407 protein-coding genes, 4 pseudogenes and 1 riboswitch (2 of these 412 running past the window's edge) are annotated in these 461,373 nt (G+C 71.3%); of the genes and pseudogenes, 224 read left to right on the top strand and 187 right to left on the bottom strand.

Features of this window, described 5'->3' with window-relative positions:
* Positions 1-1,604, top strand: partial view of a sulfatase gene (locus OG488_RS03165; RefSeq protein WP_329225679.1) — the 3' portion only. The gene continues 205 nt to the left of window position 1, outside the view; only the last 1,604 of its 1,809 coding nucleotides appear in the window; the start codon falls outside the window, past its left edge; the stop codon is at positions 1,602-1,604.
* Between the two features lie 27 nt (positions 1,605-1,631).
* Here OG488_RS03165 and OG488_RS03160 read toward each other — a convergent pair whose 3' ends face one another.
* Positions 1,632-1,874: a DUF6411 family protein gene (locus OG488_RS03160; protein WP_329225678.1), complete on the bottom strand. Its 243-nt coding sequence runs from the start codon at positions 1,872-1,874 to the stop codon at positions 1,632-1,634.
* 149 nt (positions 1,875-2,023) lie between these two features.
* Here OG488_RS03160 and OG488_RS03155 point away from each other — a divergent pair, with 149 nt between their 5' ends.
* Positions 2,024-2,503, top strand: coding sequence for a hypothetical protein (locus tag OG488_RS03155; RefSeq protein WP_329225677.1), 480 nt, complete (start codon positions 2,024-2,026; stop codon positions 2,501-2,503).
* 143 nt (positions 2,504-2,646) lie between these two features.
* On the opposite strand, the gene OG488_RS03150 is transcribed toward OG488_RS03155, so the two are convergent.
* Positions 2,647-3,000, bottom strand: a complete 354-nt coding sequence (locus OG488_RS03150) for a MerR family transcriptional regulator (protein WP_329225676.1) — start codon at positions 2,998-3,000, stop codon at positions 2,647-2,649.
* An 80-nt stretch (positions 3,001-3,080) separates the two neighbouring features.
* On the opposite strand from OG488_RS03150, the gene OG488_RS03145 reads away from it, so the two are divergent.
* Positions 3,081-3,746 carry an SDR family NAD(P)-dependent oxidoreductase gene (locus OG488_RS03145; RefSeq protein ID WP_329225675.1) on the top strand — a complete coding sequence of 222 codons (666 nt, stop codon included), beginning with the start codon at positions 3,081-3,083 and terminating at the stop codon, positions 3,744-3,746.
* Positions 3,747-3,778: 32 nt separating this feature from the next.
* On the opposite strand, the gene OG488_RS03140 is transcribed toward OG488_RS03145, so the two are convergent.
* The 3 genes from OG488_RS03140 to OG488_RS03130 all read right to left on the bottom strand — a co-directional run bounded on the left by OG488_RS03140 (position 3,779) and on the right by OG488_RS03130 (position 6,491).
* The gene (locus OG488_RS03140; protein ID WP_329225674.1) at positions 3,779-4,276 is read right to left on the bottom strand and encodes a hypothetical protein; all 498 of its coding nucleotides are present in this window, start codon (positions 4,274-4,276) and stop codon (positions 3,779-3,781) included.
* A 128-nt stretch (positions 4,277-4,404) separates the two neighbouring features.
* Entirely contained in the window at positions 4,405-4,950 is a 546-nt protein-coding gene (locus OG488_RS03135; protein WP_403914290.1) for a MarR family winged helix-turn-helix transcriptional regulator, read from the bottom strand.
* Between the two features lie 173 nt (positions 4,951-5,123).
* Positions 5,124-6,491 carry an MFS transporter gene (locus tag OG488_RS03130; RefSeq protein ID WP_329225671.1) on the bottom strand — a complete coding sequence of 456 codons (1,368 nt, stop codon included), beginning with the start codon at positions 6,489-6,491 and terminating at the stop codon, positions 5,124-5,126.
* A 290-nt stretch (positions 6,492-6,781) separates the two neighbouring features.
* On the opposite strand from OG488_RS03130, the gene OG488_RS03125 reads away from it, so the two are divergent.
* The 11 genes from OG488_RS03125 to OG488_RS03075 are packed head-to-tail and all read left to right on the top strand — an operon-like array spanning position 6,782 to position 16,867.
* Entirely contained in the window at positions 6,782-8,266 is a 1,485-nt protein-coding gene (locus tag OG488_RS03125) for an aldehyde dehydrogenase (RefSeq protein WP_329225670.1), read from the top strand.
* 32 nt (positions 8,267-8,298) lie between these two features.
* Complete coding sequence (locus OG488_RS03120) at positions 8,299-9,309, top strand: VOC family protein (protein ID WP_329225669.1); 1,011 nt, start codon at positions 8,299-8,301, stop codon at positions 9,307-9,309.
* On the top strand, positions 9,306-10,103 hold the full coding sequence (locus tag OG488_RS03115; protein WP_329225668.1) for an aspartate dehydrogenase domain-containing protein: 798 nt from the start codon (positions 9,306-9,308) through the stop codon (positions 10,101-10,103). The genes OG488_RS03120 and OG488_RS03115 overlap by 4 nt, the downstream gene beginning before the upstream one ends.
* A complete protein-coding gene (locus OG488_RS03110) occupies positions 10,100-10,897 on the top strand; it encodes an alpha/beta fold hydrolase (protein ID WP_329225667.1) in 798 nt (265 codons plus the stop codon). The genes OG488_RS03115 and OG488_RS03110 overlap by 4 nt, the downstream gene beginning before the upstream one ends.
* Before the next feature lie 11 nt (positions 10,898-10,908).
* Positions 10,909-11,430, top strand: a complete 522-nt coding sequence (locus OG488_RS03105; protein WP_329225666.1) for a cupin domain-containing protein — start codon at positions 10,909-10,911, stop codon at positions 11,428-11,430.
* Positions 11,423-12,178: an SDR family oxidoreductase gene (locus OG488_RS03100; RefSeq protein ID WP_329225665.1), complete on the top strand. Its 756-nt coding sequence runs from the start codon at positions 11,423-11,425 to the stop codon at positions 12,176-12,178. The genes OG488_RS03105 and OG488_RS03100 overlap by 8 nt, the downstream gene beginning before the upstream one ends.
* A gap of 19 nt (positions 12,179-12,197) precedes the next feature.
* Entirely contained in the window at positions 12,198-12,986 is a 789-nt protein-coding gene (locus tag OG488_RS03095; protein ID WP_329225664.1) for an SDR family oxidoreductase, read from the top strand.
* 9 nt (positions 12,987-12,995) lie between these two features.
* Complete coding sequence (locus tag OG488_RS03090; RefSeq protein ID WP_329225663.1) at positions 12,996-14,621, top strand: thiamine pyrophosphate-binding protein; 1,626 nt, start codon at positions 12,996-12,998, stop codon at positions 14,619-14,621.
* A gap of 38 nt (positions 14,622-14,659) precedes the next feature.
* Positions 14,660-15,595 carry a PDR/VanB family oxidoreductase gene (locus OG488_RS03085; RefSeq protein WP_329225662.1) on the top strand — a complete coding sequence of 312 codons (936 nt, stop codon included), beginning with the start codon at positions 14,660-14,662 and terminating at the stop codon, positions 15,593-15,595.
* 28 nt (positions 15,596-15,623) lie between these two features.
* Positions 15,624-15,848: a recombinase-like helix-turn-helix domain-containing protein gene (locus OG488_RS03080; protein ID WP_329225661.1), complete on the top strand. Its 225-nt coding sequence runs from the start codon at positions 15,624-15,626 to the stop codon at positions 15,846-15,848.
* 2 nt (positions 15,849-15,850) lie between these two features.
* Positions 15,851-16,867, top strand: coding sequence for an aromatic ring-hydroxylating dioxygenase subunit alpha (locus OG488_RS03075; protein WP_329225659.1), 1,017 nt, complete (start codon positions 15,851-15,853; stop codon positions 16,865-16,867).
* Positions 16,868-16,889: 22 nt separating this feature from the next.
* Here OG488_RS03075 and OG488_RS03070 read toward each other — a convergent pair whose 3' ends face one another.
* Positions 16,890-17,582, bottom strand: a complete 693-nt coding sequence (locus tag OG488_RS03070) for an SDR family NAD(P)-dependent oxidoreductase (RefSeq protein WP_329225657.1) — start codon at positions 17,580-17,582, stop codon at positions 16,890-16,892.
* A gap of 101 nt (positions 17,583-17,683) precedes the next feature.
* Here OG488_RS03070 and OG488_RS03065 point away from each other — a divergent pair, with 101 nt between their 5' ends.
* Complete coding sequence (locus OG488_RS03065) at positions 17,684-18,565, top strand: helix-turn-helix transcriptional regulator (RefSeq protein WP_329225655.1); 882 nt, start codon at positions 17,684-17,686, stop codon at positions 18,563-18,565.
* An 8-nt stretch (positions 18,566-18,573) separates the two neighbouring features.
* On the opposite strand, the gene OG488_RS03060 is transcribed toward OG488_RS03065, so the two are convergent.
* The 3 genes from OG488_RS03060 to OG488_RS03050 form a co-directional block, all read right to left on the bottom strand.
* Complete coding sequence (locus OG488_RS03060; RefSeq protein ID WP_329225653.1) at positions 18,574-19,116, bottom strand: MarR family winged helix-turn-helix transcriptional regulator; 543 nt, start codon at positions 19,114-19,116, stop codon at positions 18,574-18,576.
* A gap of 337 nt (positions 19,117-19,453) precedes the next feature.
* Positions 19,454-21,121, bottom strand: a complete 1,668-nt coding sequence (locus OG488_RS03055; RefSeq protein ID WP_329225652.1) for an FAD-dependent oxidoreductase — start codon at positions 21,119-21,121, stop codon at positions 19,454-19,456.
* A gap of 9 nt (positions 21,122-21,130) precedes the next feature.
* Positions 21,131-22,045 (bottom strand): AurF N-oxygenase family protein, encoded by a 915-nt coding sequence (locus tag OG488_RS03050; RefSeq protein WP_329225651.1) that lies wholly within the window; start codon positions 22,043-22,045, stop codon positions 21,131-21,133.
* A 452-nt stretch (positions 22,046-22,497) separates the two neighbouring features.
* Here OG488_RS03050 and OG488_RS03045 point away from each other — a divergent pair, with 452 nt between their 5' ends.
* The 3 genes from OG488_RS03045 to OG488_RS03035 are packed head-to-tail and all read left to right on the top strand — an operon-like array spanning position 22,498 to position 25,693.
* Positions 22,498-23,838 carry an extracellular solute-binding protein gene (locus OG488_RS03045; protein ID WP_329225650.1) on the top strand — a complete coding sequence of 447 codons (1,341 nt, stop codon included), beginning with the start codon at positions 22,498-22,500 and terminating at the stop codon, positions 23,836-23,838.
* On the top strand, positions 23,835-24,797 hold the full coding sequence (locus OG488_RS03040) for a carbohydrate ABC transporter permease (protein WP_329225648.1): 963 nt from the start codon (positions 23,835-23,837) through the stop codon (positions 24,795-24,797). The genes OG488_RS03045 and OG488_RS03040 overlap by 4 nt, the downstream gene beginning before the upstream one ends.
* Positions 24,794-25,693, top strand: a complete 900-nt coding sequence (locus OG488_RS03035) for a carbohydrate ABC transporter permease (RefSeq protein WP_329225647.1) — start codon at positions 24,794-24,796, stop codon at positions 25,691-25,693. The genes OG488_RS03040 and OG488_RS03035 overlap by 4 nt, the downstream gene beginning before the upstream one ends.
* 99 nt (positions 25,694-25,792) lie before the next feature.
* Here OG488_RS03035 and OG488_RS03030 read toward each other — a convergent pair whose 3' ends face one another.
* Complete coding sequence (locus OG488_RS03030; RefSeq protein WP_329225646.1) at positions 25,793-26,683, bottom strand: UbiA family prenyltransferase; 891 nt, start codon at positions 26,681-26,683, stop codon at positions 25,793-25,795.
* A gap of 120 nt (positions 26,684-26,803) precedes the next feature.
* On the opposite strand from OG488_RS03030, the gene OG488_RS03025 reads away from it, so the two are divergent.
* From OG488_RS03025 to OG488_RS03000, 6 genes are all read left to right on the top strand, one after another.
* On the top strand, positions 26,804-27,862 hold the full coding sequence (locus tag OG488_RS03025) for a type III polyketide synthase (RefSeq protein WP_329225645.1): 1,059 nt from the start codon (positions 26,804-26,806) through the stop codon (positions 27,860-27,862).
* A 14-nt stretch (positions 27,863-27,876) separates the two neighbouring features.
* Positions 27,877-28,404, top strand: coding sequence for an isoprenylcysteine carboxyl methyltransferase family protein (locus OG488_RS03020; protein WP_329225644.1), 528 nt, complete (start codon positions 27,877-27,879; stop codon positions 28,402-28,404).
* A complete protein-coding gene (locus OG488_RS03015) occupies positions 28,401-29,414 on the top strand; it encodes an NAD(P)/FAD-dependent oxidoreductase (RefSeq protein WP_329225643.1) in 1,014 nt (337 codons plus the stop codon). The genes OG488_RS03020 and OG488_RS03015 overlap by 4 nt, the downstream gene beginning before the upstream one ends.
* Before the next feature lie 46 nt (positions 29,415-29,460).
* Entirely contained in the window at positions 29,461-30,207 is a 747-nt protein-coding gene (locus OG488_RS03010) for a YqjF family protein (RefSeq protein ID WP_405697114.1), read from the top strand.
* A gap of 119 nt (positions 30,208-30,326) precedes the next feature.
* Positions 30,327-32,441: an MMPL family transporter gene (locus OG488_RS03005; RefSeq protein WP_329225642.1), complete on the top strand. Its 2,115-nt coding sequence runs from the start codon at positions 30,327-30,329 to the stop codon at positions 32,439-32,441.
* Between the two features lie 80 nt (positions 32,442-32,521).
* Complete coding sequence (locus tag OG488_RS03000) at positions 32,522-35,224, top strand: SpoIIE family protein phosphatase (RefSeq protein ID WP_329225640.1); 2,703 nt, start codon at positions 32,522-32,524, stop codon at positions 35,222-35,224.
* 15 nt (positions 35,225-35,239) lie between these two features.
* On the opposite strand, the gene OG488_RS02995 is transcribed toward OG488_RS03000, so the two are convergent.
* From OG488_RS02995 to OG488_RS02985, 3 genes are all read right to left on the bottom strand, one after another.
* Positions 35,240-35,890 carry a class I SAM-dependent methyltransferase gene (locus tag OG488_RS02995; RefSeq protein ID WP_329225638.1) on the bottom strand — a complete coding sequence of 217 codons (651 nt, stop codon included), beginning with the start codon at positions 35,888-35,890 and terminating at the stop codon, positions 35,240-35,242.
* A gap of 25 nt (positions 35,891-35,915) precedes the next feature.
* Complete coding sequence (locus OG488_RS02990) at positions 35,916-36,701, bottom strand: SAM-dependent methyltransferase (RefSeq protein ID WP_329225636.1); 786 nt, start codon at positions 36,699-36,701, stop codon at positions 35,916-35,918.
* Between the two features lie 137 nt (positions 36,702-36,838).
* On the bottom strand, positions 36,839-38,554 hold the full coding sequence (locus OG488_RS02985; protein ID WP_329225634.1) for a lysyl oxidase family protein: 1,716 nt from the start codon (positions 38,552-38,554) through the stop codon (positions 36,839-36,841).
* Between the two features lie 439 nt (positions 38,555-38,993).
* Here OG488_RS02985 and OG488_RS02980 point away from each other — a divergent pair, with 439 nt between their 5' ends.
* The 8 genes from OG488_RS02980 (at position 38,994) to OG488_RS02945 (ending at position 48,063) form a co-directional block, all read left to right on the top strand.
* A complete protein-coding gene (locus OG488_RS02980; protein ID WP_329225632.1) occupies positions 38,994-39,755 on the top strand; it encodes a DeoR/GlpR family DNA-binding transcription regulator in 762 nt (253 codons plus the stop codon).
* A gap of 125 nt (positions 39,756-39,880) precedes the next feature.
* Positions 39,881-41,239 (top strand): ABC transporter substrate-binding protein, encoded by a 1,359-nt coding sequence (locus tag OG488_RS02975; protein WP_329225631.1) that lies wholly within the window; start codon positions 39,881-39,883, stop codon positions 41,237-41,239.
* Positions 41,236-42,201: a carbohydrate ABC transporter permease gene (locus OG488_RS02970; RefSeq protein ID WP_329225629.1), complete on the top strand. Its 966-nt coding sequence runs from the start codon at positions 41,236-41,238 to the stop codon at positions 42,199-42,201. Before OG488_RS02975 ends, OG488_RS02970 begins: the two co-directional genes overlap by 4 nt.
* A complete protein-coding gene (locus OG488_RS02965) occupies positions 42,198-43,076 on the top strand; it encodes a carbohydrate ABC transporter permease (protein ID WP_329225628.1) in 879 nt (292 codons plus the stop codon). Before OG488_RS02970 ends, OG488_RS02965 begins: the two co-directional genes overlap by 4 nt.
* On the top strand, positions 43,076-44,065 hold the full coding sequence (locus tag OG488_RS02960; protein ID WP_329225625.1) for a zinc-dependent alcohol dehydrogenase family protein: 990 nt from the start codon (positions 43,076-43,078) through the stop codon (positions 44,063-44,065). The genes OG488_RS02965 and OG488_RS02960 overlap by 1 nt, the downstream gene beginning before the upstream one ends.
* Entirely contained in the window at positions 44,062-44,976 is a 915-nt protein-coding gene (locus tag OG488_RS02955) for a PfkB family carbohydrate kinase (protein ID WP_329225623.1), read from the top strand. Before OG488_RS02960 ends, OG488_RS02955 begins: the two co-directional genes overlap by 4 nt.
* A gap of 56 nt (positions 44,977-45,032) precedes the next feature.
* A complete protein-coding gene (locus OG488_RS02950; RefSeq protein ID WP_329225621.1) occupies positions 45,033-47,477 on the top strand; it encodes a SpoIIE family protein phosphatase in 2,445 nt (814 codons plus the stop codon).
* Between the two features lie 169 nt (positions 47,478-47,646).
* Positions 47,647-48,063, top strand: coding sequence for a DUF6221 family protein (locus OG488_RS02945; RefSeq protein WP_329225619.1), 417 nt, complete (start codon positions 47,647-47,649; stop codon positions 48,061-48,063).
* Positions 48,064-48,100: 37 nt separating this feature from the next.
* Here the strand turns inward: OG488_RS02945 and OG488_RS02940 are convergent, their stop codons facing one another.
* Positions 48,101-48,997 carry an SDR family oxidoreductase gene (locus OG488_RS02940; RefSeq protein WP_329225617.1) on the bottom strand — a complete coding sequence of 299 codons (897 nt, stop codon included), beginning with the start codon at positions 48,995-48,997 and terminating at the stop codon, positions 48,101-48,103.
* A gap of 188 nt (positions 48,998-49,185) precedes the next feature.
* On the opposite strand from OG488_RS02940, the gene OG488_RS02935 reads away from it, so the two are divergent.
* From OG488_RS02935 to OG488_RS02915, 5 genes are all read left to right on the top strand, one after another.
* Complete coding sequence (locus OG488_RS02935; RefSeq protein WP_329225615.1) at positions 49,186-49,419, top strand: hypothetical protein; 234 nt, start codon at positions 49,186-49,188, stop codon at positions 49,417-49,419.
* 341 nt (positions 49,420-49,760) lie between these two features.
* Positions 49,761-50,264 (top strand): lamin tail domain-containing protein, encoded by a 504-nt coding sequence (locus tag OG488_RS02930; RefSeq protein ID WP_329225613.1) that lies wholly within the window; start codon positions 49,761-49,763, stop codon positions 50,262-50,264.
* 151 nt (positions 50,265-50,415) lie between these two features.
* On the top strand, positions 50,416-50,913 hold the full coding sequence (locus OG488_RS02925; RefSeq protein ID WP_329225612.1) for a peptidylprolyl isomerase: 498 nt from the start codon (positions 50,416-50,418) through the stop codon (positions 50,911-50,913).
* Positions 50,914-51,110: 197 nt separating this feature from the next.
* Positions 51,111-51,905, top strand: coding sequence for an SDR family NAD(P)-dependent oxidoreductase (locus tag OG488_RS02920; RefSeq protein WP_329225610.1), 795 nt, complete (start codon positions 51,111-51,113; stop codon positions 51,903-51,905).
* A gap of 26 nt (positions 51,906-51,931) precedes the next feature.
* A complete protein-coding gene (locus OG488_RS02915; RefSeq protein WP_329225608.1) occupies positions 51,932-52,621 on the top strand; it encodes a ribonuclease H family protein in 690 nt (229 codons plus the stop codon).
* A gap of 28 nt (positions 52,622-52,649) precedes the next feature.
* Here OG488_RS02915 and OG488_RS02910 read toward each other — a convergent pair whose 3' ends face one another.
* Positions 52,650-53,063 (bottom strand): ATP-binding protein, encoded by a 414-nt coding sequence (locus OG488_RS02910; RefSeq protein ID WP_443074274.1) that lies wholly within the window; start codon positions 53,061-53,063, stop codon positions 52,650-52,652.
* 251 nt (positions 53,064-53,314) lie between these two features.
* Here OG488_RS02910 and OG488_RS02905 point away from each other — a divergent pair, with 251 nt between their 5' ends.
* The 4 genes from OG488_RS02905 (at position 53,315) to OG488_RS02890 (ending at position 56,868) form a co-directional block, all read left to right on the top strand.
* Entirely contained in the window at positions 53,315-54,172 is an 858-nt protein-coding gene (locus OG488_RS02905; RefSeq protein ID WP_329225606.1) for a helix-turn-helix domain-containing protein, read from the top strand.
* 122 nt (positions 54,173-54,294) lie between these two features.
* Complete coding sequence (locus OG488_RS02900) at positions 54,295-54,552, top strand: WhiB family transcriptional regulator (RefSeq protein ID WP_329225604.1); 258 nt, start codon at positions 54,295-54,297, stop codon at positions 54,550-54,552.
* Between the two features lie 41 nt (positions 54,553-54,593).
* Positions 54,594-54,929 carry a YkvA family protein gene (locus OG488_RS02895; protein ID WP_329225602.1) on the top strand — a complete coding sequence of 112 codons (336 nt, stop codon included), beginning with the start codon at positions 54,594-54,596 and terminating at the stop codon, positions 54,927-54,929.
* A 37-nt stretch (positions 54,930-54,966) separates the two neighbouring features.
* Positions 54,967-56,868: a rhamnogalacturonan lyase gene (locus OG488_RS02890; protein WP_329225600.1), complete on the top strand. Its 1,902-nt coding sequence runs from the start codon at positions 54,967-54,969 to the stop codon at positions 56,866-56,868.
* A gap of 120 nt (positions 56,869-56,988) precedes the next feature.
* On the opposite strand, the gene OG488_RS02885 is transcribed toward OG488_RS02890, so the two are convergent.
* From OG488_RS02885 to OG488_RS02815, 14 genes are all read right to left on the bottom strand, one after another.
* A complete protein-coding gene (locus OG488_RS02885) occupies positions 56,989-57,396 on the bottom strand; it encodes a DUF6221 family protein (RefSeq protein ID WP_329225598.1) in 408 nt (135 codons plus the stop codon).
* Positions 57,393-57,719 carry a DUF6221 family protein gene (locus OG488_RS02880; RefSeq protein ID WP_329225596.1) on the bottom strand — a complete coding sequence of 109 codons (327 nt, stop codon included), beginning with the start codon at positions 57,717-57,719 and terminating at the stop codon, positions 57,393-57,395. The genes OG488_RS02885 and OG488_RS02880 overlap by 4 nt, the downstream gene beginning before the upstream one ends.
* Positions 57,716-57,856: a hypothetical protein gene (locus OG488_RS02875; protein ID WP_329225594.1), complete on the bottom strand. Its 141-nt coding sequence runs from the start codon at positions 57,854-57,856 to the stop codon at positions 57,716-57,718. Before OG488_RS02875 ends, OG488_RS02880 begins: the two co-directional genes overlap by 4 nt.
* Positions 57,857-57,888: 32 nt before the next feature.
* The gene (locus tag OG488_RS02870) at positions 57,889-59,028 is read right to left on the bottom strand and encodes an NADAR family protein (RefSeq protein ID WP_329225592.1); all 1,140 of its coding nucleotides are present in this window, start codon (positions 59,026-59,028) and stop codon (positions 57,889-57,891) included.
* 278 nt (positions 59,029-59,306) lie between these two features.
* Positions 59,307-59,804, bottom strand: coding sequence for an Ig-like domain-containing protein (locus OG488_RS02865; RefSeq protein ID WP_329225590.1), 498 nt, complete (start codon positions 59,802-59,804; stop codon positions 59,307-59,309).
* A gap of 170 nt (positions 59,805-59,974) precedes the next feature.
* Positions 59,975-60,979, bottom strand: coding sequence for an IPT/TIG domain-containing protein (locus OG488_RS02860; protein ID WP_329225588.1), 1,005 nt, complete (start codon positions 60,977-60,979; stop codon positions 59,975-59,977).
* 158 nt (positions 60,980-61,137) lie between these two features.
* A complete protein-coding gene (locus OG488_RS02855; RefSeq protein ID WP_329225586.1) occupies positions 61,138-61,881 on the bottom strand; it encodes an IPT/TIG domain-containing protein in 744 nt (247 codons plus the stop codon).
* A 657-nt stretch (positions 61,882-62,538) separates the two neighbouring features.
* A complete protein-coding gene (locus tag OG488_RS02845) occupies positions 62,539-62,982 on the bottom strand; it encodes a MarR family winged helix-turn-helix transcriptional regulator (RefSeq protein ID WP_329225584.1) in 444 nt (147 codons plus the stop codon).
* A gap of 119 nt (positions 62,983-63,101) precedes the next feature.
* On the bottom strand, positions 63,102-63,758 hold the full coding sequence (locus OG488_RS02840) for a class I SAM-dependent methyltransferase (protein ID WP_329225583.1): 657 nt from the start codon (positions 63,756-63,758) through the stop codon (positions 63,102-63,104).
* A gap of 154 nt (positions 63,759-63,912) precedes the next feature.
* A complete protein-coding gene (locus OG488_RS02835; RefSeq protein ID WP_329225581.1) occupies positions 63,913-64,824 on the bottom strand; it encodes an alpha/beta hydrolase in 912 nt (303 codons plus the stop codon).
* Between the two features lie 155 nt (positions 64,825-64,979).
* Positions 64,980-65,540 (bottom strand): quercetin 2,3-dioxygenase, encoded by a 561-nt coding sequence (locus tag OG488_RS02830; RefSeq protein ID WP_329225578.1) that lies wholly within the window; start codon positions 65,538-65,540, stop codon positions 64,980-64,982.
* Between the two features lie 93 nt (positions 65,541-65,633).
* Positions 65,634-66,161: a hypothetical protein gene (locus tag OG488_RS02825; RefSeq protein ID WP_329225577.1), complete on the bottom strand. Its 528-nt coding sequence runs from the start codon at positions 66,159-66,161 to the stop codon at positions 65,634-65,636.
* Positions 66,162-66,326: 165 nt separating this feature from the next.
* On the bottom strand, positions 66,327-67,574 hold the full coding sequence (locus OG488_RS02820; RefSeq protein ID WP_329238376.1) for an MFS transporter: 1,248 nt from the start codon (positions 67,572-67,574) through the stop codon (positions 66,327-66,329).
* Positions 67,484-68,212, bottom strand: coding sequence for an ArsR/SmtB family transcription factor (locus OG488_RS02815; RefSeq protein WP_329225575.1), 729 nt, complete (start codon positions 68,210-68,212; stop codon positions 67,484-67,486). Before OG488_RS02815 ends, OG488_RS02820 begins: the two co-directional genes overlap by 91 nt.
* 266 nt (positions 68,213-68,478) lie before the next feature.
* Between OG488_RS02815 and OG488_RS02810 the strand changes: the two genes are divergently transcribed.
* The 3 genes from OG488_RS02810 (at position 68,479) to OG488_RS02800 (ending at position 75,142) form a co-directional block, all read left to right on the top strand.
* Entirely contained in the window at positions 68,479-70,914 is a 2,436-nt protein-coding gene (locus tag OG488_RS02810; RefSeq protein WP_329225573.1) for a GH92 family glycosyl hydrolase, read from the top strand.
* A 223-nt stretch (positions 70,915-71,137) separates the two neighbouring features.
* Entirely contained in the window at positions 71,138-74,419 is a 3,282-nt protein-coding gene (locus tag OG488_RS02805; RefSeq protein WP_329238373.1) for a LamG-like jellyroll fold domain-containing protein, read from the top strand.
* 177 nt (positions 74,420-74,596) lie between these two features.
* On the top strand, positions 74,597-75,142 hold the full coding sequence (locus OG488_RS02800; RefSeq protein ID WP_329225571.1) for a DUF6886 family protein: 546 nt from the start codon (positions 74,597-74,599) through the stop codon (positions 75,140-75,142).
* 108 nt (positions 75,143-75,250) lie between these two features.
* Here the strand turns inward: OG488_RS02800 and OG488_RS02795 are convergent, their stop codons facing one another.
* The gene (locus OG488_RS02795) at positions 75,251-76,270 is read right to left on the bottom strand and encodes a LacI family DNA-binding transcriptional regulator (protein WP_329225569.1); all 1,020 of its coding nucleotides are present in this window, start codon (positions 76,268-76,270) and stop codon (positions 75,251-75,253) included.
* A 213-nt stretch (positions 76,271-76,483) separates the two neighbouring features.
* On the opposite strand from OG488_RS02795, the gene OG488_RS02790 reads away from it, so the two are divergent.
* A complete protein-coding gene (locus tag OG488_RS02790; RefSeq protein WP_329225567.1) occupies positions 76,484-77,314 on the top strand; it encodes a phytanoyl-CoA dioxygenase family protein in 831 nt (276 codons plus the stop codon).
* A 138-nt stretch (positions 77,315-77,452) separates the two neighbouring features.
* Here the strand turns inward: OG488_RS02790 and OG488_RS02785 are convergent, their stop codons facing one another.
* Both OG488_RS02785 and OG488_RS02780 read right to left on the bottom strand, forming a co-directional pair.
* On the bottom strand, positions 77,453-79,804 hold the full coding sequence (locus OG488_RS02785) for an AbfB domain-containing protein (protein WP_329225565.1): 2,352 nt from the start codon (positions 79,802-79,804) through the stop codon (positions 77,453-77,455).
* A gap of 88 nt (positions 79,805-79,892) precedes the next feature.
* Positions 79,893-82,337: a beta-L-arabinofuranosidase domain-containing protein gene (locus tag OG488_RS02780; protein ID WP_329225563.1), complete on the bottom strand. Its 2,445-nt coding sequence runs from the start codon at positions 82,335-82,337 to the stop codon at positions 79,893-79,895.
* 470 nt (positions 82,338-82,807) lie between these two features.
* On the opposite strand from OG488_RS02780, the gene OG488_RS02775 reads away from it, so the two are divergent.
* From OG488_RS02775 to OG488_RS02745, 7 genes are all read left to right on the top strand, one after another.
* Positions 82,808-83,893: an ABC transporter substrate-binding protein gene (locus OG488_RS02775; protein ID WP_329225561.1), complete on the top strand. Its 1,086-nt coding sequence runs from the start codon at positions 82,808-82,810 to the stop codon at positions 83,891-83,893.
* Between the two features lie 101 nt (positions 83,894-83,994).
* Positions 83,995-85,599: a sugar ABC transporter ATP-binding protein gene (locus OG488_RS02770; protein WP_329225559.1), complete on the top strand. Its 1,605-nt coding sequence runs from the start codon at positions 83,995-83,997 to the stop codon at positions 85,597-85,599.
* Positions 85,596-86,594 carry an ABC transporter permease gene (locus OG488_RS02765; RefSeq protein ID WP_329225557.1) on the top strand — a complete coding sequence of 333 codons (999 nt, stop codon included), beginning with the start codon at positions 85,596-85,598 and terminating at the stop codon, positions 86,592-86,594. Before OG488_RS02770 ends, OG488_RS02765 begins: the two co-directional genes overlap by 4 nt.
* Positions 86,591-87,634 (top strand): ABC transporter permease, encoded by a 1,044-nt coding sequence (locus tag OG488_RS02760; protein WP_329225554.1) that lies wholly within the window; start codon positions 86,591-86,593, stop codon positions 87,632-87,634. Before OG488_RS02765 ends, OG488_RS02760 begins: the two co-directional genes overlap by 4 nt.
* Before the next feature lie 66 nt (positions 87,635-87,700).
* A complete protein-coding gene (locus OG488_RS02755; RefSeq protein ID WP_329225552.1) occupies positions 87,701-88,738 on the top strand; it encodes a LacI family DNA-binding transcriptional regulator in 1,038 nt (345 codons plus the stop codon).
* On the top strand, positions 88,738-89,802 hold the full coding sequence (locus OG488_RS02750) for an aldose epimerase family protein (protein WP_329225550.1): 1,065 nt from the start codon (positions 88,738-88,740) through the stop codon (positions 89,800-89,802). Before OG488_RS02755 ends, OG488_RS02750 begins: the two co-directional genes overlap by 1 nt.
* Positions 89,803-89,933: 131 nt before the next feature.
* Positions 89,934-91,946, top strand: a complete 2,013-nt coding sequence (locus tag OG488_RS02745; RefSeq protein ID WP_329225548.1) for a translation factor GTPase family protein — start codon at positions 89,934-89,936, stop codon at positions 91,944-91,946.
* Positions 91,947-92,000: 54 nt separating this feature from the next.
* Here the strand turns inward: OG488_RS02745 and OG488_RS02740 are convergent, their stop codons facing one another.
* Complete coding sequence (locus OG488_RS02740; RefSeq protein ID WP_329225546.1) at positions 92,001-95,009, bottom strand: carbohydrate binding domain-containing protein; 3,009 nt, start codon at positions 95,007-95,009, stop codon at positions 92,001-92,003.
* 268 nt (positions 95,010-95,277) lie between these two features.
* Here OG488_RS02740 and OG488_RS02735 point away from each other — a divergent pair, with 268 nt between their 5' ends.
* On the top strand, positions 95,278-95,703 hold the full coding sequence (locus OG488_RS02735) for an acyl-CoA thioesterase (RefSeq protein ID WP_329225544.1): 426 nt from the start codon (positions 95,278-95,280) through the stop codon (positions 95,701-95,703).
* A 55-nt stretch (positions 95,704-95,758) separates the two neighbouring features.
* On the opposite strand, the gene OG488_RS02730 is transcribed toward OG488_RS02735, so the two are convergent.
* Positions 95,759-96,343: a YdeI/OmpD-associated family protein gene (locus OG488_RS02730; RefSeq protein WP_329225542.1), complete on the bottom strand. Its 585-nt coding sequence runs from the start codon at positions 96,341-96,343 to the stop codon at positions 95,759-95,761.
* A gap of 342 nt (positions 96,344-96,685) precedes the next feature.
* Between OG488_RS02730 and OG488_RS02725 the strand changes: the two genes are divergently transcribed.
* Positions 96,686-96,859 carry a CsbD family protein gene (locus tag OG488_RS02725; protein ID WP_329225540.1) on the top strand — a complete coding sequence of 58 codons (174 nt, stop codon included), beginning with the start codon at positions 96,686-96,688 and terminating at the stop codon, positions 96,857-96,859.
* A 267-nt stretch (positions 96,860-97,126) separates the two neighbouring features.
* Positions 97,127-97,666 (top strand): hypothetical protein, encoded by a 540-nt coding sequence (locus tag OG488_RS02720; RefSeq protein WP_329225538.1) that lies wholly within the window; start codon positions 97,127-97,129, stop codon positions 97,664-97,666.
* A gap of 65 nt (positions 97,667-97,731) precedes the next feature.
* Here OG488_RS02720 and OG488_RS02715 read toward each other — a convergent pair whose 3' ends face one another.
* From OG488_RS02715 to OG488_RS02705, 3 genes are all read right to left on the bottom strand, one after another.
* Positions 97,732-98,865: an FAD-dependent oxidoreductase gene (locus tag OG488_RS02715; protein WP_329225536.1), complete on the bottom strand. Its 1,134-nt coding sequence runs from the start codon at positions 98,863-98,865 to the stop codon at positions 97,732-97,734.
* A 302-nt stretch (positions 98,866-99,167) separates the two neighbouring features.
* On the bottom strand, positions 99,168-99,482 hold the full coding sequence (locus OG488_RS02710; protein ID WP_329225534.1) for a putative quinol monooxygenase: 315 nt from the start codon (positions 99,480-99,482) through the stop codon (positions 99,168-99,170).
* A 933-nt stretch (positions 99,483-100,415) separates the two neighbouring features.
* The gene (locus OG488_RS02705; RefSeq protein ID WP_329225532.1) at positions 100,416-103,613 is read right to left on the bottom strand and encodes an alpha-L-rhamnosidase; all 3,198 of its coding nucleotides are present in this window, start codon (positions 103,611-103,613) and stop codon (positions 100,416-100,418) included.
* A 347-nt stretch (positions 103,614-103,960) separates the two neighbouring features.
* Between OG488_RS02705 and OG488_RS02700 the strand changes: the two genes are divergently transcribed.
* The 19 genes from OG488_RS02700 to OG488_RS02610 all read left to right on the top strand — a co-directional run bounded on the left by OG488_RS02700 (position 103,961) and on the right by OG488_RS02610 (position 127,294).
* A complete protein-coding gene (locus tag OG488_RS02700; RefSeq protein WP_329225530.1) occupies positions 103,961-105,145 on the top strand; it encodes a S8 family peptidase in 1,185 nt (394 codons plus the stop codon).
* Between the two features lie 376 nt (positions 105,146-105,521).
* The gene (locus tag OG488_RS02695; protein WP_329225529.1) at positions 105,522-109,808 is read left to right on the top strand and encodes a discoidin domain-containing protein; all 4,287 of its coding nucleotides are present in this window, start codon (positions 105,522-105,524) and stop codon (positions 109,806-109,808) included.
* A 453-nt stretch (positions 109,809-110,261) separates the two neighbouring features.
* Entirely contained in the window at positions 110,262-111,674 is a 1,413-nt protein-coding gene (locus OG488_RS02690) for an extracellular solute-binding protein (protein ID WP_329225527.1), read from the top strand.
* A 78-nt stretch (positions 111,675-111,752) separates the two neighbouring features.
* On the top strand, positions 111,753-112,715 hold the full coding sequence (locus OG488_RS02685) for a carbohydrate ABC transporter permease (protein WP_329225525.1): 963 nt from the start codon (positions 111,753-111,755) through the stop codon (positions 112,713-112,715).
* 15 nt (positions 112,716-112,730) lie between these two features.
* Entirely contained in the window at positions 112,731-113,678 is a 948-nt protein-coding gene (locus tag OG488_RS02680) for a carbohydrate ABC transporter permease (protein ID WP_329225523.1), read from the top strand.
* A 108-nt stretch (positions 113,679-113,786) separates the two neighbouring features.
* A complete protein-coding gene (locus OG488_RS02675; RefSeq protein WP_329225521.1) occupies positions 113,787-115,421 on the top strand; it encodes a glycoside hydrolase family 13 protein in 1,635 nt (544 codons plus the stop codon).
* Between the two features lie 32 nt (positions 115,422-115,453).
* On the top strand, positions 115,454-115,771 hold the full coding sequence (locus tag OG488_RS02670; RefSeq protein ID WP_329225519.1) for a cupin: 318 nt from the start codon (positions 115,454-115,456) through the stop codon (positions 115,769-115,771).
* A 168-nt stretch (positions 115,772-115,939) separates the two neighbouring features.
* Positions 115,940-116,851 carry a YihY/virulence factor BrkB family protein gene (locus OG488_RS02665; RefSeq protein ID WP_329225517.1) on the top strand — a complete coding sequence of 304 codons (912 nt, stop codon included), beginning with the start codon at positions 115,940-115,942 and terminating at the stop codon, positions 116,849-116,851.
* A 49-nt stretch (positions 116,852-116,900) separates the two neighbouring features.
* A complete protein-coding gene (locus tag OG488_RS02660) occupies positions 116,901-117,593 on the top strand; it encodes a GNAT family N-acetyltransferase (RefSeq protein ID WP_329225515.1) in 693 nt (230 codons plus the stop codon).
* A gap of 5 nt (positions 117,594-117,598) precedes the next feature.
* A complete protein-coding gene (locus OG488_RS02655) occupies positions 117,599-118,474 on the top strand; it encodes an ABC transporter substrate-binding protein (protein WP_329225513.1) in 876 nt (291 codons plus the stop codon).
* 67 nt (positions 118,475-118,541) lie between these two features.
* A complete protein-coding gene (locus OG488_RS02650) occupies positions 118,542-119,267 on the top strand; it encodes a helix-turn-helix domain-containing protein (RefSeq protein WP_329225511.1) in 726 nt (241 codons plus the stop codon).
* Positions 119,264-120,586, top strand: a complete 1,323-nt coding sequence (locus OG488_RS02645) for an MFS transporter (protein ID WP_329225509.1) — start codon at positions 119,264-119,266, stop codon at positions 120,584-120,586. Before OG488_RS02650 ends, OG488_RS02645 begins: the two co-directional genes overlap by 4 nt.
* A 112-nt stretch (positions 120,587-120,698) precedes the next feature.
* Positions 120,699-120,947, top strand: a complete 249-nt coding sequence (locus OG488_RS02640) for a type B 50S ribosomal protein L31 (RefSeq protein WP_329225507.1) — start codon at positions 120,699-120,701, stop codon at positions 120,945-120,947.
* A 108-nt stretch (positions 120,948-121,055) separates the two neighbouring features.
* Positions 121,056-122,006, top strand: a complete 951-nt coding sequence (locus OG488_RS02635) for a carbohydrate kinase family protein (RefSeq protein WP_329225505.1) — start codon at positions 121,056-121,058, stop codon at positions 122,004-122,006.
* Between the two features lie 45 nt (positions 122,007-122,051).
* Positions 122,052-123,908, top strand: coding sequence for an acyl-CoA dehydrogenase family protein (locus OG488_RS02630; protein WP_329225503.1), 1,857 nt, complete (start codon positions 122,052-122,054; stop codon positions 123,906-123,908).
* Complete coding sequence (locus tag OG488_RS02625; RefSeq protein WP_329225502.1) at positions 123,905-124,075, top strand: hypothetical protein; 171 nt, start codon at positions 123,905-123,907, stop codon at positions 124,073-124,075. The genes OG488_RS02630 and OG488_RS02625 overlap by 4 nt, the downstream gene beginning before the upstream one ends.
* A gap of 62 nt (positions 124,076-124,137) precedes the next feature.
* Positions 124,138-124,324, top strand: a riboswitch (cobalamin riboswitch).
* Between the two features lie 59 nt (positions 124,325-124,383).
* Complete coding sequence (locus OG488_RS02620; RefSeq protein WP_329225501.1) at positions 124,384-125,427, top strand: ABC transporter substrate-binding protein; 1,044 nt, start codon at positions 124,384-124,386, stop codon at positions 125,425-125,427.
* Complete coding sequence (locus OG488_RS02615; protein WP_443074201.1) at positions 125,424-126,509, top strand: FecCD family ABC transporter permease; 1,086 nt, start codon at positions 125,424-125,426, stop codon at positions 126,507-126,509. Before OG488_RS02620 ends, OG488_RS02615 begins: the two co-directional genes overlap by 4 nt.
* A complete protein-coding gene (locus tag OG488_RS02610; protein WP_329225500.1) occupies positions 126,506-127,294 on the top strand; it encodes an ABC transporter ATP-binding protein in 789 nt (262 codons plus the stop codon). The genes OG488_RS02615 and OG488_RS02610 overlap by 4 nt, the downstream gene beginning before the upstream one ends.
* A gap of 115 nt (positions 127,295-127,409) precedes the next feature.
* On the opposite strand, the gene OG488_RS02605 is transcribed toward OG488_RS02610, so the two are convergent.
* The gene (locus OG488_RS02605) at positions 127,410-128,429 is read right to left on the bottom strand and encodes a PRC and DUF2382 domain-containing protein (protein WP_329225499.1); all 1,020 of its coding nucleotides are present in this window, start codon (positions 128,427-128,429) and stop codon (positions 127,410-127,412) included.
* A gap of 326 nt (positions 128,430-128,755) precedes the next feature.
* Between OG488_RS02605 and OG488_RS02600 the strand changes: the two genes are divergently transcribed.
* Positions 128,756-129,370, top strand: coding sequence for an adenosylcobinamide amidohydrolase (locus OG488_RS02600; RefSeq protein ID WP_329225498.1), 615 nt, complete (start codon positions 128,756-128,758; stop codon positions 129,368-129,370).
* A gap of 44 nt (positions 129,371-129,414) precedes the next feature.
* Entirely contained in the window at positions 129,415-130,311 is an 897-nt protein-coding gene (locus OG488_RS02595) for an NAD(P)-dependent oxidoreductase (RefSeq protein WP_329225497.1), read from the top strand.
* A gap of 4 nt (positions 130,312-130,315) precedes the next feature.
* Here OG488_RS02595 and OG488_RS02590 read toward each other — a convergent pair whose 3' ends face one another.
* The 4 genes from OG488_RS02590 to OG488_RS02575 all read right to left on the bottom strand — a co-directional run bounded on the left by OG488_RS02590 (position 130,316) and on the right by OG488_RS02575 (position 135,211).
* Positions 130,316-131,575 carry a sulfite oxidase gene (locus OG488_RS02590; RefSeq protein WP_329225495.1) on the bottom strand — a complete coding sequence of 420 codons (1,260 nt, stop codon included), beginning with the start codon at positions 131,573-131,575 and terminating at the stop codon, positions 130,316-130,318.
* 44 nt (positions 131,576-131,619) lie between these two features.
* Positions 131,620-132,777: a homoserine O-acetyltransferase MetX gene (metX, locus tag OG488_RS02585; protein WP_443074273.1), complete on the bottom strand. Its 1,158-nt coding sequence runs from the start codon at positions 132,775-132,777 to the stop codon at positions 131,620-131,622.
* Complete coding sequence (locus tag OG488_RS02580; RefSeq protein WP_329225493.1) at positions 132,774-134,135, bottom strand: bifunctional o-acetylhomoserine/o-acetylserine sulfhydrylase; 1,362 nt, start codon at positions 134,133-134,135, stop codon at positions 132,774-132,776. The genes metX and OG488_RS02580 overlap by 4 nt, the downstream gene beginning before the upstream one ends.
* A 203-nt stretch (positions 134,136-134,338) precedes the next feature.
* On the bottom strand, positions 134,339-135,211 hold the full coding sequence (locus OG488_RS02575; protein ID WP_329225492.1) for a SigB/SigF/SigG family RNA polymerase sigma factor: 873 nt from the start codon (positions 135,209-135,211) through the stop codon (positions 134,339-134,341).
* A 520-nt stretch (positions 135,212-135,731) separates the two neighbouring features.
* Between OG488_RS02575 and OG488_RS02570 the strand changes: the two genes are divergently transcribed.
* Positions 135,732-136,628: a GNAT family N-acetyltransferase gene (locus OG488_RS02570; RefSeq protein WP_329225490.1), complete on the top strand. Its 897-nt coding sequence runs from the start codon at positions 135,732-135,734 to the stop codon at positions 136,626-136,628.
* A gap of 24 nt (positions 136,629-136,652) precedes the next feature.
* The gene (locus tag OG488_RS02565) at positions 136,653-137,849 is read left to right on the top strand and encodes a PP2C family protein-serine/threonine phosphatase (protein ID WP_329225488.1); all 1,197 of its coding nucleotides are present in this window, start codon (positions 136,653-136,655) and stop codon (positions 137,847-137,849) included.
* A gap of 40 nt (positions 137,850-137,889) precedes the next feature.
* Here OG488_RS02565 and OG488_RS02560 read toward each other — a convergent pair whose 3' ends face one another.
* Complete coding sequence (locus OG488_RS02560; RefSeq protein ID WP_329238367.1) at positions 137,890-138,345, bottom strand: Lrp/AsnC family transcriptional regulator; 456 nt, start codon at positions 138,343-138,345, stop codon at positions 137,890-137,892.
* Positions 138,346-138,456: 111 nt separating this feature from the next.
* On the opposite strand from OG488_RS02560, the gene OG488_RS02555 reads away from it, so the two are divergent.
* The 3 genes from OG488_RS02555 to abc-f all read left to right on the top strand — a co-directional run bounded on the left by OG488_RS02555 (position 138,457) and on the right by abc-f (position 141,504).
* On the top strand, positions 138,457-139,071 hold the full coding sequence (locus tag OG488_RS02555) for a LysE family translocator (protein WP_329225487.1): 615 nt from the start codon (positions 138,457-138,459) through the stop codon (positions 139,069-139,071).
* A 42-nt stretch (positions 139,072-139,113) separates the two neighbouring features.
* Positions 139,114-139,572, top strand: coding sequence for a PaaI family thioesterase (locus tag OG488_RS02550; protein ID WP_329225485.1), 459 nt, complete (start codon positions 139,114-139,116; stop codon positions 139,570-139,572).
* Between the two features lie 264 nt (positions 139,573-139,836).
* Positions 139,837-141,504, top strand: coding sequence for a ribosomal protection-like ABC-F family protein (abc-f, locus tag OG488_RS02545; protein ID WP_329225484.1), 1,668 nt, complete (start codon positions 139,837-139,839; stop codon positions 141,502-141,504).
* Positions 141,505-141,593: 89 nt separating this feature from the next.
* On the opposite strand, the gene OG488_RS02540 is transcribed toward abc-f, so the two are convergent.
* Positions 141,594-142,100 (bottom strand): NUDIX domain-containing protein, encoded by a 507-nt coding sequence (locus tag OG488_RS02540; RefSeq protein ID WP_329225482.1) that lies wholly within the window; start codon positions 142,098-142,100, stop codon positions 141,594-141,596.
* A gap of 193 nt (positions 142,101-142,293) precedes the next feature.
* On the opposite strand from OG488_RS02540, the gene OG488_RS02535 reads away from it, so the two are divergent.
* Positions 142,294-145,785 carry a phosphodiester glycosidase family protein gene (locus OG488_RS02535; protein WP_329225481.1) on the top strand — a complete coding sequence of 1,164 codons (3,492 nt, stop codon included), beginning with the start codon at positions 142,294-142,296 and terminating at the stop codon, positions 145,783-145,785.
* A 240-nt stretch (positions 145,786-146,025) separates the two neighbouring features.
* Here OG488_RS02535 and OG488_RS02530 read toward each other — a convergent pair whose 3' ends face one another.
* Genes OG488_RS02530 through dhaK form a run of 3 tightly spaced genes read right to left on the bottom strand, consistent with a single transcriptional unit; the run spans position 146,026 to position 148,089 of the window.
* A complete protein-coding gene (locus OG488_RS02530; protein ID WP_329225480.1) occupies positions 146,026-146,436 on the bottom strand; it encodes a PTS-dependent dihydroxyacetone kinase phosphotransferase subunit DhaM in 411 nt (136 codons plus the stop codon).
* Positions 146,433-147,050, bottom strand: a complete 618-nt coding sequence (gene dhaL, locus OG488_RS02525) for a dihydroxyacetone kinase subunit DhaL (protein ID WP_329225479.1) — start codon at positions 147,048-147,050, stop codon at positions 146,433-146,435. The genes OG488_RS02530 and dhaL overlap by 4 nt, the downstream gene beginning before the upstream one ends.
* A gap of 46 nt (positions 147,051-147,096) precedes the next feature.
* Entirely contained in the window at positions 147,097-148,089 is a 993-nt protein-coding gene (gene dhaK, locus OG488_RS02520) for a dihydroxyacetone kinase subunit DhaK (protein ID WP_329225478.1), read from the bottom strand.
* Positions 148,090-148,331: 242 nt separating this feature from the next.
* Here dhaK and OG488_RS02515 point away from each other — a divergent pair, with 242 nt between their 5' ends.
* Complete coding sequence (locus OG488_RS02515; protein WP_329225476.1) at positions 148,332-149,411, top strand: NAD-dependent epimerase/dehydratase family protein; 1,080 nt, start codon at positions 148,332-148,334, stop codon at positions 149,409-149,411.
* A gap of 62 nt (positions 149,412-149,473) precedes the next feature.
* Here the strand turns inward: OG488_RS02515 and OG488_RS02510 are convergent, their stop codons facing one another.
* Positions 149,474-150,616: a sensor histidine kinase gene (locus OG488_RS02510; protein ID WP_329225475.1), complete on the bottom strand. Its 1,143-nt coding sequence runs from the start codon at positions 150,614-150,616 to the stop codon at positions 149,474-149,476.
* A gap of 4 nt (positions 150,617-150,620) precedes the next feature.
* The gene (locus tag OG488_RS02505; protein WP_329225474.1) at positions 150,621-151,391 is read right to left on the bottom strand and encodes a response regulator transcription factor; all 771 of its coding nucleotides are present in this window, start codon (positions 151,389-151,391) and stop codon (positions 150,621-150,623) included.
* 116 nt (positions 151,392-151,507) lie between these two features.
* Between OG488_RS02505 and OG488_RS02500 the strand changes: the two genes are divergently transcribed.
* Genes OG488_RS02500 through OG488_RS02490 form a run of 3 tightly spaced genes read left to right on the top strand, consistent with a single transcriptional unit; the run spans position 151,508 to position 153,683 of the window.
* Positions 151,508-152,248 (top strand): glycosyltransferase family 2 protein, encoded by a 741-nt coding sequence (locus OG488_RS02500; RefSeq protein ID WP_443074200.1) that lies wholly within the window; start codon positions 151,508-151,510, stop codon positions 152,246-152,248.
* Positions 152,245-152,904 (top strand): TIGR04282 family arsenosugar biosynthesis glycosyltransferase, encoded by a 660-nt coding sequence (locus OG488_RS02495; protein WP_329225469.1) that lies wholly within the window; start codon positions 152,245-152,247, stop codon positions 152,902-152,904. The genes OG488_RS02500 and OG488_RS02495 overlap by 4 nt, the downstream gene beginning before the upstream one ends.
* Positions 152,901-153,683, top strand: a complete 783-nt coding sequence (locus OG488_RS02490; RefSeq protein ID WP_329225467.1) for a class I SAM-dependent methyltransferase — start codon at positions 152,901-152,903, stop codon at positions 153,681-153,683. Before OG488_RS02495 ends, OG488_RS02490 begins: the two co-directional genes overlap by 4 nt.
* Before the next feature lie 310 nt (positions 153,684-153,993).
* On the opposite strand, the gene OG488_RS02485 is transcribed toward OG488_RS02490, so the two are convergent.
* Positions 153,994-155,256: a molybdopterin-dependent oxidoreductase gene (locus OG488_RS02485; RefSeq protein ID WP_329225465.1), complete on the bottom strand. Its 1,263-nt coding sequence runs from the start codon at positions 155,254-155,256 to the stop codon at positions 153,994-153,996.
* Between the two features lie 164 nt (positions 155,257-155,420).
* Between OG488_RS02485 and OG488_RS02480 the strand changes: the two genes are divergently transcribed.
* Entirely contained in the window at positions 155,421-156,842 is a 1,422-nt protein-coding gene (locus OG488_RS02480) for a hypothetical protein (RefSeq protein ID WP_329225463.1), read from the top strand.
* A gap of 12 nt (positions 156,843-156,854) precedes the next feature.
* Here the strand turns inward: OG488_RS02480 and OG488_RS02475 are convergent, their stop codons facing one another.
* Positions 156,855-158,045, bottom strand: coding sequence for a glycoside hydrolase family 26 protein (locus OG488_RS02475; RefSeq protein ID WP_329225461.1), 1,191 nt, complete (start codon positions 158,043-158,045; stop codon positions 156,855-156,857).
* A gap of 93 nt (positions 158,046-158,138) precedes the next feature.
* The gene (locus tag OG488_RS02470) at positions 158,139-159,446 is read right to left on the bottom strand and encodes a cytochrome P450 (protein WP_329225459.1); all 1,308 of its coding nucleotides are present in this window, start codon (positions 159,444-159,446) and stop codon (positions 158,139-158,141) included.
* 190 nt (positions 159,447-159,636) lie between these two features.
* Here OG488_RS02470 and OG488_RS02465 point away from each other — a divergent pair, with 190 nt between their 5' ends.
* Positions 159,637-160,089 (top strand): tyrosinase family oxidase copper chaperone, encoded by a 453-nt coding sequence (locus OG488_RS02465; protein WP_329225457.1) that lies wholly within the window; start codon positions 159,637-159,639, stop codon positions 160,087-160,089.
* A 19-nt stretch (positions 160,090-160,108) separates the two neighbouring features.
* On the top strand, positions 160,109-160,969 hold the full coding sequence (locus OG488_RS02460) for a tyrosinase family protein (protein ID WP_329225455.1): 861 nt from the start codon (positions 160,109-160,111) through the stop codon (positions 160,967-160,969).
* Between the two features lie 114 nt (positions 160,970-161,083).
* On the opposite strand, the gene OG488_RS02455 is transcribed toward OG488_RS02460, so the two are convergent.
* The 9 genes from OG488_RS02455 to OG488_RS02415 all read right to left on the bottom strand — a co-directional run bounded on the left by OG488_RS02455 (position 161,084) and on the right by OG488_RS02415 (position 170,867).
* Positions 161,084-161,395 carry a chaplin gene (locus tag OG488_RS02455; RefSeq protein ID WP_329225453.1) on the bottom strand — a complete coding sequence of 104 codons (312 nt, stop codon included), beginning with the start codon at positions 161,393-161,395 and terminating at the stop codon, positions 161,084-161,086.
* Positions 161,396-161,505: 110 nt separating this feature from the next.
* Positions 161,506-162,672 (bottom strand): GNAT family N-acetyltransferase, encoded by a 1,167-nt coding sequence (locus OG488_RS02450; RefSeq protein WP_329225451.1) that lies wholly within the window; start codon positions 162,670-162,672, stop codon positions 161,506-161,508.
* Positions 162,669-163,337 carry a lipopolysaccharide biosynthesis protein gene (locus OG488_RS02445; RefSeq protein ID WP_329225449.1) on the bottom strand — a complete coding sequence of 223 codons (669 nt, stop codon included), beginning with the start codon at positions 163,335-163,337 and terminating at the stop codon, positions 162,669-162,671. Before OG488_RS02445 ends, OG488_RS02450 begins: the two co-directional genes overlap by 4 nt.
* Entirely contained in the window at positions 163,334-164,479 is a 1,146-nt protein-coding gene (locus OG488_RS02440) for a glycosyltransferase (RefSeq protein ID WP_329225447.1), read from the bottom strand. The genes OG488_RS02445 and OG488_RS02440 overlap by 4 nt, the downstream gene beginning before the upstream one ends.
* Positions 164,476-165,237: a polysaccharide deacetylase family protein gene (locus OG488_RS02435; RefSeq protein WP_329225446.1), complete on the bottom strand. Its 762-nt coding sequence runs from the start codon at positions 165,235-165,237 to the stop codon at positions 164,476-164,478. The genes OG488_RS02440 and OG488_RS02435 overlap by 4 nt, the downstream gene beginning before the upstream one ends.
* Entirely contained in the window at positions 165,227-166,843 is a 1,617-nt protein-coding gene (locus tag OG488_RS02430) for a lipid II flippase MurJ (protein ID WP_443074199.1), read from the bottom strand. Before OG488_RS02430 ends, OG488_RS02435 begins: the two co-directional genes overlap by 11 nt.
* On the bottom strand, positions 166,840-168,201 hold the full coding sequence (locus tag OG488_RS02425; RefSeq protein ID WP_329225443.1) for an O-antigen ligase family protein: 1,362 nt from the start codon (positions 168,199-168,201) through the stop codon (positions 166,840-166,842). The genes OG488_RS02430 and OG488_RS02425 overlap by 4 nt, the downstream gene beginning before the upstream one ends.
* 3 nt (positions 168,202-168,204) lie before the next feature.
* Positions 168,205-169,695 carry an exopolysaccharide biosynthesis polyprenyl glycosylphosphotransferase gene (locus OG488_RS02420; protein ID WP_329225442.1) on the bottom strand — a complete coding sequence of 497 codons (1,491 nt, stop codon included), beginning with the start codon at positions 169,693-169,695 and terminating at the stop codon, positions 168,205-168,207.
* A complete protein-coding gene (locus tag OG488_RS02415; protein ID WP_329225440.1) occupies positions 169,692-170,867 on the bottom strand; it encodes a glycosyltransferase family 4 protein in 1,176 nt (391 codons plus the stop codon). The genes OG488_RS02420 and OG488_RS02415 overlap by 4 nt, the downstream gene beginning before the upstream one ends.
* 630 nt (positions 170,868-171,497) lie before the next feature.
* Here OG488_RS02415 and pgm point away from each other — a divergent pair.
* Positions 171,498-173,147 carry a phosphoglucomutase (alpha-D-glucose-1,6-bisphosphate-dependent) gene (pgm, locus tag OG488_RS02410; RefSeq protein WP_329225438.1) on the top strand — a complete coding sequence of 550 codons (1,650 nt, stop codon included), beginning with the start codon at positions 171,498-171,500 and terminating at the stop codon, positions 173,145-173,147.
* A gap of 71 nt (positions 173,148-173,218) precedes the next feature.
* Here pgm and rho read toward each other — a convergent pair whose 3' ends face one another.
* Positions 173,219-174,358, bottom strand: a complete 1,140-nt coding sequence (gene rho, locus OG488_RS02405; RefSeq protein ID WP_329225436.1) for a transcription termination factor Rho — start codon at positions 174,356-174,358, stop codon at positions 173,219-173,221.
* A 283-nt stretch (positions 174,359-174,641) separates the two neighbouring features.
* Between rho and OG488_RS02400 the strand changes: the two genes are divergently transcribed.
* Positions 174,642-175,079: a hypothetical protein gene (locus tag OG488_RS02400; protein ID WP_329225434.1), complete on the top strand. Its 438-nt coding sequence runs from the start codon at positions 174,642-174,644 to the stop codon at positions 175,077-175,079.
* 184 nt (positions 175,080-175,263) lie between these two features.
* Here OG488_RS02400 and OG488_RS02395 read toward each other — a convergent pair whose 3' ends face one another.
* Entirely contained in the window at positions 175,264-176,061 is a 798-nt protein-coding gene (locus OG488_RS02395; protein ID WP_329225433.1) for an alpha/beta fold hydrolase, read from the bottom strand.
* Positions 176,062-176,091: 30 nt separating this feature from the next.
* Complete coding sequence (locus OG488_RS02390; RefSeq protein ID WP_329225431.1) at positions 176,092-177,321, bottom strand: MFS transporter; 1,230 nt, start codon at positions 177,319-177,321, stop codon at positions 176,092-176,094.
* Between the two features lie 59 nt (positions 177,322-177,380).
* On the opposite strand from OG488_RS02390, the gene OG488_RS02385 reads away from it, so the two are divergent.
* Positions 177,381-177,737 (top strand): MerR family transcriptional regulator, encoded by a 357-nt coding sequence (locus tag OG488_RS02385; RefSeq protein ID WP_329225429.1) that lies wholly within the window; start codon positions 177,381-177,383, stop codon positions 177,735-177,737.
* A gap of 112 nt (positions 177,738-177,849) precedes the next feature.
* Here the strand turns inward: OG488_RS02385 and OG488_RS02380 are convergent, their stop codons facing one another.
* The 6 genes from OG488_RS02380 to OG488_RS02355 all read right to left on the bottom strand — a co-directional run bounded on the left by OG488_RS02380 (position 177,850) and on the right by OG488_RS02355 (position 186,813).
* Complete coding sequence (locus OG488_RS02380; RefSeq protein WP_329225426.1) at positions 177,850-178,242, bottom strand: hypothetical protein; 393 nt, start codon at positions 178,240-178,242, stop codon at positions 177,850-177,852.
* Positions 178,243-178,329: 87 nt separating this feature from the next.
* Positions 178,330-178,677 (bottom strand): hypothetical protein, encoded by a 348-nt coding sequence (locus OG488_RS02375; protein ID WP_329225424.1) that lies wholly within the window; start codon positions 178,675-178,677, stop codon positions 178,330-178,332.
* Positions 178,678-179,171: 494 nt separating this feature from the next.
* On the bottom strand, positions 179,172-180,161 hold the full coding sequence (gene meaB / locus OG488_RS02370) for a methylmalonyl Co-A mutase-associated GTPase MeaB (protein ID WP_329238364.1): 990 nt from the start codon (positions 180,159-180,161) through the stop codon (positions 179,172-179,174).
* 10 nt (positions 180,162-180,171) lie between these two features.
* Positions 180,172-182,406, bottom strand: coding sequence for a methylmalonyl-CoA mutase (scpA, locus tag OG488_RS02365; protein WP_329225422.1), 2,235 nt, complete (start codon positions 182,404-182,406; stop codon positions 180,172-180,174).
* Complete coding sequence (mutA, locus tag OG488_RS02360; RefSeq protein ID WP_329225420.1) at positions 182,406-184,262, bottom strand: methylmalonyl-CoA mutase small subunit; 1,857 nt, start codon at positions 184,260-184,262, stop codon at positions 182,406-182,408. Before mutA ends, scpA begins: the two co-directional genes overlap by 1 nt.
* 166 nt (positions 184,263-184,428) lie before the next feature.
* Positions 184,429-186,813, bottom strand: coding sequence for an excinuclease ABC subunit UvrA (locus OG488_RS02355; protein WP_329225418.1), 2,385 nt, complete (start codon positions 186,811-186,813; stop codon positions 184,429-184,431).
* A gap of 370 nt (positions 186,814-187,183) precedes the next feature.
* Between OG488_RS02355 and OG488_RS02350 the strand changes: the two genes are divergently transcribed.
* Both OG488_RS02350 and OG488_RS02345 read left to right on the top strand, forming a co-directional pair.
* Positions 187,184-187,678: an SHOCT domain-containing protein gene (locus OG488_RS02350; RefSeq protein ID WP_329225416.1), complete on the top strand. Its 495-nt coding sequence runs from the start codon at positions 187,184-187,186 to the stop codon at positions 187,676-187,678.
* 105 nt (positions 187,679-187,783) lie between these two features.
* Positions 187,784-188,581 carry a tyrosine-protein phosphatase gene (locus tag OG488_RS02345; protein WP_329225414.1) on the top strand — a complete coding sequence of 266 codons (798 nt, stop codon included), beginning with the start codon at positions 187,784-187,786 and terminating at the stop codon, positions 188,579-188,581.
* Between the two features lie 97 nt (positions 188,582-188,678).
* Here OG488_RS02345 and OG488_RS02340 read toward each other — a convergent pair whose 3' ends face one another.
* Positions 188,679-189,278 carry a hypothetical protein gene (locus tag OG488_RS02340; RefSeq protein ID WP_329225412.1) on the bottom strand — a complete coding sequence of 200 codons (600 nt, stop codon included), beginning with the start codon at positions 189,276-189,278 and terminating at the stop codon, positions 188,679-188,681.
* Positions 189,275-189,850 (bottom strand): hypothetical protein, encoded by a 576-nt coding sequence (locus OG488_RS02335; RefSeq protein ID WP_329225410.1) that lies wholly within the window; start codon positions 189,848-189,850, stop codon positions 189,275-189,277. Before OG488_RS02335 ends, OG488_RS02340 begins: the two co-directional genes overlap by 4 nt.
* Positions 189,851-190,078: 228 nt before the next feature.
* Here OG488_RS02335 and OG488_RS02330 point away from each other — a divergent pair, with 228 nt between their 5' ends.
* Both OG488_RS02330 and OG488_RS02325 read left to right on the top strand, forming a co-directional pair.
* Positions 190,079-190,483 carry a J-domain-containing protein gene (locus tag OG488_RS02330; RefSeq protein ID WP_329225407.1) on the top strand — a complete coding sequence of 135 codons (405 nt, stop codon included), beginning with the start codon at positions 190,079-190,081 and terminating at the stop codon, positions 190,481-190,483.
* A 70-nt stretch (positions 190,484-190,553) separates the two neighbouring features.
* Positions 190,554-191,036 carry a GNAT family N-acetyltransferase gene (locus OG488_RS02325; protein ID WP_329225405.1) on the top strand — a complete coding sequence of 161 codons (483 nt, stop codon included), beginning with the start codon at positions 190,554-190,556 and terminating at the stop codon, positions 191,034-191,036.
* Between the two features lie 72 nt (positions 191,037-191,108).
* Here the strand turns inward: OG488_RS02325 and OG488_RS02320 are convergent, their stop codons facing one another.
* Positions 191,109-191,495, bottom strand: a complete 387-nt coding sequence (locus OG488_RS02320) for a VOC family protein (RefSeq protein WP_329225403.1) — start codon at positions 191,493-191,495, stop codon at positions 191,109-191,111.
* Positions 191,496-191,798: 303 nt separating this feature from the next.
* Here OG488_RS02320 and OG488_RS02315 point away from each other — a divergent pair, with 303 nt between their 5' ends.
* On the top strand, positions 191,799-192,377 hold the full coding sequence (locus OG488_RS02315; protein WP_329225402.1) for a DUF6328 family protein: 579 nt from the start codon (positions 191,799-191,801) through the stop codon (positions 192,375-192,377).
* A 21-nt stretch (positions 192,378-192,398) separates the two neighbouring features.
* Here OG488_RS02315 and OG488_RS02310 read toward each other — a convergent pair whose 3' ends face one another.
* From OG488_RS02310 to OG488_RS02300, 3 genes are all read right to left on the bottom strand, one after another.
* Positions 192,399-193,226 (bottom strand): VOC family protein, encoded by an 828-nt coding sequence (locus OG488_RS02310; protein WP_329225400.1) that lies wholly within the window; start codon positions 193,224-193,226, stop codon positions 192,399-192,401.
* A gap of 104 nt (positions 193,227-193,330) precedes the next feature.
* Entirely contained in the window at positions 193,331-194,245 is a 915-nt protein-coding gene (locus OG488_RS02305) for a cation diffusion facilitator family transporter (RefSeq protein WP_329225397.1), read from the bottom strand.
* A 127-nt stretch (positions 194,246-194,372) separates the two neighbouring features.
* The gene (locus OG488_RS02300) at positions 194,373-194,711 is read right to left on the bottom strand and encodes a DUF6479 family protein (RefSeq protein ID WP_329225395.1); all 339 of its coding nucleotides are present in this window, start codon (positions 194,709-194,711) and stop codon (positions 194,373-194,375) included.
* A 564-nt stretch (positions 194,712-195,275) separates the two neighbouring features.
* Between OG488_RS02300 and OG488_RS02295 the strand changes: the two genes are divergently transcribed.
* From OG488_RS02295 to OG488_RS02265, 7 genes are all read left to right on the top strand, one after another.
* Entirely contained in the window at positions 195,276-195,671 is a 396-nt protein-coding gene (locus OG488_RS02295) for a hypothetical protein (protein ID WP_329225394.1), read from the top strand.
* A gap of 35 nt (positions 195,672-195,706) precedes the next feature.
* The gene (locus OG488_RS02290) at positions 195,707-196,279 is read left to right on the top strand and encodes a 2Fe-2S iron-sulfur cluster-binding protein (RefSeq protein ID WP_329225392.1); all 573 of its coding nucleotides are present in this window, start codon (positions 195,707-195,709) and stop codon (positions 196,277-196,279) included.
* Complete coding sequence (locus tag OG488_RS02285) at positions 196,276-197,271, top strand: FAD binding domain-containing protein (RefSeq protein WP_329225390.1); 996 nt, start codon at positions 196,276-196,278, stop codon at positions 197,269-197,271. The genes OG488_RS02290 and OG488_RS02285 overlap by 4 nt, the downstream gene beginning before the upstream one ends.
* Positions 197,272-197,299: 28 nt before the next feature.
* Positions 197,300-199,396, top strand: coding sequence for a xanthine dehydrogenase family protein molybdopterin-binding subunit (locus tag OG488_RS02280; protein ID WP_329225388.1), 2,097 nt, complete (start codon positions 197,300-197,302; stop codon positions 199,394-199,396).
* Between the two features lie 154 nt (positions 199,397-199,550).
* Positions 199,551-200,048: an ATP-binding protein gene (locus OG488_RS02275; protein WP_329225386.1), complete on the top strand. Its 498-nt coding sequence runs from the start codon at positions 199,551-199,553 to the stop codon at positions 200,046-200,048.
* Positions 200,049-200,196: 148 nt separating this feature from the next.
* A complete protein-coding gene (locus OG488_RS02270) occupies positions 200,197-201,603 on the top strand; it encodes an NADP-dependent succinic semialdehyde dehydrogenase (protein WP_329225384.1) in 1,407 nt (468 codons plus the stop codon).
* A gap of 22 nt (positions 201,604-201,625) precedes the next feature.
* A complete protein-coding gene (locus OG488_RS02265) occupies positions 201,626-204,004 on the top strand; it encodes a phosphoketolase family protein (RefSeq protein ID WP_329225383.1) in 2,379 nt (792 codons plus the stop codon).
* 75 nt (positions 204,005-204,079) lie between these two features.
* On the opposite strand, the gene OG488_RS02260 is transcribed toward OG488_RS02265, so the two are convergent.
* Entirely contained in the window at positions 204,080-204,487 is a 408-nt protein-coding gene (locus OG488_RS02260) for a hypothetical protein (protein ID WP_329225381.1), read from the bottom strand.
* Between the two features lie 111 nt (positions 204,488-204,598).
* The gene (locus OG488_RS02255) at positions 204,599-205,714 is read right to left on the bottom strand and encodes a baeRF3 domain-containing protein (protein WP_329225379.1); all 1,116 of its coding nucleotides are present in this window, start codon (positions 205,712-205,714) and stop codon (positions 204,599-204,601) included.
* 137 nt (positions 205,715-205,851) lie between these two features.
* Between OG488_RS02255 and OG488_RS02250 the strand changes: the two genes are divergently transcribed.
* A complete protein-coding gene (locus OG488_RS02250) occupies positions 205,852-206,346 on the top strand; it encodes a DUF1269 domain-containing protein (RefSeq protein ID WP_329225377.1) in 495 nt (164 codons plus the stop codon).
* Positions 206,347-206,431: 85 nt separating this feature from the next.
* Positions 206,432-207,784: a glutaminase A gene (glsA, locus tag OG488_RS02245; protein WP_329225375.1), complete on the top strand. Its 1,353-nt coding sequence runs from the start codon at positions 206,432-206,434 to the stop codon at positions 207,782-207,784.
* Between the two features lie 3 nt (positions 207,785-207,787).
* On the opposite strand, the gene OG488_RS02240 is transcribed toward glsA, so the two are convergent.
* Complete coding sequence (locus OG488_RS02240; RefSeq protein WP_329225373.1) at positions 207,788-208,609, bottom strand: endonuclease I family protein; 822 nt, start codon at positions 208,607-208,609, stop codon at positions 207,788-207,790.
* A 212-nt stretch (positions 208,610-208,821) separates the two neighbouring features.
* Here OG488_RS02240 and OG488_RS02235 point away from each other — a divergent pair, with 212 nt between their 5' ends.
* The 4 genes from OG488_RS02235 (at position 208,822) to OG488_RS02220 (ending at position 213,626) form a co-directional block, all read left to right on the top strand.
* Positions 208,822-209,028 (top strand): hypothetical protein, encoded by a 207-nt coding sequence (locus OG488_RS02235; RefSeq protein WP_329225371.1) that lies wholly within the window; start codon positions 208,822-208,824, stop codon positions 209,026-209,028.
* Between the two features lie 70 nt (positions 209,029-209,098).
* Positions 209,099-210,256, top strand: coding sequence for a methyltransferase (locus tag OG488_RS02230; protein WP_329225369.1), 1,158 nt, complete (start codon positions 209,099-209,101; stop codon positions 210,254-210,256).
* A gap of 201 nt (positions 210,257-210,457) precedes the next feature.
* Positions 210,458-211,345, top strand: a complete 888-nt coding sequence (locus tag OG488_RS02225; protein ID WP_329225368.1) for an oxygenase MpaB family protein — start codon at positions 210,458-210,460, stop codon at positions 211,343-211,345.
* Positions 211,346-211,379: 34 nt separating this feature from the next.
* Positions 211,380-213,626: a serine/threonine-protein kinase gene (locus OG488_RS02220; RefSeq protein WP_329225366.1), complete on the top strand. Its 2,247-nt coding sequence runs from the start codon at positions 211,380-211,382 to the stop codon at positions 213,624-213,626.
* A gap of 10 nt (positions 213,627-213,636) precedes the next feature.
* On the opposite strand, the gene OG488_RS02215 is transcribed toward OG488_RS02220, so the two are convergent.
* Positions 213,637-214,263: a DinB family protein gene (locus OG488_RS02215; protein ID WP_329225364.1), complete on the bottom strand. Its 627-nt coding sequence runs from the start codon at positions 214,261-214,263 to the stop codon at positions 213,637-213,639.
* 153 nt (positions 214,264-214,416) lie between these two features.
* On the opposite strand from OG488_RS02215, the gene OG488_RS02210 reads away from it, so the two are divergent.
* On the top strand, positions 214,417-215,991 hold the full coding sequence (locus OG488_RS02210) for a phytoene desaturase family protein (protein WP_329225360.1): 1,575 nt from the start codon (positions 214,417-214,419) through the stop codon (positions 215,989-215,991).
* A 38-nt stretch (positions 215,992-216,029) separates the two neighbouring features.
* Here OG488_RS02210 and OG488_RS02205 read toward each other — a convergent pair whose 3' ends face one another.
* The 11 genes from OG488_RS02205 to OG488_RS02155 are packed head-to-tail and all read right to left on the bottom strand — an operon-like array spanning position 216,030 to position 229,995.
* Entirely contained in the window at positions 216,030-217,004 is a 975-nt protein-coding gene (locus OG488_RS02205) for an acetylxylan esterase (RefSeq protein ID WP_329225358.1), read from the bottom strand.
* Positions 217,005-217,008: 4 nt separating this feature from the next.
* Positions 217,009-219,414 (bottom strand): polysaccharide lyase 8 family protein, encoded by a 2,406-nt coding sequence (locus OG488_RS02200; protein WP_329225356.1) that lies wholly within the window; start codon positions 219,412-219,414, stop codon positions 217,009-217,011.
* An 11-nt stretch (positions 219,415-219,425) separates the two neighbouring features.
* A complete protein-coding gene (locus OG488_RS02195; protein ID WP_329225355.1) occupies positions 219,426-220,592 on the bottom strand; it encodes an SGNH/GDSL hydrolase family protein in 1,167 nt (388 codons plus the stop codon).
* Positions 220,580-221,659, bottom strand: a complete 1,080-nt coding sequence (locus tag OG488_RS02190; RefSeq protein WP_329225353.1) for a right-handed parallel beta-helix repeat-containing protein — start codon at positions 221,657-221,659, stop codon at positions 220,580-220,582. Before OG488_RS02190 ends, OG488_RS02195 begins: the two co-directional genes overlap by 13 nt.
* Positions 221,656-222,255: a hypothetical protein gene (locus OG488_RS02185; RefSeq protein WP_329225351.1), complete on the bottom strand. Its 600-nt coding sequence runs from the start codon at positions 222,253-222,255 to the stop codon at positions 221,656-221,658. The genes OG488_RS02190 and OG488_RS02185 overlap by 4 nt, the downstream gene beginning before the upstream one ends.
* Positions 222,256-222,259: 4 nt before the next feature.
* The gene (locus OG488_RS02180; RefSeq protein ID WP_329225349.1) at positions 222,260-224,245 is read right to left on the bottom strand and encodes a hypothetical protein; all 1,986 of its coding nucleotides are present in this window, start codon (positions 224,243-224,245) and stop codon (positions 222,260-222,262) included.
* 2 nt (positions 224,246-224,247) lie between these two features.
* On the bottom strand, positions 224,248-226,035 hold the full coding sequence (locus tag OG488_RS02175) for a heparinase II/III domain-containing protein (RefSeq protein ID WP_329225347.1): 1,788 nt from the start codon (positions 226,033-226,035) through the stop codon (positions 224,248-224,250).
* Positions 226,023-226,787, bottom strand: coding sequence for an SDR family NAD(P)-dependent oxidoreductase (locus tag OG488_RS02170; RefSeq protein WP_329225345.1), 765 nt, complete (start codon positions 226,785-226,787; stop codon positions 226,023-226,025). The genes OG488_RS02175 and OG488_RS02170 overlap by 13 nt, the downstream gene beginning before the upstream one ends.
* 45 nt (positions 226,788-226,832) lie before the next feature.
* Positions 226,833-227,762 (bottom strand): carbohydrate ABC transporter permease, encoded by a 930-nt coding sequence (locus OG488_RS02165; protein ID WP_329225343.1) that lies wholly within the window; start codon positions 227,760-227,762, stop codon positions 226,833-226,835.
* Complete coding sequence (locus OG488_RS02160) at positions 227,749-228,714, bottom strand: carbohydrate ABC transporter permease (RefSeq protein WP_329225341.1); 966 nt, start codon at positions 228,712-228,714, stop codon at positions 227,749-227,751. The genes OG488_RS02165 and OG488_RS02160 overlap by 14 nt, the downstream gene beginning before the upstream one ends.
* A 12-nt stretch (positions 228,715-228,726) precedes the next feature.
* Positions 228,727-229,995: an ABC transporter substrate-binding protein gene (locus tag OG488_RS02155; RefSeq protein WP_329225339.1), complete on the bottom strand. Its 1,269-nt coding sequence runs from the start codon at positions 229,993-229,995 to the stop codon at positions 228,727-228,729.
* 237 nt (positions 229,996-230,232) lie between these two features.
* On the opposite strand from OG488_RS02155, the gene OG488_RS02150 reads away from it, so the two are divergent.
* The gene (locus tag OG488_RS02150) at positions 230,233-231,357 is read left to right on the top strand and encodes a LacI family DNA-binding transcriptional regulator (RefSeq protein ID WP_329225336.1); all 1,125 of its coding nucleotides are present in this window, start codon (positions 230,233-230,235) and stop codon (positions 231,355-231,357) included.
* A 230-nt stretch (positions 231,358-231,587) separates the two neighbouring features.
* Here the strand turns inward: OG488_RS02150 and OG488_RS02145 are convergent, their stop codons facing one another.
* From OG488_RS02145 to OG488_RS02135, 3 genes are all read right to left on the bottom strand, one after another.
* The gene (locus OG488_RS02145; protein ID WP_329225334.1) at positions 231,588-232,973 is read right to left on the bottom strand and encodes an endo-1,4-beta-xylanase; all 1,386 of its coding nucleotides are present in this window, start codon (positions 232,971-232,973) and stop codon (positions 231,588-231,590) included.
* Positions 232,974-233,383: 410 nt separating this feature from the next.
* Positions 233,384-235,567, bottom strand: a complete 2,184-nt coding sequence (locus OG488_RS02140; RefSeq protein WP_329225333.1) for a 2Fe-2S iron-sulfur cluster-binding protein — start codon at positions 235,565-235,567, stop codon at positions 233,384-233,386.
* Positions 235,568-235,578: 11 nt separating this feature from the next.
* Positions 235,579-236,343 (bottom strand): siderophore-interacting protein, encoded by a 765-nt coding sequence (locus OG488_RS02135; RefSeq protein WP_329238361.1) that lies wholly within the window; start codon positions 236,341-236,343, stop codon positions 235,579-235,581.
* A gap of 148 nt (positions 236,344-236,491) precedes the next feature.
* Here OG488_RS02135 and OG488_RS02130 point away from each other — a divergent pair, with 148 nt between their 5' ends.
* Positions 236,492-237,112 (top strand): TetR/AcrR family transcriptional regulator, encoded by a 621-nt coding sequence (locus OG488_RS02130; RefSeq protein WP_329225331.1) that lies wholly within the window; start codon positions 236,492-236,494, stop codon positions 237,110-237,112.
* Between the two features lie 224 nt (positions 237,113-237,336).
* On the opposite strand, the gene OG488_RS02125 is transcribed toward OG488_RS02130, so the two are convergent.
* Entirely contained in the window at positions 237,337-239,175 is a 1,839-nt protein-coding gene (locus tag OG488_RS02125) for a serine hydrolase (protein WP_329225329.1), read from the bottom strand.
* Between the two features lie 283 nt (positions 239,176-239,458).
* On the opposite strand from OG488_RS02125, the gene OG488_RS02120 reads away from it, so the two are divergent.
* The 5 genes from OG488_RS02120 to OG488_RS02100 all read left to right on the top strand — a co-directional run bounded on the left by OG488_RS02120 (position 239,459) and on the right by OG488_RS02100 (position 244,776).
* Positions 239,459-240,958: an acyl-CoA synthetase gene (locus tag OG488_RS02120; RefSeq protein WP_329225327.1), complete on the top strand. Its 1,500-nt coding sequence runs from the start codon at positions 239,459-239,461 to the stop codon at positions 240,956-240,958.
* Positions 240,959-241,146: 188 nt separating this feature from the next.
* Positions 241,147-241,659, top strand: a complete 513-nt coding sequence (locus OG488_RS02115; RefSeq protein WP_329225325.1) for a GNAT family N-acetyltransferase — start codon at positions 241,147-241,149, stop codon at positions 241,657-241,659.
* Between the two features lie 111 nt (positions 241,660-241,770).
* The gene (locus OG488_RS02110) at positions 241,771-242,154 is read left to right on the top strand and encodes a VOC family protein (RefSeq protein ID WP_329225323.1); all 384 of its coding nucleotides are present in this window, start codon (positions 241,771-241,773) and stop codon (positions 242,152-242,154) included.
* 1,102 nt (positions 242,155-243,256) lie between these two features.
* Positions 243,257-243,757 (top strand): sortase, encoded by a 501-nt coding sequence (locus OG488_RS02105; RefSeq protein ID WP_329225321.1) that lies wholly within the window; start codon positions 243,257-243,259, stop codon positions 243,755-243,757.
* Positions 243,758-243,849: 92 nt separating this feature from the next.
* A complete protein-coding gene (locus tag OG488_RS02100; RefSeq protein WP_329225319.1) occupies positions 243,850-244,776 on the top strand; it encodes a class F sortase in 927 nt (308 codons plus the stop codon).
* Between the two features lie 48 nt (positions 244,777-244,824).
* Here OG488_RS02100 and paaK read toward each other — a convergent pair whose 3' ends face one another.
* Positions 244,825-246,114, bottom strand: coding sequence for a phenylacetate--CoA ligase PaaK (paaK, locus tag OG488_RS02095; RefSeq protein ID WP_329225318.1), 1,290 nt, complete (start codon positions 246,112-246,114; stop codon positions 244,825-244,827).
* 305 nt (positions 246,115-246,419) lie between these two features.
* On the opposite strand from paaK, the gene OG488_RS02090 reads away from it, so the two are divergent.
* Together OG488_RS02090 and OG488_RS02085 are read left to right on the top strand one after the other, a co-directional pair.
* Positions 246,420-246,575, top strand: coding sequence for a hypothetical protein (locus OG488_RS02090; RefSeq protein WP_329225316.1), 156 nt, complete (start codon positions 246,420-246,422; stop codon positions 246,573-246,575).
* Between the two features lie 57 nt (positions 246,576-246,632).
* The gene (locus OG488_RS02085) at positions 246,633-248,153 is read left to right on the top strand and encodes an alpha/beta fold hydrolase (RefSeq protein WP_329225315.1); all 1,521 of its coding nucleotides are present in this window, start codon (positions 246,633-246,635) and stop codon (positions 248,151-248,153) included.
* 38 nt (positions 248,154-248,191) lie between these two features.
* On the opposite strand, the gene OG488_RS02080 is transcribed toward OG488_RS02085, so the two are convergent.
* Positions 248,192-249,826 carry an FAD-dependent oxidoreductase gene (locus OG488_RS02080; RefSeq protein ID WP_329225313.1) on the bottom strand — a complete coding sequence of 545 codons (1,635 nt, stop codon included), beginning with the start codon at positions 249,824-249,826 and terminating at the stop codon, positions 248,192-248,194.
* A 272-nt stretch (positions 249,827-250,098) separates the two neighbouring features.
* Here OG488_RS02080 and OG488_RS02075 point away from each other — a divergent pair, with 272 nt between their 5' ends.
* The 7 genes from OG488_RS02075 to OG488_RS02045 all read left to right on the top strand — a co-directional run bounded on the left by OG488_RS02075 (position 250,099) and on the right by OG488_RS02045 (position 255,358).
* Positions 250,099-251,217: a SchA/CurD-like domain-containing protein gene (locus OG488_RS02075; RefSeq protein ID WP_329225311.1), complete on the top strand. Its 1,119-nt coding sequence runs from the start codon at positions 250,099-250,101 to the stop codon at positions 251,215-251,217.
* Positions 251,218-251,287: 70 nt separating this feature from the next.
* Complete coding sequence (locus tag OG488_RS02070; RefSeq protein ID WP_329225309.1) at positions 251,288-251,731, top strand: cupin domain-containing protein; 444 nt, start codon at positions 251,288-251,290, stop codon at positions 251,729-251,731.
* On the top strand, positions 251,728-252,996 hold the full coding sequence (locus tag OG488_RS02065; RefSeq protein ID WP_329225307.1) for a beta-ketoacyl-[acyl-carrier-protein] synthase family protein: 1,269 nt from the start codon (positions 251,728-251,730) through the stop codon (positions 252,994-252,996). The genes OG488_RS02070 and OG488_RS02065 overlap by 4 nt, the downstream gene beginning before the upstream one ends.
* On the top strand, positions 252,993-254,252 hold the full coding sequence (locus tag OG488_RS02060; protein WP_329225305.1) for a beta-ketoacyl synthase N-terminal-like domain-containing protein: 1,260 nt from the start codon (positions 252,993-252,995) through the stop codon (positions 254,250-254,252). The genes OG488_RS02065 and OG488_RS02060 overlap by 4 nt, the downstream gene beginning before the upstream one ends.
* Positions 254,253-254,267: 15 nt before the next feature.
* The gene (locus OG488_RS02055) at positions 254,268-254,525 is read left to right on the top strand and encodes an acyl carrier protein (protein ID WP_329225303.1); all 258 of its coding nucleotides are present in this window, start codon (positions 254,268-254,270) and stop codon (positions 254,523-254,525) included.
* Position 254,526: 1 nt separating this feature from the next.
* Positions 254,527-255,006, top strand: coding sequence for an SRPBCC family protein (locus OG488_RS02050; RefSeq protein WP_329225302.1), 480 nt, complete (start codon positions 254,527-254,529; stop codon positions 255,004-255,006).
* A 19-nt stretch (positions 255,007-255,025) separates the two neighbouring features.
* Complete coding sequence (locus OG488_RS02045; RefSeq protein WP_329225300.1) at positions 255,026-255,358, top strand: TcmI family type II polyketide cyclase; 333 nt, start codon at positions 255,026-255,028, stop codon at positions 255,356-255,358.
* 74 nt (positions 255,359-255,432) lie between these two features.
* Here the strand turns inward: OG488_RS02045 and OG488_RS02040 are convergent, their stop codons facing one another.
* Together OG488_RS02040 and OG488_RS02035 are read right to left on the bottom strand one after the other, a co-directional pair.
* Positions 255,433-256,518 (bottom strand): methyltransferase, encoded by a 1,086-nt coding sequence (locus tag OG488_RS02040; protein WP_329225298.1) that lies wholly within the window; start codon positions 256,516-256,518, stop codon positions 255,433-255,435.
* Positions 256,519-256,552: 34 nt separating this feature from the next.
* Positions 256,553-257,671, bottom strand: coding sequence for a right-handed parallel beta-helix repeat-containing protein (locus tag OG488_RS02035; RefSeq protein WP_329225295.1), 1,119 nt, complete (start codon positions 257,669-257,671; stop codon positions 256,553-256,555).
* Positions 257,672-257,835: 164 nt separating this feature from the next.
* On the opposite strand from OG488_RS02035, the gene OG488_RS02030 reads away from it, so the two are divergent.
* Both OG488_RS02030 and OG488_RS02025 read left to right on the top strand, forming a co-directional pair.
* Positions 257,836-258,237: an ACT domain-containing protein gene (locus tag OG488_RS02030; protein ID WP_329225293.1), complete on the top strand. Its 402-nt coding sequence runs from the start codon at positions 257,836-257,838 to the stop codon at positions 258,235-258,237.
* A gap of 46 nt (positions 258,238-258,283) precedes the next feature.
* Positions 258,284-258,784: a hypothetical protein gene (locus tag OG488_RS02025; protein ID WP_329225291.1), complete on the top strand. Its 501-nt coding sequence runs from the start codon at positions 258,284-258,286 to the stop codon at positions 258,782-258,784.
* Here OG488_RS02025 and OG488_RS02020 read toward each other — a convergent pair.
* The gene (locus tag OG488_RS02020) at positions 258,723-260,987 is read right to left on the bottom strand and encodes a terpene synthase family protein (protein ID WP_329225289.1); all 2,265 of its coding nucleotides are present in this window, start codon (positions 260,985-260,987) and stop codon (positions 258,723-258,725) included. The genes OG488_RS02025 and OG488_RS02020 overlap by 62 nt on opposite strands.
* Before the next feature lie 239 nt (positions 260,988-261,226).
* Here OG488_RS02020 and OG488_RS02015 point away from each other — a divergent pair, with 239 nt between their 5' ends.
* On the top strand, positions 261,227-262,558 hold the full coding sequence (locus tag OG488_RS02015; RefSeq protein ID WP_329225288.1) for an N-acetylmuramoyl-L-alanine amidase: 1,332 nt from the start codon (positions 261,227-261,229) through the stop codon (positions 262,556-262,558).
* A 100-nt stretch (positions 262,559-262,658) separates the two neighbouring features.
* Here OG488_RS02015 and OG488_RS02010 read toward each other — a convergent pair whose 3' ends face one another.
* Positions 262,659-263,795, bottom strand: a complete 1,137-nt coding sequence (locus OG488_RS02010) for an aminoglycoside phosphotransferase family protein (protein ID WP_329225286.1) — start codon at positions 263,793-263,795, stop codon at positions 262,659-262,661.
* Positions 263,796-264,025: 230 nt separating this feature from the next.
* On the opposite strand from OG488_RS02010, the gene OG488_RS02005 reads away from it, so the two are divergent.
* The gene (locus OG488_RS02005) at positions 264,026-265,519 is read left to right on the top strand and encodes a DNA-binding protein NsdB (protein ID WP_329225285.1); all 1,494 of its coding nucleotides are present in this window, start codon (positions 264,026-264,028) and stop codon (positions 265,517-265,519) included.
* Positions 265,520-265,664: 145 nt separating this feature from the next.
* On the opposite strand, the gene OG488_RS02000 is transcribed toward OG488_RS02005, so the two are convergent.
* Positions 265,665-267,095 (bottom strand): PP2C family protein-serine/threonine phosphatase, encoded by a 1,431-nt coding sequence (locus OG488_RS02000; RefSeq protein ID WP_329225283.1) that lies wholly within the window; start codon positions 267,093-267,095, stop codon positions 265,665-265,667.
* 505 nt (positions 267,096-267,600) lie between these two features.
* Between OG488_RS02000 and rpmG the strand changes: the two genes are divergently transcribed.
* Positions 267,601-267,765 (top strand): 50S ribosomal protein L33, encoded by a 165-nt coding sequence (gene rpmG / locus OG488_RS01995; protein WP_329225281.1) that lies wholly within the window; start codon positions 267,601-267,603, stop codon positions 267,763-267,765.
* Between the two features lie 329 nt (positions 267,766-268,094).
* Here the strand turns inward: rpmG and OG488_RS01990 are convergent, their stop codons facing one another.
* The gene (locus OG488_RS01990; RefSeq protein ID WP_329225277.1) at positions 268,095-268,595 is read right to left on the bottom strand and encodes a tetratricopeptide repeat protein; all 501 of its coding nucleotides are present in this window, start codon (positions 268,593-268,595) and stop codon (positions 268,095-268,097) included.
* Between the two features lie 61 nt (positions 268,596-268,656).
* Between OG488_RS01990 and OG488_RS01985 the strand changes: the two genes are divergently transcribed.
* Positions 268,657-269,427 (top strand): VanZ family protein, encoded by a 771-nt coding sequence (locus OG488_RS01985; RefSeq protein ID WP_329225275.1) that lies wholly within the window; start codon positions 268,657-268,659, stop codon positions 269,425-269,427.
* On the opposite strand, the gene OG488_RS01980 is transcribed toward OG488_RS01985, so the two are convergent.
* A complete protein-coding gene (locus OG488_RS01980; protein ID WP_329225274.1) occupies positions 269,424-271,178 on the bottom strand; it encodes a glycoside hydrolase family 6 protein in 1,755 nt (584 codons plus the stop codon). The genes OG488_RS01985 and OG488_RS01980 overlap by 4 nt on opposite strands.
* Before the next feature lie 15 nt (positions 271,179-271,193).
* Positions 271,194-271,349 (bottom strand): hypothetical protein, encoded by a 156-nt coding sequence (locus tag OG488_RS01975; protein ID WP_329225272.1) that lies wholly within the window; start codon positions 271,347-271,349, stop codon positions 271,194-271,196.
* A 951-nt stretch (positions 271,350-272,300) separates the two neighbouring features.
* On the opposite strand from OG488_RS01975, the gene OG488_RS01970 reads away from it, so the two are divergent.
* The 4 genes from OG488_RS01970 (at position 272,301) to OG488_RS01955 (ending at position 277,157) form a co-directional block, all read left to right on the top strand.
* Complete coding sequence (locus OG488_RS01970) at positions 272,301-275,138, top strand: glycoside hydrolase family 48 protein (protein ID WP_329238358.1); 2,838 nt, start codon at positions 272,301-272,303, stop codon at positions 275,136-275,138.
* Between the two features lie 118 nt (positions 275,139-275,256).
* Positions 275,257-275,772, top strand: a complete 516-nt coding sequence (locus tag OG488_RS01965; protein ID WP_329225270.1) for a DinB family protein — start codon at positions 275,257-275,259, stop codon at positions 275,770-275,772.
* A gap of 90 nt (positions 275,773-275,862) precedes the next feature.
* Positions 275,863-276,576: a DUF4230 domain-containing protein gene (locus tag OG488_RS01960; protein ID WP_329225268.1), complete on the top strand. Its 714-nt coding sequence runs from the start codon at positions 275,863-275,865 to the stop codon at positions 276,574-276,576.
* Between the two features lie 71 nt (positions 276,577-276,647).
* A complete protein-coding gene (locus tag OG488_RS01955; protein WP_329225266.1) occupies positions 276,648-277,157 on the top strand; it encodes a mycothiol transferase in 510 nt (169 codons plus the stop codon).
* An 11-nt stretch (positions 277,158-277,168) separates the two neighbouring features.
* On the opposite strand, the gene OG488_RS01950 is transcribed toward OG488_RS01955, so the two are convergent.
* Positions 277,169-277,957, bottom strand: a complete 789-nt coding sequence (locus OG488_RS01950; RefSeq protein WP_329225264.1) for a helix-turn-helix transcriptional regulator — start codon at positions 277,955-277,957, stop codon at positions 277,169-277,171.
* Between the two features lie 88 nt (positions 277,958-278,045).
* Here OG488_RS01950 and OG488_RS01945 point away from each other — a divergent pair, with 88 nt between their 5' ends.
* Both OG488_RS01945 and OG488_RS01940 read left to right on the top strand, forming a co-directional pair.
* A complete protein-coding gene (locus tag OG488_RS01945; RefSeq protein ID WP_329225262.1) occupies positions 278,046-278,477 on the top strand; it encodes a DUF2000 domain-containing protein in 432 nt (143 codons plus the stop codon).
* Between the two features lie 123 nt (positions 278,478-278,600).
* Positions 278,601-278,888 (top strand): hypothetical protein, encoded by a 288-nt coding sequence (locus OG488_RS01940; RefSeq protein ID WP_329225260.1) that lies wholly within the window; start codon positions 278,601-278,603, stop codon positions 278,886-278,888.
* 28 nt (positions 278,889-278,916) lie between these two features.
* On the opposite strand, the gene OG488_RS01935 is transcribed toward OG488_RS01940, so the two are convergent.
* The 6 genes from OG488_RS01935 to OG488_RS01910 all read right to left on the bottom strand — a co-directional run bounded on the left by OG488_RS01935 (position 278,917) and on the right by OG488_RS01910 (position 283,827).
* Positions 278,917-279,351: a protein-tyrosine phosphatase family protein gene (locus tag OG488_RS01935; RefSeq protein ID WP_329225258.1), complete on the bottom strand. Its 435-nt coding sequence runs from the start codon at positions 279,349-279,351 to the stop codon at positions 278,917-278,919.
* Between the two features lie 2 nt (positions 279,352-279,353).
* Entirely contained in the window at positions 279,354-279,626 is a 273-nt protein-coding gene (locus tag OG488_RS01930; protein WP_329225256.1) for an HPr family phosphocarrier protein, read from the bottom strand.
* A gap of 49 nt (positions 279,627-279,675) precedes the next feature.
* On the bottom strand, positions 279,676-281,646 hold the full coding sequence (locus OG488_RS01925) for a PTS fructose transporter subunit IIABC (protein WP_329225254.1): 1,971 nt from the start codon (positions 281,644-281,646) through the stop codon (positions 279,676-279,678).
* Positions 281,647-281,727: 81 nt separating this feature from the next.
* Positions 281,728-282,675, bottom strand: coding sequence for a 1-phosphofructokinase (pfkB, locus tag OG488_RS01920; RefSeq protein WP_329225252.1), 948 nt, complete (start codon positions 282,673-282,675; stop codon positions 281,728-281,730).
* The gene (locus OG488_RS01915) at positions 282,672-283,433 is read right to left on the bottom strand and encodes a DeoR/GlpR family DNA-binding transcription regulator (RefSeq protein WP_329225250.1); all 762 of its coding nucleotides are present in this window, start codon (positions 283,431-283,433) and stop codon (positions 282,672-282,674) included. Before OG488_RS01915 ends, pfkB begins: the two co-directional genes overlap by 4 nt.
* Before the next feature lie 139 nt (positions 283,434-283,572).
* On the bottom strand, positions 283,573-283,827 hold the full coding sequence (locus OG488_RS01910; RefSeq protein ID WP_329225248.1) for a DUF6296 family protein: 255 nt from the start codon (positions 283,825-283,827) through the stop codon (positions 283,573-283,575).
* A 275-nt stretch (positions 283,828-284,102) separates the two neighbouring features.
* On the opposite strand from OG488_RS01910, the gene OG488_RS01905 reads away from it, so the two are divergent.
* Positions 284,103-284,357 carry a DUF5133 domain-containing protein gene (locus OG488_RS01905; RefSeq protein WP_329225247.1) on the top strand — a complete coding sequence of 85 codons (255 nt, stop codon included), beginning with the start codon at positions 284,103-284,105 and terminating at the stop codon, positions 284,355-284,357.
* A gap of 177 nt (positions 284,358-284,534) precedes the next feature.
* Positions 284,535-285,350: a PepSY domain-containing protein gene (locus OG488_RS01900; RefSeq protein ID WP_329225245.1), complete on the top strand. Its 816-nt coding sequence runs from the start codon at positions 284,535-284,537 to the stop codon at positions 285,348-285,350.
* A 95-nt stretch (positions 285,351-285,445) separates the two neighbouring features.
* Here OG488_RS01900 and OG488_RS01895 read toward each other — a convergent pair whose 3' ends face one another.
* Positions 285,446-285,940 carry a GNAT family N-acetyltransferase gene (locus OG488_RS01895; RefSeq protein WP_329225243.1) on the bottom strand — a complete coding sequence of 165 codons (495 nt, stop codon included), beginning with the start codon at positions 285,938-285,940 and terminating at the stop codon, positions 285,446-285,448.
* Positions 285,941-285,985: 45 nt separating this feature from the next.
* Between OG488_RS01895 and OG488_RS01890 the strand changes: the two genes are divergently transcribed.
* The 3 genes from OG488_RS01890 (at position 285,986) to OG488_RS01880 (ending at position 288,313) form a co-directional block, all read left to right on the top strand.
* Positions 285,986-286,132 carry a hypothetical protein gene (locus OG488_RS01890; protein WP_406460533.1) on the top strand — a complete coding sequence of 49 codons (147 nt, stop codon included), beginning with the start codon at positions 285,986-285,988 and terminating at the stop codon, positions 286,130-286,132.
* A 131-nt stretch (positions 286,133-286,263) separates the two neighbouring features.
* Positions 286,264-287,406 (top strand): hypothetical protein, encoded by a 1,143-nt coding sequence (locus OG488_RS01885; protein WP_329225242.1) that lies wholly within the window; start codon positions 286,264-286,266, stop codon positions 287,404-287,406.
* 136 nt (positions 287,407-287,542) lie between these two features.
* A complete protein-coding gene (locus tag OG488_RS01880) occupies positions 287,543-288,313 on the top strand; it encodes an NPP1 family protein (RefSeq protein ID WP_329225240.1) in 771 nt (256 codons plus the stop codon).
* 41 nt (positions 288,314-288,354) lie between these two features.
* On the opposite strand, the gene OG488_RS01875 is transcribed toward OG488_RS01880, so the two are convergent.
* Positions 288,355-288,786 carry a VOC family protein gene (locus OG488_RS01875; protein WP_329225238.1) on the bottom strand — a complete coding sequence of 144 codons (432 nt, stop codon included), beginning with the start codon at positions 288,784-288,786 and terminating at the stop codon, positions 288,355-288,357.
* Between the two features lie 546 nt (positions 288,787-289,332).
* Positions 289,333-289,755 carry a PPOX class F420-dependent oxidoreductase gene (locus OG488_RS01870; RefSeq protein ID WP_329225236.1) on the bottom strand — a complete coding sequence of 141 codons (423 nt, stop codon included), beginning with the start codon at positions 289,753-289,755 and terminating at the stop codon, positions 289,333-289,335.
* 301 nt (positions 289,756-290,056) lie between these two features.
* Here OG488_RS01870 and OG488_RS01865 point away from each other — a divergent pair.
* The 3 genes and pseudogenes from OG488_RS01865 to OG488_RS01855 form a co-directional block, all read left to right on the top strand.
* Positions 290,057-291,868: pseudogene (locus OG488_RS01865) on the top strand (rhamnogalacturonan lyase family protein); the annotation flags it as partial.
* 102 nt (positions 291,869-291,970) lie between these two features.
* A pseudogene (locus OG488_RS01860) lies at positions 291,971-292,579 on the top strand (DUF6250 domain-containing protein); the annotation flags it as partial.
* 61 nt (positions 292,580-292,640) lie between these two features.
* Entirely contained in the window at positions 292,641-292,907 is a 267-nt protein-coding gene (locus OG488_RS01855) for a hypothetical protein (RefSeq protein ID WP_329225234.1), read from the top strand.
* 123 nt (positions 292,908-293,030) lie between these two features.
* On the opposite strand, the gene OG488_RS01850 is transcribed toward OG488_RS01855, so the two are convergent.
* Positions 293,031-294,554 (bottom strand): alpha/beta hydrolase, encoded by a 1,524-nt coding sequence (locus OG488_RS01850; protein WP_329225232.1) that lies wholly within the window; start codon positions 294,552-294,554, stop codon positions 293,031-293,033.
* A gap of 315 nt (positions 294,555-294,869) precedes the next feature.
* Positions 294,870-295,973, bottom strand: a complete 1,104-nt coding sequence (locus tag OG488_RS01845; RefSeq protein ID WP_329225230.1) for a DUF4037 domain-containing protein — start codon at positions 295,971-295,973, stop codon at positions 294,870-294,872.
* Positions 295,974-296,148: 175 nt separating this feature from the next.
* Here OG488_RS01845 and OG488_RS01840 point away from each other — a divergent pair, with 175 nt between their 5' ends.
* The 3 genes from OG488_RS01840 to OG488_RS01830 all read left to right on the top strand — a co-directional run bounded on the left by OG488_RS01840 (position 296,149) and on the right by OG488_RS01830 (position 297,882).
* Positions 296,149-296,319 carry a hypothetical protein gene (locus OG488_RS01840; RefSeq protein WP_329225229.1) on the top strand — a complete coding sequence of 57 codons (171 nt, stop codon included), beginning with the start codon at positions 296,149-296,151 and terminating at the stop codon, positions 296,317-296,319.
* 248 nt (positions 296,320-296,567) lie between these two features.
* Positions 296,568-297,074, top strand: coding sequence for a GNAT family N-acetyltransferase (locus OG488_RS01835; RefSeq protein WP_329225227.1), 507 nt, complete (start codon positions 296,568-296,570; stop codon positions 297,072-297,074).
* A gap of 145 nt (positions 297,075-297,219) precedes the next feature.
* The gene (locus OG488_RS01830) at positions 297,220-297,882 is read left to right on the top strand and encodes a maleylpyruvate isomerase family mycothiol-dependent enzyme (RefSeq protein WP_329225226.1); all 663 of its coding nucleotides are present in this window, start codon (positions 297,220-297,222) and stop codon (positions 297,880-297,882) included.
* A 123-nt stretch (positions 297,883-298,005) separates the two neighbouring features.
* On the opposite strand, the gene OG488_RS01825 is transcribed toward OG488_RS01830, so the two are convergent.
* Positions 298,006-298,647: a class I SAM-dependent DNA methyltransferase gene (locus OG488_RS01825; protein WP_329225224.1), complete on the bottom strand. Its 642-nt coding sequence runs from the start codon at positions 298,645-298,647 to the stop codon at positions 298,006-298,008.
* 276 nt (positions 298,648-298,923) lie between these two features.
* Between OG488_RS01825 and OG488_RS01820 the strand changes: the two genes are divergently transcribed.
* Positions 298,924-299,769, top strand: coding sequence for a GNAT family N-acetyltransferase (locus OG488_RS01820; protein ID WP_329225222.1), 846 nt, complete (start codon positions 298,924-298,926; stop codon positions 299,767-299,769).
* A gap of 47 nt (positions 299,770-299,816) precedes the next feature.
* Here the strand turns inward: OG488_RS01820 and OG488_RS01815 are convergent, their stop codons facing one another.
* The 3 genes from OG488_RS01815 to OG488_RS01805 form a co-directional block, all read right to left on the bottom strand.
* Positions 299,817-300,707 (bottom strand): LLM class F420-dependent oxidoreductase, encoded by an 891-nt coding sequence (locus OG488_RS01815; protein ID WP_329225220.1) that lies wholly within the window; start codon positions 300,705-300,707, stop codon positions 299,817-299,819.
* Positions 300,708-300,917: 210 nt separating this feature from the next.
* Positions 300,918-302,219 (bottom strand): SGNH/GDSL hydrolase family protein, encoded by a 1,302-nt coding sequence (locus OG488_RS01810; RefSeq protein WP_443074198.1) that lies wholly within the window; start codon positions 302,217-302,219, stop codon positions 300,918-300,920.
* 272 nt (positions 302,220-302,491) lie between these two features.
* Entirely contained in the window at positions 302,492-303,547 is a 1,056-nt protein-coding gene (locus OG488_RS01805) for a LacI family DNA-binding transcriptional regulator (protein ID WP_329225218.1), read from the bottom strand.
* Positions 303,548-303,814: 267 nt separating this feature from the next.
* Between OG488_RS01805 and OG488_RS01800 the strand changes: the two genes are divergently transcribed.
* From OG488_RS01800 to OG488_RS01785, 4 genes are all read left to right on the top strand, one after another.
* On the top strand, positions 303,815-305,185 hold the full coding sequence (locus OG488_RS01800; RefSeq protein ID WP_329225216.1) for an extracellular solute-binding protein: 1,371 nt from the start codon (positions 303,815-303,817) through the stop codon (positions 305,183-305,185).
* A gap of 23 nt (positions 305,186-305,208) precedes the next feature.
* Positions 305,209-306,162 (top strand): carbohydrate ABC transporter permease, encoded by a 954-nt coding sequence (locus OG488_RS01795; protein WP_329225214.1) that lies wholly within the window; start codon positions 305,209-305,211, stop codon positions 306,160-306,162.
* Positions 306,163-306,164: 2 nt separating this feature from the next.
* Positions 306,165-307,064 (top strand): carbohydrate ABC transporter permease, encoded by a 900-nt coding sequence (locus OG488_RS01790; protein ID WP_329225212.1) that lies wholly within the window; start codon positions 306,165-306,167, stop codon positions 307,062-307,064.
* A 109-nt stretch (positions 307,065-307,173) separates the two neighbouring features.
* Entirely contained in the window at positions 307,174-309,000 is a 1,827-nt protein-coding gene (locus tag OG488_RS01785; RefSeq protein WP_329225210.1) for a glycoside hydrolase family 2 protein, read from the top strand.
* 71 nt (positions 309,001-309,071) lie between these two features.
* Here the strand turns inward: OG488_RS01785 and OG488_RS01780 are convergent, their stop codons facing one another.
* Entirely contained in the window at positions 309,072-310,721 is a 1,650-nt protein-coding gene (locus tag OG488_RS01780; RefSeq protein ID WP_406466247.1) for an RICIN domain-containing protein, read from the bottom strand.
* Between the two features lie 381 nt (positions 310,722-311,102).
* On the opposite strand from OG488_RS01780, the gene OG488_RS01775 reads away from it, so the two are divergent.
* Positions 311,103-312,173: a glycoside hydrolase family 43 protein gene (locus tag OG488_RS01775; RefSeq protein WP_329225206.1), complete on the top strand. Its 1,071-nt coding sequence runs from the start codon at positions 311,103-311,105 to the stop codon at positions 312,171-312,173.
* A gap of 33 nt (positions 312,174-312,206) precedes the next feature.
* On the opposite strand, the gene OG488_RS01770 is transcribed toward OG488_RS01775, so the two are convergent.
* From OG488_RS01770 to OG488_RS01760, 3 genes are all read right to left on the bottom strand, one after another.
* Entirely contained in the window at positions 312,207-312,806 is a 600-nt protein-coding gene (locus tag OG488_RS01770; RefSeq protein ID WP_329225204.1) for a DinB family protein, read from the bottom strand.
* An 86-nt stretch (positions 312,807-312,892) separates the two neighbouring features.
* A complete protein-coding gene (locus OG488_RS01765; protein ID WP_329225202.1) occupies positions 312,893-313,546 on the bottom strand; it encodes a Type 1 glutamine amidotransferase-like domain-containing protein in 654 nt (217 codons plus the stop codon).
* A 65-nt stretch (positions 313,547-313,611) separates the two neighbouring features.
* Positions 313,612-314,499 carry a SigB/SigF/SigG family RNA polymerase sigma factor gene (locus OG488_RS01760; protein ID WP_329225200.1) on the bottom strand — a complete coding sequence of 296 codons (888 nt, stop codon included), beginning with the start codon at positions 314,497-314,499 and terminating at the stop codon, positions 313,612-313,614.
* A gap of 268 nt (positions 314,500-314,767) precedes the next feature.
* Between OG488_RS01760 and OG488_RS01755 the strand changes: the two genes are divergently transcribed.
* Positions 314,768-315,958, top strand: a complete 1,191-nt coding sequence (locus tag OG488_RS01755) for a PP2C family protein-serine/threonine phosphatase (protein ID WP_329225198.1) — start codon at positions 314,768-314,770, stop codon at positions 315,956-315,958.
* Positions 315,959-315,993: 35 nt separating this feature from the next.
* Here the strand turns inward: OG488_RS01755 and OG488_RS01750 are convergent, their stop codons facing one another.
* Positions 315,994-316,491 carry a MarR family winged helix-turn-helix transcriptional regulator gene (locus OG488_RS01750; RefSeq protein ID WP_329225196.1) on the bottom strand — a complete coding sequence of 166 codons (498 nt, stop codon included), beginning with the start codon at positions 316,489-316,491 and terminating at the stop codon, positions 315,994-315,996.
* A 311-nt stretch (positions 316,492-316,802) separates the two neighbouring features.
* On the opposite strand from OG488_RS01750, the gene OG488_RS01745 reads away from it, so the two are divergent.
* Complete coding sequence (locus tag OG488_RS01745) at positions 316,803-317,195, top strand: STAS domain-containing protein (RefSeq protein ID WP_329225194.1); 393 nt, start codon at positions 316,803-316,805, stop codon at positions 317,193-317,195.
* A gap of 55 nt (positions 317,196-317,250) precedes the next feature.
* On the opposite strand, the gene thpR is transcribed toward OG488_RS01745, so the two are convergent.
* A complete protein-coding gene (thpR, locus tag OG488_RS01740) occupies positions 317,251-317,847 on the bottom strand; it encodes an RNA 2',3'-cyclic phosphodiesterase (RefSeq protein WP_329225192.1) in 597 nt (198 codons plus the stop codon).
* A 206-nt stretch (positions 317,848-318,053) separates the two neighbouring features.
* On the opposite strand from thpR, the gene OG488_RS01735 reads away from it, so the two are divergent.
* Positions 318,054-319,127, top strand: coding sequence for a glycerophosphodiester phosphodiesterase family protein (locus tag OG488_RS01735; RefSeq protein WP_329225190.1), 1,074 nt, complete (start codon positions 318,054-318,056; stop codon positions 319,125-319,127).
* Between the two features lie 162 nt (positions 319,128-319,289).
* On the opposite strand, the gene OG488_RS01730 is transcribed toward OG488_RS01735, so the two are convergent.
* The 6 genes from OG488_RS01730 to OG488_RS01705 form a co-directional block, all read right to left on the bottom strand.
* Positions 319,290-321,152 carry a hypothetical protein gene (locus tag OG488_RS01730; protein ID WP_329225188.1) on the bottom strand — a complete coding sequence of 621 codons (1,863 nt, stop codon included), beginning with the start codon at positions 321,150-321,152 and terminating at the stop codon, positions 319,290-319,292.
* Positions 321,149-325,132 (bottom strand): DUF5682 family protein, encoded by a 3,984-nt coding sequence (locus OG488_RS01725; RefSeq protein WP_329225186.1) that lies wholly within the window; start codon positions 325,130-325,132, stop codon positions 321,149-321,151. Before OG488_RS01725 ends, OG488_RS01730 begins: the two co-directional genes overlap by 4 nt.
* Before the next feature lie 3 nt (positions 325,133-325,135).
* A complete protein-coding gene (locus OG488_RS01720) occupies positions 325,136-326,371 on the bottom strand; it encodes an ATP-binding protein (RefSeq protein WP_329225185.1) in 1,236 nt (411 codons plus the stop codon).
* Entirely contained in the window at positions 326,368-331,536 is a 5,169-nt protein-coding gene (locus OG488_RS01715; protein WP_329238353.1) for a hypothetical protein, read from the bottom strand. Before OG488_RS01715 ends, OG488_RS01720 begins: the two co-directional genes overlap by 4 nt.
* A gap of 74 nt (positions 331,537-331,610) precedes the next feature.
* Positions 331,611-332,471 (bottom strand): DUF4132 domain-containing protein, encoded by an 861-nt coding sequence (locus OG488_RS01710; RefSeq protein WP_329225183.1) that lies wholly within the window; start codon positions 332,469-332,471, stop codon positions 331,611-331,613.
* 221 nt (positions 332,472-332,692) lie between these two features.
* A complete protein-coding gene (locus OG488_RS01705) occupies positions 332,693-333,064 on the bottom strand; it encodes a winged helix-turn-helix transcriptional regulator (RefSeq protein ID WP_329225181.1) in 372 nt (123 codons plus the stop codon).
* An 83-nt stretch (positions 333,065-333,147) separates the two neighbouring features.
* Between OG488_RS01705 and OG488_RS01700 the strand changes: the two genes are divergently transcribed.
* Both OG488_RS01700 and OG488_RS01695 read left to right on the top strand, forming a co-directional pair.
* Positions 333,148-334,056 (top strand): NAD(P)-dependent oxidoreductase, encoded by a 909-nt coding sequence (locus OG488_RS01700; protein WP_329225179.1) that lies wholly within the window; start codon positions 333,148-333,150, stop codon positions 334,054-334,056.
* Positions 334,057-334,111: 55 nt separating this feature from the next.
* Positions 334,112-335,602, top strand: coding sequence for a hypothetical protein (locus OG488_RS01695; RefSeq protein WP_329225178.1), 1,491 nt, complete (start codon positions 334,112-334,114; stop codon positions 335,600-335,602).
* Positions 335,603-335,685: 83 nt separating this feature from the next.
* Here the strand turns inward: OG488_RS01695 and OG488_RS01690 are convergent, their stop codons facing one another.
* Entirely contained in the window at positions 335,686-336,459 is a 774-nt protein-coding gene (locus tag OG488_RS01690; RefSeq protein ID WP_329225176.1) for a DUF1838 family protein, read from the bottom strand.
* Positions 336,460-336,714: 255 nt separating this feature from the next.
* Here OG488_RS01690 and OG488_RS01685 point away from each other — a divergent pair, with 255 nt between their 5' ends.
* The 3 genes from OG488_RS01685 to OG488_RS01675 all read left to right on the top strand — a co-directional run bounded on the left by OG488_RS01685 (position 336,715) and on the right by OG488_RS01675 (position 340,315).
* Entirely contained in the window at positions 336,715-337,314 is a 600-nt protein-coding gene (locus OG488_RS01685; RefSeq protein WP_329225174.1) for a GPP34 family phosphoprotein, read from the top strand.
* 250 nt (positions 337,315-337,564) lie between these two features.
* Positions 337,565-338,590 (top strand): alcohol dehydrogenase, encoded by a 1,026-nt coding sequence (locus OG488_RS01680; protein ID WP_329225173.1) that lies wholly within the window; start codon positions 337,565-337,567, stop codon positions 338,588-338,590.
* Positions 338,591-338,737: 147 nt separating this feature from the next.
* Complete coding sequence (locus OG488_RS01675) at positions 338,738-340,315, top strand: purple acid phosphatase family protein (protein ID WP_329225171.1); 1,578 nt, start codon at positions 338,738-338,740, stop codon at positions 340,313-340,315.
* 118 nt (positions 340,316-340,433) lie between these two features.
* Here the strand turns inward: OG488_RS01675 and OG488_RS01670 are convergent, their stop codons facing one another.
* A complete protein-coding gene (locus OG488_RS01670; RefSeq protein ID WP_329225169.1) occupies positions 340,434-341,030 on the bottom strand; it encodes a TetR/AcrR family transcriptional regulator in 597 nt (198 codons plus the stop codon).
* Between the two features lie 61 nt (positions 341,031-341,091).
* Here OG488_RS01670 and OG488_RS01665 point away from each other — a divergent pair, with 61 nt between their 5' ends.
* Positions 341,092-341,922: a class I SAM-dependent methyltransferase gene (locus OG488_RS01665; RefSeq protein ID WP_329225167.1), complete on the top strand. Its 831-nt coding sequence runs from the start codon at positions 341,092-341,094 to the stop codon at positions 341,920-341,922.
* Positions 341,923-342,094: 172 nt separating this feature from the next.
* Positions 342,095-342,361: a hypothetical protein gene (locus OG488_RS01660; RefSeq protein ID WP_329225165.1), complete on the top strand. Its 267-nt coding sequence runs from the start codon at positions 342,095-342,097 to the stop codon at positions 342,359-342,361.
* Between the two features lie 121 nt (positions 342,362-342,482).
* Here OG488_RS01660 and OG488_RS01655 read toward each other — a convergent pair whose 3' ends face one another.
* Together OG488_RS01655 and OG488_RS01650 are read right to left on the bottom strand one after the other, a co-directional pair.
* Entirely contained in the window at positions 342,483-342,878 is a 396-nt protein-coding gene (locus OG488_RS01655) for a DUF6355 family natural product biosynthesis protein (RefSeq protein ID WP_329225163.1), read from the bottom strand.
* A gap of 197 nt (positions 342,879-343,075) precedes the next feature.
* The gene (locus OG488_RS01650; protein WP_329225161.1) at positions 343,076-343,729 is read right to left on the bottom strand and encodes a hypothetical protein; all 654 of its coding nucleotides are present in this window, start codon (positions 343,727-343,729) and stop codon (positions 343,076-343,078) included.
* 481 nt (positions 343,730-344,210) lie between these two features.
* Between OG488_RS01650 and OG488_RS01645 the strand changes: the two genes are divergently transcribed.
* The gene (locus OG488_RS01645; protein ID WP_329225159.1) at positions 344,211-344,723 is read left to right on the top strand and encodes an AAA family ATPase; all 513 of its coding nucleotides are present in this window, start codon (positions 344,211-344,213) and stop codon (positions 344,721-344,723) included.
* A gap of 183 nt (positions 344,724-344,906) precedes the next feature.
* On the opposite strand, the gene OG488_RS01640 is transcribed toward OG488_RS01645, so the two are convergent.
* Positions 344,907-345,485 carry a dihydrofolate reductase family protein gene (locus OG488_RS01640; RefSeq protein WP_329225157.1) on the bottom strand — a complete coding sequence of 193 codons (579 nt, stop codon included), beginning with the start codon at positions 345,483-345,485 and terminating at the stop codon, positions 344,907-344,909.
* A 319-nt stretch (positions 345,486-345,804) separates the two neighbouring features.
* On the bottom strand, positions 345,805-346,965 hold the full coding sequence (locus OG488_RS01635) for a PP2C family protein-serine/threonine phosphatase (RefSeq protein ID WP_329225155.1): 1,161 nt from the start codon (positions 346,963-346,965) through the stop codon (positions 345,805-345,807).
* Between the two features lie 402 nt (positions 346,966-347,367).
* Between OG488_RS01635 and OG488_RS01630 the strand changes: the two genes are divergently transcribed.
* Positions 347,368-347,988 (top strand): hypothetical protein, encoded by a 621-nt coding sequence (locus tag OG488_RS01630; protein WP_329225152.1) that lies wholly within the window; start codon positions 347,368-347,370, stop codon positions 347,986-347,988.
* Between the two features lie 89 nt (positions 347,989-348,077).
* Here the strand turns inward: OG488_RS01630 and OG488_RS01625 are convergent, their stop codons facing one another.
* The 3 genes from OG488_RS01625 to OG488_RS01615 form a co-directional block, all read right to left on the bottom strand.
* The gene (locus tag OG488_RS01625) at positions 348,078-349,538 is read right to left on the bottom strand and encodes an amino acid permease (RefSeq protein ID WP_329225150.1); all 1,461 of its coding nucleotides are present in this window, start codon (positions 349,536-349,538) and stop codon (positions 348,078-348,080) included.
* Positions 349,539-349,933: 395 nt separating this feature from the next.
* Entirely contained in the window at positions 349,934-351,211 is a 1,278-nt protein-coding gene (locus OG488_RS01620) for an erythromycin esterase family protein (protein WP_329225148.1), read from the bottom strand.
* A 17-nt stretch (positions 351,212-351,228) separates the two neighbouring features.
* Positions 351,229-351,882 carry a CatB-related O-acetyltransferase gene (locus tag OG488_RS01615; RefSeq protein ID WP_329225146.1) on the bottom strand — a complete coding sequence of 218 codons (654 nt, stop codon included), beginning with the start codon at positions 351,880-351,882 and terminating at the stop codon, positions 351,229-351,231.
* Between the two features lie 289 nt (positions 351,883-352,171).
* On the opposite strand from OG488_RS01615, the gene OG488_RS01610 reads away from it, so the two are divergent.
* From OG488_RS01610 to OG488_RS01600, 3 genes are all read left to right on the top strand, one after another.
* Positions 352,172-352,747 carry a TetR/AcrR family transcriptional regulator gene (locus OG488_RS01610; RefSeq protein ID WP_329225144.1) on the top strand — a complete coding sequence of 192 codons (576 nt, stop codon included), beginning with the start codon at positions 352,172-352,174 and terminating at the stop codon, positions 352,745-352,747.
* An 82-nt stretch (positions 352,748-352,829) separates the two neighbouring features.
* The gene (locus OG488_RS01605; RefSeq protein WP_329225142.1) at positions 352,830-353,393 is read left to right on the top strand and encodes a peptidoglycan-binding domain-containing protein; all 564 of its coding nucleotides are present in this window, start codon (positions 352,830-352,832) and stop codon (positions 353,391-353,393) included.
* Positions 353,394-353,550: 157 nt separating this feature from the next.
* Positions 353,551-355,041: an FG-GAP repeat protein gene (locus tag OG488_RS01600; protein WP_406460494.1), complete on the top strand. Its 1,491-nt coding sequence runs from the start codon at positions 353,551-353,553 to the stop codon at positions 355,039-355,041.
* A gap of 75 nt (positions 355,042-355,116) precedes the next feature.
* Here the strand turns inward: OG488_RS01600 and OG488_RS01595 are convergent, their stop codons facing one another.
* Entirely contained in the window at positions 355,117-356,376 is a 1,260-nt protein-coding gene (locus OG488_RS01595) for a hypothetical protein (protein ID WP_329225141.1), read from the bottom strand.
* 91 nt (positions 356,377-356,467) lie between these two features.
* Entirely contained in the window at positions 356,468-358,081 is a 1,614-nt protein-coding gene (locus tag OG488_RS01590; RefSeq protein WP_329225139.1) for an endo-1,3-beta-xylanase, read from the bottom strand.
* 339 nt (positions 358,082-358,420) lie between these two features.
* Here OG488_RS01590 and OG488_RS01585 point away from each other — a divergent pair, with 339 nt between their 5' ends.
* From OG488_RS01585 to OG488_RS01565, 5 genes are all read left to right on the top strand, one after another.
* Positions 358,421-359,701 (top strand): ABC transporter substrate-binding protein, encoded by a 1,281-nt coding sequence (locus OG488_RS01585; protein WP_329225137.1) that lies wholly within the window; start codon positions 358,421-358,423, stop codon positions 359,699-359,701.
* 94 nt (positions 359,702-359,795) lie between these two features.
* On the top strand, positions 359,796-360,749 hold the full coding sequence (locus tag OG488_RS01580) for a carbohydrate ABC transporter permease (RefSeq protein ID WP_329225135.1): 954 nt from the start codon (positions 359,796-359,798) through the stop codon (positions 360,747-360,749).
* A gap of 21 nt (positions 360,750-360,770) precedes the next feature.
* Positions 360,771-361,685, top strand: a complete 915-nt coding sequence (locus tag OG488_RS01575) for a carbohydrate ABC transporter permease (RefSeq protein WP_329225134.1) — start codon at positions 360,771-360,773, stop codon at positions 361,683-361,685.
* A 28-nt stretch (positions 361,686-361,713) separates the two neighbouring features.
* Positions 361,714-363,474, top strand: a complete 1,761-nt coding sequence (locus OG488_RS01570) for a glycoside hydrolase family 43 protein (protein WP_329225132.1) — start codon at positions 361,714-361,716, stop codon at positions 363,472-363,474.
* Positions 363,475-363,559: 85 nt separating this feature from the next.
* Positions 363,560-364,615, top strand: coding sequence for a LacI family DNA-binding transcriptional regulator (locus tag OG488_RS01565; RefSeq protein WP_329225130.1), 1,056 nt, complete (start codon positions 363,560-363,562; stop codon positions 364,613-364,615).
* A 62-nt stretch (positions 364,616-364,677) separates the two neighbouring features.
* Here OG488_RS01565 and OG488_RS01560 read toward each other — a convergent pair whose 3' ends face one another.
* Complete coding sequence (locus tag OG488_RS01560) at positions 364,678-367,056, bottom strand: cellulase family glycosylhydrolase (protein WP_329225128.1); 2,379 nt, start codon at positions 367,054-367,056, stop codon at positions 364,678-364,680.
* 445 nt (positions 367,057-367,501) lie between these two features.
* Here OG488_RS01560 and OG488_RS01555 point away from each other — a divergent pair, with 445 nt between their 5' ends.
* Positions 367,502-368,692, top strand: a complete 1,191-nt coding sequence (locus OG488_RS01555; protein ID WP_329225126.1) for a GH12 family glycosyl hydrolase domain-containing protein — start codon at positions 367,502-367,504, stop codon at positions 368,690-368,692.
* Positions 368,677-370,914, top strand: a complete 2,238-nt coding sequence (locus OG488_RS01550) for a CBM35 domain-containing protein (protein ID WP_329225124.1) — start codon at positions 368,677-368,679, stop codon at positions 370,912-370,914. Before OG488_RS01555 ends, OG488_RS01550 begins: the two co-directional genes overlap by 16 nt.
* Before the next feature lie 64 nt (positions 370,915-370,978).
* Here the strand turns inward: OG488_RS01550 and OG488_RS01545 are convergent, their stop codons facing one another.
* From OG488_RS01545 to OG488_RS01535, 3 genes are all read right to left on the bottom strand, one after another.
* Positions 370,979-371,386 (bottom strand): RidA family protein, encoded by a 408-nt coding sequence (locus OG488_RS01545; RefSeq protein WP_329225122.1) that lies wholly within the window; start codon positions 371,384-371,386, stop codon positions 370,979-370,981.
* A 157-nt stretch (positions 371,387-371,543) separates the two neighbouring features.
* Positions 371,544-372,824, bottom strand: coding sequence for a hypothetical protein (locus tag OG488_RS01540; RefSeq protein ID WP_329225121.1), 1,281 nt, complete (start codon positions 372,822-372,824; stop codon positions 371,544-371,546).
* Between the two features lie 35 nt (positions 372,825-372,859).
* Positions 372,860-374,221, bottom strand: a complete 1,362-nt coding sequence (locus OG488_RS01535) for a hypothetical protein (protein ID WP_329225119.1) — start codon at positions 374,219-374,221, stop codon at positions 372,860-372,862.
* Between the two features lie 230 nt (positions 374,222-374,451).
* Here OG488_RS01535 and OG488_RS01530 point away from each other — a divergent pair, with 230 nt between their 5' ends.
* Both OG488_RS01530 and OG488_RS01525 read left to right on the top strand, forming a co-directional pair.
* Positions 374,452-375,252, top strand: a complete 801-nt coding sequence (locus OG488_RS01530; protein ID WP_329225117.1) for a M23 family metallopeptidase — start codon at positions 374,452-374,454, stop codon at positions 375,250-375,252.
* 185 nt (positions 375,253-375,437) lie between these two features.
* Positions 375,438-376,427, top strand: coding sequence for a winged helix-turn-helix domain-containing protein (locus OG488_RS01525; RefSeq protein ID WP_329225115.1), 990 nt, complete (start codon positions 375,438-375,440; stop codon positions 376,425-376,427).
* A gap of 48 nt (positions 376,428-376,475) precedes the next feature.
* Here the strand turns inward: OG488_RS01525 and OG488_RS01520 are convergent, their stop codons facing one another.
* From OG488_RS01520 to OG488_RS01505, 4 genes are all read right to left on the bottom strand, one after another.
* Complete coding sequence (locus OG488_RS01520) at positions 376,476-377,012, bottom strand: NUDIX hydrolase family protein (RefSeq protein WP_329225114.1); 537 nt, start codon at positions 377,010-377,012, stop codon at positions 376,476-376,478.
* Positions 377,013-377,175: 163 nt separating this feature from the next.
* On the bottom strand, positions 377,176-377,757 hold the full coding sequence (locus OG488_RS01515; RefSeq protein WP_329225113.1) for a hypothetical protein: 582 nt from the start codon (positions 377,755-377,757) through the stop codon (positions 377,176-377,178).
* A gap of 166 nt (positions 377,758-377,923) precedes the next feature.
* Positions 377,924-378,490: a CGNR zinc finger domain-containing protein gene (locus OG488_RS01510; protein ID WP_329225111.1), complete on the bottom strand. Its 567-nt coding sequence runs from the start codon at positions 378,488-378,490 to the stop codon at positions 377,924-377,926.
* An 82-nt stretch (positions 378,491-378,572) separates the two neighbouring features.
* Complete coding sequence (locus OG488_RS01505) at positions 378,573-379,637, bottom strand: alpha/beta fold hydrolase (RefSeq protein WP_329225109.1); 1,065 nt, start codon at positions 379,635-379,637, stop codon at positions 378,573-378,575.
* A 670-nt stretch (positions 379,638-380,307) separates the two neighbouring features.
* On the opposite strand from OG488_RS01505, the gene OG488_RS01500 reads away from it, so the two are divergent.
* Entirely contained in the window at positions 380,308-381,234 is a 927-nt protein-coding gene (locus OG488_RS01500) for a TIGR03619 family F420-dependent LLM class oxidoreductase (RefSeq protein ID WP_329225106.1), read from the top strand.
* A gap of 386 nt (positions 381,235-381,620) precedes the next feature.
* The gene (locus tag OG488_RS01495) at positions 381,621-382,187 is read left to right on the top strand and encodes a dihydrofolate reductase family protein (protein WP_329225104.1); all 567 of its coding nucleotides are present in this window, start codon (positions 381,621-381,623) and stop codon (positions 382,185-382,187) included.
* A 266-nt stretch (positions 382,188-382,453) separates the two neighbouring features.
* Here the strand turns inward: OG488_RS01495 and OG488_RS01490 are convergent, their stop codons facing one another.
* The gene (locus OG488_RS01490) at positions 382,454-383,113 is read right to left on the bottom strand and encodes a class I SAM-dependent methyltransferase (protein ID WP_329225102.1); all 660 of its coding nucleotides are present in this window, start codon (positions 383,111-383,113) and stop codon (positions 382,454-382,456) included.
* A gap of 332 nt (positions 383,114-383,445) precedes the next feature.
* On the opposite strand from OG488_RS01490, the gene OG488_RS01485 reads away from it, so the two are divergent.
* Both OG488_RS01485 and OG488_RS01480 read left to right on the top strand, forming a co-directional pair.
* Entirely contained in the window at positions 383,446-387,816 is a 4,371-nt protein-coding gene (locus OG488_RS01485) for a golvesin C-terminal-like domain-containing protein (RefSeq protein WP_329225100.1), read from the top strand.
* Positions 387,817-387,902: 86 nt separating this feature from the next.
* Positions 387,903-388,142: a hypothetical protein gene (locus tag OG488_RS01480; protein ID WP_329225098.1), complete on the top strand. Its 240-nt coding sequence runs from the start codon at positions 387,903-387,905 to the stop codon at positions 388,140-388,142.
* A 163-nt stretch (positions 388,143-388,305) separates the two neighbouring features.
* On the opposite strand, the gene OG488_RS01475 is transcribed toward OG488_RS01480, so the two are convergent.
* Positions 388,306-388,983 (bottom strand): adenylate kinase, encoded by a 678-nt coding sequence (locus tag OG488_RS01475; protein ID WP_329225096.1) that lies wholly within the window; start codon positions 388,981-388,983, stop codon positions 388,306-388,308.
* Between the two features lie 270 nt (positions 388,984-389,253).
* Here OG488_RS01475 and OG488_RS01470 point away from each other — a divergent pair, with 270 nt between their 5' ends.
* The 4 genes from OG488_RS01470 (at position 389,254) to OG488_RS01455 (ending at position 392,541) form a co-directional block, all read left to right on the top strand.
* Positions 389,254-389,757 (top strand): DUF4232 domain-containing protein, encoded by a 504-nt coding sequence (locus OG488_RS01470; protein WP_329225094.1) that lies wholly within the window; start codon positions 389,254-389,256, stop codon positions 389,755-389,757.
* A gap of 248 nt (positions 389,758-390,005) precedes the next feature.
* Positions 390,006-391,001, top strand: coding sequence for a hypothetical protein (locus OG488_RS01465; RefSeq protein ID WP_329225092.1), 996 nt, complete (start codon positions 390,006-390,008; stop codon positions 390,999-391,001).
* Positions 391,002-391,099: 98 nt separating this feature from the next.
* Positions 391,100-391,477: a MerR family transcriptional regulator gene (locus tag OG488_RS01460; RefSeq protein WP_329225091.1), complete on the top strand. Its 378-nt coding sequence runs from the start codon at positions 391,100-391,102 to the stop codon at positions 391,475-391,477.
* Between the two features lie 35 nt (positions 391,478-391,512).
* Complete coding sequence (locus OG488_RS01455; protein ID WP_329225089.1) at positions 391,513-392,541, top strand: NADPH:quinone oxidoreductase family protein; 1,029 nt, start codon at positions 391,513-391,515, stop codon at positions 392,539-392,541.
* Positions 392,542-392,670: 129 nt separating this feature from the next.
* Here the strand turns inward: OG488_RS01455 and OG488_RS01450 are convergent, their stop codons facing one another.
* The 3 genes from OG488_RS01450 to OG488_RS01440 form a co-directional block, all read right to left on the bottom strand.
* On the bottom strand, positions 392,671-393,540 hold the full coding sequence (locus tag OG488_RS01450; RefSeq protein ID WP_329225088.1) for an alpha/beta fold hydrolase: 870 nt from the start codon (positions 393,538-393,540) through the stop codon (positions 392,671-392,673).
* A gap of 120 nt (positions 393,541-393,660) precedes the next feature.
* Positions 393,661-394,572: a hypothetical protein gene (locus OG488_RS01445; protein ID WP_329225086.1), complete on the bottom strand. Its 912-nt coding sequence runs from the start codon at positions 394,570-394,572 to the stop codon at positions 393,661-393,663.
* 392 nt (positions 394,573-394,964) lie between these two features.
* Positions 394,965-395,480: a putative immunity protein gene (locus tag OG488_RS01440; RefSeq protein ID WP_329225084.1), complete on the bottom strand. Its 516-nt coding sequence runs from the start codon at positions 395,478-395,480 to the stop codon at positions 394,965-394,967.
* Between the two features lie 349 nt (positions 395,481-395,829).
* On the opposite strand from OG488_RS01440, the gene OG488_RS01435 reads away from it, so the two are divergent.
* Positions 395,830-397,239, top strand: a complete 1,410-nt coding sequence (locus tag OG488_RS01435) for a hypothetical protein (protein WP_329225083.1) — start codon at positions 395,830-395,832, stop codon at positions 397,237-397,239.
* A gap of 61 nt (positions 397,240-397,300) precedes the next feature.
* On the opposite strand, the gene OG488_RS01430 is transcribed toward OG488_RS01435, so the two are convergent.
* From OG488_RS01430 to OG488_RS01410, 5 genes and pseudogenes are all read right to left on the bottom strand, one after another.
* Positions 397,301-398,122 carry a maleylpyruvate isomerase family mycothiol-dependent enzyme gene (locus OG488_RS01430; RefSeq protein WP_443074272.1) on the bottom strand — a complete coding sequence of 274 codons (822 nt, stop codon included), beginning with the start codon at positions 398,120-398,122 and terminating at the stop codon, positions 397,301-397,303.
* A 249-nt stretch (positions 398,123-398,371) separates the two neighbouring features.
* Positions 398,372-399,163 carry an alpha/beta hydrolase gene (locus OG488_RS01425; protein ID WP_329225079.1) on the bottom strand — a complete coding sequence of 264 codons (792 nt, stop codon included), beginning with the start codon at positions 399,161-399,163 and terminating at the stop codon, positions 398,372-398,374.
* Positions 399,164-399,325: 162 nt separating this feature from the next.
* The gene (locus OG488_RS01420; protein WP_329225078.1) at positions 399,326-400,147 is read right to left on the bottom strand and encodes an alpha/beta fold hydrolase; all 822 of its coding nucleotides are present in this window, start codon (positions 400,145-400,147) and stop codon (positions 399,326-399,328) included.
* Positions 400,148-400,405: 258 nt separating this feature from the next.
* A pseudogene (locus OG488_RS01415) lies at positions 400,406-400,602 on the bottom strand (helix-turn-helix domain-containing protein); the annotation flags it as partial.
* Between the two features lie 376 nt (positions 400,603-400,978).
* On the bottom strand, positions 400,979-401,926 hold the full coding sequence (locus OG488_RS01410; RefSeq protein ID WP_329225076.1) for a helix-turn-helix domain-containing protein: 948 nt from the start codon (positions 401,924-401,926) through the stop codon (positions 400,979-400,981).
* 317 nt (positions 401,927-402,243) lie between these two features.
* Between OG488_RS01410 and OG488_RS01405 the strand changes: the two genes are divergently transcribed.
* Complete coding sequence (locus OG488_RS01405) at positions 402,244-403,239, top strand: helix-turn-helix domain-containing protein (RefSeq protein ID WP_329225075.1); 996 nt, start codon at positions 402,244-402,246, stop codon at positions 403,237-403,239.
* Positions 403,240-403,396: 157 nt separating this feature from the next.
* Positions 403,397-404,158, top strand: a complete 762-nt coding sequence (locus OG488_RS01400; protein ID WP_329225073.1) for an MBL fold metallo-hydrolase — start codon at positions 403,397-403,399, stop codon at positions 404,156-404,158.
* 155 nt (positions 404,159-404,313) lie between these two features.
* Here the strand turns inward: OG488_RS01400 and OG488_RS01395 are convergent, their stop codons facing one another.
* Entirely contained in the window at positions 404,314-404,922 is a 609-nt protein-coding gene (locus tag OG488_RS01395) for a helix-turn-helix domain-containing protein (protein ID WP_329225071.1), read from the bottom strand.
* Positions 404,923-405,065: 143 nt separating this feature from the next.
* Here OG488_RS01395 and OG488_RS01390 point away from each other — a divergent pair, with 143 nt between their 5' ends.
* Complete coding sequence (locus OG488_RS01390; RefSeq protein ID WP_329225069.1) at positions 405,066-406,052, top strand: alpha/beta hydrolase; 987 nt, start codon at positions 405,066-405,068, stop codon at positions 406,050-406,052.
* Positions 406,053-406,071: 19 nt separating this feature from the next.
* Here the strand turns inward: OG488_RS01390 and OG488_RS01385 are convergent, their stop codons facing one another.
* Positions 406,072-406,923: a LysR family transcriptional regulator gene (locus tag OG488_RS01385; protein ID WP_329238347.1), complete on the bottom strand. Its 852-nt coding sequence runs from the start codon at positions 406,921-406,923 to the stop codon at positions 406,072-406,074.
* 96 nt (positions 406,924-407,019) lie between these two features.
* Between OG488_RS01385 and OG488_RS01380 the strand changes: the two are divergent.
* Positions 407,020-407,273 (top strand): annotated as a pseudogene (locus tag OG488_RS01380) (cupin domain-containing protein); the annotation flags it as partial.
* 95 nt (positions 407,274-407,368) lie between these two features.
* Entirely contained in the window at positions 407,369-407,728 is a 360-nt protein-coding gene (locus OG488_RS01375) for a DoxX family protein (RefSeq protein ID WP_329225067.1), read from the top strand.
* A 394-nt stretch (positions 407,729-408,122) separates the two neighbouring features.
* On the opposite strand, the gene OG488_RS01370 is transcribed toward OG488_RS01375, so the two are convergent.
* The gene (locus OG488_RS01370) at positions 408,123-408,956 is read right to left on the bottom strand and encodes a PIG-L family deacetylase (protein ID WP_329225065.1); all 834 of its coding nucleotides are present in this window, start codon (positions 408,954-408,956) and stop codon (positions 408,123-408,125) included.
* A 264-nt stretch (positions 408,957-409,220) separates the two neighbouring features.
* Positions 409,221-410,096: a sigma-70 family RNA polymerase sigma factor gene (locus OG488_RS01365; RefSeq protein ID WP_329225064.1), complete on the bottom strand. Its 876-nt coding sequence runs from the start codon at positions 410,094-410,096 to the stop codon at positions 409,221-409,223.
* An 88-nt stretch (positions 410,097-410,184) separates the two neighbouring features.
* On the opposite strand from OG488_RS01365, the gene OG488_RS01360 reads away from it, so the two are divergent.
* Both OG488_RS01360 and OG488_RS01355 read left to right on the top strand, forming a co-directional pair.
* Positions 410,185-410,643, top strand: a complete 459-nt coding sequence (locus OG488_RS01360) for a carboxymuconolactone decarboxylase family protein (protein ID WP_329225063.1) — start codon at positions 410,185-410,187, stop codon at positions 410,641-410,643.
* Positions 410,644-410,981: 338 nt separating this feature from the next.
* The gene (locus OG488_RS01355) at positions 410,982-411,758 is read left to right on the top strand and encodes an SDR family oxidoreductase (protein WP_329225061.1); all 777 of its coding nucleotides are present in this window, start codon (positions 410,982-410,984) and stop codon (positions 411,756-411,758) included.
* A gap of 178 nt (positions 411,759-411,936) precedes the next feature.
* On the opposite strand, the gene OG488_RS01350 is transcribed toward OG488_RS01355, so the two are convergent.
* Positions 411,937-412,404 (bottom strand): SRPBCC family protein, encoded by a 468-nt coding sequence (locus tag OG488_RS01350; RefSeq protein WP_329225059.1) that lies wholly within the window; start codon positions 412,402-412,404, stop codon positions 411,937-411,939.
* Between the two features lie 245 nt (positions 412,405-412,649).
* Between OG488_RS01350 and OG488_RS01345 the strand changes: the two genes are divergently transcribed.
* The 3 genes from OG488_RS01345 to OG488_RS01335 all read left to right on the top strand — a co-directional run bounded on the left by OG488_RS01345 (position 412,650) and on the right by OG488_RS01335 (position 414,324).
* A complete protein-coding gene (locus OG488_RS01345) occupies positions 412,650-413,531 on the top strand; it encodes an oxygenase MpaB family protein (protein WP_329225057.1) in 882 nt (293 codons plus the stop codon).
* A 161-nt stretch (positions 413,532-413,692) separates the two neighbouring features.
* On the top strand, positions 413,693-414,010 hold the full coding sequence (locus OG488_RS01340) for a hypothetical protein (RefSeq protein WP_329225055.1): 318 nt from the start codon (positions 413,693-413,695) through the stop codon (positions 414,008-414,010).
* Between the two features lie 32 nt (positions 414,011-414,042).
* The gene (locus tag OG488_RS01335; protein WP_329225054.1) at positions 414,043-414,324 is read left to right on the top strand and encodes a hypothetical protein; all 282 of its coding nucleotides are present in this window, start codon (positions 414,043-414,045) and stop codon (positions 414,322-414,324) included.
* 168 nt (positions 414,325-414,492) lie between these two features.
* On the opposite strand, the gene OG488_RS01330 is transcribed toward OG488_RS01335, so the two are convergent.
* A complete protein-coding gene (locus tag OG488_RS01330) occupies positions 414,493-415,173 on the bottom strand; it encodes a hypothetical protein (protein WP_329238344.1) in 681 nt (226 codons plus the stop codon).
* Between the two features lie 333 nt (positions 415,174-415,506).
* On the opposite strand from OG488_RS01330, the gene OG488_RS01325 reads away from it, so the two are divergent.
* Complete coding sequence (locus OG488_RS01325; RefSeq protein WP_329225053.1) at positions 415,507-415,983, top strand: hypothetical protein; 477 nt, start codon at positions 415,507-415,509, stop codon at positions 415,981-415,983.
* A 169-nt stretch (positions 415,984-416,152) separates the two neighbouring features.
* Here the strand turns inward: OG488_RS01325 and OG488_RS01320 are convergent, their stop codons facing one another.
* A complete protein-coding gene (locus tag OG488_RS01320) occupies positions 416,153-417,289 on the bottom strand; it encodes a PQQ-dependent sugar dehydrogenase (protein ID WP_329225051.1) in 1,137 nt (378 codons plus the stop codon).
* A gap of 482 nt (positions 417,290-417,771) precedes the next feature.
* On the opposite strand from OG488_RS01320, the gene OG488_RS01315 reads away from it, so the two are divergent.
* Positions 417,772-418,251 carry a DedA family protein gene (locus tag OG488_RS01315; protein ID WP_329225049.1) on the top strand — a complete coding sequence of 160 codons (480 nt, stop codon included), beginning with the start codon at positions 417,772-417,774 and terminating at the stop codon, positions 418,249-418,251.
* Positions 418,252-418,336: 85 nt separating this feature from the next.
* On the opposite strand, the gene OG488_RS01310 is transcribed toward OG488_RS01315, so the two are convergent.
* The gene (locus OG488_RS01310; RefSeq protein ID WP_329225048.1) at positions 418,337-419,602 is read right to left on the bottom strand and encodes a DUF6357 family protein; all 1,266 of its coding nucleotides are present in this window, start codon (positions 419,600-419,602) and stop codon (positions 418,337-418,339) included.
* A 277-nt stretch (positions 419,603-419,879) separates the two neighbouring features.
* Between OG488_RS01310 and OG488_RS01305 the strand changes: the two genes are divergently transcribed.
* The 6 genes from OG488_RS01305 (at position 419,880) to OG488_RS01280 (ending at position 424,628) form a co-directional block, all read left to right on the top strand.
* Positions 419,880-420,926, top strand: coding sequence for an acyl-CoA dehydrogenase (locus OG488_RS01305; RefSeq protein ID WP_329225046.1), 1,047 nt, complete (start codon positions 419,880-419,882; stop codon positions 420,924-420,926).
* Positions 420,923-421,711, top strand: a complete 789-nt coding sequence (locus tag OG488_RS01300; RefSeq protein WP_329225044.1) for a PIG-L deacetylase family protein — start codon at positions 420,923-420,925, stop codon at positions 421,709-421,711. The genes OG488_RS01305 and OG488_RS01300 overlap by 4 nt, the downstream gene beginning before the upstream one ends.
* A complete protein-coding gene (locus OG488_RS01295; RefSeq protein WP_329225042.1) occupies positions 421,708-422,325 on the top strand; it encodes a class I SAM-dependent DNA methyltransferase in 618 nt (205 codons plus the stop codon). Before OG488_RS01300 ends, OG488_RS01295 begins: the two co-directional genes overlap by 4 nt.
* Positions 422,322-423,050 (top strand): glycosyltransferase, encoded by a 729-nt coding sequence (locus OG488_RS01290; RefSeq protein ID WP_329225040.1) that lies wholly within the window; start codon positions 422,322-422,324, stop codon positions 423,048-423,050. The genes OG488_RS01295 and OG488_RS01290 overlap by 4 nt, the downstream gene beginning before the upstream one ends.
* Before the next feature lie 206 nt (positions 423,051-423,256).
* Complete coding sequence (locus OG488_RS01285) at positions 423,257-424,195, top strand: MerR family transcriptional regulator (protein WP_329225038.1); 939 nt, start codon at positions 423,257-423,259, stop codon at positions 424,193-424,195.
* Positions 424,196-424,418: 223 nt separating this feature from the next.
* Positions 424,419-424,628, top strand: coding sequence for a hypothetical protein (locus tag OG488_RS01280; RefSeq protein ID WP_329225036.1), 210 nt, complete (start codon positions 424,419-424,421; stop codon positions 424,626-424,628).
* A gap of 18 nt (positions 424,629-424,646) precedes the next feature.
* Here OG488_RS01280 and OG488_RS01275 read toward each other — a convergent pair whose 3' ends face one another.
* Positions 424,647-424,817, bottom strand: a complete 171-nt coding sequence (locus tag OG488_RS01275; RefSeq protein ID WP_329225034.1) for a hypothetical protein — start codon at positions 424,815-424,817, stop codon at positions 424,647-424,649.
* A gap of 127 nt (positions 424,818-424,944) precedes the next feature.
* Between OG488_RS01275 and OG488_RS01270 the strand changes: the two genes are divergently transcribed.
* Positions 424,945-425,826 (top strand): MFS transporter, encoded by an 882-nt coding sequence (locus tag OG488_RS01270; RefSeq protein ID WP_329225032.1) that lies wholly within the window; start codon positions 424,945-424,947, stop codon positions 425,824-425,826.
* A gap of 501 nt (positions 425,827-426,327) precedes the next feature.
* Here OG488_RS01270 and OG488_RS01265 read toward each other — a convergent pair.
* The 3 genes from OG488_RS01265 to OG488_RS01255 all read right to left on the bottom strand — a co-directional run bounded on the left by OG488_RS01265 (position 426,328) and on the right by OG488_RS01255 (position 427,970).
* The gene (locus OG488_RS01265) at positions 426,328-426,780 is read right to left on the bottom strand and encodes a hypothetical protein (protein WP_329225030.1); all 453 of its coding nucleotides are present in this window, start codon (positions 426,778-426,780) and stop codon (positions 426,328-426,330) included.
* 168 nt (positions 426,781-426,948) lie between these two features.
* The gene (locus tag OG488_RS01260; protein WP_329225028.1) at positions 426,949-427,380 is read right to left on the bottom strand and encodes a cupin domain-containing protein; all 432 of its coding nucleotides are present in this window, start codon (positions 427,378-427,380) and stop codon (positions 426,949-426,951) included.
* 128 nt (positions 427,381-427,508) lie between these two features.
* Positions 427,509-427,970, bottom strand: a complete 462-nt coding sequence (locus tag OG488_RS01255) for a MerR family transcriptional regulator (protein WP_329225026.1) — start codon at positions 427,968-427,970, stop codon at positions 427,509-427,511.
* A gap of 238 nt (positions 427,971-428,208) precedes the next feature.
* On the opposite strand from OG488_RS01255, the gene OG488_RS01250 reads away from it, so the two are divergent.
* A complete protein-coding gene (locus OG488_RS01250; RefSeq protein ID WP_329225024.1) occupies positions 428,209-428,979 on the top strand; it encodes an MBL fold metallo-hydrolase in 771 nt (256 codons plus the stop codon).
* A 1,334-nt stretch (positions 428,980-430,313) separates the two neighbouring features.
* Positions 430,314-431,249 (top strand): ribosome-inactivating family protein, encoded by a 936-nt coding sequence (locus tag OG488_RS01240; RefSeq protein WP_329225022.1) that lies wholly within the window; start codon positions 430,314-430,316, stop codon positions 431,247-431,249.
* A gap of 437 nt (positions 431,250-431,686) precedes the next feature.
* On the opposite strand, the gene OG488_RS01235 is transcribed toward OG488_RS01240, so the two are convergent.
* From OG488_RS01235 to OG488_RS01220, 4 genes are all read right to left on the bottom strand, one after another.
* Entirely contained in the window at positions 431,687-432,406 is a 720-nt protein-coding gene (locus OG488_RS01235) for an SGNH/GDSL hydrolase family protein (protein ID WP_329225020.1), read from the bottom strand.
* Positions 432,403-432,873 carry a cupin domain-containing protein gene (locus tag OG488_RS01230; protein ID WP_329225019.1) on the bottom strand — a complete coding sequence of 157 codons (471 nt, stop codon included), beginning with the start codon at positions 432,871-432,873 and terminating at the stop codon, positions 432,403-432,405. The genes OG488_RS01235 and OG488_RS01230 overlap by 4 nt, the downstream gene beginning before the upstream one ends.
* 82 nt (positions 432,874-432,955) lie before the next feature.
* The gene (locus OG488_RS01225; protein ID WP_329225017.1) at positions 432,956-433,741 is read right to left on the bottom strand and encodes a helix-turn-helix domain-containing protein; all 786 of its coding nucleotides are present in this window, start codon (positions 433,739-433,741) and stop codon (positions 432,956-432,958) included.
* Between the two features lie 571 nt (positions 433,742-434,312).
* Positions 434,313-434,792 (bottom strand): hypothetical protein, encoded by a 480-nt coding sequence (locus OG488_RS01220; protein ID WP_329225015.1) that lies wholly within the window; start codon positions 434,790-434,792, stop codon positions 434,313-434,315.
* A gap of 880 nt (positions 434,793-435,672) precedes the next feature.
* Here OG488_RS01220 and OG488_RS01215 point away from each other — a divergent pair.
* Positions 435,673-437,853, top strand: a complete 2,181-nt coding sequence (locus tag OG488_RS01215) for a discoidin domain-containing protein (RefSeq protein WP_329238342.1) — start codon at positions 435,673-435,675, stop codon at positions 437,851-437,853.
* Between the two features lie 397 nt (positions 437,854-438,250).
* Positions 438,251-439,342: a DUF1996 domain-containing protein gene (locus tag OG488_RS01210; protein ID WP_329225013.1), complete on the top strand. Its 1,092-nt coding sequence runs from the start codon at positions 438,251-438,253 to the stop codon at positions 439,340-439,342.
* Positions 439,343-439,825: 483 nt separating this feature from the next.
* Here OG488_RS01210 and OG488_RS01205 read toward each other — a convergent pair whose 3' ends face one another.
* Positions 439,826-440,776 carry a DUF3048 domain-containing protein gene (locus tag OG488_RS01205; protein ID WP_329225011.1) on the bottom strand — a complete coding sequence of 317 codons (951 nt, stop codon included), beginning with the start codon at positions 440,774-440,776 and terminating at the stop codon, positions 439,826-439,828.
* Positions 440,777-441,315: 539 nt separating this feature from the next.
* Between OG488_RS01205 and OG488_RS01200 the strand changes: the two genes are divergently transcribed.
* Together OG488_RS01200 and OG488_RS01195 are read left to right on the top strand one after the other, a co-directional pair.
* Positions 441,316-442,107, top strand: a complete 792-nt coding sequence (locus OG488_RS01200; RefSeq protein WP_329225010.1) for a phytanoyl-CoA dioxygenase family protein — start codon at positions 441,316-441,318, stop codon at positions 442,105-442,107.
* Positions 442,104-442,703 carry a DUF6309 family protein gene (locus OG488_RS01195; protein WP_329225008.1) on the top strand — a complete coding sequence of 200 codons (600 nt, stop codon included), beginning with the start codon at positions 442,104-442,106 and terminating at the stop codon, positions 442,701-442,703. Before OG488_RS01200 ends, OG488_RS01195 begins: the two co-directional genes overlap by 4 nt.
* On the opposite strand, the gene OG488_RS01190 is transcribed toward OG488_RS01195, so the two are convergent.
* Positions 442,632-443,381, bottom strand: coding sequence for an SDR family oxidoreductase (locus OG488_RS01190; RefSeq protein WP_329225006.1), 750 nt, complete (start codon positions 443,379-443,381; stop codon positions 442,632-442,634). The genes OG488_RS01195 and OG488_RS01190 overlap by 72 nt on opposite strands.
* A gap of 90 nt (positions 443,382-443,471) precedes the next feature.
* Between OG488_RS01190 and OG488_RS01185 the strand changes: the two genes are divergently transcribed.
* Entirely contained in the window at positions 443,472-444,806 is a 1,335-nt protein-coding gene (locus OG488_RS01185) for an aspartate aminotransferase family protein (RefSeq protein ID WP_329225004.1), read from the top strand.
* Between the two features lie 132 nt (positions 444,807-444,938).
* The gene (locus OG488_RS01180) at positions 444,939-445,460 is read left to right on the top strand and encodes a hypothetical protein (RefSeq protein WP_329225003.1); all 522 of its coding nucleotides are present in this window, start codon (positions 444,939-444,941) and stop codon (positions 445,458-445,460) included.
* Positions 445,461-445,912: 452 nt separating this feature from the next.
* Here OG488_RS01180 and OG488_RS01175 read toward each other — a convergent pair whose 3' ends face one another.
* Complete coding sequence (locus tag OG488_RS01175) at positions 445,913-446,314, bottom strand: ATP-binding protein (protein ID WP_403919009.1); 402 nt, start codon at positions 446,312-446,314, stop codon at positions 445,913-445,915.
* Between the two features lie 820 nt (positions 446,315-447,134).
* Between OG488_RS01175 and OG488_RS01170 the strand changes: the two genes are divergently transcribed.
* Complete coding sequence (locus tag OG488_RS01170) at positions 447,135-447,458, top strand: MerR family transcriptional regulator (protein WP_329225001.1); 324 nt, start codon at positions 447,135-447,137, stop codon at positions 447,456-447,458.
* A 215-nt stretch (positions 447,459-447,673) separates the two neighbouring features.
* Here the strand turns inward: OG488_RS01170 and OG488_RS01165 are convergent, their stop codons facing one another.
* Entirely contained in the window at positions 447,674-448,162 is a 489-nt protein-coding gene (locus OG488_RS01165; protein WP_329224999.1) for a MarR family winged helix-turn-helix transcriptional regulator, read from the bottom strand.
* Positions 448,163-448,259: 97 nt separating this feature from the next.
* Between OG488_RS01165 and OG488_RS01160 the strand changes: the two genes are divergently transcribed.
* The 4 genes from OG488_RS01160 to OG488_RS01145 all read left to right on the top strand — a co-directional run bounded on the left by OG488_RS01160 (position 448,260) and on the right by OG488_RS01145 (position 452,739).
* On the top strand, positions 448,260-449,468 hold the full coding sequence (locus OG488_RS01160; RefSeq protein WP_329224998.1) for a PP2C family protein-serine/threonine phosphatase: 1,209 nt from the start codon (positions 448,260-448,262) through the stop codon (positions 449,466-449,468).
* A 180-nt stretch (positions 449,469-449,648) separates the two neighbouring features.
* Complete coding sequence (locus tag OG488_RS01155; RefSeq protein ID WP_443074197.1) at positions 449,649-451,316, top strand: SpoIIE family protein phosphatase; 1,668 nt, start codon at positions 449,649-449,651, stop codon at positions 451,314-451,316.
* 26 nt (positions 451,317-451,342) lie between these two features.
* Complete coding sequence (locus OG488_RS01150; RefSeq protein WP_329238336.1) at positions 451,343-452,392, top strand: cobalamin B12-binding domain-containing protein; 1,050 nt, start codon at positions 451,343-451,345, stop codon at positions 452,390-452,392.
* Positions 452,389-452,739 carry an STAS domain-containing protein gene (locus OG488_RS01145; protein ID WP_329224994.1) on the top strand — a complete coding sequence of 117 codons (351 nt, stop codon included), beginning with the start codon at positions 452,389-452,391 and terminating at the stop codon, positions 452,737-452,739. The genes OG488_RS01150 and OG488_RS01145 overlap by 4 nt, the downstream gene beginning before the upstream one ends.
* Before the next feature lie 135 nt (positions 452,740-452,874).
* On the opposite strand, the gene OG488_RS01140 is transcribed toward OG488_RS01145, so the two are convergent.
* Positions 452,875-453,663: a response regulator transcription factor gene (locus OG488_RS01140; protein WP_329224991.1), complete on the bottom strand. Its 789-nt coding sequence runs from the start codon at positions 453,661-453,663 to the stop codon at positions 452,875-452,877.
* Positions 453,660-454,958: a sensor histidine kinase gene (locus tag OG488_RS01135; RefSeq protein WP_329224989.1), complete on the bottom strand. Its 1,299-nt coding sequence runs from the start codon at positions 454,956-454,958 to the stop codon at positions 453,660-453,662. The genes OG488_RS01140 and OG488_RS01135 overlap by 4 nt, the downstream gene beginning before the upstream one ends.
* Positions 454,959-455,258: 300 nt before the next feature.
* Here OG488_RS01135 and OG488_RS01130 point away from each other — a divergent pair, with 300 nt between their 5' ends.
* Positions 455,259-456,440 (top strand): alpha/beta hydrolase family protein, encoded by a 1,182-nt coding sequence (locus OG488_RS01130; protein ID WP_329224987.1) that lies wholly within the window; start codon positions 455,259-455,261, stop codon positions 456,438-456,440.
* 699 nt (positions 456,441-457,139) lie between these two features.
* Positions 457,140-457,679: a hypothetical protein gene (locus OG488_RS01125; RefSeq protein ID WP_329224985.1), complete on the top strand. Its 540-nt coding sequence runs from the start codon at positions 457,140-457,142 to the stop codon at positions 457,677-457,679.
* Between the two features lie 170 nt (positions 457,680-457,849).
* Here the strand turns inward: OG488_RS01125 and OG488_RS01120 are convergent, their stop codons facing one another.
* Together OG488_RS01120 and OG488_RS01115 are read right to left on the bottom strand one after the other, a co-directional pair.
* A complete protein-coding gene (locus tag OG488_RS01120; protein ID WP_329224983.1) occupies positions 457,850-458,389 on the bottom strand; it encodes an FABP family protein in 540 nt (179 codons plus the stop codon).
* 129 nt (positions 458,390-458,518) lie between these two features.
* Positions 458,519-459,607: a GH25 family lysozyme gene (locus OG488_RS01115; protein ID WP_329224981.1), complete on the bottom strand. Its 1,089-nt coding sequence runs from the start codon at positions 459,605-459,607 to the stop codon at positions 458,519-458,521.
* Between the two features lie 130 nt (positions 459,608-459,737).
* On the opposite strand from OG488_RS01115, the gene OG488_RS01110 reads away from it, so the two are divergent.
* Positions 459,738-460,610: a peptidoglycan DD-metalloendopeptidase family protein gene (locus tag OG488_RS01110; protein WP_329224979.1), complete on the top strand. Its 873-nt coding sequence runs from the start codon at positions 459,738-459,740 to the stop codon at positions 460,608-460,610.
* A 313-nt stretch (positions 460,611-460,923) separates the two neighbouring features.
* On the opposite strand, the gene OG488_RS01105 is transcribed toward OG488_RS01110, so the two are convergent.
* Positions 460,924-461,373, bottom strand: partial view of a hypothetical protein gene (locus OG488_RS01105; RefSeq protein ID WP_329224977.1) — the 3' portion only. It continues 204 nt past the right edge of the window; the window shows 450 of its 654 coding nt (coding positions 205-654); the start codon falls outside the window, past its right edge — the gene reads right to left on this strand; its stop codon occupies positions 460,924-460,926.

Here is a 461,373-nt window from a genome sequence, read left to right as displayed (position 1 = left end):
GGCCGCTGGAGCCGTTCGACGACTCGATGCCCGAGATCCTGAAACGGCACGGCGTGTACACCCACCTCGTCAGCGACCACCAGCACTACTGGGAGGACGGCGGCGCCACCTACCACGGGCGCTACAACTCCTGGGAGTTCTTCCGGGGCCAGGAGGGTGACGCCTGGAAGGGCCAGGTCGCCGATCCGGAGATCCCGGAGGACCTGCGGACCACCCGCAACGACCTCTGGCGCCAGGACTGGGTCAACCGCCAGTACCTGGACACCGAGGCGAAGCAGCCGCAGACCCTCACCTTCGACGCCGGGCTGGAATTCCTGCGGACCAACCACGCCGAGGACGACTGGTTCGTCCAGATCGAGACCTTCGACCCCCACGAACCCTTCTTCACCCAGGACCACTACAAGGAGCTCTACCCGCACGCCTACGAGGGCCCGCACTTCGACTGGCCCGACTACAACCGGGTGACCGAGACGGACGACCAGGAGCAGCACGCCCGTCACGAGTACGCCGCACTCCTCTCGATGTGCGACCACTCGCTCGGCCGGGTCCTGGACGCGATGGACGCCCACGGCCTGTGGGACGACACGATGCTCATCGTCTGCACCGACCACGGCTATCTGCTGGGGGAGAAGGGCTGGTGGGCGAAGGTCGTCACCCCCTGGTACAACGAGCTGGTCCACACACCGCTCTTCGTCCACGACCCGCGCAGCCCGGAGCGTGACGGCACCCGCGACGGCGCACTCGTGCAGACGATCGACCTGGCGCCGACCCTCCTCGACTTCTTCGGCGCGGAGCGGACCCCGCACATGCAGGGCCGGCCGCTGCGCGAAGCGCCGGACAGCCGACAGGCCCACGACGCGGCTCTCTTCGGGATGTTCGGCGGCCACGTCAACATCACCGACGGGCGCCACGTCTACATGCGTGCCTGCCACGACGACACCAACCAGCCGCTGTACGAACACACATTGATGCCGACCCGCATCCGAGGCCGCTTCACCCCCGAGGAACTGTCCGGCCTGACCCTCGCCGAACCGTTCACCTTCACCAAAGGCGTACGGACCCTCAGGATCGCCGCCCACCCCTCCCCGCTGCTGGGGCCCCAGCGGTTCGGCAGCCTGCTCTTCGACCTGGACACCGACCCGCGGCAGGAGAAGCCGCTCGTCGACGACGCCACCGAACTGCGCATGATCCGGCTGCTGGTGGAGCGGCTGCGCGCGAGTGAGGCACCGGACGACCAGTACGAGCGGCTCGGCCTGCCCCGTGACCCCGGCGAGGTGAGCGAGGCCCACCTGCTGGTGGCGGCCCAGCGCGAGCGTGCCGAAGCCGCCCGCGAGCCCGCAGCCCGCTCCGACGAGTTCCCTGAGGGCGCGCTCAACCTCCGCACGCCCCTGGCGGAGCTGCTCGCCGAACCGGCGGCCACCGACGCGATCCGCCGCGTCGTCCCAGGGCTGCTGGACACGGAGCTGCTGACCGTCCGCGGGGGCGGCTCGCTCCTCCAGATCGCCGCCTTCGCCGGCCATCCCGGGCGCGCACAGCTCACCGAACTCGCGCATGAGCTGGCCCGGCTCTTCCCGGCCCCGCGGGCGGCGGAGGCGCATCGGTGACCGGTGCGCATCCGGCCCCGGCCACGATCAGAACGGGAAACGGCTGCGCGCCCGCCGACCGGCGGAGCCGCTGCTGCCCACGGCCTTGGAGCTGCTGCGGAAGGGCTTGCTGAAGATCCGGCCCAGGACGCCCGGAGCCTTGCCGCCGACGCGTGATCCGGCCCCCAGGGTGCGCTGGGTGCCACGTTCGGGGTGGCGGGACAGGCGGGGAACGAAGAACGCGAGGACGGCCAGAACGACACAGACTGCGACGATACCGACGATCACCATGAAGAACTCCCAAGGTCGATGTGACCTGCCGTGTGCCCGGCCGGACCACCGGTATGCGCGCCGGTCCGAGCGCGGGCCCCGCACGGGGGACGAGGCGCCCGACGGCGGGCCCCACGCATCGGCCGCCGCAGGGCGGGCAGGCGCCAGACATGATCGGAAGCCACGCACGGCCCGTGACGTACCCGTTCCTCAGCCCGACCCTTCCGGCGCCAGGCGTCGCGAAGGCCCCGGCGCACCGCGGCGGTGGGGGCCGCCATCGGTGGCCGGGCCACCGCAGGGGAGCCTGGCACCGGCGCGTACTCGCTTACAGCCAGGTCGAGTTGGTGCAGTCCTCGGGGCGGAGCACCGGCGACCGGTGCCTGCTCCTGGTGCTGGCGCGCAAGGTGGTCGGCCATGTCGAATTCCGCCTCTGCGCCTCCTGCTCGGAGGCGGTCATCACCGAGGTGAGCATCGAGCAGCGGTTCCATCGCAGTGGACTGGGGACCAGGGCGCTCTCCCACCTCCGGGCCCGGTATCCCGGAGTCGTCTGGCGCACCACGCTCGACCGGCGTGTGACGCGTGACCTCATGCGCCGGATGCGGGTCCTGCGGCAGGCCGAGGGCACCCGGTGCTCCCACGCGAACGACTAGCCGGTCCGCTCCACCGACGCGCGGATGAGGTCCCGGCCTGCGGACGCGGCCCTGGACGACGCCGTGACCCGTGTCCCTGAACGCGTGCGGGAAGCCCCTGGCTCCACAGAGGTGGAGGAAGCCTCCCGTGCGGCTCCCCCGTCTCAGGACGCCGTGTCGAGGAAGGTGTCCAGGATCGTCCTGGAACTCTCGAGGAGGGCGATCGCCTCGGTGACGCGGGCACGTTCGTCCCGTATCACGCCGACGAAGGTCGGGCAGTCGGCCGGCATCCTGACCTCGTCCTTGCCGTGGACACAGTGCACGACCCTGGCGATGACCGTGGTGGAGAGCCCGGCGGCGAGCAGCGCTCGGACGTGGTTCACCCTGGCGACATCCGTCTCGGCGTAGTCGCGGTAGCCGTTGTCCGACCGGACCGGCTGGAGCAGTCCCTGCTCCTCGTAGTAGCGCAACAGCCTCCTGCTCACTCCGGTTTCGCGCGCCAGGTCGCCGATGCGCATCCGCTTCTCCTTGACCTTCACATGGATGGGAGGCCTTACCGTCCTCAGTATCTCTGGTGGCGAAGCGGAGGAGCGAAACCATGTCAGGTGCGGTAATCGTCGGCGCGGGGCCCGGGATGGGGCAGGCGGTCGCCCATCGGTTCGCGCGGGAGGGCCTGCCGATCACGCTGATCTCCCGGCACAGGAAGAACCTGGACGACGTGGCCCACTCGGTGGCCTCCCACGGTGTTTCCGTCGTCACGTCGCAGGCCGACAGCGCGGACCGGGCCGAGCTGGACGCGGCTCTCGACCAGGCTGTAGACCGACACGGCGTTCCGCAGGTCGCCGTGTACAACGCCGCTCTCGTACGAGCGGACGAACTGGGCGAGTTGTCGGTGAGCGAACACCTGGACGCATGGGCGGTCAACGTCATCGGAGCCCTCAATGCGGCAGCGCGCCTCGTGCCGGCCATGGCGGCCCGCGGGAGCGGCACGTTTCTCGGCACGGGCGGCATGCCCGAACCCAAGCCGCAGTACGTGAGCCTCTCCCTGGGCAAGTCGGGTCTCCGGACACTGGTCACGCTGCTCGATCAGCAATACGGAGCGGCCGGAGTGCATGTGGCCGCCGTCACCGTGGACGGACCGGTGTCACCCGGCACCGATTTCGACCCCGACACCATCGCAGAGCACTACTGGCGGCTGCACACGCAGCCGCGCCACCTGTGGACCCGGGAGGTGCTGTACTCCGGGGCTTCGTCGGAACGTTGACACCACGCGTGGCCACCCCGGACGACGAAGCACTACTCGTCGGGGATCCCTGGCATACCCCATCGGGCGGCCCTGTCGCCGACTTCGGCTTTCGGGCATGTACGGCGCCACGGGGTGAGGGCCGGAGCGCGGCCCGGGCGTCCGAAGAGGAGGCGCTTGTCGCGCAGGCTCAGGTGCAGGCTTGCAAGGTCCCGCACGTTGTCGTGGATGAGGAGGACGCGCGTCACGTGGTGCGGGTCGTGTGCGGTGATCCGTCCGCCGACCCGGCGGAGGTGGAGTCCGGCAGGGTCGTCGGCTTCGCCCGGGACCAGACGGGCCTCGACCAGACGCCGCCGGTCCCACACCCAGTACACGGTCTCCGCGAGGAGGTGGAGAGCGCCTGTGTAGAGCACCCATGTGGCGTGCGAGTCCGTCCACAGCAGCAGGCCGAAGCCGAGACAGCCGGACATCAGGCCGACGCGCCGGAGCCGCGGCACCGTTCGCGTGCTCTTGTCATCCGCATCCCAGAGCAGGACCTCGCCGGCAGCCATACCGCCATCATGGGCTTCGTCCGCCGTCGTGGAAAGCCCGTATGTCTCCAAGGACGTCTCGGCCAGGGGGACTTCGGCCCGGACCTTGCTGCACCAGTCACTGACGGGAGACCCTCGGCGGGAGCGCGCTATCGCGCGGAGCCGGGACGCTCCTCGTCGGCGTCGAGGATCGAGATCTCCAGCTTGCGCAGCAGCCGGGCGAGCTGCCGGCGCTCGGAGGGGGACAGTCCCGCGAGCATCCGGTTCTCGTTGTCGAGGTGTTCGGTGAACGCCGTGTCCACGGTGGCGAGCCCCTTCTCCGTGAGGCGGGAGTAGACGACCCTGCGGTCCTGGGTGTCGCGCTCGCGGACGATGAGCCCGTCCTTCTCCAGGCGGTCGATCCGCAGGGTCACCCCCGCCGACGACACCAGCCCGGAGTCGGCGAGCTGCCCGGCCGTGAGCCGGTAGGGCTCGCCCGACCTGCGCAGCGCGGTCAGGACGTCGAAGCCCGCCACGGACAGGCCGTGCCGCTCGATGGACTCGGTGAGCCCGGTGCTGTAGCGCAGGAAGGAGCGGTGCAGCCGGGCGAGGACCTCGAGCGGGCTGGTGTCCAGCTCCGGGCGCTCCCGCGCCCAGTCCTCGACGACCTTCGCCACGGCATCGTGGTCCGCGGGCCTTGACGCTGCCATCCTCATCCCCTCCGTACGGTGCGAGCCGGCGTCCCTCCGGCTTCTCACGGCACTGAGAATCTTACCGCTGAGGCGATGGGAGCCTCAGCCGCGGCGGAACCGGCGCCTCGGTCGGGCGCCGTGGCGGCGGAGCCGGGCTCGGTCCCGTAGGAGGTCCGCCCGGCCCCGGACCGGCACGGTCAGGCGTTGAGCTCCTCCAGCGTCCGGCCCTTGGTCTCGACGGCGAACCAGGCGATCACCGCACCCACCGTGGCGACCACGGCGAGTTGCGCGAAGACCAGGGCCAGGCCACCGCCCGCTCCGATGACCGCGCCGACGGCCACCGGGCCGAGGATCACGCCGAGCCTGTTCCACAGGCCGCCGAACGCCGCGCCCCTGGCCCGGTTGGCGGTGGGGTACAGCTCGGGGGAGTACAGGTAGAGGCCCGCGTTGATCGCGTAGAGGAAGAACGTGGTGCCGGAGGCGAAGAGGGCGACCTGGCCGCCCGAGGTCGCGCCGGCGAGCGCCAGGACGGCGAGCGAGAGCGTGGTCCCGACGAACGCGCCGATGAGCGCGGGCCTGCGGCCGATGCGGTCGATCAGCATGGCCATGAGGAAGGTGCCGAGCAGCCCGGTGACGTTGCTGAGCAGGGTGAAGACCAGCGCCGTCGTGAGATCCAGGCCGAACTCCTTCGTGTAGAGCGACGGCAGCCAGGTGGAGATGCCGTGGTTCACGTAGTACGCCACGAACCACAGCCCCGACAGCACCGCCGTACGCCGTAGATAGCGGCCGCGGAAGAGGTCCTTCAGCGTGCCCCTGGGCTCGTCGGGCGCGTCCGAGGACGGGACAGGCGCGGGAAGTTCCTCCGCGGTCGCCCGCGCGACCTCCGCCTCGATCCGGGTGATGGCCGCCTCGGCCTCCGCCGTGCGGCCGCGAGACAGCAGCCACCGGGGGGACTCCTCGACGTGGCGGGGCAGCATCGCGGCGATCACCACCGGCAGGGCGCCGACGAGGAACATCGCGCGCCACCCGAAGGCGGGGACCACCCAGACGGCGAGCAGCGTGGCGGCCGCGAGTCCGGCGGGGAAGATCATCTCGTACAGCAGGACGAACCGGCCCCGCTTGTCGGAGCGGGCGATCTCGTTGATGTACGTGGCCGCGACCGGCACGACCCCGCCGATACCGAGTCCCTGGAAGAAGCGGAAGACGGAGAACGTCTCGATGCTGCCGGAGAACGCCACGGCGAGGCTGGCGAAGCCGGTGACGGCGACGCCCAGGGCGACGGTGCGGACCCGGCCGATGCGGTCCCCGAGCCATCCGGCGGCCAGTGCGCCGAGCAGCATGCCGATCGAGGCGGAGGTGACGGCGAAGGTGGCCTGCCCGGTGCTCAGGTGCCATTCCTTCATCAGGACGGGCAGCGCGGACGCGGCCAGCAGCTGATCGAAGGCCTCGAAGAAGGTGACGGCGCCGATCAGGAACCGGACCTTGACGTGCCAGCGCGAGTGCGGCAGTCGTTCGAGTCTCGCGGCAATGGAGCCGAGAGCGGGTTTGCCGGCCACAGTCGTCATGGAGGGTGTCCTTCCGCGGGCAGATGAGTTCCGGCGACAGTAGGGGGGCTATATCTAAGCGGTCAATGGTTAAGAGCTTAGGAACTGTGTTCCCGGGGACCCGGTCCCCATCATCGAGGCCGTGGATGCGGTGCTCAAGGCCGTGCGGGCAACGATTTCGCCTCGGGGGCTTGTGTCGAGAAACTTAAGCACTTAGATTTCTAGTGCTTCGGCAGTCAGGTGGCGGCAATCCGACAAGCCTGCCCCCGCCCGGAGTTCACCCCTTTTCCGCCTCGTCCGGAGGTCCACCCGTGCCGCAGTTCCCCACCGACATCCTGATCGCGGGCCAGTGGCGGCGCGGTGCGGGCGAGCCCGTCGACACCGTCGACCCGGCCACCGGCCGCGTGCTCGCCACCGTCCACTCCGCATCCGCGGACGAGGTCGCGGAAGCGGCCCTGGCCGCCGCCGAAGCCGTGGCAGACCCTGCCTGGCGCGACCTTCCCGCCCACGCACGGGCCCGGCTGCTGCATCGGATCGGCGAGCTCACCGAGCAGGCCGCCGACGAGCTCTCCGCCCTGCAGACCGCGGACACCGGCAAGACGCTCACCGAGACCAGGGCCCTCGCGCTCAGCGCGGCGGGCACCTTCCGCTACATGGCGGCCGTCCTGGAGACCACCGAGGAGTCCGTGACCCCGTCCCGGGGCCCGTACGCCACCGTGAGCACGCACGAGCCGATCGGGGTCGTCGGCGCGATCAACCCCTGGAACTCCCCGGTCGCCAGCGACGCGCAGAAGATCGCCCCAGCCCTCGCCGCGGGTAACGCGGTGATCCTCAAGCCCGCCGCCTGGACCCCGCTGGTCTCCCTCGCGCTCGGGAAGCTGATCTTCCGGGCGCTCGGCGAGTTCGGGCTGCCGGCCGCACTGTTCTCCGTGCTGCCAGGCAGCGGCCGGGTGGTCGGTGACGCCCTCGTACGCCACCCGCTCGTCGGGCGTATCGGATTCACCGGAGGCACGGAGACCGGGCGGTCCATCGCGGAGACCGCCGCGCGGAAGCTGATCCCCGCCTCGCTGGAACTGGGCGGCAAGTCGGCGACGATCGTGCGGGCCGACGCCGACATCGAACAGGCCCTGGCCGGCGTGCTGTTCGGGATCTTCTCGTCCAGCGGCCAGTCCTGCATCGCCGGTTCGAGACTCTTCGTGGCGCGGGAGATCTACGACTCCTTCGTCGGCGCACTCGTCGAGCGGGCGGCCGGGCTGCGGGTCGGCCCCGGCACCGACCCCACCACCCAGGTCGGCCCCCTGGTCCACCACCGCCACCGCGACTCCGTCGCCGCCTACGTCGACCTCGCCCGCTCCGAGGGCGCCCGCGTGCTGTGCGGCGGCTCGGCCCCCGAGGGGGAGCTGTACGAGGACGGGGCCTACTACCTGCCCACCGTCCTCGACGGCCTGGCGAACACCTCGCGCACCTGCCAGGAGGAGATCTTCGGCCCCGTCCTGGTCGCCCTGCCCTACGACGACGAGGACGACCTGGTCCGCCAGGCCAACGACTCCGTCTACGGCCTGGCCTGCGGCATCTGGACCCGCGACCTCCGCGCCGCCGGTGCGCTGGCCCGCCGGATCGAGGCCGGAACCGTCTGGATCAACACCTACAAGCAGTTCAGTGCCTCCACCCCCTTCAGCGGGTGGAAGGACAGCGGCCTCGGCACGGAGAAGGGCCGCGACGCGATCCGCGCCTACCAGCGCCAGAAGTCCCTGTACTGGGGCATCTCGGACCACCCGCTTCCCTGGGCCAACTGACCCGGCATCCCCGCCCGTCCTGGAGGGACCCCATGCACCAACCACCGCCCGGTCCGATCGCCCGGCTCCGCTCGCTCCGCTACGTCGAGCTGCAGACCCCGGCCTTCACCGAGGCCGCCGACTTCTACGAGGACGTCTGGGGCCTCGAGACCGTCGAGTCCGACACCGGCGCCCGCTGGCTCCGCGGTACGAGCGACGAGCACCACGTCCTCCACCTCACCGAGCGCGACCGCGTCGGCCTCGGCCGGATCGCCTTCGCCGTCGCCACACCCGCCGAGGTCGACCTCGCGGCCCGGCGCCTCGAGGCGCGCTCGATCGTGCCCGTCACCGGACCCGGCCCCCTGGACCAGGCCGGCGGCGGCTACGGACTGCGGTTCACCGATCCCGAGGGCCGTCTCATCGAGATCAGCGCCCAGGTCGAGGCGGTCACGCCACGCGGCCGGGACGGTGCCGTGCCCGTCGGGGTGACCCACGCCGTGCTCAACACCACCGACATCGACGCCGCGGTCGCCTTCTACCGCGACGTCCTCGGGCTGCGCGTCTCCGACTGGTCCGAGCACCAGATGGCGTTCCTGCGCTGCAACAGCGACCACCACTGCATCGCCTTCAACCAGGCGGAGTGGACCTCGCTGAACCACGTGGCGTACGAGATGACCTCGGTCGACCACTTCATGCGGGGCCTGGGGCGGCTGCGCCACCACGGGATCACCCCCCAGTGGGGACCCGGCCGCCACGGTCCCGGGAACAACACCTTCTCCTACTTCACCGACCCGTCCGGGCTGGTCTGCGAGTACACCTCCGAGGTCGCCCAGATCGTCGAGGACGCCTGGATCGCCCGGGTGTGGCGGCGGGTCCCCGAGCTCTCCGACCTGTGGGGGACGGCCGGCCCGCCCTCGAAGGACATCCGCTGCAGCATGGCCGGCTCCCCGGACCCCGGCCCGCTCGCTTCCGCCGACACCCAGGGCCCCGGCCCGCTCTCACCCGTAGAGGCCGAGGGCCCGGACCCGCTCGCACCCGTAGACGCCCAGGAGGCCACCGCATGAGCACCGTACGCAAGGTCGCCGTCGTCGGCTGGGGTGCCATCGGCCGGGTGGTCGGCGCCGCGCTCGCCGAAGGCCGGGTGACCGGCGCCGAGCTGGTCTGCGTCGTCGACAACCGCCCGCTCGGCGAGGCCGCCCCCGTGCGGCAGGCGACCTTCGAGGAGGCCATGGAGTCCTGCGACCTGATCGTCGAGGCCGCGGGACAGGGCGTCGTGCGCGAGTGGGGCGAGCGGGTCCTGGCCTCCGGCACCGATCTGCTGATCGCTTCCACCGGCGCCCTGACCGACGACGAGCTCACGAAGCGGCTGCTGGCCGCGGGACCCGGCCGCGTGTACTTCACCGGCGGCGCCGTCGGCGGCCTCGACCTGCTCCAGGCCGTGCGCTCCCTCGGCCCGCTCGACGAGGTGCGGCTGACCACCACCAAGCTGCCGTCCACCCTCGAACAGCCGTGGATGGGGCAGGAGTTGCTGGACCGGATGCGGACGGCGACCGGTCCCGTCGAGGTCATGTCCGGGACCGCCCGCGAGGTGCCGGTCAAGTTCCCCAAGTCGACGAACGTGGCCGCCTCGGTCGCGCTGGCCGTCGGCGACCTGGACGCTGTGCGGGTCCAGGTCGTCGCCGACCCGGCGGCGCACCACACCCGCCACGTGATCGAGGCGTCCGGCGGACACGGCACGTACCGCTTCGAGGTCGCGCACCTGCCCGACCCGGGCAACCCGGCCACCAGCCAGGTGGTGCCGTACGCCGTGCTGCGCAGCCTCGCCGCGCTCGCCGGCCGGACCGGGCAGATCCTGTGAGCGCCGCCCTCGCCGCCGCCGGTGTCCACGTCGAGGAGGCGGGCGACCACGGCCCGCTGCTGCTCTGCCTGCACGGCATCGGCTCCTCCTCGGCGGCCTTCGCCCCGCAGCTCGCCGAACTCTCCGCCTACGCACGGGTCGTGGCCTGGGACGCCCCCGGCTACGCCAGGTCCCCCGACCCAGCCGGTCCGGTCAGCCTCGACGACTACGCCGACACGGCCGCCGCGCTCATCCGTGAGCGCGCCGACAGCGCCCACGTCCTCGGCGTGTCCTGGGGCGGTGTGATCGCGCTGCGGCTCGCCACCCGTCACCCGGAGCTCGTCGCCTCGCTGATCGTCGCCGACTCCAGCCCAGGCTCGGGCACCGACGAGGCCAAGGCGGCCGGCATGCGCGCCAGGACGGCCGACCTCGCCGAACTGGGCCCCCGGGCGTTCGCCGAGGCCCGCGGCCCCCGGCTCGTCTCGCCCGGCGCGCCCGACGACCTGGTGCGCCGCGTCGTGGACACCATGGCCGACTCCGTACGGCTGCCGGGCTACGCCTACGCCGCCGAGTCCATGGCCTCCGCCGACCTGCGGGCCGAGCTCCCCTCGATCGCCGCCCCCACCCTCGTGCTCTGCGGCGAACAGGACCGGGTCACCGGCACCGAGGCGAGCCAGGCCATCGCCGGGGCCATCCACAGGACCGCCTACGTGATCGTCAAGGACGCCGGTCACCTGGCCAACCAGGAGCAGCCGGGCCACTTCGACGCCTGGGTGCTCTCCCACCTCCGCATCACCGCATCCATCCCTGAATAGGAGCCTCCACCATGCCTCTCACCACCGACGCGTACGACAACGGCGACGACCTCTCCGCGTACACCGACTCCCTCATCGCCACCAAGGCCTCCCGGGTCGCCGACTTCGACACCCTCTCCTTCCAGGAGAAGGCCGGCGCGCAGTTCCGCCGCGGCCAGATCCGCTACGTCGGCTCCGGCGCGACCGGCAACCACGAGAGCGACAGCCGCATCCTCCCGTCGGGCGGCTTCACCTTCTCCAACATGCTGCTGCCGCCCGGCGCCGAGGGCCCGGCCCACACCCACCACGACGTCGAGGAGGCCTTCTTCGTCCTGGAGGGCGAGGTCAAGGTCGGCATCCACCGGGGTGCCGAGGAGGCCGAGTACCGCACCCTGGGCTACCGCGACATGATCGTCGTCCCGGCGGGTGTCACCCGGTCCCTCAAGAACGAGGGCGACACCGACGCCCTGTTCTGCGTCGTCATCGGCACGCAGAAGCCGCAGGTGCCGACCTACCCCGAGTACTCGCCGATGCACGGCGTGACCCGTGGCTGACCTGCCCCCGGCAGGCCGGCGCACCGTCGTCGTCACCGGAGCGGGCCGTGGCCTCGGACTGGCCATGGCCCGTCGGGCGGGCACCGACGGCTTCCGGGTCGTCCTCGCGGAACTGGAACGCGAGCGTGGCGAGCACGCCGCCTCCGAGCTGCGTGCGGAGGGCCTCGACGCCCACTTCGTACGCTGCGACGTCGCCGACCCCGCCTCCGTGGAGGCGCTCGCCGACGCCGTGCGCGATCTGGGCCCGCTGTACGGCCTCGTCAACAACGCGGCGCTCGCCAACGGTGTCGGCGGACGCGAGTTCCAGGACATCGACATCGAGGTGTGGGACCGGCTGATGGCGGTCAACGCCCGCAGCCCCTGGCTCGTGTCGAAGGCCCTGTACCCGCTCCTCACCGGGCCCGGCCGGATCGTCAACCTTGCCTCGGACGCCGCGCTGTACGGCTCGCCGCGTCTCGCGCACTACATCGCCTCCAAGGGCGCCGTCATCGCGCTGACCCGCGCGATGGCACGCGAACTCGGCGGGAAGGGGATCACCGTCAACGCGGTGGCCCCCGGCCTCACCGAGTGCGAGGCCACCGAGACCGTGCCCGCCGAGCGGCACGACCTCTACCGCATGAACCGGGCCATCACCCGGCCGCAGCAGCCCGACGACCTCACGGGGATCGTCTCCTTCCTGCTCGGCGAGGAGTCCCGCTATCTGACCGGACAGGTGATCGCCGTCAACGGCGGCTTCACCATGAACTGACACGCAGGAGACACGAGTTATGGATCTGGGCCTCGCCGACCGCACGATCGTGGTCACCGGCGGCAGCTCGGGCGTCGGCCTGGCCACGGTCCGCGCCCTGCTCGACGAGGGCGCCCGCGTCGCCACCTGCGGCCGTGACGCCGGCCGGCTCGCCGAGGCGGTCGCCGGTCTCGGCGCACCGGGCGACCGCCTGCTGACCGGCGTGTGCGACGTACGGGACGCCGGCGCCGTCCGCGGTTTCGTCCGCCGCACCGCCGAGGAGTTCGGCGGCGTCGACGGACTGGTCAACAACGCCGGACAGTCCCGGATGAAGGGACTCGACGACTCCACCGCCGAGGACTGGCGCGACGAACTGGAGCTGAAGTTCGCCGGGGTGCTCAACCCCCTCCAGGCCGCGCGCCCCCACCTCGCCGCCTCCGGAGCGGCGAGCGTCGTCAACATCAACGCGGTCCTCGCCAAACAGCCGGAGACCCGCCTGATCACCACGAGCGCCGCCCGCGCCGGCATCCTCAACCTCTCCAAGTCCCTCTCCGTCGAACTCGCCGGCGACGGGATCCGGGTCAACTCCGTCTGCCTCGGCCTCGTCGACACCGGCCAGTGGACCCGCCGTCACGCGGCCGCGGACTCCGGCCTCTCGTACGAGGACTGGCAGGCGGGACTGGCCGGGGACCGGGGCATCGCGCTCGGCCGCCTCGGCCGGGCCGAGGAGGTCGCGTACGCGGTCGTCGCCCTGCTCTCGCCCCGCGCCTCCTACATCACCGGCACCAGCATCGACGTCTGCGGCGGCGTCGGCCGCTCCATCCTCTGAGGAGACACCATGCGTCACGACAACGGAGGCGATCTCCTCGTCACCGTCCTGCGCGAACTCGGCATCGACACCGTCTTCGGTATCGTCAGCGTCCACAACCTGCCGCTCGTCGAAGCCGTCGACCGCGAACTTCGGTTCGTACCCGTGCGGCACGAGGCGTCCGCCGTCAACGCCGCCGACGCCTACGGCCGCGCCCGGGGCACCCTCGGCTGCGCCCTCACCTCGACGGGCACCGGCGCGGGGAACGCGGCCGGATCCCTGATCGAGGCACTGAGCGCGGGCAGCTCCGTGCTGCACGTCACCGGCCAGGTCGAGAGCGAATTCCTGGGCAGCGGAAGGGGGTTCATCCACGAGACCAAGGACCAGCTCGGCATGCTGGAGGCCGTCTCCGCCTACGCCGCGAGCATCCCGGACGCCGGGCAGGCCGGCCGGATCCTGCGCGAGGCTGCCCGCTCGGCACTGACCGCGCCCGGCGGCCCCGCGAGCGTCGAGTGGCCGATCGACCTCCAGTACGCGGCGCAGAGCGACGAGCCCGCCCCCTTCGCCGCGCCCGCCCCCACCGCACCCGACACGGCCGGACTCGCTGCCGCGGGGGCCCTCCTGGCCTCCGCCCGACGCCCCCTGATCTGGGCGGGCGGCGGCGCGAACACCGCGCGCGGCGAACTGGCCGCCCTGCTGGAGGCCACCGGCGCCGGACTGATCACCTCCAACTCCGGGCGCGGCAGCGTGCCCGAGGACCACGAGCAGGTCATCGGCAACTTCGCCACCACCCCCGCTGTGCGGGCCCTGCTCGCCGACGCGGACGTCCTGCTGACCATCGGCACGCACTTCCGGTCGAACGAGACCTCCGACTACACCCTGGAACTCCCCGGGGCCCACATCCAGATCGACGTCGAGGCGGCCGCCCTCGGCAGGGTGTACCCGGCCACCCACCCGCTGCACGCAGACGCCGCCCTGGCGCTGGACGGCCTGCTGCCGCACGGCGTCCCCGCCGAGGCCGGCTGGACCGACCGCGTCGGCGCCGTACGCACCGAGGTGCGCGCGATCCTGCACGACACGATCGGCCCGCAGGCCGCGATCTGCGACGCGATCCGCGCGGCCCTGCCCCGCGAGGCCGTCGTCGCCCGCGACGTCACCATCCCCTCCAGCAGCTGGGGCAACCGCCTGCTGGAGATGTACGACCCCAGGGACAACGTCTTCCCGCGCGGTGGAGGCATCGGCCAGGGGCTGGGCATGGGCATCGGCGCGGCGCTCGCTCGGCCCGGTACACCCACCGTGGTGATCGCCGGGGACGGCGGCCTCGCCGTCCACCTCGGCGAACTCCTCACCCTCGCCCAGGAGCGGCCCCGGCTGACCCTGATCGTCTTCAACGACGGCGGCTACGGAGTCCTGCGCAACATGCAGGACCACCACGGCGACCGCCGCTCCGGGGTCGACCTGACCACACCGGACTTCGAGCTGCTCGCCCGCGCCTGCGGACTGCCGTACGCCCGCATCTCCGCGGCGGAGCACGCGGCGCCGGTGCTCACCGAGGCCGTCGCCTCGGACGGCCCCACGCTCGTCGAGGTCGACCTGGACGCCCTCGGTCCGATGAAGAACCCGTTCACCCCGCCCGTGCGGATCCCGGGCCAGTAGCCCGTCACCCCGAACTGCCGGTAAGGAGGCAACAGACCATGAGCGAGGACTCGCTGCGGCTGACCGTCCGTCGCATGACCTGGGAGGCCGAGGGCGTCCTGTCCGTCGAGCTGGCCCACCCCGACGGCAAACCCCTGCCCGCCTGGACCCCCGGCGCGCACCTCGACGTCCACGCCGGCGGCCAGGTCCGCCAGTACAGTCTGTGCGGAGACCCGCACACCCCGGACGTCTACCGCGTCGGCGTGCTCAACGAGCCCGCCTCGCGAGGCGGATCGCGCTTCGTGCACACCCAGCTGCGGCCCGGCCAGCAGATCACGGTATCCGAGCCACGCAACCGCTTCGAGCTGGAGGACGCCGACGCCTATGTGTTCGTCGCCGGTGGGATCGGGATCACCCCCCTGCTGGCGATGGCCCGTGAGGCGGCACGGCGGGGCACCGCGTGGCGGATGGTCTACGGCGGCAGGAGCCGGGCTTCCATGGCGTTCAGCGGCGAACTCGACGCGCTCGGCGGCGACGTCACCCTCGTGCCGCAGGACGAGCAGGGCCATATCGACCTGGACGCCGCGCTCACCGGGCTTCCCGACGGCACCCTCGTGTACTCCTGCGGCCCCGAACCGCTGCTCACGGCCGTCGAGCAGCGCTGCCCCGGGGACCGGCTGCGCCTGGAACGGTTCGCCGCGCCGACGGTGGAGCACGACGGCGGCGACGAGGCGTTCCAGGTCGAGTGCCGCACCTCCGGTCTGACGCTCACCGTCGGTGCCGGGACGTCCGTCCTGGAGGCCGCCGAGAGCGCCGGGCTCGCCGTGGAGAGCTCGTGCCGCGACGGGATCTGCGGATCCTGCGAGACCCGCGTGCTCGAAGGCACCCCCGACCACCGCGACTTCCTGCTCAGCGAGGCCGAACGGGCCGCGGGCGCCTCGATGATGATCTGCGTCTCGCGGTGCGCCTCCGGCCGGCTCGTCCTCGACCTGTGAACCTTCCCCCGCACCCTCAGGAGACACCGTGACCGACACCTGGCCGTACCTGGACGTCCACCAGTCCCGTACGCACGAGCCCACCCCGTACGAGTACAAGCTCGCCGCCACCCTCGAAGAGGTCTTCACCCGCGAGGGCCACGAACTCACCGACGTGGTGCGCGGGCTCAACGCCCGTCAGGTCCACGCCGCCGACGGCAGCCCGTGGACCGAGGAGTCCTTCCGCGCCGAGATGAACCGACTGGGAGCCTGACCATGACGCTGTCGTCCTCCGCCACCGCGGACCACATCTACGCGACCGGGCTGCGCAACCAGTGGCACGCGGTCGTCCCCTCGCACTTCGTGGCCCCGGGCGCGATGCGCAAGGTGACCGCGCTCGGCGAGCAGTGGCTGCTGTTCCGCCGCTCCGACGGAGCGCTGTCCATGCTCGCCGACCGCTGTCCGCACCGAGGAGCCCCGCTCTCCCTCGGCAAACACCTCGGCGACCGGGTCGCCTGCTGGTACCACGGCGTCGAGGTCGAACCCGACGGCACGGTCTCCTCGGTGCCCGGGCTGCCCGGGTGCAGCCTGGAGGGCAAGAAGCTGGTGACGTCGCTGCCCGTGCGTGAGGTCGCCGGTGCGATCCTCGCCTACTTCGGGGACGAGGAGCACCCCGAGCCCGCCGAGCTGACCCTGCCGGAGCCGCTGACCGACCCCGACGTGGACGCCTTCCTCTGCTACGCGGAGTGGGACGCGCCCTGGCGGTACGCCGTGGAGAACCTGCTCGACCCCATGCACGGCGCGTTCCTCCACCACGACTCGCACACGATGTTCGACGGCGACACCACGGCCAAGTTCCGCATCCGCGAGACCGCCCGCGGCTACTTCTTCGAGAAGACCGACCAGCGCGGCGTCAACTTCGACTGGGTGGAGCTCTGCCGCACCGGAGTGGACTGGGTCGACCTCTCCATCCCGTACCCGCCCTCGGCCGGTCCCGGTGGCGCGTTCGGCATCGTCGGCATGGTCTGCCCCGTGGACGTGCGGCGCACCGGCGTCTTCTTCTGGCGCTACCGCCGCGTCCAGGACTGGCAGCGCGCGTCCTGGCGCTTCCTGTACCGGACGCTGATCGAGCAGCGCCACTGGGACGTCCTGGAACAGGACCGGGTCATGCTGGAGGCCATGCCGGCCGACGCCGACCAGCGCGAGAACCTCTACCAGCACGACCTGGGCGTGGTGCGGCTGCGCCGCCTCTACCGCGCGGCCGCAGAGGCCCAGTCGACGGCGGGGGCCTGACCGGCCCACCCGCGCGGGGTGGTCACCAGGGGAGAGGGCCGGAGGCGTCGACGTACCCGCCGGTCGGACCGTCCGCCCCCACCAGGGCCGTACGGACGATGATCTCGGCCCCCTCCTCGACGGTCTGCGTGCCCCGGTGCCCGTTCAGGTCCGTGGCGGTGAAGCCGGGCTCCACCGCGGTGATCCGGATGTCCGGAAAGGCCTTCGCGTACTGGACGGTGATCATGTTGAGGGCGGTCTTGGAGGCCGGATAGGCGACGCCGGGATAGGCGCGGTGAGGGGTGCCGGGTGTGCTGACCAGGGTCAGCGACGCCAGACCGCTGCTCACGTTCACCACGGCCGGTGCGGCGGAGCGCCGGAGCAGCGGCAGGAACGCGTGCAGGACGCGGACCGGTCCGAACACGTTGGTCTCGAAGAGCGGCCGCAGGGTGCCCGCTGTGGTGTCCTCCGCGCCGACGACCGTCCCCTCGATCCCGGCGTTGTTGATCAGCACGTCCAGCCCGCCGTCGGCCTCCACGGCCTTCGCGGCCGCCGCGACGGACGCGTCGTCGGTGACGTCGATGTGCAGCATGCGCGCGCCCAGCCGCTCGGCGGCCCGCCGCCCGCGTTCGGCGTCCCGGCTCCCGACGTACACGGTGTGCCCCGCCTCGACGAGCCTTCGGGCGGTCTCGAAGCCGAGACCCTTGTTCGCTCCGGTGATCAGTGTGGTGGTCATGCGTCCACGGTGCGCCGGTGCGGCGGAGCGGACCAGTGACCCGGTTTTCCTGGGACTGCCGGTACCAGGACGGCGGACGGCCGCCGGTGCACACTGGTGGCATGACGACGGCGGAGTTCGGCAAGGCGGTGCGCCGTCGGCGCGACCGGGTCGCACCGGGGGACACGGGGCTGCCCGCCGGCGGCCGGCGGAGGGCGGCCGGACTGCGCCGGGAGGAACTGGCCCTGCTGGCGGGAATCTCCGTCGACTACGTGACCCGGCTCGAACAGGGCCGTGCCTCCCACCCCTCGGCACAGGTCGTCGAGGCCCTGGCACGCGCTCTGCGCATGGGCGGGGAGGAACGCGCGCACCTGTTCGAGCTGGCCGGTCTGGCGACGCCGGGCCCGGGCACGGTGCCGGGCCGCATCCCGCCGAGCGTCCACCGCATGCTGGACCGGCTGGCCGGAACACCCGTCGCGGTCTCCGACGCCACCTGGACCCTGCTGCAGGCCAACGCGCCCTATGCGGCGCTGATGGGTGACCCGTCGGCGTGGCGGGGCAACCGACGCAACGGGGTGTGGCGCACCATGGTCGGCCCGCCCGGCAGGGCCCGGCACACCTCCGGGTCGCGGGCCAGGTTCGAGGCCGCCCTGGTCTCCGACCTGCGTACGGCCGCCGCCCGCTATCCGGCCGACGAACCGCTGAAACGCCTGGTCGCGGAATTGCGCACGCACAGTGACAGGTTCGCCGAGCTGTGGGACTCCGGCGCGACGGGCCGGCACGAGGCGGCACGCAAGACCGTCGACCACCCCAACGTCGGCCCGGTGACCCTGGACTGCGACGTGCTCACGGTGGCGGGCAGCGACCTGCGCGTCATGATCTACACCGCCGAGCCCGGCACACGGGACGCCGAACGCCTGGCCGCGCTCACCGAGCAGGCGGAGCGGTCCGGCACCGGCCCGCACGGCGTGGTGCCCACGGGGGACGCCCGTAGCTCCGTGTGATCGCGGGCTCAGGGGGAGGGGCGGGATCCCACGGGCCGAAGGGTGCCCGGACGTGTGTCGTGCCCGCCGTCCGGTCCGGCCCCGCCCGGCGCGGCGAAGGTGGGCGCGTCCCCGGCCCGGTCCCGCTCCAGGTGCGTGTGGACGCGGCGCAGCAGGGAGGCGAACACGTCGCGCTCCTCTCCGGTCAACGGGGCGAGGAGGTACGCCTCGGTGGCCGACACGTCGGAGTTGAGCCGGGCCAGCGCGCACCTGCCCGCGGGTGTCAGGGCGACCTCGATGCGGCGGCGGTCCGAGGGGTCGCGGGCGCACTCCACGTACCCCGCCGCCTCCAGGCCGGTGACGGTCCTGGTCAGGTCGCTCTGGTTCATGTCCAGCCGCGTGGCGAGATCCCCCTTGGACAGCCGGCCGGCGTCGTCCAGCATGGCCAGGATGGTCAGATGCCACAGCCGCAGCCCGTACGCCGTCAGCGTGTCGGTGAGTCTGCGGCGCGCGGCCTTGCCCGTCGCGTACATGAGGTAGGCGTTGAGGCCGAGCACGCTCGACGGCGGCACGCCCTCCGGCCGAGGGGCGTGAACCGTTCCCGGGGAGCTCGGCTGTTGCAAGGTTCTTCCTCATGTGACGACGGCCGGCAGGGGGCCCGGAGATCTGGGCCGGACCGCCGGCCGGGGCGCCCCTGGAATCCTCCTCGGAACAGCGAGGGACGATGCTTAGTAAAGCAAGCCTAACCTAAGTGCGCAATACCGCCCGCTGCCGGTGCAGTTGACGGCACGCCAGAGGGACTGCCGGACGCCGGACGATGGCCCGACCCGCCGACCCGCCGACCCGCCGACCCGCCGACCCGCCGACCCGCCGACCCGCCGCGCGCGGTCGGCGAGTCGGCCCGGGCGGTCAGCCGGGTATCCGCCGACGGCTGCCCCTGGCCGCCGCCACCAGCTCGGGCACCGTCGCCAGTTTGACCCGCGGGCGGCCGGCGCGGACCCCCAACGCCTTCTCGGCGCGGTCGATCTCCGCCAGACCGCGGGCGTCCACGACGCGCCGGTTGCGGCGCCGCACGAGCCGCTGGAAGGCCTTCGCTCCGTGGTCCGGAGCGGGCAGTTGGCCGCCGACGGCATCGTCCAGCAGGGTGCCCACGGTCTCAGCGGCGCAGGTCCGGTTCGCCCCGATGCCGCCCGTGGGCCCGCGCTTGATCCAACCCACGACGTATGTCCCCGGCCGGCCGGTGACCCGGCCGCCCTCGTGCGGAACGGTGCCTGTCGCCTCGTCGAACGGCAGCCCGGTGACGGGCAGTCCGCGCTGGCCGACGGCCCGGAGCAGCAGTCCGGCGGGGATCTCCCGGCCGTCCGTGCCGCCGTCCGTCCCACCGTCCGTGACCCGGACGCCACTCAGGCCGGTGTCGCCGAGCGCCTCCACGGGGGCGGAGTGGAAGCGGAACACGATGCGGCGGCCCTGGCGCGGCGGGCCCGACCAGTCCACCGCCTCACGGGGGACGTCCCGCAGCAGCGCGGCCCTGTCGCCCGGACCTGCGGCGTCGATGGCCGCACCGGTCCGGGGGTCGTGGTCGTCGACGACCAGGTCCACACCGTCCAGGTGCTTCAGCGCGAGCAGCTCGGACCGGGTGTACGCGGCGTCCTCCGGCCCCCGTCGTCCCAGGAGCACCACCTCGCGCACCGACCCGGCGCGCAGGGCGTCCAGCGCGTGGCCGGCGATGTCGCCCGCGGCCAGCGCGTCGGGATCCGAGACCAGGATCCGCGCCGCGTCCAGGGCGACGTTCCCGGTGCCGACCACGACGACCCGCTCGGCGGACAGGTCCACGGCGTCCGGGGCGATCTCGGGGTGGGCGTTGTACCAGGAGACGAACGTCGTCGCACAGATGCTGCCGGTCAGGTCCTCGCCGGGAATCCCGAGCCGACGCCCCGCCGAGGCGCCCACCGCGTAGATCACCGCGTCGTGGTGCGCGCCGAGTTCCTCCGGAGTGATGTCCCGGCCCACCTCCAGGCCGAGGTGCATGCGCACCCTCGGATGGGTGTGGAACCGGGCGGAGGTGTCGCCGGCCTTCTTCGTCGACAGGTGGTCGGGCGCCACGCCGTAGCGGATGAGGCCGCCCGCGACGGGCAGCCGGTCGATCAGCGTCACCTCGGCGCTCGTGTGGAGCAGCAGGTCCTCGGCGGCGTACATTCCGGCAGGGCCGGTCCCCACCACCGCGACGCGGAGCGGTGCGAAGTCCGACGGCAGGCTGCGCGTGAAGACCGGCTCACCCCACACGTGGAAGTTCGGCCCCCCGGGGGCCTTCTCGGCATCTCCCCGGTCCGCGAAGTACGCCGCGTTGAGCGGACCGTACTCCTGCTGTGCGGCAGGGAGGCTGTCCACCGGGAAGACCGCCTCCACCGGGCATGCGTCGGCGCATGCACCGCAGTCGATGCACGACTTCGGGTCGATGTACAGCATCTCCGTCCGGCCGAAGTCCGGTTCCTCCGGCGTCGGATGGATGCAGTTGACGGGGCACACCGAGACACAGGTGGCGTCGCTGCAGCACGTCTGGGTGATGGCGTAGGTCATGTCGTCCGCTCAGATCAGATGGGCACGCTTGTAGAACATCAGGGCGGGCTTGGTGAGCAGGCGGGCCGAGGCCAGGAAGTCCATGAGGCCCGAACAGCTGGAGCGCATCATCGACTTGTGGTGCTCGTTGGCCCTGGCCTCGCCGAGGGCGCGCTTCCCGTCGAGTCCGGCGTTGGCGTAGACGTCCTTGTTCACCATGCTGGTGACGATCACGTACGACGCGATCGCGATGACCAGCGCGTTGATCCGCCGCCGCACGGGACCCGCCCCGCTGAGGTGCTTGCGGGTCTCGGCGCGGGCGAACTTCATGTGCCGGGACTCCTCGACGACATGGATGTTGTTGATCGTGCGGACGAAGGGCACGACCCGCTCGTCCCGCATCCAGTCGCGCTGCATGACGTCGAGGACCTCCTCGGCGACGAGGATCGCCGCGTACGCCGCCTCGCCGAACGCCAGTGTCTTGAAGGCCCGTCCCAGCTCCACCGCGAACCGGCGCGGCCGGTAGGGCGGGGCGCCCAGCTTCTGCGCGCCGCGGGCGAACATGATCGAGTGCCGGCACTCCTCGGCTATCTCGGTCAGCGCCCACTGGACGTCCGCGCTCGTGGGGTCCTTCGCGTACACGTCGCGCAGGACCATCTGCTGGAGGATCATCTCGAACCAGATGCCCGTGCTGGCCACCGAAGCGGCCTCCTGGCGCGTCAGTTCCCTGCGCTGGTCCTCGGTGAGCTCTCCCCAGTAGGCGGTGCCGTACAGGGTGCTCCACTCAGGGCTCGCGCCGTGGAACGCCTTGTCCAGCGGGGTGTCCCAGTCGACCTCCGTCGCGGGGTCGTACGCCAGTGTGGCGGCCGAGTCGAGCAGGCGGCGGGTGAGGTGGTCCTCGGGCGGCCGGTCCTCGGCATCCGGTCGAACAGTGCTGCTTGCCATGGTGCGGCTCCTCGGTTCGTCAGCGATGTCCTTGGTGCTGTCGCATGCGCAATGTGGGTGACGGATCGTCAAATGCCGTGCTGATCACCGGACGTGGCGGCAGCGCCGAGCAAAGGACCCGGCGCCGGCCCTGGCCGGGCGGCCTTCCGTCCCTCTTGTTAGACGGAAGGTATAGCAAGGATGCCGGGCGGGCCTACCCCCCAGTAAGAAATGTGAGCTCATCCCCGCGATATCTCCTCGCGTGTGCCCGTACCTCGCCGGTCCGGGGCTCGAGAGGAAGGTGCGCGTTCGTGATATCGAACATTGTTCGCAATTTCAGCGCGAGTCATTGACGCCGCGATGTCCCGGGCCTACGGTCCCGTCCGAAGTCACGGGCGCGCGACGAAATTTCGAACGTCCCGCCCTTCCTTCACGCGTCCCCGCACCTCAGAGACGAGCCGAGACGAGCCGCCATGCAACCACCCCTCCTCAGCCGGCGCCGAGCCCTCGCGGGCGGTGCCGGTGTCCTGGCCGCCGCCGGAGCCCTGGGCTCCCTGACCGGCTGCGCCGCCCCTGCCACCGCCGCGGGTCCGGGACAGACCCTGCTGCGGTTCTGGCACCTCTTCGGCGGCGGCGACGGCGTCACCATGCAGGGCATGCTGGACGACTTCCGGACCGGACACCCGGACATCGCCCTGGAGGCCTCGACCCTGCAGTGGGGCGCCCCCTACTACACCAAGCTCGGCATGGCCGGTGCCGGAGGCCGGGCGCCGGAGCTCGCCGCCCTGCACCTCGCACGGCTCGCGGGGTTCGCCCCCGGCAGGCTCCTCGACCCGTTCGACCTCGATCTGCTGGCCGAACACGGCGTGAGGGAGCAGGACTTCCCGCCGGACATCTGGCGCCGCGGCCAGGTGGGCGGAAAGCAGTACGCCGTCCCGCTCGACACCCACCCCTTCGTCCTCTACTACCAGACCGAGGTCTGCGAGAAGGCCGGACTCATGGCGGGCGGCCGGCTCAAGCCGATCAGCGGCGCGGACGAGTTCGCCGACGCGCTGCGCGCCGCGAAGAAGGCGACCGGGCAGCCAGGACTGGTCACGGAGACACTCGGGCCGGACTGCATCACCCCCTGGCGCCTCTTCTCCAGCTTCTACGCCCAGACCGGCGGCACGGTCCTCTCCGAGGACGGCAAGCGCCTCGCGCTCGACGACGCCAAGGCGCTCCGGGTGCTGGAGTACCTGGCCCGGCTCGTCGAGGAGGGTCTGATGGTCCGCCGCGTCGACTACGCGGGATCCATCGGCGTCTTCAACGGCGGGAAGACCGCCTTCCACCTCAACGGCGAATGGGAGATCACCACCTTCAAGACCACCGGCCTCCCGTTCTCCATGACCCGCATCCCCGCGCTCTTCGGCACGGCGGCCACCCAGGCCGACTGCCACGCCTTCGTCCTGCCGCACCAGGACGACCGCGGCGGCGCGCCGAACGAGGCCGCCCACACGCTCACCGCCTGGATGCTGCAGAACTCCGTGGCCTGGGCCCAGGGCGGCCATGTGCCCGCCTACCTGCCGGTCCTGGACGATCCCGCGTACCTCGACCTGAAGCCGCAGTCCGCATACCGCGCCGTCATCGACGACGTGGCGCTGGACGAACCCGCGTGGTTCGCCGGCTCCGCCTCCCGGATGTGGATCGAGCTCGGCGCCGTGTTCTCCGGGGTCCTCACCGGCTCGCGCAGCCCGCGCGAGGCGCTGAACGAGGCCAGGGCGCGGCTGCGGACACTCCTCGACACCCGCAACCCCCTCCCGGGAGCCGCGTCATGACCTCCACCACCGCGACGGCGCCCGCACCCGTGGCGAAGCGCGCCCAGGACGCGGCCGGGCGCCCGGCCCGCGGCGTGCGCAGGAAGTGGACCGAACACGGCCTGGTGTTCGTGGCGCCCTTCTTCCTCGTGTACGCCATGTTCCTGGTCTGGCCGCTGATATCAGGCCTCGGCATGAGTCTGACCAGCGAGAACATCACCGGCAGCGGAGGGGAGTTCATCGGCCTCGACAACTACGCCGAGGCCGTGCGCGACCCCGACGTGTGGTCCTCGCTCTGGAACACCGTCTGGTTCACGGTCCTGTCCACCGTCCCCCTCGTGGTCGTCGGCCTCGGGCTGGCGCTGCTCGCCCACCAGCTGAGCGTGGTGCAGTGGCTGTGGCGGCTCAGCTGGTTCGCCCCGTTCCTGCTGCCGTCCGGGGTCGTCTGCCTGCTCTTCCTCAACATGATCCTGCCGTCGGACTTCGGCCTCGCCGACCAGATGCTCTCCGCCGTCGGACTGACGCCGGAGATCGGATGGCTGACCGACGAGCGCTACGCCATGCTCAGCATCGTGGCGACCACCCTCTGGTGGACCGTCGGCTTCAACTTCCTGCTCTACCTCGCGGCCCTGCAGGCCATCCCGGTCCACCTCTACGAGGCCGCCGAACTGGACGGGGCGGGCGCCGGGAAGAGGCTCCTCCACATCACCCTGCCCCTGCTCGCCCGCACCACCGTGCTGGTCGTGGTCCTCCAGGTCCTGGCCTCGCTGAAGATCTTCGACCAGGTCTACATCATGACCGGCGGCGGCCCCGACGAGTCGACCCGGCCGATCCTCCAGTACGTCTACCAGCAGGGCTTCACGGGCTACCGCATCGGCTACGCCTCGGCGGTCTCGTACATCTTCTTCGCCCTGATCCTGACCGTCTCCCTGGTGCAGCCGCTGCTGTCCCGGCGCCGAGCTGAGGAGGCCGCGAAGTGAGCGGTTCCACCACCGTCACCACCCGTCCCGCCCCACGGTCGGAGCGGTTCGCCGACGCCGGGGGCCGCCGGCCGCGCTGGACCCCCGGCAGGATCGTCCTGCTCGTCGTCGCCCTGTTCCTCACCGCCGCCTGGCTCCTGCCCCTGGCCTGGGCCGTCGCGACCTCCCTGAAGCCGGAGGGCGACACGACGAGGACGCCGCTCTCCTGGATCGGCTCGCGCGTCACGTTCGACGCGTACAGCAAGGTCTGGGAGTCGGGCGACCTGATGGTCTGGCTCATGAACTCGGCGTACATCTCCGTCATGACCACCCTGCTGACCGTCGTGACGTGCGCGATGGCCGCGTACGGATTCACGCGCACCGACTTCCGCGGCCGACGGCTGCTCTACGGGCTCGTCCTCGCCGGCATCATGGTGCCTCCGCAGGTGCTGATCGCGCCGCTGTTCCGCGAGATGGTGCAGCTCGGCCTCGTCGACACCTACTGGGGGGTGATCCTGCCCCAGGTCGCCGTGCCTGCCATGGTGTTCATCCTGGTGAAGTTCTTCGAGGGCGTCCCGCGCGAGCTGGAGGAGGCGGCCTTCGTCGACGGCGCCGGCCGCTGGCGGGTGTTCTGGACCATCGTCATCCCGCTGTCCCGGCCCGTGCTGGCGGCCGTCGCGATCTTCACCTTCATCTCCACCTGGAACAACTTCCTCTGGCCGTTCCTCGTCACCACCGACCCGGGCGGCATGACCCTGCCCGTCGGCCTCGTCAACGTGCAGTCCACCTTCGGGGTGCGCTACGCCCAGATCATGGCCTCGCTCGTGATCGCCGGGACGCCGCTCCTGATCGTCTTCGCCTTCTTCCAGAGGCAGATCGTGCGCGGGATCGCGCACACGGGACTCGCCGGCCAGTAACGCCGACACCGGTAACGCCGACACCGCCGGCGCCTACACCGGTGGGAGTCGACGCCCACCCGACGGCCCGTCCGGACGCCACCGCGTCCGTACGGGCCGTCAGGCGATCTCCGCGCCGCGTGCCAGCAGCAGCGCCACATCCACCGACGCCACCACCACCGTCCCCGCGAGCGCCGTCTTGCGCCAGGCTCCGGCCGGCTGCCGCGGACCCGCGCACGCCGCCGTCACCACCACGGCGAGGAGGGCGATCCCGCAGAGCGCGGCGACATCCCCTCCGTCCGCGGCACCCACCGGTCCCAGGACCAGCACCGCCGTGGCCGCCACCAGAGGGACGGGCAGCAACAGCCGCGTCCGCGCCGGGCCCAGCCGCTGGGGCAGGCCGCGGATGCCCGCCCGCAGGTCGGCCTCGATGTCCGGCAGCACGTCGGCCAGATGGGCCGCCGCACCGAGCAGTGCAGCCGCCGCCACCGCCCACCACGCCGGCCACGGGCGGCCGGGCAGACTCAGGGCGACCAGACACGGGAGGCTGCCGAAGCCGACCGCGTACGGCAGCCAGGACAGCACCGTCTCCTTGAGCCTCAGGTTGTACGCCCACGCCGCCACCACCCCGGTCAGATGTGCCACGCCCGCCACCCAGCCGCACGCGAGCGAGAGCGCCGCGCACAGGAACAGGGCCGTGAACGCCGCGCCCCACACCACGCGCCGTCCCACCGTGCCCCGGGCGACCGGTTTCCCCGGGCGCCCGGCCTCGGCGTCGCGGAGGGCGTCGTACGCGTCGTTGCACCAGCCCACCGAGAGCTGCCCGGTCAGCACGGCGGCGGCGACCAGGACCCACCGGCCGCCCGCCGCCCCCGAACTGACGGCCAGTGCGGTGACGAGCACGGTCACCGCCGCGACCGGGCCCGGATGACAGGACAGCACCAGCCCCGTCACCGGGTCCGGCAGGCGTACGGCACCGTCGTGCGCGGGCGGCCGGTCGGTGACATCCATAGGGCGATCGTAAGGACAGAAGGCACGGACGAACACGGCAGCCGCGCGCCGCATGTACACCGATTTGCCCGGTTCGATGGGCAGGATAGGGGCCATGACCTCTCCGAAGCGGTGGCCAGGGTGACCCGGATCGCGGCCGTGCACGGGGTCCTGCCGCCCCACCGCCACGCCCAGCGGGACATCACCGACATGGTCGCGCGCACCTGCCTGCCCGCAGCCGCCGACCGCCGCCTCCTGGACCGGATCCACGCGAACGCGGGCGTACGCACCCGGAACATGGTGCTGCCCCTGGAGCGCTACGGCGAACTCGACGGCTTCGGCGCGGCGAACGACGTGTTCATCGCCGCCGCCGTCGACCTCGGAGCCGAAGCCGTACGCGGCGCCCTGCGCAAGGCAGGGCTGCGCCCCGCCGACGTGGACCTGCTGATGTTCACCTCGGTCACGGGGATCGCGGCGCCCTCCGTCGACGCGCGGCTCGTCGGACGCCTCGGGCTGCGCCCCGACGTGAAGCGGCTCCCCGTGTTCGGCCTCGGCTGTGTCGCGGGTGCCGCCGGGGTGGCGCGGCTCCACGACTACCTGCTCGGCCACCCCGGACAGGTGGCCGTGCTGCTCTCCGTCGAGCTCTGCTCCCTGACCTTCCAGCGTGACGACGCGAGCCCCGCCAACCTGGTCGCGACCGCGCTCTTCGGCGACGGCGCGGCGGCCGCGGTCCTGGTCGGCGGGAGCCACCCGGCGCCGGTGGACGGCCCCGAGGTCGTGGACACCCGCAGCCGCCTCTACCCGGACACCGGGCACGTCATGGGCTGGGACATCCGGGGCTCCGGCTTCACCGTGGTGCTCGACCCGGCTGTCCCCGACGTCGTACGCCGGTACCTCGCCGAGGACGTCGGCGGCTTCCTGGAGCAGCACGGGCTCAAACCGAAGGACGTCGCCCGCTGGGTGTGCCACCCCGGAGGCCCCAAGGTCCTGGAGGCCGTCACCGACGTCCTGTCCCTGCCCGAGGGAGCCCTGGACGTCACCCGGCGGTCGCTGGCCGAGGCCGGCAACCTGTCGTCGTCCTCGGTGCTGCACGTCCTGCGGGACACGATGGAGCAGCGGAGGCCCGAGCCCGGGACCCCGGGTCTGCTGATGGCCATGGGACCGGGCTTCTGCTGCGAACTGGTGCTGCTGCGCTGGTAGTCCGGAGGAATCAGATGATCTGGTACACGGCCCTGGTCCTGGCCGTCGCCGCCGAGCGCCTCGCCGAGCTCGCCCTGGCGCTGCGCAACGCCCGGTGGAGCCTGGCCCGCGGCGGCACCGAGGCCGGGCGCGGGCACTACCCGGTGATGGTGGCGCTGCACACCGCGCTCCTCGGCGGGTGCCTAGCCGAGGCAGGGCTCTCCGGCCGACCGTTCGTCCCCTGGTCCGGCTGGAGCATGGTGGCGGTGGTGGTCGCCGCGCAAGGGCTGCGCTGGTGGTGCGTCCGCACCCTCGGGCGCCGCTGGAACACCCGGGTCATCGTCGTCCCGGGCCTGCCCCTGGTGACCGGCGGGCCCTACCGGTGGATGCGCCATCCCAACTACGTGGCCGTCGCCGTCGAAGGGGCGGCTCTCCCGCTGGTCCACGGCGCCTGGGTGACCGCCGTCCTGTTCACCCTGCTCAACGCGGCACTCCTGGCCGTACGCGTCCGGTGCGAGGACGGCGCACTGGCCCGCCTCGCAGGCGCGGACGCACGCGCGTGATCGACATCCTGGTGGCGGGCGGCGGACCGGCCGGCCTGACGGCGGCGATCCGGGCCGCCGCCGCCGGGCTGGAGGCCGTCGTGGTCGAACCCCGCCGCGCGCCCGTGGACAAGGCGTGCGGCGAGGGCATCATGCCCAGCGGGGTGGCGGCCCTGCACGCGCTCGGAGTCGCACCGGCGGGCCGCGAACTCCGGGGGATCCGCTACATCGAGGGCTCCCGGCGGGCCGAGGCCACCTTCCGGGGGCCCCCGGGGCTCGGCGTCCGGCGCACCGCACTGCACACGGCCCTGTACCGGCGGGCCGCGGAGCTCGGGGTGCGCGTCGTCACGGGCCGGGTGGGTGAGGTGAGGCAGGGGGACGACAGCGTCACGGCGGGCGGGCTGACGGCCCGCTGGCTGATCGCGGCCGACGGCCTGCACTCGCCGGTGCGCCGCGCGCTCGGCCTCGAGGGCCGCCCTCCCGAGCCGCGCCGTTACGGGCTGCGCCGCCACTACCGGATCGCCCCCTGGACGGACTTCGTGGAAGTCCACTGGTCGCGCGACGGCGAGGCGTACGTGACGCCGGTGGGGGAGGGGCTGGTGGGTGTCGCCGTGCTCAGCCGCCACCGGCGCTCCCACGAGCAGCACCTCGCCGCCTTCCCCGCGCTGGCGCGTGCGCTGCGGGGCCGGGAGACCGGACCGGTGCGCGGTGCGGGCCCCCTCCGCCGGAGCGCGAGCTCCCCGCGGGCCGGGCGGGTCCTGCTGGCCGGCGACGCGGCGGGTTACGTCGACGCGCTCACCGGCGAGGGCGTCGCCCTGGCGGCGGCGACCGCGTCGGCGGCGGTGGACTGCCTCCTCGAAGGCCGGCCCGAGGACTACCCCGCGCGGTGGGCGCGGCTGACGCGGCGTCACCGTCTGCTCACCGGGGCACTGCTGGGCGCCGCCGGGCACCCCCTGACCGCCGGCCTGATCGTGCCCGCCGCCCACCGCCTGCCCCCGCTGTTCAACGCCGCGGTACGCGCCCTGCAATAGCCGCCTCCGGCGCGGCGGTTCCCCGCCGTTCTGTCATCCTGGCCGGGTGCCGACCCCGCCCCGTACCCCGCAGCCCGTCACCCCCGACCCGCCGCACCCGGCGATGAACCCGCTGATGACGCAGTCGTGGCTGGACCTGGCGTTCCTGCACTGGGCGGCCGACCCGGCGGACGTGGCGCCGCTCCTGCCCGCCGGAACCGTGCCGGACACCCTGGACGGAGTCACCTACGTCGGCCTCGTCGCCTTCCGGATGTACCGCATCGGGTGGCTCCGCCTCCCCGGTATCCCCTACCTGGGCACCTTCCCCGAGACCAACGTCCGGCTGTACTCGCGGGACGCGCACGGCAGGCGCGGGGTGGTCTTCCGCTCGCTCGACGCCTCCAGGCTGATCCCCGTGGCCGTCGCGCGGACCGTCTTCCGGCTGCCGTACGTCTGGTCCCGGATGGAGATCCGGCGCGAGGCGGACACGCTCACCTACACCAGCAGGCGACGGCACCCCGGACCCCGGGGCGCCCACAGCCGGATCGTGGTGCGCCCCGGCGAACGGATCGGCGAGCCCAGCGGACTCGAACACTTCCTGACCGCGCGCTGGGGCATGCACAGCACCTTCCGGGGGCGCTCCGTGTACCTCCCCAACGCACACCCGCGCTGGCCCCTGCACCGCGCGGAGCTCATCGAGTGCGACGAGAGCCTGGTGACGGCGGCCGGCCTGCCCGAGCCCGTCGGCGGACCGCAGAGCGTGCTGTACTCACCCGGGGTCCCGGTGCGCTTCGGCCGCCCCGCCCGTCCGTAGGGACCCGCCGATGGTCCGACCGTGGCCCGCGGCCGGGGCCCACGGCATGTCGCGGACCCGGCCCGCACGCCCCGTCCTACTGTCTCCGCCACGGGACCGTACGAAGGGGTGGGAGCGTCATGCGCGAAGTGGCCCGGCTGGTGTGCGGACGCCGTACCAAATGGCTCGTCGTGGCGTTCTGGCTCATCGTCCTCGTCGTCGCGGCACCCCTCGCGGGGAAGCTCACCGGCGCCCAGGACAACGACGCCACCTCCTGGCTCCCGAGCAGCGCCGAGTCCACCCAGGTCTGGGAGGAGTCCAAGGAGTTCCGCCCCGAGGTCATCACCGCCATCGTCGTCTACGCACGCGCGGACGGCCTGACCGCGGCGGACCGCACCCGGATCGCCGCGGACAGGAAGCAACTGCTCACGCTGCGGGCCCACGGCGTACGGGGTGAGGAGACCCGCGGCCCGCTCTACGACAGGAGGACCACGCCCGCCGCCGCCCAGATCTTCGTGCCCATCACCATGGACGAGAAGGGCTGGGAGCGGATCGGCCCCGCCGTCGACTCCGTACGGGACGTCGTGGGGGACGGCGGGGGAGGGCTCACCGTCCACATCACCGGCCCCGGCGGGGTCGCGGCCGACTCCTCGGACGCCTTCTCGGGCATCGACTCGACCCTGCTCCTCGCCGCACTCGCGGTGGTGATCGTCATGCTGCTGATCACCTACCGCAGTCCGAGCCTGCTCGTGCTGCCCGTGGTCTCGGTCGTCGCCGCCCTCCTCACCGCGCAGGCCCTCATCTACCTGCTCGCGGCGCACGCGGGACTCACCGTGAACGGTCAGAGCGCGGGCATCCTGACCGTGCTGGTCTTCGGCGCCGGCACCGACTACGCCCTGCTCCTCGTCGCCCGCTACCGCGAGGAGCTGCGGCGCCACGAGGACCGCCACGAGGCCATGGCCCGCGCGCTGCACCGGGCCGGGCCCGCCGTGCTGGCCAGCAGCGGCACCGTGGTGCTGAGCATGCTCGTCCTGCTGGCCGCCGAGATGAACTCGACCCGCGGCCTCGGGCCCGTCGCGGCCATCGGCGTGGCCGTCGCCCTGATCGCCATGCTCACGCTCCTCCCGGCCCTGCTGGTGATCTTCGGCCGCTGGGTCTTCTGGCCGGTCGTCCCGCACTTCGGCTCCTCCGAACCCACCGAGCACGGATTCTGGGCCAGGACCGGACAGCGGCTCGCCGTACACCCCCGGAGGGTCTGGGTCGCCACCGCGCTGGTGCTCGCCGCCCTGTCGCTGGGGCTCCTCCAACTGCGCGCGGCGGGGCTCAGCAACGCCGACTCCTTCCCCGACAAGCCCGACTCCGTCGCCGGCCAGGAGATCCAGAACCGGTACTTCCCCGCCGGCAGCGGCAGCCCCGTCGTCGTCATCGCGGCGGCGGACCGGAGCGCCCAGGTGCGCGGCGCCGTGGAGGGGACCCGCGGAGTGGTGCCCGGGACCCTCGTCGTACCGCCCGGAGCCCGCCCGGTGCACGACGGCCGGGCCATCTTCGAAGCGACCCTCACCGACGCCGGGGACAGCGACCGGGCCGAGCGGACCGTGGAGCGGGTCCGCGACGCCGTGCACCGGATCCCGGGCGCCGACGCCCAGGTGGGGGGCGACACCGCTGCCGCACTCGACATGGACGAGGCCACCCGGCACGACAACCTGGTGATCATCCCCCTGGTGCTGCTGGTCGTCCTGGTCATCCTCGCGCTGGTGCTGCGCGCCCTGCTGGCTCCCGTGCTCCTGGTCGCGACGGTGGTGCTGTCCTTCGCCGCCGCGCTCGGCGTCAGCGCGCTCGCCTTCCGTCACGTCTTCGACTACGCGGGCGAGTCGACGGACTTCCCGCTGTTCGTCTTCGTGTTCCTGGTGGCACTCGGGATCGACTACAACATCTTCCTGACCACCCGGATCCGCGAGGAGGCCCTGCACCGGGGCACCCGCGCGGGCGTGGTGACGGGACTCGCCGCCACCGGCGCGGTCATCACCTCCGCAGGCCTCGTCCTGGCGGGCACCTTCGCCGCGCTCGGGACCCTGCCGGTGGTGGCCTTCGCCGAGATCGGCTTCACGGTGGCCCTGGGTGTCCTCCTCGACACCCTGGTCGTCCGGTCCGTGCTGGTCACCTCCCTCTTCCTGGACATCGGGCCGCGCGTCTGGTGGCCGCACCGGACGGCCCGCGAGGACGGCGGGGCGGTCCGGACGTCCGGGACCGTGTGAGCGGCCCCCGCCCAGGGAGCCGTCCGAAAGCCGCCGCGCACGGCTCGCCCGGCGTATGGGCAGGGTGTAAAAAGGGGGACATGGCCGGACGCTACGGCCGCCCGCGTTCGTTTCTCCGGATGAGAAGCCTCGCTGGTCAGGTCTTTCTCCTGCAGGTGGCGATCGTGGTGCTGATCGTCGCTGCCGCCGTGGCCGCGCTCGTGCTGCAGTCCCGTGCCGACAGCGAGCGCGAAGCCCGCAACCGCTCCGTCGCCGTGGCCGAGACCTTCGCGAACGCCCCGGGCATGGAAGCCGCCCTGGAGAGCCCCGACCCCACCGCCGTGCTGCAGCCGAAGGCCGAGGCGGCGCGGAAGGGATCCGGCGTCGACTTCATCGTCGTCGCCAACCTCGACCTCGTCCGCTACACGCACCCGCTCCCCGACCGCATCGGCAAGAAGTTCGTCGGAGACGTGGAACCCGCCCTCAAGGGCCAGGTCGTCACCGAGAAGATCGACGGCACCATCGGCCCGCTCATCCAGGCCGTGGTGCCCGTGTCCGGGGCGGACGGCACGGTGGTGGGCCTCGTCTCCGCCGGCATCACCATCAAGAACGTCAGCGGCGTCGTCGAGAACCAGTTCCCCCTCCTGTTCGGCTCCGCCGCCGGGATACTGCTGCTCTCCATGGCAGGCACGGCCCTCGTCACCCGACGGCTGAAACGCCAGACCCACGGCCTCGGCCCGACCGAGATGACCCGGATGTACGAGCATCACGACGCCGTTCTCCACTCCGTCCGGGAAGGCGTGCTCATCATCGGCGGAGACGGCGTGCTGCTGCTGGCCAACGACGAGGCGCGGCGGCTCCTCGGTCTCCCCCCGGACATCGAGGGCAGGCCCGTCGCGGAGCTCGGCCTCGACCCCGCCACCACCGGGCTGCTCACCTCGGGACGCAGCGCGACCGACGAGGTGCACTCCGTGGGAGACCGCCTCCTGGCCGTCAGCCAGCGCGCCACCGACAGGCACGGCGGACCGCCCGGCTCCGTGACGACCCTGCGGGACACCACGGAGCTGCAGGCCCTCACGGGCAAGGCCGCCATGGCGCGCGGCCGGCTGAAGCTCCTCTACGACGCGGGCACGGAGATCGGCACCGCCCTGGACGTCGTGCGGACCTGCGAAGAGCTGGTCGACTTCGCGACGGCCAGATTCGCCGACTACGCCACCGTGGACCTGGCCGAGGGCGTGCTGCGCGGCGAGGAGCCCACCGCCGTCCGCGCCAGCACCGAGGGCCTGCGCCGGTCGGCCTTCAGCGGCCCCCGCGAGGACACGGGGCTCTATCCCCTGGGGGCGGTGATCCGCTTCCTGCCGACCACCGCGATCGGTGCCGGCCTGCTCAGGGGCGACGCCGTCCTCGACACCGACCTGGCACAGCGCTCCGGCTGGGAGCAGCAGCACCCGGAACGGGCCGAGCGCATCATGGAGTCCGGATTCCACTCGCTGATGGCCGTCCCGATGCGGGCCAGGGGCGTGATCCTCGGCGTTGCCATGTTCTGGCGGGCGCAGAAGCCGGAGCCGTTCGAGGACGAGGACCTGTCCGTCGCGGAGGAACTCGTCGCCCGGGCCGCCGTGAGCATAGACAACGCGCGCCGCTACTCACGCGAGCACAACGTGGCGGTCACCCTGCAGCGCAGCCTGCTGCCGCAGGGCCTCCCCGACCAGAGCGCCATCGACGCCGCCTACCGCTACCTTCCCGCGCAGGCCGGACTCGGCGGGCTGGGCGGGGTCGGCGGCGACTGGTTCGACATCATCCCGCTGCCCGGTGCCCGGGTCGCCCTCGTGGTCGGGGACGTGGTGGGACACGGACTCCACGCCGCGGCCACCATGGGGCGCCTGCGTACCGCCGTCCACAACTTCTCGACCCTGGACCTGCCGCCCGACGAGCTCCTGTGGCACCTGGACGAGCTCGTCGCCCGCATCGACCAGGACGAGTCGGCCGACGGCTCGGAGGGCGGCGGAGTCACCGGGGCCACCTGCCTCTACGCGATCTACGACCCGGTGTCCGGGCGCTGCAGCATGGCCCGGGCCGGTCACCTCCAGCCGGTGATCGTCGGCCCCGACGGCAGCGCCGCCTTCGCCGACGTGCCCGGCGGCCCGCCCCTGGGCCTGGGGGGCATGCCCTTCGAGACCCTGGACATCCAGCTCCCGGAGAACAGCCGTCTGGTGCTCTACACGGACGGGCTCGTCGAGGAGCGGCTCCGCGACATCGACGAGGGGCTGGAACTGCTGCGCGGCACCCTGGCCGGACACCCCGAGCGGACGCCCGAGGAGACCTGCGAGGTCGTGCTCCGCGTCCTCGTGCCGGCCCGCGCCCGCGACGACGTCGCCCTGCTCGTCGGCCGCACCCTTCGCCTCGCCGCGGAGAACGTGGCCGAGTGGGACGTGCCCTCGGATCCCTCGGCCGTCTCCGAGGTCCGCGCCCAGGTCTCCCGCAAGCTGGCCGAGTGGGATCTGGTCGAGGAGGCGTTCACGACCGAGCTGATCCTCAGCGAGCTGGTCACCAACTCCATCCGCTACGCCACCGGCCCCATCCGCGTACGGCTGCTCCGTGACCGGACGCTGATCTGCGAGGTGTCCGACCGCAGCAGCACCTCGCCGCACCTGCGCCAGGCGGCCAGCATGGACGAAGGCGGCCGCGGCCTCTTCCTCGTCGCCCAGCTGGCCGAACGCTGGGGCACCCGCTACACCGACGACGGCGGCAAGGTCATCTGGACGGAGCAGCTGCTGCAGCCCGGGGTGAACGGCCCGGTCTGAGGCGCGGCGGCCGTGTCAGTGAACCGGCGGCACCGGCTCCCGGCGGCAGTGGAGGAAGAGGTGCGGCTCGGGTACTGCGCCGGGGTGGGCCGGGGTGAACACCGTGTCGTCCTCGTCCTCGACGACGAGCCCGGCCCCGGCCACGAGCGCCCTGAACGACTCCGGGCCGAAGCTGGTCACCCGCACCTCCTGGCCCATGAAGACGGCGCCCACATCCTCCACGTCCAGCGGAACCGTCGCCAGGACGAGATGCCCGCCCGGCCTGAGCGCACCCGCCAGCCGGGCCACGACGGAGCGCTGCTCCTCGCGGGACATCTGCAGGAGCGAGAAGTAGACACAGACCGCGTCGAAATCTCCCTCCCCGAGGGGGGTCTCGCGGATGTCGGCCTGCCGGAAGGACGCCCCCGGAACCCGGTGGGACGCCAGCTCGACCATGACGGGCGAGACGTCCATACCCAGCACCTCGTGTCCGGCGGACGCCAGGGTCTCGGCGGTCGGCCGGCCCGTTCCGCTGCCGACGTCCAGGATCCTGCTGTGCGGAGCGAGCCCGCCGAGCAGCCGGGCCAGCGAGGCCCGGTGCGCGGCCGAGCCGGCGAAGGCCCGTTCGTAGGCGTCGCCGATCGCGTCGAAGGCCACGGCTGCCGCGGGCCGGTCTCCGTCTGCCATGAGGGCGTCCCTTCCAGGGCCGGTGCTACGTGATACGGGCGACGGCGACGTACACGCCGCTCAGCTCCGGCCGGGGAGCCGGAGTGCCGCGGAACCACTCGGGGGCCGTCACCAGGCCCGGCTCGACGATGTCGAGGCCGTCGAAGAAGCGGGCGAACTCCGCGCGGGTGCGCAGCGCGAGCCGGATGCCGCCCTTGCCGTACTCGGCCGCTCCCTGCTCCCCGCGCTCGGGGTTCACGTCGGAGGCGCCCTGGGAGAGCACCACGTAGCTGCCCCGGCACAGCTCGGACGTCAGCGTGCGCACGATGCCCACGGGGTCGACGTCGTCGGGCAGGAAGTGGAGGAGACCCAGCAGCGAGAGGGCGACGGGGCGGTCGAAGTCCAGGACCTTGTGCGCCGCCGAGATGATCGTGGCCGGCTGGAGCACGTCCGCGTGCACGTAGTCCGTTGCCCCCTCCGGGCGGCTGACGAGGAGGGCCTCGGCGTGCCGGAGGACGATCGGGTCGTTGTCGCAGTACACGACGCGCGACGCGGGAGCGATCTCCTGGGCGATCTGGTGCAGGTTCGGCGCGGTGGGTATGCCCGTGCCTATGTCGAGGAACTGGTCCACGCCCTCCCCGGCCAGCCAGGCCGTCGCGCGGTTCATGAAGGCGCGGTTCTGGAAGGCCCCGGCCTTCGCCTCGGCCGGCAGGTGCTCGGCGACCGCCTGGTCCACCGGGTAGTTGTCCTTGCCGCCGAGCAACGAGTCGTACACCCGCGCCGAGTGGGGCCTGCTGGTGTCGATGGGTGGCTGGGGTGTTCCGGTCGTCATGACATGCTCCGCTGCAGGTGAGGTGGCTGCTCCACCTGCGCAGTCTGCCATCAACTTCCCTCCGGTGGTGACCATTTGGCTCCGTGGTACCGCCGTAGGAGGGGCCCTGTGCGTCCGGGGCCCCTCCCACGCGACGGTCAGGGGGCGTCGACCAGCTCGTGCCGGGGCACGGTCACCGTGCGGGCACCGGGCTTGCCGCCCAGGACCACCTTCCGCAGGGCGCTGTTGTTGCCGAGGTCGGTCTCCTCGAGCCGCTTCTCCGGGTTGGCCAGCACCTGGATGAAGTACGTGCCGTTCGGCAGCCCGGTGATGTCGAAGGACTGCCCGGGAAGGTCCTGGGTGTACGTGTCACCGGAACCCACGTCGAGCACCTCCCGCACGGAGATGGAGTTCTCCTGGCCGCACGCCGTGGACAGATCCGTGTTGTCGGGGTGCCAGTTGGCGTTCTTCACCGTGTAGTCGACCGCGTCGGTGTTGGCCAGGCAGAAAGCCTCCTTGCCGCTGCGCACGGTCTCCTTCTTGTCGGCCTTCAGCAGTCGGTAGCTCGCGAAGTCGGTGAAGTGCCAGTGCTCGTGACCAGGGCGGGGGTCCCACTCCATCGTGCCGGTCGGGGTGTAGCCGACCTGCTTGCCCGAGGCGTCGTAGAAGTACTGGTAGGCGTCCATGAGCGCGTTGCCCGGCTTGCGGAAGCCGTCCACCACCAACTGGGCGGGGCCCGCGTTCCACACGTTGGCGCTGAAGGCCAGATGGTCCTTGCCGGGGGCCCCGGGATCACCGGCGCCGATGGTGATGCCGTAGGCGGGCAGGGAGCGCAGGTCGGGCTTGGGCACGTCCGGCACGGCCGCCCTGCCCGTCGGGCGCTGGGCGTTCGGCCGCACCGCGGGTGCCTGCCGGGAGCCGTCCGTACGGCCCGGCCCGTCGCCCTGCGCGGCCCGGAGGCCCTGTCGCGCGGCGGCCCAGGGCAGAGCGGGGGGCGCCGGCGTGTAGGGTCCGTGGCCCACGTTGTACGAGGTGCCCGCGCCGGTGGTCGCGGACACCGGCGCCGGCGGACGCGCCGCTGTGTGGCCGGCATGGGCCGAGTGCCCGGCCCCGTGTCCCGCGTGCCCGGACGCCGAGCGGGCGGCAGGGGTGGAAGCGGGGTTCTCCTCCTCCCAACTGCGTTCGCGCACCGTCAGCTTGATCTTCTTCGGCGTGTCGGCGATCTTGAAGATGTCCCGGTAGCGCTTGGTGACGGATACCTCGGCGGTGTACGCGCCGGCCGGAAGGACGACCGGCGCCGAGTAGTAGCCGGCGTAGGTGTTGGACGCCCAGCCCTTCTCGACACCCCATACCGAGCCGAGGGTGAAGGGATTCACGGGACAGCTCTCGGGATACTTCGACGTGGCCGGGGCGTCGGGCTTGATGCGGCCCGAGGCGTTGTTCGGGCAGAACGACTCCGTACGCGTCGCCACCGTCTTGCCCGCGGTGTCCCTGACCGTGACGTCGATGAAGCCGGGCAGCCCCGAGAAGTCCTTCACCAGCCGTTCGGGAAGGGTCCGGGTCCGGGTCTTCGTCCCCTCGCGGATGATCTGGGTGGCGACGACCGGATCCTTGTAGCTCTTCCTGGTCACACGTAGTTCGAGCGGTGCGCCGGAGGCGGTGAGGTACGTCCCGAGGTCGAGGTAGACGCCGGGCTCCTCCTTCCACGAGTCGAGCGTCACCGAATTCGACGCGGCGACCAGGGACAGCCGGGGGACCGCTGCCGCCTTCTTCGAATCGGGCGTGGCGGCGGCGACGCCCGCGGTCACGGCGATCGCCGCGGCGGCGGCGACCGCCGGACGCCACAGCCGGTTGCGGGGGGTTCTGGTGCTCATCGTTCTCCGATGTCCGGGTGCCCGGTGGGGCGGTGGAGTCGCTTCGGCCCATGAGAGGCGACTGCCGGGCCTGAGGTTGTCCGAAGGAGCCCGGGACACGGATTGTTGGCCGAAATCGTATTTTGAGGTACGCAATCAGTCATTTACCGGCCGTTCTTCCTGCCTCACCGGGCCGCCCGTGCTAAAAGCCCTGGTGTCCGTGACCGCATACGGGCACCGAACGGGCACACTCATGGGCCAAGTGGGCACCGTCCGGGCGGTCGGCCACCCCCGTGACCCGGGCCACCAGTGCAGAAACCCGTGGTGAAACGGGCATGAACGGGCGCAGCCCGTGACGCGAAGGTGCTGGTCGTAGGACCGTTCGAGCTTGTACAAACAGTGCATGGGCCCGAACGGACGCCGGGACCCCACCGGATCCGTACTAGTGCAGGGATGTGTCGTGGGCACCGAGGAACGCCGACGGGGAATTCTCGAGACGGCCCGGCAGGACGGGGCGGTCGACGTGAACCGGCTGGCCGAACGGTTCGACGTCGCCAAGGAGACCATCAGGCGCGACCTGCACACCCTGGAGGAGCACGGTCTCGTGCGGCGCACGCACGGCGGTGCGTACCCGGTCGAGAGCGCGGGATTCGAGACGACCCTGGCCATGCGCACCACCCACCACGTGCCGCAGAAGTCACGGATCGCCAAGGCCGCCGCCGACCTCCTCGGTGACGCCGAGACGGTGTTCGTCGACGAGGGCTTCACCCCGCAGCTCATCGCCGAGGCCCTTCCCAAGGACCGGCCGCTGACCGTGGTCACGGCGTCCCTGGCCGTCGCCACCGTCCTCGCGGACGCGGAGAAGACCGCCGTGCTCCTGCTCGGCGGGCGCCTTCGCGGCAGCACCATGGCGACCGTCGACCACTGGGCCACCCGCATGCTCGCCGACTTCGTCATCGACCTGGCGTACGTCGGGGCGAACGGCATCTCCCGCCAGTACGGGCTGACCACCCCGGACCCGGCGGTCGGCGAGGTCAAGGCGCAGGCCATGCGGAGCGCCCGCCGCCGTGTCTTCGCCGGGGTCCACTCGAAGTTCGGAGCGGTGAGCTTCTGCCGCTTCGCGGGCGTCGGCGACTTCGAGGCCGTCGTCACCGACACCGGGCTGCCCTCGGCCGAGGCCCAGCGCTACTCCCTGCTCGGCCCCCACGTGATCCGGGTCTGACCCGGACCCGCTCCTTCACCACCTCGTCCCCGTCAGGAGGCCGGAGGCCGGCCCCGCCGTGCCCGGAAAGGGCAGGGCCCCCAGGGGCACCGACCACGAGCCGCTACGACCGATCAGGAGACTTTATGCCCCACCAGCAACGACGCCGCGGGACCCGCGTGCGCGCGGTCGCGGGCACGGCAGCCATGGCCCTTCTCGGCACCGGGTGCGCCGGAGCCGGCGGAACCGCGTTCGGAGGGGGTGACGCGTTGAACGTACTCATGGTGAACAACCCCCAGATGATCGAGCTGCAGAAGCTCACCGCCGAGCACTTCACCGCGGAGACCGGCATCAAGGTGCACTTCACCGTGCTCCCGGAGAACGACGTCCGCGACAAGATCAGCCAGGACTTCTCCAACCAGGCCGGACAGTACGACGTCGGCACCATCAGCAACTTCGAGGTGCCCTTCTTCGCGAAGAACGACTGGCTGCACCCGCTCGACACGTACGCCGAGCAGGACCCCGCCTTCGACCAGGACGACATCCTCGAACCCCTGAGGGAGTCGCTCACCGCGGAGGGCGAGCTCTACGCCGAACCCTTCTACGGGGAGTCGTCCTTCCTGATGTACCGCAAGGACGTCTTCGAGGCCAAGGGCCTGACGATGCCCCCGCACCCCACCTGGAAGGAGGTGGCCGCTCTCGCTGCGGACGCGGACGGTGCCGAGCCCGGCATGAAGGGAATCTGCCTGCGGGGACTGCCCGGCTGGGGCGAACTCGTCGCACCGCTCACCACCGTCGTCAACACCATGGGCGGCACCTGGTTCACCGAGGACTGGCAACCGCGGCTCACCTCACCGGAGTTCAAGAAGGCCACCCGCTTCTACGTCGACCTGGTGCGCAAACACGGGGAGCGCGGTGCCTCCCAGTCGGGGTACGCGGAATGCCTCAACAACATGACCCAGGGCAAGACCGCCATGTGGTACGACGCGACGGCGGGCGCCGGCTCGCTGGAGGCGGCCGGCTCCCCTGTGAAGGGGAAGATCGGCTACGTGCCGGCGCCGGTGGACAGGACGAAGAGCTCCGGATGGCTCTACACCTGGGCCTGGGGCATCCAGAAGGCGTCCAAGAAGTCCGACGACGCCTGGAAGTTCGTCTCCTGGGCCTCCGGCAAGGAGTACGAGGAACTCGTCGGCGAGAGCAGCGGCTGGGCCAACGTCCCGGCGGGCAAAAGGGCGTCCACCTACGACAACCCCGCCTACCTGGAGGCGGCCGGCGCGTTCGCGGACGTCACCGAGCAGGCCATCTCCGGCGCGGACCCGAAGAACCCGGGCACCCAGCCGCGCCCCGTCCCCGGGATCCAGTTCGTCGGCATCCCCGAGTTCACCGATCTCGGCACCCGGGTCGCGCAGGAGATCAGCGAGGCCGTCGCCGGCCGCCAGTCCGTCGACAAGGCCCTGGCCACCTCCCAGAAGCTGGCCGAACAGGTCGCCGAGGAGTACCGATGACCACAGCAGTCGGCACCACCCCGCAGTCGCCGCCCCGGCCGCCCGCCGCACCCGGACGGAGGAGGACCGGCCCCCGGGCCTGGGCCACCAGGGCCCCGCTCCTGCCCGCCCTGGTCTTCCTGATCGCCGTCACCCAGCTGCCGTTCGTGGCGACCCTGGTGATCTCCCTCTTCGACTGGAACTCCCTCAACCCCGACAAGCGCGCCTTCAACGGCCTCGACAACTACGCCTCCGTCTTCACGGACACCGCACTGCGCGAATCCGTCCTCACCACGATCCTCCTGACGGCCGGCGTGGTCATCGCCACCGTGGTCCTCGGACTCGGCCTGGCCCTGCTCCTGGACCGCACGTTCTTCGGCCGCGGCCTGGTCCGCACCCTGCTCATCACGCCGTTCCTGATCGTGCCCGTCTCGGCCGCCCTGCTCTGGAAGCACGCGCTCTACAACCCGGAGTACGGCCTCCTCAACGGCGCGCTGAGCTGGCTCGGTGAGCTCTTCGGCGACACGAGCCCGAGCCAGCCGGACTGGATCGCGGACATGCCGCTGCTCGCCGTCATCGCCGCACTGGTCTGGCAGTGGACGCCGTTCATGATGCTCATCCTGCTCGCGGGGCTCCAGAGCCGGCCCGCCGAGGTCGTCGAGGCGGCACGCCTCGACGGGGCGAGCGCCTGGCAGACCTTCCGCTACCTGACCCTGCCGCACCTGCGCAGATACCTCGAACTCGGGGTGCTGCTCGGCGCCGTCTACATCGTGCAGAACTTCGACGCCGTCTTCACCATCACCGCGGGCGGCCTCGGCACCGCCAACCTGCCCTACACGATCTACCAGACCTTCTACCAGGCCCACGAATACGGACTGGCGTCCGCCGCGGGGGTCGTGGTGGTGATCGGCACGATCGTCATCGCCACCTTCGCGCTCCGGACCGTCTCGTCCCTCTTCAGTGAGGAGGCGAACCGCGCATGACCACCACCACCGTCCCCGCGCCCGCCCCGGACGCGCGACGCTTCCTGCGACGGGCCCGACGGCGATCCGCTGCACTGGGCCTGCTGGCCTGGGCGGCAGGGCTGGCCTTCTGCCTGCCCGCCCTGTGGATGCTGCTGACCTCGCTGCACGCCGAGTCCGACGCCGCGACCAACCCGCCCTCCCTCTTCGCGCCGCTCACCCTCGACGGCTACCGGGCCTTCTTCGGCGCCGACACGGGCGTCACCCCGTGGCCGCCCCTGCTCAACTCCCTGGGCGCGTCCTTCTTCTCCACGCTCCTGGTGCTGCTGCTGGCGCTCCCGGCGGCGTACGCCCTCTCCATCCGGCGGGTGCGCAAGTGGACGGACGTGATGTTCTTCTTCCTCTCCACGAAGATGCTGCCCGTCGTCGCGGGGCTCCTGCCCGTCTACCTGTTCGCCAAGAACGCCGGGCTGCTCGACAACATCTGGCTCCTCGTCCTGCTCTACACCTCGATGAACCTGCCGATCGCCGTCTGGATGATGCAGTCCTTCCTCGCGGACGTACCCGTTTCCGTCATCGAGGCGGCCCAGGTCGACGGCGCGAGGCTGCCGACCGTCCTGGCCAGGGTGGTCGCGCCGATGGCCGCACCGGGCATCGCGGCCACCGCGCTCATCTGCTTCATCTTCAGCTGGAACGAACTGCTCTTCGCGCGGGTGCTCACCGGTGTCGTCGCCCAGACCGCGCCCGTCTTCCTCACCGGATTCGTCACCAGCCAGGGCCTCTTCCTGGCCCAGCTGTGCGCCGCGTCCGTCGTCGTGTCCCTGCCGGTGCTCGCCGCCGGCTACGCCGCCCAGGACAAACTCGTCCAGGGCCTGTCTCTCGGAGCAGTGAAATAATGCGGGCAGCGATCGTCGAAGCCCCCGGCAAGGTCTCCGTCACCACCGTTCCCGACCCCACGCCCGGACCCCGTGAGGTCGTCGTGTCCGTCGCCTCGTGCGGGCTCTGCGGAACCGATCTGCACATCCTCCAGGGCGAGTTCGCGCCCACCCTGCCGCTCGTCCCGGGCCACGAGTTCGCCGGGGAGATCGTGGGTGTGGGGCGCGACGTCACGGAGCTGGCCGTCGGCGACCGCGTCGCCGTCGACCCCTCCCTGCACTGCCACGAGTGCCGCTACTGCCGTAGCGGACGCGGCAACCTCTGCGAGCGCTGGGCCGCCATCGGCGTCACCGTCTCCGGCGGCGCCGCCGAGTACGCCGTGGCCCCCGTGGCCAACTGCGTCCGGCTGCCCGAACACATCGACGTGAAGGACGCGGCCCTGATCGAGCCGCTGTCCTGCGCGGTCCGGGGTTACGACGTCCTGAGCAGCACCCTCGGAGCCGAGGTGCTGATCTACGGATCGGGAACCATGGGCCTGATGATGCTGGAGCTCGCCAAGCGCACCGGCGCGGCGGGCGTGGACATCCTCGACGTCAACCCCGAACGCCTCGCCACGGCCGGCCTCCTGGGCTGTTCCCGTTCGGCCGCCGGGGCCGACGAACTGGACCGGCCCGGCGGCTGGGACGTCGTCATCGACGCGACGGGCAACGCGGCGGCCATCCAGGACGGTCTGGGACGCGTCGCCAAGGGCGGCACCTTCCTCCAGTTCGGGGTCGCCGACTACGCCACGACGGCGGTCATCGAGCCCTACCGCATCTACAACCAGGAGATCACCATCACCGGCTCGATGGCCGTCCTGCACAGCTACGAGCGCGCCGCCGCGCTCTTCGCCACCGGGGTGCTCGACCCGGCGGTCTTCATCAGTGACCGGCTGCCGCTCGACCGGTACCCGCAGGCGATCGACCGCTTCAAGGCGGGCATCGGCCGCAAGATCGTGGTCGAGCCGTGACGGGCGGACCCGGCGCCGTCCTGGTGCTCGGCGAGGCCCTCGTCGACCTCGTACCCGTGGCCGGGGACGGTGGTGTACGGGAGGCCCGGTTCGGCGGGGCCCCGGCCAACGTGGCCGTCGGACTGGCCGGGCTGGGCACCCCGGTCTCGTTCGCCGGGGGACTGGGGGACGACGGCTTCGCCGCCATGATCGAGGCCCGGCTCCGGGCGGCGGGGACCGACCTCTCGCTCTGCGCACGCTCCGCCCTGCCCACGGCGCTCGCCGTCGCCGAGCCGGACGCCCGGGGCACGGGGTACCACTTCCACCTCCAGGACACGGCGACGTTCCGGCTTCCGGACCTCTCCGCCGAGGCCGCCGGGTTCGGAGCCGTGTACGTGGGCGGCCTCGCGGCCGTCGTCGAGCCCGCCGCGTCGGCCGTCCGGGCCACCGCCCTCGCGGCCGCCGGACGGTCCCTCCTCGTCGTGGACCCCAACGTCCGCCGGGACCGCACCCTGGGCCCGGACCACGGCGCGGCCGCCCTGCGCGACCTGTGCGGCCTCGCCCAGGTCGTCAAGGCCAGCGACGAGGACCTGGAGAGACTGTGGCCGGGGACGCCCCCGGAGGAGACCTGCCGGAAGCTGGCGGCCGGAGGCCGCCTGGTGGTCCTCACCCGGGGAGCCCGCGGCAGCACGGCGTACACCGCGACGGCGCCACCGGTGTCCGTCCCGGCCGCGCCCGTCGAGGTCGTCGACACGATCGGCGCGGGCGACGCCTTCGCCGCGGGCCTGCTGAGCCGGATGTGCGCCCACGGCTCCTTCACGGCGCATCCCGGTCCTGAGGAGGTACGGGACATGCTGTCCCACGCCACCCAGGCGGCCGCCTCGGTGTGCGCGCGTGCGGGCACGGAGCTCTCCGCCCCCGCCGGAAGCTGACGCCGCGAGCCGGACGCGGACGTGCGCGGCGGCGCGGGCGTGCGCATCCTGGCTGTGTGACCTGGAGCCCCGATGGCAGCCGAACGCCCGACGGACTGCCGCTGGTGCTCGCCCAGGCCGTGGTGAGCGCGGTGGACGCCGTCGGCGGGTACGCCGGTGGCGTCTACCTGAGCTCCCGGACCCCGGGCCTCCTGCGGATGGCGGTGCTGGCCGGGCTGCCGGGCCCGCTCCTGCGCCCCTGGTGGCGGATGCACGTGAACCGGCCGTTCCCGGTCGCCGAGGCCTACCGTGCGAACCAGCCGGTGTACCTGGGGGACGCGGAGGACGCCATGCGCCGGTTCCCGCAGCTGATGGCTGGCCTTCCGTTCCCCTTCGGGTCGCTCTACGCGCCCGTCCCCGGCGCGACCGCACCCGTGGGCGTGCTCGTCGTGCTGCGCTACGCGACCCGCGGGGTGCCGGTCGGCGGGGCGGACCGGCGCCGGCTGGAGGCCCTCGCCGCGCGGCTCGGCGCCGACCTCGCCGCACAGGAGGCCCCGGTCCTGTGGGACGGCGACCCCACGCTCGTACGGCTGCCCTCGGGCACCGCGCGACCGCTGCGCGTCGGGCACTTCGAGTGGGACACGGCTGCCGGATCCGTCACCGCGGACGACGACACGCACGAGATCCTGGGCATCGGGCGGACGACCGACGCGCCGGCGCTGTCGATGGAGGCGCTGACGGCGGAGCTGCTCCCCGAGGACGTGTACGGGCTGTGGGCCCTGGGGATCAGGGCCGCGCGGTCCCCGGAGCCGCATGTGCGCCGGATGCGGCTCTGGGGGCCGGGCGGCCGCCCCCTCCTCGTCGAGCTCTCCGGCCACGGGGAGCACGGCGGCCGGGCGGGCAGGCTGACCGGTGTCGTGTTCGACCAGGGGGCCGGGCCGGTCGTCCCGGACGCCGCCGACCTGATCCCGCGCGGCGTGCTGTCCCAGGACCGGCTCGGACGGATCACCTACGTCAACAGCCTGGCCGAGGAGATCCTCGGCCACAGCAAGGCGGAACTGACCGGACGCTCCCTCGCGGAGGCGCTGCCCTGGCTCGCGAACACCGCCTACGAGGACCACCACCGGGCGGCCCTGTTCTCCGACGACCCCGTGTACTTCCTCGCCCGGCGCACCCCGACGCAGTGGCTGTCCGTGGCGATGTTCCCCGGCCGCGACGGGGTCACGATCACGTTCAGCCCCTCGGGACGGCCCGGCCGCACCCCTGAATCCGACACCACGCCGGGCGGGGAGCTCGGCTCACCGGCCGACCGCTCAGCCGTCCTGTACCGGCCCGTCGCCCTCGCCATCGCGCTGACGGAGGCCGTCACGGCGCGCCAGGTCTCGGCCGTGGTCACGGAGGAACTGCTGCCCGCCTTCGGGGGAAGACAGCTGGCCATCTACCTCCAGAACGAGGGACGCCTCTACCTGGCCTGGGAGACGGGCTTCCCCCGTGGTTTCCTGGACCGCTTCGACGGAGTCGGCCTCGACACCCGCATCCCGGGCGTGGACACGCTCACGACCGGACGGCCCCTGTTCTTCGAATCCATGGAACTGCTCGGCGAGGCGTACCCCGGCATCCCCATGGACACCAGTGTCGGCGCCCGCGCCTTCCTGCCCCTGATCGCCTCGGGCCGCCCGGTCGGTTCGTGCATCCTCGGCTTCGACCAGCCCCGGGGGTTCAGCCCGGAGGAGCGCACCGTGCTCACCGCGCTGGCCGGGCTGATCGCCCAGGCGCTCCAGCGAGCCCAGCGCTACGACACCGAGTCCGCGCTCGCCCGGGGACTCCAGGACGCCCTGCTGCCCCACCGGCTGCCCGTCGTCGACCATGTCGACACCGTCGGGCGCTACCTCTCGGGTACCCAGGACATCGAGATCGGCGGCGACTGGTACGACGTCATCGAGACCGGCAGCGGACTCGCGCTCGTCATCGGCGACGTCCAGGGACACGGTGTCGCGGCGGCCGCCACCATGGGCCAACTGCGCAGCGCTGTACGGGCCTTCGCTCTCATCGGGCAGGAACCGCAGGAGATCATGAGCGCCACCAACCGGCTGCTCATCGGGCTCGACCCCGGTCAGTTCGCCAGCTGCTGCTACGTGCTGCTCGACCCCGCCACCGGTGTCGTCAGGGCCGTGCGCGCCGGACACCCCCAGCCCGTCCTGCGGCACGCCGACGGCCGGACCGTGGTCCTCGACCTCCCCGGAGGGGTGGTGCTCGGCGTCGACCCGGACGCCTCGTACCCGGTCACCGAGCTGCGCCTCGGCCCGGGAGCCGTCCTGGCCCTGTTCACGGACGGCCTGGTGGAGAAGTCGAGCAGGGACATCGACGAGGGCATCGAGCGTCTGCGCGGCACCCTGGCCGAGGTCGGCCACATGCCGCTCGCCGAGGCCGCGGACCGGATCATCGGACGGGCCCAGCAGGACGAGGACCGCCCCGACGACATCGCGCTGCTCATGGCAGCCCGCCGGCCTCCGACCGGCTGATCGTCACCGGCGCACGCGGGTGCGGTGTGTCCGTCATCCGGAACGCCGGCGCGACGGAGTGCGCCGACGGAGCGCCGGTGAGGCATCCTCTGCTGGTCGGGCAGAACGGGTCCGTGGCGGTGGGTCGACCTCCCGCTGCGGTCTGTGACGGAGAAGGATTCGGAACCAGATGGCAGACAACTCGGACCTCTTGGCCTTCGTGCGGGCGCGCCTCGCGGAGGAGGAGCAGATCGCACGGGAAGCGGGCGGCGACGGCTGGCGGATGCCGGCCGAGGCACCCGGCGAGGTGCACGACCGCACGAGCGGCATCGCCTTCGTCGTACGGTCGCGCGGCTACGACCGGCACATCGCCTTCCAGGACCCGGCGCGCACCCTGCGCCGCGTCGAGACCACCAGGGTCCTCCTGGACGAGTACGAGGAGATCGCGGCCCTGGACACGGACCGCCCGTCCCAGGACTTCGCCTCGGGGCGTGCCGTGGGGCTGGGGTTCGTCGTCCGGCAGATGGCGGCCGAGCACGCCGGGCACCCCGACTACCGGGTGAAGTGGCTGCCCCGGTTCTCCCACTGGGGCCCGTCGGCGGAGTAGCCCGCCCCTCCACGCGGGGTTGCCGGGCCGGGGCGCGTCAGCCGTCCGCCAGGTGGCTGCCCGCCGCGTCGGAGTCGGCGCGCCCGCCGGCCCCCAGGAGTCCTGTCGCCTCGAACCGGGCCTTGCGCTCCAGCCGGGGAACCTCCCGCTTCGAGAGCGCCGTGACCACGGGGGGCATCGCCGCCCGGACCAGCTGGGTGGCACGGAGCCACCCCGGGGCGTACACGGCGGCGCGGCGGCGCTCCGCCGCGCGCACCATGCGGAGCGCCACGGTCCGGGCCGGGTAGACCTTGCGGGCGGGCCTCGGCATGTGGGCCCGCAGTTCCCGCAGCACGGGGTGCTGGTCGGCGTCCCGGATCATGTCGGTGTCGGTCCAGTTCAGGTAGCCGACGCCCACCCCGACGCCCTCGTGGGCCAGCTCGGCGCGCAGCGCGTGGGCGAACGACTCCACACCCGCCTTCGACGCACAGTAGGCACTCATCATGGGCGCCGCGCCGATGGAGGCCAGCGACGCGATCTGCAGGAAGTACCCCCGCGTCGTGCGCAGCTGGGGCAGGAAGGCACGTGCGGTGATGGCACTGCCGATCAGGTTCACCTCGATCACGCGCCGCCAGGTCGCCGGGTCGGATTCCGAGAAGGGCCCGCCCTCGGCCAGCCCGGCGTTGGCGATCACCACCGAGGCGGGCCCGAGGGTTCTCCGTACGTCCTCGGCCACCGCGGCCATCCCCGCCTCGTCGGTGATGTCGACCTCCCAGCAACGTGACCGTCCGGGGAGCGTGTCCCGCACCATGGCCAGGGTCGACTCCTCCCGGCCGATCAGGGCGACCGTGGCGCCGCGCTCGGCCAGTTCCCGCGCCATCGCCGCACCGAGGCCCCGCGCGGCGCCGGTCACCACCGCGACACGGCCTTCCAGAGGACTTGCTCCGTCCGCCATCCGCGTCTCCTCGAGGTCGACAGCGCGAGTGCTCCGCTCCTCCGACCGCGAGCGGTCCTTCCACCTAAGCACCCGAGGCGGACGGCCGCCCTGTGGAGCGAACCGGGCCGGACCTGAGTACCCGGGATCCGTGGGTCTGAGTACCTGACCCGATTCCGGCCCGCGCCGCCGCTGGTCGAATGGGGGGCATGCCCACCGCAGCGCCGACGCGCCCCCGTATCCAGAACCTCGCCGGAGCCGGTTCGGCGCTGGCCGTGACCCTGCTGCCGCTGGCCGTGGGCATCCTGCTGGCCAGGACGATGGCGCTGGATCCGATGGCGCCGGTGAACGCGCTGGTCACCAGTGGCGGTCAGCGTGCCCGCCTCGCCCCTTCGCGGTGGGCGCTGAAGGCTCGAACGCACGAGCTTCTATCCCGGCGGTAATGGAATGCCTGTCCAGGAAAGCGCTGTCTGTTCTGTTACACGGATCCGCGCGGTCCCGGACGGGGCGCCCGGGGGAGCGGGTCCGGGGTGAACGGGGCGCCACGACCAGGCGAACGGCCCCTCGAAAGGGTCGGTGCAACGATCAACGGTTGACAGGTCTACGACTGCCGGAATTCGTGTCGAGTGCAGCCGTGTGTGACAGAAATGTCCGTACTTCGTCACACGAACCAGGGCACCTTTCGGCCACCTCGAAAGCGGGACAAAGTTTGCGTTCCCGGCACGACGCCGGGGTCGGAAAACGCCCGGTGCTTCCATCCGGGCCTGCATGATGAGGGGTTTCCATGTCCCGTTCCGCACGACGGATCACCGCCACCGTTCTCGCCTCAGGTGCCCTGCTCGCCGCAGCGGCCCTGCCGGCCACGGCCGATGGCCGGGACCACGGCCACAACCGGCCGGCCCAGCGCTCGGCGGTCGTCCTGGGCGAGATCCAGTACGAGAGCCCGGGCCGCGACAACGGCTCGAACCGCAGCCTGAACGCCGAGTGGGTCACCGTCACCAACACCAGCCGTCACTCCGTCAACCTCCGCGGCTGGACGCTCTCCGACGAGAGCCGGCGCACGTACAGGTTCGACCTGCGGCTGCCCGGCCGTTCCTCCGTCCGCGTCCACACCGGTGTCGGCCGCGACACCCGCCACGACGTGTACCAGGACCGCCGCAACTACGTGTGGGACAGCAGGGACACCGCCACGCTCCGCGACAACCGCGGGAACAGGGTCGACTCCGAGTCCTGGGGCCGGCACCGCGACGGCGGTCACCGTGACGGCGGCCACCGCGGCAACCGCTGAACGGCGACGGTAGGGAGAAGCGGCGTTCTCCCTGACTGACGACGGCGTACCACGGCTCACCCCCGTGGTACGCCGTGTTCGTGCTGCTGGGAGCCGTCGGTCAGGTGGGGTCTGTGCATCGCGGGGCGGCGGGTGATGTCAGGATGGACTCATGACCATCAAGGCGTATTTCGACATCACCATCGACGACCAGCCCGCCGGGCGGATCGTGTTCAACCTCTTCGACGACGTTGCCCCCAAGACCGCGGAGAACTTCCGTGCGCTGGCCACCGGTGAGCAGGGCTTCGGCTACGCCGGCTCGCCGTTCCACCGGGTCATCCCGGACTTCATGCTCCAGGGCGGTGACTTCACCCGGGGCGACGGCACCGGCGGCAAGAGCATCTACGGCGAGAAGTTCGCCGACGAGAACTTCACCCTGAAGCACAACAAGCCGGGTCTGCTCTCCATGGCCAACGCCGGCCCGAACAGCAACGGTTCGCAGTTCTTCATCACCACCGTCCTCACCCCGTGGCTCGACGGCAAGCACGTCGTGTTCGGCGAGGTCGCCGACGACGCCAGCATGGAGCTCGTCCGCAAGATCGAGTCGTACGGCACCTCGTCCGGCAGGACCAAGGCGCAGATCGCCGTCTCGGCGTCCGGCGTTCTCTGACGCACGTGACGGGGCTCCCGGCCGGTTCCCACGGGCCGGGAGCCCCGTGCCGTGCCGGGCCGCACACGGGGTACCGGTGAGAACCGTGGTCCTGCTCTCCGGGAGGGTGGATCCCGGACGGCCGGAAGGCGTTCCGGGCCCGGGAGTGCCAGGCTGGGGAGCCCGTGCACCCGGACACGGGACGAGAGGAGCGCCACGTGCGTATCGATCTTGCCGGCAGGACCGCGGTCGTGACCGGATCCTCGCAGGGCATCGGGCTCGCCGTCGCGACAGGTCTGGCGAGTGCCGGAGCGCGTGTCGTGCTGACCGGACGAGGCCGTGACCGGCTCGACGCGGCGGCGGAGACGCTGCGCGGAACCACGCCGGACGCCGACGTGATCACGGTCGCCTGCGACCTCGCCACGGAACAGGGCGCCGCCGAACTGTACGAGGCCGTGCCCGCCGCGGACATCCTCATCAACAACCTCGGCATCTTCGGTTCCCGGCCGGCCCTGGAGATCACCGACGAGGAGTGGCGGACCTACTTCGACACCAACGTCCTCAGCGCGGTGCGCCTGATCCGCCTCTACCTGCCCGGCATGACCGGGCGGGGGTGGGGCCGGGTGCAGAACATCGCGAGCGACTCCGCGGTCGTCGTCCCCCTCGAGATGATCCACTACGGCATGTCGAAGACCGCGCTGCTCTCCGTCTCCCGCGGCTTCGCCAAGGAGGCCGCGGGGACCGGGGTGACCGTGAACTCGGTCATCGCCGGCCCCACGCACACCGGTGGCATCGAGAACTTCGTCCACGAGCTCGTGGGCGCGGACCTGCCGTGGGACGAGGCCCAGCGCGAGTTCATGCGCCTGCACCGTCCGCAGTCCCTGCTCCAGCGCCTGATCGAACCCGAGGAGATCGCCAACCTCGTCGTCTACCTCGCCTCCCCGCAGGCGTCGGCCACCACGGGCGCGGCCGTGCGGGTGGACGGCGGCTACATCGACTCGATCGTGCCCTGATCTTCCGGGCTGGCATGATTCAGGGCATGGACGAGCGCATCATCGCCGCGTGTGACGGGGCATCGAAGGGCAATCCGGGACCTGCCGCCTGGGCGTGGGTCGTGGCCGACGGCCAGGGCAGCCCCCAGCGGTGGGAAGCGGGCCCGCTGGGCACCGCCACCAACAACGTCGCCGAGCTCACCGCTCTGCTGGAACTGCTGAGGTCGACCGATCCCGCTGTCCCGGTCGAGGTGCGCATGGACTCGCAGTACGCGATGAACGCGGTGACCAAGTGGCTTCCGGGGTGGAAGCGCAACGGCTGGAAGACATCCGCGGGCAAGCCCGTCGCCAACCGCGAGCTGGTGGTCGGCATCGACGAGCTGCTGAGCGCCCGCAGTGTCAGCTTCCGCCACGTGCCGGCGCACCAGGTGGACGGCGACCCGCTCAACGCGCTGGCCGACCAGGCCGCGAGCGAGGTGGCGGTCTCCCAGCGGGCGGCGGGAACGGCTCACGGCACCGCCGACCTGCCTGTGCCGGCCCCCGCGCGGTCGACGAAGGGCCGCGCCGCCGGTGCGGCGGTCAAGGGCGGGTCCGCGGGGAAGCCGCGTTCGAGCGGTACGATCCGGGCGAAGTTCGCGGGCCGGTGCCACTGCGGGAAGTCCTACGCGGCCAAGGACATGATCGCGAAGAATCCGAACGGCTGGGGCCACCCGGAGTGCCGGACCGCCCTCGCCTGAGCGGACCGGGCGCCGCCTCGTCCGGACGTCAGATGTCGGCCCAGACGAGCCGGCCGGACACGCTGCTGCGGGTGCCCCAGCGGGTCGCCAGGGCGTCCACGAGCATGAGGCCGCGGCCGTCCTCGGCCACCGACGCCAGGCTGAAGCCCTCGTCCGTGCCGACAGGCCGGGTGAGGGCGACCGGGCCGGGGCCCTCGGCCCCGTCCGCACCGTGAGGTCCGTCACCCCGGACGGGGTGCGCGTCCGGGTCCCGTGGACCCGGCAGCTCCGGGATGTGACGCCGGCCGCGGTTCCACACACAGATGCGTACCCGGCCGGGGGTCCGCAGGAGGCGGCACCGGATCCGGCGGCCCGCGGTGTGCTCCACCGCGTTCGTGACCAGTTCGGTCACGACGAGGGCCGCCGTCTCGACACGTTCGTCCGGCTCTCCCCAGCTCCGCATGGCTTCCTGCACGCGGTGCCTCGCCACGGGTACGCCCCGGGGGATGCGGGGGATCCACCAGCTCTGTGCGCTCCGTCCGCCCGAGCCCTCCGGGGCCGAACGCGCGCACGCGACTATTTCCGACATGTACGTACTCTCCGTGCAAAGTACATACTTTGCAAGAGGCAGAATGCCCGGATGGTTCCGAATCAGCGCTGAGGCAGCTCCGACAGCACCACCACATCGGGGCTCGTGCGCGGAAGGGTACGTGGATGAGGCCCCGTTCCGGCCCCACCGTCGAGCACCGCGTCCTGGCGGCACGGCTGCGGATGTTCCGGGAACGTGCGGGCGTCAGTCTCCAGGCGGCGGCCGTGGCACTGGGTGCCCACCCCGCCACCGTCCGCCGTATCGAGCGCGCCGAGACGGGGCTCGACGCCCACCAGGTCCGCGTCCTCCTGGAGCGCTACGCGGTGCCTGCCGAGGAGGCCGAACCGATCATGACGGGCCTCACGGCGGCGAACCTGCCGGGCTGGTGGCACCGGTGGCGGGACGCGATGGAACCGTGGCAACAGGAGGTCATCGGCATCGAGTCCTCCGCCACGCTGATCCGGACCTGGCACCCCGCCCTGATCCCCGAACTGCTGCGTACGCCGGCCTACGAGGCGGCCCTGCGCCAGGCCCTCACCCCCGGTTCCCCGCCGAGTCACGATCATCGGCACCTCGAACTGCTGGAGGAGCGGCAGCGCCGCATCGAGGAGAGGGGGGCCGCCCTCTGGGCCCTGTTCCCCGCCGCGGCCCTCCACACGAGGGTCGGCGGCCCGGCGGTGATGGCCGGACAGCGGGCGGTGCTCGAGGAGGCCGCGCACCGGAAGCACCTCACCGTCCAGGTGATGCCCCTCGACTTCCCGCCGCACCCCATGACCGGTGTCCCCCCGCTGCACCTGCTCCGCGTCCCGGCTCCGGAGGTCGGCGACAGGGCGGTGCTGGAGACACCCGGGGCACGGGTGGACATCATCGACGAGCCGGCCGTGGTCATGGACTACCGCATCCGCCTGGACGGCGCCTGCGCGGCCGCCCCGCACCCGGGCTCGCCGCTTCCGGACGGCGCGACGGATGCCGGAAACCCTTGAACGCCTCGCCTGTTGTGGTTTCGAACGCCGGATGACGGTCACGCGCACAGTACGGACGTCACAGAGACGAAGCGGAACCCAGCGGAGACCGACGCCGCCCCCGGCGAGAAGGAGTGAGAGTCATGGACAACTGGCGCACGCACGCGGCGTGCCGTGAAGAGGACCCCGACCTGTTCTTCCCCATCGGCAGCACCGGCCCCGCCCTCGTGCAGGCCGAGGAGGCCAAGGCCGTCTGCGGCACCTGCCCCGTGCGGGAACAGTGCCTGGAATGGGCGCTGGAGAACGGACAGGACGCGGGTGTGTGGGGAGGCATGGACGAGAACGAACGCCGTGCCCTCAAGCGTCGCCGCGCCCGGCAGCAGGCCAGGAGCCACGGGTGACGCCTCCTGGCCCGGGCCGCCCCACGGGGAGAAGATGAGCCATGGACATCTCGGTCTGGCTCGTCCTCGGCGCGCTGGCGCTCCTGCTCATGGCGGGGGCCGCCGCCGTGCTCCTGGTCCGCGTGATCCGGGCCAGAAGACTGCTCGTGGACGCGGGCATCCCCCTGCACAACAAGGCGCTCGTGTGGGCGTCGGTGATCTACACCGTGTCGCCCGTCGACCTCCTGCCGGACCCCGTCTACCTCGACGACATCGGCTTCCTGCTGCTCGCCCTGCGCTCGCTGCACTCCGCGGCACAGGCGGCCGGCGTAGGGCGGCGGCGGTCGGCGTCACCCACCGAGTCCGGCGGCAACCTTTCGGCTTCCGGGAGCAACTGAGGGGGCGTAAGCCATCCCCTGCCAGAAGGTGCCTCCCGTGGAGCCTCTGCTTCCCCCCTCCGATTCCCGCCCCCGCCGCAGACGCCGTGTCACCCGCGCCCGTGCGCTGACCGGCGCTCTGGCGGCCGGGCTGCTCGCGGCCGGCGGGCTCGTCGCCCTGGGCCCGGCCTCGCACGCCGCCACCGCGCGGCAGGCCGAGGCGCTCGACCGCGGTGTGGTGAGCGTGCACACCGACAGCGGGAACCTCGTCAGCTGGCGCTGGCTGGGTACCGACCCCGACAACGTGTCGTTCAACGTCTACCGGGCAGGCACCAAGGTCAACGCCTCGCCGGTCACCGCCTCGACGAACTACTTCCACTCGGGCGCGCCCGCCACCGCCGACTACACGGTGCGCGCGGTCGTCGGCGGGGTGGAGCAGAGCGACTCCGTGCACGCGATCCAGTTCCGGGCCGGATACAAGGACGTCCCCATCAGCCCGCCCGCGGGAGGGACGACACCCGACGGCGTCGCCTACACCTACGAGGCCAACGACGCCTCCGTCGGCGACCTGGACGGCGACGGGGCCCTCGACTTCGTACTGAAGTGGCAGCCCACCAACGCCAAGGACAACTCCCAGTCCGGCTACACGGGGAACACGATCATCGACGGGATCCGCCTCGACGGCACCCGGCTCTGGCGGATCGACCTCGGGCGCAACATCCGCTCCGGCGCGCACTACACCCAGTTCCAGGTGTACGACTACGACGGCGACGGCCAGGCCGAGGTGGCGACGAAGACCTCCGACGGCAGTGTCGACGGAGCAGGCAAGGTGATCGGGAGCTCCTCCGCGGACCACCGCAACTCCTCCGGTTACGTCCTCTCCGGCCCCGAGTTCCTGACGATGTTCAACGGCAGGACCGGCGCCGCGATGGGCACCGTGGACTACGTACCCGCACGCGGCACCGTCTCCTCGTGGGGCGACTCCTACGGCAACCGGGTGGACCGCTTCCTCGCGGGCACGGCCTACCTGGACGGAGCCAGGCCGTCACTGATCATGGCGCGCGGCTACTACACGCGCAGCGTCATCGCCGCCTGGGACTGGCGCAACGGCGCCTTCACCCGGCGCTGGACCTTCGACACGAACAGCTCGACCAACTCCGGCAAGGGGTACGACGGTCAGGGCAACCACCAGCTGTCCGTCGCCGACGCCGACGGGGACGGCAAGGACGAGATCATGTACGGCGCGATGGCCGTCGACGACAACGGCAGCGGGCTCTGGACGACGAAGAACGGCCACGGCGACGCCATGCACGTGGGGGACCTCGATCCTTCCCGGGCGGGCCTCGAGGAGTTCAAGGTCGACGAGGACAGCTCGAAGCCGTCCTCGTGGATGGCGGACGCGAAGACCGGCCAGATCCTGTGGTCGACCCCGGCGAGCGGCGACAACGGCCGAGGGGTCTCCGGTGACATCTGGTCCGGAAGCGCCGGCGCCGAGTCCTGGTCCTCGGCCGTCTCCGGTGTGCGTGGGCCGAAGGGTACCGTCGTCACGAGCCGCAAGCCGTCCAGCTCGAACTTCCTGTCCTGGTGGGACGGCGACACGACCCGTGAGCTCCTCGACGGCACCCACATCGACAAGTACGGCACCTCGGCGGACACCCGCCTGCTGACCGGGGACGCCGTCCACTCCAACAACGGCACCAAGGCCACGCCCGCGCTGTCCGGCGACATCTTCGGCGACTGGCGCGAGGAGGTCGTCTGGCCGACCACCAACAACACGGCCCTGCGGATCTACTCCACGCCGATCGAGACCGGCACGAGGATCACCACGCTCCTCCACGACACGATGTACCGCACCGCGCTGGCCTGGCAGAACACCGCCTACAACCAGCCGCCGCACCCCAGCTTCGCCATCGGCAACGGGATGGCGACCGCGCCCCGGCCGACGATCACGACGCCGTAGCCGCGGAACGCCTTGTCCTCCGTGCGTCGAGTGATCCCGAGCCGCTCTCTCCAGCAGCCCGGCTCCTGAACGACCAGGGCCCCGTGCCGTCCGGTGCGGGGTCCCCGTCGTCCGCCCTGCTCACGGACGCCACTCCTCGCGGTGGTCCGGGTGGTCGGCGTACACGGCGGCCAGCGACTTGACCGACCAGTAGTGCGCGGCGTCGAAGCCGCCTTCCGGGTGCTTCGCCTCGCAGCGCCCCTCGCACCACTGCTCGTGGGCGCGCAGGACCCGCCGGGCCGCTTCGACCTCGCGCAGGACACGCGTCGGGTCGTGGAGCGCCACGTGCTCGGCCCGCGCGGCGTCCTCGTCGGTCCCGCCCACCTCCGGGCCCGTGGTGACCAGGGGCGGGGCGTCCTCGTCCACAGGGACGGAGTAGACACCCGTTCCCAAGGCCTGCCAGCCCTCACCCCTGCCGCCGGCGGCAACAGCAGCGGACTCCCGCTCATCGAGACGGGCCTCGAGGAAGGCGGTCAGCTCGGCGGTCACGCGGGGCTCCCGGGCCGGTCTGCGGATTCCTGGCCGTGCGGATAGTCCCGGTGCTCGACGTAGGGCGCGGCAAGCAGCCGAAGCTGGAACTCGGCGTTCCGGCCGCCCTGTCCCGGGGCCCCCAGGTACGGGACCACGGTGTCCTCCAGCAGCGCCAGTCGAACCTCCGCCGTGGCGACGGTGAACCGGTCGTGCTGAGCGGCGTCCTCGGGTTCGACGCCGAAGCGTTCGGGCTGCTTGACCACCACGTCGCCGGCGAAGCGGGCCTTCTCCAGCTCCTCGGCGAAGCGGGCCCGGACGAAGGCCACCAGGGCGTCGGTCATGCGGGCTCCTCCTCGGCGAGAGCGGCGCGCGCCGACCCGGCGATCTGCCGGTCGGCTCGGGTGGGCGGCTTCGCCTCGTACCAGGTGTCTCCGATGCGGATCGGGCGGGGCGGGGTCGTGGTCACGTTCGGCGACATGCCCTGACCGTATCCAGGTGGAGCTACCCGCGTCATCTCGCGCTCGACCCCGTCCCCCACACGATTCCGGTGCGCTGCGCGTGCAGTTCGGAACGGACGAGTTCGAGCAGTCGGCCGGTCCAGTTGCGGCCACGGCCGGCGTTGTCGCCCCAGAACGAGGAGTCGGCGTCGTCGTAGAGGAGGGTGGCGTCCTCCGTTGCGAGAAGTACCTCGGCCAGGTCCGGATGCTGAGCGTACTTGGCGCGGAGCAGCATGGTCATGACGGCGCTGCGGGCCCGTTCCCAGCCCTCGCGTCGCGGGCCGGCGGCGGCCAGTTCGCGGGCGGCGTACGAGGTGTCCGCCGCCGCGATGGCGGCGTGCGCCGCGGAGTCGTCGACCGACAGGGCCCAGTATGCCTGGGCGACCGACGCGTAGGTGACTCCGTGGATGTCGACGGGCGCCGGGTAGTCGCTGCGCAGAGCCACCTTGCCCGGCTCGTCGAGACGCCGCCGCGGATACGAGTGGGAGAGGTGGACCGCCGCCGCGTGGGGTGTCACCGGCCCGTCCGAAGGAACCCGGGAGCGGGGTCCGGCGGTCGGACGGGCATGCTCCTCGAAGTAGGCGACAGCCTCTTCGTACTCCTCCTGGGAGACGGCCTCGTCGGACCAGTCCTCCAGCGTCCCGCCCGGCCCGGCCACCAGCACCTGGAGCGGCCGGTCCTTGCGGTCCATGTCGCCGAGCGCGTAGTGGCGCTGGGTCTCGGGAACGGCCAGGTAGGCGGTGCGGGCGGCGGCTCGGTTCTCCTCGGTCCGGTCGGCGAGGAACACGTCGACGGCGGCCAGGCAACGGGCGGTCGAATCGGGGCGGCCGTTCAGTTCCTCGATCGTGTCCCGCACCTCGGCGAGCAGCAGTTCCGGGGTGATCCGGGTATGCGGCTCGGCGAACCTCCACGAGGCGAGGCCGTGCGCCGATGCCTCGGCCCCCTCCGGAAGGCCGGTGGCCACCCAGCCGGAGCGCAGCTTCTGCTCGAACTCGTCGAGGGTGACCAGGCCCCAGCAGTCGATGAGCCCGTCGGCGTAGATGCCCAGGTCGGTGAGGAAGTAGGTCCCACCGTTGCAGATGAAGGCGTGACGCCATGTCCCGGGTATGCGGACGCCGTCCGCCGTGCGGTAGGTGATCGGGTTGCTGATCATCCCGCCATTGTGCCGGGTCCGGCCACGCGCCTCCCCTCCCACCCGAACGCGGGGAAAGGGCGACATGTCTCATGCCTGCCTGATTGATCGTTTCGGAATGTCGTGCCGCGGAGGTGGTGGAGAACTGGCACAGCCAGAACGCCGTGCTCCGACAGGGCAAGGACGGCGCCCTGACCGGCCCGGACATCCGCCCCAAGGAGTGCTCTGGTGTCGGACGGGCGAGGGGTACCGCGGCCCGTGACACCCCTCGCCCGTGTCCAGCGCCCGTCGGGCCGGGCTTACTTGTTGATGCGCGTCACATGGTGGCTGTTGACGTTGACCTCGTTGTGGACGTCCCCGACGTGGAAGTCGATCAGCCCGCAGAGCAGGCAGCCCGGATTGCCGGCCGGGGGCGACGGGGCCTGGGACACGGTGACGGTGGTGGTGCCGTTCGAAGCGTCGCAACTGTCGTCGCCGTTGTAGGCGGCGGTGATGGTGTGTGTTCCGGTGGTCGTGAACCCGGTGGTCAGTGAGGAGCGTCCGTCCGCGGAGACGGGTGCGGTCGCCAGGAGGTCCGGGCCGTCGAAGAACGAAACGCCGAGGCCGCCGCTCGGGTCCGAGCTGCAGGTAACCGTCGCGTCGAGGGTCACCAGCTGCCCGGTCGCGGCCGAGGAGGGCGTGGCCTGGACGGTGGTCGACGACGGATCGGCGGCTGCAGCCGACGGAGCCAGGGACAGCACGGTGGCCGTCGCTACGGCGACCACGAGTCCGACGTTGCGTGCAAGACACGCTTTCACTGAGGGGCCTCCTCGGTCTGATCGTCAGACGGGGTTCGCCTGACCGTTCGGAGCGTGACCTTAGGCCGCTTTTGATGGCAGTTGCGGTAGGCGCGGGTCCCGGCGGTCCCCCTGAGCCCTCGGCTCGCTCGAATGGGCCGGAGTGGGCCGGCGGCACCGATGCCGGCCGGCTAGATCGCGGGAGGCGCGACGCGCTGGTAGGCGAGCGAATTGCTGGTGCCGCCCGACGTCGTGAGGCTCACCAGCACCGAGCCCGCCGGACCCGCCGGGGCGATCGCGATCGCAGTCGTGTCCGACACCACGGTGAAGGCCGCCGGTGCGGTGCCGAAGCGGACCGCGAACGTCGTGGTCAGCCCGATGCCTGTCAGGGTCACTGCGGTGCCTGCGCCTGTCGGCCCCTGCGCGGGCGAGAGCGCGGTGAGCGCCGGGGCCGTCAGATAGGTGTAGGTGACGGAGTTGCTGGTGCCGCCGGGGCCGGTGACGGTGACCGCGACGGATCCGGTGCCTGCCGGTGCGACGGCGGTGATCTGGGTGGCGGAGTTGACGGTGTAGGAGGTCGCAGGGGTGCTGCCGAACGTGACGGCGGTGGTCCCGGTCAGGCCGGTGCCGGTGAGGACCACGCCGGTCCCGCCGGTCGCCGGGCCCTGGGCGGGCGAGACGGACAGCAGTGAGGGTGCGTTGACGTAGTAGAAGAACACCGGCCCCGAGGTGCCTCCGACGGTGGTCGCGGTGACCGCCACCGCGCCGGTGCCTGCCGGTGCGACGGCGGTGATCTGGGTGGCGGAGTTGACGGTGTAGGAGGTCGCAGGGGTGCTGCCGAACGTCACGGCGGTGGTCCCGGTCAGGCCGGTGCCGGTGAGGACCACGCTGGTGCCGCCGGACGTCGGGCCCTGATTCGGTGTGATCGCGCTGAGAGCCGGAGTGGGTGCGTAGGTGTAGGTGATCGTGTTGCTGAGGCCGCCGGGTGTGCGCACGGTGACGTTGACCGTTCCGGTTCCGGGCGGGACCGTCGCCGTGATCGTCGACGGTGTGTTGACCGTGTACGACAGGGCGGCCGCGGATCCGAACGTGACGGCGATGGCGCCGGTGAACTGGCTGCCGTTCAGGGTCACGGGATTGGTGCCCGCCGCCGGACCCGTGTTGGGTACGACCGAGGTGAGGACGGGAGGGGCCACGGTGACTCCAGGGAGTGTGGTCGGCCTGGCTCGGCCGCGAGCTGGGGGCACGGAAGAGGTGCGGGCGGGCGTGCGTGAGCCCGCACCGCTTCCGCTGGGCACGGACGGGTGGACAGGAGCTCACCGGGGCCGTGCGCGGCTGTGTGTCCGGGACGCCGTCAGATGCCGGGGCCGGACACGTAGGTGAAGCCGCCGCCGGCGGTGGCGCTCCCGCCCTCGGTGGTCACGACGACATCGACGGAACCTGCGGTGCCGGGCGGTGTGACGGCCACCAGCGTGGTGCTGTTCAGCACTGCGAAGGACGCCGGGGTGCCGTCGAAGGTGACGGCCGTGGTGGATGCCAGGCCGGTGCCGTTGACGGTCACCGACGTGCCGCCGGACGTCGATCCCGAGGCGGGTGTGAGCGAGACGAGTGTCGGCGCGTCGGCATACGCGTAGGTGAGCGGAGCGGCCGTGCCCCCGGTGGTGGTGACGGTGACGTCGACGGAACCGCTGAAGCTGCCGGCCGGAACGACCACCGACAGTTGACTGTCCGAGACGACCGTCGGGGTTGCGCTGGTGGAGCCGAAGGACACGGTGGTGGCTGTGGAGAGGCCGTAGCCGTTGATGGTGACCGTGTTGCCGCCCGAGGTCGGACCGGAGTCCGGGGCGATGGACACCGCGATGGGCGGGCTGATGTAGAAGAAGGAGAGTGAGTTGCTCGTCCCTCCCGCGGTCGTCACGTCGACGTCGACGACGCCGCAGCCCGCAGGGGCGATGACGGTGATCGAGGTCGGGGTGTTCGAGGTGATCGTGGCCGTCCGGGACCCGAAGTGGACGGCGGTGGCGCCGGACAGGTTCACGCCTGTGATGGTGACGGTTGTTCCGCCGCTGGTGGAGCCTTGGTTGGGACTGATGGGCATGAGGGTTCCTCTCGCTCGGAAGCCTTCTCCGAGCAGTGACTGGGTGTTGCGATCCAGGAACGTCCCGAACCGGCCCACGCCGACACGTTCGGCCGCTGGCGGATGGGGATGTGCGGAAGCCCGTCCGGACGAGACGAGTTCGGTCTCGGGAGGGAGACTTGTCCGCAAGGAGTCGATGGACCATCACCCATTGCTGCAGACACCCGAATTGACCCACCAGGGTGATTCGTATGCCAAGGGAATTGACGCGGTATCAACCGTTCGGCGGAGCGTGCCGGGCGTGCGACGGCGCGTTCCGGTGGTACGCAGCTCCAGCTCCGTCACCTTCGCCGGTGGTTGTGGCGTCTGTGCCTGGTCGGTCAGGTGCCTGAAGAAGGGGCGGGGCGACATGCCCGTCTCGGCGGCGACGTGGGCTCCCGGACGGCCGGACGCCACACGTTCGACCAGCAGACACCTCCGGAAGACCGTCAACCGGGCAGTACGGCGGGACACGAAGACCTCCGTGTGGTGCGTTTCTGGACAGCTCCACCACACCGGGGGTCTTCGCCTCCGACCAAGACCCCCGTGCCGACAACGCTCGTGATCCATACACCTCGGCCGTGACGCGGCGGCTGGTCGTGATCCCTCGCGCCGGGGTGCGGCCCGGTCGCCCGCGGGTCAGGAGCCGGCCGTCAGCAGGGGTGGCTCGCCCCAGGGCCGGGTGAGGATGTCGCGGAGCTGTCCGGCCTGGGCGCCGATGCGCTCGGCCAGGACGGCCTCTATGGCGGTGAGCATGACCTGAGCCCGCTCATGGGCCCGTGCGCCCTCCGGGGTGGTGCGGACGATCCGGGAGCGGGCGGACGACGGATCGGGTGTCTGCTCCAGCAGGCCCAGGGCGATCAGGCTGTGCACCGCCTGGTGCGTCGTCTGACGGGTGACGCCCATCCGGCGCGCCAGCTCGGAGATCGAGGTGCCCTCCGGGTCGAGCGTCGCGAAGACCGCCGCCTGCGCCGCCGTCACGGGCTGTTCGCCGGCGGCCGTCATGCCGGCCAGCAGGGCGTCGTCGAACCAGCGCTTGGCCTCGCTGAGCAGCTGGGGCATGTTCGGTGGGGTGTCGGTCATGGTTCCTCGGTCGGCCGGCGGTTTCCCGAGCATACGGCCCGGTCCTCGACGGGACTCCGGGGGAGGAACGGGGCGTGAGCCGGTGCCCGCCCGCCTCCCACGGGCAGTTCGCGCAGCCGTCACTCCTGGTGCCAGACAAGCGTGTAGCGCCAGAACAGACGGCGACGCGAGCGGGCACCCGGCAGCACCTCCTGGGCGCCCCGCACGATCTCGGCGAAGCTCATGGCGGGCGGAAGCGTCGGGGCGGTCATCGACGTGGGGCGAGTTGCCCTGCGTCCTCCGTTCCTGAGCAGCGCCATCACGACGTTCATCGGGATCGCCGCAGCCCCGAGGGCATGGTCGCCGAGCGTCCGCGCACGGGCGACTCCGACGACGACCAGCGTCCCGCCGGGGGCGAGGCGGTCGCGGAATCGGGCGAGCGTCTCGGAGAACGGCAGATGGTGGAGGGCCGCCACACACGTGATGACGTCGAACGGGCCCTCCGGCAGCCCGGCAGCCGCGTCCCGGACGGTGAAGTGGACGGGGAGGGCGGGCGCCGTGAGGGTCCGGGCGCGGGCGACCATGGCCGGGTCGGAGTCGATGCCCTCGACCGACATGGCCCGGGCGGCCAGGATCCGGGCCAGGTCACCGCTGCCGGAGCCCACGTCCAACGCCCTGTCGAAGCGCTCGGGCAGGCGGCGCAGCAGCCAGCGGTGGTAGTGCGCGTTGTGGTCCCAGGGCCGGGCGGCATGGAAACGGTCGAGTGCGCGGAGCACGCGGGACATCGGTGTCGGCATGGCGGGATTCCATCACCCCTGCGGCGTCGACGCCGGAGGCAGGTGATTCGGGCGCCCGTTCCTGTTCGGCTTTCGGGAGCGCCCCGGGGCGGGAGTTCATTCCGGCAGCGGCGGCCCCATGCGTAGCTGCCCCGCCCACCGCACGGGGCAGCGGTCAGCGGGTGAGCGCCCGGGCGAACTCGACCGAGCGGTCGAAGCACTCGGTCACGCCCTCGTCCGGGAGCCCGACCCACAGGTGCTGGGCCCCGTCGATCAGGCGCAGCTCCACCGGCGCCCCCGCCTCGCGCAGCGCCTCGGCCAGGCGCACGCTCTGCCTGCTGGGCACCAGGGTGTCGTCGGTCCCGTGCAGCAGGAGGAAGGCGGGGGAGTCGCCCGAGACGTGGTGAACAGGGCTGGCGGCCCTGGTCAGCTCCTCGTCGGCGGCCGGGGCGGCTCCCAGGAGGAGCGCCTCGCGGGTGGTCGGGTCGGTGGAGTCGAAGCCGCCGCCGTGATCCTCCGCGAGGGCGCCGAGATCGCTGGGCCCGTACCAGCAGACGCACCCCCGGACCGCACCGGTCGCCGACCCGGCGGAGGTGAGCGCGGCCAGGGCGGCGAGATGCGCGCCCGCGGACTCACCCCACAGGACGATCCTGGAACGGTCCACCGCCAGCTCGTCCGCACGGCCGCCGAGCCAGCTCAGCGCGGCGGCGAGATCGTCCCGCTGGGCGGGGAAGTGCGCCTCGCCGCTCAGCCGGTAGTCGAGGCAGGCGACCGCGAGACCGGCCTGGACGAGCCGGGCGAACGGTCCGGGGCGCCAGGTCCGGAAACGAGGCCCCAGGTCGTCCCGGCGCCCGGTCCGCCAGCCGCCGCCGTGGACGAACACGACGAGAGGCACGGGCCCGTCTGGCTCGGCCGGCCGCCACAGGTCCAGCTCCAGCGGACGGCTGCCGTCGGGCACGGCGTAGACGGCACCGCGCAGGAGCTCCACCCCTGGTTCGGGGTGCGACGCGGGCGGGAGGGGCAGCGTGGCGGGGTCGGGGGGAGCGAGCAGCTCGAAGGGGAAGGGCGGGAGCCCGGAGCGGGTCATGACACGGACCTTTGGCGGCAGGCGGAGGTGGGGACTCTCGGCGGAGGACGGGGTGGGCGGGGAACACTCCCCGGCGATGCCACGGGTCGGCCGTCGGCCCCGCTCCGGTGCGTGGACGTGTCTCCGAGCGGGGTACGGCGGACCTGGGCGACCGGTCAGTCCTGGGTGCGCCACTGCTGCTCGGGCATGAACCGGACGTCGTACTGGAGCGGCACCGTGCCGAATTTGTGCGGCTCAGGGACGAAGGGCTCGCGCGGGAGGGTCAGTTCCTCGGTAGGCGTCCCGAGGTTCTCGAAGAAGCGCTCGAAGGTGCCGCCAGGCCCTGCGGCCACTCCGATGATCTGGCTGTGGTGGCGCTCGATCCGGTAGGCGTGCGGGCAGTTCTTGGGTACGAACCCGAAGTCGCCGGTGGTGAGGAGCTTCTCGTACTGCTCACCCTCCTGGTCCTCGACGAAGAGCCGGGCGGCGCCACTGCCGATGTAGAAGACCTCGTAGGTGTCCGCGTGCAGGTGGGCCGGGATGATGTCGCCCTTCGCGCCTTCGACGGTGAAGAAGTTGAAGGCGTTCTCCGTCTGCTCCCCGCCGGCGTAGACGGTGACGAGGTCACCGAAGAGGTGGGCCCGGTCGCCCATGCCCTTCTCGATGAAGTACGGCTTGCCCGGTTCCGCGGGGATGTGGGAGCGGGTGCGGTACTTGGTGGCGTACTCCATGGTCATGGCGAACCTCCGGGATCGACTCCGACAGGAACGTCAGGCTACCTGACGTTCCTGTCGGAGGTGAAGGGGACGGGAGGGCTCGTGGCCGGGGCGTCAGCTCGGGTCCTCCAGGGCTGAGCGCATGTGGCGGTACAGGGCGAGGGTGTGGCGGCGCATCCGGAAGATCGCGTAGCAGAAGGCGGCCACGGCGACGGTGAAGATCGCCGGGAAGACCGGCGATCCACTGATCGCGCCGAGGACGAGCATGCCGACCACGACCAGACCCGCGATGCCGAGCCAGTACGGCAGCCACCGGCCCGCACGCTCCAGCTTCCCCAGCTGGTCGTCGACGAGTCGCCGCATGGCCTCCCGTTCGCCCGGATCGCTCGGCACCTCGCGGTGGCGGATCCTGCGGGTGAGGTCGGCGACCCCGCGTGGGTCCTTCCCGGTCACCCGCCCGGCTCTGCGGCGCTGAACGGCCAGGAATCCGACGCTGACGGCGGTGTAGAACGCGCCCTGGACCACCCAGACCAGCGGGTGGGAACCCTGGCGGAACAGTGCGGTGAGTCCTGTGCCGAGGGCGAGGATCATCACTGCCTGGGCGGCCGGACTGCGGTCGAGCCAGAGCTTCAAGCTGTGCACAGCGAGTGCCTCCTCGGAACCGACGGTGACGCTGACGTCCTTCGGGTGCCCCGCCGGGCCCGTGCCACCGCCGGGGTTTCCTGGGCCCGGCGGTGGCACCGGTTCGACGGGGGCGGAAGGCCGTCGGCGCGATCGATGCCCGCGTGGCCGTTGGTGGGCGCAGGCTCAGGCAGCCGCATCCACGGGGGTGTCCGGTGCCAGGGAGCGGATGCGGGGTATCGGCGAGGGCAGCAGCCACAGCAGCGACACGACGCCGCCGACGGCGGCGACGAGGAGGGTGGCCCTCAACCCGATCGCGGTGGCCAGGAGACCGCCGGTGAGGGCGCCGAGCGGCCGTATCCCGTAATTGATCGTGCTGAACGCCCCGGACACGCGACTGCGCACACCGTCGGGGGTCACGGCCGTCTGAAGGGCGTTGAGGTTGACGTCGAACAGCATGACTGCGAAACCGGACAGGAAGACGGACGCTGCCAAGGTTCCGGCGCGGAGCCCGGGTGGGCCGTCCGCGGCGGCGGTCACCGCGATCGCCGCGGGGAAGAGCACCGCACCCACGACGATGCTGTGCCCGAGGCCGAACCTGCGTGAGACGCGCGGAGCGACCACGGCGCCGAGGAGGGACCCTGTCGCGCCGACCCCGAACGCCGTACCGATGAACCCCGCGGACAGTCCGAGGTCCCGGCCGGCGAACAGCACGATCAGCCCGCTGCCCCCGATGAAGGTGAAGAAGTTGACCGTGGCGCAGCATCCGAGGCTGCCCCGCAGCACGGGGTGACGGAGGATGAACGCCAGTCCCTCCTTGGCGCGCCGCAGGAGCGCGGGTGCCGCGTCGCCGCTCGTGTCGGGCCGTTCGTCGACCGGGACGCGGCTGATCAGGACCGCCGATGCCAGGAACGTCAGGGCGTCGACGACGAGGGTGACGGGAGCGGCGAGGATCTGGATCAGGGCACCGCCGACGGCCGGGCCGGCGACGTGCGACGCCGATCGTGCGGCGCTTAGCCTGCTGTTCGCGTCCACGTAGGAGTCACGTGGCACGAGGCCGGCGAAGAACGGTGGACAGGCGGTGTTGAACAGCACTCCGGCCGTTCCCAGGAGCACCGCTACGACGTACAGCTGACCGAGTGTCACCGCGTCCAGCAGATACGCCGCCGGGATGCTGAGCAGGACGACGGCGCGCACCAGGTCGGCGAGGATCATCAGGCGTCGCTTACGGGCCTGGTGGTCGACCCACGCCCCCAGGAGGATCGCCGACAGGTTCGGGGTCCAGATGAGCGCGGTCAGCAGGGCGACCTGGCCGGCCGACGCGTTCAGGGCGCCGACGGCGATCAGGGGCAAGGCCAGTTCGGTGATCCGGTCGCCGAACTGTGAGACCGCGTTGCCGGCCCAGAACCGGCGGAACGGGCGGTCCCGCCACAGCGATGACCCGGTGGTCCGGTCCGGGACCTCCACCGTGACTGCTCCGGCTGCTCATCGGCCGCCTCCGGCAGGGCGTAGCGCATCAACTGGACGCCGCGGCCGCCGGCCGGCCGCTCGGCGGGGTCGCGGGTGACGTAGGGCGCGAGGACGCGCTCGATCTCGTCCTCGATGGCGGCGAGTTCGTCGGCGGACACGACGACGCGGGTGCTGGCCAGCCCTGCCCGGCCCGCCCACTCGGGATCGAGCCCCGGCTCCACCTCGGCGGCCCACCGGCTGGGCAGGTCGCCATGGCGGAGGAACATCTGCCGCGACAGCAGCCGCGCGGCCGACCGTCCCTCCTCGTCGCCTTCGTCCTGCGGCGTCTCGAACCGGTAGCCGCGCGCCGCCGCCTCCCACCGCCGCCTGCGGCGGTCCGGGCCGGGCTCGCTGTCGCGCACCAGCCCGAAGCCGGCCAGGTGCCGCAGGTGCCAGCTGGTCACCGACGGCGTCGCCCCGACGTCGGGGGCGAGCTCCGTCGCGGTCGCGGGGCCGTGCCGCAGCAGGCGGTCGAGGATCGCCAGGCGCACCGGATGGGCCAACGCCCGCATCGCCTGCGGGTCCTTGATCTCGATATCGCCCAGGCGATTACTGGATTCCATGACGTGAGAGTCTCCTCTCACATTTCGTGAGAGTCAACTCTCACATATCCGGGGACGGGGTTCGGCTGGTGCGCCCGCAGACGGACCCGGCGTCAGGGACGCTGTTCCGGAGGCCCGTTCACCACTCGTTCACCGCCCGGATCCGTCCGCGGCATTCCCTCGCACGCCGAGGGGACCTACGCTCGGCCGCGAATCGATCAACGCTGTCACGTCGCCGTGCGAGCGATGTTGACAACGTTGTCCAACTGCCGGAGGTATCCGAGAACATGCCCTCCAGACCGTCCGCGGCCCGGCGTCTCGCCGCACGGACCGCCGCGATCCTCCTCACCGGCGCGCTCGCCGGTGCCGTCACGCCGCCCGCGGCCCAGGCCGGTGCGCCGGTCACGCGTCCCACGGCCTATGTGGACCCGATGATCGGCACGTCGAACGGGGGCAACACGTACCCCGGAGCGGTCCGTCCGTACGGCATGATCGCCTGGTCGCCGACCAGCACCACGGGCGACCAGACGAGCACCGGGGCGGCCAACGGCTACGAGTACGGGGTGACCCGGATGCGTGGGCTGAGCCTCACCCACGTCAACGGAGCCGGATGCAACCCCGGTGCCGCGGGAGACGTGCCGATCATGCCGTTCGTCGGCGACGTCACCACCTCGCCGTCCGCGGACTCGAAGGACGCCGTCTACGCCTCCGGTTTCTCGCACGAGGACGAGCGTGCCGTGCCCGGCCGCTACACCGTAGGACTCGACTCCGGCGCCACCGCCGACCTGGCGGTCAGCGAGCGCGCCGGAGTGGCCGACTTCAGCTTCCCCGCCGACAAGCCGGCCAACCTGCTCTTCCGGGTGTCCAACTCGCTCAACGGCAGCGAGGACGCCCAGGTCGAGATCGACACCGCGCACCGCAAGGTGACCGGGTCGGTGCTCACCGGCGCGTTCTGCGGCCGGCGCGCCAACGGCGGGACCAACAACCGCAAGAGCTACTACCGCCTCTACTTCAGCGCCTCCTTCGACCGCGACTTCGCCACCACCGGCACCTGGCGCGACAGCGCTGTCATGCCGGGCGCCACCAGCGTGAGCGGCGGCGAGGGGTATGCCACCGGCGCGGACCGTGCCGGGCGGGGATCCGGTGGCTGGGTCGGTTTCGACACGGCCGAGGACGACGACGTCCGGATGCGGATCGGTATCTCCTACGTCAGTCAGGCCGGCGCCGAGGCCAACCTGCGCGAGGAGATCGCGCCGCGGGCGGACGTCGACGACGTGGCCCGTGCGGGGTCCGCCGCCTGGGACCGTGAGCTCGCCTCCGTACGCACCGGTGGCGGCAGCGACGCGCAGCGCACCGCGTTCTACACCGCGCTGTACCACTCCCTGATGCAGCCGAACCTGATCAGCGACACCGACGGCCGTTATCCCGGCATGGACGGGAAGCCGCAGCGCGTGACACACGGTCAGAAGGCCCAGTACAGCAACTTCTCCGGCTGGGACCAGTACCGGGCGCAGATCCAGCTCCTCGCGCTCCTCAAGCCGAGGATCGCGGGAGATTTCGCCCAGTCGCTGTACAACTTCGCCCGGCAGAACGGCGGGGTCTGGGACCGCTGGGTGCACGTCAACGGAGCGACGCACGTCATGACGGGCGACCCCACGGCCGCCACCCTGGCGACCTTCTACGCCATGGGTGTACGCAACTTCGACTACGAGGGCGCCTTCGAGTCCCTGGCCCGCCAGGCCACGGTGCCCCATCCGGACGGCCTCTCCGACGCGGGCTGCCCCGGTCAGTGCACCGGCCAGCGGCCCAATCTGGCGCAGTACCTGGAGTCCCACTACGCGGCCCAGGACGTCTGCCACTGCTGGGGCGGCGCCGCGGAGACCCTGGAGGACGCGGTCGCCGACGACGCGCTCGGCCGCTGGGCGCGGCTCCTCGGGCGGGACGAGGAGGCCGCGGCCTTCGAGGAGCGTGGCGGATGGTGGCGCAACGTGTTCAACCCCGGGGCCGGTGACGGCGCGGGGACCACCGGCTACATCCAGGCGCGCAACCTCGACGGCTCCTGGGTGACCCCCTTCGCCCCCGGCAGCGACCGGGGCTTCGCGCAGGGCACCAGTGCCACCTACACCTGGATGGTCCCCCAGGACGTCCAGGGCCTTGCCGAGGCCATGGGAGGCCGTGAGACGGCGGCACAGCGGCTCGACGGCTTCTTCCACAAGGCGGACGGCTCCTGGTCGGTCAAGGGCGGCGACGCGCTGCGCTACGACCCGACCAACGAGCCGGGCATCCACGCCCCATGGCTCTACAACGCGCTGGGACAGCCGTGGAAGACCCAGGAGACGGTGCGCGAGATCGTGAACACCGTGTACGGGACCGGCCCTCGCGGCCTGCCCGGCAACGACGACCTCGGCACGATGTCGGCCTGGTACGTCTTCTCGGCCCTGGGCCTCTACCCGCAGACTCCGGGCAGCGCGACGATGCTGATCGGGGCGCCGCTCTTCCCGTCCGCGGTGCTGCGGCGGGCGCAGGGCGGAGACATCACCATCAGCGCCCCGGAGGCGGATGCGACACATCCGTACATCGACGCGGTGAGGATCGACGGACGGACGGCTGACCGGTCCTGGACGGACGCCCGACTGGTGACCCGAGGAGGGGCGTTGGCCTTCCGGCTCGCGGACCGGCCGAACACCTCCTGGGCCACCGGACCTGCGGGTCTTCCGCGTTAGCACATCAACGGGGCCCGCCCCGCGGCCCGGTGGGCGGCTCGGTGCCGTCCACCGGGCCGGACGTGCCCTGTGGGCGGGGCGCGGCGGGTATCAATTTTCTATCGTTGAAAATTCTCCCTGCACGACCGTTGTCAGGTGTTTGAGGCTGTGGCTCAATGTTCGACTATGTGCAGTGCTTCGCGGTTCGGAGCACTCCGGCTTCTTCGATGAGGACGACGCCTTGATACGACAACTTGCCCGCCCCCGCACCGTTTTGAGAACACTCGCCTGTACGGCGGCGCTGCTGCTCCCGGTGGGGGCGACCCTGGTCCCGGCCGCTGCCGCGGCACCCGCCGCGGAGGCGGCGGCCCCCACCGCCTCCGCGTTCGTGAAGGAGGACCCCTCCACCGAGGTGCACGGCCTCAAGGGTGAGTACTTCGCCATGTCCGCCCCGGGCGCCCGCGACTTCGCCGAGCTCGGTGCCACGGCTCTGGACCCGGAGATCAACTTCCCGGGCCTGACCGGTGCGTTCGAGTCGGCCACCGGGAAGACCGAGCACACCACCGCCCGCTGGACGGGGCAGATCGCGGCCCCTGAGGACGGCGACTACACCTTCTCCGCCATCGGGGACAACGGCTTCCGCCTCTTCATCGACGACAAGGCCGTCATCGACCACTGGGAGCCGGACTGGGACAAGGAGCAGACCAGCAAGCCCGTCACCCTGAAGGCCGGTGAACAGCACACCTTCCGGCTGGAGATGTTCCAGGACATCGGCGGGGCGAACATGTTCCTGCGCTGGTCGAGCGCGAAGCTAGCCAAGCAGATCGTCCCCGAGTCCGCATTCACCCCGCCGGCGGACTTCGAGGTCTACCCGGTCGGGCTGAGCGTCGCGGAGGACGGCCTGAAGGTGCAGGCGACCTTCGACCACGAGGTCAGCGGCGTCCAGGACGTGAAGGGCCACCTCGGCATCGAGGCGGACACCACGCCGATGCCGGTGAAGTCGGTCGTCAGGGCCTCGAACAACCGCAAGGCGATCGTCGTCACCCTGGGTGGAGCCATCCAGAAGAACCAGCAGGTCAGGTTCGCGTACGACGGTGAGGGCGGCCTGAAGAACGGCGACGAGACCGTCCCGGAGATCAGCCGCAGGGCGAAGAACCTCTCCACGCACCGGCTTCTCACCCCGTGGGGCGAGAAGGTGAACCCGAAGAACCCGCTGCCCGAGTACCCCCGCCCGCAGCAGGTGCGCGACGACTGGAAGAACCTCAACGGCCCCTGGGAGTTCGCGGGAGCCACCGCCGACGAGAAGCCGGTCTTCGGCAAGCCGCTCGACGAGCGCATCACCGTGCCCTACCCCGTCGAGTCCCAGCTCTCCGGGCTGGAACGCCACGAAGACCACATGTTCTACCGCAAGCTGGTCACCGTGCCGAAGAGCTGGTCGGTCGGCAAGCGGAGCAGTGACGAACGCCTGAAGCTCAACTTCGGCGCCGTCGACTACCACGCGCGCGTCTGGGTGAACGGCAAGCAGGTCGCCGAGCACACCGGCGGCTACACCGCCTTCAGCGCCGACATCACGGACGCCCTCAAGGGCAGCGGTCCCCAGGAGATCGTGGTCGCGGTCACCGACACCACCGGTGCCGACCAGCCCACGGGCAAGCAGTCCGCCAACCCCAGCGGCATCTTCTACACCGCCTCCTCCGGCATCTGGCAGACCGTCTGGATGGAGCCCGTCGCGCCCGCCGCCGTCGACTCCCTCAAGACCACGCCCGACATCGACAAGGGCCGTCTCGCCCTGACGGTCAACTCCGAGGCCGCCTCGAAGTCCGCCCGTGTCACCGCTGTCGCCCGTGACAAGAAGGGCAAGGTCGTCGGGACCGTCACCGGAGCGGCCAACAGCGAGCTGAGCCTCCCGGTCGCCAAGCAGCACCTCTGGACGCCGGACGACCCGTACCTGTACGACCTCGAGGTCACCCTCAAGGACGGCCGTTCCAAGGACACCGTCGACAGCTACTTCGGCATGCGTTCCTTCGGCGTCGCGAAGGTCGGCGGCTACCAGAAGCTGGTGCTCAACGGGAAGCCGTTCTTCTCCCTCGCCCAGCTCGATCAGGGCTTCTACCCCGACGGTCTCAACACCGCGCCCAGCGACTCCGCCCTGGTCTTCGACCTCAAGGCGCAGAAGGACCTCGGCTTCAACTCCGTGCGCAAGCACATCAAGGTCGAGCCCGCCCGCTGGTACTACCACGCGGACCAGCTCGGGCTGCTGGTCTGGCAGGACTTCGTCTCCGGCAACATCACCGGTGAGAAGGGCCAGAAGGCCTTCCTCGACCAGGGTGCCGAGATGATGGAGCAGCTGCACAACTACCCCTCGATCGGTGCCTGGATCGTCTTCAACGAGGGCTGGGGCGAGTGGGACCGCACCGAGACCGGAAAGATCACCGAGAAGGTCCAGGCCGCCGACCCCTCCCGGGTCGTCAACGCCCACAGCGGTGTCAACTGCTGCAACTCCAAGGGTGACAGCGGCAAGGGCGACATCATCGACCACCACGACTACAACAACACCGACCCCGCCTTCCCGGACGCCGACCGCGCGGCGATGGACGGCGAGCACGGCGGCTTCACCCTCCGGATGCCCGGACACATGTGGCCGGGTGCGCCCACCGCGATCTACAGCGGTGTGGCCGACAAGGACGCGCTGACCGCCAAGTACGTCGACAACACCCGTACGTACTACCTGGACGCGGCCCGCGCCGAGCTGTCCGGCTCCATCTACACCCAGGTGACCGACCTCGAGAACGAGCTCAACGGTCTCTGGACGTACGACCGCCGCGAGATCAAGGTCGACCCCGCGAAGGTGCGGAAGATCAACCAGGAGGTCATCGCGGCCGGTGCCGCCGCGGGTGAGCGCGACGAGATCAAGGGCGGCGGGACCTGGTCCCTCGACGAGAACAAGGGGACCACGGCGGCGGACAGCGGCCCGAACCACAAGGACCTCACCCTCTCCGAGGGGACGTCCTGGGCGCCCGGCGTGCAGGGCTCCGCGCTGAAGTTCGACGGCGAGGGCCAGTACGCCGAGACCGACGGCCCGGTCGTCGACACGACCGGTGACTACACCATCTCGGCCTGGGCGTCGCTCGACGCGCTCCCGGGCAACTACGGCACCGTCGTCAGCCAGGACGGCCGGCGCCAGGAGAACCCGTTCTACCTCCAGTACGGACAGGGCGGCTTCGCCTTCTCCACCCCGGGCGCCCACCGGGCCCGCCTGGAGATCAAGCCCGAGCTCGGCACGTGGTACCACCTGGTCGGCGTGCGCAGCGGCGACGAGATCAAGCTGTACGTCGACGGCAAGCTCGCCCAGACCGCGGCGGCGGGTACCGCCGATGTCAGCAGCGGCGCCCTCTCCGTCGGCCGCGCCAAGTGGTCGGGCGGCAACACCGACTTCTGGAACGGCTCGGTCGACCAGGTGAAGGTGTTCGACAAGGCGCTCACCGACCAGGAGGTGACCGCGCTCCACGACGGCGAACAGCCGTAAGGAGCAACCCCGACGGCGAACAGCCGTAGGAGGCCCCCCGCAGGACCGCTCCCGGCAGTGCGTGCACGCGCCGCACTGCCGGGAGCTCCGCGCTGTCCTGCCCGGAGGGCCGTGCGCACGGCGGGTCCTGGACACCTGCGGCGACGGCGGTCGGCGGTTGTGCGGTAGAACCGGTGCATGCGTCCGCTACCAGGAGAAGTGCTGCACTTCTCCGAAGACCCCGAGATCTCGGTGTTCCGTCCGCACGTCGCCGCCACTGCCCGGCAGCCGGAGGCGTACGTCTGGGCCGTCGACGGCACCCAGGCCCCGGCCTACTGGTTCCCGCGCCGATGCCCGCGCGCCATGGCGTGGACCGCGCCGCACACGTCCCGGCCCGACCGTGAGCGCATCCTCGGCCCGGGCGGCGGCCGGCGGGTGCACGTCATCGAGTACAGCTGGCTGGAGCGGCTCATGAGCGTCGAGCTGTTCGCCTACCGCTTCGCCGCCACGTCGTTCCGCCCCTTCGGCGACCCGGTGCCCCACGCCTTCGTCTCGACCGAGACCGTCGAGCCGCTCTGTCCGGTTGAGCCCGTCGGCGATCTCGTCGATCTGCACCGGGACGCCGGGATCCAACTGCGCGTTCTCGACAACCTCTGGGGTTTCTGGGAAGCGGTGGTGCCCAGCACCATGCAGTTCAGCGGCATCCGTCTGCGGAACGCGACGCCCAAGCCCGACGAGAGCTGAGATCCGTTGGAGCGGCGGGGTGCCGGCCCCACGCCGGTCCCCACCCCGAGGCATCTCCGCGGGCGCGTCGCAGTCCCCGTCGTACGTGCGAGGGCCGCACTCCAGCCGTCACGCCGGTGGGACGGCGGCTCCGGTGCTCTCGCGCCCCAGCACACGGTGCGGGACCACGATCCGCCGTGCGGGCAGGGTGTCGAGGCGTCCGAAGACGCGCTCGGTCAGGCACTGCACCGCCCGCTCGGCGATCTGCTCCCGGTCCGGGGCGACCGTGGTGAGGGACGGGGCGGCGAATCTGCCGTCCTCGATGTCGTCGAACCCCATCAGCGCCAGGTCCTCCGGCACCCGCACGCCCTGTTCGGCCGCGACGCGCAGTGCACCGAGGGCGAGCTCGTCGCTGAAGCAGAAGACGGCGTCGGGCGGCTCGGGCAGCTCCAGCAGGTGACGCAGAGCCCGCGCCCCCTCCGCCCGGTGGAGGTCGGCCACCTCCACCTCGGCCACCGGGCTCAGGCCGGCCTCCCGCAGCCCGTGACGGAACCCCTCCGCGCGCAGTTCCGCCGTGCCGTGGCCCAGTCCGGACTGCAGGCCGATCGCCGCGATGCGCCGGCGGCCCCGCGCGACCAGATGGCGTGCGGCGTCCCTGGCCGCCCCCACGTTGTCCAGGGCGACATGGTCGATGGTCCCGTCCGGCTCCAGCTCGCCCAGGACCACCAGCGGCAGACCCCCGGCGAGTGAGGCCAGATCGGCCGGGGAGGTGGACCAGGGGCTGATGATCATCCCGTCGAGCTGGTGCCCCCCGGACCCGTCGAGGAGCCGCCGTTCCAGCTCGGGACGCCCCCCGGTCCGCTCCAGGAGCACCGTCCAGCCGCGCTCCTGTGCCGCGTCGATGAGGAGACCGGCCAGCGCGCCGAAGTAGGGGGAGTGGATCTCGGGCACGACCACACCGATGAGACCCGTGCGCCCCTGCCGGAGGTTGCGGGCGGCGAGGTTGGGGCGGTAGCCGAGTTCCTCCACCGCCGCCATGACCCGGGCGCGCGTCGCCGGGGCCACGGCCGCGGCATTGCTCACCACGTTGGAGACGGTCCGGACGGACACGCCGGCGAGCGCGGCGACGTCCTTGAGTCTCGCTGCCACGGTCGGTGCGCTCCTGTCCTTCCGCGCGGGGCCGGTCCTCGGCCGCTTCTCCGCGGTGAGCACCGTAACAGTCGCTGTGCACTTCGGTGTGCACTCCCTCTTGCTTCGTTGATTGCAACGTTGCAACATGAGGGGCGGCAGGCGAGGAACGCGCGGAACGTGCCCTTTCGGCCCGCGTGTCGTCCCGCTGCCCCCGACGAGAGGACCACTGTCATGACCGACGCCGCGACCACCGCCCCCCACCTCGGCCCGGCCGTCCAGGACCTGCACACGGCGGGCATCACCGCCTGCCGGGGCGCCTTCACCCCGCAGTGGGCCGACGCGATGCGCGAGGACGTCGAGACCGCCTTCGCCGAGGCACGCGGCCGGAAGGACGGAGCGGTGGGCAGGGGGCCCCACCGCTACTACGTCGAGATCCATCCCGAGCAGCTGCGGGGCTTCGTGGACCTGGTCGACCATCCGTGGGTGCGCGCCGTGTCCGAGGCCGTCCTGGGGCCCGACTACCGGATCGTCGAGCTGGGCTTCGACATCCCGCTCGCAGGGGCCGTGAACCAGCCCTGGCACCGGGACTTCCCCATGCCGGACGTCACCCGTGACGAACGCAGGCTGACCTCGCTCGCCTTCAACCTCACCGCCGTGGACACGCGCGAGGACATGGGCCCGTTCGAGATCGCGCCCGGCACCCAGTGGGACGACGACGCCCGCTTCGGCCACCGTATGTTCCCGCCCCGCGACGCCTACCCGCGCTACGAGGAGCTCGCCGAGCGTAAGTACCCCCGGAGGGGCGACATATCGGCCCGGTCCGCCCTGACGGTCCACCGGGGCACGGCCAACCGGTCGTCCGACTCCCGGCCGGTCCTGGTGCTCGGCGTCGACGCGCCGGGGGCGGGCAACGACGCGCAGCACGACATGGCGGTGACGAGGGAGTACTGGGCGTCGCTGCCCGGCCGGGTACGCGCCCACCTCCACTGCCCGGTCGTGGAGAAGCTGACCCCCATCGTCCAGAAGCACACCATCGAAGGCCTGGTGATGGGCGACGCCTGAAGCCCCGGCCGGTCCTTCGGGCCTGCCCGCCGCGGGAGACGCGGACCGGCGGCCGTGAGCGGGCGGGCCCGGTGGCGGCGCGGGATGCGCCGTGACCGGGCCCGCCGGTGTGCGTACTGCGTGTGCGCGGGTGTCAGGTCACGGTGCCCAGGGAGCGTCCACCGACCAGGTCGTGTCTTCGGCGAAGGTCGCCGCGTTGTCCCACGCGTGACCGCCGCCGGGGGTGGCCAGCCACACCTCGGAGTCGATGTGCCGCAGGTAGCTGCCGGGCAGGTTCGCGCTGGAGAACCTCACCCCGCCGCTTCCCGCGACCGCGCACCAGGTGGCGTCGGCCTTGAAGAGCGCCGAGCCGTCGTTCGCGTCGCGGCGGACCCGGAAGTCCCGGTGCCGGAGGTACTCACCGGGGTAGTTGCGGGACTCCAGCGAATAGCAGTTGCTGTTCGCCAGACCGGTCACGACCTTCCAGGTGGCGTCGCTCTTCAGGAGCGCGCTGCTCGCCCCGTCGACGACCGCGGTGTAGGCGAGCGCCTCGGAGTGCCGCAGGTACTTGTTCGTGTGACCGGGCGTGGTCACACGAAGCGACTTGTACTGCCCGGTGGGCAGGGTGACGGGCGGGGCGGGCGTCTTGGACGCCTGGATGAGGGCCTGGTTGGCGGCCTTCACCCGGGCGGTGTCGACCTTGACCACCTGGCGGTCGTAGGTGAGCAGCCCGTTCGCCTCGTTCTCGACGTCGGTGATCTCCGTGTAGACGGAGGCCGAGAGCCCGGCCGGGAGCTGCCCGACACGGATGCTGTCGAGGAGCCCCACGAAGCGGTTGTTCAGGGCGGCGACGCTCGCCTGGTCCTCGTAGCTGAAGCCGCCGCCCGGGTACCACTCGTGGCCCGGCACCTTCCATCCCAGCCCGCCGAACTCGCCGAGGACGGCGGCTCTGGTCGAGGTCGGTGAGGTGTTGCCCGGGCCGACGTAGATGTGGTTGTCGACCACGTCGCCGTTGCCGCCGTCCACGGAGCCGCAGCAGTTCACGCCGCTCATGTTGTTGACCAGCCGGGACGGGTCGTACGCCTTGACCTCGTTCGCGATCCGGGCCTGGTCGTACTGGCCCCAGCCCTCGTTCTGGTTCACCCACATGACCAGCGACGGCGAGCTGCGGTGCTGGTCGATGACCGCGTGGTACTCGGCCTCCCACTGGGTCCGCGCCCCGCTGTCGGGGGTCTTGCCGGTGTCCATCGCCGGCATGTCCTGCCAGACCAGGAGGCCCAGCTTGTCCGCCCAGTAGAACCAGCGCTGCGGCTCCACCTTGATGTGCTTGCGGACCATGTTGAAGCCGAGGTCCTTGTGCGCCTGGAGATCCGACCTGAGGGCGGCGTCGGTGGGCGCCGTGTAGATGCCGTCGGGCCAGTAGCCCTGGTCGAGCGTGCCCGTCTGGAAGACGAACTTCCCGTTGAGGACGGGGCGCAGGATGTTGTCCACCTTCGCGATCGCGATCGACCGCATGCCCGCGTAGCTGCCGACCGTGTCCACCACGGCCGTGCCGTCCAGCAGGTCGGCGCGCACGTCGTAGAGGAACGGGTCGTCCGGGCTCCACAGCCGGGGGCCGGGCACGGGGACGGAGATCTCCGAGCCGGGCGCCCCCGACGCCGTGCCCACGACGGTGCCGCCGCTGGAGACGGTGACCCGGGCGGTCCGGCCGCTGCCGGCCGCCGCCTGCACCTTGACCCGCAGGGTGCTGTTCCCGAGGTTCGGCGTCATGTCCAGGCGCGTGACGTGCGACGCCGCGACCGGCTCCAGCCAGACCGTCTGCCAGATGCCGGAGGCCGCCGTGTAGAAGATCCCGCCGCCCGGGTGGGGGTTCACGTCGTTGATCCGCTGCTTGCCGACGGCCTGGCCGCCGGTCTGCGTCGGGTCGTACACGGAGACCACGATCGTGTTCGTGCCACCGTTGAGCTGGGGCGTGATGTCGTACGAGAACGAGTCGAAGCCGCCCTTGTGCGCCCCGACCTGGGTGCCGTTGACCCAGACGGTGCTCTGCCAGTCGGAGGCGCCGAAGTTGAGCACGGTCCGGCGGCCGTTCCAGTTCGACGGCACGGTGAAGGTCCGCTTGTACCAGAGCTTGTCGTTCTCGGTGATCTTCCGCTTGATGCCGGAGAGCGAGGACTCCGCGACGAACGGGACCCGGATCTGCTCGGAGAACGACGCGGGCTGACCCGCGTCGCGGCCGGTCACCGCGAAGTCCCAGATGCCGTTGAGATTGGCCCAGTCGGGACGGGTGAGCTGGGGGCGCGGGTACTCGGGCAGCGGGTTGTCGACGGACACCTGGTTCGTCCAGGGCGTCGTCATCGGGGCCGGCTTCGGCGTCCAGGCGGCGGGTGCGGCGGCCGCCGGGGCGGTGGCGGCCCCGACGAGCGCGGTGGCGAGAAGTGCCATCAGGCCGGTGCCGGCCGTTAACCGTCTCCACCAGCTGCGGGGACGTGGTGCGGGTGCGGGCTTCATCCGAGGATCTCCTTGGGGGAGGGAAGGACCCCCCGCGCCGGAGTGGCGCGGGGAGTGGCTCAGAAGTGGTCCGGAGGGCCGCTGCTCCTCAGAGCAGCCGCCAGAGGTGGTCCGCGGTGCCGTTGTCGTCGTACTGGACGACGTGCGCGCTGTCGGCGCCCGACATGCCGTCCACGCCCAGCACCTTGCCCGAGTTGCGGTTGCGGACGCGGTACCAGCCACCGCCGTCCGGCACGAGCTGCCAGAGGTGGTCCGCCGTGTCGTTGTCGTCGAACTGGACGACGTGCGCGCTGTTCGCGGTGGACATCAGGTCGACGCCGAGCACCTTGCCGGAGTGCTGGTTGCGGATGCGGTACCAGCCGTCCCCGTTGGCCACCAGCCGCCAGAGGTGGTCGGCCGTCCCGGTGTCGCCGAACTGGACGACGTGCGCGCTGTTCGCGGTGGACATGCCGTCCACGCCCAGCACCTTGCCGGAGTTCCGGTTGGCGATCCGGTACCAGCGGTCCGCGAGCCAGGGCGCCGCGTCCGGGCTCGCCGTCGGGAAGGACGTGATCCGCAGCCGCGCCGCGCCCATCGGGACGAGCGTGACCTCCTCGACCGGCTCGGTGCTGCGTGCGGGGCTCGCCTGGAGGGGTGCCACCACGTGCTCGCCGTCGGCGCTCCACTCGGGGATGCGGCGGGCGCGCGCGGTCATGACGAGCGGGGTGTTCTCCAGGGTGAAGGGGTTGTCACCGGGCGCGCGTCCGGTGGAGCGGTGGTGGAGCGCGTCCGCGGGGCGTGCGCTGTCCAGGACGAGGCCGTAGTTCCACGGGGTGGTGGCGTGGACGGCGTACTCCGGGAACTGCGTGGTGCCGCCGATGCGCTCGTACGTCTCCCCGATGCGCAGGGAGTAGGTCAGCGGCCCGTGGTCGACGCTGACCGAGCCGTGGTTGTCCGCCCAGGTGCGTACGGTGGTCCGCTGCGGCAGACGCAGCGTGACCTTGTCCCCGTCGGACCAGGTCCGCTCGATCCGGGTGAACGCGGGGCCGGCCGGGGCGGTGACCCGCTGCCCGTTCACCCGGACGTCGGGCTCGGCGCACCAGGCGGGGACGCGCAGCACCAGCGGGAAGCGCAGCTGCTTCGGGGCCCTGAGGGCGAGGGTGACCGTGTCCGTGAAGGGGTAGCCGGTCTCCTCCGTGAAGGTGACCTCCGTGCCGTCCGCTACCTTGGCGGTGACCGCGCAGGGCGCGTACATCGCCGCGGCGAGACCGTTGTCGGGGGTGGCCAGCCAGAGCTCCTCGACGAAGTAGGGCCAGCCCATGCCGTAGTTGTGCGGGCAGCAGCGGTACTGGTCCACACCGGGCAGATACGCCTGCATGGCGAAGCCGTTCTGGAACTGCCGTTCCTTCTTGGGGACGTTGTCCAGGTCGACGCTGTTCGCACTCGTGACGTAGTGGATCGCCTTCCCCGACGGGTCCAGCGAGGCGGGCAGCGAGTTGAACGCCAGCTCCTCGCAGCGGTCGGCCCACAGGGGGTCGCCCGTGATCCGGGTGAGCAGCTGGTGGCTCGCCATGAACTCGACGATCCCGCAGGTCTCGAAGCCCTGCCGGGGGTCCCCGTGTCCCGGCCGGGCGTTCTCGTCCCCGGCGAAACCGCCGCCGGGGAACTGCCCGTACTGGTCCATGGCCTTGGCGTACGTCCCGTACGTGTCCCGGGTGTCCTGCTGCGAGCCGCTGCGCAGGGCGTACTGGGCGGGCTCGCGGAAGCCCTGGGCGATGTTGACGTTGTGCGGGTTGACCAGGTTGTCGCCCCAGTCGGCCCCGTAGCGGTGGATCTTGTCGGCGAGGTCGAGCAGGAAGGTGTCGCCGGTGCGGTTGAACAGCCAGTACACGCTGTCCAGGCCGTCGCCCCAGCGCAGCGCGATCCAGCTGGTGTCGAAGGCGCCGGGGCCCTGGGCGTTCATGTAGCGGAAGAACCTGCTGAGGAACGGGATGATCCGGCTGTCGCCGTTGTACTCCTGCCAGGAGCGCAGTGCCTGGACCAGGGGCAGGAAGGGCCAGAAGTCCGGGCCGCCGTTGAGAGAGGTCCGCAGGGCCTTCGGGCCGAAGAAGCCGTCGGACTGCTGGGTCGTGAGGATCGCGTCGATCCACTTCCGGGCGCCGGCCAGCGCCGTCGCGTCACCCGTGACGATCGCCAGGTCCGTGTATCCGCGCAGCCAGTAGGGGACTTCCTCCCAGCCGCCCTTGTCGGGCCGGACCCAGCCGGACTCGGCGAAGTCGAGGAAGTGGGAGAACTCCTCGTACCGGCCGCAGAGGCCGTCCAGCTGCATCCGGAGCTGGCCGGCGAGCCACCCCTTGGCCGTGACCCGCCCGGGCGGCAGCTTCAGGAACGCCGTCGGGTGCAGCGGCGCGGCGTTGGGGGAGTAGTGGCCGCCGGGCGCGGCGGCCATCACGCCCCCGGCCGCCGTCGCTGTGGTGGACCAGCGGCCGCCCGCCGTGACCGCGGCGGCGGTGGCCAGGGCGCCGGTCATGAGTTGTCTGCGGTTCAGGGGCATGGTGTGGGGACTCCGCTTCTGCTCTGCCGGACAGGGGTGGGGTGACCGGCCCGGACGGGACCGGCGCATGGCGAAGGAAGTCGTCGCGTCCGGAGCTGACGGAGCGGCAACCTCTCTGCAACGTTGGAAAATTGATGTCGGCGGTATGACAGCACGCGGTCAAGCCGGTGTCCAGAGGGGGCGCAGCACCTGGTGCCGTACCGCCCCGCCGGGCGGCACGCCCCGGGCCGACACATTTTGGAAACGCATCGACAACTCTCTTGCCGCCTGCGCCGCCGCGCCTATATAACGTTGTAAACCGAGCCGCCGAGAGGCCGCACAAGCCCTCACGGCCACCCGTTTCCGCAGCTGGAAGCGGGTTCGTGAGGGATACGTCGTCATCTGCCGCCGCAGCGGCCGATGCACCGTCCCGCCATGCCCGACCGCACGCCGAACGGCGTGCCGTCACCTCGCCAAGGAGCGTCCCGCGCATGATGACCCAGCGTCGATCCCGTACCCTCGCAGCGGCCTGCCTGCTCGCCGCCACCGCCACGCTGGCCGTTTCCGGCTGCTCGAAGTCGGAGACCTCGGACAACGCGGGCGGTGACAGCAGCCAGGGCGCACAGGCGGCCAAGTCCCCCGAGGCCGCCTCCGGCCCCGGCTGCTCGCTGCAGACCTACGGCGCGCCCAAGATCGACCTCAAGGACGCGGTGGTCGGCTTCTCCCAGTCGGAGAAGGAGGCCAACCCGTTCCGTATCGCGGAGACCCAGTCCATCAAGGACGAGGCCGCCAAGGTCGGCGTCAAGAAGCTGCTCACCACCAACGCGCAGTCGCAGCTCTCCAAGCAGATCAGCGACATCCAGGACATGCTGTCGCAGGGTGCCCAGTTCCTCATCATCGCCCCGCTGAACTCCGACGGCCTGGAGCCGGCGCTCAAGGCCGCGGCGGCGAAGAAGGTGCCCGTCCTCACCATCGACCGCAAGGTCAACTCCGAGGCCTGCAAGGACTACGTGGCCTTCCTCGGCTCCGACTTCGTCGAGCAGGGCAAGCGGGCCGCCGACGCGATGATCAAGGCGACCGACGGCAAGGGCAAGGTCGCGATCCTGCTCGGTGCCTCCGGCAACAACGTGACCACCGACCGGACCAAGGGCTTCGTCGACCAGATCAAGGCCGAGGCCCCCGGCATCGAGATCGTCGCCCAGCAGACCGGCGAGTTCGCCCGTGACAAGGGCCAGCAGGTCATGGAGCAGTTGATCCAGTCCAAGCCCGACATCACCGCCGTCTACGCCGAGAACGACGAGATGGGCCTCGGCGCCGTCACCGCGCTGAAGGCCGCCGGCAAGAAGCCCGGCAAGGACGTCAAGATCGTCTCGGTCGACGGCACCCGCAACGCCGTGCAGGCCCTGGTCAACGGCGAGTACAACGCCGTCATCGAGTCCAACCCGCGCTTCGGACCGCTGGCCTTCGCGACCGCCCAGAAGTTCTACGGCGGCGAGGAGATCCCCGAGAACGTCATCATCAGCGACCGCGCCTACGACGAGACCAACGCCAAGGCATCGCTCGGCGGGGCGTACTGATCCGCTCCTGAACCCAACGGCCCCGGCCGCCGCGGCACCCTCACCGGGCCACGGCGGCCCCCGGGCCCTCCTCCTTGGACAGCGGAAGGCCAAGAACACCCATGGCACCACCCGAAGCAGTACCTCAGGCACCGGAGGCGGCCGTGCCGACGGCCTCCGCCGTGCTCGAAGCCCGCTCGGTGAGCAAACGGTTCCCCGGCGTCGTCGCCCTCGACGACGTCAGCTTCTCCCTGCGCGCGGGGGAGACCCACGCCCTGGTCGGGGAGAACGGCGCGGGCAAGTCCACCCTCATCAAGGTGCTGACCGGTGTGTACCGGCCGGACGGGGGCGAACTGCGGATGACGGGTGAACCCGTCCGGTTCGCCCGGCCGTTCGAGGCGCAGCAGGCCGGAATCTCCACCATCTACCAGGAGGTCAACCTCGTCCCGCTGATGAGCGTGGCGCGGAACATCTTCCTGGGCCGCGAGCCCCGCAACCGCTTCGGCCTCATCGACTTCGGCCGTATGCACCGGGAGACCGCCGAGCTGCTCGACGGCTTCGGCGTACGCGTGGACCCCCGCCGCCCCCTGCACACCCTCGGCATCGGCACCCAGCAGATGGTCGCCCTCGCGCGTGCGGTCTCCGTCAACGCCCAGGTCGTCATCATGGACGAGCCCACCTCCTCGCTCGAACCGCGTGAGGTGGAGACCCTCTTCCGCGTCATCGAACGCCTGCGCGGCCAGGGCATCGCCGTCCTCTACGTCAGCCACCGCATGGACGAGCTCTACCGGATCTGCGACCGGGTCACCGTGCTGCGCGACGGCCGCCACATCCACACCGGCGACCTCGCCGATCTCGACCGGATGCAGCTCGTGTCCATGATGCTCGGCCGCGACCTCTCCGAGGTGCGGCGCTCCGGCGTCACCAACTTCGCCGCGGAGGGACACGAGGCCGCCCGTACGCCCGTCCTCACCGCGACCGGCCTCTCCAGCCGGCTCCAGCTCCACGACATATCCGTGTCCCTGTACGCGGGAGAGGTGCTCGGCCTCGGCGGTCTCCTCGGCTCCGGCCGCAGCGAGACGGCGAAGGCCCTGTCCGGTGCGCTGCCCCTGGACGCGGGCGAACTCACCGTCGACGGCACCACCCTGAAGCGCCTCACCCCGGCCGCCGCGATCCGGGCCGGCATCAGCCTGCTGCCCGAGGACCGCAAGGCCGAAGGCATCGTGCCCGGCCTCTCGGTCCGCGAGAACATCGTGCTGGCCGCCATGCCCCGCCTCTCCAGGGCCGGAGTCGTCTCGCGCGCCAAGCAGGACCGCATCGTCGACATCTTCATGAAGCGCCTGCGGATCAAGGCGTCGAGCCCCGAGCAGAAGGTCGGGGAACTCTCCGGCGGCAACCAGCAGAAGGTGCTGCTGGCCCGCTGGCTCTGCCTGGAGCCCAAGGTCCTCCTGCTCGACGAACCCACCCGGGGCATCGACGTCGGGGCCAAGGCCGAGGTGCAGAGCCTCATCGACGACCTCGCCCGCGAGGGCCTCGCCGTCCTGCTCATCTCCTCCGACATCGAGGAGCTCATCGAAGGCGCCGACCGGATCGTCGTCCTGCGGGGCGGAGCGGTCGCGGGCGAGCTGTCGGGCGACGACGTGGCCGAGGACCGGCTGCTCGAAGTGCTCGCCGACCACGCACCGGAGCCGGACAGGGACCCGGCCGCCCAGGAGGACCCCCGATGACCGACACCGCCGTGGCCCCGCCCACCAAGAGCGACCAGCCCCGCACCCCCACGAGCCCCCTGGCCCGGCTGCGTGACCCCGCCTGGTACCAGCGGTACGGCGTGTACGTCGCCGTGGCGGTGGTGCTGCTCTTCAACGCGCTGTTCACCGAACACTTCATGACCGCCGACAACTTCCGCACCCAGCTCGTCCAGGTCGCCCCCATCGTCATCGTCGCCCTGGGCATGGCCCTGGTCATCGGGACCGAGGGCGTCGACCTGTCCGTCGGCTCGACCATGGCGCTCGCCGCCGCGTTCCTCCCGCTGTACCTCGGCTACGGACTCGTACCCGCGCTCGTCGTCTCGCTCCTGGCCGGCGCGGTCGTCGGAGCCGTCAACGGCGCCCTCGTCTCACTCGTGGGGCTCCAGCCCATCGTGGCCACGCTCGCCCTCTTCGTGGGTGGCCGGGGGCTCGCCCTGGTCATGGCCGACGGCCAGCTCAAGCAGATCGTCAACCCCGACCTGCTGTCGCTGGGCACCGGCTCCTTCCTCGGTGTCCCGCTGGTCGTGTGGATCGCCGGAGTCCTCGCCGTCGCCGTCGCCTTCCTGGTGCAGCGCACCACCTTCGGCCGCCAGATCGTGGCCGTGGGCGGCAACCGCTCCGCCGCCGCGCTCGCCGGACTGCCCGTCAAGCGCGTCCTCATCGGCGTGTACGTGCTCTGCGGTGTGCTCGCCGCGCTCGCCGGCATCCTCGCCACGGCCCGGCTCACCGCGAGCGACCCGTCCTCGCTCGGCACCCTCATGGAACTCTCCGCCATCACGGCGGTCGTGGTCGGCGGCACCCCCCTCAACGGGGGATCCGTCCGGGTGCTCGGCACCGTCGCGGGCGCCCTGCTCATGCAGCTCCTGCGGGCCACCCTCGTCAAGCACGACCTGCCCGACTCCACCGCACAGATCGCCCAGGCGGCCATCATCATCGCCGCCGTCTACGTCGCCCGGGAGCGTCGGTCCCGATGAACGAAACCAAGCCCGTCACCGTCGCCCCGGCCCCGGAGCCGACGAAAACGCCCGCGGCCCGCCCGGCCGCCGGCCCCGAGCAGACCGGCCGGCAGCGCGCCGCCGAACTCCTGCAACGCCAGGGCGTCCTCGCGGTCCTGCTGGCCGTCGTGATCGCCGCCTCGTTCATCTACCCGACCTTCGCGTCGCTGGACAACGCCCGCGGTGTCACCATCCAGGCGTCCTTCCTCGCCGTGGTCGCGCTCGGCATGACGATGGTCATCATCACCGGCGGCATCGACCTGTCCGTCGGATCGGTCTTCGCCCTCGGCGGGGTCCTCGCGGCCTGGGCCTCGCAGTACGGCTTCCTCGCGGCGCTGCTGCTCCCCCTCGTGGTGTGCGGCGGGATCGGCCTGCTCAACGGGCTCCTCATCGCCCGGGGGAACATGGCCCCCTTCATCGTCACCCTCGCCACCCTGCTGGGCGCCCGCGGCCTGCTGCTCTCGCTCACCGACGAGGGCGCCACCACCTACCTCGTGCCCAAGGACTCCGCCTTCGGCGAGCTCGGCCAGGGCAGTGTCTGGGGCTTCGGACACCCGATCCTCATCGCCCTGGTGCTCTTCGGGGCCGGCGGGCTCGTCCTGCAGCGCACCTCGTTCGGACAGACGCTCTTCGCCGTGGGCGGCAGCAGTGACGCGGCGACCCTCATGGGCCTCCCCGTCGCCCGGACGAAGATCCTCGTCTACACGCTCAGCGGCCTCCTCGCCGGTCTCGCCGGCGCCCTGAACGCCGCCAGGCTGTCCTCCGGCGTCACGATCGTCGGCGTGGGGATGGAACTCGACGCGATCTCCGCCGTCGTCATCGGCGGCACGCTCCTCGTCGGAGGCGCCGGATCCATCAGCGGAACCCTCTGGGGCGTGCTGCTGCTGGCCGTCATCCAGAACCTGATCAACCAGATCGGCTCGCTCAACTCCTCGTACCAGTCGGTGGTGAGCGGCGGCTTCCTTATCGTTGTCGTGGTGGCCCAGCGCTATCTCGCGCGCAGTCGCAGAAGCACCTGACGACGAGCCGGCCGCACCGGGCCGGACCTCTGAACCGAGCCGAGCCGAGCCGAACCAAGGAGTGCCGTGGGCGTCAGCCTCAAGGACGTTGCACAACGGGCAGGCGTGTCCATCAAGACCGTGTCGAACGTGGTGAACAACTACCAGCACGTCACACCGGCCATGCGCGCCAAGGTGCAGAAGGCGATCGACGAGCTCGGCTACCGGCCGAACCTCACCGCCCGTCACCTGCGCAAGGGCCGCACGGGCATCATCGCCCTCGCCGTCCCCGAATTCGGCAACCCCTACTTCGCCGAGCTGGCCGGAGCGGTCATCGACGCGGCCGCCCGGCACGACTACACCGTCCTGGTCGACCACACCGCCGGCCTCAGGGAGAAGGAGCTCCTGGTCAGCCAGGGCTTCCGTTCCCACGTGATCGACGGCCTCATCCTCAGCCCGATCCACCTGGAGACCGAGGACCTCATGGCGCGCACCGAGACGGCGCCGCTGGTCCTGCTGGGCGAGCGCGAGTACGAGGCGCCCTACGACCACATCGCCATCGACAACGTGGCGGCGGCCCGTGCGGCCGTGCGCCACCTCGTCGGCCAGGGCAACCGGCGCATCGCCTTCCTCGGATCGCGCACGGGGCAGGAACGCCAGCCCGCCCATCTGCGCCTGCGGGGCTGGCGCGAGGAGCTCGCGGCCTCCGGCATCACCCCCGACGAATCCCTCGTCGTGGTCACCGACGGCTACGGCCGCGAGGACGGGGCCGCCGGCATGGCGCGGCTCCTGGACCGTGAGGACCGGCCCGACGCGGTGTTCGCGTACAACGACCTCATCGCCATCGGGGCGATGCGGACCCTCACCGAACGCGGCCTGCGGATCCCGGACGACGTCGCCGTCGTCGGCTTCGACGACATCGAGGAGAGCCGCTACACGACCACCACCCTCACCACCATCGCCCCCGACAAAGAGGCCATCGCACGCCTCGCCGTCGACAGCCTCGTCGAACAGCTCGCCGGCGCACCCGTCGCCGAACCACGCAGGCCACGCCCGGGCTACCGCCTCGTCGTCCGCGAATCCACCACCCCCGGGCCCGACTCCGGCCACACCGAGGACCTCTGATGCCGCGCCCCACCGTGCACCGCACCCCCTTCGGCTCCACCCACGGGATCCCGACCGACCTGTGGACCCTCGACAGCGGCACGGGCGTCCGTGCCGAGATCCTGACCTACGGCGCGTCGCTGCACAGCCTCACCGTGCCCGACACCGCCGGCGCGACCGCCTCCGTCGTACGGTCCCTCGAGACCCTCGACGACTACACGGCGAAGCACCCCTACTTCGGGGCCGTCGTCGGCCGCTACGCCAACCGCATCGCGCACGGCCGCTTCGTCCTGGACGGGACCGAGCACCACATCCCCGCCAACGACCGCGGCCACGCCCTGCACGGAGGCCCGGACGGCTTCCACACCAAGGTGTGGGAGGCCGAGGCGGACCGGACCGGCGACAGCGCGTCCGTCCGGCTCACCCTGCACAGCCCGGACGGCGACATGGGCTTCCCCGGGGGCCTGGACGCCACGGTCACGTACACCCTCGACACGGAGGGAACCCTGGCCGTCGAGTACACCTCGGTCACCGACCGCCCGACCGTCGTCAACCTCACCAACCACGCCTACTTCGAGCTGGCCGGCAGCGGCGACATCCGCGGCCACCGCCTGGAGGTCGACGCCGACGCCTATCTGCCGGTCGACGACGACGGCATCCCCCTCGGTCCTCCGGCGGATGTCCGGGGGACCCCGTTCGACCTCACCGGACCCCGCGTCCTGGCGGACTGCCTCGGCGAGGAGGACGACCAGCTGCGCGCGGCGGGCGGCTTCGACCACTGCTGGGTCCTGCGTGACTCCGGCGGCGCCCTGCGCCGCGCCGCACGGCTCACCGCCCCGGACGCGGTCCGCGTCCTGGAGGTCTGGACGACGGAGCCCGGCATCCAGGTGTACACCGCCAACCAGCTCGACGGCTCGTTCACCGATGCCACCGGCCGCCGCCACGAACGGCACGGCGCCGTCTGCCTGGAGACCCAGCACCTTCCCGACTCACCCAACCGGCCGGACCTGCCCAGCCCGGTGCTCCGCCCCGGCGAGACCGCGCACAGCCGTACCGAACTCCGTTTCCCGCACCTCCGGAATTAATCGATTGCCCTCCGGCGCGACGGCCTGCTGTAATTCCGGCACCAGCTGATCAACCCGGGAGATCTTCATGCGCCGAGCTTCTGAGTCCACCCAGACAGGAATTCACCCCTATCTCGAGGACCTGAAGCTCAGTGCACACATTGAACCTGGGAATTCTGGCGCATGTCGACGCCGGTAAGACGAGCCTGACCGAGCGGCTGCTCCACAACGCCGGCGTCATCGACACCGTCGGCAGGGTCGACGACGGCAGCACGCAGACCGACTCCCTCGCCCTGGAGCGGCAGCGCGGCATCACCATCAAGTCCGCCGTGGTGTCCTTCGCCGTCGACGGCGTCACGGTCAATCTGATCGACACCCCGGGCCATCCCGACTTCATCGCCGAGGTGGAACGGGTCCTCGGCGTGCTCGACGGCGCGGTGCTCGTCGTCTCGGCCGTGGAGGGCGTCCAGGCCCAGACCCGCATCCTCATGCGGGCGCTGCGCCGCCTGCGGATCCCCACGCTCGTGTTCGTGAACAAGACGGACCGCCGGGGCGCACGGTGCGACGGGGTCCTGGCCGACCTCGCCCGACGGCTGTCGCCCTCGGTCGTCGCCATGGGCTCGGTCGGCGACGCGGGGACCAGGAGGGCCCGCACGCGGGCCTTCACCGCCGGGGACCCCGCCTTCGTCACCGCGCTGACGGACCTGCTCACCACCCACGACGACGACCTCCTGGCCGCGTACGTCGACGGCGCGGCGGGTGTTCCGTACGGCCGGCTGCGCGAGCGGCTGGCGGCGCAGACCCGCCGGGCACTGGTGCACCCCGTGTACTTCGGATCGGCCGCCACCGGCGCCGGTGTGGCCGAACTGACCGCCGCCGTAGCCGAGTTCCTGCCCGTGTCCGGCCTGGGTGTCGAAGGCCCGGCCTCGGGGACGGTGTTCAAGGTCGAGCGCGGCCCGGCGGGGGAGAAGATCGCGTACGCCCGGATGTTCTCCGGACAGGTACGCACCCGGGAACGCGTCCGGCTGCTGGGCGACGGCGATCAGGAGGGCCGTGAGGGCAAGATCTCCGCCATCACCGTCTTCGACAACGGGACCGACGTCCGCGGCGACGCGCTCCCGGCGGGCCGGATCGGCAGGCTGCGCGGTCTCCACACCGTCCGGATCGGCGACACCATCGGGAACGCGGCCGGGCGGCCGGCCAGGTCCCACTTCGCCCCGCCCACCCTGGAGACCGTCGTCACCCCGTGCCGGCGTGAGGACAGGGGAGCGCTGCACATCGCCCTCGGACACCTGGCGGAGCAGGACCCGCTGATCGGTGTACGCCGTGACGAGGTCCGGCAGGAGGTCTCCCTGTCGCTCTACGGCGAGGTGCAGAAGGAGGTCATCCAGGCGACGCTCGCGGACGAGTACGGGATCGAGGTCGGCTTCCGGGAGACGACGACCATCTGTCTGGAGCGGCCCGCAGGAACGGGCGCGGCCGTCGAATTCATCGACGTCGAGCCGAATCCCTTTCTCGCCACCGTCGGTCTGCGGGTGGAGCCCGCCGCATTCGGCAGCGGGGTGGAATTCCGCCGGGAGGTGGAGCTGGGATCCATGCCGTACTCCCTGATGCGGGCGGTGGAGGACACCGCGACGGAAACGCTCTCCCAGGGAATTCACGGATGGCGGGTCACCGACTGCACGGTCACCCTGACCCATTCCGGATACTGGCCCCGGCAGAGCCATGCGCACGCGGTGTTCGACAAGAGCATGTCGAGCACGGCGGGCGACTTCCGGAATCTGACCCCGCTGGTGCTGATGGAGGCGCTGAGGCGGGCCGGGACGACGGTGTACGAACCCGTGCACCGCTTCCGTGCCGAGCTCCCGGCCGACACGCTCGGTCCGCTGGTGCCGGTCCTCGCGCGGCTGCACGCCGTTCCGGAGCCCCCGGTGACGGAGGGCGGCGCCTGCACCGTGGAGGGGGTGGTCCCGGCCGCCCGCGTCCATGAGCTCCAGCAACTGCTGCCGGGGATGACGCGCGGGGAAGGGGTGCTGGAGTCCGCGTTCGCGGACTACCGGCCGGTCGACGGTCCTGTCCCGCACCGGTCCAGGACCGACCGTGATCCGCTGAACCGCAAGGAGTACCTCCTGCGGACCCTGCGCCGCGTCGACGGCGGCAGGTGAGGCCCGGCGGATGCGGCCGGACACGCCCGGGAGCGTGGCCGGCCGCGCCGCGGGTCACTTCAGGTACGGGCCCGCCGTACCGATCTTCCCCGGGGTCGCGTTCCTTCCGCCCAGGTCCAGGACGTACACCCGCAGATTGCCCTTGCCCGGCGCGGGGACGGCCAGCGTTCCGCCCGTCACGACCTGGGTGTCACCGGTGACGGCGTCCTTGTAGGTGCCGTTGGGGATACCTGTGTACGTGGCGCCGCCCGTGACCGTCACCAGCGCGAAGCTGTCCGTACCGCTCACGGTGTCGGTGTAGCGGCGCTTGTACGCCATCGAGCCGGTGATGCCCTCGGTCGAGTACTGCCCCATCTGCAGGGCGGGCACCGCCCGGCGGATCTGGTTGAGCCGCTGCACGTGCTTGACCAGCGGCTCGGCCAGCGTGTCGGCGACCGCGCCGGACGCGGAGGAGACCGTGCCAAAGTCCGACGCCTTCACCGTGCCGACGAGGTGGTCCCCGAAGTAGGCCCGGCCGGTCGTCGCCAGCGGGCAGGTGGGTCCGCAGTCGATCTTCTTGCCGGCCTGGAACTCGACCTCGGAGCCGTAGTACAGCGTGGGGATGCCCCGGAAGGTCCACATCAGGGACATGTTCTCGGCCCAGGCGTCCGTGCCGCCGGCGTACCGCTCGCTGCTCTTGTTGGGGCCGTAGTCGTGGCTGTCGACGTACACGACGTTGTAGGTGGCGTCGTTGTAACTGTCGTCCGAGTCCTTGCCGTTGTTGTAGGCGTTGTTCGCGTCACCGAAGTTCATGTGCATGCGCATGTCGATGACGTTCATCCCGGAGAACCTGCTGTGGTCGGGCGCGTGGTAGCTGTTGCCGTTCAGGAAGGCGTTGGTGGAGGTCGGCTGGGAGCCGGTGCCCTGCTGCTGCTCGTAGTCGTACATCTCCAGGGCGGCCTTCCCGTCGTCCGCGCCGTACTCCTTGCGTTCCTTCCAGGTGTAGAACTGCGCGGAGTGGTTGACCGAGCCGCGGTTCCACTTGTCGTTGACGAAGGCGGCGACCTCACCGAAGACGAAGAAGTTCTTCGCTGCCTCGGCGCCGAACCGCTGGGTGACGCGCTCCTGGATGGCCGGGAGGAAACGGCGGTTCCAGGTGGTGCGGGGGATGTGCACGGCGGTGTCCACGCGGAAGCCGTCCACGCCCATGTCGATGTACTTGTCGTAGGCGCCGATCAGGTAGTTCTGCACGGGCGCGCTCTCGGTGTTGAAGTCGGCGAGGTCGTCGTGCAGCCAGCACGAACGGGAGTCCTCGCCCTCCCAGTTGCCGATCCAGCAGTTGTGGTAGTACGCCTTGGGGAACATGCCCGAAGTCGGGTCGGGCCACTGGCAGTTGTAGATCCGGTAGCCCTCCGGGGAGGTGTACTGGGTGGGGGTTCCCCAGTTGACGCAGGTGTTGCCCGAGGGTTCGGCCGTGGACCAGAGGTCGCCGTTGTAGTACGACTTCCCCGACTTGGTCTCGACGCTCAGTCCGTCGTACTCGAAGCCGTCGTTCCTCTCGTCGTAGTACCAGCTCCACTGGGCGTCGCGGACCCCGTACGTCTTCGGGGTGAACAGGCCCTTGGCGCCCCAGCGCGAGGAGTGGTTGTACACGACGTCCTGGTAGATCTTCATGCCCTTGGCGTGGGCCGCGTCGATGAGGTCCTGGTAGGAGGCACCCGCCGACTCGAGCCGGGAGTCGACCTCGTAGAAGTCGTAGCCGTGGTAGCCGTGGTAGTCGTAGTCGGACCGGTTCAGGACCACGGGGGTGATCCAGACGGCCGACATGCCGAGGCCCTTGATGTAGTCGAGCTTCTCGACCAGGCCCTTGAAGTCGCCCCGGAACATGGGGTCGTCGTTGGCCGCGTTGCCCGACTTGGTGTGCTGGCTGCCGCCCCGGTTGTTCGTGGTGTCACCGTCGTTGAAGCGGGCGGTGAGGACGAAGTAGATCGGGTCCTTGCGGGGGTCGGTGCCCAGCGGCTTCCCGGAGGCCGGGGCGGTCGGCTTCTCCCCGGTGGTCGTGGTGGCAGCGGCGGAGGCCGTGGAGACGTTCCCGGCGGCGTCGACGGCCCTGACGGTGTAGCTGTAGGCCGTCTTCGCCTCCAGGCCGGTGTCCGAGAACACCGTGGAGCCGACGTCGCTGACCAGCGTTCCCTCGGTGCCGCCGGTCCGCGTCACCTGGTACGTCGTCACACCGCGGTCGTCGGTGGACGGTTCCCAGGTCACCACGACGGAAACCCCGTCCGCGCTCGCCGACACCTTCGCCGGGGCGGTGGGGGCCTGGGTGTCAGGGGTCTCAGCCGCGCAGGGGTCCTTGGCGCCGCCGGTGACCTTCTTGTCCTTCACCGTGGTGAGACCGGCGGGGACGGTGTAGTTGCTCCCGTTGTTGTTGTCCCAGACGCCGTTGCCGTTGTTGAAGGTGGCCAGCATGGAGGTGGCGGTGCCGAGATCGACCGACTTCTTCACCCAGCCGGTGCAGGCGGGCTCCATGCCCACACCTGGCACGGTGGTCCAGGCGCCGCCCGTCGGCTGGTAGTGCAGATTGGTGGTCGTCCAGCCGACGGTGGAGGTCGAGTAGTAGACCGAGGCCGTGTTGCCCGCCTCGGGTTCCGTCCCGGCATCCGCGCAGGGGTCGCTGTGGGCCACCACGCCGTCCTTGACGGTGACGGAACCGGTGCCCAGCGCGTAGTTCTTCCCGGCGTTGTTGTCCCAGACCCCGGAGCCGTTGTTGAACGTCGCGGCCAGGCCGGAGGCGCTGCCCAGGCTGACGGTCTGCTTCACCCAGTCCGTGCAGGCGGCCTCCATGACCACACCGGGCGCGGTGGTCCAGGATCCGCCGTCGGGCGCGTAATGGAGTCTGTACGAGGACCAGTTCTTGGTCTTGGTGTAGTAGAAGACGGTGGCCGTGGAGGCGGAGGAGGCCGCGGGGGCGGCCGATTCCGCGCCGGAGGCTCCGGGTGCCGGGGTCAGGAGACCCAGCATCACCGTCGCCGCGACGGCTGCCGCCGCGGGGCGTCCGAGCAGCCGGACAGGGGTGCGTCTCATTCGTGTGTCTCCAGGGGAGGGCCGCGGGCGGGTGGACCGCGACTGCCGACAGCACGACCGCTCAGCGAGCGGCCGCGAGGATCCCGCCGGAGAACCCGGACGCGCCTCGGGGTTCGGGCGAGCAGTGTGCCCTGACAGCAACTCCTGTCAGAACCTTGCTGCAATCTCTTGCATCGAGGAAGTTACCTGCGCATGACAGGCCCGTAAAGGGGCTGCGCACACCGTGATCGGAGAGGAATGGGGGAAGGCGCGAGGGCGTTCCGCAGGCATGACCTACTTCGTCGATGTCACGGTGCGCGGGTACGAGCTGGACACCCAGGGCCACCTCAATCAGGCGGTCTACCTCCAGTACGCGGAACACGCCAGGTGGGAGCTGCTGCGGGAGGCCGGCGTAGCCCAGGAGAAGCTGCTCGCCCACGGGATCGGGCCGGTGCAGCTGGAGGTGACGGTGAAGTACCTGCGGGAACTGCGCGGCGGGGACCGGGTGCGGGTCGGCTGCGACCTCTCCTACGGCACGGGGAAGACCTTCGGGGTCCGGCAGCAGATCGTCAAGGAGGACGGCGCGGTGGCCGCGGAGATCACCGGGGTGGGCGGCATCCTCGACCTGACGGCCCGCAGGCTGATCGCCGACCCCGCCGGGCGGTTCGCCTCGCTGGCCACGAAGCCCGAACTCCTCGGCATCCGCACCGACTGAGCGACGGCGGCAGAGGTCGGGACCTTCAGCGCCGACTGGGACTCGGCGGCAGAGGTCAGGGGACCTTCTCGCCCGAAACGAGCTTCGCCACCACGCGTTCCAGGCGGGCCGCCCTGAGCCCGGGAGTCCTCGCCTTCAGGAGCTGGAGGATCACGAGGTACCGGTCCGTCCTGCCCAGCCGCTCGAACCGTTCGGCGGCCGGGGGTGCGGCGGCCAGCGCGGCGGCGAGGTCCGCGGGCACGGTGGCCTCCTTCTGCGAGGGGTACGCCGTCTCCCACCGCCCGTCCTCGCGCGCGGCCCGCACCTCGGCGAGCCCCGGCTCCCGCATCCGGCCCGCCGCCGTCAGGGCCTCCACCTTCCGTACGTTGATGAGGGACCAGGGGCTGCCGGGCCGGCGGGGTGAGATCCGCTGGAGGTAGTACGTCGCGTCCAGGGACTTGCGCTGCCCGTCGATCCACCCGTAGCAGAGGGCGGTGTCGATGATCTCGGACGCGGTGACGGTCTCGACGCCCGAGCCCTTCTTCGCGACCCTCAGCCACAGGCTGGACGCGCTCGCGTGGTGCCCGTCCAGCCATGCATCGAGCCCTTCGGTACGTTCGAAGAGCAGGGGCTCCGCACCGGGAGCGGGATCGTCGGCCATCGTCGTGACGCCTCCTTCAGGACTGATACCTCAGGGCAGCTGCGCGCTCCGGGGCATGGCCCCGAACCGTGAGGCTGCCGGGGCCGGTGCGTGTCACCGGGTCCCGACGCGGCACGTGACCACCGGACCGGCGCCGATGTCCCCTCGCGCATCATCGGGCCACGTGCACCAGAAGTGGTCGTTCCCCGCCGCTTCCTCCGTCCACGCCGGGTCATTGTGTTCCACGCCCGGCGTTTACGCATTTCTTATGCCGACATCGGGGGTGAGTGATCTGTTTGAACGAAGCGAAAAGGGTCAGGCGGTGGATGTTCCCAATGTCGAGTGACGCAAGGTGTGAGTGACATGGCTGCCGACGAGAAGACTCAGGCCAAGACCGAGCAGGGCAAGGGCAAGGTCAAGGAGGCTGCCGGCCGCACCGTCGGTAACGAGCGCCTCACCGCCGAGGGCCGGGCCGACCAGGCCAAGGGCGACGCCCGCCAGGCCAAGGAAAAGATCAAGGACGCCCTCACCGACTGACATCGCCCCCTGCCCCACGCTGCGGGGCCCTCACCGGACTGCCGTCCGGTGAGGGCCCGTTGCGCTGTCCTGTGGGCACGGGCGCACGAGGGGCACTCGACGAGGCAGGAGTTCGGGCCGTACGCCGCGCCCCACCGGACGTGACCGTAACGGCATCGATTTCCGGGCCGGTTCGGGCCGCAGAGTGCGGGGCCAGGCGCTCCCCGAACGCGTGGCGACCGGCCCGCACACCTGCGCACACTCCGTCATCTTGGCTAGGGTGCGACGATGGCCATCGCCCGCGCCCATGAACCCGTCCTGCTGGACCCCAAGGGCCCGGTGATCACAGCAATCGCGTGCACCGTGGGCGCGGTCCTGTTCCTCGGCGCCGGAGGGGCCTGTGTCTATGTCGGCGTCCGCACCGTCGCCGAACTGGATGAGACCAGCACCGGGTGGATGTGGGCCGGTGTCGGCCTCGCCCTGGCCGCCGCGTTCATCGCCTGCATGGGGTTGTCCACCCTGCTCTTCGCCCGCACGGAACGGCGGGCCACGCTCCAGCTCGCCGCCCGGGGCGTCGACGCGACCGCCCTGGTTCTGGCCGTTGCCTCTGCCCCGCCGACCAACGACGACTACCACCAGGTCCGGCTCCTGATGCGTGTCAGCGGTCCCGGTTTCGAACCCTTCGAGTGCGGCAACGAGGTCCCGAAGTACCGGTTCGGCGGCGCCACGTCGGGGACGGTGCTGCCGGCCCGGGTCGATCCGGTCACCCGCACGTTCACCATCGAGCGACCGCCCGCGCCACCGGCCCCCGGAGCCGGAGACGCATGAAGGCGCAGTCGCGGTGAAGACCCGCCCGACGGCGATATCACGCTCGAGCCGATCAGCGGGGTGGGTCAGGACTGCTCCTGGGGTCCGTTCCGGAAGAGGTCGATGAATCCGAACGGTGTGCGGTCGCCCAGGACCAGCTCCAGCGTGTCGTGCGCGTCGGCGTAGAAGGTGTCACTGCGGGGGAACAGTTCCTTCTCGTAGGCGATGAGAGCGGCCTCGGTGTCCCCGGGGTGGGCTGCGATCGCCTTGGCGAGTTCGGCACCGTCGAACATCGCCAGGTTGGCGCCGTCGCCGGACGGCGGCATCAGGTGTGCGGCGTCGCCCAGGAGGGTCACGCCGGGTACGCGGTCCCAGCGGTGGCCGGTGGGGAGCGTGTGGATCATGCGGGCGACCGGGGCGGTCTCGCCTTCGGTGATCAGCGCGGTGAGGTGGGGGGCCCATCCGTCGAACTCGGCCGCGACCCGGGCGCTCGCGGCGGCCGCGTCGGTGAAGTCGATGTCGGCGATCCACTCGGCGGACCGGGTCAGCTCGACGTAGGTGTGCAGGACGTTGCCCGCCTCGCGGTGCGCGACGATCCCCTTGCCCGGGGTCAGCGCGTACATCGCGCCGGCGCCGACGGCCTCGGCTGTCGCGGTGTGACGCTCGTCGACGTCGTGGAGATACGTCTCGACGAACGTCGTGCCGACGTACTCGGGCGTGGCGTCGGACAGCAGCGGCCTGATCTTGGACCAGGCTCCGTCGGCGCCGACGAGGAGGTCTGTGGTCACGGTCGAGCCGTCGGTGAAGGCCAGCTCGTGCCGACCCTCGCCCAGCGGGCGGACGCCGGAGACCTTGCTTCCCCACCGGACCGTGCCCTCGGGCAGGGAGTCGAGCAGGATCCGGCGCAGGTCGCCGCGCAGCACCTCGGGGCGCGTCGTCGAGTCGCCCGGCACGTCGAGCAGCAGTTCGCCGTTCGGGTCCAGTACGCGCGCCGCGTCGGCGCCCTGGTGGATGATCGCGTGGAACTCCTCGGTCAGTCCGGCGTCGGCGAGCGCGTGCTGGCCGTCGTCCTCGTGGATGTCGAGCTGGCCGCCCTGCGTGCGGGTCGCGGCCGAGGCGTCGGCCTCGTAGACCGCCGCGGGGATGCCGTGGACGTGCAGGACGCGGGCGAGGGTGAGGCCGCCGAGGCCTGCGCCGACGATCGCGATGGGTGTCGTCATCGTGGTTCCTTCCAAACTGGGTGGAACGATGTTCCATATTCAATGGGAGCGGTGTTCCGTAAGGGTCGATCTGGCCGGCGTGGTGACTAGGACGCGCCTATGTGCTCCACGGGGAGCGCATAGGCGCGGCGCGGCACGCTGGAAGCGGTTCGGCCTCGCCCGGTGCGTACGGCCGCGGTGCGGCTGCCCGATCGCGGCGGCCATGAACCGTTCCTCGCCGGCAGTCACCTCGTCCAGGAGCTGCTCCCGTGGGGCGCTGCCGGCGCGGCTTCCCGCCGGGAACGCCGGGCGTCCTGCCGCGCTCAGGCCGGGTCGGCGGGCAGGGCGGAGTAGGGGTGGACCTCGATCCGCAGGGGCGGCTCGGCGAGAAGGCCGATGATTTCGTCGCGGAGCTCATCGGCGAGGGGGCTGTTCTCGTAGGCGTCCTTCGCCTCCCGGCTGCGGAAGACCTCCATGTTCCACAGCACGTCAGGGTCGGCGTCCTCGCGGACCATGATGAAGCGGTCGGAGGACCCCGACTTCTCCATCCCGGCGGTAGCCAGTGCGAGCAGCGTGTCGCCGAGTCCCGGCTTGGCGCGCATCTTGATGAGGTAAGTGGGCTGGTCCTGCAGTGCCATGGTCATCTCCTCCTGCTTGCGTGGCGGGGCGCCTGGGCCCGGCCGGTCACTGGAATGTCGTTCCATTACGAGTGTGGAACAGCATTCCAGTCGTGTCAAAATGAAGAGGTGGCACGACGGACGCATAAGTGGCCCGAGCGGCGCCTCAGCCCTCTGTCCCGCGAGCAGATGATCGAAGCCGCCACCGGTCTTCCGGACAAGGAGGGCGGGAGCGGGCCGACCTTCCGGGCGCTGAGTGCGTGCCGTGCCACCGGTCCCGGTGCGCTCTACCGGTATGTGGCGGGCAGGAGGGAGCTCCTGGTCGCGACTTCCGCCCTGTTGCACCACACCCTCGGCGCCGCCGGCCAGCACGTCGCGAATCGTGCCCGCGCGTCCAGCCTCGGCCCGGAAACCGAGCACGAGGCCTCCACGGACGCCGTGACGGCCCGATGGCGACAGCCCAGTGCCGCAGGAGTACCCCTGCGCCCGGGCGGTCGCGGACCGTGGGCTCGACCACGACGACCGCGGGCAATTCCTTGCCGGCATCGACCTCATCGCCGCGGGCAGCACGTCCGGGTGTGGCCCACTGATCAACATCGCCGTCGCCTGCTGACGCTCGTTCCGTCTCACCTCGTCGTCCCCGTCGAGCCAGGAGGCGTTCGGGGCGCGCGGCGAACGCAGGGTTCCGGCGGCCGGCGGCGTGGGCGGCCGGGCAGGAGGTGCCGACAGAGTGCTCGCACCACCCCGGAGAGGTGAGCGGGCCGATGGTCCGCGTACGGCCCCTTGCGCAGCCCGCATCCGTGCAGGAGAGGGCGGTCCTCCCCTTCGGCCCGGTCGTCCGGGCTCGAAGGGAAGTCAACACGGTGACGCGCACTTCAGGTCAACCGTTCCCGGCGGGCCGCGACCGCCGGGAACGACTCGTCCCCGGCGGTCGCGGCCCGGAGCGCCCCGGCGTCAGCCCGCCGCCGTGAAGTGATGGCTGCCCGAGCCGGCGGCGAAGACCGCGCACCCGTCGTCCAGCCGGAGGAAGACGGCGGGGCCCCGGCCCGCACTCCGCTTGTCGCCGCCCGGCACCCACACCTCGGCGGTCGTGTTCGGCGGCAGCGCCACCGCGAGGGCGAAGCGGCTGCCGTCCTTCTCCCAGCGTGTGGTGACCGGCCCGTACCGTGAGTCGAAGCGTCCACCGGCCCGCGTCACCCCGCCGCCCGGCCGCGGCCGTACGACGATCTTCCGGAATCCGGGGGCGCCGGGTGCGATGCCCGCGATGTTCGCGTACATCCACTCACCGACCGAGCCGTACGCGTAGTGGTTGAAGGAGTTCATCCCGGCGTCCTGGAAGCTGCCGTCCGGCCGGATCGAGTCCCAGCGCTCCCACATCGTGGTGGCGCCCCGCTCGATCTGGTAGCCCCAGCTCGGGAAGGTCCGCTGCAGCAGCAGGCGGTAGGCGACGTCCGTGTGGCCGGTGTCCGTGAGGACCGGCAGCAGCCGGGGGGTGCCGAGGAAGCCCGTCGACAGGTGCCAGCCCTTCGCCTCGATGAGCGCGACCAGCCGGTCCGCGGCCGGTCCGCGGTCGCCCTCCGCGAGCAGATCCATGGACAGGGCCAGCACATAGGCCGTCTGCGTGTCGCCCTTCACCCTCCCCCCGGCCGAGACGTACGCCGCGCGGAACGCGTCACGCACCCGGCCGAAGAGCGCCCGGTACGGCGCGGGGTCCTTGCCCAGCGCCTCGGCGGTCCGGGCGACGAGATCGGCGCTGTGGGCGAAGTAGGCCGTGGCGATGACGTCCTTCGGCGTCTCGTCCTCGATGTTCAGCCAGTCGCCGAAGCCGTCGGCGGGGCGCAGCAGCCCGGTGCTGTGCGCCTCCAGGTACTGCAGCCATTCGAGCATCGAGGACCAGGACTGCTCCAGCACCCGCACATCGCCGTAGGCCTGGTACAGGGCCCACGGGACGGTCACCCCGGCGTCACCCCAGCCGGCCGCGCCGTTGCCGACGTTCGGGAGGTCCGGGGCGACATGGGTGAAGGCGCCGTCGGAGGTCTGGGCGTCGCGCAGGTCGTGGAGCCACTTGGTGAGGAAGCGCGCCGACTCCATCGTGTAGGCGGCGGTGGGGGCGAACACGTTGATGTCCCCGGTCCAGCCGAGCCGTTCGTCGCGCGCCGGGGTGTCCGTCGGGATCGAGAGGAAGTTGCCGCGCTGCCCCCAGGTGATGTTGCTGTGGAGCTGGTTCAGCATGGGCACATCGGTCGTGAAGTCCATCGTGAACGGTGCCGAGGTGTGGATGACACGGCCCACGATCGCGTCCGGTCCCGGCGTGCCGGGATACCCGGTCACCTCGACGTAGCGGAAGCCGTGGAACGTGAAGCGGGGCTCGTAGGTCTCCTTGCCCCCTCCCTTGAGCGTGTAGGTGTCCGTGGCCCGGGCGGTGCGCAGATTGGTCGTGTAGATCGTGCCGTCCGGGTTCAGTACCTCGGCGTGGCGCAGCCGCACCGTCGTCCCGGCCGGGCCGGACACCGTGAGGCGTGCGGCGCCCACCATGTTCTGGCCGAGGTCGAACACGTATACGCCGGGCTTCGGTTCGGTCACTTCACGGGTCGTCAGCTCCCGCTCCACGCGGCAGGCGCCGTCCACCTCGGCCACGAGGGCCGCGGTGACCCCGTCGACGCGGTCGGCCGCGAGCCAGCCGGAGGCGTCGAAACCGGGGCGCGTCCATCCGTCGGTCTCCAGCCGGGCGTCGTACTCCTCGCCCGCCATGAGGTCCGCCCCGGTGACGGGCCCGGCGGCGCTGAGCCAGTCCGGCCCCGACACCACGCGCTCGGTCGAACCGTCGGTGTAGGTCACCTCCAGCTGCGCGAGCGCGGCGGGCCGCTCGCCGTACTGATGGGGCCCGAACCAGGCGATGTTCCCCGCGTACCACCCCGTCGCCAGCGTGATCCCGAGGGCGTTGCCGCCCGGCGCCAGCAGGCCCGTCACGTCGTACGTCTGGTACTGGACCCGCTGGTGGTAGTCCGTCCAGCCCGGGGCGAGGCGGTCCTCACCGACGCGCTCGCCGTTGAGGGACACCTCGTACAGACCGAGGGCCGTCGAGTACAGCCGGGCCCGCGCGACGCGTTTGCGGCCCAGGCGGAATTCCCGTCGCAGCTGGGTGGCGGGGGAGTACGCCACCGCGACCTTCCCCCAGGGGCCGGAGCCCCAGCGGGCGAGGACCTCGGCGGCGGGCCAGGCGGAGTCGTCGTAGGACTCCGTGTGCCAGTCTCCCGACGGCTGTTCGTCGGTCGCCCGCCAGGCGGCGCCGGTGACGACCGTGGTCGTCCCGTCCTCGGTGGTCAGCTCCAGTGCTCCCAGGAGCCCTGCGGGGCCGGCGACGGCGTTCGTCGCCGAGACGGCGACGACCTGGGTGCCGGGGGAGAGACGGGCGGTCACGTCCACCAGGACGGGGCGCTTCCAGTTCTCGGCGGGGCCGTCCGCCTCCGTGTGCGCCACCTCCGCACCGTTCACCAGTGCGGTGAACCCGTCGTCGGCGCTCATGACCAGACGGGCCCGGGTGACCCCCTCCGGAACCTCCACCCGGCCGCGGAACCACCGTGTGGCGGCGGGTGCCTCGACCGTGGGATCCCCCTCGGGGAACCAGATCCACGAGGCGTCGTCCAGGGAGGGGGCACCGGTCAGCGCCGATGGCGCGGCGATCCAGCCGGCCGACCAGTCCGAGGCCTCCAGGAGCCCGGTCTCCCACCAGGACGGCTCGCTCCACGCGGAGGCCCGGCCGTCCGTGTCCCAGACCCGCACGGACCAGAAGTAGCGGGTACGGGACGTGAGACCGGGGCCCGCGTACGGAACGAGCAGGGACTGCGCAGACCCGACCCTGCCGCTGTCCCAGACGTCCGGGTTCCCCAGGCGGTCGGCAGAGGTGGCCACACGGACCTGGTAGGCGGTCTGGGCCGTGCCGGGGCTGTCCGAGGCGACGGGCCAGCTCAGCCGCGGACGGGGGGTGTCGAGGCCCAGAGGATGGCTCACGTACTCGACGGTCGGCCCGGTCACGCGGGCCCGGGCGGCGGCTCCCCGCGCCGGCCCGGACGCACCGGCGGCGGGCGCGGACACCGCGGCGAGCGCGGCGGTGGCGGCGGTGGTGCTGAGCAGTCGTCTTCTGCTGATCACAGCGCGGCTCCGTAACGATGGTGATGAATCGTTTCAGGAGTGCGAAGCTATGATTGTGACCAGTCCCTGTCAAGAGTTCTTTCGCGATCGCGTTCATCTGGCTTGATGGTTGCAAGCCTGCTGCGTGCGGCATTGACGACCCTGTCGGGGCAGGTCTATCTTCGCTCGCAGGAGGAGTTGAAACCTTTCATGTGATCGGCCGAATGGGCCTGCCCCGGTACCGATCGTTGCGCTGTCCGGCTGACGCGGCTCAAGGCCCGCCCGGGATGTGGACGAAAGGTCAGGTGTTCGCACGTCGCGGACCTGACGTGGTCCGCGATCCGCTCCTCCATCTCAAGGGAGAACGCATGCGCCTGCGCGCCCGATGGGCACCAGCCGCTCTACTGCTGATCGCCCCCCTGATCGGCACCACCACGGCCACGGCCGACACCGGCGAGACGCTCGTGCCGGTGCAGAAGTCGGCCCGGGCCGTGCCCGGCCAGTACATCGTCACCCTTTCGCCCGAGCAGGCGCCGAGTGCCATGGCCGAGCAGCTCGGGGTCCGCACCCTCTTCACGTACAGCAAGGTCCTGCACGGCTTCGCGGCCTCGCTCACGCCGGCGCAGCTCGAGCAGGTGCGCGGTGCGGCAGGTGTCCAGACCGTCGAGGAGAACAGCGAGGCGTCCGTCTCCCCGCCCGCCGCCAAGGCGGCGGCGGGGAAGCGGGCCGTGGCCGGGAGCTGGGGGCAGGACCGCATCGACCAGCGGAGTCTGCCGCTGGACGGCACCTACGACGTGTCCGGCACGGGCCAGGGTGTGACCGCGTACATCCTCGACACCGGCATCGAGTCCGCCCACAGCGAGCTGGGCGGCAGGGTGGGCGCCGGCTACGACGCGATCGGGGACGGCCGCGACGGTGAGGACTGCAACGGTCACGGCACGCACGTGGCCGGGACCGTGGCCGGCGAGACGTACGGGGTCGCCCCCGCGGCTGCCCTCGTGCCGGTGCGGGTGCTCGACTGCGAGGGGTCGGGCACGTGGGCCGGGATCATCGCCGGCCTCGACTGGATCGCCCAGAACGCCGAGCAGCCGGCCGTGGTCAACGCCTCCCTCGGCGGGCCCGCTTCGTCGGCCGTCGACGACGCGTTCGACGCCCTCGCGGCGGAGGGCACCCTGCCCGTGGTCGCGGCGGGCAACGAGAACCAGGACGCCTGTGACGTCTCCCCGGCGCGTGCCGACGGCGTGCTCGCCGTGGGTGCCTCCGACGACCGGGACCGCCAGGCGACGTTCAGCAACTGGGGCACCTGCGTGTGGCTGTACGCCCCGGGCGTGGACATCGTGTCCGCGAAGCTCGGTGGCGGTTCCACGACACTGAGCGGAACCTCCATGGCCAGTCCGCACGTCGCCGGTGCCGCGGCTCTCTACAAGGAGCAGCACCCCGACGCGGCGCCGCAGGAGGTCGCCGACTGGCTCGCCGCGGAGGCGACCCCGGACGTCCTGACGGGTCTGGGCTCCGGCTCGCCGGACCGGCTGCTGTACACCGGCGGTCTCTGACCTCCGGCCGGCTCCACCGAGCGGGGTCCGCGTGCCGCGGGCCCCGCTCCTCGTCATGCCCTGGAGCAGGCACTTTCCGTCGGCTTGCAGGCCTACGCAAATTTCTTACGTGCTTTCCAAGCATCCGCCGTCCCTCGATCCATGCGCCGAACCGTCCTCAAATGCGCGACAGGGCCTGCTCCTTGAGTGCCACTCGCGTGGTGCTCGACTGTTCCGTTTTCTGTCCCAACCGTGGACGCTCTCGCACTTCTCTGCAACTCTCTGACGGCAAAGCGCAAAACTCAGCTCACAGCATGCAGAAAAGGGTGCCGGAGAGCTGTACCGACAGAGCCGCGTCCTCGGTGTGTCCTGCGCCGAGGCCCAAGATCGGGGACTTATGAGAGCCCAACGCTGGAGATGGCGGACCCTTTCCGCCGTGGTCACCACCAGTCTTCTGATGATCGGATGGCCGTCGCTCACCGCCGCGGCGGCCGACGGGCCCAACATCGCCGCAGGCCGGACCACCGCGGCGAGCAGCGCCGGCGAGTACGCCGCCCGCAACGTGACGGACGGCAACCAGGCGACGTACTGGGAAGGATCGGGCGGCGCGCTGCCGCAGTGGGTCCAGGCCGACCTCGGCACGACCGCCCGGGTGGACGAGGTGACGCTGAAGCTCCCCGCGGGATGGGAGACCAGGCAGCAGACCCTCTCCGTCCAGGGAAGCGCCGACGGCACCAGCTTCTCGACGCTGAAGAGCTCGGCGGCGTACACCTTCAGCCCCGGCACCTCCAACGCCGTGAAGATATCCTTCCCGGCCACCCAGACCCGGTTCGTGCGCGTGAACGTCACGGCCAACACGGGGTGGCAGAACGCGCAGCTCTCCGAGCTGGAGGTCCGGGCCGCGGGCGAGTCCTCGGCCGACCTCGCCGCGGGCAAGACACTCAGGGCGAGCAGCTACACCGAGACCTACGTGGCCTCCCACGGCAACGACGGCAACCGGGCCAGCTACTGGGAGAGCAGGAACAACGAGCTCCCGCAGTGGATCCGGGCCGACCTCGGTGCCTCGGTCCGGGTCGACCGGGTCGTGCTCCGGCTGCCCGACGGCTGGGAGCAGCGCTCCCAGACCCTGAAGATCCAGGGCAGCGCCGACGGCACGGAGTTCAGCGACCTGACCGCGTCCAAGGCGTACACCTTCAACGCCGCGGGCGGGCACTCGGCGACGATCTCCTTCGACGCGACCACGACCCGCTACGTGCGGGTGCTCGTCACCGCCAACTCCGTCCAGCCGGCCGCCCAGCTCTCCGAACTGGAGATCTACGGCCCGAGCACCGGTGACACGCAGGCGCCCACCGCGCCCTCGGGCCTGGCCCTCACGGAGCCGGCCACCGGGCAGATCAAGCTGACCTGGTCGGCGTCCTCGGACAACACCGGCGTCACGGGCTACGACGTCTACGCCAACAACACGCTGCTGACCAGCGTGGCGGGCGGTGTGACCACCTTCACGGACACCCGCCCGGCGAGCGAGACCGTCTCCTACCACGTCAGGGCCAAGGACGCGGCGGGCAACCAGTCGGGCAACAGCAACACCGTCACCCGCACCGGCGACTCCGGTGACACGCAGGCGCCCACCGCGCCCTCGGGTCTGGCCTTCACGGAGCCGGCCACCGGGCAGATCAAGCTGACCTGGTCGGCGTCCTCGGACAACAAGGGCGTCACCGGCTACGACGTCTACGCCAACAACGTGCTCCGCAAGAGCGTCGCCGGCGACGTCACCACGTACACCGACACCCAGTCCGCCGCCACGACCGTCAGCTACGTCGTGCGGGCCAGGGACGCGGCGGGCAACGTCTCCGGCGCCAGCAACACCGTGACGCGGAACGGAGCCACGAGCGGCGCCTCCAACCTCGCCGTCTCCAAGCCGATCACCGCCTCGTCGGTCGTCCACACCTTCGTCGCGGCCAACGCCAACGACAACTCCCTCAGCACGTACTGGGAGGGTGCGGGCGGCAGCTACCCCAACACGCTGACCGTCAAGCTGGGTGCCAACGCCGACACGGAGAGCGTCGTCGTCAAGCTGAACCCCGACAGCAGCTGGGGAGCGCGCACCCAGAACATCCAGGTGCTCGGACGGGAGCAGGACGCCACCTCGTTCACGGGTCTGGCCGCTGCCAAGGACTACGCGTTCAGTCCGGCGACGGGTAACACGGTGACGATCCCGGTCACCGCCCGCGTGGCGGACGTCCAGCTGAAGTTCACGTCCAACAGCGGATCCGGCGCGGGCCAGGTCGCCGAGTTCCAGGTGCTTGGTGCTCCGGCCCCCAACCCGGACCTGCAGGTCACGGCGGTCAGCGCCTCGCCCTCGGCCCCCGTGGAATCGGACGCCATCACCCTGTCCGCCACCGTCCGCAACTCCGGCGCGGTCGCCTCTCCCGCCGGGAAGGTGGACTTCGAGCTCGGCGGCTCCAAGGCCGCCACCGCATCGGTGGGCGCTCTCGCCGCAGGCGCCTCCGCCCAGGTCACCGCCTCCATCGGGGCGCGTGACGCGGGCAGTTACGCCCTCGGAGCCGTCGTCGACCCGGCGGGCGAGATCATCGAGCAGAACGAGACGAACAACCGCTTCACCAGCGGCACCCCGCTGGTCGTGAAGCCGGTCTCCAGCTCCGACCTCGTGGCGAGCGCGGTCACGACCTCCCCGTCGGGTCCCTCGAACGGCGACACGGTCACCTTCTCCGTCGCCGTGAAGAACCAGGGCTCCGTGGCCTCCGCGAGCGGCAGCCACGGGATCACCCTCAGTCTGATCGACTCCAAGGGTGCCACGGTCAAGACCCTCACCGGCGCGCACAACGGCGCCATCGCCGCGGGTTCCACGACCGCACCCGTCTCCCTGGGCACCTGGACGGCCGCCAACGGCTCGTACACGGTGAAGGTGGTGCTCGCCGACGACGCCAACGAACTGCCGGTGAAGCGCACGAACAACACCAGCACCGAATCGCTCTTCGTCGGGCGCGGCGCCAACATGCCGTACGACATGTACGAGGCGGAGGACGGTGTCACCGGCGGCGGTGCCAAGGTCGTCGGCCCCAACAGGACCGTCGGCGACGTCGCGGGCGAGGCCTCGGGCCGCAAGGCGGTCACGCTCGACAGCACCGGCAACTACGTCGAGTTCACGACGCGGGCGACCACGAACACCCTGGTCACCCGGTTCTCCATCCCGGACGCCGCGGGCGGCGGCGGCATCGAGTCGAAGCTGAACGTCTACGTGGACGGCACCTTCCTCAAGGCGATCGACCTCACCTCGAAGTACGCCTGGCTCTACGGGAACGAGACCGGACCGGGCAACGACCCCGGCTCGGGCGCGCCGCGGCACATCTACGACGAGGCGAACGTCATGCTGGGCAAGACCGTCCCGGCGGGCAGCAAGATCCGGCTGCAGAAGGACGCGGCCAACACCAGCACCTACGCGATCGACTTCGTCAGCCTGGAGCAGGTCTCCCAGGTGGCCAACCCGGACGCCGCCACCTACACGGTGCCCGCCGGCTTCACCCACCAGGACGTCCAGAACGCCCTGGACAAGGTCCGGATGGACACCACGGGGAAGCTCGTCGGCGTCTACCTGCCGGCCGGTGACTACGCCACCGCCAGCAAGTTCCAGGTCTACGGCAAGGCCGTGAAGGTCGTCGGTGCCGGGCCCTGGTTCACCCGGTTCCGCGCCCCGTCCACGCAGGACAACACCGACATCGGATTCCGCGCCGAGGCGAGCGCGAAGGGCTCCTCGTTCTCGAACTTCGCGTACTTCGGCAACTACACGTCCCGCATCGACGGGCCCGGCAAGGTGTTCGACTTCTCCAACGTCTCGGACATCGTGATCGACAACATCTGGAACGAGCACATGGTGTGCCTCTACTGGGGCGCCAACACCGACAGCGTGACGATCAAGAACTCCCGGATCCGCAACATGTTCGCCGACGGCATCAACATGACGAACGGGTCCACCGACAACCACGTCACCAACAACGAGGCGCGCGCCACCGGGGACGACAGCTTCGCGCTGTTCTCGGCGATCGACGCGGGCGGCTCGGACATGAAGAACAACGTGTACGAGAACCTCACGTCCATCCTGACCTGGCGGGCCGCGGGAGTGGCCGTGTACGGCGGCTACGACAACACCTTCCGCAACATCCACATCGCCGACACCCTGGTGTACTCCGGGATCACGGTCAGCTCGCTGGACTTCGGCTACCCGATGAACGGATTCGGGACCGCGCCCACGGCGATCGAGAACGTGTCGGTGGTGCGGTCCGGCGGCCACTTCTGGGGGACGCAGACGTTCCCGGGGATCTGGCTGTTCTCGGCCTCCAAGGTCTTCCAGGGGATCCGCATCTCGCACGTGGACATCGTCGACCCGACGTACAGCGGGATCATGTTCCAGACCAACTACGTAGGAGGACAGCCGCAGTTCCCGATCAAGGACACCGTGCTCACGGACATCTCGATCTCCGGCGCTCGCAAGAGCGGTGACGCGTTCGACGCGAAGTCGGGCTTCGGTCTGTGGGCCAACGAGATGCCGGAGTCGGGCCAGGGCCCTGCCGTCGGCGAGGTCACCTTCAACGGGCTGAAGTTCAGCAACAACGCCCAGGACGTGAAGAACACCACCCCCGGGTTCAAGATCAACATCAACCCGTAGGGGCGGGGTCCTCGCGGGCCCGTGCGGGCCGGCTCCGGCCCTCCGGTGGCCTCCTCCCCGAGGCCTCGCCGGAGGCCCGCACGGGCCCCTCCAGGGCTGCGCGGAGGGGCCGGGGTGTACCCGCGCCCTGCGTAATCTCTTTGCGGTCAGAAGTCTGTCTCTTGCGGCCGGCGGACCTGTAGTGGTGCTGCCCAGCCCTGAACGGGCAGGGCGGCCGAGGGTCGTTGCCGCTGTGTGCATCTGCCCGGCTCGCTCCATGCGAGCCGGGCAGAGCCATGTCGGCGGGCGGTGGAGCCACTGGCGGACGACGCCTGCTCACATGCGGAGTCCTGTCAAACATTTACGAAATCTGCGCGAGATATTGCGCTCACATGTCGCTGGTGGTTGAGTATGCCGCGCCCCGGCAGACAGTCGGCCGAGGCCTTCCGTGCTCATGCCCGAAGGGGACCACCGATGAGAAGTGCTGGGATTCGCCGTACCCGCCGTGCCTCCGCGGCCGCCGTCGTCACCGCGCTCGCCCTGACCGCCCTTGCCTCCTGCGGCACGAGCAGCAGCGGCGACACGAACGACGACTCCGGCAGCGGCTCGTCCGATCCGTCGGCACCGCTCGACCCGAAGGCCAAGGTGACGCTGTCGATCGACTGCATGCCGCCGGCCGCGAAGGCCGCGGAGCTGCGCGAGTGGAACGAGGACATCAAGACGTTCAACAAGAAGTACCCGAACGTCAAGATCAACGGGAAGTCGACGCCCGGACAGTGTCTGGAGCCCCCGCGGTTCACGGCCATGCTCAAGGGCAAGTCGCAACCGGACGTGTTCTACGCGTACTTCACCGACCTCCAGCAGGTGCTGGACAACGACGGCGCCGAGGACATCTCCGCCTACGTCAACGACGCCTCCGTACCCGCGCTGAAGGACATCCAGCCCCAGGTGCTGGACGTCGCCCGCAAGGACGGCAAGCTCTACGCGCTGCCGACCAGCAACTACACCATGGGTCTCATGATCAACCGGAAGCTGTTCACGCAGGCCGGTCTGGACCCGGACACCCCGCCGGCCACCTGGGAAGAGGTCCGGACCGCGAGCAAGAAGATCGCGGCGCTCGGCAAGGGCATCGCCGGCTTCGGCGAGTACAGCGCCGGCAACAACGGCGGCTGGCACTTCACCGCCACCCAGTACGGCCTGGGCGGGGACGTCGTGGACGCGAGCGGCAAGAAGGCCGCCTTCAACGACGACAAGGGCAAGCAGGTCCTCCAGCAGCTGCACGACATGCGCTGGAAGGACGACAGCATGGGGCAGACCCAGCTGCTGAAGTGGGGGGACCTGCAGAAGCAGATATCCACCGACAAGCTCGGCATGTTCCTCGCCGCGCCCGACGACATCGCCTACATGGTCCAGCAACTCGGCGCGAAGTACGAGAACTTCGGGCTCGGCCCGATCCCCGGCGCCGAAGGAACCCTGTTCGGCGGCAACAACTACATGGTCAAGAAGGGCAGCTCGCCCGACAAGATCAAGGCCGCGGTCGCCTGGCTGAACTTCAAGAACCTGACCCCGGGCAAGGGGCAGTTCGAGTGGGCGCGCACCAAGGCGGACCAGCTGCCCGTCGGGCTGCCGCAGCCGAACTTCTTCACCGGCGAGAGCAAGACGAAGGACGACGCCGAACGCGTCGCCAACGCCACGATGCCCGTCGAGAACTTCAAGGCCTTCATGGACAACCCGGTCCAGGGCAAGGCGGAGCCGCCGAAGGCCCAGGAGATCTACAAGATCCTCGACAACGCGATGTCCGGGGTCCTGACCAACAAGGACGCCGACATCGACAAGCTGCTCGACACCGCCGAGCAGCAGGTCAACCAGGTTCTGGCGAACCAGTAACGGACGTGCGGAGGCCGGGCCGGGCGGGCCCGGCCCCGCATCCGTACCGTCTGCGAGCGACTGCACCGAGGAGAGACCATGTCGGCCCCCACCCTGTCCACCGGGAAGGCGAGCGCACCGCCACCCGGTCACCACCCGCGGCCCACCGGGCCGGACTCCGCCCGTGAGGAGTTCGTGCGCGCCCTGCGCCGCAACATCTCGGCGCACGGCTTCCTGATCGGAGCCGTCCTCTGCTTCTCCTTCTTCTCCTGGTATCCGATGGTCAGGGAGTTCATCCTGGCCTTCCAGAAGACCGAGGACGGCAGGACGACCTGGGCCGGCTGGTCCAACCTGAGCTACGTCTTCAACGACCCGGCGTTCTGGCAGGCCTGGCGCAACACCCTGCTCTTCACCGTGCTGGCGCTCGTCCTGGGATTCGCCGTCCCGTTCGTCGTCGCCGTGGTGCTCAACGAGTTCCGGCACGCGCAGGGATACCTTCGCCTGCTGGTCTACCTGCCCGTCATGCTGCCGCCGGTCGCCTCGGTCCTGCTCTTCAAGTACTTCTACGACCCCGGCTACGGACTCTTCAACCGCATCCTGGAATTCCTCCATCTGCCCGCCCAGCAATGGCTCCAGGACCCCAGCACCTCCATGCTCTCCGTAGTGATCGCCTCCACCTGGATGAACATGGGAGGGGCCACGCTCATCTACCTCGCCGCCCTCCAGGGCATCCCCGGAGAGCTGTACGAGGCGGCCGAGCTCGACGGCGCGGGACTCCTGCGCAAGATCTGGCACGTCACCATCCCGCAGACCCGGCTGATCCTGTCGCTCCTGCTGCTCATGCAGATCATCGCGACGATGCAGGTCTTCACCGAACCGTTCCTGCTCACCAACGGCGCCGGCCCCGAGGGCTCCACCACGACCGTCGTCTACCTCATCTACCAATACGCCTTCAACTTCAACAACTACGGCGGAGCGGCGGCCCTCGGCCTCCTCCTGCTGGTCGTCCTCGCGGGCTTCTCCGCGGTGTACGTACGCCTCAGCCGCAGCAGCGAAGACTAGGACGGGAGCACGACGATGGCATCGAACACGCTTGTCTCCCGGCGCGGACCCGGCGCGGGCAGGGCCCGCCGCCGGGAGGCCGACCAGAGCCGCCAGCGGACCCTGATCTCACCGGCCCAGCTCGGCCGGCCCCGGGGCAAGGCCCTCTACTGGATCATCTTCGCCGTGGTGGTGGCGGCCTTCACGCTCGCCTTCCTCGGCCCCCTGTACTGGATGGTCACCGGCGGTCTCAAGACCACCCAGGAAGTGGTGCAGAGCCCGCCCACCGCCTTCCCCTCCTCGATCCACACCGAGAACTACTCCCAGGCGTGGACCGTGATGGACCTGGCCCAACTGCTCTTCAACACGCTGTACTACGCGTTCGGGGCGCTCGCCTTCCAGCTCGTCCTCGACGTGGCCGCCGCCTACTCGCTGTCCAAGCTGCGCCCCATGTTCGGCAAGGTCATCCTCGGCATGATGCTCGCCACGCTGATGATCCCGGCGACCGTGCTCGTGGTCCCGCAGTACCTCACGGTCCTCGACGTGCCGATCTTCGAACGCAACCTGCTCAACTCGCCCTGGGCGATCTGGCTGCCGTCGGTCACCAACGCCTTCAACATCTTCCTGCTGAAGCGTTTCTTCGACTCCATCCCGGGCGAACTGCTCGACGCCGCGGCCATCGACGGCGCCTCACCCCTGCGCACCCTGCGCTCGATCATCCTGCCGATCTCCCGGCCGATCCTCGGTGTCGTCTCCATCTTCGCGGTCGTCGGAGTCTGGAAGGACTTCCTCTGGCCCATGCTCACCCTGCCCGACCCGGGGAAGCAGACCCTCAACGTCGGTATCTACTCGCTCTCCAACGGGGTGCCGCAGAACGTCCTCATCGCGGCGCTCACCATCGCGTCCGTCCCGACGCTGCTCATCTTCCTGCTCTTCCAGCGCAACATCATGAGCGGTCTCACCGCGGGCGGCCTGAAGGGCTGACGCCCGCCCGGAACACCGCCTCCCACCAGCACTCCGCCGCCGGCCCTCCACCGCACGCCCCGCGCCCGGGCCGGGGGCGGAGTACCTCCTGCCCGAAAGGAACGTCACGTGGCAGCCATCCGTCCGACCGAGGCCACCGCACCGTGGTGGCGCGACGCCGCCATCTACCAGGTCTACGTACGCAGCTTCGCCGACGGCGACGGAGACGGCACCGGCGACCTCGCAGGAGTACGGGCCAGGCTGCCGTACCTCGTCGAACTGGGCGTCGACGCTCTGTGGTTCACCCCCTGGTACCTCTCCCCGCTGGCCGACGGCGGCTACGACGTGGCCGACTACCGGGCCATCGACCCCGCCTTCGGCCATCTCGCCGAAGCCGAGAAGCTCATCGCCGAGGCGCGCGAGCTGGGCATCCGCACCATCATCGACATCGTCCCCAACCACGTCTCGGACCGGCACAGCTGGTTCCGGGCCGCACTGGCCGCCGCCCCCGGCAGCCCCGAGCGCGAGCTCTTCCACTTCCGCGAGGGGCGCGGCGAGCACGGGGAGATCCCGCCCAACGACTGGGTCTCCGAGTTCGGCGGGACCCCGTGGACCAGGATCGACGACGGCCAGTGGTACCTGCACCTGTTCGCCTCGGAGCAGCCCGACCTCAACTGGGCCCACCCCGCGGTCCGCCAGGAGCACGAGGACGTCCTGCGCTTCTGGTTCGAACGCGGCGTCGCGGGGGTCCGGATCGACTCGGCGGCCCTGCTCGCCAAGGACCCCGCCCTGCCCGACTTCGTCAAGGACACCGACCCCCACCCCTACGTCGACCGGGACGAACTCCACGACATCTACCGCTCGTGGCGTGCCGTGGCCGACGCGTACGACGGCATCTTCGTCGGCGAGGTCTGGCTCCCCGACTCCGAGCGCTTCGCCCGCTACCTGCGGCCCGACGAGCTGCACACCGCCTTCAACTTCAACTTCCTCGCCTGCCCCTGGGACGCCGGGCTGCTGCGCTCCGCGATCGACGACACGCTCGCCGAGCACGCCCCGGTGGGAGCCCCCGCCACCTGGGTGCTGTGCAACCACGACGTGACGCGCACCGTCACCCGCTACGGGCGCGAGGCCACCGGCTTCGACTTCGCCGCCAAGGTCTTCGGCACCCCCACCGACCTGGAGCTCGGCACCCGCCGGGCCCGGGCGGCCGCCCTGCTCTCCCTGGCACTGCCGGGCGCCGTCTACCTCTACCAGGGCGAGGAGCTCGGCCTGCCCGAGGCCGACATCCCGCGCGACCGGATCCAGGACCCGATGCATCTGCGCTCGGGCGGCGTCGACCCCGGGCGTGACGGCTGCCGGGTGCCACTGCCCTGGTCCGCAGGCGAACCGTACGCGGGCTTCGGATCCACGGCCGAGCCCTGGCTGCCGCAGCCCGACTCCTGGTCCTCGTACGCCGCCGACGAGCAGGCCGGCGACCCCGGCTCCATGCTCACCCTGTACCGCGAGGCACTGGGGCTGCGCCGTGGCGAGCCCGGCTTCGCCGCGGCCCCCGACGAGACGGCCGACGGCCGGCTGAACTGGCTGCCGTCACCCCCGGGCGTCCTCGCCTTCGAGCGGAACCACGGCCTGATCTGCGTCGTCAACCTGTCGGGGAGCCCCGCCCCGCTCCCGGACCACGACGAGATCCTGGTGACCAGCGCCCCGCTGGACCCCTCCGGTCTGCTGCCCGACGATACGGCGGCCTGGGTACGCAGGACGCGATAGCGGGGGAGTGGAGGCTGCGGCACAGTGGTCCTATGGACGATCTCAACGCTCTCGCAGAGGAGCATCTGGCCGCAGCCCGCGCCCATGCGCACGGCCGCAGCGCGCACCTGCTGCTGCGCCAGGAGCCGCTGCGGCAGACGGTGATCGCGCTCACCCGGGGCTCCGCCCTCGACGAGCACAACGCCCCGCCCGCGGCGTCGCTCCAGGTGCTGCGCGGCGCGGTCCGGCTCACGGCGGGATCCGGTGACGTGGACCTCGCCGCGGGCGCGCTGCACCCCATCCCGCAGGAGCGGCACGGCCTGGTGGCCCTGGAGGACGCGGTGGTCCTGCTCACCGCCGTCAACGACTGAGCAGACCTGGAGCACACCGGCTGAGCAGACCTGGAGTACACCGGCTGAGTAGACCTGGAGTACACCGGCGGGACCGAGGCATGAGAGAAAGGAGGCGGCCGCGACGCGGGCACATCCGTGCCGGCGCCCCGACCGTCCGCCCCTCCCTTCGTCCCCCGGAGTATCCGCGTGCCCAGCAGGACCGACGACCCCGTCGCGGAACCGACCGCGCCCCCGGCAGGGCGCGCCGCCCGGGCGAGGCGCTGGCGCACCGCTCTGCGCCGGACCCCCGTGTCGTTGTGGAACGACGACCTCTCGGACTGGGCGGCGGCCCTCACCTACTACGCCATCCTCGCCCTGCTCCCCGCGCTCCTGGTCACGGTCTCCGTCATCGGCCTCGCCAACCCCGGCGCCACCAACGCCCTGATCGCCGACATCACGGCCTTCGCGCCCGCCGAGTCGGGGGCGGCCCTGCGCCGGCCCCTGGAGGCGGCCACCCAGGAGCGCACCGCCGTCTGGCTGCTCGTGGCCACCGGAAGCGTCAGTGCCGTGTGGTCGGCCTCCAGCTATCTCGCGGTCTTCCGCAGGGCGATGCACACGATGCACCAGGTGAAGGACACCAGGCCTCCGCTGCGCCAGGCCCACATCATCGTTGCCTCGGCCGTCGGACTCCTCGTCCTGCTGATGGCCAGCGCCTTCGCCCTCGTGCTCACCGGGCCCCTGGCCCGCTGGCTCGGCCGCCGGCTGGGTCTGGCCCAGGCGGGCGAGACGCTCTGGGCAGGCCTCAAGTGGCCCGTGCTGCTCGTCCTGGTCGTCTGCCTCATCGTGGTCCTCTTCAGCACCGGCCCCCGCTCCGCGCGCGGTGTGCGCCAGGGGCTGCCCGGCGGTGTCCTCGCGGCGTTCCTGTGGCTGGCCGCCTCCGCCGGATTCGCCCTGTACGCGACCCACGTCGGCAGCTACAGCAGGCTGTACGGCTCGCTCGCCGGCCTGGTCGTGTTCCTGATCTGGATCTGGTTCACCAACCTGGCGCTGCTGACCGGCGCCCAGTTCAACGTCGAGCTGGCACGTACGGCCGAAGGCCGGGAGAACGAGGTGCCCTGAGAGGCCTCCGGGCCTTGTGGGAGCGCTCCCAGGCGGGAAGGATGGGGCGATGAACCGCACCGCGTACGTCCGCCCCTACCGCCCCGCCGACCAGGAGGCACTCGCGGACATCTGCGTCCGCACGGCCGACAACGGCGGTGACAGCTCGTCCCTGTACCCCGACCCCGGCCTGATGCCCGCGCTCTTCGCCGAGCCCTACGCCCACCTCGAACCGGAGCTGACCTTCGTCCTGGACGACGGCTCCGGCCGCGCGGTCGGCTACGTCCTGGGGACCGCGGACACGCGCGGGTTCGTGGACGCCTTCCGGAAGGTCTGGCTCCCGCGGGTGACGGACCGCTTCCCCGAGCCCGAAGGCGAACCGGACACCCTCACCGAGGCGATGACGGCCCTCCTGTACCGCCCCGAGCGGATGATCCTCCCGGAGCTGGACGGGTACCCCGCGCACCTGCACATCGACCTGCTGCCGCCGTGGCAGCGCAAGGGCCACGGCAGGGAGCTGATGGGCGCCTTCCTGGACGCGCTGCACCTCCGGGGCGTCCGGGCGGTCCACCTGTCCATGGTGACGGCGAACACCCCGGCCAGGGCGTTCTACGACCGGCTCGGGTTCCAGGTGATCGACGTACCCGATCCCGGGCCGCTCACCTATCTGGGGCGTCCCACGGCGGGTGTCGGCGCGGAGGGCTGGGCAGGTACTGGGTGGCGAGCCCGGGAGAGGGCCCGGGCGGCCGGTTCGGAGGGGTGAGCGGCATGACCGAGGGCAGCACATGGAGTTTCGAGGACGACCGGGGCCGGCTGGTGGAGGCGGACCGCCTGCCGTCCCGGGTGCTCGCGTACGTCCAGGCGGGAGCGACGCTGTGGGACTACGGGATACGCCCGGAGGGGATCTTCGGCTCCGGGCACGACGGGGCGGAGCCCGACCGCGCCAAGACGGGCACGCTCCCGCTGGACGCCGTGGACTACCGGGGCGCCGGTGACGACCTCGACGTGGACACACTGTTACGCGGAGAGCCCGACCTGGTCGTCGCCGTCAGCTACGGCCACGGCCAGCTCTACGGACTGGACCCGGACACCGCCAAGCACCTGGAGGAGCGGGTTCCGGTCGTCGTGGTCGACGTGGGCCAGGCCCGCACCCTGGACCGGGTCACCGACCGGTTCGCCGAGCTCGCCGAGTCGCTCGGTGGCGCGCCGGCCCCCGGTGCGGCGGACGACCTGCACGCCGCCCGCGAGCGGCTCCGCGCGGCTGCCGGCGGGGGAGGCCCGAGGGTGGTGGCTCTCTCGCCCGCGAGTCAGGAGCAGGCGTACGCGGCTCGGCCGCACATGTGGCCCGAGCTGCGCGTCCTGGCCGAGCTGGGGGTCGCCCTCGTGTCCCCGCCCGAGGGGGCCGGGGTCAACTGGGCCACCGTCGACTGGGCGGAAGCCGCCGCCCTGGAGCCCGGCATCGTCCTGGCGGACGTCCGCTCCAACGCCGTCCCGCTCGACGAGGTCGCGGCGCCCGCCTGGGAGCGCGCGGGGAGGCGGGCGGGGACCGTGCCGTGGAACCCGGAACCCCTGTGCAGCCCCCAGGCTCACGCACGGTTCCTCGGGCTCGTGGCGGAGGCGCTGGAGGGGGCGGCGAACGGCTGAGTAACTTTCCCAAAGAAGTTCTGCAAAAATACTTGGGCAGAGTGGGGGCGCTCTCTAGGCTGCCGTCATGGACAGCGACGCGTCACACCGCGTACTCGATCCCGAGCGCGACTCGGCGGCGCTGAAGGCGCTCACCCACCCACTGCGGCTGCGGCTGCTCGGCCTGCTGCGGCAGCACGGTCCGGCCACCGCGAGCGAGCTCGCCGTCAGGACGGGGGAGTCGTCGGCCTCGACCAGCTACCACCTGAGAGTGCTGGCCAGGTACGCCTTCGTCGCGGAGGCGGAGCACCGGGACGGACGTGAGCGCCGGTGGAAGGCGGTGCACTCCGTCACCTCGGCGAGCAACGCGGCCATGCTGGCCACCCCGGCGGGCCGGGCCATGACCGTGCTGGGCAGACGCCGCCAGATCGAGCACCTGCAGGAGACGGTGGACCGGCACGAGGCGGACATCGATGCGGGACGGCTCGGTGAGCAGTGGTACGAGCCGTCCGGGATCGACGACCTCATGCCGCGGCTCACCCCGGAGTCCCTCCAGGAGCTCCGCGACACGATCGGCGCCAAGCTCACGGAGCTGACCGCGCGCGACGAGCACGACCCCCGGGCCGAGCAGGTCGTGCTGCTCACCGCCGGACTCCCGCTGGCCTCCGACGACCGGGGCGCGCCCGGCACCGACGAGACTCCGGACGGTCAGGGCGCGTCGGGCGGTGACGGGGCTCCGGACGGTCAGGGCGCGTCGGGCGGTGAGGGCGAGTCCGCCGGCGGCGAGACCCTCGGCACCGGGGACGCCCCGTGAGCCGGCAGCGGGGCGGCGGGCCGGCCACCGGGCTCGGGGAGCGCGCCGCGCGCCGCACCTTCGTCACGGTGTCGTTCCTCTTCTGGCTGCCCGCGGGGCTCGGGCTGGCCCCCATGGTCCTGCTCCTCACCGAGCGCGGCCTGACGCTCGCCGCCGTCGCCGCGGCCTACGCCGCCCACTCCCTGACCGTGGCCGTCCTCGAACTCCCCACCGGCGGTCTCTCCGACGTCATCGGCCGCCGCACCGTCCTGGCCGGTGCCGGGACCCTGAACGCCTGCGCCCTCGCCCTCGTAGGCCTCGGGACGACCCCGTGGGTGATCGTCCTCGGCATGGCCCTGATGGGGGCGGGCCGGGCCCTGTCCAGCGGCCCCGCCGAAGCCTGGTACGTCGACACCGTGCACGCCCATGCGGGCCCCGACGCCGAGCTCCGTACGGGGCTGGCGCATGGCAGCGCCGCGTCCTCCGGAGCGATCGCGCTCGGTGTGCTGACCGGCGGCGCGCTGCCCTGGCTGCTCGGCCTCGGCCCGGATCCGGGAGCCTGGCTGCGCGCATCGACCTCGGGGCTCGTCCTGCCGCTCTCCGTCCCCCTCCTGCTGGGCGTGGCCGTCGAGATCGTCTACGTACTCCACGTCCTGACCGCGCTGACCGAGCCGCCCCGCCCCGCCGCCACCCTGCGCGGAGTCCTGCGGGGCGTTCCCGGCGCCATCGGTGCGGGGCTCCGGCTCGGTGCCCGCGACACCGTGGTCCGCCGCATCCTGATGTCCACCGGAGCCGCCGGTACCGCCCTCGCGGCCCTCGAACTGCTCACCCCGGGCCGCGCCGCCGCGCTGACCGGGTCCCCGGAGTCCGGCGCGGTGCTCTTCGCGGGACTCGCGGCGGCCGGGTTCGTCTGCTCCGCGCTCGGCAGCCGGCTGGCGCCGCTGGTCGCCCGGCTCGCGGGCGACGGCGAACGCGCGGTCCTGGCCGGCCTGGGCGTCAGCACGGCCGGCCTGCTGACGCTGGGCGCCACCGTGAACGCCGACGGCGGGCTCGCGGCGGCGCTCGCCGCCGCCGGTTACGGGCTGGTGTACCTGGGCCTCGGCGCCGCGGGGCCCAGCCAGAACGACCTCCTGCACCGCCGGGTCGACACCGGGGGCAGGGCGACCGCCCTCTCCGTGCAGTCGCTGGCCCAGCAGCTCGTCGGGGCGGTGGCGGGCCTCGTCATCGGCGTCCTGCCCGCGGGGCCGCTGCCCTGGCTGCTCGGCGCCGTCGTGCTCCTGGCGGGAACCCTCCTCTGGACCCGGCGCGCCCCCGCCGTGCCCGTCCCCGCGCCCGAGTGAGGCGGGGGCCGGACGCTGCCCCGTACGGCCGTCCCGGATCGCGCCCGCTCCCTCCCTTGGCGAGGCTGGCCCGGAGCCGGGACGCGAGATCCCCGTACCCCCAGGAGCAGACATGCAAGAGGACAAGCACCCGCCGTACCGTCCCGTGGTCTTCCGCGACCGCTCCGCCGGGTACGCCTTCCTGACCAGGTCCACGGCGTCGAGCGAGCAGACCATCGACTGGGACGACGGCAACAGCTACCCGGTCATCGACGTGGAGATCTCAGCCGAGAGCCACCCGTTCTTCACCGGCAGGGCCAGAGTGGTCGACACCGAGGGCCAAGTGGCCAAGTTCGAGAAGCGCTACGGCGAGGAAGCCTGAGCCCCGGGTCTCCGCGGCTCACCGCGCACGGGCAGAATCGGCGGCACCCGTGCGTGGCAGCCGTGCCGCACCGGGCGCACCGCCCGCGTCCTCCAGGAGACCCGCCCCATGCCCGACAGCCCCGCCCTGCTGGTCATCGGCGAATGCGTCGCCGACGTCGTCCGGCTGCCGGGCGCTCCCGACCGGATCCATCCCGGCGGCAGCCCGGCGAACGTCGCCTACGGCCTGGCCCGGCTCGGCCGGGACACCACGCTGATCACCCAGCTCGGCCCGGACCTCCATGGACGGCTGATCGGGGACCACCTGGGCTCGGCGGGGGTGCGGGTCCTGACGGACGGGAGCGGGGCGCCCACCCCGGCGGCCACCGTCGATCTCGACGACGCCGGCAGCGCCACGTACACCTTCGAGATCACCTGGACGCTGGGCCCGGTGGAGGTGCCGGTGGAGCGGCTTCGGCACGTGCACACCGGGTCCGTCGCCACCGCCCTGGCACCCGGCGCGGACACCGTCCTCGACCTCGTCCGCCCGCTGCGGACGGATGCCACGGTCAGCTACGACCCCAACGTGCGGCCCGCGCTGATGGGGGACCACGGCCGCGCCGTGCGCCGGGCGGAGAGCTGCGTCGCGCTCAGTGACGTCGTCAAGGCCAGCGACGAGGACCTGCGGTGGCTGTACCCGGACGAGGAGCCGGGGGAGGCCGCCGGGCGGTGGCTGCGCTCCGGGCCCGCGATCGTGCTGCTCACCCGGGGGTCCCGAGGCGCGCAGGCCTTCCTGCCGGGCGGGACGGTGAGCATCGGCGCGCCACCCGTCACGGTCGCGGACACGGTGGGGGCGGGCGACGCCTTCATGTCCGGCACGCTGCACGCCCTGGCCTCGCGCGGACTGCTCGGCGCGGGGGGCCGGGCGGGGCTGCGCTCCCTGGACCCCGCCGTCGCGGCCGAGGTGCTGCGCCACGCCGTGGCGTCGGCTGCCGTGACCGTCGCACGGGCAGGCGCGCTGCCTCCCGACGGGGAGGAGCTGGCAGCGGCCCTGACCAGCACCCCGGTCCCGGAGCGGTAGCGCGTCCAGGGGTGTCTCCCCCGTACCGCGGTCGTTGATTTCGTTATGACCGTGACCCTTACCGACACCGCCCCACCCTCGACGACGGACCTGCTGACCGGCGTCCTCCTCGGTCCGGAGTTCCGCCGCGAACACGGGTTCTGGCAGCGGCTGATCAGCACAGAACCGTTCCGCCGCCCCGCCGGTGGAACGCCCGAAGAACGACTGGAGCTCGCCTACGACCGGTTGCGGATCCTCAACCTCTCCCTCGACAGCGGCGCCCGCCTCGCCTCCGACCCCCGCGCCCTGGCCGCCCTGCACGCCTGGCTCGGCCCGGTGGACCCCGCCCTGACGACCGTGGCGGGCATCCACTACAACCTCTTCCTCGGCAGCCTCCTCGACCACGACCGCGTCGGGCGCCGCGACCTGTCCGACTACCTGACGATGCGGCGCATCGGCACCTTCCTCTGTACGGAGGTGGCGCACGGCAACAACGCGGCGGCCATGGAGACCACCGCGACGTACGACCGCGAACGGGACGGCTTCGTCCTGCACACCCCGAACGCGGGCGCGCAGAAGTTCATGCCGAACACCAGCCCGGCGGGCGGGGCCAAGTCCGGACTGGTCGCCGCACGCCTGGTCGCCGACGGCCTCGACCACGGGGTGCGCCTCTTCCTGGTGCCGCTCACCGACGACACGCAGGCGCTCCCCGGCATCCGGGTGCGACGGCTCCCCGCCCGGATGGGCAGTCCGGTGGACCACTGCCTGACCTCGTTCGACCGGCTGTTCCTGACGCGGGACGCCCTTCTGGGATCCGGCGAGGAGAGCGGCGACCAGGGGGAGTTCCGCACCGGGCCCGGGGACCGGAGGCGGCGGTTCCTCACCTCGATCGGGCGGGTCACCCCCGGCCGGGTCTCCATGAGCGCCTGCGCCGCCGGATCGGCCCGCGCGGCCCTCGCCGTCGCCGTGCGCTACGGCGGTCACCGGCTGATCAGCGGCACCCGGGGGGCTCCGCCCGTACCGGTCGACGCCCACCGGACCCACCACGGACCCCTCGCCTCCGCGATGGCCACGGTCTTCGCCATGACGCTGCTGTACCGCCGGACGCAGGAGCGGTGGGAGGCCCGCACGGACGAGGACGGCCGGACGGAGGCCGCCCGGCTCGTCGACGTGGCGAAGGCGTGGATCACCTGGCGGGCCCGCGAGGTCATCGTCGAGAGCCGTGAACGCTGCGGCGCGCAGGCGCTGCTGGAGAACAACGGCATGACCGAGCTCGTCACGGGCGTGGAGGGCGCCATCACCGCGGAGGGCGACAACATCGCCCTGTACACGAAGGCCGCGGCAGACATGCTGTTCGCCGCGGAACCCCGCGGTGACGGCGGCGGTCCGGACCGGCTCGGGCACCCCGGGGACCTGTCCGACCCGCGCTTCCTGCGCCGGCTCCTCGCCTCCGTCCAGGAGATCTGGTTCGCCCGGGCCCGGGAGCGCGCGATGCGCGCGCCCGAGGCCGCCGACGCGCTCGGACGCTGGAACGCGGCCTCGGGCCCCGCCCTGCGCGGGGTGGAGGCCTTCGCGTACCGGCAGGCCGCCGAGGCCTACGCCGAGGCCCGTGCCGCGCTCCCCGAGGGAGCCGCCAGGGACCGGCTGGGCGAGCTGGAGCGGCTGTTCGCCACCGAGTGGGTGGCCCGCAACAGCGGCGACCTGCTGGCCGCGGGGCTCCTGAGCGGCGATCAGGTCGACGAGCTGGCGGAGACCGGGGAGGAGCTGATCGCGGCCGTCGCCGCGCACGCCCGCGAACTCGCCGACTCCTTCGCCCTTCCCGAGGCGCTGCTCGCCGACTGGCCGATCGCCGGACCCGGGTACGCGGACGCGTACGACGATCCCCAGGGCCCCTGGACCGCCCCCCCGGCGGACGCCCGATGAGCGCCGTGCACGGGGAGCGGACCGTGTGCGGCCGGCTGGGGGAGCGCCTGGAGGTCCTGGGCCTGCGTACCGTCCTGCTGGCCTACTGGGGCACGACGTCCGTGCTCGCCCGCCGGTGCGGGAAGCCGCAGCCGGAAGGCGGCGAATCGGTTCACCCCAAGCGCTGACCCGCCGACGGCCGGCCGGGCACGGAGGCGGCGACGGCCCTCGGAGCCGTCGCCGCACCGCGTGATAGCTTGCAGACGCCAGTCACACTCCACGTGGAGTCAGGGAATCCGGTGCGAATCCGGAGCTGACGCGCAGCGGTGAGGGGGACGGGCGGGGCCACGGCCACTGGAACACCCTCGGGTGGACCGGGAAGGCGCTCCGTCCGGACGAACCCGAGTCCGAAGACCTGCTGGCACCCGCTCCCGCACCCGGGGGCGGAACACCGTAGCGGGCCCCGCGCATGGGCCCAGAGACGCCGAGGGACCCCGTGCCGTCCATAACCAGTACCGTACGCCGAACAGCCCTGCTCACCGCCGGACTTGTCCTGCTGACCGCCTGCGGCGGAGGGACCACCTCCGAAGGCGCAGGGCGGGAGGGTTCCGCGGACGGCTACCCGGTGACCCTGAAGAACTGCGGCCGTACGGTGACCGTCGACGCCGCTCCGCGTCACGCCGTCTCCCTCAACCAGGGATCGACGGAGATCCTGCTCTCCCTGGGCCTCGCGGACCGGCTCGCCGCCACCGCGACCTGGACGGACCCGGTGATGAAGGGCCTGGAGAAGGACGAGGCCACCGTTCCCCGTATCGCCGGGAACCAGCCCTCCTCCGAGAAGGTCCTGGCCGAGGAACCCGACTTCGTCAGCGCCTCGTTCGAGTCGACCCTCGGCAAGGGCGGTGTGGCGTCCCGTGACCAGTTCGAGGACCTGGGCGTGCCGACCTACCTCGCCCCGTCCGACTGCGTGGGCAAGGACAACACGGGCAGTGGTGACGGTTCCCGCGCCGAGCCCCTGACCATGGACCCCGTCTACGACGAAGTGCGCGACCTGGCCCAGGTGTTCGGCGTCCCGGAGAGGGGCGAGAAGCTCGTCACGAGCCTCCGGGGCCGCGTCGACAGGGCGACCGCCGGCATCGACGCCTCCGACGCCACCCTGCTCTACTGGTTCGCCAACGCCGAGGCCCCCTACCTCGCGGGCTGCTGCGGTGCCCCCGGCATCATCACCGAGGAGCTCGGCGCGAAGAACGTCTTCGACGACACGCACGAGGAATGGCCCCAGATCAACTGGGAGACGGTCGCTGACCGCAACCCCGAGGTCCTGGTCATCGGCGACCTGACCCGCAGGTCGCAGACGGCCGAGAGCGCAGAGAAGAAGATCGCGTTCCTGGAGTCCAACCCCGCCACGAAGAACCTGGACGCCGTCCGGCACAAGAGGTACGTGCTGCTCAGCGGTCAGGCGATGAACCCGACCATCCGCACGGTGGAGGGCGTGGAGCGCGTCGCGGCGGGGCTGCGCTCGTTCGGGCTCGCCGGGTGACGAACACCGGACACGCCCCCGACACACGCGTCCAGGAGTCCTTCGCCGTCCCGACGCCCGCCGGGAGGCGCGTCCTGCGCGGCGGCCTGCTGTGGAGCGCGGGAGGGGCCCTCCTGCTCCTGTCCGTCGCGGTGGCCGTCACCATCGGACCCGCCCGTATCTCCGTCCCGGACGTCTGGTCGGCGGTGGCCTCGCACCTCGGCCTCGGTGACGCGCGGCTGACCCCGATCCGGGACGGCATCATCTGGAACCTGCGCATGCCCCGCACGCTGCTCGCCGCGGTGTGCGGCGCCGGACTCGCGGTCTGCGGCACCGTGATGCAGTCGCTGCTGCGCAATCCGCTCGCCGACCCCTTCGTCCTCGGCGTCTCCTCGGGGGCGTCGACCGGGGCGGTGGTGGTCGTCGTCCTGGGCGTCGGCGGGGGAGCGGTGTCGGTCTCGGCCGGCGCCTTCGCCGGGGCGCTGTGCTCGTTTGCCCTCGTGCTGCTGCTCAGCCACACGCTCGGCGGATCCACCGACCGGGTCGTCCTCTCCGGGGTCGCGGCCATGCAGCTCTTCTCCGCGCTCACCTCCTTCGTCGTGATGATCGCCGCCGACGCCGAACAGACCCGGGGCGTGCTCTTCTGGCTGCTCGGCTCGCTGAGCGGGGTGGGCTGGATCGACGTGTGGACGTGCTCCGGCGTGCTGGTGGTGACCCTGGGGGTCTGCCTCGGGCACGCCCGCACCCTCGACGCCTTCGCCTTCGGGCAGGACGCCGCGGCCGCCCTCGGGGTGCATGTCGCCCGCACCCGGATCGTGCTGCTCTGCACGACCGCGCTGCTGACCGCGGCTCTCGTCAGCTCGGCGGGCGCCATCGGGTTCGTCGGGCTCGTCCTGCCGCACGCCGCCCGGGCGCTGACCGGTTCGGGGCACCGGAGGCTGCTGCCGGTGACCGCGCTCGCCGGGGCGGTCTTCCTGGTCTGGGTCGACACCCTGGCCAGGACCGTCCTCGACCCGCAGGAGGTGCCGGTCGGCGTGGTCACCTCCCTCATCGGGGTGCCCGCCTTCGTCCTCGTCCTGTACCGCACCCGGAGGAGCGCATGACCACGGCCGGCACCACCTCCGACGGGCTGCGGGCCGCGCGGGTCAGCCGGGAGGCCGGCGGGAGGATCGTCCTCGACGGGGTGAGCATCGCCCCGCCCCCCGGCACCACGGTCGGCCTGCTCGGGCCGAACGGCTCCGGCAAGACCACACTGCTGCGGGTGATGGCGGGCGTGCTCGCCCCCGGCTCCGGGGTCGTCACCCTCGACGGCCGCACCCTCGCCGAGACCGGCCGGCGAGGCGTGGCCCGTCGCGTGGCCGTCGTCGACCAGCACGCCGTCACGCAGGTCGACCTCAGCGTGCTGGACGTCGTACGCCTCGGCCGCATCCCGCACCGGCGCGCCTGGTCCGCGCCCGGCCCCGAGGACGAGGCCGCGGTACGCGAGGCGCTGACGCGCACGGGACTCCAGGACCGCGCCTCTCAGTCCTGGCACACCCTGTCCGGAGGGGAACGCCAGCGGGTCCAGATCGCCCGCGCCCTCGCCCAGCGGCCCCGGGAACTCCTGCTCGACGAACCGACGAACCACCTGGACATCCAGCACCAGCTGGAGCTGCTGTCCCTGGTCGCCGCGCTGCCCGTGACCGCGGTGGTGGCGCTGCACGACCTGAATCTGGCCGCGATGTTCTGCGACCGGGTCACGGTCATGAAGGACGGCCGCGTGGTGGCCGCCGGCACACCCTCGGAGGTGATCACCGAGGAACTCATCGCGGACGTCTACCGGGTACGCGCGGTGGTGACGCCGGACGGGCCGGAAGGCCGGCCGTCGGTACGGTTCCTGCCGGGCTGATCCCTCCGGGGGCGGAGCCGCCGCGGGGAGAACCCGTGACGAAGGGGCGGGCCCGTGAACCTCCGGGTCCGCCCCTCGCCACTGTCGTGCGGCCTCTCGCCGCTGTGGGAGGGGGTCAGCGACGACGTCCCTGGCCGAACTCGCCGCCCATGTCCTTGTCGCCGCCCATCTCCTTGCCGTCCGCGTAGTCGATCTTCTCCTTGCGGAGCTCGGCGGAGACTTCCTTCTGCTCGGTGACCTTGCTGGTCTCGAGACGGACCCGCTCCACGGGCACCGACTCCTTGCTGACGGTGGCTCGTTCGGCGTGCAGGGTGACTTCGACGTCCTGTTCGCCGAGTTCGCTCCGCCCCCTCGTGCCCACTCCCTTCTCGCCGGGCTGCAGAGGCTCGCGCACCACGCGTACCTCCTCGTGGGACACCGGCACCGTCCGGGTGACGTTCTCGGTCACCACGTACTTGTGCAGGCGCGCCTTTCCGCTCTCGTACTCCTCCGTACCGACCTGGAGCTGTTCCTCGGACCGGATCATCTCCTCCCGGCCTCCGGCGCCCGTGGCGGACCGCTCGGCTCCGGCTCCCGCGAGCGGGCGCGACGTGGAGGACGTGTCCATGTCGCGGTGCCTGCCGGCGCCGGCACCGGTGGTGCCCATGCCGGCCGTGGTCCCGGTGGTGGCCTTCGCCTGGCCGCCCGAGGTGGTGCCGGCCTTTCCTGCGGCTCCGGCCGCGCCGGCCGCACCCGCGGCGCCCATGGCAGCCGTTCCGGTGCCCGACGTCGTGCGCGCGTCGCCGCCCGCTCCGCCGTGGGCGGCCGCCCCCTTCCTGGTCAGCCCGTAGTGCCGGTAGAGCTCCTCCTCCTCCGATACGGAGAGGTGCGCGTCCGCGTCCACCCGGGGAGCGTCCTTCACGCGGTCCTTCGGGTGCGAGACGTGCAGGTCGGAGCCCACGCGGCGGGCTCCGGCCAGCGGTACGAAGCTCTCCTTCATGCCGAACATGCCGGTCTTGACCGTGATCCAGTCGGGCTTGCCGGTGTCGTCGTCGACGTAGACCCGGCCCACTGTGCCGACCTTCTCGCCGTCGCTGTCGTAGACGGTCAGACCGTCGAGTTCTCCGGAATCCGTGAAACCGTCAGCGGCTCCCATGGCCGATTCCTCCTCGCCCGGGCGCGTCCTGCGGTTGGGTCCAGCAGGGGAGGCGCGTCCGGGTTCCATCGCGCCTCACCCGGTTGGACGCTGCAACCTCCCGGCCTGGGCGCCGGACGGCCCAGGGCACCGGGGGAGGGCGGTGGCACCGCTCCACGCGGTTCTCCGCCCGCCACACGCGTTACGCCATTCGAGTGAGGCACTCTCCCGGGTGCGCCCGATGTGCGGACCCGGCCCGACCGTATGATCGACGCGCCGTTGCCGACCGTCGGCAGGCCTCTCACGGACCGGGGTGCGTCATCGGATCCACAGGCACGAGCCTGCCCGTGCAGCGCGGCGAACTGCTGGCCCGCCACGAGGACGGCGCCGGGCTGCACCATCTGGTCTGGCGGCTGGGCCCCGGCTGGAGGGTGTGCAGCAGCGCCGTGCTCGGCGGCGGGATCGGCGCGCGCGCCTGGATCCTGAACGCCCAGGTGCCCGGTGGGTATCCCCGGCTCGACCCCGACCGGCACCTGGCGGAGATCGCGGCGGCCGAGGCGCTCGACGGCCAGGGCGCCGGGCTGATGACCGCCGCCGACGTCACCGCGTACGCCGTCGCCGACGACGGCGGCGTGACCGCGACCGTCACCAGCGGCCTCGGCGTACGGGGATGGGCCGCGCTCCCCCCGGGCACCGTCAACATCGTCGTCGTCCTCCCCGTGGCGCTCTCCGACGCCGCCCTGGTCAACGCGGTGGCCACCGCCACCGAGGCGAAGGTCCAGGCACTCCTGGACGCCGGACTCGACTGCTCCGGCACACCGACGGACGCCGTGTGCGTCGCCGCGCCCGACCCGGGAGCACAGCCCGGCGAACCCTTCGCGGGGCCCCGCTCGCGGTGGGGCGCGCGACTCGCCCGATCCGTGCACCGCGCCGTCCTGGAAAGCGCGCTGCGGCAGTCTTGAATTCCACCGGTCCCGGGACCGCCCGGACGACGAAGGGAACCTCCATGACCACCGCATCCACCACCGAACAGGCCCCCGGAACCCCGACCGTCGCGGTCCTGGGCACCGGGATCATGGGATCGGGGATGGCCCGCAGCCTGCTCAGGGAGCGGATCCCCGTCCGCGTCTGGAACCGCACGCGCTCACGGGCCGAACCGCTCGCCCGCCACGGCGCCACCGTCATGGACACCGCCGAGGAGGCGGTACGCGGGGCCGACGTCGTCCTCACCACGCTGAACGACGGCCCGTCCGTGGCGGAGACCCTCACCGCCGCGACCCCCGGGCTGCGCCCGGGCCAGGTCTGGCTGCAGAGCTCCACCGTCGGCCTCGACGCCACGACCGACCTCGCCCACCGGGCCGCCGGACTGGGCCTCGTCTACCTCGACGCACCGGTCTCCGGCACGAAGCAGCCCGCCGAGCAGGGCACCCTCACCGTGTTCGTCTCCGGCCCGTCCGGAGCCCGTGCCACCGTCCTGCCCGTCCTGGACGCCGTCGGGCAGCGCACCGTATGGGTCGGGGAGGAACCGGGAGCCGCCACCCGGCTGAAGCTCGTGGCCAACACCTGGGTGATCAACATGGTCAACGGTGTCGCGGAGTGCCTCAATCTCGCCGAGGGAATCGGGCTCGACCCGCAGCTCTTCCTGGACGCGATGAAGGGCGGCCCGCTCGACACCCCGTATCTCCAGGGCAAGTCGGCGGCGGTGCTCTCCGGCGACCTCAGCCCGAGTTTCGCGCTCTCCACCGCGCTCAAGGACACCCGGCTGATCCTCGACGCGGCCGAGGCCGCGGGGGTGAAGCTCGATCTGGTCGCCGCCTCCGCCGAGCGGTTCGGCCGGGCGGAGGCGGCCGGACACGGCGGCCAGGACATGATCGCCACGTACTACGCGGGCCGTCCCGAATGACCGGTCAGACCACGGTCACCGGGTGCCTCACCACCGCGTCGAAGAGGTAGCCCTGGGTGTTGTGGGCGGTCGTGGCCGGCTGCGTACGGCCCGAGCGGTCCGTCGCCCGCGCCAGCAGGACCCCGGGGCCCGTCTCCTTCGGGACCCAGTCGGCCGTCCACCGCACCCAGCTCCCGGACCGGGGCTCGTCCCGCAGCCGGGCGGGGCGCCACCGGCTGCCGCCGTCGGTGCTGACCTCGACCGAGCGCACCGGGGCGCCGCCCGACCAGGACCGGCCGGTGAGCAGATGCCTGCGGTGGGCGGCGAAGGAGGCTCCCTGCGTCAGCTCGAAGGCGCTCTTGAGCGTCTGGCGGGTCAGCGGCGCACTGCCCTCGGGCGGGTGCCCCGGACCGAACAGCCGGTACAGGCCCGTGTTCCACGGACTCAGCAGCGGCTCCGCGCTCACCTCGATGTCGCCCACCCACTTGATGTTCGCTATGCCCACCCAGGACGGCACGATCAGCCGGACCGGAGCGCCGTGGTCGGGCGGCAGCGGCTCACCGTTCATCTCGTACGCGAGGATGACGTCGTCCAGCGCCTTCTCCACGGGCAGCGGCCTGCGCACGCGGCCCAGATTCGTCCCGTCGCTGACGACCTCCGCGTCCAGGCCGCGCGGCAGCACGTCGACCGCGTTCCGGCCCAGGCCCGCCCGGCGCAGCACGTCGGCGAGCCGCACCCCGCGCCAGCGCGCCGTCCCGATCGCGCCCAGGGTCCACGCGGTGCCGCTGACCTGCTGGCCCTGCTGCGAGGCGAAGAAACTCCGGCCGTTGCCCGCGCACTCCACGAACGCCGTGCGGCTGACCGACGGCAGGGCGCGCAGCGCCGCGTACGAGAAGTCCACGGGGCCCCCGGTCAGCCCGCTGCCCCAGACCGTCAGCTTCCACTCCGCGGCGTCGATGAGGGGGGTCGCGGTGTGGTTGCGCACGAAGAAGCGGTCGGCGGGAGTGAGGAGCCCGGTGTCCCGCAGCGCCGCGAAGTTGGTCTCGGCGTTGGTGCCGCGCAGCGTGAACAGCTCCGCGGGCAGCGGCTTCACCACTCCCGGGAGTCCTTCCGCTGCCCGGGCTGGGGAGGCGAGGGCCGGGACCAGCGGGGCGGCGACCGAGGCCGCGGCGACCAGCTTCAGCAGATCACGGCGGTCGATCCCGGCCGATCTCGCGCGGCCGCGGGTCCATTGCCGGAGCCGCCTGCGGTCGTAGGCGGCCTCGGACAGGGACGGGGAGTTCATGGGTGCTCCAGGGGAGTGAGGGGATCGGGGAAGGGGGATGGGGTTCACCGGCCGGGCAGCAACTCCCTTACAAGTGAGCCCACATGGTCGGTCTCGATGAGGAAACCGTCGTGTCCGTACGGGGATTCGATGATCCGGAGGCGATCGGCGCCCGGCAGCAGCGAGGCGAACTCCGCCTGCTGCGAGGGCGGGTAGAGCCGGTCCGAATCGATGCCCGCGACCAGGGCCGGCATGTCCGCCCGGCGCAGCGCCCGCGCGACACCGCCGCGGCCCCGGCCGATGTCGTGCCCGTTCATCGCCTCGGTGAGCGCCACGTAGCTGCCCGCGTCGAAACGGCGCACCAGTTTGGCCGCGTGGTGCTCGAGGTACGACTCCACCTCGTAGCGCCCGCCCCGCGAGGGCAGCTCACCGGGCTGCGGCCGCCGGCCGAACCGTGTCGCCAGCTCCGGCTCGCTGCGATAGGTGACATGGGCGATCCGCCGGGCGAGTCCGAGCCCCCGGTGAGGGCCCGAGCCGGGAGGCGCGTCGTGGTAATCGCCGCCCCGCCACCCCGGGTCGTCGCGGATCGCGGCGATCTGCGTGCTGCCCCAGGCGATCTGTTCGGCGGAGGACGCGGCGGGAGCGGCGAGCACCAGCAGCGATCCCGTACGGCCGGGGCGGCCCACCGCCCATTCCAGCGCCCGCATGCCGCCCATCGAGCCACCGATGACCGCGGCCCACCGGCCGATCCCCAGGGCGTCCGCGAGCCGCGCCTCCGCCGTGACCTGGTCACGGACCGTCAGGTACGGGAAGTCCGCGCCCCAGGGGGTGCCGTCGGGCCGCCGGGAGGAGGGGCCGGTGCTGCCCTGGCACCCGCCCAGGACGTTCGGCGCCACGACGTACCAGCGGTCGGTGTCCAGGGCCCGGGCGGGCCCCACCAGCGCGTCCCACCAGCCGGCCGACGGGTGGCCGGGCCCCGCGGGCCCCGCCACGTGACTGTCACCGGTCAGCGCGTGCAGGACCAGCACGGCGTTGCCGCCGTCCGGCGCGAGCCGGCCCCAGGTCTCGTACGCCAGCCGCACACCCGGCAGCGTCGCACCGGACTCCAGCCGGAGCGGGCCGTCGAGCGCCACCCACGAGCGGCGGCCGGCAGGATCCCCCTCCCGCCAGCCTCCGGCAGCCGGCGGGAGGGGAAGAGCGGGGGGTTCGGCCACCCGGTTCAGGACGCCGCCTTCGCGGCGCGGAACCCTGCCTCCAGGTCCGCCTTGAGGTCGTCCACGTTCTCCAGGCCGACGGAGAGCCGCACCAGCCCCGCGGTGGCGCCCGTGGCGGCGAGCTGCTCCTCGGTCAGCTGACTGTGCGTGGTGGACGCCGGCTGGATGATCAGGCTGCGCACATCGCCGATGTTGGCGAGATGGCTGAACAGCTCGACCGCGTCCACGAACCGCTTGCCGGCCTCCACGCCGTCGCGGAGCTCGAAGGCCAGCACGGCCCCGGCGCCGCGCGGCAGGTAGCGCCGGCCCGTCTCGTACCAGGGGCTCGACTCGAGACCGGCGTAGTGCACCGCCGACACCTCGTCACGGCCCTCCAGCCAGCGGGCGAGCGCCAGGGCGTTGGACGTGTGCCGCTCCAGGCGCAGGCTCAGCGTCTCCACGCCCTGGAGGAGGAGGAAGGCCGAGTGCGGGGAGAGCGCGGGGCCGAGGTCGCGCAGCAGCTGGACCCGCAGCTTCACCGCGAAGGCGCCGTGGCCGAGGTCCGGCCAGTACCGCAGGCCGTGGTAGCTGGGGTCGGGGGTGTGGAAGTCCGGGAAGCGCTCGGCGTGCGCACCGAAGTCGAAGGTGCCGCCGTCCACGACGACACCGCCGATCGTGGTGCCGTGGCCGCCCAGGAACTTCGTCGCGGAGTGGATCACGATGTCCGCCCCGTGCTCCAGCGGCCGCAGGAGGTAGGGCGTGGGCACCGTGTTGTCCACGATCAGCGGAAGCCCGGCGGCGTGCGCCGCGTCCGCCACGCTCCGGACGTCGAGGACGTCGCCGCGCGGATTGCCGAGCGTCTCCGCGAACAGGGCCTTGGTGGTCGGCCGGATCGCGGCCCGCCACGCCTCGATGTCGTCCGGGTCCTCGACGAACGACACCTCGATGCCGAACCGGGGGAGCGTGTGCCGGAACAGGTTGTACGTACCGCCGTACAGGGAGGCCGAGGAGACGATGTGGTCCCCGGCGCCGGCCAGCGTCAGGAGGGCGAGCGTCTCGGCCGCCTGGCCGGAGGCGAGCGCGACGGCGGCGACTCCGCCCTCCAGGGCGGCGATCCGCTGTTCGAGGACGTCCTGCGTGGGGTTGTGGATCCGGGTGTAGATGTTGCCGGGCTCGGCCAGCGAGAACAGGTCGGCCGCGTGCTGGGTGTCCTTGAAGACGAAGGACGTCGACTGGTAGATCGGTACCGCACGGGCGCCGGTCGTCGGATCGGGGGCCGCGCCGGAGTGGATCTGCTTCGTCTCGAAGGACCAGGCGGTCCCGGCGTCCTGACGGTCGTGGTCCTCGGGGGTGTGCCCCGCGGTGACGGAGTCGACGGGCTGGCTCATGTCATACCTCGCACGGTCGTTCGGGGATGTCCGCGCGAGCACGGTGGCGACGCGGCGGCGGCGTACTGGTTACGGACGGTAGAGGCCGCCCGACCCGGTCGGAAGCAGCTCGCCCACGTGGCCACGAAGCTGCAATGCCGCCGCAACAGAGCGCGCCCGACCGGCCCCGCGGACCGCCGGGCCGGCCGGACCCGGTGCGCCGGTCAGTCCTGGGCGAGCATCCCGCTGCGCAGGGTGCCGAGGATGCGGCTCAGCAGCCGGGAGACGTGCATCTGCGAGATGCCGAGCTCCTCGCCGATCTGGGCCTGGGTCAGCTCCTGGCCGAACCGCATGTCGATGATGCGGCGCTCCCGGGCGTCGAGGCCGCCCAGCAGCGGGGCGAGCGCGTGGAGGTTCTCCACCGCCTCCATCGCGGCGTCGGGCTCGCCCAGTACGTCCGCGTAGGTGCGCGCGCCCGACGCGCGGCCCACCGGCTCCGAGGCGTCGGCGGGCATGTCGAGCGAGCCGGCCGTGTAGCCGTTGGCCGCGACGATGCCCTCGGTGACCTCCGCCTCCTCGAGACCGAGGTCCTCGGCGAGCTCCCGCACCGTGGGGTCCCGGTCGAGGTCGGCCGCAAGCCTCTCCTTGGCCTTCGCGAGGTCCACCCGGAGCTCCTGGAGCCTCCGCGGCACATGCACGGACCAGGTGGTGTCCCGGAAGAAGCGCTTGATCTCACCGACGATGTACGGCACGGCGAACGAGGTGAACTCGACCTCACGGGCGAGGTCGAAGCGGTCGATGGCCTTGATCAGACCGATGGTGCCGACCTGGACGATGTCCTCCATGTCGCCGCTGCCCCGGTTGCGGAAGCGTCCGGCGGCGAACCGTACGAGCGACAGATTCATCTCGATGAGGGTGTTGCGGGCGTACTGGTGCTCGGGGGTCCCCTCCTCCAGCAGGTGCAGCCGGTCGAAGAAGAGCCTCGACAGGTTCCGCGCGTCCCGCGGGGCGATCTGCCCGGCGTCCTCGATCCGCGGGAGACCGTCCGGGGCGCCTGCTCGTTCCGCACCGGCGGTCTGTGCAGTGTGCACGGTCATCCCGTCACGCTCCTCAGGTTGGATGCCATGAGGTGTAGGCGCCTGCCCCGTACTCCTCAACTCATGCGCGAGAAGGCTGATTTGGGCCACATCGGTGGCGGCATCGGCCGAGAACGGGCGGGATCGTCCTCATGGGCCGCGACGGCGGGGCCTCGTGCGTGCGGCGGCACACAGAACCGCCCCACCGGTACGGGGGAGCCCGGTGGGGCGGTCGTATCCAGGGTGCCACAGGCGGAGGCCCGTTGGGGCCGTTCCCGTGCAGCGGCCCACGATTCGCCGCACCCGTCCGGCCGCACGCGTGGCGGCGTGGGGCCGCCGGCTCCGGGCGGCGGACCTCCGGGCGGCGGTACGGGGCCGGCCGGCAGGTGCTCGCCAGGACGCGGGGAGGCTGCGGGGGAGGCGGCCGGACGGTGCTTTGATTGCACGCTCGTGAACAGAACGGCGGGCCGGGAATACGTGCGGGGTGGACCGGCCTTCCACCCGTGTCGCCGCCGCCGATTCAACCGGAGTGAGAGAGTCCATGCCCGAGGCCACCCCTCTGCCCACGAACCCGTCGCCGCCACCGGCCACGGACCCGCTGCTCACACGGGCCACGGAACCGTCGAGGGCCATCGGTCCCACGCCGTCGCACGGGTCCGCCCCCGGTGGTGGGCACGGGGAGCCCCACCCGCTGGACAACCCCGCCCGCGCGTCGCTGACCGGTCCGCACGCACGCTTCGCCGAGCGGCGCGGCCGGATCCTGCGCTACAGCCCCGACGTCACCCCCTGGCTCGCCCTGCCGGACGATCCCGACGCCCAGGACTGGGCCGACGTCGCCGCGCTCGTGGGTCCCGGCGCGTCCCTCACCCTCACCGCCTTCCGCGAGCCCCCGCCCGCCGACTGGGAGATCGTCTTCCGGGCCGACGGCGTCCAGCTGGTCGACGACACCCTGGAGGCCGCTCCCGATCCGGAAGCGCAGCTCCTGGGACCGGCCGACGTGCCCGAGATGCTGGACCTGGTGGAGCGCACCCGTCCCGGTCCCTTCCTCCCGCGCACCGTCGAGCTCGGCACCTACCTCGGCATCCGCCGCTCCGGCGTGCTGGTCGCCATGGCGGGCGAGAGGCTGCACCCGCCCGGCTGGACCGAGATCAGCGGCGTGTGCACCGACGGGTCCGTGCGCGGCCAGGGGCTCGCGACGCGTCTCGTCAGGGCCGTAGCCCATGGCATCAGGGAACGGGGCGAGACGCCGTTCCTGCACGCGGCGGCGTCGAACACCTCGGCCATCCGGCTCTACGAGTCCCTCGGCTTCACCCTGCGCCGCAGGACGTCCTTCCTGTCCGCGCTCGTCCCGGCGGACGCCCCGGTGGGCACGGACCCGCAGACCGACGCCAGGACCCGGGACCGGGGGACGGGTAGCTTGGAACAGGTGGGGCGTTAGCGACGAACATGCGGGAGGCCTGCCGTGGTCATGGGACTCCGGCGCCCGTCTGCGGCGCGCACGCCACCGCTGCCCGGTGCGGAACCGGCCGAGACGGCGGCGGGTGAGGCCCGCATCGGGAGCTGGGCGCTCGCGCTGTGGCTCCTCCTCCTGACCGTCGCGGTGGTCCTCCTCGACACCTTCACGGGCAACGATCTCCCCCTGATCCCGCTGATGGTCGTGCTCCCCGCGCTGGCGTCCGTCTTCTGCACGGTCCGCCAGACCACCGGAGTGGCCGTATGGGTCACGCTCGTCGTCGTCGGGTCCCGGATCGCCTCGACCGGGGCCTTCTGGGACGTGGTCTTCCTCATCGGCTTCACGGCGCTCGCCAGCGCCCTCGGCGTCGTCGCCTGCGCCGCGCGCATCCGGCACGCCACCGAGGTGGCGCGGCTGCGCTCGGCCGCCGTGGCGCTGCAGCGACAGATCCTGCGGCCCCTCCCCATCGTCACGCGGCAGGTCTGTGCCCACGGTTTCTACGAGCCGATCGAGGAGGACCGGTTCGTCGGCGGGGACATCTACGAGGTCGTGCAGTCACCCCACGGGACCCGGGTGATCATCGGCGATGTCCAGGGCAAGGGCCTGCCCGCGATCGGCACCGGATTCGCCGCGCTCGGCGCGTTCAGGGAGGCGGCGGTGAGGGAGCCCGAGCTCACCGCGGTGGCCGACGCGGTCGAGGACGCGGTCGTCCGGCACAACTCCTTCTCCGCCGAGACCGGTGACGCCGAGCGCTTCGTGACCGCCCTGCTCCTGGGTTTCGACGGAGGCGACCGGGTGCAGGCGGTGAACTGCGGCCACCTGCTGCCGTGGCTGCTGCACGACGGGGCGGCTTCGGCGGTCACCCTGCACCGGACGTCCGTACCCCTGGGGATGGCCGAGCTCGGTGGCGAGGCGCGCACCGCGGAGTGGATCGACTTCCCCCCGGGCGCCGCCCTCATGGTCTTCACCGACGGGGTGACCGAGGCACGGGACGTCACGGGCGTCTTCTACCCGTTCGACGAGCGGCTCGGCCGATGGGCCGGACTGGAGCCGGACGAGGTCCTGGAGGCGCTCCAGGCCGACCTGCAGACGTTCTCCGGCGGAGTGCGCCGCGACGACGTCGCCGTGCTCGTCCTGGACCGGCCACCGGCCGCCGAGAGCGCGTCGCCGTGTGCGGAAGGCGCGACGGGCGACCCCACGACGTAGCACCCGCACCGCGCCCCCGACGGTGAGCCTCCGCAGCCCGTCAGCTCTCCGGCAGGGGCCGGTCGTCGACGACGTTCTTCATGACGAGCGTGGAGGTCAGGCGCTGGACCCCGGGCAGCCGGGCGAGCCGCTCGTCGTACAGCGCCTGGAACGCCGCCAGGTCGGCCGTCGCGACCCTCAGGAGGTAGTCGGGCTCGCCGAAGAGACGCTGCGCCTGGAGGACATGGGGAACGGCGGCCACGGCCTCCTCGAAGGCGGTGACGGTGTCGGGGGTCTCCCACCGCAGCGTGGCGAAGACGAGGGCTTCGAAGTGCAGGCCCACGGCGGCCGGGTCGACCACGGCGCGGTAGCCGCGGATCGCGCCCTCGCGTTCGAGGTCGCGCAGCCGACGGTGGCAGGGCGAGACGCTGAGCCTCACCCGCGCCGCCAGTTCGGTGACGGTCAGACGGCCGTCCGATTGCAGCTCGGTAAGAATCTTCCGGTCCAGGGCATCCATGGAGAAGATTCTCCCTCGCATCGCGCGATCATGGAGTAAAGACGCAAACACCTTCGGCCGGATCCGGCCTAGCGTTCCCTCCATGGCACGACATGCGAGAGGGACCGATCGATGGACATGACGACACTGGTGGCCTTTCTGGCGGTGGACCTGCTCCTCGTGTTCACTCCTGGCGCGGACTGGGCCTACGCGATCTCCGCCGGGTTGCGGGACCGCTCGGTCGTCCCGGCCGTCGCGGGGCTGGTCGCCGGACACGCCGCCTACGCGCTGGTGGCCGTCGCGGGTCTGGCGGTGATCGTGGCGAGCTCTCCGGCCGCGCTCACCACCCTGACAGTGGCGGGCGCCGGCTACCTCCTGTGGCTGGGGTGGGGTGTCCTGCGGCAGCCGGCCGTACCCGCGGCGGCGGAGGGCTCGGGTGCCTCCCGGACGCAGGCCATGGTCAAGGGCGCCGGGATCAGCGGCCTGAACCCGAAGGCGCTGTTGCTGTACTTCGCGCTGTTCCCGCAGTTCATGGACCCGGCCGGCGGCTGGCCGGTCGCCGCGCAGACCGGACTGCTCAGCACCGTGCACCTGGCGGCCTGCACCGTCGTGTACCTCGCCGTCGGCGTCCTGGCCCGCACGGTCCTCCGAACCCGGCCCTCTGCCGCCCGTGCCGTCACCCGCGTCAGCGGTGCCATGATGATCGCCGTCGGCGCCTTCCTGCTGGTGGAACGCCTGGCCGGCTGAGGAACCGCCCCGCCCCACCCGACACGGCCCCGAAGGAGAGCAGTGGAAGACGTGACCCAGCAGGACCAGGCGAGCCCCGCCGTCCGCAAGCGCGTCCAGGACAGCTTCGACCGGCAAGGACTCATGACCCACCTCGGCGCGCGCCTCGCCCACGTCGGCCCCGGGCGCGTGCACGTCGTGCTCCCGGCCTCCCCCCAGGTGACCCAGCAGCACGGCTACGTCCACGCGGGAGCCACCAGCGCCGTCGCGGACAGCGCCGGCGGCTACGCGGCACTCACCCTGTCCGACGAGTCGTCCGAGGTCCTCACCGTCGAGTACAAGATCAACCTCCTCGCGCCCGCCGCCGGCCACCACCTCGAAGCGATCGGCACCGTCCTGAAGCCCGGACGCACCCTGACGGTGTGCCGGCTGGAGGTGTACGGCGTCCAGTCGGACGGCGTCCGCACGCTCGTCGCCACGGGCCAGCAGACGCTCATCCGCGTGAGCGCGACGCCCGAGTAGGCCGCGCCGTTCCAGGCATGTCGAACGGCCCGACCCACCTGGCCCCGCCCGCGGTTACCATGGGCGCCATGGGTTCGTACTACTTCTTTCTCTGAGACGCGGCAGGACGCGACGCACGCCACGCCTGCCGTCGCCGTGTGACCTCCGGGCCACACCGTGCGCCGCGGTCCCCTCCGCCGTCCGACACCCCAGCCCGCAGCGCGCCTTCGCGCGTGACACCGAGGTGCGCGCAGCCGAGGGCATGTCACCCCAGGGAAAGCACCCATGACTTCTCAGCACCCCCGCGCCCAACTGGCCCAGCTGGCCCTGAACGACGTCTCCAAGACCTACGGGGACAGGACCGTCCTCGATCAGGTGTCCTTCACCGTCCGCCCCGGGGAGAAGGCCGGGGTCATCGGCGAGAACGGGTCCGGGAAATCCACCCTGCTCCGCCTGATGGCCGGGGTGGAGGCTCCCGACAGCGGTGAGGTCACCGTCGGCTTCCCCGGCGGCACCGGTCACCTCGCCCAGACCCTCTCCCTCGACCTCCGCCGCACGGTCCAGGACGCCGTCGACACCGCCCTCGCCGAACTCCGCGCCCTCGAGCGGCTGATCCGCGCGGCGGAGGAGGCGATGTCCCAAGGCGCCCCCACCGATGCCCGGCTCGGCGCCTACGGGGACCTCCTGACGACGTACGAGGAACGCGGCGGGTACCAGGCGGAGGCCAGGACCGATGCCGCGCTGCACGGCCTCGGACTCGGCCGTCTCACCCGGGACCGCGAGCTCGGCACCCTTTCCGGCGGCGAGCGGTCCCGGCTGGCCCTGGCCTGCGTGCTGGCCGCGGCGCCGGAACTGCTGCTCCTCGACGAGCCCACCAACCACCTCGACGCCGCAGCCGTCGGCTGGCTGGAGGACCACCTTCGCGCACACCGGGGCACCCTGGTCGCCGTGACCCACGACCGGGCGTTCCTGGAGCGCACCACGACCGTGATCCTGGAGGTCGACCGTGACCTGCGGAGCGTCACGCGCTACGGGGACGGCTGGGACGGCTACCGGACGGCGAAGGCCGCCGCGCTCCGCCGCCGGGCCCAGGAGCACCAGGAGTGGCGCGCCGAGGTCGACCGCGCCGAAGAGCTGGTCAGCGCGTCCGGGAGGCGCCTCGCGGGGACCGGGAAGGACCCCGCGCAGGGCTTCGGGAAGCACCGCAGATCGCACGAGGCCAAGCTGTCGGGCCAGGTCAGGGCCGCCAGGGCCCGCCTCGACGAGCTGCGCCGCTCGCCCGTCCCCGCGCCTCCCCGGCCGCTGCGCTTCACCGCCGATCCGGCCCTCGCCCATGGTGGAGGCTCATCGGCGGAGGGCGCCGTGGTCGAGCTGGACGCGGTCCTCGTGGGCACGCGGCTGGACATCGCCGCCCTGCGCGTCGAGCCGGGCCGGCGGCTCCTGGTCACCGGGCCCAACGGTGCGGGGAAGACCACGCTCCTGCGCGTCCTGGCCGGTGACCTCGCGCCGGACGCCGGCACGGTGCGGCGGCGCGGCCGGATCGGCTGCCTGCCGCAGGAGCTTCCCGTCCGGCTCACCCGCCGCTCCCTGCTCGCCACCTTCGCCGCGGGCAGGCCCGGTCCTCCCGACGCGTACGAGGACGACCTGCTGGCCCTCGGCCTGTTCCGTCCGGAGGACCTTTCCGTACCGGTGGCGGACCTCTCCGTGGGACAGCAGCGCCGGCTCGTCCTGGCGCGGCTCGTGACCCGCCCGGCGGATCTGCTGATCCTGGACGAGCCGACGAACCACCTCGCTCCCGGCCTCGTCGAGGAGGTGGAAGCCGCCCTCGACCGGTACGCCGGGGCCGTCGTGGTCGTCTCGCACGACCGGAGTTTCCGCGGCCGTTTCACCGGGGAGCGACTCGAACTCAGGGCGGGCCGCGCCGTGGAGGGCCCCGGACCACGGAGCTGCTGACGTCCCGGCCGCCGAGCAGGGCGCGGAGCCGCTGACGTCCTGCCCGTCGAGCCGGGCACGGCCGGAATCCGGCTCCCGCGCGGGAGGACCTACGCCTCCGAGGGCGGGCCGTCCGCCCGTACACGGGCGAGCAGCCGCTCCACGAAGACCCCCTGCCCCGCCACCAGCCGTGCGATCGCGTCGCCCGGTGTGCACCAGGCGAACCGGTCCATCTCCGGGAACTCGCACAGCACCCCGGACCCCTTCGGCCATTCCATGGTGAAGGTGCCCGGCACAGCCTCGCCGGGGTCCAGCCAGGCCTCCACGGCCCACACGGTCACGATCTTGCCGCCGGACTGCCGTGCCTCACCCAGCGGCACCCAGGCGCCGTCCGGCAGCGGCAGCCCGAGCTCCTCCCCGAACTCCCGGCGCGCCGCGGCGGCAGGTTCCTCGTCCGGTTCGTACTCCCCCTTGGGGATGGACCAGGCGGCCATCTCACGGTGGGCCCAGAAGGGTCCGCCCATGTGGCCGATCAGCACCTCGACGTCCCGTCGGCCGTCCTCGCCGGGGACGACGCGGAAGAGCAGGACCCCGGCGCTGCGCTTGACTGTCGACATGTCGTCAAGTGTGCCGTGCGGCCGTCCAGGGGGCCACCGATCCGGGAGGATCGAGGCCCGCCGGGGTCACTCCTCCGCCGCACGCTGTTCCTCCTGATGTCCCCGTTGTCCTCTGGTGCGTACCACCGGGCCCGGTCATGCTGTCCGCCGACAGCGCATTCCGCGCGCAATCCGCTCCGCACCAGGAGGAATTGTGGGCCTTGGCACCTTCCGCGTCGCCCTGCGGCCGCTCGTACTGCTGGCGACCGTGACGGCTCTGGCGGCGGGAGCCGTCGCGCCCGCGGCGGCCGACACCACCCCGGACCCCCGCCCGCACACCACCGCCGAGATCCTCAGACCCGTCGCGCCACCGGCCGCGAGCGGCCCCGGGGGCGAGGCGAGATCCGTCGTGGACGGCGACGGGATCGAGACCGCCCGCGCGTCCCGCCCCGTCGCGCCCGGCGTCCGGCTGAGCTCGTACGACCGTCTCGAGTCCGACAAGTGGCTACGGGTCGACAGCCTCTCCGTCGACCTGGACGGCAGCGGGGTGCGGGCCGACTACCTGTCCTCGGGCAAGGTCGCCGACCGGCGTCCGGTCTCCGAGCTCGCCGCCGGGCACGACCCGGGGAAGGGCCGCCGCACCGTCGCCGCGATCAACGCGGACTTCTTCGACATCAACCAGACGGGCGCGCCCCTGGGGCCCGGAGTCGAGGACGGCCTGACGGTCCATTCGCCGGCCCCGGGAGTCAACCGCGCGGTGGGCATCGGGCCGGAGAACGCGGGCCGTGTCCTCCAGCTGTACTTCGAGGGCACCCTGACCCTTCCCTCCGGCACGCACCCGCTCGCCGCCTACAACGCGGCGGACGTACCGGCCCAGGGAGTGGGCGCCTACACCTCCGCCTGGGGAAGCGCCGACCGCGCGCTGACCGTCGACGGCGCGCTGCCCGCCGCCGAAGTGACCGTGCGCGACGGCAAGGTCGTCTCCCGGTCGGACACGCCGGGTTCGGGCCCCGTGCCCGAGGACACCGTGGTCCTCGTCGGCCGGGAGGCCGGGGCCGGACCGCTGGCCGCCCTGGAGCCGGGTGACCCGGTCGGCATCGAGTACCGGGCGCGCACCGACGGCGGAGCCGTGCCGCGCACCGCCGTCGGCGGGCGGGAACTCCTCGTCGTCGACGGGACCGCGCAGAACCACGACGGCGAGGGCAACAACACCGCCGCGCCCCGCACCGCCGTCGGCTTCTCCAAGGACGGCCGGACCATGCAGGTTCTCACCGTCGACGGCCGGCAGACGGACAGCGGTGGTGTCACCCTCACCGAGCTGGGCGAGATGATGCGCCGGGCCGGTTCGTACAGCGCGCTGAACCTCGACGGCGGTGGATCCTCCACCCTCGTCGCCCGTGAGCCGGGCAGTGACGCGCTCCAGGTGGAGAACAGCCCGTCCGACGGCAGCGAGCGGACCGTCCCCAACGGTCTCGCCCTGACCGCGCCCGACGGCAGCGGCCGGCTCGAGGGCTTCTGGGTCGAGACCCGTACGCCGGCCGGTGCCGCCCCCGGCGACGACCCGGTCAGGGGCGGTCACCCCGAGCGCGTCTTCCCCGGCCTGACCCGCCGGCTCACCGCCGCCGGCTACGACGAGACGTACGGCCCCGCGGCGGGCGACCCGCGCTGGCGTGCCGTCAGCCCGGCGGTCGGCAGCGTCGACGCGCGGGGCACGTTCACCGCCCGTCGCGGTGGTACGACCGACGTACGCGCGGAACGGGGCGGCGCCCACGGCGACATCCGGCTCACCGTCCTGGACCGGCTGGACCGGATCCGGTCCAGCACCGCGCGCGTCGGACTGGCGGACAAGGAGGCCGCCGGGAGTTTCGGCATTGTCGGACTCGACGCCCACGGGACGAGCGCGCCCGTCGAGCCGGCTGACATCACGCTCGACTACGACCGCACCCTGTTCACGGTCGACGACGACGGCAAGGGGTCCTTCACCGTCCGGTCCCTCACCGGCTCCGGGGCGGGACGGATCACCGCCACCGTCGCGGGCGTCCGTACCACCCTCGCCGTGAGCGTCGGCCTCACCGAACAGGCCGTGTCCGACTTCGAGGACGCCGGATCCTGGAAGTTCAGCCAGGCCCGTGCGGACGGCTCGCTCGCCGCGACACCCGAGGGGCACACCGGCACCGGCCTCCGGCTCACCTACGACTTCACCCGGTCGACGGCGACCCGGGCCGCCTACGCCGCCCCGCCGCAGCCCGTCGCCGTGGAGGGCCAGCCGCAGGCGTTCACGCTCTGGGTCAAGGGGGACGGCAACGGCGCCTGGCCGACCCTGCACCTCAAGGACGCCGCCGGCTCCGACCAGCTGCTGCGCGGGCCGTACCTCACCTGGACCGGCTGGCGGCAGGTGACCTTCGCCGTGCCACCGGGCGTGGCGACCCCGCTGTCGGTGTACCGCTTCTACCTCGCCGAGACGGCCGCCACCCGGCAGTACACGGGTGAGGTCGTCATCGACGGCCTCACCGCCCAGGTGCCGCCCACCGTGGAGCTGCCCGAAGAGGAGCCGCCCGCCGATCCGTTGATCGACACCGCCGCGGTGACCGAGGGCCGCGACTGGCGGTTCGCGGTGATGTCCGACGCCCAGTTCGTCGCGCGCGACCCGGACAGCGCCATCGTCCGGCAGGCCCGTCGTACCCTGCGCGAGATCAAGGCGGCGCGGCCCGACTTCCTGGTCGTCAACGGCGACCTCGTCGACGAAGGGTCGCCCGCCGACCTCGCCTTCGCACGCCAGGTCCTCCAGGAGGAGCTCGGTGACGCGCTGCCCTGGTACTACGTCCCAGGCAACCACGAGGTGATGGGCGGGAAAATCGACAACTTCATCACGGAGTTCGGCCCGGCCCGGCGGACGTTCGACCACGAGGGCACCCGGGTCCTCACGCTCGACACGTCGAGCCTGAGCCTGCGCGGCGGCGGGTTCGCCCAGATCGAGGAGGTGCGTGCCCAGCTGGACGCGGCGGCGGAGGACCGGTCCGTCGGCTCCGTGATGCTGATCGAGCACGTGCCGCCGCGCGATCCGACCGTGCAGAAGGGGAGCCAGCTCAGCGACCGCAAGGAGGCCGCCCTCGTCGAGCGGTGGCTCGCCGACTTCCGTCGTACGACGGGCAAGGGCGCGGCTCTGATCGGCAGCCACGTCGGGGTGTTCCACGCCTCGCACGTGGACGGGGTCCCGTACCTGGTCAACGGGAACTCCGGCAAGGCGCCGGCCGGCCCCGCTGACGAGGGAGGATTCACCGGCTGGTCCCTGATCGGAGCCGACCGGGTGGGGCCCGCCGAGCAGGCGGCGGCGCGCCTGGAGCCGTGGCGGGGCGGACCCGACTGGGTCTCCGCCCAGACGCGCGCCCACGTCGACACGCTGGCCCTGGAGGCCCCCGCCATGATCGTCGCGGGGGAGCGCGCGCGGGTCGGCGTGCAGGTGACCCAGGGCACCCGGACCGTACCGGCCGCCTTCCCGCTCAGCGTGGACTGGACCGGATCCCCGAACGTCCGCATCGGGAAGACGGACGACGCCCGTGGACGGCACATCGCGACGCTGGACCCGGCGACGGGCACGCTCACCGCGCTCCGGCCCGGCACCGTCGCGCTCGCGGTGACCGTCAACGGAGTCACCCGGCAGGCACAGGTCCGGATCGCGGCCGGGGCGGTGGCGCCCGCCGCCTGACGCCCCGCCGCCTGACGCCCCGTCGCGCACAGCACCACCGCACGGCTCCCGGACCCGGCCCGGGCGCCGTGCGGTGTTCCGTTGTGAGCGTTCGGCGCGCGAGGGAGGTGGGCAATCGGCGTCCACCGGGCCTTGCGCGCCGGTTCACGCTCGACGGGGTGGCCCGCGCGGTGACCTGAGGCCGGGTGCGCCCACCCCGCACCGGCCACCCCTCCCTACGGGGGCGCCCGGCGCGGTCCGTCACGCCTTCCGGTAGCCGTACGCGTCCGCGGCGGCCGCCTCCACGGTCTCCAGATCGCCCCCCGCCGACGCGGTCACCAGCGCGGCGACCGCTCCCTCGACGAACGGAGCGTCCACCAGCCGGGCCCCTTGCGGCAGTTCACCGCCCTCCGCGAGCATGGACTTCACCGTGAGGACCGCACTGCCGAGGTCCACGAGCAGCGCGACGCCGGCGCCCCTGTCCACCCTCCTGGCCGCCTCGGCGATCAGTTCCGTACTCGTCCCGAGGCCTCCGGCCGAGGTACCTCCCGCCGCCGCCACCGGAGCCGTCGCACCCCCGGCCGCCAGTCCCTTCGCCAGCTCGACGACGGCCTCCGCCACCGGCCCGCTGTGCGAGACCAGCACGATTCCGACCTGCTTCCCCCCGCTCACGCGTCGCCCCCACCGCTCGGTCCCGCCGTCTCCGCGAGCGCACCCAGAAGCAGCGCCGAGGAGGCGGCGCCCGGATCCTGGTGCCCGATGCTGCGCTCGCCCAGATAACTGGCCCTGCCCTTGCGCGCGCGCAGCGGCACGGTCTCCAGGGCGCCTTCCAGAGCCGCGTCCCGCGCCCGGTCGAACGAGGCGCCCAGCACCTTGACCGCCGGGAGCAGCGCGTCGAGCATCGTCTTGTCGCCCGCCTGCGCCCCGCCGAGCTGCGCCACCGCGGCGACACCGGCTCCGAGGGCCTCGGCCAACTGCTCCCGCGTCACCTCCTGCGCGTCGCCCAGGGCCTTCCCGGTGCGGCGCAGGAGCGTCCCGTACAACGGCCCGGACGCTCCGCCGACCGTCGAGATCAGATGCCGGCCCGCCAGCGTCAGCACCGTGCCCGGCGCGGTGGGGGCCTCCTTGTCGAGGACGTCGCTCACGGCCGCGAAGCCGCGGCGCATGTTGCTCCCGTGATCGGCATCCCCGATCGCGGCGTCGAGCTCGGTCAGCCGGTCCGCCTCCCGGTCCATGGCAGCCGCGGTGGCGGCCATCCAGCGACGGAAGAAATCGGTGTCGAGCACAAGGTCTCCTGTTCCTCACACACGGTGGAAAGAGCGGAAAGCACGGTCACCGGCCCCAGCGGAGGGCGGGCGTCTCCACCGGCGCGTCCCAGAGCCGCACCATCTCCTCGTCCACCTGACAGAGCGTCACCGAGCAGCCCGCCATGTCGAGCGACGTCACGTAGTTCCCCACCAGCGTACGAGCCACCGCCACGCCCCGCTCCGACAGCACCCGCTGCACCTCGGCATTGAACCCGTACAGCTCCAGCAGCGGTGTCGCGCCCATGCCGTTGACCAGCACCAGTACGGGTCCGTCCGGCCGCAGGTCCTCCAGCACCGCGTGGACCGCCACGTCGGCGATCTCCCCGGACGTCATCATCGGGCGGCGCTCCCGGCCCGGTTCACCGTGGATCCCGATCCCCAGTTCCAGCTCGCCCGGCGGCAGGTCGAACGTGGGTGTGCCCTTCGCCGGAGTGGTGACGGAGGTGAGCGCCACCCCGAAGCTCCGGGAGGACTCGTTCACCCGGCGGGCCATCGACTCCACGCGCTCCAGCGGCGCGCCCTCGTCGGCGAGGGCACCGGCGATCTTCTCGACGAACAGGGTCGCCCCGGTGCCGCGCCGGCCCGCCGTGAACGTGCTGTCGGCCACCGCCACGTCGTCGTCGACCAGGACCCGGGCGACCTGGACGCCCTCGTCCTCCGCGAGCTCGGCGGCCATGTCGAAGTTCAGCACGTCCCCGGTGTAGTTCTTCACGACGAACAGCACCCCCGCGCCGCTGTCGACGGCGGCGGCGGCCCGCACCATCTGGTCGGGCACCGGCGAGGTGAAGACCTCCCCGGGACAGGCCGCGGACAGCATCCCCGGCCCGACGAACCCCGCGTGCAGCGGCTCGTGCCCCGACCCGCCGCCGGACACGAGCCCGACCTTCCCGGCCACCGGCGCGTCGCGCCGCACGACGAGACGGTTCTCGACGTCCACGACGAGCTCCGGGTGGGCGGCGGCCATTCCGCGGAGTCCGTCCGCGACGACGGTCTCCGGCACGTTGATGAGCATGCGCAACGGTTCCTCCTGGGGAGAACGCCGGCCGGCCGATCGTGCTGACCGGCCGTCAGCGTGAATCCGATCAACTTGTCTCAATGCGTACGGCACCCAGTATCGAAGAGACCCCGGTGATCGGGAAGCGACGCGTCGGAACGGACGGCGGGGGACCTGGGTCGGGCCGCTCCCGCCGTTCTTACGGTCCGGTGACGTGGGCGTGCCGCGCCGCCCTCACGGCCTCCGTTCCGCCTAGCGTGGCGGCCATGCGCGTACTGGTCACCGGCGGAGCCGGCTTCATCGGGTCGTACATCGTCCGGACCCTTGCCTCCGGCGGGCACGAGCCCGTCGTCCTCGACGCCCTGCTGCCCTCCGCACACGGACCGGGCGGGGCGCGAACCTCCATGGCCGAGAGCGTTCCACCCGGTGTCCGGACGATCGTCGCGGACGTACGCGACCGCGACGCGGTCGCCCGGGCGCTCGCCGGGATCGACGCGGTGTGCCACCAGGCGGCGATGGTCGGCCTCGGCAAGGACTTCGCGGACGCGCCGGAGTACGTCGGATGCAACGACCTCGGCACCGCCGTCCTGCTCGCGGAGATGGCCGCGGCCGGGGTCCGCGGCCTCGTGCTCGCCGGCTCGATGGTGGTCTACGGCGAGGGACGGTACGACTGCCCCCGGCACGGCTCGGTCCGGCCCGGTCCGAGGGCGGTGCCCGATCTGGACGCCGGACGGTTCGAGCCGCTGTGCCCTGCCTGCGGTGCCGCGTTGGTGCCCGGCCTCGTCACCGAGGAGGCCGCCGGGGACCCCCGCAACGTGTACGCGGCGACCAAGCTCGCACAGGAGCACCTCGCCTCCGCCTGGGCGCGCGCCACCGGCGGCCGGGCCGTCTCGCTGCGCTACCACAACGTGTACGGCCCCGGGATGCCGCGCGACACCCCCTACGCCGGGGTCGCCTCGTTCTTCCGCTCGGCCCTGGCCCGGGGCGAGGCGCCCCGGGTGTTCGAGGACGGCCGGCAGCGGCGTGACTTCGTGCACGTACGCGATGTCGCCGCGGCCAACGCGGTGGCGCTCGCGGCCCTGGGGGAGCGCGGACCGGGGAGGTTCGACGCGTACAACACGGGAAGCGGTACGCCGCACACCATCGGCGAGATGGCCCGGGCGCTGTCCGCCGCCCACGGCGGTCCTGATCCCGTGGTCACCGGTGAGTACAGGCTCGGTGACGTCCGGCACGTGACCGCCGACTCGCGCAGGCTCCGTGAGGAGCTCGGCTGGAAGCCGGAGACGGACTTCGGCGCGGGGATGCGGGAGTTCGCCACGGCACCGCTGCGGGGCGCCGGGGAGTGACGCCCCGGGTCCAGGAGCGGTGACGCGCGCCCGGGCCCCGACGTCCCGGGGGTGACGGCCGCTCAGCCGGCCGCCGGGGCGACGGCGGGCCTCTCCCCGGCCGCGGCGGGGAGGGTGACCTCGAAGCAGCAGCCGCCCGTCACATTGCGTACGTCCGTCCGGCCGGAGTGCGCCTCGACGATCCCGCGGACGATGGCGAGCCCGAGGCCCGCGCCCGCCGGCGGGGTCCTGGCGTGGCTGCCCCTCCATCCCGTGTCGAACACGCGCGCCAGATCCTCGGCCGGGATGCCGCCGCACTCGTCGGTGACCGAGACCACGACCCCCTCCGGAGAGCGCCGCGCGGCCACCGCCACCGTGCCGTCCGAGGGGGTGCGCCGGATCGCGTTGATCAGGAGATTGCCCATGACCCGGCTCATCTCCTTGCTGTCGACCTCCACGGGGACGGCGTCGATCCGCTCCCCGACCAGGCGCACCCCGTGTTCGCGCGCCAGGGGGTGAGCCCCGGCGAGGGCGTCCCCCACCAGGTCGTGGGCGGAGACCCGGGTGGGAGCCAGCGTGAGGGAGCCCGCGTGGATCCGGGAGAGTTCGAAGAGGTCCCCGACCATGTCGTTCATGCGCTCCACCTCCTTGCGGATCTGCCGCAGGTAGCGGCCGGAGTCGACGGCCAGACCGTCCTCCAGCGCCTCGGACATGGCACGCAGTCCGGTCAGAGGGGTCCGCAGATCGTGCGAGATCCAGGCCACCAGCTCCCGGCGCGACCTCTCCAGAGCCCGCTCCCGCTCCCGGGAGTTCTCCAGCTTCGCGCTGGTGGCCGCCAGTTCGCGGGTGAGCGCCGCGAGTTCCGCGGTGGGCTGCTCCGCCGGGGCGGCGAACGTGCCTCCGTCGCCGAAGGAGCGGGCGGCCAGCGTCAGGTCCCGGCTCCTGGCGGCCACCCAGCGGCCCAGCAGCACCGCGGTCGCGAGGGAGACCACGGCGGCCATGGCGACGACCGTCGTCACCACCGTCAGATCGTGCGGGGAGAGGAACATCGCCCAGGCCACGGTCAGGGTCCCGGCCAGCATGGCCGCCACGGCGACGGAGGCGACGACCGTCAGGGAGACCGCCAGGGGGCGATGACGGAGGAGCCGCAGGGCGAGGGCGCCCATCAGCCCCGCCGCGGCGGCGCCGAGGAAGGCGAACAGCGCGATGAGCAGGATGTCGGTCACGCGCTCAGCTCCCGGGAGCGGGGTCGGCCGGCGGGTCCAGGCGGTAGCCCACACCCCACACCGTCCGGATCAGACCGGGGCGGGCGGGATCGTCCTCGACCTTGCCGCGCAGACGGCGTACGTGCACCGTCACCGTCGACAGGTCGCCGAAGTCCCAGCCCCAGACCTCCCGCATCAGCTCCTCGCGGGTGAACGCCTGCCCCGGGTGGCCGAGGAGGAACGCCAGCAGGTCGAACTCGCGGAGCGTGAGCGAGAGGTCCCTGCCGTCGCGGGTCGCGCGGCGGGCCGAGCGATCCAGGCGCAGCCCCGCGCCGCCGAGGACGGCGGGGGAGAGGCTCTCGTCCCGGCGCCCTCGGCGCAGGACGGATTCGACGCGCAGCACGAGCTCGCGCGGGCTGAACGGCTTGGTGACGTAGTCGTCCGCCCCGGTCTCCAGGCCGAGGATCCTGTCGTCCTCGTCCCCCCGCGCGGTGAGCATGATGACGGGCACCGGCCCCCGCGCCCGCATCCGGCGGCACACCTCGAAGCCGTCCATGCCGGGCAGCATCAGGTCGAGGACCACGAGATCGGGCCGCCGCGCCGTGAACCGCGCGAGGGCCGCGGGCCCGGCGTCCGCCTGCTCGACGTCGTAGCCCGCGCGCTCCAGATACCCGGTGGCGACCTCGGCGACGGTCGGATCGTCGTCCACGACGAGTACGCGTCCGCGTGAGCCCCCGTCACGGGGGCCCGGTGGCGTCGCGGCGCGCACGTCCGGAGGGGAGGAGGTGTTCTGCATACCGCCCACTGTGGCACTGCCGGCCGCCCGGACGGACGGGCCGTCGGCCGCCACACGGTCGACGTCCACGTTTCGTAAGAACCTGAAGACCGAAATGCCCGATTGTGCTCCGTAGGGTGATCCACGTGACCGACACTTCTCCGGCTGACGCCACCGACCCCGTCCGCGCCGACATCGTGCTGCCCTGTCTCGACGAGGCCGCGGCCCTGCCCCTGGTGATGGCCCGTATCCCGGCCGGGTGGCGGGCCATCGTGGTCGACAACGGTTCCACCGACGGATCGGCGGACGTCGCCCGCTCCCTCGGCGCGACCGTCGTGGACGAACCGCGCCGTGGCTTCGGCGCCGCCTGCCACGCGGGGCTGCTCGCCGCCGAAGCGGAGTACGTCTGCTTCTGCGACTGCGACGGCTCCCTCGACCCGGCCCTGCTGCCCGGCTTCGTCCGGCGGATCGCCGACGGCGAGAGCGACCTGATCCTCGGCAGGCGTCGTCCGACGGGCCGCGGCGCCTGGCCGCCGCACGCCCGGGCAGGCAACTTCGCCCTGTCCCGGATGCTCCGAAGCCGCACGGGCCTGCGCCTGCACGACCTCGGACCGATGCGGGCCGCGCGCCGGGAGGCTCTGCTGGCGCTGGACCTGACGGACCGCCGCAGCGGCTACCCGCTGCAGATGGTGGTGCGCGCCTCGGACGCGGGACTGCGTGTCGCCGAGACGGACGTGCCGTACGTTCCCCGAACCGGGACGTCCAAGGTCACGGGTACGTGGCGCGGGACCTGGCACGCCGTACGGGACATGCGCGCGGTGCTGCGGGAGCCGCAGCGGCCGGGCAGCCGCGACGTCCGGGCGGAGGTGGCACGATGAGCGTGCCCCCGCTTCCCTCCGGAGCGACGACCCTGCTGGTCATCGCGAAGGAACCGGTCCCCGGCCGCGTCAAGACCCGGCTCACGCCGCCGTTCGGCCCCGAGGAGGCGGCGGCGCTCGCCGCCGCGGCGCTCGAGGACACCCTGCGGACCGTGCTCACGCTGCCCGCCCTGCGGCGCGTCCTCGTCCTCGAAGGGAGCCCCGGCCCCTGGCTGCCCGACGGCTTCGACGTGGTGCCGCAGAGCGCCGGCACACTCGACCGGCGGATCGCCGAGGCGTTCGGCGGGTGTACGGGCCCGGCCGTCCTCATCGGCATGGACACCCCCCAGATCACCGAGCCCCACCTCGCACCCGCGCTCGCCCCCGACGCCTGGGACGACTGCGACGCCTGGTTCGGGCCGGCCGAGGACGGCGGCTTCTGGGCCCTCGGCATGGCCGCGCCCGACCCCGCTCTCGTCCAGGGTGTCCCGATGTCCCTCCCGTACACCGGAGGGCTCCAGCGGGCCCGTCTGGCGGACGCGGGGCTCACCGTCCGGGACCTCGCGGAACTGCGCGACGTGGACACCGCCGACGACGCCCTGCGCGTCGCCGCCGAAGCCCCCGGGGGACGGTTCGCGGCCGCCCTCTCCCGTCTGGGCCGGCCGGTGGTCCGATGAGCACGGTGACACCCGCCCCGGGCCCGGGCCCCGCCGCCTGGGCGACCGACCCGTACGCCCGCGCGCTGAGCAGGGGCCGCGGCCCGCTCTTCCTGCGCCGGGCGGACGGCTGGCTGCTGCCGCTGGACGTCGAACGCTGGTGCGCGGACGCCGACGACGCCGACCTGTCGGCGCTGCGCCGCAGCGAGGGCCCGGTCATCGACATCGGCTGCGGTCCGGGCCGGCTGGTCGCGGCGCTGGCCGCACGAGGGCACCGCGCCCTGGGCATCGACGTGAGCGAGGCGGCCATCGGACACACCCAGCGGCTCGGCGGATCGGCGCTCCGCCGGAGCGTGTTCGAACCGCTGCCGGGCGAAGGACGCTGGGGCACCGCTCTGCTCATCGACGGCAACATCGGGATCGGCGGCGACCCCCGGGCGCTGCTCCGCCGCGTCGCGGCCCTGCTGGCACCGGGGGGCCTCCTCATCACCGAGGCGGCCGCGCACGACGTGGACGAGCAGGTGCAGGTGCGGCTCGACGACGGCCGGGGGACGGCGGGGGCCACCCCCCACTTCCCCTGGGCCAGGGTCGGTGTGTCCGCCCTCCTCGCGTACGCGCGGTCCGACGGCTGGAAGGCAGCCGATCAGTGGGAGGCCGACAGCCGCCCCTTCCTCGCCCTGCGGCGCGCCCGCACCGTGCGCAGCACGAACCAGAGGGCCGACACGGCGAACAGCGCGGCCGTGATCAGCAGCCAGTTCCCCAGGAACCTGCCGGACGACATCCCGCTCGCCAGCTCGTAACGCCCGGAGCCGCCCACGATCAGCGGGAACCACACGAGCAGGAGCAGCCCGGACAGGAACACCGGTACGCGTACGAAGCCGACCGCACCGGACCGGCGCGCGCGGGGCACCCGCAGCGCCCGGTCCGCCGACGTGTACAGCGGCACCAGCACCAGGTCGTGGACGAGTGCTGCGCCGACGAACCACACCAGGATCAGAAGGGTGTCCCCGTCCAGCAGCCGCACCCCCGCGTATCCCGCGAGGGCGAGCGACGCGGCCATCAGCAGCAGGTGCAGGGGACCCTCTCCGTACCACCGGCGGAACAACCTCATCACAGCTCTCCGAACGTCAGACGGGTCACCCATTTGGTGTTCATCACTCCCGGGGCGGCGGGCACGATGACGCGCGCCGGGTAGCCGTGGTCCATCGACAGCGCCTCGCCGTTGACGCCCAGCGCCAGCAGCGACCGGGCGTCACGCACCTGGTTGTCCCGGAGCGCCACCGTCCGGAACGGCCCGCTGCGCTGGAGCGACTCCACCAGCACCCCCGGCGCGTCGTCCGCGTAGCCCGCGAGCACGGCGAGATCGCGCAGACGCACCCCGCGCCACCACTGGTCGGACGTCGACCAGCCCTCCACGCAGGCGATCGGCAGGGCCGCGCTGTACTGCTCCATGGCCGCGAGCTGATCCCGCGAGAGGCGGATCTCCCCGGCCGGTCCGACGAGCGTGAGCCGCCAGCGTCCCCCCGTCTCCGCCGGCACGATGCCGGCCTTCGCGGCGGTCTTGTTGATCTGGAAACCGTTGGGCCCCGGCCCCGGTTCGGCGCCGCCGCGCGGGGTCAGCAGAGCGGTCCTCCGCAGCGGGTCGAAGCTCCGGCCCGCCGAGGTCAGCAGAAGGAGCAGTGACCCGGCCCCCACCATCGCCAGGGCGCCGCGCCGGGAGACGGTCGGCTCGGCGGGATCCGGTGACGCCAGCTCGTCCTTCTCCGCCGGAGGGATCCCGTCGCGCAGCACGCGCAGCGCCCGGGGGAGCTTCAGCGCCGTATGCGCGGCGAACGCGGCGAAGAAGACCCACGCCCCGTAGAAGTGCAGAGGATAGAAGGACCCCGGGAAGACGTACTCCAGCTGGATGTTGAGCAGCCCGGTGAGGAACTCGAAGAGGGCACCCCCGACGAGCAGCAGCAGGGAGAGGCGCTCCAGGGCGTGCCCCACGGACCTCGCCGGCGGCAGCCTGAAGAGCTTCGGCACCACCGACCACAGCTTGGCCAGCAGCACCGGCACGAGCACGATGCCGAGCGTGACGTGCACCCCTTGGTTCAGCCGGTACAGCCAATGGGGTCCCGTCGGCCAGTCGAACAGGTAGAAGCCCAGCCACCCCTTGTCCGGCGTCTTGTCGTTCACGGCGGCCAGACCGGGGTTGTACGCCGCGTACGAGAGCAGTCCCGTCACGAACATCAGGGTGAGCCCGGCGAGGAGCACCACACCGAGGACGGCCGTGAACCTGACCCCGCGCACCGGACTGCGCCAGAAGGCGGGCTCCGTGGGGAGGGGCAGGGAGGAGAGATGCGCTGCGGCTTTCCGCCGTGTGTCGCCCATGGGCCGACGTTATGCCGGGGACACCGCTCCGGCCCGGTCACGACTCCTGACGAAAGTCTGACGTCGCCGTTTCGGCCCCGTGCCCGCGGCGTGAGATCTGACGGTTGTGTGACGCGGCTGCGTCGCACCGCCCCCAGGGCCCTTCCGGTGCGTAGCGTGCCTGCGTGACGACCGAGGAACGCAGCGAACCCGTCCGCCCACTGGACCCCACCGGACCCGCCCGCCCCACCGCACCCGTGCGCCGCACCGGGAGCCGCCGGGACCTGACGGCCGCGGCTGCGGGAGGCCTGCTGGTGGCCGTGGCGTGTGTCCTGGGATGGGCCGTCCAGGAGAGCAACGGCAGCCTGCAGGTCCACTGGCCCCCGCTCCTGGCCTCCTGGGACCCCCACATCGGCCCGGGGACACCCGCCGCGCTCGCCGTGGCGGTGGCGGTCGTCGCGTACGGCCCCCGCTCGGCCGAGCGGCTCCCCTGGCGCCGTCTCCTCCTCGGCTCCTGGGCCGTCTCCGTGGCCTGGATCCTCTCGCTGGCACTCATCGAGGGCTGGTACCGGGGAGTCGCCCGCAGGCTGACCACCAAGCACGAGTACCTGCGGGTCATCGACCGCTTCGACGACGTCGGAGCCGCCCTGCGCGGATTCACCGACCACATCGTGATCGGTCCGCCCGGCAACTGGCCCGCCCATGTGGCCGGACACCCGCCGGGCGCCACCCTCACCTTCGTCGGCCTGGACCGGATCGGGCTCGGAGGCGGGGCCTGGGCGGGGATGTGGTGCATCGTGCTCGGTGGCTCCGCCGCGGTGGCCGTCATGGTCGCCCTGCGCGCCCTGACGGACGAACACCTCGCCCGGCGGGCAGCGCCGTTCCTCGTCCTCGCCCCCTTCGCGGTCTGGACCGGGACCTCCGCGGACGGTTACTTCGCCGCTGTCGCCGCCTGGTCCGTCGCCCTGCTGGCCCTCGCCGCCACACGCGCGGTCCGGTTCCCCGCAGCCGCCGCGCTCGGCTCGGGACTCCTCTTCGGGTTCACCTGCTACCTCAGCTACGGCCTGACGCTCGTGGCGGCCCCGCTCGCCGCGGTCCTGGTGATCACCCGGACGGTGCGGCCGCTCGGCCTGTTCGCGCTGGGTGCCCTGGCCGCTCCGGTCGCCTTCACCCTGGCGGGATTCAACTGGTGGGAGGCCTACCACCTGCTGGTCGAGCGCTACTACCAGGGCGCGGGGGGCGTGCGGCCCTACTCCTACTGGGTCTGGGCGAACCTCGCCTGCACCACCCTGGCCGTGGGCCTCGCCACCGTGGCCGGTCTGCGCCGTACGGCGGCGGCCGCCCCCGCCGCCGTACGCGCCCTGCCCTCCGGCACCACCACCGCCGTGCAACGGCTGTCGCTCGTCACCCTGACCGCGCTCCTGGCCCTCCTCGTCGCCGACCTGTCCGGGATGAGCAAGGCGGAGACCGAACGGATCTGGCAGCCGTTCATGGTCTGGCTGCTGCCGGCCACCGCCCTGCTGCCCTCCGGTGGACGACGCGGCTGGCTCACCGCCCAGGCGGCCGTCGCCCTCCTCGTCAACCACCTGCTGTGGACGGGGTGGTGAGGGGGAGGAGGATCAGTCGCGCACGCAGAACTCACGGTCGCTCAGCCACTGGCCGAACCAGTCGCTCAACGGGACGGTGATGCACCATCCCTCGTTCGTGTCCGGCGTGGGAACGGTCGGCGCGGGCTTGCCGGGCTCCGGCGTCGTCGGCGTCCCGCTCGGGTCGGTGGCGGGCGTGGACGGCTCGGCATCCGGCAGCCCGCTCAGCATCTCGCGGAAGATCCGCGAGGACTCCGGGTTCTCCGCGCACTGCCACACACCGTGCGGGCAGTAGTCCGTGATCGTCTGGTACACCGGCTTGTGCAGGTCGATCCACTCCAGCATGCGGCGCATGTACTCGGGGTTGTCGCCGTTCCGGAAGAGCCCCCACTCGGGGAAGGAGATCGGCTTGCCGTGCTCCGCCGCGAAGTCGACCTGCTTCTGCAGACCGTACGGCTCGTTGACCTGCTCGTCGAAGGTCCGTGCCGGAGGCTGGTCGTAGGAGTCCATCCCGATGATGTCCACGACGTCGTCGCCCGGATAGCACTCCGTCCAGGGCACGGCGTCCCGTCCCCTGCTCGGTGCGAAGTCGAAGCGGAACTCCTGGCCGGGCACGGACCGCATCGCGGTGACGATCCGGGTCCAGTACGCCTTCCACGCGACCGGGTCGGGACCGCACCGGTGCGTGTACGTCGTCCCGTTCATCTCCCAGCCGAGGACGATCACGGTGTCCGGCACGCCCAGCAGGACGAGCCGCTCGGCGAGTCTGCGGAAGTGCGCGTCGAACCGTCCCGCGGCGCCGTCCCGCAGCAGGCCGCGGACCTCGCTGTCGGAGACGTGCTCCTCGTTCCGCTCCAGCATCGGGGTGTTGAGCACGAACATCCGGTCGTCGGCGGCCTTCCGCCAGGCCGCCCACGAGGCGAGGAAGCCGGGGCGGCCCTCGATGTTCTCCCACAGGTCACCCGGAAGGTAGCTGTGCCCGACGCGCAGCTCCGTACCGCCGAGCCAGCGCGACAGCTCTCCCATCCGCTGTACGCCCTCCGGCCCGTAGTTCAGATAGGCGCCGATGGCGGTGGTCCCGTCCGGCGACGGCACCCCCTGCTCGGCGCCCTTGCCGGCCTGCGTGTCCGAGGCGTCGTGGTCGGCGAGGACGGCGCCGCCGACGAGGAGGCAGAAGGCGGTCGCCCCGATGCCGAAATTGATGAGACGGCGCTGAACGGGCACGGCTCCTCCTTGGATTGCGGCCTGTCTCCGACCCTGTCGACCCTAAGGAGAAAGACTCAACAACGAGCTGTGGGAGCGCCCGTGAATAGACCATTAGCGACACGCGGAGGTTCGGAGCGAGCCGTTCGGGTGACCTTTTCCGAAGGTGAAGGGAAGGGAGCCGACACGGTTGTCGAAATTCGAATGGACCAGGCCGGGTTCCGCCGTCGTCCGGATGCCGTCCAGCCGTGTGAGCATTTCCCGGAAGAGGGCCTTCATCTCCAATTTGGCCAGATGCGCCCCCAGGCAGTGGTGAGGGCCCCCGCCGCCGTATCCGAGGTGCGGATTGGGTGACCGGGTGATGTCGAAGGCGTCGGGGTCGTCGAAGACGGACGCGTCGCGGTTCGCGGACGCGTAGAGAAGGACGACCTTCTCCCCGGGCAGGAAGGTGTGACCGCCGAGCGCGCACTCGGCCGCCACCGTCCGGCGGAACTGGATGATCGGCGTCGAGTGGCGGACGATCTCGTCGACCGCCCCGTCGGCGTGACGCTCGAAGTCGGACTCCAGCAGCGCCCGCTGTTCCGGATGCGCGCTGAGCAGCACCAGCCCGTGGGCGATCGCGTTCCGGGTGGTCTCCACACCGGCCACGAGCAGCAGGGAGAAGAAGGCGCCGAGCTGCCGCGAGGACAGGGCCTGTCCGTCGACGTCCGCACGGACCAGGGCGGAGATCATGTCGTCCGCCGGTACGCGGCGCCTGTCGCGGGCGATTCCCGCCATCTCCAGCTGCATGCGGGCCAGTGAGCGCAGGCCCCGCCCCGGCACCCTGATCCGGGCGCGCCCGCGTCGCTGCACCCCGACGTACTCCGACGCGTGGTCGATGCGCGCCGCGATGCCGGCCCGGTGGCGCGGGGGGATGCCCATCAGGTCGCAGATCACCTCGAACGGCATGCGGGCGGGTGCCGCGCGCATGAAGTCCCCCGGGCCCTCGGCGGTCATCTCGTCCACCAGCCGCCGGGCGACGGCACCGATGTTCTCCTCGGCCGCGGCGAGCAGCCTCGGGGTGAAGGCGCGGGAGATGGTCCTGCGCAGCCCGGCGTGCTCGGCGCCGTCCATGTTCACCATGGAGTTGCCGAACACCGCCTTGGCCCAGGGCGCGGGCTCCGGGAAGGTGACCCCCGGCGCGCTGGCGAAGACCTGCGGCTGCCGGCTGGCCGCCTTCACGTCCGCGTGCGTCACCAGGGCGTGGAACGGGGCGCGCGACCCCGTGCGGGGCGTGAAGCGGACCGGTGCGCCGAGCTCGCGCAGTCGCGCGAACGCGGACAGACGTTCGGACCGGGGCAGCCGCCAGAACTCCGGGTCGGCCAGATCGGCGACGGCTGTCACTCGTGTGCTGTCCGTGGGCACCTGTGTCGGCGCGTTCATCACAACCTCCGGGAGCTCGGACCGCCATGCTGGCCCGGCGGGCGGCGCCGGGCGGCCGACACGGCCGGGCGCGCCGGAGAATTCCCACGGTCGCCCGATGCCCTGCGGACGAGAACCGTTCGCGCCCCGTCTCGTTGCGCACTCGAGCGAGACACCTCGCAGCAGCGGACGAGAGGGAGGTACACCCACCATGAACCCGACCACCGGCACGAGCGGGGAGCCGGCCGGCGCCCCGCGGCCGGCCCGCCGCGCGGTGCTGCGCACCGTCTTCACCGCGGCCGTGATCGCCGGAACCGGCGGCGCTCTCGCCCCGGTCCTCGTCGACGGCCCGGAGCCCACGCCCCCGGCCCAGGAACGCGACGCCGTGGGCCCGGAGCGCTTCTCCGAGCGGTACAAGGGCCGCGAGATCAGCGGCACCGCCACGGCCGTCGTTCCGGCCGGCGCGGGAGCCACCGCCGTGGCGCACGGCATCGACGTCCGCGTCGACGGACGGGCCCTGCACGTGATGCGGCGCGCCGACGGCAGCTATCTCAGCACCGTCAACCACTACGAGTCGTTCCCGACCCTCCTCGAGACGGCACGCGCGGCGGTCGACGAACTCGGCACCGCCCAGCTGTCCGCCGTCTCTCCGCACACCATCTGAGCCCTAAGGACGAGCACGGGTGTACAGCCGCAAGAACCAGCGCGATCTCACGCGCACCGAGAAGAAACGACTCGTCGACGCGATCCTGGAACTGAAGCGCTCGGGACGCTACGACGACTTCGTCAGCCTGCACCGGGAGTTCTACGTCACCGATGCCGAGAGCAGGCCACGGCCGGCCCACATGACCCCGTCCTTCTTCCCCTGGCACCGCAGGTACCTGCTGGAGTTCGAGGAGGCGCTGCGGAGCGTCGACCCGCGTGTGTCGATCCCGTACTGGGACTGGACGCGGGACCGCACGCCGAGCGCCTCGCTCTGGGCGGAGGACTTCCTCGGCGGCAACGGCAGGCCTGGTGACCGGCAGGTGATGACCGGGCCGTTCGCCTACCGGCAGGGGAACTGGCGCATCACCGGAGGCGTCACCGACGACCCCTTCCTGCGGCGCAACTTCGGCCGGCCCTCCTCACCCGTCACCCTGCCGGGTGCCGCGGAGGTGGACCGCGCGCTGGGCGACCCCCTCTACGACGCCGCGCCCTGGAACAGCGTCAGCGCCACCGGCTTCCGCAACAGGATCGAGGGCTGGGGCATCAAGGGCGGCAGGGGCGTGGCCAACCACAACCGGGTGCACCGCTGGATCGGCGGGTCGATGGCGGGGGCGGCATCGCCCGACGACCCGGTCTTCTGGCTGCACCACGCGTACATCGACCTGCTCTGGACGCGCTGGCAGAGGGCCCATCCGCGCTCCCGCTACCTGCCGGCCCGCGCGCTCCCCACGGACGACCCGCAGGGCGAGTGGATCTTCGCGCTCGACCGGCCGATGCCGCCCTGGGACGTGAAGCCCTCGGGGCTCATGGACCACACCCGGTTCTACCGGTACGTCTGAACGCGCGCGGCCCCGCGCGGAACGAACCAGGCGCGGAACGGACGCGGAACGGCCCGGGCCTCCCCTCTCCGCCCGGAGGCGGGGAGGGGAGGCCCGGAAGGTGCTGCGGGGAGATCAGTGGCCGTAGCCGTACTCGCCCTCACCCTTGTCGTCGTGGCTGTCCTCGTGGACCTCCTCGTGGCTGTCCGACACGTTCGCGCAGGTGTTGCCGAACGCCGGGTTCAGCAGGGCGATCACGTTGACCGTGTTGCCGCACACGTTGACCGGGATGTGGACGGGCACCTGGACCACGTTGCCCGAAAGGACACCGGGGGAGTGGGCGGCCACGGCCCCCGCACCGGCGTCGGCGGTCGCCATGCCGGCGCCGCCGGCGATCAGGGCACCGGTACCGGCCATGACGGCGGCCACCTTCGAGATACGCGACATCAGTTCTCCTTGAGAAGTTCGGAACCGGCTGCTGAGCCGCGGCCGGTCTGCCTGGACAACGCGGAAGTCGACAGACGGTAACGGATCGCCGCAAAAGTCATCATCCTGGCTCAACTCCGGCCGATGAACGCAAGCCCGGCGGCCGGGAGCTCACTCAGCCGGCCACGCCAGCCCCGGGCGGCGGGGAAGCGGGACTTCACCGTCTCCGCGGCGCGGTCCCGGACCGTCACCTGGGCCTCGCGCAGCCGCAGCAGCGGGTCCAGGGCGGAACGGGCCAGCAGCAGACGCTGGTTGACGACCGGCACGGGACTCCAGTTGCCCTTGTACTGCTCCGCGCCGCGCAGCAGACTCAGCACCCCGCGGTCCAGGCCCCCGGCCTCCCGCGCGATCTCGCGGAGCAGCATCGAGGAGACGTCCACCTTCCGTTCCCTGAGCCGGGGATCGGCCCCGTAGAGGTAGCCCCCGGTCAACTGGGCGGACCGGAAGGACAGGTCGGCAGCCACCACCTCCCCGTCGAGGACGAACTCCCTGACCGAGGCCTCCCCGTCGCGCACCATCCGGCGGGTGGAGCGCACCAGGTGGGCGCAGAAGCGGGGCCGCAGGTGCTCCGGGTTGACGCCTCTGCCGAGCCACTGGAGTTCGTGCAGGCGCAGCAGCGTGCCGATCGCGCTCGCGACGCGGTGCACCGGCGCCGGCCGGCACTCGATGCCCAGGGTGTCGATCCTGCGCAGCTTGGCGCGGGCCCGCTGGGCGCGTGAGCCGGTCATCCGGCCGATGAGCGCCTCGATCGGCTCGGCGGGCAGTTCCATGCAGGTCGAGTCCGTGAGGCTGCTCCGGGCGCCGGACCACGCGTCGAACAGCAGGTTCGCCGAGGCGTCGGGCCGCACCTCACGCAGGTCCACGACGGCGTGCGCGGCGGCCCGGTGGAGCCCGCGCTCCAGCGCGGTGACGGCCGCTACGGCGTCCTCGCCGTCCACCAGGATGTCGAAGAAGTCGGAGATCGAGCCGCCCATCGGCACCAGCAGCGGCATCGGGCGGTGCGCGAGCATCAGCGGGGCCGCGCCGATCAGCCGACCGTCCCGGCGCGCCAGGAGGACCCTGAGCCGGCCGGAGGTCCCGTAGGAGAGCCACCAGGAGTGGAGCCACGCGTGGCTCTGGAACGGTGTGGCGGTGGGGCAGCGGCGGTGCAGCGCGTCCCACTCCGGCGCGAGGTCCGCGAAGTCGGGGAGGTCCCGGCAGAGGGTGACGGTGAGCCGTCCACGGTGGTCAATGTTCATCGCACGAGCTCCCTTTCCTCTGCGGTGCCGCCCTGGGACGGACCCGGTACCTGCGCCGTGGCGCCCCGGCGTCCGGGGCGGGGGCGGACGAGCAGGACCAGCCCGCCGAGGAGTCCGCCCGCGCTCGCGCCGACGGCCGTGCCGAGCGGCACCGAGGGGGACACGGGGTCGACCGGCGGCACGGCGTGGGAGAACTTGATCAGCTTCACCCCGGTCTCCTTCGCGACGTGGCCGCTGCTGACGACCACGGCCTCCGCCACCGCGTTGGCGATGTCCGCGGCGCGGCCCCGGTCGGCCGACGTCCCGGTGACCGCGATCATCGGCGAGTCGGGGGAGGTCTCGGACCGTACGTGGGTACGCAGTTCGCGCACCGGCTCCCCGGCGGCCCCCCTGGCGTACGTGAGGGTCGCGTCACTGGTGGCCAGCCGTCCGTACGACTGCGCGTACCCCAGCGCCGCGGCCGGGTCGACGTCCTTGCCGGCGGTGACCATGGCGTAGCTGGTGGCCGCGTACCGGGGTGTGGCGAGCGTGCCGTACGAGAACCCGCAGGCGGCTCCGAGCAGGACGCAGACGGGCAGGGGCCACCAACTGGGCGGTGCGGATGCGGGGCGTAGCCTGCGGAACCGTCCGGGGACGGCCGGCTGCTGCTCGGGCGACTCGGTCATGGGTGTGCTCTCTCGGTCGGGGTGACTGGGGCGGTGTCGACGGCCTGCGCGTAGACGTCCATGAGGCGCCGGCTGCTGAGCCTGATGTCGTAGTGGTCGACGGCGGGGGGCGGGGACAGACGGCGGGCGCCGTCCTCCATGCGGTGCCGCAGGGCGGCCGTCAGCTCGTCCGTGGGGTCCTCCGCGCCGTAACCGATCCGGGTGGTGCCCGGTACCCGGCCGGCGGGGAGGTCCTCGATGGCGGGGCAGGCCGCGTGCACCACGGGCAGCCCCGCGGCCAGGGCCTCGACCACCGCGAGGCCGAAGGACTCCTCGCGCGAAGCGGAGACGAATGTGTCGATGGCGCTCAGCACCTCGGGAACGCCGGGCGTGGCACCCGGGGCACCGCACTCGCCGAGGAACCTGACGCGGCCGGCCACACCGAGCCGGGCGGCCAGGGCGCGGAGCGACGTGGCTTCCGGCCCGTCCCCGGCCAGGACCAGCCACGCGCCGGGGAGGGCGGCGACGGCCCGGATCAGTACGTCGAAGCGTTTTCCGGGGACGAGCCTTCCCACGCCCCCCACCACGAACGCCGTCCCGGGCAGGCCCAGCAGCGCCCGTGTGGAGCGCCGCCGTCCGGCGTCGAAGCGGAAGGCGTCCACGTCGATGCCGTTGGGCACGGTGTGGATCCGGGCGGCCGGCACACCCCAGGCGCGGAGTCTGCCGGCGACGGTGTCCGAGACGGCGACCGTCGCCGCCCCCAGCCGTTCGGTGCGCAGATAGAGCTCCCGGGTGCCGCGGGTGAGCGGCCGTCCCTCGATCTCCGCGCGCCCCAGCGAGTGCTCCGTCGACACGACGGTGGTCCCCGCGAGGCGCGCCGCGATCCGGCCGTAGACACAGGCCCGGTAGAGGTGCGTGTGCACGAGGTCGTACGAGCCCCGGCGGATGAGCCGGGCGAGCCTCGGCACCGCGCCGAGGTCCCGGTTGCTCCTCATCCCCAGGTCCCGGACACGGACCCCGTCGGCGCGCAGCCCCTCCGCGACCGCCCCGGGATTGGTGAGCGTCACGACGTCGCAGCGGACGGGCAGATGTCGCAGCAGCAGACGCAACTGCTGCTCCGCCCCGCCGACGCCGAGGCCGGTGATGACGTGCAGCGCCCTCACGCCGCCTCACCCGGCCCGGCGGAGCGGTGCCGCAGCCGGTGCCGCACCTCCTTGGCCCGAAGACGGGCACCTCGGTCGGCGTGGCTGACGTGTGTGCGCGGGAGGGCGAGCGGCCCCGCCAGGGAACCGGGCACGAGAGCGCATCCGTAGGCGTATCCGGCGTCCCGGACGGAGCCGGCCACCCGCAGGTCGGCCGTGCCGTACGGGTAGCAGAAGCCGGCCGGCTCCTGCCGGAGGATGCGGCGCAGCGCGTCCCGGCTGCCGTGCGTCTCCTCGCGCAATTCGTCGTCGGGGAGCGCCGTCAGATCCTGGTGGAGCATGCCGTGCGAGCCGACCTCCATGCCCGCCGCGGCGACGGTACGGATGCCCTCCTCGGTCAGCAGCGGTCTGCGCGGGCCGAGCGGATCCCAGGTGTTGGAGCCGCCCGGACGGCCGGGCAGGACGAACACCGTCGCGGTGCAGCCGTGCGCGCGCAGCACCGGGAGCGCCTCGTCGACGAAGTCGGCGTACCCGTCGTCGAACGTCAGCCCGACCAGGCCGCGCTGCCCGGTGGCCCGCGCCCGCAGCAGCGCGGAGATGCCCACCCCGGTCAGCCCACGGCGCCGCAGCCAGGTCAGCTGCTCGTCCAGGCGGTCGGCGGAGACGGTGATGCCGTACGGGTCGTCCGTGGGGTCGCTGACCGAGTGATAGGTCAGGATCCACGGCCAGGACCCGCGGGGGCGTGTCCTGGCACGGGGCGGTGAGGTGTCAGCGGCCATGGGGGAACCTCTGTCGGATGAGTGTCAGCAGATGAACGGCTTCGGGCGCTCGGAGTGCGAGCCCCGTGAGGAGGAACGCCGTGGGGACGACGAGGCAGCCGGCCGCCAGACCGGCCGGCGCTCCCGGCACGAGGCCGGTGGTCAGCCGGCAGGCGGCCACCGCGACCGCCGCGGCGGCGGCCGGGCGGGCCAGGGAGAGGGCGACGGCCCCGGAGCGTACGGCGACGGCCCGTGAGCCCAGCCCCAGGAGCATCAGCAGGGCGGCCGTGCTGATGCCGACGGCGTTGGCGGCGGCGATGCCGTCGACGCCGAACGGACCGGTCAGGAGCAGTCCGGCGACGGTGGTGACCAGGAGGCCGGCGCCCATCGCGCCGAGCGGGTACCAGGTGGGCCGGCCCGCGGAGAAGAACGGCCTGCACAGGGCGCCGACCAGGGTGTGGCCGAGCAGACCCAGGGCGTAGACCCGCATCACACCGGCGGTGGCGGCCGTGTCCGCCGGTGTGAAAGCACCACGCTGGAAGAGGACTTCGACGATCTGGGGAGCGCAGCCGAGGACCGTCGCCGCACCGAGCAGCACCACGGTCCCGGCCAGGGCGAGATCCCGCTCCACCCGCCGCCGGGCGCCCTCCCCGTCCCCTTCGGCCATGGCCCGGGCCACGACGGGGAAGGTCACGGTGCAGATCATCATGGACAGCACCATCGGCAGCTGGGCCACCTTCTGCGCGTAGTTGAGGTGGGAGATAGCCCCGTCCGGCAGGGACGAGGCGAGGAACCGCTCGACGAGGACCTGCGCCTGACGGCTCACCACGAACAGGACGACCGGTGCCAGGACCGTGGCACCGAGCAGGGCGGGACCGCGCTTCCGCGCCGCCCTCCGCCCCTTGCGCCACGGCACGAGCCGCACGAACGTGGGCAGCAGGGTGAGGATCATCAGCAGGCTGCCGACGGCGACCCCGGCGGCCGCGGCGCGTACCCCCCAGACGGAGTGCAGCGCCAGGGTCATGCCGATGATGCCGACGTTGTACGCGATGTAGACACCGGCCGGGGCCAGGAAACGGCCGTGCGCCCGCAGTGCCGCGCTGAAGTACCCCGTGACGCCGAAGGTGAGGACCGTGACAGCGGTCAGGCGCGTGCAGTCCACCGCCAGCCGCGGATCGTCGAGTCCCGGCGCCAGGACGCCGACGGCCCAGGGGGCGCCCCACACCAGCAGGCCGCCGGCGCAGGCCAGTGCGGCGAACAGCCGGGGGAGGGTGGCGGCCACCAGCGCCCGGACCGGATCGTCTCCGTGGCCGCCGGCGGCCCGCCGGGTCAGCGCCAGGCTGAACGCCGGAACGAGCAGCAGCGCCATGCCGTCCTCGATCAGCAGGGTGGCCGCCATCTCCGGCACGGTCCAGGCGATCAGGAAGGCGTCGCTGGCGTGACTGGCGCCGAAGAGCCTGGCGACGGCCTGGTCCCGGACGAGCCCCAGCAGGGCGGCGACGACGGTCAGTCCCGCGGCGCCGCCCGCCGCACGGGCCAGGAAGCGCCCGGACCGTACCGCGCCGTCGGGCGGGGACGCCCCTGCGACCGTCTCCTCCGGGGCCCGGCCCGTGGCGGTCCCGCTCACGCGGCGTCCGCCCTCTCCGGTCCGGCCAGGGCCCACCACGCGGCGAGGCCGAGCACGATCCCGGTCAGGACGGTGGAGGGGCCGCCGATGTCCGCGTAGAGGAAGTCGACCGTCTGCCAGGTCATCAGCCCGACGGCGGCGAGACCGCAGTCGACGGCAGCGGCCCCCCGTGCCCGGCAGGAGACGAGCCGGCACACCCCGCCGACCAGGAGCGCCGCCCAGGACCCCACCAGTGCGACGAAGCCGACGAGCCCCTGCTCGCTCAGGACGAGGAGGTACATGTTGTGGGGGGAGAGCAGGGGCTGCTTGCGGAACTCCTGCCCGGCCCCCGCCGTGTCGCTGCCGGCGGACAGCCCGATCGAGGCGTGCCCGTCCCGGTGCGCCGGGAAGCCCTTGAGGCCGACGCCCGTCGCCGGCTGCTCGCGCCACATGCCGGCCGCTGCCGCCCACATGGTGTAGCGGTCGTTCACGGACCGGTCGGGCGCGCTGGTCACCTCGGTGATGCTGGTGAGCCGCTGCGAGATCATCTCGGACCCGACGCCGAACCCGCCCACGAGCACGACCCCGGCCGCGCCCAGCACCGCCAGGGCGCGGACGGCCTGCCGGAGGCCGGTCAGCGCGATCACGGCGAGGGCCCCCGCAGCCGTCGCGATCCACGCCCCGCGGCTGAAGGACAGCGTGAGCGGGACGACCAGCAGCGCGGCGGTCACCCCGGCCCAGAGCCTCGGACGGCGAGATGTGCCGGACCGGGCGCGGAGGGCGTACGCGACGGCCGCGACCAGCCCGTAACCGACGACGGTGGCCATGCCCATCACATCGCCGGGGCCGAACGTGCCGACGGCGCGGATGTCCTCACCCATGTAGGAGGCGCCGGAGCCCGTGACGTACTGGTGCACGCCCGTCGCGCCCTCGATCAGCCCCAGCAGGACGAGGGCGCCCGCGACGGCCCGGAATCCCTGGGCGTCCCGGACGAGGAGGAGGACGGCGGCCGGCACCAGGACGAAGATCTGCAGGTACCGCACGAACCCCGGCAGAGCCGCCATCGGGTCCGCGGCGGTGACCGTGGCCAGGGCCAGGCCCACCACCGGCAGTCCCAGCACGACCGCCGCGGCCGGTGTGAGCGGCCGGCGCCGCCGGCCCAGCAGGAGGCCCGCGCAGACGAGCACGGCCGCTCCGGAGAGGAGGTCGGCCGCCGGGACACCGAACACGGTTCCGGCCCCGGTCCCGTCGGCCGGCACGGCCACGAGCAGGACCGTCGCGATCAGCGGCAGCAACGGCCACCGGTGGGCCCACGCGCGAGGGGGCGCCTTCTCCCGGGCGGCCGGTACGGCGGGCGCCGCGGTCAGGGTGAGGGTCACGGGTCAGCTGCCTCCGAGCCGGAACACCGAGCCGGCCGTGCGCGCCAGCACGCACATGTCCTGCCACAGCGACCACGTCTCGATGTACCGGTTGTCGAAGCGGGCCCGGTCCTCGATCGAGGTGTCGCCGCGCAGGCCGTGCACCTGCGCCAGCCCGGTGATGCCGACGGGCATCCGGTGGCGGGTCCGGTACCCCGGGTGCATCCGGCTGAACTGCTGTACGAAGTAGGGGCGTTCGGGGCGGGGACCGACCAGGCTCATGTCGCCGCGTACGACGTTCCACAGCTGCGGGAGCTCGTCGAGCGACGTCCTGCGGAGGAACCTGCCGGCCCGGCTCATGCGCCCGTCCGCCGACACGTTCCACCGGGTGGCCGACTCGTGTTCGTCGGCGGGTCTCAAGGTGCGGAACTTCAGCAGGACGAACGGCCGTCCGGACTCCCCGATGCGCTCCTGACGGAAGATGACGCCCGGGCCGTCGCACACCCGCACGGCGAGTGCGCACGCCGCCATCACCGGGGACGCCGCCACCAGGGCGACCGCCGCCAGGAGGGCGTCCAACGCCCGCTTCACCCGGTGGGCCACCGCACGGTCCGGTCCGGCGTGCAGCGAGTGGGCCGCGAAGCCCCACACATGGTCCGGCCGGGGCGCGGTCCTGGACCGGGCGACCGTTCCCTGGTCGGTGATCAGCCAGACCCGGCACCCGTGCCGCGCGAACAGCGCGAAGAGCTCCTCCCCGTCGGAGACGGTCTCGGGCGGGACCGTGAAGACGGCGTGCCGCACGGAGTTCTGCACGACCGCCCGGCCGGCGTCCTGCACCGACGCGAGGACGGGCAGCGGCGCCTCGCCGGCGGGCGCGTCCGCCGCCTCGTCCGCGTCCGCTCCGGAGCCCACGACCCGGCCGACGGGCCGCATCCCGTACCGCGTGTGCTCCTGCAGGACGGCGACGACCCGGTCGGCGACCGGGCCGTCGCCCACCACCAGGGCGGAGTCCGGACGCCGTGCCGCCGACCAGAGCCGACACCGGTGGACGACGGCCCTCGCTCCGCAGCTCACGACGATCTGCACGCCGGCCGCGCAGCCGAGCGCCACCCACCCGGCGGCGTGGCGCGGGTCGTACGCGGACACCGCCTCGGCGACGACGTACCACTGCACCACGGCGAGCCCTGCGAGCGCGGGCAGCTCCGCCAGGGCGGACGGGGACAGCCCGGGCCGGTAGAGGCCCCGATAGGCGTTGAGGAGCAACTGGACGGCGGCCTGCACGAGGACGACGACCGGTGGCCACGGTCCGGGCGTGATCAGGGCCACGGCCAGGCCGAGCGCGAATGTGTCGCAGGCCATCAGCGCCGCCGGGGTCCGGCGGCGCGTGACGCTCCCGGCGGCCCGCGGGGCCGGAGCGTCCTCCCTGCCGCTGCGCGGCGGGCGGATCGCGGAAGCCGCACGCCGTACGGCAGTTGCCTGGGCGGCTCGGGGGGCAGGTGCACTCTCCGTCGTCATCGCTCGGTGCGCTTCCTCGTCGTGGGGCGGGACTGGCCGACAAGTTCCTGGTAGAGGCGTAGGACGGATCCGGCGGTCCTCGTCACGTCGAAGACGGACCGGGTGCGGCTCTGCGCCGTGCGGCCCAGATCCGCCCTCAGCGCCGGGTCGCTCAGCAGCCTGGTCAGTGCCGCCGCGAGGGCCGAGGGGTCCTCGGGCGGCACGAGGCAGTGGGGCAGGTGTCCGGGGGGCAGGCTCTCCCTGGCTCCGTCGACGTCGGTCAGCAGGACGGGCGTGCCGCAGGCCATGGCTTCGAGGGGGGCCAGTGCCATCCCCTCCCAGCGCGAAGGGAGCACCAGCAGATCCGCCGCCTGGATCCAGGGCCGCACATCCGCGCTGGACCCGGTGAACAGCACGCCGGGAGGCGCCGCGCGCCGGAGCTCGTCCCCGTACGGCCCGTCGCCGACCAGGACCAGCCGGGCGCCCCCCACCGCCGCCGTCCGCCAGGCCCGCAGCAGCACGTCCTGGCCCTTCTGCCGGCTCAGGCGCCCGACGCACACGACGAGCGGCACATCGGCCGGGATCCCGCCGGGCAGGGGGAGTGCGGCACGGGCGGACGCGGCGGCGTCCCCCACGGTGGGCCGGAAGCGGCCGAGGTCGATGCCGTTGTGGATCACCGACCAGCGTGCCGTGATGCCCGCGCGCTGCCCGGTGCGGCGTTCCGACTCGCTGACGCAGAGGATCCGGTCGCTCCACCGCGCCCCGAACCGCTCCCACGCCGCGGCCGCACCGGCCGCCCTGCCCTCCAGGGCCTCGAACGACCACGCGTGCGGCTGGAACACCGTCGGAACCGTGCCACGCACGGCCAGCCGCCCGGCGAGCCCCGCCTTCGCGCTGTGCACGTGGACCACGTCGGGAGCGCAGGCCCGGACGAGCCGGCCCGCCGTGAGGACCTCCCGGCCCAGCCGGGGGCCGGGAGCACGGTCCGCCGGCCAGGCGCACACCCGGGCCCCGGCGATGGCTGCCCCCGCGGCCAGCGGCCCGTCCGGAGGGCAGGCCACGACGGGCCGCAGCCCTGCCCGGACCTGCGCCGCCACGAGGTCGGTCACGACTCGTGCGACTCCTCCCTCCACCGGCTGGACCAGGTGAAGGACTGTCAGGCGACTTTCATCGGAGCAACTCTTCTGCAGCACGCACGGCTCTCTTTCGCAAGCCCCCGAAGAGCCGGTTCGGATAAACACCGGCGGCAAGGAATGTGGTGGCGGAGATCAAGCGGTAAAACCGAAATGCACTTTGACAGACCACGAGTACGAAAACGCGGAGGACTCGCGCACGTGTCCCCATGGATCACCTGTGGCCAGGCCGTCTACCACCGGTTCCGTGAATCGGGATTCGGACGTCCGGCCACCGGGCACGCGAATCCTGCGGCGTGTCGGACGGCTTTGGTCGGCCGCGTCCGCTGCCTTGTCGAAAGATGGCCGTGCTGCATGCATCTGGCCGTATCCCGAGGCTTCGGATACTCCTGACAGTGAAGGCGCGCAATGGCCCACCATTGACGAAGAGTTGTCCGGCGCAATTCCTGGTGCCGCTCCGGGGCCGTTCGGGTGCGGCGTTCTCCCGGCCCGGCCGCCCTGCCGCGCGCACACGTGCTGACCGGCTCCTCATGGTGAAACCCGCCCAGAGCTCCGCCGTGCTCCGGGCGCGATGCCGGTGAGGCCCCGTACCCGGGAGTGCTGCCGAGGAGGCAGTATCGGGTACGAGTCGTGATGATCGTCCGCCCGGTGGCGGTCCGCGAAAGGCCGATGAGGGACAGAGGAGAAACGATGGTTCACGAACGGGCCGGTCAGCCGGCGCAGCCCGGAGACCTGGTGGACGTGGCACGGCTGGTGACGGCCTACTACACCGTCCACCCCGACCCGGCCGAGCCCGGCCAGCGTGTGGCGTTCGGAACCTCGGGCCATCGCGGATCGGCACTCGCGGCGGCCTTCAACGACGACCACATCGCCGCCACCACCCAGGCCATCTGTGACTACCGCACCCGGCAGGGCACCGACGGGCCGCTGTTCCTGGGCGCCGACACCCACGCACTGTCCGAACCCGCCCGGATCACGGCCGTCGAGGTCCTGGCGGCCAACGGCGCCACCGTCCTGATCGACAGCGACGACGGATACACACCCACCCCGGCCGTCTCGCACGCGATCCTCACCTACAACAGGGGCCGCACGGCCGGCCTCGCCGACGGCATCGTCGTCACCCCGTCGCACAACCCGCCCGCGGACGGCGGGTTCAAGTACAACCCGCCGCACGGCGGCCCGGCAGGCTCGGACGCCACCTCCTGGATCCAGGACCGGGCCAACGCCCTGATCGAGGGCGGGCTCAAGGAGGTCCGGAGGATCCCCTGGGCCCGGGCGCTCGCCGCCGGCACCACCGGCCGGCACGACTTCCTCACCGGCTACGTCGACGACCTCCCGGCCGTCCTCGACCTGGACGCCGTACGCGACGCCGGGATCCGCATCGGTGCGGATCCCCTGGGCGGCGCCTCGGTCGGGTACTGGGGCCGGATCGCCGAGCGCCACCGCCTCGACCTCACGGTGGTCAATCCTCTCGCCGACCCCACCTGGCGGTTCATGACGCTGGACTGGGACGGGAAGATCCGGATGGACTGCTCCTCCCCGTACGCCATGGCCTCCCTGATCGAGCAGCGCGACACGTACACCATCGCCACCGGCAACGACGCCGACGCCGACCGGCACGGCATCGTCACGCCCGACGGCGGACTGATGAACCCCAACCACTACCTGGCGGTGGCGATCCGCTACCTCTACTCCCACCGGGAGGGCTGGCCGGCCGGTACGGGCATCGGGAAGACCCTGGTGTCCTCCTCCATGATCGACCGGGTCGCCGAGGACCTCGGGCGCCGGCTGGTGGAGGTGCCGGTGGGCTTCAAGTGGTTCGTCGACGGACTGTTCGGCGGCACCCTCGGCTTCGGTGGCGAGGAGTCCGCCGGAGCGTCCTTCCTGCGCCGTGACGGCCGGGTGTGGACCACCGACAAGGACGGCATCCTGCTCGCCCTGCTGGCGTCGGAGATCACCGCGGTCACGGGCTCCACCCCCTCCCAGCACTACGGCGAGCTGACCGCCCGGTTCGGCGACCCGGCCTACGCCCGGATCGACGCCCCCGCGACGCGGGAGCAGAAGGCGGTCCTGGCCAGGCTCTCCCCGGAGCAGGTCACCGCGGACACCCTGGCCGGAGAGCCGATCACGGCCGTGCTCACGGAGGCACCGGGCAACGGCGCCGCGATCGGAGGGCTCAAGGTCTGCACCGACAGCGCCTGGTTCGCGGCCCGGCCCTCCGGCACGGAGGACGTCTACAAGGTGTACGCGGAGAGCTTCCAGGGGGCCGAACACCTGGCCAGGGTCCAGGACGAGGCCCGGTCCCTGGTCTCCGACGCACTGGGCGCCACGGCGGGCTGAACGGGCGGAGGAGGGCGGTCAGGGAGCTCCCTGACCGCCCTCCCCGTGGTGGCTCCCTGGTGCGGCGGCGGTCACGCCTCAGGCACGGTCCGAAGGACCTGCCGGATGAAGGCGGCGTTGTCGGGAGTCCTGCGGATCCTGTCCAGCAGCGCTTCGAGCGCGCCCTGACCGTCCCTCGACCGCAGGGCGCGCCTCAGGCCCCGTACGGCGGCGAGTTCCGGCGCGGGCTGGAGCAGTTCCTCGCGGCGGGTGCCGGAGGGGGTGATGTCGACGGCGGGGAAGACCCGCCGGTCGGCCAGCGACCTGTCGAGGCGGAGTTCCATGTTGCCGGTGCCCTTGAGCTCCTCGAAGAAGTAGTCGTCAGCGCGTGAGCCGGTGTCGACCAGCACGGTCGCCAGAATGGTGAGCGAGCCGCCCTCCTCGGCCAGCCTGGCCGCTCCGAACAGTTTCTTGGGGCCCGACAGCGCCGCGGCGTCCACGCCTCCGCTCAAGGTGCGCCCGCCGGCCCCGGCGCTGTTGTTGTGGGCGCGGCACAGCCGGGTGAGGGAATCCAGGAGGACCACGACGTCCTGACCCTGTTCGACCAGGCGCTTGGCCCGTTCCAGGGCGAGTTCGGCGAGCGCGATGTGCTCCTTTGCGGGCCGGTCGAACGTGGAGGAGTACACCTCGCCCCGTACGGAGCGGCGCATGTCGGTGACTTCTTCGGGACGTTCGTCCAGGAGGACCACCATCAGGTGGCACTCCGGGTGATTGACGGCGACCGCAGCGGCGATCTGCTGCAGCAGCACGGTCTTGCCGGTCTTGGGCGGTGCGACGATCAGTCCGCGCTGGCCCTTGCCGACGGGCGCCACCAGGTCGATGACACGTGGCGCGGGCCCGCCGTCCGGCGTCTCCAGGCGCAGGCGCTCCCGGGGGTGCAGCGGAGTGAGGTCGCGGAAGTGCGGACGGCTCCGGAGCTCGTGCGCCGGGCGGCCGTTCACCGATTCGACGAGGGACAGTGCGCGAGGGCGCTCGCAGAGCCCCTCGACGACATCGCCCTTGCGCAGGCCGTGCCGGCGGATCAACGCGGGCGGCACCTGGACGTCGTGGGCGGAGGGGTGGCCTCCCGCGGTGCGCAGGACGCCGTGTCCGTTGTTCGTGGTGTCGAGGACACCGGCGGTGCGGACGGGTGCGTTCTGTTGCGTCACGGGGCGTTCGAGTGTGCTGGTCATGGTGGGTCCTTTCGCGGACATGGCGAATGAGAGGTCCGGAGAGGGCGAGGCGGCGGAATCACGCCTCGTGCGACGGGCACGGAAAGCCCGGACCGGACGGAAGAGGTGGTGCGAGGAGCTGGATCGCCGGTCGTCTGAGGACGGGCGCAACAGCGGGGGAGAAGCATCGGCGCCCGATGGGGGCGTTCACGAATGCTGCACGGACCGTACCACGCGTGGAGGAGGAAGGGAAGGGGGCGGCCTCCAGGACCGCGCCGCTCTCCGGAGAGCGGGGGAAGTCAGTGTGAGCGAAGTCGTCGACGCGGCCTGTGACGCGCTCGTCGCGGGACTCGACACCCCCGCCCTTCGCGTCCTAGCCGCCTGCACCCGCGCCGAGGCGGACCACGACGTCCACGACTTGCTTCGCCCCGCGCTCGACGAACTCGGCCTGACGTTCCATCCGGTCGCCTGCGAGGCCGGCCGAGAAGCCGCCGCGCGAGCACTCGCACGGCGCATGCTCGCCGGCGAGCTGAAGCCCTGGGAGCTCACCTTCCGGATTCATCACCGCTACGGCCATGAGCTGCCCCTGACGGAACGGCTGGCCGAACTCGACGACGAGGACGCCATCCTCGAGCACGGCGACAGGACTGTGTACGTGGTCGATGCCGAAGTCACGGCCGAAGCCCGCCGCCTCGCAGCCCACCTCGACCTTCCCGCCGAACGGGCGGACATCCCCGGCTGATGCTCTGCCGCGATCGTCCCGGGGTTCCCTCCACCGGCCGCCTCCATGCAGGTCGAGCACCATCAGGTCATGCAAGGCGGCGGCTGCCCCATGGCCGCGCCTCGCCCCGGCGGTCTTCCGGCCTGGAGCAGCATCCGGTGGGATCCTTGCCCACCGCACGCCCGGGTGGCCGCGGGGCCCGCTGTCAGGCGGGGACGGTGCCGAGGAAGTCGAGGAGAAGCGCGGACCATTCCTCGGGGCGCTCGACGAAAGGCAGATGCCCCGTGCGGAGTTCGGCGTACTCGGCACCCGGGATCGTGTCGGCGAGTTGCCGGTGGTGGTAGGGCGTGACCAGCTGGTCGAACGTGGTGGAGATGACCAGGGTCGGCACCGTGATGGCAGACAGGTCCTCGCGGACGTCAACCTGATCGATGAGCAGGTCCAGCTGCCCGAGTGTGCCGGGCGGGATCGTGGTCGCGGTGGCCTTCAGGGCGGTGTCGAGGTCGTCCTGACCGATGGCCTCCAAGGCGGGGGCGGACAGCCCGATCAGGGACACGAACGCGGCCAGACGCTCGAGGTCGCCTGAGCGGAGCAAGTCGCGCCAGAGCCGGGCGGCCAGCAGGAACCGCGGATCGGGGTGGGCGAAGCCGGCTGTCAGGACGAGGCCGGTGACGCGGTCGGGGTGGCGGGTGGCGGCGCGGATGGCGACCGGACTGCCGAGCGAGTATCCGGCGATGGCGAACGTGTCCACGTTCTCCTCGACGGCGGCGGCGACCAGGGCGTCGGCCAGGGCGTTCAAGGCGAGCGGGGTTTCGGCGCGGGGGGTGCGGCCGGTGCCGGGATAGTCGGGCCCCACGACGGTGTGGCGGGCGGCGAGACTCGCCAGGATCGGGCCGAAGTTGGCGTCGATGCCGCCGCCGGCGCCGTGGGCGAGCAGCAGGCCCGGGCCGGTGCCGCGCACGATACGGCCAAGGGAGGGAGAGGGGAGAGCAGTTGAGGGCATGAGGATGTCTCTCTTCCGGTTCTCGGAGGACTAAGGGATGGGGCAGGTCATCGGGGTACGTGGCTGAGCGCGCCGCTGCCGGGCAGCGGTGACGGCGAGGCCGAAGGCGGCGAGCGTCACCAGCGCGCCGATCCACGGCAGGTCGCCGAGCGAGGAGCCGACGGTGACGGCTTGGCCGCCGAGGGTGGAGCCGGCTGCGACCCCGAGGTTGAACGCGGAGGCGCTGACCGCCGTGACCAGGGTGGGTGCTTTCGGGGAGGACGCCAGTGCGCGGTCCTGCAGCAACGGGATCAAGGCGGCGGCGATGACACCGAGGACGAGTACGGTGGCGGCGGCCGCCCAGCGGCTCCGGCTGGTGAGCGTGAAGGCCGCCAGCACAGTGGCGAGGACGGCGAGCAGCGCACACAACGCCGCCCACGGGGCGCGGTCGGCCAGGCGGCCGCCGAGCATGTTGCCGGCTACGGAACCCAGGCCGAAGAGCGCGAGCAACGCCGTCACCCCGGAGGCGGTGAATCCGCTGACCTGGCGCAGCAGCGGGGCGATGTAGGTGTAGGTGGTGAACAGGCCGGCCTGCGCGACCACGATGATCGCCAGCACCGCTGCCACTTCGGGCTTGAGCAACTCCCGGACCTCGCCGCCGGGGCGGCCGGCCGTCTCCGGTGCTGCGGGACGGACCAGCACACCGGTGGCGGTGAGGACGGTGGCGCCCAGGACGGCGATGCCGGCAAAGGTCGCCCGCCAGCCGTGGTGGTCGCCGATCCAGGTACCCAACGGCCCGCCAAGGACCGTGGCGAGGTTCCAGCCCGCCGTGATCACGGCGACGGCACGCCCGCGGTGCCCTGGCGGAGCCGTGGTCACCGCGATCACCAATGCCGTGGCGAAGACCGTGCTGTGCGTCAGAGCGGTCAGCATCCTTGCCGCGGCCAGGACACCGAACCCCGTGGCCAGCGCCGCGGCGACGTTGCCCGCGACGAACACGCAGAGCAGGATCAGCAGCGTGCGGTGGCGGGCGATGGCAAGCATTACCAGGGTGACCAACGGCCCGGCGACGGCGACCACCAGGGCGTACACCGTCACCAGCACCCCGACGGTCGCCGGCGGACGGTGCAGATCCGTCGACAGCTCCGGCAGCAGGCCGACCATCACCCACTCCGCGGTACCCACCAGGAACACACAGGCGGTGAGCAGAGCCAGTACCGCGCGCCGGCGCACGGGCGCGCGAGGGACGGCGGTCATCGAGGCCGCCTTGTTCGTCGTCATGCGACCGACGCTAAAGTCTCACATCTATGTGAGAGTCAACGTCGTGAGGTGCAGGTCACATGCGCATGGGAGAGATGGTCCGGCGAACCGGCGTCAGCGAACGCCTGCTGCGCTACTACGAGGAACAGGGCCTGATCCACCCGGACCGGCTTCCCAGCGGCTATCGCGTCTACGACGAGGTCGACATCGACACGGTGCGGCGCATCCGCAGTCTGCTGGCCGCCGGCCTGTCCACGACCATCATCGCCAGGATCCTGCCGTGTGTCTGCATCAGCGGCCCGACCCTGACCCCCGTGTGCTCCGACACCGTCACCGAGCTGCGGCGAGAGCGCGAACGGATCACTCACGCCATCAACGAGCTGCACGCTTCGCGAACCATGCTCGACACCGTCATCGCCGCAGCCCCGGCCACCTGAACCGCGCCCTGGAAAACGGTCCACATGGGCGCGGGAAGCAATCACACCCTTCATGCAGGTCCTGAACTCACACGCGCTCCTCCGGCGTCAACCCCCGCGACGTAGCGCGCGATCACCTCGTGGGGGTGCGGTCGGAGACCAGGCCGGCCACACCCGAGCCGCCTTCGTCGACGTGCTCGCGGCGTCCGAGGTACCGCAGGAGTGTCCGCCACTGCTTGTGCTCGGGGTTGGAGTGCTCGACGCGGATTCGTACTGATGACTGCTGGTGACGGGCGGCACCCCACGCCGCGAGGGTTTCCGGCGGAGCGTCCTTCTTCGAGTTCAGAGGCGCTGCCTGGACCTGGTCGGGGACCTGCTCGGCCAGTCCCTCAGCCAACAGCGGACGGATCCCATGGGCGGCGCGGGTGATCGTGGAGCGGTCCACGCCGCAGAGCACAGCCAGAGCTGCATGAGGAGGCTGTAACCGCAGGACGGCCAGGGCGACGATGATCCGGTTGGTGAACACCAACTGATGGTTCGGGGCGGACCCGGCTGCCCGCAGACGGCCGTGACCCCTGCGGTCGTGAAGTCGGCCCTCTTCACGTCACGGCAGTCAGAAGGCGTCGAGCGCGCCCACGGCCGCACAGATGTGACCCGGCCCGCCCTCCGACCGCCTCCCGGCGCACCACCAGGAGAGCAGCCCCTCCACGTCGCGCGTATGCATGCCCAGGTCGTGTTCGGCACACAGGGGCCATGCCTGCCACAGACGCTCAGCGACGGTTTCCTGCGCGGCGTCGGCGACGATCGCCAGGGCATGAGCAGAGTCCTCTGCCGTCTTCGGGTACAGATGACTGCCGTGCCACTCGCCGTTGGCCAGGGCCACGTAGACGCACTCCGGCTCGCCCGCCTCGTACGAAGGCTGGGCCAGCAGTTGCAGAGGTCCCTGCTCAGCAAGAGTCACGGCCAAGTCCTGGTTGACGACCACGAGAGCCTCGTCCCACAGGGGGTACTCGCCTCGCGAGACCCGGCGGACTCCGGGTTGATCGAAAAGAGCATGCACAGGGCCATCCTCCGCTACGGACGCCCGACCTCGATCGCGCACAAGCCGTAAGGTGCGGTGCCCGTCCTCCCGTCGCGGGTCCTCGGGCACCGGCTCGGTCATTTCGTCCCGCCGGCCCGTGCCGGAAGCGAGCGGCCAGCCGCACGCCATGCCGACCGGCTCGCCGTCCTCGCAGCGGGCCGAGGCGGCACGCAGGGTGGGCTTGCGGACGTGAGAAGGGAAACGGAGGAAGGCGGCGACGTCGTCGTCCTCGGTCTCACCGCAGGCAGGCTCGGCGAACGCTTCGGCATGGACCAGCCTGGACGCGCCCTCGGCCCGGGCTGCGGCTGATCCGTCCATGCGCTCTGCCGCCCGGCCGCCGTGAGAAAGGGCGCCGACTGCTCTGCGACCGGCTCTCAGCCCTCCCCGCGGAACGCCCGCAGGATCTGCTCGGCGGCAAGTGTGGCCGTCAACTCGCCCTCACGGACCCGCTGTTCAAGACCGGGAGTGAGCGTGCGCACCTCAGGGTGGCTGCGCAGGCTCTCCAGCAACTCGTCGCGGACCATGGCCCAGGTCCAGCCCACCTGCTGGTCACGACGCTTGGCCGCGAGCCGGCCCGTGGAGTCCAGGAGCGTGCGGTGCTGCTCCAGCCGCTCCCACAGCGTGTCCAGACCCGTCGACTCCCTTGCACTGCACGTCAGCACCGGGGGAGTCCAGGCGGCGTCCACCGGGTGCATCAGCCGCAGCGCCCCCGCCAGTTCGCGGGCCGCCGATCGGGCGTCACGTTCGTGCGGGCCGTCGGCCTTGTTGACGGCGATCACGTCGGCCAGCTCCAGGACGCCCTTCTTGATGCCCTGCAGCTGGTCGCCGGTCCGGGCCAGCGTGAGCAGCAGGAAGGTGTCGACCATGTCGGCGACCGCCGTCTCCGACTGGCCGACGCCCACCGTCTCCACCAGCACCACGTCGTAACCGGCCGCCTCCATCACCACGATGGACTCCCGGGTCGCCTTGGCCACCCCGCCCAGCGTCCCCGCCGTGGGGGAGGGGCGTACGAAGGCCCGCGCGTCCACCGCCAGCCGTTCCATGCGGGTCTTGTCACCCAGGATCGAACCGCCCGTACGGCTGGACGAGGGGTCCACGGCCAGCACCGCGACCCTGTGCCCCAGGCCCGTGAGCAGGGTGCCGAGCGCGTCGATGAACGTGGACTTCCCCACGCCCGGCACCCCGCTGATCCCGATGCGCCTGGCCCGCCCCGCGTGCGGCAGCAGCTCGCTCAGCAACCGCTGCGCCAGCACCCGGTGGTCGGGACGGGCCGACTCCACGAGCGTGATCGCGCGCGCGACGAACGCCCGCTTCCCTTCGAGCACACCCTTGGCATAGGCGTCGATGTCGATGTTCACGGCCACCGTCATCGGCTCACAGTTCGTGGCCGAGCGCGGTGGCGAGCCGCGCGACCAGGTCGTGGGCGGCCTCGGGGATCACCGTGCCGGGCGGGAACACGGCCGCTGCGCCCGCGTCGTGCAGCGCCTCGATGTCCTGGGGCGGGATCACCCCGCCGACCACGATCATGATGTCCTCCCGGCCCTCGGCGGCGAGTTCCTCGCGCAGCGCGGGCACGAGGGTGAGGTGACCGGCGGCGAGGGACGACACGCCCACGATGTGCACGTCGGCTTCGACGGCCTGGCGGGCGACCTCGGCGGGGGTCTGGAAGAGGGGGCCGACGTCGACGTCGAAGCCCAGGTCGGCGAAGGCGGTGGCGATCACCTTCTGGCCGCGGTCGTGTCCGTCCTGGCCCATCTTCGCGACGAGGATGCGCGGACGGCGTCCCTCGGCCTCCTCGAAGGCGTCGACGCGTGCGCGGGTGCGGTCCACGGACGGGGACTCTCCTGCCTCTTTGCGGTATACGCCGGAGATCGTACGGATCTGGCCGGCGTGCCTGCCGTAGACCTTCTCCAGTGCGTCCGAGATCTCCCCGACCGTGGCCATCGCGCGGGCGGCGTCGACGGCCAGCGCCAGCAGGTTGCCCTCCAGGTCCGGCCCCGGGGCCCTGCCCGCCGCGTCGGTGAGCGCCCGCAGTGCGTCCTGGCAGGTGGTTTCGTCGCGTTCTGCGCGCAGTCGGCGCAGCTTTTCGATCTGCTGGGTGCGGACGGAGGAGTTGTCGACCTTGAGTACGTCGATCTTCTCGTCTGTCTCGACGCGGTATTTGTTGACGCCGATGACGGGCTGTCGGCCGGAGTCGATGCGGGCCTGGGTGCGGGCGGCGGCTTCCTCGATGCGGAGTTTGGGGATGCCGGCGTCGATGGCCTTGGACATGCCGCCGGCGGCCTCGACCTCCTGGATGTGCTGCCAGGCGCGGTGGGCGAGGTCGTGGGTCAGTTTCTCGACGTAGGCGCTGCCGCCCCAGGGGTCGATCACCCGTGTGGTGCCGGACTCCTGCTGGAGCAGGAGTTGGGTGTTGCGGGCGATGCGTGCGGAGAAGTCGGTGGGCAGGGCGAGGGCCTCGTCCAGGGCGTTGGTGTGCAGGGACTGGGTGTGGCCCTGGGTGGCTGCCATCGCCTCGACGCAGGTGCGGGTGACGTTGTTGAACACGTCCTGCGCTGTCAGTGACCAGCCGGAGGTCTGTGAATGGGTGCGCAGGGAGAGCGACTTGGGGTTCTTGGGGTCGAACTCCTTGACGAGTTTCGCCCAGAGCAGGCGGGCCGCGCGGAGTTTGGCGATCTCCATGAAGAAGTTCATGCCGATCGCCCAGAAGAACGAGAGGCGGGGGGCGAACGCGTCGACGTCCAGGCCGGCTTCCTGCCCGGCCCGCAGGTATTCGACTCCGTCGGCCAGGGTGTAGGCGAGCTCCAGGTCGGCCGTGGCTCCGGCTTCCTGGATGTGGTAGCCGGAGATGGAGATCGAGTTGTAGCGGGGCATCTTCTGCGAGGTGAACGCGAAGATGTCGGAGATGATCCGCATCGAGGGGGCGGGCGGGTAGATGTAGGTGTTGCGGACCATGAACTCCTTGAGGATGTCGTTCTGGATGGTGCCGGCCAGCTTCTCGGGCGGCACGCCCTGTTCCTCGGCGGCCACGATGTAGAGGGCGAGAACCGGGAGGACCGCGCCGTTCATGGTCATGGACACCGACATCTTGTCCAGGGGGATGCCGTCGAAGAGCTGGCGCATGTCGTAGATGGAGTCGATGGCGACGCCGGCCATGCCGACGTCGCCGGTGACGCGGGGGTGGTCGCTGTCGTAGCCGCGGTGGGTGGGCAGGTCGAACGCGACGGACAGGCCCTTCTGGCCGGCGGCGAGGTTGCGCCGGTAGAAGGCGTTGGACTCCTCCGCGGTGGAGAATCCGGCGTACTGACGGATCGTCCAGGGCTGGTTGACGTACATCGTCGGGTACGGTCCGCGCAGGTACGGGGCGATACCGGGGCGGGTGTCCAGGAAGTCGAGCCCCTCCAGATCCCGCCCGGTGTACAGCGGCTTGACGTCGATGCCCTCCGGCGTCTCCCAGAGCAGCTCGTCCTCGGAGCGCCCGGATGATTCCTTGACCGCGGCCTGCCAGCGGTCCTCGGAGGCCTCGGCGGGCTGACCCGCGGTCAGGGAGACCTCGGAGAAGTCCGGCACGGGGTTCAGGGGGGACCCGTCGGTCCCGGGGGTCTGCATCACGCCACTCCCATGCGGTCGAGTTCGGAGGAGAGGACGGCGACCACGTCGCAGCCGGCGAACACATGGACGTCGGCACCGGGGTACTCGCCCGGCCGCCCCGCGAGGAGGATCCGTTCCGCGCCTGCTCCCCGAAGGGCCGCGGCGACGGAGTCGGCCTGCTCGGCGTAGAACGTGTCCGTCGAGCACAGACAGGCGACCGAGGCCCCGCTGGCCGTGAACGCGGCGGCAGCGGTCGACGCGTCCACCGAGGCGGGGGCCTGGATGGGCTCGATGCCGCCCGACAGGAAGAGGTTCGCCGCGAAGGAGGCCCGTGCGGTGTGCACCGCCGCCGGTCCCAGCGCGGCGAGGAAGACCTTGGGCCGGCTTCCCGTGGAGGCCAGGTGCCGGTCCGACCTGGCCCGCAGTGCCTCGAACGCCTCGTCGCGCCTGACCCTGGGCAGTCCGCCCTCCGAGGCGGCGGCGGGCGCGGACTCGCGCTCCACGGACCGCTCGGCGAGATCCGGGAACTCACTGACCCCGGTCACGGGCTCCTTGCGCCGTGCGAGGTCCTTGCTCCGGGCGGCCCAGGTGGCGGCGAGCCGCTCCCGCACCATGCCGGAGCGGAGGGCGGCGGCCTGGCCGCCCGCCCGCTCGATCTCCTGGAAGAACGCCCAGGCGGCTGCGGCGAGTTCCTCCGTGAGCCGCTCCACGTACCAGGAACCACCCGCAGGGTCCGTCACCCTGGCCAGGTGGGACTCCTCCATCAGGATCGTCGAGGTGTTGCGGGCGATCCGCCGGGCGAACGCGTCCGGCAGGCCCAGAGCGTGATCGAACGGAAGTACGGTGACGGACTCGGCTCCGCCGACACCCGCGCCGAGACAGGCCAGTGTGGTGCGCAGCATGTTCACCCAGGGGTCGCGGCGCGTCATCATCACCGGCGAGGTCACGGCGTGCTGCCGCTGCGCCCCGGCGTCCGGGGCTCCGCAGGCCTCGGCGACACGGGCCCACAGCCGGCGCGCCGCCCGGAACTTCGCGATCGTCAGGAACTGGTCGGCCGTGGCCGCGTAGCGGAACTCCAGCTGGGCGCAGGCCTCCTCGACGGAGAGCCCCGCCCCGGTCAGCGCCCTGAGATAGGCGACGCCCGTGGCCAGTGAGAGCCCCAGCTCCTCTGCGGCGGAACCGCCCGCCTCGTGGTACGGCAGCGCGTCCACGGCCAGGGCACGCAGACCCGGGTACTCGCGGGAGCACAGCCGCGCCCAGTGGACGGCGTCGGCCTGGTCGGGCTCCGCGCCCGTACGCGCGGCCTGCCCGAGCGGATCCACCCCGAGGGTGCCGCGCGCAGCCTCCTTGGCGATGCCCCGTGCCTCGTACAGCCGGAGCAACTCCCGTACGGCGGGCCCGGGATCGGAGCCCGCGTCGAGCGCCACGGGCGCCAGGTCGAGCAGGACGCCCTCCAGGGCGCGGGCGAGGCCGGAGACCGGTACCCCGCCGGGTTCGCCCACGGAGAGCCAGAGCGACGTGACGCCGTTCTCCAGATCGCCGAGCAGGGCCTCGTTCAGGCGTACGGGATCGGCCAGCGTGTGACGCTGGCGCACGTCCCAGCCGTTCGTCGTGTTCCCCGTGGCCCTGCTGCCCCGGGTGAAGGGCGCGAAGCCGGGCAGACCGGGGTCCGCCGACGCGTCGGTGGAGGTGTACAGAGGGCGGGCTGTGAGCCCGTCCCCGAGTGCGGTGGACAGCGCTTCCTCGGCGGCCGTGCCCTCGACGTCCTTGCCCGACTTGCGCAGTACGCCTTCGACGAGGCTCTGCCACTGGTCGTGGGAAGGATCGGGGAACTCGGCGGCCAGAGAGAGCCCGTCAGCAGGCAGGACCGTCATGCTCAGATGCTAGGTCAGCACTCCGATGAGCAGCAGGCCAACCGGCTGTGACCTTGCCCTCTCCGAATTGTGCCGGATTACCTGGGGTGGAGCGGCCTTGTCCACGACACGGGCGAGAGCGAGGCCCGACGCCGGGCACGGGGCTCGGCGTCGGGCTGCCCCCGGGTCAGTTGCCGACGTAGGCCGCGAGGTGCTCGCCGGTGAGCGTGGAGCGGCCGGCGACGAGGTCGGCCGGTGTGCCCTCGAAGACGATCCGGCCTCCGTCGTGGCCGGCGCCCGGTCCGAGGTCGATGATCCAGTCGGCGTGGGCCATGACGGCCTGGTGGTGCTCGACGACGACGACGGACTTGCCGGAGTCCACGAGCCGGTCCAGCAGCGCGAGCAACTGCTGGACATCGGCGAGGTGGAGACCCGCGGTCGGCTCGTCGAGGACGTAGACGCCGCCCTTCTCGGCCATGTGGGTGGCCAGCTTGAGCCGCTGACGCTCGCCGCCGGACAGGGTGGTGAGCGGTTGGCCCAGGCTGAGGTAGCCGAGCCCCACGTCGGACAGCCGGCCGAGGATGCGGTGCGCCGCCGGTGTCTGCGCCTCACCGGCGCCGAAGAACTCCTCGGCCTCGGTCACCGGCATCGCGAGGACCTCGCTGATGTCACGGCCGCCGAAACGGTACTCCAGCACCGAGGGCTGGAACCGCTTGCCCTCGCACTCCTCGCAGACGCTGGTGACACCGGCCATCATCCCCAGGTCGGTGTAGATGACGCCGGCACCGTTGCAATGGGGGCACGCCCCCTCGGAGTTGGCGCTGAACAGCGCCGGCTTCACGCCGTTGGCCTTGGCGAACGCCTTGCGGATCGGGTCGAGCAGCCCGGTGTACGTCGCCGGATTGCTGCGCCGTGACCCCCGGATCGCACCCTGGTCGACCGACACCACGTTCTCGCCGGGAGGGATCGACCCGTGCACGAGGGAGCTCTTGCCGGATCCGGCGACGCCGGTGACGACGGTCAGCACCCCGAGCGGGACATCGACGTCGACGTCCCGCAGATTGTGCGCGGTCGCACCACGGATCTCCAGGGTCCCGGTGGGCTTGCGCACCTCCTCCTTGAGGGCGGCCCTGTCGTCGAAATGGCGGCCGGTGACGGTGCCGCCGGCCCGCAGCCCGTCGACGGTGCCCTCGAAGCAGATGGTGCCGCCCCCGGTGCCCGCGCCGGGGCCGAGATCGACGACGTGGTCGGCGATCGAGATCGTCTCCGGCTTGTGCTCCACGACGAGCACCGTGTTGCCCTTGTCCCGCAGCCGCAGCAGGAGGTTGTTCATCCGCTGGATGTCATGGGGGTGCAGGCCGATGGTGGGCTCGTCGAAGACGTAGGTGACATCGGTGAGCGAGGAGCCGAGGTGACGGATCATCTTGACGCGCTGGGCCTCGCCCCCCGAGAGCGTGCCCGCCGGCCGGTCGAGCGAGAGATAGCCGAGACCGATCTCCACGAAGGAGTCGAGGGTCTGGCACAGGGCCTCGAGCAGCGGCGCCACCGAGGGCTCGTCGAGGCTCCGGACCCACTCCGCCAGATCGCTGATCTGCATCGCGCAGGCGTCGGCGATGCTGATCCGCTTGATCTTCGAGGACCGTGCCCCCTCGCTGAGCCGGGTTCCGTCGCACTCGGGGCAGGTGGTGAAGGTGACCGCCCGCTCCACGAACGCCCGGATGTGCGGCTGCATCGCCTCCTTGTCCTTGGACAGGAACGACTTCTGGATCTTCGGGATCAGCCCTTCGTAGGTGAGGTTGACACCGTTGACCTTCACCTTGACCGGCTCGCCGTACAGGAAGTCCTGGAGCTCCTTCTTGGTGTACCTGCGGATCGGCTTGTCCGGGTCGACGAAGCCCGACTGCGCGTAGACCTGCACGGTCCACTGGCTGTCCGACTTCCAGCCGGGGATGGTGAACGCGCCCTCGGCGAGCGACTTCGAGTCGTCGTAGAGCTGGGTGAGGTCGATGTCGGAGACCGTCCCCCGGCCCTCGCAGCGGGTGCACATGCCACCGGTGCGGCTGAAGGTCGCCTTCACCGTCTTCTTGTTCCCCCGCTCGACGGTGATCGCTCCGCTCGCCCGGACCGAGGGCACGTTGAAGGCGAAGGCGCCGGGCGGCCCGATGTGCGGTGAGCCGAGGCGGCTGAAAAGGATGCGCAGCATCGCGTTGGCGTCGGTGGCGGTGCCGACCGTGGAACGGGGGTCGGCACCCAGCCGCTGCTGGTCGACGATGATCGCCGTCGTCAGCCCTTCGAGTACGTCGACCTCCGGCCGCGCCAGCGTCGGCATGAAGCCCTGGACGAAGGCGCTGTACGTCTCGTTGATCATCCGCTGCGACTCCGCGGCGATCGTGCTGAAGACCAGCGAGCTCTTGCCCGAGCCGGAGACGCCGGTGAACACCGTGAGCCTGCGCTTGGGGATCTCGACGCTGACGTCCTTGAGGTTGTTCACGCGCGCGCCGTGCACACGGATCACGTCGTGGCTGTCGGAAACGTGCGGCGCGGACGACCCCGTGCTCTTCCTCGTGGCCATGCTCGTCGTCTCTCCATCTGTTCGCGGATCCGCTCTCGCGGAACCCGTCGGTGTCACCGGCGTGGTCGCGGCAACGGTGGTTTCCTGTCGGACCGGTGGTGCCGGCCGGGGCGGAATCACCGGCGAGCCCGGTTGAGGTGCGGCCGGCCGCCGAACACGCCGACGGAGCACCGCGAACCCCTGATTCCCCTGTGCGTCACGCTACGGGGGGCGGGGGGCTTCTGCTTCTCCATTCCTGATCGGTTGCGGGAGAGGCGTGCCGCAGGAGGCGTCTCGCCCCTACCTTTCCCGCCAGGACTTTTCACAGTGCGTCACGGATTGTCCGAAGTTATGCTGCTGTCGACCCAGAACCGCAGGGGAAGGACGTACCGTGGCCGTGGGACCCGTGGAGTACCTCGTCGTCACCTTTCCCGGCGGAAGCTTCGCCGAGGCGATCGCGCCCGTACTGGCCGAAGCCGTCGCCTCCGAGGCCGTACGCATCCTCGATCTGGCCTTCGCCCGAAGAGCCGGAGGCGGTGCTCCCGAGCATGTCGGCCTCCGGGAGATGGACCCTCGAGGGCTGGTGTCGTTCGAACCACCGGACGACCGGCCCGCCGGGATGCCGAAGATCACGGATCTCGACGTCCTCGACGGCCTGCCCGAGGAGGGCTCCGCCGCGCTGATCGTATGGGAGGACCTCTGGTCGGTGCCTCTCACCCGAGCGGTCCAGGACGCGGGTGGCCGGCTCCTGGCGCACGAGAGGATCCCGGCGGACGGCGGGGACGACGTCATCACGCTCCTCGAGCGGCTCGCCGACCTGAGGCAGCGGGGCGTCCTCACCGAGGCCGAGTTCGCTTCGCAGAAGACGAGGATCCTCGCCGACTGACCTCGGCGGCCGGTACCCGGTCCCTCGCGTTTCCTTTTGTCGATATGCGCACGCCGTGCGACGTTGATTCCGACCTGCAGTCTGTCGGGAAAGAGGCAGTTCATCGTGCAGACCGCCCGGGCCGTCCCCGCTTCGACCGTTGTCAACCTGCGCGATCTGGGCGGCATCGCCCTGGGGCGCGACCGCCGCCTGAGGCAGGGAATCCTTCTGCGCTCGGGTCAGCTGAGCGATTTCGACGCCGAGCACGACATGGCGGTGGCCGCGCTCGGCATCCGCACCGTGGTCGATCTGCGCACCGCCGAGGAGCGCCAGTGGGCGCCCGACCGGCTTCCGACGGGTGCCAGGCTCTTCGTCGCGGACGTCCTCGGTGACAACCCTGGCGTGTCGCCGGCGCGGCTGCGGGCGCTCCTCAGTGACCCGGACGGAGCAGCGGCCCTGCTCGGCGGCGGGAAGGCCGAGGAACTCTTCGCGCAGACCTACCGGAAGATGGTCCTCTCCCCGGGCGCGGCAGCCGCCTACCGCGCCTTCCTCGACACCGTCTCGGACCCACGGGCGAGACCGCTGCTCTTCCACTGCGCGACGGGGAAGGACCGGACGGGCTGGGCCACCGCTCTGCTCCTGATGATGGCGGGTGCGTCGCGCGAGGTCGTGCGCGCGGAGTTCCTCGCGGTGAACCGGGCGGTTCGCGCCGCCTACGGGCCGGCCGTACGGCGCTTCCTCGACGAGGGCGGGGACCCGGACATCGCCTCCGCGGTCATCGAGGCCAGGCCCCGCTACCTGGAGGCGGCCCTGGACGCCATGGACGAGCGCTGGGGCGGGCTGGACGGATACCTGAGCAAGGCGCTGCGGCTGCCTTCCGCCGTGGCCGAGCGGCTCCGCGCCGACCTGGCCGTACCGGCCTGACGGTCCGTTCCGCGGCCCGGATCCGCGGCCCCGGACGCGGACCGGCCCGGCGCCGCGTCGAGGGACGTGGCACCGGGCCGGGCGGTCGCCGCACCGCTCAGATCTTCAGCAGCTGTTCACTGATGTCGCGGTAGCGCTGGAGCGCTATCCGCAGCTCCTCGGTCTGGGCATCGGTGTCCTGCTCCTGCCAGCTCGCGCGCAGGACGCGCCTGCGTTCCGTGAGGGCTTCGGTCAGGCCCGAGACGATCTCGTCGAACGTGCTGTCCGCCTCCTCGACGGCCCGGCGAGGGCTCTCGACGAAGTCGGTGACGGCCTGCTGCATACGCTGCGAGAGCTTGTCCTGGTGGTCGCGGGAGACCAGGGGGCCCTCCGTAACGGTGCCGGTGCCGGTGGTCCCGTGACGACCGGTCCGCTCGGACGCCTGCGCGGCGGGTGCCGTGCGCGGTGCCGGCGGGACGCTCAGGTCGTCGGGGCCGCCGCTCTTCGGCTTCAGGCTCTTGCTGTCCCCGGACGTGATTCCGGCTGCTCCTGCGGACGTCCTGTCCGAGGCCGCTCCGGGCGTCCTGCCCGGAGTCTCTCCCGGCGTTCTGGCCGACGTCGTTCCGGGCGTCGTCGACGGGGTGGTCTCCGGAGTGCCGTTGTGGCGCGGCTCCTTGGCGGAGGCTGCATCGGTCGTGGGCTCAATACGGTCGGTCATGCTGTTGCACTGCCTTTCGTCTCGTGTCGGTCCGTCTGTGTCGGCGCGTCCGGCGCGTCCGCGAGCAGCACGTCGAAGAGTGCCCGGGACTCGATCAGGGCCTTCCGCATCTCTTCCGTGCCGCCCTGGCCGCGCACCGCCGTGTGCACCCTGCGGTAGCCGTCGACCTGGTGGGCGTGATGCACGGAGAGGGCGGCCGTCTGCTCCTCGAAGCTGTCGCCGTCCGGGAAGCCCCGGTCACGTGCCAGCTGCGCCAGGAGGGCGTCGGCCGCGACGACCGCGTCCTTGGGGGAGTCGATGAACTGCTCCTGCACCTCGGCCCAGCGGCGGGAGTACCCCTCGCGGGCCTCCGCCGACAGGGGCCGCTCGGACAGGGAGCCGTGCTGCTTCACACGCTCGGAGAGCTCGTGTTCGGCCGCCTTGGTGTCGCCGTCGTGCCGGGCGACCGTGCGGTCGTACTCGGGTCCGAAGCGGCGCTGCAGTCCTCGGCCGCCGGTGCTGCGGCCACGGATGAGGAAGAAGGCGAGCGCTGCCACCAGGACGACGGCAACGATGATCACCACGGTCGTCATGGGTGACGCTCCCGTCGGTCCGCGGCCGGTGCGCCGTGCTGTTCCACTCTCGTCAACCCCTTCCGGTTCGGGCCAGGTTCGGTGTATGGCCGGGCTGTCTGCACCAGCCGTGTACCCACTCGGCACCGTTCAAGGCAGGGAAGCCGCCGGTATCCTGGATCGTGCCGAAACCGGACGATGCGGGGCGGACACCGAGCCGTCCGGACCGAGTGGCGAGAGGGGCACGCGGTGACCGAGCGCAAACCCGCCGGGGTCAGCTTCGAGACATGGGTGGACCGGCAGATCCGCGAGGCCGAGGAGCGCGGCTCCTTCGCCGACCTGCCGGGTGCGGGCCGACCGATTCCCGGCCTGGACAGGCCTTACGACGCGATGTGGTGGATCAAGGCGAAGATGGAACGCGAGGGCCTGTCGGCGCTCCCGCCCTCGCTCGCCCTGCGCAAGGCCGCGGAGGACGCCCGGGAGGAAGCGTTCCGGGCCCGGTCGGAGGCGGAGGTCCGCCGCATCCTGACCGGCATCAACGAGAGGATCCGCGAGGCCCTGGCCAGACCGCCGGAAGGACCGCCGCTGCATCTCGCGCCGTTCGACATCGACGCGCTCGTGAGCGAGTGGCACGCCGGGCGGCACGGTCGCTGAACGACCGCGCCGTGGCGCGGGCGCCGCGCATGATGCGTGGTGCGTGACCGGTGTGCGTAATACTCGCCTCATGAGATCGAGCGTTACGGGCGGACACGGCGGGGTCCGTGTCAGGCGGGCCGTCGCGCGGGACGCGAAGCGGCTCACGCGCCTGGTCACCAGGTCGCGCGCCTACGAGGGCCCGTACGCGCCCATGGTGGAGGGGTACAAGGTCGGCCCGGACTACATCGAGGCCCATGCCGTCCACGCGGCCGTCGACGAGGACGGCCGGGTGCTCGGGTTCTACGCCCTGGTCCTGTCCCCGCCGGAGCTCGACCTCATGTTCGTCGCCGACGACGCCCAGGGCCGGGGGATCGGACGCCTCCTCGTCGCCCATCTGCGCGAGGAGGCACGCCGGGCCGGCCTGGACTCCGTACGCGTGGTCGCGCACCCGCCGGCCGAGGGTTTCTACCGTGCCGTGGGCGCCGAACGCACCGGTACCGTCGTGGCCCGTCCGCCCGCCGTGATGTGGGACCGGCCGGAACTGGCCCTCCCGGTCGACACGACGTCCTGAGCCGTACGGCCCGGCAGGATGCCTGCCGGGCCGTACGGGTCGTGCGGGTCGTGCGCCGGACAAGGGAGACCGCTACGACCAGCCGCCGTACGGGCGGGTGATGAGCTCCATCCCGTGACCGCTCGGATCGGGGAAGTACACCCCGCGTCCGCCGTCGTTGTGGTTGATCTCGCCGGGGTGCTTCTGGTGGGGATCCGCGTAGTAGGTGATCCCCTGCGCCTCGATGTGTCCGAAGGCGACGTCGAACTCCGCCTCGGAGACGAGGAACGCGTAGTGCTGCACGGTGATCGATTCCGCGGGAACGGTCGCGAAGTCCAGCGTGACGCCGTTCGCGAGGACGACGGGGATGAAGGGTCCCCACTCCGTCCCGATGGTGAGACCCAGGAGGTTCGCCAGGAACTCGGCGGACTCCCGGTTGTCCCGGCAATGAACGATGGTGTGGTTCAACTCGACTGGCACGGTGGAATGCCTCCAACAGGCATCTCACGGGCTACCTCCACGCCTCACCCGGACGGTGACCGACGCGCGATGCCGTACGACGATCCTAAGCGAGTTGTCACGGTGCGTCGAGGTCGTGGCCCGTGGTCGAGGGTCGTCTCCCGCCCCGCAGGCGGCAGCTGTGGTGGATTCCCCCGCGGCTGCCACCATGGAGAGCATCGGCAGGCGCGCCGACCCGCGGCTGCCCGCGGGCGCGGATGACGCAGGATTCATGACGGCTTCGCGGGGCACCAGTACCACCTCTACGAGGTGGGGGAGGCAGTGATGGGTCAGATACCCATGGGCAACGGTGGGAACGGCAGAGACGGGGCGGGGACGAACCCGCGCAGCGGACGGCGGGAGACCGAGGAGGAGCGGGCGGACCGGCAGTGGGGCGAACTGCTGCAGGAGCTCCGCGTCGCGCAGACCGGTGTCCAGATCCTGTTCGGCTTCCTGCTCGCCGTGGTCTTCCAGCCCCGCTTCGCCGACCTCTCCACCGTCGACCGGAACATCTACGTCGTGACCGTCATGCTCGGGTCGGCGACGGCGGCCGCGCTGATAGGGCCCGTGTCGTACCACCGGCTGCTCACCGGCCGCAGGATGAAGCCCCAGACGGTCACCTGGGCCTCCCGCCTGACGAAGCTGGGGCTCGGCCTCCTCTTCTGCACGATGTGCAGCACGCTCCTGCTCATCATGCGGGTGGCGTTGCACAACGTGGTGGCCCTGTGGCTGGTCGGCGCCATGGCCCTGTGGTTCCTGGTCTGCTGGTTCGTCTTCCCGCTGTGGGCCATCGCCCGGAACAACGGCCTCCGGCCCGGCGAGGACTGCGGAGCGCCGGACGACGAATCCGACCCGCGCCCCTGACCGTCGGTCCTCGTCGGCCCGTCAGTCCTCGTCGGCGTCCTCCGGGCTGCGTACGTCCGTCACGGTGAAGAGTCCGCCGTCCGGGTCCCGGAGGGTCGCCTCGCTCCCGTGCTGGACGTCGCGCCGCTCCATGAGGGTCCCCCCGTTCCGCTCCGCCGCGAGGACCGTCGCGCGCACATCGGCCACCGGGAACTGGACCTGCCAGTGCGGTCGCACCTGTGGGTCGGGCGCGGCTTCCACGGCGCCGGAGCTGATCCGGGCGAGGGGGCGTCCGTTGCAGCGTACGAGGACCTCCTCCTTCACGTACGCCACCTCGCACCCGCCCGGCTCCCCGCTCTCCCAGCCGAGGACCTCGCCGTAGAAGATCGCGGCGTCGAAGGCGTCCCTCGTGCGCAGCCGGAGCCAGGCGTGGGCCTGGTTCCCCGAAGGGGCGAGGGTGGCCGCGCGGCCCGTCCACTCCCAGACACCGAAGGAGGCGCCGTCCCGGTCGGCGGCCAGGACGGCTCGGCCCAGTCCGACGGTCAGCGGGCCGACCCCGACGGTCCCGCTGCGTTCGCGGATGCGGTCGGAGACGACATCCGCGTCCCGGACCGAGAAGTAGGGCATCCAGGCGACGGCCACCTGGTAGGCGGACGCCACGGCGCCGATACCCGCGACGGGCACGCCTTCGGAGCGGGCCATCACGAATTCCCTGCCCAGTGGTCCCGGGCGGAAGGTCCAGCCGAGGACGGCGCCGTAGAAGCGCTGCGCGTCCTCCAGATCGCGGGTCACCAGGTGGACCCAGCACGGGGCGCTCGCACCGCTCAGCACCGCCGGTTCCGGCGCGGTCCGCGGATCGCCAGTAGTCATGGTCCCACTGCCTTATCGGTTCTGCGGCATGACTTCTTCGGTGCCGCGGGGCCAGGACCAGCCTCGTGCGCGTCGGCGACTCCCGCAACACGCGGCCGCCGCGATCACACCCCGCCCCGCGGCGGCGCGTTCGTGATGTCGAGGAAGACGTGCTCGGCCTCCGGCCAGCTCCGGGCGATCGACCGCTTGATGCGGACGGACACCCGCTCGATCTCCTCGCTGTCGATGCCGGGCGCCAGATCGACGCGGGCCGCCACCAGCACGGAGTCGAGGCCCAGACCCATGGTGAACAGGGCCGCGACGTTGTCGATCTCGTCCTGGGACGTCAGGAACTCCTCCACACCCTGGCGCAGCTCAGGATCCGCGGACTCCCCGATCAGCCGGTCCCGGGCGTCCTTGCCGAGCCGGAAGGCGACGTAGACCAGCAGCAGACCGATCCCCAGGGAGGCCGATGCCTCCCACACGACGTCTCCCGTGACCAGGTGCAGCACCATCCCCGCCATGGCCAGCAGTACGCCCAGCACGGCCGTGCTGTCCTCGGCGATGACCGTCCGCAACGCGGGGTCACGGGCCGCGCCCTTCTCCCGGCGGAGCTGCAGCAGCGCGCGGACGAGCGAACCGCCTTCGGCGAGGAAGGCCACGCCGAGGACGATCAGGCCGACCGTGTATCCGTCGGGTGACTCCTGCCCGTCGCTGCCCAGCGCCTCGAAGCCCTGGAAGAACGAGAAGCAGCCGCCCACCACGAAGATCCCCACGGCGGCGAGGAGCGACCAGAAGTAGCGCTCCTTGCCGTACCCGAAGGGATGGCGGGCGTCGGGAGGACGGTTGCTGCGCCGCAGGGCGGCCAGCAGGAAGACCTCGTTCACGCTGTCCGCCACCGAGTGGGCGGCTTCGGACAGAAGGGCGGGGGACCCCGAGAGGAGTCCGCCCACGGCCTTCGCCACTGCGATCACGAGATTGGCCGAGAGGGCGACCAGGACGGTGACACGGGTCCTGCGGTCCGACTCCGGCTGGTTCATATGCCCCCCGGCTTCATGGTCCTCCGATCGACGGTGGGAGAGGGACGGTCCGGGCACAGCGGTCCGGGCCCGCTCATGGACGGGCCCGGACCGCTGTGCCCGGCCGGCGGGCGGGGCGCTCCGTGCGTCAGTCACGCCGGTCGTCGTCCTCCTGCGGCGGGATCACCTCGTTACCGCGGTCGCTGAGTTCGTACGGGGTCATCGCCCGGCCGTCCTCGGGAAACCGGTCCGCGTGGTGCCTGCCGCTCTCCTGGATCTCCGTCCGGTGGTCCGGCCGGAGCGGCTGCTCCTCGGGGCGCGGGGGCCGTGACTCCTTGTCCCGGCGCCGCATCCCGAACCAGAAGCCGCCGATCAGCAGAATCACCACGGCGAGTCCGACGATGCCGACGATCACACCCACCGCGCCCGGTCCGTCGTCGGCGAGCACGACGGCGAGCGAGTCCCTTGCTCCGTTCGTTACGTCCATGCTTGGCGCATACCCCGCGGAATCGATCACAGACAGCCGTTGACATGAATTCATGTTTTATGACGACGTCACGGTAAATGTGTTTCATGCGGCTTATCTCCCTCCTGTCGGCGCCGTGTGAACCGGCGACGGCCGAGGGGACAGGCAGGACACTGCCCATGTTTCCCCGGCACACACCGGGTACGAGATCTTTCGCGGGCCTGCCCGCCCGAGCCGTCGCTCGTGTCGCCGACACGGAGCCGTGGGGTGAGCCTTGAGGGAGTCCCCGGACCGCTGGAGGAAGACGATGGGACCTGGAACACCGCCCGGAGCGCCGGCAGGCGCCCGGCGGCGATCCTCCGGGCAGAGGAAGAGCCCCGATGGGGCGGGAGACGCGTGCCGTGGCGACGCGCCCCGGCGTGGTCGTCGTGACGTCCCGCGCGGGCCGCTGACACGCGTCGCGCGCGAGCTCTCCGCCGCACACGCTCCGGGGTCCTCCCTCCTGAGGGAGGACCCGTCACACGATCGGCCCCAGCGGGGGGTCGCCGAGCAGCGCTCAGACGTCCCCAGTGAAAGGAATCCAGGGTGAACAGCACGCAGGAACAGACGCAGGAGCACCAGGAGAGCGGTGACGTCGTGGTGGCGGTGACCGGCTGCCCGAAGGAGGACGCGCGCACGGTGTTCGACGTGCTGCGCCGCTCGTTCGACTCGGACCGTCCGGCGAGCGACACGCCCGAGGACGCCTCGGACACCCGCCCCACCGTGTGGACCGCGACCGTCGACGTCTCCGAGGCGAAGCCCGGCCCCGGGCCCGCTCAGCTCTCCGTGCCGGTGATGGTCGAGGCGCAGGGTGGCTACTGGGCGGTCGACCGTCTCCGTAAGCACCTGGCGGACGCGTTCACCGTCCGGCTCGTCGGAACGGCGGCGGGCGACCAGGAACAGGAGATCCGCCTGCGGCTGGAGAGCCACCGCCCCGCCTGACCACCGCACCACCCGATCCCGGAAGGTACGCGCACATGAACGCCACCCCGGGGACCGTCGACGAGGGAGCGGCGCAGGCGCCGGCCCCGGACGACTGTTCCACCTTCACGCTGCACGTCAACGGCACGGCACGGACGCTGACGCTCGATCACCGCACCACCGTGCTGGACGCGCTGCGTGAGCATCTCGGTCTCACCGGCGCCAAGAAGGGCTGCGACCACGGCCAGTGCGGGGCCTGCACCGTCCTCGTCGACGGCCGGCGCGCCAACAGCTGCCTCCTGCTCGCCGTCGCGCAGCAGGGCGCCCGCATCACCACCGTCGAAGGGCTGGCCGAGGGTGACCGGCTGCATCCGCTGCAGGCGGCCTTCGTGGAGCGGGACGCGCTGCAGTGCGGCTACTGCACCCCCGGACAGATCTGCTCCGCCGTCGGCATGCTCGGTGAGGCCGAGGACGGCTTCCCCTCCCACGTCACCCCGCCGGAGGCTCTCGCCACCGGCGGGCCGGCCCCGCTCGGTGCGGACGAGATCCGCGAGCGGATGAGCGGCAACCTCTGCCGGTGCGGCGCCTACCCCCGCATCGTCGAGGCGATCGAGGACGTGGCCCCGTGAAACCCTTCGCCTATCTGCGCCCCGGATCCGTGGCCGAAGCCGTCCGCGCGGTAGCCGGGCACCCCGGCTCCCGGTTCCTCGGAGGGGGGACCAACCTCGTCGACCTGATGAAGCTCGGGGTGGAGTCGCCCGCCCTGCTCATCGACGTCAGCCGTCTGTCCCTGGACCGGGTGGCGCGGACCGACGACGGCGGCCTGCGGATCGGGGCGACCGTGCGCAACAGCGACCTCGCCGCCCACCCCGACGTACGGAGCGACTACCCCGCCCTCACACAGGCCCTGCTGGCCGGTGCCTCCGGGCAGCTCCGGAACACCGCCACCACCGGCGGGAACCTGCTCCAGCGCACCCGGTGCCCGTACTTCCAGGACGTCTCCAAGCCCTGCAACAAGCGGATCCCCGGATCGGGCTGCCCGGCCCGGGAGGGAGTCCACCGCGACCTCGCGGTCCTCGGCCACTCCCAGGACTGCGTCGCCACCAACCCCTCGGACATGGCGGTCGCGCTCGCGGCGCTCGACGCCACCGTGCAGCTGCACGGGCCCGAGGGGGAGCGGACGGTGCCCCTGACCGACTTCCACCGGCTGCCCGGCGACAACCCCGACCAGGACACGGTGATCCGCCCCGGCGAGCTGATCACCGACGTGGTACTGCCACCGCCGCCCGCCGGTGCCGTCTCGCTGTACCGCAAGGCCCGGGACCGTGCCTCGTACGCCTTCGCCCTGGCCTCCGTCGCGGCCGTGCTGAGCGTGCGCGACGGCCGTGTCGACCGGGTCGCGCTCGCCTTCGGCGGGCTCGCCCACCGGCCGTGGCGTGCCCGGGTGGCCGAGGACGTGCTGCGTGGGTCCCACCCCACCGAGGACGCCTTCGCGCGCGCGGTGGAGGCCGAGCTCGCGGCCGCCAGGCCCCTGCGCGACAACGGCTTCAAGGTGGACCTGGCCCGCCGGCTGGCCGTCGGCGCCCTCACCGAACTCACCGACCGGACCGCACCCGCCTGATCAGCACCCAGAACCGAGGACTTCCGTCATGAGCGAGACCCCCCAGGCGCTCGGCGCGCCCGTCGTCCGCCGCGAGGGCCGGGACAAGGTCACCGGCACCGCCCGCTACGCCGCGGAACACCCCGAGTCCGGCTGTCTGTACGGCTGGATCGTCCCCGCCACCGTGGCGAGCGGCCGTGTCACCGCGATCCGCACCGCCGACGCCCTCGCCGTGCCGGGCGTGCACACCGTCCTGACCCACGACAACGCGCCGCGACTGGAGGAACCCGACGACCCGATCCTCGCCGTGCTCCAGGACGACCGGGTGCCGCACCGGGGCTGGCCCGTCGCCCTCGTCCTGGCCGAGACCCTCGAATCGGCGCGGGCCGGCGCGGCGGCCGTGCACGTCGAGTACGCCACCACCGGCCACGACGTCGTCCTCACCGGCGACCACCCGGGCCTGTACACCCCCGAGGAGGCCAACGGCGGCCACCCGGGCCTGCGTCAACGCGGGGACGCCATGCGCGCGTTCGAGGCCGCGCCCGTCTGCATCGACGCCGTCTACACGATGCGGGCGCTGCACAACCACCCCATGGAACCGCACGCCTCCACGGCCCGGTGGGCCGACGGGCACCTGACCGTCCACGACTCCAGCCAGGGCTCGACCGCCGTACGCAACAGCCTCGCCCAGGCCCTCGGCATCGACCGGGACCACGTCACCGTCCTCTCCGAGCACGTCGGCGGCGGCTTCGGCTCCAAGGGCACTCCGCGCCCCCAGTCCGTCCTCGCCGCGATGGCGGCGCTGCACACCGGGCTCCCGGTCCGGCTCGTCCTGCCCCGGCGGTACATGCCGGCGATCGTCGGACACCGCGCACCCACCCTGCAGCGCGTGCGGTTGGGTGCCGGCCGGGACGGCGTCCTGTCGAGCGTCTCCCACGAGATCGTCACGCACACCTCCCGGATCAAGGAGTTCGTCGAGCAGGCCGCCGTACCCGCCCGCATCATGTACGCCTCGCCCCACAGCCGCACGGAGCACCGGGTCGCGGCCCTCGACGTGCCCAGCCCGTCGTGGATGCGCGCACCGGGGGAGGCCTCGGGGATGTACGCGCTGGAGTCGGCCATGGACGAGCTGGCGTGCGCCCTCGGGATCGACCCCGTCGAACTGCGCCTGCGCAACGAACCTCCGGTGGAACCCGACAGCGGGCGTCCCTTCAGCAGCCGCAACCTCGCGGCGTGCCTGACCGAGGGCGCCCGGCGCTTCGGCTGGTCCGGCCGGGACCCGCAGCCCGCCACCCGCGAGGAGGGGCCCTGGCTGCTCGGCACCGGGGTTGCCTCGGCGACGTACCCCGTCCTCGTCTCTAAGTCGACGGCGTCCGCCCAGGCCGCCCCGGACGGCTCGTACCGCGTCGGGGTCAACGCCACCGACATCGGCACCGGAGCCCGCACCGTCCTCGCGCAGATCGCCGCCTCGGTCCTCGGGACGTCCCCCGAGAACGTGCGGGTCGACATCGGCAGCAGCGACCTGCCCACCGCGTCCGTCGCGGGTGGCTCCTCGGGCACCGCCTCCTGGGGCTCCGCCGTCCACAAGGCGGCCACCGCGCTGGTGCGGCGGATCGCCGCGCACACCGGGCCGATCCCGCCGGAGGGCATCTCCGTCACCGCCGACACCGGGGAGGAGACCGCGCAGGAGTCCCCGTACTCCCGGCACGCCTTCGGCGCGCACTTCGCCGAGGTGGCCGTCGACTCCCTCACCGGCGAGGTGCGCGTCCGCAGACTGCTCGGCGTCTACGCCGCCGGACGCATCCTCAACTCCCGTACGGCCCGGTCCCAGTTCATCGGGGGCATGGTGATGGGCCTCGGCATGGCCCTCACCGAGAGCAGCACCATGGACCCGGCCTTCGGCGACTTCACCGAGAGCGACCTGGCCTCCTACCACGTGCCGTCCTGCGCGGACGTCCCCGACATCCAGGCGCACTGGATCGACGAGGACGACCCGCACCTCAACCCCATGGGCAGCAAGGGCATCGGCGAGATCGGCATCGTCGGAACCGCGGCCGCGATCGGGAACGCCGTGCGCCACGCCACCGGCGCCCGGCTGCGCGAACTGCCCCTCACCCCGGACAGGCTCCTGCCCTACCTGCCGTGACACCCCGTGGCCGGGCCCTTCGGTTGCGCAACCGGCCCCCCGGGGTCACCCTGATGAGTGACCCAGAAGTGATTACTGCTCACGCTTCGTGTTCGGGGGTCGTTGGTTCAAACGGGGTGAAGCACGTGAGCCCTCGCAGTGAGGAGCCTCGACGATGACCGTTCCACTCGACCGGCACTATCTGGTCGAACTGCAGGTGTCGGCAGAGCGCATTTCCCAGTTGCGGCGCATAGTCGCCGCACACCTTCGTCACTGGAGTCTCGACCTGCACGTCCGGCCCGTGTGCCGGGCCGCGGAAGAGCTGCTGACGAACGTCCAGCGACACGTCGGCGACGACCGGCACTGTGTCGTCGAACTCCGCTGGACCGGCCGGCACCTGACGGTGTCCGTGGCCGACGACGACGCCCGGATGCCCCGGCTCCTCGACGGCGGTGGCGGCGGCCTGAGCCGTGTCATGGCCCTGAGCGACAGCTGGGGCACCTGCCGCACCGCCGACGGCAAGGTCGTCTGGTTCACGCGCTACGCCGAGACGCCGTGCACCACCGGGCTGCTCCCGCGTACGCCGCTCCCCGGCGGCCTCACGTTCCTCGGCGGCCCGGCCGAGGACGGCACGAGGACCGGCGGGACCACGCCGGTGGCCGAACTGGTGTGACCGGAAGCCCGACGCCGGCCCGGCCGGCGCGGACGGTGTGCCCTCGGCACGCATGATCCGCGCCGGCCGGGTACGTGTGCGTGGGGGCCGAGTCGCGCGCCGCCGCACGGCGCGGGACGGTCGGACAACAGAGCAAGGAGGCACTGCCATGCCCATCGCGACGGTCAACCCCGCGAACGGCGAGACACTCAGGACGTTCGACGCCCTGGACGAACAGGAGACGGAGCGCAGGCTCGCGGCCGCGCACCGGGCGTTCCGCGGCTACCGCACCACCGGCTTCGCCGAGCGCGCCCGCCTGCTGAACCGGGCGGCCGATCTCCTCGACGAGGACCAGCGGGACATCGCCCGCACCATGACCATCGAAATGGGCAAGCCGGTCAAGGCCGCACGCGCCGAGGCCGCCAAGTGCGCCAAGGCGATGCGCTGGTACGCGGCCAACGCCGAACGCCTGCTCGCCGACGAGCACCCCGACGACACCGACGTGAAGGACTCCGGTGCCGCGCGTGCCCGGGTCCACTACCGGCCGCTGGGCGTCGTCCTCGCCGTGATGCCGTGGAACTTCCCGCTCTGGCAGGTCATGCGCTTCGCCGCCCCCGCCCTCATGGCGGGCAACACCGGTCTCCTCAAGCACGCGTCCAACGTGCCGCAGACGGCCCTCTACCTCGAGGACCTGTTCACCAGGGCCGGATTCCCCGCCGGCTGCTTCCAGACGCTCCTCATCGGCTCCGGCGCCGTCGAGGCGGTCCTGCGCGACCCCCGGGTCGCCGCGGCGACACTCACCGGCAGCGAGCCGGCCGGCCGCGCCGTCGCCTCCGTCGCCGGTGACGAGGTGAAGAAGACCGTGCTGGAACTCGGCGGCAGCGACCCCTACCTCGTCCTGCCCTCGGCCGACGTCGAGAAGGCCGCCGGGACGGCCGTGACCGCCCGCGTCCAGAACAACGGCCAGTCCTGCATCGCGGCCAAGCGCTTCATCGTCCACGCCGACGTGTACGACGCGTTCGCCGAGCGGTTCACCGCAGGGATGCGCGCCCTGGCCGTCGGCGACCCCCTGGAGGAGTCCACCGACGTCGGACCGCTCTCCAGCGAACAGGGCCGCGCCGACCTGGAGGAGCTGGTCGAGGACGCCCTCGCCCAGGGCGCCACCGCACTGTGCGGCGGCGGCCGGCCCGAGGGGCTGGACCGCGGCTGGTTCTACGAGCCCACGGTGCTCACCGGAATCACCCCGGACATGCGCATCCACCGCGAGGAGACCTTCGGCCCGGTCGCGACGCTCTACCGCGTGGCGGACCTGGACGAGGCCGTGGAGCTGGCCAACGACACCCCGTTCGGGCTCAGCTCCAACGTCTGGACACGTGACGAGGGGGAGATGGACCGCTGCGTGCGCGACCTGGAGGCCGGCGGAGTCTTCTTCAACGGCATGACGGCGTCCCACCCCGCACTGCCGTTCGGCGGGGTGAAGCGCTCCGGCTACGGGCGGGAACTGGCGGGCCACGGCATCCGCGAGTTCTGCAACGCCACCACCGTCTGGTACGGACCCGCCCCCGACGCACACTGAGTCCTGCCCAGGGAGACGCCTCATGACCGACGCCCGCACACCGCCCGCGCTCTCCGACACCGAGGTCGCGGCGCTCGACGCGCACTGGCGGGCCGCCAACTACCTGGCGGTCGGCCAGATCTACCTGATGGCCAACCCGCTCCTGGAGGAGCCCCTGGCCCCCGAGCACATCAAACCCCGGCTGCTCGGCCACTGGGGCACCTCACCCGGGCTGAACCTGGTCCACACCCATCTCAACCGGGTGGTCAAGGAACGGAACCGGCAGGCGCTCTGCGTCTGGGGGCCCGGCCACGGCGGCCCCGCCGTCCTCGCCAACTCCTGGCTGGAGGGCAGTTACGAGGAGACGTATCCCGACGTCGGCCGCGACCGCGCCGGCATGGGCGCCCTGTTCAAGCAGTTCTCCTTCCCCGGCGGTGTGCCCAGCCACGTCGCCCCGGAGACCCCGGGCTCCATCCACGAGGGCGGCGAGCTGGGCTACTCGCTCGCCCACGCCTACGGCGCCGCCTTCGACCACCCCGACCTCCTCGTCGCCTGCGTCGTCGGGGACGGAGAGGCGGAGACCGGGCCCCTCGCCACGTCCTGGCACTCCAACAAATTCCTCGACCCCGTGCACGACGGAGCCGTCCTGCCGATCCTCCACCTCAACGGGTACAAGATCGCGAACCCGACGGTGCTCGCACGGCTGCCCGAGGACGAACTCGACGCGCTCCTGCGCGGATACGGCCACGAACCCCTCCACGTCGAGGGGGACGACCCCGCCGCGGTCCACCGCGCCATGGCCGCCGCCATGGACGTCGCCCTGGACCGCATCGGGGAGTACCAGCGCGCGGCCCGCGCCGGCGGCGCGTCCACGCGTCCCCGCTGGCCGATGATCGTGCTGCGCACCCCCAAGGGCTGGACCGGGCCCGAGGACGTCGACGGACTGCCCGTCGAGAACACCTGGCGCGCCCACCAGGTCCCGCTGCCCGGTGTCCGGGACAACGCCGACCACCTGCGCCAGCTCGAGGAGTGGATGCGGTCCTACCGGCCGCAGGAGCTCTTCGACTCCGAGGGACGGCCCACCGCGCAGGTCCTGGAGTACGTCCCCGAGGGTCCGGCGCGGCTCGGATCGACGCCGTACGCCAACGGCGGGCTGCTCCTGCGGGATCTGCCGCTCCCTCCCCTCGAGCGGCACGCCGTGCGGGTCGACAGGCCGGGGACGGTCCTGCACGAACCCACCCGGATCCTGGGCGGGCTGCTCCAGGACGTCATGGCGGCCACCGCCGGCCGCAGGGACTTCCGGGTCGTGGGCCCCGACGAGACCGAGTCCAACCGCCTGGGCGCGCTCTACGGGGCGACCGGCAAGGCGTGGCAGGCGGAGATCCTCCCGACGGACGAGCACCTGTCCCGTGACGGCCGGGTGATGGAAGTCCTCTCCGAACACCTCTGCCAGGGCTGGCTGGAGGGATACCTCCTCACCGGACGGCACGGCCTGTTCTCCTCGTACGAGGCCTTCGCCCACATCGTCGACTCGATGGTCAACCAGCACATCAAGTGGCTGCGCACCTCGCGCCGGCTGCACTGGCGCGCGCCCGTCGCCTCGCTGAACTACCTGCTCACCTCGCACGTCTGGCGTCAGGACCACAACGGCTTCTCGCACCAGGACCCCGGGTTCGTCGACCACATCCTCAACAAGAGCCCCGAGGTCGTCCGGGTCTACCTGCCGCCGGACACCAACACCCTGCTGTCCACCGCCGACCACGTGCTGCGCAGCCGCGACTACGTCAACGTGATCGTCGCCGGCAAGCAGCCCGGCTTCGACTGGCTCACCCTCGACGAGGCGCGCGCGCACTGCGCCCGGGGCGCCGGTGTGTGGGAATGGGCCGGCACCGAGGACGGCAGCCGCGAGCCCGACGTGGTGCTGGCGTGCGCCGGGGACGTACCCACGCTGGAGACGATGGCGGCGGCCGGGCTGCTGCGGCGTCACCTCCCGGAGCTGGCCGTGCGCGTGGTCAACGTCGTCGACATGACCCGGCTGCTGCCGCACGACGAGCATCCGCACGGCATGCCCGACGCGGAGTTCGACTCCCTGTTCACACGGGACAAGCCGGTGATCTTCGCCTACCACGGCTATCCCTGGCTGGTGCACCGGCTCGCGTACCGGCGTGCGGGCCACGCCCATCTGCACGTCCGGGGCTACAAGGAGGAGGGGACCACCACCACACCGTTCGACATGGTGGTCCGCAACGACCTCGACCGCTACCGGCTGGTCATGGACGTGGTCGACCGGGTGCCCGGACTGGGGGTCCGTGCCGTGGCGGTGCGGCAGGCGATGGCGGATGCCCGCACCCGCCACCACGACTGGATCCGGGAGCACGGCACGGACCTGCCCGAGGTGGCCGACTGGTCCTGGGAGGGGTGACCGGCTCTCCTCTCCGACGCACCGCGGCCGGCCTGCTTCCTCGCAGGCCGGCCGCGGTGCGTGTGGGACGGACGCTCAGCTCACGGTCGTGCGCACGACCGGCGAGACGGCCCCGCCGCCGGCGATCCGGAGGGCGTTCTCGCCCTTCATGCCCAGCTTCACGCGCAGGCTGTACTCGCCGCTGCGGAGGGTCCTGATCGTGGCGGGCAGGGACACCCAGCGCCTGCCCTGCTTCTGCTGCAGGGTGACGGGGGTGCCGGAACCGATGTTGCGGGCGGAGCCGTGGATGCGGAACTCCTGCCAGGCCGCGACGGTCCGAGCCGTCGCGTAGGCGGAGAGGGCCGGCCGGGAGGCCAGGTCCTGGGCGCGCTCCCCGGACGGCGGCGCGGGGACACCGGACGACGCCGCGGCCCCGCCCACCGCGCCGGTCAGTACCACCGCCGTCAGCAGGGCTGCCGCCGACGCGCGCCTGAATCGGTCCATGAATGGCTCTCCTTCGTTCACGGCGTGATCAGCGAGATCAACGCGGTGAGATCGACTTCGGAGCGCCAAACCTAGACATAATTCACATAATCCTTACGTAGGGACACGCGCTCAGAAGCGAAGAACCGCCGCGAGCCGCCCGTGGCCCGCGAGGGAGTCGTCGGCGACGAACGCCACCTCGCAGCCGTTGTCCAGCGCCGCTTCGACGAGTTCGTCGACGATGTCCTCGCGGACCTGGCCGTCCGTGGCCGATGTGACGTCGGCGCCCACCGGCTCCAGGTGTCCGTCCGTGACCCTGACCGTCTGCTCGAAGTGCTCCTCGACCGCGACCAGGCCCGCCCGGCCCTCCCGTACGGCCTGCCACACCTCGTCCAGTCCGCCGGCGAACGAGCGGCTGCTGTGGGCGTTGTCGAGCCTTTCCCGGATCCGGGCGGCCGCCTGCTCGCGCCAGCCCTCCAGGGCCGGGTCCAGCTCCTTGAGCAGCTCGGGCACGGTCGTCTCCGCGGTCGTCCCCTTCGCGACCCTCCCGACGGCGGACTTCGCGCTCTCGCCGACCTCGTCGAGAAGGGAGAGCGCGGGCGGGAGCCCGACCACGAACAGCGGGCGCGGGTCCGCCGCCAGGACCGCGCGCAGCTTCTCGTCGACCGTGCGCAGGAAGTTGCGGGCGTCCTCGCTGCTGTAGGTGCTCGGGGTGTCGCCGATCCGCTCCTCGCGCTGCGGGTTGGGCGCCTCGTGCGGGGCGGTGAGCGGGAACCCGTCCCTCGTCTCGGGGCGCAGCCCGTCGTTCGTGCCCGAGAAGAGGGAGGCGTGCTCCGCGGAGAGGGTGAGGACCCAGAACAGCTGCGCTCCGGCCTTGGCCGCGACCAGGTTGCGGGTGAGGTAGCTGTCGCTGAGGACCACGCGTGCGGGGGCCGTGCGCGGCAGTTGCCAGATCTGGTACTCGTCCGTGTCGGCGAGGACGACGAGGGACTCCAGGGCTCGGCGCTGGTCCACCTCGGCCACCGCGCGGTCGAGCTGTGCCTTCACCGCGGCCCGGGCCTCGGCGGTCACGCGGGGATCGGCGTCCAGCCGGTTGCCCGCCTCGGCCACGAGGTTCCGCAGGCGCACGACGTCCTGGGCGTTGTCCGGCGCGCGGCGGTGGGTCGGCATCGTCAGGGACAGGGCCGGATAGGGCCTGGTCGCGCGAAGTGTCTGCAACAGGTCCGGCGTCAGGGCGTCCGTATCCATCGTTCCCTCCCGGAGGGGTTCTGGTCCGCGGTGCTGGAGCCGCCCCTGGTCGTGGAGCGGGTCGTTCGACGAGTCAATTCATACCTTTTGATCCTAATATGGGCGAGTTATTCGCTTATCTTCCGGAGGTGCGTGCGATGTCCACGCTCACTGTGTGGAAGTTCCGGACGGCCGAGGGCGCGGAGAACGTGGAGACGGCGCTGAAGGCCCTCCAGAAGGAGGGGCTGGTCAGGATCCTCGACGCCGCCGTCGTGACCTGGCCGGCCGAGCGCTCCAAGCCGAAGACGAAGCAGCTGCTCAACCTCGTCGGCGCCGGAGCGCTGAGCGGAACCTTCTGGGGGATGCTCTTCGGGCTCATCTTCCTGATGCCGCTGCTCGGCGCGGCCGTCGGCGCCGCGGCCGGGGCGCTCGGCGGACGGCTCGCCGACGTGGGCATCGACGACGAGTTCATCGCCGAGGTCAAGGAGAAGGTGACCCCGGGCACGTCGGCACTGTTCCTGCTCACCATGGACGAGGTCCCCGGCCGCATCAGCGAGTCGCTGCCCGGCGGCGGAGCCGAACTGCTGCACAGCAACCTCGACACGGAGCGCGAGGCCAAGCTCCGCGAGATCTTCGGCGACGAGACCGAATGACCGGGGAGGGCGCGCTCCCGGAGGATCCCTGGCGGCACGGGGCGGGCCGCCCGCGACCCTCCGGGCGGCACGGGGCGGGCCGCCGGTGAGCGCGTCCGAGGCCGTCACGGACGCGCTGCGCGATCTCCACCTCCGTTTCGCGGGAGTGCGCGACGGGCGGCGGGCCGACTACATCCCGGAGCTGGCCGGGTCCGATCCCGACGACTTCGGACTCGCCCTGGTCAGCATGGACGGGCACACCTACAGCGCGGGCGCGGCGGACACCCCCTTCACCCTGCAGTCGGTGTCCAAGCCGTTCGTCTACGCCCTCGCGCTGGCCTCGCTCGGCCTCGACGAGGTGGGCCGCTGGGTGGGCGCCGAACCGAGCGGTGAGGCGTTCAACGCCATCAGCCTGGAGCCCCGTACCGGCCGGCCCGCCAACGCGATGGTCAACGCCGGCGCGATCGTCACCACCGCCCTGGTCCCCGGCGGCCGCGAGGTCCCCGCCTTCGACCGCATCCTGACCTGCCTCAGCCGGTTCGCCGGGCGGAAGCTGGACGTCGACGAGGAGGTGTACGCCTCCGAGGCGGCGACCGGCGACCGCAACCGGGCGCTCGCCTACCTGATCCGCAGCACGGGGACGCTGCCCGTCGATCCGGTCGCCGCGGTGGACACCTACTTCCGGCAGTGCGCGGTGCGGACCACCGCCGTCGATCTCGCGGTGATGGCCGCCACCTTGGCGTACGGCGGCGTCAATCCGGTCACCGGGGAGCGGGTCGTGTCCCCCGAGGTCGCGGCGCAGGTCCTCGCGGTCATGGCCACCTGCGGGATGTACGACGCCTCGGGCGAGTGGCTGCTGAAGGTCGGGCTGCCCGCCAAGAGCGGGGTGTCGGGTGGTCTGATCGCCGCCGGGCCGGCCCGCTTCGGCCTGGCCTCCTACAGCCCTCTGCTGGACACGGCGGGGACCTCCGTGCGCGGCCACGCGGCGCTCGGGGCGCTCTCGGAACGCCTGGGGCTCCACCTCATGAGGAATCCTGCGCTGCCGGGCTCCACCGTCACGCTCGTCACCACCGCCGACGTACTGCCCTCGGCGCCGACCGGCCGGCACGAGCGCGCCCTGCGGGAGCGCGTGGGTGTCGTCGCGGCCCAGGGCGCCCTCGACTTCACCGCCGCCGAGCGCGTGCTGTACGCCCTCGACGAGGCGGGTCCCGAGCGGGCCGTCTCCGTGGTGCTCGACCTGCGCGAGGTGACCGGCGTCGATTCCGTCGCCCTCGAGCTGCTGCACGCCGGTCTGTCCCGGCTGGCCCGTGAGGGGCGGAGTGCCGCCGTCGTCGATCCCGGCGACCGCCTGGGTCCGCCGGACCTGGTCCGGGAGCGGACCGGCCAGGACCTGCCGCGCTTCGGCACCCCCGAGGAGGCCGCGGCGCACTGCGCGGAGGTCATGGCCGGTCCGGGATGAGCCCTACCAGATGGCCTCGACCCACTCGGGGTGGTCGATGAACGGGTTCCGGTTGTGCTGGAACTGCTCGAATATGACCTCGTTGCGGTTCTGCTCGAAGCTGTCCGGCGGGTCCTCCTGGCTCCACGCCTTCAGGACGGAGAGCCGCCCGATGTTCGGGGCCGAGCCGTTGCTCACGCTGTCGTTCGGCTCGAGGTCGGCGAAGGCGTCGTCGCCCTCGTACCGCACCGCCATGTAGAGGATCATCCGGGCGACGTCACCCTTGACCGCGTCACGCGGTTCGAAGGAGTCGCCGTCGGTGTAGTTGCCGGGCGCCCCCGAGACGGCGCTGCCGCCGTTGTCGAAGTCCTTGTTGCCGCGGATGGAGTTGACCTGGACGTCCTCGGGGCGCAGGTGGTGGATGTCGGTGCCGGGTCCGGTCGCGGTACCGAAGTCGCCGTGCGACTTGGCCCAGACGTGCTCCCGGTTCCAGTCACCGGTGTCGCCGCCGTTCCCGCTCTTCGCCTGCGAGCGGCCGGTGTAGAGGAGGATCACGTTCGACGAGTTGGCCGGATCCTCGTCGGTGGCCTTCAGGGCGTCCCACACCTGGCTGTAGGAGAGCCTGGTCTGGTCGCTGATGATCGTGTGCAGCGAGCTCTTGAGCGCGGTGCCGGTCTTGCCCAGAGCGTCCTGGTAATAGGTGTCGTCGAGCGCGGCGGCCGGCGACGCGGAGTCGGCGGCCGTGGGGGTGGCGGCGGGAGCGGTGGCCGCCACGCCGGTGAGTACGGCGATCGAGGCGGCGGTGGCGAGTAGTGGACGCGCGTAGAAACGGCGGCGAACGGACATGTGGGGTGTCCTCTCCGGGGCGGCGAAACGGTGTCGTGGTGGCCGGATGCTGTCTGCTCGGTCGGGAGCCTTCCACACGCACGGTGCCGGTCGTGTGAACGTTGCGTAGTCATCATGTGCAGGTCAAGTGACAGCTTCGCCGGGCTCGCCGGGGCAACGGATGCGCCGATGCCGCCCCGGCGCGAGAATTGCCGCAAGGACGAGGAGGCGGTATGAGCGAAGAGCCCGAATTCGTATCAGCGCCGGACGTACGAGGGGTGACCCCCGACCGTCTGCTGCACACCGGCGGCAACGATCAGCCCACCGCCGAGGATCTGGTGCTCGCCTCCGGGCGGGACCTGACCCCAGAGAGCCTCGAGTGGGCACGGCGCAGGCTGTCCGAGGAAGGCCGGTCGGCCATGGACAAGCGGCTCCCGTAGACCCCGGCGGCATCCCCGGAGCGGGGAGCGTGCGGGGCGCTCCCCGCCACTCGGTTAGCCTGAACGCAATATGAACCGTTTGACGACGTCACAGGGCGAATTCGATCTCGCCCGCTTTCCCGAGAACCCGCGTGACCCGCTCCGTGCGTGGGACGCCGCCGACGAGTACCTGCTGCGCCGGCTGGAGGGGGCGGAGGGGAGCGAGCCGATCCCGCTCTCCGGCACCGTGGCCGTCGTCGGGGACCGCTGGGGCGCGATCACCACCGTGCTGGCCGCGCACGGCCCCGTGCAGATCACCGATTCGTACCTCGCCCGCCGGGCCACCGGGGCCAATCTCGCGCGCAACGGCGTGGCACCGGACTCGGTGCGCATCCTCTCCGTCCGCGACACGCCGCCGGACCGCGTCGACCTCCTGCTCGTACGGGTGCCCAAGAGCCTCGCGCTCCTGGAGGACCAGCTCCACCGGCTCGCGCCCGCCGTGCACGCCGGCACCGTCGTCATCGGCACCGGCATGGTCAAGGAGATCCACACCTCGACCCTCAAGCTGTTCGAGCGGATCATCGGCCCCACCCGCACCTCCCTCGCGGTGAAGAAGGCGCGGCTCATCTTCTGCACCCCGGATCCGGCCCTGCCCAGGACCCCCAGCCCGTGGCCGTACCACTACGACCTGCCCGACGACGTCGGCGCGGTCTCCGGCCGAACCGTCACCAACCACGCCGGGATCTTCTGCGCCGAACGCCTGGACATCGGCACCCGCTTCTTCCTGAAGCACCTCCCGCAGCGCTCGGGGCCCGACCGTGTCGTCGACCTCGGCTGCGGGAACGGCGTAGTGGGCACGTCCGCGGCCCTCGCCAACCCCGATGCCGCCGTCACCTTCATCGACGAGTCGTACCAGGCCGTCGCCTCCGCCGAGGCGACCTTCCACGACAACGCAGGGCCCGACGCCAAGGCCGACTTCCTGGTCGGCGACGCGATGGAGGACGTGGCCCCGGGGAGCGTGGACCTCGTCCTCACCAACCCGCCGTTCCACTCGCACCAGGCGGTCACCGACGCCACCGCCCGGAACATGTTCCACGGTGCGCGCTCCGCGCTGCGCCAGGGCGGGGAGCTGTGGGTCGTCGGCAACCGGCACCTCGGCTACCACACCCAGCTGCGCCGGATCTTCGGGAACTGCGTCACCGTCGCGGGCGACCCGAAGTTCGTCGTCCTGCGGGCCGTCAAGCGCTGAACCGTGCCGGGGTGCCGTCCCTCCTGCGACAGGGCGGCACCCCGGACGTGGGCCGCGCGGCAGGGCCCTCCCCGGAACGCGCGCGGTTGCGGTATCCATGGAACTGCGTGGAGAGCGCCGTGCCACGCGTCACGACCGCGCCCCGTCACGAGGACCGGTCACGAGGTCCAGGTTCCGCCGCCGAACGGAAGGCACGAGCCGATGCGCGATCCAGACCCGGGACTCTTCGGCCCCGGCTCCGTCACCTGGCAGATGCACGGGGACCCCATGATGTGGGTGGCCGGCGTCCGCGCCCTCTACCTCCAGGCCCTCCACCCGCGCGCCGTCCGCGGCGTGATGCAGAACTCCGACTTCCGTGACGACGCCTGGGGCCGTCTGATGCGCACCGCCGACTTCGTCGGCACGCTCACCTACGGCACCACGCGGTCCGCCGAGAAGTACGGCGCCCGTGTACGCAGGATCCACCGGCACCTCAAGGCCACCGACCCGGACACCGGCGAGGTCTACGGCGTCGACGAGCCGGACCTGCTGCTCTGGGTGCACTGCGCCGAGGTCGACTCCTACCTCCAGGTCCAGCTCCGTTCCGGCTTCCGGCTGACCGCGGCCCAGGCCGACCGGTACATCGACGAACAGCGGGAGTCCGCCCGCCTGGTCGGCCTCGACCCGGCGGACGTCCCCGCCACGACGGCGGCCCTCGCCGCCTACTTCGCACAGGTCCGGCCCCAGCTCGCCGCCGGCCCGGAGGCGTCCGACGTCGACGACTTCCTGCGCGACCCGCCGGTCCCCGCCCTGCTGGCGCCCGCGCGTGCCCTGGTCTGGCGGAGGGTGGCCGCACTCGCCTACGACTCCCTGCCCGCATACGCCCACGAGCTGTACGGCAGGCCCGCACCGCCGCGGGCCGGGGTCGACCGCCGCCTGCGTGTCACGGGAACCGCCCTGCGCCTTGTCCCCGCCCGCCTCCGCTGGCGCCTGCCGCCCCGGCACGTCCTCAGGGCGATGGCACGGCTCGGCCCCGGCAGCCGACCCGCCCCGTACGGACTCCGTGGAGAGGCAGCCATACTGGACGGGCCGGGGAGGGCACAGCGGTAGCGGGCAGTGAGGCAGACGGGGGCGGCAACAGGCGATGGCGGACACCAGGCTGATCCAGAGCCGGTACCGGCTGCTCGATCTGATCGGGCGCGGCGGCATGGGCGAGGTGTGGCGTGCGCGCGACGAATCGCTGGGCCGGCAGGTGGCCGTCAAGTGCCTGAAGCCGATGGGACCGCAGCACGACGAGAACTTCACCCGCATCCTGCGCGAGCGCTTCCGCCGCGAGGCCCGGGTGGCCGCGGCGCTCCAGCACCGCGGCGTCACCGTCGTCCACGACTTCGGCGAGTCGGACGGTGTCCTCTACCTCGTCATGGAACTCCTGGAAGGCCGCAATCTCAGCCAGCTCCTGGAGGACAACAAGCAGCACCCACTGCCGGTGGACGACGTCGTCGACATCGCGGAGCAGGTGGCCGACGCCCTCGGGTACACGCACCGGCAGGGCATCGTGCACCGTGACCTCAAGCCCGCGAACATCATGCGCCTCGACGACGGAGCGGTGAAGATCTGCGACTTCGGCATCGCCCGACTGGGCCGCGACATCGGCTTCACCTCGCGCCTCACCGGTACGGGTATCGCCATGGGCACCCCGCACTACATGTCGCCGGAGCAGATCAGCGGCGGGGAGGTCGACCACCGCAGCGATCTCTACTCCCTCGGCTGTGTGCTGTACGAGATCGCCACGGGCGTCCCGCCGTTCGACATGGACGACGCCTGGGCCGTGCTCGTCGGTCACCGCGACACCGTTCCCGAGCCGCCGCGTTCGCACCGCGCCGAGCTCCCCGGGTTCTTCGACGACGTCGTCCTGGACCTGCTGGCCAAGACGCCGGGGGAGCGGCCGGCCGACGCCGGTGACCTGCGCCGGCGCATCACGCTGGGGCGCACCGGTGAGCAGCCGGTGGCGGGGAGGGTCCGCCCGGCCTCGCCCGTCCCGGTCCGGCACCCCGGTGGCACGGCGCCCCGACTGCCCTCCTGGACCCGCGACATGACCACCGGTCACAAGGCGACGGGTGCGGCGTCCCCCGGGACGGCGGCCATCGACCAGGCGGCCGCGCTGACCGGGGCGTGGACGACGGGGGCCGGCATGGCTCTCGACGGCGGCGTCCCGCACGCGAGGACGGGCCGCCCCACCCCGGCCCCCGGGCTGCCCGCCACCCTGGCCGGCCGGCACAGCGCCGGGCTCGACCTGGGCCGCCTGGGCCACTGGGAGGAGGCGGGCGGCGTCCACCGCGCGGTCGCCGCGGAGCGGGAGCGCGCGCTCGGCCCCGATCACCCGGACACCCTCGCCAGCAGGTACGAGGCCGGACTCAGCCTCAGCCGCACCGGTCACCCGGCGGACGCGCTGCGGGAGTTCGGCCTGGTGGCCGACGGCCGCGAGCGCACCCTGGGCCCCGACCACCCGGACACCCTCGCGGCCCGCCAGGAGACGGCGTACGTCCTCGGCCGGCTCGGCCGCCACTTCGAGGCCCACCAGGTCTACACCGCGGTGCTCGCCTCGTGTGAGCGCTCCGTGGGCCCGGAACATCCCGACACCCTGCGCTGCCGCCACAACCTCGCCTTCAACCTCAGCAGACTGGGCCGCATCGAGGACTCCTACCGCATGGCCCGCGAGGTGGCGGACAGCCGCGGCCGGCTGCTCGGCGCGACGCACCCGGACACCCTCGTCACGCTGTACGAAGTGGCCTACGCGCTCGGCCGGCTGGACCGCTGGACCGAGGCCCTGCAGACCTACCGCGAGGTGGCCCAGGCGCGCGCCACCGCGCTCGGCGCCGACCACCCCGACACCCTGTCCGCGCGCTACGAGGTGGGTATCAGCCTCGGCAGACTGGGCCGCGGCGCCGAGGCCCTGGAGCTCTACCGCGTGCTGGCCGAGGACCGCACCCGCGTCAGCGGCCCCGCCGACCCCGAGACGCTGCGCGCCCGGCACGGCCTCGGCGTCAACCTCGGACGCATGGCGCGCTGGGAGGAGGCTCTGGCCGAGTCGCTGGAGGTCTGCGCGATCCGTGAACGCACCCTGGGGCCCGACCACCCGGACACGCTCGTCAGCCGGCGCGAGGTGGCCGTCGGGCTGGGCTGGCTCGGCCGCTGGGCCGACGCGCTCGTCCACTACCGGACGGTCGCCGAGATCCGGGAACGCGTGCTGGGCGCCGACCACGCCGACACCCTCGCGAGCCGCAACGACGAGGCGCACTGCCTGGAACAGCTCGGCCGTGGCACGGAGGCGGTGGACCTCCACCGGCGCGTCGCCGCGCCCCGGAGTCAGCGGGGGACGCCGCCGCACTGACCGTCAGCTCTCAGCCCAGCTGACCCCGTACGCGGTAGAGGTCGCGCAGCAGCGCGATCTCCGCCCCGTGGTGCAGCAGTTCCTGGTTGACCCACCACACGATGTCCAGGAAGAGGTCCTCGGGGTCGCTGCCGTACGGGTAGGTGCAGTACCCGACGGTGTCGAGCGCCGCGTCGTCCGCGCCCGCCAGAGCCGCACGCCACGCGGCCGCCGAGGCGTCGAAGTCCGCGAGTGCCCCTGCCGCGGTCCCCGCCACGCGGTAGTCCTCCCTGGTCAGGTTGTGGCCGCCCGCCGTGTGGTCGGCACGCAGGGTCAGCAGCTCGCCGAGATGGCTGAGCCGCCACGCGAGGGTGGTGAAGGGCGGCGGCGAGGGGTGCGGGAACGGCGCCGTGTCACGTCCCCACTCGCCCGCGCCCGTCAGGGCGGCCGCGCCCGGCCCGGGTCCCGCGCTGTGCCGACGCACCGACCAGCACGCCGGGACCGGCTCCCACAGGTACTCCTCGTCGGTCAGCGCCGGAGCCTCCACGTCGGTGCCGTTGCCGCTGTCCACGAACGGCCCCGCCAGCCGGTTGGTGAGGCGTTCGCGCGCCCAGTCGAACTGTTCGAGAAGCGGGGTCAGGCGTGCGGGTGTACCCATGGGTGACTCCTGGGGCGGGGCGGGAGGGCGTGGTCCGGCCAGCACCCTGCCACAGAGATCGCCCGGCGGCCCACCGGTTTCCGGTGCCCCGACCCCGTCCGCCGTGAACGGGCACCCCTGTCCACCGGCGATCACCCCGTGCTAGGAAGGGACATGCCCGCAGACGAGACGGCCTCACCCGGCGCCCCCGCACACGCCGCCTACGACACCGTGATCGTCGGCGGTGGCCACAACGGCCTGGTCGCCGCCGCCTACCTCGCCCGCGCCGGCCGGTCCGTGCTCGTCCTGGAACGCCTGGGCACCACCGGGGGAGCGGCCGTCTCGACCCGCCCCTTCGACGGGATCGACGCCCGGCTCTCCCGCTACTCCTACCTCGTCTCGCTCCTCCCGCGGAAGATCGTCCGTGAGCTCGGCCTCGACTTCGCCGTACGGAAGCGCACCGTCTCCTCGTACACCCCGACGGTGCGCGGCGGCCGCCCCACCGGCCTGCTCGTCGGCGGGGACGGCACCCGGGACTCCTTCGCCGCGCTGACCGGCGACGACCGGGAGTACGACGCGTGGCAGCGCTTCTACGGGATGACGGCCCGGGTCGCCGAGCGGGTGTTCCCGACCCTCACCGAACCCCTGCCGGCCCGAGGCGACCTGCGGGCACGGGTGGACGACGCGGATGCCTGGCGCATGCTGTTCGAGGAGCCGGTCGGCGTCGCCGTCGAGCGGACCTTCGCCGACGACCTCGTCCGCGGCGTCGTGCTCACCGACGCGCTGATCGGGACCTTCGCCGACGCCCACGACCCGTCCCTCGTCCAGAACCGCTGCTTCCTCTACCACGTGATCGGCAATTCCACGGGGGACTGGGACGTCCCGGTCGGCGGTATGGGCGCGCTCACCGACGCCCTGGCCGTGGCGGCCCGCTCGGCGGGGGCCGAGATCCGTGTCCTGCACGAGGCGACCCGTATCGAGACCGACGGAACCCGCGCCGAGGTCACCGTCCGCTCACCCGACGGCGAACACGTCGTCGGCGCGGCCCAGGTCCTGGTCAACGCGTCGCCCCAGGCCCTGTCCGCGCTCCTCGGCGAGGAGCCGCCGGCCCCGGCCGAAGGCGCCCAGCTCAAGGTGAACATGCTGCTCACGCGGCTGCCGAAGCTGCGTGACCGCACCGTGGACCCGCACCGGGCTTTCGCCGGCACGTTCCACATCGCCGAGGGGTACGACCAACTGGCCACCGCCTACCGCGAGGCGGCCGCCGGACACCTGCCCGCCGCCCCGCCCTCCGAGATCTACTGCCACTCCCTGACCGACCCGTCGATCCTCGGCCCGGACCTCGCGGCCCGCGGCTACCAGACCCTCACGCTCTTCGGACTGCACACCCCCGCCCGGCTCTTCACGGCGGACAACGGGACGACGCGCGCCCGCCTGCTCGAAGCCACGCTGGCCGAACTCGATGCCCATCTCGACGAGCCGATCGCCGACTGCCTGGCGCCCGACGCCGAAGGGCGGCCCTGCATCGAGGCGAAGACCCCCCTCGACCTGGAGCGGGACCTGAGGCTGCCCGGCGGCCACATCTTCCACCGGGACCTCTCCTTCCCGTACGCCACCGGGGAGACGGGCCGGTGGGGTGTGGAGACCGCCCACGCCAACGTGCTGCTGTGCGGGGCGGGCGCCGTGCGCGGCGGAGGGGTCAGCGGGGTGCCCGGCCACAACGCCGCCATGGCGGCGCTGGGCCGGTGACCACGGCCCCACAGCGGCCTCAGCACCCCTCGGCGGCCTCAGCGGCCGAACACCCCGCGCAGCGCCGCCAGCTTGCGCGGCAGGTCGTACTCCGCGCCGCCCTCGTGGCCGTTGTACGTGAACACCTCCAGCTCGGCGGGCCCCGCGTAGGCGTGGTACGCCGCGAACACGGTCGACGACGGGCAGATCCGGTCCATCAGCCCCACGGAGAACCACGCGGGGGCCGTCGCCCGCGCCGCGAAGTTGATCCCGTCGAAGTAGGAGAGGGTCTCCATCGCCTCCTCGACACGGAAGCGGTGGCCGGACAGCCAGCGGGCGACCTCCGCGTACGGGCCCGAGTCCGTGATCTGCGAGGCGCGCCGGAAGTGGCAGAGGAACGGTACATCGGCGACCGCCGCCGCCACGTCGTCGCGCAGCCCGGCGACGGCGAGCGCCAGCCCGCCGCCCTGGCTGCCGCCGAGGACCGCGACCCGCGAGGGGTCCACGGCCTCGTGGGCCCTCACCGCGTCGACCGCGCGCACGGCGTCCGTGATGAGGCGCCGGTAGTAGTGCCGGTACGGGTCCTCGATCCCGCGGGTGAGGAAGCCGGGGGAGGAGGAGCCGTGGCCGTCAGGCCCCAGGTCCGGGGTGTCCGCGGTGTTCTTGCCGCCACCGCCCTGCCCCCGGTTGTCCATGACCAGGTGGGCGTAGCCGAGCGCGCTCCACGTCAGCCAGGAGTACGGGATGCCGCGGCCGCCGTTGTAGCCGATGTACTGCACCACGGCGGGCAGGGGGCCCGAGCGGAGGCGGGGGAGCATCAGCCAGGCCTTCACCGGCTGGCCGCCCCAGCCGGTGAACGTCACGTCGTACACGTCCACGGTCGCGAACCCGGCGTCGTACGGGACGAACGAGGCGTCCAGGCCGTGGCGGGACGCCTCCGTGAGGGTCTTCTCCCAGAACGCGTCGAAGTCGGCGGGCTCCTCGGGTTCCGGCCGGTACGCGCGCAGCCGCTCCAGGGGCATGTCGAACAGCAAGGGTCTAGCTCCTCTTCAGGGTGAGGTCGAGGGTCGCGCCGTGCAGACCGGCCGTGTCGGCGGTGATCCGCAGTCCCCGGCCCGTCGACGTGGCGCGGATGCCGGGGTCCGCGGCGGCGACCGTGAGACCCGGCCGTGCCAGGTCGAGCACCACCGAGGACCGCAGCTGCGTCGGGTCGGAGAGGGCCACCGTGAGCGTCCTGCCGTCCTGGCGCAGCAGGACGGACGCGGGGCCGTCGCAGGTCAGCTCCTGCGCCGTGCCGGCCGTCCAGAAGTTCGCGGCCAGCAGCCCGTCCGCGGGACGGCGTACGGCGTGCACCGCGGTCGAGCGGGACACCAGCTCCACCGGGGGCGCCGCCGACCACTGCCGGGTGCGCGCCGCCGAGGCGGCCGGGGCCTGGAGCCAGAAGTAACCGGCGTCGGTGGGAGCCGTCCCGTGGTCCTGCCACAGCGTCAGGTACGGGCGGGTGACGGCGGTGTCCGTGCCGTACTTGAGGTTGATCTCCCGCCAGGTCGCCGTGCGCTCCTCACGCAGGCCCCGCAGCGCGGTGGGCTCGGGGAAGACATAGCCCCCGGTCCCTTCCAGGTGCAGCCACCGGACCCCGCCGAGCGCCGCCGACCAGTCCGTGCCGGCGGGGGCCGGGCGGCCGTCGACGAGGAGCGCGGCGGCCGGATCGCGCAGCTTGCGGTTCTCGACGACGGTCTCCACCGTCCCCGACTCCGCGCCGATCCCGGAGCCGACACACGCGATCACGTCGTCCAGGCAGAACCAGCTCTTGAGGCCGCGCAGTGTGGATCCGTACGCCCGCAGCTCCATGCCGTACGCGCCGAGCGTCGTGCCGGGCAGCGCGGTGCCGCCCGCCCAGTCGGCGGTGCTCGTCGTGCGCTGGCCGGCCGCGTCCGCCGGGCGGCCGGCGACGACCGTGGTGCCCGGCAGCCGGGTCGGGTCGACGGTGGGCCAGTAGTCCTCGCTGTAGTGGCCGAGGTCGTCGGTGTACAGGAGCACCATGCCGTCGGAGAGGTGCCAGCCGTGCAGGTTCTCGTTCTGGATCGACTCGTAGGTGTAGATCCGGCTCGAGTACGCGGAGACGCCCAGCGCGAAGGACGGCCGGTGGTGTGCCGCCTTGTCCATCCGCGGGTACTGCTTGTGGACGACCAGCGGGCCGCGCGCGGGGACGGACGATTCGATGATCCGCAGGGCGGCGACGAGGGTCGCCGGGTCGGTGACCTCGAGGAAGTCCCGGTAGGTGTCCTCGGCGATCCACTGCTTGACCAGTGCCGTGAAGGTGTCGCCCGTCTCGCCGGGGAAGCCGGGGATCAGCCGCAGCACGGCCTCGATGACGGTCTGCGCCGAGGCATGGCCCTGCTTGCTGGGCCGCGCGATCTCGCGTCCGCACACCGACGCCATGACGTCACCGCGCGCCAGCAGCGGGTCGAAACCGTCCAGGACCCAGCCGCGTACGTTGTCGAGCGCGGGGTCGGTGACCGTCCAGTCGGTGCCGGCGAGCAGGTTCAGCAACCGGGAGAGGCTGTTGAGCAGCTCCTTGCCGTAGCCGCCGTTGTACGGGTGCTTGTAGTGCTGCAGGAACGAGCCGTCCGCGTAGAAGCCCTCGCCCGTGCCCTCCGTGCCGTCCGTACGGTCGTTGAACGCCAGGACGCTGTTGGCCCCGGAACCCTCGACGTCCGAAAGAGCGTCACGGACCCGGGCCAGGGCGTCCCCGTCGTCCCGGAGCACCGCGTTGACGGCGACCACCGTGGAGACCCAGACCCGGTTGGCGCCGGTGGCGATCTGCCGGTCCGCCCGCCACAGGTTCGGGTCGGGGGTGTAGTGCCGCACGGCCGCGGTGACCCGTTCCAGCCGCTCCGCACCGAGTACGTCGTGGAGCAGGACGGCGGTGTCGTTGAGCGCGAGCGCGGAGCCGATCTCCCAGTCCCAGTCGTTGTCGAACCTGGTGTGCCCGGACCCGTAACGGTTCGTCAGCATCCAGTCGACGCCCGCCAGGAGCAGGTCGCGCAGGGCGGGGTCACCGTGCTGAGGAGTGCCGGGCACGGCCCACGCCGTCGCGATCGTGGCGAGGCGCTTGAACGACGTGGTGACATGGTTGGAGAGCGTGGTGCTCGTCAGATCGGCGAACAGCCCGTCCGTACGGGACGGGTCCAGGTCCTCGGCCGCCGTGGTCGCGGCCCGGCCGGTCCGGGCGACGGCCGCCGCGATCCGCTCGTCGGCGAGATCGAGGCCGGGCCCGCCGGTCAGCAGGGTGTGCCAGCGGGTCCGCAGCGCGGCGGCCTCTCCCGCGGCGGCGGCGTACGCGGCACCGGAGGTGAGGGTGAGGGGCAGGGTGACGGCCGCGCCGAGCGCCGCCGCTCCGGCCAGGACGGTGCGGCGGTTGGCGCCGGTGGCTGGGTGCATGGTTCGGGTCCTCACAGCAGGTGTCGGCGGTCGACGGCCCCGGCGAGCGCGGCGTGACCGGAGGAATCGGGGTGCAGGCCGTCTCCGCTGTCGAAGGCGGGCCGCATGCGGGACGGGCGTGCGGGGTCGCGCAGCGCGGCGTCGAGATCGGCGACCGCGTCGAACAGCCGGCCGGTGCGCACGGCACGGTTGATCCGCTGCCGGACCTCGTCGAGCTCCGGGGTCCAGCGGGTCCAGCCCTCGAACGGGGTGATGGTCGAGCCGACGATCCGCAGCCCGGCGTTCCGTGCCCGCAGCACCAGCTGGCGGTAGCCGGCCACGACGAGCGACGCGTCCGTCTGGGAGGGCGGCTGCTGGAGGTCGTTGACACCGAGCTGGACCAGCACGGTGCGGAGTCCGGGCAGCGGAAGCACGTCGCGGTCGAACCGTGCCTGGCCGCCGGGCCCGAACCGGGCGTCGTCCAGGAGCAGCCGGTTGCCGCTGACACCGAGGTTGGCGACGGCCGATCCGGGAAGGCGCCGCGCCAGTTGGTCCGGCCAGCGCAGATCGGCGTCGTCGGGCGTGCCGACGCCCTCGGTGATCGAGTCGCCGAGCACGGCGAGCACAGGTCCGTGGGCGCCGTCCACCTCGACGCCGGTCAGCAGGAACACCGAGGTGGTGCGCGCTCCGTCGACGCTGTGCGAGGCATGCGTGTTGCGGTGGAAGGACAGTGGCCCCGTGGGACCGGGCAGCCGGGTCTCCACCGTCAGGGCCGAACCCTCCGGGGCGCGCAGACCGTCGACGGGATCGCTGGTCAGCGAGGCGCCGGCGGCCAGCCACGCCTGCCTTCTCCCGTCGAACGTCACGGGCCGCCCGCCCGCGGTCACCGGACCGATCAGGACCGGTACGGTCCCGAAGGCGTGTCCGTACCGCAGTCGCACCCGTCCGCCGGCCGAGAGGCGAACGGTCGCGGTGCACACCCCGTCCGTCAGCCCGGCCGAGGCCACGGTGTCCGTGGCGGTCGGCGCGGTCTGGGCCGTGGCCCAGGACGTCGTCCATGAGCCCGGGCGCCCGGGTCCCCCGGATCCCCCTGCGCCTGCCGCCCGGGCGGCAGGCGCAGCCGCCGCCACCGCGGCTCCCGCGGCCGCGACCGTCAGCACCCCGCGTCTCGCGGGCCCCCGGCCGGTCACCGCGGGCACGCACCCGTCGGGTCGTACGCGCTCGCGTAGGTGCCCACCGCGTCGCCCCCGGTGTTGCCGCTCATGGTGTTGGCGCACACCGGGCCCTGGGGCGTCCGCATGAACTTGATCCCGCCGCCCGCGTTGCCGGTGACCGTGTTGCCGTACACGCTCGTGCCGGTTCCGTCGGTCGCCGTGTCACCGCCGAGGCGGACACCCGCGCCCACGTTGTCGTGCACGGTGTTGTAGCGGAAGACGTTGCCGCTGCCGCGTGCGTCGAGCCCGGCGGAGCTGGGGTCCTTCTGGCCGCCGCAGTCGTTGTACTCGACGTAGTTGTTCGTGGAGTTCTCCTTCACGTCCACGCACTCGTTGCCCCGCGTGACGAGGGTGTTGTGGTGGATCCGGTTGTTCCTGCTGACGTCGGCCGCCGCGTCAGGGGCGCCGTTCGCGCCCTGCTGCTCGGGCGCCGTGCCGAGGTAGATCCCCTCGCCGTTCTTGCCGCCCCCGCCGAACCTGAAGTCGGCGACCCCGCAGTCGGTGATGGTGTTGTCGTCCACCTCCGCGCCGGTGACCAGATAGCGCAGCCGCAGGCACTCGTCCGCGGCGTTCCTCAGGGTCATCCCGGTGATCCGCAGGGCGCCCACCCCGTTCCCGGGCGTCGCGCTCATGACGTAGACGAGCTTGAGGCGGTAGCCCGTCACCTCGTCGGCGGAGCCGTGCAGCCCGTCGACGGTGAAGCCGCTCAGCGTCGTCGAGTCGTGCCGCACCTGGATGATCCGGCTGTCACCGGCGCCCTTCACCACCGCGCCGGACGGACCCGTGATCGTGACCCCCGGGCGTGTGGTGACCACGTCCTGCCGGTACGTACCCGCCGCGAGGTTCACCACCGAGCCGGTGGGTGCCAGGTCCAGGGCCTTCTGGATCGTGGCGAGCGGAGCCCCCGCCGACGTACCGGAAGCGGTGTCGCTCCCCGACGGCGAGACGTAGTACGCGGTGGCGGCCTCGGCGGCCGGGGACGGCGGGGCGAGGAGGAGCGGGATGGCGGCGCCGAGCGCGGCGACGGCGGCCGTACGCGGTAAACGGTTCATGGGGTGTGCCTCCTGGGATCGGCGAAGAAGAGGGCGAGCAGTACGGGGACGCTGGGGCCCAGCAGCAGCGGACCCAGCGGAACGACGAGGGAGAGCAGCACGGCGGAGACCACAGCGCCGAGCAGCGCACTGCCCCGGGCCGCAGACCCGAAGCCGAGGACGAGAGCGCCGGCCGACCATGAGCGGACCGAGCCCTCCGGGGCACGGCCGGCCTCGGCGGCGAGGGCGACGTGATGGATGACGAGGGCGGCCGCGATGCCCGCCTGCGCGGCCAGCACGACGAAGGTCCAGGACTCGGAACGGCCCAGCAGATAAGCGATGTTCGCGGTGAGGACGACCGCCGCCGCGGTGGAGAGCAGCCCGTGCCGCCACAGCGCCCTCCAGTACCGGGGGAACGCGGCGAAGGTGTTCGCGAAGACGCGGCTGTCCCCTTCGGCGCGCCACAGCTGGAGTGCGTGACCCATCGCCGCCAGCGCGGGCAGCCAGGTCACGGCCCCCAGGGAGAGCACCGAGCACGCGGCCCCCGCCGCTGCCGGGAAGGCGAGGAACTCCAGGCGGCGCGCGAGTGCCGTGCCGGAGGGGAGGATTGCCTGCATGGGGTCAGCCGACCTTTCCCGTGTACGGCTCGGTCAGGTCGAGGAGCACGCGTCCGTCCAGCTCCAGGCGCGTGCACCCCACCACGTACGGCGTCCCGCCGGAGCGGAGCAGCACGGCGGCGGCCTCGGCGTCGACCGTGTCCGTCCGGACGCGCCGGCCGACCGGGGCCAGGAGGACCGTCTCCCCGCTCTCCGCGAAGGCGACCCCGTGCCCCTCCGCGCACATGACCTGCTCACCGCCCCCGGCCCCGCCGGGGGTGAGTGCGGTGAGGAAGAGCGCCTCGCGCGTACGCGGAGTCGTCGCGCGCAGGGTGTGCAGGGTGCGGGTGAGACGCAGTTCCGGCGTGCTGGACGTCGGGTTCGCCTCGACCTCCGTGATCGCGCAGCCGACGGAGGCGCCGGCCGGGGCGAACCGCCGGAGGAGGGCGGTGGCCGCTCCCGACCTGACGAGCCGGTCGCCGTCGCGCCCGGGCTCCGTCGGCCCGTCGGTCTGCAGGAGGAAGGTCCACTCACGCCCGGTGTCCGCCTCGGCCAGGTCGAGCAGGACGAGCCGACCGGACGGTGTGAGGACCAGGGTCCGGTCCAGACGGCGCAGGCCGAGGCCCGGGTCGTACATCGCGGCGATCTCCGCGGTGGCGTGCGCCCAGCCCCCCTCCGCGTCGGCCAGTACGTCGCGCTGCCGGGCCTGCCGCTCGTACGGGATGCCCTCGTAGACGTGGTAGCGGTCCTCGTCCGCGTACCCCTGTCCGTCGACCAGCAGGAGATTGTGGTGCGCCGCCCGCTTGCGGTTGCTGTACCCCTCGTCGACGGCGAGGAACTCGCCCTGCGAGACCAGCACGAACGACCCGGAGTCCGGATGGTGGTGCCCCTGGTTCAGGGTCTCCCACCCCAGCTCGGCCCGGTGCTTCGCGGACGTGTCCCACGCCGTGCGGCCGCCGCCCGGACTCGCCTTGAACGACACCAGCGTGGCGTCGTCGTCCCAGCTCGTACGTGCCGCGAGCAGCCCCAGATCGGGGAAGAACGCGTGGGTCTCCGTCGGGCGGGCCGCCCCCACCGAAGGGTCGTACCAGAGGTACTCCAGAGAGGCCTCCGGCAGGATCCCCGGCCGGACCCCGCTCTCCGCGGCCTCCTGCCGGAGCAGGTCACCCGACGCGAGATCGCCCATCCACTGGGCCTCCGCGATCCCGTACTGCGACGCGAGCCGGTAGTACAGGCCCGCGCTGTGGCCGCTGCGCCGGTCGTGGCAGTCGCCGTGGTCGACGTTGAACGCGAAGCCGGGGGCCGTCTGATGGAGCCGGTAGCGGAAGGTCGAGGACATGAAACCGCCGCGCCCCCACCAGTCGATGCCCTCGGCCTCCTGGAGCAGGTCGAGATGGGCTGCCAGGAACGGGACCCCGTAGCGCCAGTAGACGACTCCCTCGGCGTGCGAACCGTCCGGCGGCATCAGGTCCAGGACCGTGCCGAGATTGTCCTTGGCACGCTCGGTCCACTCCTCCTTCCCGAGGACGTAACCGGCCGTCGCCAGACCCGCGTGACAGATCCAGTTGTGGTTCTGCCAGTACGACGACGACCACCAGCTGCCCTCGCTCGCCACCGCGAACTCGTACATCAGGCGGCCCTGCAGCAGCAGCTTGTACCGCAGGAGCGCCCGCACCTCGTCCGGGAGCTCGTCACCGATCCAGCGGTAGGCGAGAGAGAGGTGGTGCAGCAGCCAGCCCGCGTCGAGATCGTGGTCCGGCATGTGGGCCCGGCCCCAGTGCGGCAGCCGGACCGCGGCCTCGATCCACCGCCGGCTCTCGTCCAGATGCGCGCGGTCGCCCGTGACCCGGTACGCCAGCGCCGGGTTGGAGGCCGCCGGGCCGAGCCAGGTGATGCTGGCCAGGGGATGGGTGCGGGGAGGGGTGAGGCCGCGATGGCGGACGGCCTCCTCCCGGAGCCGGAGTTCCTGTGCGGGGCGCGGCCCCGGAGGCGGGGTGGCGGAGAGCAGCACGGTCAGTTCCCCGTCCCGAATCGCGCGGCCGAACCGTCCGCCAGCTCCACCGTCAGCTCCTCGCCGTCGAACCGCACGCCGGTCACCGCGGGTCCCGCGGAGGCGGCCTGGTACACCGAGGCGAAGGTGATCCGCTCCGCCTCGGCCGTGAAGTCGACCCAGGTGCGCGTGCGCTGAGGATCGTCCGCGGGGCCGGGACCCGGCCGTGAGAACGGGCGGACCTCCACCCCCGGGGTGTACGTGTGCCAGCCGTGCAGGGTCTCGTCGCCGTACCAGGTGGTGCGCACAGGACCGGTGGCCTGCGACTGGACGTCCAGAGCCGTCCCCGGCCGCAGCTGGCCGGTGACGCGCCGCGCCTCCCCGCCCGTCACGCTCAGCAGGTCCACCAGGTAGCAGTCGCCCGCCACGACCCTGCGCACCGCGCGCACTCCCTCGTACGCGGTGGTGACCTCGGCGGTCAGCGAGCGGTCGTCCGCTGCCAGGAGCGCGCCGGCGCACTCCGCCTGCTCCGCGCCGTCGACGCGGAACGCCGGATGCACCTCGGTGGACGCGTACAGATCCCGGAACTCGGCGTGGGCGTACGGCACCTGACCGGGATCCGGCTGCCACGGAGTCGTGTCGCCGTACAGATAGAGCGACAGTTTGTCGCGGTGTCCGTGCGAACCGCCGTGCGGGCCGAAGTCCAGCAGGGCGTGGATGCCCGCGGCACGCAGTACCCCGTACCCCGTGGCCCGGAAGACGGTGACCGCGTCCGGCGCCGGGCGCCGGGGGAGCGGCGGCCCCGCGAACCAGCCGCCCAGCTCACGGTCGAGCCCGTCGTCGTGCGCGCCCAACTCCTCCCGGGCCCGGTCCGCCACCGCGCGCAGCCCGTCCGACGGGACCAGCTGCTGTGCGAGGGCCACCAGTTCGAGCCACTCCAGGGCGAGCGGACGCCGGAGGTACGGGCCGTCGTGCAGCGCGGGCAGCAGGCCGCCCGGGGTCGCTGTCGTCGCCAGCACGTCCGTCATCCCGGCCAGTACGCCGGCCACGTCCGGCGGGACCGACGCCGGATCGGTGGAACGCAGCGCCAGCAGGGCCGCCCGCAGCACGAAGCCGTGGTAGTACGTGCTGCCCTCCCACTCCCAGCCGTCGTCGGCGACCGCCACCCGCAGATGGGCGTACAGACCGTGCTCGCCCTCCAGCCACTGCTTCGCGCCGTCCCACTCCAGGCCGCGGGCCGCCGCGACGGCACGGCTCGCGGAGGAGCCGGCCGCGTTGAGCCACGCGGTGTAGTTGGACGCCAGGTCGCCCCGGCCGGTCAGGACGCCCCGTGCCTCCAGGGCCGCCCGCTCCAGCTCCTCCAACAGCGGCAGTGCGGGCGCCAGGTCCTCCGTGCCGTCCTCGGCGAGGGTGATCACGGCGTGCCCGATGTTCACCGCCCAGATCGCGTCGGTGAGCGCCTGGTGGAAGAGGCGGCCGCGCAGCATCCAGCCCTGCGCCTCGCCGTGCCGCTCCGTGGCGAGGGACGCGTACACACCGGCGTACTCGGTGAGCCCGGCCACGGCCTCCGCGCGCTCGCCCCGGTGGGCCAGCACCCGCAGATGCCGGGCCCACGCCTGGTGCGACAGCACCACCCATGCGCCGCGCACCGCGGGGGTGTCCACCCGGCAGCCGTGCCCGCACCGGGCACCGCCGTCCGGGAAGACCCCGCGGAGGAGGTCACCGTGATCGAGCTCCACACCGTGCGCCGGGCAGACGTACGCATGCCACCAGCCGCCCCGCTCCCGGGGGATCCGCCTCAACGCGGCCATACGCCACCGTCGATGTCCACCGTGGTGGCGGTGAGGAACCCCGAGGCGGGCGAGGCGAGGTGGACGACGGCGTGGGCGACGTCCTCCGGAGTGCCGGCCCGGCCGACCGGGATGCCCGCCTCCATCGCCTCCTGGGCGGGCAGCGCGGTGAACGTGTCGTGGAACGCCGTGCCCTTGATGAAGCCGGGCGCGACGGTGTTGACGGTGATGCCCGTGCCGGCCAGCTCCTTGGCGAGCCCCTTGGTGAAGCCCCGGACGCCCGCCTTGGCGGCCGCATAGGCGACCGAGCCGGGGCCGCCACCGTTGTGCGCGGCCAGCGAGGACATCGTGATGATGCGCCCCGCGGACGACTGCGTCAGATGCGGCAGGGCCGCCCGCACCGTCCGGAACGCCGACGTCAGGTTGGTGGAGAGGACCAGGTCGAAGTGGTCGTCCGACATCTCCGCGATCCTCTCGCGGCCGATGAGGTGACCCGCGTTGCAGACGAGGACGTCCAGGCCGCCGAGGAAGCCGGTGGCCTCCTCGACCAGCCGGTCCACCTCGGCGGACACGGTCGCGTCGGCCTTGAACGCCTTCGCCCGGCGGCCCACCGCCTCGATCGCGGAGACGGTCCTGGCCGCCTCGTCGGCGGAGGAGTGGTAGTGGACGGCGACGTCGGCGCCGGCCTCGGCCAGGGCGACGGCGATGGCACGGCCGATGCCGTGGCCCGCCCCCGTGACCAGGGCGCGGGAACCGTGGAGATCAGCAGACATGGGTGAAGCCCTTTCGGTGACCGGCCCTCAGGGGGCCGGAACCGGTCACTTGAGACCGGCGGTTGCGAAGCCCTGCACGAAGTAGCGCTGGCCGATGAGGAAGAGGACGACCATGGGCAGGGTGGCGAGCGTGGTGCCCGCCATCAGGAAGTGCCACTGGGTGCCGTTCTCCGTCTTGAAGACGGAGAGCCCCACCTGGATCACCCGGAGGCTGTCCGTGTGGGTCACCAGCAGAGGCCACAGGAAGTTGTTCCACGACGACTCGAAGGTCAGCAGCGCCACGGTGATGAACGCGGGCTTGACCTGCGGCGACATGATCCGGGCGTAGATCCGGAACTCGCCGAGGCCGTCGAGCCGGGCCGCCTCCTCCAGCTCCACCGGAAGGTCCAGGTAGAACTGCCGGAAGAGGAAGACGGCGAACGGGGTGACCGCGCCCGGGACGATGAGGGCCCACCAGGTGTCCAGCCAGCCGCTCCCGCCCTGGCCGAGGATGTCGTTGCCGCCGGCCAACGGCATGAAGCGGACGATCAGGAACTCCGGCAGCACCTTGGTGTAGGTGGGGATCATCAGGGCCGCGACGAAGAGGTAGAAGATCGTCTCGCTGCCGCGGAACCTGATGCGCGCCAGCGCGTACCCCGCCATCGACGCCACGAGCACGTTGAGCACGGTGTGGCTCGCGGCGATGACGAAGCTGTTGCGGGCGTACGTGGCGAACGGCGCCGCCTTGAGCGCGTCGACGTAGTTGCCGAACTCCCAGTGCTCCGGGAGCAGTCCGGCGTCCTGCGACGCGATCTCCACCGGGGACTTGAGCGAGGTGATCACCATCCAGGCGAACGGCACCACCATCAGGAGGGAGACGACGGACAGGGTCGCGTAGAGGGCGATCCGGCCGACCGGGACGGGCCGGGACCCGGCCGGCTTCCGCACGGGCTTCCTCGGCGCGGGAACCGGTTTCCGCAGCTCAGTTGTGGCCACGACTGCCTCCCATGATCCGCTTGTTGACCAGGGTGAAGCCCATCAGCAGCACGAAGAGCACCAGTGACTGCGCGCTGGCGTACCCGACGCGGAACTCCCGGAAGGCGGACTTGTAGATCTCGTACGTCATCATCGTGGTGCTGTTGGCGGGGCCGCCGTCGGTCAGGATGTAGATCTGGTCGAAGGACTGGAACGCACTGATCATCGAGGTGATGAGCACGAAGAACGTCGCCGGCTTCAGCAGGGGCAGCGTGATCGAGAAGAACTGCCGCACCCGGGAGGCCCCGTCGACCGACGCCGCCTCGTACAACTCCTTCGGCAGGGACTGCAGGGCGGCCAGATAGATGAGCATCTTCATGCCGATGCCCTGCCAGATGCCGACCAGGATCACCGACGGCAGGGCCCAGGTCGTCGACGACAGCCAGGCCGGGCCGTCGATGCCGAGGAACGACAGCAGCGTGTTGAGCAGACCGTTGCCCGGGTTGTAGATCCACAGCCAGACCAGCGCGATCGCGACGGTGGCGGTGACCTGGGGCAGGAACACGGCGGTGCGGAAGACGCCGCGCGCCTTGAGCCCCGTGTGCAGGGCGAGGGCCACCAGCAGGCCCAGCGCCATTCCGAACGGCACGGTGAAGAAGGTGTACAGGAGGGTGTTGACGATGGACTTGCGGAAGACAGCGTCGTCCAGCATGTCCCGGAAATTGGCCAGGCCCACGAACTCCGGCGCGGTCAGCACGTCGTACTTCGTGAAGGCCAGGGCCACCGAGACCATGACCGGAAGGCCGATCCACAGCGAGGCGTGCAGCAGCGCGGGCGCCACCATGAGCATGCCCGCCCGGCGCCGGCGGCTCCCCGGGCCGCTGCGGACCCGCCCCGTCCGCCGGGCCGCCGGGGCCTCAGGAGGGGAAGGCGGCCTGGCCGGCCTGGCCTTCACTACGGTTGTCGCTCCCATGGTGACGGGTCCTCACATCCGGCCGATGGCGGCCTCGGCGAGACGGCCGAGCTCCGCGATGGCGTCCTTCGCGGACTGGTCGCCGACGATGGCGGGCTCGAGCGTCGGCTTGATCTTTTCCCGGATCTCCATCCAGGCCGCGGTACCGCCCTCGGAGAACGCGTGCTGGAGGTTCTGGAGGGAGAGATCGACGAACTGGTTCTCCTTGACGTATCCCGTGTCGTCGAGGTCGCGCAGACCCGGCACCGACCCGCGCTGCTCGGCGGCCCCGAGGATCGATTCGGGGGTGGCCAGGTACTCGACGAGCGCGCGGGCCGCCGCCGGGTGCTTGGAGCGGGCGGCCTGCGTGACGAGCGTGCCGCCCTGGAGCATCGCCGGCCGGCGGTTCGCGAGCACGAACGAGCCGAGCTTGTCGTCCTCGACGAGGTCGGGGTTCTGGTCCTTCGCCTGGACCCACAGGGCACTGGACGTCATCATCATCGACGCCTTGCCGGTCTGTACGTTGGAGGGTGTGCCGATGTCCGTCTTCCTGGCGTAGTCGGCCGAACCGTCCTTGACCAGGTCCTTGAAGAACTGGAGGGCCTCGACTCCGCGGGAGTCGGTGAACAGCACCTTCTTGCCGTCGGAACTGAAGAGCTGACCGCCGTTGGCGAAGAGGAAGGTCTCCCAGCACTGGCGCAGTTCGATGGAGAACGGGTCGAAGCCGATGCGGCCGTTCCTGGTCAGCTGCTTCGCGACGGCGCGCAGCTCCGCCCAGTTGGCCGGGGTCTTCTTGATCCCGGCCTCCGCGAAGTGGTCCTTGCGGTACACGACGATGCGGGTGTCGAGGACGACGGGCAGTGCGTAGAGCTTGCCGTCGTAGCGCGACGGCTCCAGCACGCGCTTCTCGTAGTCGTGTGCGGTGGCGAGCTCCTCCGGAAGCTCCGCGATCGCCTTCTTCGCGGCGAACGGAGGGATCCAGCCGACGCCCATCATGAGCACGTCGGGCAGCAGCCCGCCGGCGAGGCCGGTGGTGATCTTCTCGTTGAGCTGCGCATACGTGGTGTAGTCCACGTTCACCTTGACGTCCGGATACTTCTTCCGGAACCCGCCGAGGATCTTCTGCTCCAGCAGCGTCTTGCCGTTCGCACCCTCGTAGATCGGGGTGAGCAGCGTGATCTCGCCCTCGGCGGGGCCGTCGGCGGAGCCGGCGGACGACGCGCCGCCGCCGCAGCCGGCGAGAGCGGCCGCGGCTGTGCCCGCGCCGATCGCGGCGAGCACGGACCGTCTGTTGAGTTCCATGGGACACCCCTCTGGAGGTGGAGTCAGTGGATCAGTCAGTGGATCGATCCAGCGATGACGTCCCGGACATGGCTGGGAAGTGCTGGTAAATCGATGCACTGAGACTAGGAACGGCACAAGAGCGACGTCAACAGCTGGTGCACAAGAATTTTCAGGGAAGTTAACGGGTGTACCGGTAGAGCGAGTTCAGTAAATCGGTACACTGATCCCAGCAGTGCGTTCCGAACCGGAGGTGGCATGAGCGGGGTAACGATCCATCAGGTCGCGGAGGCCGCAGGGGTCTCCGCGAGCACGGTCTCCAACGTCCTCAACGGGCGTACCGACCGTATGCAGGCGGCCACCCTGGCTCGCGTGGAGCAGACGATCGAGCAGCTCAACTACCGGCCGAACCGGGCGGCCCGCATGCTGCGCACCGGGCGGATCAAGGTCATCGGCCTGATCGTGCCGTCCGTGGCCAACCCCTTCTGGGGAGCGCTCGCACGGGAGCTGGAGGCCATCGCGCTGGCCGAGGGCTACCACGTACTGCTCTGCAACAGCGAGCGCGATCCCGCCCGTGAGCTCAAGTACGGCGAGGAACTTCTCGCCGACGGGGTCAGCGGTGTGGTCCTCTGCTCCTCGCTGCCCTCGCTCGACCACATGGCGCCGCTGCTCAGCAGAGGGCTCAAGATGGTGGCCTTCGACCGGACCGCGCAGGCGGGTGACCCGTCGTCACTGGCCAGCATCAGTGTGGACAACGCGATGGGGGCGGAGCTCGCCACCCGCCACTTGATCGAGCTGGGCCACCGCAGGCTCGCCTTCGTCTCCGGCTCCGTCAACAGTGTGAACCGGCGCGAGCGGCTGCGCGGCTTCCGGTCCGCCCTGGAGGCGGCCGGGCTCGACCCGGCCGAAGCCATCGTCTGGCCCGGCGCGGACACCACCGAGTTCGGGGACAAGGACGCGGCGGAGCTGGGCCGGAACGCGGCGCGGGAGCTCCTGTCCCGGCCCGACCCGCCCACGGGCTTCGTCGCGATCAACGACATGTGCGCGATCGGCATCTGCCGGGGCGCCAGGGACGCCGGACGCGGTGCGGGAAGGGACGTGTCGGTGGTCGGCTTCGACGACATCCTCCTCGCCGACCTCTTCGAACCACCCCTCACCACGGTCCGTCAGCCGCTCCCCGAGATGGCCGCGGAGACCTTCCAGCAGCTGCGGGCCCGGATCGACTCGGCGCCCGTCGCCGGGCGCTCCCTGCTCATCAGACCCCGGCTGGTCGTGCGCGAGTCGACGGCACCCGCACCGGTGCCGGCCGGATCCGGGACGCCCGCGGCCGCCGCCCCTCCGGCGCTGGCGGCGACGGGGGCCGGTGGCCGCGCCACCGGCTGAGCCGACACGGAAACGCTCCGCCCCGCCCGGCCGGGCGAGCGGCGGGGGCGGAACGGAGCGCTCAGGGGGCGGGGCGGACGGGTTCGGACCCGTCACGCACCCGCCCCGTCCGGCCGGGCCAGGACGGAGGGGGTGCGGGCCTCGCCCCGTCCTCTCCCGCCGGAAGCCGGAAGCCGGAAGCCGGAAGCCGGAAGCCGGAAGCCGGAAGCCGGAATGCGGTTCCGGGCTGCTCAGGAGACGGTGCAGCTACCGACGACGGGCGCCGCGGTGTTGCCGTTCGTCGTGACGGTGAATCCGAAGCTCGTCGAGGCACCGGCCGCGAGCGTCCCGTTCCAGGTGGGCTTGACCGTCATCACGTTGCCCGCGGTGGTGGGCGTGCCGTTCCAGACGGTGGAGACCGTCTGGGCCGACGGAATGGTCACCGGAACCGTCCAGTTGGTGATGCCCGCGCTGCCCGCCTTGACGGTCACCTGCCCGTTGTACCCGCCGTTCCACGTCGAGGTCTGCGCGTACGTCGCGGTGCAGGCACCGGTGCTCCCGCCGCCGCCGTCGTCACCGCCTCCTCCCGAACCGCCGAGCGCGGCGAGCACCGCGTCGTAGGCCGGCTTCTTGTTGTAGTCGCCGTCGAAGAGCAGGGGGGTGCCGCTGCTGCGCCACGAGTACTTGTCCGTGACGCCCCAGACCGTGATGCCCGTGCAGCGCGTGACGGCCAGGCAGGCGTTGACCACCTTGGTGTAGTTCGCGGCCTGCGCCGCCCCGGACCCCTCGATGTCCAGCTCGGTGATCTGTACGTCGACACCGAGATCGGCGAAGCGCTGCAGATTGGCCTGGAAGTCGGAGGGGACCGGTGAGTTGCTGTTGAAGTGTGACTGGAAGCCCACGCAGTCGATCGGGACTCCGCGCGCCTTGAAGTCCTTCACCATGGCGTAGACCGCGTTGCTCTTCGCGTTCTGGCCGTCGGTGTTGTAGTCGTTGTAACAGAGCTTGGCGTCGGCATCGACCGTACGAGCGGTACGGAACGCCTCCTCGATGAAGCCGTTGCCGAGCTTGTCCTGGAACGGCGAGCTGCGCCGGGCCCCGCTGCTGCCGTCCTGATAGGCCTCGTTCACCACGTCCCACGAGTGGATCTTGCCCTTGTAGTGGGTCATCACCTGGGTGATGTGGTTGTTCATGGCCGAGCGGAGGTCGGTGGCGCTCAGTCCGCTCACCCAGCCGGGAAGCTGCGAGTGCCACACGAGCGTGTGGCCCCGGACCTTCATGCCCTTCGCCTGGGCGTGGCTGACGATCTGGTCGGCGGCGGAGAAGTTGAACGCGTTGCGGGTGCTCTCGACAGCGTCCCACTTCATCTCGTTCTCGGGCGTGACCGAGTCGAACTGGGCGTCCAGCGTGGACGCGTACGCCGCTTCGCCGAGGTGGTTGGCCGCCACCGCGGTGCCGAAGTAGCGGCCCTTTGCGGCCGCGGCGTCGCCGAGCGCACCGGTGGCCTCGGCGCTGCCGGCGAGCGCGACGACACCGGCTGCGGCGAGGACACCCGCGGTGACGAGCGACAGGGCGCGTCTGACGCGGGCCGGCGGCTGCGGGCGGGCGGGGACGCCGTCGGGGGGAATCTGGGCCATCACGTATTCCAGCCTCTTCTTCCGGTTGCCGGGCGCGTCGAACCGGGCGCCCGGGCAGGGGGATCGGACCGTTCGAGGTGCTGTGCAGCCGTCGTCGGACGCCTCGGGGGACGTTTCCCGCCGACGGGAGTGCGAGCTGTGGAACAAGGGGAGCGAGGGAGAGTATGCGCGCAACGTGAAGACGCGTCAACGCCGCATTTCCGAAATATTTCCGAGCGAACTACCGCTCATGTGAGGAACGTTGAGGACTCTACCTGCGTAGACGGCCAGCGACTTGCGACGCGTGGCGTACGTACGCGTCAAGTCCTCGTCATGTCTCTGAGGTAGGGCGAAAGTTTCGATGGTGCCGGTGAGGGGGTGGGCCGGGTGTGCGGGCCGCACCTCGTGCGGCCCGCACACCCGGTCGGCGATCACGGGTCCGCGATATCGAGAGTGACCTTCGACCGGGGGCAGCTCACACACGTCAGTACATAACCCTCGGCTCTCTGCCGGGGCGTGAGGCAGTTCGGCTCACCCTGCGTGACCTCACCTTCGCGCAGCCGTACCACGCACTCGCCGCAGTTCCCGACCGTGCAGGAGTGCGGCATCGGCAGCCCCGCGGCAAGGCCGGCGTCGAGCAGCGTTCGGCCGGGCTCGACCACCACCGTGCCCATGGGGTGCCCGTTCTCCTCGACGGTCATCTCGTGCGGCACCTCCGCCACGGTCCCGGTGGCCGCTCCGCCGGTGTAACGCTCCTTGTGCACCCTCTCGTCCGTGACTCCGAGCCCGGTCAGGACACCCTGGACGGCATCCATCAGCGCCTCGGGGCCGCAGACGTAGAAGTGGGCGTCCCCGGCCTGGCCCAGGCCGGCGATCCAACGGCGCACGCCGTCCGCGCCGATCCGCCCGTCCCGGCGGGTCAGGACGTGGGTGACGGACAGCCGATCGGGGTTCTCCCTCGCCAGCCGGGACAGTTCGTCGCCGAAGATGATCTCGTCGGGGCTCCGGCTGCTGTACAGCAGCGCGATCCGGCCACGGCCCGTCCGGACGGCGAGCTGCGTGCGGATCATGCTCATCATCGGCGTCACGCCACTGCCCGCCGCGATGAGTACGAGCTCGTCCGGGGGGCGTTGCCCGGTGTGGAAGGATCCCGACGGACCGCGCACCGCGAGGCCGTCCCCGGGGCGGAGACCCCGGTGCACGTGGCCGGAGAACCGGCCCCCCTCGACGTGCTTGACCGTGACCTCCAGCCGGGGCGACCCCGGCGCCGACGATGCGGAGTAGGCGCGTCGTACCGCGCGGCCGTCGATGTCGGCGACAAGCGTGAAGAACTGGCCGGGCCGGAAGTCGAACGGTCCGGGACTCCCGCCGGCGTCCTCCAGCACGAGCGTGACCGCGCTCGGTGTCTCCCTGCGCACCTCGTGGACGCGCACCTCCCGCAGGGAGTTGTCCGTCGCGCCGGCGGCGGCAGGGCGCCGCCCCGGGAAGCCGCGGCGCCGGCTGCTCGCGACGGACCCGACCTCGTCGTAGCCCTCCTTCCGCAGCCCGGAGCGGTAGACACGGTCCACCACCAGCCGCACCAACCGGCTCATCCCCGGGATCACCCCGACGGCCTTCATCAGGAACGCGGTCGGACCGCCGTCCGCCTCGGCCGCACCGGCGGCGAGATGCTCACCCGCCAGCGCCATCAGGTCCGGCACCGTGCCACGGCCGACGTGGGCGCCGGGGGTCCACAGGCGCGAGCGCGCCACGGCGTCGTTGTCCGTCACCTCGGCGTCCTCGACCTCGATGAGCAGCGCCAGGTGCGGGGGCATCCCGCGCAGCGCCATCGTCTCCAGGAGCGCGGGGTCGTCGGTGATCGTGCCGCGGCCGCGGACGTGCAGCACACGGTTGCGCCCCGGTACGAGCGCGGCGAACGAGAGCCGCTCGTCCTGCAACACGTTGTGGAGCGTGTCGGCCCGCCTGTTGCCCTTACGGTCCGGGACGACGAGTGTCCGGCTGTCCAGGATCCGCGCCACCGCCTGCCGGTCCCCGCGCGGACTCGTGTCGCTCCCGGCGGACGAGTCCCACGTCGACAGCGCGAGGAACGGCGCCGCGGCCAGGAAATCGGCGATTCCGGGCCGGCCCAGGGGCCCGTCACCCGTGACCTCGGCGACCGGTCCGGCCGGTTCCGGTGGCTGCCACAGGCGGGACCGGAGCACGGCCTGGGCGCAGTGGACGTACGCCTCCTCGATGTCGACGGTCGTCTCCGCACCCTTCCGCGCGGTCACCGAGCCGTTGACGCGCAGGAGTTCCCCGACACCGGGCAGGAGGAAGAAGCACGAGACCGGACCGTGCGGGGCGGCGGGCTCCGGTACGGAGAAGGACATGCGTGTGGGCGAATGGACGCGTGCGAACCCCGGGGTGCCGCCGATGAAGGTCGTCCTGCTGGTGCCGTCGGCATCCCGGTAGCCGAAGGCCGCGACCGGACACCGGGCCAGGACGGCCCGGCAGCCCTCGTCGAGGGCGCTGATCTGCTTGAGCACGACCGCTGCCGCCGGGCGGCCCACGGTCGTCTCCACCTCCTCCACCGTCGTCAGCCGACGCGGGGTGCTCCACCTGTCTGTTTGCTGCACGGGGATTCCTCTCAGCCGGGAGTGGACCGGCCCAGGCGCCAGTAGCCGATGAACGAGATGTCACGCTTGGGCACGCCGCGGTCCTCGACCAGGTGCCGCCGCACCGACGTGGCCAGCCGGGACTCACCCGCGACCCACGTGTAGAAGCGGCCGGACGGCAGCGTGGCGCCGCGCAGCGCCTCCAGCGCCAGGGCGCCGGGCCGCAGACCTGCGTCGTCACGGCTCGACCAGTGGACGCGGACGCCGGCGGGCGCCTCGACGGCGCGGATGTCCGCCGCCGTCGCCACCTCCACGTACACCTCGGTGGGCAAGCCGGGCGGTGTCGCGTCGAGGATCGACAGGACGGCGGGCAGCGCGCTCTCGTCGCCGACGAGCAGCTGCCCCTCCGCGTGGTCCGGCAGCCGGTACGTGGTGCCGATGTCGAAGATCCCGGCCGGATCGCCCGGCTCGGCCCCGCGCACCCAGGACGACATGGGCGCGTCACCGTGCAGGGCGAACTCGATGTCGATCTCGTCGTCCGCGGGCCGCGCGCGCCGGATCGTCAGGTTGCGGACCCACGGGCGCACCGACTTCGGCAACAGCAACAGCTGGGCGATCCATGCCTCGTTCGAGACGGTCGGCATCCGCAACCCGGTCTGTCCCTCGCGGGGGAAGAACAGACGAACCGCTTGGTCGCCTCCTGTGACGACCAGGTCCCGCAGGGCAGGGCCGCCGAGGGTCACGCGCGCGAAGCCCGGCGTGAGGAACTCGCGGCGCCGCACCTCCAGCGTGAGCATCGTGCGTGAATCGGGCAGGTACACCTTGGGGATCACGGCCCACCACCCACATCGGATCGGTCCTTGTTCTCGCAGCTCATGGCACTATTCTGAGCAATAGCTCATGTCTTTCGCTACTCGCGTTCCACGCCAGGAGAAGGGTCCTCGGATGCCATCGGCCGACCGCCGCATTCAGCCACGTCGCAAGCCTCGCCAGGCGCGCGCCGAGCTCACCCGCGAGCGCATCCTCACCGCCGCTGCTCACGTTTTCGCCGAGTACGGCTACGCCGCCGGCACCACCAACCGCATCGCTGAGCGTGCCCGTATGTCCATCGGCTCGCTGTACCAGTACTTCCCGAACAAGGACGCCGTGCTCGCGGAGTTGCTGGTACGGCACCTGGACCGCAGCACCTGGACGGAGGCCGACCAGCTCGATCTGTCCGCGGGAGGCCTGGAGACGATGGTGCGGACCCTGGTCCGCGATGCGATCGACAACCATCGGGACGATCCGCAGCTGCTAAGGATCATGATCGAGGAGGCGACACTCTCGCAGGAACTGCTCGACACCATCGACCGGCGCAGCAGGGACCGTGTCGCTCAGCTGCGCGACGTCCTCGCCCGGCATCCGGACGTCCGTGTACGGGACCTCGACACCGCGGCCGAGCTGATCGTGTTCACCGTGGAACTGAACACGCACAAGCTCATGGCCGACCCGCAGACCATCCCGGTCGAGACGTTCGAGAGCGAGCTGGTCGCCATGGTCACCCGCTACCTGCGTGGTGACCGGTGAGCCTTCCCGGCGGCGCTTCTCCACCGTGACCACGGCTCGGCCGTGCGAGTCCCGCGGGGAGGGGGCCGATGTCGCGCGTGGCGAGGGGGAGAGCAGGTGCCGCGTCGCCGTCGACGGCACCCCGGGCGGTGTGGGGATCCGGGCTCGCCGGTCCGCACACCGCCACACCAGGGGATTTCGACGGACGAGGGCCGCTTCAGGCCCCGTCGTCCGGCCGGAGGCGGTCAGTCGGAGGAAACCGTCCAGCCCGTCGCCTCGACACGGCGGGCGTCGCCCGGCCTCCGCTCGTCGAAGAGTGTGCGGCCGCCGTCCTCGACCCGGATGCCGTCGACGTACACCCCGCGCCCGACGTACGACTGGTCGGTGGTGTAACGCCATCGCAGCCGCACCTCAGCGCCTCGCAGCGCGCCGAGGTCCGCCTCCAGCCGGTGCCACAGGCGCCCCGACCAGCCCGTCGCCGAACCGTCCGGATGCGGGCCGGACTCCCGGGGGCGCTCGCCCTCCGTCGGCACCGTGGTGAACCCCAGGGGCTGCCACGTCGCCCCGGAGTCCGACGAGGCCTCCAGCCGGAGGACATCCGAAGCGGGCTCCGTGTCCCACCAGAGGTCGCAGCTCAGCGACGGACGCGTGGACACGGGGCGCAGTGCGGGCAGGGTGAGCGTCGCGGTGGCGGCGCTCGTCATGCCGGAGAACCAGGCGGTGCCGCCCCGGGCCGGGCGGACGGGTACCGCCCGCGCCATCCGGTTGGCCGTGGCCACCCGCGGCGCGCTGCCCGAACGCCAGTTGCGGACCGGGTGGACGGAGTTGCCCAGAACGATCAGGAAGGAGTCCGTCGTGGGGTCGAGCACGAGGCTCGTGCCGGTGAAGCCCGTGTGGCCCGCCGTCTGCGGGGTGGCCATCGCGCCCATGTACCAGTGCTGGTAGAGCTCGAAGCCCAGGCCGTGCTCGTCGCCGGGGAACGCGGTGTTGAAGTCGGTGAACAACAGCTCCACGGATTCCTCGGACAGGATCCGGGACCTGCCGTAGACGCCCCCGTTCAGCAGGGTACGAGCCAGGACCGCCAGGTCCCAGGCGCACGAGAAGACACCCGCGTGCCCCGCGATCCCGCCGAGGCTGAAGGCGTTCTCGTCGTGGACCTCGCCGTGGATCAACCCGCGTTCCAGACCCGACCAGGGCAGCCGGGCGTCCTCGGTGGCCGCGATCTTCGGTTTCCAGGAGGCGGGCGGGTTGTACCGGGTGCGGTGCATCCCGAGCGGAGCGGTGATCTCCTCGCGGAGCAGGACGTCCTGGGTGCGGCCGGTGATCTTCTCCAGGATCAGCTGCAGTGAGATGAGGTTGAGGTCGGAGTAGAGATACTTCGTGCCCGGAACCGAGGACGGGACCTCGTCCCAGATCAGACGCAGCTTCCCCTCGCGGGTCGGCTCCTTGTAGAGGGGGATCCAGGCCCGGAAGCCCGAGGTGTGCGTGAGCAGCTGGCGGACGGTGACGTCCTGCTTGCCGCCGCCGGCGAAGTCGGGGAGGTACGAGGCGACCCGGGCCTCGAGCTCCAGCTCGCCACGCTCGATCCGCTGCACGGCGAGGATCGAGGTGAACAGCTTGGACACCGAAGCCAGGTCGAAGACCGTGTCCTCGGCCATCGCGATCTGCTGCTCCGGCGGCAGTTCCACCCCGGTGTCGGTCGTCTCGTCGTACGCCGAGTAGCGCAGCGCCTTCCCGATCGGCCGGTGCAGCGCCACGGTCCCGCCCCGTCCCGCGAGCAGGACGGCGCCCGCGTACCAGGGGTGGGTGGGGGAGTCGTCGAGGTACTTCTCCGCATCGGTGACCAGCAGGTCGAGCTGGTCCGCCAGCAGTCCCGCGCGCGCAGCAGATCCGCGTCGCAGTGTCGGCCGGCTCCGCCCTGGTCCCATGCCCGTCCCGGTTCCCGATGATGCCCCGACGCCGGCCGCCGCTCCCGCTGCCCCGGCGAAGGGAATCGGAGCGAGGGCGAGTGCCCCGCCCAGCGCCAGTATCCCGCCGCCCAGCCTCCGACGGCTCATTCCTCGTTCCGACACGTCTCCGGCCATCCGGAACCCCTTCCCCTGACATCGAAAGCACCCGCGTGAAAGTAACTTTCGAAATCTCGTACGCTGATGAAAATTCCTGCCGAAGCAGAGATTACTGTCACCGCCGCCGTCCGCGGGAGGTCCTCGTGGAACAAGAAACTGACGTAACGTCAGCTGAGTGGTGCCGACGGACGACGATCGGCCGACTCGTGTGCGGGATCTCAGCCGTCGCCCCCTCGGACCCGGGCCGACACAGACGTACCGGGCCCTTGACCCGTGTCTACGCGACGCACAGGATCACGCCATGACAGGTGTACGCAGCAGCACAGTGGACGGCGTCGTGACGCGCAGCGCACGACGCACCCCGGGACGAACCGCGGTGCGGTACGCCGAGCGGTCATGGAGCTACGCCGCCCTGGACGAGGCGGTCGGCACGGCAGCCGCGGTGCTGACGGCGCAACACGGACTGAGCCCCGGCGACCGGGTGGCCTCCTACGCCCACAATTCCGATGCGTACCTGATCGCCTACCTGGCCTGCGCCCGGGCCGGCCTCGTCCATGTGCCGGTCAACCAGAACCTCACCGGCGAGGACCTGGCGTACATCCTCCGCCAGTCGGGCAGCACCCTCGTGCTCACCGACCCCGACCTCGCCCCGCGTCTGCCCGACGGCCACTCCGTACGGTCACTGCGCGACGCGCCGGACTCGCTCCTCGGTGAACTGGACACCCCGCGCCCCTTCACGCCCGTACGCGAACCCGGCGCCGACGATCTCGTCCAGCTGCTCTACACCTCGGGAACGACCGCCCTGCCCAAGGGCGCGATGATGACGCACGGAGCGCTGGTCCACGCATACGTCAGCGCCGTCACGGCCCTCGATCTGCGCGCCACCGACCGGCCGGTGCACTCACTGCCCCTCTACCACTCCGCGCAGATGCATGTGTTCCTGCTGCCGTACCTCGCCGTGGGCGCCGAGAACACCATCCTCGACGCCCCGGACGCCGGCCTGATCTTCGACCTGGTCGAAGCGGGCCGTGCGGACAGCCTCTTCGCGCCGCCGACCGTCTGGATCGGGCTCGCCAACCACCCGGAGTTCCCCACCCGGCGGCTCGACGGACTGCGCAAGGCGTACTACGGCGCGTCGATCATGCCCGTGCCCGTCCTTGAACGCCTGCGCGAGCGGCTGCCGGACCTGGCGTTCTACAACTGCTTCGGGCAGAGCGAGATCGGCCCCCTCGCCACCGTCCTCGGCCCCGACGAGCACGAAGGGCGGATGGACTCCTGCGGGCGGCCCGTGCTCTTCGTCGAGGCGAGAGTGGTCGACGAGCACGGCAAGGAGGTGCCCGACGGCACGGCGGGCGAGGTGGTCTACCGGTCCCCTCAACTGTGCCAGGGCTACTGGGACAAGCCCAAGGAGAGCGAGGAGGCCTTCCGCGACGGCTGGTTCCGTTCGGGCGATCTCGCCGTACGTGATCCCGAGGGCTACTTCACCGTCGTCGACCGGGTGAAGGACGTCATCAACTCGGGAGGGGTGCTCGTCGCGTCCCGGCAGGTGGAGGATGCTCTCTACACCCACCCCGCGGTGGCCGAGGCGGCCGTGGTGGGACTGCCCGACGAGCGCTGGATCGAGGCCGTCACCGCGATCGTGGTGCTCCGCGGCGAGGCATCGGAACGTGAACTCATCGAGCACGCCCGCGAGAGGCTTGCCCACTTCAAGGCCCCGAAGCGGGTGCTGTTCGTGGGTGAGCTCCCCCGCAACGCCAGCGGCAAGATCCTCAAGCGAGAGCTGCGGGACCAGTTCTCCTGACGGCACCGGACGGGATGCGGTCCACGATCGGTGAGGGGCGCGGATCGGTCTCGGGGCAGCTGATCTACGGTGGGCGACGACCTCCCATCAGCCCGGAGGTGTGGTGACGGGCGGCGCTCGGCCGGGATATTCACTGGTCGCCGTGTGGTGATCGTGGTCATACCGCCGCGATGGATCCGGTGACTCCGGTGACCGACCGTCTCCTGCTACGAGCCTTCACGCCGGCCGACACGGACGCGGTGTACGAAGCCTGCCAGGACGAGGACATTCAGTTCTGCACACCGGTGCCGGTGCCGTACCGGCGTGCGGACGCGGAGAAGCGCATCGGCGAGGAAATGCCCGCTGGCTGGGCCACGGACAAGAGCTGCACCCTCGGCGCCTTCCGCAGGGACAGTGGCGCCCTGGTCGGCTCGTACTGCCTGTTCGTCATCAGTCCGGGCGTATACGAACTCGGCTACTGGGCAGTCAGGGAACAGCGCGGACGCGGGTACTCCGTGGAGGCCGCCCGGGCCCTGTGCGACTGGGGCTGGGCCACCCTCGACGTCCACCGCATCGAGTGGTGGGCCATGGCCGGGAACACCGGCTCGCGTGCCGTCGCCGAGAAACTCGGCTTCACTGTCGAAGGGACACTGCGCGATCGCAGCATCGCCAACGACGGCGAGCCGCACGACTGGTGGGTGGGCGGACTGCTGAGGCCCTGACCACGTCGTGAGGCCCGGCACCGGACGTGCCGCCATGCACCTGAGCCGTGCGCGCGACGTCCGCGTGCAACTCGGTGGCGTCCGGCGCGGAAATGAGGAAGGCTCGCGCCCATGGTTTCGGTAGTGCAGAACGTGGCGATCGACTGTGCGGATGCCTACGAGTTGGCCCGGTTCTGGAGCAGAGTGACCGGCCGCTCACTGCATCCGGAGGACGAACCGGGTGCCCGGGAGACTCAGGTGCTCCTGGCGGAGGGCCCGGTGCTGCACTTCAACCAGGTGCCCGAGCCCAAGAAGATCAAGAACCGGATCCATCTGTGCTTGCGCCCCGAGACATCGCGCGAGCAGGAAGTGGAACGGCTGCTCGGTCTCGGTGCCACTCTCGTCACCGATCAACGCAATCCCGATGGCTCTGGCTGGGCAGTCCTTGCTGACCCCGAAGGCAACGAATTCTGCGTTCTTCGCAGCGAGTCGGACCGAGCCGCGATGAGCTCCTGACGCCGACGCGCCATCGCGGCCGGCTCTGTCGCGACCGCTGGTCGCAGCAGCTCGTTGACGGCCGCTACGAGGACGATCGCCTCGTGGCGGCCGTCAAGCTTGACGTTCCTTGTGTGCACTCGACCGCGTGGCGGCCGTGTGGTCTTCCGGCCGGACGTAGGCGGACGGCCGCCGCGAGCCGAGCTTCCTGTGGCTGAGGGCTTGGTCGCCCTTGTCCGGGACGGGATGCGCCTGGGACTCCCCGGCGGCGCAGTCGGCCCCGGTTCCTGCGGGAGGCGTACACCTTGTCGGCCCGCACGCGAGAGGGACGCGAGTGCTGGTGGGCGCGGCACCCGGCGGGGTCGAGGCTCACGTCCCACGTGAGCGCACCCTTCGCGTCGATCGGGACTCGGAGGCGGGCGAGGAACCGGTGCCAGGTCGTCCCGCTGCCGGCGACGGAGCACGGCGTGGATGCGACCCCACGGGCCCGTACCCGACGGCATGTCCCCGCCTCGGAATGCCGGTCCGGACCCCGAAACCGTGTGCCGCCGATCAACCGTCGCCGAGGCCGGACGGGCGGCCACCCGGCCTTGGCGTCCTTCGGCAGCGAAGGCTCCGACATCGACGCCTGCTCGTCCACGAGATCCCCCCGACCCATCAACCGTGATCAGTCACAGCTCAAGGGCCGGTCTCGATCCACCTGGGCTGTCGCGGACGCCGCCGAGCCGCTCGTGGCCCGCACGCTGAGGAACTCTCAGGTCTCGGTGTCCGGCGCTCGCGCCGACGGCTCCCCGGGTGCTGGAACGGCCCAGCCCGAGCGCGGACCCCGCCCCCGGGACGAGTCGCGCTCACCGTCGGAGCGGGATCGACGGATCGGTGGACGCCGCCGGTGCGTGCGGCCCCTTAGCCCGTTCGCCGTCCCGGGTGTGACCCCGCCTCAGCTCTCGCTCCGGATCGGGTGACCTGCGTAAACGATCGCGGGGTGACGGTGTCCCACGCCTGGGCGGGTGACGGAGCGGGCGGCACCTCGTGTTGCGTGGGTGACGGACTGTCGGTTGCCTCGGAGACACAGCAGAGGAGCCGCCCAGACCGGCCGGACCCTGCTCCCGTTGGAGGATTCCTCATGCGCAACACACGCATCGGTGCGGGTATCTGTCTGGCCGTGGGCTCCCTCGCACTCGCGGCCCCGGCCGCGGAGGCGGCGGCCGATCCCTCAGGCGACCTGACCATTCGCATCAGCCCCGCGAAGGCCTCACCCGGCTCGGAGGTGACCGTCAGCACCAGATCATGCGGCACGGAGACCTACGGCAAGGGCACGTCGGAGGTGGCAGGAGCCTTCCACCTCTTCGAGGGTGACCGCAAGGGCGTGCTCGTCGGTGTGTTCGAGATCCCCAGGGGGACCGAGCCCGGTACCGACACCGTCACCGTGAAGTGCCCTCCGCGAATCAAGATCACGGATACGTACGAGATCGCCGACCGCGCCCCCTCCGGCGGTGTCGACGCCGGTTTCGGATCCCCCACCGACCAGAGCACACAGCTCGCGCTGGGAAGTGTGCTGCTGGCCGGCGCCGTGGCCGGGGGAGTGGTCAGGATGCGCCGCCGGACCGCCGAGGCCCGCTCCTGACCGTGCGACACATGTCCGCGGGCCCGGGCACGTCGCACCGATCCGGCCCCGCGGACACCCCACCCACCCGCTGCGAAGCAGAGGCACACGCGATGGATACCGGGCGCACGACCAGCACCACGTCCCCCCAGTCGTTCCCGGCGGTCAGGCACCTGGTCTGGGCCCTGGTGGCAGGCACCGCCCTCGTGGCCGGCGGACTGCGTGACGACACACCGCCACAGCCACCGGCCTCCGGGGCCGCCGCTGCCGAACCTGCCGCCGCCGTGCCCGCTCCTGCGGCAGCGTCCGCGATCCGTCGGGCCGCGACCGGGTCGTCCCTGCGGGCGCCCGCCTACCTGCCCCCGGAACGCTTCCTCGCCGAACCGCCCTCCTCCCCGCGACGCCTCTCCGCGCCACCGCTTCTCCTGCCCGGGCCTCCCGTCCGCCCCGCGCCCCTGCTCCCCTTGCCGGTTCGGCCCGTCCCGGCGGCCCCGGTTCCCGCGAGCCCCCCGCCGAAGGCCCAGGACGCCGGTCCGGCACCCGCGCGCAGCACCCCCGCCTCGCGTCCCTCCGTGCAACCGCTCCCGCCCTCGACCCCGCTCCGGCTGCGGATCCCGACGGTCAAGGTGGACGCGCCCATGATGGAGCTCGGCCTCGACGCGGCGGGAGCCCTGGAACCTCCGCCCGACAACAACCCCGTGCTCACCGGCTGGTACGCCGGTGGAACCGTGCCGGGCGCCACGGGCACCGCCATCACCGCGGGGCACGTCGACACGCGCCTGGGGCCCGGTGTCTTCCACAAGCTGGGCTCCGTGCGCAAGGGCGCCGTCATCGAGATCGCCCGGGCCGATCAGCGCACCGCCGTGTTCACCGTCTACGCCGTCGAGGTCTACGACAAGAAGCGCTTCCCCGACACGAAGGTCTACGGCCGCTCGGCCCGGCCCGAACTCCGGGTGATCACCTGCGGTGGCCCGTACAGCAAGAAGGCCGGATACGAGGACAACATCGTGGTCTTCGCGGCCCTGACCGCGACGCGCTGACCGCCCCGGCGCACGCCTCGGTCCGGCAGCCTCGCTTCGACGGCCTCCTCAGGTGGCCTCCCTCAGGTCGACGATCCGCCTGATCTTGCCGACCGAGCGCTCCAGGGTCTCCGGATCGACGATCTCGATCCCCACACTCACGCCGACCCCGTCCTTCACGGCCGCCGCGATCGACAGGGCTGCCGCCTCGCGTTCGCCGGCCGTCGCACCGGCCCGTGCCTCGGCCCGCACGGTCAGGGCGTCCATCCGCCCCTGGCGGGTCAGCCGCAGCTGGAAGTGCGGGGCCACGCCCGGGGTCCGGAGCACGATCTCCTCGATCTGTGTGGGGAAGAGATTCACCCCGCGCAGGATCACCATGTCGTCACTGCGGCCGGTGACCTTCTCCATACGCCGGAAGGTACGCGCCGTACCCGGCAGCAACCGCGTCAGATCCCGGGTCCGGTAGCGGATCACCGGCATGGCCTCCTTGGTGAGCGAGGTGAAGACCAGCTCACCCTCCTCCCCGTCCGGCAGGACCTCCCCGGTGAACGGGTCGACGACCTCCGGATAGAAATGGTCCTCCCAGATGTGCAGGCCGTCCTTGGTCTCGACGCACTCCTGAGCCACGCCCGGTCCCATCACCTCCGACAGTCCGTATATGTCGACCGCGTCGATCGCGAACCGCTCCTCGATCTCGCCGCGCATCTGCTCGGTCCACGGCTCGGCTCCGAAGATGCCGACCTTCAGCGACGTCGTACGGGGGTCGACCCCCTGGCGTTCGAATTCGTCCAGCAGGGTGAGCATGTAGGAGGGCGTGATCATGATGATCTCGGGCCGGAAGTCCTGGATCAGCTGCACCTGGCGCGCCGTCATGCCCCCGGAGGCCGGAACGACGGTGCAGCCCAGGCGCTCCGCCCCGTAGTGGGCGCCGAGGCCGCCGGTGAACAGCCCGTACCCGTAGGCCACATGAACCTTGTGTCCCGGCCGCCCACCGGCGGCCCTGATCGACCGGGCGACGACGTCCGCCCAGGTGTCCAGGTCGCGATCGGTGTATCCGACCACCGTGGGCCGGCCGGTCGTACCGCTGGAGGCGTGGATCCGTCGCACGCGGTCCTCCGGAACGGCGAACATCCCGAACGGATAGTTGTCGCGCAGGTCGGCCTTCACCGTGAACGGGAAGCGGGAGAGATCCGAGAGCGTCCGGCAGTCCTCGGGCCGCAGCCCCGCCTTGTCGAAGGAGGCACGGTAGAAGCCGACGTTCTCGTAGGCGTGCCGCAGCGTGGCCCGGAGCCGCTCCAGCTGCAGGGCTTCGAGCTCGCCGCGGCCGAGCCGCTCGCCGGCGTCCAGCAGTGCGGTCATACGGATCATCCCCTCGCCGACCGACGACCGACCGTTCGGTCGCCTCCTGGTAGCAGTAATTCAGGAGGCGGGGGGTTCTGGCAAGGGGGAGGTGCCGCCTGTGGACAACTCCTGGTCAGCACCCCGGCTCGGTGAGTCGGGGGTGACCGTCGGGACGCCGCCCGGGCGGCCGGTGGAACCGGCGGGCGGACTCCTCGACCGGTGCGTCCTCGACACCCGGTGCGCGAGGGTCGCCGCGTAAATCGACGGCCGCCCGGGACCGCCCGAGGGCGGAGTCCCTCCGTGCCTACGTCACCGGCCTGGTCGTGGCCGCGGGGCACCCGGAGGAATCCGCCGCCGCGTACGTCCTGCTCGCCGAAGGCGCGCTCGTCACCGCGGGCCCTCTCCGGGAGACGCCCGAGCCCGCACAGGAGGCCGGGCGGGCTGCCGCCCGGCTCCTGACAGGGGCCGCCGTCACCTGATTCGCTGTGGGCGTACGCCCACACCACGCGCCGCCCGCCCCTGGTTGGATGACAGCCATGCCGATCTTCAGCACGTACGACGGAACCGCCCTCGCCTACCACCTGGTGGGCGAGGGTGAACCACTGATCTGCCTGCCGGGCGGCCCCATGCGCGCCGCCCGCTACTTCGGCGACCTCGGCGGTCTGTCCCGCGTACGGCAGCTGGTGCTGTTCGACCTGCGCGGTACCGGTGACTCCGCCGTCCCGCAGGACCCGTCGACCTACCGCGTCGACAGGCTCGTCGAGGACGTCGAGGCGCTCCGCGCGCACCTCGGACTCGAACGGGCCGACGTGCTGGCCCACTCCGCCTCCGGTGAGCTCGCGGCGCTCTACGCGGCGACGTATCCGCACCGGCTGCGCTCCCTGACCCTCGTCACGCCCGGGACAGGTGTCCTGGGCGTGCACGCCACCGACCGGGACCGGCGCGACGCCGCCGAGCTGCGCGCACACGAGCCCTGGTACGCCGGGGCCAGGGCTGCGCTGGACGAGATCCAGGCCAACCGTGCCACGCCCGGGTCATGGGCCGGGATCCGGCCGTTCATGTACGGCCGCTGGGACGCCGCCGCCCAGGCCCACGCCGCCGAGTCCCCCGCGCAGCGCAACGCCGAAGCCGGGTCGCTCTACTACCCGCAGGGCGAGCTCGACACCGACGCGACCGTCGCCGCACTCCGGGAGCTGCCGGTCCCCGTGCTCGTCCTCGCGGGGGAGTACGACGGAGGCCCGAGCCCGGACCGTGCGGCCGAACTGGCCGCGCTGTTCCCCCATGCCGAGTTCGTCGTCCAGAAGGGCGCGGCCCACTTCCCGTGGATGGACGACCCCGGGGCCTTCGTCCGCGCCGTCACGGCCTTCCTCGACCCCGCCGTCAGCAGCGTGCAGGCGGGCGGCATCCGCCTCGCGTACCGCACCTGGGGCGACCCCTCCGCCCCGCCCGTGGTGCTCGCCCACGGGCGGAGCGGAAGCAGCCTGGACTGGGCCGGCGTCGCCGAACAGCTCGCGGCCCGCCACCGGGTGTACGCCCTGGACTTCCGGGGCCACGGCCTGAGCGACTGGCCCGGCCGCTACTCCTTCGAGTTCTTCCGCGACGACCTGCACGCCTTCCTGGAGGCCCGCAACCTGTCCGGTGCCACGGTGATCGGGCACTCCATGGGCGGAGCGGCCGCCCTGCTGCTCGCCGAGCGGCACCCCGCACTGATCGGGACCCTCGTCATCGAGGACGCTCCGACCCTGCTCCCGCTCGACCCGCCCCGGCCGCACGCCGAGCGCCCTGAGGGAGAGCTCGACTTCGACTGGCAGGTCGTCCCCTCGACCGACGCACAGCTGAACGCCCCGGACCCTGCCGGACGGGAGTGTCTGGGCGACATCACCGCCCCCGCGCTCGTCGTCGGAGGTTCCCGGAGCCACATCGACCAGGACCAACTGGCCTGGATGGCAGGGCAGATACCTGGCGGGCGGTACGTGTCCGTCGACGCGGGCCACCTCGTGCACACCGACAACCCGCAGGCGTTTCTCGCGGCCCTCAGGGCGTTCGGCGTCGGCTAGGCGGGCCCCCGGCAGGGGCCCGCCGGCCGTACGCGTCATCAGCCGCGGTGGAGCAGGGTCAGCATGACCTCGTACAGCGTGGCCTCCGGGTCCGCGGCCGCGCCCTCGGAGCGCCAGGCCACGAATCCGTCGGGGCGCACCAGCACGGCACCCTCGGCGGACGTGCCGTGCGAGGCCGCCCAGTCGCCTCCGTCCTCGGGCCGGAGGTCCGCGCCGGGGCCGGAACCGATCCCGAACGCGTCCAAGGGGATCGACAGGCGCTTCGCCACCGCCTCCGCCGCCGTACGCCACTCCGGATACCGGGCGTCGCTCAGCACCACGAACGACTTCTCGTACAGGTCCAGCGTCGACAGTCGCCCGCCGTCCCGCCCGAGCCACATGTGCGGTGCCCGGGTGCCGGGTTCACCCGTCAGGCCCATGCCCTCCGGGACCACCGGAAGACCCGGGTCGACGTCCAGGACGGCACCCCGCACATAGCGGTAGCCGAGTGCGACCGTGAGCATGCCACCCTTGCGGCCGCCGCCCGGGCCGGGCGCACCGGCGAATCCCGGGTGGCTGTGCTCTCCCGAACGGGCCGACGCGCGCGCACTCGTGGCCTGCGCCACCGGCAGCCGTTCCGCCTCGTAGGTCCCCAGAAGCCCCGGTCCCGCCACCTCGTCGAGCACGGCGGCCAGCTTCCACGCCAGGTTGTGCGCGTCCTGGATCCCGGTGTTGGAACCGAACGCCCCGGTGGGGGACATCTCGTGCGCCGAGTCCCCGGCCAGGAAGACCCGTCCGGAACCGTACCGTTCGGCCACCCGCTCCGCCGCGTGCCACGGAGCCTTGCCCGTGATCTCGACGTCCAGGTCCGGTGCCCCGACCGCCCTGCGGATGTGTTCCGCGCACCGCTCGTCGGTGAAGTCCTCCAGGGTCTCGCCCCGGTCGGGCTGCCACGGGGCGTGGAACACCCACTTCTCCTCGTTGTCCACCGGCAGCAGCGCCCCGTCCGCCTCCGGGGCCGTCAGGTAGCAGACGATGAAGCGCCGGTCACCCACCACGGAGGCGAGCCGCCGGGAGCGGAAGGTGATGCTCACGTTGTGGAAGAGGTCACCCGGCCCCGTCTGGCCGATGCCCAGCCGCTCCCGGACCGGACTGCGCGGCCCGTCGGCGGCGACGAGGTAGTCGGCGCGCACCGTGGTGTGCTGCCCGGTCTCCCGGTCCTTCACCACGGCGGTGACCCCGTCCGCGTCCTGCTCGAAGCTGAGCAGCTCCGTGGAGAACCGCAGCTCGCTGCCCAGAGCGCGGGCATGGTCCACGAGCACGGGCTCCAGGTCGTTCTGGCTGCACAGGCACCAGCCGCTCGGGCTGAACCTGGCGAGCCCACCGCCCGGGTCGATCTCCTTGAACAGCCACTCCTGGTCGTCGCCGGTGAGCGACCCGGCCTGGAGGATGCCGTGGTTCTCCGCCAGCACGGATGCGGCGTCCCGGATCAGCTGCTCCGCGCCCGCTGCCCGGAACACCTCCATCGTGCGGACGTTGTTGCCACGCCCCCTCGGGTGGGTCGAGGTGCCGCTGTGCTTCTCCACCAGCAGGTGGCGGACGCCGAGCCGGCTCAGGAAGAGGGACGTGGACAGGCCCACCAGGGAGCCGCCCACGATGAGGACCGGTACGCGTAGGTCGACGTTCTCGTTCATCAGTTGCTCCAGCTCGGACGCATGACGGATGCAGTGTCCATGCCCTCACGGGAGGCCTTCGGCCGGGCTTCGGACGGCGCCTCACCTGAACGGTTCATAAATCTCGCGCCGCCCGTACCAGCGTTCCACGATCAGTCGCGGGAGCGATGCCCGCGATGCGAGGGCGGATGTCACGTGCCGCCGACAGAGACCTGCGCCGCTTCCACCGAAACCGACGGATGACGAGGGGCCACGGGACGTGGTCACCGCACCGTCTCGAAGGAGAGCTAAAGATGACAACCCTCTCGGAACGGATATCTCAGTCCGCCTTCGACGGTTCGAGGCTCCGGGTCATACTGCTGCTGGACCTGCACGACGGCGCCCAGAACCAGTTCCTCGAGGCGTACGAGCACATGCGCAACCAGGTGGCCTCGATCCCCGGGCACATCAGCGACCAGCTGTGCCAGTCCATCGAGAATCCGTCGCAGTGGCTCATCACCAGTGAGTGGGAGAGCGCGCCGCCCTTCCTCGCCTGGGTGAACAGCGAGGAGCACGTCGCCACGGTGCAGCCGCTGCACAGCTGCGTACGTGACACGCGCTCCCTTCGCTTCAGCGTCCTGCGGGAGACCGGCGTCGCGTTCGAGGGGACGCCCGAGCCCGCCAAGGGCAATCTCCAGTCCGCCCCGCGGCTGGGCGACGGCGTCGTCCGTCACGCGCTCACCTTCACGGTGAAGCCGGGCACGGAGGAGATGGTCGCGAAGATCCTCTCCGACTACGACTCCCCGCAGGCCCGTGTCGACGAGAACACCCGGCTGCGCCGTACCTCGCTCTTCATGCACGGGAACCGTGTCGTGCGAGCCGTCGAGGTCGAGGGCGACCTCATGGCGGCCCTGCGCCACGTCTCCCGTCAGCCGGAGGTCAGGTCCGTCGAGGAGGCCATCAACCCGTACCTGGAGCAGGACCGCGACCTCAGCGACCCCGACTCCGCACGGATGTTCTTCACCCGGGCGGCGCTCCCGACCGTCCACCACGTGACGGCGGGGCGTCATGCCGCCGGTGACGTGAAGCGGCACTCGCTCTTCTACCAGGCCAAGGAAGGCTGCGGCATGGCCCTGGCCCGGCTGCTCGCCGGCCAGGACGAGGAAGCGGCGAACGAGGCGTCGAGCCCGATCGAGAGCAGCACGATCTTCCAGCGCGACGACATCGTGGTCCGGCTCCTCGAAGTGAGCGGCCCGCTCGACGCGAGGCCCGCGCACGCGCTCGGCATCGGCGGCCACCGCAAGGCGGCCATGCTCGGCCGGCTGCTCGACGGCGGTGCGAACGGTCTGCCGACGACCGACGCGGAAGCCGCGCGCTTCCTCGCGCAGGCCGAGATGAATCTGATCACCGACCGTCGGGCCACCGAGACCTGACCGTGTCAACGGCAGCACGGCCACCCCGTGCTGCCGCCACACCGCACAACGTGCCTGGAGGAGAACAGCCATGACCACCCACCGGCCTCGCATCGTGGACCTCAGCGAGACTCAGCCCAACCGCAGGCGCGGAGGCGACCTGCGCGCCCTGCTCACCCCCACAGCGGTGGGCGCCACCAGCGGTTTCATGGGCCTGGCCATCGTCGCCCCCGGTGACCGCATCGGCGAGCACTACCACCCGTACTCCGAGGAATTCGTGTACGTCGTGGACGGGCTCCTCGAAGTGGACCTGGACGGTGAGTCGCATCCGATGCGGCCCGACCAGGGTCTGCTGATCCCGCCGCACGTCCGCCACCGCTTCCGCAACGTCGGTGACGTGGAGGCGCGCATGGTCTTCCACCTCGGCCCGCTCGCCCCGCGCCCCGAACTCGGTCACGTGGACACCGAAGTCACGGAGACCGCGTCCTCCGGTGACGGCTACGCGCCGCCAGAACGAACGGGGGCGGCCTCATGACCCGGCGCGTGGCCGTCACCGGGGTCGGTGTCGTCGCACCCGGTGGCATCGGAGCCCCGGCGTTCTGGGACCTGCTCGCGAACGGCCGTACCGCGACACGCGGCATCACGCTGTTCGACCCGGCTGAGTTCCGTTCGCGTATCGCCGCCGAGTGCGACTTCGACCCGGTCGCCCACGGCCTGGACACGGAGCTGATCGCCCGCTCGGACCGGTACATCCAGTTCGCGCTGGTGGCAGCCAGGGAGGCGCTGGGCGACGCCGGTCTGGACCTCGAGAGGGAGGACCCCTGGCGCATCGGGGTCTCCCTCGGCACCGCCGTCGGCGGCACCACCCGGCTGGAGCACGACTACGTCGCCGTCAGCGGCAGCGGCTCGCGCTGGGACGTCGACCACCGGCCGGCGGGCGCCCACCTCGAGCGGGCGTTCGCACCCAGCACCCTCGCCTCCGCGGTCGCGGAGGAGGTCGGCGCGCACGGGCCGGTGCAGACGGTCTCGACGGGCTGCACCTCCGGCCTCGACGCCATCGGATACGCCTTCCACTCCGTCGAGGAGGGCCGGGTCGACATCTGTGTCGCCGGCGCCTCCGACACGCCGATCACCCCCATCACGGTGGCCTGCTTCGACGCGATCAAGGCGACCTCGGCGAACAACGACGACCCGGAGCACGCCTCCCGGCCGTTCGACGCCCGCAGGGACGGCTTCGTGATGGGTGAGGGCGGCGCCGTCCTCATCCTCGAGGAACTGGAGCACGCCCGAGCCCGTGGGGCGACCGTCTACTGCGAGATATCGGGCTACGCCACCTTCGGCAACGCCTACCACATGACCGGGCTGACCACGGAGGGACTGGAGATGGCCGAGGCCATCAACACCGCCCTCGCGCACGCCCGGCTCGACGGTTCGCAGGTCGACTACGTCAACGCGCACGGTTCGGGCACGAAGCAGAACGACCGGCACGAGACGGCGGCGGTGAAGCGGGCTCTCGGCGCGCACGCGTACAAGGTCCCGATGAGCTCGATCAAGTCGATGGTCGGCCACTCCCTCGGCGCCATCGGAGCGATCGAGATCGCGGCGTGCGTCCTGGCCCTCAAGCACCAGACGGTGCCGCCGACGGCCAACTACGAGACCGCGGACCCCGAGTGCGATCTCGACTACGTACCCCGCACCGCACGGCCCCTCAAGCTGCGCAGCGTGCTCTCGGTCGGTAGCGGCTTCGGCGGGTTCCAGTCCGCCGTCGCCCTGACCCGATCAGGCGGGAGGACCCCATGAACACCTCGGCAACCCCGGCGCACCGAAGCTCCGTCATCACGGGGATCGGTGTCGTCGCCCCCAACGGGACGGGCGCCGGTGCCTTCTGGAAGCAGACCCAGGAAGGCGTCAGCGTTCTCGACCTGGTGTCCCGCGAGGGCTGCGAGAACCTGCCGCTGCGGGTCGCGGGCGAGGTCAGGGACTTTGATCCTGTCGCGTTCATCGAGGAGCGCTTCCTCGTCCAGACCGACCGCTTCACGCACTACGCGATGGCGGCCGCCGACCTCGCCCTGGACGACGCACGGCTCGGACGGGCGGACTACGAGGGTGCGCCGTTCAAGGTGGGCGTCGTCACCGCCGCCGGGTCCGGCGGCGGTGAGTTCGGCCAGCGTGAACTGCAACGGCTGTGGGGGGAGGGCTCCCGCTTCGTCGGGCCCTACCAGTCCATCGCCTGGTTCTACGCGGCCAGCACCGGCCAGATCTCGATCCGCGGCGGCTTCAAGGGACCGTGCGCCGTCGTGGCCAGCGACGAGGCGGGCGGCCTGGACGCGCTCATGCACGCCGCCCGTTCCATCCGCCGGGGCACGGACGCCGTGGTCGTCGGCGCGGCCGAGGCACCGCTCGCGCCGTACTCGGTCGTCTGCCAGCTCGGCTACGAAGACCTCAGCCTCTGCGAGGAACCCACCCGCGCCTACCGGCCGTTCACCGCCGACGCCTGCGGCTTCGTGCCGGCCGAGGGCGGGGCCATGCTGGTGGTCGAGGAGGAGACGGCGGCCCGCGCCCGCGGTGCCAGGATCCGGGCCGAACTGGCCGGCCACGCCGCCACCTTCACCGGTGCGTCACGGTGGGACGACTCCCGCGCGGGTCTGGCCCGGGCGATCGAAGGCGCGCTGCGCGAAGCCCGCTGCGCGCCGGAGGAGATCGATGTGGTCTTCGCCGACGGGCTCGGTGTCCCCGCGGCGGACCGGGCCGAGGCGCTGGCCATCGCCGACGCCCTCGGCGCGCACGGACGGCGGGTGCCGGTGACGGTGCCCAAGACCGGGACCGGCCGCGCCTACTGCGGAGCTCCCGTGCTGGACACGTCGGCCGCCGTGCTCGCCATGGAGCACGGGCTGATCCCGCCGACGCCCAACGTCTTCGAGGTCTGCCACGACCTCGACGTCGTCACCGGGCGGGCGCGTCCCGCCGAACTGCGCACGGCGCTCGTGCTGAGCCGCGGCCTCATGGGCTCCAACTCCGCCCTGGTGCTGCGCCGCCCCACCGACACCCCGCTCTGAGAAGGAGTACCCCTCATGACCGCTCAGCTGACGTACGAGGAACTGGCCGTCCTGATGAAGAACGGCGCCGGCCTCACGGTCGACCCGGCGGAGATGGCCGGCCGCCCCGGCTCGGCCTTCGACGAGTACGGCCTGGACTCCCTCGGGCTGCTCGGCATCGTGGCCGCGCTCGAGAACCGGTACGGCCGCCCGCTGCCGGCCGACGCCGACCGGTGCAAGACGCCCGGCGAGTTCCTCGACCTCGTGAACAACACCCCAGTGACAGGAGTCTGACGTGTCCGGACACACCGAGAACGAGATCACCATCGCCGCCCCCCTGGACCTCGTCTGGGACATGACGAACGATCTCGAGAACTGGCCGCAGCTGTTCAGCGAGTACGCGGCCGTCGAGGTCATGAAGCGCGAGGGCCAGAAGACGACCTTCCGTCTCACGATGCACCCCGACGACAACGGCAAGGTCTGGAGCTGGGTCTCCGAGCGCACCACGGACCGCCAGGGCCGCAACGTACGCGCCCGCCGGGTCGAGCCCGGCCCGTTCCAGCACATGGACATCCGGTGGGAGTACTCGGAGGTCCCGGGCGGCACGCGCATGCACTGGCGCCAGGACTTCGCGATGCGCCCCGACGCCCCGGTCGACGACGCGTGGATGACCGACAACATCAACCGCAACTCCCGCGTCCAGCTGGAGCTCATCCGCGACAAGATCGAGCAGCGCGACCGCGAGCGCCGCTCCGCCGCGGTCCCCGCCAACTGATGTCCCGAAAGGCAGCCGGATGCACCACGCACTGATCGTCGCCCGGATGGCGCCCGAGTCCGCTCCGGACATCGCGGAGCTGTTCGCGGCGTCCGACAACACCGATCTGCCCCACCTCGTCGGCGTGAACAGGCGCACCCTGTTCCAGTTCGGCGACGTGTACCTGCACCTGATCGAGTCCGACCGGCCTCCGGGCCCGGAGATCGCCAAGGTGATGGAACACCCGGAGTTCAAGGCCATCAGTGACCGGCTGACCGCCTTCGTGAGCCCGTACGACCCGCAGACCTGGCGCGGTCCGAAGGACGCGATGGCCCAGCAGTTCTACCGGTGGCAGAGCGACAGTTCCGCCTGACACACCGAAGATCGCCCCGGGTCCGGTACGTGAGTACCGGACCCGGGGCGATCTCTGTGCGACCTGGCCGCTCGTTACGGCACGACGCACTCGAAGGCGTGCAGGTACGCGTTGACGGGGTGGATCTCGCCCACCTGCAGGCCCGCCTCGGACATCCGCCCGACCAGGCTCTCCCGGGTGTGCTTCGCACCGCCGACGTTCAGCAGGAGCAGCAGGTCCATGGCGGTGGTGAACCGCATCGACGGGGTGTCGTCGACGAGGTTCTCGATGATCACCACACGGGCGCCGGGGCGCGCGGCGGCGACGACGTTGCGCAGGGTGCGGCGGGTGCTCTCGTCGTCCCACTCGAGGATGTTCTTGATGATGTAGAGGTCCGCCTCGACGGGAACGTCCTCACGGCAGTCCCCGGGCACGATCCGTACGCGGTCCGCGAGCCGGCCGCCGTCGCGCAGCCTGGCGTCCGCACGTGCGACGACGCCCGGCAGGTCGAGGAGGGTTCCGTGCACCGAGGGGTGCTTCTCCAGCAGGCTCGCGAGGACGTGCCCCTGACCGCCGCCGATGTCGACCACCGAGGACACCCCGGTGAGGTCCAGCAGGTCGGCCACGTCCTGGGCGGACTGCACGCTGGAGGTCGTCATCGCCCGGTTGAAGACCTGGGCGGACTCGCCCGCGTCCTGGTGGAGGTACTCGAAGAAGCCCTTCCCGAACGTCTCAGGGAAGACGCTCGTGCCGGAGCGGACCGCGTCGTCGAGCCGGGGCCAGACCTCCCAGGTCCAGGGCTCCGTGCACCACAGGGCGATGTAGCGGAGGCTGTTCGGGTCGTCCTCCCGCAGCAGCCGGGACATCTCCGAGTGGACGAACGTGCCGTCCGGCGTCTCGCTGAAGATCCCGTAGCAGCAGAGCGCGCGCAGCAGCCGCTGCAGAGGCACGGGCTCCGCGTCCACGACCAGGGCGAGGTCCGCGGCCGATGCCGGCGTCTCGCCCAGCGCGTCGGCGACACCCAGCCTGGCCGCCGCACGCACGGCCGCGGCGCAGGCCGCCCCGAACGCGAGTTCCCGCAGCCGCATGGACGGCGGCGGTGACGGGGTGACGGACACCTGGGGCGCGGTGAGGGGAGTGGCGGCGGGAGTGGTGTCGGGGGTGGGACTCACGGTGGTCATACCGTCTCGTTTCTCCTGGTGCGGTGGTGAGCCGTCATCCGGCACACATGCCGGCCGGGACGGACGTCCCGCACGTGTTGCTGACGAAGCTGTTGCCCTTGCCCGCGGTGTCGCGGTTGGCGAGGTCGGCCGGCTTGTTCCCCCGGACGAGGTTCCCGCTGATGCTGTTGTCCGTGTTGAGCGCGCCCACGAAGCTCTTGAACAGGAGGATGCCGCCGGAGAGAGGCGTCGTGCCGACGTTGTCGCGGACGACGTTGTCCCGCACGACCGTGGCCTCGCTGCCGGTGAGGACGATGCCGGAGCCCTGGATCGCGGACAGGCGCGGGGTCGCCGGACAGAACTTGTTGTTCTCGAGGATGCGGTTGCCGCTGATCGTCATCGCCCCGGCGGCCGGCTTGGACTCGTCACCCACGACGAAGACCCCGCTGCAGTTGCCGGCGAGGAGGTTGCCGTCGACGACGAGGTTCCTCACCCGGCGTGCGGTGACACCGATACGGTTCCCGGTCACCGCGTTGTCCAGGACGACCGTTCCCTTGGTGTCGGTCGCCCCGCCCTCCTCGCTGACCGAGTTGGCGACGAAGATCCCCGCGTCGCCGTTCTTGGCGGCGGTGTTGCGACGGAAGTCACCGCGGGTCGAACGCTCCTGGGCGATGCCCCAGGTGCCGTTCTTCCGGGCGGTCACCGCGCGGACGCTGAGCCCGTCGGTCCAGGACGCCCAGATGCCGCTCTTGGTGAAGCCGGAGACGGTCAGCGCGCGGATCTTCACGCCGTCGACCGTGTGGCCCTTGGTCCCGACGACGCAGATGCCGTTGCCACCGGTGGCGCAGGCGTTGGCGGCCCTGACCGCCTTGGTGGCCTTGGCCGTCTTCGTGGTCTTCGCGGTCTTGGCCGCCGGCGAGATGACCGTGCGGCCCCCGGTCCCACGAAGGGTCAGGCCGGGCGTGGTGATCAGGACGCTCTCGCGGTACGTGCCGGGCTCGATGAGGACGGTGTCGCCGGGCCGCGCCGCGTCCACCGCACGCTGGATCGAACCGCCCGGCCGCACCACGAGGTCACGGGGCGCGGACGCGGTGGAGGGGACGGCCGCGAGACCCAGCGCCGTGGCTGTGGAGACGGTGATACCCGCCAGGCATTTCATGTGTCTTTTGCTCATGAGCCGAAGCTATGGGCGATCAACCGCCGGTGCCACGCAAGGTGAGCGTATGGATACATGGCGTGCCTGAATGGGTTACTCGCGCGGGAAAGGGGATGCCCGGGCCGCCCGCGTCCGGGCAGTCAGGGGCGCGCGTGCTTCCACGCGGCCGTAGCGTGTCCCCCATGACCGGCGAGCGCGATCTCCGAACCCTCCTGCACGGCCTGCGACCCGAGCTGAAGCCCGGTCGCTACGCCTGGACGACCCTGCCCGGCGGTGAGGTGCCCGCCGGGGTCACCCCGATCGTCACCGTGTCCGAGGAGGAAGGGCTGACGCTCGTCGTCCCCGAAGCGCACGCCCTGGCCTCAGGACTCGCGTACGACTTCGTATCCGCCTGGATCACGCTCCGTGTGTACTCCGCCCTGGACGCGGTCGGGCTGACCGCCGCGGTCTCCCTGGCCCTCACGGACGCGGGGATCAGCTGCAACGTGGTCGCGGGATTCCACCACGACCACCTGTTCGTGCCGTACACGCGGGCGGCCGAGGCGGTACGCGTGCTCGAGGCCCTGGCGGCGGAGTCCGTGTAGGAGTGCCCGGCTCCGCAAGGTGAGCCGGGACACGTAACATGGCCCCATGTCCTTCCTCCGCCGCCGTAGCGCCGCCACACCCGCGGGCCCGGACTTCGACGTCCTGGCCATGGATCCGGGGGACTGGCCCGGCAACCTCGGCGCCGGTCTGCTCCCCGCCCCCGACGGGAGCTGCCAGGGCGTCTTCCTGCGCTACGACCTGTTCGGCGGCCGCGGCCCCGCGATGATCATCGGCAATCTGCCGGAGGGCTCACCGGCCCGCGAGACCGAGGAGGGGCAGGTCCCCTTCGAGGTCGCCCAGCTGCTCCTCGCGCTCGAGAACGACGAGCCGGTCGAAGTGACCGGAGCCGAGGACGTACCCGTCATGCAGGGCGACAGCCTGCTGATCGTGCGCCGTGTCAAGCTCTCCGAGAGCCGGATCTCCTGCGTCCAGTTCGACCGGAGCGACGGCGTGCTCGTCACCATCGCCAGCTGGGACCGCCCGATCACCGATGATCTGTACGCCCTGCTGAAGCCCCTTCCAGCGGAGCTGTTCCAGCAGGGCTGAAACGTCCCTGCGCCGTCAGCAGCCGGGTCACCCGCGCCGCCGACGTGCCGAACCCCGTGGGGCCACCGAGGTGCCACGGGGTCGCGTTGCCCCGGCGCAGGTCCTCCTCGCGGTAGCGTCGGCAGTCCCGGTGCCAGATCAGGATGCCCGCCATCCAGTGCTGGAGCTCCACCACGTAGCCGGCCAGGATCTCCCTCGCCTCCGGGTCCAGGTCGAAGTCGTCGTAGAGAACCGGAAGTTCGCGCTCGGCGACATGCTGGAACTGGCGCATCCGCGAGTTCATCAGGTCGTCCACGATGGCCACCCCCGTCGGGTAGTCCACCCCGAAGAAGTTCTGCACGACCAGGACGCCGTTGTGCACCTCGCCCTCGTACTCGATCTCCTTCTGGTAGGAGAACAGGTCGTTGAGCAGGCAGGCGTAGTCCGCCGCCGCGTTCTCCAGGGAACGCATCGGGCCGCTGCGGTAGACGGCGTCCGGGACCTTCTTCCCGTGACCCAGCCGGCACAGGCTCATCGTCAGGTCCGAACCGAAGGTGGCCCGGCGCATCTCCATGTAGTCCACCGGGTCGGGGATCCGGTTCTGCGCCTGGTTCGCCAGCTCCCACAGCCAGCTCGCCGTCATCGACTCCACCGACTCCCGGAAGGTGCGGCGCCCGGCCTCGTCCATCGGCCCCGCCGTCCGCCGCCAGAGATCGGCCAGCCCCCGCTCCAGTGCGTTGACCGGCTCCGGTACGGAGGATCCGTCCAGCGGCATAAACAGGGAGAGCCGCTCGTTGGCCAGCCGCGCCCCGGCCAGATCCCTGGTCCGGCCGTGCACCACCGGGAACCAGTCGTCGCCGTACGTGCCCCAGGTGAGCCACCCCGAGGACAGGTCGAGCTCGTCCGCGGTGGCATCAGGGTGCAGTCCGGCCGCGCAGAGGGGCAGGTCGGTCGCGATGAGCCGCCGCTCGTCCCAGATGTGTGAACCCGGCACCCCCGGCTGCGCCTCCAGCAGCCCCATCCGGCGCGACCAGTCCACGATCCGCACGCGCGCGCCGTCCAGATGCGGGCTCAGCGTCGTACTGAACGGCAGGTCGAAGTCCGGGAGCAGCGACGGACCGACGCGCTGGTACGGCACATGGGTGTGGCTCCGCCGGCGGAGCGACTCGGAGCGGGGGGTGAACCGGAGCGACGCGGCAGCCATCCCGAAGCCGGGCACGCTCTCGCCCGCGCCGCCCCCGTTCATGTAGCGGCTGGAGCGCATGTGCCATTCGTGGCCACCGGACTGCCAGTCCTGGAGCCCCTTCACGTAGGACAGGACAGCCACCGTCTCGTCGGCGGTCAGCGCCTTCTCCGCGCACAGCGGTCCGAGCTCGGTGAGGGCGGTGTTCTCGAACTGCTGCAGCCGTGACGTCAGCAGATCGTTGACCGCCTCGGCCGCGTCCTGGGTCGAGCAGTCCAGGAACCTCTCCAGGACCAGCACGCCGTTGCTGTTCTCGCCCTCGTCCTCGACCTCACGCTGGTACGAGAAAAGGTCGTTGCGCAGATGAACGCCGTCGGAGAAGGCGTCCCGCAGCACCCGCAGCGGGCGGGAGTCCGCCACCGCGCCGGGGACCTCCGCGTTCGCCGCGTACTCCACCAGGCCCGCCGACCAGGGTGCTCCGCCCACCTTGCGGCGCATCTCGATGTATTCGACGGGGTTGGCGATGCGCCCCTCGTTGATGTTCGCGAGCTCCCACAGGGACTCGTTGAGCAGATTCTCCGTCGCCTCGGCGAACCGGGCCCGCCAGCCGTCCGACATGGACGGCACGGTCCTGGCCCAGAGGTCGGCGAGGCCCGCCTCGACCGGATTCGTCGGCTCCGGTGTCGCCGCGCCCCGCTCCATCGGCATGAAGGCGGGCAGCCGGTCCAGGTACCGCTTTCCGCCGTCACGGTCCGGGGTGCGTTTGAACAGCTCCAGGAAGTGGTCGTCGAAGAAGAAGACCCACACATACCAGTCGGTGACCAGGGACAAGGCCTCGGCCGAGCAGTCGGGATGGGTGTACGCGCAGAGCAGCGCGTAGTCGTGGGACTCGAGGTCCTCCGCCTCCCAGATACCGGAGCCCTCCAGCATCCCCATCCTGCGCGCCCACTCCCGGGTATGGCTTCGGGCGGCCTCCAGATGGGGGTTGAGACGTGCCGGGTACGGCACGTAGAAGTCCGGCAGTGAGAAGGGCTGTGCCATGGGTGTCCGGCCTTTCCGAGAACTCCGCGCGGTCCGCGCGGACCGGTCCTGTCGGCGCCAGCACTACCCTTCGGCCATCCGGGGCACGCACGGCGGGAAATAGTCACACAAGCTCAGGGATACCTGCACACTGCACTCTTGACTCACCGGCACCTCCCGCCACAGAGTGTGCGCCGACCGATCCATGCGGGGAACGCCCCGCGCACAGCTCTGCCACCCCAGGCCCAAGAAGGGTTGTCATGACGTCGAAGCAGAGGACCAGACTCGCGCTCGCACTGACCACGGCGGGGGCGCTGAGCGTGGCGCTCCTCTCCCCGGCGGCGGCCGGCGCGGACACCGTACGGCCGGAATGCCCACGCGGCCTGTCCTGCGACTGGGTACCCGCGGCCTACCAGCAGACCGGCGACCCGGCCGACAAGGACACCTACGGCAACTACGACACGGCGGACCGGGCCGACAGCAACGCCGTCAAGTTCATCGTCCTGCACGACACCGAGGTCGACTACGACACCACCCTGAAGATCTTCCAGAACCCGGCGAACCAGACCTCCGCCCACTACGTGGTGCGCTCGTCGGACGGCCATGTCACACAGATGGTGAAGAACAAGGACGTCGCCTGGCAGGCGGGCAACTGGTACCTCAACACCCACTCCATCGGCATCGAGCAGGAGGGTGTCGCGGCCGAGGGCGCCAAGTGGTACACGCCCGAGATGTACCGCTCGACCGCGCGGCTGGTGCGGCACCTGGCGGCGAAGTACGACATCCCGCTCGACCGGCAGCACATCATCGGTCACGACGGCGTGCCGCCCACCAGCGCGGCCGGCACGAAGAACATGCACTGGGACCCGGGACCCTACTGGGACTGGAACCGCTTCATGGCGCTGCTCGGCCGGCCCACCGTGCCGAGCGCCCCCAGGAGCAGCGAACTGGTCACCGTCAGCGCCGACTTCGCCAAGAACCAGCAGGAGTTCCGCGACTGCGAGAAGAACGTCGACCTGCCCCGGCAGGGCAGCAGCGCGGTCCCGCTGCACACCGGCCCCTCCGCGGACACGCCGCTCTTCTCCGACCCCGGACTGCATCCGGACGGCTCGCCCGGGACGAACTGTGCCGCGGACTGGGGCAGCAAGATCAGCGCCACCCAGCAGGCCGTCGTCGCCGACAGGGCACCCGGCTGGACGGCGATCTGGTGGTACGGGCAGAAGGCATGGCTCGAGACCCCCGCGGGGACCCGGGTCGTCAGCCCCACAGCCGGGCGGGTCGTGCGGCCGAAGGCCGGGAAGGCCGAAGTGCCGGTGTACGGCGTGGCCTACCCGGAGAAGGGGGAGTACCCCACGGACTTCGTCAAACCGACCGTCGGCACCCCGCTCGTCTACACCATCAAGGCGGGCCAGGCCTTCCCCGGTGGCGGCGAGGCACCCACCGGCTACTACTACGCACCGACGATCGACTCCTCGAAGCCGTACGACCACACGTACTTCCGCGGAGCCGAGACGTACGTGACGGTCCAGATCGGCCACCGGATCGGATTCGTGAAGGCGTCCGACGTCGACGTGGTGCGAGCCGGCTCGTGAGCCGCGGCTGAGGCCGTGAACACGCGCTGCGGGACCCATGTGTCGGCACCGGTCCCGCAGCGCGCTTCCCCCGCCCGTCAGACCGGTCGGCCCGGCGTGGTCAGCGTGTGCCGACGGCCGCCCGGACGGCCCGCCTGGCCATCGCGCAGTCGTCGTGCAGCCTGCGCAGCAGCAGTCGCTGCTCCTCGCCCGAGGACAGCACCCCCTGCCGTGCCTGGCCGCCTCCGGCGGGTGCGCCTTCGCGCATGGCGCGCTGCACGGCCGTCTCGTACGTACGGATCTCCCGCGTCAGCACGATCATGAGGTTGACCAGGAAGGCGTCCCGGGCCGCGGCTCCCGCCGCCTGGGCCAGCTGACTGATCTGGCGTCGGGACGCGGGTGCGTCACCGAGCACGGCCCAGAGCGTCGCCAGGTCGTACCCCGGCAGGTACCAGCCCGCGTGCTCCCAGTCGACCAGCACGGGGCCGGTGGGCGGTAGCAAAATGTTGGAGAGCAGGGCGTCGCCGTGGCAGAACTGGCCCATGCCCTGTCGGCCGCCCGCATGGGCCAGGCCGTGCAGCAGTTTCTGCAGGTCACCGAGATCGCGATCGGTGAAGAGCCCCAACTCGTGGTAGCGGGCGATGCGCGAGGCGTAGTCCAGAGGCGCGTCGAACAGACCGGCCGGCGGACGCCAGGCGTTGATCCGGCTCACCGCGCCGAGTACGGCCCGCAGATCCGCACGGGGCGGTGCCTCCGCCGGGTGCCTCGTGAGAGCCGCGACACGGCCGGGCATCCGCTCGATCACCAGGGTGCAGTTCTCCGGGTCGGCGGCGATGAGCCGCGGGGCCCGGACCGGTGGGCGGTGCCTGACGAAGGCGCGGTATGCAGCTATTTCGTGCCTGAACCGTTCCGTCCACGCGGGGGAGTGGTCGAGTAAACACTTGGCCACCGCGGTCGCGCGGCCGGTGGTGCCCACGATGAGCACCGACCGTCCACTGCGGCGCAGCACCTGCACCGGGTTGAACTCCGGGCAGATGCGGTGCACGGAGGCGATGGCCATCCGCAGCTGCGCGCCCTGGGTGCCGGACAGGTCGAGTCTTCCGCTGAGCGGTTGGGAGCCCGGCCCCGCCGCCCGCCGGGCACGACCCGTGCCGGACGCCGGAGTCACGGCGCGGGGGTCGAGATACGGGCCGCCGCCCGCCCCCGAGGGACGAAGCGGCCGGGGCGGGGCGGACACGGAGGACGATGCTGTGTACATGGGCGAACAGATCCCTTCGTGCGCCGACAAGTTGCGTGCGCCGCCCCGGCCGGCGGCCGTTCGGCACCCTGGGGAGTACCTAGGGCTGCCGGGCGGGGTGGCGCACTCCTACCTGACACCGAACTGCGGGTAGTGGAACATCTGGCGACCCCTGGCGAACCCTGGCGAATATTCACCCGGCATCCCCTGGGGGGCTAGGGTCAAGTCAGCCGAGAACCTGGGGGCTTGACGTGACCGGAGAACCCAACACCCGCCTTTCCGACCTGTTCGGCCTCGCCGGCTGGTCCAAGGGCGAACTCGCGAGAATGGTGAACAGACAGGCGGCGGCCATGGGCCACCTCCAACTGGCCACCGACACCTCGCGGGTGCGGCGCTGGATCGACATGGGGGAGTCCCCCCGCGATCCCGTGCCCGAAGTGCTGGCTGCTCTGTTCACCGAGCGACTCGGCCGTGTCGTGACCATCGAGGACCTCGGGTTCGGCCGGCGCGGGCGTGTGGGGAAGCGGCGAAAAGCCGGGACGGAAGAGAATCCCGACGGATTGCCGTGGGCGCCCGAACGGACGGCAGCGGTCCTCACCGAATTCACGGGAATGGACCTCATGCTCAACCGACGCGGCTTGGTGGGCGCGGGCGCCGCGCTCGCCGCTGGCTCAGCTCTCACCGGCGCCATGTACGACTGGCTGCACTCCGAGCCCGCTCCGGCGGCCCGGGCCTCCCGCCTCAACGATCCCCTGTACGCCGACAACGCCGGCTTCGACCTGTACGAGGCCGCTCCCGTCGGTTCCGAGGAGATCGAGGCGCTCGAGCACTCGGTGGAGGTGTTCCGGGCCTGGGACGCCTCCAGGGGTGGCGGGCTCCAGCGCAAGGCCGTCGTGGGCCAGCTCAACGAAGTGGGCGGCATGCTCGCCTACCACCACCCCGAGCACCTGCAGCGCCGTCTCTGGGGCGTCGCGGCCAATCTCGCCGTCCTCGCCGGCTGGATGTCCCACGACGTGGGGCTCGAGCCCACCGCCCAGAAGTACTTCGTGATCGCCGCCCACGCGGCGCGCGAGGGCGGCGACCGTCCACGCGCGGGCGAGGCGCTCTCCCGGGCCGCCCGGCAGATGGTCCACCTGGGCCGGCCGGACGACGCCCTGGACCTGATGAAGCTCGCCAAGTCCGGTTCCGGGGAGGAGACCCTGCCGCGTACCCGGGCGATGCTGCACACCATCGAGGCGTGGGCGCAGGCGTCGATGGGCCGCGGGCAGGCCATGCGGCGCACACTCGGCGAGGCCGAGGATCTCTTCGTGTCGGACAAGGGCGACGTGCCGCCGCCGAGCTGGATGCAGATGTTCGACGAGGCGGACATGCACGGGATGCAGGCCCTGGCCTTCCGTACGCTCGCCGAACACGACCCGGCCGCGGCGTCCACCGCGCAGCGCCATGCCAAGCAGGCACTCGATCTGAGGATGAACGGCCGCCAGCGGTCCAAGATCTTCGACTACATCTCGCTCGCCTCGGCGTGCTTCATCGGTGACGATCCGGAGCAGGCCGACCGGTACGCCCGGCTCGCTCTCGTATCGATGGGGGAGACCTCCTCGCACCGTACGTGGGACCGTCTGCGGGAGATGTACCGGCTCACCGGGCAGTTCGCGGGCTTCGCCAAGATCGAGGACCTGCGCGAGGAGATCGAGAGGGTCCTGCCCGGTGGTTCCGACAAGAAGGCCAGAGGCACCAAGGCCTGACCCGGACCGCCGTCGACGAGCGTGGGCCCACCTCGGTCCGCCGCGCGGACAGGCCTGCCGTGCCGGAGGGCCCGCACAGGCGTGGCTCCGCAGGGACTCCCTGAAGAGCTGTCCGGAAGCTCGACCGGTGCGACCGGGAACTCCTTCAGGCCGCTACGCGAGCCACCACCACGCATGCGTCGTCGAGCCGCTCGGCCGAACCGAGCTCCTCGACCACGATCCTTACGCAGTCCTGTGCCGTGCGGGCCTGCGCGAACCGGGGGGCCAGCTCCAGAAGCATGTCCGGGCCGGCGCCACGGTCGCTGAGCCGTGTCAGTCCGTCGGTGTGCAGGACGAGCACATCGCCGGGCAGCAGGGCCACCTGCTCCTGCTCGTAGACGACACCGGAGGCCGCACCGAGCAGCACCCCGTCCGGCGTGGGCAGAGGGCGCCCCACTCCGTTGCGGAACAGCAGCGGGGCGGGGTGTCCTGCCTGTGCCCAGACAAGTGTGCCGGTCGCCGGATCGAAGCGGCAGCACACGGCGCTTCCCAGGGCCGGCTGCGCCGAGCATTCGATCAACTGGTTCAGGTGCCCCATCACCGCACCCGGGTCCACCCCGGCCACGGCCATGCCCCGCAGCGCACCGAGCAGCATCGCCATGGCCGAGGTCGCGGAGATCCCGTGGCCTGTGAGGTCACCGACGCTGAGCAGCGTCCTCCCGTCCGGGAGGGGCAGCGCGTCGTACCAGTCGCCGCCGATCAGATCGCTCGCCCCTGAGGGCAGGTAGTGGGCGGCGACGTCCAGTCCGCTCGCCTCTCGGCCGGATATCGGCAGCGAGCCGTGCCACGGGGGCAGAACGGCTTCCTGCAGTTGTACGGCCATCCGGTGCTCTGCCCGGGCCATGTGCTCCTGGCGCCGCAGAGTGTCCTGTGTCCGGCCCGCGGCGTGCTGACTGCGCCGCAGTCTGCTGACATCGCGCAGGACCGCCCACATGGAAGCGGTGCAGCCGTCGGCGTCGAGGACGGGTTCGCCCATCATGTGCAGCGTGCGCATGGTGCCGTCGGGCAGCAGGATCCGGAATTCGCCGTCCATCGGCCGGCCGTCCACCAGGCAGTCGGTCACCATGGACGTCAGGAGGGGCTGGTCCTCCGCGAGGAGTACGGACGGCAGCTCGTCCAGGGACAGTGCGCCTGCCCCCGGCTCCCGGCCGAAGATCTGGTACAGCTCGTCGGACCAGCTGACCTCGTCGGTGAGCAGATTCCACTCGGCGCTGCCGACCCTGCTGAGGAGCGAGCCCGTCGGCGGCTCCGACGGCGTCCGGGCGGATGTGTCCGCGGTCCCGCAGGCCGAAGGGCCGGCGATTCCGTCCCGTAGCTGTCCCAGGTGCTCGCCGAGGTCGTCGAGCTGATGGACAGCGAGCTCGCAGAGTGCGCGCTGCCACCGCAGCTGGGGATCGTCGTCGTCGAGCACGGAGGTGTCGCGCCGCACCGCGTCCACGTCGCCGCGCAGCAGTCGCGTCCGGTCGATCAGGGCGTCGACTGCCTCCCGCTCGGGCGGTTGTGGGGCGGGGCGGTCCGCAAACAGATGGGACGGCATCTGGTACTCCGATACAGGCGGTACGGCCGGTTCGTGGGGTTGGACCGAACACGACTGTTGCACAGGCTGCGGGACCCCGTAAGGGGTTTGGCAACACTCGCCCCGTCCTTGCTTCTGGCATATGTCATCGGCTGGGTGAGGCGCGGGTCCGCCGAACACCCTTGCCCCTGGAGGGGAGTTGACGCAAGTCAACCGGCGCGAGCCGCCCCGCGTACGCCCGCGTGTGCGGCCCCACGCGGCTCGCAACTGCGCGGATCAGGGCATATGCGGAGTCGCGAGGTGCCGTGGACAGGCGCCCGGGGCGGTCGATCGCGCCGTGGAGTGGATCGGGCGTTCGGGGTGTGGGTGGATGTGCGTAGAGCGTGCGTTCGGACATCATCGCGCTCGGGGGCGTGCTCCTTCGGGCGGGAATGGCGGAGCGCCCTCGTGTGTTGACCCGGCCAGACGTGAAAACGACACTCATTCCCATCCAGGGGTGGGGTCGCGATCCCCGTCTGGAGGCGCCATGGCACGCAGTGAGACCAGGCCCGTCGTCCTGCTCCGGTCCACGGCCGGAACCGGCCACACCTACGTGACGCGGAAGAGCCGGCGCAACGACCCCGACCGGCTGGAGCTGAGGAAGTTCGACCCGGCCGTGGGGCGTCACGTCGTGTTCCGTGAGGCCCGCTGACCGTCGGTGGCATCCTCCACCCGCCTCCGGTGGGCCCGCGGACCTGCGTGATCGTGGTGGGGATCACATGACGAGGGGCGGATTCACGGGAACGGCGGGTGGTGGTTTATCGTTCATCTATGCGTGGGGGTGAGCGGCCGGAGCTCATCGGCAGACGGTCCCTCTTCGCCTCCGCACACAAGCCGCCCCGGCTGGATTCCCCCGATCCGGCCGGGGCTTCCCCTTTGCCGGACCGCGTGACGGCGGGCTGTCGGGTCCGGGTGACGGGGCGTTGCCGGTCCGCATGACGGCCGGCTGCCGGTTCGCTTCCATGTTCGTCCGGTCCCTGCTCACACGGTCCGGGTGAGATCCGCCGCGTAGTGCTCGATCGCGGGACGGTACTGCTGCACCCCGGGGCTGTCGCTCGTCGCCGCCACCAGTCGCAGCAGAAGCTGCATGGCCTCGTGATGCTCGCCCGTGTTGAAAAGGGCCATGGACAGGAAGGTCCGCAGCGCCCCGTCGTCCGGGAATTCCGAGACGCCCCGACGGAGGGTCTCGACGGCCTGGCCGAATCTGCCCAGGACGCGATAGGTGCTGCCGAGTCCCAGCAGGGCCCCCCGGCGGTCCTCCTCCGTGAGCCCGTCGCCCTGAAGGCTTCGCTCGTAGTAGGGCACGGCCTCGGCCTCCAGGCCGAGCACATCGTGGACCCAGGCGGTCTGGTAGGCGACCTCGGCCGAGTCGGGGAACGCGGCGGTGAGGGAGAGGAGACGTTCCCTGGCCTGTTCGGGATGGCCCTCTTCACGCAGCCGCACGGCCTCCGTCAGCAGCTCGTCCTTCTTCTGTGCGCTCATGCGCACATGGTCGCACCCATCCCGGGGTGTGACCGCCAGGGTTGGGGGCATCCGTTCCGCCATGAATGCAGAGGCGAATCGTAGTGCACGACGCAGAGGTACGGGACGTCTACTGCTGCGCGCCGCGGCGTTGACCGCGGCGTTTCTCGCGCTTGTGGCGTTCTCCGTGGTGCTGGCGAAGGTGACGCTCACGCCGTCGCCCGCGTCGGAGGACATCGTCACCTCCAATCTGAAACCGGGGCGGTCCCTGCGCCAGTACGCGGAGGACTACACCTTCCTCGCCGCGTGCAAGCAGGCGGGCGGGAACCTCCTGCTCGGCGCGCCGTTCGGCGTACTGCTGCCGATCCTGGTGCCGCGCCGTCTCCGGATGCTCCGGATGACCGTGCTGACCGTGCTGGTCATCGCGGTCGTCGAGCTGGTGCAGGGTGCGCTCGTGGCGGGGCGCGCCTTCGACATCGACGACGTCATCCTCAACACCAGTGGTGCGCTGCTGGGTTACCTGCTGCTGGGGCGGCGCGTCAGCCATCGCTACCACGCCCTTTCCGACGAGCCGGCACCGGCGAAGGGGGCGAAGTCCGCCCCGAAGCCCGGAGCGGAGCCGACGTCCGGAGCCAGGACGAAGTCCGGCACGAAGCCCGCCACCAAGGCGAAGGCCGCTGTCGCCACGCGGACCGGGATGAGGGCGAAGCTGGGCGGGCGGACCAAGGAGCCCGCCGCGCGCCGGAGCGCGTCCGCGCCGGTGACTCGCGGACGCGCTCTGGTCGACAGGTGGCGCAGCCGGCGGGAGGGCCCGGGCGGGGGAGCGCCCGGAGCCCGCCGGCGCGGAGCCTAGAGCGCCGGGTAGGCGTTCTTCATGAGCTCCTGGAACTGGGCGGAGAACCACTTGCCGGAGACCGGGGCGTCGCCCAGGGCTCCCGACATGTTGTTGTTGTTGCGTGCGTTACCCGTGTAGGTCGGGTCGCACATCCGGTCGAACCCCTTGCCCTCGTCGTTCGGGATCGCCTTGCTGGACCCGTCCGACTCCCCCGGGGGCTTCATCCAGACGTACGCGTCGATGCCGGCTTCCGGAGCCGCCTTGGGCCGTTCTCCGAGGCCGGCTCCGGCCTGGTTGCACCAGTTGCCGAGGTGGATGCGCCGGTCGATACGACCGCCGTCCACATAGGTGTCGACGCTGGTCGTGGCACCGGGGCCGGCCGGCCGGGCCGCGCCGCCCCAACCGTTGCGCGAGGTGTCGATGAGCATGCCGACGTCCGACTTGAAGCCGACCGAGACGAGCTTGGTCCGGAAGGCCTGCGCGAACGAGAGCTCGTCCGTGTAGCGGTTCCAGTCGACCCACTTCGACTGGCGCACCGAGGTCCCGTTGACGGAGTCCTCGATCTTGAAGTTCGTCTCCTTCAGCGCGCTGTAGTTGGCCGTGTTGGTGATGAAGCCCTGGACGTCGTCGACGGTCGCGCCCTCGGCGGTGGCGGCCTGGTGGAAGATGTCGGCGGAGGCGCCGAAGTTGTCGTCCCAGCCGATCCAGCCGTGGTGACCGGCGTCGATGTAGTTGTAGACGTTGCCGGCGTCGCCGAGCTTGTTGAGTGCGTAGCCGACACCCTTGACGTAGTTGCCGTTGGCCTTCATGACGTCACAGGCCGGGGTGGCCGTGGGGCGGCCGCCGGCGTTGGTGACCAGGTTCGGCAGCGAGTCGATCTCGACGGTGGTGACGATGCGCAGGCCCGCGTACTTCGAGTCGGCGAGGATCGCCGCGATCGGGTCGATGTACTCCGACTTGTAGCGGCCGATCTCGGTGGGGCCGAGCTCGCCGTTGGAAGCCAGCGCCGCGCAGTCGCGTCCCGGCAGGTTGTAGATGACGAGCTGGACGACGAGCTCGCCGGAGCCCTTCTGGGTCAGGGCCGCGTCCAGGTGGTCGCGCAGGCCCATGCTGCCGTTGGCGCCCTCGATCGCCGCGATGCGGTCGAGCCAGACACCCGTCGGCTGGTTCGATACCTTGCTGCCGCCCGGTTCGGCGGCCGCCTTCGACGACCACTCCGGGTTCACGTAGACCTTGGCGCCCGCGTAGGGGTTGTTCACCTTGCTGCCCGCGGGGGGATCGGTGGGCGGATCGGTCGGGTCCGTCGGATCGGTCGGACCTGTCACGTCACCGGTGCAGGTGACGCCGTTCAGCTTGAAGGTCGCGGGGACGGTGCTGTTGCCGTTGCCCGACGCGTTGAAGCCGAAGGAAGCGGAGGCGCCGGTGGCGAGAGCGCCGTTGTAGGAGAGGCTCTTCGCGGTGACAGCCGCACCGCTCTGCGAGACCGTGGCGTTCCAGCCCTGGCTGATCTTCTCACTGCCGGCGAACGACCATTCCAGCTGCCAGCTGGAGACGGCGTCACCCTTGTTCGTGACGCTCACCGCAGCGGTCAGTCCGCCGTTCCACTGGTTCTGGATCTTGTAGTCGACGGTGCAGCCTGCCGCCGCTGCGGCGGAGGCTCCGAAGGGGGCCACCGCGGCGGCGGATCCCGCGGCTGCGGCGACGAGTGCCCCCGCGGCGATGAGCGCCGTTCGGGATCGGCGCAGGGTGGTGGGGCTCGTGCGGCTCATGCGAATTCCGTTTCCTCAGCTGTAGAGGGCGCGCGGGTGATCGCGCAGCCCGATTCCGTACGGGGTGGGGATACCGTCGTAGTCGCTGATCAAGGACGGGGCCCTGGAGAGGTCCCAGGTGTTCCAGGTCCGTCCGGTGGAGCTGTGTCCGCGGTCGTCCGACCCCGGCACGACCCGGTCGGCGGAGCCGGTGGGGGCAGGGGTGTACGCCGATCTCGCCCGTGACGAAGGGGACTTCGGCGCGACCGGAGTGAACGGGGGGTGCAGCGGTCCCCGCTCACAGGATTGCGAGTGAGTGATGGACGTGGCACGCGAGGACGGGCGGTCCTGCGCGCCCGCGTACTGCGGAGTAATGGGTGGTCAGGCCAAGCGTGTACTCCTCGTTCGGGCGGTGTGCCTACGGGGGCGGGGAGATCCGCCGGACCGGTGGAGCCGGCCGGATCCGTGGTGCGGAGTGTGCTGTCGAGCCTGGACGGACCGGGCGCGGAGCCGATCCGCGGCGGAGGCCGGCAGATCGGCCGCAAGGCCCGCGCTGTACGCACCTGTCCGGATCGGACTGTCGCCGGCGGCGGTGCCCGCCTTCCGTGTGCCGCCGTCCCACTGATGCGCGGTGCTGTTCTCCACCGTGCGTACGAGGGCGGATCCGGAAGCCGTGACCATGGCTGCGGCGGTACCGCGTGCCATGCCGAGCACCGCTCCGAGGAGCAGTCCGAACAGGTGCGATAAGTGCGCGGGGTGTCGCATGAGCGACTCCTTGCAGATCGGGCGTGCCCCCTACGGCACGTCGACTGATGGAACCGCTCCCACTGGTGTGGCATGACGTTAGAGCGTCAACTGGTGTCGGTCAACACACCAGTTCTCAACTCTTGCTATCGAAATAATTCGACTCTTCACGTCTCTTGACTCTCTTTTTCCTCCTCCCCATGCTGGGAGCGCTCCCACTGGTTCAAGGCTTGTGCTCAACCCCGCACGCCCCCCATGTCGCCGAGCCGCGAGGAGGTACCGCGCATGCCATCGGGACGCGCACGAAGAAGTTGGTTACCGGGAAGACCGGGCAGAACCGGAGCCGGAAACCGTCGGTTGTGGACAGCATGGGTGGCGGCGCTGGCCCTTCCCCTGGGCATGACCGCCGCCGCCGGTACGCCGGCCCAGGCCGCCGCGGTCCAATGCAGCGTCGACTACAAGGTCAATGACTGGGGTTCGGGCTTCAGCACCGAGCTCACCGTCACCAACAGGAGCACCGCCGCGATCAACGGCTGGACCCTGACCTACGACTACGCCGGCAACCAGAAGCTCACCAACGGCTGGAACGGCACCTGGTCCCAGTCGGCCAGGACCGTCACCGTCAAGAACGCGGCCTGGAACGGCGCCATCGCCGCCGGGGCCGCCGTCACGACGGGCGCGCAGTTCTCCTACAGCGGCACCAACGCCGCGCCGACCGCCTTCGCCGTCAACGGCACGGCCTGCGTGGGCGCGCACCAGCCGCCGATCACCGTCCTGACCAGCCCGGCGGCGGGCGCCGTCTTCTCCGCCGGAGACTCCGTGCCCCTGGCCGCGACCGCTGCGGCGGCGGACGGGGCGGGGATCACCAAGGTCGAGTTCTACGACGACACGAAGCTGCTCGGGACCGACACCACGTCCCCGTACACCTTCAGCGCCGCAGGACTGTCCGCCGGCGCCCACTCCGTGTACGCCAGGGCGTACGACGGCCTCGGCGCCTCGGCTGAGTCGACGCCCGCGGGCATCACCGTCGTCGCGGGTCCGGCCGTCGTCGCCACACCGGCCCAACTCGGCGTCCAGCAGGGCAAGTCGGGGACGTTCAACGTCTCCCTGTCCACCGCGCCCACCTCGTCCGTCACCGTCTCGGTCGCGCGGAGCGCCGGCAACACCGGTCTGAGCGTCACCGGTGGTGCGAGCCTCACCTTCACCGCGTCGAACTGGTCCACCCCCCAGAAGGTGACCGTCTCGGCCGCCGCGTCGGGAACGGGTGCCGCGACCTTCACCGTGACGGCACCGGGCCACAGCAAGGCCGAGGTGACCGTCACCCAGCTCGCGGCGGCGAAGGACTACGACGCCCGCTTCCTCGACCTGTACGGGAAGATCACCGACCCGGCCAACGGCTACTTCTCCTCGGAGGGAATCCCCTACCACTCCGTCGAGACCCTCATCGTCGAAGCCCCCGACCAGGGGCACGAGACGACGTCGGAGGCGTACAGCTATCTGATCTGGCTCCAGGCGATGTACGGCAAGATCACCGGAGACTGGACGAAGTTCAACGGTGCGTGGGCCACCATGGAGAAGTACATGATCCCCACCCACGCCGACCAGCCCACGAACTCCTTCTACAACGCGTCGAAGCCCGCCACCTACGCACCGGAGCACGACACCCCGAACGCGTACCCGGCCGTCCTCGACGGATCGGCGTCCTCCGGATCGGACCCGATCGCCTCCGAGCTGAAGAGCGCGTACGGCACGGACGACATCTACGGGATGCACTGGATCCAGGACGTCGACAACGTCTACGGCTACGGCAACTCCCCCGGGAAGTGCTCGGCCGGACCCAGTGACACCGGGCCGTCGTACATCAACACCTTCCAGCGCGGACCGCAGGAGTCGGTCTGGGAGACCGTGACCCACCCCACCTGCGACAACTTCACCTTCGGCGGTGACAACGGCTACCTGGACCTGTTCACCGGGGACGCCTCCTACGCCAAGCAGTGGAAGTTCACCAACGCCCCGGACGCCGACGCGCGCGCCGTGCAGGCCGCCTACTGGGCGGATGTCTGGGCGAAGGAGCAGGGCAAGTCGGCAGAGGTCTCGGCGACCGTCGGCAAGGCGGCGAAGATGGGTGACTATCTCCGCTACTCCATGTTCGACAAGTACTTCAAGAAGGTCGGCAACTGCGTCGGCCCGACCACCTGCCCCGCCGGCAGCGGCAAGGACAGCGCGCACTACCTGATGTCCTGGTACTACGCCTGGGGCGGTGCCACCGACACCTCGGCCGGCTGGTCCTGGCGCATCGGTTCCAGCCACGCCCACGGCGGATACCAGAACCCCATGGCCGCCTACGCGCTGAGCTCGGTCGCCGACCTGAAGCCCAAGTCGGCCACGGGCCAGCAGGACTGGGCCAAGAGCCTGGACCGGCAGATGGACTTCTACCAGTGGCTCCAGTCCGACGAGGGCGCCATCGCGGGCGGTGCGACCAACAGCTGGAAGGGCAGCTACGCCCAGCCTCCGGCCGGTACGCCCACCTTCCACGGCATGTACTACGACGAGAAGCCCGTGTACCACGACCCGCCGTCCAACCAGTGGTTCGGCTTCCAGGCGTGGTCCATGGAGCGCGTCGCCGAGTACTACCACGAGTCGGGTGACGCCCAGGCCAAGGCCGTACTCGACAAGTGGGTCGACTGGGCCCTGTCCGAGACGACCATCAACCCGGACGGCACCTACCTCATGCCGTCCACCCTCAAGTGGTCGGGGGCGCCCGACACCTGGAACGCGTCGAGCCCCGGCGCGAACTCCGGACTCCACGTCACCGTCGCCGACTACACCAACGACGTCGGGGTGGCCGGCGCCTACGCCAGGACGCTGACCTACTACGCCGCCAAGTCCGGTGACGCCGAGGCGAAGGCCACGGCCGAGGGGCTGCTCGACGGCATGTGGAGCCACTACCAGGACGACGCGGGCATCGCGGTTCCGGAGACCCGCGCCGACTACAACCGTTTCGACGACCCGGTGTACGTCCCGAACGGCTGGACGGGCGCCATGCCCAACGGGGACACCGTCGACAACGACTCGACGTTCCTCTCCATCCGGTCCTTCTACAAGGACGACCCGAACTGGCCGAAGGTGCAGGCCTATCTGGACGGCGGAGCCGCTCCGGTCTTCACCTACCACCGGTTCTGGGCGCAGACCGACGTCGCACTGGCTCTGGGAGCGTACGCAGACCTCCTGGAGTGAGTGACAGCAGTACCCAGGGGTTCCGGCCGCCGGCCTTCAGCCGGCGGCCGGAACCCCGCTCGTCCCCGCCGGACGCCCGGCCTGGTGCGAACCACCTGGCGAAAGGCATGATCATGCGATGACATGGACAGCCCCCGAGGCCACCCGCGCCACCGGATCGCTCACCGGCGGCGAACGAGAGACACTGACCGGCTTCCTGGCCTTCTACCGCGGCACACTGCTGCAGAAATGTGCGGGCCTGACGGGCGAACAACTTGCCGAGCAGACCGTCGAGCCGTCCAACCTCACCCTCCTCGGCCTGATCCGGCACATGGCCAAGGTGGAACGCATCTGGTTCCGCGAGGGGCTCGGCGGACTGCCACTGCCCCCGATGTACGGCGCGGAGAAGGGCAAGGACGCCGACTTCGAGGACCTGTCGCCCGACCGCGCCCCCGAGGACTACGCCCGTTTGATCGAGGAGATCCGCCTGGCCGACGAGATGGCGGCGGGCGCATCGCTCGACACCACCTTCACCCGGCGCGGCACGGTCTACTCACTGCGTACGGTGCACGTCCACATGATCGCCGAGTACGCGCGCCACATCGGGCACGCGGACCTCCTGAGGGAGCGGCTGGACGGCGTCACGGGCGCCTGAAGCGGCCCAACGGCTCCCGCCCGTACAGGATCTGGCGTAATCCCTCGCCTTGGGCGGAGTGAAATCGCCGGACGGGGTCACACGGAAGGTATGACGTCCACTGACGTAAGGACAGACAGCACCGGGGACCCCGCCCAGGGGGGCGCGCCCCGCCGCCGTGCCCGCACGCGAGGATGCCTGCCGTTCGCCGGCGTGTGCGCGGCCGCTCTGGTCCTGTTGCTCCTCGGATCGCGGCTCAGCCTGATCCCGGGGCTCGGAGACCTCTTCGAGGAGAAGACCAACGACCGCTCAGGGCCCGCGGTGCTCAAGTCCGTCCAGGACATGAGCGCCTACGAGGCGGCCTCCGGCAACTTCCAGGTCGTCGTCGACCTGGAGAAGGACGCCAAGTACCTGCCCGACGCCATCCGCGGCACAAGGACGCTGTACGTCGGCGCGGGTACCGTCGGAGCCTCCGTCGACCTGGGCAAGGTCGGTGCCGACGGCGTGACCGTCAACGAGGACCGCACCACGGCCGAACTCGTGCTGCCCCACGCGGTACTGGGCAAGCCCGCCCTCGACCCCGACCGCTCCTACGCCGTGTCCAAGCAGCGAGGCATCCTCGACCGGCTCGGCGACTTCTTCTCCGACAACCCCGGCAGCGAGCAGGCGGTCAACAAGCTCGCGGCCAAGCACATCGGAGAGGCGGCGGAGGAGAGCGGCCTGAGGAAACGGGCCGAGAAGAACACCACCTCCATGCTCCAGGGTCTGCTCGGCTCGCTCGGATTCGAGAAGGTCACCGTCCGCTACAGCGACCCGCCCGGCTGACAGGAACCGTGAGCCGTGACGGCCGCGTGTCGAAGCCATGGCCCCGTCCGCGGACCGGCCATGGTGGTCGTATGAACAGTGCAGGCATTCTCGCCGACGCGTTCGACCGCGTCCACGAAGCGGTGCACACCGCAGTCGAGGGTCTCCCGGCCGAGGACCTCAACGCCAGACTCGACGCCGACGCGAACTCCATCGCCTGGCTCGTGTGGCACCTCACGCGCGTCCAGGACGACCACGTCGCCGACGCGGCGGGAACCGAGCAGATCTGGTTCGCGCAGGACTGGGCATCCCGCTTCGAGCTGCCCCTCGAGAAGGGGGCGACCGGCTACGGCCACAGCAGCGCCCAGGTGGGTTCCGTGCGGGTGGCTTCGCCCGACCTGCTCCTCGGGTACTTCGACGCCGTCAGCGAGCAGACGCTGGACTTCGTCCGGGGCCTCGACGGGCGGGCCCTCGACCGCGTCGTGGACGACTCCTGGTCGCCCCCGGTGACCCTCGGCGTGCGGCTGATCAGCGTCATCGCCGACGACCTGCAGCACGCGGGTCAGGCGGCGTTCGTCCGCGGGGCACTCGAGCGCCGCTGAGCCGCCTCGGCTCAGGGGCGCGCGTAGTGCCCGGGACTCGTGCCGACCACGCGCTTGAAGTGCCGCGAGAAGTGGGACTGGTCGTAGAACCCGGCCGAGGCCGCGACCTCCGGCAGCCGCATACCCCCGAGCAGCAGGCGGCGGGCCAGATCCACGCGGCGCCCCGTGAGGTACTGGTGCGGAGCCATGCCGAACTCCTGGCCGAAGGCCCGCACCAGATGGGTGTGGTGGGAGTGCAGCCGCTCCGCCGCCTCGCGGAGCGTCACCCCTTCGACGACGTGCTCGTCCAGCAGATCCCGGAGCGCGTACGCGATGCGGCGGTCGGGCACCCGCGGGGAGACGGACTCGTCGCGCAGGTGCCCTGCGAGACGCTCGGACACGAGCGCGAGGCGGCTCTGGGCCTCCATCTCGTCCCCAGGACGCTCGAGCGTGCGGTGGAGCTGATCGACCCGCCGGCGCAGCAGCGGATCCCGGAGCACCGGCCGGTCCACCGCACGCCCGACGAGGTCCGCGTCGATCTGTGAGGTGTTCAGGTACAGCACGCGCTTGCGGAACCCGCCGGGGGTCGCGGCGCCGCCGTTGTGAGGGACGTGCGGAGGCAGCAGCGTCACCACCGAACTGGGTGCCCCGTGCTCATGACGGTCCAGGTCGTAGCGGACCATTCCCTCGTCGACGATGAGCAGCGTCCACGCGTCGTGCGTGTGCATCGGGTACGCGTGGTCGGCGAAGTGCGCGTGGAAGACCTCGTCGATCCCCTCGACGCGCGGGCGCCACGCGGTGATGTCCGGACGTGCTCCCATGGACGAATCGTACAAGAGCGCTCCGGACCGGCCGGCACGCAAACTTCGTACAAGACGTCCGGGGGCCGGGCTCGGCAGACTCCTTGCCATGACCGACGACAACGCACCCGTACGTTTCGACACCAAGATCGCTGTGCTGCTCCGTGACGACCTCGAGACCTGGCAGCGGCTGAACGTCACCGCCTTCCTGGTGAGCGGCCTGGGTACCCGGCTGCCCGAGGTGATCGGCGAACCGTACGCCGACGCCGACGACACCCCGTACCTGCCCATGTTCCGGCAGCCCGTCCTCGTCTTCGCCGGGTCCAAGGAGCTCCTGACGAGCGCGCACGGCAAGGCGGTCGGCCGGGGCGTCACCACGGCCGTCTTCACCTCCGACCTGTTCGCCACCGGCCACGACGAGGCCAACAGGGCCGCCGTGCGCGCGGTGCGCAGGGACACGATGGACCTGGTGGGCCTGGCCGTGTACGGCCCGCGCAACGCCGTCGACAAGATCCTCAAGGGCGCGTCCATGCATCCGTGACGGCGTCCCGGAGTCACCGGGCGGATACTCACGGGCACACCCGTGCGGGTGATGGTTCCCGGTGCCATACTCGACAACAAGTCCGCTTGACAGGCTTGTCATTGTCCCGAAAGGCGACGCGTCATGAACTGGGCATCGTGGACCACCCTCGGTGTCTTCGCGGGAACCGGCGGAGTGCGCACCGAAGAGATTGGTGTCGTGAGCGGTGATCTCACCGTGCACACGACGTGGACCGAGGAGCTGGCCGAGGTCGCCGTGCAGTACAGCGGCGCTTCGGACTGGTTCACACTGGCCGGCAGTCCGGTGCCGTGCCCCTCGGAGGAAGCGAGCAGATCCCTCCACCAGAGCGTCGTGGAGGCGGTACGCGCCGGCGGCGGAGCAACGGTTCCGGCTCCGCACACGGTGGAGTGACCTCCATGACCGGCGCCGCGGCAGCCGGTCAGCCCCCCGCGAAGCGCACCACGTAACGCCGCTGCCAGGGCGTCTCGACGGCCTTGGGGTGGTAGTTCCGGCGTACGTAGGCGACCGCCTCCTCCGCCGGGACCCCGTCCAGCACGGCCAGGCAGGCGAGAGCCGTGCCCGTCCGTCCCCGGCCCCCTCCGCACGCGACCTCGACCCGCTCACCCGGAGCGCGGCTCCACGCCTCCCTCAGCACGGAGCGTGCCGCCTTCCGGTCGGCGGGCAGCCGGAAGTCCGGCCAGCGCAGCCACCGTGACTCCCACGCGACGGGAGGCGGGGGACCACCCAGGAGATGAACCGCGAAGGTGGGTTCGGCCCCCTCGGGAAGCGGACGCCTCAGACCGCGGCCCCGCACGAGCCGTCCCGAGGGCAGTGGCAGTACGCCCTCACCCGCCGCATCCCACAACTCGGTCACTGTCAGTCCTTGCCGTCGAGGTCTTCGGACAGGAGCGTAGCCAGCACATCGACGGCATCGGGCGCGCTTTCGCCCTCGGCGGACAGCACCAGCAGATCACCGTGCTGAGCGGCCAGAGCGAGCACGGAGAGCATGCTCCGGGCATCGACCGGGGTATTTCCCTCGCGCCCCACGGTGACGGGGACGGGCTGGCGCACGGCCGCCTGGACGAAGAGCGAGGCGGGACGGGCGTGGAGGCCGCTGCGGGAGCCTACGGAGACGGTGCGCTGGTACACGGGTGCACTCCTTGGGTGAAGAGGGATGTCGTACAGGGAGGGGCGTGGATCAGACGGCCACGGCGACGCCCGATCCGTCGTCGGCCGGTGCGGCGGACGCGGGGGTGCGCCGCATGCCCTTGAGGACGACGACCAGCGCGGTGGACACCGCGGTGCCGACGGCGATCGCCAGCAGGTAGAGGAACGGCTCGCCGATGAGCGGGACGACGAACACACCACCGTGCGGGGCGCGGAGCGTGCAGCCGAAGGCCATGGACAGTGCGCCCGTGACCGCGCCGCCGGCCATGACCGACGGGATCACCCGCAGGGGATCCGCAGCCGCGAACGGGATCGCCCCCTCGGTGATGAATGAGGCGCCCAGCACCCACGCGGCGCGGCCGTTCTCCCGCTCGGTCCGGGTGAACAGCCCGCGGCGTACGGTCGTGGCGAGCGCCATCGCCAGCGGAGGCACCATGCCGGCCGCCATCACCGCGGCCATGACCTTGAGGCTGCCGGGCGTCGGGTCGGCCAGCCCGCCGACCGCGAAGGCGTACGCCACCTTGTTCAGCGGGCCGCCCATGTCGAAGCACATCATCAGGCCGAGGACGACGCCGAGGATGACCGCGTTGGACCCCGACAGCCCGTTCAGCCAGTCGGTGAGAGCGTTCTGGAGCGAGGCGATCGGCTTGCCGACCACGATGAACATGAGGAAGCCGACCGCGATCGACGCGAGCAGGGGGATCACCAGCACCGGCATGATGCCGCGCAGCGTGGGATGCACCTTCACCCGCTGGATCGCCATCACCACGGCGCCGGCCAGCAGACCCGCGACCAGACCGCCGAGGAAGCCCGCGTCGACGGTGAGCGCGACGGAGCCGCCGACGAACCCCGGGACGAGTGCGGGCCGGTCCGCCATCCCGTAGGCGATGTACCCCGCCAGCACCGGGACCAGGAAGCCGAAGGCGGCGGTGCCGATCTGGTTGAGCAGGGCGGCCCAGCCGGCCGCCTCACCCCAGACGAAGTGGTCCGCCACCGATTTCGCGCTCGCGATCTCGTAGCCGCCGATGGCGAAGGAGAGCGCGATGAGCAGTCCTCCGGCCGCGACGAAAGGAACCATGTAACTGACGCCGGACATCAGATAGGTACGCAGCCGCACACCGAGGTTCGCGGACGCTCCCTCCGGACCGGTGCCGGTCTCGTCGCCCGGGCCGGCGATCCTGCCGACCTCACCGCGCTCGGCCTTGCGGCGGGCCTCGGCGATCAGCTCGGCCGGCCGGTTGATCCCGGCCTTCACCCCGGTGTCGACGACCGGCTTCCCGGCGAACCGCGCCCTCTCCCTCACGTCGACGTCGTGCGCCCAGATGACCGCGTCGGCAGCGGCGATGACCGCAGGGTCCAGCCGCTCGAAGCCGGCCGAGCCCTGCGTCTCGACGTGGAGCACGACCCCCTGGGCGCGCGCCGCCGCCTCCAGGGACTCCGCGGCCATGTAGGTGTGCGCGATACCGGTCGGACAGGAGGTGACGGCGACGACCCGGAACGGCTCGGTCGTCTCCGGGGCCGCCGCGACAGCGTCCTCGGTGCCCGCGGCCGGTGCGGCCGCCTCTTCGCCGCGGACCAGGGCCGCGGCTGCGGCCGGGTCGGTCTCCGCCCGCAGCGCGCCGGTGAATCCGGGGTCCATGAGCCGTCGTGCCAGGCCCGAGAGGATGGTGAGGTGGTCGTCGTCCGCGCCCGTGGGCGCGGCTATCAGGAAGACGAGGTCCGCGGGCCCGTCCGGCGCCCCGAAGTCGATGCCCCGCGCGCTGCGGCCGAAGGCCAGGGTCGGCGTGGTGACGTGCTCGCTCCGGCAGTGCGGGATTCCGATGCCGCCGTCCAGACCGGTCGGCATCTGGGCCTCACGGGCCGCCACATCGGCCAGGAAGCCGTCGAGGTCGGTGACACGGCCGGCCGCGACCATTCGTCCGGCCAGTGAACGGGCGGCCGCGCTCTTCGTCTCGGCGGACAGATCGAGGTCGACCAGGTCCGCGGTGATGAGCTCACTCATCGCGGGGCTCCTTGCTCGTGGACCGCCGGGCGGCGGTTTCGGGGGACGGGGGCGTCGTACGGCAGGACAGGCGTGCGGAGGTCACGGGGACCGCTCCGTCAGGGCCAGGTCCAGGGGGACGTCGGCGGTGGTGACCACCGCCGACGGATCGAGGTCGGCGGGGGTCGGCATGGCGCTCCCGGGCAGTTGCACGGCTGCCGCGCCATGGGCCACCGCGGCCGAGAGAGCGGCCCGGCCCGTCCCGCCGGCGGACAGGAACCCCGCGAGGGAGGCGTCTCCCGCGCCGACGTCGCTGCGGACCGCGTCCACCCGTGCCACGGCGAAGTACGCTCCGGACGGTTCCACCAGCAGCTGGCCCACGGCCCCCAGGCTGGCGAGCACGGAGCGCGCCCCGAGCTCGCACAGCTCCTGCGCCGCCTTGAGCGCCTCACCGACCGTCGCGAGCGGACGGCCCACGGCCTCGGAGAGTTCCTGCGTGTTCGGCTTGATCACGTCCGGCCGCTCGGGCAGCGCGGCCATCAGCGCGGCGCCCGAGGTGTCGAGAGCGATCCGGAGGCCGGCACGGCGGCCGCGGGCGACCAGCTCGGCGTACCACCGCGGAGACAGTCCGCGCGGCAGGCTGCCGCAGCAGGCGATCCAGTCGGCGCCCGCCGACCGCACCCGGACGGTGTCCAGCAGGCGTTCGGCCTCGGCGGGGGTGATGTCGGGCCCCGGGGCGTTGACCTTGGTGAGCGCGCCGTCCGGCTCGACCAGGGTGATGTTGACCCGGGTGCTGCCGGCGATCGGGACCCCGGCGGCCTCGATGCCGCGTTCCCCGAGGAGCCGGGCCAGCAGGGCGCCCTCCGGACCGCCGAGCGGCGCGACGGCCACGGTGCGGTGCCCGGCGGCGGCGACGGCCCGGGAGACGTTCACGCCCTTGCCGCCGGGGTCGACGCGGTCGGCGGTGGCCCGCAGGACGGCGCCACGGGTCAGCCCCGGCAGTTCGTAGGTGCGGTCCAGACTGGGGTTGGGGGTGACGGTGAGGATCATGCGCGTACCACTTCCGTGCCCCGGCTCTCGATGGCCCGGGCGTCCTCGGGGCTGAGCCCCGTATCGGTGATCAGCAGGTCGACGTGGGAGAGATCGCCGAACCGCGCGAAATGCTCCTGACCGGACTTGCCCGAGTCGGCGAGGAGCACCACTCGGCGGGCAGCCGCGATCACGGCGCGCTTCACGGCGGCCTCCGCCAGATCCGGGGTGGTCAGACCGCCTTCGGGGGAGAAACCGTTGGTGGCGAGGAAGACGACGTCCGCGTTGATCTCGGCGTAGGCGCTCAGCGCCCAGGCGTCGACGGCCGCGCGGGTGCGGTGACGGACCCTGCCGCCCACCAGATGCAGCGCGATCCCGGGATGGTCGGACAGACGTGCTGCCACCGGCAGGGCGTGGGTGACGACGGTGAGGCGCGAGTCGATCGGGACGGCGGCCGCCAGTCTGACGGTCGTCGTCCCGGCGTCGATGATGATGTTGCCCTCGGTGGGGAGTTCACCCAGCGCGGCGGCGGCGATGCGGTCCTTCTCGTCGGCGGCCACGGTGTCGCGCTCAGCCAGGTCGGGTTCGAAACCGAGCCGCCCGGCGGGGATGGCACCGCCGTGCACCCGGCGCAGGAGTCCCGCCCGGTCGAGGGCCTTGAGATCGCGCCGAACCGTCTCCGCGGTCACCTGGAACTGCTCGGCCAGGGACAGGACGTCGACGCGGCCGCTCTCGCCGGCGATGCGGAGGATCTCCTGCTGCCGCTCCGGTGCGTACATGTGGTTGCGTATCCGTTCATGCCCGAGTCTGTGGTTTCATCGGCAGACTACGGTCGCACCTCAGGAAAGTAAACACATTCGGACGAGAAGCGGGCAGGAACGGACGTGCCGCACGTCCGCCGAGCCGTTTCCGGACCGGTCAGTCGGCGCCGCGGGGAGTGCCCCCGGGGCTCAGTGGCCGGGCCAGCAGGGGTACTCCCAGAACCTGGTGGCCTCCGCTCGCCTGCATGCGGACCTCGCCCCGTTCACTGATCTCGGCGCGCACGATTCCCGTCTCGTCCTCGTAGACCGGGTAACCGCCGGCGCCCGAACGCGCCGTGAGATGGACGGCGACGACATCGTCCTCCGCGCCGCCCGCCTGGAAGATGAGTTCGTAACTCTCCGGGTAATCCATGACCGACCTCCCGACCGGGCCCGGCGGCAGCCGTCGGCCCGTCCCTCCATTGTTTCCCACCGAGGCGTGCGGCGCCCCGGGAAACGGGCCGCGTGACCGTACGTGACTGCGGATGCGGAATGGGTGAGGCGGAGCGACCATCAACTGCAAGGGACCGGACGCGTGCTGTCAGCTTCGCACGGCCGCCCGTGACGCCAGGCGGCACCGCCGGCGCGATCGGATTTCGTCGGCGCGGGGCCCACGGGCTCCCGGCCGCCCTGTGGAGAGGAACTGCCGTGCTGATGGCCAATCCCGCAACGCTGCGGAATCTCGTCAAGCGCTACGAGACACTGCGAAACGCCCATGCACGGCTGGGCACTTCCGAGAGTAGCCGTCAACTCGAGGACGTCTCCTACACTCTCTGCGTCACCACCGGGACCAGGGCCGTGCCCGACGCCTTGGCCGCAGCGTCGGCGCAGCTGAGCGCCGTTCCCTCGGCGGGATCGCTGGGTACGGCGGCGGGCCCGGCCGAGGTCCAGCTGACCGCCTGACACCACAGCGCGTCCCCGACGACGGCGCCGGTTCCGACGGACCGGCGCCCTACGCATGTACAGACGTGTCCATGGCGAGTCGCACGACACGCCGAATGGGCGGACGGCGCCGTCGATCGGGTGACACCCGCCGGTCGGACAACATGACTGTTCGCGGAGGCGGCTAGGGATGCCAGCATGAGATTTGAGCCCCGTCGAAACAAGACCGTTTCCCCGCGTACCCGCCGGCTCCGCGTCGCCGGCGGTGCCCTGTGCGCCGCTGCTCTTGCCGCCACCCTCGTGACCGGCTGTGGTCAGGAAAGCGGCGACAAGACCGCCGCGGAGACCTCCGAGGCCGCGAAGGTCCTTCCGAACCAGACGACCAGCCCCTCCGGGAGCGTTTCGGGCAGTCCCTCCGGGACGGCGCAGCTGACCGAGGACCAGACCGAGCGCAAGGACCTGCTCTCGACCGTCAAGGTCACCTACGACAAGGCCGCCACGACGGCCGTCGGTGAGGTGTCCGGTGGCAAGCTGACCGATCTGGACCTCGAGGGCCTCGACGACGAGGACGACGCGAGCGGCAGCCCGAGCCCCAGCGGCAGCCCGAGCCCGTCGGGGAGCCCGAGCGCGTCCGGCAGCCCGAGCCCCAGTGGCAGCTCCGCCGGCCCGAAGTGGGTCGCGGAGGTCGCCGAGAAGGACGGCACGGCACACAACGTGACCATCGACGCGGTGTCCGGAGCCGTCATCGACTCCGGCCCGGACGCCGATCAGAGCGACGCGGACAAGCAGGAGCTGGCGGACCAGCTCTCCAAGGCCACGCAGACGCCTCAGCAGGCCGCCAAGGTCGCCACGGACAAGACGCAGGGCTGGGTCACCTCGATCGGCCTCGACGAGAACGACAGCAACGTTCTGGTCTGGCAGGTCGACGTGGTCACCAAGGACTGGAACAAGACCACCTTCGACGTCGACGCGGCCAAGGGCACGATCACGGACGAGCAGATCGACGACGACTGATCACCGCACGGACGGACTCGTCGGTGGCGTACCGCGGCGCGCGGTGCGCCACCGATCCGTGTCCGGGGCGTGCGGATGCCGACGGTCGCCGCAGCTCAGTGTCCCGCTTCCACCAGATCGCGGGTGAAACGCAGGCCGGGCTTCCCCACCAGCGTGATCGCACCCGTCTCCACGAATCCCGTCCGTGCCAGCACGGCCCTGGAACCGGCGTTGTCCACCGTCGTCTCCGCCCGCAGGGCGGTCAGACCGTACCGATCGAGGGCGAGCGCACACACCTCGCGCACCCCCGACGTGGCCAGCCCCCGCCCCGCCGCGTGCTCGGCGATCCGGTACCCGAGCTCGGCGGAGCCGCCTGCGACATCGACGAGGTTGACCCTCCCCAGCACGGCGCCGCCGCCGTCCACCAGGACGTGGAAGTGGAGCAACCCCGCGGCCTGTTCGGCGAGCAGCTCGGTGTGACGAGCGTCGAACCCGGTGAAGAAGTCGTCTCCCCGGTCCGGGATCGAAGCGGCGAAGTACCCGCGGTTCTGCCGCTCGAAGGCGAGCAGGGCCGGGGCGTGATCGGGGCGAAGGCGCTCGAGGACAGCCATGCGGCGACCCTACCCATCGCATGGCCGGACGGAAGGCCCGGGACCGTGGTTCGGACGGGAGGCCCCGGATCGTCCGGGACACACCCGTTCATCGTCGTCCTCGCCGGGGCCGACCCCGGACTCATCCACCACATGGCCGAGATCGCGTTGCTCCGCGACCTGGGGCGGGCCGGCTCCGCCACGTCCGGGTGAGGGCGCTCCACCCGCCCGGGCAGGTCCGGTCCATCACGCCCGGGCAGGCCTGCCGAACCCGCGAGCCGGAAGCCCGAACCCGTACACCACAAGAACGGTGACCTCGGGCCCTCACGCTCGTTGTACAGGCCGTGTCTTCTTCAGTTTCCAGCGCGCCCCCTGTCCAGGCCGCACCGGCGGTGAAGCCGAACCCCTTCCTGCTGACACCTCGTCAGGGGGAAGCCGCACGCGCGCTCCTGGCGTATCTGGGGTCGTTGCCGCTGAAGGGGGCCGACGCGCGACTCCTCGCCGTGGTCGTCGCCATCCGGGCGGCCCGGAGCGGGATCGGCAACCTCACGGGGCAGGACCTTAGATCCCTCCGCCTGGCCGACCCGGAGGCGGCCGTCACCGCCCTCGCCGCGTTGGGCTGGCAGGGGCAGGAGGCTCTGCTCGGCGGGGACACGGTCATGCCGGTCGGCATCACCGTGCCCGACCTCGGCGGCGGGCCGGACCCTCGCCTGCCCTTCGGCAAGGTGATGCGGTCCAGGGTCTCGGGCTGGACGACCAGGACCCTCGCCGCCAAGCCGGTCAAGAAGGGATCCTCCGCCGTCCGGCTGGCGGCGCTGTTCCTGGCAGCCCACGGGCCGGCCGACGAGTACGGCACCTTGCCCGCTCATCTGCCGGACGACTGCGTGGCCGTCCTGCCCGAACTGCTCGCCAAGGGGTTCCTGCGGGAGCTGGACGGCAGCCGGTATCTGCTGGGCGAGAGTGTCCGGCATCTGTCCGGAACGCGTCCCCGCGCCGACACCCCTCCGGCCGTACGCCCGCCGGAGGAGGAACTGCCGAGCTGGGAAGAGTGGAAGGACCGGGCGAGCGTGGCGTTGCGGCGCCACGTCGAAGCCGTCGAGCGCTGCCCCGAGTGCTCCCTCTCCACGGCCAGGGTGTCGGAGGCGTTCATGCGCAAGGCGGTTCCGGCCCAGTTCCAGGAGAAGGTTCGCACGGCTTACGGAGTCTGGGAGGCCAAGTACCCCGACCAGGGGCCTGCCGCGGCGGAGTTCGCAGCGGCCTTCCGGGCCGAGCACGGCCACGGTCCCTCGGTCAAACAGCTCTGCAAGGCGCTGGGATGGGGCAAGATGTCCCGCGAACTGCGGATCCACGTCATCCGCCGGCTGATCGCCGACGGGTGGCTGACGAACACCGAACCGGTGCCGTGGACCCTGCGTCCGGGCAAGGCCGCTCAGGGCGGTACGCCGGGCTCGACGCCCCCGGCCGCCGCGGCCGCGCGCCGCCGCTGAGCGTTCCGGCGCGTGGATGCCCGCGTGCACCCGGCGTCCGACATCACGTCCACCCGCAGGGTTCAAGGTGATTGTGATGGGCATGTCAGGCGTAGCGCGCGTGCCCCCACCGCCACGCGCCGACCGGGAGGACGCAGTGAGAAGCAGCGCACCGATCCGCAAGGCCGCCCTCGTCGTGAGCAGCGCCATCACACTCGTCCTCGCCTCGGCGACCAGCGCGCTGGCCGCACCGCCGGCCGCGCTGCCGGCGAACGCGGACGCGATGGAGCAGGCCTTCCAGCCGGCGTTCGACTACGACACAGACGGCTGCTACCCCACGCCGGCGATCGGACCCGACGGGGCCATAGCCACCGGCCTCAAGACCAGTGGTGCGGTCAACGGCAGTTGCCGGGACGCCGTGGACCTGGACAACACCAACGGCTACGCCCGCTCCCTGTGCAACAACGGGTGGTGCGCGGTCATGTACGGGCTCTACTTCGAGAAGGACCAGGCCGTGGCCGGCAGCGGACTCGGCGGACACCGGCACGACTGGGAACACGTCGTCGTCTGGATCCAGAACAACGAGGCCCGCTACGTGTCCACCTCGGCCCACGGCGACTTCGACGTCCACGCCCGTGACCGAATCCGCTGGGACGGCACGCACGCCAAGATCGTGTACCACAAGGACGGTGTGAGCACCCACTGCTTCCGACCCGCGAACACCAACGACGAGCCACCGGAGAACCACTACTACGAGTGGCGGTACCCGGGGCTCGTCGGCTGGAACGGCTACCCGGCCGGTCTGCGGGACAAGCTGGTCCAGGCCGACTTCGGCAGCGCGGTCTTCGGGCTCAAGGACGGCAACTTCGCCGCGCATCTGGAAAAGGCACTCCCGGCCGGCATCCCCTTCGACCCCCACGCCACCTGACGTCGGGAACGGTGTTCCCGCGCACCCGCCATGACGGGGTATCAGCGCTCGGACAGCTCCGAGGGCGCTTCCTGGACCACCCATCCGTTGCCGTCCGGATCGGCGAAGGACATGAACGAGTTCCAGGTGCCCCCCTTGCCCTCCTCCCAGCCCGTCGCGCCGACGTGCCGGACCGGGGAGACGTCCACGCCCTTGCCCACCAGCTGCTCGCGCGCCGCCTCGATGTCCGTCACGCAGACCTGGAGACCATGCAGTGTGCCGGGGGCCATCACCTGCTCGCCGGGGAAGGGGGGCATTCCCTGGAGCATCGCGATCGAACACCGCGATCCGGGCGGCGTCATCTGGATGATGCGCACTCCGGGCGCGACCTCGTCGTCCAGGTCCAGCCTGAAACCTGCCTTCTCCGTGTAGAACGCCTTCGCCCGGTCCATGTCGGTGACGGGGACCGGGATGACCTCAAGTGTCCAGTTCATGGATTCTCCTCGACAGGGCCGGTGTGTCCGGCCGGACGGAACGTCCTCGGCCGGGCCGGGACGGCGGGGCGCCACAGTGAGCTCCGAAGGAGACCCACCGTCGCCCAGGAAGGGGCCGCAGGGCACTTCGAAACGCCAGTACGGCCTCTACTTCGACCATTTACCCCACCCGGGCCCCGGGCGGCGCGTCCGGTGGGGGAGGGAGTGTGCGCGCGGCTCCAGCCGTACATGGGCCCGGTGGACACGGTGTTGCCGGCGCCGGGCCAAGGGCCTGCGCCGACGCGTCACCGCTGGTCGACGGATGGCTCCCGGGCGAGCAACTCCTCGAGCGCCGCCGTCTGTTTCGGATGCATGAAGCCCTGACGGACGTCACGGGCCTGCTCCCGTTGTTCCGGCTCGGTCCGGTTCTCGTCCCGCGGCCGGTCCGAGGGCCCTCTCCGTCTCGTCGTCGACCGGACGACCGACCGCTGCGTCGATCCGCGTTCCCATGGTGTCAGAGGCTACTGGCCGCCTCTGACACCACGAGCCCTCACTGGATCCGGCGTACTACGTCGCCGCCTGGGAGCTGTCCCGGAAGCCGCCCCAGCCGTGCCAGCGGTCGATCTCGATCCAGGCGTTGACCCGGCCGCGCTCCCGGTCCGCGTACGGCTGCCCGAGGTAGTTCCGGGACAGCCGGTCGATGCCGGCGAGCCCTTCGTCGTCGCTGATCTCGACCACACGTCCGATGAGGGTGACATGGGTGTACCAGTCGGAGTCGTCGAGCACCGTCAGGGTGACGCGCGGGTCCCGGCGCACATGGTCGAGGCGCTTGCGGCCCCCCTCCATGTTGACCAGCACCCGCCCGTCGTCCCAGAGGTACCAGGTGGCCGTGGACACCGGCTGGCCGTCGGAACGGAGGGTGGCGATGACAGCCGGGTTGGGCTTGCGCAGCATGGCGACCGCGGCATCGGGAAGCGGCGGCTTCGACATGTTCTCTCCTCTGTCTCGTGCTGCGCCCTCCTCATGACGGTGAACCACACCTGGTGATCCGGAAGGCGCGCCTCCACGCTGCCACACGACGGCTGCGGCATCCGGTACCCCCTCCGCGCTGCGCGTCCACGGCCGAGCCGCCGGGCATCGCCGAGGCGCTCGCGGCCGTATTCCGCGAACGCGGGATGTGAGCGGCACATTGCGGTCACGTGGCAGCCCGAGGGAAAACGTCGACACCACGGAACCGCCGCTGCACTGTGGATCTTCGTAGACAGCGCTTTCCATCTTCGGAGGACCCACCATGCTCCCCGTCCGTCCCGGGCGCCGCAGAATCGCGGCGGTGAGCGCCGTGGCCGCTCTCGCCGGCCTGCTCGCCACCCCCACCGCGCACGCCGCTCCCGGCCTGCGCCCGGACACCGATGCGCAGCCCCGTCGCCTTGTGGAGAACCTCGACCGGGGACTCGTGGCCGTCCCCTCGGGCAAGGGGACGTTCCTCAGCTGGAGGCTGCTCGGCACCGAGTACGGCTCCGGCGTCGCCTTCAACGTCTACCGGGGCGGCAAGCGGCTCAACCACCGGCCGGTCACCGCGTCCACCACGTACCAGGACAACGGCCGGGGCCGCGGCACCTACACCGTGCGCGTGGTCGTGGACGGCCGGGAGAGGAAGCCGAGCGGCGCCGCGCTGGACTTCGGGAAGGGCTACGCGGAGATCCCCCTGTCCGAAGCCGGGGGGTACACCGTGCAGCACGCCTGGCCCGGTGACCTCGACGGCGACGGCCGCTACGAGCTCGTGGTCAGCCGACTGTCAGGCACCCGGGACCGCCCGGATCTCCTGGAGGCGTACACCCTCGCCGGCGACCGTCTGTGGCGGATCGACCAGGGCCCCGGCTCGTACACCCAGGTCTCCGGAAACGGGGCCAACGATCCCGCCCCGGCGGCGATCAGCGGGTCCACGCCCATCGGCGGATTCCGCAACGACGACAACGTCACCGTCTACGACCTCGACGGCGACGGCCGGGCCGAGGTGCTCGTCCACACCGCGGACGGCACCACGTTCGCCGACGGGGAGAGCGTCGAGGCGGCATCGCCCGCAGAGCAGTTCGTGTCCGTGGTCGACGGCGCGACCGGTACCGAGCGGACGAGGCGGCCGGTGCCCGACGACCTCACCGCCGACGGGCCTTCCGGCGGCCAGTTCGGCATCGCCTACCTCGACGGGATCCACCCGAGCCTGGTGACGAAGCTCGTCACCCGCGTGGGCGCCAAGCGCGGAGCCTTCCGCACACTGATCCAGACCTGGGACTTCGACGGACGTGCCCTGGAACCGCGCTGGAAGTTCGCCGTGCCGTCCGACAGCGGGGCCACGAGCTTCCACCAGATCCGGACGGTCGACGTCGACCGGGACGGAAAGGACGACATCGCCGACGGCAACTACGTCGTCAACAGCGACGGCACCCTGCGCTACGTCATCGACGGCGCCGGCCACGGCGACCGCTTCCACATCGCCGACCTGGACCCCGCCAGGCCAGGCCTCGAAGGATTCGCCGTCCAGCAGTCGGAACTCGGTGTCGTGTCACGCTTCCCCTGGTACTACTACGACGCGGACACCGGAGAACGGCTGGTGACGGGGGAGCACCCCGCCGACCCGGCGAGCGAGGCCGAACTCGACGTCGGCCGGGGCACCACCGCCGACATCGACCCCCGCCACCCGGGCCTCGAATACTGGACCTCCACCGCCGACGTCTCCGCACCGGGTGCGGGCGTCCGCAACGTCCGGGACGGCAAGGTCTCCGGTACGACGCCCTCGGTCAACTTCCGCATCTGGTGGGACGGGGACAAGGGGGCCGAACTCCTGGACCGCACGTACGTCGAGAAGTGGAACCCCGCCGCGGAGAGCAGCACCCGCCTGTTCGATCCGGCCGGGGTCGTCGCGGGCGCGCGCAACGCCACCCCCTTCTACGGGGACGTCCTCGGCGACTGGCGGGAGGAGATCCTCGCGGAGACCGACGACCACACGGCTCTGCGCCTCTACACCACGACGGAGCCCACGTCCACGCGCCTCTACACCCTGGCTCACAACCCCGCCTACCGCCTCGGCTGGACCGTGCGCGGCTATCTCCAGTCCACGTTCACGGACTACCACCTCGGCTACGGCTCCGAGAACCCGCCCCGGCCGGCGATCCGGACCGACACGGGCCCAGACCGCGCCTGGACCCCGCTCGCACAGGACACTTTCCGCTCCGGAACCGGCCGGTGGACCTCCGAGCTCCAGGACGGCGGGAGCGTGACCGCCGCGGACGGTGTCCTCGACATCGACGTACCGAGCGGTGCCACGGTGTGGTTCGACCGCAGGCTCAGCGGACCGTACGAGATCGAGTACACGGCCACCGCGGTGTCCGAGGGCGGCGCCAACGACAGGGTGTCCGACCTCAACAACTTCTGGAACGCCACGGACGTCCGCTCACCCCACGACCTCTTCGGCACCGCACGCGGCGGTGCCCTCGCGGAGTACGACCACCTGAAGACCTACTACGTCGGCTACGGGGCCAACTCCAACACCACCTCCAGGCTGCGCCGTTACGTCGGTGAGGCGGGCAACCGCCCCCTCCTGCTCGACTACACGGCCCCGCTGCTGACGGCCAACGAGCCGAACCGGGTCCGGATCGTCTCGGACGGCTCGACGGTGCAGTGGTGGAACAACGGCCGCCTCGTGTTCGACCATCAGGACCCGGAGCCCTACACCAGCGGACACTTCGCGTTCCGGACGGTCACCAGCCACTTCAGGATCAGTGACTTCACGGTCTGGCGCCCTCCCCTCCACGGATGACGGACCGGGCGTGCGACCTCACAGGCGGCGCACTGTCAGTGGTGGCTGTGATGCTGGAGGCATGGACGAACTCATGAGGCGCCGTGTCTACGGCGCCGACCACGACGACCCCGATCCGGGTCCACGGCCGGGACACGACTACGTGGAACTGGTCGGCGGGCCTCTCGACGGGCTGCTCCTGGACGTGACCGGCTGGCCCGGGGAACGCCTCGCCGTGGGAGCCGCGCTCGGTACGGAGCTCGGGAAGTTCGGCGCGGGAGGCCGTGCCGTGTACGGCCCGGTGAAGACCGACCCGAAGCGCTGGGCGTGGGAGGCGGACAGTCCCTGAGCTGCCCGCCTCCCGCTCGGAAGCCGGTCACCGACGGCGTCGTATCGCCGGCGGATCGCGGCGCGGAGCGGAGCGGCGTCCGCCGGTCGTCGGTCGCCGGTCGCCGGGTGAGACCGGTCCGGGTCAGTTCGGGCAGTCGGTGTCCTGTGCGGGGCGGTGCCCGGTCGTCAGGAAGCGGGTCACGGCGCGATCGCCGCACGCGTTGCCGTTACCCAGGTACATTCCGTGCCCTCCCTGGCCGACGGTGACCAGCCTGGCGCGGTCGCCGAGCGCCGTACGCATCTTCAGTGCGCCGGCGTAGGGGGTCGCGGGATCGCGCAGACTCTGGACCATCAGGATGTTCGACGGCCCCCGGTCGGTGATCCGCGCGGGCCGCTCGGCCGGGGTGTCCTTCCAGAAGGCGCACGGGGTGATGTTGACGGGCATCCCGGCCGTCAGCGGGTACCGCGCCCGGTCGGCGGCGACCCGCTCCGCGTATCCGGAACCGGCCCCGGGCCAGCGCACGTCGTTGCAGATCGTCGCGACCATGAGGGACGCGTCCTCGTCCGGGATGGTCTGGGTCAGATCCGGCGGGAGAGCCGGCACGCCCTCAGGATCCCGGGCCTCCTGGATCAGGCGTGCCAACGCCGGGAACGCGCGGTCGCTGTACAGGGCGTTCTGGAGTGCCTGCCTCAGCCCGTTGCCCGTCAGCGGGACACCCGGCGTCCCCGAGTCGCGCGGGTCGCGGTCCAGCTCCTCGGCCAGCGCGAGGAACAGCTGCTCCACGTCCTCGGCGCGCGGCGCCAGCCGCAGCCCCTCCGCTTCGCGGGCGGGCTCCGCCGACCAGTGCGCGAAGTCCGCGAAACGGTCGGCGGCGCCCCGCGCCATGTTCTCCAGCCACCCCCGCGCGACCCGCGACGGGTCGGGGTCGCCCGTGCTGTCGAGGACCAGGCGGTCGACACGGCCCGGCCGCGTCTGTCCGTACACGGCCCCGACGTAGGCCCCGTACGACGTACCCCAGACCGAAAGCCTCCGTTCGCCCAGCGCCTGTCGGAAGCGGTCGATGTCACGGACCTCGTTCCTGGTCGTGAACGACCTCAGCACCGCTCCGCCGTTGGCCGCACAGGACTCGGCGGTCCGGCGGGACCGCGCGGTGTTCTCCCCGATCCCGCCGTCCGGAGAGGGCCACGACCGCAGCGTCACCAGCCGGCGGTCCGCCGCCGGGATACCGCAACGTGCCTTGACGCTGCCGCCGACTCCGCGCGGGTCGAGACTGATGAGGTCGTACGCCCCGCCCAGCGCCTCCTGCAACGCGGCGCCCTTCTGCGCCAGACGCTGCACGCCGGACGAGCCGGGTCCGCCCGGAATCACCACCAGGGTGCCGCGCCGGTGCGCCGGCCTGTCGCTGCGGAGCCGGGAGACGGCGACCGGGACGGTGCGGCCGTCGGGGCGGGAGTAGTCGAGGGGCACCGGCAGGGTCGCGCACTCCTGTCCGGCAGGTCCGGCGGTGCCCGCGGGCAGTTCGCACGGGTGCCAGTCGAGCTGTGGAACGGGCGTGCCCTGCCCGCCGGCCGCCCGGGCGGCCGGCGGGGAAGCGGTCATCGTGGCGGCGACCACGGCGGTGGCACAGAGCGTCAGAATCATCGTCCTGCGGTTCCAGTTCGTCATGGGGCAAGCCTGGCCGGGCCGCGTGCGGCTGCCCATGCGGCAGGCATGCGTACCGGAGGTGGGGCCAGCCCCTCCGGCACCCTGCGGGCCACACCCGGATCAGGGCGGGCGGTTCAGAGGTGGGCGAGGTCGCTCGCCCACCTCTGAACCGCCTGACGGGCGTCGGCGGGCCGGGCGGAGTGACGGTCCGCCCAGCCCGAGCGCGGCGAACGCCGCGGGCTGCTGCGCGCGAGCCGGTGGCCAAGGGCCTGGCCCTCACCCGGGCCGACACGGCGTCCTTCCTTCTCGGCCAGGTGCCGGACCGATGTCCTGCGGTCACCCGATGGCGTGGATCGCGGCGTGGACGGCGCTGGGTCGGCTGAGCAGGTCGGCGTTGTCCGTCCACTGGTCCACGCCGCCCACCAGGGGCAGCTCCCGAAGGTCCGGGTCCGTCACGGTCCGCGCGAGTGCCTGCGCGAAGCGCTCGGCACGCAGGACCAGGAACGGGCGCGCATGGTACGGCCGACGCCCCGGGTCCACCGGTGCGATGAGGCCGGATGCGTTCTGCAGGGAGGCGACGGCCTCGTAGGCATCGCACAGGTGGGATTCCCGGGCCGGATAGTCCGTCGCCGCCAGCGCGCCGCGGAGCGTCGGGCCGAGCGACTCCGCCGTCGCCAGCCGGCTGAACGAGCTGCCGAGCCACTTGTCGTAGGGCGCGTACCGCCGCTCCAGCAAGTGGCAGAGGTGCATCAGGCTCCGCACCAGGCGTGCGGTCACCACCGCCGAGCCGATGTCGTCACCGACTTCCGCGCAGCGCCCGACGAACGACTCCTCCTGCGCGATGCGCTGCCACTGGCAGGCCAGCAGATGGCGCCACACCTGCTCCGGATACCAGGCCAGTCTGCGCCGCACGCCGGTGAGGGAGCCGAGCCCGTCATGGAACACGATCCCGCCGGTGGTCTCGGCGAGGCGCTGCTGGGGAAGCGCCAGCCACTCGCGTACGTCCAACTCCGCCTCGGCGGAGGCGAGTCCGAGCCGTGCGGCCAGCCATCCGTCGACGTCGTGCAGGTCCACCCGGTGATTGACCGGGCCGTCGGTCTTCCGCATGTGCCCGACCGGATCGAGTGGATCGTCGCTCTCCTGGAAGTGGGTGGGCCATCCCCGCACCTGCTTCGGGAGGCGCTCAGCCAGGAGGCGACGGATGCCGGCACCGTGTTCGACCTTGGCCTCGGCGTTCAGGAAGATCTCCAGCCGCGGGCCCCAGTCGTGATCGACGGACCTCGGCGAGTCGAACCCCAGCACCTCGGATCCGCTGCCGACCCGGGCGGCCGCGTACGACAGGCCCGGAAAGGCGTCCCGGAGGATCGGCCGGACCGCCTCCTCGTACAGGATTCCCGACAGTTCGAGTCCAGGTAGGAACCTGGCGGCGGAGATCGTCATGGCCTCACTGTCCCGCATTCGTTCGTCCGGTCCCAGCGGCTGGATCCCGTGTCCGGGCTGCCGCCCGCGCCACGAACGACGCCGATCCGGAAGTGCGTCGATTCGCATGGCACCGCCCAGGTCTGATCCAAGCAAGGAGGGGCACATGTGTTCCACCAACCAAAGGAGCAACGTCATGCTGGCCATAGCCGCCGCGGTACTGTTCTTCATCGCTTTCCTGATCAACGCCGCTGACATAGCGACGAACGACATCTTCGCCTCCACGAACGTGATGCTGATCGGCCTGGCTCTTCTGGCCCTGCATGTCGCGGGCATCGGCAACGGGCGGCGCGTCGGCAGACGGTGACCGCCCGGTCCGGGCCGGCCGTCCACCCGCCTGCGGGGCGGGTGCGGCGTCCTGTCCGGCGGGGCCGATCGGCGAGCGCGGCTGCGGCGTTCCGGCATCGACCGGGTCCGCGCGGCAGGAGCGTTCGCCGATCGGTCCCCCCACCGGTCGCCCGTGACCAGCCCTCCCCACCCCGTGTGTTGCCTGCCGTCCGGTGTCACCGGACCGTGGCGCGCGCGGGGATGCCGTTGTCCGGGACAATCGTGCTCATGCTCATCCGCCCGGTGAACGCCGACGATCTTCCACGCCTCCAGGACATCGAGAGGGCTGCCGGTCAGTGCTTCCGCGACATCGGCATGGCCGAGATCGCCGAGGACGAACCCCTCTCCCTGGTCGAGTTGGCCTGCTACCGGAGGTCGGGACTTGCCTGGGCCGCCGTCGACGCCGCAGACCTCCCGGGGGCCTACCTCATCGCTGAACCCGTCGACGGGAACCTGCATGTCGAGCAGGTGTCGGTGCACCCCGCCCACGCGCGCCGCGGGACCGGTCAGGCGTTGCTGACCCGCCTCGCGGATCACGCCGCCTGCGACGGTGTACCCGCTCTGACCCTCACCACGTTCACCGACGTTCCCTGGAACGCGCCCTACTACCTGCGCTGCGGATTCCGCGTGCTCGACGACGAGGAGATCGGCCCGGGCCTGAGGGAGATCCGGCGACGGGAGAGGGCTCACGGCCTCGACCGGTGGCCGCGGGTCTGCATGCGCAGAGACCTGTGACCCGGCGTCCCGGAGACGGCGTGTCCCGGCTGTTCATCACACATCCTGCACGAGGCACGTGCAGGATGGCCGATGACATCCCATGGAGCCGGAGTCCTCCTCCTGCCCGGCCCGCAGGGTGCAACGCTGAAGGAGACGAGCCCGGATGACCGATGTCGGACCGGTGGTGGGCGGCGGCGCGGACGGGACCTGGCCGCTGGTGCACCGCGAGAGGGCCGCGTTGGCAGCCGATCTCGCAGACCTTCCCGACGGCCGATGGGTGACACCGTCACTGTGCAGTGAACTGACAGTCCGTGAGGTACTGGCTCATCTCACCGCGGGGGCGAGCCTGAGCGCCCTGAACTGGTTCGCCGGCGTGGTCCGATGCCGGTTCGACTTCGACAGACAAGTGGCCATGCGGCTTGCCGAGCAGCTCGGCGTGTCCCCGGGTGAGACCCTTGAGCGATTCCGGCGTGTCGTCACGAGTACGACGAAACCGCCACTCCCTGTCCTCGCCATGCTCGGGGAGACCATCGTGCACGGGGAGGACATCCGGCGGCCGCTGGGACTCCACCGGGACTATCCGATCGGGACGCTCACGCGGGTGGCCGACTACTACCAGGGATCGGACCTCGTGGTTCTCGCGAAGGGACGTGTCGAAGGCCTCCGCCTCGTCGCGTGCGACGGACCGTTCACGACCGGTTCCGGTCCGTCGGTGTCCGGGGCCACCTTGGCGCTGGTGATGGCCATGACCGGTCGTGCGGCCTTTCTCGACGACCTGGAGGGCGACGGCGTCGAGCTCCTCCGCGAGCGCTGCGACGGGCTCTGACGTCGCCTGCCGCGATTCCTGCGCGCTGCGGATGCGATGCCCGGCCGGTGTACGGACACGCGGGGCGTCCGTACACCGTGTTGCCGGCGACGGTGAGCGGTGGGCCGGCCGACGACGCCCGCGTCACGTGTCCAGGCGCATCAGAAGGTGCCCCCGGCGGAAACGCTCCTGCTCGCCCGGTTCGCGCAGCATCCGGCCGACTTCCACGAAACCGGCTTCGCCGACCACGCGCGCGAGCTCGTCGATCGGCCACCGATAGGCCGCCGTCACTTTGTGGTCGAACACCGTGACCGGATCGCCCTCCGACTCGAAGAAGGCGAGCAGGAGATGACCTCCTGGGGCGAGCACCCGCCGGAACTCGTCGACGTACGAGCGGACGTGCTGCGGTGGGGCATGGATCACGGAGTACCAGGACAGGACACCGTTCACGGAGCCGTCGGCCATGTCGAGGGCGTCCATGGATCCGACCTCGAACCGCAGGTCCGGGTAGTGCGTACGGGCCAGGTCGATCATCACCGGCGACAGATCGACGCCGAAGGCATCGAGCCCGAGGTCCCGCAGGTGCGCGGTCGTGGGCCCGGGCCCACAGCCCAGTTCGACGACGGGCCCTCCGCCGGTGCTCCGTACGAGTTCGGCGAACGCGGCGAGTACGGCGCGTTCCAGGGGGAGGGAGTCCAGCGCGTCGCGGAAGAGGTCGGCGTAGAGAGCGGCGACGGCGTCGTACGCGTCGGCAGTCGCGAGGAGGTGGGAGGAAGGCTGAGTCACGGGCGAGGAGAATAGTGGGTACCTGTGACGCCGGTATCCCTTTCCGCCAGGGCCTGACAGCGGCGGTCGTCCGGCTCGTGGTGACCGCACCCGCGGGAGCACGGCTCGAGAGGCCTCTGCCCAGGCGGGAATTGGCCGGTTCACGTCGCTGTCGCTCCGTCAGGGGCGGACAGTGAAGGGCACAGGGCGGGGCGGCAACGCCGCGCACCGTGGGAGGCACGTGCCGACCGTGCGGGGCCCGCCTCACCGCCTCATCGAATCGAGTGGAAGAGGGACATGGCAGCGTACGAGATCACGACCGCCGGCGTCCGTGAGATGACGACGTTCCTGGAGTGGGCCGACGACGAGCAGTGGAACCCGGGGAGACTGGATCACCTCCCCTTCCACGCCGCCGACCCGCACGGCTTCCTGCTGGGACGCCTGGACGGAGAGCCGGTCACCTCCGTCTCCGCCGTGCGGTACGGGGCGGAGTTCGGGTTCATCGGTTTCTACATCGCCCGGCCCGAGGTCCGTGGCCAGGGCTACGGGATCCGGACGTGGCGGGCGGCCATGAAGGCCCTGGACGGACGCAACGTGGGGCTCGACGGCGTGGTCGACCAGCAGGACAACTACCGCAGATCGGGGTTCCGCACCGCGTGGAACCACGTGCGGTACGCGGGGGTGCCCGGTGAGGAGACGCCTCCCCCGGGCATCACGGTGACCGACGCGGGATCCGTCCCCTTCGGCCTGCTGGCTTCCTACGACCGCCGGTTCTTCCCCGCACGGCGTGATGCCTTCCTCTCGTTGTGGGTGGGTGTGCCCGGCCACACGGCCCTCGTGGCGCTTGAGGACGGCGAGCTGAGAGGGTTCGGGGTCGTGCGCCCCGCCAGGTCGGGTGCACGGGTCGGTCCTCTCTATGCCGCCTCCGACGACATCGCTCTCGCACTGCTGAACGGCCTGTCGGCGTCCCAGCCGGGAGCGCCGGTGGCGCTGGACGTGCCCGACGTGAACGTGACGGCGGTCCAGCTGATGGAGCGCCTGGGCCTCGAACCGACCTTCGAGTGCGCCCGGATGTACACGAAGGGCGTACCCGATGCCGACCGGGCCGGCGTCTACGCCGCGACCACGATCGAACTCGGGTAGCGCACTTCTGCCACCGGCTCGGGCGGTCCGCGACGGGGGAGCCGGTCCTACAGCTCGTCCGCGAACACCCCGGCCAGCTCCCGCCATTCGGACCGCGGCAGGCCGCCGCCTCCCTCGTCGGCGGTGAGGACCTGGAGTGCGACGTGATCGGCACCGGCGTCGAGGTACTCCCGGGTCCGGTCCCTCACCCGGTCGGCGTCACCCAGGGCGAAGAGGGCGTCGAGCAGGCGGACGCTCCCTCCGCCGTCGAAGTCGCTCTCCGAGAAGCCCAGGCGCAAGAGGTTGTCGGTGTAGTTGGGGAGCCCGAGGTACATCGACAGCATGTCCCGCGCGGTGGTGCGGGCGCGGTCGAGGTCGGTGTCGAGCACCACCGACAGCTCCGGGGCGAGCAGCGCGTCGGGGCCGAGGGCGTCACGCGCTTCCGCCGTGTGCTCGGTGGTGACGAGATAGGGATGGGCGCCCAGGGCCCGGTCGGTCGCGAGCTTCAGCATCTTCGGGCCGAGCGCCGCGAGCACCCGGTGCCCGGAACCCAGGGGCGGGGTCGCGGCGTCGAGTGCGTCGAGGTAGGCGACCATCGCGCTGTACGGCTTGGCGTACTGCGGAACCATCGGGCCGTGGCTGACGCCCAGGCCGAGGACGAATCGCCCGCGCGCCTGTGCGTCGATCGCGGCGATCCGTGCGGCCACCTCCTCGGCGGAGTGGTCCCAGATGCTCACGATGCCGGTCGCCACGGTGATGGTGCGGGTGGCGGCGACGACCACGGCGGCGTCCTCGGGCGAGGGGCTGCCCCCGATCCAGAGAGTGCCGTACTTCAGCTCTTCGAGCTCGGCGACCGCCTCCACGAGCGCCTTCCTGCCCGCGTCGTCCCGCCGTGATGCGTGGAGGGCACTGCTCCAGATGCCGACCCGCCCGAATGCCTCATGCGTCCCAGAAGTCATGGTGGGGTCAACAACCCTTCGTGGCCACTATTCCCAGCCGGGGCGGGGGTCACCTGATCGGGGGAGAAGTCAGGCAGGGAGGATGCTCGCCCGGATCCGGAGTCAGGCCCGGGCGAACATCCTCACCGGTGTACGACCGCCGGACGGCCGAGCACGCTCGCTCCACCCGTGGGGCGTTCCCCGCCTCCGGCGACGGACGCCGCACCCAGGTCAGTGCCCCAGGGCCCGGGCGACGGCGCCGGCCATGACGCGGTATCCGGTGTCATTGGGGTGCAGGGCGTCCTCGTCCGCGTAGGCGGGGTCGAGGCGGTCCGGGTTCGACGGTGCGGCGAGCGCCTTGTCGAAGTCGACATACGCGTCGAACTCGCCCGCGTGCCGGATCCAGTCGTTCACCTCGTTGCTGACCCGTGCAGCGTGCGGGCCCCAGTGGTCGGACCCCTTGAACGGGAGCAGGGTCGCACCCACGGCCTCGAGACCCCGTGTGTGAGCCGCGTGGATCAGCTCGCGGTAAGCGGCGATGAGTTCGCGGGAGGACACGGTCGGTGCGGGCTTGTAGGTGGCGGGCGGGTCGGGTCGCGTGGCGGCTTCGCTGAAGCCGATGTCGTTGACGCCCTGGAGGATGACGACCGTGGAGATGCCCGGCTGGTCCAGTACGTCGCGCCGGAATCGGGCGGTGGCCCGCTCGCCGAACCAGGCCGAGTCGTTGAGCACGAGGTTGCCACCGATGCCCGCGTTGACGACGGGCCGCCCGGTCAGCTCGGCCAGGGCGTCGGAGTAACGCCGGTTGGTCCGGGGGGTGGATCCGAAGCCGTCGGTGAGGGAATCCCCGAAGACGACGATGCCGTCATGACCGGTGGGTCCGCCGGCACCCTGGGCGGAGGCCTCGCCCTGTGAGGCGCCCACTTCGACGCCGGAGAGGTAGTACCAGGACTGGGTCCTGCTGGTGTACGCACGTGCCGCCGTGTCGGACCGGTGGTCGCCGCCCGCTCGATAGGTGTCGGCCCAGCCCTGCGAGTGGAAGGTCGCGGGGCCCGTGGTCCCCGCGAGGTAGAGCGTGACCGTGACCGACTCCAGCCTTTTCAGGCGCAGTCCGGTCGCGTCGCTGCGGAGCTCGCCGTGAGCCGGGACCTCGGCCGATCCCCTGCCGTCGAAGGTGAGACGGCGGACCGACCCCTTCTCGACGGCTGCGCCCTGTGCGGTGCGGGCGATCGTCGCTCCGGTGATGTTCAGCGGCGAGGTGCCGTAGGCGTTGGAGAGCCGGATCCGGATCACGTCGCCGCCCTTGGTGGCCCGGACCACCTGGCGGACGGACTGGTGCGAGAAGCCCTCCTGGGACCAGTTGGGTGTGAAACCGGTGCTGGGCATCTGAGGGGAGGCGCCCCAGGCGGTGCTCCAGGCGACGGGGGCCGCTCCGCCGCCAGGAGCCGCTTCGCCGGGGCCGGCCAGGATGCCCGCGGCAAGGGCTCCGGCGACGAGAGGTGCGGCGATACGGGATACGTAGGGCGCGCTCACGAGTCCTCCTAATGGGGATGTGGTTCCGTTAGGTTCTCCGGAACCGTAGCAGGCGAAGGGTTCTAATGGAACCGTGAGCCCGTTTGCGCGTGAGGTGTCCGGAGTGCCACCCGGCGCCGATGGACAGGGAGCGCCGCAGGGGAGGTTGGGGCGGAGCAGGCGGTCGGAGCCACGCCCTGCCGCGCCGCGGCATGCCGGATCGAACGGGCCGCGCACGGTTCCCGGTGGCCCCGTCGAGGCCCCGGGCATCAGGTGTCCGACATGCTGCGACGTCAGGAGTCGGCGGAGCCCTCGGTGCTTTCCCGCAGGACCAGCCGGTGCGCCACCACGCGGTCCTGCGGTGACAGGACGGCGGGGCCCGCCTCGTCCGTACTCGTGGACGAACCCGTCGCCTCGTCGATGCGGCGCTGGAGGAGCTGGACGGCGGTCCGCGCCACCGCCGCCTTGTCCGGTGCCACCGTGCTGAGCGTCGGCACGCTGAACCGGCCGCCCTCCACGTCGTCGAAGCCCATCACGGCGACGCTCTCCGGGACCCGGACGCCGTGCTCGTGCAGCGTGCGCAGCGCGCCGAGCGCCAACTGGTCGTTGAAGCAGAGGAGCGCGTCGGGTCGTGCCCCCCGGCTCAGCGCACCCGCCACCGCCCGGGCGCCGTCGGACATCCGGAAGGACTCGACGGGCAGCAGGGCGGAGGGGTCGTACGGGATGCCCGCCTCCGACAGGGCCGCGCGATAGCCGCGGGTGCGTGCCTCAGCCGTGCCCAGGCCGGTGGCGTCGCGTCCGCCGACGGCCAGGATCGAACGCCTGCCCAGCGCGATCAGGTGCTCGGTGGCCTCGCGGGCGGCCTGCTCGTTGTCTATGGCGACGTGGTCGGCGCCCTCCTCCAGCAACTCCCCGATGAGGACGGTCGGGGGAGCGCCCGGATGCTCGCGCAGGTCGTCGGGGGTGAGGGCGAGCGGGCTGAGGATGATCCCGTCGACGAAGTCGGAGTCGAAGCCGGCCAGTGCGGCCAGCTCGTGCTCGCGGTCGGCGCCGGACTGGTGGATCAGCACCGTCAGTGAGCGCTGGCCGGCCTCGCGGACCACGTGGCGCGCGAGTTCGGCGAAGTACGGGACGTCGAGCTCGGGCACGACGAGGGCGATGATGCCCGTGCGGCCCTTCCGCAGGTGGCGGCCTGCCAGATTGACCCGGTACCCGAGATGCGCGATGGCCTCCTGGACCACTCTCCGGGTGCGCTCGGAGACATGGGTGTAGTCGTTGATCACATTGGACACCGTCTTCTCGGACACGCCCGCGTGCCGGGCGACGTCCTTGATCCTGGGCCGTGCCACCGCAACCCCTCCCTTCCCTCGCGCGCCGCCGAGTCTATGTCCAGCAGTGGGGAGCGGACGCACCAGGCCACCGGGCGGTCCGTCGGCAGCCGCGCTTCGGGCAGACGTCTGTACCGAACCCTTTACAGCGAATGTACATCGATGTAAAAACATGCCACCGCACCGTTTCAGCCGGTGCGCCAACCGTCTGCCGTCCGCGGTGGCTCCGCTCGTACCTGGGGTCCACCGCCGGTCCGGCATGAGCGTCCGGCCGTCGAAAGGTCCGCGATGAGTTCTTCGTTCCCTGCCCGCCAGGTGCGCCGCCCCCGGGAACCGGGTCCCGTGCACGGTGTCAGCCGCCGTGGGATCCTCCGCTCCGGCCTGGCCGGCGCCGGCGCGCTGGCCGCAGCCGGATCGCTCGCGGGCTGCGCCTCGCCCGCCTCGGCCTCCGGCGCGTCCGACCTGAATGTCTGGGACCTCTTCCAGGGCGGTGACGGCATGCTGATGGACGAGATGATCGAAGCCGTCTCCGCAGGACCGGACGGCTTCTCCGTCGAACGGACCATCCTCGACTGGGGCCCGTCCTACTACACCAAGCTCGCCATGTCGGCCGCGGGCGGCAGGGCCTCCGACGTCGCCGTACTCCATCTCTCCAGACTGGCGGGATACGCCCCCGGAGGGCTGCTGGACCCCTTCGACCTCGACCTGCTCGCCGAATTCGGCGTGTCCGAGAAGGACTTCACCCCTGCGGTGTGGTCGCGGACCCAGCACGCCGGGACCGTGTACGCGATCCCCCTCGACGTCCACCCCTTCATCGTCTTCTACGACCGGGAGGCGGCGGACAGGGCGGGGCTGCTCGACCCGGCGGGGGAGCTGGCACCGATGGGCTCGCCCCAGGCCATGCTGGACGCGGGCAAGGCACTCGCCGAGGCCACCGGGGGCTCGGGCATCCTCTTCGGGCACGTCACCGACACGGCCCAGAACTGGCGTCAGTTCGCCGCCCTCTATGCGCAGACCGGTGCGTCCTTCACCCTCCCGGACGGAGGACCGCCCGACATCGACGTCGACGCCGCCGTACGGGTCGTGGACTTCATGAAGCAGCTCTTCGACGGGAAGACCAACCCCAACAACCTCGACTACAACGGTGCGATGGCCAACTTCCTCGGCGGTCGCGGAGGCATGGTCATGCTCGGCGAATGGGAGCTGCCGACGCTGAAGAAGTCCGGGATCCCCCTCGGCGCCGCGCCGTTCCCCCAGGTCTTCGACCGGCCCGCCGTCTACACGGACTCGCACAGCTTCGTCCTGCCGCACCAGAAGGACCCGGACCCCGACAGGCGCCGGGAGGCCCACCGCTACATCGCGCAGATCATCAAGCAGAGCCTCACCTGGGCGAGCGCGGGACACATACCCGCCTACCAGCCGGTGCTCGCCGAACCCGGGTACACGGCGCTGCACCCGCAGTCGTCGTACGCGGACGCGGGCGAGGTCGCCGTGCTCGACCCCCCGAACTGGTTCGTCGGCGCGGGCTCCAACTTCCAGAACCGGATGTGCCAGCCGCTCCAGGCAGCACTGATGGGCAACGCCTCCGCCGAGAAGGCGGTGCGCCAGATGATCCGCGAAGCGGACACGCTGCTCCGGCAGCCCAACCCGGTGGCCTGACCGAGAGCCGAAGGAGTCATCCCGTGACCACCACCGCACCCATAGGCGCCGACGCCGACCTGCCGGCCGGAGCGCCTTCCCCCGGGGCCGGCGACGCCCGTCCGCCCCGTCGGGAAGACCGCCACCGGCCGGGTACCGGACTGCTCTTCGTCCTGCCTTTCCTGATCGTGTTCGCGCTCTTCCTGGTCTGGCCCGTCGTCCACGGCCTCTGGATGAGCTTCACCGACACGTCACTCGCCATCCGCGACACGACCTTCGTCGGCTTCGACAACTACGCCGAGGCGTTCGGCGACCCGGACGTGTGGAGCAGCCTCGGCAACACCGCCGTCTTCACCCTGATCTCCTGTGTGCCGCTCGTGCTGGTGGCCCTCGCGATGGCGCTCCTGGTGCACAGCGGTCTGGCAGGCCAGTGGGTCTGGCGTCTGGCCTTCTTCGCGCCCTATCTGCTGCCCGTCACCGTCGTCACACTGATCTGGACCTGGCTCTACCAGCCCGACCTGGGCCTGGGGAACCAGCTCCTCACCACACTGGGCCTCGAACCCGTCGGCTGGCTCTCCGACGAAGCCGTCACCATGTGGGCCGTCGCTGCGCTCACCGTCTGGTGGACGGTCGGCTTCAACTTCCTGCTCTACCTCTCCGCCCTGCAGTCCCTGCCCTCCACCTACGACGAGGCCGCGGCGCTCGACGGCGCCGGCGCATGGCGTCGCCTCTGGTCCGTCACGCTGCCGCAACTGCGCAGAACCACCGTGCTGGTGGCCATGCTGCAGATCCTCGCCTCGCTCAAGGTGTTCGACCAGATCTACATCCTCACCAAGGGCGGCCCCAACGGCTCCACCCGGCCGATCCTCGAGTACGTCTACGACGTCGGGTTCACCGGCTACCGCCTGGGCTACGCCTCGGCCGTCTCCTACCTGTTCTTCGCGCTCGTGATCATCGTCTCCGTCGCGCAGCTCCGCTTCTTCCGGAAGGAGGACTGACCATGTCCGCCACCGCCACCGCACCTCGCAGACGCCCTCGGCCACCGCGTGGAGCGACCGGCTCCCCGCTGCTCCTCGGGCACGGCCGCACACCCCGCGTGCTGGCCGGAACCGCGCTGGCCGTCCTGGCGGCGATCTGGCTGCTTCCCTTCGTCTGGGCCGTCGCCACCTCCCTCCAGAGCGACCAGGACGTGGCCACACCCGGCCTCTCCCCGCTGAAGGGAGCGCTCACCCTCGGGTCGTACGAACAGATCCTCGAACGCGGCAACGTCGCGCTCTGGGCGTTCAACAGCTTCCTCGTGGCCGGCCTGGTCACGCTGCTCACCGTCGTCGTCTCCACCCTCGCCGCCTACGGCTTCGCCCGCGGGACCTTCCGCGGCCGTCGGGCCCTCCTCGCCGTGACCGTCGCCGCGATCATGGTTCCGCCGCAGTTGCTGGTCGTCCCGCTGTTCAAGCAGATGCTTCTCTTCGACCTGGTGGACACCTACGCCGCGGTGATCCTGCCCCAGGTGGTCGCGCCGATGATGGTCTTCATCCTCAAGCGGTTCTTCGAGAGCATTCCCCGGGAGCTGGAGGACGCCGCCCGGATCGACGGCGCGTCCGAGCTGCGGGTGTTCACGTCGATCGTGCTGCCGCTGTCCAGGCCCATCGTCGCCGCCGTGGCGATCTTCGTCTTCATCGGGGCGTGGAACAACTTCATGTGGCCCTTCATCGTCACCAACGACCCCTCCCTGATGACGCTGCCGGTGGGACTGGCGACCGTCAAGGACGCCTACGGCATCCAGTACGCGCAGTCCATGGCCTCCGCCCTGCTGGCGGCGCTCCCGCTGATCGCGGTGTTCCTCCTCTTCCAGAGGCGCATCGTCAACTCGGTGGCCACCACGGGCCTCGGCGGGGCCTGACCTCCACCACGCCCGTCGTGTCCGCCCGTACCGCACCGTTGTACCGCACCGCCCTTCCGCACCACCCGGGAGCGGTTCTCCGCCGCCCCGCCGATCGACTGGAGCACGTGTGTCCACTCACTCCGTACCGCGTCCGGAGTACCCCCGTCCGCAGTTCGTCCGCCGCGACTGGCTCAATCTGAACGGCCCGTGGCAGTTCGAGACCGACCAGGGGGACAGCGGACTGGAGCGCGGCCTCCTCGCGCGTGATCTGGACCGGGAGATCCTCGTCCCCTTCCCGCCCGAGTCCGAGCTCTCCGGCATCGGGGAGACGGACTTCCTGGAGGCCGTCTGGTACCGGCGGACGCTTTCCCTGCCGTCCTCCTGGGCGGGGCGTCGCGTGCTGCTGCACTTCGGCGCCGTCGACTACGACACGACCGTATGGGCCGACGGCACCGAGGTCGCGCGGCACCGCGGCGGCTTCACCCCGTTCACCGCCGACCTCGGCGACGTCGCCGGCTCCGGTGAGGACATCGTCGTCACCGTCCGGGCCCGCGACCCCCGTTCCGGCCCGCAGGCCCGGGGGAAGCAGGCGATCCAGTACGCGAACCACGACTGCAACTACACCCGGGTGACGGGCATCTGGCAGACCGTCTGGGCGGAACCGGTGCCCGAGGTCCACCTCAGGCGCCCTCGCATCACCCCCGATCTCGGTGGCTCGGCCTTCCACCTCGAACTGCCGCTGTCCGGCAACCGGCCCGGCCACGTCGTACGCGCCGTGCTCAGCGACGCCGACGGCGAGGTCAGCCGCGCAGAGTCCCGCGCCGACCTCGACCTCGCACCGCGTCTCCACCTCCCCGTGGATGCCTCGAGGCGACGGGAGTGGAGCCCCGAGGACCCTCATCTGTACGACGTGAGCCTCGAACTGCTCGACGCCGCCGGCGAGGTGGCCGACCGTGTGGAGAGCTATGCCGGTCTGCGCTCCGTCGGCCTGCGCGGCAAGGCCGTCACCCTCAACGGGCGCCCCGTCTTCCAGCGGCTCGTGCTCGACCAGGGGTGGTACCCGGACGGGCTGATGACCGCCCCGACCGACGAGGCGCTCGTCCGCGACATCGAGCTCGCGATGGAGGCCGGGTTCAACGGCGCCCGGCTGCACCAGAAGGTCTTCGAGGAGCGCTTCCTGTACCACGCGGACCGTCTCGGCTACCTGGTCTGGGGTGAGTTCGGCGACTGGGGCTGCGAGACCGGCGGCTCCTCCGGCGACAACCAGCAGCCGGACGCCTCGTACGTCGGCCAGTGGCTGGAGGCTGTTGAACGCGACTACTCGCACCCCTCGATCATCGGCTGGTGCCCGCTGAACGAGACGTACCAGAAGCTGCACGACCGCATCACCCAGCTCGACGCCGTCACCCGCGCCATGTTCCTGGCCACCAAGGCCATGGACACCACCCGGCCGGTGATCGACTCGTCCGGCTACGCCCACCGGGTCGCCGAGACCGACATCTACGACGCCCACACCTACGAGCAGGATCCCGCCGCCTTCCGGCAGCTCATGGCGGGCCTGGCCAAGGACGAGCCCTTCGTCAACGCCTACGAGAACGGCACGGCCTACTCGCAGCCGTACCGCGGCCAGCCGTACTTCGTCAGCGAGTTCGGCGGGATCTGGTGGGACCCGGAGGCGGCCGCCGCACAGTCGGGTGAGGACCGCACCGCCTCCTGGGGCTACGGCGAACGCGTCCGGGACGAGGACGAGTTCCACCAGCGCTTCGCCGGTCTCACCGGCGTGCTGCTCGGGGACCCCGCCATGTTCGGCTACTGCTACACGCAGCTGACCGATGTCTTCCAGGAGCAGAACGGCGTCTACCGCTTCGACCGCGGCACCAAGCTCGACGTCTCCCGCATCCGTGCGGCGCAGCTGCGGGCGGCAGCGATCGAGGAGGACCAGGGCCCGGTGTAGCCGACCCGCCCGGAGGTCTCCCCGCCACGGTTACGGGGAGACCTCCGGGAGTTTCCGCTCCGCCGGCCGGCTCAGCGCCGTTCGAGACGCCAGATCTGCGGCTGGAGGCCGTTGCACGTCCACTGGCGGACGTCGCCCCCGGGCTCGCGGGACCCGCTCGCCACGTCGAGGCACTGGCCGCTCGCGCCGGAGACCAGCCGGTAGTACCCGCGGCCGACGTTCTGGAGCCGCCAGTCCTGCGCCGCCTGGCTGTTGCACGACCACTGCCGGACGTCGGCGCCGGGCACCGCCGAACCGTTCTCGACGTCCAGGCAGTGCCCGCTGTTGCGTCCGGTGAGCGTGTAACGGCCGTCGCCGCGCGCCTTCACCAGCCAGTCCTGCGGGCCGAGACCGTTGCACGTCCACTGCTGGACGTTGCCGCCCACCGCACGGGAGTCGCCGGCCACGTCGAGGCAGTGCCCGCTGTTCGCGTTCACCAAGCGGTGGACCGCCCCGTCCGCCACCCCCGCCGCGTCACCGCTTCCGGTGGTCCGGCCGGTCGCGAAGTAGGGCCGGCACACGGTGCCGTCCCAGTCCGTGGCGATCTGCAGCACCTGGGCGCCGTCCGCCGACGGCACCAGGGGAGAGCTGTAGTTCTGGCAGTAGTTCACACCTGGGTCGGTGACCTTCACGGGGGATTCGATCTCGTACCACGGGCCGGTCCCGTTCTCCGTGTTGGCCAGGATGGTCCTGCCGCTGTCCGCCGCTGTGCTGCCGTCCCGGTTCAGCAGCCTCTGCCCGATCAGCAGGATCCTGCCGTTGGCGCCGCCGCCCGGTGACGGGGACCAGGCGATGGTCGGTGCCGCGCGGAAGTACTTGCCGTCGACGGTCTCCGGCCGGAAGCCCAGGTGCGCGGGGTCGCCCCAGTTCCATCCGTCCGCCGAGGTCCGGTAGTGGACCACGCACTGGTACTGGCCGCCGGGGTTGCAGATCTCGTAGCTCATGAAGTAGGTGGAGTCCGGGAGCTTCCTGACGACCGGCATGCCCGGCCGGTCGGGGGTCCAGCCGCTTGCCACGACGTCACGCCGGTCCTGCCAGTGGACGCCGTCGTAGCTGCGGGCGGCGGACAGCTTCTGACTGTGCGCGGGATCCGTCTCGTCGGCGTAGTGGCAGACCAGGGCCCCGTCCGCCGCCACGGAGAACTCCGGCTCCCACAGGCCGCCCGTTCCCGTCGCCGAGGCGCAGGACGACAGATAGGACCAGGTGCGGCCGATGTCGTTGCTGCGCCAGACGCGGAGGGACATACGGCGGTTGCTCTCGTCCTGCCCGGCGGAGGAGGCCCAGAGCAGTGTCCCGGCGGGCAGGCCGCCGACCTGCCGGGGGAGCTCGAACAGCGTGGTGCAGCACAGGCCCTGGCCCCCGGCGGACTCCGGGTCGGCGACCCTGCCGACCTCCCTGAAGGTCGTTCCCGCGTCGGTGCTCTCGTGGAGGGCGCCGACGCCGTTGTTGCCGTCGAAGGTGACGACGCTCGCCAGGACACGACCGTTCGCCGCGCCGTTGTGAGCGAGCCGGACGGCGCGAGGGTACAGGCCGGTGCCGTTCCGCAGTGGCGTACCGGTCGCCACCGCGGAGAGTTCTCCCGACGGCACGCCGCCGGCCGACGCACGGCCGGCGGCGGCCTGGGTCGCCGGTACGGGTGCGGACACGGCCGCCGGGGTGGACCAGGGGAGCGTCAGCGCCAGGAGGCCGACGGCCGCCGCCACTCTCCCGGCCCACCGCCGGGCTCCGGGAGAGGCTCCCGCCGTCCGGGTGCCGGCCTCGGATGCCGCGGTGGAGGCTGCTTCCGCGAGCGGCCGGCGGTGTGTACGGGGTTGGGCGGCGCGTAATCGGATCACGGGGTTCTTCCTTCCTCGGGGTGCTGCGCGGCGGAAGCCTCACGCCGACGGGACCGGAGGGTGCCGGGAGGCACGCCGAAGCAGCCGCTGCCGTCGCGGCCCGTGTACAGGGCGGGGGAGTTCCGGAGGATTGACATGTCCAGGGCTAGTCACGATGATGTTACGGCGCTCTTCCATCGATGTAAATGTCGGCGTCGAAGCGGCGGCGGCCAACCAGGGAACGAGGCCATGAAACGCTTTCGCAGTCTGTACGGTGCCGCGGCCCTCGCGCTGTCCGGCGTCCTTCTCCTGGTGATGTCGGTGTCGTCCGCGGAGCCCGCCCGGGCCGAGCAGACCGGCCTCCGGGCGGCGGATCCCAGCGTGCTGAGGGTCGGGAGCACCTACGTCTCGGTGCAGTCCACCGGTGGCGGCATCGCCGTACGGCAGGCCTCGTCGACCGCGGCACTGGCCTCGGCCGCCGCCCGGCAGGTCTGGTCCGACACCCGTGGTCTCGGTGAGGTCTGGGCACCGGAGGTCGTCGTCGACGGCGGCCGCTACTACATCTACTTCTCCGCCGGCCGTGGCGCGGCCCACCGGATGTACGTGATCAGCTCGACCGCGCGGGACAGCGGCTACACCGCCGAGACGAAACTGGCCCTGCCGGACGACAGGTGGGCCATCGACGGGGCCCTGTTCACCTTCAACGGGCAGCGCTGGTTCGTCTGGTCCGGATGGGCCGGTGGCACCAACGTCGAGCAGAACCTCTACATCACCCGGATGAGCAGCCCGACCACACCGACCGGAGCCCGGTACGTCATCTCGCAGCCCAGGGAGAGCTGGGAACGCGTCGTCGGCAACCCGTTCATCAACGAGGGCCCCGAGCCCATCAAGGACCCGAACGGCCAACTGCACATCGTGTACTCGGCCAACGGCAGCTGGAGCGACCAGTACTGCCTGGCCGACCTCAGGCTGCGCGCCGGCGGCGACCCGACCTACGTATGGGACTGGTACAAGTCCAACGGCTGCCTGTTCGGATCCAACCGTGCGACGATGATGGCGGGCTGGGACCCGACGCTGCACGTCAACGGCCCCGGCCACCACAGCTTCGTCCTGCTCGACGGGGACATCGGCACGAGCCCGCCCGCCGGCCCGAAGTTCCCGTCGATGTTCCACGCGGTGCCGAAGGGCACGCCGTACGCGTGGGAGAACCGGTACTGGTACACGGGCACGTTCACCTGGTGGGGCAACAGCACCTACAGCCGCGCCAACGTCCCCGGGCCGAACACCGACACCGGCTGGAGTCTGAAGTTCTTCGAGTAGACCGGAGGCGAGGGGCCGGCGGCGGCAGGTGGGTCAGTCGCTGCCGGCCTCTCTCGCGACACGCTCCAGCCGGCGCCGGTGGTTCGCCCACCATGCCTGATCCTCGCTCGGCAGGTTGTCCGAGCCCTCCGAGTGACCGGCCGTTCCGTCGATGAGCTCCCGCACGATGTCGGCGTGGCCCGCGTGGCGCTGGGTGTCGGAGATCACGCGTACCAGGATGTGGTGCAGGGTCACCTCCGCGCGCTCCTCCGGCCACCACGGGACATGACCGACCGCGTCGAGGGCCAGGGACTCGATCGTGCTGTCGGAGTGCTCCCACGCCGTGCGGTACAAGCCGACGATCTCTTCCCGCGACTCGTCCGCCGTGGCCCACATGTCCGCGTTGGCCCCCGCGTCCTCCGTGTACCACCAGGGCGGTGGCCGCTCGCCGAAGAAGGGCCGCCCGAACGTGTCGCCGAAGTATCCGAGCTCGACGCCGGCGACATGCTTGACCAGGCCCAGCAGATTCGTGCCCGTCGGGGTCAGCGGGCGGCGCACGTCGTACTCCGTGAGTCCGTCGAGCTTCCACAGGAGGGCGTCGCGTCCGTCCTGCAGGTAACGCAGGAGCTCCGCTTTCGGATCCGGTTCGGTCATGCCCGGAAGTCTCGCACCCGGCACCGACAGTCCGGCCGCCGGAGAAGCGGTCCGGTCAGGCGCGGCTCGGCGGAAGGGGAGGGACGTCAGTGGATCTCGGTGCTCCCACCGTTGATGACGATGGCCTGGCCGTCACGAAGGGGCTGATGAGGTGTCCCCGCGGCCCGGTAGAGCTCGGCGACCGTACCCAGAACCTCGCTCTCGGGGTGGCCGGGGGAGTCGATGTGCGGCACCACGACGTAGTCGAGCAGGGCGAGGCCGTCCCGGCGGGCGGGAGCGCCGTAGGCCGCCAGGACCGCTCGAGGGTCGTCGCAGCGTTCCAGACCGTGCAGGTCGGGTGCGAGGACACATGCTCCGGCGCTGTAACCGGCATAGACGATCGCGTCGCGCCGCAGCAGGTCGGTCAGCGCGAGGTCCGCGCCGCTGCGAGCGAGCGCGTGGCGCAGGACGAAGACGTTTCCCCCGCGGACCCAGACCAGCGGGAACCGGCTCAGCGCTTCGGCCGCTCGAGCGGACGGTTCGTCGAAGAACGCCCGGAGGTCCAGTTCGACCGGGCGCAGGCCGAGTGCGGTGAGTGCGTCGATCTCCCGTTCGAGCGCCGCCTGCCGCTCCTCCCCGGGCAGCGCGTCGAGTGCGTTGACGATCACGGCCACCTCGCTCGTGCGGGCCGGTTCGTCCAGGAGCGCCAGCAACCGGTCCGGGGCGTCACCGGTGCGGAACGACGAGAGATACATGCGCATCCGGGAACCGTAGACCGTTCGGCCGCCGCCGACGAGCCAGGGCCCGGAGAACGGCGGACCCGTGGTTACAGCGCCAGAAGGCCGGTGCGGAGCTTGCCGAGCGTCCGTGTGAGGAGACGGGAGACGTGCATCTGGGAGACGCCCAGTTCGGCGCCGATCTGCGCCTGCGTCATCTCCTGGCCGAAGCGCATCTCGATCATGCGGCGCTCACGGTCGTCGAGCTGCTCCATCAGCGGGGCGAGAGCGTGCAGGTTCTCCACGGTCTCCATGGCGGAGTCGGGCTCGCCGAGGATGTCGGCGAAGGTACGGGTCGCCGAGCCCGTGGTCTCGCCGGTGCTCGTCGGCAGGTCCAGCGAGCCCGCGGTGTAGCCGTTCGACGCGATGATGCCCTCGATGACCTCGTCCTCGGTGAGGCCCATGTGCTCGGCCAGTTCCCGCGCCGTCGGGTCACGGTCCAGGAGGGTGGCGAGTTCGTCCTTCGCCTTCGCCAGTTCCACCCGCAGCTCCTGCAGACGGCGGGGGACGTGCACGGCCCATGTGGTGTCACGGAAGAAGCGCTTGATCTCGCCGACGATGTAGGGGACGGCGAAGGTGGCGAACTCGACCTCCCGGGAGAGTTCGAAACGGTCGATGGCCTTGATGAGGCCGATCGTTCCGACCTGGGTGATGTCCTCCATGTCACCGCTGCCCCGGTTGCGGAAGCGGCGCGCGGCGAACCGGACCAGGGAGATGTTCATCTCGATGAGGGTGTTGCGCGCGTACTGGTACTCGTGCGTGCCCTCCTCCAGGACCTGCAGCTGCTCGAAGAACAGCGTCGACAGGGCGCGGGCGTCCTTCGGGGTCACCTTGCCCGTGTCCTCGATCCAGGGCAGTTCCCCGACACGCTCGGGCGACACCTTCGCGGCTGACACGCGGTCAGTCGATATGGTCCCGGCAGTCAGTTCAGCGGTCATTTCGTTCCCACCCTTTGCTCGTGCTGAGCGCGCTTACTGACGAGCCCCTTCCCGGAGTCGGGGGGCCCATGCGTGATGAGGCCAAATTTTCTTGCTGTGTGGAAACAGTTGTCTCCGGACATCGTAGGATGAGCATCACCGGCCACCGGTGCGACCTCTCGGGCGCGCCGCGCTGGATCGGGCACAGGCCCCGTACGCTGGAGGCCGACGGCCGGGGCCCCCTCGGGCGGTCCGGGTCCCGGCGCAGCACGATGAGAAACAGGATCACGTGGACAGATTCGCTGCCGTCGAGCGGGAGCTGCGCAGAGCCGCACCTCACCTGCTCGTCGACGTCGTCACGGCGGCTCTGCGGGAGCAGTACGACGTGGAGAACGTGGAGTTGCGGCTCGCCGACTACGGCATGACCACGCTCCAGGTGGTGTCCGAGGTGCCGCTCGCCGAGCCGGTTGCCGTCCATGACAGCCCGCAGGGGCGGGCGTTCGGGGCCCAGGAGCCCTATGTGGAGCCCCGCACCGCGCCGGGTCCGGCAACCGCGCATCTGCCGGTGACCGTCCGGGGTGACCGGCTCGGTGTGCTCAGCGTCACGTGTCCGGAGGCGAGCTGCTCCAGGGCGGGCCTCGCGGAGATGCAGCAGATCTGCGAGGCGCTCGGCCACGAGATCCTGGTCGCCGAGCGGGACACCGACCTCTATCTTCTCGCCCGCCGCGCCACGCGACTGACCCTGGCCGCGGAGATGCAGTGGCAGCTGCTGCCGGGCCGCTCCGTGTCCCGCCCCGAATTCTCCTTGGGCGCTCATCTGGAGCCCGCGTACGCGATCTTCGGAGACAACTTCGACTGGTCGGTGTCGGCCCACCACCTCACGCTCACCGTCACCAACGGCATGGGCAAGGGGATGGAGGCCGCCCTGTTGACCAATCTGGTCGTCAACGCCCTCCGCAACGCCCGGCGCGCCGGCCTCGACCTTACCGGCCAGGCCAGCCTCGCCGACCAGGCCGTCTACGCCCAGCACCGCGGTGCGCTGTACGCGTCGGTCCTGCTGCTGCGCTTCGACCTGGCCACCGGCGAGATGGAGGCGGTGGATGCCGGGTCCCCCCGCATGTGGCGCCTCAGGGGGCGTGGTGTCGAGGCCGTCGACTTCGACGCGCAGCTGCCGCTCGGCATGTTCGAGGAGACCGAGTACGTCGCGGAGCGGCTCCGTGTGGAGCCGGGCGACCGGCTGCTGATCGGCAGTGACGGTGTCTACGACGGCGCGTCCACGGCCGGGGAGCGGTACGGGGAGCGCGCCTTGGCGCGGTCGCTCTCCGCGCACCGCTTGCTGCCGTCCGAGCAGGTGCCACTGGCCGTGCTGCGGGATCTGCGGGACTACCGGTCCGCCGCGCCGCTGGACGACGATGCCCTCGTGGTCTGCCTCGACTGGTTCGGCCGGCAGTCCTCCACCGGCGATGCGCCCGCTGTGTGAAGTGTGCCGAACCCTCGTCGGCCGGTCGGCCGGTTCTACCCGGTCGACCGCAGGGGTCTCGCTCCGCCGCTGTCCTGTCCCGAGGCCGAAGCCGCGTTACGGAAGGCCCTGAGCCCTTCGAGGAGCGAACGGCGTGCTTTGGTCGGCATGGCGTCGATGGTGGACATCAGTACCTTTTCCCTGCGCATACGCAGATCGACGAGGTATGCCTTGCCGTGACTGGTCAGCCGGAGCTCCAGCTCCCTCCGGCTCACCGGGCTGGGTGCGCGTTCCACCAGGCCGGTGGCCTGCAGGCGGTCGCACAGCCGGCTGACCGAGGGGGAGGCCGATCCCAGGGCCTCGGCGAGCATCCGCAGGTTGATGCCCTCCTCCCGGTCGAGCGTGTACAGCACGCGGAGCTGGGAGGGGGAGACCGGGCCTGTCGGGACGGCGTCGCGGCCGTGCTCCCAGAGGACTTCCAGGAGTTCGACGAACTCGGAACCCTCGCGGGCCATGTCCCTGGACCGGTGGTCGGGTTCGGGGCTCAGGCCCATGTTGATGACACTCCGATCCGGAATCGTCCCACTCGTCCGTCTGGCCACCGGACCGAGCAAACGAGCCGGGCATTTGATGCGCTCGTATGGAAAGCCAGGACAAAGGTTCCGAGGCACGCTGGTCGCCCCGAATATCGTACCCCTGTCAGTCACAGGCTTCGGAGGTCGCGATCGGCCCCGGTATGTTTCCGCATGACAATAGTTGCCATGGGGTACGGTTTTGCAGTCGACCTACGATGCGTGATCTTCCAGCGGTCACCGCCGCTCCTGCCGGGACGGCGACCGCCCACCGGCCTGGAGCACTGACACCCATGACGCACAGCTCGCCCCTCATTCTCACCGTCCGGCACCCGGCGGACTCGATCGCGGTCCTCCACGTCTCCGGTGAGATCGACGTGGACAGTGCGCCTGTCCTGCGGACCAGAGCTCTGGAGCTCATCAGGGAGGGGAGACCGCATCTCGTCCTCGATCTGGCGCCCGTCGAATTCTGCGACTCCTCCGGCCTCAACACCATGATCAGCATCCTGCGCTACGCCAAGGACCGCCACGGCTCCCTGTCCTTGGCTGCCGCGCCACCCCACCTGACGAGACTGCTGGACATCACGGGGGTCGTTCACGTGATACCCACTCTGTCGACCACGGCCGAGGCGCTGCACCGGATCGTGCGGCCCGGTGACTCGGCGGAAGGCCTCGAAACCCCCTGACCGGAGGGGTTCGGCCACGGAGCTCCGCGACGTCGGGTGCGTCGGGGGCGGACCCTCAGGAGGGTGTGCCGGTCCCGCCGCCGAGGGCCCAGGCCTCGATGTCGCCGTAGTGGATCGGTCCGCTGCTCCGGCCGGCATTGCTCCCGACCAGGTGCAGACGTTCGGTGGGCCACCGCAGGCCGCTGAAACCGGCGAGGCCCGCAGCGATCTCCGTGGCCGAGGACCGGTCGCCCCGCCGGGCGCGGGCCAGTGTCAGATGGGGGCGCAGGGGGCGGTCCGGGAAGGCGACGCCGCACCCCCTCACCACGGTGCGCACATCCGCCGCGAGGGTGTGCAGTCCGTCGAGGTCGCCGTCGATCCCGCTCCACACCACCCGGTCGTCGAAGGCTCCACCGCCACGCAAGGCCAGGCGGAGCGGCTGGCGGGCTGCCGCGAGGCCGGCGAGGGGCCTACGGAGGAGCGGCACGGTCACGGCGGGAAGCTCCCCGAGGAACGCCAGGGTGATGTGCCAGTCCTCGATGCGGTTCCACCGCATACGGGGGTGCGTGTCATAGGCGGGGCGCAGCACCCGGGCGAGTTCGTCCTTCGCGTGGTCGGGCGGGGCGAGGGCGATGAACACGCGAACGGTGGCGGACCGGTTCTGTTCGTTCACACCGGACTTCGTACCATCCGGGCCGCCGGGGCGAACGCCCGGGCCCGCACTCCTGTGGCCGGCTCCGGGCCGGAGCGGTCGTGCGATCCCGAGGGCGGGCGAGCGTTCCCCGGACATTCACGATCTCCTCACACGTGGGCCGCGTCCGGGCCGAATCCGCAGGATTGGCTTCCCGGCGTCCATCCGATGCAACAGACGAGGCCCACATGTCCCTGAGGCACACAGCCGCCGCCCTGGCCCTGCTTCCCGCCCTCGCTCTCCCGGCGACCGCGCAGGCGGCCGGAGCTCCCCGCGAGCACGAGCCGGCCCCTCGGTCCGCGTTCGACCTGCAGGCCCACCGAGGAGGCCTCGGGCTGACCACGGAGGAGTCCCTCGAGGGCTTCGGCAAGGCGATACGCCTGGGCGTCAGCACGCTGGAGCTGGACACCCAGATCACCAAGGACCGCCGTGTGGTCGTGAACCACGACCGGCAGGTCAGCGCCCAGAAGTGCCAGGACACCGGTCCGCTGACGCCCGGCGACCCGATGTACCCGTACGTCGGCAAGTACATCAAGGACCTGACCCTCGCCCAGATCAAGAGCATGGACTGCGGCTACCAGCAGCTTCCCGGCCATCCGGAGCAGGAGCAGATCAAGGGCTTCCGCATGGTCGAGCTCAGGGACGTACTCGACCTGGTGAAGAGCTACCGCGCCAAGCGCGTCAAGCTGAACATCGAGACGAAGGTGGAGGCCGGGGCACCCGAGCAGACCGCTCCGCGGAAGCTGTTCGTACGACGCGTCCACGAGGAGATCCACCGGTCCGGCGTCGAGAAGCAGGTGTCCGTCCAGTCCTTCGACTGGGGGGCGCTGAAGGAGATGCACCGGCTCGCGCCGTCCTACCCCCTGGTGGCGCTGACCAACTACGACTTCCTTCAGGTGGGGAAGGACGGAGCGTCCCCCTGGCTCGGAGGGATCGACGCCGACGACTACGACGGTGACTTCGTCAGGGCCGCCGCTTCGATCCCCGGGGTGACCGCGCTGTCCCCGAACTACGGATTCCCGCAGAACGGTACGGTCGCGGACCCCGGATTCCGGTTCTACCCCGACACCCGGATGATCCGTGACGCACACCGGCGTGGCCTGAAGGTCATCCCCTGGACCTGTGACGACCCCGCCACCGTCGAGGCACTCATGGACATGGGGATCGACGGCATCATCACCGACTACCCCGACCGCGTGCGGGACATCATGGCCGCCCGGGGAATGCCTCTGCCCACGTCGTATCCGGCTCCCCGCCACTGACGGCCTCCCGGCCGGGGTGACGCTCGTGGGTCGCTGCCGGACGCGCACTCCGTGGCGCCCCTCGCCGGGGGCGCCCGCCGAAGGGCCTCCGGACAGCCGGTGTTCCCACAGGAACAGACGGGACCGACCGCCTCGGCCTCCGTGCCGATCGCCCGTCTGCTGCTACCGCGACCTGGTCGTACCTCCCTGCGCAGGTTCCCAGGCTGCCGCGCACAGCGACTCGGATACAGCGGATGTGTAGCGGGCGGCGGCGAGCCAGTGGGTGGCGAAGCCGTCGGTGTCGGCGGGGAGGAGGCGGCCGAAGGGGTCGCGTTCCCGTCGGGCCGCCGAGGCACGCAGGACGGCAAGAAGGCCGGCGGCCGTGGGAAGGCCCGCGCGGCGGAGGCGTCGGGTCCCGGCGGAGACGTCGCCGAGCAGGCCGAGGGCGGCGCGGCCCGCGGTCACCGTCTGCTCGACCCGGCGCTCCAGGAGATGCAGGGGCGATCCTGCGCCGGAATCGACGGGCTCGTGCCGGACGGGTTCCACGCGGGCGTCCGGGACGGGCAGGTCCGCGCGGCGCAGCCGGTCGAAGCCCAGATCGATCGTGCCCTCACCGGTGGGGTGCGAGCAGGCGAGGAGGGCGAGCCTCGGGTGGAGCGCCGGTACGAGGCGGCCGATGATCCGCAGACGGGTCCCCGGTGCCGAGGCCAGCAGCATCAGGTTGTCCCGGTGGGCCAGCGCGGGATCGTCGTCGGCGACCGTGAGCCGGACGGCGACGCCACCGTCGCACCACGCGAGCAGACAGGTGCCGCCCGGCTCCCGTACGGTGCCGTGCAGGTCGACGTCGAGGAAGAGCAGATCGCTGCCGCCGCCGTCCGGGTCCGCGTACCGGGAGACGGACCGCAGGGCCCGGGTGGCCTGCTGGAACGGCGGTGTCTCCCACAGGGCGGCGAGCGGCGGCTCCGTCCATGCCGTGCCCCGGGCGGTGACTGCCTTGACGCCCTTCCCCGCACCGAGTCTTCCGTCCGGCGAGACCGTCGCACCCGAGACCGCCAGGCCGGCCCGGCCCAGCTCCCGGTGGGTGAGCGCGCTCTCCCCGAGGCGCACGGCCCGGTCGGCCACGCCCAGGGCGCGCCCGACTCCTCCGGGCGCCACGTCGCCGACCGTGCAGAGCCGGCCGTCGGGTCCGACGACCCAGGTACGGGCGCCGCCGTGCCCCGAGGCGGTGACCACGGGCTCCGTGAACAGTCCGTACAGCCGCAACGAGCCGTCCGGGCTGTACGGGCGGCGTGCCCTGCCCTTGACGGCGTCCAGCTCGTCCCCGGAGGCGCTGCCCAGCCGGTGCGCCGTTCCCAGGAGTTCGGCCAGGGCCGTGACGAGGTCGGCGGTGCGGTAGGACGGGTCCCCGGCGCGGGCCGCGCGCAGCAGTGTGACGACGGACAGCGCGGCGCCCGCGGCGCGCGGCAGGTGCTGGAGCCGGGCGGTGTGCGCGGCGCGGAGGAGTGCCGCTTGGGCGACGGCGCCGGCGCCGTCGACGCCGGCTTCCAGCACGGCGGCGGCCGCCGACCGCAGGGCCTCGGCCGCGGCGCACTGCGCCGGGCTCGCCACATCGGGTGCCGCGTCGGTGCCGGTGTCGGTGGTGACGTGGTGCGGTGCGTGGTCAGGATGCGGTGCGTGGTCGTGGGGTGCGTTGTCGGGATGCGGTGCGGATTCGGTTGCCGTCGCCTCTGGTTGCCCGGCGGCCTCGGCGGGCGGGTCCGCCGCGGGTGCGGCGCAGGCGGCAGCCGCCCGGTGGACACACGCCGGCGAGAGGAGACAGCCACAGGTGATGGCGTCCGCCGTCGCCACCACACCGCCCGGGGCGTGCAGGCGCAGATCGGTCTCGTCGTCTACGGCGATCGTCACGGTGTCCCCGTCCCGGTGCACCGGGCGGGCGGCGAGTTTGGTGACCGCCGCGTCCAGCCGCTTGCGCAGCCGGGGCGAGAGGTCTTCCACCAGGGTGGCCGTGACCTCCGGCGCGACGGCCGGCAACTGGGCGGCGGTCATGTGGTCTTCTCCCCTATCCAGCGGGCCAGTTCGAGTGGGCTGAGTGCTGCCACCGGCATACCTGCGGTCACGAGCTGGCCGGCGACGCCCGTCGAGTAGCGGGGCCGGCCCGCGTCGTCGAGACTCGCGCACCCGAGGACGTGGCTGCCGGTGGCCACCAGGGCCCGCACCTCGGCGAGCAGCCCGCCGAGCGGAGCGCCCTCCTCGAAGTCGCTGATGACGACGACGAGGGTGCGGCTGGGCACCGTGATCAGGCTGCGCGCGTGCCGCAGCCCCGCGGCGATGTGCGTGCCGCCGCCCACACTCACCTCCAGCAGGAGGGAGAGGGGATCGTGCACATGGCCGGTGAGGTCGACGACCTCCGTGGAGAAGGCGAGGAAATGAGTGCTCAGAGTCGGCACCCCGGCCAGCACGGAGGCGGTCAGCGCCGACCAGATCGTGGACGCCTCCATGGATCCGGAGACGTCGGTGACCAGGATCAGGCGCCAGTCGGCCGACCGGCGGGCGCGGCTGCGGAAGACCGGCTTCTCAGGGATCACCTGGACCGTTCCGTCGGCCGTCCGGCGGGCGGTGGCCAGATTGGCGCGCAGCGTGCGCGGCAGGTCCAGCCGGCCTCCGGGGCGGCGGGTGGGCCGGGCCAGCATCGTGCCCGTGAGGGCGGGCCGCAACCGGGTGGCGAGCTGCCGGGTCAGTTCGTCGACCAGGCGGCGGACCAGCGGCCTGAGTGCCGCCAGCCGCGCCTCGGGGAGGCCGCCGGCGTACCGCAGGACCGTACGGAGCAGTTCCACGGAGGGAGTTGCCGCGGCCGGGTCGATCTCGGCGAGGACGTCCTGCCGGCCGGTCGCAGCCGCGGCGGCGAGGACCTCCTCGCGGACCCCGGGGCCGAAGAGCGCGGCCAGCTCCTCGGACCACTCGCGGACGCCGGGGAACGATGCCTCGCGGCCGCCGCCCCGGCCGGGCATGCCGCCGCGGGATCCCTCGCCGCGTCCCGCTCCGTACAGCTCGTCCAGAGCGGTCGCCAGTCGGGCGGCACCGGACGGCAGTTGATCGGGACGTCGCCCGAGGACGAGCCGCCACCGGTCGGCGGGCGCAAGGGTTCGTGCGGGGACGACCGCGTCGGGCGCTGCGGACATGGCCGGCACGGTGGGAGTTGTGCCGGTGACGGACTCCGCGGAGCCGGCTCCGGAGCCGGCTCCGGTGGCGGGCAGCGGCGGCCCGGTGAGGTGGTCCGGCTGTTGCGGGAACCGGTCGTCGTGGGTGGGGGACGGTACGGGCAGGCCGAGGCCGGTCAGGAGTTCGCGGGCCGCGAGGTCGGCGGCCGTCCGGGCCGCCAGCTCGGCAGGGTCGTCGGCGTCGAGGCCGTCCACCTGTTCGCCCAGTCTCTCCTCGACCGTGTCCAGCAGCCGGTCCCGGGCGGCGGGGCTGAGGGTGTCGAAGCCGCCTCTCAGGGCGGGCAGCCGGGCCAGGAAACCAGCGTCGTCCAGCTTGACGACACGGTGCAGCAACGGGTCCAGGGCGGCGACTCCGACGGTCAGGAGCGGGCCCGCCGCCGTCAGTACGCCGGTGAGGCGGGCGGTGAGCGCCGTCCGCGAGGCGGCGTCCACAGCCCCGTCCACCCAGGAGGCGACGCGCACCCCGAAGGCCTCGGCCTCCTCGTGGCCCGTGAGCACCCGGACGGCCCCGGCGGCGGCGGCGATCAGCGGGGTGCCGTCGGCTGCCAGCCGGACGAGGGCGTCGGTGAGCCGGATACCGCCCACCCGGTCGGCGCGCTGAGCCAGTTCGAGCAGGGCGCGGGCGTCCTCGGGCTCCTCCGATCCGGTCAGGCCGTCGACCTGACGAACCGCCGCCGAGGTCAGGAGCTCCGCCGCGTCGGCGATGCGGGCGGTACGGCCGGAGGCCCCGGCAGTCACGGTGGCGGTGGCGTGCGGACGTCCGGTGGTCCCGGGAGCTGACAGGGCGTCAGCAGCACCGGGTGCTTCCGGTGCTTCCGGGGCTTCGGGGGCTTCGGGGGTGGATTCGGGAGATGTCAGGCCCGCCAGGTGGCCCGCGTCGATGCGTTCGAGGAGGCCGAGCCCGGTGAGGATCTCGGGAAGCGTCCCGCTCGAGGGGAGCACCGCCGTCAGTTCCGTGAGCCGTTCGTCGGCCAGGGCGGGGAGTCCGCACTCGGCGGCTTCCGTGAGGCCTCGTACGACCTGGGCGGCCGTGGGGCCGCCTTCCGCACGTTCGGCCGCGTGCCGCTGCCGCAGCACCCCTTCGGCTGCCTGGGCCGGGGTGACGCCGCGGGCTCCGGCCGCGGTGAGCATCGCGGCGGTCGCCGGGGTCCACCGCACCTGCCAGCGGGTCGTCAGTCCTTCCGAGCCCGCGGCACCCGTCACCTCCTGTTCCCGGGCGTAGGGGATACCGCACACCGTCAGCCTGCGCAGCAGCAGTTCGCGACGTGCGTCGAGCGTGGAGCGGGCAGGGTCGAGACGGAGGTCACGCGGCGTCTTCTCGTGCGCGTCCGCCGGACCGGGGAGCGAGAGCGCCGCCGTGTCGGCCTCCACGGCCGGGCCCAGGCCGCTGCGCGGAGCAGCGGGAGCGGGCCGTCCGGTGCGGGATCCGACGAGGACCCGTTCGAGGGCCTGGGCAACGGCGCGGCCCGTGCCGTAGGTCTCGCCCCGCCCGAGCACCGTCTGCACGGCCTCCAGGAGTTCGCCGCGGCCCGGGGCGGGCAGTTCGCGCAGACGCGCCAGGTCCCCGGCGACCCGGACGACCTCCCGGCCGTCCGCCGGGCCGTAGGGGTGGCCCTGTTCACGCAGGGCCGCGCAGACCCGGACCGCGGTGCGGATCAGCGCCTCGTGCAGCGCGGCCGGGGAGCCGGCGGCCTCCAGGACGGTGTGCTGCCACTCCGGGTCCCGGATGCCCGCCGGGTATCCGGACCGTGAGTCGAGGAGTGGATATGTGTACGGGATCAGGGAGACGGTGCACGCCTCCGTCGAAGCGGCGCCGCTCACCCGGCCGTCCGTGCCCGGCTCGCGCGGGGCGGATGTGCCCGGTTCGCGCGGGGCGGACGGGGCGGACGGGTCGGCGGCGCCGGGGGCGGCCGGCAGCAGGGCCGGGGTGTGGAAGGCCCCCACCACCACGGCCGGCCGCTGCCCGCTCGCCAGTGCCTCGGCGACATGCCTACGCATGCAGGCCTCGCGCACCAGGTCCGTGCCGTCCACACCGCCCCGTGCCTCGGCCTCGTACCGCAGCGCCCAGCCGGTGAGGAGGGCGGCACGACGGAGTGCCTCGGGCGTCGAGCCGGGTGCGGGGGCCTCCACCAGCCGGTCCCACAGGTCGTCGCCCTCGCGGCCGGTCAGCCGGGACCGGAGGGCGGCGGACAGTCCGTGTCCCCCTTCTCCTGCGGGCGCGGAGCCGGAGCCCGGGAGGAGTGCGGGGGCGGGAGCGTCCGGCCCGCCCCATGCCCAGGCCCGGTCGGCCAGCGGTAGATCGCAGGCCACGGCAGGCACCCCGTTCCGTGCCGCCCAGCGCAGGGCGACCAGTTCGGGCGAGAAGTCCGCGAACGGATAGAAGGCGGGCCCTCGTTCGCCTCCCGCCGACGCCCCGTCGGCGGTCACGGCGGCCAGCGCCACCGGAGCTTCGGTCTCCTCGTGGGCGAGCCAGCCCAGCCAGGGCTGGAACTCGGCCGGCAGCTCGACGAGGAGGACGTCGGGGGCTGCCTCGTCGAGGAGCGCAGGGAGGGCGGCCGCGAGCGAGGGCGCATGGTGGCGCACCCCGATCAGGAACGGCAGCCCGGGTCCGGCCGCCGCGAGGGCCGCCACCGCGTCCTCCGGGGTGACGGGCCCGGCCTCCCGCATCGCAGGCCCAGCCGTGGCGCCCTGCGGTGCACCGGCGCGTGACGCACCGGTTCCGTGCGGCGAATCAGCGAGGGGCGGCGCCTCGGCGAGGGGCGGCACCCCTGTGGTGGCCCCCATGTCCCTGGTGGTCGACTGGCTCATCGGTCAGCTCTCCAGCACCGAGCGAAGCTCCCACAGGGCACGCCAGGTGGCCGACCCCTGCTCCGCGCGCCGGCGCACCGGCCCGTCCCAGTACCCCAGCAGCCGTGCCGCGTCGGCGGGGTCGTCCTTGCGTACGACGCCGAGCAGATGGCCGGGCAGGAGGGAGAGCACGTCCCGGTCGCCGGGGAAGTAGGCGGTGGCCAGGCCCAGGGCTCCCGCGACGGAGACCGCCTCCGCCGTGCTCATCACCGTGGAGGGACGTTCGACCTCCCAGCCCTCCACGGAACGGCCCTCCCGCAAGTCCCGAAAAGCGGTGACGAGGGCTTCGAGGACCGCGTCGTCCACCTGGTAGGCGGCTCCCGCCCGCTCCACGGCCGCCCGCGACTGGCTCCGTACGAGCGCCGTCTCGGCGTCCACGTCCCCGATCGGGCTCACCGTCTCGAAGTTGAAGCGCCGCTTCAGCGCCGCGGACATCTCCGAGACGCCCCTGTCGCGCAGGTTGGCGGTGGCGATGAGGGTGAACCCCGGGGCGGCGTGCACCTGGGAGCCCTCGCCGCCCGCGAGTTCGGGCACCGCGATCCGCCGCTCGGAGAGCAGCGACACGAGCGCGTCCTGGACCTCCGGCAGGCACCGGGTGACCTCCTCGACGCGGGCGACGGCGCCCCGGGTCATGGCGGTGAGCACCGGGGACGGCACCAGGGCCTGCTCGGTCGGGCCCTGGGCGAGCAGCAGCGCGTAGTTCCAGCCGTACTTGAGCTGGTCCTCGGTGGTGCCCGCGGTGCCCTGGACGGTCAGCGCGCTGGTTCCGCAGACGGCCGCGGACAGGAGCTCGGAGAGCATGGACTTCGCGGTGCCGGGCTCGCCCACCAGCAGCAGTCCGCGCTCCCCGGCGAGGGTGACCACGCACCGTTCGACCAGGGCGCGTTCGCCGACGAACTTCTGCTCGATCACCAGGCGGCGCGGCACCCCGGTGCCGGGCCGGGCGGACTTCGGCAGGCCGAGCGCCTCGCCCGCACTGCCCATCACGAAGGTCACGACGGCGCGCGGGGTCAGCAGCCAGCCGGGAGGGCGCGGCCCCGAGTCGTGGGCGGAGAGGAAGGCCAGCTCGGTGGCGTACCGGTCCTCGGGCAGGGTGACCTGGCGGTTCTGCCTCCCGGTGGCACCGACGGCGGGCGTCGCCCGATCCGGGACCCCGCCCGTGGGGGCGCTGCTGGTGGTGGTCGTCGTGTCGCTCGTCATCGGCGGCGGCCCTTCCGGGGTGCGCGGGTGTCCAGTTCTTCGAAGGCAGGGGCGTCGCCACCCCGGACCCGTGCCCAGGCTGCGGCGAACAGATCGGGCACAGGGACGTCCGGAAGGGTCCGGGCGGACCCTTCCACGGGGTACAGCCGTTCCTTCCAGGTCTCGAGCGGCAGGCCGGGGGCGCCACGCTCCAGCCAGCCGCAGGGGAGGAACAGGGTGCGGCCGGCGCGGGAGCGCTTGGCCTCGACCACGAGATCCGTGGCGGCGAGCTCCGTCCGGGCCTTCTTGATCCGTGCGGGCTTCCACTCGCTCCAGCGGACGCAGTTGCGGTCCGTCGGGTCGGGCAGGGCGAGCAGCATCAGGTACAGGGCTGCTGAGTCGGCGCTCAGCCCGAGGGCCCCGGCGGCCTCGGACACCAGGTCCGGCACCGCGCGCGACGGGTCCTGGCCCGGGTGGTGCGGGGTGCCGTCGGGGGCGCCCGCCGAGACCAGGGCGTCGGCCTCCTTGCCCAGCAGGGTCCGCAGGGCGCGGAGTTCACCTGCCCGGTACTGCGCGACGATGCCCTCGGCCAGCCCGAACGCCGGATCCTCGGGGCCTTCCAGACCGGCCGGGCGGACCAGCAGCTTCTCCTGGGTGCCGTGGCCCGCTGCGAGGAGCAGTGCCGCACCGGCCCGGACCAGGCCGTCGGGCCCGGCGCCGCCGGACTCGGGAAGCTGGTGGGCGGATCGTACGACGGGGCCGATCGAGCTGCCGTCCTCCGTCCAGTCCAGCCCGAGGTCCAGCACCAGGTCCGGGTCGGCGAGGGTGCGGCGCAGTGCCGCGAGCCCGACGGGCAGGTGTGCCCGCAGGGGGTGCCCGTACGGCAGCGTGTAGGCGAGGGTCCGCAGCGCGGTCAGGGCGGAGGAGAGCGAGCCGTACGTGCTCACCCGGCGCAGGCCCGGCCGGCCGGTGCCGTCCTCGACGGGGGAGCCCTGGCCCAGCCATGTCCGGGAGTCCGAGTTGAGGATCAGGTCGACGGCGCCGGGGGTGGTGCCCGACAGGTCGAGGTCCAGCTCCTCCGGGACGCGGACCAGGGAGGCGAGGCGGGCCTGCCAGACCTCGGCAGCGGCCAGGACGTCCGGGCCCGTGGACCAGAGCTCGGCCGGGTCGGCGGGGAGCAGTGCCTGGAGCAGGGCGTGTCGGTCGGCGTGGGGCAGAGCGTCCAGCCTGGCCTGTGCCGCCTCGAAGGCACGGGTCTTCGCCCCGAGCAGCCCCAGCGCCTCTGCGCCCGGCTCGTGGACGGCGGCCGACACCAGGGCTGCCGACTGGAGGGGGCCGATCCCGGTGGCCGTGTGGAAGGCCTCGGCCGCCTCGGGATGCCAGGCTGCCGGTCCCTCCTCCCGTACCAGGGTGGTGAGCCGGGAGAGCCGGTCCCGGGCGATGCCCTGCCGGTGGACGTGCTCGTGGTCCAGGGCGAAACCCGCGACGGGGCCGAAGGCGCCGGTGGGGTCGTGGTCCAGGGCCAGCCAGCGTGCCGAGTCGTCCCGGAAGTTCCGGCCGCGCTCGGCGAGGACCACGACGGTGCGGGCGCCCTTGCGGAACACCTGTCCGAGGCGGTGCACGGCCTCGGAGCGGTGCTGCTGGGGCGTCGCGGGGACGTGCGGCTCGACGAGCGTCACGTGCCGGACCGTGCCCGCCGGGTCCGCCAACGGGCCCGCACCGAGCGTGTCGAGGAGGACAAGGAGGCCGGCTCGGTGTTCGGGCGAGGTGGTCGCCGAGGCGGCCCGGTAGGCCAGTTCGGGCAGCTTGTCGAGCAGGGTGGTCCAGTCCGCGGACTGACCTGGGACGGTGCACTCGTCCCGCTGCCAGCCGTCCACGGCCACGAACGGGACCTTGGACTGCACCGGCGGGCCGAACGCCGGCTCACCGCCGAGGACGTGGTTGACGGCGAGCATCTGCTGGATCACGGTCCATCGGCTCCCGCCTCCCCACCAGCCGCCGTGCATCCGCTCGGTGCCCCAGGCGGTGGCGTGCAGCAGCGTCGTGTCGTCGCCGTGCTCGGGGGAGCGGTCGAAGAACATGCCCTGGGTACGAGCGGTGCTCCGAGGGACGACGGGCCGCGGTGGCTCCAGGTAGCGGGCGGCCGCGACGGCCCTGTCCACCGCATTGCGGACGAGACCGGTGACGCCCGCGAGAAGCCGCGCGTCGGACACCTCGGGCAGCACCCGGGCGACGGCTTCCTCGCTCATCTCACGCGACGAGGGCCCGCTGTAGTCCTTCTCGGCCCGGAACGCCTCCGCATGCCGGGCGACCGCGGCGGCGACCTCGTTGAACAACTCCTCGGCGCGGGAGCCCGTCAAGTCGCGCAGGGCGGCGGAGCCCCGCTCGTCCCTCGGGCGCAGGGCGTGCCAGAAGGCGACGGGAGGGACATAGGGGGTGCCCGCGGCGTCGTTTCCTCCGGAGGAGTCGAGGCGGACGGACCAGAGGCCTCCGCCGATGCCCTCCGTGTCCGCCGGACGGGCCTCGACGAAAGACCCGGCGAGGGCCATGACGGGGCGAGACCCGCCGGGGAGGGTGAGGGCGCCGAGCGGCACGGGGGAGCCGCCGCCGGGCAGCGGGTGCGGCAGGGACACCGTGTGGCCGTCGGGGGTGCCCGCGACGACCCGGTGCCCGTCCGCCGGGGCAGCCACGCCCGGCTCGGCGACCGTACGGCGGACCCAGCGGCCGAGAACCGTGCCGTCCGTGCCGAACGGAGTGGTCTCCAGACCGGGCTGGAGGGGCAGCACCTGGCAGCGCTCGGTGAGCAGCCGGGTGCCGTCCCGCACGCCGGAGCGGAGGAAGGCGGGCAGGGACGCGCGGCCGTGCGTGCCACTGACCGGGTCGTACTCCAGCCACACCTGCTGCGTGCCCTGGTGACCGTCCCGCCAGAGACCCGTCCCGTCGGAGAGGACGGCGCGCTGCGGCGGAAGGGTGGTGTCGCCCGCGTGCAGGGCCTTGCCACCTGTGGCGCGGCCGCCGCCGGGCAGGGGCAGGCAGACCTCGTCCGAGGGTCCGGAGCCGCCCCAGCGGGGGATCTGCTCCCCGCCCACGGTGAACACCTCGGCGGGGCGGTGCGACCAGTAGCCGCGCTGCTTGCCGTCCTCCCACCAGATGACCAGCAGTTCGCCGTCGACGTAACGGAAGGCAGGCGTCCGCCACTGGTCGATGCCGGCGGGCAGCCGCAGGGTGTGCTGCAGCAGAACGCCCTCCGGGCCGACGACGACGGCCCGTTCGAGGGTGTTCAGGATCAGCGCGGGCCAGGCACCGGTCACGCCGACGCCCTCCGACCGGTTGCGCCGCTGCCGCGTGGCGGCGGCCTCCGCGGCCAGCTCGGTGTACGTGTCGTCCAGCGCGGGCCAGCCCAACTCGTCGAGGACACCGGTGCGCAGGGTCGAGGCGAGCAGCGGGACGACGTCATGGCCCTTGAGGAGCCGCACCGCTTCCGGGGCGACCTCGGTGACCACGGCGCTGAACAGCGAGAGCTTGTTGAGGGCGGTCCGCAGCCCCGGAAGTCCTCGCGCGGCCGTGTACTCCTCGGCGCAGGCCGTCAGCCACTCCCGCAGGACCTCGGAGAGCACCGGATGCGCCGCCAGCTTCGCCATGGCGATGTCCCCCAGCCGCTGGCCGCGTCCGTCGCCGAGACTGCCGACGGTCCGGCTCAGCAGGGCACGGAAGACCGGCCGGTCGGCGACAGCGGTGAGATCGCGCGCTCCGGGCGCGGTGTCGCCGAGCCACGGGCCGAGCGCGACGCCAGGATGCTGCGTGCTTCCCGTGTCCTGGGCGTCCGGCTCGGCGACCGGGACGCCGGACGCCAGGCAGAGGTCGAGGAGGTCCAGGTCGGCGGTGCGCTGCCAACGCCCCTGGAACAGCTCGACGGGGCGCCCGTCGGCGCGCAGCCGGTCCGCCATCCGGCCGGTCAGGTCCAGGGTCTGCGGGCTGCGCGCCGCGATCGCGCGGTTGCGACGGCGGTGCGCCTCCCAGCGGGCGAGCCAGTCCGCGGGGGAGACGGAGACGTCACCGGAGGCGGGGGAGCCGGAGGTGTCCGGGAGAGCGGTCAGCAGGTCCTCGGCGCCGGATTCGGCCAGCAGCGCGAGCCATCCGTTCTCACCGTCCGTGTCCCGCCCGCTCTCGCTGAAGGTCTCCGGGAAGAAACCGAGCAGCCGGGCCCGTACGGCCGCATCCCGCCGGGCGAGGGCGACGAGCGCGGAGCGGTAGGCCGTCCAGAACGAGGCGGGGGCGCGGACGATTCCGGGGGAGCCGACCAGATCGGCCACCAGGTCGCGTTCGGCGGCCTCACGGTCCAGCCCGGCGGCCTTGACCAGCGCGCGCACGTCCTGCGGCAGTGCCGCGTACGGTGGCATGCCGGCGGCGCAGCGCTCGACGAGCAGACGGCGGAACTGAGCCCAGGCGTCCGCCGGTGCGAGCCGGGCCACCAGGTCCCGCACGTACTGCCGCAGCGCCTTGACGGTCAGCGCGCCCGCGAAGGCGAACTCGAGGAAGACGGCCCGCTGCCGGTCCTCGTCCACGACCAGGCCGTGCACCCGCTCGGCCTCGCGGGCCTTGCCGAAGAAGGAGGCGGCGTAACTGGTGTTCTCCGCCTGGAGGAAGAGGCGCGCCACCTGCTCGTAGTAGGTGGGCAGGAAGTGGGGCACGGCCCTGCCGAGCCGGGTGCCGAGTGCGTCGAAGCCTTCCTTGGCCGCACCGGCGCGGGTCCTGGCCTGCCGGCCGAGCCGCTCGATGTCCTTGACCAGGGCCAGGGCGTGGTGCCCGTTGGCCGGATCGTTGACCAGGGCCCAGGCCGGGAAGCCGAGCGTCTCGCGGCGCACCTGGCCCACCACGGGGGCCTCGGCGGTCCGGGCCAGCCCGAGGAACTCCAGGGCCAGATCCTCGGCTTCACCGAGTGTGCCGGGCACGAGCCGGACCACGGAGCGGTCGCCGAGGGCGGTGTGCGTGTAGGTGCGGGCGGTCAGCACATCGGCGTCGTCCCGCTCGGTGGAACCGGCGGGGAGGATCGCACCGGCATCCAGCAGTGCCGCGGCGCGCGCCTCGGCGGCGGGGGTGAAGGTGCCCTCACCTCCGGCCTGGGCGGGGAGGGACACATGGTCCGACGCCGTCGTGTCGGATGCGGTCGTGCTCGACGCTGTCATGTTCGCTGCCATCGAATTCGCTGTCGTCGTGGTCGGCGGCGTGATCACGCCGGTGTTCGTCGTCGTGGTGTTGTTCATGCCGCCCGCTCCTCGTCCGCCACGTCGCGACCGGCGTAGAGCGCCGCCGCCATGCGCATGCCCTCGGACCACGTGACAGGTCCGACCTCGGCAGCCGTCACAGCGCGCCCTGAGGGGTCGGTCCAGCCCAGGGAGCCCGTCTCCGTGCCGTACTCGTCGTAGCCGTCGTGCTCGCCGATCCAGATGCGGGCCTCGGCGGTGACGCCGTCCTCGACGACCGGGCAGACCGCGTACCCGCCACGCGACCGGTAACCGAGCTGGGTGACGCGGCCGTGCAGGAACCGCAGTTCCTTGAACACGCCACCGGCGTAGGTGTCGACGGAGGTGGTGTCAGGGGCAAGGCCCGGCGGGCGGTGCCACACCTCCCGGAACAGCTGCTCCACGTTCTGGCGCACACCCAGTTCGACCGCGAACTCCCGGAGGTCGTCCAGGTCGTCGAGGAGGACGGGGTGAGGCACCCTGACGACGTCCGGGGTGATGCGGACGGTGTCGCCGTCCAGGTCGACCAGACCGAGACCGCGGGCGGGGTCGACGTCCCGCAGGAAGCCGGCTACCCCGCCGTCCGTGCCGGTCACCACCACGTCCCGCAGGGCGGCCTGCCACGCAGGGTCGGGCCAGACCTGGGCGAGAACGGCCGTGGGAACGGGCAGCGAACGCACCATCCACTGCTCGACGTCGGCCAGGCACCGGCGTTCGTGCCGCTCCAGCCACTCGGTCAGTTGCCGGAGCCCCACGACCGCCGGGTCGTCCTTCACCTTGGCCGGGACGGACTTCAACCGCCGGCCCTTCCCGTTGCGGCACACCACCGTGCCCGCTTCCAGAGCGACTTCGTAGTCGCCCGCCGGAACCCACCCCATGCGCTGTTCTCCCCGTTGTCCGTGACGCCGCCGGTCTGCCGGCACGCCGATGAGACCCGTCGACGGCGACGCACCGTGACGAGTGGGAGAAACTCTAGGCGCCACCAGTGACAATGCGTTCGGGGCCCGTCCACCTGGCCGCACGGCCCGCACAACCCCCGGCGGAATCCGCCCCGCACCTGGCGCGCACACCCTGACGGGAACCGTGTCGGCGGCCGAGCTCAGCCGTGCGCGGTCCCGCCCACGTCGACCGCTTCGTGGCCCTCGCGGCGTATCCGCTCGGTCCCCCACACCCCGAGGGGCTCGAGCGCGCTGTTGAGTGTGCGCCCGTGCTCGGTCAGGGAGTACTCCACGCGCGGTGGCACCTCGGCGTGGACGGTCCGGTGCACCAGACCGTCCGCCTCCATCTCACGCAGGTGCTGCGTCAGCATCTTCTCGCTCACTCCCGGCAGACCGCGACGGAGTTCGCTGAAGCGCCGTACACGGTGGGCGTCGAGTTCCCAGAGGATCAGCCCCTTCCACTTGCCGCTCACCACGTCCAGCGCGGCGTCGATGCCGCAGATGTACGGCCCGCATCTCGGTGCCTTCGCCATGGGGAGTCCCCTTACTAAAAGGTAAGTACCGCAGTAATTAGTGGGTACTTCCGAGATTAGCGGCGCCCTCCGACCATGGAACGGTGAACGAACAACAGAAGCCCACCATCAGTCGGAAGTACCCCGTCACCGTGATCGGCCTCGGTCCGATGGGGCAGGCCATGACACGCACGCTCCTCGGCGCGGGCCACCCTGTCACCGTCTGGAACCGCACCGTCGGCCGGGCCGACGGCGTCGTCGCCGACGGAGCCACGCTCGCGGCGACACCCGGCGACGCGGTGGAAGCGAGCCCTCTCGTGATCCTCAGCCTCACCGACTACCAGGCCATGTACGACGTCCTCGGCGGCGCCACCGCATCCCTCGCCGGCCGGACACTGGTCAACCTGAGCTCGGACACTCCCGACCGCACACGCGAGGCCGTGGCCTGGGCGGAAGGCCACCGCGCCGGCTTCCTCACCGGAGGTGCCATGGTCCCCGCGCCGATGGTCGGCACGGAGGCGGCCTATGTCTACTACAGCGGCCGCCACGAGGTGATGGAGAGCCATCTGGCGACCCTGGCGCGGCTCGGGACACCGAAGTACCTGGGTGAGGATCCGGGCCTCGCCCAGATGATGTACCAGGCCCAACTCGCGCTCTTCCTCACCACCTTGTCCGGACTGATGCACGCCACGGCGATGCTGGGCGCCGCAGGAATCCCGGCCAGGGAAGCGCTGCCCGAGCTGCTCTCCGCCGCCGACTCGATCGGGGACATCATGCGGGCGGGTGAGGAGAACCCCGGCGCCGCGCTCGACGCCGGCGAGCACCCCGGCGACCTCAGCACCGTCACCATGATGGGGGCGACCTCCGACCACATCGTCGACACCAGCACCTCCCTCGACCTCGATCTCGCGCTTCCCCTGGCCGTGCAGGCCCACTACCGGCGCGCGATCAAGGACGGACACGGCGGCGACAACTGGACCCGGATCATCGACAGCATCCGGGGACCACGCTGACCGCACGCGGAAGGGAGCCGGGACACGGCGCCTCGATCACTGCCACGATGTCCCGATGTCCTCTCCCGTCCTTCCTGAACTGTGGTGGCGCGGAGTCGCCGCGAACCCGGCTGCGCCTCCAGGGGTTCTGCTGCGTCTGCTGACCGCCCGGGCACGCGTCGCCTGGGCGGTCCTCTGCGAGGAACGTCCTCTCCCCGAGGACGTCGTCGAGGCAGTCGTCGCACACCCGGAGTGGAGGATCCGCCGCGGCTTCGCCCGCAACCGCCACGTGGGCCCCGAGCAGCGTGGCCGACTGGTCGACGACCCTCATCCCCTCGTGCGCGCGGCACTCGCAGCGGGCCCTCGCCTCCGTCTGGGAAGGGTCCAGGCGCTGCCCGACCACGTCCTGGAAACCCTGTTGACCGCGCGGGACGACCCCACCCGGGACCGGCTGCTCACGGCGGATGAGATCAGACAGGAGCTGGAGATCTCGGGACAGATCCCGCCGTCGTTCCGCCGCAGGATGCTCGATCACCCGAACCCCGAACTGCGGATGAAGGCTGTCGGCCTGTGGCTGTGGCTCACCCCCGGCCGGCGCGACGCACTTCTGGCCGATCCTGTGAGGGCGGTGCGTGAAAGAGCTCGCGCGAGCAGCCGGATCCTGGACCCGGAGGCGATGGAGGCGGACCTGCCCGAGAACGGCTGCCACCATCGCTCCCTGCTGCTCGTCAACTACGCGGTCTCCCGCAGCGTGGCCGAACGGTGCCTCGCCGAGCGACGTGATCTGGGAGCCCTGGCCCGCAATCCCCATCTGCCGACCGGTGTCGTCTCCCGCCTGGTGCGCGACCCCGACCCCGGCGTACGTGAACGAGTCGCCGCCAGAGCCGACCTGGATCCGGTGCTGCTGGCCGAACTCGCCCAGGATCCCGACAGCGCCGTACGAACCCGAGCCGTGCTGCAGCCACTCCCACGTTCCTGGTCGCAGCGCGGTGCGATCGACCGCGTCATCGGCCACACGGCCGAGAGCATCGGCACGGTCGACGAGATGTTCGACGAGCCGGGGACGAGCTGGTACGAAGCCTGTGCGGCATCCCCCCACGCACTCATGCGCCGGATCGCCGCGACCTGCCCCGAGCTGCCGCAGGAGCTGGTCCGAAGCCTGGCCTCCGACCCCGACGCCGACGTGCGCCACCTCCTGGCCTGCAACCATCCGCTCGCGCCACCCGACCTCCTCCTCGACGCCTTCATAGCCATGCCGCGCCAACGCCCCTACCTGCTCACGCTTCCGCGCCTGCCCCGCACCGGGCTGCACCGCCTCCTCGACGACGAGGACCCCGGACTCCGTGCCCTGGCAGCGGCCGACGCCGGCCTCGCGGAGCCGCCCGTCCGCCTGCTGGCCGACCCGGAGCCGAGCGTGCGCCGAGCCGCGGCGGCCGGTCCGCTCCTTCCCCTCGCCCTGATCTCGTCGCTCCTCGAAGCCCCGGAGCACGCCGAAGCGGCCGCCGCCAACCCGACTCTGCCCCCGGAGAAGCTTCACGCCCTGCTCGACCGCAGCGGACTGCCCTGACCGCCGCACGGCACGACGACGGGCAGCGGACCCGACGACCTCGTCGGGCCCGGCGCCTCCGGGGCGCGGCCGATCCGCCGCGATCAGGAAGTGGTGTGCCCGTACGCCGTGCCGTCCTTCGGATGGAGCTTGCGGAAGTACGTCCAGCTGGTCTCGTTCGGTTCGCTCCACTTCTCCGGAGCGTGGGCGAACTCCGGTTGGTGGTCGGAGATGTAGGCGCGGGTGCGCTCCGGGACCTCGGCGTACGAGCCGAGCTTGCGGCCCCGGCAGTGGAAGGTGAGGCCGCCGGGCCGCTGACCGCGGGCCATCCACGGGAGCCAGGGGGACATGCGGGTCCACGACATGGTGGCCGGGACGCCGGGAGCCCGGCCGGCGAGGTCGGCGCGGTCGGCGTAGAACTGGAAGAGCTCCAGGGCCTTGTACGTGTCGCCCGCCGAGTGGACGGGGTACTGCGCCACCGGCAGCGGCGAGGGGTAGGCGAGGGGGATCTCCAGGCTGAAGCAGACCTGTTCGCCGAGCTCGGTCGTGGGGATCGGGAAGGGGCGCCACTTCTGGTTCGCCGGGTCGTTCCAGATGTGCACCACCGGCTGGTCCTGCCAGGTCTCAAGGATGTCGCGGGTGGCGGGATCGAGGTAGAAGGCGGCCTCGCGGGTGAGCAGCTGGTAGGAGCCGGGGCCGGCCTCGACGTCCTGGACCAGCCGGGCGACGTTGAGTCCCTCGAAGCCGAAGACGCGCTGGTAGGGCTCGTCGGGACCCCAGGAGTAGACGTCTCCGGACCACCAGTACGTGACCTCCTCGCCGTCGAGCGAGGCGCGGGTGCGGGCGAAGGAGCGGAGCAGTTCAGCGGGTGTCGTCATACGGCCCACTGTGCGCGGTCACCACGCCGGCCGGGTGGGAAACACCCGGGTCCTGTCCGAAGCGGCCGGAATACCGCTCCTCCCCGGCCCGGTGCAGGCCGCGTGTGCGTATTCGAGCGGACCGATGGTGCGCCTGCGCCTATCGTGGGCCGGGAAGCTGGGTTCTTCCTGGGACCGCGTCCCGAGGCGCACCTCGTGTGTCAGCCGGCCCTTCGACCCGGCGACCGTCGCCGTACCGCCCACCTGGAGTCGTACATGACCACAGCCCAGGACTTGTCGATCATCGCCGCCGCTCCGGACACCGACCCCGGCGTGGAGTTGGGCGATCTGTCGCTGGCGTTGGCGGGAGCCGAACTCATCGATCTCATCGGTGCCCGGGCCGTCACCCTCGACAGCGAGCGCCTCGTGCCCGGCGCGACGCCGCGCACCGAGAACGCTCTGCTGCTCGAGGCCGCATCGACCTTCACGGGGGGTCCCCCTCACGACACCGTGGAGGACTGGCTGTGGCGCCGGGGCCCGGAGCTGGCCGAGCGCTATCGGGCCGACCTCGACGCAGCGGGCCTCGGAGCGCCGGCGCGGTCCCGTCACCCGTTCCGTAAGGCTCGTCCGGCAGACGCCGACACCTCTGCCCTCAGCAGGGCGAACGACCGCTGGACGGCCGGCGAACCCGTTCTCGCGAGCCTCGCGGCGGCGGCCGGCATCGGGCAGGTGTCGGACGACACGCTGGCCGGCCTGGAGGACGACCAGGGCGCCGTACTGACCGCGGTCCACCACGCCGTCACGGAGCTGGCAGCCGAACGGCAACGCAGATCGATCGAAGGGGCGGCGTTCGACAACATCTGGCGCGGCTACTGACACCGGGCGCGCGGTGGAAGGCGCTTCCGGGAGGGCGGAGCCGGGCTGCACCTGTTGCCGGGCCGAGCAGGCAGTGGTGCGATGGACAGGGTCCGCAGGTCCGCGCGAGCGCCGGACGGAGAGTGCCCGCGCCCTTCCTGGCCTGGCGGTCCGGCAGCTGTGGCCGAAGCACCGGGGCGAGAGCTTCCACGCCTTCGCCGCGCCGTCCGCCACGGCTGCCCGCTCCCTTTCCTGATCAACGGAGACAGCCATGGCCACCTACCGAGCCGCGCAGGTCGCTACCCCGAACGGCCCCTTCGACATCGTCGAGCGCGAGGTGACCGACCCGGGCCCCGGCCACGTACGTCTGTCGGTCGAGGCCTGCGGGATCTGTCACAGCGACGACGCCTTTGTCAGCGGCGGCATGCCCGGCGTGCCGTTTCCGCTGGTTCCGGGGCACGAGGTGGCCGGGCGCGTCGCGGAGCTGGGGCAGGGAGCCGGGGAGGCCGGGTGGAAGGTGGGGGACCGCGTGACGGTGGGATGGTTCGGAGGGAGCTGCCGGCGCTGCACCGCTTGTAGGCAGGGCGACTTCATCGTCTGCGAGAACCTGAAGGTCCCCGGCTGGGCGTACGACGGAGGTTTCGCCGAGTCCATGATCGCGCCGGTGGACGCACTCGCACGCATCCCCGAGGCCCTCTCGGCGGCGGACGCCGGCCCCCTGGCCTGCGCGGGGGTCACCACCTACAACGGGCTGCGGCGCAGTACGGCCGTGCCGGGCGACCGGGTCGCCGTGCTGGGTCTCGGCGGCCTCGGGCACCTCGGTACGCAGTTCGCCGTGGCCATGGGATTCGAGACGGTGGTCATCGCCCGGGGGCCCGAGAAGGCCGGCCTCGCCGAGGAATTCGGGGCGCACCACTACATCGACAGCACGGGGCCGACTCCGGTCGCGGACGCGCTGCGGTCCCTGGGAGGAGCCAAGGTGGTGCTGGCCACCGCCGGCAATTCCGAGGCCATCACGGCGACCGTCGACGGGCTGACGCACCGGGGCGAGCTCGTGGTCATCGGAGTCACGCCCGAACCGTTGGGCATCAGCCCGCTCCAGCTCATCATGCCGGGCAGGAGCGTCCGCGGTCATCCGTCCGGAACCGCGCAGGACGTGCAGGACACCATGGACTTCAGCGCCCTTCACGGCATCCGCCCCACCGCGGAGACCGTGCCCCTGGCAGAGGTGGGCGAGGCCTACCGGAAGATGCTCTCCGGGGCCGCTCGCTTCCGCATGGTCCTCACCACCGACTGACGCCGGCCTCAGCGGGCACGGGCGGTCCGCCGGGAGGGGCCCACCCGTTGTCATGCCACGTCCACCATGGAGACACATGGGATCATGTATGTGTAGCGTTCATGTATCCGAGGGAATGCCGTCATACGGCCCGTGGATGTTTCGGCCATGGACATCCCCCGTTTCGGAATCCCCGAGAAGCTCGCCGACCGCATGAGCATGGCCGAGCAGCACGAGTACCTGCGTGCCCGGCTGACCCGGCGCGGAGTGCTCCGTACGAGTGCGGCCACCGCGGCTGTCGTGGGCACCGGCGTGGCTTCTGGACTCGCCTCCCCGTCCGCCTACGCGGCGGCGCCGGACGTGGCGACGTCGCGAGCCAGTTCGACGCAGGTGGACGGTTCTCTGGTCGCGCCCTTCGGTCGGCACCTCGCGTACGGGGCCGACGCGAAGACACAGATGACGGTCTCCTGGCAGGTCCCCTTCGCCGTGAAGCGGCCCTACATCCGGATCGGGCTCAAGCCCTGGGCGCTCAGCCGCAGGATCGACGCCGAGATCCGGCACCTGACGACGCCTCCGCTCAACAACGGCAAGATCGCGGCAGCCGAGCAGTTCTACGTACACGCGGCCCTGGAAAGGCTGAAGCCCGGGACGACGTACTACTACGGCGTGGGCCACGACGGATTCGACCCCGCGGAGACCCGCAACCTCGGCACGCTCGGTACCTTCACCACCGCGCCCCAGCGCGCCGAGCCGTTCACCTTCACGGCCTTCGGTGACCAAGGGGTCAGCTACCACGCGCTCGGCAACGACCAGTTGATCCTGGGCCAGAACCCGGCCTTCCACCTGCACGCGGGCGACATCTGTTACGCCGACCCGTCCGGGTCCGGGCAGGCCACCGATTCCTACGACGCCCGGACCTGGGACCAGTTCCTGGCCCAGACGGAGACAGTGGCCAAGACCGTGCCGTGGATGGTGACCACCGGCAACCACGACATGGAGGCGTGGTACTCGCCCGACGGCTACGGCGGGCAGAACGCCCGCTGGACACTCCCGGACAACGGACCTGATCCCGTCGGCCAGCCGGGCGCCTACTCCTTCACGCACGGCAACGTCGGCGTGATCGCGCTCGACGCCAACGACGTCTCGTACGAGATCCCCGCCAACTTCGGCATCAGTGGCGGCAGGCAGACACGCTGGCTGGACCGGCGCCTGGGAGAGCTGCGTGCCCGCGAGGACATCGACTTCGTCGTCGTGTTCTTCCACCACTGCGCGTTCTCCACGACCAACGCGCACGCTTCGGACGGCGGGGTGCGCGACGCGTGGGTACCGCTCTTCGAGAAGCACCAGGTGGACCTGGTCATCAACGGCCACAACCACGTCTACGAGCGCACCGACGCGATCCTGAAGAACGCGGTGGGGCGCACGGTCCCGATCGGCGAGCGCACCGACCCCACCCGGGACGGCATCGTGTACGTCACGGCGGGTGGTGCGGGCAAGGCGCTGTACGACTTCCCGGCACCCGACAGCTACGAGGGCCACGTCGCGGACCTGGAGAGCGTCGACACGTACCACGTGGCCAAGGGGGGCGGTAAGGCGACCGAGACCGTGGAGTGGTCCCGGGTGCGCTACACCGGCTTCTCGTTCCTGGCGGTGGAGGTGGAGACCGGCCGCCACGCCCGGATGAAGGTCACGGCGCTCGCCGAGTCGGGGGAGCGCGTCGACCACTTCGAGATCAGCCGAGGCTGAAGGGTCTGAGGGGGCCGAAGGGCTGCTTGTCGGAACGGAGTTGCCGTCGAACGCCTCGCCGCCGGAGCGGTCTCCTCCGAGCGGAGAGCGCGCCGGCGGTGACCCGCGTGCGGACGTTTCACGCGCGCAGCGGCAGGGCGCCGACGACGACGCTGGTCACCGTCCTGCGAACGGCTGCGGTCTGCGGCGGGGCGCTCGCCCGGTCGGCGCACAGCAGGTGCGCTGCGCCGACCAGGGCGGGGGCGAGCGTATCGACGTCGGTGTCGTCGGCCAGGCGTCCCAGCTCCCGCTCGGTGGCAAGGTAGGCGGCAATCGCGGAGCTTGCCTGCATGACCAGGGGAATGCCTGCGAGCCCGGCCTGGCGCAGCCGGGCGCGCAGGCCGTCGCGGAAGGTGATGAGCGCGACGATCGCCACGGTGACCGGCCCGAACAGGTCCTGCAGTGCCTCGGTCAGGTTGTCCACCACGCTCCCGGTCCCCGCGGCCGCCCTCAGGACCGTGGCCCGGTCCTCGATACCGCGGACGCGGTCAAGGATGAGTTCGGTCAGGAAGGCGTCGAAGTCGGTGAAGTGCCGGTGCAGGACGCCCTTCGAGCAGTTCGCCTCCTCCGTGACCGCCCTGCTGGTCAGCGCGTCGGGCCCGTCCCGAAGCAGGACGCGCTCGGCAGCCGCGAACAGCTGGTCACGCACGTTGTGGATGTGTACCCCTGACGGCATGGTGTCTCTCTCCGCTCCGTCCCGCTTCCACACGTGGGCAAGCGCCCATTAGAGTGGGCGCATGCCCACTCTATCCCGAGGAGAGCCGGGCCGCTCCGGTTCCGAGCCCCACCGTCACCGGCAGGTCGCCGAGTCGTTCGGTGTGGACGCCGCACGCTACGACCGGGCCCGGCCGCCGTATCCCGATGCGCTGGTGGACCGGATCGTCGCGACAAGCCCGGGTCGAGACGTGCTCGACGTGGGGGCGGGGACCGGCATCGAAGCCAGGCAGTTCCAGGCGGCCGGCTGCACCGTGCTCGGGGTCGAGCCCGACGAGCGGATGGCCGCCTTCGCGCGACGCGGCCCGATCGAGGTCGAGGTCGCCAGGTTCGAGGACTGGCAGCCTGCCGGACGGCAGTTCGACGCGGTCGTCGCCGGCACCGCCTGGCACTGGGTGGACCCTGTCGCCGGTGCGGCCAAGGCGGCCCGGGTCCTCCGGCCCGGCGGCCGGCTCGCCCCTTTCCATCACGTCCCCCAGCTCCCGGACGCGGTGACCGACGCGCTTGCCGAGGCGCACCGCCGGGTGGCCCCCGACTCCCCGATCAGTCTCGGCGCGGTGAAGGGATCGGCCCTGGACGCGGCCCAACCGCTGTTCGCGAGAATCGCCGACGGGATCCGGCGGACGGGCAGGTTCAGCGAGCCGGAGCAGTGGCGCTTCGCGTGGGAGCGCAGATACACCCGGGAGCAGTGGCTGGACCAGCTCCCCACGTTCGGCGCCCTCACCCGAATGGCCGCAGACGAACTAGCGGACGTCCTGGACGGCGTCGGAACCGTGATCGACACGCTCGGCGGCGCCGTCACCGTGCCGTACACCACGGTGGTGGTCACCTCGACCCGCTCCGGTAAGGCATGACCGCATCAAGGCCGAGGTGCACCCCCGGTGCCGAGATCGCGGACGCCTTCGTCCCGGACGGCACCGTCTGCTGACGTGACCGGCATGCGTCGTACGGTGGGCAGTGGGTACGCGAGGTGCGACACCGCCCGCCCCCGCACCAGAACGGGCGCACATCGACGGGAGCAAGGACATGACTGACCGAAGGCCCTCAGGAATCGCCTACAGCGGTGCGAAGGCCAGCCCGCCGCCGATACCCGCCGACATGCCCGACCAGCAGGTCCAGGAGAGCGAGGACGCCCTCGACGTGGTTCTTCCGCCGGGCGCCGAACGCCCGGAGGCGGAGCCGGATGCCGAGCCCGACCAGCCCGACCCCGACGAGGCCGGTTCGGGCCGCAGCGCCGCTCGCAATGCCGGCGTCCACCCGGAGCAGCCCACCCCGGACGAGTCGACGGGGTGACTCGTGGCCCCAGGCTTCCCTGCCACCGACCGCCTGTTCCGCACGACGCGGGCAGTCGGCGGCAGGGTATGTAGGGGCCACGCGGCGTCAGGTCGGACGCAGAGGCGTGCCGCACCTGGTCTCAGTGAGACGTGTGTCCGGTGCGCTGCCCGCTACGGCACCCTGCGCCGCCGATGTAGTACGCATTGAGGTAGTTCGGGCCGGCGCCCGGCAGCTGCGTGGGGCCGGGACTGACACAGAGGTGGTAGTCGTTCGTGCTGCCGCCTCCCCTGACGTCGACGTGGACCAGCACCGTCGTCTCGCCGCAGTGGTTGTATCCGGCGAACTGGGACTCCCGGACGCTGTACCGGAAGAAGCCGCACTGCACGGCGGCGCTCGGACGCGTCTGCCGTACTTCAGGACCGCGGACGGATTCCGCGGAGGTCGGACCTGCGGACGCAACCATCGACGTCGCGACGAGTGCGCCCGACGCTGCCGCGAAGGCGATTCGACGGGTGCGGGCCAGGGAGGGCTTCACAGGCATTCCTTCATACGGCGAGTGAGGGCGAGGGGAGCCGGCGGATGGGCGTATGCCTGGTCGGCGGCTCCTGACCGGGCGCGCCGTTCATCGGCACGGCAACCGTAACTCACTGTGCGTAAAAGATAGCCGAATGTCACCGGATCGAGTGGTTGCACCTCGAGGACGGCCGCCGGGACATGCCCCGCCGTGACGGCTCAGCGAAGCAGCGCTCCGCGCACGGTGATTCCGTGCCGCCTGCGCAGCCGCCGCAGTTCCCACATCGCCACTGCGGTGACGGACAGGGGGGCGCCCAGGGTGAAGGCCACACGCACCCCGAACGGCACGCTGTCGTAGGCGCCCCGGAACACGTCGAAGAGCGTGACTTCCCAGACGAGCAGTGTCGCCAGCAGAGGAGGAACCGTCTCGTGGAGGTCCGCCGTCCGGAAGACGTGCACGAGCGACTGGGCGATGCCGTAGAGGGCGAAGGGGGCGAGCCACAGCAGGAAGGCGCCCAGGGCGAACAGCAGAGCCACCCGTCCTGCCGAGGCGGTCCAGTCCGTGTTCTCGTCCACGTAGCCCAGCCCTGTGATCAGTCTCGGTACGGCGAGCGCGACGAAGAGCGCGAGCAGGGCTCCGGCGGGCTTGCCCACACGGCGTAGGAACAGGCGCCGGTTGGGTGGGCGGGCCGCTGCGATGAAAATGGCGACAGCGACCGGAAAGGTCACGGCCAGGACGATGAGAGTGGTACGGATCTGGGCGAAGCGGTCGTCCACGACGGCGTCGGTGTCCGATGCCAGGCCGTACGACAACAGCATCCACGTGATGGCGACCAGGCCGACGACCGTCCGCAGGACCTGCACCCTCTTCACGGCCGGGTCGTGCACGCGGTCGGGACGGGACGGCGTGAACACCGCGCGCCCCACAGCGAACGGATTGAAGAGACGTCCGAAGGTCAGTCGGCGTGCCCGACCCGGCGGCCACGGGCCCGCCGGCGGCACGGGTGGCCAACCCGGTTGCGGCGGTTGTCCGCCGCCGTGCGGACTCCACGGCGTCCCGCCCCCGTTTCCACTCATTCCTGTGTCCCTCCTGGATCCGTGTCGTGGGTTCACGAGAGAGTAGACGGCTCTCCGTGCCTGAATGCGCATCATTCCCGCTGCAGTTGTGTCTCAGTCGGCTGCTTGAAGGGGCGGTGCCACCGTCGTCGGTCACCCTGCGGGTGGGGCACCCGCCCTCGCTGTCCGGCCGCGAGGGCCTGGGACGAGAACACCCTGACAGGGGGAGGAGGAACCGCCGTTCGTGTCCGTCCCGGGCGGGCAGCGGGCGGGCGTTTCCTCGTGCGAGGGTGTGGTCATGCTGATCGCGACGGCCGGGCTGCCCGGTGCGGGGAAGACCTCGGTCGCCGAGGCGCTGGGGCGGGAGTTGGCCGCTCCGGTCGTGTCGGTGGATCCGATCGAGGCGGCGATGTGGCGTGCGGGTGTGGCTCGCAGTCGTACCACCGGCCTCGCGGCGTATGCCGTGACCGAGGCTGTGGCCGACGGTGTGCTGGCCCTGGGACAAACGGTGATCGTCGACGCGGTCAACGCCGTCGAGGAGGCGCGGGGTCAGTGGCGGTCACTGGCGAGCCGTCACGGCGTGCCCCTGGTGTTCATCGAGGTGGTGTGTTCGGATCCGACCGTGCACCGTCGGCGGCTCGGGAGCCGGTCCCGGGACATCGAGGGCTTCAGCGAGCCGAGCTGGGAAGCGGTGGAGCGGCGGCGGGCGGAGTTCGCCCCGTGGGTCGACGACCGGTTGGTGCTGGACAGTGTGGTCGACCTGCAGTCGAACGTCGCGGCGGCGCTGGACTTCCTGGCCGCGGTGACCTGACCGCGGCCGGGGCGTTGCCGCCTCCCGGCCTGCACGGGGTGCGTCGGCCTCAAGCGGAGACGGGTGGCGGCCCGGCGGGAAACCGCCGCCGGGCCGCCACCGCGCATGATCCCGACCCTTGTGCGGCAGTTGGAAACCCCGGTCAGGTCCGGCTGCTCGACGGTGCGGAATCCCCGGAGGGACTCAGGCGTGGAGGGCGGGCCGGTAGACGAGCTCCTGGATGTGGCCGTCGAGCGTCCGCTGTTCGATCAGGTCGAGGTCGAAGTCGGCCGCACCCTGGAAGACGGGGTCCAGCCCGCTTCGCCCGGTGATCACGGGGAAGAGTGTCACCTGAACGCGGTCGACCAGACCTGCGGCCATCAACGCCCGGTTCATCGACAGGCTTCCGTGCGAGCGCAACGGCACATCCGACTCCTCTTTGAGCCGGGCGACGACCTCCACCGCGTCTCCGCTCACGACTTCCGCGTCCGGCCAGTCGACAGGCGCTTCCAACGTGGTCGACACCACCGTTGCCGGCATGTTCCTCATCCGCGTGACCCATGGGTCACGCACATCTGACTCCTCGGTGCTTGCGGCCAGCATCTGTGCGAACAGCCGGTACGTACGGGCCCCGAAGACCATGCGCTGCTCCTCGCCGTACAGGGCGAGGCGGTGCGCGAGGAGTTCGGGGCCTTGCCTGCCCCAGTAACCGGTCCAGTCACCCCCGGCGGCGCCGAATCCGTCCAGGCTGGAGAAGACGTCGAATGTGTAGCTGGCGGCCATGGTGTTCTCCTCGCGTGCGGTTGATCGTGGTTCAGGGGAGGTGTCAGGAGAGGATGCTCAGGCAGGGCCTCCGAGGACGGGTGGTCTGGGACGGGGACTCGGAACGACGGGAGAACTCATCGCCATGGACTCCTGAAGACCGCTCGTTCGCCGCGATCCCGGGGGACCGGCCGAGCGAGAAGACCTGTCGCTTCGGTGCACGCACCGCGGATGCGCGTCAGGTCCTTCGGCTTCATGGTGCTCGTCGAACGACGGTGCGCCGCGTCGCTGTTCACGCGCGTGGGCGGGGCGGGTGAGGGCGTCGCCGTATGCGCGCCGACTAGCCGCTCGGATGCTGTCTGCGCCATTCGAGCATGAGGATCGTCGCATCATCGTTCAGGCGTTCTCTCTGGTGTTCCAGGAGCGAGTGGATGAGTTGACGCAGTGCCTCGGAGGCGAGTTCTCCGGCGGCGGTGGCCCGGATGATGGACGTCGTGAATCCGGACAGGCCGAACTGGGCTCCGCCGGCCAGGCGCGCCTCGGTCACGCCGTCCGTGTACAGGATGACGCGGTCCCCGGGCTGTAGTGACACCTCATGGACGACACGCGGCGAGCCTCCGAGTGTGGCGGGCGTGCCCATCGGAGGTTCGCCCGGATACGCCAGAGCGTCTTCCAGGACCTGCTGGTCACGGATGAGCAGGGGTGGCGGATGCCCGCAGTTGACCCAGCTCAGAATCCCGCTGGGCATGTCCAGCTCCATGACGATTCCCGTGCAGAACTGCTCGGGAAGCCATTCGGAGAGTGTGTCGTCGACCGTATGGGCGAGCTCGCGCAGCCCGGATCCTCTGCGGCGGGCACTTCTGCAGCCGGCCATCGCGATCGCGGTGGTCAGCCCGGACGCCAGGTTGTGTCCCATGGCGTCGAGGATCACGGCGTGCAACGTCGACTCCGTCAGCGCGTGATCGAAGGCGTCCCCACCGAGTTCATAGGCGGGCTCGAGGACCGCGGTCGAGATGGCTCTGTCCTCACCGATCGAACGGGGCGGAAGCAGGGCCCGCAGCATCTCGGCGGGCAAGGTCATCGTCCCGGTGCGCGCTTGCTGTACGAACCGGTCGCTGAACGCACGTTTGGAAGTGATCACCATGGCGAGGACGGACGCGATCGTCCTGCAGCGTTCCAGCAGCGTGGTGTCGAGCGAAGTCAGGTGGATGCCGACGACTCCCAGGCGTTCCACGCCGTCGACGAGCGGAAGCCAGACGATCAGTTCGCCGCTGTCGGTGTCCTCTACACGCAGGGCCATCGCGCGGAAGGCCCAGCCTGCCAGTGACCCGTCCACCGGCAGACGCCGTTCGCCCGAGAGCAGCGTCAGCTGTCGCTGCTGCAGGTCGACGAGGTAGATGTCGACCTGGCGCAGTCCCAGGCGGACCGCGAATCGGTTGACCATGCCGGGCAGGTTCGTCGGGGCCGTGGAATGCACGTGGGCCAGGAACTCGTGCAGCAAGCGCTCACCGTCCCCGGCTCGGGCACCGCTCACAGCGGCCGTCGGAGCAGGACATGCACGGGGCGGTCGAGGACGGTCCGGCAAAGGGTGTTGCCGCAGGTCATGACGGACTCCAGGGCGGTGAGGGGCACCGGACACGCGTGGTCACCGTCACCCACGAGCGTCGACCTGGCAGTCGGGTCAAGCCAACAGCGGAGAGGTTCCGCGACGCCACTCCACAGCACCATCTGGCTCATTGCGTGGACGCCGCCGTCCCCCTACGACGAGCGCGGACGGTCCCGGAACGGCGGTCCGGGAGGCCGCGGGATGTGCGGGGCCCGGCCTTTTGCAGTGAGGGTCGGCCGCCGTACACGACCGGTACCCGGAGTGACCCATGTCAGTGGCTGGTGGGAGGATTCCCAGGTGCTGAACGGGAGATACGACGACGCTCCGCTGGATGCCGGCGAGGCACTCCTGGCTCGCCCGGGATTCTGGTCGAACCATCTGTCGGCCGTCTGTGCCGGTGGAGCCGGTGACGTGCGTCCCGTTCCGGAGTGGTTCGGCGAGGACACCGCCGATGCCGATGCCCTGTCGGAGATCCTCTTCGATCCCGCGCGGTGGCCCGTGTTCCGGCTCCCGGGCGCCGACGGCTCCGAAGTCGTGGTGGTCTTCCGTAACCTGGTCGGCGACCACGGCACCGACTTCCTGCTCGTCCCGCCGGGCCTGAGCCGCGCCCAGCAGATCGCCACGGGGCAGGGGGAGCTCTCGGCGCGCGGGCTGACGTGGCGGGACCTGGTCCGCATCGCTGACAGCCCCGCACCGGAAGCCGGTGGGATCGGTGATCCGGACGCCCGGCTGCTGTTGCTTCTTCCCCTCTTCAACGACCTGGACGTGCCGGAGGGGGCACCGGCACGGCTCAGTGCGGCCCTGACCGCGGTCGGGGCGGCGCAGGACATCGCTTTGAGCGCTGCGGAGCATCTGCTGGCGGGCTTGAGCGGGAGGGTATGGCACGACTCCGCGTGGGGCTCGCCTCTGAGCGGCTGAGACCGCGCGCAGGTGCCGTCCATGGGATGGAAACGGGTGTGGCCTCCACCTGTGCAGGTGGAGGCCACACATCCGCTCGGGGGAGGAGGTCAGGCGCCCTGCTTCGCCCGTGCCATGTCGTTCACCCGGCCACGGACGAGGAACCAGCCTCCGACCAGCGCGGCAGCGATCAACGGCAGGCACAGGACGGTCGTCCTGCCGACGCCGCCGCCCCACCACATCAGGAAGGCCACACCGACCAGGAACAGCAGTGTGACGATCTGGGTGTACGGGGCCCAGGGCAGGCGGTAGGCGGGCCGCGAGACCCGGCCGTCCTGCGAGCGGTGCCAGAACACCAGGGAGCAGAGCATGATCATGCCCCAGGTGCCGAGGATGCCGATCGACGCGAAGTTCAGCACGATCTCGAATGCCTGGCCGGGCACGACGTAGTTCAGCCCGACACCCAGCACCCCGAAGCCCGCAGTCAGCAGAATGCCGCCGTAGGGCACCTGCCCCTTGTTCATCAGACCGGTGAAGCGGGGCGCGGAACCCGACAGGGCCATGGAACGCAGGATACGGCCCGTGGAGTAGAGGCCGGAGTTCAGGCTGGACAGCGCGGCGGTCAGCACGACCAGATTCATCACGCCTGCCGCACCGGGCACGCCGAGCTTGTCCATGACGGTGACGAACGGGCTCTGGTCCCCGCTGTAGGAGGTGTACGGCAGCAGCAGGGCGAGCAGTACCACCGAGCCGACGTAGAACAGGCCGACCCGCCACATGATGGAGTTGATCGCCCTGGGCATGATCTTCTCGGGGTTCTCGGTCTCGCCCGCTGCGACGCCGCACAGCTCGACGGACGCATAAGCGAAGACGACTCCCTGGATCACGAGCAGCATCGGAAGCGTGCCGACGGGGAAGACGCCGCTGTCCGAGACGGTGGAGAGCCCCGGGGTGTGGCCGTCCACCGGATGCTGGGTGACCACGAGGAAGATGCCGATCAGCATGAACGCGACCAGAGCGGCCACCTTGATGATCGCGAACCAGAACTCCATCTCACCGAAGTACTTCACCGAGATGAGATTGGCCGTGAGCACCACGGCGAGGGCGATCAGCGCGAGGACCCACTGGGGGATGTCGCTGAACATGCCCCAGAAGTGGGCGTACGTCGCCGCGGCGGTGATGTCCGCGATCGCGGTGGTCGACCAGTTGAGGAAGTACAGCCAGCCGGCCGCGAAGGCGCCCTTCTCGCCCATGAACTCACGGGCGTAGGAGACGAAGGCGCCGGACGACGGGCGGTAGAGGATCAGCTCGCCGAGCGCGCGCACGACGAAGAACGCGAAGACACCGCAGACGGCGTAGGCGATGGCGAGGGACGGGCCGGCGTCGGCCAGACGGCCGCCCGCGCCCAGGAAGAGCCCGGTGCCGATCGCACCGCCGATGGCGATCATGTTGATGTGGCGGGACTTGAGGTCCTTGCTGTACCCGGCGTCGCCGGCGTCCACGTGGGGGGAGCTCGGCGCGGACGCGTCTGCGCCGAGCTGATCGGCTGCTGTGATGCTGCCGTCACTCATGGGGGAGGGTCGCCTTTGTGAGGGGAAGGTGGTCGATCCCGGCCGGGCCCGTGGGGGAGGCGCCCGGCGATGGCTCGAAGGCGCATGATCAGGAACCCTGTGATTCTGGCAGTGCGCAGTGCCTGACGAAAACAAATCTGAGGTATTTCAGAGGTTTCGGCAAAGTAAAGTAAGCGAGATCTCAGCTGCGGCGCTTGACCGGCCGCGCGACCCGGCGTGCGTCGTCGAGGTCGGCGGAGGGGGCGTCCGGCACGTCCGTCCGGTGGCGGGTGCGGGTTCCGCGCGGCCGGCGGGCCGGTGGATCGAGCCGGGCGAGGGCGGACTCATCGGTCGCACCCGGCGGGGTGCGAGTGGCGATCCGCCGTTCCCGCACCCCAGGGGGCGCCCGTCCGTCGTCAGATGGCGAGATCCGCGGTGACCGTGGAGGCGGGGGTGGTGAGGACGCCGTCGAAGGCGTCGAGCACCGGGGTGCGTACGTAGGTGCTCTGCAGCCGTATGCGGTCGGGGCCGTCGGACACCTCCGTGCGCGCCCGGCGGAGATCGGCCAAGCCGAGCCCGGAACCGGCGTCGGCGAAGGCGGCTTCGACGCTTCCCTTCTCGGGCGGCTCCAGCGCCGTGTCGGCGAGGGTGAAGCCGAAGGGCGCCTTCTCGTCGCGCCGCATCTCCGCGGTGTGTCCGGCCACGCTGGTGAGGCCGAGCGCGAAGTAGTCGTCGCCGAGCGCCCTGTCCAGGTGCTGTCCCATCGGGAGTCCCGTGAGGTGGCCGTCGAAGGCGATGGGTGTCTTCTGGATGTGGGCGTTGTGGGCGGCGAGAACGATGCGGGTGCCGGGGGCGAGACGTTCCAGGTGCCAGAGGACCGACCTGGCCATGTAGACGTCCCGGGCCGAGGTGTCCGCGGTGAGACCGTCTCCGGCGAACAGGCCGGCCATCGCGCGGAAGGTGTGGTCGCCGTGGAGGGCGCCTTCGAGCTGGTGCAGGGCGAGCTCGTAGTCGCGCCGGTCGCCGCGGGAGACGTAGAGCGGTTCGAGGGCGCGGAACCGGACGAGCAGGCGGGAGAGGATCGCGGTGAGGGCGTCCTGGTCGGCGGCGGGAAGGCGCGCCCACGCGGGCGCGGCCACGGCTGCCGAGCCACCGGCGAACGAGGAGGCCGTCCGCATCGCGGTCTCGAGTGCCGGCAGGGTCTCGGGGTCGACGCGGCGCAGATAGTCGGCGACCGGTTCCAGGGCGGGAAGCAGGGAACCGCCTGCCGCGGGGATGTCGATCCCGGCGAAGCGTACCGGGGACGACGCCGTGCGGTTGTACCGACGTATCCACCGCAGGGGCTCTGAGATCCCCACGGGGACCGCTGCGGCGAGGTGGGCCGCCAGGTCGTCGTCCGATCCCTCTCCTCGGGCCCAGGAGTCCAGAGGGAGCCCTTCGCTGAAGCCGTACTCGAAGCCCAGGACGGTGAAGTCGCAGCGTTCGACGAGGTACCGCAGGAGGCGCCGGCGCAGGAGGGAGAACTGCTCGATGAAGTGGGAGTGCTCGCCGATCGCGACGACGCGGGCATCCCCGATGACGTCGCGCAGGGGTTCCAGGTCGTCGAGCGGCGCGTCGGGGTCCAGATGGGCGAGCGGGACGGCGTGTCCGCGGAGCCAGTCCGTGAACGAGGCGCCGGGGGATGGAGCGGGCATGGTGAAAGGCTCGATTCTCAGTGCCGGGAGGGGCCGGGCGCTGCGGCTTCCAGGTCGTCGACGGTGCCGGACATGATCGTGCGGAGGTGCTCGGTGAGGTGAGGGAGGGGCCAGTCCCACCAGGCAAGGGCGAGGAGGCGGTCGACGTCGGCGTCGCTGTGGCGGCGGCGCAGGAGCCGGCCGGGGTTGCCGCCGACGATGCCGTAGTCGGGGACGTCGTCGACGACGACGGAGCCGGAGGCGATGATCGCTCCGTGGCCGATGCGCACGCCGGGCATCACCATCGTCCCGTAGCCGAACCAGACATCGTTTCCCACCACGGTGTCGCCCCGTCCGGGCAGGCCGGTGATGAGGTCGAAGTGGTCGGACCAGGATCCGCCCATGATCGGGAAGGGGAACGTGGAGGGGCCGTCCATCCGGTGGTTGGCGCCGTTCATGAGGAACCGCACGCCCTCGCCCAGCGCGCAGAACTTCCCGATGACGAGTCTCTCCGGCCCGTAGTGGTAGAGGACGTTGCGGGTCTCGAAGGCGGTCGGGTCATCCGGATCGTCGTAGTACGTGAACTCACCGACCTCGATGAGCGGTGAGGTGACCAGCGGCTTGAGCAGGACGACCCGCGGCTGGCCGGGCATCGGATGCACCACGGTCGGGTCGGCGGGGACAGGCGGCATCTCTGATCAGTTCCTTCTCCGTGGAGGTGTGGACGCGTCACGCGTTGTTGCCGAGGAGTACTGAACTTCCTTGGAAAGGAGCCGAGTTCACCGGCGCGTTTGTCGAGCAGCTGTTCCGGCCGGTCGTGGTTCACAGGCCGGCATCAGGCCGGTCGGGCCGGAGCCCACCATCATCACGCCGGCGCCCGAACGGTCCCTCCTCAGAACGGCACGTGTCGTGCCGCAAAGGAAAATGCACCGGCCGGGGTCGCGTCAAGTACGGCACGTGCCGTACCGATAAGCTGGCCGAATGACCGACCCCCGCCGCGGCGCCGGCCGGACCGAGACCATCATGCGGACGACGCTGGAGCTGGGGCAGGAGATCGGCTACGCCAAGCTCAGTATCGAAGCGGTCGCGGCCCGCGCCGGAGCCGGCAAGCACACGATCTACCGCAGATGGCCGTCCAAGGGCGCCCTCCTCCTCGACTCGCTGCTCTCCCTGCACGAGCCGAGCCTGGACTACCCCGACACCGGCGACATCGTCGCGGACCTGCGTGAACAGATCCACGCGGCCGTCGACCTGCTGGGCAATCCTCCCTTCGGCCCGTTGTTCCAGGCGCTGGTCGGCGAGGCCCAGGCCGACCCGAAGGTCGCCTCCGCCCTCAACGAGCGCTTCATCTCACCGCAGGCCGACAAGACCGTGGCCCGGCTCGAAGCCGCGCGGGACCAAGGCCAGTTGTCGCCGGCCTTCGATCTGGGCCTGGCCATGGCGATCCTCTCCGGGCCGCTCTACTTCCAGTTCCTGATCACCCAGGAACCCCTGACCCATGAGTACGTCGACCGCGTCATCGAGGCACTCTTCGCGGGCATGGGTGAACCCGCGTGAGCTGACCGGCCACCCCTGCGAAGCTGGTCCGGGCGGCGTGGCGACCGAGCCGTCACATTGTTGGAACCTCGGCCTCGGAGCCTTGGCCACGGGGTTGGCGCTGGTCGCGGCCGTCAGCCCGGCGCCTGCCGCCTACGCGGCCAACTCCGGCGCGTACGTCACCACGCTCGTGGACGGCGACGGAGCCGTCACGGATGACTTCGGCGACCACTTCGACGAGCTCGGCAACTCGCTCTGCCACGGCTGTGGAAAGTCCTCGAACACCGACATCGTCATGCTGTGGCAGAGCATCCTGGCCGCCGAACACCTGATGGAGCCCTCCGACGTCGGCGGTGACTTCGGCCCCGTGACCAAGACGGCCACCATCACGTGGCAGAGGAGACACGGGCTCAGCGGCGACGGCATGGTCGGCGACGCCACCTGGAGCAGGGCGGACGACAAACTGTCGTGGGTCGGGAGCGCCGTGCGCTACAGGAGCGGTGGGCTCTTCGGTTTCGTGGAGTTCCACCGTGGCGACACCACCAGGTCCCACGACGGCGGTGCCCACCACCTCCACAAGGTGATGCAGGGGGACGGGGGCCACGTCTTCGAGACGGGCACCCGCATCCACCTACGCTCCAGGACCATGAGCCTACTGAGCGGCTGAGCGGGACCGAGCCGCGATGAGCGGCGCAGGCATGACACGGTCCGTTTCCGGCTGTTGTCACCGATTGCCACAGAGGGCCGGCCGGCCACAACCTCCGGCGGGCGCCGTGCATCCAACCAGTGTCGCTACCCGTCACCGATCGCCCCAGGAGCAGACCGTGACCAACAGGCCTTCCAGAGTCCTCGCTGCCGCATCGTTCCTGCTGCTGAGCGGCATGGGCGTCACCGCCGCGCCCAGCGCCTTCGCGGGAACACCCGGCGGCACCTACGCCGATGACCGCAACTGCGACTTCGACGGCGACGGCTACGACGACGTCCTCACCGGTGCGCCGGGAGGCACCGACGGAGGGAAGAAGGGCGCGGGGTACGTCACCGTGCAGTACGGCGCCGCCAACGGGATGGGCACCGCCACGAGCGTTCCCCGGGTCCGGACGGCGGTGTTCGGGCAGTCGACCGCGGGCGTCCCGGGCTCCGCCGAACCCGGCGACGGCTTCGGCACGGCCGTGGCCTCGGGTGATCTCGACGGGGACGGATTCGATGACGCGATCATCTCGTTGCCGGGCGAGGACGAGGGTTCGGTGACCGACGCGGGCCGCGTGACCGTCCTCTACGGATCAAGGAACGGTCTGACCACCGCGCGCGTCGCCACTCTGCGGTCCGCCGTACCCGAGGCGGACGCACGGTTCGGCCTGGCTGTCGCCGCCGCCCGGCTCAGCGGGGAGACCGCGGGTGACCAGCTCGCCGTGGCGGACCGCTCAGGCGCCGCCCTGTTCACGTACGACGCGGGCTCGCTGCGACCGACGGGCCGCCTCGACACCGATGGTGCTCCCGGCCGTGAGGCGCTGCTGCCGGCCTCCCTGACGACGGGGAACTACGACGGTGACGGATACGCCGACCTGGTCGTGTCCGGCCGCAGCCTGGAACAGGACGGCAGGGCGTGGTCAGCGATGTACATGGGCGGTGCCGCAGGACCGGAGTACGCCCGTGATCTCGCCGGTGGTACGGCCACGGCCTCGGGAGACATCGACGACGACGGATACGACGACCTGGTCTACGGCCGGCCCGACCGACCGGAGGACGTGAACGAACCGCTCACCGGCGGCATGGTCGGCGTCCACCTGGGCTCGGCCGAGGGAATGGCGGACACGGACGACCTGGGCACCCCGGCGCAGGTGTGGACACAGGACAGCGCCGGTGTACCGGGGACAGCCGAGCTCGGCGACGGATTCGGTGCCGACGTATCCCTCGCCGACATCGACGGGGACGGCCACGCCGACCTCGCCGTGGGCGTACCGGGTGAGGACATCGGCACGGTGGCGGACGCCGGTGGGGTACGGGTGCTGCGCGGCTCGGCCGCAGGGCTGACCGCTTCCGGGGCGAAGTCCTTCGACCAGGAGTCGGCAGGCGTACCGGGATCCGCGGAGAAGGGAGACCGGTGGGGCGGACAGGTACGCCTCGCCGACACGGATGCCGACGGCCGCTCCGAACTCCTGGCCGCCGCACCTGGGGAGAACACATCGGACGGGGTCGTCTGGTGGCTCCCCGCGTCGACCACCGGGACGGTGAGCACGGGCTCGTGGTCGTACGGGGGAGGCTCACTCGGCGCTTCGGGCGCCGACGCGCTCTTCGGCGCGTCGATCGACGAGTGAGCCGGTGACGTGACCGGAGGGCCCACCGCAGGCCCTCCGGTGCGCCGGTCCCGACAGGAGGACGGATGACGGTACTCAGCGGCAGCGTGCGGTGAAGCCGTTCGCCGTGAGGCCCTGGCAGAAGGACGCCTTGGCCGCCGTGTAGCGGGACAGCCGTCCGTCGACGAACCAGGTGGTGTCCGGCGGGAAGTCGAAGCTCCCGTCGTTGATGCCGTCCCACCCGTAACGGAAGTCCAGGTTGATGTAGACCACGGAGCGGATCACACCGCGGAGGTCGTAGGTACCCGGGAGGTTGGGGATCGGCCCCTGGTAGTTCATGAGAGAGAACAGGCGCTTCACCCACAGGTCACCGCGCTGCTGTTCGAGGCCGTCGGTGGCGCCTCCGTCCGCGGTGAAGTTCATCATGCCCGCCTCGGAGAGCACGACCGGCTTGCCGTGGTCCTTCGCGAACTTCACGAGCTTGAGCACGTTGGCGTCGTGGTCGAAGTTGCGCCAGATCGCCGCGGGATTGCCGTGCTGATCCGTGCCGATGTAGGCGTTGCGGCACTGGCTCGCACCGATGTCGTAGTTCTGCGGCGGTGTGCCGTTGTAGAGGTAGCCCCGGTCGTAGAGAGGCAGGCAGAGTTCGTGGGCGAAGACGGAGACCCCCATCCAGTCGACGGCCGCGTCACCCGGGTACATGGCCTCGAACTCTCCCCGGACGGGGTGGAACACGTAGTCGAGGTTGTGAGCGGTGGAGCGTCCGTCCAGGTAGGACGCCAGCCGGTTGAACGCGCCCTTGTAGGAGGAGCAGCTCGCGTCGGTGCAGTGGTAGAAGCTGCTGACCTCGTAGTCGAGGCGGAGCTTGAACCGGGCCGAGGGATGGCTGTTGGTGAACGCCAGCAGCCTGTCGAGGGAAGCGGTGTGGCCGCCCGCGGCGATCTCGGCGGTGACCTCCCGTGAACGGGCCGCCTTGGCGTTCTCGTCCCCACCGTTGAAACCGGGAGGGTTGTCCTTCCAGCTGATGCCGACCTGGACGGTCTTCCCCTGGTTCGCGAGCAGGGTCGCGAAGTCGCGGTGGGCGCTGTTGACCCAGTCACCGCTGCGGAGCTCGTAGTAGACGGACCCGCCGTCGGCGTTCTGCCCGAAGCTGTTGAAGTCGTCCCACGCGCCACGGGTCGACTGGCCGAGCAGCAGCTCGGGAGTTGTGGCCGCCGCTGCCGTGGCCCGTGTCGTGGGTGAGTCCTGTGTGCCGGTGGTCGTGGCGCTCGCGGCGCCCGGCCAGATCAGCAGCCCGGCGAGGGCCGCGGTGGCGGCGGACCGCAGGGCGGCCCTGAGTGGTCGTCCGATCAGCATGTGCGTACCGCTCTCCGTGGTGGGGTGTAGGGGTCGGGCGCCGTACGCCGGGGAGGAGTGCGTACGGCGCCCGTCGGTGAGCGCCGACGGCTCAGGGGGCCGTCCAGCGGTAGGTGGGTGTCGCCACCTGGCTGGTCTGCGTGGTGGGCTGGTAGTTGAAGGAGTAGGTGAGCGTCTTCCCCGACGGGACGGTGACCGGCAGTTCCCAGCGGTTGTCGGCGGCGTCGAACGTCAGGAAGTAGTTCTGCGGTGCGCCCTGGTCGATGCGGTACTGCACGGTGACGAAGGTCGCCTTGAACCCCTTGGGCGCGAACCAGACGGTCCCGCCGGCCGTCACGCCCTGCATGTAGGTGCCGTTCCCGGGGTCACTGGGGGTCGGCGTGGGGGTGGGGCTCGGCGTGGGCGTGGGCGTGGGGGTCGGTGCCGGTCCCGAGGCGCCGTTGGTCCACATCGGCTTCTTGATCTCGTTCACGAAGGCGGCCAGCACGGTGGGGTCCGCCTGGACCCGGGAGTCGCCCCAGTTGCCGTTCGCACAGCCGGTTCCGCCCGCCTGGGCGCCGGCGGCACACTGCCACTGCGTCTGGGCGTCCCAGTTGGTGTTGATGTAGGCGGCCGAGCGGATGACGTCCTTGTTGCGGTCGATCCAGTCGAAGTAGCCGGCGTGCCAGCCGTCCCAGATCGCCTGGCCGCTGGAGGGGGCGGGACTGTTGCGGAAGATGCAGCTCGACGTCTTGGCCCCGGTCCTGGAACCCTGGGGCGCGGCCTCGGAGACCATGGCCGGCTTGCCGTGGCTGCGGGCGAAGTCCAGGACCCGGTTCTGCAGGCCCACCGGGTCGGTGTCGTTCGAGCCGCAGCCCCACTGCGTCTGGACCGAGCGGGAGTTGTAGAAGGACGACAGGCCTACCCAGTCGACGTACTCGTCGCCGGGGTACCAGGCGTCGAGGTGCCCCGGGTCGGTGACCATGTAGTGCCACTCGGGGTGGTCGGTGTTGGTGTTCACGGGCCAGGCGGCGCTCTGCCAGACAGTTGCGACGCGGGTGGCCCCGAGAGCGTTGATCCGGCCCTTGATGTAGCGGAACGCCTCCTTGTAGAACTCGGAGCTGTAGCAGTTCCACGGGCCGTCGAACTCGTACCCGATGCGGAGCAGGATGTCGCGGTCGTAGCCCTTGAACCGCGTGATCATCTCGTCGACCTTCGCGCGGTACCGTGTGATCAGGCTGGGACTGCCCGCGGTCACGTCGGCGTCGTTGCGGCCGATGACGGCACGCAGGGGCTGGTTGTTGCAGCCGGAGGTGGCGTCCGAGAGGTACAGCCCGACGGCGACGGCCGCGCCGGGGTACTCCCGCATCGTCCGGGCGAAGTCGACCGTACCGGCACCCCAGTTCGCGGGGCTGTTCATCCCGGCCAGCGGCTCGGGCGTGCCGCCCAGGACCAGGTTGGTGTACAAGGTCACGCCACCCGGGGCCGGGGCACCCAGGGATGCCTTGTCCAGCACGTCGGTGCGGTAGTCGGAGAGCGTGTCGCTGTCCTGGCCCATGACGAGCATGACCTTGCCGGCGGCGGGGACGCCCCGGCCGGTGACGGAGGCGGACGCCGTCCCCGCCTCGGCCGACGAGGTCAGTCCGGCGAGTGCGATCAGGGCGGTGGCCGCTGCGACGGCGGCTCCCACCGTTCTTCGGACATGGCGATGTCCCGTGTACCTCATGGGTGTCTCCGGTCTGTACGAGGTGGGGGGCCCACCGGCGGTCGCCGCAGGGCGTTCGCATGGTGAGGGTGCACACCGGGCCCGGTCAACACTCCGCGAAAGTTTCGTAGCTCCCCCCAGCTCAGCGAGTTGTCGTTACGAAACCTGCAACACGCGCACAGAGCCGCTTGTTGATTCATGCAGGTCACAGGATGTCTGTCTCCATCAGCTGCGGTGATCGACTCCTTCCCGGTAATCACAGTGCAATTCCACGGTAAGTTTCGCGAAACTATTGACATGCGTTTCGGGTGAGCCCCACCGTGGTCGCACTCATCCAGCTCGCCTGTCCGGAGGACCACCATGGGCCGTACGCGTGCCCGCAGAACCGTCGTCGCGCTCGCCGCCGCCACCGCTCTCGTCTCCCTCCCCGCCTGCGGCGCGGGCGCCGACGAAGCCGACGGGAAGATCACCCTCACGGTCGCGACCTTCAGCGACTTCGGCTACAAGCCGCTCATCAAGGAGTACGAGCGCACCCACCCCGACGTCGTCGTCAAGGAGCGCATCTCCCAGTTCGACCAGCACCACAACCAGCTGTCGACCCAGATCTCCTCCGGCAGCGGAGCGGCCGACGTGGTCGCCATCGAGGAGGGCTACCTCCCCAAGTTCCGTTCGGTGAAGGACAAGTTCACCAACCTCGCCGACCACGGTGCGATGGACCGCAAGGGCGAGTACCTCGGCTGGAAGTGGGAGCAGGGGACCCTCGGGACCCAGGACTTCGTGATGGGGTACGGCACCGACGTGGGCAGCCTCGCCATCTGCTACCGCAAGGATCTGTTCGCCCAGGCCGGTCTGCCGACCGACCGGGCCGAGGTCGCGAAGCTGTGGCCCACCTGGGACGACTACTTCGCCACGGGCAAGCGTTTCCAGGCGAAGGTGAAGGACAAGGCCTGGTTCGACAGTTCGGGCAACATCTTCACCGCGATGATGAACCAGACGGAGTTCGGCTTCTTCGACGCGCAGGACGCCTACATCGGGGACAGCAACCCGAAGGTCCGGGACTTCTTCACCGCCACGGCGAAGGCGACGGCCGACAGGCAGTCGGCCAACCTCCAGCCGTTCAGCCAGCAGTGGAACGCGGGAATCAAGCTCGGCCGCATGGCGACCATGACCTGTCCCGCCTGGATGACCGGCCAGATCAAGACCGCCGCCGGTGAGGCGAACGCCGGCAAGTGGGACATCGCGGCGGTGCCGGGGGGCGGCGGAAACTGGGGCGGGTCCTTCCTCACCGTGCCCAAGCAGAGCAAGCACGTGAAGGAGGCCGCCGAACTGGCCGACTTCCTGACCTCCGCCGAATCCCAGAAGAAGATCTTCACCGGCCCGGTGGGCGCGCTCCCCTCGCTCGTCCCCGTGCTCGACGACGCCGAGGTCAAGGGCACCACCCAGGCGTACTTCGGCGGAGCTCCGACCGGAGAGCTCTTCGCCGCCTCGGCCAAGAGCCTGAAGCCCAACTACCGGGGGACGAAGGACCAGCAGGCCCGGATCCCGTTCGGCAACGCGCTGCAGGTCGTCGAGCAGGGCAAGGCGAGCCCGGACCAGGCCTGGGACAAGGCCCTGGAGGAAGCGGCGAAGAACCTGCGCTGACCCACGGCGCACCGCGCTCCCCGCGTGGCCCGGCCGGCACCCTTCTGCCCGCCGGGCCCCCGTCCCCACCCTCCCGACCATTCGGAGAACCCGCATGGCGCTCCAGGCCACCCGCACGACCTCAGGCACCACCGCGACACCGGCCCGTACACCCCGGCTGCGCGTGGAGCGGCACCTGCTGCCCTACCTCTTCATCGCTCCCTTCTTCGTCGTCTTCGGAGTCTTCGGGCTCTACCCGCTCCTCCAGACCTTCTGGGTGTCCCTCCACGACTGGGACCGGCTCGCCGGGCCGGGGGAGTGGGTCGGGTTCGACAACTTCAGCCGGCTGCTGTCGGACTCGGACTTCTACACCGCCACGTACAACACACTCAGCATCTTCGTGCTCTCCACGGTTCCGCAGCTGGTCGCCGCCCTCGGCCTGGCCTGGCTGCTCGACCGCCATCTGCGCGCGACGAGCGTGTGGCGGGCACTCGTGCTGGTGCCGCAGTACGTGTCCGTCGTGGCCGTGGCCCTGGTCTTCTCCCAGCTCTTCGGACGGGACTTCGGCATCGTCAACTGGACACTGGAGGGCCTGGGCCTGATCAGCGGCCCGGTCGACTGGACCGCGGACACCTGGAGTTCACACCTCGCGATCAGCTTCATGGTCATGTGGCGCTGGACCGGCTACAACGCCCTGATCTTCCTCGCGGCCATGCAGGCGGTCCCCAGAGATCTCTACGAGTCCGCCCAGATCGACGGCGCCGGACGCTTCCTGACGTTCCGCAAGGTGACGCTGCCCTCCATCAGGCCCACCCTCGTCTTCACCGTCGTGATCTCCACCATCGGCGGTCTCCAGCTCTTCGCCGAACCCTTCCTCTTCGACCAGCAGGGCAACGCGGAAGGCGGCGCCGAGCACCAGTTCCAGACGCTGACGCTGATGCTCTACAAGTACGGGTTCATCAACAACGACGCCGGCTACGCCTCGGCCGTCTCGTGGGTGCTCTTCCTCGTCATCGCGGTCCTCGCCGCAGTCAACTTCCTGCTCGCACGCCGCTCCGACCGCGGCTGACCGGGCAACCAGGAGAATCTCATGGCCGTCACCACACCCTCCCGGCCCCCCGCCGCGCGTCAGGGCGCCCGGCCCCGCCGCGAGGGACGCACCGTTCCGAGCCGCGGCCCGGGACGCCTGGACAAGGCGGGACCACTCGCCTACGCGATCCTCGCGGCGATCACCGCGGGATCCGTCTTCCCCCTCTACTGGAGCTTCGTCGTCGCTTCCCACGACGACAACTCCGTGCTCGCCGGCACGACCCCGCCCCTCGTCCCTGGCGGCCATCTGATCGAGAACATCCAGCGTGTCTTCGAACTGTCCGCCTTCTGGCAGGCACTCGGAAACTCCCTGGTCGTCGCCGGGACGACCGCGGTGAGCAACGTGCTGCTCGCCTCCCTGGCAGGCTTCGCCTTCGCAAAGCTCCGGTTTCCGGGCCGCAACGCGCTGCTGGTCTGCGTCGTCGTCACCGTCATGGTGCCGACACAGCTCGGCATCATCCCGCTCTACATGCTCGTCACCGACATGGGCCTGTACGGCAAGCTCTCCGCCCTGATCGTGCCCGCCCTGGTCTCCGCCGTCGGCGTGTTCTGGATGCGTCAGGCGGTGGAGGAGAACATCCCCGACGAAATCGTCGAGGCCGCCCGCATGGACGGTGCGGGACTGCTGCGCACCTACTGGCACGTCGTGGTACCTGGAGTGCGCACCACGGCCACCGTCCTCGGCATGTTCACGTTCATGTTCGCCTGGAACGACTACTTCTGGCCGCTCATCGCCCTGCCTCCCGAGAACGGCACCGTGCAGATCGCCCTCAACCAGCTGGCCGCCGGCTACTACACCGACTACACGCTGATGCTCGCCGGCGTCGTCGTCTCCGTGCTGCCTGTACTCGTCGTCTTCACCGTCCTCGCGCGCCGGATCGTCTCCGGTGTCATGGCCGGCGCCGTCAAGGGCTGAGCGAGCCTTCTACTCCCTGGAGATACCGATGACCGCCGTGCCCACCGCCCCCGACCAGGACCGGCCGCGCCGCAGGACGCACGCGGAGCGGCGTCCCGCGACCATCGTCAACCCGGTGCTGCCCGGGTTCCACCCCGACCCCTCGATCCTCCGCGTCGGGGACGACTACTACATCGCGACCTCCACCTTCGAATGGCTCCCAGGAGTCGCCGTCCACCACTCCCGTGACCTCGTGAACTGGCGCTCGCTCGGGGGCATCCTCCGCGAGGAACGGGCGGTCGACCTGACGGGCCGGCCCGACTCCGGCGGGGTCTGGGCACCGTGCCTCTCGTTCACCGACGGCCTCTTCCACCTCGTGTACAGCGACGTCACCAATCTCTCCGGAGCCTTCAAGGACGTACGCAACGTCGTCATCACCGCCCCCACGATCGACGGGCCGTGGTCGGACCCGGCGCCCTTCCCGAGCCACGGCTTCGACCCGTCCCTCTTCCACGACGACGGCCCCGACGGCGACGGGCGCAGCTGGGCCCTGTGGATGGAGTGGGACCACCGCACCGGCCACCACCCCTTCGCGGGCATCCTCCTCCAGGAGTGGGACCGGCAGAAGAGACAGGTCACCGGCCCGCTGCACCGCGTCTTCGACGGCACACCCCTAGCGCACACCGAGGGTCCGCACCTCTACCGCACGGGCGACTGGTACTACCTGGTGACGGCGGAGGGCGGGACGTCCTGGGCACACGCCGTCACCGTCGCCCGCTCCCGGACGCTGACGGGGCCCTACGAGGCGGACCCGGACGGCCCCCTCCTCACCTCCGCCGGACACGAGACATGGCCTCTGCAGAAGGCCGGCCACGGCAGCCTCGTCGAGACGCCGGCCGGGGAGTGGTACCTCGCCCACCTCATGGCCCGCCCGCTCACGCCCATGGGCCCCTGCGTGCTCGGCCGCGAGACCGCGCTGCAGCGCGTCGAGTGGAACGTCGGCGGATGGCCCCGGCTCGCCGGAGCCCCGCTCTCCGAGCCGACGGGTGCCCACGCGTCCGAGCCCGCCACGCAGCCTGGCGCGCACCTCCCGAGAACCGCCGTGCCCGGCCCCGCCCTGCCGCCCGCCCCGGTCGCCTCGGTCCCCGCCCTCGACCACTTCGACGGACCCGAGCTGACCACGCCCTGGGCGACACTGCGCCGCCACCCCGACCCCTCCTGGCTCGACCTCACCGACCGCCCGGGGCACCTGCGGCTGCGAGGCGGCCAGTCGCTGGGATCCACCCACGGCCAGAGCCTCGTCGCGCGCAGACAGCAGGCGGTGTCCATCGACTTCTCCTGCCGGCTCGAGGCCGAACCCCGCTCACCGCTCCAGATGGCGGGCATCGTCCACTACTACAACTCCACGCTCTGGCACTACCTCCACCTGACGTGGGACGAACATCTCGGCCGTGTCCTGCGCGTCGGGCTCTGCGACCACGGCAGATACCTCGAACCCGACCCGGCCGTCGCCGTGCCCGACGGCCCGCTGGACCTCCTGCTCACGGTCCGTACGACCCGGGCGCACTTCGCATGGCGCTCCGACCACGGGTCCCCCTGGCGGACCGTCGGGCCCGACCTCGACGTCACACGTCTCTCCGACGAGAGCGCGACCCAGGGGGACCCGGCCACCGGACACTTCACGTCCTGGGGCTTCACGGGAGCGTTCGCCGGCCTGTGCGTCCAGGACCTGACCGGCGCCGCCCTGGCGGCCGACTTCGCCTGGTCGGAATACCGCGAGACGGACTCCGGCCACCACGAGGAGCGGTGAAGGCGACGACGGGACCATGGCAGACTCGACGGTCACGGCCCAGGAACGGCACCGTGCGGACCTCCCAGCGGAACGGACACCTCGGATGACCTCGGACACGCGTGAGAGCCCGGGCAGGGTCACTCTCAACATGATCGCCTCCGAGGCCGGTGTCTCCGTCTCCACCGTCTCCAAGGTGCTCAACGGGCGCTCCGACGTGTCTGCGGACACGAAGGAACGCGTCGAGGCCGTCATGGACCACCTGGGCTACCAACGGCGCCCGGCCCGCCGCCGCGGAGCCGTCATCGACCTCGTCCTCAACGAGCTCGACAGCCTCTGGTCGGTTGAGATCATCCGAGGCGTCGACGAAGTCCTCCACGAGGCGGGGGCCAGCATGGTGCTCTCGGCCGTCCACGGCCGCAGCTCCGACACCCGCGAGTGGATCGACCAGCTCGCGGCCCGCCGCAGCAACGGGGCGATCCTGGTCGTCTCCGACCTCACGCAGCAACAGCGGAAGCGGCTCACCGCACTCGACGTCCCCTTCGTGCTCCTCGATCCCGTCGGCAGCGTCGACGCCCTCGTGCCCACGGTCGGTGCGACCAACTGGGCCGGTGCCGTGAGCGCCACCGAGCACCTCATCGGGCTCGGGCACACCCGCATCGCCCACCTGGCGGGCCCACGCCAGGTTCTGTGCAGCCGGGCACGCGCCGACGGCTTCCGCGCGACGATGGAGCAGGCCGGACTGCCCATGCCGACGGGCTGGGTGGCGCACGGGGAGTTCAACGACGCCTCCGGCCGCACCGAGATGGCCCGGCTCCTCGACGGACTCCAGCACTCCGGGGAGGATCCGCCCACCGCCGTCTTCGCGGCCAGCGACCTCCAGGCGCTCGGCGCCTTCGAGGTGCTGCGCGACCGTGGCTACGCCATCCCCTCCGACCTCAGCATCGTCGGCTTCGACGACCTGCCGGTGGCCCGCTGGACGCATCCCCCGCTCACGACCGTCCGACAGCCGCTCTTCGACATGGCCTCGGTGGCCGCGAACGCGCTGCTCCGGGTGATCGACGGCGAGCCGGCGGACCAGTTCCGGCTGGAACTCGCGACCCAGCTGGTGGTACGCGGAAGCACGGCGCCCCCGCCCGGAGGAGCGCCCCGGACCTTCTGAACCCGGGATGAACATGCCCGTGGGGCCGGCCGTCGCCGGCCCCACGGTTCACCGGCGAGGGATCACTGCCCGTAGACCTGGAACTCGTACAGCGAGACGCCGTAGGGGGTTGCCCTGGTCTGGCCCAGCACCCTGACGTAGCGGCCCGTGCCGGAGACGTCGAGGGTGTCGGTGCCGCCGTCACCGGTCGTCGTCGAGTGGAGGTCCGTCCACGTCGCGAACGCGGGGTCGTCCGTCACCTGCACCCGGTAGCCCTTCGCGTAAGCGGCCTCCCAGTCGAGCACGACCCGGGTCACCGTCCTCCGCGACCCCAGGTCCACATTGATCCACTGGTTGTCCTGGAAGGTGCTGCTCCAGCGGGTCGAACCGTCCCCGTCCACCGCCCTGTCGGGCGAGGTGGCGCCGCTCTCCGAGGAGGAGGCCCAGGCGTTCTTCCCCTGGGACAGCAGCGTGCCGTTGCCTCCTGCGGCCGAAGTGCTGACCACGAGCGGAGCGGAGGCCGCAGAGGTGTTGCCGGCCACGTCCCGGGCCCTGACGGTGTAGCTGTACGCCGTGGATGCCGAAAGGCCCGTGTCCGTGTACGTCGTGCCTGTGGCGGTTCCGACGGCCACCCCGTCACGCAGCACGCTGTACGACGCGAGGCCGCTGCCGCCCGGCTCGTCGCCGGCCGCGTTCCACCGCAGCCCCACGCTGGAGGCCGTCCGGCCGGTGCTGACCAGTCCGGAGGGGACGCCGGGCGGTGTCGTGTCGGTGGTGCCACCCGTCTGTGTGGTGACACTCAGCGCGGACGACGCCGAAGAGGTGTTGCCCGCCGCGTCCCTGGCCCGGACGGTGTAGGAGTACGCGGTGGCGGGAGTCAGCCCCGTGTCGGTGTGGCCGGGCGTGGTGACGGTGGCCACCTTGGTGGTGCCGCGGTAGACGTCGTAGCCGGTCACGGCCACGTTGTCGGTGGACGCCGTCCAGCCGAGCGTGACGGAGGTCGACGTCCTGGCCGTCGCGACGAGCCCGGCCGGGGCCGACGGCGCCTGCTCGTCACCGGCGGGCGGCTGATCGCCGTAGAGGTCGCCGAGGCTGATGCCGGTCGTGGCCGTGGAGCCGCCGAGCCGGACCTGGTGGTCGAGGCTCACGAACTTGCCCCCGCTCTGCCAGAGCGTGGGCTTCAGCAGCGCGTACTTCGCCTCGTCCCAGGTCTTCCAGTCGTTGAGGAGGAGTCCGCCGGTGTCACCGGAGTTGGGGTTCAGGCACCAGAAGGTCTGATGGATCCTCCGCTCGGCGATCAGGTCGCGCAGCGCCGTCATCCACTTCTGGTTGGGGCCGTTGTCGAGGAAGCCGCCCCACTCGCCCATCAGCAGGGGCGAGATGTTCTCCTTGTGGAGGTAGAGCCAGTTGGGATCCCAGACGTCGCGCTCCAGTGTGGTGCGGTTCCACTCGCCCTGGAACCAGGGCTGCTGGAAGACCAGGGGCCCGTAGTCGTGCGGGGAGTAGACGAGCTGGTCCTGCTGGGAGCCGAGGTCGACGGGGTGGTCCTTCGCCCCGCGCAGGTTCCCTCCCCACCAGTTGAAGTGGTAGTCGCCCTCGGTCTGCGAGGACCAGGACCTGCCGGCCTTCGGGTAGATCTCGATGCCCTCGCACAGGACCAGGACGTTCGGGTTGACCGCGAGGATGCGCCGGCCCGCCGTCTGGCAGGCGTACTTGAAGTTGTCCTGGTCGGTGGACCCGTCCCACTTGGCCCGCGGGCTCTCGGTCTGCTTCCCGTGGGGCTCGTTCTTGACGTCCATCGCGACGATCGTGTCGTCGTCCTTGTAGCGGGCGGTCACCCACTCCCAGGCCGTGTAGAACTGCTCGGTGGTGACGGCGCCCTTCCACCACACCGGGTGGATGTGGCCCGAGTTGTCGGCCTCGGCGCTGTGCACGTCGAGCATCACCTTGATGCCGTACTGCTCGCAGAGGTCGAGCCAGTGGTCGAAGACGCCCAGGCTGGTGAGGCCCTTCAGCTCCGGGTTGGCGTAGGTGTTGACGGCGCTGGGGACGGTCGCCTGGCCGCTCCTCCACTCAAGGAGCAACTGGGTGGAGACGGGCACCCGCACGATGTTGATGCCCCGCTCGGCCATCGACCTCGTGATCTCTGTGATGTTGCCCGACCACAGGCCGTGGAAGACGCGTTCGGTGGCGTTGAAGCCGAACCAGTTGGTGCCGGTCAGCCAGACCTTGTCACCGTTCGCGTCGACGATCTGATTGCCCTGGGTGTGCAGCCAGTCCTTGGCCGGGACGGCCGCGGCCGTCCCGCTGCCGGCGGGGGAGGCGGCTGCGGGAGCCTGCCCCGCTGTCGGGGCGACCCGGGCGGCGGCGGGAGGGGCGACGACGGCCGGTGCGGCCGCCAGGAGGCAGGCCACCACGGCCGTGAGTACCGCCAGCGGCGGACGTCTTCTGAGGAGATTCACGGGCACCTTCCGATGTCCAGGAGAACGGCAATGATTGGGAGCGCTCCCAATCGGGTGAACGTCGCAGCTCCTCGCCCGGGACGGAAGTCCTTTGCGCCACACATCGCATTCCCGGAAGAAATGCCGGGAATCGTGACGTTCGGTTTCGAGACGGGGAAGGTGGATTCCGGCCACTTGAAGTCGGCTCGGCGGAAGAGAGCACCAAGGGTTGCTGTGCCGAACTCCGGCGTCGCTTACACGAGGGTGGCTCGAAAGCGTCCACCGGGTCGCGAAACCGGATGCCGTTCCTACCGGTAGATCTGTCGAGAATTCGAAGAATTCCGACTGCGACTTCCTGAGCCGGTGGCCGGTGTGCAGAATTCAGGGCGCATGGGAGCGCTCCCTCCAGGGTGGGCACTTCCCCCCTCGCCTCGTTCCCGAGGCACAGCGCAGAAAGGCGAATGCATTGCCGACGCAGCCGCGAAACCCGAGCCGCGCTCCGACCGCCCTCCGTACCTGGGCCGCCCTGCTGTCCCTGCTGGCCGCCGTGTTCGGCGCGTACCTCGCTGTGGCGCCCACCGCGGCGGCGGCGACGACTCTGTGCGACCCGTACGCCTCCGCCGCCGTCCAGCAGGGGCGTTACGTCGTTCAGAACAACCGCTGGGGTGCGTCGACCCACCAGTGCGTCGAGGTCCGCGACCGCGGGTTCGCCGTCACCGCGGCCGATCACAACAACCCCACGAACAACGTCCCCGCCGGGTATCCGTCGATCTACGCGGGCTGTCACTACGGCAACTGCACCACCGGCAGCGGACTTCCGCTCCGGGTGAGCGACGCCGCGGGGGCGCGCAGCTCGGTGGCGATCACACGGCCCGCCTCGGGGGAGTGGAACGCCTCCTACGACCTGTGGTTCGACCCGACCCCCCGGACGGACGGCCAGAACACCGGCGCCGAACTCATGATCTGGCTGGATCACCGCGGCCGTCCTCAGCCGATCGGCTCGAAGGTCGCCACCGCCCGGCTCGAAGGCGCCGACTGGGACGTGTGGGTCGGCAACATCGGCTGGAACGTCATCTCATACGTCCGTACCGCGGGAACCGGCTCGCTGGACTTCGCGGTGCGGTCGTTCACCGACGACGCCGTGGCCCGGGGACAGATCCAGAGCTCCTGGTACCTGACCAGCGTCCAGGCCGGCTTCGAGCCCTGGGTCGGCGGGGCGGGGCTCGCCGTCGACGACTTCTCCTTCACCGCGAACGGCGCGGCGGGCAGCGCGAAGGCCGTCGTCGGGCGGCAGAGCAAGCGCTGCCTCGACGTCACGAACGGCAGCAGCGCCAACGGCACTCCGGTGATCCTCTGGGACTGCTGGGGTGGGGCACCCCAGCAGTGGACCCTCGCATCCGACGGGACGATACGGGCGTTCGGCAAGTGCCTGGAGGTCGCGGGCGGAGCGGGCGCCCGCGCCAACGGCTCCGGCGTCGGACTGTGGGACTGCTGGGGCGGTGCCAACCAGCAGTGGACCCGGGGCAGCGACGGAACGCTCCGCAACCCCAACTCCGGGCGCTGCCTCGAAGCAGCCGGCCAGGGGACAGGCAACGGCACCCGGATCCAGATCTGGGACTGCTGGGGCGGCGAGAACATGAAGTGGGACGTCAGGTGAGCGCCCGCGGCGGACTGCGGCTGACCGCATTGCTCGCCTCGGCGGCGCTCGCGGTGTCCCTCTCCGGCCCGGCGGCCGGCAGGAGCCCCGGCCCCACGCGGGCGGCTGCGGAGGAGCCGGAGGTCATCACCGTGGACACCGGGCAGCAGTCCGGCTCCCTGAAGAAGGCCGGGCTCGGCACTCTCTTCGGTGTCACGACCACCCCGGACACTCCCGCCACGCTCGCCGACGGGTCGCAGGTGCTGCTCTCCCAGCACCAGAGCCTGGACGGCGACACCTCCTATCCGAGCTCCACCGAGGCCGTGGCCGGCAGGCTGCGCGGCACGGGGGTGAAGATGGTCGCCCGTTACAACGACCTCATGGGCGGCTGGCCCTACGTCTGGAAGGGCGTCGAGGACTGGATGGGCAAGGTCGACAGCGCGACCCGCTCCATCCAGAAGTACAAGGACGTGCTCCACTCCGTCGCACCGCTCAACGAACCGGACAACAAGCTGGGCCCGCGGGCGGACAGCCCGTTCATGACGGACCCGAGGGTCCAGGGTGCCACGTACGACGCCAAGGTCAACTGGCTCTGGACCGAGACCGTGCGACGCATCCGCGCCACCGACCCCACGGTGAAGGTCATGGGCCCCAACTACGAGCACTACAACCCCTGGGAGTCCGCCGACCGCCAGCCCCGGATGCGGGCCTTCCTCGTCAACGCGAAGAACACCGGGACCCTCCCGGACATCATCGGCTGGCACAGCCTGGGGCCCAGCCCGGGAGATGTACCCGAGACACTGACCCGCTACTACCGGCCCCTGGAGAGGGAGCTCGGCATCTCGCCCCGCCCTGTGATGATCGAGGAGTACGGCCCGGGCAACGGCGAGTTCGAAGGTGTGCCCGGCACGATGATCAAACACTGGGCGGAGTTCGCGCGCTACGGGGTCGACTCCGCGGCCATGGGCATCTACACCAACCCCGGTCTCCTCGGGAACACCCTGCGCCGCACGGCGGACGGCCTGCGGCCCAACGGCGGCTGGTACGCCATGAACTGGTTCCGTGAGATGCGCGGGACCCAGATCGCCGTCAGCCGCTGGGACACCCGCCACTACCAGGCGGCCGACGGTGTCGCTTCCTGGGACCCCGACGCGCGGACGGTGACAGTCCTGGCGGGCGGCGACGACGGGGACATCGACGTGAGGCTGCTCGGGCTGGCCGCCCGGGGCCTGGGGCCACAGGTCAGGGTCAGCGTGGACTACGCCCTGTGGACCACCGACCCGCTGGCCACCGACAAGAGGCCGGACCGCGCCGGAGACCCCCAGAGCGCCCCGTACAACATGTACGACAAGGTGCTCACCCTGGATGCCGGCGGTCACCTGACCGTCCCGATCCGCCGGATGGAACGGCTCAACGGGTACCGGATCACGGTGCGGCCCGCGTCCTCGCCAACCGCCCGCCCCGGCAAGTACGAGGCCGAGGACGCGCGGGGCACCGGCGTCGTGACCCATCTGGGCAGCGACACGGCGCAGGCGTCGGGGCGCGGCTACGTCGGCGGGATCGATCGCGCGGACAGCTCCGTCGCCTTCACCGTGGAGGCGGCGAAGGCGGGGATCCACACGATGACCGTGCGCTACGCCAACGGCACCACAGGACCGGCGAGTCACACCGTCACCGTCGGGAGCGAGCGGCAGGGGGAGGTGGAGTACGAGGCCACCGGCGGCTGGGCGAACACCACGATGCGTACGTCGACCGCACGCGTGGCACTGTCGGCGGGCAGCAACACGATCACCCTCTCCAAAGGCCTCGGCCACGCGGAGCTGGACTACATCGACGTCCGCCCGGACACCCACCGCTACGAGGCCGAGAACGCCGCGGTGACGGACGCGGCCACCCGGCACTACCGGTGGAACGAGTTCCCCGACTTCGTAGGAGGCATCGACCGTCCGACGAGCGCGGTGGAGTTCACGGTCGACGCGCCCCGCGACGGCAGCTATCTGCTGGACGTCGGATACGCCAACGGCCTGGCGGGCGTGGCCGACCACACCGTCACCGTGGGCGGCGTGGACGCGGGCCGGATCAGCTACCCCTCCACAGGGGAGTGGCTCGGGACGGCCCGGCAGGACGCCGTGGCGAAGACCGCCACGGCGCGCGTCACCCTGCGCGGGGGCACGAACCGGATCCGGCTGACCAAGGGTCAGGGATACGCCGAGATCGACTGGGCCGCCCTGCGGCCGGGCTGATCCACCGGCGCGGCGGTGCCGGCACCGCCGCGCCGGGGCGCGGGCGAACGTGTCGCCGTGGTACTCAGTCGAGCACCGCGGCGACAGCCTCGATCTCGACGAGCTGGTCCGTGTAGCCGAGCACGGTGACGCCCATCAGGGTGCTGGGCACGTCGTGGTCGGCGAACGAGTCCCGGACCACCTTCCAGGCCGTCCCCAGGTCCTCCTGGCGCGCCGAGGCGACGAGAACCCGTGTGCTGATGACGTCCTGGAGCGTCGCGCCGGCGTCGGCGAGAGCGATGCGCATGTTCTCGACCGCCTTCGCCGCCTGGCCGGCGTAGTCCCCGACCGCCGCCGTGGAGCCGTCCTCGTTCAGCGGGCACGCCCCGGCGAGGAAGATGAGGCGTGACTCGGCGGGCGCCGTCGCCGCGTAGGCGTACTCGGCGACCCCGGACAGGGAGGCGGAACGGATCAGGGTGACGGCACGAGCCACGGTGTGTCGGGTCCTTCCACGGAGACGGTGGGCGTGGCCATCCTGCCAGTGGTCCGCCCGCTTCCGCGCTCCCTTTTCCGGTGGGTGAGGCACTCGCGCACACGCGCCGACGGACCCGCGCGGGTGCGCGGGTCCGTGAATCAGGACGGGAGGGGGATCAGCAGTTCGGTACGCCGGGCAGCCAGCTGTCCGCGACGTCGATGAAGATGTTCGAGATGTACCCCCCGTAGTCGGGCAGGTAGGACCACGCGTCGTTGCTGTGGCCGTCGGCCTCGACGAGCTGGCCGTGCACCTGGCACTGCACGCGCACCGTGGTGGGGCCGGGGAGCTGTGCGACGCGGGTGGAGGCGCTGGTGGGCTGCTGGCGGATGTTGACGGCGGTGCCCCAGGTCGGGAACGACGTGGTCGGTGCGCCGGTGCCTGTCCACAGGTAGGTGACGGTCACCCAGCCGTTGTTGTTCAGGCCGACGTTGTAGAAGGTTCCGTCGGCCAGGTCTATGCCTGCCGGGTTGAGCACCCGGCGGCCGGACCCGTCCAACCCGCCGTTGTAGCCGTTCTGGTAGGCGGCCTGTGCCTCGGGCCTGCCCTGCGGCAGGTCCTTGAAGGACTCGCGGACGGACGACGGATTCCAGTAGTCGTCACGGGTGTTCCACGGCCCGACGTCCCACACCGGGGCGGTCTCGCAGCGCACCGGTCCGCAGACGCGCACCGAGTACTGCCCGCTGCCCTTCGGGGAGAGGCCGCGCCGGGAGGGCAGCGCCACGAAGTGGTCGTTCGGGACGATCACATGCCCGTTCGCAGTGGTGCCGCCGACCAGGCCCTCCCGGGTCGCGTAGACAGTGGCCGTGAGGGCTTCCGCGGCCGCTGCCTCGTGGGGCGTGCCGTCGAGTTCGGCGGTCAGGCGCAGGGCGCTGACGGTCGGCGCTGTGCCGTCCGGCGCGGCGATCAGGGTGATCCGGGTCTGCACACGCGTGACGGCCCGCGGCAGCCGGGCGGGGCCTCCCTCGCGAGCCTCGCGCCATTCGGTCCACCGGCCCAGCCCGTCCCGCCCGCGCACGTCGACGGCGACCTGGGCTCCGCCGGGGACGGTGGCATCGAGGTCGGAGGCGATCCGGTCGATGGCGCGGTCGAGTACGCGTACGGGGAGCAGGACCGTGCCCTGCCCTTGGGCGGAGCGGGAGGAAGCGGGCCTCCGGCGGGTGTCGTGGAGGCGTAGTCCACCGTCGGCGCGGCTGAGATTCGTCGCGTCCGCTGCCGGCGCGGACAGGTCCGCCCGCCAGCTGACGGCCCCGAGAGGGGCGTCGTCGGGCACGCCGTCGCGGGCGGCGGCCGGTCCGGCCGTGAGGGTCAGAGCCACGACGGCCGACAGTGACGCGATGACGGCCGCTCCTCGGCGTACGGGGAGGACATGGGCGTTCGGTCTCCGGTTGCGGCGCACGGTGCGCCTCCTTCTCGGTGGGGGCGGGGAAGGTCTCACGAGCAGCGGGGTACACCCGGAAGCGTGTTGTCCGGGGAGGTGACGTAGATGTTGGTGATCCAGCCGCCGTACTGGGGCAGATACGCCCACCAGTCGTTGACGTAGGGCGGTACCGACACCTGGCCGCCCTGCTTCTGACAGGCGACGAGGACGTCCACTCCGGCGGGCAGCGTGGTGAGGGCGGTGGAGGAGGTGGTGGGAGCCGTGCGGACACGGACGCCACTGCCCCAGGTGGTGAACCGGGTGCCGGAGGGACGGACGGCTCCGGGCACGTCGAGGGAACCGGTGAGGGTGGTGACCTTGCTGTAGGCGGTTCCGTACGGGGTGCCGTCGGGGTGGAGGGTGAGCACGGCGACCACTGTCCGGTCGTCGGGTCCCACGGTGCCGGTGGTGTGCAGCGCGTCGGACGTCAGGTCCACCGCGGCGGCGGAGGCACCCCCGGAGGGAGGCGCGGCGCCGGGGGAGCTCCCTCCGGTGACGGCTCCTTCGGCGCCGTCCGCCGGCACGGACGTACGAGGGCCCGCGCCACCGGCGCTCGAGGGCGCGGCGGCCGGTGTCCCGGAGGAGAGGCAGCCGCCGGAGCTGAAGCCGGACCATCCCTGCTTGACGGCCCCGGGGCCGTCGAAGGCGGAAGGCAGCCCGAACCCCTGGTCGAAGCCGTCGGCGGCGCACCGATCGGACCGGTGCAGTGCCCCCATGACGAGGTCGCGCACCGGTGCCGGGGCCGAGTCGAGGAGGTAGCGGTAGACGCGGACGGTGTCGGCGGCGGTGGTCGCCGTGTATCCCCAGTAACCCGGGTAACCGGCCGGCGGCGGGGCCGTACCGGTGAGCCCCAGACGGGGCACCATGCGGGAGACGACCGCGCTGCCGCCGCCCACGGACCAGTAGTGACCGGCGGCGGCGTCGTCACTCCTGCTCAGCATCGCCTCGAGCCGGTCCCGGTCCGCCTGCGGCACCTCGTAACCGGGCCCCCGGTTCCACAGGAAGTCCAGTGCGAGCAGCAACTTGACCACGGACGCGGAACGGAAGGCGCGGTCCGCCTGGAGGGACTCGGTGAAGCGGCCGGTGAGCCGGTCGAACACCGCGACGCCCGCTGTGACGTTCGCGGGGATGTCCACGACGCTGCGGTGCTCCGTTCCGGTCGGCGTCAGCCCGGCTTCGGACTCCGCCACCGCGGGTCCGGTGGGCGGGGACGCGGCGGGAGGGCCGCCGCGGACCCCGGCGGGTGAGGAGAGGGCGGCAGGGGGCGCGGTGGGTGAGGCCGCCGCGTGGCCGGCCGGCGCGAGCAGGAGAGCGGCCGTGGTCGTGAGAGCGGCGCCGAGGAACGACGCCCGGCGGGCTGGACGGAGCGAAGGCATGGGAGTGGGGGCTCCTTCGGGGCACGGGCGCACCGGGCCGGCGGCCTGGTGACGCTGTGGCACGTGGACGCCACGGTGGAGCGGCCGGGTGGAAGGCGCAAGGAATTCGTTCCTGGTCGAAGGAGACCGACGCGCGCTTGTCAGCGATACGGGCCCCCGCTACGTTCCCGACGTCTCACCGCGTCCCGGCCCGGCCGTGTCCGGGCCGCCTCCCCCACCTAGGAGCATTCGTGAGGTTCCTCAGACGTCTTCCCGCCCTGTTCGTGGTGGCCCTGATGGCCCTGACCGGACTCTCGGCCGTCCCGGCGCAAGCCGGGGAGACCGGTGCGACGGCGGCGCCGGTCTTCAAGGCGCCCTACCCCTGCGGTCAGCGATGGACGTACAGCCACCACTCTGCCGAGGTGCGCCGCGCGCTCGACTTCGTACGCGCCGACGGTGGTACGACGGCGGGCACTCCGGTGCTCGCCTCGGCAGCCGGCACGGCGACCCGGTACTCGCAGCCGAGCGGGGCCGGCAACTACATAGCCATCGACCACGGCGGCGGCTGGAAGACGTACTACTTCCACCTCTCCGCGTACTCCGTGCCGAGCGGCGCGTCCGTGGCCCAGGGGCAGCAGATCGGTGTGACCGGCAGTACCGGCAACTCGTCCGGAGCCCACATCCACTACGAGCAACTGCTCAACGGGGTGGGCCAGAACATCGTCATCAACGGCGCCGGCCTGTCCTACCCCGGCAGCTACAACCAGGCGTACCTGACCAGTGACAACGGCTGCGGCGGCAGCGGCGTCCCGTTCAACACGTGGGGCAGCGGGGTGAACGTCCGTGCCGACGCCCGCGTCAGCGCCCCCGTCGTCACCACCCTCGCCGGTCCGACGGCCGTGCGGGTGCTGTGCCAGAAGCAGGGCGACACGGTCAACGCCGAGGGATACAGCAACAACTGGTGGAGCAAGCTGCGCGACCAGAACGGCTTCATCAGCAACATCTACATCGATCACCCCGCCGCGCAGTTGCCCGGCGTACCGCTCTGCTGATCCGCGACGGTGGTGCGCGCGGTCCGGCCGGGGCACATCCTGCCGGACCGCCGCGCATTCCGGCCGAACGGTACCCGCCCGGCCGTGTTGATGACATGCATGCGTCATTCTTGTGATGCGCGTAGAGTTCCGCTGGACGGGCGTCACCAAGCGCCCGTGACCACCGGGGGTGCGCTGTGCTACGGGTGGACTTCACGAGCCAGGAACTGGCCCGCTTACGCGTCGCGTCCGGCGTGGACCCGCTCTGGGAGACCGCCCTGAGCCTGCACCTCCTCCAGAACCGCCAGGCGCCCCTCGCCTTCGGCGCGTGGCGCGCGGAAGTGGGCGCGGCCCTGCGGCGATCCGGCCTCGTCCCCGTGACACGCGCACTGACGCGACTCTGCCCCGACGGCTCCTACTTCCCCGACTTCCTGACACCCGGCCGCGGGGACACGGATCTGGAGACCGGGCTCGACCGGCTGCTCTCCACACCGAGGCGCCGCCTCCGCGCCGAGATCATCCGGCTCCACGCCCACACGGCGGGCCCCGTCCCGGCCGGGCTGCGCACGCTCGCCGACGGACGCCCCGAAGCGCTGCACCGCCTGGGCACAGCCCTCCGCGCCTACCACCAGGTCGCCGTCGAGCCCTACCTCACCGCGATGCGCGCACAGGCGGCAGCCGACCGGACCGTACGCGCCCAGGCCGTCCTCAGCCACGGTGCGGAGGGCCTGCTCACCGGGTACGACCAACTGCCGGGGTGGCGGTACCGGGAGGGGAGGCTGCGCGCCCCGTATCCCGTCGAACGTGAACTGAGCCTGCGGGGCAGGACGCTGACACTCGTCCCCGGATTCTTCTGTGTACGCGCCCCTCTCGCCCTCGTGGACGAGGAACTGCCACCCGTCCTCGTCCACCCCCTCTCGCCCGCGCCCGGCTGGCTCGAACGCGACCGCACCAAAGGCCACGCCCCGGTGGCGCAGCTCATCGGTGCCACCCGTGCCGAACTGCTCCGGATGCTGGACCGCCCGATGACCACGATGGACATCGCCGCGGCGCTGCGCCTCGCGCCGTCGACGGCCAGTCGGCACGCCACCGTGCTCCGCGAGGCGGGACTGCTGCTCTCGCAGCGTCAGGGCGTGCGGGTGCTCCACCACCGGACGGGGCTGGGCCGGGCCGTGCTGGAGGGGGCTTCGCAGTGAGTTGCCGCGCAGGCGGTCCCGGGGTCCGCCCCGGGACCGCCTGCGCCTTCAGTAGGCGTGTCCCATATGGGCCAGGGCCTGCTTGAGGAGCACTCCGTGGCCGCCCGGCATCTCGTCCTGCACGGCGTGTGAGGCTGCCTCCTCCGGGCTGAACCAGACCAGGTCCAGCGCATCCTGCCGCGGGCGGCAGTCGCCGGTCACCGGCACGACGTAGGCGAGGGACACCGCGTGCTGGCGCGGATCGTGGAACGGGGTGACGCCCGTGGTGGGGAAGTATTCGGCAACGGTGAAGGGCTGCAGAGAGGCCGGGACGCGCGGCAGTGCCACCGGGCCGAGATCCTTCTCCAGATGGCGCAGCAGGGCGTCACGGACTCGCTCGTGGTGCAGGACGCGACCGGACACGAGGGCACGGCTGATGTTTCCGCCGGAGCCGATCCGGAGGAGCAGCCCGATGCTGGTGACGTCGCCGCTCTCGTCCACCCGTACGGGGACGGCCTCGACGTACAGGACGGGCATCCGGGCCCTGGCCATGTCCAGTTCGTCCGTGGTGAGCCAGCCGGGCGTGGTTTCCGTCATGTCAGACATCGCTTGATCATACTTACCCGGCCGCGATTCCGGTCGCGTGTCCGCCACAGGATCTCGCTCGGCATCATTTCCGTTTTCTGCCGCCGGTCACGGACCTCTGCCGCCGGTCGCGGATCATCGGCGCCGACGGAGGTCTCGGGCTCGTGCAGGGACGAGCGAGGGCTCACGCGGTTCCCGCGCCGTCGGGGGACGGCTCGACCAGGCGGTACATGACGGAACGCTGCTGCTTGTGGCGCCGGATACGGCCCTTGGCCACGAGCGACTCCAGGGTGTTGCGTACGACCTGCGGTGTCGGTGTCCGGTCGCGATGCTTCTCCAGCAGTTCGTCGCGCAGCTCCCTCGCGAGGCGGGGCTCCTCGTGTGCGCTGAGCAGCTCCAGGAGGAGGTCCCCGAGCAGCAGTTGCGGGGACGCCGCCTTCGCGATGGACTCCCGGGTCTTCTTGACCGACCCCGTTGCCCCGGTGGACGCGGGGCCCGGCGAGGCGGGCGCCGCTTCGGCTGCGCCCACGGGCTGCGCGGGTGTGGGGACCGGTTCGCGCTGTGTCTGTCCGGGCAGGCGCGACGGGTCCGACGGGGCCTCGTGGCGTTCCGCGAGAGTCAGGATGTCGGAGAGGAGGGTTTCCTCCTGTTTCAAGAGCGTGAGCTCTGCGGCCAGTTCCTGCTGCCGGCGGTGGTTCTCCTCCAGGTCCGACGCGGCTTGAGCGACATACCGCGATCGGAGTGTGGCGGCGGATCGGCTGGTCACAACCCATCACTCCTCTTCGTGAACGATGCTGCGCATGCTACCCAGGCGGGAAGCCCGGAGAGCCGGGCGATGCCCGTTCGGACGGAACACCCGTGGAAAGGTGTTCCGAGGGTGCCACACCTTTCCTGCCCGCGCGGACAGTTGTGTCCGAACCTGCCATCGGGGGTCAGGAGAGTGGCGTACCGGCAGCCGTGCTCTTCTTGCGGGCGCGGTAGGCCGCAGCCTTGATCTTGTTGCCGCACGAGTCCATGCCGCACCACTGCCTGCGCATGCCCCTGGAGCGGTCGATGTAGACACGGGTGCACTCCGGGTTGCCACACTCCTTTAGCAGTGGCACGTCGGGTCCGCTCAGCAGCTCGACGGCCAGTCGCGCGACGGTGGACAGGGCCTCCCCCGGCGTCGCGTCGGTCCAGCGCCCCGAGGAGGTGAGCTGCGGCACCGCGGCCGGCGCACGCGCCGCGTCGTTCACGAGACGCAGGGCGGCAGCGTCGAACTCCTCCTCGAGCCTGCGTGCGGTGACCAGTTGATATACGGCCTCGCGGACGGCTGTCGCCTGCTTCACGTCGGACTCCTCGCCCGGCGTGATCGCGTCGACGACACCGGACTCCAGATACCAGGCGTCCAGCCGGTCCGGGTTCGCGAACATGTCGAATCGCCTGGTGTGCCGGGCACGCAGGGTCGCGGCGAAGTCGAGTGCTGGATTCCCGCATACGAAGACATGGTCGAGATTCACATCACCATCCTGGCAGGTGACTCATGGTGGTGCAAGGATCGAACAAGGCGAACGTATGAGGACTCCGCCAGGGATTCCCGTGTCAGAGGTGTGTGGCGTCGACGACTGCTCGGGCGAAGGCCTCGGGTGCTTCCTGGGGCAGGTTGTGGCCGATGCCGGCGAGCGTCCGGTGATCGTACGGCCCGGTGAACCGGTCGCGGTAGGAGCTGCCGTTGCCGGGCGGGGTGAAGGGGTCGCGCTCGGCGTCGAGGGTGATGGTGGGGGTGTGGATGGTGGGCCGGGCCCGCAACTTCTCCTCGTACTGGTCGTACCGGCTTTCACCGTCGGCGAGTCCGAGGCGCCAGCGGTAGTTGTGGATGACGATGTCGGCATGGTCGGGGTTCTCGAAGGCGGCGGCGGTGCGTTCGAAGGTGGCGTCGTCGAAGTCCCAGGTGGGGGAGACCGTGTCCCAGACCAGACGACAGAGGTCGTGCCGGCCGGACGCGCTCTCCATGGCGCGGCGACCGCGTTCGGTCGCGAAGTAGTACTGGTACCACCAGGTGCGTTCTGCGGCCGGCGGCAGAGGATTCTGCTGCGCCTCGACGTCGGTGATGAGGTATCCGCTGACCGAGACCAGTGCCGTCACCCGTCCGGGCCACAGGGCGGCGATGATGTCGGCCGTACGGGAGCCCCAGTCGAAGCCGGCGAGGACGGCTCTGTCGATCTTGAGGCTGTCCATGAGGGCGATGATGTCGAGGGCGATCGCGGACTGCTGGGCGTTGCGGAAGGTCCTGCCGCTGAGGAAGCGGGTCGTGCCGTGGCCGCGGAGGTAGGGGACGATGACGCGGTGCCCCTGGTCGGCGAGGAGGGGCGCGACGTCCACGTAGCTATGGATGTCGTAGGGCCATCCGTGCAGGCAGATGACCACGGGGCCGTGCTGCGGGCCGGTCTCGGCATAGCCGACGTCGAGGAGACCGGCTCGTACCTGCTTCAGGTTGCTGAAGGAGGTGTGGGCACCGCGGTTGGCCTCGGGAGTGGCCGGGGTCGCGCCCTTCCCCCGGGGTGCCGTGCTGGAGACGGCCGACGCGCCCTGCATGCCGGCCAGTGACGCCGCTGCCGTGCCTGTGCCGAGCCCCATGGCCTTGCTGAAGGTGCGTCTGTTGAGCATGGTCAAGCCTCCGTTGTGGGTGTGGCGGTGATGCGTGCGTTCGGAGATCGGATGAGCAACGGCAAGCGGTGTGTGATGCCGTGCGGTGGGATTCATGGCACTTTCTCCGCTTCCACTGCATCACCTGTTCAGCAGGTGACGCTAGCTTGGCATCGATATGCGTCACTGGTCAATGAGGTGACGGCAAGTTGGGCCGTTGGGGGCGGTCGGTAGGGAGCCGGGCCGCGTTCCGCCGTCGAAGGGTGTGGTGGGGCATCGCGTTGCGCAACGACCGCCGGCCAGGCAGCCCGCGTTGTCGTCGATGCGCTGCTGAGCGGCATCGGAACAGCCTGAAGCAGCCGCAGGCGGCGCGCGGTGCCGTTCGCTCGGTCCCCACCTGCATCCGCATCTCGCCGGCGTCGTCCGCGAGCATCCGGGTGAGGTCCACAGGCCGCAGGAAGGTGCTGGCCGCTCTGCTGCGGTCGTCCTTCCGCGGTCCGCTGAAGGCCGGCTGACCGGTTCCGGCGTCGCCGACGACGGGTGAGCGAACCCGAGGCGGACCGGGACCGGTCTCCGTACGGGTCCGTCCCACCTGAATGTGTGACGATGAGTGAAGAGCGACGAGGGAACGGCGGTGCAGGGGGAGGCCGGGACTGCCGTGCGTCCCTCACCGGTGACAGGAGTACGGAGGATGACGCAGATGCGGCTCGGTGTGGCACTTCCGACCTTCGGCCCGCATGCGACGGCGGAGGGCATCGCCCACGTCAGCCGTACGGCTGAGCTGTTGGGATACGACTCCCTGTGGACGGGGGACCGGATCCTCACCCCTTCCGTGCCGAGCGCCCGCTATCCGGGCGCCGGTGGTGTGATGCCACGGTCGTACGAGAACCACATGGACCCGCTCACCGCACTCTCGTTCGCCGCCGCTCACACCGGCAGGGTCCGCCTGGGGACGAGCACGCTGAACGGCCTGTGGCAGCCGCCCTTGGTACTGGCCCGTACGCTCACGACTCTCGACGTCCTCAGCCGGGGCCGGCTGGACGTCGGCCTCGGGCTGGGCTGGATGCCGGAGGAGTACGCCGCAGTCGGTGTGCCCTGGGACGGCAGGGGGGCACGTCTGGAGGAGTCGCTCGACGTACTGGAGAAGTACTGGGCGGGCGGGGTCCTGGCACACGAGGGGCCGCTGTTCAGCGTGCCGGAGGCCGTGACGGGGCTCCGGCCTCACCAGCGGCCGGCTCCACCCGTGCTGCTCGCCGCGTTCACCCCCCGGGGCATGAGGCGTGTCGCGCGGCGGGCCGACGGCTGGCTGCCGACAGCCATGCGGCTGCCGCGGCTCACGGCCATGTGGACGTCCATCGCCGAGGAGGCCACGGCGGCGGGCCGGGACCCTTCCGCACTGCGTATGGCCCTCCGGGTGAATCCGGAACTGACCGACGTGAAGGTCGACCCCGAGCAGGTTCCCGGTTCCGGAACGCTCGACCAGTACATCGATTACGCGCGACAGGCGGCCGGTGCGGGAGTGCACGAACTCTTCATGGACTTCGGGCAGTCGCCCACCACGCTCGACGAACGCGTCGATCTGGCGGGGCGTTTCATCGACGGCGTGCGCGCGGGCTGACCACAGGCGCCACGCTTCGTCGTGTCGCGGTGTCGGCCAGACCCGTATCGGCCCCTTCGTACCGCCTGCCGCCCCTCGGAAGCCGCTGCCTCGCGTCGGGGCGCTGTTGGGGGCGCGTGGGCCGTGGGCTCGGCCTCCCCCAGCTGCTGGAACTGTGCGACGCGCGCCTCAACAGCCCTGGTGAAGGCCGTGAATACGGTGCTGCCGGCCATTCCCGGTGCAGCGAGTGCCAGACCGTCCCCTTCTGACCTGGGCCTGGCCCCGCAAGCTCGACGAGGGGCATGTCCCGACGCCGTGGTGAACCGGCCGGGGCTCCCGCGAGCCGTGATGAGCCCCACGGAGTCCGGCAGGCATACTGTCCACCCCGTTGCCGAGGAGGACTTCCGATGCGCAGAGTGATGTGTTCGATGGGTGTCTCACTCGACGGCTACATCGTCGGGCCGGACGGCGGCTTCGACTGGACGGAGCCGGACGAGGAGCTCTTCCGCTTCGTGACCGACGAGATCGGAGAACTCGACGCCTACCTGATGGGACGACGGCTGTACGAGACGATGCTGTACTGGGAGAACGCCGCCCAGGATCCGTCGCTCGACGACGCGTCGCTCGCATGGGTCGCGCGCTGGAATCCGCTCCCCAAGGTGGTGTTCTCCACCACGCTGTCGGCGGTGCAGGGGCATGCCCGCCTCGCCTCCGGCAGTCCGGCGGAGGAACTCGAGCGGTTGCGGGCCGAGCCGGGTGAGGGCGGCATCGCGATCGGCGGCGCGACACTCGCCTCCGAAGCCGCGGATCTGGGGCTGATCGACGAGTACCGGGTCAGGGTCTATCCGGTGCTGGTCGGCGGCGGCATCCCGTTCTTTCCGAGGGGCGAGCGCCGGGTGGATCTCGAACTCGTGGACAGCCGAACCTTCAGCTCACACGTCGTGTATCTCCGCTACCACGTGGCGCGCCGGTGACCTGGCGCAAGGGACTCCGTGTCCACAGTGGTCCTGTCCGAGCGAACGGCTCCGGCTCAACTTCTCCGATGCGCCCACTCGGAGAGATGCCCTGAGGCTTCGTCCCGTCGCACTCCCGGTCCGCTCCCGGTTTCCCCGGTCCGTGGTCTCGCGCAGGTTCGCCTGGATGCGTGCCAGGGCTTCCATGGCAGGCAGATGGTGGACCCGTGGTTCGAACTCGGCATGCTGTGCACCGGCTCCGCCGCGCCGCCTCCGACAGCCCGACCTCACCGCCGTGGTGGTTTGTGGGCGAGGAAGGTGGCGTACGTCCTTGTGGCCCCCTCGCCGGGTTCCTCCACCAGACGCGCGGTGAGGACGAGTCCGGCTCCCACCAGGAGCTCGGCAATCCGGTCGGGCGGCAACAGGTAGGACTCGTAGGACACCGGATTCCCGCCATAGGCCTGGGTCGGACGTAGATGCTGGTCCGCTCCCACGTGGCCCGTCAGCATCAAGGAGCCGCCCGGAGCGAGAGCGCGGTGGAACTCGCCGAACAGCACCGGCAACAACGGCGGTGGCGTGTGATGGGTGGAGTAGTACGCGAGGACCCCACCGAGTTCGTCGTCCTGTATCGGGAGCGACGTCATCGAGCCGACGTCGAACCGCAGATGCGGGTAAGCCCCGCGGGCCACCTCGACCATGGCGGGGGACAGGTCGATGCCGAACGCGGGCACCCGCTGCTCCGCCAGGTACGCCGTCACTTTGCCGGGCCCGCATCCGAGATCGGCGACGGGCCCGAGCCCAGCCGTGCGTACCACTTCCGCGAACACGTTCAGCATCCCGCGTGACAGCGGATCCAGGTCTGCCGGGGGCTTGACCTGTTCGAAGTAGGCGGAGGCGACGGTGTCGTACGACTCCTGGACGGCGGCGAGGTAGGAGAGATCGGGCACGCCGACGACTCTAGACGAGGTCCGCCGTTCGATGCCCGATGCACCGTTCCTGGTCGGAGGTGCACCTTCGGCCTGCACCTTCGGCCTGCACCTTCGGCCTGCGCCGTCGAGGGGCGCCGGAGCGGGAACGGAGGTGGCGAGCATCCGGACGCGTCCCCGCCGTCGCGCGCGGGAGCGGGCCGGGGCGTCCACCTGAACTCGGCCCGCGAGACGGCGGGGAGAGCGTACCGAGACGGGCGGGCTCCAGGATGGTCGGCTGCGAGCCGCCCGCGCCCGGGGTGTCCGCTCGCGCCGGATGAGCGCCGAAGGGCGCAGACAGAGAGTGAACACCCATGCCAAGACCCAGAGGCGGGCTCCGCCTCGCCGCGGCGGTATCCGTCGCGCTGGCCGGCCTGTTGGCCGGCACCCTGCAGGCTGCAGCCGCCCCCACCCCTGAGCCGGCCGCGTCCGGCGCTCCGGCGACGGACACCCCCTGGAGCGGCTCACAGGGCGCCGGCGCCCCCGAGCGCCGACCCGACGCCGCGGAAGCCGGGATACCGGAGAAGAAGCGCGACGCCGCACTCGGCACGGGCTGGCGCACCTCGCGGGACCGGTTGTGGACCACCACGGGCGACGCCCAAGGCCTGCACCTGCTGGTCGCCGACGAACGGTCCGGGTACGCCTGGAAGACGGCTGCCACCCTTGCCGAGCCAGGCTTCGACACCGACGCATGGATCGGCAACGCCTGCGTGACCGAGTCCGGCGACCGGGCCGTGGTGGTCTACGCGCCCCGCACCTTCACCAACAAGGCGGAACTCTTCGCCCGCGGTGCCTTCGCCGCCGTGGTCGACCTCACCACGGGCGAGGTCACCAAGCTCCGGCGCCAGGTCAGCCTGGCCTACTACAACCCCGGCTGCGGCGCCGGTGAGGAAGCCGTGCTCACGCAGAGCGGCGGCGAGGACAAGACCTCGACCAGGCTGTTGCGTGTGGACGCCGCGACCGGCAAGGTCGCCGCCCCCGTCAAGGTCGCCGGACAGCTCACCTCCGCCGTCCCCGCGGGCAGCGGGCGCATGGTGGCGGCCGACACCTCCCGCATCGTCTCCGTGTCCGCCGACGGCCGGCGCTCGACCCTGGCCGCGACCGACGCCGTACCCTTCCGGCTCACCCCCGACCAGGACGGCGGACTGACCTTCCTGGACCGTTCCGGCGACCGGGCGACCGCCCGGCACCTCACTGCCGGGCAGCTGAAGTCCCCCGACGCCGGGCGCAAGGCCACGGCGTTGGGGCACGGCAAACTCGACGCGGTCGACGTGACCCGTTCCGCCGACGGCCGGGTCTACCTCACCGGTGCCCAGCGCGGTGTCACCGCCGGTGCTCTGCCCAAGGCGGTCCGGCTGCTCGACGCCCCCCAAGGGGCCCGCGTCTCCACCAAGGGCCGAGCCGTCATCACCAGCACCGCCTGGGCGGACGGCAAGGACTCCCGGGTGACCTCGGAGGGGGCGGCCGAGCCCCGCCCCGTCACCCTCGGCGTCAGCCTCCCCGCCCGTAAGCGCACGATGACCTTCGTCGTCGACCCCGCCGCGGTCGTCGGCGCCGACGCCGAACAGGGCGTGGCGCCCACGCCCGGCCTGGGCACGGGCACGGGGAAGAAGGCGGCACGGGCGGCGAGCGGCCTCGCCGCGGCCGCCTCGCCGAGCAACCCTGTCGAGGACGAGCGGTACTGCTCCGTCCCACGCAACGACCCCCGCAACCAGGCGATGCAGCCCAAGCCGCGTCAGGTGGAGTGGGCCGTCGACCAGGCCATCATGGGCACCCTGAACGCCAAGGCCTCGCGGCCCGCCAACTGGAAGAACCTCGGCATGCCGGCGTACGCGCCGCAGACGCTCTTCCCGAAGAAGGCGCTCGTCGACGGCGATCACGTCCCGGCGCAGGTGATGCTCGGCATCACCGCCCAGGAGTCCAACATGTGGCAGGCGGCCCGCTTCGCCGTCCCGGGCGTCACCGCCAACCCGCTCATCGGCAACTACTACGGGCTGGAGATCTACAACAGCAGCAGTGCCGATGACTGGGACATCAACTGGGCCGAGGCCGACTGCGGTTACGGCATCACACAGGTGACCGACCACATGCGTCTCGCCGGCAAGGAGAAGGGGCCCTCCGACACCGCCTGGGCCTACCAGACCCAGCGCGCCGTCGCCCTGGACTACGCGGTGAACGTCGCCGCCGGCCTGCAGATCCTCACCGACAAGTGGAATCAGATCCGCAACGCCGGCATGAAGATCAACAACGGCGATCCGGTCAAGATCGAGAACTGGTTCTTCGCGCTCTGGGCCTACAACTCGGGCTTCTACCCGCAGGCCGACAGCGGCAAGAACAGCGGTGCCTGGGGCGTGGGGTGGGCCAACAACCCCGCCAACCCCGAGTACCCCGCCAACCGGGCCTCTTTCATGGACACCACCTACGCCGACGCCGCCCACCCGCAGGACTGGCCCTACCCGGAGAAGGTGATCGGCTTCGCGGGCCACCCGCCGGAGCTGCTGGAGGCCCCCAACACCCCCATCTCCGCCTACCGTCCGGCCTGGTGGAACGGTGACATCATCACCGCTCCGCTCAACCGGGCCAACGCCAAGCCGCCCGTGAACCAGTTCTGCGACGCGAGCAACACCTGCGAGCCGGGCAAGTCCTACACGCCCAACGCCCCCGAGGTGGCGGGCTCCAAGGCCGGTCCCTGCGCCCACAAGAACGCCTCCGGCCAGTACGACCTGAAGTGCTGGTACCACCAGAGCAGCACCTGGAAGAGTGACTGCTCCTACTCCTGCGGCAACGAGCTCGTCCGCTTCGACAGCACCTACGCCGAACAGCCCGACGGCACCCCCTACCCGCCCAACTGCTCCACCTCGGGTCTCCCCTCGGGCGCCCTCGTCATCGACGACCTCCCGGACGGCACACCATCGGTCCGGCCCGGCTGCACCACACCCACCAGCAACCAGGGTTCCTTCGCCCTCAACTTCGCCGCCGACTCCAAGGGCCTCTACCCCTCGAAGATCGACTTCCATCAGCTGGGAGCGGGCTACGGCGGCCACTTCTCCTTCGCCCACACCCGCCAGGCGAGCGCCGAGGGCGGCAAGATGAAGGTCACCGGCACCTGGACCCTCAACAAGACGCTCAGCCAGCCGGCCCGCGTCCTGGTCCACCTGCCCGACCACGGGGCGCAGACCCAGCTCGCCCAGTACGACGTCACCACCAAGAACGGCGTACGCTCCCGAGTCGTCCGCCAGCCGGGCAACGGCAACCGGTGGGTCTCCATCGGCGCCTTCATGTTCGGCAACGTCCCCAAGGTCACGCTCAGCTCCGTCACGTCCGACGGTTCCGGCGACGAGGACATCGCGTTCGACGCCGTGGCCTTCGTCCCCATCACCGGCACCTATGTGGAGCGCAGCGTCGACGCCGTGGCCCTCTTCGACGAGGACCAGAACCTCGACACCTCCGCCCCCGCGTCCTGGATCGGCGGACCGCTCACCAGCCGCCAGAACCTCTACGACTGGGGGATGGACCTCACCGGCCGCATCACCTCCCTGCCCTCGTGCACCGCGGGCCCCACCACCGGGTGCGTGATGCCGGCGACGAAGAGCGCCATGACGGCCTGGCGCTCGCAGGTGACGTCCGCCGGAACCGACCCGGTCAACCACCCCGACGGCACCAGCCAGGGAACCTGGGTGGGCTTCGCCAACCCGTACACCGACCGGCCGACCAGCTCCACCAAGCCGACCAGGTTCGACAGCGACGACAACTCCTACAAGATCCGCTCACGGACCACCGTCTCGTTCGTCAAGGACTCCGCGGGCACCGTCATCCCGGGCAGTGAGTACGTGGACTACGGCAACCGCACGGGCAACACGCACCTGCCGAAGTTCATGACGGAAACCTTCTCCGCGCTCGCCACGGACTACGGCATCGCCAGACCGGACCTGCGCTACTCGGTGAAGAACCTCAACCAGCACGACAACAAGAACCACGCCGCCGACCCGCTGGCGACCGGCGTCCTGCCGGGCCGCGCCTACGCCTACGCGGGAAAGAAGCCGACCGTGGTGAAGGACGACGACACCCCGGTCGACACCGGAGGCACCTGTGTGGCCACCCTGTACGCCTCCGGCGGGTCCATCGGCTACCGGCCCATGCTGGGTGCCGACGCACCCAAGCAGAACGTCGACAGCTGGCAGAAGAAGGCCGACAGCGACAGCCGGGTGCCGGACGCGGTGGCCGAACTGGCCCACGGCATCTGGTCCAACTTCTTCCAGACCGAGCTGCTCTCCCCCCTGGTCGGCACGGCCTTCGGCCAGGCGCCGCCCATCTGGCAGGAACTGAGCCTGAAGGTCTGCGCCGACGGATCCGTACGCAAGGTGAGCGGGCGCCCCTACCTGCGCTCCAGCCACATGCCCGACCAGTACCTCTACGTGGACGGCAAGGCCATGAACCTGGACGGCACCGCCGGTGGCGCCTCGCCCGTGATCAAGGGAGACTTCCAGGACTTCAGCAAGATCCCGGACCCGAACCAGGACTATCCGCTGTGGCCCAACCCGTACGGGCCGTGCAACTTCGCCACCGACCAGAGCGGCAACCCCTGGGACATCACGGCACCGGCGTCCGCCGGAACCGACCCCTCTCCGGCACACTTCTGCCTCGACAAGAGCATTCCGCTCGACGCGGGGTACAGCAGCTACTGACCACCCCCGTCCGACCCTGACCCACGACCGGCCGGCCGCCCTCGCGCGGCCGGCCGGTCCCGTTCCGTCTGGAGGCCCTCCGGCCCATGGGACTCATCCTGCTCGTGCTGCTCATCGGCCTTCTCTGGCTCCTGCTCGCCCTGCTCCCTCTGCGGCGCCGCACCGTCCGGCTCGTGTTCACCTCCGTCCACCTGGCCGCCACCGTGGTGCTCGTCGTCGCGGCGGACCGGTCCTCACCCGGGCAGCCCGCGCTCTGGGTGCTCCTGTTCGGCCCCGGAGGGCTGGTCTCCCTGGTGCGTCTGGGCCGAGCGACCGTGAGCGCCTGAAGAGGTTCCCCCGCCCCACACCGAAACCATCACGGCACGAGGCGAGACGTTCCGGATGCCGGCGATGCACCTGTCCCAGCCGGCGGTCGAGGCGGTCGGATCTCGCAGTGCTCGGCGGCGGATTTCAGAGACGGCAGCCCCGCACGGTCACGACGGAGGCTTGTCAGCTCGACGTACCGGCGGCATCGGCCGGGCCTCGGCCGATCGCGTCCAGCGCGCGGTTCAAGACGTCCTGGACCTGGCCGTGGGCCGGGATCGTGGTCGCAAGGCCCTGGGCCCGGTAGTGGCCGACGACCGGTGCTGTCTCTGTACGGTAGACCTCCAGGCGCTGACGAACGGTTGCTTCGCGGTCGTCCTCGCGCTGGTACAGCCCGCCGCCGCAGAGGTCGCAGAGTCCTGCCACTTCGGGCGGGCTGTGGTCCACGTGAAAGATGTGGTCGTGGTTCTGACGGCACAGCCGCCGCCCAGAGATCCGTCCGACCACCTGGTCCTCGGGAATCTCCAGGTCGAGCACGGCATCCAGCTTCGAATCCGAGTCGGCCAGGATGCCGTCCAGCGCCCGCGCCTGGACAAGATTGCGGGGGAAGCCGTCCAGCAGGAAGCCGCGCTCGGTATCCGGGCGGGCGAGGCGCTCATTGATCATCCCGATCGTGACCTCGTCCGATACCAGAAGGCCGGCGTGGATATGCGTGTGCGCGTTCTGTCCGAGCTCGGTGCCCTGGCCGATGTGCTCGCGAAACAGGTCACCGGTGGAGATGTGCTGGATCGACAGATGCGCGGCAAGGCGCACTGCCTGTGTGCCCTTGCCGGCCCCGGGCGGCCCGATCAGAAGGATGCGCATCGATGAGGTACCCCTTCGTCATGCGTGGCCCAGGATCGGTCCCGGACGTCGCGGCCGCGACTGAACGCTAGTGCCGTTTCCCGCTGGGGCGCGATCCGGCGGACCTCAAGTCGGAGCGGGGGACAACCCCCAGCGTGAACCTTCCCCTTTCCCCGGATGGTCGTGACGATCCTGGGACAGTCTCCGAGGGCGCGCGGGGGCACAGATCTCATCGACCAGTGGCCCCGGCGCACAACGCGTGAGGGCCGGCGTACAAGGCAAGGAGCTCCCATGCGTACCGACCGCAGGACCGCTGCCACCGTCGTCGCCGTGATGCTGGCCTCCGTGGCCCCCACGGTCGCGCAGGCCTCCCCGGCGACACCATCTGCCGCCGCTCCGTCCGCATGTCGTCCGGCCAACCACATCGCGGAGATCACCGAGGCACCCGCCAGTTCGGGGCATCACCACTACCGCGTGACCCTGACCGCGCCGCGCGGTCACGACGCCTGCGAACTGGAGGGTTCGCCGACCGACGTGCGCTTCTCCGACCGCGGGACGCGGACCCGGATCACCGTCGGCCACTACGGCGAGCAGCGCACCACAGTGACCTTCGGCCCCGGCCGCCCCGTGCACTTCGACGTGCAGGTCCCCAACGGCGCCCGCCAGGTTCCCGCTGACGAGGCATCCTTCACCCTCCAGACCCCGGACGGGCAGATCCCCGGCGCCTCCTTCGCGCACGGCAGGCTGAAGGTCGCCATCGGCACACTCATCGGTCCCGTGCGGCACGGAGCCTGACCAGATCGCCCGCGCCACGGCCCAACAGCCGCTGGACGCCACTCTCACGACTGACCGCTGGGGGGCAGGTACGAGACCTGCCACCCGATCCAGCACGGCCGAAGAACGACCTCCAAGACAAGAGCAGTCAGCGCAGAACCAGGCATCGACGTTCGGTAGCAACCGGCGCCGCCCGTCACGGCACAACGTGTCGCGGTGTCGCGGCAATCTGTTCGCGTGACGTCCTCCCTGCCACGTACGGTCTGCGCATGACCAGAACCACGCCGGCCAGGCCGATATCCGTGGAGACCGTCTTCCCGGAACTGACCGCCTATCGGGGCCGTGTCACGCGGCTGCACCCCCGGCCGGGGCTGCCCGGCGCGCGGGACAGCCATGTCGGCGGCCCGATGCTCTGGCCCTACGACGAGCCGTGGCCGGTCTGCCACGAGCAGCACCAGAGGGAGACGGAAGGCTACGCGCCGGACGAGATCCTCACTGCCCGGGCTTCGGGCGGGTGGCCGCCGAGCCGGCCATGGCCCGCCGACGCGGCGCCCGGGACCGACGCACCGGTGCCCTTCGGAGGGCTCGCGCAGCTCTTCTGCCGGGATGTTCCGGGCCTGCCGCCCGGGCCCGACGGGGCGGACCTGGCGCAGATCTTCCGTTGTCCGTTCGTCCACGGCCTCCATCATGAGCGCCGCTACCACCTGCGGTGGCGGAAGGCCGAAGTGGCCGAGCGCGCTGGACGCTTCCTCGATCCACCACCCCGAGTGCCCCTGCTACGAAGCGAGCACGAGCTGCCTGAGCCGTGTGTCCTGCACCCGGAGGAAGTAGACACCTATCCGTGGGCGGAGGACGGCGTACTGCCCGGCCCACTGATCGCACGCATCGACGCTTGGGACGACGCCCAGATCTCGGAGCACGGTCCTCACGCGCTCAACTACCAGGGCGCCCTGTCGATCCCGCCCGGATGGCGGGTCGGCGGGTTGCCCAGCTGGGCCTCGACCGGGCCGATGGCCATCGACTGTGCCTCCTGCGCCACTCCGATGCGGCTGCTGCTGACCGCGGGGGGAGAGGAGACGGACGTGGATTCGCACAGCTGGGTGCCCCTGGAGGACCGGGATCCGTCCTGGCGGGGGAATGCCGCGGTTCAGGGCGGTCCATTCCTTGCCCAGCCCACTCGGCTCCGATTCGGACGGGACCGGGACCTGCACGTCTTCGTCTGCCCGGCCGACCAAGGGCACACGCCCCGATGGATACTGTCCTGAATGGTGCGAGGGGTACGGCTGTTGACGCCTGATCACGTCGTTCCTGCGTTGCGATGAGTGCGGGAAGATCGCGGTGCGCCTGGGCGTTGTCACCAGGTATGAAGATCAGCGATGCTTCCAGGGTCAGCGGCGTGAGCGCGCGGTCGTTGCGGCACTACGAAGATGAAGGCCTGATCGTTCCCGGTCGTTTCAGCAACGGGTTCCGCGACTACTGCCGGTCCACCATCGACCGTGTGCTCGTCATTCGCTCGCTGCTCGAGTCCGGGCTGCCCGTGCGACTGATCAGGGAAGCCCTGCCGAGCCTCACCGACGGGTCCGATGGCGGCACGGACGCGGACCACGCGGAGTTCCTGCACGAGGTGCAGCGCCACCGCGATCGCCTCGCCGCGCGTATCGCCATTCTCAGCGATCAGCAAGCGGCACTCGACACCTACCTACGGGAGGCTCGGTCACGCCGCCCCATGACCGCCACTTGACCTTGACGTAAGTGTGAAACTCCTACCTTTCGCTCATGGAGATCAACGAGCAGAAGAGCAACGACGGTCGGACGACACGGGCACTGGTCCAGCGGTCGCACCGAGGGCCGAAAGACCTGACCCTGACGACCGGTCCGCTCCGTCTCACCCCGGGGCCCGGCGAGTACCTCATCCGCGTGGGCGCCGCCGGGGTCAACTTCGCCGACGTCATGCAGACCCATGGCACGTACGAAGGAGGTCCACAGGCGCCGTACATGGCGGGCTTCGAAGCCGCGGGCGAGATCGTGGGCGTCGGCCCGGACGTCGAGAGCGCCCTTCCGCTCGGCACCCACGTCGTCGGAGCCGGACCAGGCGCCTTCGCGCAGTACATGACGATGCCGGCCGCTGATGCACTCACCGTGCCTGCCGGCTGGAGCGACGCCGAAGCCCTCGGCCTGGTGCTGAACTGGGCCACCGCCTTGGCGGCACTGAAGCCGTTGGGTGAGATCAGGGCGGGTGAGGTGGTCCTCGTCCATGCCGCGGCCGGAGGCGTGGGGCAGGCCGCCGTCCGCCTCGCCCACCACTACGGCGCACGCGTGATCGCCACGGCGTCACCGGCCAAGCACGACACCGTCAGAGCACTCGGTGCCGACCAAGTCCTGGACCGCGCACGCCCCGATCTGGCGGAGGAGATCACTCGCCTCACCGGCGGGGTCGACCTGGTCCTGGAGTCGGTGGGACGGGCGACCTTCGAGGCCAGCCTGTCGGTCACCAAACCCTTCACCGGACGTGTCGTCGTGTTCGGTGCCGCTTCCGGCGACGCCACCGTGACCACGCACGACCTGGTCTTCACTCACCAGGTCCAGCTCAAGGGCCTGCACATCGGTGCGCTGGCGGTTGCGGCACCGTCCCTCTACCGGTCGTTGCTCGTCGAGATCGAGTCACTCATCGCTCAGGGCGTCTACCCGCCCGGCACCCCTCAGGTTCACCCCCTGGCCGAGGGGGCGTCAGTGATGCAGCAACTCGAAGCCGGCCAGACATGCGGCAAGCACGCGCTCGATCCCTGGCTTCAGGAATGCCTGTGACTCACAGCGACTTCCGTCTGCCATGAAAGCCGTGCGGCCGGACCGACGGCACGCTGTTCCGTACCCTCGAGACCGACCTGGCGCCGATCGCGCAGTTCCGCCCTACCGGCGGTATCTGCGCGTTCCGTCCTACCCGGCGCCGTCGAGCACCTCACGCAGCCGATGCCCGAACTCGTCCGGCTTGCCCGGGTAGCCGAACTCCCCGTCGAGGAAACCGCCGTGATGACTCGGGAAGGTGGTCACCCGCCGGCTGAGCAGCTCGGCGGTCGCGACGGAGGTGCGCCCGGTCTGCACGTCCTTGGACTCCTCACCCACCGCGATCACCAAGCGGGTCGCAGCCGTGGCGATCGCGTCGACGTCCGGCCGGTAGTCGCTGATCGCCCAGGACCGGTCGGACAGCAGCGGATCATCGCGTGATCCGTCGTCCTCGGTGGGCATCCCGAACGCGGCGGGATCGGCATCCGGCTGAGCGAAGTACGCGTCGGTGAACTCACCCTCCCACGAGGTCATGGTCACGAACGCCGCCATCCCCGCCTCCCACCCCCGCTTCTCGTACGCTTCCCGTACGCGGGCCCGCGCCCGCACGGCCGCCGGCCCGTCCGGTGTGAGCGTGATGAGCGGTGGCTCGTGCGCGACCAGAGTGGTCACGTCACCCGGGTACGCCGCCAGGACCGCGAGCGCGGTGACCGCGCCGCCGCTGCTGGCGAACATCTCGACAGGACCGGCCCCGAGCGCCTCGATGACGGCATGCACGTCCTCGGCCTGGGTCTCGGGTCTGTGGTCGACCCGCCCGTCCTTACGGATGCTGCGACCGAGCCCTCGCGGGTCGTAGGTGGCCACCGTCCGCTCGGGGAAGCGGGCCGCGAGCGCGGCGAATCCGGTGGCGTCCATGGGCTGCCCGATCATCAGCAGCGGCGGACGCTCGTGAGCAGCCGTCGACGGACGGCGAACGTCGTAGACGAGGTCCGCCCCGGCGGTCTCCAGTGTGTAGGTTTCCATACACGTACAGACCGGCCCCGCCCCGGAAACTCATCGGTCCCGGCACATCGTCCCGGTCGTTCCGTCCAGGAGGTCCACACCTCGGATCCGGCGGTGTCCTCAAAGGGGGATTCCGGGCGGCTACTGGAAGCTGAGCCGGTGCGGGTGAACCGGATCGGCCGGGCAGGTGTGTACGCGCATCAGGCCGCGGCCGAGGTAGACGTCGGTCGGGTTGGTCGCGTGCGGGGCGTGGCCGGAGTCCCGGTCCTCGATCGGCAGCCAGCTGCGTGAGGCGCCGTCACATTCCCACATGTCCACGGTGAGCAGGGGCGGCATCGCGGCCCCGCACACCCCGCAGTCGACCGGAGCGGGGTCGGTCAGGTGCCATGAAGCAAAGCCGCCGACCTTCCAGCCAGGGGCGATCGAGAGATCGCTCATGTAGTCGATCTCCTCAGGCTCCGCAGCCTGGGCCACGGCCATCGCCTCTGCGTACTCCTCATACGTCGCGTGGCTCGCTGACGAGAGCGGTTCGACCTCGTCTTCTTCTTCCTCGTCGAGGAGACCCTCCTCCCACTCGTCGATCTCTTCCTGCAACTCCTTGTCCAGCAGCCCGAGGTACTCGTGCTCCACGACTTGCTCCGGGTGCATGACGCACATGGTCGGCACGCACTCCGCCCGGCCTGCCACCGGCGGTTCGGGCTGCGGCGTGAGTACGGCGCCGACATCGGCGGAACGCCGCCACTTCAGTACGACGTCGATGGTGCGGTCGGCGCCGTGCGCCTCGAAGGGGCACCAGAGGACCTGCAGGAGGTCCTGGCCCTCGGGTCCCACGAGATCCGGGATCTCCCGTGCGTACAACTGGGCAACGGCCAGCAGCGGCGACGGATCGTCGTCAAGAAGCCCTGGGACGTGGCTGCCCTCGCTCATGCCGTCGAGCAGACGCTGTTCGTCCTCTGTGCGCTCCCGCCCCTGGGAGTCCTCCAGGATCCGACGACTCAGCCTCACATCGGCGAGGAGGTGGCCCGTGTCCTTCGGGTGTACAGCCGTGCACACCGGCCACGGTTCCTCGGCAGGCCACAACAGAGGCCCCGCCACCGAGCTCTCCCGCACTCCGGGAGAGCCGTGACGGGGGTGCAGCCGTGTGGTTGTGCGCCGGTGGGCTGCCAGGGCAGGGAAAGCCGCTTCCACGTCGAGTGGACGCGGCGGGGTGGTGCGGGGCACGGGGAGGCCTTCCGATGACGGTAGAGGGCGATGCTGTCCAGCGCAGGTCAAGCTTCTCCTGGGCGCCGGTGAGGACGAGCAGCGGGTGGTGATCGAAGCGGGATGTACCGAGGGGGCCGCACCCCTGCGACGAGACGCCGGTGGGACGCCTGGGAGGGCACGGAGACCGCGAGACACCCGGCACCTGTCAGCTCCGTGAGGACGGTGCGGACACCGACGCGCTGTCAGCAGTCGAACACCGACCAGCAGATGTCGTTCCGCAACCGTTGATCATCAAGAACGACCTCGCGAATCGCCTCCGGGAGCTGGTCGCGCTGCCACTGGCACTCGAGTCGCCCTGAGGCCTGGCTGCCGCCCGGTGGCGCGGCAGCGCGTGCGGCCTTGATCGCGTAGGCAGCAGCCCCGAGTTCGTGCGCGGCGACGTGGGCGACGACTCCGGCCTGGCCTGCGGCGTACGCGGCATGCCGTGCGGCGCCACGCAGGTCTCGAGCCGCGCCCATCGCATGGCCGCCCGCCGCCCGTGCCTCCATCATCGCGACCTCTCCACGCACCCACGCGCGGGCAAGCCCGATCGCCCGGCGCGGCCTCGGGTCCTCAGGCCGAGCCGACTCGAAGAGATCAAGGACGTGCTCCGCGCAGGCTGCGGCCCAGAGGGCGAGGAGGTGGTGATCCGGGTCGGTGAGGGTCCCACCGCGGCGAATCGTCACGAAACGAGGATCCCTGACCTTCGGGAGGATCATGGCCGGCGTTTCCTTCCTGCTGATTGCTGACTGCTGATATGTGGCGAAGCCTGCAAACCCCATGGCTGATCCGCAAGCCCGGCTACCGTCTCCCGGCCGAGCGGGAGGAGTTCCTCGCTGCGTCACCGGGCCACGGACCAGACCCGACTCAGGCCTTGCGCTGCCCAGAGCCGCTGGCCACGATGGGCGGCGCGAGCCGACCGCTGCCGGGCGGAGGAGCGGAACCGCCGATGCCGGCCGTGGGGGAGCGGGCACGATGTCCACGCAGGGGTCCGATGACAGCGCGCTGCGGTGTACGCTTCGGCGGCCCTGCCTGCCGGGGCTTCCCTCGTGTGAGTACGGTGCCTGTATGAAGATCAACGGGGCGGACCAGCAGCAACGAGGGCATGTACTCCTGATCGCGGGCGACGCCGCCACCCGGCGTCGGGCCGTGCAGGTCCTGCCGTCCGCGAATCTCGCGGCGCTGTCACTCCTCCCCACCTCTGTCCTGCTGGGCAACAGCGCGCCCAGCGACACGACGTATCTCGACGGCATCCACGACCAGAACGCCCTGCAGGTCCGGCTCCGCGCAGCGGCAGCGACCCCTGGACCCCTGCTGGTCTACCTCTCGGGGCGTCTCACCACCGACCGCCGCGGCAGACAGCTCTACCTCGCGCTCTCCCAGACCACGGCCTCCACCACCCGCTACACGGCGCTGCCGTGGGAGTGGCTCGGCACCGAGCTGCGCGATCGGCCCCGAGGGCTCACCACCGTGCTCTTCGACCTCGCGGCGGACAAGGGAGCGTGGCCCCTGCTCCAGGAGTACGCGCTGATGCCGGCCGCGACGGCGGCAGAGGTCTTCGGTGTGGTGGCCCCGCCCGGATTCTCCGGGACCGCCGGCGTCAGCGAGTACACCCGGCAGTGGATCCAGCAACTGCGCCACAGCCCCGGGCGTCCGACCAACTCCCAGGTGCACGCTTTCACCGTGGCCGCCGCCGCACTGCCGCCCGGCGCTCTGGTCATCCCCTCGGCTCCCGGTCTCACGGCCTCGGCGGACCAGCCATCCATGACCGAGCTCCGGAGACTGCTTGCGGAGAACGCCGCACGGATGCCTCGCCCGCGTCCGGCCGACGAGGAGACCGGCACGCCGGCGCCCGGGCAGCCGGAGGAGCCGCGCCCCACCCAGCCGGCTGCCCAGCCCGCCTCATCCTCGCCGACAGCGGTCCACGCTTCCGGAGACGCCCCGGTCCCTCCCGTTCCTCAGCAGGGACGCGAGGTCGCCCCCGCTCCGCGATCCGTGGTGCGGCACCTGCCGACGCAGCCCCCGCTGCCGGCCGACCCGGCGCTCGTCCAGGAACCGGAACAGGATCCTCGCCCGTACATCCACGCTCTCGCGCAGGCCGGACGACACCACGAGGCGGCTCAGCTGGCCCAGGTCTGGGAGCACCACATCCTGCAGACCAACGGGTACAACTCCCTGCAGGCCACCCAGTGGGCGGAGATCCGGGCCGACCTCGCCAAGATGGCGGGCAACTGGCTGCTCGCGACGCAGCTGTGGGCCGGAGCCGGAAGGACCCGGCTCGCTCAGCAGGCGTCGGATGCCCCCGAACTCCTGGCCGCCGCCCGGAGCGCCCACTACTGCTGGACGCAGATCACGGACTCCGCGAAGGCGCAGGAGTGCGGCCCCGAACTGATCCTGCTGTTGAGCTCGCTGCCCGCTCTCGACCGCCGGCACCTGATGATGGCGCAGCAACGACTCCACTTCCTCAACCGGCACTGACCCACACTGCCGCGGCCGGACCGCACGTGCGAGGCGATGCGGGCTCCGGGGGCCTGCCCCCTCACGGAGCCTTGAAGTACCTGGGAAAGCGGGGCCCGATCCACGGCTTGCGGCCCCAGGCAAAGACCCGGCCCCTGGCCATCGCCCTCGTCGGCGCACAGCGGCCGAGCGCCATCAGAAGGAACGTCGCCGGCTCGATGGAGAGGGTGCAGTCCGGCCGCTCCGGTGGCCGGCGGTCCACGGACACCGTGCCGTCGGTGAACGTCACCCCGAACCGGTTGCCGCCCCACAGCCGGACGGCGTAGCAGGCGGTCAGGCCTGCCGTGGCCTTCGCGTCGGTCACCCGGGGCATGACCTCGATCATGAAGGGCAGGGCCAGCCCTGCCCTGGACGGGGCGACCATGTGCGGGCGTCCCAGGGCGCGGGCCAGGTCGTGGCCGTGGCCGAGCATGTGCGTCAGGAGGTACGAGCCGAGTACCTCGCGGGTCAGCGGGCCCAGCGGCGTCATCAGCATCTCCTGGGAGGGATGCTCCGCCGCCGCCTCGAGGTAGGCACCTGCCTGCTCCTCGATCATCGCTGCCAAGGGCTTCGCATCGCGCTCCCCGAATGCGGCCAGGGCCCGCGTGTTGGCCTCGGCCAGGCTCTGCGGGGTGCCGTCACCGTGGCTGCGCGGACGTCCGGCCGCGATGTCGGCCATCAACGCGTTGGCCTGCGCGAGGTGCGCCGCCGCTTCCCCCACGGTCCACTCCGACCCCGGCACGGGACCTCCGGTGCCCGGGGCACCGCGCAGCAGCTCCGCTATGTCCTCGGCCGTCGTGCGTATCGCATCGGCCAGCCCCTCGGGCAGTGCGCCCCGTACGTCCTGCCCTGCCACCGGCTCCACTCCTCTGCGAGGCGAGGCGGGGCTGTCGGCCGAGGTGGATTCCCCGGCCTGTCCCACGTCTGTCACCTGCGGGTACACAAGAACAGCTCACACCGCCTCCCGGCAAGAGGCATGGCACCCATGTCTTCTGCCCCAGCCGGAGCACATCCGGTCGAGGTGTCCGGGGACCCTCGATCGACGGGTGCGGGCCGAGACCGGTCGGACCCGCGCCCACGGGAGGTGCGGGCCCGACCGAACCCGGCGCGTCGGTCAGGAGTGGTCCAGTGCCCAGTTCAGGGCGTGGTCCGCGACCTCCTCCCAGCCCTGCTGGGCGGGCATCAGGTGGGACCGGCCGGGGAACTCGACGAACTCGGTGACCGTGTCCGCCTTGTAGTGCTTGGCGTTGGAACGCTGGATCCTCGGCGGCATGAGGTGGTCGTTCTCGCCCGCGACGAACAGCAGGGGCGCCCGGCTCCCGTTGTGGTAGTCGACGTACGTGTCGGCGTGGCCGGGGTGGATGTTGGCCAGGGCGCTGCCCCAGAACACATGCCCGGAGGCAGGGATGTGGTACCGCTCGTAGAGGGTGCGGGCCTGGTCCTCGGGGAAGGTGTTCGTGAACGCGTAACGCCACTGGTCGTAGGTGAACCCGACCGCCCGGTGGCGGTTGGCAGGGTTCTTCAACACCGGGAAGGTCGCCTTGAGCTGCGAGAGCGGGATTGTCGCGACGCCCTCGGTGGGCGCGGAGTTCATGGCGACACCCGCAGCCCCGTAGCCGTGGTCGAGGAGGATCTGGGTGAAGACACCGCCGGCGGAGTGGCCCATGATGATCGGCTGTGTGCCGAGCTCGTCGATCAGCTTCTCCAGCGCCTGGATGATCGAGGGGACGGAGAGCGCCTCGACGGGGGACGGATCGGCGTTGAGCGCCTCGACCTCCACCTCGAAGCCGGGGTAGGCGGGGGCCACCACGCGGAAGCCCTTGGCCTGGTAGTAGGGGATCCACTGTTCCCAGCTGCGGGGTGTGACCCAGAAGCCGTGGATCAGGAGGATGGTGTCGGGTTTCATGGGTCTCCCTGAGCGAGTCGGGTGGGGTGCCGCGTGGTGTACGCGGGCGGATGCGGAGCAGTGGACAGCGGTCGGCGAGGAGGGAAGGCCGGGGCGATGTGAGGCCGTACGCCCGGTCCGGGACAGCCCTTGAGGCACGACGACCGGGCGGTGAGGGGGTGCTCAGTCGGCCAGGAACGCGAGAAGGTCGGCCTCGAACTGCTCCCGGAACGACCCCACCAGGCCGTGAGGTGCGCCTTCGTACACCTTGAGCGTGGCGTCCTTGACGAGGTCGGCGGACTTCAGGCCCGCGGCGACGACGGGGACGATCTGGTCGTCGTCGCCGTGGGCGATCAGTGTGGGTACGTCGAAGCGGGCCAGGTCGTCGGTGAAGTCGGTCTCGGAGAAGGCCCGGATGCAGTCCAGCGCGCCCTTGAGACCCACCTGCATGCTCTGCAGCCAGAACGCGTCCGAGACTCCCTGCGAGACGGTCGCGCCGGGACGGTTGAAGCCGTAGAACGGCAGGCTGAGGTCGGCGTAGAACTGCGACCGGTCCGTGCTCACCCCCGCCCGTATGGTGTCGAAGGCCTCGATCGGGAGGCCTTCCGGGTTGGCGTCGGTCCGGAGCATGAGCGGGGGCACCGCCCCCAGCAGCACTGCCTTGCCGACCCGGGCCGTACCGTGCCGGCCGATGTACCGGGTCACCTCGCCGCCGCCCGTCGAGTGACCCACGAGTACGGCGTCGCGCAGGTCGAGGTGCTCGATCAGCTGGGCGAGGTCGTCGGCGTAGGTGTCCATGTCGTTGCCGTGCCACGGCTGGCCGGACCGGCCGTGGCCGCGGCGGTCATGGGCCACGGCCCGGTAACCGTGCGAGGCGACCAGGTGCATCTGGTCGTCCCAGGCGTCGGCGTTCAGCGGCCACCCGTGGCTGAAGACGACCGGCCGGCCGGTACCCCAGTCCTTGTAGAAGATGTCCGTTCCGTCAGTGGTGGTGAAGGTGCTCATGGCGTGGTCCCCTTCGTTCGGCGGTGTGGAGCGCGGAGTGCGGGTGGTGCGAGCGGTGCGCCGGCTCGAGGTCCGGTCGAACTCGCCGTTCCCGGCGTCGTCGGTCAGGTCGGGTCGCTCTGCCTCTCTCACGCTAGAAGCCCCATGGCCCGGAGCAATCGGTCACTTGACTGCACGCGGCCGGTGGAGCGTGGCCACCTGCGCGCACCCCGTATCGGCACCTGTCGGGGGCGGCGGGTCCGCGCCCCGCCCGACACCTCAGGCAACGAGCGGGCCAGCCCCCGCACCCCCCAGCGCGTCGCGCAGCGCCGAGCGCGACGTGATGCCGAGCTTGGGGAAGACGCGGTAGAGATGCGCGCTGACGGTACGGGGCGACAGGTACAGCCGCTCGCCGATCTCCTTGTTGCTCAGCCCGACGCCGCGAGCTGGGCGACCTCCAGCTGCTGGGCCGTCAGGGCGTTCAGGACCGGGACGCGTTCATGCCGTACGGAACGAGCGCCGCGGTCCTGGGCCGCACGGTGCCGAGTCGCCGCACGGTCCTGGTGCCCACCGCTCCCCATGGTGCCCCCCCTCACCCACCCGCATCAGTGGAACTCGGCAGTCCTGAGCTTTCTCGACCTCTGACGAGCTGTCCTGTGCATCCTCCTCAGCCCTCCCTTCCGACGCAGCGGACGGACAGGACTCTGACAGACCACCCCGCACGACTCTTCTCCCTGCACGCCGGTTCCTTTCCTCTGCGTGCCACACCGCGCCGCCATCTGCCGTGCCCGTGCGCCGAGCAGGTCAGAGCCGTGCGACGGTTTGCCGCACGTGCCGAGGGTCCACAAGGGGTCAGCCCGCGAGCCGGCGCCACTCGCGCGGGGAGATCCCGTAGGTCTCCCTGAAGCGCCGGGAGAAGAAGGCCGGGTTGGTGAAACCCCAGGACCGCGCGACGGACTCGATGGTCCGGTGGGAGTGTTCCGGCGAGACGAGATCCTGGCGTGCGCCTTCCAGACGCCGCCGGATGATCCACCTCTCCAGGCTCAGGCCACCGTCCTCGCACAGCCGGTAGAGGGAGCGCAGAGAGATGTTGTGGGCCTGGGCGATGCGTTGCGGGGTGAGCTCCGGCTCGGCGAGATGGGCACGGACGAAGGCCAGGACCCGGGTGAGGAGGGTGTCCTGTGCGACCGTCCGGCGCACCGGCCCGTCAGGGGCGACCGACGCGACGAGGGCGCGGGTGAGTTCGAGGGTGGCGGCTGCGAGGTGTGCGGCGCTCGGATCGGTGCTGAGGCGATCGGCGTCGCCGTGCAGGGCCCGCACGTGGTGCAGCAACAGCGGTGTGATCCTGCTGTGGTGCAGGACCGGGATCGCGGCCCTCACCATGTCTTCCGGCATGCCGAACCTGTCGGTGTCGACCATGAACGCCACGGAGAGACCGGTCCCGGACCAGCCGTACTCGTAGCCGGCGGTCTTGTGCGCCAGAGCCAGGCCCTCGGGTCCCACGAACTGCTGATGGCCGCTCCAGCCGAAGGCCGCCCGCCCCTGAGGCTGGGTGATGACGGAGACGGTGTTCATCGAATCGAACCGGGCGTGCCGCGGTGTGCGCCTGATGCGCATCCCCGAGCCCTGGGTGGCGAAGAGAGTCATCGGCCCGAAGCTCCAGGTCTCCAGCTTCTTCCAGGCCCCGGACGCGGCCTCCTCCTGTTCGATCGAGCAACTGCCGGTCTCTCCCGCAGCCGCCGCGTGGAAGGCTTCGGCCCGGTCCGGAACCGGGAGATCAGCCGTGTCGAGAACCAGCACATCGCCCCCAGGCATCACGATGCCCGCGGTCGCGCCACCGGGCCTTCTTCTTCACAGGGGCCGCGTCCGGACCGCGTGGAGCACGACCGTCCGGAGGGCGGCCTGCGCCGACTCTAGGCACCGGATCCGGCGCCTTTCTGGCTGTCACCGCACCTCAACTGGCTGCCACCGCATGTTCTTCGCCATGGCCCGGCACACGGCAGCCCGGCCCCCGTGGTCGCCGCGGTGCGCGGTGGCCGGATCATCACGCACCCTGCTGATCTTTCGTTAAGCTGGTCAGGGCGGATGCCGACCGCCTGTTCCGGGTGGGGGCTCGTATGGTGAAGGTGCTCGACACGGCTGACATAGCGCCGGCCGACCGTGCGGAGGCGATGTACTCGGCCATGGTGAGCGCCACCGTTCCCTGCTATGTGGTGCAGGAGGAGACCGGCGCCGACATCCGTGCCCGGCTGGACGTCTGGCCGTTGAGAACGATGCAGGTCTTCAGCGCGGAGTCCACGGGAATCCGGCTGGTACGCACAGCCAAGCAGGCCAGACTCGGTGACGCGGAGCCCCTCATCGCGCTCGCGGTGCAGACGGGCTCCCAAGGACGACAGCTCCACCTGGGCCTCGAACGACTGGTACCGCAAGGGCACTTGCTGATGATGGACCACTCGGTCCCCTACGACTACGCGTGGTCGGGACACGGCGCCTCGCGTTGCATCCAGGTCCCTCTCGATCAGCTGACCCTCCCCGTCGACGTCGTGCGCGGCGCGCTGCCCCACCTTCCGTCCAGTCCGCTGTACCCGCTCGTGACCGATCACCTCGCACATCTCACCGGCAGTATCGAGGCTCTGCTCGGCGACCCGGCGAGCACCGGCCTGGAGGAGATCACCCTCGGTCTGGTGCGTGCCCTCATCGCCTCCGCCGCCCGGGAGGACCACCACGCCCGGGCCGCCGTCGCCGAGACGCGGCTGACGCAGATCCGCGCCTACGTACGGCGGCATCTGACCGACCCGGACCTGAAGCCCGCCCGCATCGCTGCGGCCCACCACATCTCCGAGCGGCACCTGTACGCACTCTGCGCGGAGGCGGGCTTCAGCCTCAGCCAGTGGATCATCGAGCAACGGCTCGAAGGAGCGCGCGAGGAGCTGGGCCACCCCTCGGGCACCGGCCTCGGCATCGCCGTCGTCGCCCGGCGCTGGGGGTTCACCGATCCGACCCACTTCAGCCACCGCTTCAAGGACGCCTACGGTGTGTCTCCCCGCGACTGGCGACGAAGGGCGCACGAGGAAGGGCGCGGCGACGTCCGAGGGGCAGGAGCAGTCATCTGACTGATGACCGCGCACCGGCGTACGGCGCACGCTGAGGCCATGGACGAGCGACCCGTGCTCGTCGCCACCGAGCGGATCCCCACCGGTGCGCGGCCGGGATCGCGACCCCCACGCCCGGCCGGATCCACCGAACCGGCCCCACTCCAGGGAGAGCCCCGTGAAGACCACGCTCACCTACATCGGAACCGCGACCGTCCTCATCGAGGCGGGTGGCCTGAACCTCCTGACGGACCCCGCCTTCGACCACGCGCCGACGGAGTACCCCACGGGTCCTGTCACCCTGCGCAGCCTCGTCGGGCCCGCCCTCGCGCCCCAGGACCTGCCGGCCCTCGACGCGATTCTCCTCAGCCACGACGAGCACCCCGACAACCTCGACGCGGCGGGCCGCGCACTGCTGGCGGGCCGGACCGTCCTGACCACGGTCAGCGGCGCCCGGCGACTCGGCGACGGAGCGATCGGACTCGCCCCCTGGGAGACCCACGAACTCACCGGCGACCGGGGCACCTTGCTCGTCACAGCCACCCCGGGCCGACACGCCGGCGACGTCATAGGTTTCCTGCTGCGCGCCCCCGGCGACGACGACGCCCTCTACATCTCCGGCGACACCGTCTACTACGACGAGCTCGACGACATCGGCCGGCGCCACTCCGTCGGCGCGGCCGTGCTCCACTTCGGCGCCGCGGTCGTGCCGTACTTCGGCGAGGAATACATCACGATGGACGGCGCGCAGGGAGCCCTCCTGACGCAGGCCCTGGGCGCCAGGACGGTCGTCCCCGTCCACTACGACGCCTGGGACCACTTCACCCAGGGCCGCGAAGGCATCACCGAAGCCTTCACCCACGCCCGGCTGGACGACCGCCTGCAGTGGGCGGAGCGAGGCGTACCGACCGTGATCGACACCTCCGGGCCGTCCGCCTGAGCTCCCTGGACGACGGCGGAGGAACAGGGGCGAGGTGGCCGAGCACAGGGGCGGACGGCCACCTCTCCTGTCTGCTCCACACCGGCACGGGTGTCGGGGCGAGTTCCGGACCCCATGGCTGTGCGTCCGGGCCCTCTCGGGCGGGCGTGATTCGGCTATCGGCTCCCACGACCGGCGGCCGGAGGAGTGCGCGGCCGTAGGCGCTCGCCCTGCGGTCCGAACATGATCAGGTACTCGACCGGCCCGTCCGATCCGGCGTTCGCGACCCCGTGGGCGGTACGGGTGTCGAACTCGGCCACGTCCCCGGAGGTCAGGACGAGGTCCTTGTCACCGAGTGCGAGCCACAGCCGCCCGTACAGGACGCACATCCATTCATAGCCGTCGTGGGAGACCTGCCGGGGCCGTCCGTGCGGCTCCTGGACCGAGGGCAGGACGTGCTTGTGCGCGTGCAGGCCGCCGACATAGCGGGTCAGCGGTAGCACGGCCTTGTCGTCCCCGAAGCTCAGCACCGACGAGCGGGGGCCGGACGCCGGGACGGGGGCGGTCCCGGCCAGCTCGTCCAGCGAGACGCCGTACTCCTTCGCCAACTGCAGCACCACCTCCAGGGTGGGCTTGCGCCGGCCCGTCTCGATCCGCGACAGCGTGCTCGGTGAGATGCCGGTCGCACAGCTGACGCCGGTGAGCGTGGCGCCACGGTGCTCACGCGTGGCCCGCAGCCGGGTGCCCATCGCCGCCAGTGTCTCGGCCATGTCGTCGCCTGCCACCGTCCCCGCACCTCCCGTGCCTGGAGTCCCACCGTCCTGTGCTGCAAGTTTGCCAGAATGGCAATGCTGATCGCGCCCGGTGGCCGACGCGCCGCATGATCGAGGGGTACCCGCGTCCACCGGCGAACCGAGGAGAAGTCCCCATGCAGTCCGCACCGTCAGCCGCCCTCCGCCACCGCACCGTCGAGGCCCCGGCCGGGCGCCTGCACCTGGTCGAGCACGGAACCGGCCCGCTGGTCCTGCTCCTGCACGGCTTTCCCGAGTCCTGGTACTCCTGGCGCCACCAGCTCCCGGCACTCGCAGCGGCCGGCTACCGGGCGGTGGCGATCGACGTGCGCGGCTACGGCCGCTCCTCCAGGCCCACCGCGCCCGATGCCTACCGGATGCTCGACCTGGTGGAGGACAACGTCGCGGTCGTGCGCGCACTGGGCGAGGAGAGGGCAGTGATCATCGGCCACGACTGGGGCTCCAACATCGCGGCCGCCTCCGCCCTGCTCCACCCCGAAGTCTTCCGCGCGGTCGGCTTGCTGAGCGTGCCGTACGCGCCGCCCGGCGGTCCCCGCCCGACCGACGTCTTCAGTCGGATCGGTGGCCCCGAGCAGGAGTTCTACGTCTCCTACTTCCAGGAACCCGGCCGCGCGGAAGCGGAGATCGAGCCCGACGTCCGGGGCTGGCTCGCCGGCTTCTACGCGGCCCTGTCCGCCGACACCATGCCCGCCCAGGACGCGCCCGACCCGCACTTCGTCGCCCATGGCGGCCGGCTGTGCGACCGCTTCCCGACGACCATCCTCCCGGCCTGGCTGAGCGAGGACGACCTCGACGTCTACGCCGGTGAGTTCGAGCGCACCGGGGTCACCGGCGCACTCAACCGCTACCGCGCCATCGACCAGGACTGGGAGGACCTCGCCCCGCACCGCGGCGCACCGATCAAGCAGCCGTCCCTCTTCATCGGCGGCGCCCTGGACGCCTCCACCACCTGGATGGCCGACGCCATCGACGCCTACCCCACCACCCTTCCCTCCCTGTCCTCCTCCCACCTCCTCGACGATTGCGGCCACTGGATCCAGCAGGAACGCCCCGACGAGGTCAACCGCCTGCTGACCGACTGGCTCGCCACACTCCAGGGCTGAACCGGACGGGTCACCTCACTCACTGGCGGTACGCGGCTGTCGCGGTCTCGACGAAGGACCGGACCAACGCGTTGCTGTCACCTTCGTTCCACACCGCCACCACGCGGCTCGGCTCCATGTCGGTCAGCCGTACCACGACGAACTCCTCGGGCAGGTCGTGTCCGAACGGCGCCAGGCCGATCGTGCCGTTCCACAACACGGCCTGCAGGCATTCCTGAACGGCGCGGACCACGGGCCCCTCGCGCAGCCTGCCGCCGTTCCAGTACGACTGCCAGAGTGGATCGGTGCCCTGCGGGAACTGGAACCAGCGGCGATCGCTCAGCTCGGCCAGCCGCAGTGTGTCCCGGTGGGCCAGCGGATCGTCTGCGCGCAGGACCACACCGACCGGATCGGATCGCAGCACCCGCACCGTCAGAGCCGTCTCGTCGAAAGGCGCCCGGGTGAGGGCGACGTCCACCAGCCCGGCGCGCAGCCCGCACGTCGGGTCGGTCAGGTCGGTGTCGCGGACGCGGATGTCGATGCCGGGGTGGTTCCGGCGGTAGGCGGCGGCGAGCCTGGACACGCCCGGGTCGGTGCCGTCGCCCAGGATGCCCACGGTGAGGGTCGCGGCGCCGGCCGCCGCACCGACACGCGCGCGGACGCGGTCGGCATGGTCGAGCAGGGCGCGCGCCTCGTCGAGCAGGACCGTGCCCACCGGCGTGAGCGTGACGCCCATGGGCGAGCGGGTGAGGAGCAGGGCGCCGACGTCTGCCTCCAACTGCTTGATCGCGCGGCTCAGCGGCGGCTGACTCATGTGCAGTCGGGTGGCGGCCCGGCCGAAGTGGAGTTCCTCGGCGACCGCCACGAAGTAGCGCAAGGTCCGTAGCTCCATGCTCCGTGGCTCCATGCTGCAACGATACCCACGAGGTATCGGAGTCGCGGGATGGGTCTTGGACACCGGCAGGGTGCCGGCGGTGCACTGGTGGGCATGACCGACGAAGCGAGGACCAGCGAGCCACAGGCCGACCACTCCCTCCCGGTGAGGGGGCCCGGTGTCGGCGAGACGATCGTTCCGGGCGCCACGCGCATGCGGGTCCTTGAGGACGGGAGCCACACCGGCCACCGCCTGGCGATCACCGAGTCCGTTCTCGCCCCGCACACCCAGGCACCCCGCACGCCTTCGCCGACCTGACCGATCAGCCCGCGGTCATGCTCAGCACATTCACCCCCGACCTGTACGTGCCACCGGCCACCCTTCTGCCACCCGACGAGACCCGTCGCACTGCCGCCTCACACAAGCGACCGGCCACACGACACGGTGGCCACGAACGGAAACCATGACCATCGCCTACTGGATCGTCGCCGGACTGCTCGCCCTCTTCTACTGCTACGCAGGAACCTTGAAGGTGATCCGGAGCCGCGACGAGCTCCGCCCGATGATGGCCTGGGTCGACCGCATACCGTTGCCCGCCCTCAGAGCGCTGGGGACGGTCGAGATTCTCGGCGCGATCGGCCTGGTCCTGCCACCGCTGACCGGTGTCGTACCCTCCCTGGCACCGGCCGCGGCCATCGGCTTCGTCCTCCTGCAGACAGCTGCGATCCCCATGCACCTGACCGGCGGAGACCGCCGGATCGCACTCAACGCCGGACTCCTCGTCATCGCGGCCGTCAGCATCTGGCTGTCGACCGGGCTGTAGTTGGGCACCGTCCCCGCTCGAAGGAGGCAATCCCCGACCGGTGCGTCCAGCGGAACGTCCGAGCTGATACCTCGGTGCGATCGGCTCGCCCCCGTGCAGGCCAGGGGGAGGGCCCCTGTCGGGGACGGTGACCGAGCAGGTGATCAAGTGCTGATCGCCGGGCGTCGCGCGACCTCGCACAGGCGCGACGCCCGGTGAACAGGCACCGGCCCCGTGTTCCGCTGGTCGGGACGGGAGCCGGCTCGTGGTCATGATCTGGTGGCGAGAGCCTCCGTTGACGGGGGACTTCGGTGGTCCGTCCTGAATCTGTGTGGACCACCAGGTCTGGGCGATGCATTCGATCGTGCTGCGCGGCGGTTGAGCCCTCCCAGGGCCCCAGCCCCGGATGGCCGGATCAGCGCAGGCCGCTGAAGAGATCGTTCTCGGGCAGGGACGCGCCGGTGGTGTCCTGGACCCTTACGAAGGTCTCCATGCCCATCAACTCGCCGAACCGTTCCTTGCCCATCTTGAGGAAGAAGATGTTCTCGCCCTGACTGGCGTGCGCGGCCAGTGCGTCGAACTTCTGCCCGCTGAACGCGGTGGTGTCCACCCACGTGGTGATCTCGTCGTCGGGGAGGCCGATCTCGGCCATCGCGGCAGCCTCGGCGGGGTCCGGCTCGGGCATGTCCTCGTGGAACTCGCGCATGATCTCGCCGAATCGGTCCATCATCGAGCGGGGCATGGTCGTCCAGTACACCTTCGGTGTCAGCGCGGACATCTCCACTGCCGCCATCGTGATGCGGTGGGCCTGGATGTGGTCGGGGTGGCCGTAGAAACCGTTCTCGTCGTAGGTGACGACCACGTCGGGCCGATAGTGCCGCATGAGTTCCGCCAGCCGGGTGGCACCTTCCTCCACGGGGGTCTGCCAGAACGATCCAGGGGCGTCGTTGCTCGGCCAGCCGATCATCCCGGAGTCGGCGTAGTCCAGCATCTCCAGGTCGCTGATCTTCAGGGCCTCACAACTCGCCTCGAGTTCTCGACGGCGCATGACGGCGACGGCTGCCGGATCGTGCCCGGGATCTCCCGGCTTCGCACCTCCCGGCCCGTCGCCACATCCGCCGTCGGTACACGTCACGAGAACCGTGCGGATGCCCTCCGCCGCGTATCGCGCGAGGACTCCTCCGGTTCCGGTGGCCTCGTCGTCGGGGTGGGCGTGCACTGCCATGAGAGTCAAGGGCCGGTCGGTCATGGATAGGTCCTCCTGCATATATGTGTCTTGGTCGGCGTGCGCGGGCGAGTGTTCCGCGACCTCGGGTCCCGGATCTGCGGTGCCGGTATCCCGTCCGCTGTAACAGTGCAGGCCGGACCGCCTGTTCCCGGCACGCGCCTGCAGGCGATCCGAGATCCTCCGCTCCCGCCACTACGGGCGCATCATGACGTCGAGAACAGCATGGGCCGCGGTGCAGCGGTCTCGTGGCTCGAACGAGGAAGACCGGCTTCCGCCGGCAGGCGATCACACGGGGACCGGCAGGTTCATGAGCGCGAGTTCGGCCGGATCGACCACAGCGGTGATCTCGGTGATGCGGCCGTCGGCGACGGCGAAGGTGAGGAGTGAGAGGGGGGTGCCCTCGTTGCTCCAGGAGATGACGCCAGGGCGACCGTTGACGGTCGTCGCATGTCCGCGTGCCGCCCTTCCGGCCACCCGCGCGCGAGTGGCGACCTCGGTGGCTCCGAGCGTGACGAACTGACCTTCCGGGGTACGGACGGTGAACTTCACTTCGGGGTGGAGAACCTGCAGCAGCCGCTCGAACCGACCCTCCCCTGCGGCGGCAAGGAAGGCTTGGACCACCTCGCGTTGCTGCGGCCCCGCGCTCGCCGGCCGGTGAGCGGCCTGCACTTTTCTGCGGGCACGGCTGGTGAGCATCTTCGTCGCGTCGGCGGACTTGCCGATGATCGCGCCTGTCTCCCTGTGTGACACGGCGAACACGTCGTGCAGCACGAACGCCAGTCGTTCGTCCGGGCGCAGCGAGTCGAGGACCGTGAGGAGCGCGAGGCCCACGGAGTCCCCGAGCGCCACGCGGTCCTTTTGAGCCGGTGCGTCATCCGGCGTCGCGGTGAACTCGGGCAGCTGGTCGTCGAGGGCGACTTCCGGGCGGGTCCGGCCCGACCGCAGGACGTCGAGGCTGATGCGGCCGACCACGGTCGTCAGCCAGCCGCCTAGGTTCTCAATGGCCCCGGTGTCCTGACGGGAGAGACGCAGCCATGCCTCCTGGACCACGTCCTCCGCGTCGGCGTGCGAACCGAGCACTCGGTAGGCAACGCCTCGGAGCCGACCACGGTGGGACTCGAAGGCAGCGACGATCGGATCCGTGGGATGTGCCTCGGGCATGTTGTCACCTTCCTCGAAACTGCTCCGTCATACGGGTGACGGGCGCCGGCCCCGGAACGTAACCCCGATCAAGGAGAGCACTTCCCTCATGGAGAACCGACTCAAGAACAAGAACGCTCACAACGCCGATGTGTGGACAGCGATCCAGCACCTCCACAAGGCGATCGCCGCGGGCGGCGTCGCCCCGAAGCTGCTCGCGCTGGTACACCTGCGCGTCAGTCAGATCAACAGCTGCTCGGCGTGTGTCCACGCGGCCGTCGTCGGCGGGAAGAAGGCCGGCGAGACCGACGAGCGGCTGCACACCGTGGCGGCGTGGCGCGAGGCGCCGTTCTACACCGGCGCGGAGCGCGCGGCACTGGCGCTGGCCGAGGCAGCCACCCGCTTGCAGGACGGTGCGGAGGGCGTCACCGACGAGATCTGGGAAGAGGCCACTGCCTATTTCACCGAGGAGCAGATCGGTGCGATCAACCTGGAGATAGCCCTGACCAACTTCTTCAACCGGCTGAACCGCACCGTCAAGGAACCGGCCGGCCAGACCTGGGGCTGAACCCATCCGTACCCACGGCCACTTCATCGGTGATCGCACTCGTCGGGAGATCAGGCCCTGTCCCTGCCGGACGATCCCTGGCTGTGCTCGTCCGTGACGGGTGTGGCGGTGACCGACTGCTGTTCGTAGCGGCCCCGATCATTGCCCGGGGCCGCAGCCGAATTTCCCGGAACAGGCAGGGGGTACCAGAACGGCTGCGACGCCGTGAGCACACCAGCCGCAACGTGCTCATCGCACGCGCCTACGGCGTCACTTGCCCGACTGCTTCGGCTCTTTCGTGTTTCCTCATCGGACTCGTCACGACTAGCTTTGAGCAACTTGACGAAGGTGGAGGGTACATGGACGGCTTGAGCAGACTCGATGGCAAGCGGACCTTGGTGATCGGTGGTGGTGGAGCCGGGATCGGCCGAGCCATCGTCCGTTCCTGTGCAGTCGCCGGGGCGTCAGTCGCCGTGGCCGACGTGGACGCTGCGAGGGCAACCGACGCGGCGGACGAGTTGCGTGCGGCCGGGCACGTCGCCCATGCGCTGAGCGGCGATGTCCGCTCCGGTGAGCAGCTCGATGACGTCATCGTCGGCGCGGCCGAACGGCTCGGGGGACTGGACACCCTGATCACGGTGGTCGGCGGGCAGGTCGCGTTCGTACCCGCGGTCAGACTGCATGAGATGACCGACGAGGACTGGGACACCGTCTACGACGTAAATCTGCGCTACGTGGCGCGCGCGGTGCGGCGCGTGCTGCGGCTGTTCCTGGAGCAGGGCACCGGCGGGAACATCGTCAGCATCGGCTCGGTCACCGGATTCATGGCCGCTCCGAAGCAGGCCGGTTACGGCGCTGCCAAGGCCGGCCTGTACAGCCTGGCGAGGACCGTCGCCGCCGAGTACGCGGCCGACGGCATACGGATGAACGTCGTCGCAGGCGGGGCGATCAGTACTGCCGTCAACGCCGGCCCCTCCGACACATGGGTCCCCGAGATCCCGGCAGGCCGCTACGGTACGTCGGAGGAGATGGCTGCTGCTGCCGTCTACCTGTCCTCGGACGAGGCGCGCTACATCACCGGTCAGCAGATCGTGCTGGACGGCGGAGTCTCGGTCCGCGGCCCCTTCCCTGAATAGCCCGACCACCGTACAGATCACCGCCGCCTTGCCGCCGAGCTCACACTGCGCGCTCCCACGCCGCCCGGCCCGGTCACCTCGACACCGCGGCCGCAGGCCGGACCGGCGGGACGGGCTCGCCCGGGTTGCCGCGATCCGGCTGGGCTGGGCCGGTGCAGGCCCCGCACCGGTTGCCAGGTCAGAGCTGTTGCGGTCCGGGCGTGGAAGGCCCCAGGGCCTGCCGGAGTGCGGCCGGAAGCTGTTCGGAGACCTCATCTCCCAGACGCTCGAACTCCCTCTTCAGCACGGGCGTGGCCAGACGCGCGAATCCGTGGAACTCGACGTGCGCGCGGTAGGTGATCCGGGTGCCACCTGAATGCGCCTCGAAGTGCAGGTCGTCCGTCGACGTAGCCGTCTTGTTGCGCCCGACGAAGGTGAGCCGCTCGTCGCTCATCCGCGTCAGTTCGTAGCGAAGCTCGGTGCGCCGTCCGCGGAACGAGGAGACGTTCAGCCACTCCGCGCCCACCTCCACCAGGGCGGTGGCGCTGACCGGCCGGCAGGTGATGGTGCCTGGGTCCCACTGTTCGGCGTGGGAGAAGTCGGCCATGTAAGCGACGATCTCGTCGCGCGGACGGTCCGATTGCATGATGCGTTCAACCTTGATCACTACGACTCCTGGGGACCACGTGGTGTTCCGTGCCCGGGCCGGGCACGGCTGTCTCCTTCCCTGTACGCGATCATCGGACGCAGATCCCGCAGATCCCGCAGATCCCGCAGATCCTCTCGGCCGACGAGTGGCGGGCGCCTCGCCTCGTACGGATCATGAGGTGAAGGCCTCCGGTTCCGTCTCGGCTGCATCCGTCCGGGCCGGCTCACTGCGAGATCAGGCCGGCAGAGCCGCGAGGAGCGCTTATGGCCGTTCTCCCGAGTGCACTCGATGCCTTGCGTGAGCGCGCTGGCGAACTCTTGTTCGAGCGTGTCGCCGGTCCGGACGGTCCCCGGAACAGGGACGCGATACACCACACGCCCGGCCCTCGCTGGTTCCCGCAGGACAGCCCGGTGCGCCGCGTTCACGGGGACAGTGCGATGTTCGTCGGCGGACTGTCGGCGCTGCTCCTGCAGTCCCTCCATCCCGTAGCGATGGCCGCGGTGTCCGCCCACTCCGGGTTCCGGGGCGACCCCTGGGGGCGGCTGCAGCGCACGAGCACCTTCCTCGCCACCACGACGTACGGCACGGCCGACAGCGCACGGTCCGCCTGCGCGCGTGTCAAGGGCGTGCATGCGCGCATCCAGGGCGTGACCGACGAGGGTGTGCCGTACCGTGCGTCCGATCCCCATCTGCTGGAGTGGGTGCACGTGGCCGAGACCGAGAGCTTCCTCAGGGCGCACCAGAGGTTCGGGGCGCGGCCACTCACGGGCGACGAGTGTTCCCGGTACGTCGCGGACATGGCTCGCATCGCCGAGGCGCTGGGGGTCGTCTCTCCTCCCCGGTCCACCCAGGCGCTGGCCGCACGCCTGGAGGAGTATCGAGCAGAGCTGCGAGGTACGCCGCAAGCGCGGCAGACCACTCGCTATTTGCTTCTGCGGCCACCGATTCCTGTTCTCGCGCTGCCGTTCTACGGGGCCCTGGCGAGCAACGCTGTCGCCCTCCTGCCTCGCTGGGCGACCAGTGAACTGGGGCTTCCGCGTTGGGGGCCGGGGGAGCGATGGGTGCTGACGCCTGCCGGTCGAGGTGCGACGGGTCTGATCAGATGGGCGATGCGCGGGCCCGAGGGCGGGACGACGCGGCCCTGAGTGCCGCGCGCGGGTGGATGGGCCGACAGGGCCAGGCGAAGGGCGCCCGCCGTAGGGCTCCGATGGCAAGAGTCCGGCGCTCGCCCACGTCATCGAGACCCGGGGGCCGTTCGACCTCGGCCCTCTCGACGTAGAGCGGCGGCTCCCTCATCATTGCTGTCATGTTCACTACATGGCGCGCGGTTGTCGCCCTGACCATGACCGCTGCCTTTGCTCTCATCCCTGTGGGGGCCGCGCAGGCAGATCCCACCGTTCCCGAGCATGCGGTCATCGTCTGCGACAGTGCGAGCTTCTACGCGAACTATGACAGCTCATCGGGCCCGGCCGGACTCAAGCGAACCCTGTCGCGCGGTGACAAGGTCGGGCACACCAGGGGAGCTCACCCCGTCTACAACGGCTGGGCCGCCACGTTCGACTTCGGTCCGAACGACTGGGGCTTCGTGAGGCAGGAATGCCTCGGCGGCTACGGAACCTGGTGAGCCCTTTGCAGCTACGACGGAACGGACGAGCCATGACCCGGACGAGCAAGCTCGCAGCCCTGACTCTGGCCACCGCCGCGGTTCTGATGACGGCAAGCCCTGCGGGCGCGGCCGACGGCACGGTGGGAAAGCGCGAGACGGTCTGCGCCCAGGACCTGTTCGTACGGGTCACCGCTCCGCACGGAGCATGGATGGGCACTCTGTACCGCGGCCAGACCTTCCTCGTGGAAGAGGGTGGCGGGGACTGGGTCTACGGCTTCGCCTACGGAGACATCAACCGCAGAGGGTGGGTGCAGAACGGCTGGTTCTGCTGAAAAGACCGCGCGGCAGCGATCGCTTCGCCGCCCTCCGGGATTCACCGGGGGGCCGTTCTCGGCCCCGTCCTCTGCGCTGCGGTCCCGGTCGGCCCCTGCCTGCGGCCGGCCCTCCCCATCGTTCTCCTCGCTGTCCGAACGCTGTCACGCTCGACGACGACAGGACCGTCAGACGAGGTGCGGGACGACCTCGTTGCGCTTGGTGGACCAGTTGGTGACGATCGGCTTGTTCACGGTCGGCGCGTCGGGGAGCTCGACCTCGGCGGGGTTGGGGTCGTCCTCGCTGGTGGCGATGGTGACGAACTCGAACTGCGTGCCGCCTTCCCCCTCAGTGGTCTTGACGTTGATGCCGGTGTACGCGACGGAGGAGCCGGAGAGCTTGACCGGATCTTCACCGCCCTGGCCGACAGGCGAGGCGACACCGTCGGCACGGGAGCCGAAGGAGACGCTCGGGGTGTTGACGTCCAGATAGCAGGTGATGCCGGACTTGGCCTTGGCCGTGACGAGGTAGTAGCTGATCGGCTGCGCCTCCCAGGTGATCGTGAAGTCCAGGTCATTGGTGCCGCAGGACTGCCCGTAGCCGCTCTTGTCGTCGTCTCCGGACTTGCCCTCGTCGCCGGTGGAGCCGTTGGCGGACAGGCTGTTGCCGTGAGTGGTGCTGCCGTCGGCAGGGGTCTCGCTCTTGCCGCCCGCTGAAGCGGAGGAAGCGGAGGAAGTGGAGGACGGGGCTGCGGAGGCGTCGGTTCCCGTGGCGTCTTCGGCGCTGCAGGCGGTGCTGGCGGCGAGGGCTGTCAGGGTGGCGGCCGCCAGGACGAGACGGGTCGAACGGGCGGCGAGACGCGAGCGCATCATGATCTCCAACGGTGTTCTTGCGGTGCTTCCTGCTGACGACGACGACGTTAGGGCCGAGTCGATCCTGAAATGATCGCGCGTTTGTCCAGGTTCTGTTTCAGCGATTCCGTTCCATGATCGACGTGTTGAATGTGTGTGAAACAGCAGCCCATGAAGCACGTTCGGCATCGGCGCTGCCGCCGCCCGCAGTGCGCCGAGCGGGCGCCTATCACCCTTGGACCAGCATGCGGTCATCGCCTCGGCGTCGGGCCGGAAGCCGGGGCGGTCTCCTTCGTCACGCCGGATGGGGAGTTCGCCGACTCGGGGGTCGGCCTTTGGCAGAATGACCACATGGCCGTAGACGGGGACGCAGCGTTCGCGCTGCCGCTAGGCGCCACGGGCTTCTTCCGGTCGAAGGACGGGCCGCCGCCGGAAACCGACCAGCGGACGTTCCGGGCAGCGCTGTACGCAGCCGCTCGGGCGGCTAAAGGCTGTGTGGGCGAGGTGGAGGAACAGACGTACCCTCGTACGTTCCACACCGCGACGGTCATCGAAAGCACGGGCGAGTACGCCATTCTGTGTCACGCCCACCACCCCTGGATCGCCTTCGCGCGGGAACGCCGGGACTGGTACACCGAGGAGTTCCGCGCACCGCCACCGTGGGCCCGTACTTTTGCCGACCTGGGGTTCGCCGTGCTTGATCGCGCGCAGCTCACTCGGCCGCTCTCGGACGTCGACACCTCGGCCCTGACCCAGGGAGAGTGGCGGCACGTGCGCCTCTACGGCATCACCACGGTGGGCGGAGTGCTCTTCAACGCATGGGACTGACGTCTGAGCGGGACTCCGTGTTCGTCGGTGGACGCATGACGCTCAGCCGGAGAAGCCCCCTGACGCAACTGCCCGGGCACGCGTCGAGCGGGCCGGAGATCCGGGGCGCTCGAGGCGTACCCGGTCGACATGACTTTCGTCAGAGAGCGGGTCTGCCGTACACCCGTCGTTACGCCGGGTCGATTCGGGAGATGCCGCCGGCTATGCCGAGGACGTACAGCTCGCCCTTGCAGCCCTGCACGAACGAGACCGTCTCGCCGCCGTTGACCCCGAGGTCGCTCACGCCGGTCACCTTGCCGTTCTCCATCTGCAGGGCGCGGACGGTGCCGTCGCAGTAGTCACTGAACACGTACTGACCCTGGAGCTCCGGGATCGCCTTCCCTCGGTAGACGAATCCGCCGATGACCGAGCAGCCCAGCCCGGTGCGGTCGTATTCGTGGATCGGCGGCACGTGGTTCGCGGGCTCCGTGCCACCCCGGAACGGATGGGTGCCTTCCATCTGGGACCAGCCGTAGTTCTCACCGCCCTCACTGCCGGCAGGCGCCCGGTCGATCTCCTCCCAGTCGCTCTGGCCGACGTCACCGATCAGCAGATCACCCGTGCCGGAGTCGAAGGAGAACCGCCACGGGTTGCGCAGCCCGTACGCCCAGATCTCGCCCCTCGCGCTCGGGTCGCCGACGAACGGGTTGTCCGACGGGATCGCGTACGGTTCGGCGCCGCTCGGGTCGATCCGCAGCAACTTGCCGAGCAGCGTGTCGAGATTCTGGCCGTTGCCGTGCGGATCGCCACCCGCGCCGCCGTCGCCGAGCGCGATGTAGAGGTAGCCGTCCGGGCCGAACGTGATGTCGCCGCCGTTGTGGTTCGAGTAGGGCTGCGCCTGGGTGAGGACGGTGCGGCGGGAATCCGGCTGGATCGTGCCGCCCCGCACGGCGAACTCGTCCACGGTGCTGGTGCCTTCGAGGTCCGTGAACGAGATGTAGAAGTGCGCGAACTTCTTGTCGAACGCCACACCCAGCAGCCCGCGTTCGCCGTCGGTGGTGGTCTCGCCGGATATGTCGAGGATGGGTTTTCCGAGTCTGCCGCCCTTCAGAACCCTTACCTTTCCCGCGCGTTCGGCTATCCAGACCGTGCCACCGGGACCGGCCGTGCCGGCGGACGGGTTCTGCGCCGTGGCCACCTTCTTGAGTACGACCTTCGCTGTCTGACGTGCGGCGGCGGGCTCGTCGGCGGACGCCGCGGTCAATGTGAGGGAAGCGGCGAGGCAGATGGCGCCGATGATCGCCGAGCTTCTGGTGCGAACTTTCACCGTGACCTCCTGGAGGCGGCGAAGGGGGACGTCACCCAGCCGTTCGGGGCAGGGTCAGGTGGGTGTCGCCCGCGCCAGCGCGCAACCTGAGTGGGGGATGGTGCTACTGGCCACGGATGAGGGTACCGGGACAAGCGCGGTTGGTATAGACCATCCTCAGGTCCTTCCGGCGATGCTCGATCGTCCGACGCCTGCGCGGGGTCGGACACCGCCTGGCGGTCCCGTGGCAGGGAGGGCCAGGCGCCCCCATTCACCGGATGCATGTTCGGTTAGGCTGACCTTGCCTGGCACGGGGGTCCTGGGCGTACGGGTTCGGATTCCGGTGCCGTAGGTGGGAACCTGTGGTCGGAACAGCAGAGGCAGGGTGCACAGGTGAGAGACGATGACCGGGCACGTTGAGCGCCGCGCACCCGGCGGCGCGAGACCACTTCGATGGATGACGAGGGACGCGGGTCCCAGTCGGGCGCCCGAGACGAGGCAGTGTGGATAAGATCGCGCTCACAGCTGGAACCCTGTACGTGATCGTCCTGCTTCGCGCCGGAGGGACCTTCGCCGTCGGTTGGCTCGCCGGCGCCGGTGCCAGGCGCAGCCGGTTCGCCGGGAAGATCTCCTCGGCGAAGTTCCGTCGCGCCGAGCGGGCGATCCAGCGTTGGGGCGCACCGGTGGTGGCGGCCTCCTTCCTGACTGTCGGCTTCCAGACCGCCGCCAATTTCCTCGCGGGCAGCACACGCATGCCCCTGCCGCGCTACCTCCCTGCCCTGCTCCTGGGTGGTGCCGCCTGGGCCCTCATCTACGCGACAGCGGGGCTCGGCGTGCTCGAAGTGCTGGGTCGGCTCTTCGCCGAGCGGACGGCCCTCGGGCTCTCCGCCGTGGCCGTCCTCCTCCTCGCGGGGTCCGCGGTGGTGGTGTACCGCAGGAGAAGGGCGGCTCCGTCCTCTGACGCCGCGGCCGATGTGAACTGACTGCGCCGGCCATCACGCGGACCTCTGTACCCGCTCTTTCGCAGGCCCTTCCGACGGTGCGGCATGCGCGGGTTCCCCGCCGGGACTATTCGGCGTCGCGCCGTCGGCGCGCGCGCTCGAGGTCGGCAGCATCCGCCATCCAGGAGCCGTGCGGTCCCAGTGCGGCGCAGCCGCCGCGGACGAAGGTGCTCACCAGGGTCCGGTACCCGTCGATCCCGTCGACCAGGCTGTACTCGACCTGGTACTCCGGCTCCGACCCGCCGCCCCCGCCCTCGTGCACCGTCGTGACCCGGGCGATGGAGTCCGCGTAGAAGTGGAGCTGGATCCCTTCGCCTCTCTCCTCGTCCTCGATGGTGAACACTTCGTTGTCCGCGGCAGAGCGATCGCCGACGAACTCCCAGAACTCCCCGGTGGCAGTGCGGGGACTGTCAGGGAGCCACTTCTTCTCGACGCCCTTGTCGTCGGTGAACGTCAGGATCCTCTTCCTCGTACTCCCGCCGAACTCAGCGCGGTCGCCGGCAGTCTCCTCGTCATCCTCCAAGGGCATGCTCCTGGAGCGGTCCACGGCCTCCGAGCACATCAGGAAGCTCACGGTGCGCACCGCGTCGTCGGCCAGCTCAGGGTGTACACGGCGCACGGCCGCGTCGACCGTCGTGGCCATCCGGTCCCAGGCGCGCTTGTCCGTGGCGCGCTTTCCCCGTCGCGGATCGCGGCCGATCCGCATCCCGGCGCACGCCTGCTCCGCGGTGGCGATCACACGCATGACCTGGGGCAGCAGCGTGGTGTCGACGGCATCGGGTATGCGCTTCGGAACCGTCGCGCCGTGCAGGTACTGGCCCGTGTACTTCAAAATCGCCGCATCGAGTGGACCGAGCACCACTCCGCGCTCGGCGCGACGGCGGTACGCGTGGTACTCCTGAGCTCGTTTCCCGTCGGACGTCTCTGTGGCCGCGCGCATCGCCGCGCAGACCTGACCGCTCTCGAGCAGACCGATGTCAGCTCCATGGGCGATGAGCCGACCCTTGTCCCAGCGGACGCGCTGGAAGAGCGCGTCGACGTCCGCGGGCGCTGAGAGCAGGATCGGGTCCAGGAGCGCGACCGCAGCCTCCTCGTCGAGCCTGCCCTCGGTTCCGGCGGCGTCGCACAGGGGAAGGACCGCACTCCACAGCAGCAGGTGTCTGGCCAGGTCCTCCCGGATCACCGCGAGATGGGCTTCTGCGATCGAGAACGTGAACGTGCGAGGCTCGTGGTTGGCGTCGGCCCCGGCACCGAGCATCAGCTTCAGCTCACCGCCCTCGCGGATCACGTTCGGTATCCAGCCACTTCTGCGCGTGAAAACGATGTCTGTCATGGACGCAGTCTTCCCCACGTCCCATCGGGCACCGGTTGCCGTTCGGCCCCGCAGCCTGCAGCTGAGCCTTCTTCTGGACGCCTCGGCATGCCGCCGGGTCGGGGAGGGGCGATCGTGGATCCATGGCCGTCCCAGGACCCGGCTCATCGACGTGACAGCAGCCCGCAGAGGCGGCGTGCCCATGTGTCCGGCTCCGATCACGCGTCACCGGCCACCGGGGAGAGCGCACGTGACCGGACGGATGATGCAGCCCGCCGGACGTACGGAGGACACGAGAATGACAGAGGACGCCGTACGACGCCCCGTCGTGCCGGAGGCCACGCCCGGGCCCGGTGCAGAGGGCGGGCTGGACGCCCATGCCCTGCGCGCGGAGACCGCCACGCGCTTCACCGCGGCGGTCGCCGCGATCGACGCCGGCGAGCTGGACTTCCCGTTGCCGGGCAGCGGCGGGACGGCCGAGCGCTTCGCGGCACTGCGGGCTGTGGCTGAGGACGATCTGTGTCTGGCCCGGCTGGTGGAGGGCCATGTCGATGCGACGGCCGTCCTCGCCGAACTGGGCGGCCCCGCCCTCGAGCCCGGCAGGCGCTGGGGGGTGTGGGCGGCCGAGCCGCCCGGCGAGGGGCTGTCCGCCGTCCGGGGCACCGACGGGCGGTGGAGCGTGACCGGACTCAAGCAGTACTGCTCCGGAGCGCACAGCTGCACGCACGCACTGGTCACCGCCCGTGCCGAGGACGGGCGGCGGCTCTTCGCCGTACCGCTGACGGAGGGGACGTACGAGCCGGTGGAGGGCAGCTGGCAGGCGCTCGGCATGGCCGGTTCCGACACCCCGGACGTCCGTTTCCACTCCGCTGCCGCTGAAGCGGTCGGGGATGTCGAGGGGTATGTGGACCGGCCCGGTTTCCAGCACGGCGGGATCGGGGTGGCGGCCTGCTGGCTCGGCGGGGCACGCGCGGTGGCCCGCGCCCTGCGCGCGGCAGCCCACCGCGGGGGCAGCCCCCACACCGACGCCCACCTCGGTGCCGTGGACATCGACCTGCGCGCGGCCGGTCTGCTCCTGGACGCTGCCGCAGCCGAGATCGACGCCGACCCCTCGGACACCAAGGGCGAGGCGAGGCTGCGCAGTCTGCGTGTACGGGGCTTCGTGGAGGCCGTCTGCGACCGCACGCTGGGGCATGTGGGCCGGGCCACCGGAGCGGGACCGCTGTGCCACGACCTGCGCCACGCGCGCAACGTGGCCGACCTGACCGTGTACATCCGTCAGCACCACGCCGAGCGCAACCTCGCGGAACTCGGTGCGCTGGTCAGCGGCCGGGAGGAAGAATGACCGCACACCCCTTCGACACCGCACGCCCCGACGGGACGTCCCCGTACGCCGATGCCATTCAGGCCCCGGGCACCGACGAGAGCGTGTGGGAGACGTGGCCCGGCTGGGAGAGCCTGCGCGAGTTCCCGCTGCCGCCCCCGGGCCGGGTCGTCGTGGTCGCCGCCCACCCCGACGACGAGGTGCTGGGCCTCGGTGGCACGCTGGCCCGGCTCGCCGCAACCGGGCACCGACTCACCGTGGTGTCCGTGACCGACGGAGAGGGATCGCACCCGGACAGCGAGGTGCTGCGCCCCCGCGAACTCGTCCGTGTCCGCGCCGAGGAGACCCGTCTCGCGCTGGAACGGCTCGGAGCGGGGGACGCCGAGATCGTACGGCTGCACGTCCCCGACTCCGGCGTGGACCACCACGAGGAGGAGGTGCGGCGGGCCCTCGTACCGCTGTGCTCGGGAGCGGTTCTGGTCGCGGCCCCCTGGACCGGCGACGTGCACAGCGACCACGAGGCGGCCGGCCGGGCCGCCCGGGGCGCGGCCCGCGAGTGCGACGCGCCCTTCGTCGAATACCCCGTCTGGCTGTGGCACTGGTCGCACCCCGACGACCCCCGCGTTCCCTGGGACCGGGCGGCACGACTCACCCTGCCGGCGGGGACGGTGGCCCGGAAGCGGCACGCCGTCGATGCCTTCGCCTCGCAGATCCGGCCCCTCGGGCCGGGAGCGGCGGACGCGCCGGTCCTGCCGCCGGAGGAGCTCGCCCACCATCTGCGTCCTCATGAGGTGGTCTTCCTGTGAGCACCCCGGCCGGATACTTCGAGGACATGTACCGGGGCGAGGAGGACCCTTGGCACCTCCAAGAGCGCTGGTACGAGCAGCGGAAGTACGCGCTGACCATCGACTCGCTGCCCAGGGCACGCTTCCGCAACGCCTTCGAGCCCGCCTGCTCCGTGGGCCAGTTGACGCGGCTCCTGGCTCCACGGTGCGAGCGGCTGCTCGCCGCCGACCGCGTCGCCTCCGCCGTGGACACCACCCGGCGACGCAGCGCGGACCTCGGCCAGGTGGAGGTGGCCCGGCTCACCGTGCCCGACGAGTGGCCCGAGGGACGCTTCGACCTCATCGTGCTGTCCGAACTGCTCTACTACTTCGACGAGGCGCGGCTGAACGAACTGCTGTCACGGGCCACCGGATCACTCGAACCGGGCGGGACCCTGGTCACCGTGCACTGGAACCACCCGGTGCGTGAGCACCTGTACACCGGCGCACAGTTGGCCGACCGGCTCGCCCGTGAACCCGGGCTGCTGCTGCGGACCGACCACCGCGAGGAGGACTTCGTCCTGCAGACCTTCAGCCGGGTCCCGCCCGGTGGGACCGCGCCCGCCTCGCCCGCCGCCTTCGAGGGGCTCGTGTGACGAGGGCCGAGGCCATGGCCGTGGTGATACCCGCGCACAACGAGCAGGCACTGCTGGGCGCCGCCCTCGCCGCCGTGTACCGGGCAGGCCGGCACCCCGCCCTCGTCTCCACCCGGCTGCTCGTGGTGGTTGCCGCGGACGACTGCACCGACGCGACGGAGTCGGTCGCGCGCGGGGCCGGTGCTCTGATCGCTCCGCTCGGCTCCCGCAGTCCGGGACGGGCCAGGGCTGCCGGTGCGGCGCTGGCCATGCGCGCCCTGGGCCTGGACCCGCGGGGCGTGTGGATCGCTTCGACCGACGCCGACAGCGAGGTCCCGCACGGCTGGCTCGCCCATCAGCAGGCCTGCGCGGAACAGGGCTGGGACGCGGTGGTGGGCACCGTCCTGCCCCAAGGATGGCCTCCCGCGCTCACCGGCGTGATCCGCCGTCACGTCCGGGAGTACGAGGAGGCCGGCCGCCACCCAGGCAGGCCGGATCACCACCCGCATGTCCACGGGGCCAACCTGGGTGTGAGGGCCAGCGCCTACCTGCGCTGCGGAGGGTTCCCCGCGCTTGCCACCGGTGAGGACCGTGCGCTGGTCGCCGCCCTGAAGGCGAGCGGTCACCCTGTCCTGCGGACCAGACGCTTCCCGGTCCTCACCTCCGCCCGCCTGACCGCGCGGGCCCGGGGCGGGTACGGCGACTACCTGGGCGCGCTCGTCGAGCCTGTACGGCAGCTCGACTGAGATGTGGCGGAACGGATTACGGGTCCACGTACGCCCGTGACCGGTCCAGAGGCAGGATGCCCTGGAGACAAGACGATTCGGCACCGGCCTTGGCCCCGGTGACCGCTCCGGCCGAGGAAGCGTCCAGACGTGTGGATGAGAGTGGTTGCCCGCCGGCAGGCGAAGGGACTTGAGTCTCCAGTAAGGGGAGACACGAAGGTGGGGGCATGGACGGCGACACGCTCTACTCGATCGGCGAACTGGCTCGGCGGACCGGTCTCACGGTCAAGACCATTCGGTTCTACTCCGACCGCGGAATCGTGGCGCCGACGGACCGCAGCCCGGCCGGCTACCGCCTCTACAGCATCGACGTCGTCGCACGCCTGGACCTCGTGCGGACCCTGCGCGAGCTGGGACTGGACCTTCCCACGATCCGCAAGGTCGTGGACCGCGAGCTCTCGCTTCCCGAGGTCGCCGCGGCGCACGCCGAAGCACTGGCAGTGCAGATCCACGTCCTGCGCCTGCGGCGCGCGATGCTGACGGCGGTGGCCGAGCGCGGGTCCACACCTGAGGAGACAGAACTCATGCACCGGTTGGCCCAGCTGTCCGAGGACGAACGCCGACGCCTGATCGGCGATTTCCTCGACGCCGTCTTCGGAGGTCTTGACGCCGCACCCGCCTTCGCGGGGGTCATGCGCTCGTTGACCCCCGAGCTCCCCGACGACCCGGAGGCCGAGCAGGTCCAGGCATGGGTCGAGCTGGCCGAAATGTCCCTGGACCCGGATTTCCGCGCCGTCGTGCGGCGGATGGTCGAGGACCAGGCAGCCGAGCAGGCCCGAAGCGACACGACGGTCCCGCGGCGCGACATCGCCGCGGCCGTCCGTGACCAGGCCGGCCCGGCCCTGACCGCCGGCATCGACCCAGCCTTACCCCAGGCCGATCCGCTCGTCGCGGTGTTCACGGCGCACTACGCGCACCTCCTCGGCCGCCCCGACGACGTCGAGCTCCGCCGCCGGCTGGCGACTCGGCTGGAGAGGGTCAACGACCCCCGTAGGGAGCGGTACCTCCAGCTGCTCGCAGTGGTCAACGGCTGGCCGGCCCCGGAGAGTCTGGCTCCGGTGTTCGACTGGTCCGTCCGGGCTCTGCGCGTCCGGACACAGCAATGACGGGGCGGACGCACGGCGGCATGGATGATCGGAATGATGAATGCCCCGTCGTACTCGCCGGTGGGCGGGCTCCGTCATGGACAACGATGCTGACGGGGCACGGTGAGTGCAGGCTCAGCAGCGAGGCTGGGCAGCGGGGGACCGGTTCGGCTTCGCAGTCGAGGCCACCAGATCCCGCCCACCGAGGGGGCAGGCGGCAGGAACGGCGGCGTCGGCGCTCGGTGTGGGCCTCACCTGTCACCGCATCGCCCCCGGGGACGGTGCGCTGACCGACGTGCGGGGACGCCGCGCCGAAGCGTACGGAGTGGGCGCGGTGGGCGTCGTATTGGCCCGCCCCGATGGAGTCGTCGCCTGGCACACACGTGAGGGCGTCACCCTCGGTGAGCAGGGCTGGACGCTCGAAGCGGTGTCGCGCACCGTTCTGGCGCGATGAGCGGAAGGGGGGCGGCGGTCAGCGGTCGGCAGAGGCGCCCTGTGCCTGCGCGACCGAGTCGACGTACTTGATCAACAGACGGGCGAGCTGCAGACGTTCGTCAACGGGCCAGTCCCGGGTGATGAACTCGAAGGCCGCCCGCTGATGCCGACGGAAGGCCGCCAGCATGGCCACTCCCTCGTCCGTCATCTGCAGGGCCTCCCTCGCCGGCCCGGTCGTCGGCGGCATGCTTCATGAGACGCCGCTGAGGGGGCGGCCGACCGGCCGCCCAGGACCGGTCGGCCGCCCCCTCAGCCCCGCAGCGAAGACCACGACCTTGCAGGCGACCATGACCGGGGTGGTCCTGGTGCCGGAGTTCCTCGGCCTGTTCATCAGGGCCGAGTCCACTGCCGGGGAGCCGATCGTCCCGCTGCGCCTCTTCAGGGACTCCACCTTCACCCTCTCGCTGCTCGGCACCATCATCTGCGGCATCGTCTTCGCCGGTGCCGTCCAGTTCCTCGCCCTGTACGTCCAGGTCGCCACCGGTGCCGACCCCACCACCTCAGGCTTCATCCTGCTGCCGATGATGACGGGCCTCGTGCTCTCCTCCGTCGGCTCGAGCAAGATCGTCGGCAAGACCGGCACCTACAAGGTCTTCCCCATCCTGAGCATGGCCCTCGGCATCGTCGGCGCCCTCCTGCTGTCCACCATGGGCACCGAGACACCGCGCGCCCTCGCCATCCTCTACATGGCCGCCTTCGGCTTCGCCTCAGGCCTCTCCGCCCAGGTCTTCACGCAGGCAGCCCAGAACACCGCGCCCCCAAAGGACATGGGAGCCGTCTCCGGCACCGTGACCTTCGGCCGCTCCTTCGGAACGTCGATAGGAATCTCGCTCTTCGCCGCCATCTTCCACGGCCGACTCACCGACGAGCTCGCCACCCGCGTGCCCGCCGGAGCCCTCGACGGCATCGACCACAACACGCTCTCCTCGAACGAGGTCCTGGACACCCTCGCCTGCCCGGTACGCAGCGCCATCGAGGAGTCGTACGCCGCCTCGCTCACCCCGGTGTTCACCGCCGCGGTGCCGATCCTCGCGCTGGGTCTCGTCCTCACCCTGCTCATGAAGAACCTCAAGCTCCGCTCCCGCCACCACGGAGGGAACCAGCAAACCGAGGGCCCGGCACCGGCCTCGGCCGACAGCACCCCCGAGACGACCTGATCACATCATCCCCCGTATGTGACACATGGTTGAAGTGCCGCCCCAACGCCGAAGTGCGGCCGCGGGTCGCGGTCGCCTGGCACCTTGGCTTCGCCGCTTTCGCTATGCAGCGCAGCGGGCCTGGCTCAGTTCGGCATCGGCGTGCGCGCCGCCGAAGGCATCGGCCGAGGCCCGACGCGCCCCAAAGCGCGTGAGGAGGCCCGTACAGCGGCCCGGCGGGCGGCGTCATCCCTACGGTCGCCGCAGCCGCCGTCACCGTGGTCTCGCTCGGCGCGCTGCCGCTCACCGTGGTGCTGGCGGGGCTGGGCCCGGCTGACCGCGGTGCTGCCGCTGTCCGCCTACTTCCTGCTGATGGGTACTGCTGTGCTCACGACCGGTGCCTCTCCGGCAGTGGTTGCGCGCCGGCTGCGTCCCGCCCTGCCGGTCTGACCATCCTCGGGCGTTCGGCCGACAGCGGGCTCCGGAGGTATTCGACTCCGCCCCGGCCACTCGTCCCGGGCATCAGAGTGGCCAGAACTGAGCCAGATACCGCTCCAGCCCATGAGGAACACCCAGAAGGCACTCCCGGCGCGCAGCCTCCCGGCCCCGGCACCGGACGCGCACGTTCCATGTCCGAGGTGCGCTCGACAGGACGATGCCGCGCGGAGCGGGCCCGCCTGCGACACCCCACAGGCGCAACTCCCCGGAGCGACAATCGATGCGGGCGGTCGCGGACTCGTCCCATTCCCCTTCCGGTGCCGGGGCCGCACCATCCCATACCTCTACATCGAAGGACACGGTCTGAGTGTGGCCGGCACTCGTCAAGTCGATGCGCCCTCGTTGTTCCGAGAGGAAGGGGCCCGGAGCGAACCCATCGGGAAACATCGCCGGCAACCAACTGTCGTCGGCATCCTGCAAACAGAGGCCGTAGTAGTCGACGTAGGCATCGACATGCTGCGCGTCCAGGAGTTTCACGCAGCTGACCATAGGGTCCATCTGGCACCCGCGCCAGGCAGCCGGCCGGGGGCGGCCGGCTGTCGCCCCCGTGGTGACCGGTCCTGGCGCCTGGCAGTCCGAGGCGCACCCCTGACCGGTGGCGACCGTACGCGGCATGTGCTGCCGCAGGCCGGGAGCGGATCCGGTTCAGCCGGCGCCGACAGGCAGCGGGCCGATCCGGGACGCCAGCCAGTCGGGGAGTTCGAGCAGGCGAACACCTTCCTGTTCGTCAGGATCGGTGCGCGCGACGACGCACACCAGGTCATCGGCTCCTGTGTTGGCGGGCATGTGGGGCATGCCCGCGGGGATGTGAATGTAGTCGCCGGCGTGCAGAACGACGTGCTCGGCGAGGTCCTGGCCATGCCATACCTCTACCTGTCCGGACTGGATGAAAATGGCCGACTCGTGCCCCTCGTGAAGGTGAGGGCGGCCTCGGGTGCCTGCCGGCATCACCAACTGGTGCAGACAGAGCCGCTCGGCTCCGGCGGACTGGGCGCTGATCCCTGCTCCGAATCTACCGCCCTGGAGGCCTTCATACGTACCGTTTCGTACTACTGTGCACTGTTTCTGATCTGCCATGTGCGCAGTAGACCAGCCGGTCGGCGGCGGCGGCACGGTTCCAGCCACAACCGTGCCGGGCCGTGGCCGGGGCCCTGGACGTGCCGGTCTACGTCCGGTTCGACGATCGAGGTGGGAGCGACGCCGCGTCAGGACGAGCCGCCACGGATGCTCCTCACCGCTTTGATGGAACCCGTGGAGTCATACTCCTGCAGAGTTGGTGACCGAGCGCCCCGCTCCACCAGGGCCGAACACTCCGGACAGTCGGAGATGACCGGGTGTACGCAGCGCACCAGGTGGGCCAGGAACCGGTCAGCCAGTTCGAGGTTCGCGACGTGTTCGGCGATCCGGGTGCGCTTCGCGTTGACCAGGCCGATGCGGTCGATCCGTTTCCCCGCGGCAAGTTCACCGATCTCGGTGAGTGACAGCCCAGCTCGCTGACAGATCTGGATGAAGCGGGCCTGGCCGATGGTCTGGTCGTCGTAGACGCGATGCCCGGAGGGCAGTCGGCGCGGGATGAGCAACTTGATGTCTTCCCAGTGTCGGAGGACATGGGGTGCCACCCCGAGCCGGGCAGCCGCCTCGCCGATCTTCAACTCCACTGCGGGCATCACATTCCTTTACTTCAGGTCGGCCTGAAGTTATACCGTCCCGCCATCGCACGCACCACCCGATCGTGAAAGGGACGACGTTCCTGTGTCTGACGCTGTGAGATCACCCAAGTTGGCAGCATGCTGTGGCGCGGTCGTGGGCCTGGCAACGGGTCTTGTCCGTCCCCGACGTCCCGACCAGCGCTTTCTGCGCGGCTTGACCGACGCGGGGATACCGGACGCGGCGGTGTCGGTCACCGTGTCCGCACTGCGACAGGTGCCGCGGTCCGTCCCCACCGCCCTGATCGTGGAGGGCCTGCGGCAGCCGCGGCGCATCGCGAATTCGCTGCTGTCGTTCGTGATCACCCACCCGGAAGCGACGTTCATCGTGGATCCGAGTGTCTGCCTCGATGTCGACAGCCGAGCCGTTGCCGAATTGCCGGCGGTCCTGCGGGTCGCGGTGCGTCCCCCGGCCGACACCGTCGCCACCATCACCGCGCTGCGTGAGCGGTCAGGTTCCGGCGTAGATTTCGCGCTGCCGACGCACACGCATTGGGACCACGTCTGCGGACTCCTCGATCTTCCCGAACTGCCGGTACATCTGCACCGCCGCGAACACGACTGGGTCATGCAAGGCTCGGTCGCACCCGTGGGTGGCGTCCGCGAGGCCCTGCGCGGTCGGGGCATCGTCCCGTACGAACTGGACGGCCCGCCGGTCCTCACGTTCACCACCAGCCACGACCTCTTCGGTGACGGTTCCGTCGTGCTCGTCGACCTCGCAGGACACACCCCTGGCAGCATCGGCGTTCTCGCGCACACGGCAACGGGCTGGGTGCTGCTCGCGGGCGACGCCGCCTGGCACACCGACCAGGTCGACCTCATCCGGCAAAAAGCCGGCTACCCCGGCGCGCTCGCCGACGAGGACCGGCACGAGGCCTTCCGTACGCTGCACCGCCTGCACGCCGTCAAGGACCGAGTCGCGATCATCCCGACACACGACCACATCGCGGCCCAGCGGCTGCCGGCTTGATCCCCCGGAGGGATTGCTACGGCCGCAAGCTGCCGTCCGACAGGCAGGGGCCGATCCATTCCCGGTAGTTCTGCCCGGCGGGCGAGGAAGCACATTCGGAAAGCCCTGCACCGTCCGAAGCGCAGCTGTCCTTGCCGGCCGTACGCCTCCGGCCTCCAGCACGGTGCCGGGTCTGTTCGCCGCTGAGACCCGCGACGGCGAGACAGCCGTGATCATCGACGGGTGTACCACCAGGCGCCGGTCTTGACTACCCCCGCATCCTCGACGCCTTCAACCATGCGACCGGACCACTTCGCGCCGGCGACATCTGCCGAGCCATGGGTCACGAACTGATGCCTAAGAACGTCGAAGGCGCTCGGGCCAAGCCGAAGCGCCTGGTCAAGCTTGACATTCTCACCGAGATCGACACCGGCATCGTCACGAGGAAGCCGTAGCCGGACACCTGTGGTCAGCAGGCTCCGGCCACAATCTGGTGAGCGTACTGGTCCTCCGGGCCGATTTCTTGGACTGCCTTCTGGGCTTCTTGCACCCGACCCATCTCGCACATCAGTCGAACCAGGACGTACAGGGCGTCACGGTCACCGCCTTCGGCGCGCACGCAGCGCCGTCTCCATACCCCGCTCTCGAAGCGATCTGTTGAGTCTTCGACGTGCGTGGCTATCCGTAAGGGCGCGTTCCGTAAGTTCCGGAATACGTTCCGCTCGGGCCAGTAGGTCCATGTGCCAGAGGTGGTTGTCGTGCATGTCCGGATCGTCGGAGAAGCACGCGGCGTGGGTGCTTACCAGCGCGATCGCCACGTCCCAGTCCTGAAGCTGTTCAGCCTCCCGAGCTCGCTCCGACCAGTCCACAGGACAAGTATCGCCGGACGCGTCACCGGACTGCACCATCGGAGTAATCGCTGATGAGCGCAACGGTCATTCACCCCCCCAGCTGGGCGACGTCCACGATCACAAGCGGCACAGGGCAGCACGGAAGTGCTGTGCCGCTGGTTCGAGCTGATGCACCGCCGCGCCGCCTGGCCGAAGGCGGCGGCGAGGCGGATCTGACGGGCGTGATCGACCTGCTCGTGCGACGCTGATCGGCCGCCTCGGCCTGGTCACCCCGGTCCTCTCCTCCCTGCCGGACGACTTCGGTCGCTGTGAGCACATGCCTTGGCACACAGGGGCCATACGCGTGCCTCGTCGCTTCCTATGGTCGGTCCTGGCGTAGCTGTGCGCCGGAACCGGGCCGGACGATCACGACGTCCGGCCGGACTCCGGCGCCCGGGGTGCGGCTCTGTGGGCCGCTCCCCTCCACCGGCCGGCGCAGTCGCGACGGCCAGAAGGGACCCATCTGTGCAGCACCTCATGATCCACGACGTCCGGCCGGTGCTTCCGCGAAAGTTACGGGAGGCACGAGAGAGTCCGCTGCGGCGGATACGGCGCCGGGCAGGAGCCCTGCTCCTGGCCTTCGCCCTGGCCGTCGGGCTGGCCGGGCTGACCGCACCCGCGGCGCAGGCGGACCCCAACCAGCCGCTCACGGTGTACGACTGGGTCACCGACGGCCTGGGAAACGGCGGCACCGACCCGCACAACGGCTACTGGGGCATGATCGCCAACATCCACTCGGTCAGCGGGCATGACTTCTACCAGACGTCGGTCGACGAGACCACCTCGCAGACCTCGCGTCTGATCCAGATCAACGTATGGCGCTACGGACAGCAGCAGGCCGCCCTGTATTTCTGGGCCAACAACCTCTACCTGGCGGGCTTCTACCAGCCGGGGGAGGGCCACTTCGCCTTCAACGACACCTGGCCCGACAGCTTCGACGCCGTCCTCGGGGTCAACGCCCGCCGACTTCCCTGGAACGGCAACTACGCCACCCTGCCCGGCGGCAGCAATCGCTCGGACGATGTCATCAACGGGCCGAGCCTCGACGACGCCCTTCAGCAACTGCGTACCGCCAGCACCCACCTGAACACCGCGGCGGGTACCCAGCGGCTCGGCAATGCCCTGGTCATGATCATCCAGGCGACCTCCGAGGCCGCGCGGTTCGGTCGTATCTTCAACACGGTCCGCAACAACATCCTCAACCGGACCTCGAATCAGCTCACCGCTGATGCCGTGAACCTGGAACAGAACTGGGGCTCCATCTCCAGCTGGGTCTACAGGGTTCTCAACAACCCCGCCCAGCCGCCCCTCGTCGTAGGCGGCCGCACCTTCTCCACCCTCCAGGCGCTGATCCTGTACGTGTCCTACCTGGAGATCCACAGCGGATCGCGTCCGCGCTGACGGCACTCCATCCGTGCCCCGGAGGTCCCGGACCTGGTCCCGGGCCTGCGGGGCCGGACCTCGCGCGGACCGGCCGGCTGCCGGGTGGGCTGCGCCCCCTGCCGCGGCAGGGCCGGGCGGTCCGGGCCAGGGTGGCGTTGCTCGCCGCGCGAGATCCGTCCGCACAGGTGCAGTACGAAGACCGGGGGAGGCCCACGATCAGGTGGCGTCCGGCAGATCAAGGTCGACCTCACCGGGCATGTGCCTAATCGGATCCGTACGCGCTGGACCGGGGCGCTCCCGAGGTCGCAGCATCGGCCGAGCCTGCCCTGTGCCCCAGGTGCCCTCACGGTGGTCACGCAGCCGGACGAGCCGGATGACGTAGGCGTTGACCGCCTGGATCGGTATGCCACCTCCGCGCGGCAGACGGCATCCGACTGGCCGGACGCCGGAACCGGTTACGCGCTCCGGGTCAGCAGACCGGCGTCGATGACCTCAGAGATGAGGGTGGCGCCGCGGCTGTTCTGGTGGATGTGGTCGGTCGTGAGCACGAGACCTCGCCGCCGCGAGATCGAGTCGAGGCTGCGGCGCAGCACTGCGTGCTGGACGAGGACGCCGACGGCCGCTGCGGGCGTCACCTCCCGGTACGAGATCGGCGGCGGGTCTGCTTGGCGCAGTTCCTCGATCTGGCGTTCGTGGAGCGGAAGGTAGGCCACCTCGTCGGTGGCGGCGACCTCGGCGATCATCCGGCTGTACGCCTGCGATGCCTGTGCCGCCGCTCCGTCGAGTTGTTGGCCGAGTACCGGTAGCGACAGCAGGCCGATCGTCGCGTCGGTCTCCGCTCGCAGCCGTGCGACGACGGCTCCCAGGCACTGTTGGAACCAGCCGGCCGACGGACGTTCGGGGAGCCGTTTGCGCTTCATGGCCTGGTCGACGGGGTAGCCGGCAAGACTGGCGCGGGCGTCGTTGGTCCCGATCAACACGGTGATCACATCGGGTGGGTTCGTGACGACAGCATCGAGGCGCTGCAAGAGGTTGTGGGCGAAGTCGCCGTTGACACCGAAACGGGCAAGCTGCACGTCGCCGGGCGGGTGGCGTCGTCCGAGAGGCTCCAGGTAGTCGACGCTGAACTGCGCGCGGGTGAGGCTGTCGCCAAGGCACGCGATGCGTGTCGTCACAGCGCTTCCTCCGGGCTGGGCGTGCCGACGCGATCGGTCGGGCGGGTGTCGGTCCGAGGACGGTGGTCGGTGCCGAGGGTCGCAGTGATGGCCAGGATGGACGTCGGCCCCTCCATGTCGACCACGTGCCATACCCCGGCCGGATTGATGGTGGCCTCGCCCGGTCCGAGAGGGACGCGGTCGGGCAGCCCGTCCACGTCGCGGGTGACCGTCACGGACCCGCTGAGGCAGACGACCAGTTCGTCGCCTGCGGGGTGGCACTCCTCATGGTCGCCGAGTCCGTCGCCGTCGAACATCGCTACCATGCGGCCCTCCGCGCCGTCTGCGGCGACAGCGGCGCTGTAGGCCTGGAGCACCTCCGGGTCCCAGGCGAAGCCCTCGACGGGTTTCGCTCTCGATCCCAGCCCGAGGTGCACGGGGGTGGTCCGCAGGTCCATGGCATGGTGTTCGTGGTTGACGAGTCTCATGCCGACGATCGTCCACGACAGCGATCGGGCAGTCTTGAAGAAAAGGGAAGAGAAGACGACACGACGGGCGGAGGGTTGGCGGCTACCCGGCTCCGAGGAGGACTTCGCTGCGACGCCAGGCCGTCGGCGACCGGCCCGTGAACTCGCGCCAGTCCCGGACGAGATGGGCCTGGTCGGCGTAGCCGGAGACGGCTGCCACATCGCCCCACGGGAGCGGGTGCCGCGCCGCCGCCAGCTCGTGCGCGTGCTCGAAGCGCAGGACTCGGGCGAAGGTCTTCGGCGACAGGCCCACAGCGACCGCACCGACCTGGGCGCAACCCCGCGCGGCGACGAGGCGGCGCCACGCTTCGGCTACCTCGGACCGCACCGGGCGCACGTGGTCGCCGCAGGCGCCACGGCCGACAGCTCGGAGGAGCAATTCGTCCAGCACGGCGAACCGCGCCGCCCAGATCGTCGCCGATCGGAGCCGGTCGACCAGCTCGACGGCAAGCGCTCCGAGAAGCTCGTCGAGTGGGACCAGTCGGTGCGCGAGCTCGGCGGCGGGCATGCCGTAGACGGCCCGGGCCCCGAGCGGTGTCAGCGATAGCTGAACACCTTGCTGGCGTCCGTCGTGGTGAATCGCGACGGACCGGCACATCAGACCGCCGGCCACGCTGTCGAATCGGGTGACCGGTGACCCGTCGCCAACGCCCGCCGCCACCTCCAAAGGATCTGACAGGCTGATCACCGCAGTGAGCGCGCGGCTCGGCGGGCCGCAGTGCACCCCCGTCGGGAGCCCGCGGAGGTCGAAGCCGACATACTCGTTGACGTACTGCCGCAAGAGGGGCGTCGGACGTGCACCGATCCCGGTGGCCGTGTGGTCCTCCATTTTCGTCAGTGTACGAGCCGCCCAGCCCAGGAAGATGACAATGCAAGGACTGATCGACGCCGGTTGCGGCTGGTGACGCGGTTCTTTCCGCGCCCTGTCACGCTGCGATACGGGTCCGTCGGTAGCTGTATGAGAACAGGGCCGAGGAGTGCGCCACCGCCGCGGTCAAGCCCCCCGGCCGCGGCCGCGCTGATCGCGGACGGCAACGGCGAGTACCGCGGGACCTACCGGCGCATCCTCGACGCCGGCCGCCCCGTCCTGACCGTCTCCGACACCGACCCGGGCACTGTCGCCGAGCAGCCGCGCGCCAACGCCGGGCCCATGGGCACCGCCTTGTCTCGTCCGAGGTGCCCAGGCGCCCGGCAGGCCTCGGTGACGCAGCGGCGGACGATGTCCCGTGCCAGCACCCTTCGTGGCGGACAGGTGCTCTCGTCGACAGGGCGTAGGCCACTGCTGAGCCGTCTGCGGTGCCTCCCGCAAGTCTCCTGACGTGACCGCGTCCCCTGCGCCTCTGGGCCCGCCGGATACCGGCGGGCCCACGCGGCCCGGCGTCCGAACGCCGCCCGCGGCCTCAGATCGTCGTGACCACCACGCGCCGGGCGTACGGCGCGCCCTCGAAGTTGTCCACGACCGCCGTGACCTGCACCGGATCGCCTTCCCCGAACGGAAGGGTGTCCCCCCACGTGCGGGCGGTGATCGCCACAGTGCGCTTCTTCCCATCACAGGTCAGCTGGGAGGGCTGCAGGGTCGCGACACCGCGGGGGCTGTCGATCTGCGAGTCCCGCTCGTCGGCCAGCCGCCAGGCGATGCCCAAGGAGAGCGTCGGGGTCGGGTCGCAGGAGTACGTCACGTCGACCGTGATGCCGTCCTCGTCCTGCGCCGTCGCCGGGGCGTACGTAACCTCGCCCACGGCAACGGTGTTGTCCTTGCCGAAGATCGTCGAGTCATCCCCGGCCAGGGCCGGGGGAGCGGCGGCCAGGGTGCCCGCCCCGGCCAGGAGCGCGGTGACGGCGACGACAGTGACGCGGTGTCGCAGAGCTAACGAGCGCATGCTGAACTCTCCTTGATCACAAGCGAGTTGCAGGTCCAGTTGTGGATCTTCCCAGGTGCCCGGACACGTGTCCAGGAGGGGTGCGGGAACTTCAGCACCAGGTGGTGGATGTGATCACCGCGCTGACGGAGGGAATCAGCGTCTCCTGCGAAGGACTCACCGGATGACCCCTGTTGGGACGCCTGTCCCCATACTCCGGAACCGCCGCCGGCCTTGCTCCGGGCGCTGCACGAACTCGAACCTCTCGTCCAGACCCTGGGGGAGAGGCGGGCCCGCACGGCAGAAGCCGTGGCCGCGCCCGCACCCAGCCCTGCGCCGCCGTGGGAATCACCGGCAAGTCCGCCACGAAGCGGGGCCCGGCGCTGTACCTCCCCGGGATGCCACGCCTGTCGACATCGATGGATCCGGTTCCCCGCTCGGTGCACTCGTCGCCGGAGTCTTCTCGGAGAAGAACGCCTGCCGCACTCGGCGGCCCCCTCCGATGGGCAGTTACGGCGCGAGCGGCTCGAGGCCGTGACCGCCCTCTCCGCCGAAGGCTCCGACCACCGGCGCGCGACGTGGAAGCGTGGAGAGGGCCGGCCGGCCGGAGTGGCATGCGACCGACTCGAGGATCTCCGCTCCTGTTCCTGGAGCAGGCGATCGGGGCTCTGACGTGCCCTGCGCATGGTCTGGCGATCATGGAGACCCGGGTCGCCGAGCGCTTCGGCGGCCCTTTGGTCTCCTGCCGGGTGGGCGGGATGCCTCTCCCACTTAACTCAAGCTGAAAGAAAAGTCGTGTCAGGGATATTGACCGTGCCCGAGAACGCGGGCATGGTTCCGGAGAGCGCTCTCCCATGCGCTCTCTCGCCTTGAGGAGATCCCCTTTATGTCTCTGTTCGGCATGTCTCTTGCGGCCTCGCCGCCACCCCGCGGCCGCGTGCGGCGCGGTCTCGCGAGTGCCGTCGTCACCGCGTTGGCCGCCACGCTCCTGGCGGTGGTTCCGACGACCACGGCGCAGGCAGCTCCTGCGCTGCTGTCGCAGGGCAAGCCCGTCACGGCTTCGAGCCAGGAGCACTACGGGACCCCGGCGGCCGACGCGGTCGACGGGAATCTCGGAACCCGCTGGTCGAGCGCCGCGTCCGACGGGCAGTGGCTGCAGGTGGACCTGGGCAGCTCCACCTCGCTCAGCCAGGTGGTACTGCGCTGGGAGGGGGCGTACGCCAAGGCTTACCGCATCGAACTGTCGACGGACGGCACCAACTGGTCGACGGCCTACTCGACCACGACGGGCGCGGGCGGCACCGAGACCCTCGCGATATCCGGCACGGCCAGGTACGTGCGTATGCAGGGTGTGACGCGAGCGACCGGATACGGCTACTCGCTCTGGGAGTTCCAGGTGTACGGCGGTGGGGGCGACGGCGGTCCGGCGCTGCCCGGCGGCGGTGATCTCGGCCCCAACGTGCACGTCATCGATCCTTCGACCCCGAACATCCAGGGCAAGCTGGACCAGGTGTTCCAGGAGCAGGAGTCGGCCCAGTTCGGTTCCGGCCGGCACGCCTTCCTCTTCAAGCCCGGCACGTACAACAACCTCAACGCGCAGATCGGCTTCTACACCCAGATCGCCGGCCTCGGGCTGCGGCCGGGTGACACCACCATCAACGGTGACGTGACCGTCGACGCCGGCTGGTTCAACGGCAACGCCACCCAGAACTTCTGGCGCGGTGCGGAGGGGCTGACCCTCAACCCGGCCAACGGCACCAACCGGTGGGCCGTCTCGCAGGCGTCCTCCTTCCGCCGCATGCACGTCAAGGGCGGCCTCAACCTGGCGCCGAACGGCTACGGCTGGGCCAGCGGCGGGTACATCGCCGACTCGAAGATCGACGGCCAGATCGGCAACTACTCACAGCAGCAGTGGTACACCCGGGACAGCTCCATCGGCAGCTGGTCCAACAGCGTCTGGAACCAGACCTTCTCCGGCGTCGAAGGCGCTCCGGCCACCTCGTTCCCCGAGCCCCGCTACACCACGCTCGACACCACCCCGGTCTCCCGCGAGAAGCCGTACCTCTACCTGGACGGCAACGAGTACAAGGTGTTCACCCCCGCCAAGCGCACCAACGCGCGTGGCACCAGCTGGGCCGGCGGAACCCCGCAGGGTGACTCCATTCCGCTCAGCCAGTTCTACGTGGTGAAGCCGGGTGCCACCGCCGCCACGATCAACCAGGCGCTGGCCCAGGGCCTGAACCTCCTGTTCACCCCGGGCGTCTACCACGTCGACCGGACCATCAACGTGAACCGCGCGAACACCGTCGTGCTCGGCCTCGGCCTCGCCACGATCATCCCGGACAACGGGGTCACGGCGATGAAGGTGGCCGACGTCGACGGCGTCAAGCTCGCCGGCTTCCTGATCGACGCCGGACCTGTCAACTCCCCGACCCTGCTGGAGATCGGGCCGCAGGGCGCCGGTGCGGACCACACCGCCAACCCCACCACCGTGCAGGACGTGTACATCCGCATCGGCGGCGCCGGCGCGGGCAAGGCCACCACCAGCATGGTCGTGAACAGTGACGACGCGATCATCGACCACACCTGGGTCTGGCGTGCCGACCACGGCGAGGGCTGGGGCTGGGAGACCAACCGTGCCGACTACGGCGTCCGGGTCAACGGTGACGACGTGCTGGCCACCGGCCTGTTCGTCGAGCACTTCAACAAGTACGACGTCGAGTGGTACGGCGAGCGGGGCAAGACGATCTTCTACCAGAACGAGAAGGCGTACGACGCCCCCAACCAGGCCGCCATCCAGAACGGCGCCACCAAGGGGTACGCCGCCTACCGCGTCGACGACTCGGTGAACACCCACGAGGCGTGGGGCCTCGGCAGCTACTGCAACTACAACGTGGACCCGACCATCGTGCAGGACCACGGCTTCAAGGCGCCCGTCAAGCCTGGGGTGAAGTTCCACAGCCTCCTGGTGGTGTCCCTCGGTGGAATGGGCCACTACAACCACGTCATCAACAACACCGGGGCGTCCACCATCCCGGCCGGGACCTCGACCGTGCCGTCGACCGTCGTCTCCTTCCCCTGAGACGTCTGCCTCACCGCCGTCATGGCGGCGAGGGCCTCGATTCCCTTCCGGGCCGGGTGATCATGTCCCCGCGGCCCGGCCCGGAAGGGCTCGCACGCCGACACCGTGCGTCCTCTCCACTCCACGCGAAGCGCAGCGCACGTGCCGGCCCGACGGTCCGGCCCACGCACCCGGCGTCAGCCGCCACCGCCCGGTACGTGAAGCTCCAGTTCACCGCGGGCGGCACCGGCCGGGGCTACTCGCTCCACGACTTCGGCGTCCACAGCTGACGAGCCGGACCCCATGACGGGTGGCGGGGCCTGCCGCTCGGCCCCGCCACCCCGGCACCACCGCACGGCACCAGTCGCGTGGCGTGTTCGCGTTCACGCGAAACCACCCCCATGGGCAGGAGATCCCCTTGAGATCGAGTCCGAAACGGCTCCCCGCACTCCTCCTCGGCACGGCCCTCGTCGCCAGCGCCCTCGGCATCGGCACCATCGCCTCCGCCGCGGGCACGGACCAGGGAACCTCGTCCGCCGTCGTCGCGGCCAACGCTCACAGCGGACACGTCATGGCCGCGTCCACCCAGGCCTCGGGCGACGACGCCGACGGAGACGGCTACATCCCGGCCGTCCCCCAGGTCACCGGAGTGACACCGTCCACAGCCACCCCGCCCCCGGCCTACCACCACGAGTTCCAGGCCGGCTGCGCCGTCACCCACACCGCGACGGACGACCCGATCGTCTACCCGGGTCAGTTCGGCAAGTCCCATGACCACACGTTCATGGGCAACACCTCCACCAACGCCGCCAGCACCACCGGCTCGCTCTACGGAGGCAACACCACCTGCAAGGCGCCCGCGGACGCCTCGGCGTACTGGATGCCCTCGCTGTACAAGGGCGACCAGAAGATCCTGCCCGTCGGTCCGCAGGTCATCTACTACAAGTCCGGTGTCACCGACTACCGCAGTGTCCGTCCCTTCCCCAAGGGGCTGCGGTACGTCGTCGGCAACCCGATGCAGAGCGCCCAGGAGTTCCGCAGCCACAAGGGCTTCGTCGAGGGCTGGGAATGCGGTGACAGCTTCTTCAACACCGACATCCCGGCGAGCTGTCCGAGCCGGCCCGACGTGCAGCTCAACCTGCGTATGCAGGCGCCCAGCTGCTGGGACGGCAAGTACCTCGACACCCCCAACCACCAGAGCCACATGTCCTACCCGGTGGTCAAGCCCGGCACCAACGACAACATGTGCCCGACCTCCCACCCGGTCGCACTGCCGATGATCGAGTTCAAGATGGCGTGGCCGGTCAACGGCGACATGTCCCAGGTCCGCCTGGCCAGCGGCCGCGGCTACTCCTTCCACTACGACTTCTTCAACGCGTGGGAGGAGCGCACCCTCAAGGCCCTGGTCGACCACTGCATCGTCGGTGGTCTCCAGTGCGACACGAGGGGCTTCGACCTGTACCGCCCCGAACGTGGCACCGTGCTGAACGAAGACCACCGTCTGCCCTGACCCGACCACCGGATCCGCCGAAGCCCGGCCGCCCCGCTCATCCGGGGGCGGCCGGGCCCTCGCGTGCCCGCCGCTTCGCACGGTGCTCGCCGATCGGGCCGGAGCGCCGGGCGGACAAGATCAGGTTGCCGGCCGCAAGGAAGGCAAACCCCACCCCGGCGGTGCGCAGAAGGCGTTCACACTGTTCGAGAAGTCCGTACGGGGCGCGGGGGAGTAGCTCAGCGAAGAGGAGCGGATGACCGGCGTGACCGCCTTCGTCGTCCACCTCGCCCACACGGCGTCCTGCCGGCTGGCGCCGACACGGCCCGCCTGGCGGACTCCTGGTGGGGGGCCTTGACCTGGCCCCACCCGTTTCATCCATCTCACCGCCGGCCGCGGCTGGAACGCCGGCACCTACGAGGACCGGCTGACGGACATACTCGCCTCAGCCCTTCCGGGCGCGACCTGAGCGCGGATTCATCACTGCCCTGGCCCCCGCTGTGCTCAATGATCTCCGGCCGGCTCCGCGTCATCGGGTACGAGCACGATCCAGAGCTGGCCGGTCGCGAACGTCATCGGCTCGCCGTCCTTGGTGGTGAAGCCGGTCGCCGACTCGGCGGTCTTCCGTTCCCATGCCACGTCGTACGACTTGCCGTCGCGCAGGACCACCGCCGAGCCGGACCCCACGGTCGCGCTGAAGGGTGAGGTGTTTCCGCCGCGGTCCCGGAAGCGTGAAGGCTGCACGTCCACGTCCTGCAGGACCACTGTGGCGGCTCCGAGCCGGCCACCGGAGGCCGTACGGGCCGGGGTTCTGTCCATGCTCACCAGCCACTGGTCCCGGTCCGCGGCCCAGGTGAAGGTGAATCGTGCCGACGGGTAGGACACGGTGCGCTCGTTGACGGGGGTACCGCCCGGGGGCGGCGCGGCGAAGCGGAGGCCGATGTCCTCGGCGGCGTTCACCCCGGTGGAGGCGTGCGGGATCCTTCCGGGGCGCACATACAGATTGTGCGGTGCGGCGCGATCCCCGCTGCGGAAATAGGCGTCCGGTGCCTTCGACGGCGGCAGCGCGTCGAGGGGGGCGGCTTCGATCGACGGCTGGAGGGCGGACTGGGCGCCCGAGTACGCGAGCGTCGGCTCGTCGAACTGCCGGAGCAGCTCCAGATCGGTTTCGCGAGCGCTGCGTACGGGGCCGACGACGGGTGGCAGGTCGGAGGAGTAGGCGGCGAGTATCCGGCTGAGACCTGCCTCCACCTGCTCCACGTAGACGATGTCGGCCTTCTCGAGTCCGGTCGGGGGCCGGGCCGCGGCTACGTTGTCGATCTTCACGGCGAGAACGTCGGCGCGTGTTGCGGATGGTGCCCTCTCTCCGCCCGGGCTGCCGCAGGCCGCGGTGACGACGAGCGTGAGCCCGGCCAGCGCGGCGGCGGTCGATCGCTTCGTTCCGGAGGTAGGCATGGCCGCCTCCCCTTTCGAGCCGACTCTGCGGCACCGTCGCATGGCTGCTGCGGCGATGACTCTCCCGTCAATCATCACGCAGAGACCGGCCCGAGCGCCTCAGGCGCGGCGTCGGAACTCTCCGGCGATGCCCGACCGGCCGACGAAGAGCGCGTCTTTCCTGCCGGATCCGGGGGCATTCGTTCTGATCCCCCCGGTCAGCCGTACTCCAGCGGCACGGGTGGAGCTGAAGCGATGTGAACTCTCAGGGAGGAACAACGTGAGGTGGGTGCGGCGTGAGCGACTCCGAAGCGCTGTGTCCTGGAGGCCGGAGACGGGTGTCTGCCGTGACGGAGCGACGGACGTGAAGGTCGGGTGCTGTCACGGAGCGAGCGCCTTCAACGCTCACCTGTGTTCCGGCCAACTCACCGACCTTTGGCCAATGTCGGGCATCAAGGCGTGCGGCGTAGGTGAGCGGGATAGAAACGTCCTGCCTATGAAGAGTGGATTTCTGACGACTTCTCTGTGGATGGACAGGAGTTTCTCGAATGATCGGTTGCATGGGCCTCGACATGCAGGTGAAGAGCTTCCCCGAGCTCGGATTCCTCGTACTGCCTGGATTCCTCCCTGCCACTCTGGTCGATCGCCTCCTGCCCGAAGTGGACCGATGGGTCGACACCGGCCTGAGACAGTTATCCATCGACGCCTGTTCCTTACGGGAGGGCGCTACTCCGCCGAGAGTCGAACTGGAGATGGCGGCGCACGCGGAACTCACCGTGTACGCCCCGCTCCTCGAACTTCTGCAGGACGAGGACCTGCTGGGGCCCTCCTTCGTCTTCCACCATCTGCACAGCGACCGCCGACCGCCCGGCGGGGCCGGCAAGAGCTGGCACCACGACTACGAACAGCACCCGCAGCGGGACCGCGCCCTGCCGATGGTCCACGTGCTGCACTACCTCGGCGGACTCCGGCCCGGCATGGGCTCATTGGCCGTGCTGCCGGGATCCCACCACCGGGTCGCGGAGAAGGACGAGATGAGCGCCCTGGGGACTGCACGGCAGCCCGGGGAGGAGACGATCGACGAACTGCCCCGTGGCTCGACCGTGCTCCTGCACTCGGCGCTCTTCCACACCCGCCGTGCGGCCGCCGGCCCCGCCGGCGGAGAACCCCGGTACATGGTCGACGCCTCGTACTGCCGCACCGGCGCGCCGTGGCCGCCCGTCAAGCCCTACTGGCGCGCCGTCCTGGCCGTGGGACGCGGGCTGGAACCAACGCGGGAGCGGTGGCCCGAACTCTTCTCCGACAGGCACTTCAGCCCGTACGCCCCCCGCTCCCGCAGGCCGTCGTCATGAAGATCCTGGAGGCCGTCAGCTACGACGCGCTCATGCATCGCTTCGCCCAGGAGCACCCCTACGACCCTTCCGACGAAGCCAACTCGAACGACGAGGCCGCCGGGCACCTGTACGACGCGCAACGCGCCCTCGGTGGACGATGGCACCGGGTCCTGCTGGAGGGACCAGAGGTGCTCGATGTCGTCCTGCCGTGGCACCTGGGCGAGGACGGCGACGTCGAGCTGATTCCGCCGACCGGCCTCACCGTGGCCGCCGCGGCGGCCCGGCTCGCAGCGCTCGACGCCACGTACACACACAGCAATCCGCTCTGCGCGTTCAAGCTGACGCGCCAGACGCGGGCCCCCGCCCGGCCGCTGTACCTGAGTACCAGGGCGATGCCGACACGGGACTACGCGGCGCTGACCGTCCGTGAGGGCCTGGTCCATCTCGACGGCCTGCACCGGATGCTGGCCTGGCACCGCAGCGGCCTGCTGGCCCCGGGCCGCTGGGTGGAGGCGTACGTCGCGGGCCTGACCGGCGCGGCGCTAGCCGCGGCCGACGAGGGGCATGGAACTCGGCATGAGGAGGACGGACTGCATGTTGACCCCGGCCGGTAGCGCGGCCATGGCGCGGACGGTCTCGACGACGTGGCGCATGTCCATCGTCGGCTCGACGCGGAAGGAGCCGTCCGCCTGGCGCACCTCGGGCTGCGGCCGGTCCTGCGGGGTGACGTTGCCGATGTCGATCTGGCCGCAGGAGATGTCGTAGCGGCGCCCGTCCAGCGAGAGCGAGCGGGTCAGTCCCGCCACGGCGTGCTTGGCCGCGGTGAAGGCGATCGAGTCCGGGCGTGGGGCCTGGGCCGACGGCGCTCCGTTGTTGATGATCCGGCCGCCCCGCGGTGTCTGGAGCCTCATCATGCGGAAAGCGGCCTGCGAGCAGAGGAAGGTGCCGGTGGCGATGGAGTCCATGACTCGGTGCCAGTCAGCGGCGCTCACCTCCTCGGTGGGCGTGTACGGCATGGTGTCGGCGGCGTTGTTGAACAGCAGGTCCAGCCGGCCGAACCGGTCGGCCACCTCGGCGAACAACGCGTCGACCTCGGCAGGCTCGGTGATGTCCGCCCGTATCGCCACGGCACGCTCGCGGTCGTCGGCGGGTGCGAGCCCGGCCGTTTCCTCCAGCACCGTCGGACGCCGACCGGTCAGCACGACCGTCCAGCCGTCGGCGAGCAGTCCCAGTGCGCAGGCCCTCCCCACTCCGCTGCCCGCCCCGGTGACCACAGCCGTCTTTCTCCCCATAGTGCGTACTTCCTCTCCAAGAGGGCCGACACCTCGGCACATGGCTCTCCGAGCGTGTCCTCCCGTCTCCCCGACCAAACAGGAGCAGCAATGAATGGCTACATCCCGGCACTGGGCGGTACCGAGGGCAGCCGGTCCTGGTTCGAGCGGGCGCAGGGCTCGCTGGCCGGCGGGATCAGCTCCTCCTCCCGGCTCACCTCCACCGGACCGCACCCGTACCCGTTGTACATGGTGAGCGGCTCGGGGGCCCGGATCACGGACGTCGACGGCAACGAGTACATCGACTACCTCATCTCGTACGGCAGTGCCGTACTCGGCCACGCTTCGCCGCTGCTCACCGACGCGCTCACCCAGGTCCTGCACTCGGGGACGATGTTCGGGACGTGCAACGTTCCCGAGGTGGAACTGGCGGAGCTCATCTGCCGGATGGTCCCGTGCGCCGATCTCGTGCGGTACGCCAACTCGGGCAGCGAAGCAGTCCAGGGAGCCGTACGCGCAGCCCGCGGGTACACAGGACGGTCCACGATTCTCAAGTTCGAAGGGCACTACCACGGCTGGAGCGACACCCTGGCCATCTCCAACCGGCCGTCCGCCGCCGAGGCCGGGCCCTACGCGACACCGCGCCCCGTCCCTCACTCACCCGGCATTCCGGCCGGCGTCGTCGACGACGTGGTGGTCTGTCCGTGGAACGACCCCGCCGCGCTGCGGGACGTCCTGGACGCCCACGCAGACCTGGCGGCCGTGATCTGCGAGCCGATCGTCGCCAACAACGCCTGCACCATGCCCGACCCGGGCTATCTGGATCTGCTCCGCGAGGAGTGCACAGCACGCGGCGTGGTGCTGATCTTCGACGAGGTGTGCACCGGGTTCCGTACGGGCCCCGGCGGGGCACAGACGCTGTTCGGCGTCCTGCCGGACATCGCGGTGTTCTCCAAGGCGCTCGGTGGCGGGCTGCCGATCGCCGCGTTCGCGGGGCGCCGGGCCGTGATGGAACCGCTGGCCCGCGGCGAGGTCAAGCACGGAGGCACCTACAACGCCTCCCCGCTGTGCGCGACAGCCGCACTCGTCACCCTCCGAGCACTGAACGACCCCGCCGTCACCAAACGCATCGACGAGACGGGCCGGCGCCTGATGGAGTCCGTCCGCCGGGCGGCACACGACAACCGGGTGCCCTGCGCGGTCCAAGGCGTCGGCGCGATGTTCCAGGTGGTCTTCTCCGCGGACGGCGCGCCCACCCGGCGCTACCGCGACCTGCTCAGCGCCGACGGGAGCCGCTACGACGCCTTCCGCCACGAACTGCTCAAGCGCGGCGTGCACTCCAACGCGTACGCCATGGCCTGCTGGTTCGTTCCCGCCGTGGTCTCCGAGGACGACCTGTCCGCCACCTGCCGGGCCGTGGAGGAAGCGTTCACGGCCCTGAGATGACCGTGTACCGGCCCCGGCACGCCGTCCCTGCCTCAGCCCGCCCGGCCGGCCGGCTCACGGCAGTACCGCTCGCGAGTGCCGGCAGTGGGAGGGGCCGTCGGCCGGCGGGCGGGCCCTGGCAGACTGCATGGCATGAGCTCCATGACGCCGGCCCGCGCCCTCCTGTTGGTCACCAGCGGCATAGCCTGCCTGGCCACCGCGGCGAGCGCGCTGGTGGGCCTCATCATCGAAGGGCCGCTCGCCGGCCTGGTCCTGGGGATCGGCGTGGGGGCCGGAAGTACCGTCGGAACCTTCCTCGTGCGGCGGCGCGCCATGGCCGCCCACGCGCGTGCCAGGGCAGCGGTGATGGCGCACGGGTACGCCGAGGGCATTGCCCAGTACGTCCTGCTGCTCGTCTCCACCTACGAAGCCGCCGTCTTCCCGCGGACCGGCCCTCGCGGCGTCACACCCGAGGAACGCGCCGCTCGCCGGACCGAGGCCTACAGGATCGCTGCCGAGGAAGAGGTGCCGCACCGGATACGTGAAGCCGCAGCCGACGCCCTGGCCGCCCTGGACGAGGGCGACCACGTCCGCTCCGCCTCTGCTCAGGCCGCGCTCGTCATCGCCGTGCACGACCATGCAAGGCAGCCTGTTCCACTGCCCCCGGGGCGATAGCCGGCCGCCCGCCCGCATCGTCGCTCCCTCGCTCCGCCGGGTGCCCACGGCCGTCACCGACGGTCGGTCGCTCCGGACGGGGATGAGGACGTCGACCGGAGCGAGCGGCTGATGCTGATACGGATCGCAGGCTGGGCGCAGCTCGCCCAGCGGCCGGATGCGCGCCGGGCGGAGGCGGAGTCGCGCCTGGGAACTGTGCCCCCGACCGACTCCAAGCGCAGGGTCGACGTTCGGCGAGGGCGCCTTCGCCACCCACTGGCAGCTGATATGACTGGGCACCCCGTTCGGGAGCGTTCGCCACCTATGCAGAGCAGCTGGCTGGCGCCTCGCCGTCGAGGGCGGGTGGGGCTCGGAGGCGGCTCCATAGGGGGATCGCTTCCCGGTCCGTTCAAGCCGCGGAGACTTCCGCCGCCGCCGCCTTTCCGACTCCGGCCTGGTCTTCCACCTCGTCTCTATCGGGTGAGGAAGGCGCTGACGGTCTTGCCGCCGGACGGCCGGTGGATGATCGCGGTGGTACGGGCGAGGCGGGTGACCATGCGCCAGCCGAAGCCGCCGGTGGCGCCGGTCAGGTCGGGGGTGCGCATGCGCGGTGCCTGCGGGCTGGGGTCGTCGACGGCCACCGCGATGAGATCGGGATGAGTGCTCAGGCGGAGGGTGTAGGTGCCGCCGCCGTGCCGCAGGGCGTTGGTGACGAGTTCGGAGACGACCAGGATCACCTTGTCGGTCACCTTCGGGGCGACGGCCGGCTCCCGGAGGGCTTCGAGGAAGCTCCGGGCCCGCTCGCGCGCATCGGCGACGGTGGTCGTGGGGCGGATGGCGGAGGCGTCGTCGCGCATCGTGTGCGTCGGGCTCACCCTGGTCTCCTCTGCTCGTCACTGTCCGGTCCTGCCTAGGTTGTCCCCTGTGCCCCGTCGCACCCTTCTTAATCGACAGAGCCCGATTATCTCTTTACCTAGCCACCAGAAATCTGTGCTCGTGGGAGTAGACATTCGGCTGGGGCGTGATTATGGTTTCTCTCGTAGCCGAGATCGACAGAGCCCGGCAGAGACGAACTGGCGGGCAGCGGTACACGTGGTTGAAGTGTGTAGGGCGGTGCGGTGGTGGAGTTCCGGAGCCAGGGCAGTTGCAGGACGGCGACGGGACTGACGACCGGACCGGGTGGCCCGCGGATTCAGGGGCCGCCGTGAGCGGGGCCGCGGCGAAACCCGTCGGCTGTACCCGCGTGAGCGGTTCGCAGGACCAGCAGTGCGGTTGTCAGTAGTTCCCCGGTGAAGGCGTCGGCTGCGGGCGCGCGTGCCGGGAGGTTCGGCAGTGGGGTTCTGAGCCGGAGCAGACGCAGGACGGGCGACGGGGCTGGCTGCCGAAGAGTGACGCTTGCTCAGGTCACCAGCAGTACGCACAGCAGTTGATCAAGAGGGAAGAACGGAGGGGTTGGGCGCCATCAGGATCGCCCGGGCGGACGTACTGGCCCGGGTACCGCAGGACATCGATAGTGAGGTGGTCTCCGGTCAAGCAACCGCGATCCCCGCAACTTCCGGGCCTCATCCCGGTGGGTATGCGGAAACAGAGAGCCGGCGCAGCCGATCAAGGCCGGCTGATGGTGTAGCAGTTCCTTCGGGGCCCTGGTGCCATATGGCACCAGGGCCCCTCCAGCGTGTTCCACAGAGAGGTGCAGTGACAGCAAACGATTCGTTCGGCCGTCTCGATGACGACGACTACCCCGCTTACACCATGGGTCGGGCGACCGAGATGCTCGGCACGACCCTGGGCTTTCTCCGCGCGATCGGCGAGGCCCGCCTCATCACCCCCCTGCGTTCCGAGGGCGGCCACCGCCGCTACTCCCGCTATCAGCTGCGCATCGCGGCCCGGGCCCGGGAACTCGTCGATCACGGCACCCCCGTCGAGGCCGCCTGCCGCATCGTCATCCTCGAGGACCAGCTCGAAGAGGCCCGGCGCATCAACGCCGAACATCATCAACGGCCTGACCGGCCGACCTGACGGCTACGGGTGGCTGGTCCTGCCCGGAACGCAGGCGTTCCGGGCAGCACGGAACAGGCCAGGACCCTCGTCTCGTCGAGGGAAGCTGACGCGGCCCCGGTGCGGGGCCGGGAACCGGGTCCGCCGACCGCACCGGCCCGACGCGGGATCCGGACCGGTGGCGCGTCACCCCGCCGACGTCAGGCGCACCGGGAAGACACGGCCGAGGCGGCGACTCAGGCCGTTTCGCGGTGTCCGGGTTGCTGGGTGGGTTCGCCGACGGCCTCGCACAGGGCGCTGAGGCCGGTGGCGAGGGCGTGCTGGGCGTCGGGACTCATGCGGTCCATCGCCTGCCGCAGGACCTGTTCCCGGCGGGCCCGGATGCCGCGGAGGTGGGTCCTGCCGGCCTCGGTGAGTTCCAGCTGCGTGGCGCGCCGGTCCTCGGTGTGGGGGATGCGGCGGAGGAAACCGGCGGCCTGGAGGCGGTCGCACAGGCGAGTGACGGACGGTGCGGCCGCGGAGAGATGACGGCCGAGCGCGCTCAGATTGATGCCGGGTTCGCGTTCGATGATGTACATCACACGGGTCTGGACGGAGGAGAGCGGTGCGGTGCTGAGCGTGCCGCGGTGGTGTTCCCAGGCCATTTCGAGGCGCTCCAGCACCTCGCCGACCTCGGGCGCGGCTCGGGAAGCGTGCTGGTCGTGAGAGGCGTGGGCCTCGCGCATGTGACACTCCCGAGTGGGCCGTTTGTGCCTGTTCCGGCTGGTCGATATGAGCAGTCGCATAGATGAAGATATGTGAAGGAAAGAGAGACCGGTACCGGTGGACAGACCCAGTGCGGTTGAACGTGCCCTGCGCGAGGCCGCGCCCCACGAGATCTTCGACGTGCTCCGTTCCCTGATCGAGGACCGTTTCCATGCCCTCGCGGTGGAACTGGTCATGGCCGACTACGCCATGACCAGGCTGCAACCGGTCGGTGTGCTGCCGCACACCCTGCGGCCGTTGCCGGTCCACGAGAGCGCCGCCGGCCGCGCGTTCGGCGCCCAGGAGCCGCACTGCGTGTACGACGCCCCGGCATCCACCGTAACGGTGCACCTGCCGGTCAGCGTCCGGGGGGACCGCCTCGGTGTGCTGAGCGTCACCGTGCAGGCCACCGGGGACAAGGTGGAGGCGGACGTGGTCGCGGAACTCCGGTTGTGCGCGGACGCGCTGGCGCACGAAGTGGTCGTGGCGGAACGGGACACCGACGTCTTCCTCCAGGCCCGCCGGGCCGAGCGCCTGACCCTGGCCGCCGAGATGCAGTGGCAGCTGCTGCCCGGACGCTCGTGCGCCCGCCCCGAGTACAGCCTCGGAGCCCAGCTGGAGCCCGCGTACGCCATCTTCGGCGACAGCTTCGACTGGTCCGCCTCGGCCGACGACCTGTACCTGACCGTGAGCAACGGCATGGGTGAGGGGATCGACGCCGCGCTGCTGACCAACCTCGCCGTCAACGCCCTGCGCAACGCCCGCCGCGCCGGGCTGAGCCTGAGCGACCAGGCCTACCTCGCCGACCAGGCCGTCCACGGGCAGTACGGGGGCGCCAAGTACCTTGCGACCCTGCTGCTCCGGTTCCACCTCCCCACCGGAGAGGTGGAGATCATCGACGCCGGCTCTCCGCGGGTGTGGAGGCTGCGCGCGGGCACGGTCGAGACCATCGAGCTGGAGGCCCAGAATCCCCTGGGGATGTTCGATGACACGGCCTACGTCCCCCAGCACTTCGCCGTCGAACCCGGCGACCGTCTGTTCTTCATCAGCGACGGCGTCTACGACACCCTGTCACCCGGTGGGGAGAAGTACAGCCTGCGCGCCCTGGCCAAGTCGATCACCAGCACACGGCTGCTCCCGGCCTCTCAGGTGCCCCGGGCGATGCTGCAGGAACTCCTCGGACACCGCGGCTCGGGCCCGGCCGTCGACGACTCCCTGGTGATGTGTCTGGACTGGCACGGACGCCCCGACGTCGAACGGGAGAACCAGCCTCCGAGCACCCTGTGACCGACGTGTGAAGGTTTCGGCCCCGCGACGTGTGTCTCGCGTGCAGCACACCCTGCCGGGCACGCGGTACGCGGGGGCGGGTTGCCATCGAGGGCACCCCTGGAGGATATTTGCCGCGCGGCAAATAATTTTTCGTCGAGCAGGGGAAGTTGGTGCGGTTCGCCCAGGCGGGCCCTCTCTATGGCCTCAACCAGGGAAATGACCGCTACCCAGACCAGTCTGTGGGGCCTGGCGCCGTACCCCGTCATCGTGGCGGGCACAACCGGGACCGTCCTCGAGCTGAACGGCGCCGCCTGCCACCTCCTGGGCGGTGCGGCGCCCGGGGCGAGCATGCGGGATGTGGCTCCCGGCTGGCTGGCCGACGCCCACCAGCGCGTGGCGGCGGCACACAGCGGGTCCGCCGAACGGGCCGACGAGGAGTCCGCCGCTCCGGCTTCGGTGTCGGGGCGGATCGGAGCCCAGAGCTTCGAGGCACACGCCACGCCCACGCCGGAGAGGAGTGTGGTGTGGTGGCTGGTCGACGACACCGACCGGCGGCTCGCGGAAGAGGCGCTCGACACGGAGCGCGAACGCACCAGGTTCCTTTCGGAGGCGTCCAATGTTCTGCTGTCCTCGTTGAACACCGACAGGTGCATGGCCGCGATTGCTCAGCTCGCCGCCGAGTACCTCGCGGACGTCGCCATCGTCGTCGCCCCCGCCAAGGGCGGCAGACTGCCGGTCGCCCGAGCCCTCGCCGGGCAGGAAGCCGACCGGTCCCTGCTCGTCGCCGACCCGACCGAGCTACCGGGGCTGGCGGAAGCACTGCAGGGGTTCCCACCCGTGCCGTCCCGCTGGATCGACCCCGCCGCACTGCCCGCATGGACCCTCCCGGAGGACTTCACGGAGTCGGTCGAGTCGGTCGTGGTCACCCCCCTGCCCGGCCACGGGGTGCCGGCGGGAGCCCTGATCCTGCTCCGCCGCAGCGGTCGCGCACAGTTCAGTGAGAACGAAGAGGTCTTCGCCCGCCTGTTCGCCGCCCGCGCCGGCGCGGCGCTGTCCGCCGCCCGCCTCTACAGCGAACAGAGCGCCATAACCCAGACTCTGATGCGCGACCTGCTGCCGCCGACCCTGCAACGCCTGGACGGGGTGGAGATCGCCGGCGGCTACCGGCCCGCCGGCGCCGCCGAACAGGTCGGGGGCGACTTCTACGACATACACCCCGGCAGCACCGCGGCGGACGCGTCGCTGGTGATCCTCGGAGATGTGTGCGGCAAGGGACTCGAAGCCGCAGTCCTCACCGGCAAGATCCGCAACACCCTGCAGGCGCTGCTGCCGATGGCCGACGACCACGAACGGATGCTGCGCCTCCTCAACGGCGCACTGCTGAACTCCCACCACACCCGCTTCGCCACGCTCGTACTGGCCTCGGCGCAACGTGCACAGAACGAGGTGCGGCTGAGCCTCACCTCGGCCGGCCACCCCTGCCCGCTCGTGGTCCGCGCCGACGGAACCGTCGAAGAGGTCCCTACCTGGGGCTCCCTTGTCGGCGTCCTTCCCGCGATCGAGGCCCGCACGGTGAAGACCGTTCTGCGGCCGGGTGACACCTGTCTGCTCTACACCGACGGATTCACCGAAGCCCGCGGCGGCCCCATGGGCGACGAACTGTTCGGGGACGAACGCCTGCGAAGGGCCCTGTCCGAGTGCGCCGACATGCCGGCCGAAGCCGTCGTCGACCGGATCCAGATGCTCGCCTCCCAGTGGGTGCGCAACGGCCCCCACGACGACATGGCCCTCATCGCCATCAGAGCACCCCGCACCCACCACCTCAGCGCCGTGAACGGCCACACCCGGGGCAGGTACACCGCGTGAACGCCCGGACCGCCGCAGCCCGGAGTATGCGGGACCAGCTGTGGGAAGCCGTGACGTCCCGCGACGAGTACCGCGCTGCCGGCATCGTCTTCACGGCCCTCGACAACGGCATGGACACGGAGACGGCTCTGCTGGACCTCATCGCCCCGGTCCAGGCGAAGGTGGGCACCGAATGGGCCGCCAACCGGCTCAGTGTCGCGCAGGAGCACGCGGCCAGCGCCATCACCGAGCGGGTCATCGCTGCCCTCGCCCACCATCCCGCCCACCGGACCCCACCCAGCCTCGGTCACATCACCGTGGCCTGCGTGGACCAGGAATGGCACTCCTTGCCGGCGCGCCTCCTGGCCGAAGTGCTCACCCTGCGCGGCTGGCGGGTCGACTTCCTCGGCGCCCAGGTCCCCACCCAGCACCTCATCGCCCACCTGCACAACAGCGGCGCGGACACGGTGGCCCTTTCCTCCTCCCTCCCCACCCGGCTGCCCACCGCCCACGCGGCGATCACCGCCTGCCAGGCCATCGGCGTCCCCGTCCTCGCCGGCGGCGCCGCCTTCGGGCACGACGGCCGATACGCCCGCCTCCTCGGCGCCAACGCCTGGGCCCCCGACGCTCGCGCCGCGGCACGTCGGCTCGCCGACGGTATCCCCGCCCCCGACCTCGCCAGCGGGCACCAGCAGATCGACGACCTGCCCCACCTGGCCGACCAGGAGTACACGCTCGTCGCCCGCACCCAGCACCAGCTCATCAAGACGGTTCTCACCCAGCTCGAAGACCGCTTCCCCGCGATGGCGGCCTACACCGCCCACCAGCGTGAGCGCACCGCCGAAGACATCGCCCACATCGTCGAATTCCTCACCGTCAGCCTCTACACCGACGACGGCGACCTGTTCACCACGTTCATCACCTGGACCGCGGACATCCTCACCGCACGCCACGTCCCCGCCCGGTCCCTGCACCCCGCCCTGGACATCCTGGCCACCGAACTCAAGGACTTCCCCCGCACCACACGACTGCTCGACCAGGCGCGTTTCGCGCTGGACCGTGCCACCACCGGACCGCACCACGGAGCGCCCGCATGACTTCGCTGCCCTCCTCCTTCACCCTGACCGTCGAGACCCGTCGGGGCAGCGCATGCCTCCATCTCGCCGGCGACCTGGACCACAACACGGGCGACACCGTGGTCGAGCAGGCAGAGCGGTGCCTCACCGAGCACCCCGGCCTGTGCGATCTGCGCCTCGACTGTGCTGACCTCACCTTCTGCGACTCCGTCGGTATCTCCTCCCTCCTGATGATCCACCGCAAGACCACCGCGCACTCCGTACGCCTGCACCTGGACAACCAGCCCCCGTTCCTCCGGCGCCTCCTCGACATCACCGGAATCCGGCGGTTCTTCACCCAGCCACAGATCGCCCAGCAGGCCGAATGAGTCCCGGTGGGTGCCTGTGAGACCGGGGGCCGGAGCGTCGGAGCGCACGTGGACGACTCGGCCGGCCCTGGAAGGACCGGTCGGCCCCGCTCCCTCCTGACCCCAGGAGGGCCGTGTGCCTGCCCGGGCGATGGCTCAGGGCCGGACCGGGCGCGCGCAGCAGTCGGCAGGTGAACAGTCATGCTCAACTACAGGCAGAGGCGTGGGTTCGGCTGGGCCCCTGGCCCTGGTCCACGTCTCTTCGGAGGCCTCGCGCGCTCCGACGCTGACCAGCCCCGTCTCGTACGCGACGATGACGGCCTGGACCCGGTCGCGGAGTCCGAGCTTGGCGAGGATGCGGGCGATGTGCGTCTTGACGGTCGTCTCGGCCAGGTGGAGACGGGTGGCGAGTTCGGCGTTGCTCAGCCCGCGGGCCAGCAGGCCGAGGACCTCCAGTTCGCGCGGGGTGAGCGAGGCAAGGTCGCGGTGGAGCGAGGCGCTGTCGCTGCCGCGCCGGGCGAACCGCTGCACGAGGCGGCGGGTGATGGCCGGTGCCAGGAGGGCGTCGCCGGTGCGGACGGTGCGGACGGCCGCGACCAGGTACTCGGGTGTGACGTCCTTGAGGAGGAAGCCGCTGGCCCCGGCGGAGAGCGCCGCGTAGACGTACCGGTCCAGGTCGAAGGTGGTCAGGATGATGACACGGGGTTCACGGGCCTGGGGAGCGGTGAGAATACGGCGGGTGGCTTCCAGGCCGTCCATCTCGGGCATGCGGACGTCCATCAGGACCACGTCGGGCCGGGTGCGGCGGGCCGCCTCGACCGCCTCGGCTCCGTTGGCCGCCTCGGCGACGACTTCGATGTCGTCGGCGCCCAGGATCATCCGGAATCCGGTGCGGACGAGGGTCTGGTCGTCGGCGAGGAGGACACGCAACGGCTGCTCGGTCACGGGGCCTCCAGGGGGATCAGGGCCTCCACACGGTAGCCGCCGCTCGGACGCCGGCCGGTGTCCAGGGTGCCACCGTAGACAGCGAGCCGCTCACGCAGTCCGATCAGCCCGCGGCCGTTTCCGGCGGCCGCGCCCGCACCCGCGTCTCCTCCGGTATCGGTGACCTCCACCCGAAGCTGATCCGGACCGTGGTCGACGATCACAGCAGCGGTCGCACCGGCGGCATGCTTCACGGTGTTGGTCAGGGCTTCCTGCACCACGCGGTACGCGGCGAGTTCGACACCGGGCGGGAGGGGGCGGGGCTGGCCGGTCACGGTCAGTTCGACCGGAAGCCCGGTGTCCCGTACCCGCCCGACCAGCGATTCCAGCTGGTCCAGGCCGGGTTGCGGGGCCGGGACCGCCCCCGGACCCTCCAGGCCCGTCAGCGCGCTCTCGTCGGCCATGGTGAGCAATCCCATGACGTGGCGCAGTTCGGTCATGGCCGCTCGTCCGCCCGCCTCTACGGCGAGGAGTGCCTCGCCTGCCTGCTCGGGGGAGGCCTTCATGATCTTTCGGGCGGCGCCGGCCTGGATGATCATCACGCTGACGTTGTGCGTGACGACGTCGTGCAGCTCACGGGCGATCCTGGCCCGTTCGTGCGCGACGGCCCGGTGCAGCGCCTCGACTTGTTCGCGTTCCAGGGCGGAGAGCCGGGCGCGCCCCTCGTCGGTGCGGAGTTTCCAGGTGCGCAGGCCGACCGCGGCCACGGCCATCGGGACCAGGATCAGCAGGGCGACGTATTCATTGGGGACGATCGGGGTGACCGAGTTCCCCGAGGCGCTGACCAGGACGACCGACACCGGCAGCGCCGCCAGGGTCGCCGACCGGTAGGGGCTGTACACGGCTGCGCTGTAGACGGCGATGACGAAGGCGTAGAAGGTCAGCCGCAGGACGCTCTGCGGCGTCGCCAGTGTCGCGGCCGTCACGACGCACAGCACCGCCAGCGGAGAGCGGCGCCGCAGTACCAGGGCGCCCGAGGCGATGAAGGCGAGGGTCACCATGAAGGCCATGCCGACGGGGCCGTTCGGGCGCGGAACGACGCGCTCCACGCCCGGCGCGATCTCCCGCACCACGACGTTGTCGGCGTTGTCGATGCCGTAGTAGACGGTGGCGATACCGATCGTCAGAGCCACCAGCACATCGAACTGCCAGGCGCGCCCGGTGGGCCGCAGAGGTGGACCACTGGAGAGCCAGAGGCCGCGGACCGTCTGCCGCGCGGCTTCCTGAAGCCGCTCCAGCCCCGTACGTACGTTCATCACGGGTTCATTGTTGCTGCCACGCGGACCGACGGGGTCCGCCTCGGCGGTTGTCTCCGTCGCACCGGATACCTCATCCGCCTACATCGCAGGGATGACATTTCCGGGACTCATCCCAGCGTGGTACCGCGAGGGGCCCGAGCGGGTGACGTGTGACCACCGGTCCCGCTCCTAACGTGAACGAAGCCAACTGTCCTACCGGGGGAGCCCTTTCATGATCATGACGGTGACCGAACTGCGTGAGGTGAGCCGCCGCTACGACGGCCCGCACGCCCCGAGTGGTGGAGAAGGGACGAACTCGTGAACCCTGCACTGTTCCGTCGTGGCCTCACCGCCGCTACAGCACTGTTCACGCTCGCCGTCGGTCTGGGCGGACCTCCCGCCGCGGCGGCCGACGGCCCGGACAGCGCCGCGTATCTGCCCCGACCGACCGGGCCCCGTGCGGTCGGCACCACGTCGTTGCACCTCACGGACGACTCACGCCCCGACCCATGGGCCGCAGGGGCCGACGCGCGCGAACTCATGGTCTCCCTGTGGTACCCGACGGATTCGCCGAACGGGCGACGCGCGCAGTACATGACGCCGACGGAGTCTGAACTGCTCCTCGAAGAAGGGGGCATCACCGGGGTGCCGTCGGACGTGCTGAGCACGGTGCGAACCCATGCCTTCACCGAGGCCCGGCCGGCAGGGCGTGTGCGAGGTCTGCCAATGGTCGTGCTCTCACCGGGCTTCACCAAGCCGCGCACCACGCTGACCACCCTCGCCGAGGAGCTCGCGAGCCACGGCTACGTCGTGGCCGCGGTCGACCACACCTACGAAAGTGTTGCCACCACCTTTCCGGACGGCCGGGTCGCCACCTGCACCGCCTGCGAGGTCCCGCACGACGAAGCGTTCTGGAACCGGCTGGTCGCCGGCAGGGCCGCCGACGTCTCCTTCGTACTGGACGAACTCACCAGGGCGCACGCGCCATGGGAAGGCGCCCGTCTCATCGACCCGTCACGAATCGCGATGGCAGGCCACTCCGTCGGCGGTGCGAGTGCCGTCACCTCCATGCCGGCCGACCCTCGGGTGCGCGCGGGAGTCGACATCGACGGCACGACCCAGATCCCTCTTCCCGTCAGCGGCCTGTCCCGGCCGTTCCTGTTCCTCGGCAGGCAGAACCAGTACACCCCGGGCACCGGTGACGGCGCCGTCACCACCTGGGAACGCGACTGGCAACGACTGACCGGATGGAAGCGGTGGCTTGTGGTGGAAGGAGCCGAACACGCCTCCTTCACCGACGTCGGACTACTGGCCGAGCAGCTGGGGATCGACATCGGCGCCGACCTGCCGGCTGCCCGGGTCGCAGAGATCGTCCGCGGATACACCCGCGCCTTCCTCGACCTGCACCTGCGCCACCGGCCGCAGCCCCTCCTGGCCAAGCCGTCCACGCGCTACCCGCAGGTCCATTTCTGCACCCCGGAGACGAGTACCTGCGTCTGAGTTCCGTCACGTGGTTCATGTGCCGAACGGGAGTCAGGCCGCCGGGACAGTGACGCCCGGCACTCCCCCCGCATCCGGTACGCCGCACGATGCCTCGCACCACACCTGTGCGCACACCGTGGACCGATCTCCTACCAGGTCGGTTCACGGTGCTGTTGCGGTGTGAGGGAGGGGCGACGAGCGCCTGGCCGGTTCCGTCGGCCGGCCAGGTTCACCGGCTCAGCCGGAGGCCGGGTCCGAAGACGGCGTCGTGGATGGCGCAGGGGCCCAACCCGGACGCTGACATATAGTCCGGGCGGGAACGGCGGGGTCCCCACGCACCGTCTTCCGGGTCTGCGCCGAAGCCGGGATCAGCCTGGAGCCGGAAATCATCGACCGCCGTCTCGAGGCCGTTCGAAGCGCTCTTGAAGAGCCGGTGAGTGGCGCAACCTGATCGCTCCCGCCCCGGCCTGACCCCGTAGGTCCGTCTGCTCAATCGGTGGATTCCGGGACGTACGCTCCGGCAGTGCGGCATGATCACAGCATGGCTCAGCCCTGCAGGAGCAGGCCACGAGGCCCGGTTGTGTCCTGGCCGAAGTTGGTGGACCCGTGGCCACATGCTTCCACCGTTGAAGGCTTCGCCGCCGTTCTGACGCCCGAACTGACGACGTGGCCCGCATGTGCCCGGCGGCGCGTGGCACCCCCACGAGGAGGAATTCCGTGTCATCACCTTGCGATCCCCAGCACGCTCCTGTCGGCGATGTGAGCGCAGCGCTCTTCATGATCGACTCCCGGCTCAAGGAAATTGCCGACGGCAGGGCTGCGCTTGATCCCGAGCAGCAGCGACTGGCCGACCAGTACACCGCGTCGCTCGGCCCTCAGGGCGCTGACGACGTTCTGGACGGCGTATGCACGCTAATTTTTGTGTTCATGACGTGGCTGCGGAAGGCCCATGAATCACAGGGCAAGGACGTCATCGAGTACGTGGTGCCCAGTCTTGTGGCCACGATGCGCAGGATGCCCAAGAGCGTGCGGCCCGAGGCCATCCCCACCATGGCAGGACTGGTCGTCGCCGCGGGAACCGACCTGAGCCCTACCTTGTGGCGCAAACAGTACGGAGACTGGACTGCGGAGGAAATGAACCCCTTGGAAGCCACCGCTTTCCTCCTCGCAGAGCACATCAATCGCATCACCGATGATCCCGACTTCGCCACCCGCCTCGTCGCTGAAGCGCTGTCCGGGGCAGAGGGCGAGGACTGAGCCCAGCCAGAGGAACAGTGCTGTTGACACCGCTGCCAGGCCGGCACCCCAGCCCTGCCGCCGTCCGGCCCAGTGCAGTCGTCGGGCGCCCAGCCGGTGGACAGGCCGTCGGGCGGTCCGGATCGACGGCCATCGGGGTCAGTTCGCGCATCCCGCCAGGCACCAGGGCCTCACCGGCGTCGGAGCCGCGCCGAGAGGTGATGCTGCAGGGGCCGGCCGACCGCAGCGAGATCATGGACGAATTCGAGTGTGCCGTCGTCCGTCCACGTGTACCGGCGACGGGTGGCCTCGACCTCCTTCGCGGTGGGAGTGACGGCCACCTGATGACTGGCGAGATCGGCCGCGCCGCCACCCGCACGGCCGACGAGGATCTCCGCGACACCGGTGGGCTGGGTGATCAGTGCCTCCACACGACCGTCCGGCTGCACGCGCCACCAGCCGCTCTCCCGGGCCGAAGGGCGCAGCGGGGCACCCTCCGCGTCGACCAGCCAGGCGCGCGCCTCGTAGTGGAGGAAGGGCCGCCCGTCATGGCTGAAGGCGATCTCCTGCGCGTAGGAGAACTCCTCGTCGAGCGTCGGGTACCCGCCGCGCCCCCGGCCCGCCCAGATGCCGAGCAGGCCGGCCAGCGGCGCGAGCAGAGCGTGGGGCGCCGGGGGAGTGTCCGGTCGGAGGGAGTCGGGGTACGGGAGATCTTCGGCGGGGTCGAACATGATGCGTGCTCCTGGATCGAGGCCGGTGCCGGGTGGCAGCCTAGAGCGTCGGGCCGGGGTGACGGGCCCACACGCCCGCGACCACCCCCGCCCGTATCCATGCCCTCGCGGCCTCAGGCCCGGGGTGGGTCAGTTCCAGCGGTCCTGGTTGATGAATCGGCTGAAGCCACGCCAGGAGTTGGGGCCCATCACGCCGTCGATCGCGCCGGTGTAGCCATGGGCGGCGGCCAGTCGCTGGACCGCGGCCCAGGTCTGGGTACCCGGTACCCCGTCGACGGGACCGGTATATCCCCAGTTCCGCATGTTCCGCTGGAGCGCTGCATACGTGTTCGGGCCCGGCACCCCGTCGATCGGACCGGTGTACCCCGACTCGATCCGCAGCCAGTTCTGCGTCCGCTGCCACATCACCGGACCCGGCACACCGTCCTGCTCGGTCGACGTCTTCGGCAACCCCCCACCGCCGGGCGGCGGATCGGTCGGCTCGGTGAAGTCGAACGCCCAGGAGCGGGCCCGGTCGAGGTCGACGGGCGAGGTGCCGGCGACGGATCCGACGGAGGCGTACTGGTGGACCGCCCAGTCGGGGTAGCGGCCTCCGAGGTCGGGCGCACCGGGCCAGGTGCCGTCGTTGGAGCCCCAGGAGGCCGCCCACAAATGGGCTCCGGCGGCGATGGTGCGGTCCCAGGAGCCCGAGCGCAGCGCTCCCGTACTGATGTAGAACCACGGGACGTACGCACCGACCCGTTCACGCACCCGGTTGAACCAGGTGGACACATCCGCGTCGTTCCAGAGCCGGGTCGAGTCGTCGAGCACCTCGACATCCAGAGCGAGCACGTCGCCCGCCCGGTAGTTGTGCAGGTGGTCCACGAAGAAGTCGGCGGCGGCCGTAGGCGTGAGGAAGTCCCCCGTCAGCCAGTAGTGGCCTACGCGCAGACCGGCGGCGCGGGCACCGTCGACATGGCCGGAGTAGGAGGACGAGACGTACGGCCCCTCGGCGAGCTGGCACCCCCCGGCCTTGGCGATGACGAAGCTCCGGCCTTCCGCGGCGGCGCCGGCGTAGTCGATGCCGGCCTGGTAGTTCGAGACGTCGATGCCCTCCAGGTCCGTCGCGGCCCGCGCGGGAGCCGGGCCTCCGGCGACTGCGGGTCCGGCGGCGGTGACGATGGCCGCCGGCGCCAAGGCGGTCGCCACGGCGCCGCGTATCAGAGTTCTCCTGCGCATGTTTCCTCCGGTGGTGGTGGGGGACTCCCGGGTGGACATGTCATGTTCTTATCAAGTCTATGCGCGTAGGCTACCGTGACCCTGAGCCTCCGGTGCCAGATCAAGTCATAGCAATAGCAAGGGAGTTGACGTGTGCGAGAACCATGTGTCCGAAGATGCCCGGGATGAACAGCCTCGGAGGGGACTGAGCCGGCGTACGCTGCTGCGCGGCTCCGTCACCACGCTGGGCATGGCCGCCGGTGGTGTGCTCTTCTCGGGGAGCCCCGCCCAGGCGCTGGACCTCTACAACCCGTTCAGCGGCTACCGGATGACCGGCACCTGGCAGGATCACCTGAACGACGGTTCGCTGGGCGGCCTCGACTACGGGATGGGGGTCGGCACCGCGCTCCCCGCCGCAGGCGCCGGTGTCGTCACCAACATTCCCGACAACGGGACCGGCGGACACACGGTGACCATCACCCACAGCGATGGTTACCGGACGCAGTACATGCACCTGTCGCGCTTCCTGCTGGCCAACGGCACCTCGGTCGGCAAGGGTGGCATCGTCGGGTACTCCGGGGGTGCCGTCGGTGCACCCGGGTCCGGCAGTTCCACCGGACCGCACGTGCACTGGCACCTGATCACCCCAGGCGGCACCCGGGTCAACCCGCTGAACTACCTGGGAGGCGGAGGCGGTGGGGGGTTGCCGAAGACGTCGACCGAGCAGGACGGTGTGCCGGGTCCGGTGATGTGGCAGCGGACGCAGAACTGGCTGCGGATCGAGTCGGGGTACACCGGTCCGATCGACGGGGTGCCGGGCCCGAACACGTATGCAGCGCTCCAGCGGAACATGCGGAACTGGGGATATACCGGTCCCGTCGACGGGGTACCGGGTACCCAGACCTGGGCCGCGGTCCAGCGACTGGCCGCCGCCCATGGCTACACCGGCGCGATCGACGGCGTGATGGGCCCCAACTCCTGGCGTGGCTTCAGCCGATTCATCAACCAGGACCGCTGGAACTGACCCACCCGTACACGCTTCCCCGGTCCGCAACCCCGGGCCGGGGACGCCACCGGCCGTCGCCCGCTCGCCGCACCGCTCAGCCCGACGGAACAGCTCGACCGATCAGCTCAGCGGTACGCTGCGGGGCCCGACCGGCCCGGCGGGGACATCGCCGCACGCAGGATCCGATGCCCCTTCGTCGAGAGGTCACGGGCGCCGCGCAGACCCGTCCCACCGGCTGGCGCTCCGGCGGGCTCAGTGAGTCCTTCCCTCTCGGTGAGACGGCGAAGGTGATCGTTGAACGTCATGGGCGGCAGGGTTCTGGCGGTCAGGGTCATGACTCCCACTGGTCGCGGTACTCGATGTGGATCTCGCGCGCGTCGCCGAGAACGCCGTCGTTGGAATGGAACTCGGTGCAGAAGTGCGGATAGCTGGGATGGACGGGGACGTATCCGGGGCCGTTTAGGGCGACGTCGAAGAAGTGCCGGGCGGTCTCCCTGAACACCTTCGCGCTGCCGGTCATGAACAGGGTCTCGGCGTGGAGATGCTGGTGGAACAGATCCCGGTTCTCCTGGTAGTGCCGTGACTCGTGATCAATCACGACTTCGCCGGTGTGTTCTGGGCCAGGCAGTGTCACGGTCTGCTGACGCCCTGGGCCGAGCCGTCTTCGTATCTCCTTCCATCGAGAGGGTGCGAACTGAAGCGAATGGTGGAGCAGTACGAGATCAAGCTGCCGTGTGCTGTCTTCCGGCGGCTCGTGGAAGGGGCTACGGTTCCCTCGCAT

It is taken from the genome of Streptomyces sp. NBC_01460 (assembly GCF_036227405.1).
Classification (GTDB): Bacteria; Actinomycetota; Actinomycetes; order Streptomycetales; family Streptomycetaceae; genus Streptomyces.
Note: the sequence above shows the minus strand (reverse complement) of the source record. Positions and strands in the feature narration are given on the sequence as shown.

Bases quoted from the DNA above. Each gene is read 5' to 3' on its own strand.
- OG488_RS03160 (WP_329225678.1), bottom strand. From the start codon at position 1,874: ATGGTGATCGTCGGTATCGTCGCAGTCTGTGTCGTTCTGGCCGTCCTC.
- OG488_RS03155 (WP_329225677.1), top strand. From the start codon at position 2,024: ATGATCGGAAGCCACGCACGGCCCGTGACGTACCCGTTCCTCAGCCCG.
- OG488_RS03150 (WP_329225676.1), bottom strand. From the start codon at position 3,000: ATGCGCATCGGCGACCTGGCGCGCGAAACCGGAGTGAGCAGGAGGCTG.
- OG488_RS03145 (WP_329225675.1), top strand. From the start codon at position 3,081: ATGTCAGGTGCGGTAATCGTCGGCGCGGGGCCCGGGATGGGGCAGGCG.
- OG488_RS03140 (WP_329225674.1), bottom strand. From the start codon at position 4,276: ATGGCTGCCGGCGAGGTCCTGCTCTGGGATGCGGATGACAAGAGCACG.
- OG488_RS03135 (WP_403914290.1), bottom strand. From the start codon at position 4,950: ATGAGGATGGCAGCGTCAAGGCCCGCGGACCACGATGCCGTGGCGAAG.
- OG488_RS03130 (WP_329225671.1), bottom strand. From the start codon at position 6,491: ATGACGACTGTGGCCGGCAAACCCGCTCTCGGCTCCATTGCCGCGAGA.
- OG488_RS03120 (WP_329225669.1), top strand. From the start codon at position 8,299: ATGCACCAACCACCGCCCGGTCCGATCGCCCGGCTCCGCTCGCTCCGC.
- OG488_RS03115 (WP_329225668.1), top strand. From the start codon at position 9,306: ATGAGCACCGTACGCAAGGTCGCCGTCGTCGGCTGGGGTGCCATCGGC.
- OG488_RS03105 (WP_329225666.1), top strand. From the start codon at position 10,909: ATGCCTCTCACCACCGACGCGTACGACAACGGCGACGACCTCTCCGCG.
- OG488_RS03095 (WP_329225664.1), top strand. From the start codon at position 12,198: ATGGATCTGGGCCTCGCCGACCGCACGATCGTGGTCACCGGCGGCAGC.
- OG488_RS03090 (WP_329225663.1), top strand. From the start codon at position 12,996: ATGCGTCACGACAACGGAGGCGATCTCCTCGTCACCGTCCTGCGCGAA.
- OG488_RS03085 (WP_329225662.1), top strand. From the start codon at position 14,660: ATGAGCGAGGACTCGCTGCGGCTGACCGTCCGTCGCATGACCTGGGAG.
- OG488_RS03075 (WP_329225659.1), top strand. From the start codon at position 15,851: ATGACGCTGTCGTCCTCCGCCACCGCGGACCACATCTACGCGACCGGG.
- OG488_RS03070 (WP_329225657.1), bottom strand. From the start codon at position 17,582: ATGACCACCACACTGATCACCGGAGCGAACAAGGGTCTCGGCTTCGAG.
- OG488_RS03065 (WP_329225655.1), top strand. From the start codon at position 17,684: ATGACGACGGCGGAGTTCGGCAAGGCGGTGCGCCGTCGGCGCGACCGG.
- OG488_RS03055 (WP_329225652.1), bottom strand. From the start codon at position 21,121: ATGACCTACGCCATCACCCAGACGTGCTGCAGCGACGCCACCTGTGTC.
- OG488_RS03050 (WP_329225651.1), bottom strand. From the start codon at position 22,045: ATGGCAAGCAGCACTGTTCGACCGGATGCCGAGGACCGGCCGCCCGAG.
- OG488_RS03045 (WP_329225650.1), top strand. From the start codon at position 22,498: ATGCAACCACCCCTCCTCAGCCGGCGCCGAGCCCTCGCGGGCGGTGCC.
- OG488_RS03040 (WP_329225648.1), top strand. From the start codon at position 23,835: ATGACCTCCACCACCGCGACGGCGCCCGCACCCGTGGCGAAGCGCGCC.
- OG488_RS03030 (WP_329225646.1), bottom strand. From the start codon at position 26,683: ATGGATGTCACCGACCGGCCGCCCGCGCACGACGGTGCCGTACGCCTG.
- OG488_RS03020 (WP_329225644.1), top strand. From the start codon at position 27,877: ATGATCTGGTACACGGCCCTGGTCCTGGCCGTCGCCGCCGAGCGCCTC.
- OG488_RS03005 (WP_329225642.1), top strand. From the start codon at position 30,327: ATGCGCGAAGTGGCCCGGCTGGTGTGCGGACGCCGTACCAAATGGCTC.
- OG488_RS03000 (WP_329225640.1), top strand. From the start codon at position 32,522: ATGGCCGGACGCTACGGCCGCCCGCGTTCGTTTCTCCGGATGAGAAGC.
- OG488_RS02995 (WP_329225638.1), bottom strand. From the start codon at position 35,890: ATGGCAGACGGAGACCGGCCCGCGGCAGCCGTGGCCTTCGACGCGATC.
- OG488_RS02990 (WP_329225636.1), bottom strand. From the start codon at position 36,701: ATGACGACCGGAACACCCCAGCCACCCATCGACACCAGCAGGCCCCAC.
- OG488_RS02985 (WP_329225634.1), bottom strand. From the start codon at position 38,554: ATGAGCACCAGAACCCCCCGCAACCGGCTGTGGCGTCCGGCGGTCGCC.
- OG488_RS02975 (WP_329225631.1), top strand. From the start codon at position 39,881: ATGCCCCACCAGCAACGACGCCGCGGGACCCGCGTGCGCGCGGTCGCG.
- OG488_RS02970 (WP_329225629.1), top strand. From the start codon at position 41,236: ATGACCACAGCAGTCGGCACCACCCCGCAGTCGCCGCCCCGGCCGCCC.
- OG488_RS02965 (WP_329225628.1), top strand. From the start codon at position 42,198: ATGACCACCACCACCGTCCCCGCGCCCGCCCCGGACGCGCGACGCTTC.
- OG488_RS02960 (WP_329225625.1), top strand. From the start codon at position 43,076: ATGCGGGCAGCGATCGTCGAAGCCCCCGGCAAGGTCTCCGTCACCACC.
- OG488_RS02945 (WP_329225619.1), top strand. From the start codon at position 47,647: ATGGCAGACAACTCGGACCTCTTGGCCTTCGTGCGGGCGCGCCTCGCG.
- OG488_RS02940 (WP_329225617.1), bottom strand. From the start codon at position 48,997: ATGGCGGACGGAGCAAGTCCTCTGGAAGGCCGTGTCGCGGTGGTGACC.
- OG488_RS02935 (WP_329225615.1), top strand. From the start codon at position 49,186: ATGCCCACCGCAGCGCCGACGCGCCCCCGTATCCAGAACCTCGCCGGA.
- OG488_RS02930 (WP_329225613.1), top strand. From the start codon at position 49,761: ATGTCCCGTTCCGCACGACGGATCACCGCCACCGTTCTCGCCTCAGGT.
- OG488_RS02925 (WP_329225612.1), top strand. From the start codon at position 50,416: ATGACCATCAAGGCGTATTTCGACATCACCATCGACGACCAGCCCGCC.
- OG488_RS02915 (WP_329225608.1), top strand. From the start codon at position 51,932: ATGGACGAGCGCATCATCGCCGCGTGTGACGGGGCATCGAAGGGCAAT.
- OG488_RS02910 (WP_443074274.1), bottom strand. From the start codon at position 53,063: ATGCGGAGCTGGGGAGAGCCGGACGAACGTGTCGAGACGGCGGCCCTC.
- OG488_RS02905 (WP_329225606.1), top strand. From the start codon at position 53,315: ATGAGGCCCCGTTCCGGCCCCACCGTCGAGCACCGCGTCCTGGCGGCA.
- OG488_RS02900 (WP_329225604.1), top strand. From the start codon at position 54,295: ATGGACAACTGGCGCACGCACGCGGCGTGCCGTGAAGAGGACCCCGAC.
- OG488_RS02895 (WP_329225602.1), top strand. From the start codon at position 54,594: ATGGACATCTCGGTCTGGCTCGTCCTCGGCGCGCTGGCGCTCCTGCTC.
- OG488_RS02880 (WP_329225596.1), bottom strand. From the start codon at position 57,719: ATGACCGACGCCCTGGTGGCCTTCGTCCGGGCCCGCTTCGCCGAGGAG.
- OG488_RS02875 (WP_329225594.1), bottom strand. From the start codon at position 57,856: ATGTCGCCGAACGTGACCACGACCCCGCCCCGCCCGATCCGCATCGGA.
- OG488_RS02870 (WP_329225592.1), bottom strand. From the start codon at position 59,028: ATGATCAGCAACCCGATCACCTACCGCACGGCGGACGGCGTCCGCATA.
- OG488_RS02855 (WP_329225586.1), bottom strand. From the start codon at position 61,881: ATGCCCATCAGTCCCAACCAAGGCTCCACCAGCGGCGGAACAACCGTC.
- OG488_RS02845 (WP_329225584.1), bottom strand. From the start codon at position 62,982: ATGACCGACACCCCACCGAACATGCCCCAGCTGCTCAGCGAGGCCAAG.
- OG488_RS02840 (WP_329225583.1), bottom strand. From the start codon at position 63,758: ATGCCGACACCGATGTCCCGCGTGCTCCGCGCACTCGACCGTTTCCAT.
- OG488_RS02835 (WP_329225581.1), bottom strand. From the start codon at position 64,824: ATGACCCGCTCCGGGCTCCCGCCCTTCCCCTTCGAGCTGCTCGCTCCC.
- OG488_RS02830 (WP_329225578.1), bottom strand. From the start codon at position 65,540: ATGACCATGGAGTACGCCACCAAGTACCGCACCCGCTCCCACATCCCC.
- OG488_RS02815 (WP_329225575.1), bottom strand. From the start codon at position 68,212: ATGGAATCCAGTAATCGCCTGGGCGATATCGAGATCAAGGACCCGCAG.
- OG488_RS02810 (WP_329225573.1), top strand. From the start codon at position 68,479: ATGCCCTCCAGACCGTCCGCGGCCCGGCGTCTCGCCGCACGGACCGCC.
- OG488_RS02800 (WP_329225571.1), top strand. From the start codon at position 74,597: ATGCGTCCGCTACCAGGAGAAGTGCTGCACTTCTCCGAAGACCCCGAG.
- OG488_RS02790 (WP_329225567.1), top strand. From the start codon at position 76,484: ATGACCGACGCCGCGACCACCGCCCCCCACCTCGGCCCGGCCGTCCAG.
- OG488_RS02785 (WP_329225565.1), bottom strand. From the start codon at position 79,804: ATGAAGCCCGCACCCGCACCACGTCCCCGCAGCTGGTGGAGACGGTTA.
- OG488_RS02780 (WP_329225563.1), bottom strand. From the start codon at position 82,337: ATGCCCCTGAACCGCAGACAACTCATGACCGGCGCCCTGGCCACCGCC.
- OG488_RS02775 (WP_329225561.1), top strand. From the start codon at position 82,808: ATGATGACCCAGCGTCGATCCCGTACCCTCGCAGCGGCCTGCCTGCTC.
- OG488_RS02770 (WP_329225559.1), top strand. From the start codon at position 83,995: ATGGCACCACCCGAAGCAGTACCTCAGGCACCGGAGGCGGCCGTGCCG.
- OG488_RS02765 (WP_329225557.1), top strand. From the start codon at position 85,596: ATGACCGACACCGCCGTGGCCCCGCCCACCAAGAGCGACCAGCCCCGC.
- OG488_RS02760 (WP_329225554.1), top strand. From the start codon at position 86,591: ATGAACGAAACCAAGCCCGTCACCGTCGCCCCGGCCCCGGAGCCGACG.
- OG488_RS02750 (WP_329225550.1), top strand. From the start codon at position 88,738: ATGCCGCGCCCCACCGTGCACCGCACCCCCTTCGGCTCCACCCACGGG.
- OG488_RS02740 (WP_329225546.1), bottom strand. From the start codon at position 95,009: ATGAGACGCACCCCTGTCCGGCTGCTCGGACGCCCCGCGGCGGCAGCC.
- OG488_RS02735 (WP_329225544.1), top strand. From the start codon at position 95,278: ATGACCTACTTCGTCGATGTCACGGTGCGCGGGTACGAGCTGGACACC.
- OG488_RS02730 (WP_329225542.1), bottom strand. From the start codon at position 96,343: ATGGCCGACGATCCCGCTCCCGGTGCGGAGCCCCTGCTCTTCGAACGT.
- OG488_RS02725 (WP_329225540.1), top strand. From the start codon at position 96,686: ATGGCTGCCGACGAGAAGACTCAGGCCAAGACCGAGCAGGGCAAGGGC.
- OG488_RS02720 (WP_329225538.1), top strand. From the start codon at position 97,127: ATGGCCATCGCCCGCGCCCATGAACCCGTCCTGCTGGACCCCAAGGGC.
- OG488_RS02715 (WP_329225536.1), bottom strand. From the start codon at position 98,865: ATGACGACACCCATCGCGATCGTCGGCGCAGGCCTCGGCGGCCTCACC.
- OG488_RS02710 (WP_329225534.1), bottom strand. From the start codon at position 99,482: ATGGCACTGCAGGACCAGCCCACTTACCTCATCAAGATGCGCGCCAAG.
- OG488_RS02700 (WP_329225530.1), top strand. From the start codon at position 103,961: ATGCGCCTGCGCGCCCGATGGGCACCAGCCGCTCTACTGCTGATCGCC.
- OG488_RS02695 (WP_329225529.1), top strand. From the start codon at position 105,522: ATGAGAGCCCAACGCTGGAGATGGCGGACCCTTTCCGCCGTGGTCACC.
- OG488_RS02690 (WP_329225527.1), top strand. From the start codon at position 110,262: ATGAGAAGTGCTGGGATTCGCCGTACCCGCCGTGCCTCCGCGGCCGCC.
- OG488_RS02685 (WP_329225525.1), top strand. From the start codon at position 111,753: ATGTCGGCCCCCACCCTGTCCACCGGGAAGGCGAGCGCACCGCCACCC.
- OG488_RS02680 (WP_329225523.1), top strand. From the start codon at position 112,731: ATGGCATCGAACACGCTTGTCTCCCGGCGCGGACCCGGCGCGGGCAGG.
- OG488_RS02670 (WP_329225519.1), top strand. From the start codon at position 115,454: ATGGACGATCTCAACGCTCTCGCAGAGGAGCATCTGGCCGCAGCCCGC.
- OG488_RS02660 (WP_329225515.1), top strand. From the start codon at position 116,901: ATGAACCGCACCGCGTACGTCCGCCCCTACCGCCCCGCCGACCAGGAG.
- OG488_RS02655 (WP_329225513.1), top strand. From the start codon at position 117,599: ATGACCGAGGGCAGCACATGGAGTTTCGAGGACGACCGGGGCCGGCTG.
- OG488_RS02650 (WP_329225511.1), top strand. From the start codon at position 118,542: ATGGACAGCGACGCGTCACACCGCGTACTCGATCCCGAGCGCGACTCG.
- OG488_RS02640 (WP_329225507.1), top strand. From the start codon at position 120,699: ATGCAAGAGGACAAGCACCCGCCGTACCGTCCCGTGGTCTTCCGCGAC.
- OG488_RS02635 (WP_329225505.1), top strand. From the start codon at position 121,056: ATGCCCGACAGCCCCGCCCTGCTGGTCATCGGCGAATGCGTCGCCGAC.
- OG488_RS02630 (WP_329225503.1), top strand. From the start codon at position 122,052: ATGACCGTGACCCTTACCGACACCGCCCCACCCTCGACGACGGACCTG.
- OG488_RS02625 (WP_329225502.1), top strand. From the start codon at position 123,905: ATGAGCGCCGTGCACGGGGAGCGGACCGTGTGCGGCCGGCTGGGGGAG.
- OG488_RS02610 (WP_329225500.1), top strand. From the start codon at position 126,506: ATGACCACGGCCGGCACCACCTCCGACGGGCTGCGGGCCGCGCGGGTC.
- OG488_RS02605 (WP_329225499.1), bottom strand. From the start codon at position 128,429: ATGGGAGCCGCTGACGGTTTCACGGATTCCGGAGAACTCGACGGTCTG.
- OG488_RS02595 (WP_329225497.1), top strand. From the start codon at position 129,415: ATGACCACCGCATCCACCACCGAACAGGCCCCCGGAACCCCGACCGTC.
- OG488_RS02590 (WP_329225495.1), bottom strand. From the start codon at position 131,575: ATGAACTCCCCGTCCCTGTCCGAGGCCGCCTACGACCGCAGGCGGCTC.
- OG488_RS02580 (WP_329225493.1), bottom strand. From the start codon at position 134,135: ATGAGCCAGCCCGTCGACTCCGTCACCGCGGGGCACACCCCCGAGGAC.
- OG488_RS02575 (WP_329225492.1), bottom strand. From the start codon at position 135,211: ATGACCGTGCACACTGCACAGACCGCCGGTGCGGAACGAGCAGGCGCC.
- OG488_RS02570 (WP_329225490.1), top strand. From the start codon at position 135,732: ATGCCCGAGGCCACCCCTCTGCCCACGAACCCGTCGCCGCCACCGGCC.
- OG488_RS02560 (WP_329238367.1), bottom strand. From the start codon at position 138,345: ATGGATGCCCTGGACCGGAAGATTCTTACCGAGCTGCAATCGGACGGC.
- OG488_RS02555 (WP_329225487.1), top strand. From the start codon at position 138,457: ATGGACATGACGACACTGGTGGCCTTTCTGGCGGTGGACCTGCTCCTC.
- abc-f (WP_329225484.1), top strand. From the start codon at position 139,837: ATGACTTCTCAGCACCCCCGCGCCCAACTGGCCCAGCTGGCCCTGAAC.
- OG488_RS02540 (WP_329225482.1), bottom strand. From the start codon at position 142,100: ATGTCGACAGTCAAGCGCAGCGCCGGGGTCCTGCTCTTCCGCGTCGTC.
- OG488_RS02515 (WP_329225476.1), top strand. From the start codon at position 148,332: ATGCGCGTACTGGTCACCGGCGGAGCCGGCTTCATCGGGTCGTACATC.
- OG488_RS02505 (WP_329225474.1), bottom strand. From the start codon at position 151,391: ATGCAGAACACCTCCTCCCCTCCGGACGTGCGCGCCGCGACGCCACCG.
- OG488_RS02495 (WP_329225469.1), top strand. From the start codon at position 152,245: ATGAGCGTGCCCCCGCTTCCCTCCGGAGCGACGACCCTGCTGGTCATC.
- OG488_RS02490 (WP_329225467.1), top strand. From the start codon at position 152,901: ATGAGCACGGTGACACCCGCCCCGGGCCCGGGCCCCGCCGCCTGGGCG.
- OG488_RS02485 (WP_329225465.1), bottom strand. From the start codon at position 155,256: ATGGGCGACACACGGCGGAAAGCCGCAGCGCATCTCTCCTCCCTGCCC.
- OG488_RS02470 (WP_329225459.1), bottom strand. From the start codon at position 159,446: ATGAACGCGCCGACACAGGTGCCCACGGACAGCACACGAGTGACAGCC.
- OG488_RS02465 (WP_329225457.1), top strand. From the start codon at position 159,637: ATGAACCCGACCACCGGCACGAGCGGGGAGCCGGCCGGCGCCCCGCGG.
- OG488_RS02455 (WP_329225453.1), bottom strand. From the start codon at position 161,395: ATGTCGCGTATCTCGAAGGTGGCCGCCGTCATGGCCGGTACCGGTGCC.
- OG488_RS02450 (WP_329225451.1), bottom strand. From the start codon at position 162,672: ATGAACATTGACCACCGTGGACGGCTCACCGTCACCCTCTGCCGGGAC.
- OG488_RS02445 (WP_329225449.1), bottom strand. From the start codon at position 163,337: ATGACCGAGTCGCCCGAGCAGCAGCCGGCCGTCCCCGGACGGTTCCGC.
- OG488_RS02435 (WP_329225446.1), bottom strand. From the start codon at position 165,237: ATGGCCGCTGACACCTCACCGCCCCGTGCCAGGACACGCCCCCGCGGG.
- OG488_RS02420 (WP_329225442.1), bottom strand. From the start codon at position 169,695: ATGACGACGGAGAGTGCACCTGCCCCCCGAGCCGCCCAGGCAACTGCC.
- pgm (WP_329225438.1), top strand. From the start codon at position 171,498: ATGGTTCACGAACGGGCCGGTCAGCCGGCGCAGCCCGGAGACCTGGTG.
- rho (WP_329225436.1), bottom strand. From the start codon at position 174,358: ATGACCAGCACACTCGAACGCCCCGTGACGCAACAGAACGCACCCGTC.
- OG488_RS02395 (WP_329225433.1), bottom strand. From the start codon at position 176,061: ATGCCCTCAACTGCTCTCCCCTCTCCCTCCCTTGGCCGTATCGTGCGC.
- OG488_RS02390 (WP_329225431.1), bottom strand. From the start codon at position 177,321: ATGACGACGAACAAGGCGGCCTCGATGACCGCCGTCCCTCGCGCGCCC.
- OG488_RS02385 (WP_329225429.1), top strand. From the start codon at position 177,381: ATGCGCATGGGAGAGATGGTCCGGCGAACCGGCGTCAGCGAACGCCTG.
- scpA (WP_329225422.1), bottom strand. From the start codon at position 182,406: ATGCAGACCCCCGGGACCGACGGGTCCCCCCTGAACCCCGTGCCGGAC.
- mutA (WP_329225420.1), bottom strand. From the start codon at position 184,262: ATGACGGTCCTGCCTGCTGACGGGCTCTCTCTGGCCGCCGAGTTCCCC.
- OG488_RS02355 (WP_329225418.1), bottom strand. From the start codon at position 186,813: ATGGCCACGAGGAAGAGCACGGGGTCGTCCGCGCCGCACGTTTCCGAC.
- OG488_RS02340 (WP_329225412.1), bottom strand. From the start codon at position 189,278: ATGACCGACCGTATTGAGCCCACGACCGATGCAGCCTCCGCCAAGGAG.
- OG488_RS02335 (WP_329225410.1), bottom strand. From the start codon at position 189,850: ATGACGACCGTGGTGATCATCGTTGCCGTCGTCCTGGTGGCAGCGCTC.
- OG488_RS02325 (WP_329225405.1), top strand. From the start codon at position 190,554: ATGAGATCGAGCGTTACGGGCGGACACGGCGGGGTCCGTGTCAGGCGG.
- OG488_RS02315 (WP_329225402.1), top strand. From the start codon at position 191,799: ATGGGTCAGATACCCATGGGCAACGGTGGGAACGGCAGAGACGGGGCG.
- OG488_RS02310 (WP_329225400.1), bottom strand. From the start codon at position 193,226: ATGACTACTGGCGATCCGCGGACCGCGCCGGAACCGGCGGTGCTGAGC.
- OG488_RS02305 (WP_329225397.1), bottom strand. From the start codon at position 194,245: ATGAACCAGCCGGAGTCGGACCGCAGGACCCGTGTCACCGTCCTGGTC.
- OG488_RS02300 (WP_329225395.1), bottom strand. From the start codon at position 194,711: ATGGACGTAACGAACGGAGCAAGGGACTCGCTCGCCGTCGTGCTCGCC.
- OG488_RS02290 (WP_329225392.1), top strand. From the start codon at position 195,707: ATGAACGCCACCCCGGGGACCGTCGACGAGGGAGCGGCGCAGGCGCCG.
- OG488_RS02280 (WP_329225388.1), top strand. From the start codon at position 197,300: ATGAGCGAGACCCCCCAGGCGCTCGGCGCGCCCGTCGTCCGCCGCGAG.
- OG488_RS02275 (WP_329225386.1), top strand. From the start codon at position 199,551: ATGACCGTTCCACTCGACCGGCACTATCTGGTCGAACTGCAGGTGTCG.
- OG488_RS02270 (WP_329225384.1), top strand. From the start codon at position 200,197: ATGCCCATCGCGACGGTCAACCCCGCGAACGGCGAGACACTCAGGACG.
- OG488_RS02265 (WP_329225383.1), top strand. From the start codon at position 201,626: ATGACCGACGCCCGCACACCGCCCGCGCTCTCCGACACCGAGGTCGCG.
- OG488_RS02260 (WP_329225381.1), bottom strand. From the start codon at position 204,487: ATGGACCGATTCAGGCGCGCGTCGGCGGCAGCCCTGCTGACGGCGGTG.
- OG488_RS02255 (WP_329225379.1), bottom strand. From the start codon at position 205,714: ATGGATACGGACGCCCTGACGCCGGACCTGTTGCAGACACTTCGCGCG.
- OG488_RS02250 (WP_329225377.1), top strand. From the start codon at position 205,852: ATGTCCACGCTCACTGTGTGGAAGTTCCGGACGGCCGAGGGCGCGGAG.
- OG488_RS02240 (WP_329225373.1), bottom strand. From the start codon at position 208,609: ATGTCCGTTCGCCGCCGTTTCTACGCGCGTCCACTACTCGCCACCGCC.
- OG488_RS02235 (WP_329225371.1), top strand. From the start codon at position 208,822: ATGAGCGAAGAGCCCGAATTCGTATCAGCGCCGGACGTACGAGGGGTG.
- OG488_RS02230 (WP_329225369.1), top strand. From the start codon at position 209,099: ATGAACCGTTTGACGACGTCACAGGGCGAATTCGATCTCGCCCGCTTT.
- OG488_RS02225 (WP_329225368.1), top strand. From the start codon at position 210,458: ATGCGCGATCCAGACCCGGGACTCTTCGGCCCCGGCTCCGTCACCTGG.
- OG488_RS02220 (WP_329225366.1), top strand. From the start codon at position 211,380: ATGGCGGACACCAGGCTGATCCAGAGCCGGTACCGGCTGCTCGATCTG.
- OG488_RS02215 (WP_329225364.1), bottom strand. From the start codon at position 214,263: ATGGGTACACCCGCACGCCTGACCCCGCTTCTCGAACAGTTCGACTGG.
- OG488_RS02210 (WP_329225360.1), top strand. From the start codon at position 214,417: ATGCCCGCAGACGAGACGGCCTCACCCGGCGCCCCCGCACACGCCGCC.
- OG488_RS02200 (WP_329225356.1), bottom strand. From the start codon at position 219,414: ATGCACCCAGCCACCGGCGCCAACCGCCGCACCGTCCTGGCCGGAGCG.
- OG488_RS02190 (WP_329225353.1), bottom strand. From the start codon at position 221,659: ATGAACCGTTTACCGCGTACGGCCGCCGTCGCCGCGCTCGGCGCCGCC.
- OG488_RS02185 (WP_329225351.1), bottom strand. From the start codon at position 222,255: ATGCAGGCAATCCTCCCCTCCGGCACGGCACTCGCGCGCCGCCTGGAG.
- OG488_RS02175 (WP_329225347.1), bottom strand. From the start codon at position 226,035: ATGGCCGCGTTGAGGCGGATCCCCCGGGAGCGGGGCGGCTGGTGGCAT.
- OG488_RS02170 (WP_329225345.1), bottom strand. From the start codon at position 226,787: ATGTCTGCTGATCTCCACGGTTCCCGCGCCCTGGTCACGGGGGCGGGC.
- OG488_RS02160 (WP_329225341.1), bottom strand. From the start codon at position 228,714: ATGGGAGCGACAACCGTAGTGAAGGCCAGGCCGGCCAGGCCGCCTTCC.
- OG488_RS02155 (WP_329225339.1), bottom strand. From the start codon at position 229,995: ATGGAACTCAACAGACGGTCCGTGCTCGCCGCGATCGGCGCGGGCACA.
- OG488_RS02150 (WP_329225336.1), top strand. From the start codon at position 230,233: ATGAGCGGGGTAACGATCCATCAGGTCGCGGAGGCCGCAGGGGTCTCC.
- OG488_RS02145 (WP_329225334.1), bottom strand. From the start codon at position 232,973: ATGGCCCAGATTCCCCCCGACGGCGTCCCCGCCCGCCCGCAGCCGCCG.
- OG488_RS02135 (WP_329238361.1), bottom strand. From the start codon at position 236,343: ATGCTCACGCTGGAGGTGCGGCGCCGCGAGTTCCTCACGCCGGGCTTC.
- OG488_RS02130 (WP_329225331.1), top strand. From the start codon at position 236,492: ATGCCATCGGCCGACCGCCGCATTCAGCCACGTCGCAAGCCTCGCCAG.
- OG488_RS02125 (WP_329225329.1), bottom strand. From the start codon at position 239,175: ATGGCCGGAGACGTGTCGGAACGAGGAATGAGCCGTCGGAGGCTGGGC.
- OG488_RS02120 (WP_329225327.1), top strand. From the start codon at position 239,459: ATGACAGGTGTACGCAGCAGCACAGTGGACGGCGTCGTGACGCGCAGC.
- OG488_RS02110 (WP_329225323.1), top strand. From the start codon at position 241,771: ATGGTTTCGGTAGTGCAGAACGTGGCGATCGACTGTGCGGATGCCTAC.
- OG488_RS02105 (WP_329225321.1), top strand. From the start codon at position 243,257: ATGCGCAACACACGCATCGGTGCGGGTATCTGTCTGGCCGTGGGCTCC.
- OG488_RS02100 (WP_329225319.1), top strand. From the start codon at position 243,850: ATGGATACCGGGCGCACGACCAGCACCACGTCCCCCCAGTCGTTCCCG.
- paaK (WP_329225318.1), bottom strand. From the start codon at position 246,114: ATGACCGCACTGCTGGACGCCGGCGAGCGGCTCGGCCGCGGCGAGCTC.
- OG488_RS02085 (WP_329225315.1), top strand. From the start codon at position 246,633: ATGCCGATCTTCAGCACGTACGACGGAACCGCCCTCGCCTACCACCTG.
- OG488_RS02080 (WP_329225313.1), bottom strand. From the start codon at position 249,826: ATGAACGAGAACGTCGACCTACGCGTACCGGTCCTCATCGTGGGCGGC.
- OG488_RS02075 (WP_329225311.1), top strand. From the start codon at position 250,099: ATGACAACCCTCTCGGAACGGATATCTCAGTCCGCCTTCGACGGTTCG.
- OG488_RS02070 (WP_329225309.1), top strand. From the start codon at position 251,288: ATGACCACCCACCGGCCTCGCATCGTGGACCTCAGCGAGACTCAGCCC.
- OG488_RS02065 (WP_329225307.1), top strand. From the start codon at position 251,728: ATGACCCGGCGCGTGGCCGTCACCGGGGTCGGTGTCGTCGCACCCGGT.
- OG488_RS02060 (WP_329225305.1), top strand. From the start codon at position 252,993: ATGAACACCTCGGCAACCCCGGCGCACCGAAGCTCCGTCATCACGGGG.
- OG488_RS02055 (WP_329225303.1), top strand. From the start codon at position 254,268: ATGACCGCTCAGCTGACGTACGAGGAACTGGCCGTCCTGATGAAGAAC.
- OG488_RS02045 (WP_329225300.1), top strand. From the start codon at position 255,026: ATGCACCACGCACTGATCGTCGCCCGGATGGCGCCCGAGTCCGCTCCG.
- OG488_RS02040 (WP_329225298.1), bottom strand. From the start codon at position 256,518: ATGACCACCGTGAGTCCCACCCCCGACACCACTCCCGCCGCCACTCCC.
- OG488_RS02035 (WP_329225295.1), bottom strand. From the start codon at position 257,671: ATGAGCAAAAGACACATGAAATGCCTGGCGGGTATCACCGTCTCCACA.
- OG488_RS02030 (WP_329225293.1), top strand. From the start codon at position 257,836: ATGACCGGCGAGCGCGATCTCCGAACCCTCCTGCACGGCCTGCGACCC.
- OG488_RS02025 (WP_329225291.1), top strand. From the start codon at position 258,284: ATGTCCTTCCTCCGCCGCCGTAGCGCCGCCACACCCGCGGGCCCGGAC.
- OG488_RS02020 (WP_329225289.1), bottom strand. From the start codon at position 260,987: ATGGCACAGCCCTTCTCACTGCCGGACTTCTACGTGCCGTACCCGGCA.
- OG488_RS02015 (WP_329225288.1), top strand. From the start codon at position 261,227: ATGACGTCGAAGCAGAGGACCAGACTCGCGCTCGCACTGACCACGGCG.
- OG488_RS02010 (WP_329225286.1), bottom strand. From the start codon at position 263,795: ATGTACACAGCATCGTCCTCCGTGTCCGCCCCGCCCCGGCCGCTTCGT.
- OG488_RS02000 (WP_329225283.1), bottom strand. From the start codon at position 267,095: ATGCCGTCCCATCTGTTTGCGGACCGCCCCGCCCCACAACCGCCCGAG.
- rpmG (WP_329225281.1), top strand. From the start codon at position 267,601: ATGGCACGCAGTGAGACCAGGCCCGTCGTCCTGCTCCGGTCCACGGCC.
- OG488_RS01990 (WP_329225277.1), bottom strand. From the start codon at position 268,595: ATGAGCGCACAGAAGAAGGACGAGCTGCTGACGGAGGCCGTGCGGCTG.
- OG488_RS01985 (WP_329225275.1), top strand. From the start codon at position 268,657: ATGAATGCAGAGGCGAATCGTAGTGCACGACGCAGAGGTACGGGACGT.
- OG488_RS01980 (WP_329225274.1), bottom strand. From the start codon at position 271,178: ATGAGCCGCACGAGCCCCACCACCCTGCGCCGATCCCGAACGGCGCTC.
- OG488_RS01970 (WP_329238358.1), top strand. From the start codon at position 272,301: ATGACCGCCGCCGCCGGTACGCCGGCCCAGGCCGCCGCGGTCCAATGC.
- OG488_RS01965 (WP_329225270.1), top strand. From the start codon at position 275,257: ATGACATGGACAGCCCCCGAGGCCACCCGCGCCACCGGATCGCTCACC.
- OG488_RS01960 (WP_329225268.1), top strand. From the start codon at position 275,863: ATGACGTCCACTGACGTAAGGACAGACAGCACCGGGGACCCCGCCCAG.
- OG488_RS01955 (WP_329225266.1), top strand. From the start codon at position 276,648: ATGAACAGTGCAGGCATTCTCGCCGACGCGTTCGACCGCGTCCACGAA.
- OG488_RS01950 (WP_329225264.1), bottom strand. From the start codon at position 277,957: ATGGGAGCACGTCCGGACATCACCGCGTGGCGCCCGCGCGTCGAGGGG.
- OG488_RS01945 (WP_329225262.1), top strand. From the start codon at position 278,046: ATGACCGACGACAACGCACCCGTACGTTTCGACACCAAGATCGCTGTG.
- OG488_RS01940 (WP_329225260.1), top strand. From the start codon at position 278,601: ATGAACTGGGCATCGTGGACCACCCTCGGTGTCTTCGCGGGAACCGGC.
- OG488_RS01925 (WP_329225254.1), bottom strand. From the start codon at position 281,646: ATGAGTGAGCTCATCACCGCGGACCTGGTCGACCTCGATCTGTCCGCC.
- pfkB (WP_329225252.1), bottom strand. From the start codon at position 282,675: ATGATCCTCACCGTCACCCCCAACCCCAGTCTGGACCGCACCTACGAA.
- OG488_RS01915 (WP_329225250.1), bottom strand. From the start codon at position 283,433: ATGTACGCACCGGAGCGGCAGCAGGAGATCCTCCGCATCGCCGGCGAG.
- OG488_RS01910 (WP_329225248.1), bottom strand. From the start codon at position 283,827: ATGGATTACCCGGAGAGTTACGAACTCATCTTCCAGGCGGGCGGCGCG.
- OG488_RS01900 (WP_329225245.1), top strand. From the start codon at position 284,535: ATGAGATTTGAGCCCCGTCGAAACAAGACCGTTTCCCCGCGTACCCGC.
- OG488_RS01895 (WP_329225243.1), bottom strand. From the start codon at position 285,940: ATGGCTGTCCTCGAGCGCCTTCGCCCCGATCACGCCCCGGCCCTGCTC.
- OG488_RS01875 (WP_329225238.1), bottom strand. From the start codon at position 288,786: ATGAACTGGACACTTGAGGTCATCCCGGTCCCCGTCACCGACATGGAC.
- OG488_RS01870 (WP_329225236.1), bottom strand. From the start codon at position 289,755: ATGTCGAAGCCGCCGCTTCCCGATGCCGCGGTCGCCATGCTGCGCAAG.
- OG488_RS01855 (WP_329225234.1), top strand. From the start codon at position 292,641: ATGGACGAACTCATGAGGCGCCGTGTCTACGGCGCCGACCACGACGAC.
- OG488_RS01850 (WP_329225232.1), bottom strand. From the start codon at position 294,554: ATGACGAACTGGAACCGCAGGACGATGATTCTGACGCTCTGTGCCACC.
- OG488_RS01845 (WP_329225230.1), bottom strand. From the start codon at position 295,973: ATGACGATCTCCGCCGCCAGGTTCCTACCTGGACTCGAACTGTCGGGA.
- OG488_RS01840 (WP_329225229.1), top strand. From the start codon at position 296,149: ATGCTGGCCATAGCCGCCGCGGTACTGTTCTTCATCGCTTTCCTGATC.
- OG488_RS01835 (WP_329225227.1), top strand. From the start codon at position 296,568: ATGCTCATCCGCCCGGTGAACGCCGACGATCTTCCACGCCTCCAGGAC.
- OG488_RS01830 (WP_329225226.1), top strand. From the start codon at position 297,220: ATGACCGATGTCGGACCGGTGGTGGGCGGCGGCGCGGACGGGACCTGG.
- OG488_RS01820 (WP_329225222.1), top strand. From the start codon at position 298,924: ATGGCAGCGTACGAGATCACGACCGCCGGCGTCCGTGAGATGACGACG.
- OG488_RS01815 (WP_329225220.1), bottom strand. From the start codon at position 300,707: ATGACTTCTGGGACGCATGAGGCATTCGGGCGGGTCGGCATCTGGAGC.
- OG488_RS01800 (WP_329225216.1), top strand. From the start codon at position 303,815: ATGAGTTCTTCGTTCCCTGCCCGCCAGGTGCGCCGCCCCCGGGAACCG.
- OG488_RS01790 (WP_329225212.1), top strand. From the start codon at position 306,165: ATGTCCGCCACCGCCACCGCACCTCGCAGACGCCCTCGGCCACCGCGT.
- OG488_RS01775 (WP_329225206.1), top strand. From the start codon at position 311,103: ATGAAACGCTTTCGCAGTCTGTACGGTGCCGCGGCCCTCGCGCTGTCC.
- OG488_RS01770 (WP_329225204.1), bottom strand. From the start codon at position 312,806: ATGACCGAACCGGATCCGAAAGCGGAGCTCCTGCGTTACCTGCAGGAC.
- OG488_RS01765 (WP_329225202.1), bottom strand. From the start codon at position 313,546: ATGCGCATGTATCTCTCGTCGTTCCGCACCGGTGACGCCCCGGACCGG.
- OG488_RS01760 (WP_329225200.1), bottom strand. From the start codon at position 314,499: ATGACCGCTGAACTGACTGCCGGGACCATATCGACTGACCGCGTGTCA.
- OG488_RS01750 (WP_329225196.1), bottom strand. From the start codon at position 316,491: ATGGGCCTGAGCCCCGAACCCGACCACCGGTCCAGGGACATGGCCCGC.
- OG488_RS01745 (WP_329225194.1), top strand. From the start codon at position 316,803: ATGACGCACAGCTCGCCCCTCATTCTCACCGTCCGGCACCCGGCGGAC.
- OG488_RS01735 (WP_329225190.1), top strand. From the start codon at position 318,054: ATGTCCCTGAGGCACACAGCCGCCGCCCTGGCCCTGCTTCCCGCCCTC.
- OG488_RS01730 (WP_329225188.1), bottom strand. From the start codon at position 321,152: ATGACCGCCGCCCAGTTGCCGGCCGTCGCGCCGGAGGTCACGGCCACC.
- OG488_RS01725 (WP_329225186.1), bottom strand. From the start codon at position 325,132: ATGAGCCAGTCGACCACCAGGGACATGGGGGCCACCACAGGGGTGCCG.
- OG488_RS01720 (WP_329225185.1), bottom strand. From the start codon at position 326,371: ATGACGAGCGACACGACGACCACCACCAGCAGCGCCCCCACGGGCGGG.
- OG488_RS01715 (WP_329238353.1), bottom strand. From the start codon at position 331,536: ATGACAGCGTCGAGCACGACCGCATCCGACACGACGGCGTCGGACCAT.
- OG488_RS01710 (WP_329225183.1), bottom strand. From the start codon at position 332,471: ATGGGGTGGGTTCCGGCGGGCGACTACGAAGTCGCTCTGGAAGCGGGC.
- OG488_RS01705 (WP_329225181.1), bottom strand. From the start codon at position 333,064: ATGGCGAAGGCACCGAGATGCGGGCCGTACATCTGCGGCATCGACGCC.
- OG488_RS01695 (WP_329225178.1), top strand. From the start codon at position 334,112: ATGTCCTCTCCCGTCCTTCCTGAACTGTGGTGGCGCGGAGTCGCCGCG.
- OG488_RS01690 (WP_329225176.1), bottom strand. From the start codon at position 336,459: ATGACGACACCCGCTGAACTGCTCCGCTCCTTCGCCCGCACCCGCGCC.
- OG488_RS01685 (WP_329225174.1), top strand. From the start codon at position 336,715: ATGACCACAGCCCAGGACTTGTCGATCATCGCCGCCGCTCCGGACACC.
- OG488_RS01680 (WP_329225173.1), top strand. From the start codon at position 337,565: ATGGCCACCTACCGAGCCGCGCAGGTCGCTACCCCGAACGGCCCCTTC.
- OG488_RS01675 (WP_329225171.1), top strand. From the start codon at position 338,738: ATGGACATCCCCCGTTTCGGAATCCCCGAGAAGCTCGCCGACCGCATG.
- OG488_RS01670 (WP_329225169.1), bottom strand. From the start codon at position 341,030: ATGCCGTCAGGGGTACACATCCACAACGTGCGTGACCAGCTGTTCGCG.
- OG488_RS01665 (WP_329225167.1), top strand. From the start codon at position 341,092: ATGCCCACTCTATCCCGAGGAGAGCCGGGCCGCTCCGGTTCCGAGCCC.
- OG488_RS01660 (WP_329225165.1), top strand. From the start codon at position 342,095: ATGACTGACCGAAGGCCCTCAGGAATCGCCTACAGCGGTGCGAAGGCC.
- OG488_RS01645 (WP_329225159.1), top strand. From the start codon at position 344,211: ATGCTGATCGCGACGGCCGGGCTGCCCGGTGCGGGGAAGACCTCGGTC.
- OG488_RS01640 (WP_329225157.1), bottom strand. From the start codon at position 345,485: ATGGCCGCCAGCTACACATTCGACGTCTTCTCCAGCCTGGACGGATTC.
- OG488_RS01625 (WP_329225150.1), bottom strand. From the start codon at position 349,538: ATGAGTGACGGCAGCATCACAGCAGCCGATCAGCTCGGCGCAGACGCG.
- OG488_RS01620 (WP_329225148.1), bottom strand. From the start codon at position 351,211: ATGCCCGCTCCATCCCCCGGCGCCTCGTTCACGGACTGGCTCCGCGGA.
- OG488_RS01615 (WP_329225146.1), bottom strand. From the start codon at position 351,882: ATGCCGCCTGTCCCCGCCGACCCGACCGTGGTGCATCCGATGCCCGGC.
- OG488_RS01610 (WP_329225144.1), top strand. From the start codon at position 352,172: ATGACCGACCCCCGCCGCGGCGCCGGCCGGACCGAGACCATCATGCGG.
- OG488_RS01595 (WP_329225141.1), bottom strand. From the start codon at position 356,376: ATGCTGATCGGACGACCACTCAGGGCCGCCCTGCGGTCCGCCGCCACC.
- OG488_RS01590 (WP_329225139.1), bottom strand. From the start codon at position 358,081: ATGAGGTACACGGGACATCGCCATGTCCGAAGAACGGTGGGAGCCGCC.
- OG488_RS01585 (WP_329225137.1), top strand. From the start codon at position 358,421: ATGGGCCGTACGCGTGCCCGCAGAACCGTCGTCGCGCTCGCCGCCGCC.
- OG488_RS01580 (WP_329225135.1), top strand. From the start codon at position 359,796: ATGGCGCTCCAGGCCACCCGCACGACCTCAGGCACCACCGCGACACCG.
- OG488_RS01575 (WP_329225134.1), top strand. From the start codon at position 360,771: ATGGCCGTCACCACACCCTCCCGGCCCCCCGCCGCGCGTCAGGGCGCC.
- OG488_RS01570 (WP_329225132.1), top strand. From the start codon at position 361,714: ATGACCGCCGTGCCCACCGCCCCCGACCAGGACCGGCCGCGCCGCAGG.
- OG488_RS01565 (WP_329225130.1), top strand. From the start codon at position 363,560: ATGACCTCGGACACGCGTGAGAGCCCGGGCAGGGTCACTCTCAACATG.
- OG488_RS01535 (WP_329225119.1), bottom strand. From the start codon at position 374,221: ATGCCTTCGCTCCGTCCAGCCCGCCGGGCGTCGTTCCTCGGCGCCGCT.
- OG488_RS01520 (WP_329225114.1), bottom strand. From the start codon at position 377,012: ATGTCTGACATGACGGAAACCACGCCCGGCTGGCTCACCACGGACGAA.
- OG488_RS01505 (WP_329225109.1), bottom strand. From the start codon at position 379,637: ATGCTCAACAGACGCACCTTCAGCAAGGCCATGGGGCTCGGCACAGGC.
- OG488_RS01500 (WP_329225106.1), top strand. From the start codon at position 380,308: ATGACGCAGATGCGGCTCGGTGTGGCACTTCCGACCTTCGGCCCGCAT.
- OG488_RS01495 (WP_329225104.1), top strand. From the start codon at position 381,621: ATGCGCAGAGTGATGTGTTCGATGGGTGTCTCACTCGACGGCTACATC.
- OG488_RS01485 (WP_329225100.1), top strand. From the start codon at position 383,446: ATGCCAAGACCCAGAGGCGGGCTCCGCCTCGCCGCGGCGGTATCCGTC.
- OG488_RS01480 (WP_329225098.1), top strand. From the start codon at position 387,903: ATGGGACTCATCCTGCTCGTGCTGCTCATCGGCCTTCTCTGGCTCCTG.
- OG488_RS01475 (WP_329225096.1), bottom strand. From the start codon at position 388,983: ATGCGCATCCTTCTGATCGGGCCGCCCGGGGCCGGCAAGGGCACACAG.
- OG488_RS01470 (WP_329225094.1), top strand. From the start codon at position 389,254: ATGCGTACCGACCGCAGGACCGCTGCCACCGTCGTCGCCGTGATGCTG.
- OG488_RS01465 (WP_329225092.1), top strand. From the start codon at position 390,006: ATGACCAGAACCACGCCGGCCAGGCCGATATCCGTGGAGACCGTCTTC.
- OG488_RS01460 (WP_329225091.1), top strand. From the start codon at position 391,100: ATGAAGATCAGCGATGCTTCCAGGGTCAGCGGCGTGAGCGCGCGGTCG.
- OG488_RS01455 (WP_329225089.1), top strand. From the start codon at position 391,513: ATGGAGATCAACGAGCAGAAGAGCAACGACGGTCGGACGACACGGGCA.
- OG488_RS01450 (WP_329225088.1), bottom strand. From the start codon at position 393,540: ATGGAAACCTACACACTGGAGACCGCCGGGGCGGACCTCGTCTACGAC.
- OG488_RS01440 (WP_329225084.1), bottom strand. From the start codon at position 395,480: ATGATCCTCCCGAAGGTCAGGGATCCTCGTTTCGTGACGATTCGCCGC.
- OG488_RS01435 (WP_329225083.1), top strand. From the start codon at position 395,830: ATGAAGATCAACGGGGCGGACCAGCAGCAACGAGGGCATGTACTCCTG.
- OG488_RS01425 (WP_329225079.1), bottom strand. From the start codon at position 399,163: ATGAAACCCGACACCATCCTCCTGATCCACGGCTTCTGGGTCACACCC.
- OG488_RS01420 (WP_329225078.1), bottom strand. From the start codon at position 400,147: ATGAGCACCTTCACCACCACTGACGGAACGGACATCTTCTACAAGGAC.
- OG488_RS01405 (WP_329225075.1), top strand. From the start codon at position 402,244: ATGGTGAAGGTGCTCGACACGGCTGACATAGCGCCGGCCGACCGTGCG.
- OG488_RS01390 (WP_329225069.1), top strand. From the start codon at position 405,066: ATGCAGTCCGCACCGTCAGCCGCCCTCCGCCACCGCACCGTCGAGGCC.
- OG488_RS01385 (WP_329238347.1), bottom strand. From the start codon at position 406,923: ATGGAGCTACGGACCTTGCGCTACTTCGTGGCGGTCGCCGAGGAACTC.
- OG488_RS01375 (WP_329225067.1), top strand. From the start codon at position 407,369: ATGACCATCGCCTACTGGATCGTCGCCGGACTGCTCGCCCTCTTCTAC.
- OG488_RS01370 (WP_329225065.1), bottom strand. From the start codon at position 408,956: ATGACCGACCGGCCCTTGACTCTCATGGCAGTGCACGCCCACCCCGAC.
- OG488_RS01365 (WP_329225064.1), bottom strand. From the start codon at position 410,096: ATGCCCGAGGCACATCCCACGGATCCGATCGTCGCTGCCTTCGAGTCC.
- OG488_RS01360 (WP_329225063.1), top strand. From the start codon at position 410,185: ATGGAGAACCGACTCAAGAACAAGAACGCTCACAACGCCGATGTGTGG.
- OG488_RS01355 (WP_329225061.1), top strand. From the start codon at position 410,982: ATGGACGGCTTGAGCAGACTCGATGGCAAGCGGACCTTGGTGATCGGT.
- OG488_RS01345 (WP_329225057.1), top strand. From the start codon at position 412,650: ATGGCCGTTCTCCCGAGTGCACTCGATGCCTTGCGTGAGCGCGCTGGC.
- OG488_RS01340 (WP_329225055.1), top strand. From the start codon at position 413,693: ATGTTCACTACATGGCGCGCGGTTGTCGCCCTGACCATGACCGCTGCC.
- OG488_RS01335 (WP_329225054.1), top strand. From the start codon at position 414,043: ATGACCCGGACGAGCAAGCTCGCAGCCCTGACTCTGGCCACCGCCGCG.
- OG488_RS01330 (WP_329238344.1), bottom strand. From the start codon at position 415,173: ATGCGCTCGCGTCTCGCCGCCCGTTCGACCCGTCTCGTCCTGGCGGCC.
- OG488_RS01325 (WP_329225053.1), top strand. From the start codon at position 415,507: ATGGCCGTAGACGGGGACGCAGCGTTCGCGCTGCCGCTAGGCGCCACG.
- OG488_RS01310 (WP_329225048.1), bottom strand. From the start codon at position 419,602: ATGACAGACATCGTTTTCACGCGCAGAAGTGGCTGGATACCGAACGTG.
- OG488_RS01305 (WP_329225046.1), top strand. From the start codon at position 419,880: ATGACAGAGGACGCCGTACGACGCCCCGTCGTGCCGGAGGCCACGCCC.
- OG488_RS01300 (WP_329225044.1), top strand. From the start codon at position 420,923: ATGACCGCACACCCCTTCGACACCGCACGCCCCGACGGGACGTCCCCG.
- OG488_RS01285 (WP_329225038.1), top strand. From the start codon at position 423,257: ATGGACGGCGACACGCTCTACTCGATCGGCGAACTGGCTCGGCGGACC.
- OG488_RS01275 (WP_329225034.1), bottom strand. From the start codon at position 424,817: ATGACGGACGAGGGAGTGGCCATGCTGGCGGCCTTCCGTCGGCATCAG.
- OG488_RS01260 (WP_329225028.1), bottom strand. From the start codon at position 427,380: ATGGCAGATCAGAAACAGTGCACAGTAGTACGAAACGGTACGTATGAA.
- OG488_RS01255 (WP_329225026.1), bottom strand. From the start codon at position 427,970: ATGCCCGCAGTGGAGTTGAAGATCGGCGAGGCGGCTGCCCGGCTCGGG.
- OG488_RS01230 (WP_329225019.1), bottom strand. From the start codon at position 432,873: ATGAGACTCGTCAACCACGAACACCATGCCATGGACCTGCGGACCACC.
- OG488_RS01225 (WP_329225017.1), bottom strand. From the start codon at position 433,741: ATGGAGGACCACACGGCCACCGGGATCGGTGCACGTCCGACGCCCCTC.
- OG488_RS01220 (WP_329225015.1), bottom strand. From the start codon at position 434,792: ATGCGCTCGTTAGCTCTGCGACACCGCGTCACTGTCGTCGCCGTCACC.
- OG488_RS01215 (WP_329238342.1), top strand. From the start codon at position 435,673: ATGTCTCTTGCGGCCTCGCCGCCACCCCGCGGCCGCGTGCGGCGCGGT.
- OG488_RS01205 (WP_329225011.1), bottom strand. From the start codon at position 440,776: ATGCCTACCTCCGGAACGAAGCGATCGACCGCCGCCGCGCTGGCCGGG.
- OG488_RS01200 (WP_329225010.1), top strand. From the start codon at position 441,316: ATGGGCCTCGACATGCAGGTGAAGAGCTTCCCCGAGCTCGGATTCCTC.
- OG488_RS01195 (WP_329225008.1), top strand. From the start codon at position 442,104: ATGAAGATCCTGGAGGCCGTCAGCTACGACGCGCTCATGCATCGCTTC.
- OG488_RS01190 (WP_329225006.1), bottom strand. From the start codon at position 443,381: ATGGGGAGAAAGACGGCTGTGGTCACCGGGGCGGGCAGCGGAGTGGGG.
- OG488_RS01185 (WP_329225004.1), top strand. From the start codon at position 443,472: ATGAATGGCTACATCCCGGCACTGGGCGGTACCGAGGGCAGCCGGTCC.
- OG488_RS01180 (WP_329225003.1), top strand. From the start codon at position 444,939: ATGAGCTCCATGACGCCGGCCCGCGCCCTCCTGTTGGTCACCAGCGGC.
- OG488_RS01165 (WP_329224999.1), bottom strand. From the start codon at position 448,162: ATGCGCGAGGCCCACGCCTCTCACGACCAGCACGCTTCCCGAGCCGCG.
- OG488_RS01155 (WP_443074197.1), top strand. From the start codon at position 449,649: ATGGCCTCAACCAGGGAAATGACCGCTACCCAGACCAGTCTGTGGGGC.
- OG488_RS01150 (WP_329238336.1), top strand. From the start codon at position 451,343: ATGCGGGACCAGCTGTGGGAAGCCGTGACGTCCCGCGACGAGTACCGC.
- OG488_RS01145 (WP_329224994.1), top strand. From the start codon at position 452,389: ATGACTTCGCTGCCCTCCTCCTTCACCCTGACCGTCGAGACCCGTCGG.
- OG488_RS01135 (WP_329224989.1), bottom strand. From the start codon at position 454,958: ATGAACGTACGTACGGGGCTGGAGCGGCTTCAGGAAGCCGCGCGGCAG.
- OG488_RS01120 (WP_329224983.1), bottom strand. From the start codon at position 458,389: ATGTTCGACCCCGCCGAAGATCTCCCGTACCCCGACTCCCTCCGACCG.
- OG488_RS01115 (WP_329224981.1), bottom strand. From the start codon at position 459,607: ATGCGCAGGAGAACTCTGATACGCGGCGCCGTGGCGACCGCCTTGGCG.